This window comes from Bradyrhizobium aeschynomenes (genome assembly GCF_013178945.1).
Classification (GTDB): Bacteria; Pseudomonadota; Alphaproteobacteria; order Rhizobiales; family Xanthobacteraceae; genus Bradyrhizobium; species Bradyrhizobium aeschynomenes.
Genome location: NZ_JABFDM010000001.1, coordinates 461,374 through 917,848, shown reverse-complemented (window position 1 = coordinate 917,848; position 456,475 = coordinate 461,374). Strand labels below are relative to the sequence as shown.

Below are 456,475 nucleotides of genomic sequence, written 5' to 3'. Positions count from 1 at the left end.
CGCTCGAGCAGGTGCTCAGCATCACGCCGGGCAGCAAGGTGAAGGAGCTCGCTAACGCCTATATCAACTACATGCTGCGCCCCAACGTTCAAAAGCGCCTCGCAGAGACCGTCTGGTATTCACCGGCCAACAAGCAGGTCAAGCTCGACGCCAGGTATGATGCGAAGCTGCTGACGACGCCGGAGAAGGTCGGCAAGCTCATCCAGGTCGACTGGAAGTGGTACAACGCGCAGAAGGACGAGATCGACAGCCGGGTCAACCGGATCTTCCGTGCATGAGCGCAAACATCGAGATCGCGGGCGTCAGCAAGATCTATGACGGCGGCGTCCGCGCCGTCGACGCGATCGCGATGGACATCAGGCCGGGCGAGTTCTTCTCTCTGCTCGGTCCGTCCGGCTGCGGCAAGACCACGACGTTGCGCATGATCGCGGGCTTCGACAGTCCCAGCGCCGGCGAGATCCGTCTCGACGGCGCCGACATTACCCATGTCCCTGCGCACAAGCGCGACATGGCGATGGTGTTCCAGAACTACGCGCTGTTCCCGCACCGGACGGTGGCCGAGAACGTCGCCTTCGGCCTGCGCATGCGTAAGATCGACAAGGCGACCATCGCGACCAAGGTGAAGGCAGCGCTCGCGATGGTCGAGCTCTCGGGCATGGAGGACCGCAAGCCGGCACAATTGTCCGGCGGCCAGCAGCAGCGCGTCGCGCTCGCCCGCGCCATCGTCATCTCGCCGCGTGTCCTGCTCTGCGACGAGCCGCTCGGCGCACTCGACAAGAAGCTGCGGCAACAGATGCAGTTCGAGCTCAAGCAGTTGCAGAAGGCGCTCGGGCTCACGCTCGTCTTCGTCACCCACGACCAGGAGGAAGCGCTGGCCATGTCCGACCGCATCGCGGTCATGAATGCCGGCCGGGTCGAGCAGATCGGCACGCCGGTCGAGATCTACGACCAGCCGCGCACGTGCTTCGTCGCCGACTTCATCGGCGACACCAACATCTTCCGCGGTCAGCGCGTGACAATGGATCACGGCATCGGCATCGCTGCCGGCAATGGCTTGTTGCTGGCGCTCCCGGACAACATCGCAGCAGCCGGAAGCGAGGTTCTGTCGGTCGCGCTCCGGCCGGAAAAGATCGCGGTCGCGCCGGCCGATCCCGTCGAGGCGAGGAGCAAGGGCATGTCCACGCGCGGCACGGTCGAGAGCACGAACTTCCTCGGCGGCGCCGTGCTCTATCGCCTGGTCCTCGACAGTGGGCATCGCGTACTGGTGCAACAGCCGAATTCCGGCGCCCCGCTGCATCCGCCAGGACAGGCGGTCGCGCTTGGCTGGCGTCCGGCCGATCTCGTCATTCTCGAGGATTGATGTTTTGAACCTCATGTTTTCATCCATGCAGCCGTGCCGCGTTACGCCCGCACAGGTTTTCGTCGCAGAGCCGGCGTCATGAGCCCGGCCGATATGAAGACGATCAGCCTCGACGACATCGAGGCGCTGGCGGTCGGCGCCTGGATCCTCGGCACCGGCGGCGGCGGCAGCCCCTATCTCGGCCTGCTCAATCTGCGCCGGCTGTATGCGGAAGGGCATCGCGTGCAGCTGATGTCGCCGCTCGATCTCGGCGACGACGACTGGGTCGCCGTGGTGTCCAACATGGGCGCGCCTCTGGTGGGCCAGGAGCGGCTCGCCGACAGCCGCAGCATCGCGCGCGCCGTGCGCATGCAGGAGGAGATCAACGGCATCAAATTTCGCGCCGTGATGTCGGTCGAGATCGGCGGCGGCAATGGCATGCAGGCGCTGATGGCGGCCGCGCATCTCGGCATTCCCGTGGTCGATGCCGACTGCATGGGACGCGCCTTCCCGGAGGCGCAGATGACATCGGTGGCGATCGGCGATCTCAAGCCTTATCCGTGCACGCTGTATGATCCGCGCGGCATCGAGGTCGTCGTGACCAAGGTGCCCTCGTGGAAGTGGATGGAGCGCGCCAGCCGCAAGATCTGCGTCGAGATGGGCTCTATCGCATCGACCAGCAAGGCGCCCCGCACCGGCCGCGAGGTCAAGGACTGGGGCATCCACTTCACGACCACCAAGGCCATCGCCATCGGCCGGGCCGTGAACGCCGCGAACAAGAACCACCAGGATCCGATCGCGGCGATCCTCGCCTGCGAGGGCGGACAGCGGCTGTTCACCGGCAAGATCGTCGACGTCGAGCGCCGCACCACCGAGGGTTTTTTGCGCGGCTCTGCGGTCGTGGAGGGCAGCGACGGCGATCGCGGCACGCGGCTCAAGCTGTCGTTTCAGAACGAGTGGATCGTGGCCTGGCGCGACGCGCAGGCGATCGCAATGTCGCCCGACCTGATCTGCGTGCTCGACAGCGTGAACGGCCATGGCATCGGCACGGAAACCGTGCGCTACGGCCAGCGCGTCACCGTCGCCGCGCTGCCCGCCCCCGCCGTGCTGACCAGCCCTCGAGGGCTGGAGTTCGTGGGCCCCCGCGCCTTTGGTTATGACCTCGATTTCCGGTCGCTGTTTGCGACCCCTGGAGCGTCCTGAATGAAGCGGATTGGCATTGACGTCGGTGGCACCAACACCGACGCCGTCCTGATTGCCGACGACAAGGTCGTCCACTCCGTCAAGGCCGCCACCACCGCCGACGTCACCTCCGGCATTCTGGCCGCGCTGAAGGCGTTGCGCGCCAATCCCGCGGCGGCCGTGCCGGTCGATGCGGTCGTCATCGGCACCACGCATTTCATCAATGCGGTGGTGCAGCGCCGGCACCTGCAGAAGATCGGCGCCGTCCGGATCGGCATGCCGGCCTCGGCGTCGCTGCCGCCGTTCTGCGACTGGCCGGCGGACCTCGCCGCGCTGGTCAGCGGCGAGACCTTCATGCTCGAGGGCGGGCACGACTATGATGGCCGCCTCTTCATGCCGCTCGACACCGACGGCCTGAAGGCCGCCGCGCGCGCGATCAAGGCCAAGGGGCTGCGCTCGGTCGCGGTCGCCTCGTCGTTCTCGCCGCTCGATCCGACCCACGAAAACACCGCGCGGGAGATCTTTGCCGAGATCTGCCCCGACGTTGCCGTCACGCTCTCGCACGACCTCGGACGGATCGGCCTGTTGGAGCGCGAGAATGCCGCGCTGCTCAACGCCGCGCTCCACGACCTCGCGGTCACGACCGTCGCCGCCTTCCGCAAGGCGATCGCGGATTCGGGCATCGATGCGCCGCTGTTCCTGACGCAGAACGACGGCACCGTGATGCAGGCGGAGATCGCGACCGCCTTCCCGGTCATGAGCTTCGCCTCCGGCGCCACCAACTCGATGCGCGGCGCCGCGTATCTCTCGGGCCTCGACGACGCCATGGTCGTCGACGTCGGCGGCACCACCAGCGACATCGGCCAGTTGCGCCACGGCTTTCCGCGCGAGGCCAACGCCGTGGTCGAGGTCGGCGGCGTGCGCACGCTGTTCCGGATGCCCGACCTGCTCTCGATCGGCCTCGGCGGCGGCAGCCACGTCGACGAGAACCCGGTCCGCGTCGGGCCTGTCAGCGTCGGATACCGGCTGACGTCCGACGCGCTGGTGTTCGGCGGCGACCAGCTCACCGCAACCGACATCGCCGTCGCAGCGGGGCTGATCGACATCGGCGATCGCGCGCGCGTCGCGCATCTGCCGAGAAGCCTGATCGACGCCGCGCTCGCGGATGCCCATCGCAAGCTCGAGGGCGACATCGACCGCATGAAGACCGAGGCCGGCGACGTGCCGCTGCTCGCGGTCGGCGGCGGCGCCTTCCTGGTGCCGGAGCGGCTTGCCGGCATTTCCGAGATCGTCCGCGTCGACCATGGTGACTGCGCCAACGCGGTCGGCGCCGCCATCGCCCAGGTCTCCGGCGAGGCCGACCAGGTGTTCCGCGACATGACCCGCGACGAGGCCATCGCGGCCGCCCGCGGCATCGCCGAGGCGCGGGCCGTGCAGGCCGGCGCCGCAGCCGATACGCTCAAGACGGTCGACGTCGAGGACATGCCGATCGCCTACCTCCCCGGCAACGCGCTGCGCGTCCGCGTCCGCGTGGCCGGCGCCATCGCCGAGCCGAACATCGGCGCGGCCGCGTAGCCGCGCCGCCTCACGCCAGCTCGGCCATCCTGATCACCCCTGCCTCGGCGCCTTCAGCCTTGGCAGCCGCCATCGAGCCGCCGAGATCGATGCCGCGGCAGGCGTCGTCGACGACCACCGCCGCGAAGCCGAGCCGGCGCGCGTCGACGGCCGAATAGTGCACGCAGAAATCGGTCGCGAGACCGACGAGAAAAACCCGCTTCAATCCGCGCTCGCGCAGATATCCGGCAAGGCCGGTCGGCGTGGTCTTGTCGTTCTCGAAGAACGCCGAATAGGAATCGATCGCGGGGCGAAAGCCCTTGCGGATGATCATCTGCGCCTTGTCGGTTGCAAGGCCCGGATGAAACGCCGCGCCCGGCGTGCCCTGGATGCAGTGGTCCGGCCACAAGGTCTGCGGCCCGTAGGGCATCGTGACGCTCTCGAACGGCGCCTTGCCCGGATGGCTGGAGGCGAACGAACTGTGTCCCGCCGGATGCCAGTCCTGCGTCAGCACGACGTGATCGAACAGCCCGCTCAGCCGGTTGATCACGGGGACCACGGCATCGCCGTCGGCCACCGCCAGCGCGCCGCCGGGGCAAAAGTCGTTCTGCACATCGATGATGAGCAGCAAATCCTCGTTGGCCTTGATCTGCATCCCTGTCTGCACCCGTTTCATCAAACTTCGCCAAAAATTCCGCCAAGGATGGCCTCGGCACGCGGCGATCTCAAGCCGGACCGCCGAACATTCCGCCAACAGCCAGCCCCTCCATTCTGGAATCCCTGCCCTGCGGGCCGGCCCTGGAAACGCCGGACGGACTGATGGATTCTCCCCGCTGGAGAGAAGCCGATGCCCACCGCCGTCACATGCCGCTCCGCCAGCCAGCGCCTCGAGCGCTGGGCGATCGCCACACTGCTGGACGCCGGGGCGATCGTCGCGTGCGAGCCGCACGGCTGGATGCTGGATCGCGGCGATCCGCAGGCGCAGGCAGCGGCACTCCGCATCGCGCGCGACGATCCGCCGCGCGGTGTCAGCCGTTCGGAAGCGGTTGCAGCGATCGAGGAGGTGCTGGGCGCGATCGGCGACACCTGCCCTGAGTGTTCTGGCGAAGGCGAGGCGGAAGAATTGCCAAGATTCAGATAAGTGATTCCGCCTCTACCCGAAGATGTCCTAGCCTGCGGCATCGACCGGGAGACGTCGTCATGCCAAAGCATTCCGCCCCATGGCTGCTGCGTAAACCATGCCCGACCTGCGGCCGGGCCCTCGTGGTGCGCGAAGGCAAGGGCGAGCGGCACGAGCTGATCTGTCCGGTCTGCGACGGTCCCGATCCGCTGCATTCGCCGAGGGCGCTCGGCTGGACCAGGGGATCGCTGCGGCCGCCGGAGCGGCCGCAGAAGAATTGACGTCACGAACGCGAAAGCTTGCGCTCGACCTTCTTGCGGCTGTTGCCCACCTTCTTGACCGCCTTCTTCACGGCCGACGCCGAGCGGCCGCTCTTCCTGGCTTCGTAGCCGACTTCGTAGTCCTGACCGCCCGCGACGCGGGCACGATCCTGCTTGCGTCCACGCGCCGATGTCTTCGCCGCGGCCTTCTTCGTCGTGGCCATGATGGTCCTCCTTGTCAGCGCGCAACGCACGAATCGGCCGATCAGTTCCGCCGACGACAGGAGGCCTCATGCCGATCACCCGATGTCGAACTTGACGCCCTGCGCCAGCGGCAGGCTGCGGCCGTAGTTCACGGTGTTGGTGGCGCGGCGCATATACGCCTTCCATGAATCCGATCCCGACTCGCGGCCGCCGCCGGTCTCCTTCTCGCCGCCGAACGCGCCGCCGATCTCGGCGCCCGAAGGGCCGATGTTGACATTGGCGATGCCGCAATCGGAGCCGCGCGAGGACACGAACAATTCGGCCTCGCGCAGATCGTTGGTGAAGATCGACGACGACAGTCCCTGCGGCACGGCATTGTGCAGCTCGATCGCGGCGTCGAGGTCGCGATAGGGCATCACGTAGAGGATCGGCGCAAAGGTCTCGCGCTCGACCGGGCCGCTCTGGGTGGCGATCTCGACCAGCGCCGGCCGCACGTAAAATGCGCCTTCAAAGCCACCGACCGCGATGCGCTCGCCGCCGAACACGCGACCGCCGTGATCCCGCGCCGCGCTCAGGGCGTCCTGCATGGTGTCATAGGCGCGGCGATCGATCAGCGGACCGATCAAGGTGCCCTGCTCCAGCGGATTGCCGATCGCGACCGAGGCATAGGCCTGCTTCAGGCGCGGCACCAGATGCTCATACACATCCGCATGGACGAACAGGCGGCGCAGGCTGGTGCAGCGCTGGCCGGCGGTGCCCATCGCGGCGAAGGCCACGGCGCGCAAGGTGAGATCGAGATCGGCCGAGGGCGCGACGATCGCGGCATTGTTGCCGCCGAGCTCGAGAAGGGCGCGGGCAAAGCGGCCGGCAAGACAGGCGCCGACCACGCGTCCCATCGCGGTCGATCCGGTCGCCGACACCAGCGGCACCCTGACGTCGTCGACCAGCATCTCGCCGACGGCGCGGCCGCCGAGCAGCAGGCCGGTCAGACCATCCGGCGCGTCGCCGCCGTTACGGCGAAAGCGGGCCAGCGCACGCGCCAGCAGCGCGTCGGTCGCCAGCGCCGTCAGCGGCGTCTTCTCCGAGGGCTTCCAGACGACGCTGTTGCCGCACACCAGCGCGATCGCCGCGTTCCAGGCCCACACCGCGACGGGAAAGTTGAAGGCCGAGATGACGCCGGTCACGCCGAGGGGATGCCATGTCTCCATCATGCGGTGCTCGGCGCGCTCGGTGGCGATGGTCAGGCCGTAGAGCTGGCGCGACAGGCCGACGGCGAAGTCGCAGATGTCGATCATCTCCTGGACCTCGCCGAGCCCCTCGGAAACGATCTTGCCGGCCTCGATCGAGACCAGCCGGCCGAGCGCCGCCTTGTTGGCGCGCAGCTCCTCGCCGAGCAGCCGCACCAGCTCGCCGCGCTTCGGCGCCGGCAGCAGCCGCCACTGCAGGAACGCGGCATGCGCCCGCGCGATCACGGCCGTCGCGTCCGCCCTGGTGTCGTCATGCACATGCGCCAGCACCTCGCCGGTCACCGGCGAGCGGGCGGCGCGCGTCCCGCCGCGCAGGCGCTCCGGCGCGACACCGAGCGAGGTCAGGATCTCGGCCGTCTGGGCGGTGAGGTTGAGAGGATCGGCAGGGCTGGCGGACATATGCAACTCCGGATTTGTCTTTCGCGCCGGTGCGCGTGAGACGATCATGGATGATCCATCGTGAATGCCCCCGTGTAGATCAAATTCCGGCGGGGCGCGAGCATCGGGGCGCTGGGCAATCGGCCACTCGGCGGCGGGATGACAGGGCGGCGGACCGACTCATGACGGACCGGCGCATATCGGCGCGATCCGCGACGCCGACGCGCCCGGGCTGTTGAGATCGACGGACCCTCGCAGAGCACGAGGGCGCAGGGAATGCCGGGCGCTGGCCGCAACCCATGGCCCGCCTGCAGCAAAAAAGCAGGCGGCAGTCACCACAGGTTCAGCCGAACTCCGGCATTCCCTGCGCGATGGTCTCACGCTTATATCGTGCTCTCCTCGGTGTACGGCTCCTTAGCCACCGTCGCCCTCGGGATCGCCCGAAAGCTTAGCGCCAGCGTCGCGGCGCCAGAACCACACGACTTTGCGTCCGAAAGCTCACCGCTCGTCCGCGCACCAGGTGCGCGACGGCAAGCCCGCGGCCATCGCCTCCCCGCCTCACGTGTCGTGACGATCGCGATACGCCCCTCGTGGCGAAGCAGGATGCGTGCAATAGAGCATACTTTCTGGAAAAGCGAAAGAGGAATCTTTTGTGAGGCAGGAAAAGAAGGGTGCGCGCCCCGCAGGTCCGGAGCGCACTGGAGGGGGGGGATCATCGCCTAGCCTGAATACTCCACGATCCGTCTATTCATCTGCGGCATGCCAATAATCGGACGTGCGCATCAAGCAAGCCATTCCTGCGCTCCAAATATCACTTACTCTTATTCTCTGGATCACCTCTTCGAGGTCGGCCGGCCAGTGATACAGTTTCTTATTCTCCCTTCGATCCACTGCATGGGTCCACATCGCGGCGACATCAGAAAATTCCGCATCAAGCACAACGTTACAGAGAAAATTATACTGATAGTACCGCAAATCTACGCCGAATCCGACCACGCGAAGATCCTTGATCAGGGACTCGGAATCACGACCGATTGCAACTTGCGAATACTTCAAACCAAGTTCTTCGTCTAAGGCGCGCCTGACGACTGCAAACAAGTCGATACGCCCAAGCCTATTCACATTTGCCGTCGGACGAATGCCTTCGACGACCGCCACGTCAAATTCATCGCGACGGAAACTTACGTTTTGCCTCTGGCCGATTACGATGGAATCGTCTCTAGCGCATACAACGTTGACAACGACTCCGACACCTGATGTTAGGTGCGTCAGAACATTTTTGGGATCATCCTGTGAAATCAACTGCTCCCACCTGAAGCGCAGTCCGCCCGGCCCCTTCGCCGCGCAATTGAACCGGTAGAACGATCGAACAAACTTTACGTCCAATATCGGCCGTTCATCCAAGTCAGGTTTCGTAGTTACACTTATCGACTTTATAGCGACGGTTGGATTATCGCTTGTTTCAGATTTTCGTCGCTTCCAATCCCGTTTAATATCTACGGCAAGGCTGTTGAACTGCGCATCTTCTGGATCTAGGACCTTCGGCGCCCTTAATATCTGAAGCTGCAATTCATCGCGGCCAAATCCTCCGGGTCCTGCCGAAACAACGTCGACCCAAGTTGTCCAGCTTTTTCTAATGCTGAGCGCCGCACATGCTAGCGGACCGAACTCAGCTGCAGCATATCGCTGCCTTACGTCTCCTGTTATGAGATGCGAGTTTATGCCTGCGACGTTCTCGCTGCCAACCCTCAGGCTTTGATTGTTGAGCAACTCAGCTGCATCTTCGTGTGAAATGAGAGAGCCACGAAGTATCCAATACAACGTTTCATCATCCCCCTCGTACTTCTTCAATTCAACGCTCTCGACATCCTCTTTCGAAATCGTGACACGCCGAATTTTGGTTGCTCCGCTTTCCGCAATGCAGGCCGCGATATTAGCGACGTCGATACGTGTGAGCTTACCCTTGACGTCCGCAAGGTAGTTGCGCACGTGGTGTGGAAGCTTGGGATCTATGGGATCCCGGAGAGCGTTGTGTCGCTGAGCTGCGACCAGCCGTCCCAAAGGGTGAGGTGGGTATTCCGTCCGCCTAGCCATCAAAAACCTCCGCAAGCCTTTGTCAAACAACGGGATTTATCCCGACCTGCCCGTGGAACCGATGCACATATACGGTTTGCATTGCTCGCCGGAACATTTTTCCGCCCGGTGCGCTCAGGAAAGGGCACCCCAATGATGACCTACGCCTGCATTACGTTGATCTCCGCCCACCTAGTGATGGCCGTCGGCTACTGGCTTCTGCTGTTGGCTCACGGATAGAGACAACACCCTGTCCCAGCAAATTGAGGACGGGCGTTGAGCCCGTCCTCTTTTCTTGGCGGTCGTCAGGACGACAACGACGCATATAATTCGTCTAAAACGAAATCTCAAACTTGACCGGCGCGGGAGACGTCAGACGGGACGAGCCGAGCTCCCGCAGGCCAGAGCGAGGGCCGCGTCAAACCGCGGACCTATGCACGGAGGCCGGCCCCCGCGCGACAGCTCCCGCGTGCAGGACCGTCCCGATCCGCCACACTGCAATAGCGGCCACCAGCATGGTCGCCGGGCCCCACAATGACACGACACGTTCGTGGACCTCGAGAACAAAGGTCAGCCTCATTGCATCGTAGAGCATATGTGCGACGATCAGGCTGAGTACGACGCCGGTCCACGGCTCTCCGCCTCGCCGTAACGACAGCACCAAGGCAGCGCCGATGAATGCGCCACACGCAACCAGCGTGGCTGCAGCGCGCACGGCCTGAAACGGCATCAGCCAGTACGGCGTCCTTGCAAAAGTCCAACCGGCGGCGCTGACCGCCGGGTCCACGCAGGCGAGCACGGCAAAGACGGCCAGAAACCAGTATCCGACGCGAAAGATGAACCTCGGCTTCGACAACCATTCGACCAGCCTGAGCGCGCCGGCCGCTGCCGCGAGGAAGGCCAATTGGGCCGCCAGGCCGAACACGATCCTCTCCATGGAGGACAGCGGCTGATCACCGATCAGCTTGACCACGTTGACGAGCCAGAGATGGCAGGGCAGCGCGAGGGCCGCGCCGATCCAGCGCGGGGCTCCAAGGCCGAGAGCAATGCGAAGAGCTCCGAAAATTCCCAACAGGCAGCCGGCGATCGCGAACGCCCAATACCAGGAGATGAATGCAAGTCCCGGATCGACAGCCATCGAGCCGGCGACCAATCCGGCAAGCATCGTCACAGCTATCAGATAGGATGGGGGCGGCAGCCAGGCGGCCGCCCTCTTGAATATCTCACCAATCTCACGATTGACGACCATGCACGATGTCCCCCGCAAAGAGTGATGCTGCCGCGCGACGTACGCGCCGGTGCACATATGCATCATCTGACGAAAAGCCAGACGATCATGCGCCCACAACGGTTCGCCACGTGCTAGCTCGCGATCTGGATCGGGAGCACGACATAGGCTGCGTAGAGTACGGCGAGCAGAACGCCGATTGCCAGGGATTGCAGCGCGACCAGCAGCCAGAACAGTCGCGGGTTGTCGTATCTCGACAGCACCAGTCCGACGCCGAGCCTGACCTGCATCGTTCGAAGGCTGTTGAATAATTTCAGCACCGCCCATGCAAAGGGCAGGACGATGACGAGCAGGATCGACGTCACCTGCATCGGACGATGGCCTCGGGTGATCGCTCGCCGCACCCTCGCGCGGCTCGCCGAATGACGGCTGAGCTTCGGCAGGCCGCGAGAAGTCGCATCATGGGACGGCATCAGCCAGGCGGATGAAGCCCAGCAGGTTCGGCTCGGTCATGCCATGCGTGACCAGCCTGACGGCATCCGCGCTGTTGCCTTCGATCGAGGTGAACGTGCTCCCGTCGACGGAATAGATCACGCCGGCCTGCCCCGGCGTGCCGCCGGACTTCCCGGCGCGCGCATCGCTCAGCTCCGAAGCCGTTCTTACCCGGAGGAAGACGGCAATATCGCCGGGCAGCGCCGGCTTCTCGCCCGGCAGGAATGTGAGCTTCTTGCGCAGGGCATCGTTCCAGATCTGGGCGTTGGCTGCGGACGGCGTGATCTTCACCGGACTGTCCACCTTGAGGATCAGCCACGAGATGAACGCCGCGCTCCACGGCGCCTGCCCCATCTGCATCGGGTCCAGGTTCACGGCCCGCCAATAGTCGGCAATCCGGTCGGCCGATGTCGTCTCTTCGACGTTCTTGTTGATCTCGCTGACCGCCAGGGTCAGGAGCCTGCTCGCCGATTGGGTCTGGCCGGGACTGGGCGCAGGCGGCTGAAGATTGTAGTGCGGCAGCTCGAAGTCGCGACGCCCCAGGGTCGGAGGGATCACCGCTTCGCTGGGCGACTTCGTCCCCTCCAGATCGGCGAGCGCCATTCGTTCCAGCTCGCCGCGGTTCAGGCTGTTGAGGACGCCCGCGCGAACCAGGAACAACAGAACCGCCGCGCGCGCTCGCGTATCGTCACTCTTCGCCAGCTCCTTCTCGATGACCTTGTAGGCGAAGTCGCGCTCCTCCTTGGTCGCCTTGCGTGTGGCGTCCGCGGCAGCCGCGCCCTCCTGAAGGTCGTTCTTGAGCTTGGCCAATTGACGCTCGCGCTCGTCATCCGAACGCTTCTGTGCCTCCCCCAGCGTCGATTCGAGTTGCTTGATCGCGATCGAATTGAACGTCGTCTGCTGGCTTTGGAAGTACCCGACGAGGCCATTCGCCATGATCGTGATCGTCCCGACGAGCGTCACGACCAATGGCGTGTTGTGCCAGAACTTGAGGCGTTCGATCCGATCCGAGGTCTGTCTTTCCGCGCGCTTCTCGGGTAGCAGCGCGAGCTGAGCTCGTTCTTCCAAAGCTTTGTCCAGCAGAATCCGTTTGTACTCCGGCGGAAGATCCGGGTCCTTCAGAAAAGGAAACTCCTCCGACCAATTGATCAACGCCTCCCCCCTGATCCCGGTCTCTGTTTTTTCGGTCCGTTCCTCGCGGTGCCTTTCTCGACGCGGCGATGCTAGCCCGGCCTGCCCCCTTTGCCAAGCTTCCGGCCGTCAGCCGGCAACTAACAGGACGCGGCGCCGACGGCCGCCAGCCAGCACGAAGGAGATGCCGGCAGATCCCGGTTTCGACAGCGCCGGGGTCGGGCTATGTTGCCCGCCTCCTCCGGCAAGCGGGCAATCGACCATGACCGAAACGCACTCAGCGCGGGACGCCGTCTGGCAGTCCATCCAGGACGAGGCCCGGCTGGGCCTGGTGAGCGATCCGATATTTGGCGGCGCCGCGGCGGCCGCGATTCAAGATCATCCGGACCTCGGCAGTGTCGTGGCGCACCAGATCGGCACCCGCCTCGGCAGGACCCCGGGCGAGCGCGCGCAGCTTGCTGCCATCGCGCGCCGAGCCCAGCGCGCGTCCCCCGATCTCGTCGATGCCGCCGGCGTTGATCTGCGCGCCATCGCGGCCCGCGATCCGGCAACCACGTCGCTGCTGCCGCCGCTGCTGAACTACAAGGGCTACATCGCGATGCAGGCGTTTCGTGTCTCGCACTGGCTCTGGACCCACGCGCAGCCCGACCTCGCATTGCTGCTCCAGGCCGAGGCGTCGACGTCGCTGCAGGTGAGCATCCATCCTTCGGCGCAGATCGGGACGGCGGTGTTTCTCGATCACGCCACCGGCATCGTCATCGGCGCGTTCAGCACCATCGGCGACGGCGTCACCATCCTGCAGAACGTCACCATCGGGCGTCACGATGCCCTGCCCGGGCGCGGCCCGCGGATCGGCCGCGGCGTGCTGCTGTCGTCGGGCGCGACGGTGCTCGGCGATGTCGCGATCGGCGACTTCGCCAAGATCGGCGCAGGAGCGGTGGTCACATCCGATGTGCCGGCCGGCTGCACGGCCGTGGGCACGCCGGCGCGGCTGACGAACTGCCTGGACACACCGAGCCCGGCCGGGACGTGAGGCCATGGCGCGCGAAAGCCGCCCATGGGCGGCTTTCATGTCCTCATCGCGGTCCGAAGATCAGGCCGCAGCGTTTGCCGGCAGGGCTCGGGCGCTCGGCTTGGCCTGCGCGAGATGCGTCTTCCATGCCTCGATGGCGACGACGAGCGAGGTGATCGCCCAGAACACGGGATACTCATAGCCGCCGGTGTTCCAGGTCCAGCCGAAGCCCTTGACGACCTGCAGCGCGTAGACCGCGAACAGCAGCAACGCGGTGGCGCCGAGCGCGGCGAAGCGCGTGCAGATGCCGAGCACCAACGCTATTCCGGCGGCGGATTCCGCGGCGGCAGCGATCAAAACCCAGGCCTCCGGCGGATGAAAGCCTGCCTTCGCGAAGAAGCCCGCAGTCGCGGCCGACACCGCGCCGCCGGCAAACTTTCCCGCGACGTGAGGAAACAGAAACAATCCGCAAATGATGCGAAGAATGTTCGAGCCGTTCGTAAGATCGAAATTGTCCGCCTTGATGCGGAAGTCGTCCTTTGTGAGCCACATGACTCAACTCCTTTCTGTTGAGTCGAATGTTCCATCGAACAGAGTTGCCGCCATTGCGGCAAATCAAGTGCGCCGCGGTGAAAACTCAGGGCTGCGTTGCGGGATCGTGCGTCGCGCGATCCCTGCGTTGATCAGGTATTTCTCCGGGTGATGCGCGTGATTGCGCTCGACGGGGATAGTGCCTCAACTCTCCACGCCAGGAACGGGCGGCAGAAGTTGAGTGCACCGTCACCGAGTGGAGAGTGCACTATCAGAACAGGACGAACTAACCTGCCCAGGGCACACTGATTCCGCCTGCGCTACGGGCCGCAATGGCAGCCTTGGCGGCTCCCCCCTTCGTAGTCGTCGTGCAGGCGCACCCAGTCGGACAGATTGCCGCGCCCGGGCTCGTTGCGGCCCTTTGGCGTAAGGTCGAGATAATGATAGGCGCCGATCAGCGGATCGCCGCCGCGGGAGCGAACCTGGAAGGTGCAGAAGATGTCGCCGGCGTCGTCCTTGTAGAACACGGTCAGGCCGGGCAGCTCGCGCGAGCTGCCGCGCAGCGGCGCGAAATTGTACACGGCCGTGCCTGCCGCGATCTGCTCGTCCGAGAACGAGACATTGTAGTCAGCATTGAAATCGCTGCCCTCGGACGACACCCAGTCGAAAGCCCAGCCCATGCGCGCCTTGAACGGCGCGATGTCCGCGAGGGGCGCGCGCGACACCACGACGAGGCTGACGTCGTGCTGCCGCAGATGCTGGTTGGCACCGTCGATATGGTCGCACAGGAAGGAGCAGCCGGGACAGCGGTGCGGATCGCCCGGCGCCATCATGAAATGGTAGATGATCAGCTGGCTGCGTCCCTGAAACAGGTCGCCCAGGCGCGCCGGCCCGTTCGGCGTCTGGAAGACATAGTCTTTCTCGACCTTGACCCAAGGCAGGTTCCGTCGGGCTTCGGCCAGGGCGTCGCGCTGCCGCATGAAGGCCTTTTCGCTGGCGAGGTGGGCGCGATGCGCTTCGGTCCATTCCGACTGCGAGACTATTCGGGGGAGCGTCATGCCGGCTTCTCCTGTTTCCCCGAGGACGAGCCGATGAGCAGCCAGCCGACATCGGAGCGCAGCTTTTTTACTGGCGAGCCGGCCGGAGTCGCGGCCGGGCGAGACCAGGCCAACGGCCCACGGCCGCACGCCCGGAGCGAGGCGCTCGCCACGGCGTGCTGGACGCGAATGGTTCCGCACGCTCCCCCCGGACTGCGTACGTCTCGCCACCATCAGCTCCGTATTGTCCCGAATTGTATTTCCGGAGTGATCCGTCAATTGATCTCGTCTGTTTTGGAAGGTGATGTCAGACGTGTCGGATAAGATTGGCTCTTTACGCGGAGGTCCAAGCGACCAGCCGCCTTGCCGCAGTTGCGGTCAGCGCGCGAGGGTGGTTCGGAGCATCCTGAATCCCCGGACCGGGGAGTCAGCCCGCATGTTCGACTGCACCGCCTGCGGAACTCTCAACTGGATGGAACCGAACCGGTAAGGCGAACCTCAACTGCTCGGGTCCTTGGGACCTGGCTGAAGGTTCCGGGCCTCTTCGTCCGCGAGAAGCTGCTGCAGGATCTTGCGCTTGTGCTCGTCGGTCTCGGTTTCGAGAAGCTGACGAAAACGGCGGATATTCTCGGCGCGAATATAGCGTTCCATGCGGGGGTTGCCTCCTCCCTACCGGCGGCCGGAGAACGCGGCGAACTTTCAAGGGTTCAACTCGACAGAACTCCTGCGGCCGAGCACTTGTACCAAACCACGCCCTCTCGGGGGCCGGACGGGAACCAACACGCCGCTCGAAGGTTATCTGTTACTGTCGCCCCAGTCCTCAGATAGGTGTGCGACGGCCGAGAGACGATTGTGCTCCCTCCCTGCCCGCGCAGCGAAACTTGGCGCCTCGCTCTCCGGTCCCAGAGACCTCGCCTCAAGTCGGTGGTCTTGACCTTCGCCACCGCGAGCATCTCCATGCCTCATTTGGCTCTCCTGATCCGCAGACTGCGGAGCGCGACGCAACTCGGCGAGGACGACATCGCTGCCGTCAGGGCGCTGCCCCTGCAAGTCAAGGCCGTCGAACCGGAGACGCCGATTGCGCTGGAGGGCGATCGGCCGCATGCATGCTGCATCATCGTGAACGGCTTCGCTTACCGGTCCAAGCTCACCGAGAGCGGCAAGCGCCAGATCCTGTCCTTCCATATTCCCGGCGACATTCCCGATCTGCAAAGCCTCGTGCTGAAGACCATGGATCACGATCTCGTCACCATCTCCGCTGCGACGCTGGCCTTCATCGACCATGCCGACCTGTCCAGGCTCATCGACACCCATGCAGCCGTGGCGCGCGCCCTCTGGCGTGAGACGATGGTTGATGCAGCCATGTTTCGAGAACGGATCCTCAATCTCGGCGTTCGCTCGGCCTCGGCGCGCATGGCCCACCTGCTTGTGGAGCTGCGCCAACGGCTGGCCGAGGTGGGGCTCGTCGAGATCGACGACAAAGAGTACCGGTTCCCGATCACCCAGTCGGCGCTCGCCGACGCCCTCGGTCTCAGCACCGTGCATGTCAACCGCGTTCTTCAGGAATTTCGCAGTCAACGGGTCCTGGATATCCGTAAGAACCTTGTGAAGCTGATCGACGTTGAGAAGGTCGTCGCTGCAGGAGAGTTCGATCCCGCGTATCTCCATCAGATTGACAACTCTCGCCCAGGGTGACGCCATGACCGGGACGAATGAGATGCGCTTCTACATCCTAGGTTCCGGCGAATCATCTGGAGAAGGCGTCGATCTCGACGACGTCGAGACCGTGCTGCTGCAAACCGCGGACACGGCCCTCGCGATCGCCCGCGACCGGCTCGAGCCGTCGACGACGAATGTCAGCCTGGAGGTCAGATCGGATGGCGGCCGGATCGGGCAGGTCACCGTGTCCGTGCTGATCGAGCGCGGCTGACGGCGCGGACAATCAGCAGATTCAGGAGCTGCGCGCCCGCGACCACTCGCCTTCCGCCTTGGCCGCATCGATCGCCGCGGCCAGCTCGTCGATCCGATAGGGCTTCGGCAGGATCCGGACGCCCGCTTCCCTGGCCGCATGCACGGCCGCCCCCGAATAGCCGCTGGTCAGGAGAATGGGCATGTCGCCGCGCCGACGCTGGATCTCGCGCGCGAGCTCGACGCCGTTCATGCCGCCCGGCATCATCACGTCGGAGAACACGAGGTCGACGGCCCGCCCGTCGGCCAATGCGCCGAGCGCCGCCGCTGCACTGGCGGCGCGGGTGACCTCGAAGCCGAGCTGACGGAGCATCTCGCTCACCAGTGCAGCGACCTCCTCATCGTCCTCGACGAGAAGAACGCGGCCCTCGTCGCCATGACGGGGGCGCGGCCGATGCAGATCGACGAGATGCTGCTGATGCCGGGACGCGGCGTGCGCGGATCGCGGCAGGTACAGGGCGATCGTGGTGCCCCGGCCGAGCTCGGACTCGATCGAGACGGTGCCGCGCGACTGCTTGACGAAGCCGTAGACCTGGGCGAGCCCGAGGCCCGACCCCTTGCCGACGTCCTTGGTGGTGAAGAAGGGCTCGAACACGCGCAGGCGGACCTCGTCCGTCATTCCGGTCCCGGTGTCGATCACCGACAGGCGGACATAGTCGCCCGCGATCTCGTCATCCTTCCAGTTCGACAGGTTCTCAGCCCGCACCATGATCGTGCCGCCGCTCGGCATCGCATCGCGCGCATTGACGGCAAGATTGAGCACCACCAATTCGAGCTCGCCGGGGTCGACCTCGACGGGCCAGAGGGTGTCGGGAAAATCGAACTGCACGTGGACGTCGCCGCGCAGGCTGCGATCGAGCAGCTCGCGCATGCCGCCGATCTGGCGCGCGATGTCGACCGGCTCGGGCGTCAGTTCCTGGCGGCGCGAGAACGCGAGCAGCTGCCGCGTCAGGCTGGCGCCGCGCTGGGCGGCCTGGATCATGCCGTCCATCAGGCGGCGACGCCGCTCCGGATCGGCCTGGCGGTCCAGCATGTCGAGACCGCCCGAGATCACCATCAGCAGATTGTTGAAATCGTGCGCGACGCCGCCGGTCAGCCGGCCGATCGCTTCAATCTTCTGCGCCTGACGCAGCGTCTCCTCGACGCGGGCGCGCTCGGCCATCTCGATGCGCAGATGCTCGTTGGATTCGGCGAGCGCGCGCGTCCGCTCCACCACCAGCCGCTCCAGCTCCTGCGCCGCCTGCTCGCGGGCCTGGATCAGCGCGCGGATCTCGTATTGGCGCCGCCGGGCCCGCATCGCCGATTGCACCGCGCTTGTCAGCGTGATCGGCCGGATCGGCCGTTCCAGCAATGACACGTTGCGCAGCGCGCGCAGGAGATTGCGCCGCCACGCGACGACGGCGGGCTGCTCCCGGTGGCTGGTCAGCACGATGAAGGGCAAATCGGACCAGGCGGGCTGCCGCTCGACCCATTTCGTGAGCGGGCCGGTGTCCTGCGCAAAGAAACCTTCCTCGGCAACGACGACGGCGCCCACGCCCGCGTTCAGCTCGCTGACCAGCTCAGCCAGCGAGGTACAGACCTGGGCGTCGATCCTGGCGTTGCGAAGCAGCTCCGCCGAGGCCGGACCGTCCCGCCCGATCGGCGCGAAGACGAGCAGATGCTGATCACGATCAGCGCTCATTTCGGACATCCATGTCGGGGATGACGTCGCCGGTGAAGCGCGGATTGCCCGAGAACACGCCGCTGAACTCCGTGAGCGGGGGTCCGAGCGCGATGCCGCCGCTACCCAGGCGAAACTCGCGGATCGTATGCTCGTGGTGCCCGCTCCGCTTCTTGACGACGGACATCGCCCGGCGCACGGTCCCCGCCATCTCGAAGTAGCGTAGCATCAGCACCGCGTCACTGAGATAGCTGATGTCCAGTGGCGTATCCATCGGCCCCACCAGACCATGCTGCGCAAGCACGAGAATGGTGAGCACGCCCTGCTGGCCGAGATAGCTCAGCAGCTCATGCATCTGCAGGATGAGAAAGCGCTCGTCCGGCATCGCATTGAGGTAGCCATTGAGACTGTCGATGACGATGACGCGGGCTTGGTCCTGCTCGACGCTGCGCCGCACGTTGGCGCCGAACTCACCGGGCGACAGTTCGGCGGGATCGATCTGCTGGAGCCTGATCAGCCCGGACTTCATGTGTCGTTCCAGCGACAGGCCGAGTGTTCGCGCCCGCGCCTCCACCGTGCCGCGGCCCTCGTCGAACGCAAAGAAGACCGCGCGCTCGCCGCGATCGGCCGCCGCGATCGCATAGGTCAGCGCAACCGATGATTTGCCGACGCCGGCTGAACCAATGAGGAGCGCGTTGGTGCCGCGTTCGAGCCCCCCGCCCAGCATCTGATCCAGCTCGGCGTTGCCGCTGGACACGACTTCGCCGAGGAACGAGCGATGATGCTCCGCGGCGACGAGACGGGGAAAGATTTTCAGCCCCCCTTCGGCAATCGTGAAATCATGAAAGCCGCCGCGAAACGCGATGCCGCGCATCTTGATCACGCGCAACCGGCGGCGCTCGGCGCCATACTCGATCGCCAGCTGCTCCAGCATGACGACGCCATGCGCGACCGAGTGCAGCTGCAGGTCATCCTGCGACGACGACAGATCGTCGAGCAGGATGACCGTGCAGTTGCGCTTGGCGAAGAAGTGCTTCAGCGCGAGCACCTGACGACGGTAGCGCAGCGGGCTCTGCGCCAAGAGCCGCAGCTCGGAGAGGCTGTCGATGACGACGCGGGCGGGATCGACGCGCTCGACCTCCTTGAACATCAGGCCGGTGGTCTCGCTGAGTTCGACCTCGGCCGGGTGGAACACCGTGAGCTCCCGCTCCGGATCGAGCGTCGTCTCCGGCGGCACCAGCTCGAACACGTCGATGCCGGCGAGCGACCAGCCGTGCCGCTCAGCGACCACCTCCAACTCGCGCTTGGTCTCCGACAGCGTGATGTAGAGCACACGCTCGCCGAGACTCCTGCCCTTGAGCAGGAACTGAAGCGCGATCGTCGTCTTTCCGGTCCCTGGCCGCCCCTCGTAGAGATACAGACGATTGGCGTCCAAGCCGCCGCCGAGGATGTCGTCGAGACCTTCGCTCCCGGTGGAAATCCGCGTCCGGGGCGGAGGCTCGTCTTTCCGGCTGCCCTCGACAAACTCCTCCGTCATCTTGAACGCTCCGACATCATCAATGAGACGAACGGCGATCGGCGATCGCCGGGCGGCGCAGCGGCGACCCTGCGTCCCGCGGGTGATTGCGACGGCCAATAAAGGAACACGATGAATCCACCCCGGGTTCCCCGGACCCCGCTCGGACAACGAGCGGACCGTCAACGCCGCGAGCAACAAACGGTTCAAGGAGGTTCTCGGACGGTTCCGCTGCGCGGGACCTGTCGCCGCTCGGGTGGATGCCAGTTCCTTCGCCGCTTGACATGAAATTCCTGGTCATAATGATGATGAATCATGTGCCACGACCCGTGCCCCGCCGCGAACACATCCTCCGTATTGCCGGCACGCGGGTGGCGATGCTGACGACGGCCACGCAAGGCACGGCGATGGACGCCGGACCGACGCAACAGCCAAAGCGGCCCGCGCGAGGCATCGCCCCATCGCCATCACCCTCCCGATCATAAAGGCTTGCTTCATGGATACGCCGCTGTGGCGCTGGTCGGCCACGCAACTCGCCACCGCCATCCGCACCCGACAGATCACGAGCCGCGAGGCCGTGAGCGCCAGTCTCGACCGCATCGCCGCCATCAACCCTGATGTGAACGCGGTGGTCTCGGTGCAGGCGGAGGAGGCGCTTGCGGCGGCCGACTTGGCGGACCGCATGGTCGCCGCCGGAACGACGCTCGGCCCCCTGCACGGCGTGCCGGTGACGACCAAGGTCAATGTCGACCAGAGAGGGTTGCCGACCACCAACGGCGTCGTCGCCTTCAAGGACAACATCGCCAAGGACGACGCCCCGGTCGTTGCCAATCTGCGCCGCGCCGGCGCCGTCATCATCGGCCGCACCAACACGCCGGCGTTCTCGATGCGCTGGTTCACCGACAACGACCTGCATGGGCGCACGCTCAATCCGTGGCGTCCGGATCGCACGCCGGGAGGATCGAGCGGCGGCGCCGCGGTGGCTGCGGCCACCGGCATGTGCGCGATCGCGCATGGCAATGATGGCGGCGGCTCGATCCGCTATCCCGCTTATTGCACCGGCACCGTCGGTCTGCGTCCCTCGTTCGGCCGCGTGCCGGCCTTCAATGGCACCGCGCCGGGCGAGCGGCAATTGTCGTTGCAGCTGATCTCGGTGCAGGGCGCGATCACGCGCAACGTCGAGGACGCGAGACTGGCGCTTGCGGCGATGGCTGCGCCCGACCCGCGCGATCCCTGGCATGTCGCGATGCCGCTGGAGGGGCCGCGCCTCGATCATCCCGGCGTCGCGGTGTGCCTCGATCCAGCCGGCGTCGGCATCGCACCGGAAGTCGAGGCCGCCGTGCGCAAGGCCGCGGCGATTCTGCATCAGGCGGGCTACGAGGTGACCTGGCGCGATCCGCCCGACGTCGCGGCCGCCGCCGGCGCCTGGAACGATCTTGCCCAGGGCGAATCGCGCGTGACGCTCGCCGCCCAGGTCGAGCAGCATGGCGACGCGCTGGCGCGGCGCGCCTTCGCGCTGATGATGAACCGCACGCCCGAACTCGACGTCGCCGGCCTGATCCGGCTGTCATCGGTGCGTGCGACCTATCTGCGGCGCTGGCAGATCTTCATGCAGGAGCATCCGCTGGTGCTGTGCCCGGTGGCGATGGAGACGGCGCTGCCTTACGGCGTCGACCTCGAGAGCGACGCCAGCGTCGATCGTCTGTATCGATCGCACATATTCCTGTTCGCGACCGCGTTTCTCGGGCTGCCCTCGATCAGCGTGCCGACCGGCGTGCATGAGGGCATTCCAATCGGCGTGCAGATCGTCGGGCCGCGCTTCCGCGAGGACCTCGTGCTCGATGCAGCCACGGCGATCGAGCACGCGGCTGCGCAAGCCGCACCGTCGCTGTCGACTTAACTACTTCGCGCTACTTCGCCGCGCGGCTCCGGCCTCCCGCCGCCGCGGCGCGCTGCCGCTCGGCCAGCCCCAGCACCATGTCGGAGAAGCGCTCGCCCTGCGCCAGCACGTGATCGTGCAGCCGCGTCGCGGCGAGCTGCTCGTCACCGGCCCGGATCGCCTCGAGCACGCCGGCATGCTCCTGCAGCGACTGCAAGAGGCGATTGCGCGCGCGCAGCTGGATGCGGCGATAGGCGCTGAGGCGCTTGTGGAGCGCCAGCGCCTGGTCGGCGAGGAAGCCGTTGCAGCTGGCGCGGTAGATCGCCTCGTGAAAGATCCGGTTGTCGGCGTAGTACTGCTCGCTGTCGCCGGCGCGCGCCGCCAGCTCGCAGGCCTGATGCGCCGCCGTCATCGCCGCGTCGTTCTCCGGCGTCAGCCGGCGTGCCGCCAGCCGTCCGCAGGCGCTCTCGATCTCGGCCATGGTCTCGAACATCTCGAACAGCCGCGTCGGCGAGGGCACGCTGACGATGGCGCCGCGGCGCGGCCTCACGTCGATGAAGCCCTCCGAGCCGAGCTGCAGCAACGCCTCTCGGATCGGCGTGCGTGAGACGCCGAATCGCTCCGCCAGCGAGGCCTCGTCCAGCCGGTCGCCGGGCAGGAATTCCCCCGCGATCACAGCATCTTCGATCGCCTGCTTCAGTCGGAAAGCCTGGCTCATTGCATACACCTTCAGCCGTGATTCCATACCATAGGCTTGACAATCGATACAGCATGCAATCAACATCTAAATTGTATGCAATCAATGTCTATAAAAATGCAAATCAACTATGGGAGGTATGGAATGAGACTGTCGCGACGCCGGGCACTGGCGCTCGGCCTGGCCATTCCCGCAGTGCTGCGGTCCGGACGCGCTGATGCCGCCCCGGTGCTGAAGATCTCGCATCAGTTTCCCGGCGGCACCGCGACCGAGGGCGATTTCCGCGACCGGCTGTGCCGGCGCTTCGCCGCGATGATCGGCGAGCGCAGCAAGGGCGCGCTGGGCGCCGAGGTCTATCCGGGCTCGTCGCTGATGAAGACCAACGCGCAGTTCTCCGCGATGCGGAAGGGCGCGCTGGACATGAGCCTCATTCCGTTGTCCTACGCCGGCGGCGACCTGCCCGAACTCAACATCGGCCTGATGCCGGGCCTGGTCACCAGCTACGACGAAGGCCTCGCCTGGAAGGCCAAGCCGATCGGCCAGGAGCTCACCAGGCTTCTCGCTGCCAAGGGCATCGTCATCGTCACCTGGATCTGGCAGGCCGGCGGCGTCGCCAGCCGTACGCGGCCGCTCGTCGACGTCGCCGACGCCAAGGGCCTCAAGGTGCGCGGCGGCTCGCGCGAGATGGATCTGGTGCTGCAGGCAGCGGGCGCCTCGGTGCTGTCGCTGCCGTCCAACGAGCTGTACGCGGCGATGCAGACCGGCGCCTGCGACGCGGCGCTGACGTCCTCGACCAGCCTGACCTCGTTCCGCCTGGAGGAGCTCGCCAAGCATCTGACCACCGGCCGTGCCAGGAGCTACTGGTTCATGCTCGAGCCGCTGGTGATGTCGAAGGCAAGCTTCGACCGGCTGTCAGCCGAGGAGCGCGACATCATCGTCGCCGCCGGCGCCGAGCTGGAGGCGTTCGGCCGCAACGCTGCAACGGAAGATGATATCCGCGTCGCCAAGGTCTACGAGGCCGCGGGCGCAAGGGTCTACGATCTCGACGACAAGGTCGTGCAGGCCTGGCGTACGCTCGCGCGAGACACCGCCTGGAAGGACTACGCGAACAAGAACGAGAGCTGCGCGCGCCTGATCAAGCTCGCCATGGAGGTGGGATCATGAGCGCGCACGGCATCGATCTCGGACATGCTCCCGCCGTTCCGACGGCGCGGCCGGGCTCGCTCACGGCGCGGATCGTCAGCGCGATGACCCTGCTCAATCGCACCATCATGGTGCTCTGCTCGATCGCCCTGATCGCCGCGAGCGTGATCCTGAGCTACAGCGTCGCCTCGCGCTATTTCTTCAACGCGGCGACCTATTGGCAGGACGAGGCGGCGGTGTTCCTGCTGGTCGGCAGCACATTCATGTCGACCGCCTTCGTGCAGTCGAATCGCGGCCATATCGGCATCGAGGCGCTCACCGGCTATCTGACCCGCCGCGGCAACGCGATCCGCCTTCTCATCGTCGACGTCACGAGCCTGCTGTTCTGCAGCTTCTTTTCGTGGAAATCCTGGACGCTGCTGCATGAAGCCTGGGTCGACGGACAAGTGTCCGGCTCGACCTGGGCACCGCCGCTGTGGATCCCCTACAGCCTGATGGCCATCGGCATGAGCCTGATGACCGCACAGATCGCGCTGCAGCTGGCGTCGCAGATCGACGGTTGGAGGAGCAAATGAGCACGCTCGCTGTCGGACTGATGTATGGCGGCGCGACGCTGGCGATCATGGCCTCGGGGATGCCGATCGCGCTCGCGCTCGGCACCGTCGCCGTCATCTTCATGTACTTCTTCATGCCCGGCGCCTCGCTCGACACGGTGACGCAGAACGTCTACGAGGAAATGGCCTCGATCACCCTGCTCGCAATCCCGCTCTTCATCCTCAAGGGCGCGGCGATCGGCAAGTCCAAGGCTGGCCAGGATCTCTACAGCGCCATGCACGTCTGGATGAGCCGCATTCCCGGCGGCCTCGGCATTGCCAACGTGTTTGCCTGCGCGTTGTTCGCGGCGATGGCCGGATCGTCACCCGCGACCTGCTCGGCGATCGGCTCGGCCGGCATTCCCGAGATGCGCAAGCGCGGCTATTCCGGCGGCTTCGCAGCCGGCGTCATCGCCGCCGGCGGCACGCTCGGAATTCTGCTGCCGCCCTCGATCACGATGATCCTCTATGCGGTCGCAGCCGAGCAGTCGCTCGGACGGCTGTTCCTCGCCGGCATCGGTCCGGGCCTGCTGCTGGTGCTGCTGTTCGCAGCCTATGCCATGATGAGGTTCAAGGCCGAGTATCGCGCGGCCCTGCGCGCCCATGCGGCCGATCCCGCCGAGCATCCGATCCTGGCGAAGGAGCACTTCACCATGGCGATGCGGTTCGGCTCGCTGCCGCGGGTGATGCCGTTCATCGTCCTGCTCAGCGGCGTCATGATCGCGCTCTATGGCGGCTATGCGACGCCGTCGGAGACCGCCGGCCTCGGCGGCATCCTGGCACTCGCTCTGATCGCGCTGATCTATGGCGTGTGGCGACCGACCGACCTCGCACCGATCCTGGAATCGACGTTGAAGGAATCGACCATGCTGATGCTGATCATCGGCATGTCCCTGCTCTACTCCTACGTGATGAGCTATCTGCACATCAGCCAGGGGGCCGCGCAAGCAATCGTGGGGCTGCAGTTGTCGCGCTGGCTGTTGCTGGCCGCGATCCTGGTGCTGGTGGTCGTGCTCGGCTTCTTCCTGCCTCCGGTCTCGATCATCCTGATGACCGCACCGATCATCCTGCCGCCGCTCAAGGCCGCCGGCTTCGACCTGATCTGGTTCGGCGTCGTCATGACCATCGTCATGGAGATGGGCCTCATCCATCCTCCGGTCGGCCTGAACATCTTCGTGATCCGCAACATTGCGCCCGACATCCCCCTGCGCGACGTGATCTGGGGCACGCTGCCGTTCGTGCTGCTGATGGCGTTCGCGGTGGTGCTGCTGTGCCTGGTGCCCTCGATCTCCACCTGGTTGCCCAACCTGGTGATGGGTCTTCCCTCCCGCTAGTCCGATGGAGCCTTGACGATGCTGAACGAGTCGAGACCCGGACGCCTCTCGGCGCCGGAATTTCTCCAGGGCCTGATCGACACGCTGACCCAGCGCGGCCGGTCGGTGCTCGGCATCAAGCCGCCGCGTCACACCGGCGAGGATCCGGATCTCGAGCTGCTCGGCGAGGCCCTGCTGTCGCGGCGCGGCGAGGCCTCGGGCGTTGCCATCGCCCAATCGCTGCTTGCCGCCTTCGAGCGGGCCAAGGAGCCTGAGCGGCTGAAATTCCTGTCCTCGCTGGCCGACCGGTTCGGGCCCGACCGCCGCGCAGTCGAGCTCGCGATCGCCGCCTACAAGAGCGAGAACGGCGGCGCGGGCAAGACCATCGAGGCGCTGCATGCCGCGGCCGAGCCGCGACGCCAAGAGCTGATCCGCCGCCTCAACCTGGCGCCGGGCGGCACCACCTCGCTGGTGCGCATGCGCCAGGGATTGCTATCGCTGCTGCCGAAACATCCGGAGTTGCAGGCGGTGGACGACGATTTCGTCCATCTGTTCTCGTCATGGTTCAATCGGGGATTTCTCGTGCTGCGACCGATCGACTGGACGACCTCCGCCAACATTCTCGAGAAGATCATCAAGTACGAGGCGGTCCACGCCATCCAGGACTGGGACGATCTGCGCAACCGACTGCAACCGGCGGACCGCCGCTGCTACGCCTTCTTTCATCCGCAACTGGTCGACGAGCCGCTGATCTTCGTCGAGGTCGCGCTGACCAAGGAGATTCCCGGTGCGATCGGCCCGCTGCTGGACAAGGAGCGCCAGGCCATCGATGCCCGCGAGGCGACGACGGCCGTGTTCTACTCGATCTCGAACACGCAGAAGGGACTGGCCGGCGTGTCCTTCGGCAACTTCCTGATCAAGCAGGTGGTGCAGGATCTGACGCGCGAGCTGCCCAACCTGAAGACCTTCGTGACGCTGTCGCCGGTGCCGGGCTTCGCCAATTGGGTGAAGCGCGAGTTGAAGGCCGAGGCCTCGGTCGCGATCGACGACGAGACGAGGCGTGCGCTGGCGGCGATCGAGGACGGCGGCGACATCACCCAGGCGAAGGAGCAGATCACCGCGCTCGCGGCCTACTACTTCCTCAAGGCCAAGCAGCCCTCCGGCAAGCCGGTCGACCCCGTCGCCCGCTTCCATCTCGGCAACGGCGCGCGGCTGGAGCGGCTGAACTTCCTCGGCGACGCCTCGCCCAAGGGCCTGAAGCAATCCCATGGCCTGATGGTCAACTATCTCTACGCCCTGGAGCACATCGAGGCCAACCACGAGGCCTTTGCCGAGGCCGGCACCGTCGTCGCCTCGCAGCAGGTCAAGAAGTCGCTGCGCGCCAAGCTGGCCTCGCAGGACCTCGTGCCCAGCACGCAAGCCGCTTCGCAACGGAAGATCTCGTGATGACCTGGAACCTGTACGACCGTCTGCTCGCCTCCGCCGGAACCGATCCCGCGATCTGCATTGAGAAGGACGACGGCAGCACCTTGAGCTATGCCGAGCTCGCCGCACTCAGCGGCCGCTTCGCGAGCTTTCTGGCGTCGATCGGCATCGGCCCGGATCACCGCGTCGCCTGCAAGGCCGAGAAGTCGGTCGAGGCCGTCGCGCTCTATCTGGCGACGCTGCGTGCCGGGGCAGTCTATCTCCCGCTCAACACCGCCTATACGCCCGCCGAGACCGAGTATTTCATCCGCGACGCGCAGCCGACCTTGATCGTCTGCGACCCGAAGGAAGCGGCCGCCTTGCGCGCCATCACTGCCAAGGCAGGCGGACGCGTTGAGACGCTCGACTCAAATGGCGAGGGATCGCTGGCCGACGCCGCAGCCCCCTGTCCGGCCGAATTTTCGACAGTTGCGCGCGCCAAGGACGATCTCGCCGCCATCCTCTACACCTCGGGCACGACGGGCCGGTCGAAGGGCGCGATGCTGACGCATGGCAACCTCGTCTCCAACGCGCTGACCCTGATCGAAGAATGGCGCTACACCAGCCACGACGTGCTGATCCATGCGCTGCCGATCTTCCACATCCATGGGCTGTTCGTCGCCGGCAACGTCACCTTCGCCGCACGGGCCCGCATGATCTTCATGCAGAAGTTCGAGGCCGAGCGCATCCTGACCGCGATGGCGCGCGCGACCGTGCTGATGGGCGTCCCAACGTTCTATGTCCGGCTGCTGCAGAGCCCGAATCTGAGCCCGGCCGCCACCGCCCACATGCGGCTGTTCGTCGCCGGCTCCGCGCCGCTGCTGGCCGAGACGCATCGCGCCTGGAAGGAGAGGTCGGGTCACGAGATTCTCGAACGCTACGGGATGACGGAGACCGGGATGATCACCTCCAATCCGTACGAAGGCCCGCGCATCCCCGGCTCCGTCGGCCGGCCGCTGCCGGGCGTCGCGCTGCGGATCGCCGATCCCGAGACGGGAGCGCCGCTCGGCGCAGACGAGGTCGGCATGATCGAGGTGAAGGGGCCGAACGTGTTTGCCGGCTACTGGAGGATGCCGGAGAAGACGGCCGCGGAATTCCGCGCCGACGGATTCTTCATCACCGGCGACCTCGGCAAGATCGGCGCCGACGGCACCGTGCAGATCGTCGGCCGCGGCAAGGACCTCATCATCTCCGGCGGCTTCAACGTCTATCCAAAGGAGATCGAGACCGAGATCGACGCCATCGCAGGTGTCACGGAGAGCGCGGTGATCGGCGTGCCGCATGCCGATTTCGGCGAGGGCGTCACCGCCGCCGTCGTACGCACGCCGGGCGCCTCGGTCGACGAGCGCGCGATCCTGACCGCATTGGCGGAACGACTAGCCAAGTTCAAGCAGCCGAAGCGCGTGATCTTCGTCGATCAGCTGCCCCGTAACACCATGGGCAAGGTGCAGAAGAACCTGCTGCGCGATCGCTTCGCCGACATCTACCAGGCCAAGACTTAACGGGTCGATGAGGACGGCCGGCGCGCGTCAGCGGGTCTGGCCGACCGTATCGGCCACGGTGGCGCCGCGGGTCCCGAGCGGCCGCTCGCGTCCCGTCGTCGTGTCGCGCACGGTCTGGTGCTCGAGCTCGGCGTCGAGCTCCGCGCCGATCAGAATCACGATCGCCGAGATCCAGATCCAGGTCATGAAGCCGACGACGGCGCCGAGCGAGCCGTACGTGGCGTTGAAGCTGCCGAAATTAGCCGCGTACCATGAGAACAGCGCCGAGCCCGCGAGCCAAAGCGCCGCCGCCAGCGCGCTGCCCCAGCTGATCCAGCGCCATCTCGGCTCCTCGCGATCCGGTCCATAACGGTAGATCAGCGCGAGCCCGAGCGAGACGCAAATGAAGATCGTAGGCCAGCGGCCGATCTGCAGCACCAGATCGGCGGCCTCGGACATGCCGAGATATTTCAGCAGCACCGGAAGCACCACGACGGCTCCGATGGCGAGCAGCGCAAACAGGAGCGCACCGCCGGTGAACAGCAGCGAGACGGCGTTCAGCTTGATGAAGCCGCGCGAGTCCTGCTCGCGATAGACGACGTTGAGCGTATCGAACAGCGACTTCATCGCCGCATTCGCGCTCCAGAGCGAGATCGCAAGACTGACGAGAAAGGTGACGCCCAGCGCCTGGCTGCCTTTGTCCGTAACACGCGTCAGCTGATCGCGCGCGATCTCGATGGCGCCGCCGGGCAACATGCCCCGCAATTGCTCCAGATGCCCGGTGATCTTCGCGGGATCCGAGAACAGGCCGTAGACCGCGACCAGCGCAGCGAGCGCCGGAAAGATCGCCAGCAGCGTATAGAACGTCATGCCTGCTGCGAGCGCCACGATTCTGTGATCGGTGACGTTCTGATAGACGCGATACAGCACATCCTTCCAGCCTCGCGGCGGGATCTCGGAGGGTGACGCGGCGAGCCTGCCGCGACCGTCGTCGGACAGCTCGTTTGTCCGCCCTCGGCGTGCCGGCTCCGGACGCTGATCGAAATATTGGATCAGGAACGCCAGCCCGAGCAGCGCCAGCATCCCTCCCGTGCCTGGCCCGCGGCGGCTGCCGAAAGCACTGACCGCCCCCGGACGAGCGTCATCCGACTTCGTGGATCGTCGAAACATGGAAAGCATCCGCTGTTTGTCGGGTGATGAACCGAAGCCGTCGCGGAATGTTCCGGCTTCGCGCGCGTCGGCCAGCGGTATCGGCTCCCTCTTGGCGGCGGCGCGCCGAGCGGTCCGAGCACACAATCCGGCGGGAGCCATGAACGCGACGCTGCGACGGCGACACCAACAGTTAATGTAGCCCGTGAGGAACGGGCCTGTGCAGCCCCGCGTTGCAACGCCACCTTCAGCACAAGGATAAATGCATGCGCCGCCTTCTGTTTGCTTCGCTTTCCGCTTCAGCTGTTCTCGCAGGGCTCGCGGCGATCTCGCCGGCGTCCGCGGCACAAGATCGCTTCTGCCTGCAGGGCAGGATGTGGGGCTATCCCGGCAATTGCCAATTCTCCACATATCGGCAGTGTCAGGCCGCAGCCTCCGGCACCGATGCCGGCTGTGGCATCAACCCAGCCTACGCCTATGCACGTCAGCGCTATGCTCCGCGCTATTGAGCGCAGGTCGATGGCCCGACCGGGCCTCGATGAGCGCCCCGGTTGACTGACATGGATCGCGGCGGCCGTTGCGCCGCCGCATCATCTGGCAAAGGACGACCCGGCGTCGTCTGCTGCGTCGCAGAATGAGTTCAGTAGGAATTTGATTTCCACATCATCGGGCGGCAACCAGATGCCGTACGCCGTCTCCTCCTCCGCTGCCGTCCGGCGTGCGGAACGTTGAGCCTCGCCGTCGCTTATACGGCAACGGATCTCGCATTGAGGAGGACAACCATGGACGGACTGATTTATCTGGTGGGCCTGATCGTGGTCATCATGGCCATCCTGTCGTTCTTCGGCCTGCGCTGAGAGGACGGCATGAGCATGGAAACTGCGCCGGTCGCCACGTCACCCATCGGGCGCGTGGCCGCAGACAGCTGGACCCTGCAATGGACGCCGGTCATTGCGGGAGCCCTCACCGCCGCGGCGGTGTCGTCGATCCTGATCAGCTTCGCGATGACGGTCGGGCTCGGCGTCAGCTCCACGGCGCCGACCTGGCGGGACGCGTCCGTTGCGCTGTGGCTGCTGTCGGGACTCTATCTCGTGCTGCAGGCTCTCGTCAGCTTCGGCTGCGGCGGCTATGTCGCCGGGCGCGTTCGTGCGCCTTACGGGTTGGCGGAGAGCGACGAGACCGAGAAGCGCGATGGCCTGCACGGCGTCGCCGCATGGGCGCTCGCCGTCGTGCTCGGCACGGTGCTGGCTGCCATGGTCGCGTCCGCGGCGAGCAGGCCAAATCCCGTCAGCGCACCACAGACCGCCAACGAACCGTCAGTGCTGAGCTATGAGCTGGATCACCTCTTCCGCGCCGCCAAGCGGACGCCGAGCCCCGAGCTGGCGCCGGCACGCAGCGAGGCCGGCCGGATCCTGCTGACGGCATCGAGCCACAGCGGCGTCAGCACCGACGACCGCAACTACCTGGTGCAGCTGGTCGGCGTAACGACCGGGCTTGCAGGACCTGATGCCGAACGCCGGGTCGATACGACGATCGCAAATGCCAAGAGCGCGTTGTCCCGCTCGCGTGCGAGCACGACGATCCTTGCCTTCTCGGTGGCGACCGCGCTGCTGCTCGGCGCCATCGCGGCATGGCTGGGGGCGGAAAGCGGCGGACGGCACCGCGACGGCAAGCCCGTCAGCGGCTGGATGCTGCACGCCAACCGCTTCAGCCGGCGGCGCGACATGTTGCGGCGTCCGGTGTCGATGCCGGAATGAGACGAGGCTGTTGAGCACTGATGCAGAAACGGCCCGGTCGATCACCGGGCCGTTTTCATGCGCCGGGTCAGCCGACGCCGCGGATCATCAGCCTGGCGTCGCCACCATAGCTGCTCACATCGCCATCGCCGGGTGCGATCGCAAAGCCCTGCTTCTCCCAGAACGGAACCGAGCGGTTGACGGCGACCAGCGACAATGACGGCAGGCCGAGCTCGCGCGCATGCAACCTCAGCTGGGCAACGATGCGACCGGCTGCGCCGGTGCCGCGCGCCTCCGGCAGCAAAGCGAGATCATGGATGTAGTAGGTCGTGGCCGGCGAAGGCAGCTGGCCGAGAACGACGTTCAGCGCCGGCGGCTCCCCGAGATGCCAGGGGTGGCTGATCACATAGCCGGCGATCTCGTCGCCTTGCGCGGCGAGCACGCCGCATCCGCCCGGATGGAGGCGCAGGCGCTCGGCGAAAACCTCGCGATCCTCGGGATAGGACGGGTGCAGGCGGAGCGCGATGGCATCCACCGCGGCGAGGTCGCCGGGCGTCATCGCGCGCCAGGTGAGCATCGAAGCTCTCGTCACGCCCAACTCATTTCACGAGCGTCAGCCAGCGCTCCGTGGCCGATACCGCCGCCGGCCACAACGCCTCGGTCGGCTGTTTGCGGTGCAGCGCCTTGCCGACCTCGCAGATCGACATGAAGGCCGCCGCGCGCGCCTCCTCGACCTCGAGCGGCTGCTCGGCGCTCGGGCTGCGCACCAGCCCCATCAGACCGTTCAGCGTCTGCAACGCGGCCTCCGGCGCGCTCGCTTCCGCCGATCTCAGCGCCGCCACGACCTGCTCGGCCTTCTCCGTTTCCGTCATCGTGCCTTCGTTTCGCCCATCCCTGAACGACGCGAAACTATCAGCCGGATCGATAGCCGGCAATGTCGGCATCGCCGCATGACGGGCCTGGCCGGGCAGCTAGACCTTCGCCGTGCCGGGCTCGCCATCCTGCGATGCTGCCTGGCCAGCGTCTCCGCCGGCATGCTGGCATTGTAGATCGCCTGGAAGCTGCCGGGCGTGAAACCGGCGATCGATCCAATCACGAGAATCCGCCCGGCATCGCGCCGGCGCATGTCGTTCAATTCTGTGAACCAGCTCCACCGTTCCCATGACGTTGATGTCGATGACACAGCGGCCGTTCGCGAGATCCTGATCGAGGAAGGCGTGGCCCAGCCCGCGCCCGGCATTCTCGATACCGGCCTGGATGGGCCGCGTCTGACAAGCCAGTTGGCTCACACCTGGAGACTGGGCCGATAAAGATGACGGCGAAGATCAGCGTGCTCACGCTGTGGGGAACGCAGGCGCGAATGCTGCCGGGCGGGAACCATAGGAACGATTCCACCTGCCGATCTTGATTTGGGTTGCGGAGCGCCAATGCGCCGCAAGCTGCTGATGACGATGAGGACGAGTGCCGGATGCAGGCAGGTTTTGCGTTCACGAAGTTGGCTGATCGGCTGACGAGCCTGCTGGAACTGTCGAGCGAGGATCTTGCGCTGCTGGCCCGGATGCCAAGCTCGATCCGCAATGTCGTTCCGCACGAAGAGGTGTGGCGCAAGGGCGATGAGCCCTCGACTTGTTGCGTTCTGCTGCAGGGCTATCTCTGCTGGAAGGACGTCGATGCAGGCGCCGGTCAGATCACCGGGATCTACGTGCCAGGCGACGTGCCCGATCTGTACACGGTCGTGGCGCCCCGAGTGACGGCGAGTCTGTGCGCGCTCGGCACCGGCGTCGCTGCCTTCGTGCCGCACAGCTTCTTTCGCGAGGCGCGGGCACGCTCCACCCGGCTGGCGCATGCGCTGTCGCTGTTGACGCTTGCAGACGCGGCGGCACTGCGCATTTGGCTCACCAATCTCGGCAGCCGGGACTCGCTGAGCCGCGTGGCACACCTCATCTGCGAGATCACCGTGCGACTGCGCGCCGTCGGCCTCGCCCGCGACCTGCGCTTTGCCTCGCCCTTCACGCAATCAGACCTGGCCGCGATCTGCGGCATCTCGCCGGTTCACGCCAACCGCACGATCCAGGACCTCCGGCGCAAGGGACTGTTGCACTGGCAGTCGCGCACGATCACCGTGAACGACTGGACCGGCCTGGCGCGCTTGGCAGGATTTCGGCCGGACTATCTGATGCTCCGTCAGACGCCGCAGCTCGAGCCGCCGGCCCACGCAGAACCGGCTCAGGACCCCTCCATCGAAGCTCCGGCGCCGTGATACCCACGCGCTGGCGCAGCGCATCCCGCACCTCCGCAACGACCGCATTCCAATCGTTCGGCTTGCGCTGATGGAATAGGCGCGCGCGCGGATACCAGTACGTCATCGAGCCCGCCGCCGGCCAGCGCCAGTCGCAATCTGCGTGCAGCATGATCCAGGTCTCGCAGCCGAGCGCGCCGGCCAGATGCGCCACCATGGTGTCGACGGTGATGACCAGGTCCAGGGCCCGCAACGTATGCACGAGCTGGTCGATCTCCGCCGTGCTGAGATCACGCGCGCCGATGTCGGCCACCTCTGCAGCGGGCACTTCGCGCTGCAGGGAAAAGGCGGCGACGCCTGGAATCAGCAAAGTGCGAATAAGCACGGCAGGCACTTCGCGCCGCTTGTCCCATTTGCCGACCCGCCACACCAATCCGACCGCCAACCCCTCATGATCCGGAAGCGTCGCCGGCCGGCCCTCCTGCACCAGATATGGCGCCTGCATGCGGACCAAGTCTGCGTCCGCATGCAGCGCATGTGCGAGCTCCATGATCTCGATGTCGACGTCGAAGGCCACGTCCGGCGCGCCGTCATGCAGCGGAAGCACGCGACTGACACCCTCGATGCGCGCGATCAGCCGGCACAAGGGCGGCTGACACCACACGACGACGTCGCGCGCGGTTCGCGCGAGTGCGGGCAGAAACCGGGCGAACTGGACGGTGTCACCAAGCCCGTGATAGCAGCGCACCAGCACGATGCGATCATTCAGGTCCTCGCCCCGCCAGATGTTCTGCAGATGGCGAGGTCCCTCGTGCTTGCCGGAGCCGCTCGCCCTCAGCGCGTCCAGATCGCGGTCCGCGATCCGCCATGCGCTGGCGAAATCTCCCGCGCGCATGGCGGAGACCCAGTCACCGCCCGATGGATCGCCTCCCGATGCGCTCACGCGTCGCGGCGGACGAACTTGTGGAAGCGGCTGATCTTCCCGTCCTTGGTGCGGTCCTGGTACAGGAACGCGAGCTCCGACTCGTCGAACTTGCGGAAGAACTCGTCCCATCCGACCTCGTCCAGCGCATTTTCTTTTGGCCCGAAATCGATCCGCAGGATGCCGGCGTGACCGTTCTCCTCGGTCGAGGCGACCGTTGACGGGCGGCCGTCGCGCTCCTCGGCCCATTTGCGGATCTCGTCGTGGTCAGTGGTGGTTGCGCTCTCGCTCATGGCGGCCTCCTGTTCCGAAGGGACGAAGCCGGTCATGCCTGGCTTCTGCGGTCAAACGCGATCGCGGCCGATTCGTTCGTCGGGCGAGAGCCGTCCCGTCAGCTTGTTCTTCATCAATGAAGAAGATCGTTCCGCGATCGCGCCGTCGGATTCTAATCCAGATTAGCTTTCCCGTTGTTTCTCGCTTGAAACCTGCGAGACACCGGGATCGGTCGGCGCGGCAACAGGAACGAACATACACCCGGCACGTTCGCCGACGTACTTACGTTTCATGTCGCGCGTCAACATCGCCGGAGGACGACACTCGATGCACTCCCGTCTTCAAGACAGACGCCGCGTTCGCGTCGGTGTCGTCGGGGTCGGCAATTGTGCCAGCTCCTTCATCCAGGGTCTCAGCTACTACCGCGACGCGACGTCCAATGAACCCGTTCCCGGCCTGATGAATGCGGACATCGGTGGTTATCACATCGGCGACGTCGAGATCGCCTCAGCCTTCGATGTCCACGCCGACAAGGTTGGCCGCGACGTGGCCGAGGCCATCTGGGCGAGGCCCAACAACACCTATCGCTTCTCACAGGTCGACCCGAGCGGCGTCACCGTCGAACGCGGCCCGGTGCTCGACGGCATCGGACGCTACCTCGAAGACGACGTACCTGTGGCCGACATCCCGGAGGCCGACGTCACCGACGTTCTGAAAAAATCGCGTACCGACATCGTCGTGTCCTATCTTCCGGTCGGCGCGCAGAAGGCGACGGAATTCTATGCCGCCCGTGCGATCGAGGCCGGCTGCGGCTTCGTCAACTGCATTCCGGTCTTCATCGCGTCGGATGCCTCCTGGCGCCAGCGCTTCGAGCAGGCCGGTCTTCCGATCGTCGGCGATGATATCAAGAGCCAAGTCGGCGCCACCATCGTTCATCGGATGCTGGCCAACCTGTTCCGCGAGCGCGGCGTCCGGCTCGACCGCACCTATCAGCTCAATGTCGGCGGCAACACCGACTTCAAGAACATGCTCGAGCGTGAGCGGCTGAGCTCGAAGAAGATCTCGAAGACACAAGCCGTGACAAGCCAATTCGACGTGCCGCTGGAGGCCGACAACGTTCACGTCGGTCCGAGCGATCACGTGCCGTGGCTGACCGATCGCAAGCTGGCCTATATCCGGCTCGAGGGAACCACGTTCGGCGGCGTGCCGCTGAGTGCCGAGCTGAAGCTAGAAGTCTGGGACTCGCCGAACTCCGCCGGGGTGGTCATCGATGCGGTGCGTTGCGCCAAGCTGGCGATGGACCGCGGCATCGGCGGCGCGCTGACCGGCCCATCGAGCTATTTCATGAAATCGCCGCCGCAACAGTTCACCGACGAGGAAGCGCGGCGCAGGACGCGCGCCTTCATCGACGATGTCGCCATCGACGATGCCGGCTGAGGGCACGGCTGATGACCACGTCCATTCATCTGATCCGGCACGGCCATCATCCCCTGCTCCGCCGCGTGCTGTGCGGCCGCATGCCGGGCGTCGAGTTGGACGAGCAGGGTTGCCGCGAGGTCGAGATGTGCGCTGCGCTGATCGATCCGATCCCCAGCTTGATCCAGTCGAGCCCCCAGTTGCGCGCGCAGCAGACGGCCGGCCTGCTCGCCGCCCGCTACGGTCTTCCCGTCGAGATCGCACCTGCTCTCGACGAGCTCGACGCCGGTGATTGGACCGGACGCAGCTTCGCCGAGCTCGACGCCGACCCGGATTGGCGGCGCTGGAATGCGCAGCGAGGATCGTGCGCGCCGCCGAATGGAGAGAGCATGGCATCAGTCCAGCAGCGCATCGTTGCACATATCGAGCACCTCTGCCGCGAGCATGCCGACGCCTGTATCGTGCTGACGAGTCACGCCGAGCCGATCCGCGCCGCCATCATGCATTACGCGCGGATTCCGTTCGACGATTTCCTCTCAATCGAGGTCGCTCCGGCCAGCATCAGCACGCTCGTCGCGGACTCGACCGGGTTGAAGTTGTCCCAGGCCAATCGGAAGGTGCCGGTGTGAAGATCGTCATTTTCGGCCTGACCATTTCGTCATCCTGGGGCAATGGTCACGCCACCCTGTGGCGCGGCCTGTGCAAGAACCTGATCCGCGCCGGGCATCGCATTGTGTTCTTCGAGCGCGACGAGCCTTATTATGCCGAGCATCGCGACATGCCGGAGCTCGCGGGCGGGCGCCTGATCCTCTATCGCGACTGGCAGGATACCGCGGCGCTGGCCGCGGCCGAATTGCGCGATGCGGATGCCGCAGTTCTGACCTCCTATTGCGCGGACGGGCATGACGCCACCACGCTGATCCTGGATCGGGCACGCGGGCTCAAGGTGTTCTATGACCTCGACACGCCAGTCACGCTCGACCGGCTGCGGGCCGGAGAAGCGCTGTCCTATATCGGCCCGCGCGGGCTCGCCGACTTCGACCTCGTGCTGAGCTTTACCGGCGGTGCACGGCTGTTCGCGGGGTATCGCAGCCGGCTCGGCGCACGCGACATCGCGCCGCTGTACGGCCACGTCGATCCGGACGTCCATCGGCCGGTTGCGCCGCAGCCGCAATATCGGGCCGCATTGTCCTATCTCGGCACCTATTCGGCCGATCGCCAAGCCGCACTCGCGGAGCTGTTCGTGAGCCCGGCCCGCGCGCGGGACGGCCTGCGTTTCCTGATCGGAGGCGCGCAATATCCGCGGGAGTTCCCGTGGTCGTCGAACATCTATTTCGTTCGTCATCTGCCGCCGTCCGAGCACGCCGCCTTCTTCGCGTCCTCGCGGCTGACGCTCAACGTCACCCGGCGCGCAATGGCCGAGATGGGGTGGTGCCCCTCAGGCCGCCTGTTCGAAGCGGCCGCGTGCGGCGTGCCACTGCTCAGCGACCGCTGGGACGGCATCGAGTCGTTCTTCGTGCCCGGCAAGGAGATCATCCTGGCCGATGGCGCGCAGGATACGCTCGCCGCGCTCGCATGCGACGATGGCGAGCTGGCGAGGATCGCGGCCCGCGCTCAGGAGCGGACGCTCGACGAACACAGCTCGATGAAGCGCGCGGCCGAAATGATCGGCCTGCTGGAGCGGGCTCGACGCCATGCGCCACCGCGCGCGACACAGGAGGCCTGACATGTGGGGCATCGTTCCAGCCGCAGGCCGCGGCAGCCGCATTCAGCCCCTGGCCTTCTCCAAGGAGCTGCTGCCGGTTGGAAGTCGCAGCGACAACGGCACCGATCGCCCCTGCGCCGTCTCGGAATATCTTGTCGAGCGGCTCATCCTGGGCGGCGCAGACAAGATCTGCTTCGTGATCTCGCCGGGGAAATCCGACATCATGGAGTATTTCGGAGACCGCTATGGCAGCGCGCGCTTGGCTTACGTCGTGCAGCCCGAGGCCACGGGGCTGTGCGATGCCGTGTTCCGGGCTTCGACCGTCATTGGCGAGCGCGACGATGTGCTGGTCGGGCTGCCCGACACGGTATGGTTTCCAGAGGCGGCGCTGGCGAGCCTGCCCGACGCGGACCTGTCCTTCCTGCTGTTTCCCGTCGAGCATCCCGAATTCTTCGATGCGGTGATGCTCGACGGCGACGCGGTCAAGCAGATCCAGGTCAAGCAGCGCGACGCGACGTCGAACTGGATCTGGGGCGCATTCCGAATGTCGGCGCGAGGCTTCTTCGATCTCAACACGCTGTGGGAGGCGCGCGATCGCTGCGATGAATATTTCGGCACGCTGGTGAACAGCTATCTGGCGGCCGGCGGCTCCGCTGTCGGAATCAAGGCCGGCGAAGCCTATGTCGACGTCGGCACCATCAACGGCTACCGCACGGCGATTACGCTGCTCGCCGCCTCGCAGGACAGCATCGCGCCTCGGCCGACCCTGCGCGCGGCTGCCGGCGACGGCGCGCACACTTTGCTGCGTGGAGGTCGGGCATGACCAGCGATCTGCTGTCGCGCGACGAGATCCGCCGTCGCGTCGATGCGCTCGGCCCATGGTTTCACAACCTCGACCTCAGGGGCGTTCCGACCGCGCCGACGCATTTCCTCGGTGATTATCCCAACGTGAAGTGGCGGCGCTTCGCCGAGATCATCCCTGACGATCTCACGGGCAAGTCCGTGTTGGACATCGGCTGCAATGCCGGCTTCTACGCCATGGAGATGAAGCGCCGCGGCGCCGATCGCGTCCTGGGCCTCGACACCGATGACGACTACCTCGCCCAGGCGCGCTTCGCCGCCGAGGTCAATGGCCTCGCCATCGAGTTTCGCAAGCTCTCCGCCTACGACGTCGGCCAGCTCGGCGAGACCTTCGACCTCGTCATCTTCATGGGCGTGCTCTATCACCTGCGCCATCCGCTGCTCGCACTCGATCTCATCCGCGAGCATGTGGTCGGCGACCAGCTGCTGTTCCAGTCGATGCTGCGCGGCTCGGCCGATGTCGACGAGATCGCCCGCAACTACGACTTCTGGACCACGAGCCCGTTCGACAGTCCGGGCTATCCGAAGATGCATTTCATCGAACACAAATATGCCGACGACCCCACCAATTGGTGGGCGCCGAATCGTGCCTGTGTCGAAGCCATGCTGCGCAGCGCCGGCTTTGCCATCCTCGCCCATCCGGAGGACGAGGTCTATCTGTGCCGGAAGGTCCCGCGACCGCAACAGGACGGCCCGGTCTATCCGGTGCGAGGTGTGAGATGATCGAGGCGGCGAAAATCTGGAACGAGCCGAACAACAAGTCGCATTGGGACCTCCAGCTCGACCCCGACTGGGCCCGCTTCGCCGAGACCGCGATCGCGGCCGGCAAGGCGATCCGCTCGGTGCATTCGACATTGCCGCGCGTGCTCGGCGGCATCTCCCCGATTGATCCGGCCTTCATCGACAATATGGCGGCCCGCGGCGTGCTCGATCACGTCGATGCGGTCGCCGTGCACGGCTTTCCGCTGGACTGGAATCTCTGGAAGATCGACGAGTGGCCGGCCAAGCTCGCCGAGATCCAGGCGCGCGTGTCCGCGCCGGTCTGGGTCACGGAGGTCGGCGTCTCCTCGTTCGGTGCCGACGAGGTGCAGGCCTGGGGCCTGCAGCGCACGGCCGAACTCCTCAACGGGCGCGCGCCGCGCATCCACTGGTACAGTCTCTACGATCTACCGACGGCGTGGGAGGCGACGACGCGGCACAAGGAGGCCGAGGGCTCATCCTACTATCGTCATTTTCACATGGGGCTGCTGCGCGAGGACGGCTCACCGAAGCTGGCGGCCCAGCTGTTTCCCGAGCACGCGCAGGGCATGGGTGTGTGCCAGTGGTTTCATTTCGAGGATCATCGCCTGGATGAAGCCGTGCGCTGGTTGCGCCGGCTCGGCGTTCGGCACGTCCGCACCGGCCTGTCATGGGCCGACAGTTTCCGCCCCCATGCGCAGTCCTGGTTCGACCGCCAGATGGCGGCGCTCGCGGAGTTCGACGTCACCGTGACGTTCTGCTTCACGCCTGAGCATCGCGGCATCGCTCCGCATCACACCAGCCCGCCGCTCGACGCCAACGAGTTCGCGGACTTCTGCGCCAACATGATCGCGCGCTATTGCGCGCGCACGGGCGCTGTCGCGGCGCCGCCATCCGCGCCGGAGCCCTCGCTATGCGCGCCGTGATCCTGGTGATCGACTCGGTGGGCATCGGCGGCGCTCCCGACGCGGCCCAGTACGGCGACGCCGGCGCCGACACGGTCGGACATATCGCGAAGGCGTGTGCAGACGGTCACGCCGACGACGGTCGGCGCGAAGGGCCGCTGCGCGTGCCCTATCTGGCGGCGCTCGGCCTCGGCGAAGCGTGTGAGCTCGCGTCCGGCCAGCGACCGCCCGGCCTCGATCACGGCGCCGGGGCCGGCGCCGCGTTCGGTTGCGCCAGCGAACGTTCACGCGGCAAGGACACACCATCGGGTCATTGGGAGATCGCCGGCGTTCCCGTGCCGTTCGATTGGGGCTATTTTCCCAAGACCATTCCGGCCTTTCCACCGCAACTGATCAGCCCGCTATGCGAGATGGCCGGGCTGCCTGGAATTCTCGGCAATCGTCACGCCTCGGGCACCGAGATCATCGCCGAGCTCGGCGAGACCCATATGAGGACTGGTCAACCGATCTGCTACACCTCCGCCGACTCGGTGTTCCAGATTGCCGCGCACGAGCAGACGTTCGGTCTGGACCGGCTGTATCGGCTGTGCGAGACGGCGCGGCCGCTGGTCGATCCCTTCAACATCGGCCGCGTCATCGCGCGCCCGTTCGTCGGCGAGCGGCCCGCCGATTTCCGCCGCACCGCGCATCGCCGCGACTACGCCGTCCCTCCGCCCGAGCCGACCATCCTCGACCTCGCGGCCGCCGATCACCGCCAGATCGTGTCGATCGGCAAGATCGACGACATCTTCGCCCATCGCGGCACCGGAATTAATCTGAAGGGCGACGGCAACGACGCGCTGTTCACGCGCACGCTCGAAGGGCTTGACGCTCTGGAGGACGGCGGTCTGCTGTTCGCCAATTTCGTCGATTTCGATACGCTGTACGGACATCGTCGCGACGTTGCCGGCTACGCGCGCGCGCTCGAGGCGTTCGACGCGCGGTTGCCCGAACTCGTCAACGTTCTCCGACGTGACGATCTCCTGATCATCACGGCCGACCATGGTTGCGATCCGACCTGGCCGGGCACGGATCACACCAGGGAACGCGTGCCCGTCCTGATCGCCAATGGCCGCCGCCCCGGCCCGATCGGCCGGCGCGACAGCTTTGCCGATATCGGTGCCACGGTCGCGCAGCATCTGCAATTTCCCGCGACTCCCCACGGTCACGCCTTCTGGTGAATGGCGAACTACGCCTGCGTTATTGATCCAGGTTAGGGAAATTATCGTTTGTACGTTGCGTAGGAACCAACATTCCTTGCGCTGCTTCTCACCTCAGAGATCTCGTTCCTAAGTCACTTCGAGGGAGTAGCCGCGCATGACACGTGTCCTGATCACCGGAGGCGTAGGGTTCATCGGCTCCCACACCGCCGATGCGCTGATCTCCGCAGGCTACGAGGTCAGGCTGCTCGATTCGCTCTCTCCCCAGGTACACGGCGCTCAGCGTCAACGCCCCGCCTACCTCCATGCCGACGCCGAGCTGCTGGTCGGCGACGTGACCGATGCGGTCGCCGTCGAGCGCGCGCTGCGCGGCGTCGACAAGGTGCTGCACCTGGCCTCCAGCGTCGGGGTCGGACAGAGCATGTACGACATCGAGTCCTACGTCCGGACCAACGAGCTCGGCACCGCGGTGCTGCTGCAGGCGCTGGCAAACCGGCCGGTCGGGCGTCTCGTCGTGGCATCCTCGATGAGCGTCTATGGCGAGGGCGCCTGCCGCGCCGGCGACGGGTCGATCGTCGCCCCCGAGGAGCGTTCACTGGATCAGCTCAAGCGCGGCGATTGGGAGCTGGCCGACGCCGACGGCAACATGCTCGACCCGATCCCGACACCCGAGACCAAGCAGCCGGCGCTCAGCTCGATCTACGCCCTGAACAAATACGCGCAGGAGCGGATGTGCCTGATCACCGGCAAGGCCTACGGCATCCCGACACTCGCGCTGCGCTTCTTCAACGTGTTCGGACCGCGCCAGGCGCTGTCCAACCCGTACACCGGCGTGCTCGCGATCTTCGCGGCACGGCTGCTCAACGACCGCCCGCCGCTCGTCTTCGAGGATGGCCGGCAGCGGCGCGACTTCGTGCATGTCCACGACGTCGCCCGCGCCTGCGTGCTCGCGCTCGAAAGCGACCAGTCCGATGATGTCTTCAACATCGGCTCCGGACAGAGCCGGACCATCGTCTCGGTCGCCGAGGACCTTGCCGGCGTGATGGGCCGCTCGCAGATGACGCCGTCCATCACCGCCAAATATCGCGCCGGCGACATCCGGCATTGCTTCGCCGACATCCGCAAGAGCGAGCGGCTGCTGGGATTCAGGCCGCAAGTCCGCTTCGAGGACGGGCTCGACGAACTGGCGCGCTATCTGGCCGACCAGATCGCCGACGACCAGGCCGAGAAGGCGACCGAAGAGCTGCTGCGACGCGGGCTGGTTGCGTGATGGATACGTCGTCGAACCAGGCTCCGATCGTGATCACGGGCGGCTGCGGCTTCATCGGCTGCAACCTCGCCGACCGGCTCGCATCGCATGGCCATGCTGTCCTCATCCTCGATAATCTCGTCCGCGCCGGAGTGCGCGAGAATGCGCAATGGCTGAAGGCACGTCACGGCGACCGGATCATGATCACGGTGGGTGACGTCCGCGATCCCATCACCGTCATCGATACGGTGAAGCACGCGAAGGCCGTGCTGCACCTCGCAGCTCAGGTCGCCGTGACGTCCAGCCTCGACAGTCCCGTCGATGATTTCGAGATCAATGCGAGGGGCACGCTGAATGTGCTCGAAGCCGTTCGCCTGCACAATCCGAGTGCGCCGGTGCTGTTCGCATCGACGAACAAGGTCTACGGCCGGCTGATCGGCGACGACGGGATCACACGCGCCGGCCGGCGCTATCAGCCGACCAGCCCTGCCCTTGCGCGCGGCATCGCCGAGAGCACACCGCTCGACCTCTACAGCCCGTACGGCTGCTCGAAGGGTGCCGCCGACCAATATGTCCATGACTATGGTCGCGTCTATGGCTTGAAGACGGCCGTGCTCCGCATGAGCTGCATCTATGGCCCGCGGCAGTTCGGCAATGAAGACCAGGGCTGGATCGCACACTTCTTGCTCTCCGCGCTGCGCCGCGCGCCGCTCACGATCTATGGCGACGGGTGCCAAGTGCGCGACGCACTCTATGTCGCCGACGCGGTCGAGGCTTGGCTTGCCGTGCTCGACACCATCGACACCACACGCGGCAAGGTGTTCAACCTCGGCGGAGGCCCGTCGAATGCGATCAGCCTGCTCGAGCTGATCGACCAGATCGAGACGCTGTCCGGTCCGGTGCAGTTCAGCTTTGCCGATTGGCGCCCGGGCGACCAGCCCTGGTACGTCACCGACATCAGCGCACTGACCGAGGCGACGGGATGGCGACCGCGGACATCGTTCGCAGACGGCCTGCGCGAGCTGCACGGCTGGCTGGCCACTCGCTTTTCCGAGCGACCGGATCAGGAGGCGCTGGCATGACGCGTGTCGCGCTGATCAATCCCAACTGGACGTTCGACGGCAGCATCTATTTCGGCTGCCGCAGCCCGCATCTGCCGCTCGAACTCGGCATTTCGCAGCATCTGCTGCGCGACGCCGGCCACGCCACGCTGCTGCTCGATGCGCATATGTTCGACCTCTCCCCATCCGACATGCTGGCAGAGCTCGTGACGTTCCGGCCCGACATGATCGTGCTGACGACGGCGCCGACCTATCTGTTCTGGCGCTGCGCCCCGCCCGAGCTGCGCGTGCCACAGCAGCTCGTGGCGATGCTGCGGGAAACCGGCGCAACGCTGGTGGCCGTCGGCCCGCACGGCTCGACTACGCCGCGCATGACGCTGCGCAAGCTCGGCGTCGATCTCGTCGTGATGGGCGAATGCGAGCACAGCGTGCTGCGGCTGGCCAATGGCGAGCGCGACTTCGCCGGGCTGTGCTTCACACAGAGCACAGGCGCGCCACGGATCAATGGCGGACCACAAGCGGCGGCCTTCATCGACCAACCGGCGCTGCAATGGCCGGAGGAGATGATCCGCAGGCACCATCATCACCATCATCGCTTCGAGGCCGCCCCGGTCGGGCCCGGCGCCGAGGTCGAGGCCTCACGCGGCTGCCCTTATCATTGCACGTTCTGCGCCAAGGACAATTTCCGCAACGCCTACCGCAAGCGCCAGCCCGCCGTCATTCTGGACGAGCTCGATGGCCTGCGCGCGCAGGGCACGGAATACGTCTACTTCATCGACGAGATCTTCCTGCCCAATGCCGATCTGCTGCAAGGGCTCGTCACCCGCGGCTTCAAATTTGGTATCCAGACCCGCATCGATCTCTGGAAGCCGGACATGCTCGAGCTGCTCGGACGCGCCGGATGCGTCTCGATCGAAGCGGGTATCGAGAGCCTGACCCCCGAGGGGCGCGCCGCACTGGCCAAGAACTGCCGGATGACGACCGAGCAACTGGCCGACCGGCTGGTGGAGGCGCGGCGGCACGTGCCGTTCGTGCAGGCCAATCTGATCGAGATGCCGCAGGACGATGATCCCGTCGTGCAACGCTGGCGGCAGCGCATGCAGGATGCCGGCGTATGGGCGAACGATCCCGTCCCGCTCTACCCCTATCCCGGGTCCCCGGACTATCGGAGGCTGTGGGGCGAGCCCGACGATCATGCCTGGGAACGCGCCCACACGCACTATCTGGAGCTGTTCAGCCGATTCAGCGATGTGCAGAACGAGCGGCCGGTGCCGCTCGCCGCCCTCGAACGACAGGTCGCGCCATGAGTACGCGGTGCGGCCTGCGCGTGTTGATGACGACCGACGCTGTCGGCGGCGTGTGGAGCTACGCGACGTCTCTCGCCGCTGCGCTTGCGGCGCTCGGCGCCGAGATTCACCTGGTGTCCTTGGGCCCCGCACCAAGGCCGGACCAGCGCGCGATGCTGCGCGGCACGGACGTCCGCCTGGTGGAGACGGATCTCGCGCTGGAATGGCAGGATCCCGACGCGCACGATCTCGATCACGCGCGGGGCACGCTGCTCGCACTCGAACGCGAGCTACGACCCGACATCGTTCATCTTAACAGTCTTCGTGAGGCGACGTTCGATTGGGACGCGCCAGTGCTCGCCGTTGCGCATTCCTGCGTGCCGTCGTGGGCGCTTGCCTGCAACGAAGCCGGCATGCTGCAGGAGCCGCGCTGGCAGCGCTACTCCGAGCTGATCGCTGCGGGCCTGCGGTGTGCAGACGCCTGGGTCGCACCGACTTGCGCCTTTGGCGAAGTCATCGGCCGACTGCACGCGCCGCGCCGTCCCGGCACGCTGATCTGGAACGGCCTTGCTGCCTCCACCCTGGAGGCGGCCCGGCACGAGAAAGAGACCTTCGTGCTCGCGGCGGGGCGGATGTGGGACAAGGCCAAGAATCTGAGTACGCTTTCCAAAGCCGCGGACGGGCTCGCCTGCCCCGTGCTCGTCGCCGGCGCGGGCTCCGACAGCACGGTGGTCACGTCCAACCTGCATCAGCTCGGCGAACTCTCGCATGATGAGCTTCGGCGCTGGATGGGACGTGCCGCGATCTACGCAAGCCCGGCGCTTTACGAGCCGTTCGGCCTGTCTGTGCTGGAGGCCGCGGCGGCTGGGTGCGCGCTGGTGTTGTCCGACATCCCGAGCTTCCGCGAGCTGTGGCAGGACGCGGCCGTATTCGTCGCCCCGGCCGACGCCGGCGCCATCAGAAGCACCCTGAACTGGCTCGCGGCCGATCCACGGGCGTGCGCGACGCTGCAGGACGCGGCACGACGGCGCGCCGCGCGCTACTCGCTCCACCGCATGGCCGCATCCTATGCCGAACTGTATGGCGACCTGCTGGCGCGGGCATCGTCGGATCGTCGTTCGAACACCTACGCCGAGGCCTGTGCATGAAGTGCGTGCTTTTCTACCATGCGTTCTCGTCGTGCTGGAACAACGGCAATGCGCACTTCCTACGTGGCGTCGCGCGCGAGCTGCACGCCCTCGGACACGAAGTCATCGTCTATGAGCCTGCCGACGGCTGGAGTCGCCTGAACGCGATCAAGGACGGAGGCAATGCCAGCCTACGCGAAGTCCCGGCATTGTTTCCCGGCCTGCACACCAGGGCCTATGATTGCACGCTCGAACTCGACGAAGCGCTCGACGGCGCCGATCTCGTGCTCGTCCATGAGTGGAACGAGCCCGACCTGGTGAAGGCGATCGGCCGGCGGCGCATCGCGGACGGACGTTTCGTGCTGCTGTTCCACGACACGCATCACCGCGCCGTCACCGCGCCCCACGAGCTCGGCCGATTCGATCTTGCCGGCTATGATGGTGTGCTCGCCTTCGGCGAGGTCCTGCGTGAGATCTATCTGACGCTCGGCTGGACGTCGCGCGCCTTCACCTGGCATGAGGCCGCCGATACCGCGCTGTATCGGCCGTTGCCTGACATCGAGCCGCAGCATGATCTCGTCTGGATCGGCAATTGGGGCGACAACGAGCGCAGCGCCGAGCTCCGGGAATTTCTCGTCGCACCGGTCGCCTCGCTCCAACTCGACGCCACCATCTATGGCGTCCGCTATCCGGAGGACGCGCTGACATCGATGCGGCAGGCCGGCATCCGCTATGGCGGCTGGCTGCCCGCGCACCGCGCTCCCCAGGCTTTTGCCAAGGCCCGTGTCACGGTCCACGTCCCCCGTGCGCCCTACGCACGGTCGCTACCGGGCATACCGACCATCCGCATGTTCGAGGCGATGGCGTGTGGAATTCCGATCGTCTCGGCCCCGTGGGATGACGTCGAAGGACTGTTTCCGGAGGGCACTTATCTGCGCGTGACCAACGGCTCGGGCATGCGCGACGCCGTGCGGACTCTGTTGTCCGATCGGGAGTTCGCCACCGACATGGCCGCGACCGCGCGCGGCGCGGTACTCGCCCGCCACACCTGCCGTCATCGTGCGCAAGAGCTGTTGCAGATCGCGGCCCGGCTGAACCGCGCCGATCGCCGGGCAGCATCCGCTCAATTCGAAGGAGCTGCATCGTGAACATCTGCTTTTTCGGCTCCAGCCTGGTGTCGTCCTATTGGAACGGCGCAGCTACCTACTACCGCGGCATGCTGAAGGAGATCGCAAAGCTCGGCCATCAGATCACGTTCTACGAACCGGACGCGTTCGAACGGCAGGCACATCGCGACATCGACGATCCCGTCTGGGCGAAGGTCGTCGTGTATCCGGCGACGCCGGAGGGATGGAAGCGCGCACTGGACGACGCGACCCGCCCGGCCGACCTCCTGGTCAAGGCGAGCGGCGTCGGTGTGTTCGATGCCGAGCTCGAGCAGGCCATTGCGGCCGCCTCCACCGAGGCGCTGCGGATCTATTGGGACGTCGATGCGCCAGCAACGCTGGACGCCATCGCGGCCGATCCGCGGCATCATCTGCGCGAGGCCATTCCACGCTATGACGCGGTGCTCACCTATGGCGGCGGCGATCCCGTCGTGCAGGCCTATCGCGCCGCCGGCGCCCGTGACTGTGTGCCGATCTACAATGCACTCGATCCGGATACTCATCATCCCGCGCCACCGCGCGGCGACTTCTCATCCGATCTCAACTTGCTCGCCAACCGCTTGCCCGATCGCGAGGCGCGCATCGAAAAGTTCTTCATCGATGCGGCCGCCCGGTGTCCGCAACGGAGCTTCGTGATCGGCGGCTCCGGCTGGCACGACAAGCCGATGCCCGCCAACGTCCGCGCCGTCGGCCATGTCGGGACCGCCGACCACAACGCCTTCTTCGGCTCGGCGCGCGCGACCCTGAACGTCAATCGCGACAGCATGGCGGCTTACGGATTCTCGCCGCCGACACGCGTCTTCGAGGCCGCCGGCGCCGGCGCCTGCCTGATCACGGATCAATGGGACGGCATCGATCTCTTTCTCGAGCCCGACCGCGAGATCCTCGTCGCCGCCGATGGCGCCGCCGTCGCCGCCCATCTCGATGCACTGTCGCCCGAACGAGCGCGCAAGATCGGCGAGCGCGGCCGCGAGCGCATCCTGGCGCACCACACCTATCGTCAGCGTGCCCGCCAGTTCAACGACCTGCTTGAAGGCATGACCACCCGCACCGAGGCCGCAGAATGAACCTGAACATAGTCGTCATCGGACTGTCAGTCACATCGTCCTGGGGCAACGGCCACGCCACGACCTATCGTGCACTGCTGTCTGCGCTGGCGCGTCGCGGCCACAGCGTGACCTTTCTCGAGCGCGACGTGCCGTGGTATCGCGATCATCGCGACCTGACCGATCCCGACGGCTGGAAGGTCGAGCTCTATCAGTCCCTGCAGGACCTGCCGCGTCTGTTCGGAACCGATATCCGCAATGCCGATCTCGTCATCATCGGCTCCTATGTCCCGGACGGCATCGCCATCGCCGACTGGGTGACATCGCATGCCCGCGGCGTCACCGCCTTCTACGATATCGACACGCCGGTGACGCTCGCCCAGCTCGAGCACGGGCTGGACTATCTGTCGCCCGCGATGATTCCGCGCTTCGACCTCTATCTGTCCTTCTCGGGCGGACCAGCCCTGGCGATGATCGAGGATCTCTATGGCAGCCCACTGGCGCGCGTGCTCCATTGCAGCGCCGATCTCGACCTCTATCAGCCACGCGAAACGCCGGAGCTCTGGAATCTGGGCTATCTCGGCACTTATAGCGCGGACCGGCAGCCTCAGCTCGAGCGCTTCCTGCTCGAGCCGGCCCGCCTGCTGACCGGAGACAGGTTCGTCGTGGCCGGTGCGCAATACCCTGAAGATCTGGTCTGGCCGCCCAGCATCGAGCGGATCAATCACCTCGCTCCGCGTGACCACGCGCAATTCTTCTCCGCGCAGCGCTTCACGCTGAACATCACCCGGGCCGACATGCGTGCGCTCGGCTTCTCTCCGAGCGTGCGGCTGTTCGAGGCCGCCGCCTGCGGCACGCCGGTTCTGTCGGATCACTGGCCGGGCCTGGAAACCATCTTCGTGCCGAACAGCGAGATCCTCGTCGTCTCGACACCGCAGGACGTCACGACGATTCTGCGGGACATGTCGGAAGACACGCGCCGCACCATAGCCGAACGTGCGAGCCGGCGTGTCCGCCGCGACCACGCACCGGACCATCGCGCCCGACAACTCGAGGAATACTATCGTGAGGCACTGACGCGTCGCTCACGTTCGGCGCGCCAGGCGCACAAGAACACCCCCACCGAGGCCGTCGAACTGAAACTGGGCTTGTCATGACCATCCAGATCTCCATCCCTGCACGACGCTCCCTTCGCACCCTGGTTGCCGGCGGAGCCGGCTTCATCGGCTCGCATATCTGCGACACGCTGCTCCGGCGTGGCGACACGGTGATCTGCACCGACAACCTGCATACAGGCTCGCTCCGCAACATCCGCCCGCTGCTCAACCACCCGAACTTCAGCTTCATCGAGCACGACGTCCGCGCGCCGCTGGAGATCGACGGCCGGCTCGACCGCATCTACAATTTTGCCTGTCCCGCTTCGCCCCCGCACTATCAGCAGGATCCGGTTGGCACGATGAAGACGTGCGTGCTCGGCACGATCAACCTGCTCGAGCTCGCGCGCCAGACCTCCGCGCGCATCCTGCAGGCCTCGACCAGCGAGGTCTATGGCGATCCCGAGGTGCATCCGCAGCCCGAGAGCTATGTCGGCCACGTCAACACCATCGGGCCGCGGGCCTGCTATGATGAAGGCAAGCGCGCAGCCGAGACGCTGATGTTCGATTACCGGCGCATGCACGGCATCGACATCAAGGTTGCCCGCATCTTCAATACCTACGGTCCGCGCATGCATGAGAATGACGGCCGAGTGGTGTCGAATTTCATCGTGCAGGCGCTGCGCGGCGCGCCGATCACGGTGTACGGCTCCGGCAGTCAGACCCGCAGCTTCTGCTTCGTCGACGACCTCGTGCGCGGACTGGAGATGCTGATGGAGAGCCCGGAGTCGGTGACCGGCCCCGTCAACCTCGGCAATCCGCACGAGATGAGCATCGAGGCGATCGCGCGCGAGGTGCTGACCTGCACCCGATCGAGCTCGACGCTGGAGTTCAAGCCGCTGCCAATCGACGACCCGAAGCGGCGCAAGCCGGTCATTGCGACCGCGGAACGCCTGCTCGGCTGGCGTCCGCAGATTCCGCTGCGCAAAGGACTGGAAGCAACCATCGCCTATTTCGCGCTTGAGGCCGCAGGGCGCGCGCAGAGCGGTCCTGACAAGCCCACGCCCGCGAAGCGGCGCCCGGGGCGTGCTCAGCTCGCGCTGGCGCGATCGCAATAGGCTGCGACCAAAGGAACGCCGCCCGGGACGAGCCCGGGCGGCGCTTCCTACACGCTGCCGTTGCTGGCGATTACTTGCTGAGCGACTTCGCCATCTCCAAGTGCTTCTGCAGCACCGGAACGGTCTGCCGGGCAAAGTCCGACAAGGGCGAGTTCGCCGCCGCCTCCTTCTGATACTTCTTGATGTCCTCCTGGTGATCCCGGACCATCGCCTGCGCAAAGGCGCGGTCGAACCGATCGCCGGACATGCCCTCCAGCCGGCTGTAGATCGCCTTCTGCTTCTTGTTCGGCTCCGACGGCGTCTTCATGTCGTTCTGGCTCGCCAATTGCTGCGCTTTCTGCAGATGCTCGCCATGGTCCTGCTGCAAAGCCTGGCCGAACTGCTTGACCTGGTCGCTCTGCCCTTTCTGCTGCGCCAGCTTGCCCATGTTCACCTCGGACAGATCGCCTTCGATCGCCTCGGTCATGAAATGCTGGTCCTTGGCAGGCGACGGCCCCTTCGGAGCAGCATTGGCGCCGCCGGCCAGGAACAGGGTCAAGGCGCACGCGGCCACAGCGGTGAAGCTCGTTCTCATCTGACAGGCGTCGGTGATCTTGCTCATCGTCCATCTCCGGGCTGGAAAATCGATCATTGCGATTGCAAGAGTCGCAGCCCGCGATCGTTCCTATCCTGGTTCCTCCGCGGTAACGAATGGTCCGCTCATGCGGCGCGCACCCGAGCGAGGAAGCTGCCGACCTCCTGTTTCAGCAGGAGGCCATCGGCGGAGAGCGACTGCGCAGCCGTCAAGACCTGTGACGACGCCGCTCCGGTGTCGGTCGCGCCGGACTGCACCTCGACGATTCCCGACGACACCTGCGAGGCGCCGACGGCGGCCTGCTGGACGTTGCGCGAAATTTCGTTGGTGGCGTTGCCCTGCTCCTCGGCAGCGGCCGTAATGGCGCCGGTGATCTCCGACATGCCCGAAATCGTCGACATGATCTGCTTGATCGCACCGACGGCGGTCGACGCTGCGGACTGGATCTCGGCGATGTAGCCCGAAATGTCCTTGGTCGCATCGGCAGTTTGCGCGGCCAATTCCTTGACCTCGGAGGCGACGATGGCGAAGCCGCGTCCCGCAGGGCCGGCGCGTGCCGCCTCGATGGTCGCATTCAGCGCCAGCAAATTGGTCTGCTGGGCAATCGCGGTGATCATGCCGACGATGCTGCCGACCTTGTCGGCGGCAGCTGCGAGCTTGATCATGGACTGGTCGGTGCTGGTCGCCTGCGCCACCGCATCCTTGGCCACGCGCGACGCGCCGTCGATCTGACGGCCGATCTCGGCTGCGGTCGCTGCCATCTCCTCGGTCGCAGCGGCCACCGACTGGACGCTCGCAGAGGCCTCCTCGGAGGCCGACGCGACCGTCGTCGACAGTTCCCTGGTGGTCGAAGCCGTATTTGCCAGCGTGGAGGCCGCCTGCTCCAGGCTCGTCGAACTCGATGAGACCCGATCGATGATGCCGCCGATTGCGTTCTCGAACGAGACGGTGAACGCCTCGATAGCCTTCTTGCGTTGCATCTCCGCGCGCGCTTCCGCCTCGGCCTGCTCGGCCCGCAGCCGCTGCGTCTCCAGCATGTTGGTCTTGAAGACCAGCGTCGCACGCGCCATGTCGCCGATCTCGTCGCCACGCTCCAGTCCGGAGATCGACGCGGACACCTCGCCGCTCGCCAGCGCGGTCATGCTCTGCACCATCAGGCCGATCGGCCGCGAGACGGCGAATACGCTCATGAGGCCGGCGGCTCCGAGAACCAGGATCGCAACGCCTCCGACCGTCGACGCGGCCGTTTCGGACCTCGCGATGACGGCCCACACCGCGCTCTTTTCAGCTGTGGCCTTCGAGGAGGCGGCCGTCACGATTCCGTCCGCCGTCCCGTCGATCGTCTTCGCGATCGGCAAGGTACGTTGCGTGCAAGATCGGCGGCCTCCGCTTCCATCGTGGCGATCCAGGCCGAACGTCCCGCCGCGCCTTCACCCGCAATGCGGAGCCTGATGTCGGCGATGCGCTTGGCCCCCGCCGCATAGGCATCGATGGCCTGCTGCAGGCCTGCGATGCGCGCCTTGCTCTCGGTCGAAGCAGCCCGTCCGCGCATGTCGTCGCAGAGCTGATCGGCCGCCCGGCGTCCGGCCGCAAGGCGCTCCTCGGCCGCGCCAATTTCCGTCTCGGTCTTGGCAAGACGAAGATCCCGCACCGCGACCTGCATCTGCCTCGCCTCTGCCTTGGCGGCGATGGCGAGCCTGGCAATCTCCTGCTGATCGAGCGCACTGCCGAGACCACGCTCAATGCTGGCGTTGCCGGCGACCTGACTGGCAATCATGATCGCGACGAAGAAGGTGCCGCCAAGCGCGGCGGTCACGAGCTTGGTGGAGATTTTGAAGCGGCTGAGAACGTGGAACATGGCGACCCGGTACTTTGCGAACTGAGGTCGCACACCATGGCACCTGATCGCAGTGAGATCGTTGTGTCAGCACAACCAGGCGGCCGGGATATATCGCGCCACAACCGCTCTTCTCAACGCAAAATTGACGACTCGTCCGAATGTCCGATGCGCGTGCGATGAGCTCAGTTGCTGGCGCCGTGCCCCGCAGCCCGCGCCATCACCCGTGGCAGTGTCCCGGCCTGCGATGCGCTGCCGCGCCACGCCACGACCTGATCCGGACGGATCAGCGCGAGGTCGGCTTCATAGAGATCGCGCAACGCGCGAGGCAGACTCACGACTTTCACATCCGCGCACAGCGGCCGCACCATCTCGCGCAACTGGTCCTCATCGACGCCGCTGCCGTCAAATCTCAGCAGAGTCCATTCGAAGCCGAAGCGGTCATACAGCGAGACGCCCTGCTCCAGCCAGGCATGCGGCGCGCGCCCGCCGGGACACGCACTCGGCATGTAGACATTGGCGGCATCCGGCGGCGGCTGGGTGCCGTCGGAGACGATGATCGGCGAGCCGTCGTAACGGCCACCGAAGGTGACACCGGGAATGTTGAACTCGGCCCGAGCATGCTGACCGAGATAGGCGCCTGCAACGCGCCGCGCCTCGGCGCCCGCTTCGGTCGCGTCCTCGATCTCCGGCACAGCCGCGAACAGCCCAAGCGAATCCGCGAAGCGCCGTGCATAGTCGGTGTTGCGCAGCGCCACCGGGCGGCGTTCGGCCGCATAGCTGTCGAGCAGCGCCACCGGGCTCATTCCTTTGACCACGCTCGCGAGCTTCCAGCCGAGATTGACGGCATCTTCGATCGCGGTGTTGTAGCCGAGCCCGCCGGTCGGCGTGAAGAGATGCGCCGCGTCGCCACCGAGGAAGACGCGGCCGCTCTGCATGCGCTCGGCGACGAGCGCATGCCCCGCTGTCCAGGTCAGATGCGACAGCACCTCGCAGGGAACGTGCGCGCCACATGCGCGCTGGAACGCCGCCTTCGCATCATCGGCAGTGATGGCGCTCTCATCCTCGCCGGGCCGCAGCTGGGTGTGGAAGGCGAACTCGTCGTACCCATTCACCGCAGCCATGAAGGCGCGACGGTCGCGGTTGAAGCAGACATACATCCAGGCCCGGGCATGAGGCATGCGCTGGTAGAATTCCGTCGAGCGGAGATAGACCGCAAGCATGCGGCCGCCCATGAAATCGCGCTGCACGCCGGTCGTGCCGCCATAGGAGATGCCGAGCGACTGACGCACGAGGGAGCGCGGGCCGTCGGCGCCCACCAGAAAGGCCGCGCAGATCTTGAATCGCGCGCCATCGCTGAGGCGCTCGACCTCGGCCGCGACGCCATCATCATTGACGGTGTAGCCGATCAACCGGTGACCGTAATGCAGTTGAATGCCGGCGAGCTGCTCCGCGTGCCGGCGCAGGATCGCCTCGACGAATTTCTGCGACACCCGATGCGGCAGCTCGGCCGCGCTCCACGAGCCGGACAAGCCCTTCACCAGTTCGGCCGCGCGCGCTGCCGACGGCAATTGAAAGCGCGCCAGCTCGTGAGCGGTATAGCGGGTGAAATAGGCGATGTCGGTCGGATAGTCAGCTGGCAGGCCGGCGCGCCGGACCTCGTCGGCAAAACCGAGCCGGCGGTAGTGCTCCATCGTCCGCGCCTGGGTGGCGTTGGCCTGCGGATTGAAAGCCGTGCCCGGCTTGTCGTCGATCAGGACCGCGGACACGCCGCGCCGACCGAGCTCGTTGGCCAGCATCAGCCCACAAGGCCCGCCGCCCACGATCAGGACGGGGGCGGTCAAACGTTCGATCACGGCGCTTCTCCCCTCGCGACGGGGGCATGCTACGACCTCCCGACAGATAGTCAAGCAACCTGACTATATCTCGTCGCCCAGCGTGTCGAAGCGGGCGCCATAGGCCGAGAGCGCCTGCAGGACCACGTCCATGGCGGCCTTGCCAAGCTCCTTGCGCATCTCGGCCTCGGCCATATCAACTGCATCGCCGAAGGCCTCGAGCCATTGCAGGCCGGCCGGCGTGAAGCGAACGATGCGCGCGCGCCCATCGCGCGGATCGGCCTCGCGCGCAACCAACCCGAGCTCGACGCATTGATCGACCAGCTCGCCCATCGCCTGCTTGCTCACCGAGGCGCGGCGGGCGAGCTCGGTCAGCCGCGTGCCCTCGACGTCGAGATTGCGCGTGAGGCTGACATGGGCGATCCGCGTTTCGCCGTGGCCGCTCGCCGCCATCAGCTCGAGCACGCGAGATTCGAACCGGCGCACCGCGTTGTTGAGCATCCTTCCGATATTGTCATGACGCCATGCCGTCCCGCTGCGTCCCGCGCGCGGCGCGTTGCGTGAAGATCTCGCATTCATTCCGGCAGCACCTCGTCTCTTCGCGCCGCACTGAGGCCGCGCAGCAGCGCAAGGTGACATCGGAAACGCGTGGGTTGTCACGCAAGAATTGGTCGAAGCGGCAGGATTTCGAACCTGAAGACGCCACCGCGACGGCTGTTCACTTGCTTTCCGATGCCTCAGAGGAATCCGATCGACAGCCACGGGACGAAGGCGACGAGCAGAAGGCCGACCACGAGCGCGCCCAGATAGGGCCAGATCCGCGTGAGCCCGGCATTCGGATCAATCTGCCCGATCGAGCATGCGGCGTAGTAGCCGAGGCCGAAAGGCGGCGCGAACAGGCCGATGCCCATGGCGAGAATGATGACCATCGCGTAGTGCACCTCGTGGACGCCGAGCAGCTTGGCCGCCGGGAACAGCAACGGGCCGAACAGCACCATCGCAGGCAGACCTTCGAGGATGCTGCCGAGCAGGATGAACACGGCGATCGAGATCAGCAGGAAACCGTATTTGCCGCCGGGCACCGAAACCATCATCGCCGCGAGCGCGTGCGAGAAGTTGGACTGCGTCAGCGCCCAGGCCATCGCGGTGGCCGCGCCGATGATGAACAGGATCGAGCCCGACAGCGCCGCCGTATGCACCAGCGCCGGATAGAGTTTGCGCCAGTCGAAACGGCGATAGACGAGCAGTCCGATCAGGATCGTGTAGGCGATGCCGATGGTCGAGACCTCGGTCGCGGTCGCGACGCCCTCGGTGACCGCGGTGCGGACCAGCACCGGCAGCAGCAGCGCGGGCAGCGCAGTGATCAGCGCCGAACGAATGGTGGACCAGGTCGGCCGCGGCCGAATCACGGCTTCCGGCTCGACCATGCGACGCTTGGCGACCACGGCCAGCGCGGCGGCCAGCACCAGACCCGGCAGGATGCCGCCGGTGAACAAGGCCGAAATCGAGACGCCGGCGACGGAGCCGATGATGATCAGCACGATCGAGGGCGGGATGGTTTCCGCCATCGCACCGGAGGCCGCGAGCAGCGACACCAGCTCACCGTCGTGAATGCCGCGGCGCTTCATGTCTGGAAACAGCACCGGCGCGACCGCCGCCATGTCGGCAGTCTTGGCGCCCGAGATGCCGGAGACCAGCAGGATGGCACCGAGCAGCACGTAGGACAGACCACCCCTGACATGGCCAACCAGCGACACCAGGAAACCGACCATCGCAGCCGCCATGCCGGTCATGACGATGAGATGGCCGAGCAGAATGAACAAGGGAATCGCGAGCAGAACGAGGGATGACACGCCCTCGTCGATGCGGCTGGTGACGACTTCGAGCGGGGCCGCGGTGACCGTGAGCAGATAGGCCACTGTGGCGAGGCCGAAGCAGAAGGCGATCGGCACCCCGGCGAGCACGGCCGCGCCGAGCAGGATCGCAAAGAAGACGATGAGATTCCAGTTGCCGAGCGCCTTGAGCGCCGGGGCTGAGGCCCACAGCACGAGCGCGGTGGCCGCCAGGATCACCAGCGTGATCGCGATGTCACGCGAGCCATGGCGCGCCATGCGCAACAAGGCGGTGACGAGCATGAGGCCGATGCCGACGGGCACGGCGCCGGCCCGCACGCTGTCAGGGAGACCGAGCGCCGGCGTCTCCGCAAAGGCCTGACCACTCGCATAGTCGATGGCCGGATGCAGCAGGATCGCCAGGAACAGCACGGGCGCCATCAGCGCAGCGCTCTCCAGCACCGCGCGCGTGCGCGGTGCGACGCGGTCGACCAGCGCGGTCATCCGCATGTGCTCGCCGCGGCTGAGCGCGAGCACCGCACCCAGCATCGCGAGCCAGAGGAAGGTGATCGACGCGAGCTCATCGGCCCAGGTCAGCGGCCGGTCGAAGGCGAAACGTGCCGTCACACCGGTGAAGAGGATTCCAACTTCCGCGACCAGGGCGACAATCGCGGGAATCTCGATCAGCTTCGTGAGGGCCCGCTCGAGACCGTCAACGATGCCGTGCTTCGTGGATGCTGCCAGAGACGCGTCGACGCTGTTCATCCGAGCTCTCCCACATTCGACTGCAGGATCCTCCAGGCCTCCTCGCCGAACTTGCCGCGCCAATCCTTGTAGAAGCTGCTTTTGCCGAGCGCAGCGCGGAACGCCTCCTTGTCGACGTCGACGAAGGTGAAGCCCTTGGCGGCGAGATCGGCGCGCAGGCTCTTGCTGAGCGCGGCAATGTCGGCACGCTCGTCATCCGCCGACTTGGTGAATTCCTGCGTAACCAACGTCTGCAGGTCGGACGGCAGCTTGCCGAAGGAGGCGCGGTTGCCGAGGATCCAGTAGGCGTCCCAGACGTGGCTGGTCAGCGAGCAATATTTCTGCACTTCGTAGAGCTTCGCGGTGGCGATGATCGGCAGCGGGTTTTCCTGCCCCTCGACCACCTTGGTCTGAAGCGACGTGTAGACCTCGTTGAAGTTGATCGGGGTCGGCCCCGCGCCGAGCGCCTGGAACAGGCTGGTCAGGATCGGCGCGGCCGGCACGCGGATCTTGAAGCTCTTGAGATCGTCGGGTGTCTTGATCTCGCGGGTGGCCGAGGTGACCTGGCGAAAGCCGTTGTCCCAGGGCTTGGACAGAGCGATCGCCCCGGTCTTCTCGATGTCCTTGCGGATGTGATCACCGAGGCTGCCATCCATCGCCTTCCAGACCTGGTCGTAGGACGTGAAGGCAAAGCCGGTGTTGACGATGCCGGCGAGCGGCACGCGGGTGGCCAGCACCGAGCTCGCGATGTTGATCGCATCGACGGCGCCGACGCGCACCTGGGAGATCAGATCGGTATCGGAACCGAGCTGATTGGCCGGATAAAGATTGATCTCCAGCCGGCCGCCGCTCGCCTCCTTGATGCGATCGGCCGCCTGCTGAGCCCGCTTGTTGACCGGATGCGACGGATCCTGTCCGGTCGCGAGCTTCATCGTGAATTCGGCTGCCCTCGCGAAGCGCGCGGTGAAAGGCAGCACCGCAGCCCCCACCATCGCTCCTGCCATGAATCGCCGACGCGTCGTTCCCTTGCGCATTCCAGTCCCTCCGGTATGAAATTGTTGTTCTGGTCCGGCGCGTCCGCGCGCCGCTGTCTCAACGCCCGTGGCCGCCTGCTATTTGAGCCAGCCCTTCACCCGCCTGACGACTTCCGACAGCGAGATGCCGTAGCGATCGTGCAGCGTCGGCAGCGCGCCGGCGTCGAGGAATTCGTCGGGCAGGCCGATCTGCCGGAACGGCACGTGCACGCCTGCGCGCATCAGCACCCCGGCAACGGCCTCCCCCAGTCCGCCGATCACCGTATGGTTCTCGGCGACCACGACCAGACGGCCGGGGCGGCCGGCTTCGCGCGCAATGGTCTCGGCATCGAGCGGCTTGATCGTCGGCACGTGCAGCACGGCGACGTCGACGCGATCATCGGACAGCGCCTTGGCCGCCTCCAGCGCGCGCATCGTCATGAGCCCGGAGGAGATGATCAGCACGTCGCGGCCGTCGCGCAGCAGCTTGGCCTTGCCGAGCTCGAATCTGTAGTCGTACTCGTCGAGCACCAGCGGCACCTGGCCGCGCAGCAGCCGCATGTAGACAGGGCCCTGGTGAGCGGCCATCGCCGGCACGACCTGCTCGATCTCATACGCATCGCACGGATCGATCACCGTCATGTTCGGCATCGCGCGCATCAGCGCCAGATCCTCGGCCGCCTGATGGCTCGGGCCGTAGCCTGAGGTCAGTCCAGGCAGCGCACAGGCGATCTTCACATTGCGATCTTCCTCGGCGATGGTCTGGTGGATGAAGTCGTAGGCGCGGCGCGAGGCGAACACGGCATAGGTCGTGGTGAACGGCATGAAGCCTTCGGCCGCCATGCCGGACGCGGCGCCGAACAGCAGCTGCTCGGCCATGCCCATCTGGTAGGTGCGGTCGGGAAATTCCTTCGCGAAGATGTGCAGGTCGGTGTATTTGCCGAGATCGGCGGTCATGCCGACCACCTCGGGCCGACTGCGTGCCAGTTCGACCAGCGCGTGGCCGAACGGCGCCGGCTTGGTGCGCTGCCCCTCGGAGGCGATCGAGGCGATCATCGCCGAGGTCGTCAGGCGCGGCTTGCTCAGATCGGGTGCGGGTCTCGTCGATTTCATCACGGCCTCCCGGCGTCGAGTGCGGCAATCGCGAGCTGCCACTCATGAGGCTCGACACGAATGAAGTGGTTCTTCTCGCGCTGCTCCAGGAAGGGCACCCCCTTGCCCATCAGCGTGTCGGCCACGATCATGCGCGGCTTCGGCTCCGGATGGGTCTTGGCGGCATCGAAGGCGGCGACCACGGCGTCGAGGTCGTTGCCGTCGACGCGCTGCACGAACCAGCCGAAGGCTTGCAGCCGGTCCACCAACGGCTCGAAGCCCATCACCTGGGTCGAGGGGCCGTCCGCCTGCTGATTGTTGACGTCGACGATGCCGATGAGGTTGTCGAGCTTGTAGTGGCTGGCCGACGAGATCGCCTCCCACACCGAACCTTCATCCAGCTCACCGTCGGAGAACAGCGTGTAGACACGCGATGTCGATGCCTTGCGCTTCAGACCGAGCCCCATGCCGACGGCGATGCTCAGGCCAAGGCCGAGCGAGCCGCCGGACATCTCCATGCCCGGCGTATAGGACGCCATGCCCGACATCGGCAGCCGGCTGTCGTCGCTGCCATAAGTTTCGAGCTCGGCCTCGGGAACGATCCCGGCCTCGATCAGCGCCGCGTACAGCGCGATCGCGTAGTGGCCGTTCGACAGCAGGAATCGGTCGCGCTCCTCCCAAGCCGGATCCTCGGGCCGATAGCGCATGGCGTGGAAATAGGCCGCCGCCAGCACGTCGGAGATGTCGAGCGCCTGGGCGATGTAGCCCTGGCCCTGCACCTCGCCCATGCGGAGCGCATTGCGGCGGATGTTATAGGCGCGTTGCGCCAATGTCGGCGCGTTGGCGAGCCGAGTCGCTACGGTGTCCATCTCTCGAGACCTTGTTAGTGGATCAGCATGCCGCCGTTCACGTCGATCACCGCGCCCGTGACATAGGCGGACAGATCGGACGCGAGGAACGTGTAGATGCCGGCAACGTCTTCGGCGGTGCCGAGGCGGTTGAGCGGAATGCCCTCGAGGATCTTGGCCTTCATCTCGTCGGTCAGCTTGCCAGCGGTGATATCGGTGCCGATCAGGCCCGGCGTCACGCAATTGACGCGGATGCCGTCGATGCCGAACTCGCGCGCCATCGCCTTGGCGAGGCCGAGCACGCCGGCCTTGGCGGCCGAATAATGCGGGCCACCAAAGATGCCGCCGCCGCGCTGCGCCGAGACCGAGGACATGCAGGCGATCGAGCCCTGCTTGCGCGCGCGCATGTGCGGGATCACCGCCTGCGACAGGAACAGCACGCCCTTCAGATTGACGTCCTGGATGCGATCCCAATCCGCAGGCGAGATCTCCAGCAGCTTCACGGGCTGGGTGATGCCGGCATTGTTGATCAGGATGTCGATGACGCCGAACTGACGGATCACCTGCGCCACCGCATCGTTGCACGAGGCCTTGTCGGCGACGTTGCAGCCGAGCCCGATGTGACCGTCGCCGAGCGCAGCTGCAGCCTCGGCGGCGGCGGCGGCATCGATATCGAGGATGGCGACCTTCGCGCCCTCGGCTGCGAACCGGCGCGCGGTCGCAAGCCCGATACCGCGCTTCGACGCCGCGCCCGAAATGATCGCTGTCTTGCCGCTGAGCAGCATGCTGGTCCTCCCGAAATTCTCGTTGTCGTGGGTGTGACCATGGCCGCGGCCGGCGGCGGCGACAAACGCGCAATTGTCATGGATTGGTGAATCTGGTTCACTTATGCGATGCTGTCCAAGATCCCGATCTCATCAATCAAGGCGTTCGAGGCCGCCGCCCGCACGGGATCCTTTCGCGACGCAGCAAATGAGCTTCACCTGACGCCATCGGCCGTCAGCCATGCCATCCGCAAGCTGGAAGCCACCTTGCGCACCGTGCTGTTCGAGCGGACCGCGCGCGCCGTTCATCTCACGCCGGCCGGCGAGAATCTGATGCGCCATGCCGGCGCGGCCTTCGACCAGCTGCGCAGAGGATTGGAGGAGGTCGCAGCGCGCGGTCCCCAACTGGTGCGCGTCCATTCGGCGCCGAGCTTTGCCGCGCAATGGCTGACGCCAAGGCTGGCGCAGTTTCTCGCCGCACATCCGAAATTCGAGGTGCGACTGTCGGCCAACACCGACTATGCGCGGTTCAAGAACGACGATTTCGACATCGACATCGTCTATGGCCAGCCTCACGCGGAGGGCGTCGAGATCGTCCCGCTGGCCGAGGAGACGGTCACGCCGCTGTGCACGCCCGCGCTGGCGGCGGCGATCAAGCGCCCGGCGGATCTTCTTGACCGCACGCTGATCCGCTCCGACGTCAAGCAGATCCAGTGGCACCAATGGTTCGCTGCCAACGGCCTCGAATCCCCTGCCCTCCACGGCATGCGCTTCGACCGCAGCTTCCTTGCGCTCGCGACGGCGGCCGAGGGCCTCGGTGTCGCGCTCGAATCCACATTGCTGGCCGAGCGCGAGCTGGCGTCGGGACGGCTGATCGCGCCGCTCGCAGGCCGCTCCATCGACATCCGCTATGTCGGCCACCGCCTGGTGTTTCCGCGCAACGATCACCAACGCACGGCCGTGCGCGCCTTTGCCGACTGGATCACGTCCGAACTCGGGCAACAGCGCTGAACGATCCCACGCCGGTCATACGCCGGCGATCGACCGGCAGCTCCGCTGATCCAACGACGGAGTCGGCCGCCCGCTCACCCGCAATTCATCGCACACCAGCACGGGCGCCTGCAGATCTCCCAACGGGTCGAGATTCAGCGCCCAATGACGCCAACGCCTTCGGAATGGCCGTGAGGCCATTTCGTTGCGACATCTCGTGTAAGATCGGGGGTCGTATGATCGGGAAAGCACGATTGGACGTGCTTGAAAGAATGGTCGGAGCGGCAGGATTCGAACCTGCGACCCCTGCGTCCCGAACGTAAGTAGCATGCGAAAAGATCAACGAAAACAATGAAGTTTGCTCGCGATTGACGGCCTTTATCGCCGTTTGTTCACGGGGTTTCGGTGGTCAACCGGTGGCCAGCTTCGGCTTGCACCTGAGCAATTCGCTGCAACGACATCTGCGCCCGTCAACAGCATTGGCAGCTCCCGGCAGAGCTAGTCGATCGCACCAGGGCTTTGGCCGGAGAAGTTCAAATAGCTGCTCCGACCCGATGGACCGCCCGCCTCCTCTCAAGCTGCCAACCGGGGAAACAAGCGGAGCGACACCCCCTTCAGTACTGCGATCACTATTACGGCAAATCACACGCAGCACTCGATGGTGGGTACGACAGGGGAGAAAGCCAAGAGCAAGATCAATGACTTATGGCCCCCTACCTACTTTTAAGGCGCCTTGATTTCAAATGAGAATTTTTGGCGGCGCCCGCACCCTCCAAAGGTGGGGCTCGGCTGGGACGACCTCGAAGGCCTGCCAGAGTGACGGCCTCGGATCACACCCACGCTCACGGGGAAGGCGCGGAACCATCTCAAATGCCGTGCCATAGATGCCACAAGCATCAGAGGGCTCAACGCCTAGCGCGACGGCCAGGGCTTGGATGTTGTCGAGTGTGAGGTTAATCAGCCCGGCCTCAATCTCCTAGAGCCTCAAGGCTTGCGATCCTCGACCTTCAAGCTCGATCGTCCCGTCCTTTCGGAGCAGCGCAAGCGGCAGGAATTTCTCCATAGCGCGGGGTTCAAGACGCTTGGCCAAGTTGAGCTGTTCAAGTCGAACAGCGACTTCCACGAGGCGCTCGCCCTTATGTCGGGTAACAAGTTCTTGGCCCAGACCGTCGCCCGTCAGAACGAATTGCGGCGCCTGATCGAATACCGTCAGACGCTCGACCGCGACCGGGTATGGCGGCAACCAGGCGAGCACCTAGCCATCATCGATCTGCTGGAGAAGGGCTCGCTCGAAGGCGCCGCCAAGCTTCTCGACAAGCATATCGGCGGAGCCTTGAAGGAGAAGGCCCCGCCTGAGCTTTTCGGATCGTAGCTCAGGATTCGGCACGAATGAGCGCGGCCATCGAAAATAACGCATGCGAATAGCCAGACCTTGTGCTCCCGATGTCCCGCGGGACGTCAGCTCTTGTGAAGGATTGCGGATGCCGGCCGCAGCGGTGACGGTGTGGAATATGCGGGCGGCTTGCGCCCGAAAGCCTCCAAGGGAGGAAACCGCGCATGATTGGCAGGTCACCCGTCCGAGTGCCGGATGCTTGCTTGCCAAGACCTCAGCGTACGGATCCTTGTAGAGAACCGAGCGCCCTGGCCTATAAGCTACGAACATCGGCTCGCTTGATCCCAGGATAATTTGGACAAGCGTTGTCAGCCGAGGAGACCAATTCCCCAGAGACCCGACTCTCAAGCCTGGTCGCGAGATCGGCCTCCATCTGCCGCATCAAATCGCGGGTAAACGCTCTGAGGTTCTCCATGTCGGCTGCGTCCTAGGGAGAGACAATGAACCGGAAATGATGCCGGTCACCCCTGCCCAGCGCCTCGAACGCAGCCTCATTCGCCTGATCGCCCGCGGCGTCGAACATCCGTGCCGGCTGGCCATCGCGAGTGACCCCGTCCCTCTTGAGATAGGTGAGATGCGCCGCCAGGGGCGCTGACCTGGACGCCCGGCCCTTGTGCCTAGCGATCCGCGCCTTCACCGTGACGCGCCGCACCGGGGCGAACAGCCGTTCACCAGAAACCGGTCAAGCTCGTCACTCCAGAGGCTCATCTTCGGAAGCGGCTGCGTCTCTCGCTCGTATCGGACTTCGTTGCCTCGGAACCGATGACCTCGCGTACTACTTTGCACGATACGCCAAGCTCGCGGCAGATCGCCTTGACCGGTTGACCATGAACAAAATAGGCGCGACGGATCTTCGCAATCGTCGACACCACCAGCACCCCAACCGCGGCTTCCATCACTTGTTCGAAGCCGCGGCGGCCCTTGCCGCGGAGGGCATCGATCCGAAACAGATGTTTGTTGGAAGGAAACAATACGCCTTGATCAGATGGACAGGCGCATCGGCCACGGCAGCGCAGCTCGCGAAAACAAAACTGGCGTCTTATGAAGCCACCTCACTTGAAACTCTTGATTCCATCTTAAGATTGTATTCTATTACCACACAATTGAAAGGTGAGGGCACTCGCCGTACAAAGGACTCCAACGGAAACTGAACCGTGAGTCAACGCTGGCGCCCATCGCTAGAGCCAAGCAATAGAGCCCGTTTCTGCAGCGGGCTTTCGATCTGCGTTGAGTTTTGGACGAGCCTTCTCGGAATGGTCTGGCAGATGCGCCCTCGCCTCCCCCCGTTGAACGCGCTTCGCGCCTTCGAAGCAGCAGCTCGCAACCTCAGTGTCACGAAAGCAGCCGACGAGCTCTGCGTAACGCCAGCTGCGGTGACGCAGCAGCTCAAGATTCTGGAAGACGCACTTGGTCGTCGCCTGATCCGCCGCGTTGGCCGCGGCGTAGAGTTGACAGAAAACGGCCAGCAACTCTTTCCCGTACTTTGCCGAACATTTTCAGATATTTCGTCGGCAGTCACAGGGCTGACGTCGCATAGCGCGTTGAAACTTAGAACCAGCTTTCTGGCGACCGTCGCACAGAGATGGCTGGCGCCAAGGTTGATCGGCTTTCGGCAACAGTTTCCGGATATCGCCGTCGCCGTCTCAACGTCGTTCCGCCTGGTCGATTTTACGAGAGAGGATATCGATGTCGCCTTGCGGCTAGGCTACGGATCCTGGCCGGGGCTCCATTCGACGTTCGTGATGAACGAAGAGCTGTTCCCCGTTTGCTCGCCCACCCTGTTTCGCGAAGCCGCACTTCCTGCTGGATCAGACCTGCTTCGTCGCCATTCACTGGTCCATACCATCGTTCGGCCGACGGACTGGCAAGCTTGGCAGGTCGAGGCCGGACTCGAGGATTTCGATACCACTTCAGGATTTCATTGCGAAAATTCTGCGCTCGCGCTCGAGATGGCCGAATATGGGTTGGGACTTGCCATCGGCCGAACGCCGCTGGTCATCTCTGCACTCGCATCAGGACGACTGATGGCGCCATTTGCGGCGCGCCTCTCGAATCCAATGTCCTACTATCTGGTCTGTCAGGACACCGCCGCGCGGCGCCCCGAGATCGCACGCTTTCGCGACTGGATCGTAAATGAAGGTATCGAAACGATGGAGGCGATCAAGAAATACATCCGGCGATCCCATCCCTAGGTCAACGGCGCTATTCAATCACTTGTTTTCAGAGCTGCACAAGAAGAGCCGTGCCGTAGTCCGCCATCGCGCGATCCCAATTCACATCCATGTGTGCAGCCATGACCTGGAGATCGCACCAGTGGCGCTGCACCGGGTGCGTCTGCGCGATGACGGAAGTTCCAAGCTGGGACATCAGCTGTTGCACGGCGTTCATGCATAAGCGGGTCAGCCTGGCCCGGTCGCGCTTGATCGCTGCGTAGTCTCTATCGGAGAGATCGCGGCCGTTGCAGCCCGCCTCATGCAGTCTCGATAAAATGCTGCGATACAAAAGCCGTGCGCATTCGATATCGGCGATGATCTCGCCGGCGCGCATGGCAAACGCCCATTGGTTCCCGTTTGGCTGCCGTCCATGCCGCTCTCGCATGATCGCAAGTCCCGCCGCCACCGCTCCCTCCGCACAGCCGAGCAGAGGACCGACGATCACGCTGGTCAGATAGGGAATAAGAGAAACCGACTGCAAGTAGTGACCGCCGCGTTCCGCCGAACGCCCGAGAACATTGTCCAGCGGCTGCGCCCAGCTTTCTGAAAGCGAACGATCGCGGATAATGATGTCGCGCGACCCGGTCCCTGCCATTCCGATGGCCTGCCAATCATCGCCGATCTCGATGTCGATGGCTGGCAGCAGCGCCATAACCGTCCGGGCGTCGCGTCGAGACGGATGCAGGCATGAGCCGGACACGATCACCCATGTCGCATAGTCCACGCCGGAGCCGAGCCGCCAGCGACCATCGACCCGATATGCGCCACCGTCCCGCGATATTCCGCCGGCCGCCGTCGCCGATCCTGTCGTGACAAGTTGACGAGCTCCGCCGCGGAAGACCGCGTTCAACGCCTCCGCTGGAAATCGCGATACGATCTGAATGTGTCCTCCAACGAGGCCCACGATCCATGCTGTCGAAGGGCACGCGCGCGCCGCGAGCCTTGCAACTTCTGCAAGGACAGGCCAATCCAATTCAAGGCCGCCGAAACGCTTCGGCATCGCGAGCTGAAGCAATCCGGCGTCGAACAGCTCATCGACGGACTCGCGCGGCAGCTTCCCAAGCCTGCGGGCTTCCTCCGCACGTTTGTGCCATCGTGGCAACAACGCCTCGACGCTCGCATAGAGCGTCGCGAGCGACGGCTGGTCCGCTCCCCAATAGACCGTCCCGTCCAGCCTATCCATGCGCACGCTCCAGCACCTTTCGCAACATTGGCCGCTCGAAGACGAACTGATCTTCAATCAAGGGCGGGCCGAGAAGGCGGACGAACTCCTCGATGCGCTGCCCGTCGTTCGAGGCGACGAACTCGTAGAAATTCGTGCTATTCCACAACAGATAGCAGTGCGAGAAGTGTCGTCCAATCGAGCTCACGAGCTCGTCGAGGAGAACCTCGCCCTCATACATGCGCAGCAGCATCTGCTGCCGTTTCCACTCGATCTCTTCGGGCGTAAAATAGTGCGCCTTGTGCTGCTCGTCCTTGACGCGCTCCCGTCGTTCGTACTCGAGGCGGTCGGTGTGATCGAGCTTTTCGAGAAAGAAGACCAGCCCGTCGTCCCTGAGCATGCGACAGCCCTGCTCGATCTGGAAATCGCGGTCCTTGCCGTAAAACTGAAAGGCGGCCGTTTCGTAGATATAGTCAAAGCCGCCATGGAAATCCTCGTCGTCCACCAGCGTGCGAAGTACGTCCCCGTCGAGCTTGAGGAACGACGTCGGAATGAATCTCGACAGGGCCGGATCGGCAAAGCGCTCAAAATGCTCTTCGTTCGCCCTGTTCGGAGAACAAGTCAGTGTCTTGACCGCGCCGCCGGAAAACGCAGCAAGCGTGCGTCCGTTGGAACCGTCGAAGGCATCGATCTCATAAAGCAGGCAGGGCCGACCGCTGCTTTCGGCCCGCTGCCTCGACAGACGGCTCAGCGCCACGCCCACGCGCGACATTTCCTCGAGGATGCCTGGAATGCTGGCGAGGAAATGCGAGAACAGTGGTCCCGCCTTCGGTACCAGCCGGTCGTGATACTCCAGCACGTCGGTATCCGCTATCCGGTTGCGGATCCGCGTCAGCACTGGCTGCCGCGGCACCTGTGCCGCTCCGGTCGCCAACTGCTCGAATTGCTGCGCCAATCTGATCATCGAAGATTGCTGAAGATAGGCGTCGACGTCGGTCGCAGGTCGATTGGTCATGCCCGAAGACCTCCACTGATGCTGGGCCGAGGATGAGAATGAGGATGAGGATGGGGATCAGGACAATGCGCGGGTCGCGGTCTTTCCCGACGCGGTCCGCGGCAGCGCCGGTACGAACTCCACGAAGGCGGGCACCATGTGCCAATCGAGATGCATCGTGCAGTACTCGACCAGTTCGTGGCTCGTGATGGACGTCGCCTGCTCCGCAACGATCAATGCCTTGGGGAGATGTCCGACGGATTCGTCGGCGACGGGGACTACAGCCGCTTCCGAAACCGCGGGGTGGGCCATCAGCAATTGCTCGATCTCTCGCGGATTGACCTTGAACCCGCTCCGCGCAAAAGCGTCGTCCTTCCTTGCGACGTAGTAGAGATACCCCTGGCCATCGACGCGGAATAGGTCGCCCGTCAGGAACACCCGAGCTTCACCGGCCGCCCCCTCAATCATTCGGGCGGAGGTTTCGTCCGGCATGTTCCAATATTTCTGCATCAGCAGGTCGCCGGCAACACCGAGCTCGCCGACCTGCCCCGGCTCGGTCACGAGGGAGCGATCCTCGGCAAACAGATAGGTCCGCACGCCGGGAATGGCCCGGCCGACCGACTGCGGCCGTTGATCGATCTCGTCGGGCGGCAGAAACGAGACGCGCTTGCACTCCGTGAGCCCATAATTCGAGAAGATCTGGACGCCCGGCCACGCCTCTCGCAAGCGGCGGATATGCTTCACCGGCAGGGCCTGCCCGCTCGTGGAGATATAACGCAGCGATCTCGGCGCGCGCCTTCCCAGCGCGCTCGCCTTTAACAGATGGAAGATGAAGGGAGGAAACACCTGCAGCCCAGTCACGCCGTGGGCATCGATGAGATCGATGATCTCATCGGGATCGTCCGGCAACGCGCGCTCGACGAGCGCGGTCCCTCCGAACATGAGCGGCATCATCACATTATAGAAGCCGTAGTCGGAGCCCAAGGTCGAATAGCTCAGAACCACATCCTCGGACGTGTTCCTGAGATAGCCGGTCACCGATTCGAACGCCGCAATCATATTCTTGTGATTGACGGCGACGCCCTTCGGGCGCGACGTCGAGCCCGACGTATAGAAGATGACTGAAATATCCTCTTCCCGCACCTCCCGGCAAAACGAGCAGTCGCGTTCTGGCACGGCAGCAGAAAAATCATCGTTACAACTATAGATTGTATAATCTAACTGGCGCTCCCGCAATTCGGCCGCCCGATCGGTGATCACCGCACAAGCACCGGAGTCCCGAAGCTCGAACATCAGCTTTCGGAGCCCGAAGGTGTGATGAACTCCCACGAGGACTGCACCGGCCTTGAAGATGCCGAGAACAACACCGAGCAAACGGATGGAAATCACGCCATAGATCGCGACCCTGTCTCCAGCACGGATGCCGTCATCGACGAGACGACCGGCGACCTGATTGCCGATATCATCCAGCTCGCGATAGGTCGCGCACGCGCCATCGATCTTCACCGCGATCTTCTCTGGGCAGTCTCGAACACTGCGTTCAATATAGTGATGGAAAAGGCACACTCGGAAGCTCCCGCAACCTCTGGATGAGTTTTTATAACAAAGAGTCGCAGCTCATGGTAGGAGAATTCCGTTACACGTCGTGTTGTGCAAAATGACTGAGGAAACATGTTTGTACGCGATCTCGAAGAAGTCGAAAAAACAGGCCGGTTCGTCGAGTGGGGAAATGGCACGAGCCACCGGCTATTGACGGCGAGCGATGGAATGGGTTTCGCCGTATGCCATACCGTGGTTCGCGCCGGCACAGTATCAAGGTTGCAATACCGATCTCACCTGGAAGCATGCTATTGCATCGCGGGGGAAGGTGAAGTCGAGGACATGCAAGGCAATGTGTATCGGCTCCGCCCGGGCAGCATCTATGTTCTCAACGAACATGACGAACACTATCTGCGCGGCGGCCCGACGCAGGATCTGGTGCTGGTGAGCGTGTTCAATCCGCCCCTTGCCGGTCACGAGCAGCACAATCTCGACGCCGACAGCGGATCGTCTTACTAAGGCGGTTCATCAGCTGGTTGGGGTTGCTCGTTGGAACTGAAGCATCAAGCCTTCTTCTACTCTCTCTTCCTCTCACGGCTCGCGGACCAGATCCTTCTGTTTCTGGTCCCGCTCGTCATCTTCCAGTTGACCGGCAGCGTCGCCTGGTCGGGAGCGGCATTCCTGCTCGAGACATTGCCGCGCTATTTGTCGTTTCCGATCTGCGGGGTGCTGTGCGATCGAAAATCCCCTTTGGCGCTGTTGCACATTAGTCAGCAGCTTCGTGCCGTGGCCTGCTTCGCAGGCATGATCGCCTACGCGGGCTTCGGCGGAATCGGCTGGCTGATCGGGATATCTGTGGCCTGCGGCGTTCTGACGACGCAGGGGCTGATGGCGCGCGAGGTTCTGCTGCCTCAAGTCTTTCATCGGCACAGGTTCGAGAAGGTCGCCTCCTACACCCAGATTGCCGATCAGCTCGGCATGGTGCTCGGGCCGCTGGTCGCCGCCGGTCTTCTCAAGCTATGGTCCTGGGAATACGTGGTGATCTCGACGACCGCCCTGTTCATGGCGGCTGACGGCGCCATGATCATCTGGCAGCGATTCGTCCGGCCGACATTGGCCGAACCGACGCCGGCGCCAAGCGGCTGGACACTGCCGCTGAAAACCGCACTTCGGCACGTCATCGGACGACCGGGCCTGGTCGAGACCGTCCTTCTCGCAGCCGCCGTCAACCTCATCATTGGCGTGACCCTCGCAACGTCAGCGGCAATGGTGACCGGTGTCCACGGAGAAACAGACTCCTACTATGCCGTTCTTCAGGCCGCAGGCGCGATCGCGACCGTGGTCATCTTGTTCGCCACCGCGCATGCGCCTGCGTCCCTGCAGGTCTTGGGCGTCATCAGCTATGCGATGATCTTTGCCGGCGGCGCCGTCTCCGGACTGGCTTCCCACGCCCACGTCTACGCGCTCGGCTTCGTTCTCGTTGTCGGTTTCGACAAGATGTTCAGTGTCTTCATTCGCAGCCTGCGCATGAAGATCATTCCCCGGGAAGATCTCGGCAAGACGACGGGCCTGATCATCATGCTGAACAACCTGTCCCAACCTCTCGCCGGCCTCCTGGTCAGCGTATTCGCCGGCCGTTACGGCGCCGGCACGGTCATTGTCGCGCTGTCGCTCTTCATGGGCCTGCTCGGCCCGCTCGTCGCGGCGATCTGGCTTCGCCGGACCGCCCCGACGGTCAGGCTGGACCAACGATGATGTCCCCGCCGCGTCATCGACCGTGGCGGGGGCTCGGCGCCGACACCGAAGCTGCCGCCGTTGACGCAGGCGCGCGATTGCCGCCCGATTGCGCCAGATGCTCAACGAGCATCTTGGTCACGGTCGAGAGCCCGGCGGGATCGCGGGTCACGATCTTCAATTCCCGATAGGCCCAGTCGTCCCTGAGCGGAATCGCCTTGATGCCCATGCCCGAAGCCAGCACTTCGAATGCCCGATCCGGGATCAACCCGACACCCAGGCCACACTGCACCATCCGACAAATGGCATCAAAGCTCGGTACGTTGATCCGCAGATTGACCGCCTTTCCAGCCTCCGCGGCTGCCGCGCGCGAACGGGTGTAGATCGCGCTATCGGCGTGAAAGCCGATATGATCAAAATCCAGGCTTTCCACGAAATCGATCGGTGCCCGATCGGCCAGCGGATGATCTTGCGGCACCGCCAGCGCAAGCCGGTCGCTGCGATAGGGACGCGCAAACAGGTCACGGCTGTTGGTCGTGGACACACAGATGCCCACTTCCGCATACCCTTCCTCGACGGCCTTGACGACACCCGCACTCAGTCTTTCCTCAAGGTGGATCTTGACCAGACTGTGGGTCGCGAAGAAGGCCGGCAGGTCGTCGGGAAGGAATTCGACGATGGCCGATACGTTCGCGAGCATCCGGATGTGGCCCCTGATGCCCATGCGGTATTCGTCGAGCTCCGCGCCCATCTTCTCGACGCTCGTCAGCATCGATCGCGCATGATGCAGCAGGGATTCCCCGGCGGGAGCCAGCATCATGCCCTTGGAGTGCCGGACAAAGAGGTCGGTTCCAAGCGCCTCTTCAAGCTCCGCAAGGCGCTTGCTCACCGCGCTCATGGCAATGTTTTCCCGCGACGCCGCGCGCGTCAGCGTCCCCTCCTCGCACACCGCGACGAAGAGCTGGAGCGACGTCAGATCGATACGCCGGATGAGATTGTTGATTTGTCGCATCAGTCCTTCAATTCCCGTGGGCCATGAGCGATCCTCCCGACGATCTCCGCCCCCCCGCGCAGCCAGTGCGCGGCACTACCGTAAGTAAGCCTGACCCACCACACCCCGGTCAAGGTCGAAAGAGACCGTAAATCCCTCCTGGGCGTGAGTGATCTTCGATGTCCGATGTCTCGCCGTAGCGGCCGGCGGACCTTCGTCGAACGCGAAGGGTGCCTTGCCTAAAAAGCGTTGGCGCTCTCCGGCAGGGCTCATCATCCTGCCGCCACCTGGGAGTCAGTGAGACGGACTATGGCCGGAATCTCCGAAAGACATGACCTCGCAATCTCGCGGCCGCTCGGGCCTGCGCCGGAGGCGCTCGGCCCCGGCGCGTCAACGACGACCGTGTCCAGGACACACAATATTGTCGGCGTAGCGCTGGCGGCGATCGGGGCGGTGGCGTTTTCCCTTCGCGCGATATTCGTCAAGCTCGCCTATGAGGACATGAGCGATCCTGTGACGCTGCTGGCCCTGAGAATGATCTTCTCACTGCCCTTCTTCGTCATTGCGGTTGTCCTGTATCGGGGGCCTTCCGGCGGCCGGACGCTTCCGTCAATCACCGCACACGACGCGATGGCGCTCGCCGCCCTGGGCTTCGTCGGCTACTATCTGTCAAGCTTCCTCGACATGATCGGGCTGCAATATGTCGCCGCCGGCGTCGGCCGGCTGATCCTGTTCGTGTATCCGACCATCGTGGTGGTGATCTCCTCGGTCGTCCTCAGGAAGCCGATTACCCGGCGCGAGCTGATCGCGCTGGCGATTACATATATCGGTGTCGCGCTGGTTCTTTCGGGGCAGCTCGACAAGAGCAGTGAAAATTTCTGGCTCGGTGCGCTGCTCGTCATGCTGAGCGCGGTGAGTTTCTCGGTCTATCTCGTTGGAAGCGGCGAAGTCGTGCCGAGGCTCGGTTCGATACGCTTCACGGCCTATGCCACGACCACGGCCAGCGTGTATTGCATCGTTCAGTTCATGGCACTCCGCCCGCTGAGCGCGCTCGTGCTGCCCACCCGGGTCTACCTGCTCGCCCTCTGCATGGCGCTGTTCAGTACCGTGATGCCGGTCTTCATGATGGCCGAGGCGCTGCGCCGGATCGGCGCAAGCCGCGTCGCGATGATCAGCGCCCTCGGCCCTGTGGCCACCGTCGTTTCAGGATATCTAGGGCTGGACGAGAGGATGTCGCCGATTCAGTCGGCCGGCGGCCTGCTGGTCGTGATCGGCGTGCTCATCGTTGCCGCCCAGGCCCGTGCCATGGACAGGAAATAGCCGATCATCCGGCAAGGGCCGCGGCAGATGCTGCTCAGGGGATGAGAAGCGTCTTTCCGACCGTCTTGCGGCTGTGAAGATCACGGTGCGCCTGGGCCGCCTCCATCAAGGGAAGGGTCTGGCTGATCCTCGGCTTGATGGTTCCTCGCGAGACGGCAGCCATCAGCTCCGAAGCAGACGCCACGAGATCCTCGCGACGTGCGATGTACGTCCAAAGCGTCGGCCGCGTCAGGTATAGCGAGCCCTTTTCGGCGAGAATTCGCGTCTCGAAGGGCCCGATCGCCCCGGAGGATTGGCCGAACGAGACCAGCAGCCCGAACGGCTGAAGGCAATCCATCGAGCTCACGAAAGTATCGCGGCCAACCGAGTCGTAAACGACGCGTAGCTTCGCACCCTTGGTGAGGTCGCAGACACGCTCGACCAGATTCTCGCTCCGATACAGGATCGTATGGGTGCATCCGTTGGCGCGCGCGAGCTCGGCCTTCTCTTCCGTGCCTACGGTTCCAATGACGGTCGCACCGAGACTTGCCGCCCACTGGCAGAGAATGAGACCGACACCGCCGGCGGCAGCGTGCACCAGGATCGTGTCGCCGGGCTGCACGGAATAGGCGCGCCGAAGCAGATAGTGCGCGGTCATGCCCTGAAGCGCGATGGCGGCGGCTTGATGATCGGTGATGTCATCGGGCACCTTCACCAGCCGCTCAGCGGGAACGTTGCGCAGTCGGGCGTAGGCGCCCAGGCTTGCAATCGCGTAGACGACGCGATCTCCGGGCCGCAGACCGGCCACCCCTTCTCCGAGGCATTCGACGATCCCCGCGGCTTCGAAGCCGATGCCGCTGGGCAGCGGCGTCTTGTAGAGCCCGGTGCGGTAGTAAGTATCGACATAGTTCAGGCCGATGGCGGTCTGCCGCAATCTCACCTGGCCCGGCCCTGGCGGATCGAGCCTCGACTGCTCCACGGAGAGCACCTCCGGTCCCCCGGTTTGACGAATGAGGACGACCTCCGTGTCCTCGGCGAGCGCGTCGGTGCGGCCCGCAATCTTCGACGGCATCGCGGTCATCGGTACTCCCCTGTCCCGTACTGCAGATTCGTGTCGCCGCCAGGCCAGGCCTGCTGCGCCGACTGGCGCCGAAATCGTTCGCGCCAGCGGAGCAGCGCGGCCGGATTGCGGATGTGCAGCGGATCCCGCCCCTGGATCACGCGCATGACGTTCTCAACCGCGGTCGGCGCGAGCGAGGCGAACAGCTCCCGCGTACAGCCGACCGTATGCTCGGTGAGGATGACATTCTCCAGCCCGCGAAGCGGATGATCCACAGGGGGAGGCTCCGTCTCAAAGACGTCGATGGCCGCGCCAGCGATCCGTCCGGCGGAAAGCGCCTGCGCCAACGCCGCCTCGTCGACGATGCCACCGCGCGAGGTGTTGATGACGCAGGCCTCGCGCTTCATGCGCGCGAACTCCGCAGCTCCGAGCAGCCCGCGCGTCTCGGCGGTCAGCGGCAAGTGAACGCTGACGACGTCGCTGCGCGCCAGCAGTTCGTCAAGCTCGACGAAACGCACGCCGGCGACCGGCGTCTCATCCGGATGTCTGTCATAAGCCAGAATCTCGGTGCCCCAGCCTTGCAACCGTCGCGTGACGGAGCGCGCGATGCGGCCGAACCCGATCAGCCCGATGGTCTTGCCGGACACCATGCGCGCCGACAGTTCATCCGCCCGCGCACGGGCGGACCGCAACGCGAACTGGCGCTGCTTGCGCGGCAGGTCCAGCAGGAGAGCCGCAATGAGCATCACGGTTGCCTCCGCCAGGCTTTCGACGTTTTCGGCCGTCGCGCCGTTTGCGACGATGATGCCGCGATCGGTCGCCGCCGGCAGATCGATCGAATCCGTGCCTATCGAGGCAAAGACAACAGCGTGTAGCCGAGGCGCGACCTCGAGCATCGCCGCGTCGATGATGGTCCGCGAGCTGATCAGGAGCACTGATGCCGCCTCGAAGTATCGTCGGGCGGTCGAAAGCGCGTAGCGCGTGCGGTGTGGCGGCGGTTCGGCGTGGCCGCGGATAACATTGCAACCTGCCGCTCCCAAGGCTGCGGCCGCGTGGTCCAAGGTGTCGCCGAGAACCCGGTCGCTGCCGACGAACACCGTGGCGCCAGCTACTCGGGCTTGCGCCGGCTCAGACAACACGACGGACACGCGAGTCGTCTCCACGAATGGCAAAATCGACCGCGGCACCGACAAACGCCTCCAGCGCCTCCTCGCTCATCCATGCCATGTGCGGCGACAGCAGGACGTTGTCGGTCTGGAGCCAGGGCGATCCCGGTCCGATCGGCTCATCCTCAAAAACGTCGAGTGCCGCACCGGCGATCCGACGCGCGTTCAACGCCTGCCGCAATGCTTCCCCATCCACGAGACCGGCGCGGGCGGTGTTGATCAGAAACGCCGTGGGTCGCATCAGATCGATCAATCGCGCATCGAACAGGCCTTTGGTCGTCGGGCTCAATCTCATATGCAGACTGATCACGTCACTGCTGGCTGCGAGCTCGTCCAGCTCTGTTCGCCGGACACCTAGTTCCGCGGCTCGTCCATCCGTCAGCGACGGACTCCAGGCGACAACCCGCGCGGAGAACGCCTTACACAGTTCAGCGACACGGCCGCCGACGCGGCCCAGCCCGACGATACCGACCGTCTTGCCGAACAGCCCTCGGCCGAAGCTCGCATGCCATCGTCCGGATCTCAGCTCCAGGCACCCATCCGTCATCCGCCTGCCAATGGCGAGCGCCAGCGCGATCGTGTACTCGGCAACCGAGGCTGACGCCAGCCCGGGGGTCTCGTACACCGCCATGTTCCTGCGTCCGGCCGCATCGAGATCGACGCTCGCGCCGATCGGGCCCGCCACAATGATCCGCTTCGCCGACGACGCCTCGAGCACCCCGGCAGACAGCGGGCGCGCCGAGAAGAACTGGAGCACCGTTGTCACGTCGCCGATCCGCCGTGCCAGCGCATCGGCGTCCTCCGGACGGTCGTGATGTATGAGCACGCCGGCCTGCCCCTGCAGGTGTCGCCGGAAAGCTGCTTCAATGACCGGGTTGCCGCCGCAATCCGGAACGGCGATGTCGACGCGGCGATCGTGCAGAGGCGACCCGGATACGGCAAGATGTCCTCCGTCGGTCATCTCTGCAACTCCTCGACTGGAATCGCGCAAGCCGCAAGCCAGTCCCAATAGCTCTCTTGTTGCCGGCTGAACTCGATATAGTGATGCCTCGTTGCGAACACCGTTTCACGATAGGGCCCGATCAGCCTGCCGAGCCAACGGCGCGCAACGGCGAGATCGATGATCGGATCACGCTCCGGCGCCGCGAGGAAGGTGGGTACCCTCAGCGTCGCTCCGGTCTCCGCGTATGCGTCTTCGAGATGCACCAGCGTCGACCGCGTGCTGTCCGTAACCTCGCGAAGCATCAGGGCATCCGCCGACATGAAGCGCAGATAGACCTCCTCCTCCGTGTAGTCCTCGTCCTTGAGCGTGACCGCGACTCGGCCAAGACCTCTGCACGCGCGGAAGCGGCCGAGCTTCTCCGGATCATGGCGAGCCCGCTGCTGCCCCAGTGCCGGCGCGCAGAAAATCAATGCCTCCGCGCGCAACTGCCCACTGGTGCATAATCCAGCGAGAACGCTGCCGCCCAGGCTCTGGCCCAGCACCGCCAGCGGCGCATCCGGCACCACTTCCCGCGCGGCCTTTATACCCATCAGATAGTCCGACAGCAGAAGCTCGAGCGTGGCGACGTGACCACGCTCGCCGCCACTCCGTCCCGATCCGCGACGGTCCAGCGCGACAACTGCCACGTCCCTGGCCGCCAGTTGCGGCCCGGTCTCGAACAACCATCCGGCATGGCTCTGGATGCCGTGGATGTAGAACAGGGCAGCTCGGGGCTCGGCAGGCGCCCAGTAATGTAGGGCAAGCTCGGTGCCATCCACCGCCCGTATCCACTTGATCGCCGTCCCCTCCATCTCAGACGCCTCAGGCTGCGGGAATCGAAGCTGCGGCAACGTCCTTCACTGGAAAGCTCGGATATTCGCCGGCCTCCCACCGCCGAATCATTCCGTCCGCGACGACCTGTGCGAACTCACGCCGCCCTGGTAGCGGCAGCTTCTGACCCGCAAGCATCGCGCGGGCATCCTCCCAGGATTTCCGCCATGCTCCTGCGTCGACCACAGCAGAACCGGGATCTGCCTTGCTGCGCACGCGGATATTCGGGAACCACGGCCGATCGGTCGGTTGATGCGCCGGGTAGTAGCGGAAGTCGAAGCTCCAGCGCACCTGTGCCGTCTTGTTCAACCTGGAGCCATGCGGCGCCTTCTTGTGCAACAGCACGATATCGCCGAACTTGACCGGCAACGGGATGCTGTTCCTCTCAAGGCGATCGATCAGCGCGGCATCCATCGGCCAAGGCAGCAACGTGTCGTCATTGTGCTCGCCTCCCACGACCGCCAGGCATCCGTTTTCCTCGTCGACGTCGGTCGTCGGAATCCAGACCGTCAGCACGGTCGTTTCGTTCGACTGCGGGAGCTGGCCCATCGCGTCCTGGTGCCAGAGGGTCGGCGCGTAGATCGTCTCGCCCTTCCGGCCGCCGAACTGCTGGACCTCTCGCGCCGGCAGCTTGATCCGGCAATGCTGATTCGGGCTTGCGTTGATCTCGGATCCGAGAATGCACTCGACGACATCCAACACCTTCGGATTCTGGAGTAGCGACAACACGCCGGGGCCGACATGAAACTCGCTGTCATCCTGGATGAACGAGAACGGCATGTGCGGCAACGTGATATCGAGCTCGGCAAGCAGCGTAAGCGGAAATCCCGGAAGCTCGACCAGCCGCCTGAGGTGCTCCTGGAACGGCAGCCCGCCATGATCCTCACCGCCCGAGAACAGTCCCTTTGCGCGCCATGTCCTGACTCGCTCCCGCAGCAGCTCGTCGTACTCACGTCTCACGGGAACGAAATCCGCCTCATCCAGAACACCTCGGACAACCAGATATCCCTGCTCTTGGAAGCGAGCGACGTCGGCTGCGTCGAGCGCAGGCGTGCGCGAACCTGATACGGTCATGGTGGCCAACTCCATCTATGGATCGATTCACGTCGATGACGGGATGAACGAGCCTGCCCCGTCGAGCAGCATGCCAATATCGCGAAGGATCTTCAGCCCCGAGGCGTCGCGCTGAAGCCAATGATGCTTGACCTGCGCCGAAGCCACTCCACCGCTGATCTTGTGCTCGGCAAGCCTGGCGAAGGCGCCGGGGACCAGCTTGACTATCGTCAGCGGCGCCAGCCGGCCGCTGGACAGCTTGTCGGCATATTCCAGATTGACCCTGCTGAGCGCTGCATCGATGCGCGTTGCCAGTGTCGCTTGCATCAGCTCGAGCTTCGGCGACCACTCGAGCGCGACAGCGTAGTGAGGCGGCGTGCCCCAGACCGGGAAGCAGCAGAAGTTCGGCGTCCCGGCCGACCCAGATTCGATCGTACGCGACACCGCCGAGAACACATCAGCTTCGGTCAGCTTTTCGCCGGTGAACGAACTACATGCGCCGCTTCTTCCGATGAATTCGAGCCTTGGCACCGCCCCAACCCAGCCCACGACGCGATACACGTCGCCGACGTCATACCGATAGAGACCGTTGGCCTGGGTCATCACGAGCCTGTAGCAGCGCCCGACCTCCAGTTCCTCGAAAGTCAGCGTTTCGGCACTTTCCGATGGAGCGACGTTCTCCAAAATATCATCGACCGGAACGAACTCGTAGAGTCCCTGGGTCACCGCGAGAGGGCCGGCACTGCGGTGCATGTCGACCGGGAGCGTAACGATGCCTTCGGTGCCCGTCGTGCTGAAGGGAAGCCGCGTGGCATCGGGGACCAGGCGATCAAGCCAATTCTCGTAGAGTTGCGCCGACGCGCTGTTCCAGCAGACGATGAGCGACAGATTGGGCCACAGATCCGAGAGAAGCAACTCACCGCCGCGCAATTTGAGCTGCCCTTCCAGGCGGCGCGCGAGGTCCTGGCCGCCCGCAGCCGAGGCGCTGCCCCTGACGTCACGGATCAGCCGCGTTGCGAATTGCCGCAACGTCTCTGCCAACATGATGATCTTGCTCGGGTTCACCGAAACAATCAGCCGCACGTCACAGAATGCCTGCATGCACAGCCGCTGATAGAGCCGCTCGGCATATCCGTCGGGATCGCTCTCGCATGAGAACCAGGGCGCGCCGTACCATGGCGGCAACCAGTCGGATTCCCCGAGCGGCTCCGGCCGCTGTGTAATGCTGTAGACGGGAAATCCATGAATGCTCTGCCTCGCCGTCTGCGGCTCCCATGACAGATCCAGCACGTTCTCAACCTTCGGCGTATCGAGCCGGAGCATCCTGAAATAGAGGCCCCATTGCGCGTAAAGCGCCGGTCCGCGATAGGCGAGCCGCCAATGCCGTGTCGTCGGAACCAGCTTTGCTTGGCCGGTGGTTCCTGACGTCTTCAGGAACGCATAGGGATCGTCCCGCGTCAGTACCTTTCGCTCTCGGGCAAGCTGTCGATCGATATACCCCCTGAGCTGGCCGTAACTGCGGATCGGCACTGCCCGCCTGAATTCATCGAAGCTGCACACACCTGCGAGCGCGTGCTCCCGCTCGAATGCCGTTCCAGTCAGTTCGCGCAACACATCGTGGAAGACGGTCCCAACGGTCGCATGCGGAGATTGACAGATCAGGCGCTGACGATCGAGCGCCGCCTCACTCTGTGCGCAAAAGCGGGCCATGCGGCTCACGTCGTCGGCGGCGCCTCCGACGCTCGTCGTTCGGACGCCGGCCGTTCCACCATGCTGGATGCGGGAAACTCGACTCTGTTCTGTGGAGAGGTCCTGCATGATGTCCGACCTATCTTCATTTGTAGATCACCGCCGTCTCGCAGGGATTGATACTGACGGCTCGCGCAAAGCGTCAATTTAGATTTCCTGTCCCGGTTCTAGAAATTCTAAAACGACCTTCGCTTCGCAGTTTGGCAATGTCCTGATCTCAGCAGATCGGACGGATGCAATGATACAATTGATGGACGTCTACGCGATTGCGATGCCGATGCGCCGGACATTCGTTCATGCAACCATGGCACGCCACGAGAGCGACGGCATTCTTGTCTGCGTCGACGTCGATGGCGTAACCGGCTATGGCGAAGCAGCTCCTCGTCCCTATGTCACTGGCGAAACCACCGCGACCGTTCTGAAGGCCCTCGCCTCTTGCGCATTGAACGAACTCGATGCGCAGATCGACTGGCGTTCGCTTCAGACCGTCGTCGCAAGCCTGAAGGCTCTGGCGCTGCCGAAGATGCTATCCGTCGGTGGTCGGCTGTCGCCCGCTGCAGCCTGCGCCTTGGAGACCGCCCTTCTCGACGTGGCCTGCCGACTCCACGGCCGACCGATGGCTTCTGCATTGCACGCCGCGGGCCTCGGCGAAGACATGTTACGACCCGTGCCTTGCGCCGTTTCAGCCGCTCTGGTCGTCGACCTCTCGACCTCTCCGGAGGAGATGGTCGCGCGCGAGTTTGCGCTCGCGAACGGCATCAAGCACGTCAAGCTGAAAGTCGGAGCGGATGGCGATCAGGCAGTGGAACGCGTGAGACGGTTTCGCGACCTGATTGCGCCATCGATCTCGCTTTCGGTGGATGTGAACGCGGCTTGGACCCTGCCACAGGCGATTGCCGCCTGCCGGCAGTTGCAGGGTCATGGCGTGGCATGGCTCGAGGAACCGCTGCGGCCCAGGGACTGGGCGGGCCTCCGGCAATTGCGCGAAGAGGCTGGGATCCCTTTGATGCTGGATGAATCATTCGTGGACGAGAACGATCTCGCCAAGGCGATCGACCAGCGCGCCTGCGACCTCGTCAATATCCGCGTGTCGAAATGTGGTGGCCCACTTCGAGCGGCAGGCCTGGCCGATACGGCGTTTCATTCCGGCCTCGGCTATCAGATCGGCGTCCAGGTTGGCGAACATGGTCCGCTCTGGGCCGCGGGACGCGCGCTCGCGACATCGCTACGCAACGCCAGCGCGTGCGAGGTTGGGCGCGCAGACGAATGGTTTCCTCGCGACACGACGATCCCACCCTTCCCGATCGATCGCAAAACCTATCTTGCGCCGCCACTGTATGGCCACGGACACGGTCTCGTTCCGGGACCGGCGTTGTGGGCGCACGCAAGGCACGCCTTTTCGCATGTCGCGACAACACCTCGTTCCGCTCTCGTCGAGGCAGAACGGCGCGTCACAACTTGGAACGCTGAGGCTCGGGGATGACGACATCGTTGATCGAACACAAAATGGCCCTGGTCACCGGTGCGGGCGCCGGCATCGGCGCAGAGGTCGCGCGCCGCCTTGCAGATGCGGGAGCGCGGCTCCTGCTGGTCGACAAGGACACGACCGCACTCAACTCCATTCGCCGTCAAATCGGCGATCACCGTGCCGCGTGCCTGCCGATCGACGTCACCGATATCGCAGCCGTCAGCGACGCCATCCAATGTCTCTCGGACGCACAGCGTCCGGACATCCTCGTGAATGCCGTCGGAGGAGATGCTAACTCCATCCTGCTTGCGGACCTCGATGAAACGTACCTGGAGACCTCGATGAGACACAATCTGACGAGCGCCTTCACCATGACGCGTCTATGTGCGCCAGCGATGCGTCAGCGACGGTGGGGTCGCATCGTCAACTTTGCATCGATCGCCGGCCGCACCTACTCCTACTTCAGCAACGCCGCCTATGTCGCGGCAAAGGCGGCCGTCATCGGGCTCACCAAGCAAACGGCCTATGAGCTTGCCCCCGACGGCGTCTGCGTCAATGCAGTCGCGCACGGCCCGATCGCCACCGACCGCATCCAGGCAGCCTGGGCGAAGCATAGCCCTGAACGGCGGCGAGCGATTACCGAACGCATTCCGATCGGGCGACTGGGCACTGTGGACGAGGCAGCTGCCGTTGTGATCCATCTGTGTTCGCATGAGGCGGGTTACACCACCGGGACGGTGATCGACATCAATGGGGGGCTGTTCATATGAACTGGACGACCACGGAACGAACGACGACGGCCGAGCGGGTCGCCGGCCCATCAGCGGACTACGGGTTGGGCGGCAAGGTCATCATCGTCACCGGCGCCAGCCAAGGCATCGGCCGCGCCGCCGCGCTGGCATTCGCGGCCTGCGGAGCTCGTGTCGTCCTGGCGGGACGGCAGACCGGCTCCTGCGAACAGGCGTTGGCCGCGCTACCGCCAGATCAAACGATGATCGTGCCGACCGACGTGCGAGACGAGCAGAGCGTCGCGCGTCTCGTCGACATGACCGTCCGCCGGTTTGGTCGGCTGGACGCTGCGTTCAACAACGCAGGCACGTTCGGCAATTTCGTTCCGCTGCACGAGGACGATAGCGACAATTTCGATCAGGTCGTCGGGACCAATCTGCGCGGAACATGGCTTTGCACCAAGCATGAGATTCGCGCGATGCTGGAGTCAGGCGGTGGCGCGATCGTCAATTGCGCATCGGTCGCGGGGCATATCGGACACGCCCAGAGTGCCATTTACAGCGCAACCAAACATGGCGTCATCGGCCTCAGCAAGTCGGCCGCACTTCAATACGCGCGCCGCGGCATTCGGGTCAACGCAGTGAGCCCTGGCAGCACGGACACGCCGATGCTCAGGAGCATCTACCCGACCGAGGAGCAACTGAGCGCTCGCGGATCACGCGCGCCACTCGGCCGGATCGGACAACCGGACGAGATCGCACAGGCTGTTCTCTGGCTCTGCTCTCCCATGGCTTCCTATGTGACAGGGCAGACCGTGGTGGTCGATGGCGGCGTAACGGCCGGCCAGGCCTTGGTGGCCGAACGCAAATAGCAGCCGGGAACGCATATCAATGGAGGAAGCACCGAATGTCAGTCATCCTGGGCAGCGGCGATTTCCGCTACATGGTCACCGAGGGGTGGGGCGAACTGCCGGACGGCTGGTCTTATGGCGACGTAGCCGCGGTCGGCGTCGACCAGAAGGATCACGTCTACGTCTTCAACCGCGGCGCGCATCCCGTGATCGTCTATGATCAGGACGGCCGGTTTCTCCGGTCCTGGGGTGAAGGCCTGTTCTCGCGTCCGCATGGGCTGCACATGGGACCGGACGACACGATTTTCCTGACCGACGACGGCGATCATACCATCAGACAGTGCACGTTGGATGGGAAGGTTATGCTCACGATCGGAATTCCGATGCGGCCGTCCCCTTACATGAGTGGAGAGCCGTTCCATCGTTGTACGCACACGGCTCACTCGCCGAACGGCGACATCTACGTGTCCGACGGCTACGGCAACGCATGCTGCCACAAGTTCTCGCCATCGGGGAAACACCTCATGTCATGGGGAGAATCCGGCAGCGACCCGGGTCAGTTCAACATCGTGCACAACATCTGCTGCGACGCGGAGGGATGGGTCTATGTTGCGGATCGGGAGAATCACCGAATCCAAGTGTTCGATGCGAACGGTCGCTACGAGACTCAATGGAACAATCTCCATCGCCCATGCGGACTTTACATGCCGCCGGGAAAGAAGCAGCTCTGCTACGTTGGTGAGCTCGGCCCCTCGCTTCCTGTCAACAAGAATGCTCCGAATCTCGGACCCCGCGTGACCATCGTCGACAACCGTGGCGGGACTGTCGTCCGGCTCGGCCATTTGCATGCCGGCGAAGCGCCCGGTCAGTTCATCGCACCGCATGGTGTTGCGGTCGATTCTCACGGAGACATCTACGTTGCCGAGGTGTCGAATGCGGTCTGGCCGTCCATCAAGCCGCCACTCGAGCCGCCGCGGGAGCTGCGCTGCCTGCAGAAGCTGACCAAGCTTTCCTCTTAGCTGGAATGCGTGCAGTTTTCTCCTCCATTGAGGCACAGCGGCTATTTTGCCGGTTGGCAAACAAGCGCGCTCCGCACAGATGGGCGATATCAGCCGCTGCCGGCAACTCAGGTCAAGGTGCCGGCTGTCTGCGAAGGGGCACGTCTCCGCATTTGAATCTGTGAGTTCATCGTGAGTCCCCGGCGACGGCCGCCTTGCGCCGGAGCTGACGCTTGTTGAAGCCATAGGACTAGTCCCGGAACTAGTCCTATGGCCAAAGCGGAAGTGGAAGTGATCACGTCGGAGCGGCGACGGCGGCATTGGTCGCGGGCCGACAAGGAGCGTGTCGTTGCTGCAGCGCTTCAGCCGGGCGCGACGATCCTACGAGTGGCGCGAGCGTTCGGGGTGCATTCCAGCCAAGTGTTCCGCTGGCGCCAGCAGCTGTGCGGGAAGGAGACGCCGCCGCCCGGCTTTGCCGCCGTGACGATCACTGCCGATCCGCACGCGCCGGCTGCCCGTACGCAGGGGCTGATCGAGGTCGAGATCGGGGCGGAGGCGAAGATCCGGATCAGCGACGCGGCGGATGCCGCGACGGTGACGGCGGTGATCGCGGCGCTTCGGGCGGGCTCGCGATGACGATCCCGATCCTCTCCGGCACCCAGGTCTGGCTGGCGACCGGCCATACCGACATGCGCAAGAGCTTCGACGGTCTTGCGCTGCTGGTCCAGGAGACGCTGAATCGCGATCCGCATGGCGGCCATCTGTTCGTGTTCCGTGGCCGCAGCGGCGGGCTGATCAAGATGCTGTGGCACGACGGCCAGGGCATGTGCTTGTTCGCCAAGCGGCTGGAGCGCGGCCGATTCATCTGGCCACAGCCCGTGGATGGAGCGGTAGCGATCACGCCGGCACAGCTCGGCTATCTGCTCGAAGGTATCGACTGGCGTCATCCGCAGCGGACGTGGCGGCCGGAAGCCGTTGGCTGAGCGCTTGAACGTGACGAGGCTGATGCACGCAGGACGGAGCTGTGATTCCATCTCCTGCGATGATCACAGCCGATTCACTCCCCGATGATGTCGCGACGCTGAAGGCGCTGGTGCTCGCTGGCCAGGCCGCGCTCACCGAGGCGACGACGGCCCAACTCGCGGCAGAAGCCAAGGCGCGCAATCTGGAAGCCGAGGTCCGTGCCCGGGCGCTGCTGATCGAGCAGATGAAGTTCACGATCGCCAAGCTCAGGCACGAGCTGTACGGGCCGTCGTCGGAGCGCGCGTCGGTGCTCGAGCAGCTCGAGCTTGAACTCGCCGATCTCGAGGAGGCCGAGGATGAGGCTGCGGCGCAGATGGCAGCCGAGCGGGCCAAGGCCGAGAGGGTCGACGTACGTCCGTTCGAGCGGCGGCGCCCGGCACGGCGGCCGTTGCCCGAGCACTTGCCGCGCGAGCGCATCGTGCATCCTGCGCCGGCCTATTGCCCGTGCTGCGGCGGCGACAGGCTGCGCAAGATCCGCGAGGACGTGAGCGAGACGCTGGAGCTCGTGCCACGGCAGTGGAAGGTGATCCAGCATGTCCGTGAGAAGTTCTCCTGCCGCGCCTGCGAGGCGATCACGCAGCCGCCGGCACCGTTCCATCCGATCGCGCGCGGACGCGCGGGACTGCGCCTGCTGGCGCACATCCTGTTCGCCAAATACGGGCCGCACCTGCCGCTCACCCGACAGAGCACGACCTTTGCGCATGAGGGTGTGGCGCTCGACGTCTCCACGCTCGCCGACTGGCTCGGTGCAGCGGCTGCGACCTTGATGCCGCTGGTCGATGCGATCAAGGTGCACCTGCTCGCAGGTGAGCGCATCCATGCCGACGACACCACGGTGCCAGTTCTCGCCAAGGACAAGACGCGCACCGGCTGGGTGTGGACCTATGTCCGCGACGATCGTCCCTTTGCCGGGCACGCGCCGCCAGCAGCTGTATTCTACCGTACCGGCGCACATCCCGAGACGCATCTTGCCGGCTATGCCGGGCTGATGCAGGCTGCATCGGCCAAGGCTCCGAGATACGACGGCGCAACACGATTGATCGGTCAACCCACACTCCGAGTCGCAGATCCTGCACTCGCGCGTAGCTCAACCGAGTTCTTCGCCGGAGTTCGCTAGACTACGATCAGTGCCGAAATCGCCTTTGACTTTGCTGACAAAAAGCTCGATTGCGGCACTCAGCTCGACTGACCGGCACGGTTGAACGTAAGCCATGTCAATGGCTTGGTGTTCAACCGGCGAGCCGCTTTTATCTTGCCGGGAGTAATCGGGCGGTAAGCGTTCGGTCTCTGCACACCTTCCCCCTCGTGTGTTGTCGTTCCATTTCGAGTTCTCTGCTGCTGTGGAGAATCTCCGGTGGGACCCAAACATTTCGAGAACAGAGCGCGCCGCGAATGGTGGTCGCTGCACATCGAAGCGTGGCGTCGCAGTGGTCTCGGGATCCGCAAATACTGCCGGCAGCAACGTCTGACCGAGAACACGTTGCGGCGTTGGCTGAAGCGGCTGGCCGGCAACGAGACTGCGCTTAAGCTCGAGAAATATCAGACGGAATTGCGCCGCGAGCGCGCCCGGGAAGAGCGAGAAAAGGCGCTCCGAAAGCAGAAGCAGCGCAGGTTCACTGTCACTTCGGATGTGCGCAACCGGGCGTCTCAGGCGTTCTGGGCCATGCATGTCGAGGCGCTGAACTGGAGCGGGATGGAACTCCGCGCCTACGCCGCGGCGATGCAGCTGTCGCCGCATTCGCTGCACAAATGGCGCGACCGACTGGCCACCGGCGAGGTCACGATCGACTGGCGCGCCCATCTTCATCCCTCCGCCCGTCCGCCCGTTAGCACTAGTGCTAGGAACTCACAGCCCGAACGCCGCTTGACAGCCGCTGAAATCGGCGATCCGGCCGCGACCAAAACGCCGGCCCGCCGCTTCTTCAGCGACGAAGAGAAGCTCGCGATCGCCAGGGAAACCGAGCTACCAGGCGCCAAAGTCTCTGCCGTCGCTCGCAAGCATGGGATTGTCACCGGGCTGCTGTTCCGCTGGCGCGCGCAGTTCGGCATCGCGCAAAAGAAGCGCTCCAAGCTCGCCCGTGTTGTGCTGCCCGACGACATGCCCGCCGCACGCGCCCTGCGCGATCTCGTGCGTCCACCGGAGGGCATGATGGCCGTCGACCTCGCTGACGGACGGCGTGTCTTCGCTCCCGCCGGCAGCGATCCGGATGCGGTGCGGGCGCGGATCGAAAGCGGAGAGACAGCATCATGATGTTCGTTCCTGCAGGCGTGAAGGTGCACCTGGCCCTCGGCTACACCGACATGCGGAAGGGCATGGACGGCCTCGCAATGCTGGTGCAGGACACGCTGAAGAAGGATCCGTTCTCCGGTCATCTGTTTGCCTTCCGCGGCAAAAAGGCATCGATCCTGAAGGTCCTGTTCTGGGACGGCAACGGGCTTTGTCTGTTCACCAAACGCATCGACCAGGGCGGCTTCGTGTGGCCGGTGATGGCGGGTTATGATGGCTCGATCACGCTCACGCCGGCGCAGCTCGCGATGCTGATCGAAGGCATCGACTGGCGCGCGCCAGAACGCGTATGGAGGCCTGCGATTGCAGGATGATCCGCCAAAACCGGTGCTGAACTGAGTTGCGATTCTTCTACGAGGAAGCCGGTTCGAGTACCATCGGACATGCAGCTCGATCTCACCAATCTCCCATCCGATCCTGAGCTTCTGCAGCGCCTGGTGCGCGACGTTGCCGCTGCGATCAACCATCGCGACACCGAAATCGAGCGTCTCAAGTCCATCATCAAACAGCTGCAGCGAAGGCAGTTCGGCCGCAGCTCCGAGCGCATCGATCCCGACCAGCTTGCACTCGGTCTGGAGGATCTCGACAGCGACATCAGGCGCGTCGAAGAAGCGCAACCGAAGGTCACACCGGAAGCCAACTCTTCGTCGCGACGCCGTGCGCTGCCCGATCATCTGCCACGCGAAGACGTTCTGCTTGACGTACAAGACCGGGTCTGCGGCTGCTGTGGCGGTGCTCTCCATCTGATTGGTGAGAGCGTCAGCGAAATGCTGGATAGGGTCCCGGCGCAGGTTCGCGTCGTGCGCACAATCAGACCAAAATATGCCTGCCGTGCCTGCAACAAGGTCGTGCAAGCCGGCGCGCCGAAGCGATCGATCGCTGGCGGTCTGGCGACGCTGGCGCTGCTCGCGCACGTGTTGATCAGCAAATACTGCGATCACCTTCCGCTCTATCGGCAGTCGCAGATCTTCGACCGTCATGGCGTCGATCTCTGCCGCTCGACGCTCGCGGGCTGGGTTGGCGGCGCATGCTGGTGGCTCGAGGCTTTGCACGAACGCCTGTGCAAGAACGTGTTCGCCTCCAACCATCTCTTTGCCGATGACACGCCGATCCCGGTACTTGATCCTGGACGCGGACGAACCAAAACAGGACGGCTCTGGGTGTACGCGCGCGAGCAACGGCCCTGGAGCGGACCCGAACCTCCGGCGGCCATCTATCTGTTCGCGCCGGATCGCAAAGCCGAACGTCCAATCGCACATCTTGCCGCCTTTAAGGGCATCCTGCATGTCGACGGATATGCCGGCTTCGAGCAACTGGCCGACAAGGAGGGCATCACGCTCGCGGCGTGTTGGAGCCACTCGCGACGCAAGTTCTACGATGTGGCCGAAGCCACGGCGTCTCCCGTGGCGACAGAAGCCCTGCGCTGGATCGGCGAGCTCTATGTCATCGAGGCGCGCATCCGCGGCCAATCGCCTGACTACCGTCTTGCCGAACGCAGGACCTTCTCCAAGCCGATCGTCGACGCGCTGAACGTCTGGCTCGATGCGCAGCTCCGCCTGGTCTCCGGCCGCAGCACGCTCGCTGAAGCGATCCGCTATGCGCTCTCGCGCTGGCACGGCCTGACTCGCTTCCTGAACGATGGCCGCGTCGAGCTCGACACCAATCCGGTCGAGCGCGCAATCCGCCCCGTCACCCTCGGCCGCAAGAACCACCTGTTCGCCGGCAGCGACGGCGGCGGCCATCGATGGGCAGTGGTCAGCTCGCTGATCACGACGTGCAAGCTGAACAACGTCGAGCCCTACGCCTATCTGCGGGACATCCTGCAGCGGATGATCGACGGCCATCCCGTCAACCACCTCGACGAATTGCTGCCGTGGAGCTGGAAGCTGACTGATCATGTCAAGACCTGAGGCATGTGCAGCGGCCGGACGCTTACGGGCGTCTCTCCGCCTTCTTCTTCGACATGATCGTTTCCCCTGTTCATACGATACGGCTGCACCCGAGCTGTCGACAACATGACAATCGTCCGGTTTCGTTGTGATCTTGCGGTGATGACATCTGGTGGTCTATGCAGGAGTCCGTGCTCAGCCCCTCTCACCATGCGGGCGCACATGTCGTCATCAGGATCGCGGGGCCACACAGGCACTCACGCGCGCTAGCAGCCTCGATCGGGCTGTCGTCGCCGGAGGTTGCGTGCTCTCCACATCCGCTTCGATCCACCAAATGCCTTTCCGCCGATCGGCGGAAACTCAGCGATTCTTCTGTCGTCGAGCTGTTTGCTAGACGGCGCTCGCCAGAGCCCTCACATTGCGGCGGCGAGCGCCGTCGGGTTGCTAGAATTCGGTTCAGCGGCGCTCTCGTCTTCGGCTGCGAACCGGAACGCCGATCCGTCGATCCACATGCGATGCATGACCACTGCCAGCTTGCGTGCAACGGCAACTACCGCGCGCTTGTGGCCTCGCTTAGCTGCGATCCGGACATCCCAGGCCTTGATGCCGCACCACTGCTTGGAACGCACCAGCAACTGGGACGCGTATGTCGATGTCGTCAAAAAATTTCAGGCCGCGGAAAAGCGGCGGGCCGAGATCGAGGCCCAAGCAGCGGCCGAGCGTACACAGTGGGAAGAGGTCATCGACGTCTTCAATAGCCGTTTCTTCGTGCCTTTTAAGCTGGAAGCCAAGAACCGCCTTTCGGTGATGCTAGGGCAAGAGCCCATGCTCTCACTTGGTTTCCGCTTCGAGGACGGTAAGGATTCAGCGGATGTGCAAAAGGAATCGCTGGTTGAGGTCCTTAGCACCGGCGAAAAGAAGGCCCTTTATGTCATCAACGTCATCTTCGAAATCCAGGCACGCCGAAACTCCCGGGCAGAAAACCCTTTTGGTGGTCGATGACATTGCCGATTCCTTTGACTACAAGAATAAGTATGCCATTATCCAGTACCTGATGGAAATCGGCGAGGACGCGATCTTCACCGAACTCATTCTGACGCACAACTTCGACTTCTTCCGTACCATTAATAGCCGACTGCTCGTCCCCTACTCGCAATGCTACATGGCCTCAAAGAGCGAGGCCGGCCTGCAACTTGCGCGCGCTTCTGGCATTCAGAACGTCTTCGTTCGCGACTGGAAGAAGGCGTTTTTCGACGCCCATGAAGAGGATCGCGTCGATTCCGTTCATGCGGAACCTCATTGAATATACCAAGGGCGAGGATGACCCCGATTACTCTCGCCTGACGTCCTTGCTCCACTGCAAAGCAGATACAGCCTCGATCACCGAAGCCGTTCTCGATAAAATTTACATTGGCTTGTTCGGAGGCAAAGGCGCTTGGAAGAAGCCCAGCGACCCGGTGGTCGCATCGATCCAGTCCCAAGCAGCGCAATGCATGAAGGATGGCAGCACTCCGAAGCTCGAAAACAAGATCGTGCTTTCTTTGGCCGCCCGTTTCTCTGCAGAGAGCCTCATGGTGAAGAAAATCAATGACCAGAAGAAGGTCGACGCCATCAAGGTGCTCCAGACGACAAAGCTCCTGTCCCTTTATCAAGCCCGCAAGGACTGTGATGACGGCGCTGTGCGGATCATCCAACGGGTCGTATTGATGACGCCAGAAAACATCCATCTGAATTCATTCATGTACGAGCCCATCCTGGACATGTCCGACGACCATCTCCGCGCTCTCTATCAGGACGTTAGCAAGCTGAGCTGACGAAAGGCGCGGGTCAGCCGGCGCATGTGCCCGCCGCTGCTGGCCAATTGAATGAGCGGCCATCGATAAGCCGCCCCCAATCGCCGCGCGCTTTCCGAATGCCTTGGATTAACCAGTGGGCGAGGCTTGAAACGTCTCCCCCTATTCGCGCAAAAGGTGTAATAAGGTATTAACTATCGAGGATCGTTGCAAAAAGGTAGCCTTGATGCGCCTGCCGGTTTCGCCGCTGCTGCTCTTGGTCAGCGTTCATGCTGCCTTGGGGGGACAAGTCAGGGGGATGGCGCGAATCGTAGACGCGGACACGGTCTATATCCGGCAGGACAAGATCCGGTTTAGCGGCATTGACGCGCCCGAAACCGAGCAACTCTGCCTCGATTCAGTGGGCAAGAGCTGGAATTGCGGGATCGAAGCAAAGGAACGGCTGCAGACCTTCAGCCACGACCGGGAATGGACGTGCGAACTGTCCGGTGTGGATGTCTACGGACGCTCTTTAGGAGCATGTACGATCGATGGCGAGAACGTTTCCCGCTGGCTGGTCCGGAATGGCTGGGCGTTGGCCTTCCGCCGCTACTCCTTGGATTACGTGCCTGACGAGGATTTCGCGCGCGAGCACCGGCATGGCGTTTGGAGCGGCGCGTTCATAGCTCCCTGGGATTGGCGGCACCGCAACACGTCAACCGTCATCCTGGGCGCAGTCGCCGTGCCTGCCCACGCGCAGTTTGCGTTGGTCGCCCATGCCTCGCAAAACCAGGCGCCCCCCGCCCCGACCTGTTTGATAAAAGGAAATCTGAGCAGTGTGCCGCAGTGCGTTTATCACGTGCCGGGCGGCCGTTTTTACGATCGCCTCAGCATGCAGCCGAGTTCTTCCCGCCGTTGGTTCTGCACCGAGGCTGAAGCCCAGGCCGCCGGCTGCCGCAAATCCAAGCTCTAGTTTCGGTACACTGATGTCTCGTTCTGAAGTCCGTCTCTCCCCTATCGCGCGGCTTTGGTCGCTCCTCAACCAGCCGACACATTCCTACCGGCCCGCGACCACTGTCTTTCTCGATCTGAACGTGGATCGGATAGCCGATGAAATGAAACTAGCCAGCCTCGGCAAGGAGCGGGGCTCACAAAATCGTCCGGCGTCCGACGCCCAGACGATGGATGACGTCGAACATCTGATCGTCGAGCGGATCGAGGCGCACAAGCAGGACTCCCATACGGTTTATCTGGACCACCTGCACACCTACGACGAACGGGTTATCGCACTGAGCTTCGAAGAGCGTTTCGCGATTATCCAGCAGGCTGCACCCGAAGCCGTAGGCGACTTCGAGGCAGAAGCGACAATGGGGCGGGACGAGTTGTTTACCTTTCGTCGCCGCCTGAACGAATCTGAAATGGAACGAGAGGCGTTCCGGAAACGCCATGGCCTCCAGCGCCCCGCTCGGCTGGCGAGCCCCGGCAAGATCATCTTGAAAATCGGCTTGCTTGCGATCCTCTTCGTCATCGAGGTCGTGGTCAATGCCGGCTTTCTCGCGAAGGCCAATGCCGGCGGTTACATTGGCGCCGCGATACAGGCAGCCACTTTCGCGGCCCTGAACATTCTCGCCAGCTTTCTCTGGGGCCTGGTGCTGATCCGGCCGATCTTCCATCGGAACTACCTGCTCAAAATCGTCGGCGCCCTGTTTTTCGTCGCTTATCTGGCTTATGCTGGCGCGCTAAACTTGACGCTCGCTCACTTGCGCGAGATGCCCCCCACGCTTGATGCCGAGGTCGGGCAGGACGTCTTGCACCGTCTTCTTACCGCCCCGTTCGACCTCACCGACATCAATTCCTTGGTGTTCATCAGCATCGGTTTGGTCTTTTCGCTCGTGGCCATGGCCGATGGCCTCACATTCTTCGACCCTTACATCGGCTACGCTGGGCTTGAACGGCGCTGGATCGATGCCATCCAGCAATTTACCGATCTGAAGGCAGAGCTGATCGAGCGGCTGAGAGATATTCGCGAAGATTCGACCGAAGTGATGAACGCGGCTGCGCGGGATCTGTCTGTCCGTCGCAGCGAGTACGATTCAATTCTCCAATCTCGGGGCCGCCTCAGCCAACGCTTCAACCAACATCAAAACCAGATTGAGCAAGCCGGCCGGGCGCTACTTGGCATTTATCGCGAAGCCAACCGCAAGGCGAGATCGACATCCGCGCCCACCTACTTCGATAAGCCTTTCACAACCGAGCGCATAATTTATGCTGGCGGCGAGCCAGACACGAGCGCACGGGAACGCCTCCGCCAGATGATCGAAGAGACCCAAGAATTACTTAAGGAGCAGATCGAGGCGATCAACGAAGCGTTTGACCGGGCCATGCGGTCCTACCGCGAGATCGATCAGATGCTCCCGGAGGACAAACGTGGCTAGACCTCGTCCCAGGCGGCGCAGTGCACCTGGCATTGGCTGGGCGGGTGTGATCGGAATCACTCTCTTCGTGCTCGCGATCTCCTGTGGCGGCGCACTCGCTTATTTCTACTTGTTCGCAGAGCGGCGGCCGGCTCTGGATACACAAAGCCTTTGTCCGGTGACCGGCCCAAAAGGGATCACGGTCGTGCTCGTCGACACCTCAGATGATCTGCCCGAGACCACGCGTCACGATGTACTCGGCTTGCTCAACGAAATTGTCACCACGCTGCCGCCCCTTCATAAGCTCGATATCCGCGTCCTCGATATCGCAGGCCAGCGCAGCCGTTCAATATTCTCCAGGTGTAACCCTGGCGATGGAGCGGGGCTGAGTGAATGGACCGACAATCTGCGCCTGGCTCGGTTGCGCTGGATCGAAAGCTTCCGCAAGCCCGCGACGGAGGCAATCAAGAACAGCGTCGGTCCCGCCAGGGCCAATGCCTCGCCGATAATGGGAGCAATCCAGGACGTCGCCATTGATGAGTTTTCCGGGACCGCAGCGCAGGACGCGAAGAAGACGCTCTACGTCATCTCGGATATGATCGAGTCCACCAAAGACTACAGCCAGTACCCTCGCGCGGGAGATTTGTCCTATCTGCGCTACAAGAAGTCGCCTAGCTATTTGAAGTACCAAACCGATCTACATGGCGCGACGGTTTTCGTTCACCTTGTAAACAGGCAGGCGAACGGAAAGTCCATTATCGACGACGCCCAGCTCATGAAGTTCTGGGCCGAATGGATCTCGGACAACCGCGGCCGGGTCGGCGCCATCAAACGTCTGCAGGGAGCATAGCCGCATGGATCCCAATGCTAAGACCGGAGCACTCCCGCCAGGCTTAATCAACGGCCTGCTGTTCTTCGGTGTTGTCCTTGCCGGGAGCGGCTACATCACGTTCGCGAAGCTCCATGATTTCAGCGCCGCACAAGTTACAACCGTGCCGGTGCTGATCATGGTCGGCTACGCGGTGGTGCTCGGCACAGCGCGTCTATTTCGCCTGCGTGACGATCAATCCGGTGACAACCTCTACTACATGGGCTTTCTGTTTACGCTTACCAGCCTCGCCGTTTCGCTTTACCAATTCTCGTCCGAGGGAGCGGCCGAGCAGATCGTCAAGAATTTCGGCATTGCTATCGCATCGACGATCGCCGGCATCGCGCTTCGGATTTTTTTCAACCAGATGCGCCGCGACCCGGTCGAAGTAGAGGCGACTGCCCGGATGGAACTGGCTCAGGCCTCCCGGAAGGTGAAACGGGAGCTGGAAAGCACTATTCTTGAATTCGGCTACTTCAGAAGAATGGCCCAACAATCGATCAGCGATGCGCTTGACGAACTGAAGGAGACCCTGGGCGAGACCCGCAAGGAACTGGCAAGTGAAATAAAGGATTTTGCAGTGACGGCCCGTCAACCCCTTGAGGAAGCATCAAAACGGTCTGGAGAGGCGCTCAACACGATGAACGACCATGTTGTTGAGACGCTGGAAGCGGTATCCAAGCAGTTAGCTAATGAGGGAGACCGGCTTTCAAAGAGCACGGCTAGCATCGTAAAGGCCATCGATGCCGTCGTGAACAAGTTGGCCTCTCTGCAGACACCTGAGCATATCATTGAGATCAAGCTCGCACCTATGGTTCAAGGCCTTACGCGCGCGGTAAACTCGTTTAGCAAGAGTGCGGAGATTCAGGCAAACGCCATCGACGAGAAGCTTGCACAAACGCAAGCCATAGCCGGGGCGCTCAACGGCCTGATGCAAGAGATCCGGGCAGAGAATGCGCAGCGGTACGCGACAGGACCGTGGGATCACAACACAAGGTAAGACGCCGTGTCCGTAATGAATGGTCAAATCGTCAGGCAGGGTTCATCATATCGGCAGGGCCTGGTTCTCGGGCTCACGATGGCCGAGATCATGCTGCTCCTGGTATTTTGCCTGCTCATCGCCATGGCCGCTTTCCTGCGAAAAGAGCAGGAAAAACGTGCCAAGGCCGAACATCGGGTCGAGCAGCTGCTGGCTGACAATCGGCGTGACCAGGATATGGTCGACGCTCTCAAGAGCGAGACGCTAGTTGAGAAATTAAAGACCTTTGCACGAAGTGGCGACCCACAAGTCATCGAACAGTACTGGCGGGAGCTAGTGGAGGGTCGCGCGACTGCAGATGAGCTGGAGAAATCTGGATTGTCGCTCAAGGAGCTTCGAGACCGGATAGCTGAAATCAACACAATGAAGGCCAACGATGTCGATGTCGAGAAGGCGGTGAAGGACGCGAATGCAATGGCCATAATCAATAAAGCGGTGACCAAGCCGGGCGAGCCACCTCCGTCCACTCAGACGATCCTCGACGCCATCAATCGCGGAGCAGCAGGCGCAGGCCCATCCGGTCACCAATGGCCACCGATCATCAGTCTGAGCGAGGCCGGTGGGTATTTCTTCAAGAGCGGCAGCGCCGAGCTCACGCCAGAGTTTCGCGACAAGCTTCTCAACAAAGTATCCGACGTTCAAAAGTTGATTGATCAATACGATGTCGACGTTATCGAAGTGGTTGGCCATACGGACGAGCAGCCACTCGGAGCGCACCAGTCCAATCTCGACTGGAATCTGGCTTCCGTCCTGAAGAATACCGCCAATATCGCGAGCCTCGTTCCTGCAGACAACGCCGGATTGGGATTGGCTCGCGCGGTATCAGTTGTGAGCGCACTGAGGCAAAGTCCGCTTTCAAAGTACAAGCTGATACCCCTCTCCGGCGCGCAGTTGGTGAATACGGATGAGACACTCGCGATTCAGGGAATACCCGCAAACATCAAGGAACGGCGCCGCATTGAAATTCGGCTTCGGAAGTCGGATGGACACGAAATCACGGCGAGCGTTGCTCCGGCCGTAGTACCGCTGCCCCCCAGGCGGCGACCAATCGCGCGGCCTGCACCGCTGCCGCTGCTTCCAAAGCAACTTTCGCCTGCTCACCTCGAGACGTCGGCAAACTAACCACTCGCAAGGATGCTTGATGTTACGGCCCGATCGATTTTTGATCCAACTTTTGAAATTGGCGCTTTAAAGAAGCTCGGCGACCAGCGGCTCGGATAGCTTTTTGTTATTTTGATCGAGACTTTGTTTCCGAGCATTGGCCTGGCTTACAAACACCTTAAGAGCCTCGAAATCGGCTAATATTTCTGACATTTTTGGCAAATCCGGCGGACTTTCCATGGCCTGGTCGTGTCCGGAATATCTGGAGCACCGAGTCATTCCTTCGTAGACGGCCTCATAATCCGCCTCTTCAACTTTAGCCATTCGCAGTCTCTGCGTTTGAACATCCGGCCGGAAGCGGCCAATGACGTCAGCAAAGAGGATTTCTTCGACAGTGTGCTCCCAGGTCTCCCGAAGCTTGGTGTAAACCTTGGTCACGAAAGGCCGGCACGTCTCATCCGTTTCTGAATAGGCCTTTTTGTTTGCCGTAATCAGCTCGCTAATCTGGCCAATACGTCGCTTGCAGTCCAAGGAAATCCAGGGCTTCTGACCTTCGTCGATGACACCGAAACGTCCGTCGGGATGTTTAGCGATCCACTCTTCACGCAGCGGAACGCCCCGCGCCGCTGAACGGACGGCATAATGGAAAACGAGATTGTGGGTGAAGATGATGACTTGGCGCCCAGTCTTCGCTTCTTCGACAAGCCGCTTAGCAACCGCCTCAATCCGGGAATGGTCCAGAGACGAAACGGGATCGTCGATAACGATGCCATGGGAAGCGCCGATTTCCTTGGCTTCGGCCAGAAAACCGGCGAGCGCCAACGCCCGCTTCTCGCCTTCACTCAGAATGTCGCTATTACGCTTAATCATCTGCTTGGTTTCGAGGCCAATTTGGACTTTGCTGACACCGGCCTGAGCGCGATCGGACAGATCGAGCGGTAGATGTTCAAGATCGAACGCTTTTACTTCTGCTTTAAAATTGTCACGCAACGTCGGCGTCAGCTGCTGCCGGCGCAGCCGCGTGATGAACGCCGTGATGGGCCCGGTCGCGCAAGCCTCTATGCAGAGCTTGGTTTTCGCCTGGCGCTCCAACGCCATTAAACGCTGCACGAAGATATCAATATCCGACGCAAACTTCTTTTGGGCTTCTAGTGCGGCAATGCGGACCGCCACCTTGGCTTGGGCTGACGCCTGTTCTGGCGTCGGCTGGTAGGTCGTGGCGAGCTGATTGAGGCTTGCCAAATGAGCCTCGAGTTCGGTGAGTATCGCGACATCAATGGGCGGAAGAGCATTGAGCGCTGCGTCATCCTGGGCTTTAAAGGCCTGAACGATCGCCTCGCTCCGGGCTTTGGCAGCGTGAAGGAAGCCTATAACACGACCAACGAGGGCCGCCCGCTCGGGAGAGCCGTCGACATAGGTCTTCAAACGGGCGGCGTATTGTTCTTCGCTGTCGCAGGTGAACTGTCGGACGGCACTCATGGATGTCTGGAACGCTTTCTGCGCGTTTTCGGCATCCTCGTTGGCTTTGCCCATCAGATAGGTATCGAACTGTTCGAGGCGCTCGCGCGCCGCTGGCGTCAGGGGCTGATGACAGAGGACACACACATCCGAATTTGCCAGCTGTGGCGCCGCCACGGCCGGGAACGCCTCGGCGGCGAACTGTCGCGCATGGACCAACATTTGACGCCATTGGTCCGTGCCGAGATTCGGAACGACGGCGCCGTCAAGTAACCCATCGGCAACGGCCTTCGCGGCCGCGCGGGTCTCGCGCGCAACGTTGCGTTCAGCCCGCAATCTGGAGACGTATTCGTCGCCCACCACCGCGATCGCCGACTCGACCTCCGTGGAGAGCTCAGTTGTCGTGGAGGCAACAGATTGCGTGAGCTTGAGCAGAAGCGCGGGGTCTGTTTTGGCTTCCTTTACAAGGGCTAGCAGTTCCGCCTCAAGGTCCTCATCCCACACCGCGACCGCGCGCAAGTCAGCTTCCGTCGGGAGAGGGCCATCGGGGAGCAGTCTCGCGATGAGCTTGGCCGCGGCGGTCTCAGTGCCGTATCCCGTAGGCAGAGGCGATTTTAAGAGGGGTTTGATTTGATCTAGCTCCGCTTCAAACCCGGTTTCCAACGTCTTGAGCGCCGCGACGAACCTCGTCATCAGCGCTAGTTCAAACGGCAGGAATTCGATCTTTCGTTCGCTGTCGACGTAGAGTCCTGCGGCATCGCTGTCAAAGACAGATATTCGGCCGAGTTCTTCCGGCGGCTCGCTGTCGTCATTCCACGTAACGCTTTTCTTCTCCTGGCCCTGCACGCCGAATGTAAGCTGGATTTCGCGGGGCGCTCCGCTTTCAGGGGCGTACACATTCCCTCGAAGGGCCACGTCATGCAGGCAGCGACATAGCCTCTTTGCGATGCGGCAATAGCCGCTCTTTCCTGAGCCATTCGCGCCATAAATAAGCGTGATGCCTGCCTTGGCAAACCTCAACGGGGGTTGGTCGGCCGCGAGCCGATCAATGTGCTTTAACGGGCCGATTGAACCTAAAATGGTGACCGGTGCGGACGCCGCGTCGCTTTTCAGCTGTGCCTTCGTGATAGTGGGCCATTCGGGAGGACTGCCTTCGGCAAGGCCGTAGTCCTGTTTAAGCGCCGTGCTGAACTTCTCAAAATCCGCGGTCGATAGTTCGGTGGAAGCGACAAGGGCGCTGGCTAGCGCCTGCTGCCAAGCAGGACGCCCCTGAAACCAGGCGAACAGGTTTTCCTGTGCCATCTCCCTCGCCTTGTTTGATAGAAATTTATGCAGCTTATTCGTATATCGAAATGTCTAGGCACGCGCAGGTTGATTCTGATTATCCACAGTCAGGTTTGGCGAACTGCTAGTCGACAGCCGGTACGGTATGGTTTTTGAGATCTGCGAATTTCGCAGCCATGGTGGGGTTAGCGCGGGTCAGTTTCTTGATTGTCACGTCCTGCGCTTTGTCGTTCGCAAGGCGGAGGTTGCGGTCAGCGCCTATCAGAGCGTCTTTTGTTTTCTGGAGATGATCGATGGACTTATCAATCTCATTGATCGCCGTTTGGAAGTGCCTCGAAGCGAGGTCGTAATTCTTTGCGAACCCGCTCTTGAACGTCTCAAGCTGATTTTCAAACTGTGTGATGTCGATATTCTGCGCTTTAACGAGCGCCAGCTCCGTCTTGTACTTCAGGGAGTTAACAGCCGCATTCCGCAGAAGCGTGATGATCGGCAGAAAGAATTGCGGTCGTACTACATACATCTTCGGATAGCGATGGAACACGTCGACTATGCCGGCATTATAGAGCTCGCTGTCAGGTTCAAGCAGCGACACCAGGATCGCATATTCGCATCCTTTTTCGACGCGATCCCGGTCGAGTTCCTTGAGGAAGTCTTCGTTCCTGCTCTTTGTTGCTGTCTTGTCGCTCTCGTTTTTCATTTCGAACATAATCGAGATGATCTCGGTACCGGCTTCGTCCGAATCGCGAAAGATATAATCACCCTTACTGCCGGTCCGCGCGTCGTTGTCCTTCTCGAAATACGCCCGCGGAAAGGCCATCGATCGCACCCGGTTGAACTCAATCTCGCAGTGCTGTTCCAGTGTCTCGCCGATCATTTTAGTCGAGAGACGAGACTTCATATCTTTGAGACGTTCAATCGTGTCATCACGATCCTTAATCTGCATTTCGTACCTGTCCTTGAGAGATTTCTCGGCCAGCTGTTTCTCAAGCTCTGCCTGCTTGATGCCGTTCTTGAGCTCGTCGCGTTCTTTTTCGACTGCGCTGACCGCTTCGGCGAGCACAAGCTTCCTCTCAAGCTCGACACTATCGAGCTTGGCTTTCAGCCCCTGGATCTCTTCCTCCTTAGTGGCGGAGACTTTGTGCAGTTCGCTGGCCAGACGCGCCTCAGCAAGTTCCGAAGCAGCTCTTTTGTCGTTTTCAGCTTGCCTGAGCGCGTTCGCGAGCGTGTCGCGCTCCTTCTCCACAGCGCTAAGAGCCTCGGTTACGGCGAGCCGCTGAGCAACCCCGCTCGCCTCAAGCTTGGACTTTAGCGCCTGGATCTCCTCTTCCTTAGCGGCGGAGGCTTTGTGCAGCTCGCTTGCGAGAAGCGCCTCAGCAAGTTCAGAAGCGGCTTTTTTGTCGCTTTCAGCTTGCGCGAGCGCGTTCGCGAGTGTGTCACGCTCTTTCTCCACGGCACTGAGCGCCTCGGTGACAGCGAGCCGCTGAGTAACTTCGCTACCCTCCAGCTTCGCCTTCAACTCTTGGATTTCGGCATCCTTGGCAGCTGCGGCCCTCTGCAGATCGTTATTGAGCTTGGTCGTGGCCAGCTCCACAGCGTGCTGTTTTTCCCGCTCGGCCAATTCCAGCCGGTCGTGCAACTGCCGGTCAAAGTCCGCGTCTCGGACCTGCTTCAGGATCTCGGCATAGCCGGACTCGTCGACCTTGAAGGCCTTGCTACAGTGGGGACAGATGATCTCGTGCATTTTTCCTGTCCGAAAGGCTGGGGCAGCTGCGGTTGTTCAGAAAGCGGAGGGCAAAGCCGGACCGACCTAGCCGATTGGCGTTCGGGCGAGTTCCGCTCTTCACGAGAACAAAGTTAGAACACGGGGCCCCAGACCGGTCAAGCGATGCACAACGGTTACGGGTATTTTCCCCAGTTTTCCGATCTGGGCGAGTTGGCCAGGGAGAGAACCAGGGCCAAAGGCTCCCACCTCGGCCCGCTCCGCCGCCTAAGGAAAGGAAAGCCCATCCTTTACCTCGAACGGTTATGCGGATTTCTGCTCCTCTAAGCGGCAAAGAAAGCGGCAAATCTAGCCCGTTAAACTTTATTTAGTGCCTGTTTTTGCTTTAGTATTTTGTGGCAAAGAAAGCGGCAAAATGAACGTCTCAGCTATGGAACCCCTCCTGCCGGAAGATCGGCAGGAACTCGAAGATCTGGCCACCGACCTGGTCGCCAAGGCAAGCACCCTAGCGGGGCGCCTGCATCCAATCATGCGGGCCTCGGTAGGCGATCTGGTGCGCTCAATGAACTGCTATTACTCGAACCTCATCGAAGGCCACAATACGCTCCCAATCGACATCGACCGGGCACTCAACAACGACCTTTCTCAAGAGCCGGAGCGCCGTAACCTGCAATTGGAAGCCCGTGCCCACATTGAAGTGCAGCGCATGATCGACCGCGGTGAGGCCCCCTCGCCTGCGCTACCCGTCGATTTCATTATCTGGACGCACAAGAACTTCTGCGAACGGCTGCCGGAGGAGTTGCTGGTCGTCGAACATCCGACCACCAAAGAGACCATCAAGGTCATCCCTGGCGAGCTCCGAAAGGACCACGTCAAGGTCGGCCTGCATATTCCACCTCCTCCCGAGGATCTCCCCGCGTTCCTGGAGCGGTTTGCTGAGGGCTACTCCTCAAAGCACCTTTCTAGGCTTCGAAAAATCATCGGCGTAGCCGCCTCCCATCATCGGCTGGCGTGGATTCACCCGTTTCTCGATGGCAACGGCCGCGTGACCCGCCTGTTTTCCCATGCATTGCTGCGTGAGCTGGACGTAGGCTCCGAACTCTGGGCCGTCTCGCGCGGCCTTGCGCGGAGGGTCGCCGACTATAAAGCCGGCCTCCAGGCCGCGGACGAACCGCGTCGCGGCGACCTAGACGGCCGCGGTAACCTCACGATGGCCGGGCTTATCGACTTCTGCAAATTCTTCCTGACGACTTGTGTCGACCAAGTCGACTTCATGGCAGGGCTTTTAGAGCCAGAAGAACTGCTGAGACGTATGGAGATCTGGACCGAAGAAGAAACCCGCGCAAAGCGTCTCTCAAAGGGTTCCTGGCCGTTGCTGCGCGAAGCCGTCATGGCTGGTGAGTATGCGAGGGGCAACGCCCCCGCGCTGACGGGGTACGAAGCGCGCCAAGCTCGAACGGTGCTCAATGCGCTTATCGACAAGGGCTACCTCGTCTCCCCCACCACGCGCTCGCATGTAAAGCTTGGTTTTCCCGCGGCCATCGTCGATCGGTGGTTTCCCAGATTGTACCAACCGCTAGCGGGATAAAAGCTCGGCCTAACCGAGTGGAGATCAAAGTGCCGGACGAGCCAGCAAAACCACAAGACACTAAGTACTATTCATTACCGGAAGAGGCGCTTGAGTTCTTTCCCGACGAATGGCGCCAAAGCTACCAAGCCATGGCAGACAACGGACGGGCAGCGCTGGACGCCGTGGAGATAAAGAGTACCTGCAGCTCTATAGGATATCGAACTCCTTCACCGCGCTAGTGGCGCTGAAACATGCGCACAAGCGACTATCAGAACACAACTTCGAGCCCAGTATGAATGCCTTTATGGAGCTCGATATGCTCACAACGGCATTCGTTGTGCTGCGCCTGAGCTGGTTGCCGAGTACGTCCGCGATTGGATAGCCGCACCAGTTTCGCACCAGAAAGGACGTGAACGAAACGATGCGAAACGCCTTGAAATCGGACGAAAACGCAGAAAAATCAACAAAGCCAATGGATATCCTGCCGCTCATAACGATCTGGTTGCAAGTTCAATTCCCCGGGCTTCCCGTGTGTACAATCGGTTGCGGGTGAGTGGAGGCCCGGCGGATGGGGTGCGACACCAGGAACGCACCAATTTGCGGTAAGTCGGGTTGCTTCGAGATCGGACTGGTGCCGCGCCTCTTCGTGCATCGGATAGGTGTTCTGCTTCCCCTCTCGGGGCTCTTAGTCAGAATTGCCCGTCCTTTGCGCGCGAAAATCTGCGACAAGCTTCGACCTGGCAAGTTCGTCTCTGATTTGGGAAGTCTGGCGATGATAGATGTAGGTCGCTTGTGACCGGACAAGTCCCACGAACTGCGCTTGGAATCCATACGACTGCCGCGGCTGTCGAGATTGAGGCCCTCAATGTCGAAACGAGTCATGCAGCCTACGGCTGACACGATCGACCCATCTGCGCCGCTACGTCTAGATGTTGCCGCCAAAATAGCCTTCCCGGATGGATCTATGACCGCTTCTGGCCTGCGAAGAGAAGGCGCTAGAGGTCGACTGACTCTCGAACGGATCGCGAATAGAGACTATACTACCCTTGAAGCTATCAAGGCCATGAGGGAGTTATGTCGCGTCCAAGCAAAGGGATCAGACTCTACAAGAGAAAGGCCCGATACCGAGACGGAAAACTTGTTCACCAGGCGGTCTGGATTATCAAAGATGGAGATCGCCACATCGCCACGGGATGCGTTGCAAGCCCGACTGAAACGAAACCGCCTCGAGAGGCAGAGCAGGCCCTAGCGGATTACATCGCCGAAAAGTATCAACCCGAACGCCGCCGGCAGGATATCGAGGATATCGACTGTGCTGACGTACTGTCGATCTATCTGACCGATATTGGCGAACCGAGCGACCAGTTCGAGATCGGAGCTAGGATTGACCGCCTCAATGAATTCTGGGGCGGCAAGAGACTGTCCGCGGTCAATGCCCAGACCTGCGCCGCATATGTCAGGCATCGTGGCAACCGCGGTGGTGCACGCCGGGACCTGGAGACATTTCGTGCTGCCATCAACCATCATGCGAAAGAAGGCTTTCACCGGGGCTTAGTGCGCGTGTCACTTCCGCCGAAGGGAGTTCCGCGCGACCGATGGCTTACGCGACAGGAAGCTGCGGCGCTTATTTGGCATTGCTGGCGGCATCGAGAGAAGCAGACGATCCATTCAGGAGCGTCGAAAGGTGATCCGGTCAGCACGAACCGTCGGCCACTGAGACATGTGGCCAGATTTATTCTGATCGGCCTTTACACTGGCACTCGGGCTGGGGCTATTGCGTCAGCCTCGCCGTATACGGAGCGGGACCGCTCTTACGTCGACCTTGAGCACGGGATATTCTACCGAAAGCCGATCGGGAAGCGTGCAACCAAGAAGCGCCAGACTCCAGCGCCCATACCCCCGCGGCTGCTCGCCCACCTGCGGCGGTGGAAAGATCGCAAGCTGATCGCCACGTGCTTCGTCGAGTTCAACGGCAAGCCAGTCGCATCGGTAAAGAAGGGGTTCAGCAGAGCCGTCGGGCTGGCTGGCCTGCCCGGCAAAGTCACCCCGCATACCTTGCGCCATACCGCCGCGACCTGGCTGATGCAGCGGGGCGTATCAATCTGGGAAGCAGCCGGGTTCCTAGGAATGTCCCCGGAGATCTTGCAAGACACCTATGGCCACCATCACCCCGACTACCTGCAAGGTGCGGCGGTTGCGATCGGTCAAAAGGGCTTCAATGTTTCGGTGGCCAAAACGGTGGCCAGCCCCATCGAAGATCGTACGCAGGAGAGAAACTCTGGGAAAAAATGGTCGGAGCGGCAGGATTCGAACCTGCGACCCCTGCGTCCCGAACGCAGTGCTCTACCGGGCTGAGCCACGCTCCGACTTGGGAAGCCGGCTTATAGCGTCGGGTCTGCGTCTCCGCAAGGCGCACGGGGCAGGAAATCGCAATGAAATGGTCGATCGCCCGCGGATGGGTTAACTGCTTGAGCTCACGAAGCTTTGCCCGTCGGCTATGGCCCGGGCGCAGCTCAGCGGCGCATTTGCGTGCTTCATTCGCAGGCTCACGCCCGCTATAGCCGGGCGCGGAAGCCGCCGTCGTCCCGTACCAGTGATGCCCGTGCCAGACACCAACGCGATCGAGACCAGGATCCTGCCCGCCGACGCGGCAGGAATCACGCAAGCCGCGGCGACGTTCGCGCGCGGCGGGCTGGTGGCGTTCCCGACCGAAACCGTCTACGGGCTCGGGGCCGATGCCGCCAATGCCGCCGCGATCGCCCGCCTCTACCAGGCCAAGGGCCGGCCGGCCTTCAATCCGCTGATCGCCCATGTCGCCAACATCGCGGCCGCGCGGCGGATCGGTCGGTTCGATGCCACGGCCGAACGCCTGGCCGATGCGTTCTGGCCGGGACCGCTGACCCTGGTGGTGCCGCAGGCGCCCGGCTGCACCGTCGCGGATCTCGCCACCGCCGGCCTCGACACCGTCGCGATTCGCATTCCCTCGCATCCGATCGCGCGGGCGCTGCTCGCAGCGTTCGGCGGCGCCGTGGTGGCGCCCTCGGCCAACATCTCCGGCCACGTCTCGCCGACCACCGCAGCCCATGTGGCAGCCGATCTCACGGGGCGCATCGACCTGATCCTGGACGGCGGACCGGTCGAGGTCGGCGTCGAATCGACGATCGTCGGCTGCTTCGAGCAACCGACGCTGCTGCGGCCCGGTGGCGTTCCAAGCGAGGCGATCGAGACCATGCTCGACCGGCCCCTGACGCGGCCGGCACCGGCCGAGCCCGAGGCGTCCGAGCAACCGCTGGCACCGGGCATGCTGGCCTCGCATTATGCTCCGCGCGCCCGCGTGCGCCTCGACGCCAGCGAGGTCGCGCCCGGCGAGGCGCTGCTCGCCTTCGGTCCCCTGACCCTGCCCGGTGCCGCTCAGGCCGTCGCTGTTCTCAACCTGTCGCCATCGGGTGATCCGGCAGAGGCGGCGATGCATCTTTTCGGCTATCTTCGCAGCCTCGATGCCAAGGGCGCGCGCAGCATCGCCGTGATGCCGATCCCGAACGACGGACTGGGCGAGGCCATCAACGACCGGCTGCGCCGCGCCGCCGCGCCGAGATAACATTGGAAGCGACCGACCATGAACATCAGCCAGCCTCCCTCTCCGCCGCTGCCGCCCGATCTGATCGCGCAATTCGCCGCCATCGTCGGCGAGCGCCAGGCGCTGACCGCGGAGGCCGATGTCGCACCCTATGTCACGGAGGAGCGCAACCTGTTCCACGGCCGCTCGCCGCTGGTGCTGCGTCCCGGCTCGACCGCGGAGGTCGCGGCGATCTGCAAACTTGCGACTGCGCATCGGATCGCGCTGACGCCTCAGGGCGGCAACACCGGCCTCGTCGGCGGCCAGACGCCGCACAATGGCGAGGTCGTGGTGTCGCTCAAGCGCATGGATCGCATTCGCGAGGTCGACACCGCCTCCAACACGATGATCGCCGAGGCCGGCGTCGTACTACAGGTGGCGCAGCAGAAGGCCGCCGAGGTCGACCGGCTGTTTCCGCTGTCGCTGGGCGCTGAGGGCAGCTGCACCATTGGCGGCAATCTCTCGACCAATGCCGGAGGCACCGCCGCGCTGGCCTACGGCGTCGCGCGCGAGATGGCGCTGGGCGTCGAGGTGGTGCTGGCCGACGGGCGGGTGCTCAATGGGCTGTCGAAACTGAAGAAGGACAACACCGGCTACGATCTGCGCAATCTCTTCATCGGCGCCGAGGGCACGCTCGGCATCATCACGGCAGCGAGCCTGAAGCTGTTTCCGAAGCCGCGGGCGATCGAGACGGCGTTCGTCGGGCTGAAATCGCCGGAAGATGCGCTCAAGCTGCTTGCCATCGCGCAGCGCGAGGCGTCGGGCAGCCTGACCAGCTTCGAGCTGATCGCCCATATCGCGCTCGACTTCTCGATCCGTCATGTCGCCGGCAACCGCGCGCCGCTCTCGGGCCAGCATCCGTGGTTCGTGCTGATGGAGCTGTCGTCCTCGCGCGACGATGCGCGGTCGACGCTGGAGACCATCCTCGAGCAGGGCTTCGAGGGCGGCATCGTCGACGACGCCGTGATCGCCGAGAATCTCACCCAGCGCATGGCGTTCTGGAAGCTGCGCGAGGACATCTCCTGGGCGCAGAAGCCCGAGGGCGGCTCGATCAAGCACGACATCTCGGTGCCGGTCGCCGCGGTGCCGGCGTTCATCGCCGAGGCCAATGAAGCTGTCGTCAGGAAAGTCCCCGGCGCGCGGCCGGTACCATTCGGGCATCTCGGCGACGGCAACATCCACTACAATGTCAGCCAGCCGGTCGGCGCCAACACGGCCGACTATCTGGCGCGCTGGCACGAGGTGAATGCGGTCGTGTTCGAGATCGTGCTGCGCATGGGCGGCTCGATTTCGGCCGAGCACGGCATCGGCGTGCTCAAGCGCGACGAACTGCCCGACGTCAAGGACCCGACCGCGATTGCGCTGATGCGCGCCATCAAGGCGCAGTTCGATCCGCTGGGGATCATGAACCCCGGCAAGGTGCTCTAGGCTTTCGAACCTCTCATGGCCCCTGCTCTCACGATCTCCGACATCACCGATGCCGACGTGCCCGCGATCATCGCGCTGTGGCAACGCTGCGGCCTGACGCGGCCGTGGAACGATCCCGCCGCCGACATCGCGCTCGCCCGCCGCGGCGATGATTCCACCGTGCTCGTGGGACGTGCCGCTGGCGCCATCGCGGCGTCCGCGATGGTCGGCCATGACGGCCATCGCGGCTGGGTCTACTATGTCAGCGTCGATCCCGATCATCGCGGCCAGGACCTCGGCCGCGCCATCATGGCCGCCGCCGAGGACTGGCTGCGGGCACGCGGCATCGCCAAGCTGATGCTGATGGTGCGCGGCGACAACACCAAGGTTCAGGAGTTCTACCAGGCGCTCGACTATGCCGTGCAGGACAGCGTCGTGTTCTCGAAATGGCTCGACGGCCGTCCGCCCACGCCCGGCATGACATAGAGGTCCAGCATGAGCATCTCCGACCGCATCCGCGTGCACGAGAGGCGCGTGCTCTCCGACCATTACGGCACGCTGACCTCGACCAGGTTCGAGTGGCGGCGCGACGACGGCACGTGGCAGATGCAGAGCCGCGACGTGTTCGACCGCGGCAATGCCGCGGCGATCCTGCCCTACAATCTCGCCCGTCGCAGCGTCATCCTGGTCAAACAGTTCCGCTATCCGGCCTTCCTCAATGGCTATGACGACCTGCTGATCGAGGCCGCCGCCGGACTGCTCGACAATGTCTCGCCCGAGGAACGCATCCGCCTCGAGGCCGAGGAGGAGACCGGGTACCGGCTGCACGACGTCAAGTTCGTGTTCGAGGCGTTCATGAGCCCCGGCGTGGTCACCGAGAAGATCCACTTCTTCGTTGCCGAATACGAGCCCGGCATGCGTGTCAGCGCCGGCGGCGGACTCGCGCATGAGGGCGAGGAGATCGAGGTGCTGGAACTCGGGATCGACGAGGCGCTCGCGATGATCGGCGACAAGCGCATTCAGGACGCCAAGACGATCATGCTGCTGCAGCACGCGGCGCTGCGGATTTTCGTCTGAGCGCGACCGACGGCTCGGTCGCGGGTCGCACCTCTGTCGCCTTGATGCAGCCTGCCTTAGAACAAACTCCCCTGCCCATCGTCCGCTGGTGCGGCTGCAACCTTCCGGGGCGCAACTTTTCTCGCCGGCTTGCGCTGCGCCTCCTCCGCGGCACGCATCTCCGCCGTGATCGGCAACAGCAATTGCTCGTCGTCATTGGCCACCGTATTGACGCGCGTCGACACCTCGTACCAGGCGAACTCGCCCTCTTCGGGCCCCACCAGCAGATGCATCACCTCGTCGGCATCGTCGCTGCGGCAGTCGAGCCACAGCGAAAAATCATCCGGCCTGATCGTCACCGGAACGCGGTGATGCAGCGTCGCGAGATCGCCGCGCGCAGCCGCCGTGAGAAGCGCGACCGTATCGACCTCCTCGCCGTTCGGTCCCATCCAGGTCTCCGCGAGGGCTGCGAAACCGAGCGGCGCGCGATCGCTGCGGTGGATGAAGAACGGCCGCTTGCGGCCGTCGATCACCTGCCATTCGTAATACCCGTCAGCGGGCACAAGCACGCGGCGCCGCCGGATCGCATTCTTGAACGCAGGCTTCTCGCGTACGGTCTCCGAACGTGCATTGATCAGCAGCGTGAAATTGCGGGGATCCTTCACCCATGCGGGCATGAAGCCCCAGCGCATCAAGCGAAAATGCCTGATCTCCCGATCCAGCAAAATTACGGGGATCGGCTGCGTCGGTGCAATATTGTGGCGCGGCGGAAAGTTCGGCTGCTCCTCATAGCCGAAGATCTGCCTGAGAGCCGCGGGTGGTGAAGTGATCACGAAGCGTCCACACATAATCTCACTCAAATGGTCGTGTGTTCAGCACCTTTTAACTTGGGTTGCCAACACTGCAGCGGATGACCGCAGCGGCGACCCATTCCGTGCCTTCCGATCGCACGACCCAACGACCGGCTGGCAGCGCTATTGATCCGGCGCGCGCCGCGATCCTGCGCGCCGCCAACATCAACCCGCGCACCGGACTCGCCACCGACTATCTGAATCATTTCAACGAGGCAGTCATGCTGCTCGAAATGATTCCCGACATTCCGGAATGCGCCGAGGACTTCCTGGCCTGGTCGCCGCTGACCTATCCAGAACATTTCACGCACACCAATTTCAAGGCCCGCGATCTCGTCATCGAGGCCTATGAGCAGGCCGAGCCGGCGATTCGCGACCGCTTCGATCATCTCACCAAGACCATGACCGACATCCTGCTGGCGGTCGGCACCGCGATGCGCGAGGCCAAGCAGGACGCGACCAAGGCCAAGCTCGCGGAGCAGGCTGCCGGCTGGGTCAAGCCGCTGGTCTCCCAGGCCGGCGGCATCATCAACGGCGACATCGAGTTCGATCCGGAACCGGTGTCGGAAGTCGATGAGGTCGATGCCGTCGACGCCATCATGGCGAGCTATTGAGTTGCGACGTACTGCCAGCGCGGCGGTCTTCACGGTAGAGTGCAGACCCCTGCTGGAGCCGCCCGCATGACGACTGAAACTCCGCCCCGTCATCCCCAACTCGCCGTCAGCGCCGCCATCTTTCGCGACGGCAAGATCCTGCTGGTGCGCCGCGCCCGCGCGCCGGCCAAGGGCGTCTACACCCTGCCCGGCGGACGGGTCGAGTTCGGCGAGGACCTGCACGCCGCGATCGCGCGCGAGGTCATGGAGGAGACCGGGCTTTCGATCGCCGTCGTCGGCCTTGCCGGCTGGCGCGAGGTGCTCCCGGCCAGCAGCGGCGGCAAAGGCGGCGGCGGCCATTACGTGATCCTCCCCTTCGCCGCACGCTGGCAGGCGGGCGAGGCCCGCTTGAACGAGGAGCTCGACGACGCCCAGTGGCGCGTTCCCGAAGCGCTCGATGGCCTCCCCCTGACCGACGGCCTGCCGGACATCATCGCCGCCGCGCGAGCCCTGGTGTAGCCGCCTTGCGCCCGCCGCCCAGCAAAGGCATATGACGTCCGTGCATATCACATCCAACCGCCTCCTGGCCGTCCTCATGCTCGTGCTGGCCTGTGCCGTCGCCCCCGCGCGGGCGCAGGACGCGGCTGCGCCGTTCGATGGCGACCTGCAGCGGCTGGCCGAGATCCTCGGCACACTCCATTACCTCCGCGGCATCTGCGGCAGCAACGAGGGCGCCAAATGGCGCAACCAGATGCAGGCGCTGATCGATGCCGAGACGCCATCGGGCGAGCGCCGCGCCCGCATGATCGCCGGCTTCAACCGCGGCTATAACGGCTTCCAGCAGACCTACCGCACCTGCACGCCGGCCGCGATGGTGGCGATCCGCCGCTACATCGACGAGGGCTCCAAGATCTCGCGCGACCTCACGGCACGCTACGCCAATTGAGGCGGTTATCCCCGATTGCGTTAACCTTGTTAACCTTTCCTAAAGAACTGGCCTAGGCGTCCGCGCCCTGCGTGGTAAACCTCACTCGTCCGGCGCGCCCGCGTTCGGATTTCCTTGCGCCGCGGCGCCCCGCCAGACTGAATTCAATGAGCTTCCCCGTTACCTTCAGCGCCCTCCCCGACGTCCTGCCTGACCATGAGCAGAAGCAGGCCGCGCTCAGCTATCTCAACGAAGCCTGGGCGGAAGCGCGCCATGACGGCGTCGATGGCGACTGCCTGGCCCAGGCCAGCCTGTTCGCCGCGCTCGCCGAGTTCGTGACGACCTATGGCGAGGACGCGGTCGCGACCTTCGTCGAGGGGTTTCCCGAGCGCATCCGCAACGGCGAATTCTCGCTGTCGCGCGTGACGCAGTAGGTTCGAAGACTCCGACGTATCCGTCTTCACATCTCAAACAGCACTCAGACATGCCTCATCGTCCTCGCGGCGCATTTCGCGTCCGAGCGATGACCCACGTTCGTCCCTCGTTCAGTCGAGGGCGCAGGGAAGGCTGGGCGTCGGCTGACGCCCATGGCCCCCGTGCGAACAAAAAGCACGGGGCAGGAACCACAGGTGCAGCCGGATGAGCCCAGCCTTCCCTGCGCGATGGTTTTAACGCCTGCTTCGTGCTCTCCCTGGGGACCGGCTTGATTGCCCCCATCGCCCGCGCCGACACTCTCGCATCGATCGCCGGCTTGACCTCGGCACCGGGAGGCCAGGACCACACGACTTGGTCGTCCGCATCGCAATTGTTCGTCCGCGCGAGCCAAAGCCACGCTGCAACCCGATACGTCCACCGCCTCCCCGCCTCGCGTCTCGTGACGACCGCGCGTACGCCCCTCTCGATGAGGCGGGATGGGTCGAGGAATGGCACGAATTCTGGAAAAAAGAAAGACGAATTCTGCAACCAAATGGTGCCGCGCGCGCGATCGCCTTGAGGTGACGCACGAAATTGCCGTTTCGGCGCGTGGGTTTTGTGGAGTTGTCGTAGCTGAGAGCGTCGCCAGGACGAGCAGATCGTGGCCTGATTCGCCCGACCGGCGGCCCTCACCCGATTGTCCTCAGTGAGCCGATGCGCTGCGACACGCATGCTGGCGACAGCGCGCGCCGCGTCATGGGTCGCGATGTTCGAGGAATTCCTTCACCGGCCCGACGAAGGGGTGCATGAACTGGCCGAGCATGCCGCCGGGGATCGGCTTCACCGTGCCGTATCTGACCGGCCAGCGATCCTTGGGCAGATGCCAGGTTCCGCCGATCATGTCGAACAGCGGCGTGTGGGCTGCGTAGTTCTTGTCGAGCGCCTCGGCGTCCGACGCGTGGTGCCAATGATGGAATTGCGGCGTGACGATCACATAGCGCAGCCAGCCCACATCCATCTTGATGTTGGAATGGATCAGCACGGATTGCACCGAGATGAAGACGAGATAGGCGAAGATCGTGTCCTGCGGGAAGCCGAGCAGGACGATCGGCACCAGCACCAGAGCGCGCGTTGCCAACGGCTCGAGGAAATGCAGGCGCGATCCCGAGAGCCAGTCCATGTGTTCCGGCGAATGATGGACCGCATGGATTCGCCACAACCACGGCACCTCATGATAGGCGCGGTGGGCAACGTATTCGACGGCATCAGCGGCCAGGATGACCAGCAAGAAGCGGACGAACGCCGGCAGGGCCACGACATGTGCCTGCAGTGACGGGCTGATCGCCCAGGCGAAAGCGTCATGGGCAAAATGGGTCGAGACCACCAGGAAGACGCCGATCAGCAGGTGGTTGACGCCGAAATAAGCGAGATCGAGCCTCCAGCCGGGACTGAGCGGCCCCTGCTCCGGCCGCACCCGCGGGAAGACCCACTCGAGCAGCACGAAGGCAGCCCCCGTGAAGAAGAGGTCGAGCACCAGCCAATCGAGGCCGAGATAGAAGCGCGGCTGAAGAAAATCCGGCGTCGGCACGTAGGGCCCGCCCAGCAGCGTGGCGAGGAAGAGCGCGCTGAGGCCGATCGCAGCGCTCAGCCGCAGGCCGCCAAGCACGATCCCGACGACGCCGAGCCAGGCACCGACGACCATGGTGACCGCGAGGGTGAGGCGGAGCAGCTCGACGTCGTAATGGACGCGCAGCTCGGGCGTCGTGAGGAAGGCGGGGTAGCGCAGGCACAGCACCGCAGCGACGCTGAGCACGCCGATCGCGGCGCAGAGAGAACTGCCAATGCGCCCTTCGCCGATCCGCGGCCGTGAACTTTCCTGCACCATCGACGGTCCCCCCAACAAAGATCCTCAGGCACGTCCGCATAGGCGCGCGAGAGTTTTCCCAAGTCCAACGGCCAGGGTAAGCAGATGGCCGATAAGAGTTAAAATTACCGCAAGCCAACGTCCCCTTTTGGGTCAGAAACAGCCGTTCGTCCGCTCAATGGCCTACCCCCGCTGTCCCGCCAAAGCGGACATCCCGGCGCCGGGCTGGAGTCCGAGATGGGCCAAGCGCAGTCGTTACTGCGGTGCTCGGGGTAATCCCGGCCGCGTGGCCAAGAACGCAGTCCTCTGGGAGAGCGCCGACCACCATCGACTGAGCTTGATGTGCTTCCGCAAAAGCGCCGCCCCTTCGGGGGCCATCACAAAGTAGCCGATCATGGGCGCGAGGTGGATATCAGCCAACGACAAAGTGTTACCGACGAGGTATTGCCCCTGGCCAGAAACTGTCTCCAGAGCCGAAAGTACCTTTGGCGTTGCGTCGAGGCCCCGTTGAACCTCGCTTTCGTCAGCCGATCGCTTCAAGCGCGGCCTGAATACCCTGTGCGAAAAGACCTGTCTTACCAGAGGCCAATAAGCGTAGCTGTCCACGATCGACATGATCTGACTACAGCGCGCTCGCTCGGTTGGCTCGGTGGGCTGGAGCTTCGGACCATCAAAGGCCTCATCCACGTATCGCGTGATGGCGCCCGTCTCGTAAACGAAGAAGGCGTCGTGGACCAGCGCAGGAACGCGCTTGAAGGGATGGATGACGAGGTAGCTTGCAGGTACATTTTCGGAGAACGGATTTACTTCAATCCAATTGTGCACCACTCCCTTTTCATGGAGAGCCAACCGAGCAATCCACGAGTATACGCTGTACTGGTAGCCGTGCAGTTCGACTGTCATGCGCTCTGTCACTCGCAATGTGATGTCGAGAGCCTACCTACTTGGAAACATCTACAAGGTCACAACGATTTCCCCTTCGGGTCAAGAGCTGCACTGTCCTTCGAAGGTCACGAACGCCCGTCTGCATCCCGATAGCAACCGTCGTCAGCGCCAGCCAACTCCCTGGACGGGCCAGAAGCAGATGTCGAGCGGCACAATACGAGGTCCGAAGCGCGCTCTTGGCTGAGTTGATCCGAAGGTGGCGTTTGCACGGCCCGAAGGCGAAGAGCGAGTCTCGGGGCTGGAACTCGATCTCAGCCGCCAGCTTTGGGCGTATGCCAGCAGCCGGCCCACGCCCTCATCCTTGCCGCCAGCGAACGTGGCACGCAGCATCGGCTCGCGGTGGCGATCACCGAAGCTTACTTCCTTGGCGCAAAGAACATCGGTGATGCAGATGTGCTCGCCGGCATTGCCGCAGACTATGGGTTCGAGCGTGCGGAAGCACACGCAATCGCCCTCGACCCCATCCAGCACAAGCGCGTCGAACAGGAGGCAGGCCGATCTGCGGCAGCAGGCATCCGCTCAGTGTCCCATGTCATCTTCGGCGGACGCGCCGCGATCGGCGGTAGCCAGAGCGAAAACGAGATCGCTCTGCACGTCCAAGAAGCCGCGCCCAGGTCATTCAGCAAAAATAGGAAGGGAGCCTATTGACCGCCTCACCTTCAGTGAAACCCCGACAGACTTGTCAGCGCATGGCCCTGCGTCTCATCGCACGACGATGACAACTTCTCAGAAGGCCAGCAATGGGTCAAAGGCAGCCTTGCGGCCACTCGACGGCTGATGTCCGGGTTCCCCGCCAGCGATGACCAGACCATCCGAGATAGGTCAATGGACGACCTTCGGCGCGGCCCACACGAGTTCCGAACTGATACCGACGAGCGAAAGCGATATCCGGAGTCTTACGTGCGGCATCGGTGAACCCGGATGCCGAAGGCTTATCAGAGGTTTGCGCGTGGATGCGCCCTCCCCTATCGGCAGCCATTCCGCATTCGAAACCTTCACAGGATAGTTTTTGGAGGCTTTTGAAAGGAATGAACATGTCCCCTTAACGAAAACGAGAAATACTAGGGAGCTGATCTTCACCTATCTCAGTGACCACAGTACCGAACTTGCGCGAAGTCTCGATAGCCGTGTCGCGAGCTGGTCACCGCCGAACCGAAATCCGGAATGCCATCACGGCAGAGCAGCCGAGTTGGCAGCGACCACGTGAAGACTTCAGTTGAGGAAACGTTGAAGGGAAAGTCGGGGATTTCTGATGATTGCGCCAGAAGAAGAGAGGATGCTGAAGACGCTCCTGGTCGAGATGTTCGGCAACATTAGCAGCATGCGGCGCGAACTCGCCGCTCTTCAGGGCGACAAGGGCAGCTTCGCGTCGATGACCGACACCCTCGACGCGATCGTGGAAAACACGGAAGTCGCCGGGAACACGATCCTCGAAAGCATGGAGGCGATCAGCGCCAGCGTCGCCAAGTTGCAAGGCGTCAAGGACCCGGCGACCGTGGCGGTCTGCGACGAGATCGTCGACAGCACCAACAAGGTGTTCGAGGCCTGCGCGTTTCAGGACCTCACCGGGCAGCGGATCACCCGCGTGGTCAAGTCGCTGAAGTTCATGGAGGAGCATATCAACCGGCTCGTCCGCATCTGGGGAAAAGATGAGCTGGCGCGGATGGCGGCCGAGCTTGCTGCCCCGAGCACGCCAAGCCTGTTGAACGGGCCGCAGCGGACGGGCGTGGCGATTTCCCAGGACGACATCGACAAGCTGTTCGGGTGAACGGCCGCGAGGCGCAGTAGGCGCTCCGCATCCTTGCGAGCGATAAACGCAGTCCGCAAGGCGGGCAAGGCAACCGTCCGCGGGGCGGTCGCGTGCGAACAGCGTCGCTGTTACGCTCGCAGCGTTTCCATGAAGCGCACCGGCTCGCCCGTCGCCGGCGTCAGCAGCTCGCCCTGCCACATCACGCGCTGGCCGCGCACGAAGGTGCCGACCGGCCAGCCGGTGACGCGCACGCCGTCATAGGGCGTCCATCCGGCTTTGGAGGCAATCCATTCGTTGGTGATGGTCTCGCTGCGCTTGAGGTCGACGATCGTCAGGTCGGCGTCGTAGCCGGCGGCGATGCGGCCCTTCCGGGCGATGTTGTAGATGCGCGCGGGGCCGGCGCTGGTGAGGTCGACGAACCGTTGCAGCGACAGCCGGCCGGCGTTGACGTGATCGAGCATGATCGGCACCAGGGTCTGCACGCCGGTCATGCCGGAGGGCGACGCCGGATAGGTCTTGGCCTTCTCCTCGGCGGTGTGCGGGGCGTGGTCCGAGCCGAGGATGTCGACGATGCCCTGGTGGACGCCCCACCAGATCACGTCGCGATGGTCGGCGGAGCGCACCGGCGGATTCATCTGCGCGTAGGTGCCGAGCCGCTCGTAGCACTCCGGCGCCGCGAGCGTGAGATGATGCGGCGTCGCTTCGACGGTCGCGACGTCCTTGTGGTCGCGCAGGTAGACGATCTCTTCCTTGGTCGAGATGTGCAGCACGTGGATGCGCTTGCCGGTCTCGTGCGCGAGGTTGACGAGACGCTGGGTGGCGCGCAGCGCCGCCTCCTCGTCGCGCCACACCGGGTGCGAGCGCGGGTCGTTCTCGACGCGCAGGTCCTTGCGCTCGTTGAGGCGATACTCGTCCTCGGCGTGGAACGCGGCGCGGCGGCGGATCACCTGGAAGATGCGGCGAAGGCTGTCGTCGTCCTCGACCAGCAGTGAGCCGGTGGAGGAGCCGACGAACACCTTGACGCCGGCGCAGCCCTCGGCGCGCTCCAGCACCGGCAGCTGCTCGACATTCTCGCGGGTGCCGCCGATGAAGAAGGCGAAGTCGCAATGCATGCGATGGCGCCCGGCTGCGACCTTGGCGGTGAACGCCTCCTCGGTGACCGTCAGCGGATTGGTGTTGGGCATCTCGAACACGGCGGTGACGCCGCCCATCACGGCGCTGCGCGAGCCGGTTTCGAGATCCTCCTTGTGGGTCAAACCAGGCTCGCGGAAATGCACCTGGGTGTCGATCACGCCGGGCAGCACGTGCAGGCCCTTGCAGTCGATGATGTCGGCAGCCGAGGCGGCGCCGAGATCGCCGATCTCCACGATGCGTCCATCTGAAATGCCGATGTCGCGGACGCCTTCGCCGTCCTGATTGACCACAGTGCCGGATTTCAGAATGACGTCGAACCGCTGGCTCATGAACCCCTCATAGGATTTCATTCTCCTGACAACCCCAAGACAGATCGATCATGCTGCGCGCCTGCCCATTTGCTGGCCTCTCAAGGCGCGCGCCTCTCAATCTTTAGAATGAAGCCACCGCGCGGGGGCGTTTCAGCCTTGTGGTTTATGCCAGGGCGGCTTACGTTTCAGTGCGGCCTGTCGCAAGAGGTTTTTCGAATGAAAGCGACGTTTCTCGACGACCGGGGCGTGGTCCAGGTCAGCGGCGACGATGCACGCAAGTTCCTCAACGGGCTTTTCACCACCGACGTCAGCAAGCTCCAACCCGGCGACGCCCGGTTCGGCGCGCTGCTGACGCCGCAAGGCAAGATCATCGTCGATTTCCTGGTGACGCAGGTGTCGTCGCCGGCCGAGGGCGAGCGTTTCCTGCTCGACTGTCCGCGCGCGCTGGCGCAGGCGCTCGCCGACAAGCTCAACGTCTACAAGCTCCGCGCCAAGGTCTCGGTCAGCAATCTCTCCGACCAGGTCGGCGTGATCGCGGTCTGGGATGGCGCCATTGGCGCCACGCCGGAGCCGAGCTTCACCGATCCGCGTCACGAGAGCCTCGGCGCGCGCGTCATTGCGTCACAGGGAGCGCTTCAGGACATTGCCGCAGGGCTCGGTGCCGAGATCGTCGGTTCCGATGCCTATGAGGCGCATCGCATCGACTGCAGCGTGCCGCGCGGCGGGCTCGACTTCATGTATGGCGACGCCTTCCCGCACGAGACCAACATGGACCGGCTGCACGGCGTCGATATCGGCAAGGGGTGCTATGTCGGCCAGGAAGTCGTGAGCCGCATGCATCATCGCGGCACAACGCGCACGCGCACCGCGCAGGTCCTGCTCGACGGGCCGAGCCCCGAGCCGGGCACGCCGATCACGGCCGGGGACAAGAGCGTGGGCACCATGGGCTCGGCCGCACGGCAGAAGGGCATGGCGCTGCTACGGATCGACCGCGCCGCCGAGGCGATGGCGGCGGGAACGCCGCTGACCTCCGGCGGCCTCACCGTGCGCATCGCCGACCCCGACGCGCTGCAGGGCGCGCCGAAGCAGACGGTCGCCTGACCGGGTCAACATGAGCCGCGCCGCAGTCGTCCATCCCGATGGTCTGACGCGCTGCCCCTGGCCGGGCAGCGATCCGCTCTATGTCGCCTATCACGACACCGAGTGGGGCGTGCCGGAGTACGACGATCGCGCTCTCTACGAGAAGCTGATCCTCGACGGCTTCCAGGCCGGGCTGTCGTGGATCACGATCCTGCGCAAGCGCGACAATTTCCGCCGCGCCTTCGATGATTTCCAGCCGGAGAAGATCGCGCGCTATGGCGACAAGAAGATCCACGCGCTGATGAACGATGCCGGCATCGTCCGCAACCGCGCCAAGATCGAAGGCACCATCCTGAGCGCGAAATCCTGGCTGAAGATCCAGGAGGAGAGCGACGGCTTTTCGAAGCTGCTGTGGGACTTCATGGACGGCAAGCCCAAGGTCAATGCCTTCAAGACCACCGCGAGCGTGCCCGCCTCGACGCCGCTGTCGATCAAGATATCCAAGGAGCTCGCTTCGCGCGGCTTCAAGTTCGTCGGCCCCACCATCGTCTATGCCTTCATGCAGGCGACCGGGATGGTCAACGACCATCTCGTCACCTGCTTCTGCCACGAGACCTGCAGCGGCCAGCGCCGCGCCCCGCGCCTCAAACCTTCCAGATGACAACAGAGAAGTCCCCGAGCGGGCACGACCGCGTCTGGCAGCGCATGCTGTCCGGCCGACGGCTCAACCTCATCGATCCCTCGCCGCTCGACGTCGAGATCGCCGACATCGCCCATGGACTGGCGCGCGTGGCGCGCTGGAACGGCCAGACGTCGGGCGCGCACATCTTCTCGGTCGCGCAGCACACGCTGCTGGTGGAGACGGTGATGCGCGCGCGAAAACCCAACATCGATGCGAAGCTGCGGCTGGCGGCGCTGCTGCACGACGCGCCGGAATACGTCATCGGCGACATGATCTCGCCGTTCAAGGCGGTGCTCGGCGGCAGCTACAAGAGCGTCGAGAAGCGGCTGCTGAGCGCCATCCACATCCGCTTCGGCCTGCCGGCGGAGATTGCCCCCGAGATCGAGCGCCAGATCAAGGCGGCCGACCGCGGCTCCGCCTATCTGGAGGCGACCCGGCTCGCGGGCTTCTCCGAGAGCGAGGCGAAGAAGCTGTTCGGCCGCGACCCCGGCCTGCCCGAGGCCACCGTGACGGAGTATCTGACGCCGTGGAGCGCGGCCAAGGCGGAAAAGCGGTTCCTGACCCGCTTCAACCTGGTGCTGGGGTCCTGAGGCCATGCCGCTGACGCCGGAGGAACGCCAGAACGAGCGGTTGAAGTTGTTGGCCAACTGGGCCAACACACTGGCGACCGCGATCGTTTCGGTCGGCGCGTTCGTGCCCATCGGACAGGAAATCTATGGCTTCCTGCCGCAAAACACCGATCCGACGCTGATCTACGTGTCGGCCCCGATTTGCTTCATGGCCGGTTTGCTCCTACATTTGGTGGGACAATGGGTCCTTGGAGGGCTCCGATGACGATGGGCCAGATCTATGCGCTGAGCATGCCGCTGGTGGTCGCCGCGATGGTGGGGGTCTACGCACTCCTCCTGCGACGCCCGTGGGCGGAGGCTGCGGCCAAGCAACCAGTCCATCCGTCGCCATCGCGGCGCGAGGGCATTCGCGACGGCCTGGTGGACCACATCGAGCGGCTCAACGCCGAGATCGAGGGCAAGGCGCACCTGGTCCGCCAGGAGCTGCGGCAGCTCAAGAACACGCGCTGAGCGCTGCCGGCGCAGACGAGCGCCGGAGCGCAGGTGTGCGCCGGGACGGAGGTGTGCGCCAGGACGGACACATGCGCCGGCCCCACAGCAGACATCCAAAACGCGCTTTTGCCCTTGTGCCGCCGTTCGTATAATCGGGCGTCAAAGGCTCATCATGATCCACGTCTGCTCACTCGCCGCTTTGCCCGACACCGTGCGCCTGACCGGTGCCAGCCACGTGCTGACCATCATGGCCAATGTCGAGCAGGTGCAGCGGCCCGAGAACATCCGGCCCGAGAACCATTTGCGGGTCTCGGTCGACGACATCACCGAGCAGCTCCCCGGCTTCATGGCGCCGAGCGACGACCACGTCACCCAGGTGCTGGAGTTCGTGCGCGGCTGGGACCGCGCGGCGCCGCTGGTGATCCACTGCTATGCCGGCATCAGCCGCTCCACGGCGAGCGCGTTTGCGGCCGCCTGCGCGCTCAACCCGCATCGCGACGAGCTCGACATCGCCTGGGCCATCCGCCAGGCCTCTCCGATCGCCTCGCCCAACCGCCTGATCGTCAGCCTTGCCGACCGCGCGCTGGGCCGGCAGGGCCGCATGGTGCGCGCGCTGGACGCGATCGGGCCCGGCGCGATGATGGTCGACAGCCAGCCTTTCCGGATCGATCTGGAGTGAGCCGGCCGAATCCGGCGCGCCGCGTAGCAACATACCGGCGCCCCTTGAACTTCCGCTCCGCCGTTTGACACTCAAGGAACTGCAGCCATCGTGACGGCACGCGGGTGCCGTCATCCGATTCGCTGCGCCACCGCTCGGGGCCGGCTTGGCCCCTGCTCCCTTCCCATGACGCCGGCGGGCGCCATCGATCTCGAGGACTCCCAGGCGTGATGTTCGATTGGCCACTAGACTGGATTGCACTCCTGGTCGCGTTCGCGGCGCTCGCCTTCGCGCGCCGGACCTCCGACCGCTTGGCCGAGGTGCAGGCCCGGCTGGCCAAGCTCGAGGCGGCCCCCCCGATGGTCGTTGCGCCCGTGGCCGCACCGCCGCTCAGCCCGCTCCAGGAGCCCGCCGCAGCCCCGCCGATGCCGCCGCCTCTGCCGGAGGTCACCGAGCCCGCCCTGCAGCCGGCGGCGCTCACGGCCGACGCGGCGGCCGATCAGCCGCCGCCTTTCGTCCCGCCGCCATTGCCGCAGCCCGCGGCCGGCTTCGAGGAGACCATCGGCACCCGCTGGGTGGTGTGGATCGGCGGACTGACGCTCGCGCTCGGCGGCTTCTTCATGGTTCGCTACTCGATCGAGGCCGGCCTCGTCGGGCCCGAGGTCCGCGTCGCGCTCGGCGCGCTGTTCGCCGCCGCGCTGCTGGCGGCAGGCGAATGGACGCGGCGCAAGGAGAGCATCTCGCAGATATCGGCACTGCCGATCGCCAACATTCCGGCGATCCTCACCGCGGCCGGCACCGCCGTCGCCTTCGCGACGATCTACGCGGCCTACGCGCTGTATGAGTTCCTGCCGCCCGCCATCGCCTTCGTGCTGCTCGGCGTCGTCGCGCTGGGCACGCTGGCTGCCGCGCTGCTGCACGGCCCGGCACTGGCCGGGCTCGGCCTCGTCGCCGCCTTCACCACGCCGGTGCTGGTCTCGACCGGCCAACCGAACTACTGGGCGCTCTACATCTATCTCGCCATCGTTACCGCTGCCGCCTTCGCGCTCGCGCGCGTGCGGCTGTGGCGCTGGCTGGCGATGACCACGATCGGGCTGTCGTTCCTGTGGACCCTGCCCGGGCTCGACGCGGGCGTCGAGACGGTCGCGCCGCACGTCTTCCACGTCACCATCAGCTTCATCCTGACCGCGCTGATCGTCGTCTGCGGCTTCCTGTTCGGACCTGCGGCCGAGACTGACGAGGTCGAGCCGATCTCGTCGGTGGGGCTTGCCGTCTATCTGCTCGGCGCGATGCTGGTCGTGCTGGCGAGCTTCCACGACGGGCTGGCGCTGATCGGCTTCACGATGCTGGTCGCCGCCACGCTCGCGGTCGCCTGGCGCGCGCCGAGCGCAACCGGCGCGGTCGCGGCGGCGGCGGGTACCGTCTTCCTGGTGTTCGCCGAATGGGCGCTGCGTGACAATCCGGACCTGCTGGTGCTGCCCGGCGGCGCGCTGCCCGGCATGGGACCCAATCCGCTCGGCGCATCGGTCACGTCGCATCTGGTGACGGCGGCGATCTTCGCGCTCGGCTTCGGCGGCGCCGGCTTCCTGGCGCAGGGACGCTCGGAGAATGCGGCCGTGCCGGTGGTGTGGTCGGCGGCCGGCGTATTCGCACCGATCGCGTTGCTGGTCGCGCTCTATGCGCGCATCGCTCATCTCGACCGCTCGATCCCGTTCGCGATCCTCGCGGTGATCCTGGCGGCTGCGTTTGCCGTCGCCACCGAGGCGCTGACCCGACGCGAGGAACGGCCGGGGCTCTCCGCGGCGGTCGCGCTGTTCGCGACCGGAACGCTGGCCGCGCTGGCGCTGGCGCTGACCTTCGCGCTGGAGAAGGGCTGGCTGACGATCGCGCTGGCGCTGATGTCGCTCGGCACCGCCTGGATCTTCGAGACCCGGCCGATCCCGTTCCTGCGGAGCTTGGCGGCCATCTTCGCCGGATTGGTGGTGCTGCGCATCGGCTACGACCCGCGCATCGTCGGCGCCGATGTCGGCACCACGCCGATCTTCAACTGGCTGCTGTGGGGCTATGGCGTGCCGGCGGCGTCGTTCTGGGGCGCAAGCTATCTGATGCGCCGCCATGGCGACGACGCGCCGTTGCGCGCGGTCGAGGCCGCCGCGATCCTGTTCACGGCGCTGCTCGCGTTCCTCGAGATCCGCCACGCCGTCAATGACGGCGACATGCTGGCGGTGCCGTCGCTCGCCGAGATCGGTCTCGACGTCTGCGTCGCGCTGGCACTCGCCATCGGCCTGGAGCGGCTGCGCATGCGCAGCGGCAGCATCGTGCACGACGTCAGCGCCGTGATCCTGACCGGCTTTGCCGGCGGCGCCACCGTGCTCGGGCTGCTGCTGTTCGAGAATCCGATGATCTCGGACGTCGCGATCAAGGGCGGCCTGCTCAACATCCTGATCCTGGCCTACGCCTTCCCGGCGGTGCTGATGCTGCTGTTGTCCTACGCGGTCGCAGGCCGCCGTCCGGCCGCCTATGGCAACACGCTGGCGGCCGGCGCGCTGATCCTGGCGCTGTCCTATGTCAGCCTGGAGATCCGCCGGATCTATCACGGCCCGAACGTGATGAGCGGCGTCACCAGCGCGGCCGAGCAGTACACCTACTCCATCGCATGGCTCGCCTTCGGCGTCGTGCTGCTCGGCATCGGCGTCGTCGTGTCGTCGCAGCGCGCCCGTCTCGCTTCCGCGATCGTGATCGCGCTGACGATCCTGAAGGCCTTCCTGGTCGACATGTCGGCGCTGACCGGCGTCTGGCGCGCGCTGTCCTTCATCGGCCTCGGTCTCGTCCTGGTCGCGATCGGCTGGCTGTACCAGAAGGTTCTGTTCCGGCGGCAGCAGCAGGCGCCGCCGGCTCAGCCGGCGGCGTGAGGATCAGGCGGCCCTGACCGACTGCAGGAACGAGGCGACCTCGCGCTTGAGCCGGTCGCTGTCGGACGCCAGCGACTTGGCGGCGTCGAGAACGTGCGAGGACGCCGTGCCGGTTTCGGTCGCACCGCGCTGCACGTCGACGACGTTCGACGACACCTGCTGCGTGCCCTGCGAGGCCTGCTGGACGTTGCGCGAGATCTCCTGGGTCGCCGCGCCCTGCTCTTCCACCGCAGCGGCAATCGCCGATGAGATCTCCGACAGCTTTTCGATGGTCGTGGAGATCGCGCGGATGGCGCCGACGGATTCCTGCGTGGCCGCCTGGATGCCCGAGACCTGCTGGCCGATCTCGTCGGTCGCCTTGGCGGTCTGCTCGGCGAGCGCCTTCACTTCCGAAGCAACGACTGCGAAGCCGCGGCCCGCTTCGCCGGCGCGCGCGGCCTCGATGGTCGCGTTCAGCGCCAGGAGATTGGTCTGGCCCGCAATCGTGTTGATCAACTCGACGACGTCGCCGATGCGCGCCGCGGCCTTGCTCAGCTCGCTGACGCGATCGTTGGTCATGCGCGCCTGGTCCACGGCCTCGGTGGCCATGCGGGCCGATTCCTGCACCTGGCGGCTGATCTCGGTGATCGAGGACGACAGTTCCTCCGTCGCGGACGCAACCGACTGCACGTTGGTCGAGGCTTCCTCCGAGGCGGCTGCGACTGCGGTCGAGATTTCCTGTGAACGGGTTGCGGTCGAGGACAGCGCGCCGGCAGAGTGCTCGAGCTCGGTCGAGGCCGACGACACGGTCTGCACGATCTCGCCGATCGTCGCCTCGAACTGGCGGGTGATGTTGTCGACGCGGCGGCCGCGCTCGATCTTGGCTTCGGCATCGGCAGCGGCACGCTCATCGGCGTCCTTCTTGGCGATCAGCGCTTCCTTGAACACCTGCAGCGTGTCGGCCATGGCGCCGATCTCGGTCGCCTCGCCGCGATGCGTGACCTCCGCGCTGAGATCGCCGCTGGCGAGCTCCTGCATCGGCTTGATGATCGAGGCGATGCCGGACGAGACGTTCTGCACCAGATAGAAGCCGACCGCGATGCCGCCGATGACGGCCGCGGCGATGATCGACACGACGAGCCAGATCGCACGCGAGAAGCTCTCGGCCGCCTGGCGCGTCGCGTTTTCGGCGCCCTTGTTGTTGAACTCGATGTCCTGGATGAAGTACTTGTCGGCGTCACGCGCGATCGCAGCGGCCGACTTCTCGAGCAGCTCGCTGGCCTCACGCGGCATCCGGCCGACGCTCTTGTTCGACTCCTCCATGACCTGCTTGACGGCGACGACGTACTTGTCCCAGGCCTGCACCCAGTTGGTGTAGATGGTTCGTTCCTCGGCCGAGTTGATCATCGGCTCATAGGCCTTGCGATCCTTGAGGATGGTGTCGAGGATGCCGTTCACTCGCTTCTCGCCGGCCTGCTTGGCTTCAGCGGTCTCCGCCATCACATGGGCGCGCAGCGCAATGCGCAGCAGATTGATGTTGGCACGCAGCTCACCGATCGCCCGCACGCTGGGAAGCCAGTTGTGAGCGATGTCGACCGTATTGGCATTGATCGACTGCATGCTGGTGACGGCGACCGCGCCAAGCCCGCACATGGCGATGAGCATGAACGCGATGACCGAGATGATCTTCTTACGAATCGACATTTTGGACACGATGACCCCAGCTGGCTGCGCGGTTCGCCACTCTCTTCAGCGTCACAGACGATCTGAATATCCAGTTCTGCGCTACGCTGCGCGGCGTCGAGGTCGGAGAAACGGGAGACCTCCGAATTCTCGGACGTCTCACTTGGTTCCGACGGTGCCATTGGGCGGGAAACAGGCTTATCGGAAGTTAACAGGGAACCCGTAAGACTACCGACAAACCATGTAAAATGCCCACCGTCGCGATCGCACGGTGTCCTGAAACCGGCTTGCATCGGACCGGCGTTCGCGGGGCATGGCACGGGATCACGGCGAGTGACACCTTGGGCTATCGCGCCGCCGGCTGTTTCAACCCCTGGTATGTCAAGACGCAAGTTAGAAGGAGGTTAATGCCACAACCTGAACTGGCATCGTCGCAGCGACGGCGAATACGCAGCAGGCCGCCGACGGTCCGGACGAAGGCGGCGGGAAAGCAGGGGCAGCGCATTGGGACAGGGATCGATGGCGCTGCCAAGGGGAGACGCAGGACGATGTCTTGCGAGCAACCTTCCCCAGGGCGTCGCGACGGCAACGACCATGTGGAGAATGGCTTGGCGGCAGATGCTTGCCGCTCCAACGCCGCGTGACGCAGACTGCAGCGGCGAGAAGAGGTCGGAGGGTGCCGCCGCCTCAAGCCGCAGCAAAGCCGCGGCTCCGGCACTCAGCGGCTCGGATCATCCCCCGATGATCCAGGCTCAGCTGACGGATTCGGACACTAGGCGGATGCGGAACACCGGCTGCTTGGCTTCGTCCAGCAGTTCCATCTGCCACTCTGCGCCCTGTTGCAGAGTCTTCGAGATCCCGCCGATCAGGTCCGAGCAGACGGCCGTCAGTTCGTTCCAGGCGGATTCCCGATTGGCGAATTCATAAGGCTGATCAGCAGCGCCTGAATAGCGGCCCTGGCTGATACGGAAGAAGTAGAGCGACATTACCGACCCTTTCGATTGGGCCACCCCCCTGGTCGCAAACTGCAGCGCGAGTCGCTACCGAGGCATGAATTTGAGCGTCCGTACGACTACGGCGCAATGACCACTAACGTGCGGTCACCATCTGAAATGTTGCTGTATGTTAATCGGGCCGCATTTTTCAATGATGGGTGAACTAACAACTAATCGGTCGACCGCCGCAACTCGGGCGCGGCGTCAGCCTTCGTGCTCTCGGACTTGGCGGTGTCCGAGCGGCTGTGGTCGGCCTTTGCCGCTTCCTTCGCGGCTTCCGCTTTCACGGGTTCCACCTTGCTGCGCTCGACGCGCGGTGTCTCGACGCGGGCCGCGACCTCGGTGTGCGACGTATCCACGGGAGCAGCAGCGCGCGCGGGGCGCGGCCGCGCCACGGCGCGGGCCATCAGCATGGTGGCGCCGCCCTGGTGCTGGAAGTCGCAATAAGCGAATGCGCCGAGACCCGAGACCGAGCCACGGAAGCTGCGGTCGTCCTTCTTGTCGAGATTGAAGCAGGGCTCGAACGGCATGCCCTTGATGGAGGCACAGACGTTCTGGCCGCGAATCTGCAGCGTGTTGCCGGGCAGACGGATATGACGAACAGGGCCGGAGCCCGAAAACTGCACCGCGCCGGCTGCGCCCATGTCGTCGAGGATCCGACCCGCGCCGCGGGTGCCGTCGACGCAGGTGAACGCAAACACCTTTCCGGCCACGAATTTGCGCGCCTCGTCGGCGGTCATGGATCCCGCGATCGCGGGAGCAACCATGGCGCCGGCGGTCACGGTCCCCAGCAATAAACGCGCGAGCATGCTCTCAACTCCCACTTGACCCCACGCAGCGGGTAAGGCGGTATCTTTACCCCATGCTTACCATACCAACCATGGCAACAATGGAGCAGCATGGTTTGAAAAGTCTGAAGATCCTCAGGATATTCTTACCACCGTACGGCCGCGGACTTGGCCGGCAAGGATCTGCGGGCCCAGCGAAGCGACTTGATCCAACGCAATTTCGTGAGTGATTTCAGACAGTTTTGAACGATCCAAATCGGTGGCCAGACGGTCCCAGGCCGCCTTGCGGGCGGGCAGCGGGCACATCACGGAATCGATGCCCAGAAGGCACACGCCGCGCAGAATGAACGGCGCCACCGAGGATGGCAAATCCATGCCGGCAGCAAGGCCGCATGCGGCGATCGCGCCGCCATATTTCGTCATCGCCAGCAGGTTGGCGAGAGTGTTGGAGCCGACGCTGTCGATGCCGCCTGCCCAGCGCTCCTTGGCGAGGGGCTTGGCCGGCGCCGAGAGCTCGTTGCGATCGATGATCTCGGCGGCGCCGAGCGACTTCAGATAGTCGGCCTCGGCCAGGCGTCCCGTCGATGCGATCACGTGGTAGCCGAGCTTGGCGAGCACCGCCGTCGCCACCGACCCAACGCCGCCCGCAGCCCCCGTCACCACCACCGGCCCGCTGCCTGGCGTCAGCCCGTGCTTCTCCAGGGCCAGGATCGCCAGCATCGCGGTGAAGCCGGCGGTACCGATCGCCATCGCGTCCCGGGCCGACAGACCCTGCGGCAGGCCGACCAGCCAGTCCCCCTTGACGCGGGCCGTTTCGGCATAGGCGCCGAGATGGGTCTCGCCCATGCCCCAGCCGGTGCAGATCACGGCGTCGCCCGGCTTCCAGCTGGGATGGCTCGACTGCTCGACCGTGCCGGCGAAATCGATACCGGCGATCATCGGGAAGCGGCGGACCACCGGCGCCTTGCCGGTCAGCGCCAGCCCATCTTTGTAGTTCAGGTCCGACCACTCGACCTTCACGGTGACGTCGCCGTCCATCAGCTCGGCCTCGTCGAACTGCGTCAGCGTCGCGGTCGTCCCCTTGTCCGCCTTGTCGATCCGGATCGCCTTGAACATTCCCACAGCCGCACTCCCTGCGCTTTCTTCGTCTCACGCCATGTTTAGCCGATCGGATCGGCCGCGCAACTCAGGTCGCGGGAACGGCGCGCGCCACCGGCTTCTCGACGATCGGCAGGTTGATCAGCGCCGACAGCACGCCGAACAGGATCGAGAGCCACCAGATCGGCGTGTAGGAGCCATAGCGCTCGAACACCAGGCCGCCAAGCCACACGCCGAGGAAGCCGCCCACCTGATGGCTGACGAAGGCAAAGCCATAGAGCGTGGCGAGCCAGCGGGTACCGAACATGATCGCGACCAGCGACGAGGTCGGCGGAACGGTGGACAGCCATGCCAGCCCCGACACGGCACCGAACGCGATCGCACTGGTCGGTGTGACGGGGAACGAGATGAAGGCCAGCGTCGCCAGCGCGCGGGTGAAATAGATGAAGGACAGGATGTAGCGCTTCGGCAGCCGGCTCTGCAGCCAGCCGACGCTGAGCGAGCCGATGATGTTGAACAGGCCGATCGCCGCGATCACCCAGCCACCGGTCTGCGCGGACAGACCGCGATCGACCAGGAACGCCGGCAGATGCACGGTGATGAAGGCGAGCTGGAAGCCGCAGGTGAAGAAGCCGAGCACCAGCAGCACGTAGGAGCGATGGCCGAACGCCTCCATCAGTGCCGTCGTAAACGACTGCTGCTCGGCCTCCGACGGCTTGGCCTCGGCGGCCGGTGGCGTCGCGACCGCAAGCGACAGCGGCACGATGAACAGCATCAGCGTCGCGAACACCATCAACGCGCTCTGCCAGCCGAACTGGTCGATCAGCGCCACCCCGAACGGCGCGAACAGGAACTGGCCGAGCGAGCCGGCCGCAGTCCCAGCGCCGAGCGCGACACCGCGCCGCTCGGGCGGCAGCAGCTTGCTGAAGGCCGACAGGATGAGATTGAACGAGCAGCCGGACAGGCCGAAGCCGACCAGCACGCCGGCACCGACGTTGAGCGACAGCGGCGTCGTGGCGTAGCGCATCATCAGCAGGCCGCCGGCATAGAGCAGCGCGCCGACGCAGATCACGCGCATGACGCCGAAGCGATCGGCAATCGCGCCCGCGAGCGGCTGGCCGAGGCCCCACAGCAGGTTCTGCACGGCGACGGCCAGCGCGAACACGTCGCGGCCCCAGGCGAATTCGCGACTCATCGGCTGCACGAAGAAGCCAAGGCTGGAGCGCGGACCGAAGCTCAGGAGAGCGATCGCGCAGCCGCAAATGATGATGATGAGCGGCGTGCGCCATCCTTGCGCACGGGCGGCCGTGCCGAGATCGGCTGCCTGATTCGACATGGGTGTCCTCCTGATGCGCCGCGTCGTCCGGCCGCTCGTCACGGATTAATGCATTTGCATTCATCCCCCAAGCTCAAAAGCGGAACTCAGCCATGAAAAAATTCGAGGTCGCTTCGCATCATGAGCGGGCGTCATGCGAGGCGAGTTCCATCAATGAAACTCATGCATGCCATATCTGTCCTCGCGCCGAGGCATCGCGACGCGCGAGTGACGAGAGCAATTCATCTTGCGCGAGAGCGACATTCAGAACGGCCGCTATTTGTCGCCAAACACCGATAAACAGCGACGAATGTCTCTGAAGAAGAACTAACTGGTAGCTTGATACACATGCGCACCGAATGTGGAATTTGGACAGCACATGGACCACGACCAGATCGAAGCCTCCGACCATGTCGTGATCGTGGGCGCAGGCGTTGCAGGCCTGTTCTGCGCACTGAAGCTTGCACCACGACCAGTCACCTTGATTTCCGCGACACTCCTCGGCGAAGGGGCGTTCGGCGCGACGATGCAGGCCGACATTGCGGCCGCGGTTTCATCCGGCGACAGTCCCGACAGCCATGCTGCCGACATGATCGCCGCAGGCGGCGGTCTCGTCGATGAAAGCGCGGCCCACGCGCTTGCGCACGACGCAGCGGCGAGGATCGAGGATCTGCTGCGTCTCGGCGTCGGATTCGATCGTGACCACAAGGGCGAGCTTGCGACGTCCCGCGCAGCTGCGCACACCACACGACGCATCCTGAGCGTCCGCGGCGATTTCACCGGACAGGCGATCGTCGCGGCTCTCGTCGCAGCGGTTCGCGCAACGCCCACGATCCGCCTGATCGAGCGGCACGTTGCAGACGCGCTGCTGACCGAGGATGGCGCGGTGCGCGGCCTGCAGCTGCGCAAGGCCGGCGACAGCGCAGCCGCGCCGGTGCTGATGGCCGCGCCTGCGGTCGTGCTCGCCACCGGCGGCGTCGGTCATCTGTTCGCCGCGACCAGCAACCCGGATCATTCCAACGGCATCGGCCTTGCGATCGCCGCGCGCGCCGGCGCCATCATCGCCGACCCGGAATTCGTCCAGTTCCATCCGACCGCGATGATGACGGGCCACGATCCGGCGCCGGTCGTCAGCGAGAGCCTACGCGGCGCCGGCGCGACCCTGATCAACCGGCGCGGCCAGCGCTTCATGCTGCCGCGACATCCGCTGGTGGATCTTGCCCCGCGTGACACGGTCAGCCGCGGCATCATGGCCGAGCTGTCTGCCGGACGCGGCGCCTTCCTCGACGCCCGCGACGTGCTCGATGACGACGTCGCCGAGCGCTACCCGATGCTGCACAAGGCCTGCGTCGCCGCCGGGCTCGATCCGACCCGGCAGCCCATCCCCGTGGCGCCGGCGGCGCATTTCCACATGGGCGGCCTCGCGATCGACAGCCGGGGCCGCACCTCGCTGGAGGGATTGTGGGCGGCCGGCGAAGTGGCCGCCACAGCCACCGACGGCGCCAACCACATTGCCGGCAACGCACTGCTCGCCGCGCTGGTGTTTGCCAACCGGATCGCCGAGGACATCTCCGGTCGGACGCTGGCGAGCCCTGCGGCCTTGCGCAACATCGCGTTCGCCGAGCCCGCTGGTGCGGATCCCTCGCTGACCGAGAGAACGCTGCGCGAGATCATGACCAGCCGCGTCGGCGTAATCCGCGACGAGGACGGACTCGCTGAGGCCATTGCCGTGATCGCCAGGCTCGAGCGCGACAGCGCCGACCCGGCGTTGCGCAACATGGCCGGCGCAGCGCTGCTGATCGCAACCGCCGCCTGGAGCCGGCGCGAGAGCCGCGGCGCGCACTGCCGCGCGGATTGCCCGGCCGAGAATCCCAGTTTTGCGCAGCGGACCATGACGACGCTCTCGGCCGCGCGCGCCATCGCCGACGAGCTCGCCGCCCGGCCGACGACGCGGCTGCCGCGGTCGCTCAGCGCGTAGCAGGCCTACCGCCGCGTCCAGTTCGGATTGATCTCGGCTTCGCTCTTGGCGGCCTCGGTGAGCTCGGCCGAGATGGCCGCGGTCTGCTGCGGCGTGCCCCAGCTCGGCGCCTCGCTGCCGTCGCCCCAGCGCTTGGGCCGGTAGAAGGTGTGGACACCGAACTTGTACATCCGCTTCATCTCGGCGACCCAGGACGGCCGCACCCAATACGCGTGATAGTGCGTCGACTTGCCCACTTCAGGCAGCCAGATCAGCCCATCGAGCATCGCCGCCGCGATCTTCTTGGCGCGGTCCCACATTTCGGGCTCGCGGATCACGTCGGCATTGTTGTCGCAGGCAAAAGTGAACTGGCAGGCGAAATGGCGATACTTGTTCTGGTAGACGACGCCGCAGACCGTGGTCGGATAATAGCCGGAGAACGCCCGGTTCAGCACCACCTGCGCCACCGCCATCTGGCCGCGCACGGCCTCGCCGCGCGCCTCGAAATAGATCGCTTCCGCCAGACACTTCTCGGACTTGAAGCGCGACTTCTGGTCGGACAGCCCCAAGCGCTCCGCCGGGGTCCGCGCATGCTGATTGTCGGCGTTCACCTCGCCCTTGGGCGCGATGCTCTCACCGCCGTCACCCGTCTTGGCACCGTCGTCGGAGGGCTGCGACAGCACCGCCATCGGCTTGAGGTCCGGGTCAGGCATGACGATCAGCGGCGCCTCGCCGGGCTGCCAGGTTTCCATCGTGCCGGCCGCCCCGCCGAGGGACGCCGTGCCGAAATAGAGATTCGCGGTCTTGATCGTCAGGCCGTCAGACGTCGCGTCGCTCTCCGCTTGCAACGGCTCCGTTGCGGGCTTGAGCTCGCCGGAAGGACGCGCGTCCGGCTTCGATGATCCATATTGCGCGAGTGGCGGCGCGCTCAGCGCCTCCTGCAGCTCGGGATCGAGGGCCGCGCGCGGCGCGACCGGCACGAGGGCCGGCGCTTCCGTGGTCTTGGCACCGAACACCGAGGAATTCGAATCGGGCTGAGCGGGCGTGGCCGGCGCGGGCTCGCTCGGCGCCGCTTCGACCGGCTCGGCCGCCTCGGTCGACGGCGGGGGCGGCGCCGACGGACGCACCACGAGCCGATCACCCTTCAGCGTGCGGTCGACCTTTGGAAAATCGGAAGCCTGGTAGCGTGGCGGCACCTGCAGTGCCGGATTGCGCGGTGTCGTGCTGCCTGTGATGTCGAGGTCGCGGCCGCCAAGGCTGGCCAGACGGATGCCTACGCCCTGCGGCGTGGAGGTTCCGATCGGACGGCCGAAACTGTACGTGGCGAGCTGGACGGAGGCCGCAGCGGCGGACACACGCTTCTGCCAGCGCTCGGCAACGCCCGGCTGGCGGGCGAGCCGTGAAGCGATGTCTTGATACCCGGTCTCTGTCGGCATCAGAGCGAAGACGCAGAGACCGAGTCCGAAGGACGCAATACGCGCGCCCTTCGGACCGGGACGCAGAACTAACATCGATACGCTCAACGCAACGCTACGCTACTCACTCGACCGAACGACAGTGCTTCCGTGCAATTCGATCCGTCATGTTCGTATCGGGTTTAGGTTGCCGAGGAGTTAATCCGCGTTGCATCTTCGAAACATGCAAGCGGCGAGGTTGTGCGACGTCGTGCGATCAATGTGCGTGGTAAACAGCGGCGTGACGAGAGTGGTGAACATTCGGTCAACGAACGCGGTGAATGAAATCCCGTGCCTGCGTGAATGAAGCGGAACTTTGCGCTCTCTCCTCAGGTCATTCCGGGGCGCGCGAAGCGCGAGCCCGGAATCCATAGCCATCACTGGACATGAGGAGACGAGATGCGCATGGCGCTTGTCTTCGACAAACAACCCACTGTGGCTATGGATTCCGGGCTCATTCGCGCTGCTTCAAAATGGCTGCGCCATTTTGCGCGCGAATGCCCCGGAATGACGGCGGTAGGGGCAAGAAGCACGCCGCTCGATCAACTCACGTGCGCCAGATCGACGGGCTGCGATCCGCCAAACGAAAAAGGCCGGCAACATGTGCCGGCCTTCATCAGTTCAAATCGTTCGCAACCGCATCACGCCTGGCTGGCGATCTCCTTGCCCAGCGCGGACTGGGCGGCAGCCAGACGGGCGATCGGCACGCGGTAGGGCGAGCACGAGACGTAGTTCATGCCGACCTTGTGGCAGAACGCGACGGACGCGGGATCGCCGCCATGCTCGCCGCAGATGCCGACCTTGAGGTTGGGCCGCGTGGCGCGGCCGCGCTCGACGCCGATCTTGACCAGCTCGCCGACACCCTCGCGGTCGATCGAGATGAAGGGATCGATCTCGAGAATGCCCTTGGCGACGTAGGCGCCGAGGAAGCTGCCGGCGTCGTCGCGGCTGATGCCGTACGTCGTCTGCGTCAGATCGTTGGTGCCGAACGAGAAGAACTCGGCAGCCTCCGCGATCTGGCCGGCCATCAGGACCGCGCGCGGCAGCTCGATCATGGTGCCGACCTGGTACTCCAGCTTGGCGCCGGTCTCGCGGATCACCGCCTGGGCCATCGCGTCGATGCGCGCCTTGACGAGGTCAAACTCGGCCTTGGTGGCGATCAGCGGCACCATCACCTCGAGGCCGACGGCCTCGCCGGTGCGCTTCTCGGCCTCGACCGCGGCCTCGAAGATCGCGCGCGCCTGCATCTCGGCGATCTCCGGATAGGCGATCGCGAGACGGCAGCCGCGGAAGCCGAGCATCGGGTTGAACTCGGAGAGCTCACGCGCGCGGTCGGCCAGGCGCCGCGGATCGGTGTTCATCGCGCGCGCGACTTCCTCGACCTCGGCCTGGGTGTGCGGCAGGAACTCGTGCAGCGGCGGATCGAGCAGACGGATCGTGACGGGAAGGCCCTTCATGATCTCGAACAGCTCGACGAAGTCGGCGCGCTGCATCGGCAGCAGCTTGGCGAGCGCGGCACGGCGCTCCTGCTCGTCTTCCGACAGGATCATCTCGCGCACCGTGCGGATGCGGGTCTCCTCAAAGAACATGTGCTCGGTGCGGCACAGGCCGATGCCCTCGGCGCCGAACTTGATGGCGGTGCGCGCATCCTCCGGCGTGTCGGCATTGACGCGCACGCCAGTCTCGCGCACGGCGTCTGCCCAGCCCATCAGGGTGCCGAACTCGCCGGACAGCTCCGGCTCGATCATCGGCATGCGCCCCGCCAGCACCTGGCCGACGGAGCCGTCGATGGTGATGACGTCGCCGGTCTTGAAGGTGCGCCCGCCGATGCTCATCGTGCCACGACCGTAGTCGACGCGGATGGTGCCACAGCCGGAGACGCAGGGCTTGCCCATGCCGCGCGCGACGACGGCGGCGTGCGAGGTCATGCCGCCGCGCGTGGTCAGGATGCCCTCGGCAGCATGCATGCCGTGGATGTCCTCCGGCGAGGTCTCGATGCGGACCAGGATGACCTTGCGGCCGTCGGCCTGCAGCTTGGTGGCTTCGTCCGAGGAGAAGACGATCTCGCCCGAGGCCGCGCCCGGCGAGGCCGGCAGGCCGGTGGCGACGACGTCGCGCTGCGCCGAGGGATCGATGGTCGGATGCAGCAGCTGATCGAGCGAGGCCGGATCGACGCGCAGCACGGCGTCGTTCTCGGAGATCAGGCCCTCATTGGCGAGCTCGACGGCGATGCGCAGCGCCGCCTTGGCGGTGCGCTTGCCACTGCGGGTCTGCAGCATCCACAGCTTGCCGCGCTCGACCGTGAACTCCATGTCCTGCATGTCACGGTAGTGCTTCTCGAGCAGCGTGTAGATCCGCGTCAGCTCGTTGAAGGCGTCGGGCATCGCGACTTCCATCGACGGCTTGTCGGAGCCGGACTCGACGCGCGCGTCCTCGGTGATGTCCTGCGGGGTGCGGATGCCGGCGACGACGTCCTCTCCTTGCGCGTTGATCAGGAACTCGCCGTACAGCTTGCTCTCGCCGGTCGAGGGATTGCGGGTGAAGGCGACGCCGGTGGCCGAGGTGTCACCCATGTTGCCGAACACCATGGCCTGCACGTTGACGGCGGTGCCCCAGGATTCCGGAATGTCGTGCAGCTTGCGATAGGTCACCGCGCGCGCGTTCATCCAGGATGAGAACACCGCGCCGATCGCACCCCACAGCTGGTCGTGCGGATCCTGTGGGAAGTCCTTGCCGGTCTCGTGTGCGACGGCGTCCTTGTACTTGCCGACCAGCATCTCCCAGTCTTCCGACGAGAGATCGGTGTCGAGCTGATAGCCCTGGGTGTCCTTGAAGCTGTCGAGGATGTCCTCGAAATGATGGTGCTCGAAGCCGAGCACGACATCGGAGTACATCGTGATGAAGCGGCGATAGCTGTCGAAGGCGAAGCGGCGGTCGCCGGACAACGAGGCCAGCGCCTCGACGGTCTGGTCGTTGAGGCCGAGGTTGAGCACGGTGTCCATCATGCCCGGCATCGAGGCGCGGGCGCCGGAGCGCACGGAGACCAGGAGCGGGTTTTCCGGATCGCCAAACTTCTTGCCGGTGAGCTTGCCGATGTAGTCGAGCGCCTTGTCGACCTGCGACTGCAGCTCCTTCGGGTAAGTCTTGTCGTTGGCGTAGAAGTAGGTGCAGACCGAAGTCGGGATGGTGAAGCCCGGAGGGACGGGAAGGCCGAGATTGGCCATCTCCGCGAGGTTGGCGCCCTTGCCGCCGAGCAGGTCGCGCAGGCCGGCTTTGCCCTCGGCCTTGCCGTCACCGAAGGTATAGACCCACTTGTTCGGCTTGATCGCGGTGACCGCGCTCTTGGCCGCAGGCTTCGACGTTCTCGCGGCCGGCTTCGCAACCGGCTTGGCGGCCGCCTTGGCCGGCTTCTTCGGAGCGGTTTTCACTGGCGGCTTGGCGACCGGTTTTGGCGCTGCCTTCGCGGCGGTCTTGGCGGGGATCTTGGCAGCGGGCTTCGCAGCCGTCTTCAGCGCCTTGCGCGGCGGGGCGAGCGGAGCGGCCTTGGCCTTGCCCGGCTTGGAAGGCTTTGATTTCGCTGCGACTTTCTTAGACTTCGCTACCGCTTTGGCCATGAGATGGTTCGATCCGCAAATGGGGAGGAGAAATCGCGCGCCTTACACCACTTTGGGCGCTGCGGCGCAAGCACAGAGGTTCCCGACCTTGGGACTAGGCCGGGCTAGTGCAGGTGGAACCACCTGAGCACGCCGAGGCCAAGCAGGCCGTTCACGATCAGGAAGATCGCGATGATCAGATTCAACAGGCGCGGCATGATGAGGATCAGGACACCCGCGATGAGGGAGACGATCGGCGCGATGTGGGTCGCAGTGAGGGTCATCGGCAAACTCGAAAAGGATTGAAGGACCGGAAGCCGGGGCGATTCGACGAGGCCAGACCTTATCCTGCGTCATCGTGGCGGAATAGGAGACGCACGGCCCGGGTTCCGGTTCCCTAACCTGAGGATCTGCCGCAAAAATGCCGCCGGTTGCGCGAGGCCCGGCACGGAACGATGCACCGGTCGTTGCATTGGAAGGCGGATGCCGGCGCACGCCGGTCCCGCTCAGCGGATCAACAGCCTCAGCGGATCAACAGCCAAGGAGTTTCGTCCATGCGAACGCAAATCACCCTTGCAGCCCTCGTGGCCGCACTCGTGATCCCGGCGGCAGCGCAGGCGCAGTCCACCACCGTGGGACGCAGCGTCGTGGTGGAGGAGGACGCTCCCGTGATCAGGTTGGAACGTCGCCCTGAATTCCGCGAATACGTCGTGCGCGAGCGTGTTCCCAACTATGTGATCCCGGATCGCGTCATTGTTGGGACCGTCCTGCCCGAGTCGGGTGTTACATACTACGACGTTCCCGAGCGCTTCGGTGCGACACCTTATCGCTACACGGTGGTGAACGGCGAAACTGTTCTGGTCGAACCGAGATCGCGGCGGATCATTCAGGTGGTTGAGTAGTTATCCAGACGCATTTGGTCGCCAACGCCCCCGCAAGCGGCCAGATGTAAAGGCCCTGCCCGGTTCCCCCCGCCGGGCGGGGCTTACTTTTTTGCGCACCGTGTCTCGCCGCCGTCATCGCGAGCGCAGCGATCCAGGGATTGCGCGGAGAATCTGCCTTTGCGGCCCCTGGATTGCTTCGGCGCAAGAGCGCCTCGCAATGACGCGTGTGGCGAGCCTGGTCACCATCACCACAGCTGTCATCGCCCAGCCTTGACCGGGCGATCCAGTACGCCGAGGCGATTGTGAGTCCACCGATAAGCCGCGGCGTACTGGATGCCCGCCTGCGCGGGCATCACAACGGAGTTTGAGTCACCGCGTGATCGCGAGCGCCAGCGACTCGATCCGGCGTGTCCGGTGCGCGTGGCTCAGCCCTCGATTTTCGAGAAGTCCGCCACCGCGCGCGTGGCGCTGCGGATCTCGTTCAGCAGCTTGAGCCGGTTCTCGCGGATCGCCGAGTCATCGTCGTTGACCTTCACCTCGTCGAAGAACGCATCGACGGCCGGACGCAGCTTGGCCATCGCGCGCATCGCCGCGGCGAAGTCCTCCTTGGCGACAGCAGCGCCCGCTTCGGCAGCGACCTCGCCGATCGCCTTGGCCAGCGCCTTCTCCTCGTCGAGCTTATAGAGCGCCGCATCCGGCGCGCCGTCGAACTTGCGCTTGTCCTTCTTCTCCTCGATGGCGAGGATGTTGGAGGCGCGCTTGGTGCCGGCGAGCAGGTTCTTGCCGTCGTCGCTGTCGAGGAATTTGCCGAGCGCCTCGACGCGGCGGACGACCATCAGCAGATCATCCTGGCCGCCGAGCGCGAACACGGCGTCGACGAGATCGTGGCGGGCACCCTGGTCGCGGAGCTGCACCTTGAGACGGTCGGCGAAGAAGGAGAGCAGATCGGCTGTGAGCGTATCCGGCTCCTGCGCGCTTTTCGCCCGCAGGCCCATCAGCGCAGAAGCAGCCACCTTCAGCAGTGACAAGCGCAGCGCGTTCTCGGCGATCAGCCTGATCACGCCCAGCGCCGCGCGCCGCAGCGCATACGGATCCTTCGAGCCCGTGGGCTTCTCGTCGATCGCCCAGAACCCAACCAGCGTATCGAGCTTGTCGGCCAGCGCCACGGCCACCGCGACCTTGTCCGTCGGCACGCGATCACCCGGGCCCTGCGGCTTGTAGTGCTCCTCGCAGGCCGCGGCGACGGACGCGTCCTCGCCCTGGGCCAGCGCGTAGTACTTGCCCATCAGGCCCTGCACTTCAGGAAACTCACCGACGACCTCCGTGAGCAGATCGGCCTTGGCGAGCTTCGCGGCGCGCGCGGTCTTCGTGGCATCGGCGCCGACCAGCGGCGCGATCTCGGCGGCGAGCTTCTCGATGCGGGCGATGCGCGCGGCCTGGGTGCCGAGCTTCTCGTGGAACACGATCTGCTCGAATTTCGGCAGCCGGTCCTCGAGCCTTGTCTTGAGGTCCGTCTCGTAGAAGAACTTCGCGTCCGACAGGCGGGCGCGGATGACGCGCTCGTTGCCGGCGATGATGGTCTTGCCGCCGTCGTTCGCCTCGATGTTCGCGGTCAGAATGAACTTCGGCGCGAGACCGCCAGTCTTGGGGTCGCGCACCACGAAGCATTTCTGGTTGTTACGGATGGTGGCGCGGATCACCTCGCCGGGCACCTTGAGGTAGTCCGGATCGAACGAGCCCATCAGCACCACAGGCCATTCGACCAGGCCCGCGACCTCGTCGAGCAGAACCTGATCCTCGACCAGCTCATAGCCCTGCGCGAAGGCGAGCTGCTTGGCGTCCGTGACAATGGTGTCCTTGCGGCGCTGCGGATCGAGCACGACCTTGGCGTCGAGCAGTTTTGCTTCGTAGTCCTCGAAACGGCGCACAGAGATCGCAGCAGGAGCCAGGAAGCGATGGCCATAGGTGGTCTGCCCGGCCTCGATGCCGTCGACGGCGAAGCTGACGACATCAGGCTCCTCGGTCTCCAGCCCGAACGTCGCGGTGATCGCGTGCAGCGGCCGCACCCAGTTCAGCGCGCCCGGCTTCTCCGAGCGCTTGCCCCAGCGCATCGATTTCGGCCAGGGGAAGGTCCTGACGATCACCGGCAGCATCTCGGCGAGCACGTCGAGCGTGGCGCGGCCCGGCTTCTCGATCAGCGCGACGTAGAAATCGCCCTTCTTCGGGTCGCGCTGGATCGTCGCCTCGTCGAGAGAGGACAGGCCGGTGGCCTTGAGAAACCCCTGGATCGCCGCGTCGGGACCGCCGACGCGCGGGCCCTTGCGCTCCTCCTTCAGATCCGCCTGTCGCGCCGGGATGCCGTGCACGGTCAGCGCCAGCCGCCGCGGCGTCGCGAACGCCTTGGCGCCTTCGTAGACCAGGCCCTCGGCGACGAGCTTGTCGGTCACCATGCGGCGCAGATCCTCCGCCGCCTTGGCCTGCATGCGCGCGGGGATTTCTTCGGAGAACAGTTCGAGGAGAAGATCGGGCATGTCTCAAGTCTCTCTGCGCGAAGAACCACCATCCCCTCGGGGACAGGCCATCGCGAATTGCTAAACTCGTGGAAGACAGCGTGCCTTCCACCGTCCTTCGAGACGCCCGCCTCCGGCGGGCTCCTCAGGACGAGGTCTGAATTTGCGGCGAGATCGTAGACCCTCATGGTGAGGAGCGCCGCGCGCGGCGCGTCTCGAACCATGAGGCCCAAAAGCAGCCGCGTTCGTTCTAACCTGCCCCCGCCCCGCCCGCTTCCGTATGCAGCCAGGCCTCGCCGCAGGCCTTCGCCAGCTCGCGGACGCGCAGGATGTAGCTCTGGCGCTCGGTAACGGAGATGACGCCGCGGGCATCGAGCAGGTTGAAGACGTGGCTGGCCTTGATGCACTGGTCGTAGGCCGGCAGCGCCATCAGATGTTCTTTGCGGTTACCGTCGCGCCAGCCGGCAGCGAGATACTTCCGGCAGGCGCCCTCGGCCATCTTGAACTGCTCGAACAGCATGTCGGTGTCGGCATGCTCGAAATTGTGCCGCGAATATTCCTGCTCGGCCTGCAGGAAAACGTCGCCATAGGTCACCTTGGCGTCGCCGTCACGGCCGTTGAAGTTGAGGTCGTAGACGCGGTCGACGCCCTGGACATACATCGCCAGGCGCTCGAGGCCGTAGGTGAGCTCGCCCGCGACCGGCGCGCATTCGAAGCCCGCGACCTGCTGGAAATAGGTGAACTGCGACACCTCCATGCCGTCGCACCAGCACTCCCAGCCCAGCCCCCAGGCGCCGAGCGTCGGGCTCTCCCAATCGTCCTCGACGAAGCGGATGTCATGCACGGCGGCGTCGATGCCGATCGCGGCGAGCGACTTCAGATACAGCTCCTGAAGGTTCGGCGGCGACGGCTTCATGATCACCTGGAACTGGTAGTAGTGCTGCATCCGGTTCGGATTCTCGCCGTAGCGACCGTCCTTCGGCCGGCGCGACGGCTGCACGTAGGCGGCATTCCACGGCTTCGGCCCGAGCGCGCGCAGGGTCGTCGCCGGGTGGAAGGTGCCGGCCCCCATCTCCATGTCGTAGGGCTGCAGGATCACGCAGCCCTGCTCGGCCCAGAAGCGTTGCAGGGCCAGGATGAAGCCCTGGAACGAACGTTCGGGGCGCATGTGCGGAGGCAGCGAGTCCATCGTCGATATCGGTCTTTCGCAGGCGTCGGAAAAGCGCGCGGACCGTATCGGCGAGGCCCCGAGGAATCAAGGCAATAGGGCTGGATAAGCGGCGGTTCGCACCGCCGCTTCGCGTCAAGCGGCGGTCAGCCCGGCCGGTAGGCGCCCGTCACGGGATCACGGCGCAGGGTCTTGATCTCGGCGGGCTGCGCGGCCTCGGCGGCGCGCGACAGCCTGACCTCCTCGAGCTCGCGGTTGATCTTCTGAGCGGTCTTGTAGGCCCAGCGAACCGCGGCAAGCCCGCCCAGCATACCCGCGAAAGCGACGAACGGCGGCATCGGTCGATCCTTGTTCATGTGCGGCAGCCACCCCGATTCGTATTGTCACCGATCCAGGTTCCCCCTGCAATCCGGATTGCAGGGGGCAAAATGGCACGGAGCGGAGCTCAAAAGCCGAATCGGGCCCAGATGGCCCGGGTTTCGGCGGCCGAGATCAGTTCCTCGGCCAATCCAGACCAGCCGAGGCCCAGACCTTCCGCAGCGAGGCTGCCGGCCCCGGCGGCCTTGCGACCCAGCAGGCCCGAGAGCAGGCCGCCCGCCGGCGCCACCACGGGCATTCCGACCTTGTCGCCGAAGCGCGCGCGCAGCACCGAACGGAGGTCGCCGATCGCATCGGCGAGCCCGAGCGTCACGGCGGTATCGCCGGCCCAGTATTCGCCGGTGAACAGCGTGTCGTCGGCGCCCTTCAGCCGGGTCGCGCGGCTCTCCTTGACCAGCGAGATGAACAGCGCGTGGATCTCGCGCTGGATCTTCTTCAGCCGCGCCACGTCGTCGGGATTTTCGGGGAGGAATGGATCGAGCATCGCCTTGTGCTCGCCCGCCGTGTACAGCCGCCGCTCGATGCCGATCTTCTTGATCAGGTCCTGCAGCCCGAACGAGCCGCCGACCACGCCGATCGATCCGAGGATCGACGACGGGTCGCAGAAGATCTCGTCGCCCGCGCAGGCGATCATGTAGCCGCCGGACGCCGCGACGTCCTCGACGAACACCAGCACCGGCAGCTTCTTTTCCGCCGCGAGCTGGCGGATGCGCAGATAGATCTGGCGCGACTGCACCGGCGAGCCGCCGGGCGAGTTGATCACCAGCGCCACCGCCTTGGCGTTGCGCATCGAGAACGCGCGCTCCAGCATCTTGGCGACGCCGGCGAGGGTCAACCCGGGACGCAGCGGCGTCACCGCGCCGATCACACCGGACAGGCGGACGACGGGCACCACCGGCGCGCCGCGCAGACGTGCCGGCAGCAGCGCTTTCAACCGATCAAAAGGCCCGGCTGCATCGCTGGGTTGTGTCAAATTGTCCACCATTCAGTTACCTCGGATTTACCATTTTTTATCGCGCCGCTGCCATTCAATGGGCTGGAACGAGCCTTGCTATGCGCTGGGCAATTGCACGGCGAGTCAGGTTGCAGAGTGCGGCGGAGGAATACATGAAGGTCTACCTGTTGATGCTGCTGATCGGTACTCTCTTGACGGCGATCCGTTTCACGTCGGTAACCGAACGCCAGTCCGAGGCGCAGACGCAATAACGCGCGACCCCGACCGACCGTTCAGGGGGCGGCCAGAGCCAGCGCCCCCTGCCCTTCCAGCACACGCAAGACGTCTTCGTTCGGCACACCCGTTGCCTCGTTCAGCATCAGACCCGGCCAGATCTGGGTCGGCGCCCGCCCCCCCTTAACGGCCCTCACCAGGATACGGATCGCCGGCTTTCCGGCCTGACCGTGGACCGGTTGAATGGCAAGGCTGCCGAAGCCGCGCCCCAGCGCCGCCAGCACCTCCCCCAACCCATCGGCTCGCCAGATCAAGGTCAGCACACCGCCGGATTTGAGCATCCGGCGCGCAGCATGGGTCCAGATCTCCAAGGTCGTCGCGGTCGCCATGTGCGCGGCCGCGCGTGCAGCGTCCGGCGAGGCACGGTGACGCGCGGCATCGTGAAACGGCGGATTCATCAGCACGACGTCGATACTGTCCGGCCCGAGCCCCATCGCGGCGAAGGCTGCGGCGCCAGCGGCGACGTCGAGAACGGCCACGTCGGCCCGCAATTCATTGGCACGCGCATTGTCGCGCGCCAGGCCCGCCAGATCCGGATCGCGCTCGATCAGCACGAGCCCGATGCCGTCGACGCGGGTGGCCACCGCCAGCCCCGCGGTCCCCACCCCGGCCCCGAGGTCGACCACGCGATCACCGGTGCGCGCGGCCGTTGCGGCAGCCAGCAGGATGGCGTCGTGGCCGGCACGATGGCCGCTGGCCGGCTGCCTCAGCCGCAAGCGCCCACCGAGCACAGCGTCCTCGGAGATGGCGGCAGCGTCACTCATCGGGGCGCAGTTCGTGCGCCAGCCCGGCATCGGTCAGCAATCGGCGGGCCTGCAGATTGTCGTCCTCATGCACCAGTATCCGGCGCGGCAGGATGCCGAGTGAGCCCTCTATGATGCTCATGTTCTGGTCGAGGACGAGGTGATGGATGTCGGCGCCGTCGAGCAGCGCCCCTATTGCTGAAACCAGCACGATATCGTTGGTCCGAACCAATTCCTTCAATCGTTATGTCTCCATGCAAGCCGGGGTCAAGCAAGGCTTTCAAGGCTCGGGTCAAGGTTCCGTGTCCGCCCTTGCCGCATGCGGCGGCAGTTTCTATTGTCGTTCTCAGGATAGCAAAATTGGAGACCAGCGTGGCGGTTATCGTACCTTTCGAAAGTCCATCGGGCGCTTCGATCGATGGGCTGGTCGGGCTGGTCGCGGCCGACATGGAACGAGTCAACGCCACGATCCTGTCGCGCACCGGATCCGACGTGACGATGATCCCGGAGGTCGCCAATCACCTGATCTCCTCAGGCGGCAAGCGGCTGCGGCCGATGCTGACGCTGGCGATGGCGCATCTCACCGAGTACAGCGGCGACGGCCACGTCAAGCTCGCGGCCGCGGTCGAGTTCATGCACACCGCGACGCTGCTGCATGACGACGTGGTTGACGAGAGCGAAATGCGCCGCGGCAAATTGTCGGCGCGCATGCTCTGGGGCAACGAGGCCAGCGTGCTGGTCGGCGACTTCCTGCTGGGACAGGCGTTCCGCATGATGGTCGAGGTCGGCTCGCTGCGCGCGCTCGACATTCTCTCCGCGGCCGCCGCCACCATCGCCGAGGGCGAGGTGATGCAGTTGGCCGCCGCCAAGAACACCGCGACCACCGAGGACGAGTATCTCGCGGTGATCCGCGGCAAGACCGCCGAGCTGTTCGCCGCGGCCTGCGAGGTCGGTCCGGTGCTCGCCGATCGTCCCAAGGCCGAGCAGACCGCATCGCGCTCGTTCGGCATGAATCTCGGCATCGCCTTCCAGCTCGTCGACGACGTGCTCGACTATGGCGGCAAGGCCGCCAAGCTCGGCAAGAATGTCGGCGACGACTTCCGCGAGGGCAAGATCACGCTGCCGGTCGTGCTCGCCTTCCGCCGCGGCAGCGACAGCGAGCGCGCGTTCTGGATCAAATCGCTCGAGCGTGGCGAGATCAATGACAGCGATCTCGACCATGCCATCGGCCTGATGAACAAGCACCGCGCGCTGGAGGACACCATCAGCCGCGCGCATCACTACGGCGCGATGGCCGTCGACGCGCTGGCGCTGTTCCCGGCCTCGCCGATGAAGACGGCGCTGGAGCAGGTCGTGGCGTTCTGTTTGGCGCGGTCGCATTAGTTCGCGGTTCGTCGTTCACTAGCGCCGTTTGATGCTGAGCGAGAAGGCGGCGGCGTGAATTCGCTGAATTGCTCGTGAATGCGCCCTCTCCCCTTGTGGGAGAGGGCAGCTCGGACAGAGCGGCAAACTCGTTTGGGTGAGGGGTCTCTCTCTCCGCATGCGCCATTTGCCGAGAGAGACCCCTCACCTAATCGAGCAAGTTGATCGGCCGGCGATGCCCTCTCCCACAAGGGGAGAGGGCGCTGAATTTTGCAGTCGTTTCGCAGATAATGATTAGTTAGCTCAGCGTCCCCGCATGCACCCACCATTCGGGATGCGCAGCGGCGATCGCAGCCCCCGCCGCTTTGGCATCAGCCGCGCTGCCATAGATTGCAAAGCACGTCGCACCCGAACCCGACATGCGTGCCAGCAGCACGCCGGTGCTGGCGCGCAGCGCATCGAGCACGGTGCCGATGATCGGCTGCACCTTCAGCGCCGGCGGCTCCAGATCGTTCTTAACCCGGTCGAGCGCACGGACCCAATCCCCGATCGAGGCCCCGGCCTTCGGCCAGGACGGCGCTGCGAGCACATCGGTCACCCCGACCAGCAGATCGCCCGGCTTCAGACCCAGCGCCTGGAACACATCCTTGGTCGCGACCGGCACGCGCGGATTGATCATCACGCAGGGCAGGACGGGCAGCGCGAGCGGCTGCAAATTTTCGCCGACCCCGGTCATGGTGCAGGCGCGCGACGGCACGCAGACCGGGACATCGGCGCCGGTCTTCAGCGCCACCACCTGCAAACGCGGATCATCCAGCGACAGGCCGTTCAACTTCGCCAGCAGACGCAGCGCGGCGGCTGCATCGGCCGAGCCGCCGCCGATGCCGGCTGCGACCGGCAGCACCTTTTCCAGCGTGAACGCGCCGAGCTTCAGGCCGGGGACCGCCTCGGCCAGCAGCCGCGCCGCCTTGAGAACCAGATTGTCGAACGTGTCGCCGCAAGCCTCCGCCAGAGGCCCCGTCGTGGTCAGCGCCAGCCCCTCGCCTGGCACCAGCATGAGCTGGTCCGCGCAGTCGGCGAACGCGACGACGCTTTCGATATCATGATAGCCGTCGACGCGGCGGCCGACGACCCGCAGCGTCAGATTGACCTTGGCGCGGCCCTGCTCCTGCAGCGCGCCGGTGACCGTGGACGCCAACATCGGCGCTATGCCCCCAACATATCCTCCGTGGCAAAGGTCCGGTGTCGCCGTCAGCCCGCGGCTGAAACGAGCGTGGCCGGCATCGCCACACGCTTCATCAAAATCATCCGGGCTCCCCGGTCGACCGAGGAGCCCGCAATCGCTCTCAGACCATGATCGGACGACCTAGCCGCCCTTGCCGTCGTCCTTCTTGGCGTCGGCCGGTGCGTCCTTGGTGTCGGCGCTCGCGGCGGCAGGCGCCGGGTCATCGGCCAGGCCGTTCTGGATCTTGGCCTCGATCTTCGGCAATTCCTCGGGCTCCGGCTTCAGGTCGCGGGCATGGGCCCACTGGAACTTGGCTTCCAGCTTGCGGCCGACCTTCCAATAGGCGTCGCCGAGATGGTCGTTGATGGTCGGGTCCTCGGGCTTGAGGTCGATCGCGCGCTCGAGATTCTTCACCGCCTCCTCGTAGTTGCCGATGCGGTAATAGGCCCAGCCGAGCGAGTCGACGATGTAGCCGTCGTCGGGCCGCTGCTCGACGGCGCGCTTGATCATCTTCATGCCTTCGTCGAGATTGACGCCCTGGTCGATCCAGGAATAGCCGAGATAGTTCAGCACGTGCGGCTGGTCGGGTTGCAGCTCGAGCGCCTTGCGCATGTCGGCCTCGGCCTTCGGCCACTGCTTGGAGCGCTCCAGGCAGATGCCGCGATAGTAGTAATAGACGCTGTTGGCCTTGTCGTTGTTGGCAGGCAGCGAATCGACCCCGAGCGAATAGGTCTTGGCGCAATCGGCGAACTTCTTGCGGCCGCGCTCGATGTTGCCGAGCGCCATGATCGCTTCGAGATCCTTCGGGTCCTGGGTGATGACGTCCTTGAGGATCTTGATCGCGTCGTCGCTGCGATCGGCGCTGTCGAGGTCGGTGGCGAGCTGGATCTGCGCGTTGCGCTTCAGCGGCGAGCTCGCCGGCACGCGCTCATAGACCTTGATCGCCATCTGCGGCTTCTTCACCGTCTCGTAGAGATCGGCGAGCGACAGCAGCGCCAGCGGATGGTTCGGCTGCAGATGCAGCGCCAGCTGCAGATAGACCAGCGCGAGGTCCTCGCCGCCGCGGCGGCTGAGCGTGGCGCCGATACCGTACAGCGCCTCGGCAGCGCCGGCCTGGGCCGAGTCGACCAGCGGCGGCAGCTTCTTGCCGGCCTTGGTCTCGCGCAGACCCTCCTGTACCAGCGGGTGGCGCGCGAGCTTCTTGTCGAACGCCTCATAGATCGCGGTGGCCGCCGCCGCATCCTTGTTGCGCGACAGCCAATGCGCATAGGCCTCGGTGATGCGCAGCATCGAATCGTCGAGCTTGTAGGCGCGCTCGAAGCGGATGCCGGCCTCCTTCTCCTTGCCGGCGAGTTCCAGGATCATGCCGGCGTGCAGGTCCTTGAACAGCGGATACCATTCCGGACCGGTCAGCTTGTCGATGTTGGCGACGGCAGTCTTGGAATCACCCGCGCCGGCCGTCGCCCAGGCGGACAGCAATGTCGCGACGAGATCGGTGATCGGCCCGCGCACCGACTGGTTGATATTGTTCTGGGCGGCCGCGTATTTCTTCTGCTTGATGTCATGCACGCCCATCACGAGACGCGCGATGCGGTTCGACTTGTCGACCGCGAGCACGCGCTCGGCGAGCTTCACGGCTTCATCGATGTCGCCGTCCGCAACCGAAGAAATGAAGGCACGGTCGAGCAGCTCGTTGTTCTTGGGATCGGTGCGCAGCGCCGAGCGATAGAAGGCGGCGGCGGAGGCAGCATCACGCTCCACGCTGGCGTGGCGGGCCGCGAGATAGCTGCCCGAGGTGGTGAGCGACTTCAGATCGACGCTGGTCGGAAACTTCGCGGTGGTGTCAGTCGGATGATCCGGCGTCTGGGCCAGGACGGTACCGGGAAGCAGCAAGGCGGCGACGGCAATTGCGGTCCAGCGATTGCGAATGGATGACATCACGGTGCGCTCTGATTGTTGGGAATGACGGATCGTCACGGACACGAACCCGATCGGCAGCTCTTCAAGGCGCCGACAATGCCGCGTTTAGCGGCCAACCGCAAGGATCTGCAGGATATTCGGGTCAGCCGGAAGCCCCTGTGGCCAAGGTGACCTGCGACAAACCGCGTCAGTATGGCCGTATCGTGGCCGGCTGCCCCTGTCGGGACAGCCGCCTCACGCAAACGTGCGTTAACCTTGCGCTACATCGCCTCGTAGTTCGGTCCGCCGCCGCCCTCCGGAGGAACCCAGGTGATGTTGCCATTGGGGTCCTTGACGTCGCAGGTCTTGCAGTGGACGCAATTCTGCGCGTTGATCACGAAACGCGGGCTCGTGCCATCCTCGACCCACTCATACACGCCGGCTGGACAATAGCGGTTCGAAGGCCCGGCATAGATGTCGTGCTCGGAGCTCTTCTGCAGCGCCATGTCGGCGACCTTCAGATGCACCGGCTGGTCTTCCTCATGGTTGGTGTTGGACAGGAACACCGAGGAGAGCCGGTCGAAGGTCAGCTTGCCGTCCGGCTTCATCGCAGGCTTCGGCTGATGCGCCTTGGCCGGATCGAGCGTGGCACGATCTGGCTTGGCGTGCGACTGGGTGCCGAACAGCGAGAAGCCGAGCGTGTTGCACCACATGTCGAAGCCGCCGAGGACGACGCCGAGCACGGTGCCGAACTTCGACCAGAGCGGCTTGACGTTGCGAACCTTGAACAGGTCCTCGCCGACCGGCGAAGAGCGCCAGGCGTTCTCATACTCGACCAGTTCGTCATTGGCGCGGCCGGCAGCGAGCGCGGCATTGACGTGCTCGGCCGCAAGCATCGCGCTGCCCATCGCATTGTGCACGCCCTTGATGCGCGGCACGTTGACGAAGCCCGCCGCACAGCCGATCAGCACACCGCCTGCGAACGACAGCCGCGGCACGGACTGATAGCCGCCTTCGGTGATGGCGCGCGCGCCATAAGCGAGCCGCTTGCCGCCTTCGAATACGCCGCGGATCGAGGGGTGCGTCTTGAAGCGCTGGAATTCATCGAACGGCGACAGATAAGGATCGTCGTAGTTCAGATGCACGACGAAGCCGACCGCGACGAGATTGTCGTCATAGTGATACAGGAACGAGCCGCCGCCGGTTTTCATGTCGAGCGGCCAGCCGAACGAGTGCTGGATCAGGCCCTTCTGATGCTTGGCGGGATCGATCTGCCAGACTTCCTTGAGGCCGATGCCGAATTTCGCCGGCTCGCTCTTTGCGTCCAGCGCGAACTTCGCGATCAGCTGCTTGGACAGGCTGCCTCGGGCACCTTCCGCGAACAACGTGTACTTGCCGAGCAGCTCCATGCCGCGCGTGAACGAAGCCTTCGGCTTGCCGTCCTTGCCGATGCCCATGTCGCCGGTGGCGATGCCGCGCACCGCGCCCTGCTCGTCATACAGCACCTCGGTCGCGGCGAAGCCCGGATAGATCTCGACGCCCAGCGCCTCGGCCTTGCGCGACAGCCAGCGGCAGACATTGCCGAGTGAGCCGATGTAGCAGTGGTGATTGTCCATCAGCGGCGGCATCGCGAAGGCCGGCAGTGAAATCGCGCCGCTCTCGGTCATCCAGAAGAACTTGTCGACCTGCACCTGCGTCTTCAGCGGGCAATCGTCATCCGTGCGCCAGTCCGGGATGAGCTTGTCGAGCGCGGCCGGATCGATCACGGCACCCGACAGGATGTGCGCGCCGACCTCGGAGCCCTTCTCGACCACGACGATGTTGAGATCGGCGTTGAGCTGCTTCAGCCGGATCGCGGCGGTCAGGCCCGACGGACCTGCGCCGACGATGACGACGTCGAACTCCATGGATTCGCGCTCGGGTAATTCTTCGGTGCTCATGTCTCTCGATCTCAGGCCCGGCTGGTGCAGTGGGTCCGGCCTTCGCATTCCCCTGGCGCATGCAAAGGTCAAACCCGCAAGCTGCAATAGCAACAATGACTTAACTAGGGTTCCTGAAGGCGTCGGCCGGTCGCTGAGGCTGATCCCGAGGGGAGAGCGAAGGCTGGCGCCGGAACACTAGGGCGTTCCGTCCCGTTTTTGGGTTATTCCAAGCTCTTGTTTCCGATTTTTCGGGCCGGGACAACCACGTAAATGCATTCCGCCATGCGCCGAGGCAGCGTAGACTGCTCCCGCGATCGATCATGATGACCCCCGAGCCCCTCCCCGACGTCCGCCAGCTGCTCGCCTTCTATCTGGAGGCCGGGGTCGATTGCGCGCTCGCCGACGAGCCGATCAACCGGCTGGTCGAGCCCGAGCCCATCCCTTCGGCCGCGGCACCCGCCGCGCGTGCAGCGGCATCGCAGATCGGAAAGCCCGGGGGACCTGCGATCGTTCCGCCGCGCGGCGAACCGCCGCCTCCGCCGGACGCCGCGATCGCTTCGGCCCGCGAGGCGGCCCTGACGGCCCCGACCCTGGAGGCACTGCGCGACCTGCTCGAGAAATTCGACGGCTGCGCGCTGAAGCAGACCGCAACGCGGCTGGTGTTCGCCGACGGCAACCCGCAGGCGCGCATCATGCTGGTCGGCGAGGCGCCGGGTCGCGACGAGGACATCGAGGGGCTGCCGTTCGTCGGCCGCTCCGGCAAGCTGCTCGACCGCATGATCGGCGCCATCGGGCTCGACCGCAGCAAGGTCTACATCGCCAACGTCATCCCGTGGCGGCCGCCGGGCAACCGCACGCCGACGCCGCAGGAGACCCAGATCTGCCTGCCCTTCATCCGTCGCCAGATCGAGCTGGTCGATCCCGACGTGCTGGTGACGCTCGGCAATCCGTCGACCCAGGCGCTGCTCGGCACCACCGAGGGCATCATGCGCGTGCGCGGCAAATGGCGCGACTACGATACCGGCAAGCGCACCATCCGTGCGATCGCCACCTTCCACCCGGCTTATCTGCTGCGCTCCCCTTCCTACAAGCGGCTATCCTGGCAGGATCTGCGCGCGATCGCGACGGTGCTGGCGGTGTAAGCCCCCGCCCTCTCCACGTCATTGCGAGCGAAGCGAAGCAATCCAGGGGCGTGGGCGGGACTCTGGATTGCTTCGTCGCAAGTGCTCCTCGCAATGACGGTGTTCGCAGATAGCGCTACGTTCCCTTCGGCCGAACGATCGCCCAGCCGATGCGCAGCACCGGCTGGCGGCCGTTGATCAGCCAGTCGAAGCTGCGCGGCACCTCCGGCACGAGGCCGGGGAAACGCTGGACCAGCTCCGGCGGCGGCGTGCCGGCCGTGTCCGAAGCGCGCCAGACCACGATGCCGCCGTTCTCGGCGAACGTCGCCGCCGTGATCCACGGCGTCCGCTGCGGCGTGGCATCGAGGAACAGATGCGCGCGGCGGCGGCCAAGCGCAACGAGGCTGGCGAGTTGCGGATCGCCGGCGACCGCCTGCAGCCGCTGGTTGGTGCGGCGCTCGAAACTCTCGACGAAGAAGCGGGAGATGTCGCGAGCCGGCATCGCCGTCGCGACCTCGCGGTCGCCGACCAAGGGCAAGACCACGGCGCTGCCCGCAACGAGGACGGCCGGTGCCGCAACCGCGGCTGCCCAGACCATGCGCAGCAGCCGCTGCCGGCGCAGATAGATCAGGTCGCCCGATGCCACCACCAATGCGAGGCCGACCATGCTCAAGGTGACTGCGGTCCCGCCGAACACGGTCGGCAGGCCGAACAGACCCGAGATCAGGCTACCCGCCAAGGCTGGCGCGATCGCGAAGCAATAGACAAAGTCGCGTGCGAGCGGCGGAACGGCGCGACGATAGATGATCGGGGCGTCGGTCTCGCTGCGGTTGATCCAGCTGGCATCGAGCAGCACGAGCAGCACGACGGCCGAGAGCGCCAGCAGGATCCCCCCCGCCAAGGCGAGCCAATGCCAGCCTCGCGTCGAAAGCTCAGCAAGCATGGGCAGTGCGGGCAGCCCGACACTGTCGGAGCGCAGCACGAAAATGAGGTAGGGCAGCGCCAGCGCCAGCACGACGAGCACTGCGAACAGCGGATCGAACGAGCGCAGCACGCGGCGGCCCTGCGCCGTCGACACCACGAAGCCGGCGAGCAGAAGCAGCAGGCCGGCGGCGGCCGGCGTGGTCAGCAGCAACAGGCCGGCCTCGATCGACCAGGCGAACCAGGCATTGCGCCGGCCCTGGCCGAGGACGCGCCAACTGTGCAGCAGCAACAGCGCCCACAGCGGTCGCGCCAGCACCTCGGGACCGAATTCGAGGGTCGGCGCGCCGAAGGCGGTGATCGTCATCGTCAGCAGCACCGCGAGCACCGCCTGCTGGCCACCGACGATCGTCCGCGCCAGGAGGTAGATCACCCACATACTGAGGGCCGAGCACAGCACCGCCAGCACATAGACGCCGAATAGATGGTTACCGGCGACGCGGTAGGCGATGTCCGCAAGCCAGAACGACAGCGGTGGCCCGAGGTCGGTGCCGACCTGGTACTCACGTCCGAACGCGATGGCGGTGGCGAGCTGGCCGGGCGGGCTGCGATAGAACAGCACGGCTGTGCCGAGCCACATCAAGGCCTGGCACAGCACCACGATGACGACGACCAGCCGTGGCCTGGCGCGGATCAGTTCGACAACCAGTGACGTGAAACGCATGAACGGCTGGATCGCTTAGCTGGATCGCTGAGGACGTCGAGGAGGCCGGCAGGACCGTTCCTCATCCGCAACCGCGGTGTCCGGCGCCCGCAATCAATACCGCATGATCGAGGCCCACAAGACCGCCCCGCTGCGAGGAGTGACACGTCGTGCTGGTTGGCTGACTAAAGCTATTAAGACCGCGGCGCCATCGAGGCAACCGGCATCAGGCCTCGAGCGAGATTTCGGTGGACGTCACCACGCTCACCTCGGCGAAGAGATCCGGCTCCGGCACCTCGGTCCAAGGCTGATGCTTGCGCCGGGCCGCCACGACCGGGGCGAACAGGCTGCGGTGATGCACTGAAGGGCCGAGGCGGTCGAGTGCCGCCAGATGCTCGGGCACGCCGTAGCCCTTGTGCTGCTCGAAGCCATAGCCCGGGCAGTCCTGCGCCAGCGCGCACATCAGCCGGTCCCGCGTCACCTTGGCGACGATCGAAGCCGCCGCGATCGACATGACCAGCCCGTCACCGCCGATCACGGCCTCGCAGCCGCAATCGACATCGATGCGGTCACGACCGTCGACGAACACGTGCCTGGGCGCCTCCGGCAGCGCCTTCACCGCCCGCGCGAGCGCCCACAGCGACGCCCGCAGGATGTTGTCGCGATCGATTCGCGCCGGCGAGGCGACCGCCACGGCGAAGGCGGAGGTCTTGCAGATCTTGTCGAACAGCGCCTCGCGCTGCTCTGCACTCAGCCGCTTCGAATCGTCGAGCCCCTTCGGAATGCGGTCGGGATCGAGAATCACCGCCGCCGCCACCACCGGGCCCGCGAGCGGACCGCGGCCGGCCTCGTCGCAGCCGGCGACCGGCCAGATGCCTTGCTTCAGCAGAGCACGCTCGCGCCGGAAACTCGGCGGCGCTACCGCTATGACACCCTTGCCGAGCCTGCCGCCAGCCTTGCCGGCCTCCTTTGCAGAGCCGAGCTTGGCCGCCCCCTTCGCCGTGCCGCTCTTCGCAGCGCCAGCCTTCGTAACGCCAGCCTTTGCAGCGCCGCTCTTGGCCGCACCACTGGCGGCCTTCACCCTGCCCGGCTTGTTCGCTTGGTCCCGAATCATGGCCGGCATGGTGCGGACCGGGACGCAGCCGCGCAACCCGCAACCTCTCTCAATTCCCCGCTATTCGCAACGTGGGACCGCGGCCCTGGTCTCCTCCGGCAGACGCACCCGACCGTCGTCACCGACCTCGATCCCCGGCGCCACCACTGCCTCCCAGACATGGCCGTCCGGATCGGCGAAATAGCCGCAATAGCCACCATAGTGGGTCGGATGGGCCGGCTTCAGCAGCGTGGCTCCCTTCTCGACCGCCGCGGCCAGGGCTGCATCGACCTCAGCCTCGGAGCGGCAGTTCCAGGCGAGCGTCACACCGCGGAACGCCCGCGGACGAGGTTCCTCCGGCACACCGGCTTCTTGTGCCAGCGTGTGCCACGGATACAGCGCCAGAACGGTTGCTCCGGTCTCGAAAAACGCCACGGCCTCGCCGGTCGCCTGAAACTTCCGAACGAAGCCGAGGGAGGCATAGAACGCGATGCTCCGCCGCATCTCGGAGACGCCGAGCGTGACAACCGTGAATCGCGGAACCACGACCTCGGCACCCATGACGCCCTCTCTCATCCTTCAAAACAGGCTGAGCTGCTGCCCGCCGCCCTTCGGCCGCACGAAATGATCCGTCGTCAGCTTGGTCCGCCGCTTGTTCAGGCCGAGCTTCTCGCAGGCGATCTCGAAGCGGCGGCCGATCATCCAGGCCATAGGACCTGTCCCCTTCATCCGCGTGCCCCATTGCGAGTCGTAATCGCGGCCGCCGCGCATGTCACGGATCAGGGTGAAGACGTGGCGATAGCGATCGGGGTAATGTTCGAGCAGCCATTCGCGGAACAGGTCGCGCACCTCCAGCGGCAGCCGCAGCAGCACGTAGGCCGCTTCCTTGACGCCGGCATGGGCGGCGGCATCGAGGATGCGCTCGATCTCGCTGTCGTTCAGTGCCGGAATCACCGGCGCCACCATCACGGTTGTCGGAATGCCCGCCTTGGAGAGCGCCTGCAGCGCCTCCAGCCGCTTCGATGGCGTCGACGCCCGCGGCTCCATGGTGCGGGCCAGCTTCGGATCCAGCGTTGTCACTGAAATCGCGACCTTCGCCAGGTTCTTCTTGGCCATCCGCGCCAGAATGTCGGCATCACGCATCACCAGCGCCGACTTGGTGACGATTCCGACGGGATGGCCAACCTTTTCCAGCACCTCGAGGATGCCGCGCATGATCTTCCGCTCACGCTCGATCGGCTGGTAGGGATCGGTGTTGGTTCCGATCGCGATCATTCGCGGCTCATAGCCGCTCGCCGCGAGCTCCTTCTCGAGCAGCGCGGGCGCGTCCGGCTTGACGAACAGCTTGGATTCGAAGTCGAGCCCCGGTGACAGGCCGAGGAAGGCATGCGTCGGCCGCGCGAAACAATAGACGCAGCCGTGCTCGCAGCCCCGATACGGATTGATCGAGCGGTCAAAGCCGATATCGGGCGACTCGTTGCGCGTGATGACCTTGCGCGAGGTGTCGGTCGCGACCGTCGTCTTGAACGGCGGCAGCTCCTCGAGGCTCTGCCAGCCATCGTCAAAGACAACACGGGCCTCCGCCTCGTAGCGGCCGCTCGCATTGGATTGCGCACCCCGGCCGCGGCGCCGGCCCCGTTCAATGGCGACCGCGAGTTCGGGAAAGTCCTTGTCAGGACCAGTAGAAGGCGCGCCCGCCGGCTCGGAGGGCACCGGGACCGGCGGGCGCTTGAGGGCATGTGAAGATGCTCGGCTCATGGCCAAGACATAGCACAAAGATAGAACATTACAAGAACAAAATGGAACGGAGGCCCATGACGGTTCTGAGCCGTCGCACGGCCAGCCATCACATTCCCGTTCTATCCTATGACCACGCTGGAACGGGATGGTGCTGCGCTACTCTGATGTAATCTCCCGCAGCGCGAAACGGACGGCAAGCGAGGTCCCATGCAGATCAGTTCTCCCCAACCGCCCCTTCCCGCCGACGATCTCGATCTGCTCGACCGCTACTGGCGCGCGGCGAACTACCTCTCGGTCGGCCAGATCTACCTGCTCGACAACCCGCTGCTGCGCGAGCCGCTGAAGCCGGAGCACATCAAGCCGCGCCTGCTCGGCCATTGGGGCACGACGCCAGGGCTGAACTTCATCTACGCCCATCTCAACCGCGCCATCGCCGCGCAGGATCTCAACGTGATCTATGTCTGCGGCCCCGGCCATGGCGGCCCGGGCATGGTCGCCAACACCTATCTCGAGGGCAGCTACAGCGAGATCTATCCCGACATCACACGCGATGCGGACGGACTGCGCAAGCTGTTCCGGCAGTTCTCCTTTCCCGGCGGCATTCCGAGCCATGCGGCACCGGAGACGCCGGGGTCGATCCATGAAGGCGGCGAGCTCGGCTACGCGCTGGTGCATGCCTATGGCGCGGCGCTCGACAATCCGGACCTGATCGTGGCCTGCGTCGTCGGCGACGGCGAGGCCGAGACGGGACCGCTCGCCGCGTCGTGGCACTCGAACAAGTTCCTAAACCCGGCGCATGACGGCGCGGTGCTGCCGATCCTGCATCTCAACGGCTACAAGATCGCCAATCCCACCGTGCTGGGCCGCATGGCCGATCCCGAGATCAGGTCCCTGTTCGAGGGCTACGGCTACGCGCCGCTGTTCGTCGAGGGCGACGAGCCCCAGGCAATGCACCGGCAGATGGCGGATGCGCTCGACGTCGCGCTCGCGAGCATCCGCTCGATCCAGCAGAATGCCCGCCAGCCGGGTGCCGTGATCCATCGCCCGCGCTGGCCGATGATCGTGTTGCGCAGCCCGAAGGGCTGGACCGGGCCGAAGGAGGTTGACGGACTCAAGGTCGAAGGGTTCTGGCGCGCCCATCAGGTGCCGATCGGCAATCCCCGCCGCAATCCGCAGCATCTCGCTTTGCTCGAAGCATGGATGAAGAGCTACCAGCCCGAGACGCTGTTCGACGCGACCGGCCATCTGGCGCCGGAGCTGCAGGCGCTGGCGCCGAAGGGCGCGCGGCGCATGGGCGCCAACCCGCATGCCAATGGCGGCCTTCTCAAGCGCGAGCTGAAGCTGCCCGACTATCGCGCCTTCGCGGTCGACATTCGCTCACCCGGCGAGACCATCGCCGAGGCAACGCGAGAGCTCGGCAAGTTCCTGCGCGAGGTGTTCACGTTGAACGAGGCCACGCGAAACTTCCGCATCATGGGCCCGGACGAGACCGCCTCGAACCGGCTCGACGCCGTGTTCGACGTCACCGAGCGCGTCTGGATGGAAGGCATCGAGCCCTATGACGTCCATCTCGCCCAGGATGGCCGCGTCATGGAGGTTTTGAGCGAGCATCTCTGCCAGGGCTGGCTGGAAGGCTATCTGCTCACCGGCCGCCATGGATTCTTCTCCTGCTACGAAGCCTTCATCCACATCGTGGATTCCATGTTCAACCAGCATGCCAAATGGCTGAAGGTCGCGCGCGAGCTGCCATGGCGTCGCTCGATCGCGTCGCTCAATTATCTGCTGACATCGCATGTCTGGCGGCAGGACCATAATGGCTTCAGCCATCAGGATCCCGGCTTCGTCGATCTCGTGGCCAACAAGAAGGCCGACATCGTCCGCATCTACCTGCCCCCGGACGCCAACACGCTGCTGTGGATCGCCGACCATTGCCTGCGCACCTACGACCGCATCAACGTCATCGTCGCCGGCAAGCAGCCTGCGCCGCAATGGTTGTCGATGACGGACGCGGCGACGCATTGCGACGCCGGCATCGGCATCTGGTCATGGGCCGGCACCGGGCCGGCCGATGCGGAGCCGGACGTGGTGATGGCCTGCGCCGGCGATGTCCCCACGCTGGAGACGCTCGCAGCCGTCACTCTGCTGCGCAAGGAATTGCCTGAGCTGAAGATCCGCGTCGTCAACGTCGTCGACCTGATGACCTTGCAGCCCGCGAAAGAGCATCCGCATGGCCTCAGCGATCGCGACTTCGACAGCCTGTTCACGACAGACAAGCCTGTGATCTTCGCCTATCACGGCTATCCCTATCTGATCCATCGCCTCACCTACAGCCGCACCAACCATGCCGGCATGCATGTGCGCGGCTTCATCGAGGAAGGCACCACGACGACGCCGTTCGACATGGTCGTGCTCAACGAGCTCGACCGCTTCCACCTCGCCATCGAGGCGATCGAGCGTGTGCCGGGCCTCAGCGTGTCGGCGGCCGCCGTGAAGCAAAAGTTCCGCGACGCGCTGATCGCGCATGCGCGCTACATCCGCGCGCATGGCGAGGACATGCCGGAGATCCGCGACTGGGTCTGGCAAAACAGCGCAGGCGGGACGACGCCGGTGCAGGCCGGCGACTGAGCCAGCCGAGCGCGAGCCTCGGCACCGCCGCACCTTGAAATAGCAAACGTTCAGGCGCAGCCCGAACGTGCGACGCCGGCGCATGCTGCAAAATTCTGCAGTGCAGCGGGCTGATTTGGCTGTGACAAGATGATAACAACGGAACCGGAGGCGCTGGAAACGACGATGCCAGGTTCATGCTGAGCGTGATCATCCCGACCGCAGGGGTCGAGCAGACCGCCGTGGCCACCTTGTCCGCGCTGGTGCCGGGCGCAGCGGCCGGTGTCGTCACCGAGGTGCTGCTGGTCGACCGCTCTCCCGATCCCAGCGTGATCGAGCGCGTCGCCGACGTCGCCGGCTGCCATTTCATGAAGTTCGAAGGCAGCCATGCCGCAGCGCTGGCCGCCGGCGCCGCGAAGGCCCGGGCGCCGTGGCTGATGTTTCTGCCCGCGGGCGCCGTGCTCGACGCGGGGTGGATCGACGAGACCATGCAGTTCGTCCAGAGCGTCGCCGCCAGCGGCCGGCCGCGCGCCGGAATTTTCCGCTACGCCCGTTCGCCCTACGCCGCCATCAGCCTGCGTGACCGGCTGCGATCTGTCGTCCGCGTTCTTACAGGGCCGCTCGGCGACCAGGGCCTCTTGATCGCGCGGGATCACTACCGGCAGATCGGCGGCTACCAGCCTGAGCATAAGCGTGCCGAAGCGCTGCTGCTGCGTCGGCTCGGCCGCACCTCCCGCACCATGCTGCGCAGCCGGATCGTCATGGTCTAGCGCCAGATACTTGCTGTCGTCAATTAATTGGTTGATAATGGCAAGTATACGAGGTGCTCCATGATCAACGCTCCCTCCCACAACCAGGTCGCCGCGGTTCGCGCCTTCAACCGCTTCTACACCAGAAGGCTCGGCGCGCTGGACCAGCATCTGCTCGACAGCCCCTTCTCGCTGGCCGAGGCGCGCGTGCTCTACGAGCTGGCCCAGCACGACGCCATCTCTGCCAAGGAGATCGGTCTCTCGCTCGGCCTCGATGCTGGTTATCTCAGCCGCATCGTTCAGAGCTTCGAAGAGAACGGCCTGATCGCTCGCACGCCCTTGCCGTCGGACCGGAGACAACAGCAGCTCAGCCTCACCGCCAAGGGACGGCAGGCCTATGCCAGGCTCGATCGCAGCTCGCAGAAGGAGGTTGCGGCGATGCTGGCGCCGCTCGCGCCCGAGGTCCGCGACCGCCTGGTCGGAGCGATGAGCGCCATCGAGACCGCACTGGAGCCGCAGCAGCCGCGACGCTCCGCCGTGCTGCTGCGCAGCCATCGTCCCGGAGACATCGGCTGGGTGGTGTCGCGGCACGGCGCTGTCTATGCCGAGGAATATGGCTGGGACATCTCGTTCGAGGCCCTGGTGGCGGAGATCGGCGCGCAGTTCATCCGCAGCTACGATCCCGCCCGCGAACACTGCTGGATCGCGGAGCTGGCCGGCGAGCCGGTGGGCTCGATCTTCCTCGTCAACGGCGGCGACGGCGTCGCCAAGCTGCGGCTGCTGCTGGTCGAAAAAAAGGCGCGCGGTCTCGGCGTCGGCCGGGCGCTGACCGAGCAATGCATCCGCTTTGCCCGCGAGAAGAACTACAGCAAAGTGGCGCTGTGGACCCAGAGCATCCTCACGGCAGCGCGTGACATCTACGCCCGCGCAGGCTTCCGCAAGGTCGGCGAGGAGCCGCATGCGTCGTTTGGCGTCGAACTCATGGGCGAGACCTGGGAGCTCGAGCTGCCGCGCGCGGAGGCCCGCGGCAACCGGCAGTAGGAGCAGCTCCACCATGCAACGCGATCCACGCGTCGATTGCAGAGTTCCCGCGCTTCAGTAGTATCGCGCCAAAATGAAGCGGGGGATCACGAGCGATCAGTTTGACGTGCCGATCGAAGCTTGCCGCGTGTCTTGCACTTGCGGGCGCCGTTGGGATCGCGGGCTCGGCACATGCCGCCCCCTAGGGCCGCGCGACCATCGCGATCACCCGCACGACCGACCTGCTCTATCTGGCGACCCCCGCCGCCGTCGAGATCAACGGCGCGAAGGTCGCAAGCCTCGGCCGCGGCGAGAGCTACCAGGGTCAGCTCCCTCCGGGCCCGGTCGCCATCACCGTGTCGACCTGGTCGTCACCGGGGTCGTCGAGCATTCGTTTCACCGCCGTGCCCGGCAAGACCCACCGGATGATCGTGGGTCCGCGCGGGAATAATTTCGCGGCCAGCATGGTGGGCGGCCTCATCGGCGCCGCCATCGAAGGCGGCGGCGCGTTCGAGATCGTGCCGGCGAAGTGACGCCGGATGCTGAGCGCGCAACGGTGAAAAGCTACGCGGTTGCGCCCTGGGCCTTGGGCCGGCGCAGGTGCTCGTCGAGCCGCGGCATGATCTCGACGAAATTGCAGGGCCGCGTGCGGTAGTCGAGCTGAGCGGCGAGGATGCCGTCCCAGCCGTCGCGGCAGGCGCCGGGTGAGCCCGGCAGGCAGAAGATGTAGGTCGCACCGGCAACGCCCGCAGTCGCGCGGCTCTGGATCGTCGACGTCCCGATCTTGGCATGGCTCAGCAGGTGGAAGGCGATCGAGAAGCCGTCCATGCGCTTCTCGAACAACGGCTCGATCGCCTCCGGCGTGACGTCACGGCCGGTGAAGCCGGTGCCGCCGGTCGTGATGACGACGTCGACGCCGGGATCGGCGATCCACGCCTTCACCACGGCGCGGATCTTCTCGACATCGTCGGTGACGATGTCGCGCGCGGCGAGCTTGTGGCCGGCCGCGGTCAGGCGATCGCTCAAGGTGTTGCCGGACTTGTCGTCGGCAAGCGAGCGCGTGTCGGACACCGTCAACACGGCGATGTTGAGGGGAACGAAGCTCTTGGTCTCGTCGATCGCCATCGTGACTCCGCCTCCCTAGAGCTGCGCGTTCGCGGCGAACGTATTGCAGGCCTGCACCGAGCCCTGCTGGTAGCCGATCATGAACCAGCGCTTGCGCTGCGCGGCCGAGCCGTGGGTGAACGAATCCGGCACCACCCGGCCCGTGGCCTTGCGCTGCAGGGTGTCGTCGCCGATGGCCGAGGCCGTGGTCAGCGCAGCGTCGATGTCACCATCCTCGAGGAAGCCCGGCCGCTTCTTGGCCTCGCGATTGACCCAGACGCCGGACAGGCAGTCGGCCTGCAGCTCCACCTTGACCTGAAGCGCGTTGGCTTCGGCCTTGCTGCCGACCTGCTGCTGCATCCGCGTCACGCGCGGCAGGATGCCGAGCAGGTTCTGGACGTGATGCCCCGCCTCGTGCGCGATGATGTAGGCCGCGGTGAACTTGCAGGCGCTGCCCGAGCAGCCGCGGAAGCGCGTCTCGACCTCACGGAAGAAGCTCGTGTCGAGGAAGATCTGCCGATCCGGCGGACAGTAGAACGGGCCCATCGCCGACTGCGCCATGCCGCAGCGGCCGCCATTGGTGCTGTTGCGAAACAGCACGATCTTGGGGCCGGAGTAGTTCTGCCCCGACGCCTGGAAGATCTCGGTCCAGCGATCGTCGATCTCGCCGAGGACGCCGGCGATCATGTCGCCCATCTCGTCCTTCGGCGCACCGGTCTTGCCGGCGGAGCGCCGTTCGGTCTGGTAGCTCGGCGCGCTGCCGTGGCCCAGCATCTCGGCGCCGCCGATCAGGATGCGCGGGTCGATGCCGAAGGCGTAGCCGATCAGGCCGAGCACGATGATGGTGCCGATGCCGAGACCGCCGCCGCCGATCGGCAGACCCATACCACCGCCCATCCCGCCGCCTTCGTCGCGACGGTCGTCGATGTCGTCGCTGCGACGGAAATCATCGTAACGCATGGCGGCCTTTCCTCACGATTCTTGCGCGGCTCTGCGCGAAATGCCTAACGCGGCAAACAGGTAAAATTTCCACTGTGTTAATCAATAACCCGGCCGGCAAATTTTGCCTAGCGTGGCGCGAAAAAACCGCGGGCCTTGCCGCACCCCGGAGACCATCGCACGCGCGCAGAAAAACGAAAAAACCATTCGCCGGCGTCACGTTGCGCAGACAGCGCCGCGCGTCGATGCAGGCCTCTTCATCTCCGGTGCGCGTGATGAACATGCTTGCTGAGATGCGAAAAATTTTCCGGGTTAAGTCCATTTTTACTTTGCCACGTCATTGTGTGGGCAGTCGGTTGTTAGGTCCCGCGTCGCCGACAGCGTCGCCTGAGTCAGAGTTCTTGAGTCATGGTTGAGTCGCGTCGCGGGGCGTCTGCAAGGGCGCCCCGCACTAAATTTCAGTCTCTTGAAGAGCAACGAATCATCGTCGGCGACTGCGTCGCCGAGATGTCGAAACTGCCAGGCGCATCCGTCGACCTGGTGTTTGCAGATCCCCCCTACAATCTGCAGCTCAAGGGTGAGCTCAAACGTCCCGACGAATCGCAGGTCGATGCGGTCGACGACGATTGGGACAAGTTCTCCTCGTTCGCCGCCTATGACGACTTCACGCGTGCCTGGCTGCTCGCCGCGCGCCGCGTGATGAAGCCGAGCGCGACGATCTGGGTGATCGGCTCCTATCACAACATCTTCCGCGTCGGCGCCATCATGCAGGATCTCGGCTTCTGGATCCTCAACGACATCGTGTGGCGCAAGTCGAACCCGATGCCGAACTTCCGCGGCCGCAGGTTCACCAACGCGCACGAGACCATGATCTGGGCCGCGCGCGACGAGAAGGCGAAGGGCTATACGTTCAACTACGAAGCGCTGAAGGCGTCCAACGAGGACGTGCAGGCGCGCTCGGACTGGCTGATCCCGCTCTGCACCGGCGAGGAGCGGCTGAAGGATGGCGGCGGCAAGAAGATCCATCCGACGCAGAAGCCGGAAGGCCTGCTGGCGCGTGTGCTGCTGTCATCGTCGAAGCAGGGCGATCTGGTGATCGATCCGTTCAACGGCACCGGCACGACGGGAGCCGTGGCAAAACGCCTCGGCCGCCGCTACATCGGCTTCGAGCGCGACAAGGTTTATGCGGAAGCGGCAGAACGACGCATCGCGGCGGTCGAGCCTCTCCCCGCGGAGACGCTCGCGCCGTTCATGACGGCGCGCGAGGCACCGCGCGTCGCCTTCTCCGAGTTGATCGAGCGCGGCATGATTGCGCCGGGCGCCAAGCTCGTCGATTCCAAGCGCCGCTACGGCGCGCTGGTGCGCGCCGATGGCGCCATCATGCTCGGTGACAAGGTCGGCTCGATCCATCGGATCGGCGCCGTCGCCCAGGGGCTGCCGGCCTGCAACGGCTGGACCTTCTGGCATGTGGAGACGAAGGGCGGCCTCAGGCTGATCGACGAGTTGCGCGCCGAGATCCGCTCCGAGATGACGGCCGCCTGACGCTCACGACGTCCGGCGTCCCTGCCCCGAATAGCGCGCCAGGAGGTCTTCGACCTCGTACTGATCGTCATAGCGCACGTCGTCGCGCGGCACGACCGAGACCTGCGCCGTCCGCTGCGGCTCGCGCCGCGCTGCCGCACCAGGATGGAAGCCGTCCACCGGCGGCAGATGCATGCGATCCAGCTCAGGCTCGGCCGGCCAACGGGACACGCGCCGCGCAGCGACCGGCTCGAGACGGAGCTGCCGTTTGGCACGGGCGCGGGCCAGCAGCACGCTGGTGGAGAATCCTGCAACTGCGACCGCACCGAGGAAGGCGAACAGCCGTGTCCGCGCCGCGTCGTCGACCATGCCGCCGACCGACACCATCGGCGCAGGGTCGACAGCCGCCTGCGACGTGGCGACGGGATCGGTCGGCGCAGCATCGCTCGTGGCTGCAGCGAGCTTATAGGACGACGACGGACGCGGCGCCGGCTGCGCCTGCGGCGTCGCGGACGAATCGGGCCAACGCGTCGCAACAGCGGAATCGCTCGCCGCAGCTTCGCTCGCCTCCGTTGCGGGTGCCGGGCTCACCGGCGCAGGCGCCATCGCCGTCGGAGGCGCGGCAGCCGACGCAGCAGCAGCCGGAAACGCGGCGACGGGTGGAAACAGCGCCGACGATCGCGCCGCCGCGCTCGGGATCGCTGCTGCGCTCGGGATCGCCGCAGCGCTCGGGACAGACGACGTCGGCTTCATCTCGTCGGCGACCTGGGCCGACGACGACTGAAATTCCGCGCGCGCATCGGCCGCGGACGACGACAGTGCCGCGCGATCCCGATGCGATGCCAATTTTCGCGTGACGAGCGACGCGCCCTGCGCAGCGCGATCATCGTCGCGCAGATACCAGCACTGCTTCTTGGTCGCACGATCGATGCGATAGAACCAATGCTTCCCCGCCGGCGTCGCTGCAGGCTTTGCAAGGCATTCGTCAGCAGCCGATGCCGGTTTAAACTCGATTGTCACCGCAGCCGCTCCCGCCAGCACAGCGACAGCAACACACGGCAACAAACTCGTCGTTCGATTCGTCATCAGACCTCCGACGATTCAACGCGCCCCCAATGCGCCGTTTCGACGATCACTTCGTTCGGAATAAGGCTGCGATGGTTCCATTTGTCGAAACAATGTTAGAACAGCGGTGTCCTTTGGATGCGTTCTAATTTTTTCGGGCTGTTTTGTCGCAGCAACAGCGGGAATAGACGCAGATCTCGCCCGCTGGTGACGCAGGGTCTCGCTCCCGAGGACACGCGGATGTGAGCGCGGATGCACATGAAGTTCTGCATGCCAATCACCTCAGTCGGCGCGCAGGCGCGACGAGCTGTCGCAAACACGATCAGTTGGCACGCGCGTCTTCAACCTGTGTCCTACACCACATCGAAACTCCACGCCGAGGTTGACGTCACGCCCCGCGCGACGCGACTGCCGGATCCGTTCGAACAGCGCGACGGACACGCGCTGTAACGGACTCACGTCGCCATCTTCGCCAGCGCCTTCTCGACCAGCTCGCGCGTGTACGGCTTCTGAATCACGGGCGCGTCGGTTAGTTCGGCGGGAATCGGCGCCCGCTCGCCGTAGCCGGTGGCAAACATGAAGGGGACGCCGAGCTCCTTCAATCTGTGCCCCACCGGCAGACTGCTCTCCGCACCCAAATTGATGTCGAGCAGCGCAAAGCTCGGGACGGCCCGCTCGATCGCCTTCAGCGCCTGATTGACGGACGCCGCCGTGTCGACGTGACGCGCACCCAGCTCGAGCAGGATCACTTCAGCGCCCATCGCAATGATCAGATTGTCCTCGACGATCAGCGCGGCGCCGGAAAGCCGCGGCGCCCGCTCGTCCTCGGGCGAGAGACGGGATGGCGCTCCGGTCATCGTGGGCACGACCTGCACGAAATTGGCGGGGATGACGAAGCGCGCCTGCACGCCGAGCAGATCGAAACGGATCTCGGCGTCGCCCTTGAGATCGAACGGCACCGAACGCTCGATGATCGTGGTGCCGAAGCCGCGACGCGACGGCGGCTGCACCGGCGGCCCACCGCTTTCCTTCCAGTCGATGACGAGGCTCGATCCCGGATCGAGCCGCCACAGCACCTGAACCTGGCCGGTCGAGTCGGCGAGCGCGCCGTATTTCGCCGAGTTGGTCATCATCTCGTGCACGACGAGCGCCAACGTCGCGAACGCCTTTGGGTCGAGCGCGACGTCGGGCCCCTCCATCCGCACGCGCCCTGCGCGCGAGCCGAGATAGGCCCCCGCCTCGGACTCGAGCAGGTGACGCAGCGCGACGGGCGCCCAGTTCAGATTGGTGATCTGGTCGTGCGCACGCGCCAGCGCCTGAATCCGGCCGCCGAGCACGGCGGCGAATTCCTCCATCGAGGTCGCCGTGTCCTTGCTCTGCGCGACGAGGCCACGCACGAGGCTCAGGATGTTGCGGACCCGGTGATTGAGCTCGGCGATCATCAGCTCCTGCCGCTCTTGCGCGCCGCGCCGCTCGCGCGCGGCAAGCTCGGACAATTGCAGGATGACCTCGAGCAGCGTGACGCGCAGGCTTTCGGCGATGCGCAGATCCGCCGTCGTCCACGGCTGCGACTGGCCAGCCACGGTCTGCTGCCAGAGCTCGAAGCTCTTGCGCGGCGTCAGCCGTGCGCCCAGCGGCCCTTCCGAATACATCTTGTTGGGATCGCCGGCCCAATTGACCGAGCGCAGCACCTCGCGGCGGAAGAAGATCAGGCAGTCGCGCGGCGCGCGCGAGATCGGGATCGCGAGAAAGCCGGCAGCCCGATCGCGAAACGCCTCGCCGGCGGCATAGACCTTGGCGATCTCGGCACTGGCGCAGATGCGCCCCGGCGAGGTGCGGTTGATGAAGCCGATCAGATCCTGCACCTCCGCCTCGGTCGGCGTCTCGCCATCCAGCGTGGTCTCGTCGTCGGACCAGACGGCGATGCCGTCGCATGCGATCATCTGGCGGTAGTCGGCGACGAATTCGAGGATCGCTCGCTTGCTGTGGGCCTGCGCGGCGGCGCGCTCGATCAGCCGCTCCTGGATCTGATGCGCGCGCGTCTCATAGGCAATGTCGGTCTCGCGCTCGCGCGCCTCCAGCAGCCAGGAATACATCTGGCCGAACAGCTCGGCAGCGGTCCGCTTCTCGAACGACAAATGGCGCGGCGAATAATGGTGGCAGGCGAACAGCCCCCACAGCTTGCCGTCGCGCAGGATCGAGACCGACATCGAGGCGCCGACGCCCATGTTGCGGAGATACTCGATATGAACGGGCGACACTGCGCGCAGCACGCTCATCGACAGATCGAGCAGACCGGCATTGTGCGCCGGCGTCGACAGCAGCGGCGACGGCGCGGCATTGATGTCGGCGATGATGCGCAGCCAGTTGCGCTGATAGAGCTGCCGCGCCTGCCGCGGAATGTCCGAGGCGGGATAATGCAATCCCAGGAAGGGCTCCAGGCCGGAGCCCGCGGTTTCCGCAATCACCTCCCCCGATCCGTCCGGATGGAAGCGGTAGACCATCACGCGATCGAAACCCGTCAACAGCTTGAGCTGACGTGCAGCCTCCTGGGCGAGGTCCATCATGCCGGTCGTCTTGCGGATGCGACCGAGCATCAGCCGCACCAGCTCGCCGGAGTTCACGCCCGGCTCGATCAGGCTCGGCTCGGCCTCGACGACGAGATATGCTCCCGAGAAGTGAATGGCGAGATCGAACAGCCGGCCATGGCCCTGCAGGTCGACGCCGAACACGCGCTCGACCGCGTCGGGTCCGCTCAGATAGTCGACGCGCGTGCGGATGGCCGTCACGGCCGCCGCGGAGAGCACGGCGGCGAGCGGCCGCTGCAACAGCCCGCCGAGGTCGCCGCCCAGGTAATCCGGCGCATTCTCCGAGGCCATGCAGACCGTGAAGTCCGACACCAGCACCAGCAGGAAGCCGAACGGCTGCACGCGGCCGGGAACGTGGATCGGCTCGCGATCGCAATTGGTGAGATTGACCGGCTCGTTCATACGGCTGCCATCGCCTTCGCAAACATCGCGAACGCTTCGCGCGCACTCGCGATCATCCTTTCTTCATCATCCGGTTGGGTGCGTTCTCTTGCGAGCTGCGCCAGGAAGCTGCGCCACAGCCCGAGGCCCGTGCCGTGGCGCAGATAGCGCGTCGCGCGCCTGACACGTGGATCCGCCGAGGCGGTGACGACACGCAACAGATAGGCCGCCCCCAGACGCGATCCCTCCAGAACATAGAGCGTGCCGAACAGTGCCGGCCGGTCCAGGGTCCGCATCGGCAGGCCCATCGCGACAATCGTGCCGTCGAGGTCGGCGAGATCGGCGCGGATCGCCTCGGTCCGACGCCGCTCGGCCCAATCGTCGATGACCAAGGCCACCCCTGCGTTATCGAGCGCCTCCTCGAGCGGCAGCAACGCAGCCGCGCTGGCGCAAAGGAAGCGGCGATAATGCGCCGTCGTGGTGAGATCGAGCTGGCTGAGGCGCTCGTCGAGCGCGTGATGGTCGGCGGCGGTGGTGACTTTAAGCCTGCCGCGAATTCCCCCCGTGCCGACAGCGCAAAGCGGATCGTCTGAAATGGCAGCCAGCGACATTGAGGGGCCCAAAAAAGGAGATCGGCCGCAGGCGCGCCACGGTCTCAAGCAACGTCGCCCGGCGGATGTGGTTCCCGGGCCGGAGCACTCTTTTTGCTGCGCCGAGACCCGGCCCCTGACCTCTCAACCGAGCAGCGAGTTCCCGCCGCTCGGCGCAGGTGGCCTGCCTCTCCTCACTTGTCCTCACTTGTCCTCACTTGTCCTCACTTGTCCTCGCTTATCCGCACCCGCGCCCGACGGCAGACGGCGGGCCGAGCGCAGCCTCGATCAGGAGCGTGTCGCAATATTCGATCCATTCCGTGATGCGGCCGTTCTCCAGGCGGAGCACGTTGCAATAGCTGTTGTCATAGGCGCGCCCATCGACGGTGGTGTTGCGTCCCCGAGCCTGCACGACGACGTGATCGCCTTCCGCGATCAGCCGTTGCGGAATCGTCGTGATGCGGCCGAGCCGCGCCCGGAGCGGCGCGAACAGCTCGGCCAGAACGGCCTCCTTGCCGTCATAGCTTCGCGACCAGGATCCGCTACCCATGATGACGAAGCGGAAATCATCTGCGAGATGGGCCATCAGCGGCTGAGGGTTGCTGTTGGCCAGGGCGTCGAACACGTCCTGGACGATCTGCTTGTTGTGGTGGACCCGTGAGGGGCCGGTCATGGCAAGCTCTTCCTGACCGTGTGGGGCGCTCTGCCTGAGCGCAGCCGGAAACGGCCCGAGCACCGCCTCGGTCAGCGTCGAGTCGCAATACTCCCTGATCTCGACGATGCGGCCCTCGTGCAGCCGATAGATCAGGCAGTAGTCGTTGTTGTAGGGTTGGCCGGCCCTGGTGCGCATCTCGCCCTTGGCTTCGACGACGACCACGTCGTCATCCGCAATGAAGCGCAGCGGAATGGTGCGGCGTCCTTCCGCGAGCAGGCTGGCGAGATGGCCATGGAGATTGCGCAGCAGCGCCTGCTTGCCGCGGATCGTCTGCGACCAGGAATATTGCCCCGTGATCACCATCGTGACGTCGTCGGCAATCGCCGCGACATAGGCCGCACGGTCACCGGTTGCGGCCTTTGCGAGCAGCTCTTGCATCAATCGTTTGTTGGTGCTGGCGGTCATAGCATCTCTCTCCCGATGTCCTGTCGAACGGGAGAAAGCATGAAGGAGAGCGCACCATTCTTCCAATCGATATCGAATATGATATAAATTCGTCTCATGAATTTGGCCGCGCTCGATCTCAATTTGCTGGTGGCGCTCGACGCGCTGCTCCGCGAGAGCAGCGTCAGCCGGGCTGCGATGCGGATCGGCCTGTCGCAGCCGGCGACCAGCCATGCCTTGCAGCGGCTGCGCGACTTGCTCGGCGATCCCCTGCTGGTACGAACCGGGGCCCGCATGGAATTGACACCGCGTGCGCTTGCTCTCCGGGCGCCGCTGACGCAGGCGCTCGATCAGGTGCGGGGCCTGTTCACGCCGGATGCCTTCGACGCCATCAGCAGCGAGCGCCAGTTCCGGCTGATGATGCCCGACCTCGCAGTCGAGTTGCTGATGCCGGCCCTGATGGCCAAGGTGACCCGCGCAGCGCCGAGCGTCCGCATCGACGTGGTGCCGTGGCGGGGGCCTGCGATCTTCCATGCCGAATTCGCCCGCACCATCGACATGGTGATCTCGATCGGCAACGCCTTCAAAGGCTTTCATCGCCAGCTGCTCTACACCGACAGCGACGCGCTCGCGGTGCGCCGCGGCCACCCGGCCGGCCGGCAGCTCAGCCGGCGCGAGGCGTTTCTGGCCGCAAGGCATGTCGCGGTCGTGCTGCGCGGCCAAGGCGAAGACCTGATCGACGGCTGGCTGCGCAGCAAGGGCTGGGAGCGGCGGATCGCGCTGGTCGTGCCGAGCTATATCGAGGCGCTGCATGTCGCCGCGCGCACGGACCTCGTCGCTTTCGTGCCGCGCCGGCTGATCACCGCGCTGGCGCGGCCCCTGGCGCTTGCGACCGTCGCGCCGCCGCTCGATCCCGGGATCGACGAGCAGTACATGTTCTACCCGACGCGGGCGCAGCTCGAGCCCGGCTCGATCTGGCTGCGCAGCCTGATGCTGGACACCGGCCGCGGCCTCGGCGGCGCGCCGGCGCCGAGGCCGAGCACCAAGTGAGCGCGCGCGCCCGCCGCCGCTGATCGTCAGGCCGCCAGTTCGGCCAACGCCTGCTTGACGGCTGTCCGCTCCGACATCCGCTTGAAGTGATCGGCCACCTTGGGAAAGGCATTGATGTCGACGCCGTCGCCCTCGAGCCATTGCGCGATCGTGAAAAGATAGGGATCGCAGATCGTGTACTGCTCGCCCATCACCCACGGACCGCGCAGCATCTTCTGCTCGATCAGCGCAAAGCAGGCACCCATCGTCTCCGGCACCTTCTTCTTCATGTCGGCGAAAGAGGACTCTTCGTTGGCCCAGCGATAGCCGCGCATCTTGTGCGCATGGGCGATGTGGACGGTCGAGCAGAGATAGGACGTGAACGACTGCACCTCGGCGAAGGCAAAGAGATCGTCGAGCGGGGCCAGTTGCGCGTCCGGGAAGCGCTGCGCGATGTAGGCGAGCATTGCGGGCGTCTCGGTCAGGATGCCCTGCTCCGTCACCAGCGCCGGCACCCGCCCCTTGGGGTTGATCGCGAGATACTCCGGGCTGTTCTGCTGGTTGGTCTTGAAGCTGAGCTTCTCGACCGCGTAGGGAGCACCGGTCTCCGCCAGCGCGATGTGGGAGGCGAGCGCGCAGGTGCCCGGCGCAACATAGAGCTTGAGCATGATGATCCCCGACAAGATGAGCCGCGAACCTAGCGGCAGCGGCATCGGCCGTCCATCCCGTCGCCCGGGGAACACATCTGCGCGGCCAGCATGCGCGCTGGCCGTCGCCGGAAGGAAGGTCGGTCATCCCCCGGTCAGAGCGGCGCCACGTCCATCGTGGGCACCGCCGGCGGGAAATAGCGGAAGCCGCCGCCGGTCCTTGAAGAATGTGATGCGGTCCTTGACCGGCGTGAGATTGCGCACCGCCTGCTCGCAGGAGAAACATTGGTTCTGCCGACTACGACGAACACGCCAGACATGACCTCACCGTCCTCGCGGCGCAAAGCGCCCGAGTTGTTGCCGAACAGGAACCCTCACGACAAAGAGGGCGCAGGGAATGCCGGGTGCTGGCCGCAACCCATGGCCCGCCTGCAGAAAGAAAAGCAGGCGGCAGTCACCACAGGTCCAGCCGGAACATCCGGCATTCCCTGCGCGATGGGCTTCCGTCTTATACGTGATCTCCCCGGGGACCGGCTGTCTTGCCCCCGTCACCGGCGGATCATCACCGCCAGCTTGGCATCAGCACCGGGATGCCAGGACCACACGATTTCGACGTCCGCGAAAGACCCCGCACCCGCTTTACGCCGGCAAGCCGACGCAGCGCTGCACGAGACCGGTCGACGTCGCTCGTCCTCACGACGCCGTCGCAGCCACCGCATCCCGCCCCGCGTGTCGTGACGACGCGTACGCCCCTCCTGCCGGGACGGAACGGGGCGGATAAGACACCTGATTTGGGGGTGGAGTCAAGGAGAATTCTGAAAAACGGAATACATCTGCAGATCGAAGTCATCCCGTCATGACCGCGGACCGACGAAGAATATGATGCGGGCGCGCGACGTTCGTGCCACGCTTGGCTTCCGGCCTCAGGACGACAGCATCATGGAATTCGAGGACAACTGGGCCTATCCCTGGCCGACCATCATGTATGATCCGGTTCTGAAGATCATCCTCCAGCCAAGTCACGGGCGGGAGCCGGAGCCGCACGATACGTCTTTTTCCGCATGCTATGATCCGGGCATGATCCCCGGGTACTATTCCCGGCCCAAGACCACTGAAGAGCGTGAGCGGGACTTGCGGTATGAAAGCTCGGCGAGGTTCGCCGACAATCCGATTCCGGTCCAATCGCCGTCAGCTCGAAACATCTTCGACGGCTCTCCTCGGACGTTTGTTGCCCAAGCCGGGCTGCGGGGTGACACGCTCCGCCTCAAATTCATGAAACAGTATCAGTCCGCAGTGAAGACCCGCGGCGAGCTGTATTGGGCCAATGGGTATCTGGAGGGGATCGCGAAGTCGAACGTTCCGATCATTTCGGCGCGTCCGCGAGAATTCCTGATCCATGTTTTGAAGAGCAACATCCGTCTTCCGGACTTGCCGGAGGACGCCGATTTCCCGCGCGACTCTTGTCCCTATCTTCGCCGCATCGAGTTGTGCGTGTCGCCGGCGATCATGACGAAAATCCTCAAGCTCGATCCGGATGACCATGTTCAGGTCGAGCCCGATTGGTACTGCCTTGCGTCGCGAGAGTTGAACCGGTGACCGAGGAGAAGAGATGCGGCCCGTTGATCGGGCATCAGGCGGGTCGTCTGGCCGCACACTAGCGAAGTCGACTGGAGGCTTGGTCATGCCGTGGACGACGATCTGGCCCTCGAGTCACTCAAGAGGAATCTCAGAATGGTGTGGGCATTGATCGAGCCAAATAGTTTCGGCGACTTCTTCCCGAACGGCGACTATGTCGGGTGGGAGGAAGGAACCCAGCGATATTTCTGGGAGACCATGGCCGCTGCGCAAAGGCCGGCATTCCGCAACTCGCATATCGTCTACAGGTGCGAATTGTCCCGCAAGTTCACCGAAGACCTTGGACCGATCGCGCCGCATGAGCGCCCATCGGAGTTCAGGATGAGGGAAGCGCGCAAGTCGCTCGGCTCGCTCATTATCTTGACCAATCGCCTGCTCGCCGTCGATGCGACGTTGAAGGAGATCATCGAGGCGCTGGAACCGGGCGTGCACCAGTTCTGGCCACTGTGGATCACGCTGCCGAAAGGCCAGGACTTCGCCGGTCAGCATCACGGCATGATCATCGGTCGATTCCTCGATAGCTTTCTGCCGGAGCAAAGCGATGTCGGTCAGGCAACGGGGGCGGAAGGAGAGGTCTTCGATCTCTACCATGCGAAGGGTCCAACGAAAAAGGACTGCAGCAATCTGACGGTTTCGAACAGTGCTGCCGCCGGAGCCCATCTCTGGCGCGAACGCCGATTGAGCCGCCCCAACCTTCTCTTCTCCGACGGCTTGCAGGCAGAGATTGCCCGACGCGGCTTGCGTATTCCCAAGCACCACCAGCTGAAGGCAGTTTGATCCTGAGTCGTCGCAGGCGGGCAAAGCGGCCGCCAACGGCGGCAGCGTGCCCATCGTCTCGCGGCGGACTCGCGGTCGCAATGGTCGGCAAGGCGTGGGAGAAATCCCCCCGTTGGAAGCTCCTGGTCGCGCCTTTGCCCACCCTCCAGACGACCAGCCATTTGAGCGCTGTCACAGTTGACACCGGGCTCGCGCGGATTTTGGACTGGCGTCCCGCTCCTTGTCGCGCTATCAAACACTTGCTGCGCTGATGCGCACCGTAAGCGTCTCACGTCAGGCAACGCATTCAACGGATCGGCTCGATCCGGAGGAATGCAGGACGCGTTGCCCGTGATCGACCGATCGAATTCCGGAACTGCAATCATGAAACCATCTGCTGAACGGCGCGCGCGCAGAAAGCTGCCGGCGCGCTATGCGGCCGTCGTTATGCCGCTGACACTCTCGGTGCTGATGACGTTCGTCGTGTCCGCGATCGCCACGCTGAAGAGTCTTGGACCGACGCAGGCGTTCATCGAGACCTGGCCCGCAGCCTGGGCCATCTCCTGGCTCGTCGCGTTCCCCACCCTGCTCGCCGTCCTGCCGCTGGTGCGGCGGATCGTGGCGCTCGTGGTGGAGGCGCCCAGGCCGCACTAAGCGAATGCGGCAGGGCGGCTGACATGCGGCCCCGCGTCCCGCCCTCCGCTGTCGTCCCGGACAAGCCGCGACGCGCGACAGCGCGTCGTGGCGCCGATCCGGGACCCATACGCCGTGGCCGTCGTGATGGGCAAAAGGCCAATGACGGCGTGCCTCAAACTGCTCTTTGTGGGTATGGGTCCCGGCTCAAGGCCGGGACGACGACAGAGTATGTTGACGGAGTTGCCGCAGCGATCATTGAACTCGTTTGTCGTGGGCCGTGACTCCGAGACCAGCAATGCGTATGAATGTGCCCTCTCCCCTTGTGGGAGAGGGCATCTCAGGCAGATCAGCAAGTTCAGACGGGTGAGGGGTATCTCTCCACGAGCGTCGCAGGTCGAGAGAGACCCCTCACCCAAGCGAGCTTGCAGCACTTCCGACATGCCCTCTCCCACAAGGGGAGAGGGCGCTGCAACTAACAGCGCGCTGAGGACCTCGATCGATCGTGGGCAAAGCGGCCGACGAAGCCGCGGCGTGCCCGCCGTCTTGAGGCAGAGGTGGTGAGCACCGCGCGGGTGACATCTTGCTGAACTCATTGGCAGCGTGGCGCGCCTTTGCCCACCCTACGGACTACAAACTACACGCTCGGCGCGCCCTCACTCCCCCAGCCCGTGCGCGACGACCTTGCGCATCACGTTGGGCAGTGCCTCGCCATCGAGCGTCGCGATCGGCACCCAGCGCATGCCCTCAGGCGCGCGTGTCCGCGCCGGGACCTGGGCGGTGTAGACGACGAGCTCCAGCGGGAAGTGCGTGAACACGTGGGTGACGACGCCGAGCTTGCGGTGCCAGCGTTTCACGCCAGCCAGCTCCGGAGCCTGAGCCAGCGCATCCGCATCATCCTGGCCGGCGAGCCAGTCCGAGACAGGCACCTCGGTCATGCCGCCGAGCAGGCCTTTTGCGGGGCGCGAGCGGACCAGCAGCTCGTCACCCCTGACGACGACGAAGGCGGCGCCGCGGCGCAGCGTGCCGGTCTTCTTGGCGGCCTTGCGCGGGAACGTCTCCTGGTCGCCGTGCTGGCGCGCCGCGCAATCCTCGTTCAGCGGGCACAGCGAGCACGCCGGCTTCTTCGGCGTGCAGATGGTGGCGCCGAGATCCATCAGCGCCTGGGCGCTGTCGCCGGCGCGAGCAGGCCCGAGCAGGGTCGCCGCGAGCGCCTGGATCTGCGGCTTGGCCTGCGGCAGCGCCTCCTCGATCCGAAACAGCCGGCTCGTCACGCGCTCGATGTTGCCGTCGACCGGCATGGTCCGGCGATCGAATGCGATCGCGGCGATGGCAGCGGCCGTGTACGGGCCGATGCCGGGCAGCGCGCGCAGCCCCTCCTCGGTGTCCGGGAACACGCCGCCATGCTCGCGCAGCACGGTGACGGCGCAGGCATGCAGGTTGCGCGCCCGCGAGTAATAGCCGAGGCCGGCCCACATCCTGAGCACGTCGTCGAGCTCAGCGCTACCGAGGGCGGAGACATCCGGCCAGCGCGCCAAAAACTTCTCGAAATACGGCCCGACCGCCTTCACCGTGGTCTGCTGCAGCATGATCTCCGACAGCCAGACCCGATACGGATCGGAGCGCTGCCCGGCCGGCGCCCGCCACGGCAGCCGCCGGCGGTGGCGATCGTACCAGGCGAGCAGTTGCGCCGGGCGCTCGGCGGCTGGATCAATCCGCTGTTGGTTCTTGCGCTTGGACGGAAGGGCTGATGACACCATTGGCTTAATCTAGTACGTCAGGAGCCATCGTCGCCCGCGGAACAGCGATCTCGTCCACGGCTTTCTTCGAGCGGACTGACGACCGCCACGAGACCCTCGTTCATCATGGCAAAGCCCGGCCGCCTCACCGCAAAGCCCCTGTCGCTGATGATGGGCGACGTGCTGACGGCCGCCTATGCCAAGCAGGGCTTTGCCGCGCGCGAGCTCGTGACGCGCTGGCCGGAGATCGCCGGCCGCGACATCGCCGAGCATGCCCAGCCGCTGAAGATGCAATGGCCGCGGCCGGTCGAGGGCCAGCCGCAGGAGCCGGCCACGCTGATTTTGCGCGTCGAGGGGCCGATGGCGCTGGAGATCCAGCATTCGTCGGACGTGATCCTGGAGCGGGTCAACCGCTTCTTCGGCTGGCATGCGGTCGGCAAGCTGGCCTTGCGCCAGGGCCCGCTGACGCGGCCGCCGGTCAAGCGCCGCCCGGCCCCGCCCGATCCGAAGACGGTCGCCAAGGTGGCCTCGACCCTGACCGCGATCGAGGACGACGCGCTGCGCGACGCGCTGGCCCGGCTGGGCGCGGCCATCAAGCGAAATTGACGCTTTCGCGTCGATCCCCTTTTGCGGCCCGGCATTGCCTCTGACAGGGTTTCAAGCTAGCGAAAAGCCACGTTACGAGCGTTTCAGGCGCCGCAGGCGCCCATTTTGGAGCAGAGCCTTGATCATCACCCGCCGCGCCTTCACCGCTGCCCTGTCGCTGACCGGCCTCGCCGCGCTGGCCGGCTTCTCGCCGCTGCGGCTGATCTCGGACGCGATGGCGCAGAGCGCCGCCGACGTGGCCAAGCCGCAGTCGCTGCCCGACATGGGCATCGGCCCGGCCGACGCCGCCGTGACCATCGTCGAATACGCCTCGATGACCTGCCCGCATTGCGCGGCATTCAACGCCACCGTGTTCCCGAAGCTGAAGACCGAATACATCGATACCGGCAAGGTGCGCTACATCTTCCGCGAGTTCCCGCTCGACATCAAAGCCGCTGCCGGCTCGATGCTGACGCGCTGCATCGCCAACGGCGATGCGCAGAAATATTTCGCGGTCACCGACATGCTGTTCCGCTCGCAGAACGACTGGGTGATGAAGAACACCACGGAGACGCTGACGCGGATCGGCAAGCAGGCCGGGCTCAGCCAACAGCAGGTCGAGGCCTGCCTGAAGGACCAGGCGCTGCTCGACAAGATCGCCGCCGACCAGAAATATGCCAGCGACACTCTCAAAGTGGATTCGACGCCGACCTTCTTCATCAATGGCGAGAAGATCAAGGGCGAATCCTCGTTCGAGGAGTTTCAGAAGCGGATCAACCCGCTCCTCAAGAGCTGATGAGACTCACTGAGTCCTGCGAGACACAGTGCGGCCCCTTCGTGGGGCCGCTTCTGTTTCGGAGGCTGATTGCCCCGAGAAAGCCTTGGAAAAGCAGGGCGAGCGGGTTGCCCTGAGGACCGCCCGTCGCCATTGTCCCGGCCTCAGAATGGGGCGCAACGGCGACTCAAGTTACTTTGACTTTGCCATCCATGGTATTGTCGGGGCTGGGAGATTCGTCTCCCGCCAACAGAGAATCTGTGCATGAAACTCACGCGTCTTCGTCTTCACGGTTTCAAGACGTTCGTCGAACCGACTGACTTCGTGATCGAACCCGGCCTCACCGGCGTCGTCGGTCCGAACGGTTGCGGCAAGTCGAATCTGGTCGAGGCGCTGCGCTGGGCGATGGGCGAGACCTCGCACAAATCGCTGCGCGCCGCCGACATGGACGCGGTGATCTTCTCCGGCTCGAACACGCGTCCGTCGCGCAACCACGCCGAAGTGGTGATGACGATCGACAACAGCGATCGCACCGCGCCGGCCGCCGTGAACGACCGCGACATTCTCGAAATCTCGCGCCGCATCGAGCGCGAGGCCGGCTCGGTCTATCGCATCAACGGCCGCGACGTGCGCGCCCGGGACGTGCAGATCCTGTTCGCCGACGCGGCCACCGGCGCGCGCTCGCCCGCGCTCGTCCACCAGGGCAAGATCGGCGAGATCATTCAGGCCAAGCCCGAGCAGCGCCGCCGCGTGCTGGAAGACGCCGCCGGCGTCGCCGGCCTGCATGCACGCCGCCACGAGGCCGAGCTGCGGCTGAAGGCGGCCGAAACGAATCTGCTGCGCGTCGAGGACGTCATCGGCCAGCTCTCCGGCCAGATGGAAGGCCTGCGCAAGCAGGCGCGGCAGGCGATCCGCTATCGCGAGGTCGCGGCCAAGGTGCGCAAGGCGGAAGCCACGCTCTATCATCTGCGCTGGATGGGCGCGCATGCCGACCTCAACGACGCCGCGCATACGCACGACGTCGCCGTGCGCGAGATGGCCGAGCGCACCCGTGAGCAGGCCGAATCGGCCCGCATCCAGGCGATCCGCTCGTCGCATCTGCCGGCGCTGCGCGAGGCCGAGGCCCGCGCGGCTGCGACGATGCAGCGGCTGAAGAATGCCCGCGACCTGCTCGACCGCGAAGAGGTGCGCGCCAAGGAGCGCGCCGGCGAGCTCGACCGCCGCCTGATGCAGCTCACCGCCGACGTCGCGCGCGAGCAGCAGCAGAACCAGGACGCGCAGGTCGCGCTGCAACGTCTTGAAACTGAAGACGCGGAGCTGAAGGAAGAGATCAAGGCGCGCGTCGAGATGCGCAGCGGCGTCGACGAGCGCGTCGCCGAGGCCGAGGCTGAGCTGACCGAGACCGAGCGCCAGTTCACCGAGCTGACCACGCAGCTCGCCGACCTCACCGCGCGCCGCAACCAGCTCGAGGCCAACGTCCGCAGCCATCGCGACCGTCTCGCCCGGCTCGACCAGGACATCGCCAATGTCCGCGCCGACGAAGAGCGGCTGGCGCAGGAGACCGCGCATCTCGGCGATCTCGATACGCTCGCCGCCGCGCTCGAAGCCGCCGAGGAAGCCGAGGCGCAGGCCGAAGCAGCCGTGCAGACCAACGAGGCCGCACAGGCCTCCGCACGGCAGAAGCTCGAAGCCTCGCGCGCTCCGCTGGCCGAAGCCGAGAAGCGCGCGCAGCGGCTGGAGACCGAGGCGCGCACCATCTCCAAGATGGTGAACAGCGAGACCAAGAATCTGTGGCCGCCGATCATCGACGGCGTCACCGTCGCGAAGGGCTATGAGAAGGCGCTCGGCGCCGTGCTCGGCGACGATCTCGATGCGCCGGTCGATGCCTCCGCGCCGATGCACTGGACCGTCGCCGGCGCCGAGGTCACCGACCCCGCGCTGCCCGACGGTGTCGAGCCGCTCGCGGCCTATGTGCAGGCGCCGCCGGAGCTGTCGCGCCGTCTCGCCCAGATCGGCGTGGTGTCGCGCGACCGCGGCGCGCAGCTGGTGTCGCAGCTGCGCACCGGCCAGCGGCTGGTGTCGCCGGAAGGCGACGTCTGGCGCTGGGACGGCTTCATCGCCGCCGCGCATGCGCCGACCGGCGCCGCGAGGCGTCTGGCCGAGCGCGCCCGCCTGATCGACATCGAGGCCGAGCTGGAGCAGGCGCGCATCGATGCGACGAACAAGCGCCAGGCGCTGGAGAGTGCCGAGGCCGAGGTGAAGGCCGCGACCGCAGCCGAGAGCGCCGCGCGCGAAGCCTGGCGCGCCGCGCAGCGCGAGGTCAATTCGGCGCGCGAGCGCCACGCCAATGCCGAGCGCGAGATCAACCGCCACTCCGCACGCAAGTCCGCGCTGGTCGAGGCGTCCACGCGTCTGGCCCATGACCGCGCCGAGATCGCCGAGCTGCACGAGAATGCGCTGGAAGCGATCGAGGGGCTGCCGGCGACCACGGAGGCCGACGGCCGTCTGGCGGCCGTGCGCGCCGAGATCGAGACCAAGCGCCGTGCCGCCGCCCAGGTCCGTGCCGAGGCGCAGGCGCTGGCGCGCGAGGCCGAGCTCGCCGATCGCCGTGTCCAGGCGATCATCAACGAGCGCAACGACTGGTTCAACCGCATCCGCGGCGCCGGCTCGCAGATCGCCACCATCGAGGCGCGCATCGCCGAGGTCAGGGACGAGCGCGCCGAGCTCGACAATGCGCCGGAGATCTTCGCCGAGAAGCGCAGCGCGCTGATCGACGAGCTCGCGATCGCCGAGGAGGAGCGTCAGGTCGCGGCCGACGCGCTGGCCGAAGCCGAGACCGCGATGGGCGACACCGACCGCGCCGCCAAGGCCTCGCTCGAAGCGCTGTCGAAGTCGCGCGAGGCCGCGGCTCGCGCCGAGGAGCGGCTGGAGAGCGCCAAGCGCCGCGTCGCCGACGTCGAGCGCGAGATCCACGACATGCTCGAATGCGAGCCGAATGCGGTCGCCGCGATGGCCGAGATCGGCCCAGACACCCAGCTGCCGCCGCTGCACGAGATCGAGGACAGCCTGGAAAAGCTGCGCCGCGACCGCGAGCGGCTCGGCGCCGTCAATCTGCGCGCAGAAGAAGAGCTCACCGAGGTCGAGGGCTCGCACACCGCGCTGACCACCGAGCGCGACGACCTCGTCGAAGCCATCAAGCGGCTGCGCCAGGGCATCCAGAGCCTCAACAAGGAGGCGCGCGAGCGCCTGCAGTCCTCGTTCGAGACCGTCAACGACCACTTCAAGCGCCTGTTCACCGAGCTGTTCGGCGGCGGCGAAGCCGCATTGCACCTGATCGAGAGCGACGATCCGCTCGAGGCCGGCCTCGAGATCATCGCCAAGCCGCCGGGCAAGAAGCCGCAGACCTTGTCGCTCTTATCGGGCGGCGAGCAGGCGCTGACGGCGATGGCGCTGATCTTCGCGGTGTTCCTCACCAACCCCTCGCCGATCTGCGTGCTGGACGAGGTCGACGCGCCGCTCGACGACCACAACGTCGAACGCTTCTGCAACCTGCTGCATGAGATGAAGGGCTCGACCGAGACCCGCTTCATCATCATCACCCACAACCCGATCACCATGGCGCGCATGAACCGGCTGTTCGGCGTCACCATGGCCGAGCGCGGCGTGTCGCAGCTGGTTTCGGTCGCGCTCGACGAGGCCGTCAAGATCCTCGACCAGCAGGTGGCGTGATCTTGCTTCGTCATTCCGGACCGCCGCTCGCGCGGCGCCCGGGGTGACGCATGGAGAGGACGATGATCTCTCCCGATCTGCCCGCTGCGCTGAAGGCGAGCCTGGAAGCCAGGCTGCACGGCCTGTCGCGGCAGGATGCAGCAGCCCGCGCCACGCGCATCTCCGACACCTACCGCAGCGGCGGCAATTCCGGAGCGATCACGACCGAAGCCGACGCGATCGCCTATGCCACCGTGCGGATGCCGGCGACTTATGCTGCGGTGGCTGCGAGCCTCAATGCCTTGATGCAGGCCAGCCCGGACTTCGCTCCATCCTCGCTGCTCGATGTCGGCGCAGGGCCGGGCACAGCCAGCTTCGCGGCCGCCGAAGCGTTCTCCTCGCTGACATCGTTCAACGCCATCGATGCGAATCATGCCTTGCGCACCGTGGCGCTCTCGTTGGCAGCGGATGGGCTGCACAGCCGCGATCTGACCTACGCGCTGGGCGGTGCACGCGCCCTGCTCGATCGTGCCGAGCGCGCTGGCCTCGTGATCGCGAGCTACATGATCAATGAGCTGAGCGACGCGGAGCGTAGGTCCGTCGTCGACCTGCTGTGGGAAAAGACAGACCAAACGCTGCTCATCGTCGAGCCCGGTACGCCCGCCGGCTATCAGCGCATCATCGCGGCCCGTGACCAGTTGATCGCAAAACGCGCTCATGTCGCCGCTCCCTGCCCGCATGCAGCGGCGTGTCCGCTGATCGCACCGGACTGGTGCCACTTCGTCCAGCGGCTGGCGCGCTCGCGGGCGCATCGTGAGTTGAAGGGCGCGGACGTTCCGTTCGAGGACGAGAAGTTCAGCTTCATCGCGTTGACACGCCACCCTGTCTCGCAACGACCCACCGGCCGCGTCCTTGCAGCCCCCGTGGTCACCAAGGTCGGGGCAACGGCGAAGCTCTGCCGGGCGGACGGGTCAGCGGCCGTCGTCAGCATTCCTCGCCGCGACAAGCCCGCGTTCGCCGCGGCCCGGCGCTGGGATTGGGGCGACGGCGTGGAGCTGCCGCCACTTCCATAGTACCCACGCGGCCCAGCATGGTTAACATCAGGTCGAACTTGTCTCTCATTTTCTCGATTTCGCGAAACCCGAGAAAAACCCGCGTTTGCTACGGTGAGCTGCAACGGGCGCTGAAGGCGCTGCTCACAAGGGAACGCGTTTCGATGTTCAGGACGATGACGATCGCTGCAATGCTGCTGGCCTCGGCAGGGACCGCCTTTGCCGGAGGACATGGCGGAGGTCACGGATCCGAGCCGCCGCCTGCCCCCAAGCAGGAAGCCGGCCCGGCACCGGCCAAGGCCGTGATCGGCAAGAACGGCCCGATCCTCACCGACCTCAAGGGCATGACGCTGTATTACACCGAGCGCGACAATACCGGGAACAAGTCGACCTGCGACGGCGACTGCGCCCAGAAGCGCCCGCCGCTGCCCGCCCCCGACAACGCGGTTGCGACCGGCGACTTCACCGTCATCACGCGCAGCGACGGCAAGAAGATGTGGGCCTATCGCTACCGCCCGCTCTACACCTCGCAGCTCGACAGCGCTCCCGGCGACATCAAGGGCAACGATCCCGACCAGAAGTGGAAGGTCGCCCGCCCGTATTGAGGGCTCCAGACCGCACGGCCTGACGCACCCACGCCCTTCCGGTCGCCAGTCGAACCCAGCGCTTCTGCCGATCCGGCTTGAACGGGCACCCATCCTGCGGCGACCAATGCACGCCGGTCCCATGAGGGATCCGGCGGCGTCGCCATGCGTTGGCCGCCCTACCCTCCTGCCCTTTCCTCGGAGCCTGTCATGTCCGGCTGGATCGTCCTCGGCATCCTCGTCATTCTCGTGCTGTTCGCCTTCGGCGCCTACAACCGGCTGGTGGCCCTGAGCCAGCGCGTCGGCCAGGCCTTTGCCGACATCGACGTCCAGCTCAAGCTGCGCCACGACCTGATCCCGAACCTGGTCGAGACCGTGAAAGGCTATGCCGCACATGAGCGCGGCACGCTGGACGAGGTCATCAAGGCCCGGAACGCGGCCATTTCGGCGCAGGGACCGGCCCAGGTTTCCGCCGCCGAAGGCCAGCTGTCCGGCGCGCTCGGACGGCTGATCGCGCTGTCCGAGGCCTATCCGGACCTCAAGGCCAACGCCAATTTCCAGCAACTCGCCGGCGAGCTCTCCGATATCGAGAACAAGATCGCCGCCAGCCGCCGCTTCTTCAACAATGCCGTGCAGGAGTACAATACCGGCATCCAGCAGCTGCCCGCGGCGCTGTTCGCCGGCACCTTCGGCTTCACCCGCAAGGAATTCTTCGATCTCGGCACCAGCCGGGCGGAGGTCGAGACCGCGCCCAGCGTCAAGTTCTGAGCCCGCGCCCTAGCGCCTGAAGGGCCCGACGCCATGGCTGCCTATGGTCTCTACACCCACATCGCGTCGAACAAGACCCGTTCGATGCTGCTGCTCGGCGGCCTGTTCCTGCTGATCTACGTGCTGGTGTTTGCCGGCGCGCTGATCGCGGAGGTCATGATCAACGGCAATGGCAGCGTCGCCTATTACATGAACGCCGCCACGCGCGACCTGATCAAAGCCTTGCCCTGGGCGACGATCGGCGCGGCGACCTGGATCGTGATCGCCTATTTCTTCCACCAGAAGATGATCGACGCGGTGACCGGCGGGACCGCGGTGACGCGCCAGGAGCAGCCGCGGCTGTACAATCTGCTCGAGAACCTCTGCATCTCGCGCGGCATCACCATGCCGCAGCTGAAGATCATGGACAGCCCGGCGCTGAACGCCTTCGCCACCGGGCTCAATCCGCGGCAATATTCGGTCACCGTCACCACGGGCCTCCTTGCCGCGCTCGACGACCAGGAGATCGAGGCCGTGCTCGGCCACGAGCTCACCCATATCCGCAACGGCGACGTCCAGCTGATGGTGGTGGCCGTGATCATCGCCGGCGTGGTCGGCTTCTTCGGCGAATTGTTCTTCCGCCTGTTCACCAACATGAGCTGGGGCGGCGGCTGGGGCCGCTCGTCCTCCTCCTCCTCCTCCTCGTCCGATTCCGACCGCAAGGGCTCCGGCGGCGGCGCCATCATCGTCGTGATCATCGCTGTGGTGCTGATCGTGCTGGCCTGGCTGCTCTCCCAGGTCGTCAAGCTGGCGCTGTCGCGCACCCGCGAGTACCTCGCCGATGCCGGTGCGGTCGAGCTGACCAAAAATCCGGACGCCATGATCAGCGCGCTGCGCAAGATCGAGGGCCGGGGCGAGCTGCCCGGTGCGACCTCCGCGGTGATGGAATTGTGCGTCGACAATCCGCGCGAGGGCTTCGCCGACCTGTTCGCCACCCACCCCTCGGTCGATGCCCGCGTCCAGGCGCTGATCAAGTTCGCCGGCGGCCATGACCCGGGCCCGCTGGCGCTGCCGTCCGAGACCGCCGCCACCGACGCCGAACCGGCGGACGAGACTGCTCCGCCTCCACTGCCCTCCGAGGGTCCCTGGGGCCATGCGGAAGCCCCGAACGCCTCGCCCGCTCCGGCCGACGCGCCTCAGGGTCCCTGGACCACCCCGGCCTCCGGTCCCTGGGGCCGGCATTGATCCCGAAGCTCGGGGCACGAATCGCGCGCGGATCGCGTCGCGCGTGCAGCCGTCCTGCCACTTCCTCTCAACTCTCTCCGAGCCGGAGCGGAGAATCCGGCCGGAAGGCTCCGGATTGCTCCGGCCTGTCGGGACGACGGCGCAAATTTCCCCCGTCCCGTGCTGCAATGAATTTGAATTCTCCAGCGTTTCTGCCATGTTCGCGCCCAAAGCAGAATGCAAAGCGCCGGCCCCCTGGCCGGCCTCAGGGCTGAAGGACTTTCCATGGCGAAACCGGCAGTGGTTGTGGTGGGCGCGGACAAGGGCGGGGTCGGCAAGACCACGGTGTCGCGGACGTTGCTCGATTATTTCAGCGCCAACAACGTCCCCACCCGGGCGTTCGACACCGAGCATCCGCGCGGCACCCTGAAGCGCTTCCACCCCGAGATCACCGAGATCGTCGACATGAACTCGACGCCGGACCAGATGAAGATCTTCGACACGCTGAGCGCGGTGGCGCCGTCGGTGACCGTAATCGACGTCCGCGCCGGCCTGATGTCGCCCACCCTCGCCGCGCTCCGCGACATCGGTTTCCTCGATGCCGCCCGCTCCGGTCAGATCACCTTCGCGGTGTTCCACATCCTGGGCTCCTCGATCGCCTCGCTCGACGAGATCGCCGAGACGGCGAGCTATATGATCGGCGCGAAATACTTCCTGGTGAAGAACTTCATCAACAACACCAGCTTCTTCGAGTGGGACCAGTCGACCTACAATTCCTACTTCCACCGCATCAAGGACGCGACCGAGCTGACCATCCCGAAGCTGAACGAAATGGCGTTCGAGCAGGTCGAGGTCGCCTCGGTGCCGTTCCTGAAATTCGTCGCCAACAAGGGCCCGCGCGACGAGGCGGCCAACTACTCCTTCGTGCTGCGCGGCTATGTCCGGCACTGGCTCGCCAATGTCTGGAGCGAGTACGACCGCATCAAGCTGACCGACATCGTCGGCTCGACCAAGGCGGCGCCGCCGCGGCCGGCCGGGGAAAAATAGTACCTCCGTGAATGATGGGGCTTTATCGCAAGCACGTTTGACCTGATATAGGTTGGATGCCCGCGACGCCCGTCTACATCGTCTGCTCGCCCCGGCCGCAGTCCGGGAAGACGCTGCTCGCGCGCGTGCTGAGCGAGTTCCTGCTGCTCAAGAACGGCCAGGTGCTCGCCTTCGACGTGACCCTGCGCGAGCCGTCGCTGCTCGATTTCCTGCCCCAGGTCACGGAAACCGCGACCATCGAGGACACCTACGGCAAGATCCAGCTGATGGACCGGGTGATCCTCAACGACGGCATCCCGAAGGTGATCGACCTCGGCTACTACTCGTTCGACGAGTTCTTCAAAATGTCCGAACAGATCGGCTTTTTGAAGGAGGCTGCACGGCGGAACGTGGTCCCGATCGTGCTGTATTGTGCCGAGGGCGACCGCGTCTCGATGCGCTCCTATGACGCCCTGCGGCGGCAGATCCCGAAGGCCCAGCTGATCGTGGTCGAGAACGACCACGTGCTGCGCGAGGAGCTGCCCCAGCTGTACAGCCGCAGCAAGCATCTGAAGATCGCAGCGCTGCCGGCGTTCCTGAAAACCTATATCGAGCGCTACTCGTTCTCCTTCACCGGCTACCTGCGGCAGGAGCGCGATCCGTCGACCGAGCTCTATCAATGGATCCGGCGCAATTATTATGCGCTGCGTGAGATCGAGACCGAACTCCTGATGCAGCGGTCCTGACGCTCCCTAGACTAGACGAGCGTCTCCTGAGAACCGGTCGTTTCCGTGCCGAGTTCTCGCCGTCCCCACCGCTGTCATGCTCCGCGAAAGCGGGGCATCCAGTACTCCGCGGCAGAAGAGAGTCACCGAGGCGTCACAGCGTACTGGATCGTCCGCTTTCGCGGACGATGACAGCCGGGGTTACATGATCAATGTGCCAGGACTTCAGAAGCGCTCGTCTAGTGGCCCTCGAACGAGATCAGCGTGCGGACGGGCACGTCGAGCGCCCGCAACTTGGCGGCGCCGCCGAGATCCGGCAGGTCGATGATGAAGCAGGCCGCCACCACCGTGGCGCCGATCTGCCGCAGCAGCTTCACCGCGCCTTCGGCCGTGCCGCCGGTGGCGATGAGGTCGTCGACCAGGATCACGCGCTCGCCCGGCTGCACCGCGTCGACATGCATCTCCATCTCGTCGGTGCCGTATTCCAGCGCATAGGACATGCTGACCGTCTTGTGCGGCAGCTTGCCCTTCTTGCGGATCGGCACGAAGCCGGCCGAGACCTGATGCGCGACCGCGCCGCCGAGAATGAAGCCGCGCGCCTCGATGCCCGCGACCTTGTCGATCTTCGAGCCGGCCCAGGGATGCACCAATTCGTCGACCGCGCGGCGGAACGCGCGTGCGTCCGCCAGCAGCGTCGTGATGTCCCGGAACAGGATGCCCGGCTTCGGATAGTCCGGAATGGTGCGGACCGTGTTCTTGATGTCCAGATCGAACGTCATCGTGCACTCGCTACCTTATTTGGCCGTGACCGCGAGGAATCCGTCATTGCGAGCGAAGCGAAGCAATCCAGGGCCACGAAAACAACTCTGGATCGCTTCGTCGCTCGCGCTCCTCGCGATGACGGCAACCACCTGTTACCCCGGCTGATTGAGCCGGAACGCATTCTCCACGATCCTCAAACCCACGGCATCGCCGAGCGACATCAGCGATTCCGGGTGGAACTGCACGCCGCCGACCGGCAGCGTCTTGTGCTCGATCGCCATCGCCACGCCGTCCTCGGTCGCCGCCGTCACCGTCAGCACCTCCGGCATGCTGTCGCGCTCGACGAACAGCGAATGATAACGGCCGATGACGATCTCGTTCGGCAACCCCTGCATCAGGCGGCCGCCGCGCACCTGGACCCGCGACGGCCTTCCATGCGCCGGCTGAGCCAGCTGCCCGAGCTGGCCGCCGAAATACTCGCCCATCGCCTGCACGCCCAGGCACACGCCGAAGATCGGCAGCTTCTTGGCAAGCGCCGCGTCGATGGTGGTCGAAATCTTGAAGTCCTCCGGGCGGCCCGGCCCCGGCGACAGCACGATCAGATCCCAGCTGCGCTCGGCCAGCATCTTCAGGGCGTGGACGTAACGCACCACGGTGACGTTGGCGCCGACCTGGCGGAAATAATCGGCCAGCATGTGCACGAAGGAGTCGTCGTGATCGATCAGCAGCACGTTCTTGCCGGAGCCGGTGGCGTCCGGCGCGGTCGAGGACAGCGGCTTCGGCGGATCGCCGCGCAGGGCTTGGAACAAGGCCGCCGCCTTGACCTGGCACTCGCGATCCTCGGCCGCGGGATCGGAATCGAACAAACAGGTGGCGCCGACGCGGACCTCGGCAAGCCCGTCCTTCATGCGGATGGTGCGGATGGTCAGACCGGTGTTGATCGAGCCATCGAAGTTCACCGCGCCGATAGCGCCGGCATACCAGCGCCGCGGCGAGCGCTCATGGTCCTCGACGAACTGCATCGCCCACAGTTTTGGCGCGCCGGTCACGGTCACGGCCCAGGCGTGGGTCAGGAACGCGTCGAGCGCGTCGAAGCCCGGCCGCAGCATGCCTTCGACATGGTCGACGGTGTGGAACAGCTTCGAATAGGTTTCGATCTGGCGGCGCGCGAGCACCTTGATGGTGCCGGGGACGCAGATGCGCGCCTTGTCGTTGCGGTCGACGTCGGTGCACATGTTGAGCTCGAACTCGTCCTTCTCCGAGTTCAGGAGCTGGCGGATCTGCTCGGCATCGCCGATGGCGTCGCGGCCGCGGGCGATGGTGCCGGAGATGGGACAGGTCTCGACCCGACGGCCGTCGGAGCGGACGAACATTTCCGGCGAGGCCGAGACGAGAAACTCGCCATCGCCGAGATTCATCAGGGCGCCATAGGGCGACGGGTTGATGCGGCAGAGCCGCTGGAACACTTCGGCCGGCGAACGCTCGCAGGGCTCGGCGAACAGCTGGCCGGGCACCGCCTCGAACAGATCGCCGCGGGCGAACGCCGCACGGGCCTTCTCGACCGTGGCCTGATACTCTCCGGGCGCGTGGTCGGCGAAGCCCTGGCGCGGCTCCTTGAGATAGACGCTCGCGTCGGTTTCGCGCGGCAGAGCGGAGGTCGACTGGCCGTTCCAGGAAAAATCGTAAGAAAGGACCACGCCGCGGCCGGTGGCGCGGTCGTAGGCCAGCAGGCGGTCGGGCACATAGAGCACGATGTCGCGCTGGTCTTTCTCGCGCGGCCGCTTCTGCTCGAGATCCTCGATCTGAAACACGAGGTCGTAGGCGAAGGCGCCGAACAGGCCGAGCAGCGGATCGTCATTGGCCGCGAGCGCCGCGATCATCGCCCGCACCAGCGACATCACGCTGGCGCGCCGCGTACGCTGGTCCTCCTCGACCGGCGCGGGCCCGCGGACGATGTGGCCGGCCAGCCGCGCCGGGGAGGCCTCGGTGATCACCACGCAGGGCTCGCGCAGCGTGTCCTTCAGGAACGCGATCAGCACCTCGCCGCGGCGGTTCAGCGCCTGCAGGGTGAAATCCGTGCCCTTGGTCTCAAGCACCAGCGGCGGATCGGCGAATCCGAGATCGAAACTCTCGTAGCGGCCAGGCACGGTCGTGCCGGAGGACAGCACCACGCCGCGGCGGCGGTCGAGCAGGTCGATCAGGTCGTCGAGCCGGCTGGCGCCGCCGGAAAACTGCTCGACGGCGCGCGTGATCGCGAGTCCGCTCGAGGTGCGGTAGTCGCTGCGGGCCGGAAGGGCGAAAACGGTCCTGTTCATGGGGTCCTCTTGGGCGTCCTCTTACGGAATTTGCCGAGGAAACGCCACACAGGACCAACCGGAAGCCGCCGCTGCGTGGCGGCCCCTCTGCGATCGAATGTCAAATGAATCGCACCGGCCACCTTTTACAAGGTGCGCCACCAGAGACGGGCTGGGCGGACGAGGGTGCTCATGGGACGGAACTGACCACGGGCGGAGGCCGCGGTCAAGGGCGGCAGGGCCACAGGTGGGGGGTAGGATGAGGCGCCAGATCAGCAGAGGAGCCGCGAGTCGGCTGCCCAATACAGTGCCCTCGCCCCTTGTGGGAGAGGGCATGTGCGGCCCATCCGCGAACGCGGTTGGGTGAGGGGTCTCTCTCAACGAGTGTCGCTTGCAGAGGCATACCCCTCACCCAACCGCAATTGCCGCTCTGTCCTACATGCCCTCTCCCACAAGGGGGCGAGGGCGCAGTCACGCACACCGGCCGGCGAGGCGAAGGCGAGAGCCTTGGCTGTGCGAGAACGGAACATGCATCGGCATTCTCGCGACATGTCTGCCCGAGTCATGATCATCAATCCCGCCCTCTCCAAGTCGAGGGCGCGGGGAAGGCCGGGCATCGGCTGATGCCCGTGGCCCGCCTGCAGCAAAAAAGCAGGCGGCTGTCACCACAGGTCAGCCGGACGACCGGCCTTCCCTGCGCGATGGTCACGCACTCTCCCCGGGGACCGGGCTTGATTGCCCCCGTGACCGGCGGGTCATCATCACCACCAGAGTAGCCTCAGCATCGGGAGGCCAGGACCATGCGACTTCGCCGTGCGCTCAAGCCCACGCGCTCGTCGCGGCCGGCGTGCTGGAGCGCAGCGCGCAACGTGGCGGCGACGGACATGTTGAAGACGATATGAAGGATCGATTCGGGAATCGTGATCTCCTTTGCCAGACGTGCGTTCAGCTGGGGCCAGTCATGCCGTTTCCTTCGCGCCTCATCGCCACGCGAGCTTGCTGAAGCGCACCGATGACCCGATCGAGTTCTTCGGCCGCCATGAAGACCTCGATGTCTCCGTCAGTGCGCGAAGACAGCACCAACCCGACGCTGTCGCCGACGACGCGAACCAGCACGCATGCATCGTCACCAGAGGATGTGTCTACGAACGTGATAGGGTCGATGGTCATGCGAGATCCAACATCGTTTGCCAGGTTAGCAGATATCGAGGGTCGTTGGCTTCGACATGCCACCAAACTGACGGTGCGCTCCCCTCCCCACAAGGGCAGGGCTATCGCATATGACCAATCTGAGTTTTTCGCGAGACCGTCTCCACATCGTCATGCCCGGGCTCCGTCCCGGGCATCCACATCGTTCTCAGCATGCCGTACGACGTGGATGGCCGGGACAAGCCCGGCCATGACGACGTGGGGACAGACGAGCGCAACACTTCGATCGTCAAATGCGACAGCCCTGCCCGCAAGGGTGAGAGGAGTTCACCGATATCGGGGGGAGAGGTTGCATTCAAGCTTGACGAGATGAGCCCTCGCGCACCGTCCAACAGCCGGTTTCAAGTCCCCGGCCTCACCAGCCCGAGCTCCGCAAACTTCTGCTCCGTCGCGACCACCGCGTTTTCGTACACCTCGCCGCGCTCGACGAAGTAGTTGAAGTAGCCGGCCGGCGTCTCCGGCTGAATCTCGACGAGATCGACGCTCTTGTATTTCGGATCGGTGATGACACCCGCCGCGATCAGATCATTGATGCGCTTGAGCGCGTCGACCTCGGCCTTGTAGCCGACCGAGAACCACATCTCGTACGTCCAGTCCTGCACCTCGAACCAGTTTTGCGGCACTTCACCCTGCCATCCCCCAGCGAGCGGGCGGACGGCGAAGATGCGGTCGAAGCCGTGCAGCTCGGAGACGATGCAGGCGCGGTGATAGGCTCCGTCCATCTGTCCCTCGGGCAGCGTGGTGAAGCCGTACAGCGACAGCCATAGCGCCGCCTTGATCGCCTCCGGCGTGATCGGGCGGATCGCGCGCTCGGCCGAAACGTCGGAGGCGTAGCGGCGGTCGCGCTTGGCCGCCGACTGCAGCGCCTTTGCGCCATGGGCGTTGGGAATCGACTTCTCCGACGGCAGCAGCGCCCGCGCGGCGTCGTTGCCATAGAGGCAGCCTGTGCCAGTCTCGGGATCGTAGGTGTTGAACACGACGCCGATCGGGGTGCCGTTCAGCGTCTCCGCGGCGTGCATGAAATCGGCCTCGCTGCGCACCGGGACATATTGCTGGGCCGGCAGCAGCCGGTCGGCGATCACGTTGAACGGTCCGTCGCGCCAGTCCGGCCACGAGACGAACCGCGTCAACGCCTCCGCATAGGCCGGCCGAAACACGCCGGGATAGCCGAACATCACGGTGCGCAACTGCGAAGTGGGATCACGGAGACGATCCGAAGAGATCAGCTGGTCGCGCAGGTCCAGCCCCTGCAACCACGCCGACAGCACCAGGATCTGGCCCGAGGTCGCCGTGACCAGATCGGGGGTGACGCCCCAGGCCCGGGCGGTGTCGAGGAAGCCGGCACCATGGGCGTTCAGGCCGCCCAGCCCGGCCAGCGCAAAGGCCACACGCACGGCTCTCTCCGTCAGCAGAAGCACCTGACGATGCTACCTCAGATTGCTTTTGCAGCGCAACGGGCAACACCCCGCTGTTCGCCGTGCGAACGCAGGACAGGGCCCGCGAACATGATCACCGCGCCAATCCCCCGCAAATCCACGGTGATTCGCGGGCATATGACGTCGGCAAGAGGCGTAAAAACTGCAGCTGCCGGCTGTGACCGACATCACAACCTCATGTTGCGCGCGTGCGCACAGCCTTTTTCACCTATCCGCGGTTGCTCTGAGCCCAAAAAGTTACATAACTTGGCTCGGCGCGAGGGCAACACTGTTGTCAATCTGCAATAGTGTGGCAATGATTGGTTAACCATATTGAATTACCTTGGTTAACATGGCTCGCGGCAAACAGCCTTCCGTGTCGCATGCGCTCCCGAAGCAGCAGACGCTGCTCGATTGCTTCCTCGAGGCGCAGGCGAAGAGGACGAAGCGTCGACGGCGATCCGCCGACGGGGCGGCCAGCGCGGTCTCTGCGGATCCGACGAACAACGGTTCGGTCGGCGACGAGACCGAGCCCCTGCCGACCGACGCCGAGACCGCCCGCGCGGTCTGACCCGCGCGGTTCGGTCGTTCGGCGCGAATCCCTCAGATCATCCGAGATGCTTGTGGAAGAACGCCGTGGCGCGGCCCCAGGCGAGTTCGGCCGCAGCGCGATCGTGCACCGTCATGCGCTGCTCGTTCACGAAGGCATGCTCGGCATCGTAGCGATACAGCTCGAGCGATTTACCCGCGGCTTGCATCGCTTTCTCGAAACCATCCACCAGCGCCGGCGTGCACCAATCGTCCTTGTTGGCGAAATGCGCCTGTAGCGGAATCTTGACGTCGGCGGGCTTGGCCGCCTGCTCCGGCGGAATGCCGTAGAACACCACGCCGGCGGTGAGCTCGTCGATCCGGGTGGCGCCGATGATCGTCACCGCGCCGCCGAGGCAGAAGCCGGTGAGTCCGACCTTGGCACCGTTGCGCGCCAGATATTGCGCGGCGCCGCGCACGGTCTGGGTGGTCGCATCCATGAAGTCGAGCGAGTTCATCTCGCGTCCCGCGGCGTCCGTGTCGTGATACGGCACCACGGTGCCCTTGTAGAGATCGGGCGCCAGGGCATTGAAGCCGGCCAGCGCGAAGCGGTCGCACATCCCCTTGATCTGGTCCTGCAGGCCCCACCATTCCTGAATGACGACGACGCCCGGCGCATCGGCCTTTGCCGCCTTGGCGAGATAGCCCTTGGCCTCCTGGCCGTCGGGGCGCTTGAAGCTGATCAGGGTGCCCATGTGGTCCTCCGTCGTTTCTGATTGGGAATTGGGCATGCGGTTTACCGCAAATCCCGTGACGGTGCGACAACAGGCGCGCCGGCTTCGCTCGAACGTGAGCGCATGGGCCATCCCCTCTTCCCCCGTCATCCCGGGGCGCGCGGAGCGCGAGCCCGGAATCCATAACCACGACTGACGATGAGGATCCGGAATCGGCGTGACGCCGTTCTTCGCCACGTGCCGGCCTGTGGATATGGATTCCGGGCTCGCGCTCCGCGCGCCCCGGAATGACGGAGAGAGTGCGCTTGTGGCTCGGAAGCTTCCGGCTGGAGGCGGCTACGCGCACTACACCGGCATCGCGCGCGGCGCGAACAGGATCACGGCCATCCCGGCCAGGCAGATCAACGCGCCGGCGACGTCCCAGACATCCGGGCGATGGCCTTCGACCAGCCAGCCCCACAGCAGCGCCGCCGCGATGTAGATGCCGCCATAGGCGGCATAGGCGCGGCCGGCGAGCGGGCTGTCGGCGAAGGTGAGCAGCGCGGCGAAGCCGGCCAACGCGGCGATTCCAGGCAGCAGCCACAGCGGCGACTGGCCGAGGCGCAGCCAGGACCAGAACGCGAAGCAGCCGGCGATCTCGAGAACGGCGGCGCCGGCGAAGGCCAGCAGCGAGGACATCCGGTGAACTCCCCTTTTGACGGCTTCGCTTGGGCAACAAAAAAGCCCCCGGAGGGGCTTTTCCGTCTCGTCGGCTCGTTGCCCCGCTCAGTGAGCGGCGGCCCAGACACGCTTCTTGGTGAAGTACATCAGGCCGGCGAAGATGATCAGGAAGATGAAGACCTGGTAGCCGAGGCGCTTGCGGGCTTCCATGTGCGGCTCGGCAGTCCACATCAGGAAGGTCGCGACGTCGTGGGCGTACTGGGCGACGGTCGTGGGCGAGCCGTCGTCATAGGTCACCTGGCCGTCCGAAATCGGCTTCGGCATCTTGATCGCGTGGCCGGGGAAGTACTTGTTGTAGTACGAGCCTTCCGGAATGGTCACGCCGTGCGGCGGGTTGTCCTCATAGCCCTGCAACAGCGCGTTGATATAGTTCGGGCCCTGCTCCTGGAACTGGGTGAAGAAGTCGATGATGAACCAGGGGAAGCCGCGCTTATAGGAACGGGCCTTGGCGATCAACGACAGGTCGGGCGGAGCGGCGCCGCCATTGGCGGCACGCGCGGCCTGCTCGTTCGGGAACGGCGACGGGAAGTAGTCCGCCGGGCGGCCCGGACGCTCGAACATGTCGCCGGCGTCGTTCGGACCGTCCTTGACCTTGTACTCGGCCGCAAAAGCCGCAGCCTGGGCCGGCGTGTAGCCGGGACCGCCGGGCTCGGCGAGGTTGCGGAACGCCACGTATTGCAGCGAATGGCAGTTCGAGCAGACTTCCTTGTAGACCTTGAGGCCGCGCTGCACGGCGCCGCGATCGAAGGTGCCGAACGGACCGGCAAACGACCACTTCGCCGACGGCGGGTTCTCCTGCCCTTCGCTGGCGCGGGCGTCGCCCATGCCGCCGGCGAGCAGCGACACTGCCGCGACCAGCGCGATCACCGCCGAGACCATTGGCGCGGCCTTGCGGCCGGACTTCGCCAACACGTCGTCGGCGATCGAGTTCGGCAGCGGCCGCGGCGTCTCGATGCGGGCGAGCAGCGGCAGCACGATCAGGAAGTAGGCGAAGTACAAGACCGTCAGGATGCGGCCGAGCACGACGTAGACGCCCTCCGGCGGCTGCGCGCCGAGATAGCCGAGGCCGATGCAGACGATGAAGAAGATCCAGAAGAACTGCTTGCCGAGCGGCCGGTACTTGTTCGAGCGGGTCTTGGCCGAGTCGAGCCAGGGCAGGAACACCAGCACGATGATCGCGGCAAACATCGCCACGACGCCGGCCAGCTTGTTCGGGATCGAGCGCAGGATCGCGTAGAACGGCAGGTAGTACCATTCGGGCACGATGTGCGCCGGGGTGACCGCCGGGTTGGCCGGGATGTAGTTGTCGGCCTCGCCGAGATAGTTCGGCATGTAGAAGATGAACCAGGAATAGAAGATCAGGAAGCAGGTGACGCCGAAGAAGTCCTTGATCGTCGCGTACGGCGTGAACGGCACCATGTCCTTCTCGGTCTTCGGCTCGACGCCGGCCGGATTGTTCTGGCCGGCGACGTGCAGCGCCCAGACGTGCAGCACGACCACGCCGGCGATCAGGAACGGCAGCAGGTAGTGAAGCGCGAAGAAGCGGTTCAGCGTAGGATTACCGACGGAGTAGCCGCCCCACAGCAGGGTCACGATGCTCTCGCCGAAATACGGCACGGCCGAGAACAGGTTGGTGATGACGGTAGCGCCCCAGAAGCTCATCTGGCCCCACGGCAGCACGTAGCCCATGAAGCCCGTGGCCATCATCAGGAGATAGATGATGACGCCGAGGATCCAGAGCACCTCGCGCGGCGCCTTGTATGACCCGTAATAGAGGCCGCGGAACATGTGGATGTAGACGGCCAGGAAGAACATCGACGCGCCGCAGGCATGCATGTTGCGCAGCAGCCAGCCGTAATTCACGTCGCGGACGATCAGCTCGACCGACTTGAAGGCGAGGTCGGCGTGCGGCGTATAGTGCATCGCCAGGATGACGCCGGTCAGGATCTGCACCCCCAGCATCATCGAGAGGATGGCGCCGAACGTCCACCAGTAGTTCAGGTTCCGCGGCGTCGGATAGGCAACGAAGGACGAATGGACCAGGCCGATGATGGGGAGTCGCTGCTCGAACCACTTCAAGGCGGGGTGGCTCGGCTGGTAGTCAGAAGGTCCACTCATGATGCGTTCCTGAAAGAATTATCTTGCACGATCGAGCTTGAGCTTGCGGGCGTAACGTCCGCTCAGCCGATCTGGATCTTGGTGTCGGAAACGAACTGATAGGGCGGGACGGGCAGGTTCAGCGGCGCCGGTCCCTGGCGGACGCGACCCGACGCATCGTATTGCGAGCCGTGGCACGGGCAGAAGAAGCCGTCGTAATTGCCTTCATGGGCGATCGGGATGCAGCCGAGATGGGTGCAGATGCCGATCACGACCAGCCACTGCTCGTGACCGTCCTTGGTGCGCGACTGGTCGGTCGCCGGATCGATCAGGCTCGAGACCGGGACTGCGCGAACCTCCTCGACCTGCTTCTTGGTGCGGTGGGAGATGTAGATCGGCTTGCCGCGCCAGAACACCTTGATGTCCTGACCTTCGGCCACCGGCGTGAGGTCGACCTCGATCGGCGCACCGGCCGCGATGGTCGAGGCATCGGGATTCATCTGGGAGATGAAGGGCCACAGGGCGGCCACGCCACCGACCGCTGCGGTCGCGCCCGTGGCGACGAAGAGAAAATCCCGGCGTGTCGGATGATCCGCAGTAGACGCTGTCACGATTCCAACCCTTTCTTTCGTTGCAGCCGGCGCAACGCCCCGCTCGACGTGTCAGATCTCAACGTTGGAGATCACGTGACCGGGAGATGCCTGCCGGCGCCCGCGTCCCCCGCGGCGGCAGAAAACAGCTCGTACTACCGCCCCGGTAGGAACAAGCTGTCCAGAATCGTTCTATTGGCACCCTTGCGATACGAGCGCAAGCCCGCTATCGGCCCCGCAGCACGCCATGCACCAATTCCGGCTGGCGAAGCGGACTTTCCGCATCATCCTTAAGACCAATTCGCATGCAGATCGCGCTCTATCAGCCCGACATTCCGCAGAACACCGGAACGATTCTACGCCTGTGCGCCTGCCTCGGGCTCGCGGCCCACGTCATCGAGCCCGCGGGCTTTCCGGTGTCGGACCGCCATTTCCGGCGCGCCGGCATGGACTATCTCGACCAGCTGGAATGGCGGCGCCACGATTCCTGGAGCGCCTTCGAGCGCTGGCGGGCGGTGTCCGGCCATCGCCTGCTGCTGCTGACGACCAAGGCCACGACGTCCTATCTGGACATGACCTATCGGCCCAACGACATCCTGCTGCTCGGACGCGAGAGCGCCGGCGTCCCCGACACGGTGGCAGAGGCGGCCGATGCGCAGCTGCGCATTCCGCTCAAGCCGGGGCTGCGCTCGCTGAATGTCGCGATGGCGGCGGCGATGGCCGCCGGCGAGGCGCTGCGCCAGGTTGGACATTTCGTCCAATTGCAATCTGAGCAAGGAGGGCAAGCGTGAGCTACGCGGTGAAGGAAATCTTCATGACCCTGCAGGGCGAAGGCGCCCAGGCGGGGCGGGCCGCGGTGTTCTGCCGCTTCGCCGGCTGCAACCTGTGGAGCGGCCGCGAGGCCGATCGCGCAACTGCGACGTGCCGGTTCTGCGACACCGACTTCGTCGGCACCGACGGCACGCTGGGCCGACGGTACGACAGCGCCGCTGATCTCGCCGAGGCGGTCGCCGGGCAATGGACAGGCGGGGCGGCCTCCCGCTATACGATCCTCACCGGCGGCGAGCCGCTGCTGCAGGTCGATGCGGAGCTGATCGCCGCCCTCCATGCCCAGGGCTTCGCCGTGGGGATCGAGACCAACGGAACGCTCATTCCGCCCGATGGCATCGACTGGATCTGCGTCAGCCCGAAAGCCGGGGCCGAGCTGAAGCTCCGGCAGGGCCACGAGCTGAAGCTGGTCTATCCGCAAGCCGGCGCCGAGCCCGACAAGTTCGAAGGCCTCGCCTTCGAACGCTTTTCGCTGCAGCCGATGGACGGGCCGGAGGCGGCCGCGAACACGGCGCGCGCCATTGACTATTGCCAGCATCATCCGCAATGGCGGCTCAGCCTGCAGACGCACAAGATGATCGGCATCAGATAGGATTGTGACTGAACCGATGTGGGAATTGACCAAGTCTTTTACCTTCGAGGCCGCGCATACGCTGCCGATCACCACGCTCGGCGAGGCCAGCCAGGAGATCCACGGCCATTCCTTCCGCGCCGAGGTCACGGTGCGCGGGGCCACCACCAATCCGGAGACCGGCATGGTGGTCGATTTCGGCGTGCTGACGCAGCGCCTGGGCGAGGTCGAGGCCATGCTCGACCACAAGTTCTTGAACAAGATCGAGGCGATCGGGCTGCCGACCCTGGAGAATCTGTCGCGCTTCATCTACGAGCGCGTCCGCTCCATCGGCCACGTCACCAAGGTCAGCGTCCATCGCGACAGCTGCCGCGAGACCTGCACCTATTTCGGTCCGCAGGACTGATCGATTGTGGTAGGACCTCACCTGCAGCGACGACAGCGCTGTCACCTGCTTCTGTCATGGAGTCTTGACAGCGCGGTGAACGCCAACGTGCCAGGGGGACGTCCATGACCACTGCCGCCATCGAGGATCGCAAGGCCCGCGCCCGCGCCTGGTTCGAGAGCCTGCGCGACCAGATCTGCGCGGCGTTCGAGCGGCTCGAGGACGAGGCGCCGGCCGAGCTGTATCCGCGCGCGCCCGCCCGCTTCGTGCGCACGCCCTGGGAGCGCACCGACCATGGCGGCGGACATGGCGGCGGCGGCGTCATGAGCATGATGCACGGGCGGCTGTTCGAGAAGGTCGGCGTGCACTGCTCGACGGTGCATGGCGAGTTCGCGCCGGAATTCCGCAGCCAGATCCCCGGCGCCGCCGAGGACCCGCGGTTCTGGGCCTCCGGCATCTCGCTGATCGCGCATCTGCGGTCGCCGCATGTGCCGGCGGTGCACATGAACACCCGCTTCGTCGTCACCACCAAGGCCTGGTTCGGCGGCGGCGCCGATCTCACCCCGGTGCTGGATCGCCGCCGCACCCAGGAGGACCCGGATACGGTCGCCTTCCACGCCGCGATGAAGAGCGCCTGCGATGCGCACGCGGCCGTGGCACCTTACGACAAATACAAGAAGTGGTGCGACGAGTACTTCTATCTGCCCCACCGCAAGGAGCCGCGCGGCATCGGCGGCATCTTCTACGACCACCACGACTCCGGCGACTGGGAGGCCGATCTCGCCTTCACGCAGGCCGTCGGCCGCGCCTTTCTGACCGTCTATCCGGAGCTGGTCCGGCGCAATTTCAGCGCTGAATGGACCGACGCCGACCGCGAGGAGCAATTGATCCGCCGCGGCCGCTATGTCGAATTCAACCTGCTTTATGACCGCGGCACCACATTTGGGCTGAAAACCGGTGGCAATGTGGAGTCCATATTGTCGTCGATGCCGCCCGAAGTGAAATGGCCCTGAAACCCTCGTTCGATTGAACCGTAAGATTGTTATGACCGCCGCCCTCCCCCGCGCCATGCTGATCGACATGGATGACACCATCCTGTCGGCCTATGGCCGACCCGAGATCGCCTGGAACATCGTCGCCACCGAGTTTGCCGACGAGCTTCGACCGCATTCGTCCCAGGCGGTGGCGGCCGCGATCCTGGCCTCGGCGCGCAGCTTCTGGTCGGTCGCCGGCGCCGAGTGGCGGATGAAGCTGATCCAGGCGCGCCAGGAGGTGGTCAAGCGCGGCTTCGCGGCGCTGGCGAACCACGGCCCTGCCCTCCCCGTCGAGCTTGCCATTCAGGTTGCCGACCGCTTCACGGCCTATCGCGACGAACAGATGTTCGTCTTCCCCGGCGCGCATGAGGCCATCGACGAATTCAAGGCGCGCGGCATCAAGCTCGCGCTGGTCACCAATGGCGAGGCCGGGCAACAGCGCGCCAAGATCGAGCGCTTCGCGCTGGCGCACCGCTTCGACCACATCCAGATCGAGGGCGAGCACGGTTTCGGCAAGCCGGAGGAGCGCGCCTATTGGCACGCGATGGAGCGGCTCGGCGTCGGACCTGAAGACACCTGGATGATCGGCGACAATCTGGAATGGGAGATCGAGGCGCCGCAGCGGCTCGGCATCTACTCGATCTGGATCGACGTCCATGGCGACGGCCTGCCCGAGGGCACTCACGTCAAGCCGAACCGCATCATCCGCTCGCTGACCGAGTTGCTGCCCGCCCGCTAGGCCGCCGGGCCGCGCTCATCTGGGTCGCTTCGGCGGCGCGGACCGCTTGTGCTCCTCCATCAGCATCGCCACGAAGGCCGTGACTTTCGGCGCGCGGAATCGCGCGGCGGGATAGACCGCATGGATGCCGCCCGCGGGCAGCGTCCAGGACGGCAGGATGGCAACGAGCCGGCCGGCTGCGAGATCGTCCCTGATCAGGAAATCGGGCAGCACCGCCAGACCGCCGCCGGCCAAGGTCGCAGCGAGCACCGCAGGCGTCGTGTTGATGGTCAGCGCCCGGCTCATCCGGACGCTTTCGCGCTCGCTGTCGCCTCTTGTGAATTGCCACGCGAGCGGCTCCTTCAGCGCTGCGTTCGCCACGAACGGCAGCGAGGCGAGGTCCCTCGGATGCGCGACGCGCTTGACCACCCCCGGAGCGGCCACCAGCAGCTGACGGAAGCTGCCGATACGGCGCGTCTGCAGCGTGGAGTCGTCGAGCCATCCCACGCGGATCGAAAGATCGATCTGGCTCGCGATGAGGTCGACCTTGCTGTCGGAGAGGATCAGTTCGATGCGACAGGCGGGATAGGTCCGCGAGAACGCCGTCACGACCGGAGCGAGAATGCAGGTGCCGTAGTCGTTCGGGGCAGCGATGCGCAGCAAGCCCATCGGTACGGCGTTGGTCTGCGCCAGCTCGGCCATCGCGCTCTCGGCCTCTCGCAGGATCGCGGCACACCGCGCGTGCAGCAGCCGCCCGGCTTCCGTCGGCTCGACACGACGCGTGGTCCGCACCAGCAGGTCCGTCTTCAGCTCGCGCTCGAGCTGGGCGACCTGCTGGCTGACCACCGCCTTGGTGATCCCGAGCCGGTCGGCCGCGCGGGTGAACGAGGCGGAGTCCACCACCGCTGCAAAGTAGACGAGGCGATTGAGATTGATCGGCTCCACGTCGACGCCCTCCGCTTAATTGTCTGTCACAAGCATACAGTCTGTCTGATTATGCCCTGCTTCTAAACAAAAGAGAACGCGCTATGTCGACATGATGCCGAACCAAGAAGAGGCGTGGACATGCGATTGACCTATCTGTTCGATCCGTTGTGCGGATGGTGCTACGGCGCCGGCCCGGCGATCGAAAAGCTCGCGGCCGTCGACGACATCGCGCTCGAGCTGCTGCCCACCGGCCTGTTCGCAGGTCGCGGTGCCGGCAGGATCGATGCGCAGTTTGCCGAATATGCCTGGAGCAACGATCAGCGCATCGCCAAGCTGACCGGGCAGCGCTTCTCCGACGACTACCGCAAGCGCATCCTCGGAGCTGGCGGCGCGTTCGACTCGACGGCTGCCTCGCTCGGCCTGACGGCGGTTCACATCACCGATCCCGGTCGCGAGATCACCGCCCTGAAGGAGCTGCAGCTTGCGCGTTATGTGCAAGGGCAGGACATCGTGAGCATCGCCGGCGTGGGCGAGATCCTTCTATCACTGGGCCTTGCGGCCGCCGCCGAGCGGATGCTGAAGCGGGATCATTCGCTCGTCGAAACCCATGGCCGCCGGATTCAAACCGCGCAGAGCTTGATGCGACGCCACGGGTTGTCCGGCGTCCCGTCGCTGCTGGCCGGTGATGACGCCGACCAGAGATCGCTGCCCGGCAGCGTGCTGTACGAACCGATCGATGGTCTGCTCGCGCAGCTTCGAGCGGGCTGACCCGGTCGGCACCACCAACATTCCCACCTCTACCGGCCGTTGCGGGCCGCCGGAGCGCGGCCGGCTGCCCCGCTCCATCATTTTACGACGCCAAGGAGACCACGATGCCCACACGGAGACAGATCATGACGTCAGTAATAGCAGGAACCGCCGCAGCCGTTCTCGGCTCGTCCGGAAGCGGCCATGCCGCCGAGAGCAAGCTCAACTGGACGCATTTCCCGGCAGGCCCGAACGGCTTCTTCCGCGCGCCCGTGCTGCTTTCGGGCCCGACCGAAGCGATGCTGATCGATGGCGGCTTCAACTATCCGGATGGCCGTGCGGTGGCCGCCGCCATCAAGGCGAGCGGCAAGAAACTCACGGCGATCTATGTCAGCCAGTCGGACCCCGACTACTATTTCAGCCTCAAGCCGCTTCGGGAGGCTTTCCCGGGCGCGAAGGTGATCGCCGCGACGGCAACCATCGAGGCGATCAAGGGCAACGTCGAGAAGAAGCTCGCGGTGTGGGGACCGCAGCTGAAGGAGAACGGCCCGCAGACGATGGCCGATATCGTGCTGCCCGAGGCTTTTGACGGCGCATCGCTCACGGTCGATGGCGAAACAGTCGAGATCGTCGCAGCCGAGGGGCTCGCCAACCGCCGCTATCTCTGGGTGCCCTCGCTCAAGGCGGTGTTCGGCGGCGTGATGATCTTCTCGGGCGTCCATGTCTGGACTGCCGACACGCCGGCCAAGGAGCAGCGCGCGGCCTGGATCGCCACCCTCGACAAGATCGCCGCACGCGCGCCGGCCGTCGTGGTTGCCGGTCATGCCGTCGCCGATGCCGCAACTGATCTGTCCGGCGTCCGGCACACCAAGGCCTATCTCATCGCGTTCGAGGAGGAGCTCGACAAGGCCAAGGACGCCGCGGCGCTGAAGGCCGCGATGGAGGCGAAGTTTCCCGGCCTCGGCATGGGCGTCGCCCTCGACATCGGCGCCAAGGTGACGAAGGGCGAGATGAAGTGGGGCTGAGGCAGCCCCGCCTTCGTGGCGCAGTCGATTAGTCCAAATGCGGCACCCGATATGGCGCTCCCGCGCCATGCCGGGCGGCACGTTCACGCGGCATTCACCCTGCCGGCACACCGGACCTTAACCAGCCGCGCCGTTCGCGGCGCCCCCCGGTGCCCTACGGAGCAACCGTAACCCAATCGAAATCGGCCCGGCGTCTGATGACTGCGGGGCTTGGAGGGGGACAAGGCGGCCGGCCCGTGCGCGCCGCTTCGACCGATCGCAAGCCGTTGGTGCAGCATCGGTGTCATGGCTCTCAATCTGCCGCAGATCTCGTTGAGCGTGTCGATCAAGAACTCGCTCCTGACCTCCGTCTTCCTGCTGCTGCTGATCCTCGGCGGCGTATCGGTGCTGGCGACGATGCGGCTGTCGGCATTGCAGGACGCGGTCGAGAGCATCAACCGCGACCGGCTGCCGAAGATCCGCGCTCTCGGCGATCTCGACGTCGACATCGCTCATGCTCACCTCGTCGCGATCCGTGCTGCACTGTCCACGGCGACCGAACCGCGCGCTGCGGCCGAGCAGGAGCTGCGACGCCGTACCACCGAGGTCGACGCGCAGATCGCGCGCTTCAGGGACACGATCGGCAGCGACGCGCCGATGAAGATGGCGTTCGATCAGTTCGTCAACAAATGGGACATGTACCAGAAGCAGCAGGCGGTGATGCTCGAGCCGGAGGTCGGCGCCGACCGCGACCGCCTGGAGCACGTCGTCAACATCGAGACGCCGCCGGTCTTCCAGGCCGTCGTCGACGCCATCGGGCACGCCATCAAGCTCGCCGATCACCGCGCCGACAGCGCGATCGACAGCGCGACCCTGGATGCGCAGGTGTTCCGCCTGGTGCTGTGGTCGGTCAACGGCGTCAGCGTCATGATCGGGCTCGCCACGCTGCTGTTCGTCATTCATGACGTGTCGATGCCGATCTTCCGCATCACCCGCAGCATGGAGGCAATCGCCAAGGGCGAGCTGCAGACCGAGATCCCCTACGCCGATCACACCAACGAGCTCGGCATGATGGCGCGGGCGCTGGCCGTGTTCCGCACCAGCCTGGTCGAGAACGAACGTCTCAACGCCGCGACCCGGACGCTGTCCGAACTGAGCGAATGGCTGCAATCGGCGAAGTCCGAGCCCGAGCTATACCAGATGATCTCGACGGTGCTCGGCGGCCTGATGCCCGAATGCACCGGCACCCTGTACATCTATGCCGACAGCCGCGACGTGCTCGAGGTCGCCGCCGAATGGAACGGCGCCTCGACGACCCGCTCCCTGCACCCCGACGATTGCTGGAGCCTGCGCCGCGGCCACGTCTACATCCACGGCACGAGCGAGGTCGAATTCCCCTGCGATCACGTGCACGACGAGGTCAATGAGAACTACTGCTGCATTCCGATCCTCGCCCATGGCGAGACCGTCGGCCTGCTGCACGTCGAGTACAACTTCAAAGGCAACGAGACCGCGGCCGAGGCCAAGGCGCGCTTCGCCGATCGCGCCCGTCTCGGCCTCGCCTGCGCCGAGCATCTGTCGATCGCGATCGCCAATGTGAAGCTGCGCGAGGGCCTGCGCGATCAGTCGCTGCGCGATGCGCTGACCGGGCTGAACAACCGCCGCTGTCTGGTCGAGACCGCACGCCGCGAATTGCTGCGCGCCGCGCGCAGCCGCACGCCGGTCAGCGTGGTGACGCTGGACATCGATCACTTCAAGTCGTTCAACGACAATCACGGCCATGAGGCGGGCGACACCGTGCTGCGCCACATCGGCGAGATCCTCAAGGCCACGTTTGCCGACGACGCCATGCCCTGCCGTCTCGGCGGCGAGGAGTTCGTGGTGCTGCTGCCAAGCTGCGCGATCGAGGAGGCAGCGTTGCGCGCCGAGGAGTTGCGCGCCCGCGTCGAGGCCCTCAACATCAGCTATGGCGACGGCATGCTGCCGCGGGTGACGATCTCGGTCGGCGTCGCCGCCTATCCCGAGGCCGGCATCGACCTCACCGAGATCCTGCGCGTCGCCGACGGCGCGCTGTACCGCGCCAAGCACAAGGGCCGCAACCGCGTCGAACTCGCCACCGGCGGCATGGTGCCGCCGATCGACGAGATGACCGACCGGGCGGTGGCGACGCTCGATGCCATCGTCGCACGCGCGGAGACGAGGACCAACACGCCCTCCGACCGGGTGGCTTGAGGCAGCGCTGCCTACGCCGCCGGCAGCAGATGCCGCAGCGCCGACGCAATCATCACGCCGCCGCCGGTGATCACTGCGGCATCGAGGATGGCGGCGTGGATGTGCGCCGGCATGCGCGCGACGAAGGCTTTTGCCAGGAAGGCGCCGGGCACCGCGACCGCGCCGATGAGCAGCGCGAAGGCCAGCACCTGCGCGGTGACGACGCCAGCGAGGCCGAACACGGAGATCTTGATGATGCCCGTCGCCACCGAGATCATCGCGTCGGTGGCGATGACCGCCGCCCCTTCGAGGCCTGCGGCCATCAGCAGCGATAGCAGGATCACGCCTGAGCCGGAGGTGCCGCCGACGAGAACACCGTAGCCGACGGCGCCGGCCGCGAGCCCGCCATTGCCGATCCTGACGTCGCGCTTGCGCAGGATACGCCGCAGCGGCACGCTCATGATCAGCATGGTGCCGATCACGAACGCCGCGCCGGCATTGGTGAGCCGCGTGTAGCCGTAGGCACCGAGCGCCGTGGTGAGCGCCGCCGCGGAGATGACGACGACCGCGCGCGCGCGGTCGACCTCGCGAAAATAAGCGCCGACGCGGCTGAGATTGGTGAGGATCGCGGAGATTGCGATGATCGGCACCACGGGCTCGGCGCCGACCATCGGCACAAGAACGAGCGGCATCAATGCTCCGGTGCCGTAGCCGGCGAGACCACCGATGATGGAAGCAAACAAAGCGACGGAGGCGACGAGCAGGAGCTGAAGCAGCGAGATATCGGCAAAGCCTGCCAGAGAATTCATGACCATCCGTCGCGGTTGACGCGCGCCGCCGCCTGATCGGCGATCGCGGTCAGCGATGCCCCCGTGGCGCGCTCAATGCACCGGCAGCGAGGCATCCTCTGCGAGAGCCAGTCCATCGCCGAGAACCGGCGGTTCCGCAACCCCGTGCGCAATGAATTCGCGTGCATCGGGCGATCACGTCGGCGCGATGACGCACTGGTGCAACACCTCACGCGAAAGGGGCAGACAACTCAGGCAGCCGCAGCGGCCGATCGTCAGAGTTCAGTGTAATTCCGCGCCGTGTGCTCGCCGGACCAGATCTTGTCGGGATCATAGATCCTCTCGCCGCGCTTGGGTCTGAAGTCGTTCAAGCGAACCACCTCTCCCGATGCTCGGACCTGGGCCTGGACGTCGGACGGCGCATCGGGAAGCCCGACACGCCGGCTGCGGAGGATTTCGAGCTTACTCACGCGGATGCTCCTGGAATTTGCATATGTTATGTTATAACATATCACAAATCAAGCCGACGACGGGAGCACCTCGTCGGCGAGGACCGCTCCGAGAAGCGGTCCCCAAGGCCGCGTGGCCAACGGCAGCGCCGTGAACGGTCAGCGAGCTCGAGACGCCGAAAGGGACAACATGACCGCTGCGACCTCACAGACACCCGTCACCGTTCTGACCGGATATCTCGGTGCGGGAAAAACCACCCTGCTCAATCGCATTCTCACGGAGCCGCACGGCAAGCGGTACGCCGTCATCGTCAACGAGTTCGGCGAGGTCGGCATCGACAACGATCTGGTCGTCAATGCCGAGGAAGAGATCTTCGAGATGAACAACGGCTGCATCTGCTGCACCGTGCGAGGCGACCTCATCAGGATCCTGCACGGACTGATGAAGCGGCGCGGCAAGTTCGACGCGATCATCGTCGAAACGACGGGGCTCGCCGATCCCGCTCCGGTGGCGCAGACGTTTCTGGTCGACGACGACGTTCGCCGCAACACCAGGCTCGATGCGATCGTGACCGTGATCGACGCGCGGCATCTTCCCGGCGAGATCGACCGTGCCCACGAGGCGCAGGAGCAGATCGCGTTCGCCGACGTCGTCCTGCTGAACAAGACCGATCTGGTCTCGGAGCCGGATCTCGTGTCGATCGAGGCGCGCATCCGCGCGATCAACCCCTATGCGGTCATCCATCGCACCGAGCAGTGCGCAGTCGATCTCGCGAAGGTCCTGGATCGAAGTGCATTCGATATCGACCGCATTCTCGCCTTCGAGCCCGGCTTCCTCGATGAGGAGCATGAGCACGAGCACGACGCTCACGTCAAAAGCCTGTCGCTGACGACCGAGCATCCGCTCGCGCCCGAGACGTTCATTCCCTGGATTCAGCAGACGGTCCAGCATTTCGGGACGGACATTCTGCGCCTGAAAGGCATCCTGCATTTCAGGGACGACCCCGATCGCTTCGTGATTCAGGGTGTTCACATGCTGCTGGACGGCGACCATCAACGCCCCTGGAAGCCCGGCGAGGCGAAGCTCAGCCGTCTGGTCTTCATCGGGCGCGATCTGCCGGACGACATCCTGCGCGAGGGCTTCCGCCGCTGTCAGACTTCAGATCACTGACGTCGTCGCGGACCGGCGGGGTGGCTGCGGCCGATCCCCGCCAAACGCTGTCACGAGCCTCGCACCGGATCGCGGCGAGCGGCGTCAGGTCCGTCCGTCGCGATTGACGCGGGCCGCCGCCTGATCGGCGATCGCGTTCAGCGATGCCTCGTCGAGCGGGAAGTCCGCAGCCAGCCAGGCATCCTCGGCGAGGGTGAGCACGTGGCCGAGCAGCGGCCCCTCGGCAACGCCGCGCGAAATGAAATCGGCAGCCTTCAGCGGCAGTTTCGGCGGCGTGAAGCGCTGCGGCAACAGCGCCAGCTCGCGCCAGCGCTGGGTATCGGGATCGGACCCCGACCGCGCCCAGCCGAGCATCAGGCGGTCGCGGTAGACGGTCTCGCCGAGACGATACAGCAGGCGCCGGGCCCGCGCCTCGTCGGCCGAGGCGAAGCGCCACCAGCGGTGGCCCATGCCGTCGAGCGCCTTGGTCTCGGCATTGGACAGCTTCAGGCGCGCGCCGAGACGACGCGCATCCTCGGTGACGGCGACCGCAAGCGCGGCAAGACGGCGGACCGGGCTCGCAGTCAGCGCCAGCGCGCGCTCGATCTCGATCATCGCCGCGAACGGGCCGAGATAGGCGACGCCGCCGAGCAGCGACGTCAGCAGCCCGCCATCGGCCATCGCCGTGACCGCGCCGACCGCCCCGTCGGTGACGAGGAGCTTCAGCATCTCCATGCGCACGCGCTCGGCCGACAGTGACGCGAGACCCGCGCGGCCGGCGATGCAGGCGAGATAGCCGTCGCGATCCGGCTCGCCATGTCCGAAGGCCGCATGGATGCGAAAGAAGCGCAGGATGCGCAAGTAATCCTCGGCGATGCGCTGGGAGGGATCGCCGATGAAGCGCACGCGTCGCTCGGCGATGTCGGCGAGGCCGCCGACATGATCGTGCACGACTCCATCGGGACCGACCGACAGCGCGTTGATGGTGAAGTCGCGCCGGTGCGCATCGCCGACCCAGTCGCGCCCGAACTCGACCTTGGCCTTGCGGCCGAAGGTCTCGGTGTCCTCGCGCAGGGTCGTGACCTCGAACGGATGCCCTTCGAGCACCAGCGTCACGGTGCCGTGCTCGATGCCGGTCGGCACGCTCTTGATGGAGGCCGCCTTGGCGCGCCGGACCACCTCCGCCGGCATTGCGGTGGTGGCAATGTCGATGTCGCCGATGGCGATGCCGAGCAGCGCGTTGCGCACGGCGCCGCCGACCACCCGCGCTTCCTCGCCATCGCAATTGAGCAGCGCGAGCACCCGCGCCGCCGGACCGGACGAGAGCCAGGGCGCGCTCAGCACCCGCGCGTCGGTCATTTCTCCACTCCGGGAACGAGCCTGCCGTTCTCGATATGAGCTGGCATGTAGGTCGAATGCGGCGGCGCGCCGGAGAACTCGGCGAGCAGGACCAGACTTGCAATCACCAACACCAGCGCCGCCACCGTCAATTTTGCAACCAGATGCAGAGGCCAGTTCGCCGGCACCAGCAGCCCTGCCCGGGTCGCGATCAAGAACAGCACATAGACGGCAAAAGGAATGAGGAAAATTCCGATTTCCGTCAACACTGGTCGGATCATGACAGATAGATCCGTTCGTACAACACGCGAAGGATTCCCGCGGTCGCGCCCCAGATGTAGCGCTCGGCGAACGGCATCGCGTAATATGCGCGCTCCATGCCGCGAAACTCCTTGGAATGCAGCTGGTGATTGGCAGGATCCATCAGGAACGCCAGCGGCACCTCGAAAGCGTCGTCGACCTCGCCCTCGTTGATCTTCAGCGAGAAGCCCGGACGCACCCGCGCCACCGTCGGCAGGATGCGAAAGCCGAAGGCCGTGCCGTAGACGTCGAGATAGCCGATCGGGTCGACGAAGCTGCGGTCCAGCCCGACCTCCTCCTCCGCCTCGCGCAACGCGGCGTCCAGCGGCGAGGCGTCGGTGACGTCGATCTTGCCGCCGGGAAAGGCGATCTGGCCGGCGTGGCTGGAGAGATTGGGCGAGCGCTGCGTCAGGAGAACCGTCGGCTCGGGATGGTCGACCACGGGGATCAGCACCGCCGCCGGGCGGATCGGCTGCTCGCGGGAAATGATCTCGAGCATGCGATCGGTGCCGGAATCTCCGCTGGCCGGAATCACGTCCGGATCAAGCAGAGCCTGCGGAACGTCGAAGCCCAACCGCTCCCGGCCACGCGCGAAGAATTCGGCCGAGCTGACCTCCGCCGTCGCAGTCCTCACCACCATGGGCTCGTTCAAAGCGCCGCCCTCACCTCTTCTGCGTTGGCCATGGGGAAGAACGCACCGCCCGACTCCACCCCGAACATGACCTCCCCATCGATCACCCGCTCCTCACCCATGTCAACCAGCTCGTAGTAGAGCGGCCGCGTCACCTTGGCCCAGAGTTCGGCGCGGACGTGCAGATAGGGCGTGAGCCCGCCGCTCTCGCTCCGCTCGAAGCGCAGCCGGTGCTGGGCGTCGCAGGCCACCCAATCGTCGACATTGGTGCGAAAATGCAGCCGCACGCCCTGTGCATCGGCTTCTTTCCGCATTTCTACGGCCATGAAGGGCACATCATCGACACGGATCCCGACCTTCTCCACGGGCGTGACCAGGAAATAGCGGTCATCCTCGCGCTTCAGGATGGTGGAGAACAGGCGCACCAATGCAGGGCGGCCGATTGGCGTGCCCATGTAGTACCAGCTACCATCGCTTGCGATTCGCATGTCGAGATCGCCGCAGAATGGCGGATTCCACAAATGCACCGGCGGCAGGCCCTTTTCGGACGTGCCAGCCTGCGTCGCGGCCGAGGTCAGCCGCTCGAGTCCCTGATCCGTGGTCTGCCCTTGCTTCGCCATGGTTTGCCTTGAGTTTGCGTCCGCCTTGGCACGATTGGTGCAGGATTTCAGTGCGCTCGTCTGTGCAAAAGTTCCTGGCGCCCGCTGCACGTGATGTAAGGTCGCCATATCGTGATGCCGTCAATACCCCGGAATGCCGATAATATGGGGATAGTTTAACTCAACGAATACAGCGCCTTCGCAATAGATTGGCAGCCGCATCCCGACAAACTGGAGCGGAACGCCGGTCGACAGGTTGAATCGGCAAGTTGAAGATGCGGGGCAGAAGGAGCGACGGGAATGGCTGAGAGTGCCGAGAAGCTCGAGGATGCGATCGTCCGATCGGCCGAACAGGTCTCCGGACAAATCCGCGCGGCGAAGGAGGCGATCTCCAGCGTCATCTTCGGCCAGGATCGCGTCGTGGAAAACACACTGGTGACGATCCTCTCGGGCGGCCACGCGCTCCTGATCGGCGTTCCCGGCCTTGCCAAGACCAAGCTGGTCGAGACCCTGGGCGTCACGCTAGGCCTCGACGCCAAGCGCGTGCAGTTCACGCCTGACCTGATGCCGTCGGACATTCTGGGCGCCGAAGTGCTCGACGAGAGCACGGTCGGCAAGCGCTCGTTCCGGTTCATCGCCGGCCCGGTGTTCGCACAACTCCTGATGGCCGATGAGATCAACCGCGCCAGCCCGCGCACCCAGTCCGCGCTGCTGCAAGCCATGCAGGAGCAGCACATCACCGTTGCCGGCGCGCGGCACGATCTTCCCAAGCCGTTCCATGTGCTGGCGACACAGAACCCGCTGGAGCAGGAAGGAACCTATCCGCTCCCCGAGGCCCAGCTCGACCGTTTCCTCATGGAGATCGACGTCGACTATCCCGATCGTGACGCCGAGCGACGCATCCTGTTCGAGACCACCGGCGCCGAGGAGAGTGCCGCCAAGGGCGCGATGACGGCCGATGCGTTGATCGCGGCCCAGCGCCTGGTGCGGCGGCTGCCGGTCGGCGATTCCGTCGTCGAGGCCATCCTGTCGCTGGTGCGCTCGGCGCGTCCCGGCCCCGAGGCGGGTGAGGCCGGCAAGCTGATCGCCTGGGGCCCCGGTCCGCGCGCCAGCCAGTCGCTGATGCTCGCGGTGCGCGCCCGCGCGCTGCTCGATGGCCGTCTCGCGCCCTCGATCGACGACGTGCTCGATCTCGCAGAACCCGTGCTGAAGCACCGCATGGCGCTGACCTTCCCGGCCCGCGCCGAAGGGCGCACCATTCCGGACGTGATCCGGCAGCTGAAGAGCCGGATCGGTTGATGGCAACAGCAGCGGGGCACGCCGACAAGGAGATTCTCGCGATACGGCGTGCCGATGGCGAAAGCCGGACGCTGGCATCCTCGCTGCCGCGCCTCGTGCTCGAAGCCCGGCAGATCGCCGCCAACGTCATCCATGGTCTGCACGGCCGGCGCCGCGCCGGCTCCGGCGAGAGCTTCTGGCAATATCGCCGTTTCGTGTCCGGCGAGCCGTCGCAGCGCGTCGACTGGCGCCGCTCCGCGCGCGATGATCATCTCTATGTCCGCGAGCAGGAATGGGAGGCCGCGCACACGGTGTGGATCTGGCCCGACCGCTCGCCCTCGATGGCCTTCGCTTCGAAAGGCGCGCGCGACAGCAAGCTCGAGCGCGCGTTGATCGTGACTTTTGCCCTGGCCGAGCTCTTGGTCGCCGGCGGCGAGCGCGTCGGCATTCCCGGCCTGATCAATCCGACCGCGAGCCGCAGCGTGATCGATCGCATCGCGCAGGCGATGCTGCACGATGAGACTGTCAGGCCGAGCCTGCCGCCGTCCTTCGTGCCGTCGGCGCTCGCCGAGATCGTGGTGCTCTCCGATTTCTGGTCGCCGATATCAGAGATCGGCGCCATGCTCGCCGGCCTGTCCGCATCGGGCGCGCATGGCACGATGGTGCAGGTCGTCGATCCCGCCGAGGAGACCTTCCCCTATTCCGGCCGCGTCGAATTCGTCGAGCCCGAGGGCGGCGAGGTGATCACCGCCGGCCGCGCCGAGAGCTGGGCGCAGGACTACGTGGCGCGCGTCGCGCTGCACCGCGACCAGATCCGCGCCGAGACCGGCAAGCTCGACTGGCTGTTCACGACGCACACGACAAGCCGCTCGGCAGCCGAGCTGCTGCTGTTCCTGCACGCCGGCATGACCACCAGCAAGCTCGGCGCACGCGGCGGCGTCAAAGTGGGCGCTGGCCCGAGAGGGATCGGCGCATGATGGGTCTGCCGCTGTCATTCGCCGAACCGTTGCTGCTGGCCGGCCTGATCAGCCTGCCCGTGCTGTGGTGGCTGCTGCGGGTGATGCCGCCGCGCCCGCGCCGCATCGAGTTTCCGCCGACGCGGCTGCTGTTCGACATCACGCCGAAGGAAGAGACGCCGTCGCGCTCGCCATGGTGGCTGACCCTGCTGCGGCTGATCGCGGCAGCGCTGGTGATCTTCGCGGCAGCCGGCCCGATCTGGAACCCGCGCACCGAGGCGGTCGGCAGCAAGGCGCCGCTGGTGCTCCTGCTCGACGACAGCTGGAGCGCGGCGGCGAGCTGGGAGACCCGCATCAAGGCGGCCGACGAGATCATCGCCAATGCCGATGCCGACCGGCGCGGCGTCGCGCTGCTGCCGCTGTCCGAGCCGGCACGCGATCTCACTCTGATGCCGGCCGGCGCGGCGCGCGTCGCACTGCGCCAGATCGCGCCCAAGGCCCACACGACCGAGCGCGCTGATGCGCTGCCGCAGCTCGACCGCTTCCTCAAAGCGACCGGCGATGCCGAGATCCTGTGGTTCTCCGACGGAGTCGATCCCGGCCGCGGCAGCGAGTTCGTGACGGGTCTTGCCAAGACCATCGGCGATCGCAGCCTGACTGTCTTCGAAGGCGGCACGCCCTCGCCGCTCGCGCTCGCGGGCGCCGAGAACGCAGCCGCCAAGATGACCGTGAAGGTGCTGCGTGCCGATCTGTCCGCTCCGGGCGGCATCGTGCGCGCACTCGACGCCAAGGGCTCGCCGCTCGGCGAGGCGCAATTCAGCTTCGCCGGCAACGCGCACGACGCCGAGGCGAGCTTCGACCTGCCGGTCGAGCTGCGCAACGACATCACGAGGCTCGAGATCGCCGGCGAACGCTCGGCCGGCGCCGTGCAACTGCTCGACAAGCGATGGCGCCGCCGCGCCGTCGGTATCGTCTCCGGATCCACCAGCGACACCGCGCAGCCGCTGCTCGCGCCGACCTTTTATCTGACGCGCGCCTTGGCGCCCTTCGCCGATCTCCGGCTCGGTGATCGCGGCGCGCCGCAGCAGATCATCACGCAGTTCCTCGACCAGAAGGTGCCGATGATCGTGATGGCCGATGTCGGCACGCTGTCGCCGGAGCTGCGCGACCGGCTCAATGGCTGGATCGAAAATGGCGGCGTGCTGGTGCGGTTCGCCGGTCCGCGCCTCGCGCAAGGCGACGACGACCTCGTGCCGGTGAAGCTGCGCCGCGGCGGCCGCACGCTGGGCGGCAGCCTGACCTGGGAGAAGCCGCAGCACCTGGCCGCCTTCGCCGCCGACGGCCCGTTCGCCGGCATCACCGTGCCGAAGGACGTCACCATCAATCGCCAGGTTCTCGCCGAGCCTGACGCCGTGCTGGCAACCAAGAGCTGGGCCTCGCTCGAGGACGGCACCCCGCTCGTCACCGGCGAACATCGCGGCAAGGGCCTGATCGCGCTGTTCCATGTCAGCGCCGACATGCGCTGGTCGGACCTGCCGATGTCGGGGGCGATGGTCGAGATGCTCCGCCGCATCGTCGACATGTCCGGCTACACCTCGACGCCGGGCCCCGGTCCCGCCGGTGAGACCGCCAAGGCGACGCTGGCGCCGCTGCACATCCTCGACGGCTTCGGCGCCTTCGGACCGCCGCCTTCAACGGCCAAGCCGCTGCCGGCCGATTTCAACGACAGGGCCTCCCTGGATCATCCACCCGGCTTCTATGGCCCTGCCGACGGACCGACCGCAGTGAACACGCTCAGCCCCGCCGATCGCATCCTCCAGCTCGACACGTCGGCGTTGCGTGCCAAGCGCGCCAGCTACACGACGGCCGAGCCGCGCGATCTCCGGGGCATCCTGCTGTCGACCGCGCTGCTGCTGTTCCTGATCGATGCGATCATCGTCGCCCTGCTCGGCGGTGCGCTGGCCGCGTTGGTCCGGCGTCGGCGTGCGGCTCCGGCGGCAATTGCGCTGGCCATTCTCGCCACCGCCGCCCTGCTCGCGGTCGCGATGCCGACTGCCGCACGCGCCGATGCGGCCAGCGACGACTTCGCCATGCGTGCTGTGTCGCAGACCCGGCTCGCTTATGTCGTGACCGGCAATGCCGACGTCGATTCCATCGTCAAGGCCGGGCTGACCGGCCTGACCTTGTTCCTGGCGCAGCGCACGGCGCTGGAGGCCGGCGATCCCGTCGGCATCGATCCGGCCCATGACGAACTCGCCTTCTTCCCGCTGATCTACTGGCCGATCGTGCCGGGCGTATCGAAGCCGCCGCAGGATGCGATCAACAAGATCGACGCCTATATGAAGCAGGGCGGCACGGTGATCTTCGATACGCGCGACGCGGTCGAGGCGCCTCCAGGCGAGAATGGCGCACAGCAGACGCCGGGCATGCAGTCGCTGCGCGAGATACTCTCCTCCCTCGACGTCCCCGAGCTCGAGCCGGTGCCGCGCGAGCACGTGCTGACCAAGACGTTCTATCTGCTGCGCGACTTCCCGGGCCGCTTCACCGCCGGCCAGACCTGGGTCGAGGCGCTGCCGAAGGACGACGAGGAGGACAGCGCGTCGCGGCCGGCCCGCGGCGGCGACGGTGTCTCTCCGATCATCATCACCTCCAACGATCTTGCCGGCGCCTGGGCGATCCGCCCCGACGGCCAGGCCATGCTGCCGATGGTGCCGGGCGAGCCGCGCCAGCGCGAATTCGCCTTCCGCGCCGGCGTCAACATCGTGATGTACACGCTGACCGGCAACTACAAGGCCGACCAGGTGCACGCGCCGGCCCTGATCGAACGGCTCGGGCAGTGATGATGTTCGTGACGATCATCGGTCGCGCCGAAATCTCCACCGTCATGCCCGGGCTTGACCCGCCTGCGCGGCCGAAGCCGCTTCGGCGCGGCGAAGGCCCGGGCATCCACGTCTCACCTTCCATACAGAACGACGTGGATGGCCGGGACAAGCCCGGCCATGACGAAGACAACTGCGAGTTTGCCTCATGAACTACGGCATCGCGTTCACGCCTCTGGTTCCGACGGTCGTGCTGTGGCTCGCGATCGGCGCCATCGTCGTCATCGCCGCGCTGCTGTTGCTCGGCCGCTCGCGCTCGGCCTGGATCCGCGTCACCGCGCTGGCGCTGATCGCGCTCGCGCTCGCCAACCCTCAATTCACCCGCGAGGACCGCGAGCCGCTCAGCTCCGTCGCGGCCGTCGTCGTCGACAAGAGCCCGAGCCAGAATTTCGGTGACCGCAACAAGCAGACCCAGGCAGCTCAGGAAGCGCTGGTCGACAGCCTGAAGAAGATCAAGGGTCTCGAGGTGCGCGTCGTCGATGCCGGCCAGGCGGATGGCGAGACCGACGGGACGCATCTGTTCAGCGCGCTCACCTCGGCCCTGTCGGACGTGCCGGTCGACCGCGTCGCCGGTGCGTTCCTGATCACCGACGGCCGCGTGCACGACATTCCCGGCAATGCCGCAGCGCTCGGCTTCCAGGCGCCGCTGCAGTCCTTGATCACTGGTCAGAAGGCCGAGCGCGACCGCCGCGTCGCGATCACCGCAGCGCCACGCTTCGGTATCGTCGGCCAGCCGCAGACAATCAGCTTCCGGCTCGACGATCAGGGCGTCACGGGCGCCAGCGCCAAGGTCGTGATCCGCCGCGACGGCGAGGTCATCAGCGAGCGGACCTTGACGAGCGGCCAGGCCGCCAATGTCGATGTCGACATCAAGCACGAAGGCCAGAACATCGTCGAGATCGAGGCCTCGCCGCTCGACAACGAGCTGACCCTCGTCAATAACCGCGCCGTGGTCTCGATCGACGGCGTGCGCGACAAGCTGAGGGTGCTGCTGGTGTCCGGCGAGCCGCATTCCGGTGAGCGCACCTGGCGCAACCTCCTGAAGTCGGACGCCTCGATCGACCTCGTCCACTTCACCATCCTCAGGCCGCCGGAGAAGCAGGACGGCACGCCGATCAACGAGCTGTCGCTGATCGCGTTTCCGACCCGCGAGCTGTTCCAGCAGAAGATCAACGAATTCCAGCTGATCATCTTCGATCGCTATGCCCGCCAGGGCGTGCTGCCGATCGCCTATTTCGACAACATCGCGCGCTACGTCAGGAATGGCGGCGCGGTGCTGGTCTCGGCCGGACCGGACTACGCGTCGAACACGAGCATCTGGCGCACGCCGCTCGACTCGGTGCTGCCCGCGGAGCCGGTCGGCGTCACCGAGAAGCCGTTCTATGCGCATCTGTCGGATGCCGGCAAACGCCATCCGGTGACGCGCGGGCTGGAAGGCTCAGGCTCCGAGCCGCCGCGCTGGAGCCGTTTCTTCCGCACCGTCGAGACGCGCAACGCGGTCAGCCCGCCGGTCATGACCGGCGCCGACGGCAAGCCGCTCCTGCTGCTGTCGCGCTTCGGCGCCGGCCGCGTTGCGCTCTTGCTGTCCGACCACATCTGGCTGTGGGCCCGCGGCTATGAGGGCGGCGGCCCGCATCTCGATCTCCTGCGACGGATGTCGCATTGGCTGATGCAGCAGCCGGATCTCGACGAAGAGGCGCTGCGGCTGCAGATGCAGGGCAAGGATCTCGCCGTCATCCGCCAGACCATGGGCGACACCGTCCCGCCGGTGACCGTCACCTCGCCCTCGGGCCAGACACGCGAGCTCACGCTCGCCCAGGGCGATCCCGGCGAGTGGCGGGCAACCCTGCCCGCCAGCGAGCTCGGACTGTGGCAAGCGACGGACGGCACCTTGAAAGCGCTGATCAATGTCGGCCCGACCAATCCGAAGGAGTTTTCCGAGGTCACCTCGACGACCGAGACCTTGAAACCGCTGGCGCAGGCGACCGGCGGCGACGCCCGCCGCATCGCCGACGGCTCCGGCATCGACATGCCACGCATCGTCCCCGTCAGATCATCGACCCTGTTCAGCGGCGACGGCTGGATGGGGGTACGGATGCGCGATGCCAGCGTGGTCAAGGGCGTCGGGGTGCTGCCGATGTTCGCCGGCGTGATTGGCCTCCTGCTGCTGCTCGGCGCGCTCGCCGCGACCTGGGTGCGCGAGGGACGCTGAGCAAGGCGACGATCGCGCGCCGCCACGGCGCGCGACGTGGCGAGAAGGGCACAGCAACGGGGAATCAAATCGCCGCCGCAGTGCATCGATTGACAGCTATGAACCGCTCCTGCGATGTTACATTGTAACAACGGCTGAGACGATCAGCCGAACGGGGTGGCCGATTCACATGAGCCATTGCTGGCCATGAGCTGGTTTCGCGCGAACATCAAGGATGGATCGCGGCTGGCGCTGATTGCGCTGGTGCTGCAGTTTGCGCTCGCCTTCGGCCACGTTCATTGGCTCTCCGCGCAGGCCATCGACGGCGGTTCGATCACGACCGCGCAGGCCCATACCGGCTCCTCTCCAGCAAGCCAGGACCCGGACCAGCAGCCTGCCGACGGCTGCGCCATCTGTGCCGTCATCGCGATGGCGCAATCGATCCTGCTGTCGCCGGCGCCGTCGCTGCCCTCGCCGCACGCGGTGGCCTTCCGCCCGACAGCTCCCGTCGCCGCGTCGCTCAGCCGCGTCGCCATCACGACCGCGTTCCAACCGCGCGCACCTCCTTCCGCCTGATCTGAACCGCTCGAAAGCTGCCCGCTGCGCTCGGCGCATGCGGACAGCCTACAGGAATAGGTCCGTCGAGACCGACGGCAGGCGCATCCCACCCACGAGGGCTATGGGACGCCTGATCAGGAATCAGGAATTGGGTCATGTTGCCGAGAGCTTTGATGTCGGGCTGCAGCGTCGCAGCCATGTTGTGCGTTGTTGGCGCGCCTGCGCGCGCTGATGATCCCAAGCCTGCCGCGGAGCTGCCTGAGGTCACCGTCACGGCGCCGAGCCCGATCCGTGCCCGCAAGCCGGCCGTGCCGCGTCCCAATCCCGGCGCGCGCGTAGCCCGCAGCGGCACACGCGCACCGGCACCTGCGCAACAAGCGCAGGCCGCGCCACCTCCGCCGCTGCAAGGCGTGACTCCCATCATCACCGATCAGTTCGCCACCGTCACCGTGGTGCCGAACGAGGAACTCCGCCGCTCCGGCGCCGCGACGCTCGGCGATCTGCTGAATTCCAAGCCGGGCATCACCGGATCGAGCTTCGCGCCGGGCGCCTCGAGTCGGCCGATTATCCGCGGGCTCGACGTCAATCGCGTCGGCATCGTCGAGAACGGCATCGGCGGCGGCGGCGCCTCGGATCTCGGCGAGGACCATTTCGTCCCGATCGACCCGCTGACCAGTGACCAGATCGAGGTCGTCCGCGGCCCGGCCGCGCTGCGCTACGGCTCGACCTCGATCGGCGGCGTCGTCAGCGCCACCAACAACCGTATCCCCCAGGCCTTGCCGACCTGCTCGACCGCGCCGTTCCAGACCTACGGCCTGCCGGCCAGCGCGCCGGCCGCAGGCAGTGCGCCTTGTGTCACTGCGGAGACGCGCACCTCGTTCAGTTCGGTCGATCGCGGCGTCGAGGGCGGCGTCCTCCTCGATGCCGGCGGCGGCAACTTTGCGCTTCATGCCGATGCCTATGGCCGCAAGACCGGGGACTATTCCATTCCCGGCTATCCCTACCTCTTCGATCAGACTCGCCCGGTGAACGGCCGACAGCCGAACTCGGCCGTTCAGAACGAGGGCGCCTCGATCGGCGGCAGCTACTTCTTCTCCGGCGGCTTCATCGGCGCTGCGATCACCCAGACCAACGCGCTCTACCACATCCCGGGCATCGAGGGCTCCGATAGCCGCACGCGGATCGATGCGCACCAGACCAAGTTCACGGCCAAGGGCGAGTACCGACCGGACTCCGCAGCCATCGACGCGATCAGATTCTGGGCTGGCGCGACAGATTATCGGCACAACGAGATCGGCCTTGCCGATCCTGCGGACCCCACCACCGATGGCATCCGCCAGACCTTCACCAACCGGGAGCAGGAAATTCGCGTCGAGATGCAGATGATGCCGGTCAATCTGCGCTTTGCGACGCTGACCACGGCCTATGGCATTCAGGCCGGCCATCAGGAGCTGAACGCGCCAAGCCCCGACAATCCCGGCTCGGTGTTCAACGGTCTGTTCGGGCCCAACACCAACAACCGCGTCGCCGGCTACGTCTTCAACGAGCTCGCCTTCTCACCCTCGACCAAAGCGCAGATCGCCGGCCGCGTCGAGCATGTGTCGCTGAACGGCTCGACGCCGAACTTCCCGGTCGACTATCTGCCGGACGGCACGCCGCAGGCCAACATCGCCCGCAATCCGGAGTACACGCCGAAGAGCGCGAGCGTCGGCCTGCTGCAGAATCTGCCCGGCGATCTCGTCGCCAGCGTCACCGCGCAATATGTCGAGCGCGCCCCGAAGGCGGCCGAGCTGTTCTCGCGCGGCGGCCATGACGCGACGGCCACCTTCGATATCGGCAATCCGAACCTGACGATCGAGACCGCCAGGACTGTCGAGGCCGGCCTGCGCAAGGCGACCGGCCCCTTCCGATTCGAGGCCACCGCCTACTACACGCAGTTCAGCAATTTCATCTACCGCAGGCTGACCGGCGTGATGTGCGACGACGACTTCGCGTCCTGCGGCACGACCGGCACTGAGCTGAACCAGGCGGTCTACTCGCAGCGCAACGCGCTGTTCCGCGGCTTCGAGTTCCAGAGCCAGTACGATGTCGCCCAGCTCGGCAGCGGCATCTGGGGCATCGAGAACCAGTTCGACGTGGTCCGCGCCACCTTCCCCGACGGCACCAACGTGCCGCGGATTCCGCCGATGCGCGTCGGCGGCGGGCTGTTCTGGCGCGATGCCAACTGGCTGACCCGCATCAACCTGCTGCATGCGTTCGCACAGAACGACATCGCCCCCATCGCGGAGACGCCGACACCGGGCTACAATCTGCTGAAGGCGGAGGTCAGCTACCGCACCAAGCTCAACCCGAACATGTTCGGCGCGCGCGAGATGCTGGTCGGCATGGTCGGCAACAACCTCTTGAACGAGAAGATCCGCAACTCCGTGTCCTACACCAAGGACGAGGTGCTGCTGCCCGGCATCGGCGTGAGGATTTTTGCGAACTTGAAGTTCTGAGCAACGGCGGCGGAGGGGGGAGCCGCCTTTCCCCCTCCGCGTCATTGCGAGAAGCGAAGCGACGAAGCAATCCAGAGTCGTGTACGGGACTCTGGATTGCTTCGCTCGCTCGCAATGACGGGAAGACCGAGACTATCGCGCGTAATCCCAATCCGGCCGAATCTCACCCGAGACGCCGTCGAACGCGCCCTCGACCAGCTCGTTCACCAGCAGCCGGTTGTAGTCGACCGGGCCCGGCATCGTCGCCCGTCCCTTCGGCACCGGCTTGAAGCCGACCCGCGTGTAATAGTCGGCATCGCCGACCAGCAGGATGAAGCGGTGGCCTTGCGCCTTCGCATCCTCGATCGAACGCTCCATCAGCATGCGGCCGATACCGTGCTTGCGGAACGGCGGCTCGACCGTCAGCGGCCCGAGCATCAGCGCCTTGGTGTCGCCGACGCAGATCGGCAACTGCCGCACCGACCCGACCAGCAAGGTGCCGATATGGGCCGTGAACGACAGTTCGAGCAAATGGTCGACATGCTCGCGCAGCCGATAGGCGCTCAGCACGAAGCGGCCGGGGCCGAAGGTGCGCTCATGCAGCCGTTCGATCGCCTGCGCATCGCCCGGCTTCTCGGCTGAAATCGTAATGGACAGGTCACTCATGTGGGGTGGCGAGATAGCATCCCGGGGCGGCGTGGTCCATGGCGTGCGCCGCCGGTTCGACAGCATTCGCCCGTTCCGTGTCTCATGCCGAATTTCTGAGCACTCACGCGACATGACCTAAGATTGTGCTGAGATGTCAAGTTTCGCCGGCCGGCATCCATTAACCTGCGCCCAGTCATGAGCGTTGCGGCCGCCATCGTGGCCAAGGAGCGCTCTGACGCAGCACGAGCGGCAGGTCGAAGATGACGGGTGGATTCCGGTCGCGCCATCGCGGCGAAACGCATGTGTTCGATGATCTCGGAGCGCTGCTGGCCTGCGCCTCGCCACGCCGGTCCGGCGATGAGCTGGCTGGCGTTGCAGCCGACAGCGCCGCGCGGCGGGTGGCGGCGCGGATGGCGCTGGCCGACGTGCCGCTGCGGCGATTTCTCAATGACCCGCTGATTCCCTATGAGAGCGACGAGGTCACCCGCCTCATCCTCGACAGCCACGATGCCGCCGCATTCGCGTCCATCGCCACGCTGACGGTCGGCGAGCTGCGCGAATGGCTGATGTCCTGGGAGGCGGATGCCGGCCGGCTGGCCGCGCTCGCGCCGGGCCTGACGCCGGAGATGGTGGCCGCGGTGTCGAAACTCTGCGGCAATGGCGACCTGATCGCCATCGCCGCGAAGTGCCGGGTGGTGACGCGATTCCGCTCCACCATCGGGCTTGAGGGGCGGCTGTCGTCGCGGCTGCAGCCCAACGATCCGACCGACGATCCGCTGGCGATCGCGGCCGGCACGCTGGACGGCCTTTTGTTTGGCATGGGTGACGCCGTCATCGGCATCAACCCTGCCACCGACAATGTCGACGCCTGCATCCGCCTGCTGACGATGCTCGACGAGCTCCGGCTCAAATTCGAGGTGCCGACGCAATCCTGCGTGCTGAGCCACGTCACGACCTCGATCCAGGCCATCGAACGCGGCGCCCCGCTCGATCTGGTCTTCCAGTCGATCGCCGGAACCGAAGCCGCGAATGCCGGCTTCGGCGTGACGCTGGCGCTGCTGGCCGAGGCGCAGGAAGCGGCCCTGTCGCTGAAGCGCGGCGCGATCGGCAGCAACGTGATGTATTTCGAGACCGGCCAGGGCGCCGCACTGTCGGCGGACGCGCATCACGGCCTGGACCAGCAAACCGTCGAGGCCCGCGCCTATGCGGTCGCACGCGCGTTCTCGCCGCTGCTGGTCAACACCGTCGTCGGCTTCATCGGCCCGGAATATCTCTACGACGCGAAGGAGATCATCCGCGCAGGCCTCGAGGATCATTTCTGCGCCAAGCTGCTCGGCGTGCCGATGGGCTGCGACGTCTGCTACACCAACCATGCCGAGGCCGACCAGGACGACATGGATGATCTGGCGCTACTGCTCGCGGTTGCCAACGTCAATTTCCTGATCGCGGTGCCCGGCGCCGACGACATCATGCTCAACTATCAGAGCCTGTCGCATCACGACGTGATGCGGCTGCGGCATCTGCTCGGCCGCCGCCCGGCGCCGGAGTTCGAGGCCTGGCTGGCGCGCATGGGCCTGCTCGACGACAGCGGCCGCGTGCCGCCGCTGCCGGGCAGCGCACCGGCCGTCGCCCGGCTGATCGGCCATGGAGCGCGCGCATGAGGGACGATGCGTTCGAGATGCTGCGCCGGATGACGCGCGCCCGCGTGGCGCTCGGGCGTTCCGGCGACGGGCTGCCCACCGCCGCGAAGCTCGAATTCCAGATGGCGCATGCGCTGGCGCGCGATGCCGTGTGGGGCAAGGTCAATTTCGACGGCATCGCCGACGCCCTGGCGCCGCGCGAGGTGATCAAGGTCGCGAGCGCCGCACCGGATCGCGCCAGCTATCTCCGCCGGCCCGACCTCGGCCGCCGCCTTGCTGCGGGCGAAGCGTCGAAGTTGCGGCCGGGTCCGTTCGATCTCGTCTTCATCATTGCCGACGGGCTGTCGGCGGATGCGGTCGAAAGCCATGCGGCCGACGTCGTGATCGCCACCGAGGCGCAGCTGTCCGGCCTGACGATCGGTCCGGTCGTGCTCGCCTCCGAGGCGCGCGTGGCGCTGGGCGATGATGTCGGTGCCGCCATGGGAGCCCGGCTGGTCGCAGTCCTCATTGGCGAGCGACCGGGGCTGTCGGCGGCCGACTCGCTCGGCGTCTATCTCTCATTCAAACCGGCGGCGGGCCTGCGTGACAGCGCCCGCAACTGCATTTCCAACATTCACGGCCACGGACTATCGACAGAGCGCGCCGCCGACAAGCTGGCGTGGCTGGTGCGCGAAGCACTGCGGATCGGCGTCACCGGCATCGGCCTCAAGGAAGCGGCCCCGGATGCCGCGCTCCCGACGACGGCACAACCATCATCAATCACCCATCACAAACCGACAGGAGCGCGTGGACATGAGTGACGAGACCAAACCGACGCTTTCGAAGAGCCTGACCGGACTCCACCTCTGGGGCATCGCGGTCGGGCTGGTGATCTCCGGCGAGTATTTCGGCTGGAGCTATGGCTGGGACAAGGCCGGCACGCTCGGCTTCCTCGTCACCACGATCTTCATCGCGGTGATGTACACGACCTTCATCTTCTCCTTCACCGAGCTGACCACCGCGATCCCGCATGCCGGCGGTCCGTTCGCCTATTCCTACCGCGCCTTCGGGCCGCTCGGCGGCTTCGTCGCCGGCTTCGCGACCTTGATCGAATTCGTGTTCGCGCCGCCCGCCATTGCGCTGGCGATCGGCGCCTATCTCAACGTCCAGTTTCCTGGGCTGTCACCGAAGGCCGCCGCGCTCGGTGCCTATCTGGTGTTCATGGCGCTCAATATCGCCGGCGTTTCCATCGCCGCAACCTTCGAGCTGTTCGTGACGATCCTGGCGATCGCCGAGCTGCTGGTGTTCATGGGCGTGGTGTCCCCCGGCTTCTCCTTCGCCAACTTCGCCGCCAATGGCTGGGCCGGCGAGAATTCATTCTCGATGACGAGCCTCGGCGGCATCATCGCGGCCATTCCCTTCGCGATCTGGTTCTTCCTGGCGATCGAAGGCGCGGCCATGGCTGCGGAGGAGACCAAAAATCCGACGAAGACCATTCCGCTCGCCTACATCGCCGGCATCCTCACCCTCGTCGTGCTCGCCTTCGGCACCATGATCATGGCGGGCGGCGTCGGCGACTGGAGCAAGCTCGCCAACATCAACGATCCCCTGCCGCAGGCGATGAAGATCGTGGTCGGCGAGAATTCCGGTTGGCTGCACATGCTGGTGTGGATCGGCCTGTTCGGCCTGATCGCCTCGTTCCACGGCATCATCATGGGCTATTCGCGGCAGATCTTCGCGCTGTCGCGCGCCGGCTTTCTACCGGCCAAGCTCGCGACGCTGCATTCGACCTGCCGTACGCCGCACTGGGCGATCATCGCCGGCGGCGTGATCGGCATCGCCGCGATCTTCTCCGACGAGCTGATCCAGTTCGCCGGGCAGACGCTCACCGCGAACATCGTCACCATGAGCGTGTTCGGCGCGCTCGTGATGTACATCATGAGCATGGCCGCGCTTTTCCGCCTGCGTGCGACCGAGCCCCATCTGGTCCGGCCGTTCAAGGCGCCGCTCTACCCGGTGCTTCCGGCCGTGGCGCTGGTGTGCGCGACGCTGTCGCTGCTCACGATGATTTGGTTCAACCTGCAGGTTTTCGCGGCCTTCCTGGTGCTGTTCGCCGCCGGCCTGCTGCTCTATCGTCTGACGGCGGGCAAGCGCAGCAATGCGGCAAATGACAATCTGCTCGACATCGCCTTGACCGAGGCCCGCGCCCTGGCCGACTGATCGGCCAGGCGCGCGCGGCATCAGATCGCGACAAGCCCTCCGCGGCTCCCCACGCGGAGGGCTCGAGTGACTGCTTCGGCAGGCACGTGACTTGCATAACTACGAGGTGTCAACCGACGGCTTACGTCCTCAAAGGCGAGGATTCATGGCACAGCCTCTTGCAGCCGAACGCGAGCCTCCGCGGGATCGCAGCCGCAACATTCTGGCCGCCGCCGCGACCGGCGTTGCCGAGTTCATCGCCGAGACGGGAGGCCGCCCGGAAGCCGTGTTCGAGCGCGTTGGCATCGATGCCGACTGCCTCGGCCAGACCCGCCACGCGCTCGACCTCGCCGACTACGTGGCGATGATGGAGGACGCGGCGCAGGAGACCGGCAATGACAATTTCGGCCTGTGGTTCGGCCAGGCTTACCGGCCGCAGATGCTCGGCCTGATCGGCGAGATTGCGCTGGCAGCTCCCACCCTCGGCTCGGCGATCGAGCACCTCGCGCTGTGGTTTCCCTGGCATCAGCAGGCCACCGAGACCCGCCTCACGCGCCGTGACGGCTTTCTCCGGCTCGAATATCGCATCCTCGACGGCTCGATCGTCGATCGTCGGCAGGACGCCGAGCTGACCATGGGCATGTTCGCGAACGTGTTCCGCGCCTGCCTGCCGGCGGGCTGGGCCCCTGACATGGTGCTGTTCGAGCACGCCCGGCCTACTGCCTGGCGCGATCATGAGGCCGCGTTCGATGCGGAGACCGGATGGTCGCAAAGCACCAACGCGCTGGTGTTTCGCGATCGCGGCCTGGATCGTGCGATGCCGCAGGCCGATCTGTCACGTCTGCAACGGCTGACGACCGATCTCGCCGGTGTCGCCGGCTCCTGCGGCACGCCGGCGTTCCTCGACCTGGTCCGCGGCGAGATCAGGCGAAGGCTGGCTGCCGGCGCGCTGCATCTCGAGGAGGTCGCCGAGGCGCTGTCGACGACGCCCTGGACCCTGCAGCGCCGTCTGGCCGAGTTCGGCGCCACCTTCTCCGATCTGGTCGAGGCGACGCGGCTCGATCTCGCCCGCCACTATCTGCGCCAGGCGCATCTGCCGCTCGGCGATGTCGCCTTCCTGCTCGGCTATTCCGAGGCCTCGGCGTTCTCCCGCGCTTTCGCGCGCTGGGCCGGCTGCAGCCCGCGGCAGTGGCGCCAACAGTCTCGGCAGGCGCCACGCAGCTGACGCATGTCGTCAGCTCGCCGGCATCGTCTTCTCGACCAGCCGCACCCAATAGGACGCGCCGTGGCCGAGAACGTTGTCGTTGAAGCGATAGGCCGGGTGATGGCAATCCATGCCGTCGCCCATGCCGAGGAAGACGAAGGCGCCGGGACGGGCCTGCAGCATGAAGGCGAAATCCTCCGCGCCCATCAGCGGCGGCGCGTTGTCGACGACGCGCTCGACTCCCACGACATCGCGGGCGACATCGGCGGCGATGCCGGTCTCCCGCGCATGGTTCATCGTGATCGGATAAAGCCGCGTGTATTTCGTCGTGGCCGCGCCACCATAGGTGCGGGCGATGCCGTCGGCGACCTCGGCGATGCGGCGCTCGACGAGGTCCTGCACGTCGGGATCGAGCGTGCGCACGGTGCCCTTCAGCTCGACCGTCTCGGGAATCACGTTCATCGCCTTGCCGGCCTCGACCATGCAGATCGAGATCACGGCCGATTTGACCGGGTCGACGTTGCGCGAGACGATCGACTGCAGCGCGGTGATGATATGCGCGGCGATCAGCACGCTGTCGACCGCCTTGTGCACGCCGGCGCCGGCATGGCCGCCCTTGCCGTGCACGGTGATCTCGAGCTGATCGGACGAGGCCAGCATCGGGCCCGGCCGCAGCGCGAACACGCCTTCGGGCACGCCGGGCGCGTTGTGCAAGCCGTAGACCTCCTGGATACCCCAGCGGGTCATCAAGCCGTCATCGACCATCGCCTTGCCGCCGGCGCCGCCCTCCTCGGCCGGCTGGAAGATCACGATCGCGGTGCCGTCGAAATTGCGCGTCTCAGCAAGATGCTTGGCGGCGCCGAGCAGCATGGCGGTGTGGCCGTCATGGCCGCAGGCATGCATCAGGCCGGGCGTCTTCGAGGCGTAAGGCACGCCCGACGCCTCCTCGATCGGCAGCGCGTCCATGTCGGCGCGCAGGCCGATGGTGCGGCCGGACGACGTGTTGCGGCCGCGGATGACGCCGACCACGCCGGTGCGCCCGACGCCGGTCACGACCTCGTCGCAGCCGAATTCGCGCAGCCGATCGGCGACGATGCCGGCGGTGCGATGCACCTCGTACATCAGCTCCGGATGTTCATGGAAATCATGGCGCCAGGCCGCCATGTCGTCGGTGAGCGCGGCGATGCTGTTCAGGATGGGCATGGAGACGAGGTTCTCGTTGACGTGGACCAGCCCGGACCATGGCCGGAACGGCCGGCGGACACAAGTTTCGGTCCCGCGATGCCTCCCTTGCAATCCCGCCGTCAGCCTCCCACCGGTGATTGTGACAAATAGGCCAGCAGCTTCATCTCGCGCCGCCCTCGCGTGACGGTGTCGAGCACCAGCCCTGATGACGCCGACAGCAGCGCCATGATCATCAGGCCCATCGACAGCACTGCGGTCGGCAGCCGCGGCACCAGCCCGGTCTCGATGTAGGTGACGAGGATCGGGATGGCGAAGCCGATCGAGATGAGCGCGAGGAAGATGCCGATCGCGGTGAAGAAGCGCAGCGGCTTCTCCGAGCGGTACAACTTGAGGATGGTGTTGAGAATGCGGAAGCCGTCGCGCCAGGTGTTGAGCTTGGACACGGACCCCTCCGGCCGCGCGTAATACGGCGTCGCGATCTCCGCCACCGGCAGTGCCAGCTCCAGCGCGTGCACGGTGAGCTCGGTCTCGATCTCGAAACCGTCGGACAGCACGGGGAAGGACTTCACGAAGCGGCGCGAGAACACGCGGTAGCCCGACAGGATGTCCTTGAAGGCCTGACCGAACACTTCGGCGAGGAAGCTCGTCAGCATCCAATTGCCGGTGCGATGGCCCATCCGGTAGGCGGCCTGCTCCTGGTCGACCCGCAGCCCCACCACCATGTCGAGACGTTCGCTGACGAGCCGCTCGATCATGCCGGGCGCGCTCGGCGCATCATAGGTCGCATCGCCGTCGACCAGCACGTAGATGTCGGCATCGATATCGGCAAACATGCGCCGGACGACGTGACCCTTGCCCTGCCGCCGCTCGCCGCGGACCTCGGCACCGGCGGCGCGGGCGACCTCGACCGTCCGATCCTTCGAATTGTTGTCGTAGACATAGACGACAGCCGTCGGCAGCGCCTGCTTGAAGTCGCGGACCACGGTCGCGACCGCCGCCTCCTCATTGTAGCAGGGCACCAGCACGGCGATCCGCATCGATGGTGAACTCATTGACCCGTCTCCCATGGCCGGGAGATTGCCCGCATTCGGTGCAGAATCTCATAATGAGCGGGCCGCCACGGGCTGTTCGGGCCGCCAGGTGGGAATGACCTTAACGCCGTCCAGCACCTCGCGCAGGCGGGCCAGCGTGCCCAATGTGATGCCTTCCGGCAGCGCATCGCGCGCGAAAAAGCCGGTCTCGACGATCTCGTGGTTCGGCTCCGGCGGGCGGTCCTGCGTAAACCCCTTGATAACGAAGACGGCGACGTGGTCGCGCGGCGAGACGTGGCTGTTGAGGAAGATGCCGTGCAGTTCCGGCTCGCCTGCGAGCGCGATCCGTCCCTCCTCGAGCAGCTCCCGGCTCAGGGCCTCGATGAAGGTCTCGCCGACCTCGACCCCGCCGCCCGGCAGGTGCCAGCCCGACACATAGCCGTGCCGGACCAGGAACACCCGGTTCTCGGCATCCAGCACCACGCCGCGGACGCCGAGCGTCATGCCGCGGGCGAAGCGCCAATAGAGGTGGAATCCGCGCCGGAGCACCGGCTCGAACCGGATCCGCAACCTGCTGAGCTGTGTTGTCGTCAAATCGCGTCATCCCCGGTTGGTCTTGCGCTCGAAGGCCGGGCTTGCCATGAGAGCGCCAGCATGAGGAATAGCATGACATGACAGCTGAGCGCGCACGCATCCGCCATCGGCGCCGGGACCAGTGATGGCCGCGTTTACGCTTGCCCATCTGTCCGACCCGCATCTCGCCCCGCAATCGCGGCCGCGATTGTCGGAGCTCGCGAGCAAGCGGGCGCTCGGCTATCTCAACTGGACGCGCAACCGCTACAAATATCACCGCCGCGACATTCTCGATCTGCTGATCTCCGATCTGCACACGCAGATGCCGGACCAGATCGCGGTCACCGGCGACCTCGTCAATTTCGCGCTGGAATCGGAGTTTCCGCTCGCCCAGGCCTGGCTCCGGACGGTCGGGCCGCCGGACAAGGTCACCGCGATTCCCGGCAATCACGACGCCTATGTCCGCTCGACCCGGCTGCGCTTCGCCGAGAGCTTCGCCGATTATTTCGGCGGCGACGGCGTCAGCCCGGCGAGCTTCCCGTCGCTGCGCCGGCGCGGGCCGCTGGCGCTGATCAGCCTCTCCTCGGCCGTGCCGTCGGCCCCGTTCATGGCGACGGGCCGGATCGGCAGCGCCCAGCTCGCAGCATTGGAACGACTGCTGGAACCGCTGGCGCGTGAGCAGCTGTTCCGCGTGCTGCTGGTGCATCATCCGCTGCGGTCGGCCAATCGGATGAAGCGGCTCACCGACGCCCGCGACCTCATCGCGCTGCTCGCGCGCCACGGCGTCGAACTGGTCCTGCACGGCCACGATCATGTGCATTCGACCATCTGGATCGACGGGCCGGAGCGCAAGATTCCGGTTGTCGGTGTGCCCTCTGCGTCCTCGCTCGCGCATGGCCACACCCCGGCTGCGGCCTACAACATCTTCGCCATTGCGCCTGAGGGCAATCATTGGCGCTGCGACATGACCGTGCGCGGCGTCAACGATGCGCAGCGCGTGCGCGAGATCCGCCAGATTCGCCTGATCTGATCTTTTTGTTTGCGCATGATCCGATCGGAAAACCGGTCCCCACTTTTCCGGACCATGCGTCAGAAACTGATCGGCTTCAGGCTCTCGTAGAGCGCGTAGCCGAACAGCGACAGCACCCCGAGCACGAAGCCGAGCACGAACGGCCAGACTCGCCCGCGCTTTGGCACCTCGCTGCTCGCCTGAGCCTGGATGCGGGTAACGCTGAAGGCGCGTTCGCGCTCGACCATGCGGCGGGCGACGTAGTCGGTCACCGCCTTCACGATCGCACCGATGTCGTGCGATTCGGCGAGCACGATGCGGCCGTTGCGGGTGTCCTGGACGAAGCGATACTGCCGCTTGTCGCGCCCCATCACGACATGAGCGACGACGTCGATCCACAGCCGCGGCGTCTCGCCCTGGCTGATGCCGCGATCGAACAGATCGATCTGGTTCGGCACTTCGGCGAACAGCGGATCGAGCGCCTCGTTGAGAATCTCGAGCCGCGCCACCTCGGCATCGCGCAGATCGACCACGACGCCCGTTCGGTCTGCGGCCTCGATCCGGGCCTGGCGCAGCGCCTCGCGCAGACGCACGGGACGCGGTTCGGTGCTGCTGTCGGGGGCCTCGGACATCGCTGACGCTTTCACGGTTCGGCCCTGGTTTCGCCAGGATTTCTCCGATTAACCTATCAGTAACCCAGTATTCCGCAAACCCCATTTGCCTTCAAAGGGTTATACGCACGCTGAGATAATCAGCGGCACTCAAATGATGGTTGCAAAACGGACGTGGGCGGCCCCCTCCGGTATGACCCGGCTGAGACCGCCCCGTCCTTGGGCTCTTCCTCGAGCTTTATTCAAATACCCGGCGATGCATTCCCGATCGGCGGTCAGGCCGCCGGCGCGCGCTGCGGCTCCTCGACGATCGAGAAGCGCACGCCGGCCTTGTGGCGGTTCTCCTCGGACACCTCGCGCCAGCAATCCTCGGCCTCCTTGCGCGACTTGAACGGCCCCTTCACCTGGGCCGATCCTTCCACCAGCTTGTGGAAATTCATCGAGCCGAACTCGCCGCCGATCACCCAGAAATTGCTGGTCATGGGACCCTCCTTCAACCGTCACAACTTTGACAGTGCATTGCGATTTGCGTGACCAGAGATAAACGCGAAACCGGCAGCTTCGTATAGAGGCCTTGTTTTCGAATGGTGATGTCATGTAACATCATCACTTGTCATAAATGTCATTTTGTAAATTTTGTCACAAATCCAGGGCCGGTCGGCCTGCGGGAGATCGCCATGCCCGGTGAATCCGGAAAGAAGCTGTTCGTCGGGCCGCGCTTCCGCCGCATCCGCCAGCAGCTGGGCCTGTCGCAAACTCAATTGGCCGAGGGGCTCGGCATCTCGCCGAGCTACGTCAACCTGATCGAGCGCAACCAGCGACCGGTGAGCGCCCAGATCCTGCTGCGGCTGGCAGAGGTCTATGACCTCGATCTGCGCGACCTCGCCACCGCCGACGAGGACCGCTTCTTCGCCGAGCTCAACGAGATCTTCTCCGACCCGCTGTTCCGCCAGATCGAGCTGCCCAAGCAGGAGCTGCGCGACCTCGCCGAGCTCTGCCCAGGGGTCACCCACGCGCTGCAGCGGCTGTACGCGGCTTACGCCGAGGCGCGGCGCGGCGAGACCCTGGTGGCGGCGCAGATGGCAGACCGCAATGCAGGCGGACATTTCGAGGCCAATCCGATCGAGCGGGTGCGCGACCTGATCGAGGCCAACCGGAACTATTTTCCCGAACTCGAGCAGCAGGCCGAGGCCCTGCGCGACGCGCTCGACGTGCCGGCGGAAGGACTCTTTGCCGCGCTCGCCGCACGGCTGCGCGAGAAACATTCGGTGCAGACCCGCGTGATGCCGGTCGACGTGATGCGCGAGACCTTGCGCCGTTACGACCGCCACCGCCGCCAGCTGCTGATCTCCGAACTCGTCGACGGTCCCGGGCGCACCTTCCAGCTCGCATTCCAGCTCGGCATGGCGGAGTGCCTGCCGCAATTCGAGATCATCATCGGCCGCGCCGGCGCGATCGACGACACCTCGCGCCGGCTCTATCGCATGACGCTGGCGAGCTACTTCGCCGCCGCCGTGATGATGCCCTATGCGCCGTTCCTCGCCGCGGCGGAAGCGCTGAGCTACGACATCAACGTGCTCGCGCAGCGCTTCAACACCGGCTTCGAGCAGGTGTGTCACCGCCTCACCACCTTGTCGCGCCCGAACGCGCGCGGCGTTCCGTTCTTCATGCTGCGCGTCGACAGCGCCGGCAACGTCTCCAAGCGCTTCTCCTCGGGCACCTTCCCGTTCTCGAAGTTCGGCGGCACCTGTCCGCTGTGGAACGTCCATTCGACCTTCGACACCCCCGACCGCCTGCTGAAGCAGATCATCGAACTGCCGGACGGCTCGCGCTATTTCTCGATCGCCCAGATGGTCCGGCGCCCGGTCGCGCCGCACCCGATGCCGCAGCCGCGCTTTGCGATCGGCCTGGGCTGCGAGATCCGTCACGCCTCGCGCCTCGTCTATGCCGCCGGCATGGACCTGGAGACGGCCGAAGGCACGCCCATCGGCGTCAACTGCCGGCTCTGCGAGCGCGAAAACTGCGCCCAGCGCGCCGAGCCGCCGATCACGCGCACGCTGATCCTGGACGAGACCACGCGCCGCGTCAGCTCGTTCGCGTTCAGCAATGCAAGGGAGCTGTGAGACGCCCACGCTCTCCTCCGTCATTCCGGGGCGCGCGCAGCGCGAGCCCGCAATCCATTTCACGACACAGGCCGCGGCCCGATGGATTCCGGGGGCGCGCTACGCGCGCCCCGGAATGACAGCGAGTGTGTTGCACCGCCCTCTCCACGTCATTGCGAGAACACCGCGCCGACGAAGAGACGCGCGGTGCGGAGACTTATGACGCGCAGAGACTTGGTGCGGAGACCATGCAGCCACTTTCTCGCGGCGCATCTGCACCCGAGCTTTGCTATCAGCTCGCCCTCTTCGAACAGAGGGCGCAGGGAAGACCGGGAGCCCGCCGCCCCCATGGCCCCCGTGCGAAAGAAATGCACGGGGCAGGAACCACAGGTTCGGCTGGAACATCCCGGCCTTCCCTGCGCGATGGTCTTAACGTCTGCTCCGCGCTCTCCCCGGGGACCGGCTTGATTGCCCCCGTCGCCCGCGCGACACGTCAGGTCGGCAACGAGCTTGGCGCCAGCTTCGGGGCACCAGGACCACACGGCTTGAACGTCCGCGAATTGCCATTCGTCTTGCGCAACTGCGCCTGACAGACCCGCGGCCACCGCTCCCCGCCTCTCCGTATCGTGACGACGCGTACGTCCCTCTGCATGAGGCGGGATGCAGGAAGGAAAGCACGATTTCCGTAAAAGCGAAACAAGGAAATATTTGCAGCGGCATCTGGACAGAGGTGATCGCGCTGAGGACGCTACGGAATTCTCGCTTTCGGTGCAGTCACCGATGCGGTGTCGCGGGGCCGGGCCGTTGGCGGCTCAGCGGTGCACTTGATCCTCGCGCTTCCACTGAGTCGCCCGTCGGGTCGCCTGCTGCTCGCAAGCGGCGGACGCCTCGAAGGATGGCGCGGACGAACCTTACGACCTGATCCGCTGGCCCCTCGTCCTCGTTTCGTCGTAGGTACCAACCTGACGGACCACCGCCATGACCGAGAGGCCAACATCGAGGAGACGCCGCATGCTGGTCTGGTCGATTGGCCTCGTCGTGCTCGCCCTGGCCGGTGCCGCCATCGCCGCAGGGCCGATCATGAGCCGGGTCGAACATCCGAGATATGACGTGGTGAAGCGCGACGGTGCATTCGAGATCCGCGCCTATGCGCCGATGATCATCGCGCAGGCCGAGGTGCAAGGTGCACGCAAGCCGGCGATCGAAGAAGGCTTTCGCATCATCGGCGGCTACATCTTCGGCGCCAACCAGGGCAAGGCCAAGATCGCGATGACCGCGCCGGTGCAGCAACAGGCGACAGTGCTGACACCGGCAGGCAATGAGACCGGAAGCGATCGCTGGAGCGTCAGCTTCGTCATGCCGTCGAGCTGGACGCTGGATACGCTGCCGCCGCCCGCAGACGGCAGGATCAAGCTCACCCCCGTGCCGGCCCAGCGTATGGTCGCGCTCACCTTCTCGGGCTCGTATTCCGACGGAATTCTCGCCGACAAGACCCGCGAGCTGCGCGACTACGCGCAGCGCCAGGGACTGACCGTCACCGGCGCGCCCCTGCTCGCGTTCTACAACCCACCCTGGACTCTGCCGATGCTGCGCCGGAACGAGGTGATGCTGGCGTGTGATTGCTAGCTTCTCCCGGTCGCCTCTCATCTTGGCAGCGTGCTAGGCCACTGATCTCTCCCTAAGTTACCACGGCACGCTTCTCAGTCGTCATGCCGCCATGCCCGGGCTTGTCCCGCCCAAGTCAGATGCCATCGCCTCCTCACCCCTCGACGATCGCGACCGCGCGCGTCCATCCGGCTGAGGCGCGCTCGATCTTTACCGGGAAGCACGAGACCGTGAATCCCGTCGACGGCAACTGCTCCAGATTGTGCAGCTTCTCCAGATGGCAATAGCCGATATGGCGGCCGGCCTTGTGGCCTTCCCAGATCAAGGCCGCGTCGTGGGTCTCGGCATATTTCTGCGCGGTGAACACGAACGGCGCGTCCCAGCTCCAGCCGTCGGTGCCCGTCAGGCGCACGCCGCGTTCCAGGAGATACATCGTCGCCTCATAGCCCATGCCGCAGCCGGAATTGACGTAGTTGGCCTGGCCGAAGCGCGCGCCGGCGGAGGTATTGACGACGACGATCTCGAGCGGCGACAGCGTGTGGCCGATGCGCTTCAGCTCCGCCTCGACGTCCTTGGCGGTCACGACATAGCCGTCGGGAAAATGCCGGAAGTCGAGCTTCACGCCGGGCTGCAGGCACCATTCCAGCGGCACCTCGTCGATGGTCCAGGCGCGCTCGCCGCGGTTCATCGTCGGATGAAAGTGCCAGGGCGCGTCGAGATGCGTGCCGTTATGCGTCGACAGATTGACCTGCTCGACCGCCCAGCCCTGCCCGTCCGGCAGATCCTCGGCCTTCAGCCCGTCGAAGAACTGCAACATGCGCGGCAGCCCCTGCTGATGATCGATGTACTGGATGGTCGGATGTGCGCCGGGCGGATCGGCCGGCACGTCGTTCTGCAGCGGTACCGAAATGTCGATCAGCTTGCGGGCCATGGGCGGTCCTCTCGGTTTGTCGTTTTCGTTGTTGTGATCGCCGGCAGGATCAAACGTCCTGCCGCTCGACCTTGTTCTTCAGGATGCCGATCTTCTCGACCTCGAGCTCGATCACGTCGCCATGCTCGAGATACCAGCCGAGCTCAAGGCCGCAGCCATTGCCGACGGTGCCGGAGCCGATGAACTCGCCCGGCATCAAGGTCTCGTCCTTGCTGATATAGGCGATCAGCTCCTCGAACGGGAACAGCATGCCCTCGCTGACGCCGCGCGAGCGGACCTCGCCATTGACGCGCGCCTCCATCTTCAGCCGATAGGGATCGCCGATCTCGTCGGGCGTCACGATCCAGGGACCCATGACATTGCCGCCGTCGAAGCTCTTGCCCTTGGACGGGCCGAGGCGGCCGTCCATCTCGATGCGCTGGGTGTCGCGCGCGGAGAAGTCGTTGAAGATGGTGAAGCCGAAGATGTGGTCGCGCGCCGTTGCCGCCGGAATGTCCTTGCCCCGCCCCTTGGTGATGATGCCGAACTCCAGCTCGTAATCCATCACCTTGCTGTAGCGCGGCCATTTCACGACCGTGTTGGGGCCGCGCACGCTGAAGCGGTTGGTGATGTAGAAGATCGGGACCTTGCGGTAGACCTCGGGCAAGTCGCCGAGCGGCTCGGCATCGATGCGCGCGAGCTCGTCGGTATCGCCGCGCTGGCGTGCTGCAAGCTTCCGCTGCCCCCGCGGCGCCTGCAGGATGTGGAGCGGAAACGACATGCCGTCGCGCATCTGCCGCGGCTCCGGCACCGGGGCGAGCAGCTCCGTACCGGCGACGTCGCGCGACAGGTCCGCATCACTTCCGAACCTCTCGAACAGCGCCCGCGCGGCGTCGAGCCCCGCCTCGCCGGCATCGATCAGCGATAGCATCGAGGCGAAGGCCGGATTGGCCCGGCCGGCACGATCAGCCGCCCCGGCGAGGTCGAAAAGCCTGGAATCGCCGGCGTGCACGATGCCGATCCGCTCGCCGCCCTCGGCTCGAAATGTCGCAAGCTTCACGCCGTCCTCCCCTTGTGTTCTGTCTGAAAATATACAAACATACAAAATATCGATAAACAAGAGGCGTCCGCGACTGGACGCCCAGGGAGGGGTCAACGATGCGTCATCGGCTCATGGATGCTGTTGTCGGCGCGGTGCTGACGTTTGCGCTGACATCCACGGCGGCTCAGGCCGAGAAGATCCAGATCGGCTGCACCGCGACCTCCGACTGCGCCTCGGCGATGATTGCGGTCGACGAGGGCCTCTTCAAGAAGCACGGCCTCGACGCCGAGATGGTGCTGATCGGGATCAACTCGAACATTCCCGCCGCCATCCTCTCCAACTCGATCCAGATCGGCGGGCCGACCTCGACGGTGTTCCTGCAGGCGGCCGACGGCGGGCTCGACCTCGTCGCGGTCTCCGGCGCCTCGATCATGAACAAGATCTCGAACGATGCCATCGCCGCCTTCGTGCGCAATGGTGTCACCATCACCAGCCCGCAGGACTTCAAGGGCAAGAAGGTCGGCGCGCCCGGCATCGGCGCCTTCCTGCACGTGCTGTTCGTGAAATGGTTGGTCGAGAAGGGCGTCGACCCCAAAAGCGTGAACTTCGTCGAGGTGACGTTCCCGACCATGGCCGACACCATCAAATCCGGCGGCGTCGACGCGGTGCTGACCGCCGAGCCGTTCGTGATGCGCATGACGAACGCCAATCTCGGCACCGTCGGCGCACGTTATGCCGCCGAGCTCGCGCGTACCGAGCCGATCATCTTCTATGCGGCGTCGCGCGAATGGGCGGAAAAGAATCCCGAGACGGTGAAGAAATTCCGCGCGGCCATCACCGAGGCGGCCCCGATCGTCAACAACGATCGCGAGAAGGCCTCGGCAGCGATCGCCAAGTTCACCAAGCAGCCGCTCGACCTGGTCAAGCTGACAACGCCGAACCGCGCGGAGCCGGTGCTGAAGCCGGAGCAGCTCGCCTGGTGGATCGACGTCATGGCGGCGCAGAAGATGCTACAGAGCAAGCTCGACCTCAAGAAGCTGATCCTCAACTGATGACGGCACCGACCCCGATTCTGCAGACCGAGACGACGAGCGGCGACACGCTGAGCGAGCGCGCCGCCGCGCTGATCGAGCGCGACATCGTCGCGGGCACGCTCGCCCCCGGCTCGCGGCTCGGCATCGTCGAGCTCGCCAAGCGCTACGAGATCGGGCCGACGCCGCTGCGCGAGGGGCTGTCGCGGCTGGTGTCGCGCGGCCTGATCAACAGCATCGGCCAGCGCGGCTTTCGTGTCGCCGAGGTCAGTCGCGACGATCTCGTCGACATCACGCGGATGCGCACCGTGGTGGAGAAGGAGGCGCTGCGGCTCGCGATGCAGAACGGCAGCGATGCCTGGGAGGCCCGCATCATCGCCGCGCTGCATCAGATGCGTCGTTACATCCAGCGCATGCAGAACGAGTTTCGCGAGGGCGCGCCGGAGTTCGACCGGCTGCACAAGGCGTTCCATACCGCCTTGCTGGAGGCCTGCGGATCACGCCGCCTGCTCGCCGCGCATTCCGATCTCTACGACCAGGCCTATCGCTATCGCCGCGTCATGATGCGCAGCTTCGACGACGGCAGCGGCTTCATCGGGGAGCACGAGGCGCTGGCGGAGCTGGTACTCGCGCGCGACGCCGCAGCCGCCCAGGCGCGGCTCGAGTCGCATCTGCGCTCGACGATCAACATCGTCTATCCGCAATCGAAGGGAGCCTGAGATGGCAGAGCCCGCCCTCGCTTTGGTGCAATCGTCTCCCTCGCCTGCGCGCGCGCAAATCGCGTTCGACAATGTCGCGCTGACCCTCGGCGGCAAGGCCATCATCGACACGATCAGCCTGGAGGTCGCGGCCGGCGAGATCCTGTGTGTGGTCGGCGCCTCCGGCTGCGGCAAGACCACGGCGCTGCGGCTCGCGGCCGGGCTGTATCAGCCAACCGGCGGCAGCGTGCGCTTCGAGGGCGAGCCGATGCGCGCGCCCCGCCGCGAGATCGCGGTCGTATTCCAGGACTACGGCAAGGCGCTGCTGCCATGGCGCACCGCAGCCGGCAACATCTCGCTGGCGCTCGAGACCATCGGCATGCGCGCGCATCAGCGCGAGGCGCGCGCTGCCGAGCTGCTGGCCAAGGTCGGGCTCGCCGGGCATGCCGCCAAATATCCGACGGAGATGTCCGGCGGCATGCAGCAGCGGCTGCAGATCGCGCGCTGCCTCGCCCAGGATCCAAAAGTGCTGCTGATGGACGAACCGTTCGGCGCGCTCGACGCGATGACGCGGCAGGGCCTGCAGGACGAGATGCTGGCGCTGGTCGCCTCGACCGGCGCCACCGTCGTGTTCGTCACGCATGATCTGGAAGAAGCGATCTATCTCGGCGACCGCGTCGTCGGCCTGCTGCCGCATCCCGGCCGCGTCGGCCTGGAGTTGACCATCGACCTGCCGCGGCCGCGCGACCAGCTGGCGACGCGCGAGCAGCCGGAATTCCTGCGGCTGCGCCGCGCGCTGTTCGACTTCATCAAGGCGAGCGAGTGAGCATGCCGGAGCGCGTCAAGCCGCTGCTGCTGCCGCTCGCAGCATTGCTCGCATTCGAGGCCTGGATGCGACTTGCGGCGGTGCAGAGCGATTCGCTGGCGCCGCCGAGCGCGGTCGCGCTTGCGCTTGCGGGCGCGCTGACCGACGGCTCGCTGCTGACGGCGACGCGCGACACGCTGGCCTCGGCATTTGCCGGGCTCGCGCTCGGCGGCGCCATCGGACTCATGCTCGGCCTCGCGCTCGGCCTCTCGCACATCCTCGACCGGCTGATGGAGGTCACGATCGAGGCGGTCAGGCCGATCCCGTCGGTGGCGCTGCTGCCGATCGCGCTGATCGCGCTCGGCTTCGGCTACCGCATGGAGATCACGATCGTCAGCTTCGCCTGCGTCTGGCCGGTGCTGATCATGACACGCTCCGCGGTCGGCGGCATCGAGCCGCGGCTGATCGAGGTGGCGCGCGTGCTGCGGCTGACGCAGCTCGACCGCATCAGGAAGATCGTCATTCCCGCCGCCCTGCCCCGCATCTTTCTCGCCTTCCGGCTCGCCGCCGGCATCGCGCTGATCGTCGCCGTCACGGTGGAGATCGCGATCAACCCGCTCGGCCTCGGCGCCGGCATCATGACCGCGCAGCAGGCGCTGCGGCCGGACCTGATGCTGGCCTATCTGGTGTGGATCGGCGTCACCGGCTTCGTGCTCAACACCGCTCTGATGGCCGCGCAGACGACGCTGTTCGGCCGTGCGGCCCTGATCGGAGACGGCGCATGAAATGGTCGGTCCTCGGATGGCGCCTTGCCAGCTTCGCCGTCGCCGCAGGATTGATCACGCTGTGGCAATTCGCGGCCGATCAGCGCCTGATATCGCCGGTGTTTCTGCCCGGTCCCGATCGCGCCTGGGCCTCGCTGATGCGCGGCTTCACTTCCGGCGATCTGCTGACGAAGCTCGCGGGCACCCTGACGCACATGGCCTATGGCTGGCTGCTCGCCTCGATCGTGGGCGTCGCGCTCGGTGCGATGATCGGCTCATCCAAGACGATGCGCGCCTATGTCGCGCCGACCCTGGAGCTGCTGCGGCCGCTGCCGGTCTCGGCCATCATTCCGGTCGCCATCGCCGCGCTCGGCCTGAGCCAGGGCATGGCGCTGGCCGTGATCGCGTTCGGCTCGCTATGGCCGATGCTGCTCGGGACCATCCACGGCTTCGCCGCGGTCGAGCCGCGGCTCTACGAGGTCGCGCGAGTGCTGCATATGTCGCGGCTCGCTGTCATCTTCAAGATCGCGCTGCCGTCGGCGGCCCCCGACATTCTCGCCGGCATGCGGCTGAGCCTGACCGTCGCTCTGATCCTCGCCGTCGTCTGCGAGATGCTCGCCGGACTCGACGGCCTCGGCCAATGGGTGCTGCTATCGGCGCGCTCGTTCCGCTCCGCCGACCTGTTCGCCGGCGTGATGCTGCTCGGCGTGATCGGCTACGTCACCGCGCTCGCGATGGACGCGGCGGAAAGCCGGCTGCTGCGCTGGCAGGCCGCGCGACGATAACTCAACGCGCGAGGCCGGCGACGCGGCCGAGCGCAACGGCGGTCAGCAGGCCGTTGCCGGACAGATAGCCCGAGGCATCGGCGCCAGAGACGCCACAGGCGGCGCCGCCGGCGGCGAACACATTATCGATTGCGCTTCCATCCTTGCGGACGACGCGCGCGCGATCGTCGATGACGAGGCCGCCTTGCGTGTGGAACAGCGCGCCGGTGACTTTCACCGCGCGATAGGGCGGCATGAGTTGCGGCACGCCGGCAAAGCTGCGGCCGAAGCGGTCGGCGCGCTGCTGTGCCTTGGCCTCGTTCACATCAGCGCATGTCGCGGCAAGGACAGCGGCCGGCACGCGCATCGCTGCTGCAAGGCTCGCGACATCGTCGGCCTCGAGCACCGCGCCGTGCGCGACGGCATTGCGAAAATCCTCGAACTGCGCGGCAATGCCGGCGATGCGCGTATCGAAAATGGTCCAGGCGACGCCGTCCGGCTGCGCGAGCACGTTGGCCGCCTGCTCGGAATAGCCCGAGGCCTCGTTGGAGAAGCGCTCGCCCCGCACATTCACCTGGAAGCCGCCTTCGGCGATCGTCGCCCAGCTGATGAGAATGCCGGCGGGATGCGCGACGGAGCCGTGGCCCTGATGGCCGCCGAGATGGCACGTCGCGGCGCCGAGCTGCTCGCCCCAAAACAAGCGCATCGCCTTGGTTGCCGACGTGGCCGAAATAGGTCGCGCTCGCCATGTCAGGAATGTACCGGGCGACCAGCGCCGGATTGCCGCCATAGCCGCTGCAGGCGAGGATCAGGCGGCGACACCCGATCTCGTCGGCGGCGCCGTCGGGCCTCGTGAAGCGCACGCCAATGATCCGCTGCTCATCATCGACCAGCAAGGTCGTCGCATGCGCGTCGCAGAGGATGTCGATGCCGGTGGTCTCGGCCGCGGCGCGCAGCCGATCGATCAGCTCGCGCCCGGCGCGGCTCGGCAGGCCGTGCATGCGAAAGCGCGAATGGCCGGGATAGGTGAAATTGTCGACCAGCGAGAACGGCAGCTGATGCCGGTCCGCGAGCCATTCGAGCGTCGGGCCGATCGTGGTCGTCACGAGCCTCACCAGCGCGGCATCCGGCTCATCATGCGCCTTGTGCATGATGTCCGCGGCGAAGCGCGAGGGGCTGTCGTCGATATCGAGCGCTTCCTGCCAGCGCGTGCCGGCCGCTGGAATGAGCCCGGCTGACAGCGCCGTCGAGCCCTGCGGCACCGCATCGCGCTCCAGCACCAGGACGCTCTCGCCGTTCTCGGTTGCCGACAGCGCTGCAACGAGCCCCGCCGCGCCAGCACCGATGATCAGACAGTCGACGACGAACTCCGGCGCGCGGTCGGTGGTCTCGACCGAACTCATGACGCCGCCAGCTCCGTGATCGCCTCCGTGATCGACGTGACGCGGCACACCGGCTTGAGCGCCGCGATCGCGGTCGCATGCGTCTCCGCGGTGAAGGCTGCGCAGCCGTCTTCGAGAACCACCGTCTCGAGATCGCGGATATGCGCATCGCGCACCGTGGAGGCCACACCGCCATTGGTGACGATGCCGGCGACATACAGCTTCTCGATGCCGCATTTGCGCAGCACCCATTCCAGCCGCGTCATGTAGAACGCGGAGTACGCGATCTTCTCGATCGTGACGTCGGCGGGCTGCAGCAGGTCGACGAGCTGATGCCCCCACGCGCCCGGCTGAAAGTCGCCCTTGGCGAGGAACGGCCGCAGCTGCTTCAAATGCGGCGAGATCAGCGGCTCGCCGCCCTTGCCCGGTACAAGCGTGAACTGCGTCGAGATCACGAAGCCGCCCTTGCTCCGCATCAGGTCCGCGAACGGCTTGAGCCGTGGCGGCAGCGCGGCGATGGCGTCCGCCGTCTGTCCGGCGCGGCCGTAGGCGCCTTTCGGATCGAGGAAATCGTTCTGCAGATCGACGATCAGCAGCGCGCTTTGCGCCGCCGGAATGCTGTGATCGCTCATATCCGCTCCACGATGACGTTGCCGAACTGGTCCACCCGCGCCTTGAAGCCGGGCGCAATCACCGTCGTCGCGTCCGGCTGCTCCAGGATCGCGGGCCCCGCGATATCGCTGCCGACCGGCAGATCGAGCCGGGCGTAGATGGCGGTGGTCCACCATCTGCCGTCGAACCAGACGTCGCGGCTGCCGAGCCTGGCCTTGACGAGATCGGCCCCGGCATCGGGCGCAAGCGTCGCAAGGTCGAAGCGCGGACGCACGCCGATGGCGGCCGTGCGCAGGTTCACGATCTTGATCGGCACGCCCGGCAAGAGCCGGCTGAAGCTCTTTTGGTACGCGGTCTCGAACGCCTTGCGCACATCCTCGACCGTGAGCGCGATGGCGCCGTCACGGATCTCCGCCGGCAAGGTGGCGCGGATGGTGTGGGTCTGGCCGACATAATGCATGTCGAGCTCGAACAACGTGTCGATGCGCTCGACCGCGAGCCGCGCGTCCTTGACCACGCCCTGCGCGTGTTCGGCTTCGGACTGCATCCAGCGCGTCAGCGCCGCGATGTCGAGGCCGTCGACGAACATGTTGAGCGTCTGCACCTGGTCGTGGCGGATATCCGCGATGACACAGCCCAGCGCCGAGGTGACGCCGGGATAGCGCGGCACCAGCGCCGCCTTCAGGCCGACATCCTTGATCAGCGCCGAGACGTGCAGCGCGCCGCCGCCGCCGAACGGCACCGCCGCGAAGCGCGCCGGATCATGGCCGCGCTCGATCGACATCAGCCGGATGGCGCCGGCCATCTTGCTGTCGGCGATACGCACGATCGCTTCTGCCGCTTCCATCGTGCCGAGGCCCAGGGGCTCGCCGACATGCCTGGCGATGGCGCGCTTGGCCGCCTCGACGTCGAGCGCCTTGAGCTTGCCGCCGATCGGCCTGTCGGCATTGATGCGGCCGAGCACGACGTTCGCATCGGTGAGCGTCGGCCGCTCATTGCCGCCGCCATAGCAGACGGGACCTGGACGCGAGCCGGCGCTCTCCGGGCCGACCTGCAGCAGGCCGCCGGCATCGACATGGGCGATCGAGCCGCCGCCGGCGCCGATCGTCGTGATCTCGATCATCGGCGTGCGCACGACGAGGCCGAAGTCGATCGTGGTCTGCGCCGCCAACGATGTCGCGCCGTCGACCACCAGCGACACGTCGAACGAGGTGCCGCCGAGATCGCCGGTGATGACGTTGGGGAAGCCGGCGGCTTTGGCGATCTCCGCCGCAGCGATGACGCCGGCCGCAGGACCGGACAATGCGGTGCGGATCGGGAAGCGCCGCGCCGCATCGGTCGACATTACGCCGCCATTGGACTGCACGATGTGGAAGCGGCCGTCGAACGCTTCGCCCGCCAGCGCGTTCTGCAGCTTCTGCAAATACGAGCCGACCACCGGCTGCAGATAGGCATTGAGCGCAGTCGTTGAGGTCCGCTCGAACTCGCGGATCTCAGGCAGGATCTGGCTGGAGCAGGCGACATTGTCGTTCGGCCAGATCGCCTGCACGGCTTCGAGCGCGCGGCGCTCATTGTCCGGATTGGCGAAGGCGTTGACGAACACGATCGCCAGCGCCTGCGCGCCTTTCGCCAACAGCTCGCGCGCCGTCGCCGTGACCTGCGCGACATCGAGGGCGGTGCGGATGGTGCCGTCGGACAGCACGCGCTCGTCGACCTCGGCGCGCATGTCGCGCTCGACGACGGGGATGAAATCGCCCCACAGGCCCCAGGTGTTGCGGCGGTCGCGGCGGCGCATCTCCAAGACGTCGCGGAAGCCACGCGTCGTGATCAGGCCGATGCGCGCGCCCTTGCGCTCCAGCAGCGCATTGGTGCCGACGGTCGTGCCGTGCACGATCGAGGTGAGATGCGAGACCGCGCCGAAGCCTTGCAGGCCCTCGAGGAAGCCGACCGCCTCGTCGCCGCGATTCGACGGCACCTTGTTGGTGCGGAAGCTGCGCTTCGCCTCGTCGAAGTAGAAGAGATCGGTGAAGGTGCCGCCGACGTCGACGCCGACGATGGTGCCGAGCTTGCTCATGCCGCACCTCCCGCGCGAAGCTCGCGCGTCGCAGCATCATCGACTGCGCCATCGGCTGCCACGGCCACCTTGTAGACCTCGCGCGCCTGCGCATGTGAGACGAAGCCGAGCGCGACATCATGGGCGACGGCCGCAACCGGCCGCGCCTCCGGCGGCCCCCAGCCGCCGCCTCCTGGCGTTTCGAGACGGACGCGCTTGCCGGCCTTGAGATGCAAATCGGTGATCTTGGAGACCATCGGCGGGCCCGCTTCGCCATCAGCAGTCTGCCACGTGAAGCGGTTGAGCGCCGCGCTGCCGCCGCCGGCCACGCCGAACGGCGCCGCCTTGCCGCGCTCGCCGAGCAGCGCGACATCGGCGTCGGCCAGCAGTTCGACCTCGTAGACCGCGCCGACGCCGCCGCGATGCGTGCCGGCGCCGGCGGAATCCGGGCGCAACGCCCATTGCGTGAACATCACGGGATAGGCCGCTTCGAGAATCTCCACCGGCGGGATGGTCGCGGTCGAGATCGGATTGTTGGCGTGGTTGAGGCCGTCGGTCGCCGGATTGCCGCCGAGGCCGCCGCCGAAGAACGAGAACATCACGAAGCGGCTGTTGTCCTTGCGATGGCCGGCGATCGACAGCGCGTTGATGGTGCCGAACGGCGCGGCGGTGGCGCGCGACGGATCGGCCTTGGCGAGCGCGCCGAGCACGACGCCGATCAGGCGCAGGATGGTCTCGGTATAACCCGCGACCGGCTTGGGCGGCCCGGCCGCCAGCAGCGAGCCGTCGATGATCGCAAAGCTGATCGGCCGGAGACAGCCGGCATTGGCGGGCACCTCGGTGAAGACGTGCTTGAGCGCGACGTAGCAGGCCGCGATCGTGGTCGAGCGCGAGATGTTGATCGGGCCCTTGCAGGCGCCGGACGAACGCGTGAAGTCGAGCGTGAGCGTATCGCCGGCAATGGTGACGTCGAGCGCCACCGTCAGCGGCTCGTCGACGATGCCGTCATTGTCGAGCACGTCCTCGAACGAATAGACGCCGTCGGGCAGCGAAGCGATCGCAGCGCGCATCAGGGTCTCGGCGCGGTCGGAGAACGCCTCGAACGCATCGGACACGGTGGTGTCGCCGTAATCGTCGAGCAGTGCGCGCAGGCGGCGCTCGCCGAGATCGAGCGCATTGAGCTGGCCGTTGAGGTCGCCCCAGTTCGACATCGGCACGCGCGAATTGGCCTCGATGATGCCGAGGATGTCGTGGTTCATTCGCCCCGCGGCGATCAGCTTGACCGGCGGAATGCGCATGCCTTCCTGAAAACTCTCGACCGCCTTCGGATTGTAGCCGCCGGCGACGTTGCCGCCGATGTCGAGCCAGTGGCCGACCGAGGCGATCCAGCAGAATACACGGCCGTCGCGGAACACCGGACGGACCAGACGAAAGTCGTTCAGATGCGTGCCGCCGTCATAGGGATCGTTGAAGATGAAGGTGTCGCCCTCTTCGAGGCCGCCGTCCTTCTCGACCTTGGCGATGACGGCGCGCACGGCGAAGGCCATCGCGCCGACGAAGATCGGCAAACCACCCTGCCCCTGCACCAGCGTATCGCCCGTGGTCGCATGGTAGATGCCATGGCAGGCGTCGCGCGCCTCGGCGATGGTCGGATTGAAGGCCGAGCGATACAGCGTCGCGTCCATCTCATCGGCGATCTGCTCCAGCCGCCCCTTCAGCACGGCGAGCGTGATCGGATCCAGCGTCGTCATGCCCGCGTCCCCTCATCGTCAGCCGCGTAACGGGCGCCGTTCGCCAGGATGTCGGCCGTGCCGAGCATCGCGTTGAGGCCAGTGAAATCGAGCATGCGGTCAGCAAACGGCTTGGTCGAGCCGGCCTGCGCCAACGATGTGTAATAGGCTCGCGCCGAGAACGCGAGCGCGCGCACGATGCCGCCGGGGAAGATGACGAGCTTGAAGCCGAGTGCGCCGAGTTCGGCCGCAGCATGGATCGGAGTCGAGCCGCCTTCGACCATGTTGGCGAGCAGCGGCCGCTTCGACGCCAGCCGTCCGGCGATGGCCGACAACTGCTCGCTGCTCTTCGGCGCCTCGACGAACAGCACGTCGGCGCCTGCCTCGGCGTAGCGCTCGGCGCGCGCGATCGCGGCCTCCATGCCCTCGATCGCCAGCGCGTCGGTGCGGGCGATGATCAAGGTTTCGGACGATTGGCGCGCGTCGAGCGCGGCCTTGATCTTGCCGACCATCTCGCCCGTGCTGATCACGGTCTTGTCGGTCAGATGGCCGCAGCGCTTCGGCGTGGTCTGGTCTTCGAGCTGGATCGCGGAGGCGCCCATGCGCTCGAACAACCGGATCGTCCGCTGCACATTCAGCGCATTGCCGAAGCCGGTGTCGCCGTCGACGACGAGCGGAGTATCAACGCGGTCGCGGATCATCGCGATGGTGTCGGCAACCTCCATCATCGACACCAGGCCGATGTCGGGACGGCCGAGCTTCGTATAGGCGATGCCGGCGCCGGTCAGGTACAGCGCCTTGAAGCCGGCCTCGGCGGCGATGCTCGCGGTCAGCGCGTCATAGACGCCGGGCGCGATCGTCGTCTCGGCTGATGCCAGAGTGGATCTCAGGCTCATTGTCGTGTCCTTGTCGTTCTCAAGTTTGGCCGATGCACCGATCTCTAGAGACCGAGATAGGCGCGCTTCAGCTCGGCATTGGAATTCAGCTCGGAAGCCGGTCCGGAGAGCGTGATGATGCCGTTCTCCATGATGTAGGCGCGACCCGCGAGTTCGAGCGACTGCACCACGTTCTGCTCGACCAGCATGATGGCGAGGCCGGAGGCCGCGAGCCGCGCGATCAGCGCGAACATCTCCTCCACCATCAGCGGCGACAGACCGAGCGACGGCTCGTCGAGGATGAGCAGCTTCGGTTCGCCCATCAGGCCGCGGCCGATCGCCAACATCTGCTGCTCGCCGCCGGACAGCGTGCCGGCATATTGCCGCGCGCGCTGCTTCAGCTTCGGGAACGTCGCGTAGATCTGCTCGATGCGCTCGGCGCGGCCGCGGCGTGGGCGGCAATAGGCGCCGAGTTCGAGGTTCTCGCGCACCGACAGATTGGGGAAGATCTTGCGGCCCTCGGGCACGTGGATCAGTCCGGCCGTGACGATCGCGGGCGCAGCCTCGTGCTCCAGCGCCGCGCCGTTGAAACGGATCGTGCCAGATGTCGCGGGCACCACGCCCGAGAGCACCTTGTTCAAGGTGGTCTTCCCGACACCGTTGGAGCCGAGCACGGCGACAACCTCGCCGGCTTTGACGTCCAGGCTGACGCCGCGCAGCACTTCGGTAGCGCCATAGCCGGCACGGAGATCGCGGACCTCAAGCATGGGACCGCTCCGCGCGTAGCCGCTCCGCCGCACCATGGCCGAGATAGGCCTCGATCACCTGCGGATCCTCGCAGACCACCCGCGGCTCGCCCTGCGCGATCATGCGGCCCTGCGACAGCACATAAACGGTATCGCAGAGATTCATCACCGCCTGCATGATGTGCTCGATCATCAGGATGGTTACGCCCTGGTCGCGGATGTCGCGCACCAGCGGCAGCACGTCGCGGATTTCCGAGGGATTGAGGCCCGCCAGCACCTCGTCGAGCAGCAGCAGCTTCGGCTTGGTCGCGAGCGCACGCGCCACTTCGAGACGCTTGCGGCCGGCGACCGTGAGATCGGACGACGCCTTCGCAAGATCGGCGCCGAGGCCGACGCGATTGGCGATGCCGGCCGCCTGCGCCATCGCCTCCTTGGCGTCGGGCGTGTGCAGATAGGCGCCGACCGCGATGTTCTCCTGCACGTTCAGGCCCTCGAACGGCTGCACGATCTGGAAGGTGCGTGCGATGCCACCGCGCGCCCGGACATGCGGGGCAAGCTGCGTGATGTCGCGGCCGTCATAGCTGACCGAACCACCATCGGGCTGCAGGAAGCCGGCGACCATCGCGAACAGCGTGGTCTTGCCGGCGCCGTTCGGGCCGATCAGGCCGGTGATCGAGCCCTTGGCGACCGAGAGCGACGCCTGATCGACCGCGACGAGGCCGGAGAAGCGCTTGGTGAGGGACTTCACCTCGAGCATCACGCCTCCTTCGCCTTCGGCGCACGCAGGCCGAGACTCTTCATCAGCATGACCAGGCCGTTCGGCGAGAACGCCACCGATAGCACCAGGATGACGCCGAACACGAGGAGGTCCATGCCGGGAATGCCGCCGGACACGCTCTTGGTGAGTTCGCCGAGGCCCAGCAGCACGATCGCGCCGAGTAGCGGACCGAGCACTGTTCCGGAGCCGCCGACGATGGCCGCGAACAGCGCCTCGATCGATATCCACGAGCCGAAGGCGACATTGGCGTCGATGAACAGATAGTTCTGCGCATACAAACAACCAGCAGCCGCGGTCAGCGCGCCGGAGATCGCGATCGCCTTCATCTTGACCGCGAACACGTCGACGCCGAGCGCCTGCGCCGCCTGCTCGTTCTCGCGCAGGGCGACGAGATAGGCGCCGAAGCGCGAATGCTCGAGCCACCAGCTGACCAGCAGGCCGATCGCGACGAAGCCGAGTGCGATCAGCAGGAAATAGCGACGATCTGCGAATTGCAGATATGGCAGGCCGGTCTGCAGCTTGATGAGAATGCCGGCGGCGCCGCCGGTGAAATTCCAACTGTTGGCCAGGATGCGCGCGACTTCGGCAAAGGCCAAGGTGATCAGCGCGAAGTACGAACCTTTCAAGCCGGAGCGGAAGCTGAGAAAGCCGATGGCAGCACCGACCAGCGCGCCGAGCGCGATGCCGATCACCAGCGCGATCCAGGCATTTACGCCGAAGCGGGTCTGCAGCACCGCCATGGCGTAGGCGCCGGCACCGAAGAACGCGGCGTGGCCGAACGACGACAGGCCGACATAGCCGCCGAGAATGTTCCAGCCCTGTGCCGCGAGGGCAATGATCATCATGAAGATCATGAGGTTCAGCAACGCGCCGGACAGCCCGGTGAAGGCGATCGCAGCCAGCACCGCGACGATGATCGCGAGCGTCGACAGGCGGGGCTTCGTCATGCGCGCGCTCCGAACAGGCCGGTCGGGCGCACCAGCAAAGTGACGATGAAGATCAGGAAGATGCCGATCTGGCCGAGGCTGTCGCCAAGGAACAGGCTGGACGCTGCCTCGACGACGCCGATCAGGAGTCCGCCGATCAGCGCACCGGGGATCGAGCCCATGCCGCCGAGCACGACGATGGTGAAGGCGACCAGCACGAACGCCGCGCCGGTTTTCGGGCTGACATAGAACGACGGCATCAGGAGGCCGGCCGCGACCGCCAGGCAGGCGCAGCCGATCGCAAACGTCATGGCGTAGACGTGCGGCACGCTTATGCCGACCAGGCTGGCGCCGAGCTTCTCCTTCGCCACCGCGCGAATGGCCTTGCCGATATCGGTCTGGTGCAGCACCAGCCACAGCAGCAGCGTCGTGGCGATGGTGACGCCGAAGCCTATCACGCGCGGGAACGACAGCAGCAGCGGTCCGAGCTCGACGACGCGGAACGAGTAGTCGGTGGTGATCGTGCGGGTGTCCGACTGGAAGGCGGCGAGCAGTGCGTTCTCGATGATGATCGACAGCCCCAGGGTGACGAGCAGGATGCCGTTGTCCTTGCCGTGACTGGCCGGGCCGATGATGAAGCGCTGCAGGGCGTAGCCGAGCGCGAACATCGCCGGCGCGACAATGAGGATGGCGAGATAGGGATCGAGCCCGTAGCGCGCGCAGGCGAGCCACACCATGAACATCGCTACCGTCAGCAGCGCGCCGTGGGCGAAATTCACGATGTGCAGCACGCCGTAGATCAGGGTCAGGCCGAGCGCGATCAAGGCATAGATCGCCCCGAGCATCAGGCCGTTCAACAGCGCCTCCACGACGATCTGGGGCGAGTACATCACATCCTCTGGTTCAGCGGGCGCTGCACGCGATCCGCTTGGTACGCGACCTCATCGCCGCTTGCTCGGTCTTCGCCTCTCCCCGCGCGCGGGGAGAGGCCGGATTGCATCGACAGATGCAATCCGGGTGAGGGGGGCTCTCCGCACGGTCGGTGGGTGTGGCTGCCCCTCACCCCAACCCTCTCCCCGTGAAGAACGGGGAGAGGGAGCGCACCGCTCGTGGTGCGAACTGCTCGAACTCAGCAAACAGGAACAACTACAATCCAGCTACTGCGGGCTGTCCTTTCGAGTCCCTGCCCGATCACCCGTTGATCGGGAACACCGGCTTGGCGTCGGCGTACTCGGCCGGGTAGATCACCTTGATGTCCTTGCCCTGCACCTGGGTGTTCAGCGGCAGTGCGCTGGTGTTCTGGCCCTTGGCGTCGAACTTGGTCTTGCCGTAGGGCATGATGCCGCTGTCGAACTCGTTCGCTGCCAGGGCCTCGATGATCTTGGCGCGATCGGCGCTGCCGGCCTTCTCGACGGCTTGAGCGAACACCTTCATCAGCGAGTAGTTGATCGGCGTGTTGTAGGCGTAGAACTTGCCGGCGGCGGTCACGGTCTCGCGCAGCTTGGCGGTGATCGGGCTCTTGGGATCGCCCCAATGGTTGCAATCCATCACGCCCTGGGCGGCTTCCGGAAATTCGTTGACGAAGCGATAGCTGGAGGCGGCGCCACCGAACACGGCATAGATGCCCTTCGGGCGCACGCGCTGCTGCTGCAACGTGCGGGCCATCAGCACGAACTCGTTGAAGTAATGCGACGGCACGATCAGGTCGGGATTGAGCGCGCGCAGCCGCAGCACGACGTTGGTCATGTCGCGCGCCGGGGTCGGATGCGCGATCGTCTCGACGATCTGAAAGCCGAGCGGCGGCAGCTTCTCCTGCATGATCTTCGCGAGGCCCGAGCCGAACAGGCCATCCTCGTGCACGATCGCCACCGTCTTGATCGGCTTGCCCGCGTCGTCGTTGAGCTTGACCAGGTTCTTCAGCGCAACCGCGGTCGCCATGCTGAAGTTCGGATTGAAGCGGAAGGTGTTCTTCAGGCCGCGCTCGGTGATGGTATCGGCCACGGCGCAGTCGACGACGAACGGCAGGTCATAACGCGACGCGGTCTGCGTCGCCGTCAGCGCGATGCCGGAGGCAAAACCGCCGAGCACGGCGGCGACGCCGGCTGATTGCAGCTCCTCGGTCGCCTGCGCACCGGCCTCCGCGTTGGAGCGGCTGTCGCCGACGACGAGCTCGAGCTTGGCGCCGCCGAGCGCCTTGATGCCGCCGGCGTCGTTGATCTCCTTGATCGCGAACTCGGCGCCGATCTTGGCAAGGTCGCCGTCGAGCGCAAACGCTCCAGAGATCGGCTGCAACAAGCCAACCTTCACGGGCGCCGGCTCGGCGCGCAGCAGGCCGGGCGCCGCCAGCATGGAGGTGAGCGCGACACCGCTCTTGAGCACGGTGCGGCGTGACAGTGACTTGGAATGACGCGTCATGACTTCCCCACTTTCCTGACTGGCGGCCGCCGGCGCGGGCGCTCCCTGCGGTACACCTCGGCGGTCGGGCTCCAGTGCCGGTGCCCTTCGTCGCCCGTCCGTTCGAGGTTCATCTGCAATGTGTAACGGTCGGGCCGGTAGAGCGCCTGAAGGTGCTCCATCGGCTGTCCGGCCTTGTCGTAGACCGTGCGGCGCAAGGCCACGAGCGGCATGCCGACATCGATGTCGAGCGCCTCGGCCACATCGGGGCTCGACAGCACGGCGCTGATCTCCTGCCGCGCCGAGGCGCTGGTCAGCCCCGAGCGCTCGATCAGCTCGAGCAGCGGCATGCGCGCGAGATCCTCGCGCGAATAGTTGCGGCCGATTCGCTCAGGCACGTTGGCAATGAGATAGGAGAACGGCACGCCGTCGACGAGGCGGACACGCACCGAGCGCTGCGAGCGCTCATCGGGCGCGAGCCGCAGGGCCTCGCGAATCTGATCCGGCGGCGCGACATAATCGAACGAGAGCAAGCGCACGTCGGTCGTGCGCCCCATCTCGATCAGATGCGCGAACACGTTGGAAACGTCGGCAAGGACCGTGCGGACCTTGGACGCCGGACGATGCACGAAGGTGCCGAGCCCGCTCTTCTTCTGGATGAGGTCCTCGCCGGCGAGCAGGTCGAGCGCTTGACGGATGGTCACGCGGGAGACGTTGTGCTCTTCGGCAAGCGCGAATTCGCCGGGCAGCCGCTCGCCATCCGCAAGCTCGCCGGATGCGATCTTGTCCTTCAGCAGCAGGTAGATCCGTCGTGCCTTCAGTGGCTCGGACGCGGTGCGCAAGGCGGGAAGTCCCGTGGTGGCAGAGCTATCTTGCTTCCAATACAGTAGGTGTATAGAAAATATGACAGCTTCGGTCAACCGGCTCCATCGTCCGCGATCGAGGCAAGGATCAAGCCATGGGCGGCTTCTTCGGAGGATCACGCGATTTGTCGCAGCATCAGCCATATGCACAGGCGCTGACCCCGCTCGACGTCGGCAACCTGCGCTTCCGCAACCGCATCTTCGTCCCCGCGCACACCACCAATTTCGGGGAGCACCACCTGCCGAGCGCGCAGCACCTCGCCTACCATCGCGCCCGCGCACGCGGCGGCGTCGGCGCCATCATCTTCGAATCCATCCGCGTGCACGCCAATTCGCTCGGTCGGCCGCAAGCCGTCTGCGGCTTCGATCCCGCCTGCATCGATCCATTCCGCCGCATCACCGATGCGGTGAAGGCAGAAGGCGCCGTGATGCTCGGCCAGATCATCCATCTCGGACGCCAGGTCGAGGGCGATTTCGAGCGCACGGTCTCTTGGGGCGCCTCGCCCATCCCGTGGTCGATCTCAGCCCTGCCGCCGCGGCCGATGGACGAGTTCGACATGGAGCAGGTGATCGAGGGCCATCTCGTCACCGCGCGTAATCTCGTGGCGGCCGGCTTCGACGGCATCGAGCTGCAGATGGCGCATGGTCACCTGCTGCAGCAGTTCATGTCGCCGCTGTCGAACAAGCGCGACGATGATTACGGAGGTTCGCTGGAGAACCGGCTGCGCTTTCCGGCGCGCGTGCTCGCGGCATTGCGGGAGGAGCTTGGTGACAATTTCTGCCTGGGCATCCGCTTCAGCGGTGAGGAATATGCCGACGGCGGCCTCGGCATCGAGGAGGCCGAACGCATCGTGCCGATGCTCGCCAGGCAGGCGCGGGTCGATTTCGTCAACGTCTCGCATTCGGCCTATGTCGCGAGCTACTCGCTGGCGACGCAGATGGCCGACATGGCGTTCGATCCGGCACCGTTCCGCACCCTGCCCGCACGCATTCGCCATTCGCTGCGCGCGGATGGCTTCGAAACACCCGTGTTCGCGGTGTGCCGTTTTACGGGACTGGACGAGGCCGAAGCGATGATCGCCGGAGGCGATGCGGACGCTGTGGGCATGGCCCGCGCCCATCTCGCCGAGCCTGCGATCGTGCGCAAGTCGGTCGAGGGCCGCCTCAATGAAATCCGCCGCTGCATCGGCTGCAACCAGGGCTGCGCCGGCATGCTCGAGCGGAACCTGCCGATCCGCTGCCTGATCAATCCCATCGCCGGGCTGGAAGGACAGTTCGAGGAACCGGAGGCGCTGCCGCGGAAGGCGGCCCGTCGCATCCTCGTCGTCGGCGGCGGTCCGGCGGGGCTGGAGGCGGCGCGCGTGGCAGCGGCGCTTGGCCACGAGGTGACGCTGTGGGAGCGCAGCGATCAACTCGGCGGTCAGCTACGCACGGCGTGGCTGATGCCGAAGCGCGCGAGCTTCAGGGCGTTCGTGGAGCACCAGATCGCGGCCTTGATGCGCCTCGGCGTCACCATCGTTTTCAACAAGGATGCGGACGCCGCCACGATCGAGGCCTTCGGCGCCGACCGGATCGTGCTGGCGACGGGCTCAACGACCAGCGCCTTGCCCGTGGCGGGGAATGGCCCAGTGTTCACCCTGCCCGATGCGTTGCGCGCGCCGGAACAGCTCGGTTCCTCGGTCGCCGTGTTCGACCGCACCGGCGAATGGGGCACGTTGTCGGCGCTGGAGCACTTCGCCGACCTCGGCAAGGCCGTGACCCTGTTCGTGCCAGCGGCGAGCTACGCGTGGCGCACGACGGTCTACTCGACGCTCGCCAACAGCCGCCGTCTGCGCGAGCGCAAGGTGAGGATTGCCACCTTGCGCGCCGTGCGCTCGTATGACGGCGAAACGCTGGAGATCGAAGATCTCTCAACCGGACTTATCGAGCGCTTCACCGGCTTTTCGGCACTCGTTGCCGTCGATCACAACAGCACGGATCAGTCGCTCTATCTCGCCTTGCGGCGTGCCGGCACGCCAGTGATGCAGGTCGGCGACAACAACGCGCCGCGCACCGCGCTGGAGGCCGTCTATCAGGGCCACATGGCGGCGCGCGCCCCCTTCCCCCCGGCGCTGGGAATCACGACATGAAGGATCGCGTGGTGGGATCAGCCGAGGACGTTCGGGCATGACGAAAGCAGCGCGGCAGCCGCGGACGCTGTTCGACAAGGTCTGGGATCTTCACGTCGTCACCGAACGCGAGGATGGCGCCGTTCTGCTGTATATCGACCGCCACCTCGTGCACGAAGGCTCGTTCCACGCCTTCAACAAGCTGAAGGACAGGGGGGCACGCGTGAGCCGCCCGGACCTCACGATCGGTGTTGCCGATCACTACGTGCCGACCCGGACGCGCGCGTTGGGCGAGATTGCGCCCGATATCGCCGGGATGATCAGGCAGTTGGAGGACAATTGCCGCGCCAACGACATCCGCCTGTTCGGCTTCGATGATCCGCGCCAGGGCATCGTGCATGTGGTCGGGCCTGAGCAGGGCCTCACCCTCCCCGGCCTCACCATGGTCTGCGGCGACAGCCACACCTCGACGCATGGCGCGTTCGGCGCGCTCGCCTTCGGCATCGGCGCATCCGAGGTCGCGCATGTGCTGCTGACCCAGTGCCTGTGGCAGAAGCGGCCGAAGCGGATGCGCATCACGGTCGACGGCGTCACGGCGCCCGGCATCACCGCCAAGGACATCGCACTATCGATCATCGCCACGATCGGCGCCGACGGCGCGCAGGGGCACGCGATCGAATATGCGGGCAGCGCGATCCGCGCCCTGTCGATGGAGGGACGGCTGACGCTGTGCAATCTCGCGATCGAGAGCGGCGCCCGCTGCGGCATGATTGCCCCGGACGAGACGACGTTCGCCTATGTCAAGGGACGGCCGTTCGCTCCCGAGACCGACATGCTCGATCGGGCCATTGCCGCGTGGCGTAACCTCCCGACGGATGAAGGCGCGACGTTCGATCGCGAGATCATGCTGCGTGGAATGGATATCGCACCGACGGTGACGTGGGGCATCAGTCCCGAGGATGCGCTGCCGATCGGCGCGTGCGTGCCCGACCCCGCGGACCTCGAGGATCCCTCGCGCGCGAGCCATGTGCAGGAGGCGCTCGACTACATGGGGCTCACGCCGGGCCAGGCGCTCGACACGATCCGGATCGACCGCGTCTTCATCGGCTCATGCACCAACAGCCGTATCGAGGATCTGCGCGCCGCGGCGCGCGTTCTCGCCAGCCGCACGGCGCGCGTGCCGGGGCTGGTATCGCCCGGCTCGCACCTCGTCAAGCAGCAGGCCGAGCAGGAAGGTCTCGACCGCATCTTCATCGCCGCCGGCCTCGACTGGGTCGGCTCCGGCTGTTCGATGTGCGTCGGCATGAACGGCGACCTCGTGCCGTCGGGCGAGCGCTGCGCCTCGACCACGAACCGCAATTTCAAGGGTCGCCAAGGTCCCGGTGCGCGCACCCATCTGATGTCGCCGGCGATGGTTGCGGCGGCCGCGGTGACGGGTCATCTGACCGACGTCCGAGTCTTGATGAGGAGCAACGCATGAAGCCGTTCGACATCCTCACGACATCAGCCTGCGCGCTGCCGCTCGCCAGCATCGACACCGATCAGCTGATTCCGGCGCGCTTCATGAAGCGCTCACGTGCCGACGGCTATGGACAATTTCTGCTCTACGACATGCGCTACGACGAGTCCGGCAAGCCGCGCCCCGACTTCCCGCTCCATGCCATGGCATCGCAAGGCGCCGAGGTGCTGGTGACCCGGCGCAATTTCGGCGCCGGTTCCTCGCGCGAGGCTGCGGTCTACGCGCTGGTCGATTTCGGCTTCCGCTGCGTGATCGCGCCGAGCTTCGGCGACATCTTTGCCTCCAACGCCGTCAACAACGGATTGCTGCCGGCCAAGGTGAGCGAAGCAGACGCAGAGGAGATTCTCGCCCAGCTCCAAACGGTGAGCGCAGCAATCACCGTCGATCTCAGGGAGAGCCTGATCAGACTCGGCAACCGCAACTATTCATTCACCATAGATCCCATCTGGCAGCTCAAGCTGCTCAATGGCTGGGACGACCTCGACCTCACGCTGTCGCTCAAGGGCGACATCGTCGGCTTCGAGGAGCGCGACGGCGGCGACCGCCCGTGGGTTCGACTGGCGGACCGGCCCGCGTAATGTGCGGTTCCGGGCAGACTATGAGGCTCCCAAAAGAAAGAAGCCGCCTACACGATCGGTGCAGGCGGCCCAAGTCCAGGGAGGAAACGCCCCAAGAAGGGCTGCAGTTGGTTTACTAGATCAGGTGAGTCGTGGGTATCCGGATGATACCGGAGGTTGCCGTCCGGTCGACGGGGTCGTTGCCCCGCCCGAGATACCACTGCGCGCTCAGGCTGCCGCCTGGCGCTCCTCGTGCTGAACGAACTGCAGCGTGACCTTCTCGACATTGGAATCGACCCACTTCGCCATCCGCTCCTCCTCCTGCAGCGATTGCTGCAGCGGGCCACGCGCCTGCTCCATGCCGGCGGCGCCGCACAGCGCCAGCAGCGACTTGTAGGCAGCGATCTCGAAATTCTCGAAGGCGTTGTTGGCGAAGGTGTTCTTGAGGATCTCATCGCCCGACATCGCATGTCCCATGGCCATCAGATTGGCCATCACCGACTGCGTCGTATCCTTCAGGGTGGAGCTGCTTTCTCCACACGCGCTCAGACACTGTTCCAGCCGCGTGAGCTGCTCGTTTGTCTCCTGCAGATGGGTCTGCAGCTTGGCCTTGACCTCCGGATAGTCGTCCATTCGCTCGGATTGGGGCTCCATCAGTTCGCGCGCCTGGATCTCCATGGCATGGGCGTTGCGAAGTCCGAGGATGAAGATGTCCCGCGCTTTGTTGCTCATGTGTCCGTTTCCGTCGCTGTGATGGGCGAGAGCCGCCATCGATGTGCGCACAACCGGCCGTCCGGCGGAAACGTTCCAATGTGCCGGTCGCCTCATGGCCGCAGGACGTCGCGAGTCGTTGGAACGCCGCGGATCGACAGCAGCCGCAAAGTCCATTCGACAGGAGCTTGCCGAGGGATCACGCGAGACGATCGACAAGCAGCTGGAGCAGCAGGAGCACTGGAGCAGCAGGAGCAGACAGGGCCACACGGCACGGCCGGTCCCACGGCTGAACTCAGCGGAAACGTCCGGATGATCACCGCCACATCGTCGGAGTGACGAGCTGGGCCTTTTCACGATCATCCCGCAGGTCGTGGCCGGAACCATCGGGGGCGACGCTGGCGGTCGGTTCCGGCTCGAGCTGGATCAGGGATGCCGTCGTCGTGCCCATGGCGGTTCGAGACTCGCCATCTGCGAGCTCACCCGGCGCGCGGACTCGAAGGGAACTCGTCTGATCACTCGGACGGTCAACGGGGTCGTGCATGTGGCAGCTCCGAGCCCTGAAGCGACGGTTACTAATCCTCATCGAGAATAGGCGATATCAACTGCGTTAATCCATGCGCGATCTCGCCGCGTGCGGTCGATTCGTGCCGCACTGCGAGCGAGCGCGGTCTCAGTGCCATCGTTTCGTGGCCGCGCGATGACCGCCGCGATGACGCAAAAAATCGTGATGAGCAGGTTCCGCCACTAATTGCGACTTGCGCCGACACGGTCGAGCAGCGCCGCCCCCGTGCGGATACCCTTATAGAAGCAGTCGATCGTCATGTTCTCATTCGGCGCATGATTGGCCTCGTCGGCATTGGCATAGGGAACGACGAAGGCGGGCACGCCGAGGATCTTGGTGAAGACATAGTCCGGCAAGCTGCCGCCGGTGCAGGGGAATTCGAGCGGGGTGACACCCTGCGCAAGCGCAACGGCGTCACGGATGATCGCGGCGAACGGTGAATCGAGCGGCACGCGCGACGGCAGCATGCCCCCGCGCGGGATGAACTCGACATCCGGCGCATGCCTCTTCACATGCGCCTCGACCTTGGCCAGCACGTCGTCCGGCGTCATCGCCTCGACCAGGCGGATGTCACACTTCACGAACGCCTCGCAGGGAAGGACAGTCTTGCTGCCAGGTCCGCCATAGCCGCCATGAAAGCCGTTGATGGTGAGCGTCGGATGGAACATCAGCCTTTCGTAGTAGCCTCTGTCCGCCGGTGCATCGAGACGGCTGAGACCCAGGCTCGCCTTGGCGGCATGGAGGTCGAGCGGCAGGCGGTTCACTGCAGCGACATCGAGCTCGCCTGGCGGCACGATCGCATCGTGCAGGCCGTCGATGGTAATCTCGCCCGCGGCATTCTTCATGGTGCCGAGCAGATGCACCAGGGTCCAGATCGGGTTCGGCACGACGCCGCCGAGGTTGCCGGAATGCACGTCACGATTCGCATGCCGGGCGCGCAGCTCGAAGGAGCACATGCCGCGCACGCCGTAAGTCATGGTCGGGCGGCCGGAGGGATGCATCGGACCATCGGCGGTGACGACGAAATCCGCTTTCAACTGCTCGCGATGCGCGGCGACGAAATCGGCGATCCGCGGGCTGCCGATCTCCTCCTCGCCCTCGAGCAGGACGATGACGTTGCAGGGTAGCTCGCCATGGACCGCGAGATGGGACTCGATCGCCATCAGCTGCGCGAAATGCTGCCCCTTGTTGTCGCCGATACCGCGCGCGTAGATGCGGCCGTCGCGGATGGTCGGCTCGAACGGAGGGCTCAGCCAAAGATCGAGCGGATCGGGCGGCTGCACGTCGTAGTGGCCGTAGAGCAGCACGGTGGGCGCGCCCGGTTTCTTCTGCCATCGTCCGAGCACCATCGGATGGCCTGCCGTCGGCACCGTCTCGGCCTCCAGCCCGATCTCGCGCAGCATTTTCACCAGCAGTGCTGCGACTTCTGCGATACCGATATTATGGGCGCTGATCGAGGGATGGCGAACATAGTCCATGACGCGGGCAAGGAAATCCTGCTTGTGAGCGTCGATATGGGCGAGCACCGCATCCAGGCCGGCGGACGGAGATGGCAGGCTGCGCGCGTCGTTCATGAGGTCGGCTTTCCCTGGCGAGTGCGATGAAGAGGCGGACCATGTTCGATCGAAATCATCCAGAAAGCAAATGACGCGCGGAGCGAAGCCCCGCGCGTCATCGATAGGCCATTCGTCTGATGCGCTGCTCAGCCTTTGGCAGCGGTGATCACGATCTCGATCAACGCGCCACCGCCGAGATCGGAGATGCCGACGGTGGCACGCACCGGCAGGTCTTCGCCGAAGAACTCGATCCAGGCCGCATCCATCTCCTTCTTCTTGGACAGGTCCGTGACGAAGATCTGGCCCGACACGACGCGTGATCGATCGGTGCCGGCCTCCTTGAGGAAGCCGTCGATCTTGCCGAGAATGTTCCGAGTCTGCTCGCCCATCGATACCGAGGTATCGTCTGCGATGGTACCGCCGATGAACACGAAGCCGTTGGCCTCGACGATGCGGTGATGAATGGCGGAGCGGATCTTGCGGGTGATGGTCATGCTGTCCTCATGCGGTTGCTGACGGGGTGGTCTTGCGGAAGCGCTCGATGCTGAGCCCGCCGATGCGCGTCTGGGTGCCGCCATGGACGATCAGCTCGGCCATCACGGCGCCGGCGCCGGGCCCGAGCTGGAAGCCGTGCGCCGAGAAGCCGAACTGGTGAAACAGTCCCTCGTGCAGCGCGCTCGGGCCAAACACCGGAATGTCGTCGCGCATGCGGGCCTCGATGCCGGCCCAGGCGCGCGTGATGGTCGCGCTGCGCATCACCTCGAACAGCTCGGAGACCGTGCGCGCACTCTCGGCGAGCTTGCGCCAGTCGAGCACCGTCTCGTTGCGGTCCTGGTCGGGCGCGGCAAGATGCCCGCCGCCGATGAGCACCGTACCATTCGGGAACTGCTTGAACGACAGCTTGCGGCCACGCAGGATCACGACGGGATCGATGAAATGCGCGACCGGCGAGGTGATCATCAGCATCGGCGCGATGGTCTCGACCGGCACCGGCTCCCCCAGCTGCGTGGCTAAACGTCCCGCCCAGGCGCCTGCGGCATTGACCAGTACCCGGGATGCAAACGTCTCGGCGCCGACGTCGACATGCCAGACGCCGTGCTCCCTGCGAATGTTGGTCGCGGCGATGCCCTCGCGGATGGTCGCGCCGAGCTGCTCGGCTTTGCGGCGGAACGCCGTCGTGGTGCGCGCGGGTTGCGCCGCGCCGTCGCGGCGTGACACCACGCCGCCCGGACAGCTCTCCGCCACCGCGGGAACCAGCCGGCGGAGCTCCGCGCCGTCGATCAACTCCTCATGGGTGAAGCCGTGCGCATTGAGGTCTGCGACGCGGGCGCGGCAGGCGTCGAGCTCCGCGTCGTTCTCGGCGACCAACACCTGACCATGGCTCTCGAAGCCGCAATCATCATCGACGAGGTCGACAATGGTCTCCCAGATCCCCATCGAGCGGATCGAGAGCGGGATCTCGGCGACATCGCGCATGAGCTGGCGCACGCCACCGGCGTTGACGCCTGAGGCATGACGGCCGGCATAGTCCTTCTCGATCAACACCGGCTTCAAGCCGGCGAGACAAAGGTGCAGCGCGGTGGAGCAGCCATGGATGCCGCCACCGACAATGATGGCATCCGCATGCTTGATCATCCGCGCACCACGGCCTTGATCGACTCCTCGCTCTTCGGCAGGCTCGCCAGCTCCGACAGCATGATCGGCTTCACCGGCGCACGCAGGCGATAATAGCCGATCTCCTGCGGGCTCTTGCCGCGGGCTTCGGCCATCAGCTCCGTGACGGTGAGGCCGCACAGCCGCCCCTGGCACGGACCCATGCCGGTGCGACGATAGGCCTTGAGCTGGTTCGGCCCGGTTGCGCCGATCGCAACGGAATCGAGCACGTCCTTGGCCGTGATCTCCTCGCAGCGACAGACGATCGTGTCGCCTTGCGGGATCCGGAACTGTCTTGCCGGCTGGAACAGAACATCGAGAAAGGCGCGTCCCCGCTCGGCCCGCGCCAACTCAGCGGAAAGATCAACGATCTTCGCCTGCGGCCGCAGCGCCTTGATCGCATCGCCCGCCGCCCGTCGGCCGCGCACCACGGCTGCCTGTGCCCCGCCGATTCCGGCGCCGTCGCCGGCAATCGCGATGCCGGCAACAGAACTATTGCCGAACGCATCCAGCACCGGCGTCCAGCACAGCTGCCGCTCGTTCCAGCGATGCTCGATGCCGGCAGCCATCGCGAGATTGACATTGGGCACGACGCCCTGATGCAGCAGCAGCAGCTCGGCCGGCAGCCTCTCGCGCTTGCCGCTCGCCGTGGCATAGCTGATAGCCGAAAGCGTCCCGTCCCCTTCCGCCGCGAGCTCGGTCACGCCGCTGGTGACGCGCACCTTCGCACGCACCTCGCGCATCATCGCCAGGCCCTTGCTGAAATAGGGCGAGGTCAGGAATCCGAAGGCGTGAGGCAGCGCGGCAATGTAGTTGGCACGCGGTGTGGTGTCGAGCACGCGATCGATGCGGCCGCCAAGGCGCAGGATCTGCGCCGCGAGCAGCCACAGCAGCGGCCCCTGCCCCGCAAGCACCGTCGGGCAGTCAGGCACCAGGCCGGAGGATTTCAGCATCGTCTGCGCCGCGCCCGCCGTCATCACGCCGGGCAAGGTCCAGCCGGGAATCGGAAACGGACGCTCCTGCGCACCGGTCGCGATGATGACGCGCTTTGCTCTGACAAAGGCGGATCCGCCGCCGACGGACACGCCGATCTCCAGATCGCGGTCGAGGCTCCACACGGTGGCACGATGGATGATCTCGGCGCCACTGTCGCGCGCGGCCCTCGCGATCTCCGCGCCCGACCAATAGTCCACGCCAAGCAGCGCTTCGGTCTTCACAGGCGTGGAATTGATCGCGCGCCAGACCTGGCCGCCCGGGCCGGCATTCTCGTCCAGCAGCAGCGTGGACAGGCCGGCCTCGGCCGTCATCGCCGTTGCGGCGAGACCTGCGGGACCTGCGCCAATCACCACCACATCGTATTGATCCTGCTTCGGCGCGGCGCTCATTTGCCGATCTCCCGCTTGCCCTTCTGGATTTCGATCTGCATGCCCTCGGCAACGGGCACGAGACAGCCCTGGCGGTTGCCCACGCCGTCGATGGTGACGAGGCAATCGAAGCACACGCCCATCATGCAGTAAGGCAGCCGCCTGGCACCGCTGACCGCGGTCGCGCGCCTGACATCGAGGCCGGAGGCGAGCAGCGCCGCCGATACCGTGTCGCCTTCGCGCGCAGCGATCGCCTGGCCCTCGACATGGATCGTCACCGATCCCCTGCCATCACCGTCTACACGTTTGAACATCATCGTCTCCGTGGCGGCCTTCGCCGCAATCTCAGTAGTAGCCACTTCCGCCAGCTCCGGCCTCGCTGTCGAAGCGCCTTGCCGTGAAGGCCCCGACCAGCTCCGGCTCCAGCGCGCCCTGCTGGATCATGCGCGCGATCTCGAAGGCGTGGTTGGCGGCCAAGGTCACGCCGGAATGGCAGCAGGCGACGAAGGCGCCCGGATGCGTCTCCGACTGCTCATAGATCGGAAAACCATCCCTCGGCATCACGCGAATGCCGGTCCAGCTCCTGACCACGTTGAGCCGCGCCAGATGCGGGAAGGTGCGCTGGGCGCGATCGGCCATGACCGCGTTGACGGAAAAGTTCTGCACGCGATCGTCGAGCTCATCCTCCTTGCTGTCGCCGATCATCACCGTACCCTCGTCGGTCTGGCGGATCGTGGTCAGCGGATGCGGCAGGAACGGCATGGTGCGCTCGGTCACGACGATCTGACCGCGCGTCGGGCCCATCGGCGCCGACAGGCCGACCATCGGCGCCAGCGTCTGGTTGGCATTGCCCGCGGCGAGCACGACCTTCGCCGCACGGATCTCGCCATGCGCCGTCGTCAACTTGAACTCATTGCCATCACGCATGATCGCGCCGACCGCGCGCTCCGGCAGATAGTCGACGCCGAACTGCTTCATTCCGACATGCAGCGCACGGAAGGTGCGCAGCGAATTCACATGACCGTCATAGGGACAGAAGCTGCCGCCGGAGACCTCCGGCCCGATCAGCGGCAGCATCTTCCTGACCTCAGCTGCCGGCAGCATCTCCATCTGATAGTCCGCGGCGCCGACCTGGTTGTGCATGCGCGCAACGAGCTGCGTCCGCTGCTCGTATTCGGGCTCGCCCAAAGTGAGATGGAAGCCGCCATTCTGCTGCAAGACGACGTCGAGACCCGTTTGGGCCTTCAGCTCCTCGGCGAGCTTCGGCCATGCCTTGGCGCCGCGCACCGTCCAGCCGGTATAGGCCGGCATGCCCAGACCCTTGCTCTGCACCCAGACCAGCGCAAAGTTCGCACGCGAGGCGCGCTTGGCGATGTCGCCTTCGTCGAGCACCGCGACACGCTGGCCGAGCCGGCCGAGGCCCCAGGCAATCGCGGAGCCAAGCAGCCCGCCGCCGACGACGGCGACGTCATAGTCTCTCATCATGATGTCTCCTATCGCCCTGCGTCGCCGCCCTTGGCGGTCAGCACCCGGTCGAGTCCATAGACGCGATCGAGCAGGATGAGCACGGCCATGGTGATGGCGATGACGCTGGCCGACACCGATGTCACCAGCGGATCGATGTTGTCCTGGATGTAGAGGAACATGCGGACAGGCAGGGTCTCGGTGCCCGGCGTCGCCAGGAATACGGTCATGGTCAGATCATCGAACGACTGGATGAAGGCGAGCATCCAGCCACTGACGATGCCGGGCAGAATTGCGGGCAGCGTGACGCGGCGGAACATGGTCCAGCCGTCGGCGCCGAGCGAGATCGCGGCCATCTCGACCGAGCGGTCCATGCCGGTGGCGGAAGCCAGCGTCAGGCGCAGCGCGAACGGAAACACCACGACGACGTGGGCGATCACCAGCGCGACGAAGGTACCGCCGATGCCGACGGAGGTGAAGAAGCGCAGGAATGCGATGCCGAGCACGACGTGCGGGATCATCAGCGGCGACAGGAACAGCGCCGACAGCGCGTCGCGGCCGCGAAAACGCGTGCGGCTCAGCGCCAGAGCCGCCGGCACGGCGAACAAGAGCGCGATGCATGACGACAGCGCGCCGAGCCACAGGCTGACGCCGAAGGCATGGACGAATTCAGGGTAGTTGGCGAGCGCCCTGAACCAGCGCAGCGAAAAATGCGTCAGCGGGATCGACAGAAAGCCTTCCGGCGTGAACGCGACCCAGCACACGACCAGGATCGGAGCCACCATGAACACGACGAACAGGGTGTGGAAGATCAGCGCGACGGGACCATTCCGGCTCATCGGAACATCTCCTGGTAGCGGCGCTCGATCAACGCATTGGAGCCGACGACGATCAGCACCAGCGCAATCAGCAGCAGCACGGCCACGGCCGCGCCGAGCGGCCAGTTCAAGGTGTTGAGGAACTCATCATAGGCGAGCGTCGCGGCGACCTTCAGCCGGCGGCCGCCGATGATCGCGGGTGTTGCGAACGCACTGGCCGACAGCGAGAACACGATGATCGCGCCCGACAGCACGCCCGGCATGATCTGCGGCAGCACGATGCGACGGACGACCGTGAGCGAACCGGCGCCGAGCGACAGCGCCGCGTTCTCGACCTGCGGATCGAGCCGCTGCAGCGCGGTCCACACTGCGAGAACCATGAACGGCATCATTGCATGCGCCAGCGCGATGATCATGCCGGTCTCGGTGAACATGAAACGGACCGGCGAATCGATCAGGCCGACCGTCATCAGCAGCTTGTTGGCAAGACCGTTGTTGCCGCCAAACAGCAGCGCCCAGCCGAGCGTGCGCGCCACCACCGAGATCAGCAGCGGGCCGATGATCACGAGGAGGAAGAGACCCTTCCACCGCCCCTGCATGCGATTGAGGATATAGGCCTCGGGCACGCCGAACACCGCCGTGATCAAGGTCGCCAGCACGGCGACCCGGAAGGTACGCCAGAACATCTCGGCGTAGTAAGGGTCATCAAAGATCTCGATCCAGTTCTTCAGGATGAAGACCGGCTCGATTCCCTTGTACTGGCCCCAATCGTGGAACGACAGCATCACCGTCATGACAAGGGGAATGACGACGACGCCGATGAACAGCATCAAGGCTGGTAGCGCGAGCGACAGGCCGGCGCGGGCGTCGGACGAGTCGGTGGCAGCGGTGACGCTCATGCTGCGGCCCGCGCGGCCCGCAGGCTCATGTCGGAGGCCTGCCAGACCAGATGAACGGCGGCGCCCTGCTCCGGCTGGCTCTGACCGTCATTCTGCCGGATCACGATCGCGGGCCCGCATTCGGTGTCGCATTGGAACAGCCAGTGATTGCCCTGGAAGATGCGGCTGGTGATGCGGCCGGCGAGGCCTGCATTGCCGAAGCTGATGCGCTCGGGCCGCACGCTGACCGTGACGGGACCGGCCACGCCGGCCGGCGCCGGCGCGCTCCACGTGCCCGCGACCAGCCTGGGCTGCCCCGAGACGCGATCCACCGTCGCGGAAAACTCGTTCGTCTTGCCGAGGAACTGTGCGACGAAAGCCGACGCCGGCTGCTCATAGACCTGCTGCGGCGTGCCGATCTGCTCGATCCTGCCCTTGCTCATCACGACGATGCGGTCGGACAGCGACATCGCCTCGATCTGGTCGTGGGTGACGAGGATGGTGGTGGTGCCGAGATTGCGCTGGATCTGGCGCAGCTCGATCTGCATGTCCTCGCGCAGCCGCGCGTCGAGATTCGACAGCGGCTCGTCGAGCAGCAGCACGCTGGGACGGATCACAAGCGCGCGCGCCAGCGCCACGCGCTGCTGCTGGCCGCCGGACATGCGGCGCGGATGGCGGTCCTCATAGCCGGCGAGACCTACGAGCGCGAGGGCCGAACTCACCCGCTCCTCGCGCTCGCGACGTGAGACTTTGCGCATTTCGAGACCAAAGGCGACGTTCTCGGCCGCCGTCATGTGCGGAAACAGCGCATAGCTCTGGAAGACGATGCCGAGCCCCCGCCTGGCCGGCGGCACCGCGACGAGATCCTTGCCCTCCAGCCGGATCGCGCCGTGCGAGGGATCGAGGAAGCCCGCGATCATCTGCAAGGTCGTGGTCTTGCCGCAGCCGGACGGGCCGAGGAACGAGACGAACTCGCCCTTGCTGACGGCCAGACTGAACTCTTCGACGGCCGTGTTGGGGCCGAAGGACTTTCCGACGCGATCGAGCTCGAGGAAGGACATGAAGAGGTTTCCAAACTAACGCTGGACCGGAAAATGCTCGGCCACACAACGACCAGCACCGCCAGACATCGTCTCAGTCCAGCAACGCGCTTGCTGCGACTTCGCCCCGCTTGCAGGGAGAGGTCGGATTGCATCGACAGCTGCAATCCGGGTGAGGCGCCACAGGTCTAACGACTTGCACCACCCGTGCGGCCGCCCCTCACCCCTGCCCTCTCCCCGTGAAGAACGGGGAGAGGGAGCTCACTGCCGTCTGAATCAATAAGCGTGGCAAATCATCAGCGCTCGACCTCGCGATTCCAGCGCTTGGTCCATTCCTCACGCTTCTCGTTCACCACGGTCCAATCCGGCGCGTAGACCTTGGCGGCCCGCTCGCCGATGGGAGCCATGGTGCCGACGCCCTCGGGGACGACGACGGACTTGACCACCGGCCCGTAGCCATATTCCTTCAGCATCGTCAGCTGAATCTTCGGGTCGAGCAGCAGCTTGATGAAGCTCGAGGCCAGCGGCGAGACCGAGGCCTTGGCGATCGGGCATGCCGTCGTCAAAAGGCTGACGGCGCCTTCCTTCGGGTAGACGAAATCGACCGGGAAGCCGGTGTTGGCGAAGCTCTGCACGCGGCCACTGCCCCACACCGCGATGACGGCCTGGCCCGATTGAAACAGCTCGGTCATCTTGCCCGGCGACGGCTCATAGGCGAGCACGTTCGGATTGATGTCGGACTTGAATATCTTGAAACCGGCATCGACATTGCTTTCGCTGCCGCCGTTCATCTTCGCCATCATCAGGAGCACGTTGAGGCCGTAGGTGTTATTGATCGGCGGGATGACGAGCAGCTGCTTGTATTTCGGATCCTTGAGATCGTTCCATGATGTCGGCGCCGCCCAACCCTTCTCGGCGAACACCTTCTTGTTGTACATCAGGCCCGTCGCGACGAGGCCGATGGCAACCGCCTTGTCGTCCTTGAAGCGCGCGACATCCAGCAGATCGCCGGGCAGGCCGCTCACCCTGTCGCAGAAGCCGAGCTGGATCGCCTGATACATCGGACCGTCGTCGACGATGGCGACGTCGATCTGCTGATTGCCCTTCTGCGCCTGCAGCTTGGCGAGCGTGTCGGTGGAGTTGCCGGCGACGTATTCGACCTTGACCCCGTTGGCCTGCTCGAATTGCGGGATCACCTCCTCGCGGACGGTCTTCTCGAACGAGCCACCGTAGCCGGCGACGTAGAGCGTCTTCTGCTGAGCCTGGACATGCGCGGTGGTGACCAGCACGGCCACGCTGACCGCCGTCAGAAAGTGAAGATGCTTCATTGGACCCGATCTCCCGTTTGTCCTGGATGCGAGACGGTATTTTGAAACCGTCAGGGAGATCGACCGGTCGAGCCATTAGGCTGTCCAAAAAAGCTGACGCCCAACAGCCTAAAAAACGAGCCGTCCCTCACCCTGCCAAAAAAGATCGCAGTCAGGGCTTTGATCGTCCAATGAATAATGACACCATCTTCATGCTGAAATGTTATGGAGTGACACCATGGCGCGGATCAACTCGCGGCAGGTCGAAGCCTTCCGGGCGATGATGCTGACCGGCAGCGTTACCGAAGCGGCGAAGCTGATGGCGGTGACGCAGCCGGCCGTCAGCCGGCTGCTGCGGGACTTCCAGGCGCTGCTTAAGATGGAGCTGTTCGAGCGTCGCGGCACCGGCCTGGTGCCGACGGCGGCGGCGACGGCGCTGTACATGGAGGTCGAGCGCTCCTTCGTGGGGCTCGATCGCATCACCGCGGCCGCCGAGGAAATTCGCGGCCGGCGCACCGGCACGCTGCGCATCGCCGCTCTGCCTGCACTCTCGAACGGTTATCTGCCGCGGCTGGCCGGCCGCTTCCTGCAGGAGCGGCCGAACCTCAATCTGGCGTTCTTCGGCGTGATCTCGCCGATCGTGATCGACTGGGTGTTGAACGCACAATGCGACGTCGGTTTCGCCGAGGTGCCGATCGCCCATGCCGGGCTGCCGAGCATCAAGCTGCCGGCGCTGCCACGCGTCGCCGTGCTCCCTGCAGGCCACCGGCTCGCAGACAAGGCCTGCCTGGCGCCGCGCGACTTCGCGGACGAGACCTTCATCTCGCTCTCGGCCGGCTCCACCAGCCGGCACCTGATCGACCAGATCTTTCATCGTGAGGACGTCAGGCGCGTGCTGCGGGTCGAGACGACGCTGTCGGAGATCATGTGCGGGATGGTGTCGTCGGGATTGGGCGTCTCGATCTGCGATCCGTTCACCGCACGCGAGTTCGACGGCCGGGGCGTGGTGATGCGGCCGTTCACGCCGCGCATCGACTTCGAATTCGCCGCGGTGTTCCCGCCGCAGCGCAGCCCCTCGCCGGTGGCACTCGATCTGGTCGAAACCGTGCGCCGCGCGCTCGACGAGCTCAACACGTTGTCGGTCGTCGAAGAGGCCTGAGAAAGCGACCTCAGCATCGCCTGTTCATCACGCCGGAACTCCGCTGCAGCTCGCGGTGTTTGGTCTGCAATGGTCCGGTCTTCCGTTACGCCAAAATTCCAGAAAGCGGACAGGTCCCGCAGCGTTGCCGCCGGCACCGCGCCCGCAAGGGCGCGGCCATCGCCATCGTCGGACGCGCCGCTCGGGCTGCTTGCGCTTCATCTGCTCAGCGAGCGGCAACGTCGCAAGACGCACGGGCTCATCTTCATCGCCGACAACGAGCCGCGCGCCGAGCGCCTCGCTGCCGTTCTCCATGCCATGGATCCTGGCTGCGACGTGCTCGTGCTCCCCCGCTTCGATACCCTGCCCTTCGATGACGCCGAGCCGTCGCGCGAGGTGGCCGGTCGCCGTACCCATGTGCTGCGGCGGCTCGCCGAGCGGGCGAGCGCTCCGCTCCTGATCTCAACCGTCGAGGCCATGCTGCCGCGCGTCCCGCCGCCGCGATGCTGGACGGACTGGTCACTGCGTGTGGCCACCGACCAATCGATCGATGTCGAGGCGTTTCGTAAGGCGCTGATCGCTTCGGGCTATGACCCCGACGAGCCTCCCGACCATCCCGGTGGCCTGCTCTGTCATGGCCAGACCACCGAGCTGTTTCCCGCCGGCGCTCTCGGGCCGGTCAGGATCAGCCACGCCGACGGAGTGGTCAGGGACATTCACTTCTTCGACCCCGTGCATCAGAACCAGATCGCCGCCGCCGAAACGCTGGTGATCGATCCGATGTCGGAGCGCGAGATCGGCGATGAAGCGGCCAGAATCGACATCTTCGACTATCTCGACGGCGCCGACATCATCGTCGACACCGAGGTGCCGCAAAGAGCGGACCTGCGCCACGCGGCTCTCGACGAGAACGCTCCCGATGCGGCTCGCCGCCAGCGCGGTTTCATCGGCCGCGATGCCTGGCAGCACGCGCTGGGTGTGGCGACCGTCCTGCCGAAAACAAGTGATCTGGAGCCGATCCCGCGTTTCGCCGAGCAGAAATCAGCCCGCAATGCCCTCCGGCGTTTCATCGCGTCCTGCCATCAGCTCGGCCTAGGCGTCATCTTCACCGCCGGCACCGCGCATGACCTCGCGCGCATGGAGCGCCTCGCGGGCGTGAAGGCCGAGCGCTGCGCGAATTGGGCGGCCGCCATGCGAGCGTCGCGCGCCGGCGTCGCCGCGCTGATGGTAGACCTGGAGCGCGGATTCAGGACCGGCACGACGCAGCCCTTGTCCGTCATCACCGCAGCCGAGGTGCTCGGCAGCAGAGCCCGGCATCTTCAACCGATGACACGGCAGCAGGCCGCTCACGGTGCGGAGATCAGGCCGCTTCCGGGCAGTGCCGTCGTCCATCTCCAGCGCGGCCTCGCTTTGCTGCGGGGACTGGAGCTCGTCTCTGCGCCGGATGTCAGCCCGCGCGAGATGATCCGCCTGCAATTTGCCGACGACGAGGCCATCCTTCTCCCGATCGGCGAGCTCGCTTCGATCTGGCCGTACGCGCGCGACCCGAGCGGCGTCAGGCTCGATGATGCCGACGGCCGCTCCTGGGCGGCCCGCTGCCTCCGTGCCGAGAGGGAGATCGACAGCACCGCCGAGGCGCTGTCGGAGCTGATCCGCGCGCGACGACGAACAGAAGCGCCGCGCATCATGGCTCCTGCGGTCGCCTACGAGCGCTTCGTCGCGCGGTTTCCCTATCTGGCGACGCCCGACCAGGCTGCCGCGATCGAGGATGTGCTGAAGGACCTCGGAGCAGGACATCCGATGGACCGCATCGTGTGCGGCGATGTCGGCTTCGGCAAGACCGAGGTTGCCTTGCGTGCGGCCGCGGCGACCGTCCTCGCAGGCCGTCAGGTCGTGCTCGTCGTTCCCACCACCGTGCTTGCGGCTCAGCATGTCCAGACCTTCGCGAAGCGCTTTGCTCCGTTCAGAATCGAAATCGGCCATCTGTCGCGCCTGTCGACGGCTGCGGAGGCGCGTTGCATCAAACGGCGGCTCGCCGACGGCTCGCTCAAGCTCGTGATCGGGACCACCGCCCTGGCGGCCGACGACGTGGTGTTCGCCAATCTTGGTCTGGTGATCATCGACGAGGAGCAGCATTTCGGCGTCGCTGACAAGGCGCGGCTCTCCGCTCTGCGGTCCGGCGTCCACACCCTGACCATGAGCGCCACACCGATCCCGCGCACCATGGCAGGCGCGATGGCCGGCCTGCGCGATCTCAGCGTCATCGCGACACCGCCGGCGCAACGGCTGCCGGTCGTGACGAGGGTCGCGCCGCCGCTCGAGTCCACGCTGGCGATCGCCCTGCGGCGCGAGCACCGACGGCGCGGCCAGAGCTTCGTGATCTGTCCACGCATCAAGGATCTCGCGCCGATGCAGGAGCGCCTTCGCCATGCCGTCCCCGAGCTCAGTTTGGCGGTGATCCACGGCCGGATGGCGGCGCGGGATATCGACGCACAGATGATGCGCTTCGTTTCCGGCCATGCCGACGTCTTGCTGGCGACCAACATCGTCGAGAACGGATTGGACATTCCGCGCGCCAACACGATCCTGATCTCGGGCGCGGAGCGCTTCGGCCTGTCCCAGCTGCACCAGCTGCGCGGCCGGGTCGGACGCGGCGGCATCAGGGCCTTTGCCTACTTGCTGACGGACGCGCCGGGCGACGAGGCCGGGAAGCGGCTGGCCGCACTCGAGGAGCTGAGCGCGACCGGCGCCGGCTTTCAGATCAGCGCGCGGGATCTCGACCTGCGTGGCGCGGGAGACCTGCTGTCCGAGCAGCAGGCCGGTCACGTCCAGATCTTCGGCCCTGCGCTCTATCACGAATTGCTGTCACGGGCGTTGAGCGGCCGGCCGCATCGCGCCGCCGACATGTGGTTTCCGGAGCTGCACATCGATCAGCCGGCGTTCGTACCAACCGACTACGTGCAGGATCAGATCACGCGACTCGAAGTCTATGCGCGCCTGGGCCACGCCGACAGCACAGCGGAGATCGACGACATCGAGGACGACGTGCAGCTTCGCTTCGGTCTCCCGCCACCCGAGGTGAGCAATCTCTTCGCGACGGCGCGGATCGGACTGGAATGCCGCGCGCTCGGCATCACCCGGCTGGACGTCGGAACGGATGGAATCGCCGCACGGCTGAGACCCAAGCCCTCCGCGGCTAAGGGCCGGCAGCAGGCGGGCCCGTCGCGCTCGAGACTCGTCTACAAGCACAAGATCAGCCGCAGCCGGCTGCTGTCGGCAGCGCTCCGCTTCCTGGCTGCCCTGAAACGGAACGGCACGTCCAAGCGGTCACGCTCGCGCGGAAGCTAACATAGTCAGCCGATCGTCGACGCTGCTGCGGGCTGGTCGGCACGACCATCCTGAAGAGGGACAGTCCTTGAAAGGCTTGGTGGGCGCACTAGGGCTCGAACCTAGGACCCGCTGATTAAGAGGCGTATGATTTCGTAGTAGGATCAACGACCATTCCGACGCTTATGTCTTCAGACCTGCATTGAATCCTCGACTGAATTTTCTCTTGTCGGAATGCCGGATATTGAGTCAATGGCCCCGGAACTGACGCCATGCCAGCGTCATTCCTTAGCGGTTCAAGCGGACTCCAGGCTTATCGCCGTCAATAAATTCGACACCGGCCGCCTCTAGGGCACGTCTGATCGCCGCCAAGTTGTTAATCGCAGGAAGCCTGCGTCCCTTCTCGAAATCGCGAATAGTACTCTCGCTCAAATTCGAGCGAGCGGCCAATTCAGCCTGAGACCAGTCCAGCAGCCCTCTAGCTGCCCGAGATTGATCGGGGGTCATCCAACCGCCATTTCATGGGACACGGTTTTCGTCTACCAGCCACGAAAAGCGTTGACATCCGCGATTATTAACGATAATCGTTTACGCTACACGGTTTCCGCTGACCGGAGTTCGATTTGTATGGGCGCGGATTTCGCAAACGATTGCAGGTTAGACGGGTCTACAGACGCTGATCTGTTGAAACTTGAGAGCCAATTTATTGCGCTGATGGCGGAGCTGGATGGCCAAGACAGCGAGCCCTCGGATGATTTCGTAACGACGACGGAGGAGGCGCTGCTCGCGCGTCTAGATCCGATAGAACGAGCGATTATGGAGAGCCCCGCAAAGACGATTACCGGCTTGAGCGTGAAAGCGCGTCACTTGGCCCACATTCTTTCCGAGTACTGGGAAGATCCGATCGATCAGATAAGCTGGGAAGGACGAGCAGTTCGCTTGCTCGTTGAGGCAATCTGTGAGGTGGCAAGGGTACCGTTGCGCACTTGAGATCAACGATCGAAAGATTGCGCTCCAATCGTCGCCATGCTCGTTGGTTGCCCTCGAACCGCGGATCGGCTGCTGGCGGTGTGGCCGGATCGTCGAGATACAGAAGGCCGATGCGGTGGCCCCTACGGTCCGGAGGCAGTCTGTCGGGACGTCGGCCAGCGCCTGCTCGACGTCTCGCGACTTCTCGATGCGGAGGCAATCACCAAGGTTGGCGTGTACAAACTCTTCAGCGCTTCGGATTTTCCAGTCGCGAGCTTCTGACGTCTTGCTTGCTTGAGCTTGGCCGAGACGCTCGGAAGAGCGAGAACATCTTCAACCGCCGACGGACTGGGCCCCTATCGCATGCGAGCAGCGGGAACGCTTCGCCGAGAGGCTGCAGGATGAGCGTCTGTCTGGACGCTCATAAGGCTGCTGCGTCGGCGCGCGGCTGTTCCGCCGTCGCGGACGCGCCGGGCTCCGCCGCTATTGCAACGTCGACATAATGATGCGATCGAACGTCCGGTCCGGTAGAAACTTCCGCATGAAGAGAATCGGTCCGGCTCCACCGCCGCCCAGATAGCGGGTTCGAGGATGTCGGGACTTGAGCGCCTTGAGAACCAGTTTGGTGATGCTGCTGGCTGGCGGCATCTTGCGCTGCCATGCCGATGACGTGCGGAGCGCCGCCACGAGCTTGGCATAGGCTCCCTTGGAGGAATATCGCTCCGCTTGCGCGATCGCGATGGGAATCCACTCGCTTTCAGTGCCGGCGGGCTCGATCACGATCACATCGATTCCGAACGGGCGCACTTCCATCCTGAGCGCATCGGAATAGCCTTCCAGTGCGAACTTCGACGCGTGGTACCAGCCCCCTAGCGGGGTGGCGATCTTCCCTCCGATCGACGAGATATTGACGATCTTTCCGAATTTTTGGACCCGCATGTGAGGCAGGCAGAGCTGCGTCAGACGTGCAACGCCGACGAGATTTACCTCCATCTGCCGACGGCCTTCTGCCATCGGCACATCCTCCAGCGCGCCCATCTGACCGTAGCCGGCGCTATTGATCAGAACGTCGATACGTCCCTGTTCCCGGATGATGCGACCAACTGCGGCCGTCAGAGAGGGGTCATCAGTGACATCCACAGCCAGGGCGACGCCACCGCCCGTCTCGATGTCGCGCATGTGCTCGACCCGGCGGGCGGCGCCATATACGACATATCCTTCCGAGAGGAGCCTCAAGGCAACGTCTTTGCCCATTCCTGAGGACGCTCCTGTGACCAGGGCTACGGGCTTTTTTCGATTGTCCATATCTGACCTTTCCGATGCTTCGCTTTGATGACCCGGAGCGGCGAACCGTAGTCGACGCTCGCAGCGAGCTCCCCCATGACCGAGTAGCCTCACTATTCGGTCGAACTCTTAGTTGAGCGCCTGCCACAACGCTTCAAATCCAGCGTCGCGGATTGCCTCCGCGTTTTCGTGATCGCGCATCATGAAATCCATCGTCGTTCCGACCATCGTTTCGACCAGGGCTCCTACATACGAAATGGGCATCGCGCGTAACGCTCCGTTCGAGGCGGCCCGTTGCACGATCTCCACGGCGCCTCCGGCGACCGTCATTGCCGCCCTCCGGCTATCCTCGGTTATTTGATTGGATACACTGAGTTGGGCCAGGGTCCGGCGCTTGGAAGGGCTGGAGACGCCCCAGGCCGTCCAGCTCATCCAGAGATGGCGGAGCTGATCGCGGACGCTTCCGTCGTCCGGCATCCGCTTCATGATCGCGTCGGCCAGTTCAGACTTGAGCTCGACATAGACCGCGTTGAGCAATTCGGCTTTCGTACCGAAATAGGTGAACACAGATCCATGCGGCACCCGCGCTCGCTTGGCCACATCTGCCGTGGCAGCGCCAAGCCCTTGTTCGGCGACGAGATCGATCGTCGCCGCCAAAATCGCGTTTCGCTTCTCTTCGCTTCGCGGACGCGCCATCCTCGCCACCTCTGGACAATAAATGAGTGATCACTCACGCTTTTTCAAGAGGCGCGTTGCGCTTTTTCGAGGTCTCCCGGATTCTGCAAGTGCATAAATGGATTAGCCGGACTACAGCCCGCCGGCCAACTTCCCCACGTCCCGCCGAAGTGATCAATCACGACGGTTTGGCCGACTTCGCGGCCCGGCGAAATCGATTGTCAGACGTCGGAGCGCACACGCGCGAGGATCGTCCTGGTGAAGTTGGAAGCTATTCCCAAACTCATGCGCGACGCCACTTTCGATACGAAGTTCTTAAAATCGACCGGTGCGCCGTCATCGCCCCGATCCGAGATGACCCGGACAACGGCGAATGGAGCAGTGAACTCAAAACAAGTCTGGGCAACCGCAGCGCCTTCCATTTCCACGCAACTGAGGTCCGGCAGGACTTTACGCAGATCACGAAGGAATGCGACATCGGTAACGAAGCGATCACCCGTGGCAATCAGACCGGTGACGACCCTTGGATTGCCCACACCGAGCGAGGCGCGCACGTCGTCGCCTATCCAGGCCTCGAGATCGCCTTTCACGAAATCGTCTGCTGCCTTGAGTGAGGCCGACATCCAGGAATCATCGGCAGGAAAGCGCGAGCGACCCAGCAGCGGGATCTCGAATTTCGAGAACGCCGGAATAGCCGAGGCATCCATGTCGTGCTGAAGAAGATCGGTGGCGACGACAACGTCGCCAAGGCGAAGGCCCGGATCGGCAGCGCCCGCCACACCGATGAAGAAAATGCCGTCGACGCCGAAGCGCGAAAGCAGCATCGTGGCGGTCACAGACGCGGCAACCTTGCCCCAACGGGAGAACACCACGACCACATCAATGCCGTTCCATGTACCTTCGAGATATTCGCGTCCACCAATCCGGTGCATGCGCGACGTCTCGAGTTGTTCGATGATACCCGAGACCTCCTCCGGCATCGCCCCCATGATTCCGATCTTCATTCCGATTCCATTTCGCTCGTGGTGGTCGCCTCAACGCGGCGCAAGATGATCACCGGCCTCACCTTGAATACTTCGGTCGCTGGCGCGGCTTTGCCGACAAGTCCCGTCACACGTCCGTTTTGCCGGCTTGATCGATCGTACCGCGAGGCCGCGTCGTGATGTCGACGACCGATCATGGATCCTACGATCGGGCTTGAGCCCCGCTCGTACATTGCCAACCGTTTCGCTTTGAACGTTGTCAGCCGCGCGGCAAGGTCTCGTTGCAGGCCGTCGCCATCGCTTCCGCCGATGGACAGAGCAACCGAGTGGGATGTTTTGGAGCTTGCTCCGTGCGTCGAAACGATGATTTTGATCGGCATTGCGAGTACCTAGCTCAGCGTCTTCATGACGACGTCGCGAAAGTGTTCGCGTTCTGTCATTCGCCCTGGCGCGCTCGCGGTTTCTCCCGAATGGATCCCGCATCGACGCGAAAACCCGGTGGCCGGCCTTGGCCAGAGTTTCGGCCATGTCTCGTCCGAACTCCGTGCTCGCCCCTGTGATCAAGAGAGTCTTGGGCATGCCTGGCTTCTCGTCGGGCAATCCTGGCAACATGCCGGAGAATTGCGCTGGCTTTCTTGAAGCCTGATGACTCGATTGAACGTCCATGCTTATTCGCGAACTCTCCGCTCGGACCTCGCAAACGCCGTGCCGCCCCGCCTCTATCGCGTAAAAGAAGAACGACCTCTCCAAAATACGGATCGGACGACGAATTGTTACGGCAAGAGACCTCGACGGCCTGACAGCGAAGCCATCAAGAGGACCAGGGAAGCCGCCAAGAGCACCACGTCCTTCAGAAGGAATTGACCCGGCAGCGCCGAGATCGCGGGAAATCCGCCTGCGGTTGCTTCGACGACGCCCGGCGTGGATAGCATGAAGGTGATCGTAATCATGTAGGTCGCGATCGACATTGCGGCACCTATCGCCGAAATGATTGGTACAAAGGCGCCGACTGTCAGGCCCGCGGCTGTTGAAAGCTCCAGCACGCCGATGACGTAGCTCGCGCCCTGAGTTCCGAATGCGGTGTGCAGCCAAGCCAAAATGGGACTGTGCGCGATGAAGGGAGCGATTCCGTTCGCTTCGTAGGACGTGAACTTCATGCCGCCGAACCAGAGGAATACGATCACCAACGCCCATCGCAGCAGGGCCAGGTTCGATGGATTTGCAGAAGATCGTTCGGCAACCGAGAGGATCGGTCTATCGCGAAAGATTGTCATGGGGAATTCCTTTCAAGCGGCGTCGAAGCGAGGCGTGGCTGGAGGGCACAGCTGCATCGGCGCGCACGTGTCGCGACGTCAGGCCGAGGGCCCGAAAGCGGCATCGATCTCCGGCCGCGCGAGATGCGCGACTGCGTTGACCAGCGTTTTCGCCGACACCGCCAAAGCAATCGCTACCGCCGCGCCGCGGTCGTAGCCGGCCGCCCTGAGCCCACGCACGTCATGGTCGGACACTTGCGTTCGTCCCGACGCAATGGCGGTGGCGAAGTTGCGAACCGCCTCGAGCTTGAGATCGCTCAACGGATGGCCCATGCGAAGGGCTTCGACGGTTTCTCTCGACGCTCCGAGCTTTTCCGCGAGGGTCGAATGTACGGCGATGCCGTAGTCGGCGGCATTGGCCCGGCTTGCAGCGACCATTGCAACCTGCTGGGCGACCGGATCGAGAGACGTCGCCGCGATCGACTTGAGGACGTAAAGATAGGCATCCAGTGCGGCCGGCTCGACCGCGATTGCATAGCCGAGATTTGGTATGAAGCCGAAAGCATCCTTCATGGCGTCGAGATAAGGTCGGGCCGCTGCGGGCACCGACGTCTCGTTCAGCGGACCGAACAGTGCAACCCCCTGCTCCGCGTCGAGCGTACGAGCCAGGAAGGCGCGGATGATCGTCGCAACCTCATCGAGGTTCGTTTCGAGGGGGAAATGGCCGGCGTCGACAAAACGGACTTTCGCATCCGGATTATCGCGACGGAACGCCTCCGCTCCCGCCGGCAGGAAAAAGGGATCGTTCTTGCCCCATACCGCAAGGATCGGAGGGCTATGCTTGCGGATGTATGCCTGAAAGCTCGGATAGGCGGCGACGTTCGACTTGTAGTCGCCGAACAGATTCAACTGGATCTCGTCGTGATGCGGCAGATCGAGGAAGTGCTGGTCCAGCGCGATGCTTTCCGGGGCAATCATCGACGGATCCGACGCGCCGTGCTCGTACTGGAATCGGGTGGTCCCTTCCTGGAGGAAGGCGCGCAGATTGGTACGGTTGACCTCGCTCGGCTGCTCCCAATAGGTGCGGATCGGATTCCAACCCTCGCTGAGCCCCTCTTCATAGGCGTTTCCGTTCTGCGAGATGATCGCGAGGACACGCTCCGGGTGCGCCAAGGCGAGGCGGAATCCTATCGGAGCGCCGTAGTCGAACACGTACAGTGCGTAGCGCCTCAGACCGATCACGTCCGTAAAGCCTTCGATCATCTGGGCAAGGTGATCGAACGTGTACGCAAACACTTTCGGATCAGGAGCGTCGGAGAAGCCAAATCCCGGCAGATCCGGCGCAATCACGCGGTACTTGTCGGACAGCCGCGCGATCAGCCCACGATACTGATGGCTCGAGCTCGGGAAACCGTGCAGCAGCAGGAGGACAGGCGCGTCCTCCGGGCCGGCTTCGCGATAGAATATCTTGACCGGTGCGCCGCTCTGGCGGTCGCGCACCTCGATGGTGCGGAATTTCGGGCTGAAAGGCAACTTAACCTCCATCTGGGTCGGCACGAGGGTGCGGCCGCCTGCACAATTGCCATCATTGGCAATGAGCGATGGCCGTTCTTGAATTTCGATCCCGCAATTGGACGTCGATGCTACTCATCACGGCGACGAAATCGCGCGGCCCGACCTGCAGGAGGGAGACGCCTCAGAACCACGCGCCGGCCAGCGCGGATCAGTATGCCGGGCGCAATCGCGCAGCATGCGGCGCCACGCGCGCGGCGGCAGCCCCTCGGTACGGCTGAAGAGACGCGTGAGGTACGACTGATCGGCACGCCCACAGGCGAGCGCGACCTCCGCGATCGACGAATCCGACGTCAGGAGCAGCGCGCTTGGCCAGATCGAGGCGATTCTTCGTTACGTATTCGGAATAGGAAGCGCCAAACGCCTTCTTGAAGGCCCGCGAGAAGTAGCCAGTGCTCATATCGACCAAGCGCGCAACGTCCTGGATGCGGAGACAGGCGCCCAGATGCGCGTTGATGTACTCTTCGGCCTTCCGGATCTTCCACTGCGCGAGCGCCCTGTGCTTCGTCCGCTTGGGTTCCGACGACTCGCTCAGAAGCGCGAAGGCGTCTTCAACCCGGCAGCGCCCCGCACCGGGATTGTCATCGAGCAACTCCAGGGCTTGTCGAAGAAGTTCCAAAACCAGCCTCGGTGTGTCTGGACGCCCCACATCATCGTCGTGGGGCCTTCCGTATGCGGTCATGCCGACAAACCCTTGTTAACATCGGCATCCACCCTGGGCTGGGATGCGTGTTCCGGCGAGTTCAGGCGCGTTAAATGGCGTTAAACCGCGATCACGCCGCGGCTTGGACCACAGATTTGCTTCGGTCCAGCCTGCGCCGGCTCTCGCCTTCCCTGATCCCTACAGCCTCTGCTTCTGCATGAATGCGATGACCAAGCGCGCCACCTCGTCCGTCTGCTCATCGAACACGAAGTGACCCGCGTCCAATTGATGGATTTCCGCGTCAGGGACATCGCGCTTGTATGCATCACCGCCTGCGGCGATGAACGAGGGGTCGTTCCGCCCCCAAACGACCAGGGTCGGCGGCTTGCGCTCGCGCAGCCAAGCTTGCCAGGCTGGATAGGACGCGACGTTCGTACGGTAGTCGTAGAGCAGCGCAGCCTGGATCTCTCTCTGCCCCGGCTTGGCAAGGTGCGTCATTTCGTCGGACCAGGTATCCGGATTGTAGCGTTCCGGGTGCGACGTGCCCTGCGTATGCCGCTGCTCCGTCGCGGTCGGCGACATGAAGGCTTCGATCACCTCGGGATGCCCTTTCGGATCAGCCCAATACTTCCTGATGAGCGCCCATTTGGGCCCCAGCCCCTCTTCATAGGTATTGGCGTTTTGCGCAATCAACGCCTGCACGCGGTCAGGACGAGTGACCATCATACGAAACCCGATCGGTGCCCCGTAGTCATGGATGTAGAAGCTGGCCTTTTCGATGTTCAGCTTGTCGAGGAACGCGTTCGTCGTCCTGGCAAGGTTGTCGAACGTATAAGTATAGGACGAGGGAGAAGGCGCGTCACTGTGACCGAATCCTGGAAAATCCGGCGCGATCAGGTGATATCGCGTAGCAAGCAGAGGTATGAGGGGATCATATTGACGCGACGACGAGGGAAAGCCGTGCAGAAGCACGATAGTCGGAGCGTCCTTCGGACCGGCTTCGCGATAGAATATACTCAATCCATTGACCTCGACCCTGTGATAGGTCGTCGTCGCATGCGTCGCGGTTAGCGGCTCGGCGCTCGCCACGCCGGCCAGCACTGAAGCCGCCGCTGCCGTTGCCAAGATGGTCCTCATGTTTTCTCCGTTCGAACTCGATGTGATGACGGTCAACGGCCAGCAGATTGACCGCCGTCAACGTGTAGAATTTCGCCGGTTACGAACGACGCGGTCTCGAGATACAGAATCGCTCCCACGATGTCGGCAATCTCGCCCATGCGGCCCATCGGATGCAGCGTTGCTTTGAGCTCGTACGTTTCGGGCGAATGCATCGGCGTCTTGATGATTCCAGGCGATACGGCGTTGACCCGAATGCCGCGACTTGCATATTCGATCGCCAAACTCCTGGTGGCGGCGTTGATGCCGCCCTTCGTCAATGACGCGAGCGCGGACGGAACCTTCGAGTTTCCGAGCTCGCCGAGGGTCGTCGTCACGCTGACCACGTGCCCGCTTCCACGCTTCTCCATGGCTTCAATCGCCGCCTGGGTGACGTAGAAGAATCCATTCAGGTTCGTAGCGAGCATCAGAGCATATTGATCTCGCGTATATTTCGTGAACGGCCCGGGCACAAATGCACCTGCATTGTTCACCAGCGTATCCACCCTCCCGAAACGCTCGAGCGCTTCTGCGACGACACGGGGGCCGGTCGCGGGGTCGCCGATGTCACCCGCCACCGTGAGAACATCACCGTCCCCGGATGGTTTGATCGTGCGCGCCGTCGCGACCACCCGATAGTCCTTCCTGCGATACGCTTCGACCAGCGCTTCTCCAATTCCCCGCGACGCGCCGGTGACGATGACGACTTTCTTTTCGTTACTCATGATGGACTCCTTGTTCTTCATCCAAGGCTTGCGAAGTCGATTCCGGCGGCGCCGACGAGACCTGCAGCCGCGATGCCGAATGCATGAGAAATCTTGGGACAACGCCCGCGACGACGCCGCTACCAGCGCCGAGCGCGAACATGACAATGGCGATTGCCAAAAGACGGCGATCCATCATGTTTCCACCGCGTTTCTATTCGCGTCCCGCCAGGAAAATCGCTTCGGCCACCGCTGCTTCGAATGCGCCCGCCGGATCCGGATTGAGGAGCGTCGGCTGGAAGCGGATGGTGGTGATGTCCGTGACGCCGGCTTGGTTCAACCAATCGCAAAGATAGGTGGAGTGATGGTCGATGCCGAAGGCGGGCGACGGCATGGACGCACCAAACGCCCCGCTCGTCAGTGTCAGCACCGCCTTCTTGTTCTTCAGAAGCCCGAAGTAACCGGTCTGCGGATCGAGGCCCCACAACAGCCCGGGCTGGTGGATGAGGTCGATGAACTGCTTGAGGCGGTACGGAATGCCGCCGTTCCACATCGGCACCGCCATCAGGTAGCGGTCCGCTTCGATGAAGCGATTTGCGATCCCGGTGATCTCGTCCCAGGCGGTCTTCTGGCGGCCTTGATGAGCCTGACCGATCAGGACCGCAATCTTGGCCGCAACCTTGTCGCCGTCGAATTCGGGAAGTCTCTCCGCAGACAGATCGAGCGTATCAACGAGGAGAGCCGGAATCCGCTCACGCAGCTCGGCCAGATAGGCGTCCGCGATCGCCGTGCTCTTCGACTCGTTGCCGCGGGGAGAAGCCTTGATGTAGAGAATCTTTTCCATGTTCATGGTCCTGTTTCGGAGCAAGCGGCTCCGTGGCGTGCACCGCTGTCCCGGGCTGCGCTTTACGATGGGTTCTGCTGGGACCGGCCATTGGCCGGCCGATCCCCGGTGGTCATGCTGCCTTTGCCGCGGCTCTTACTTGCCGCCGAAGGCTGCCTTGATTTCCGTGGCGACGCGCGGTCTGTTCTCATCGAGAACGAAATGACCGCTGGCTGACGGCGCGGACATCAAGACGTCGCTCCGGTCTCGGCTCGGCGTCAACACAATCGACGCGGCGATTGACGCTGCCCTCTCTGGAGCCGGGCTCATCCGCGCGGTTTCCTACCAGGTCGCTGAACATGTCCGGGCTGGACGATTGGCCCTCGTCCTGGAACAGTTCGAGCCGATGGTCCGCCCGGTTCACCTTGTCTATGACGCTCAAAACCGATTGCCGCTGAAGCTCCGTGCGTTTGTCGATTTTGTGGTGCCGCGCCTGCGCCGACGCATGGTTGAGGTTGCGCTCGATTCGCGCTCAAAAGCTGGCTGATCATTGCATCCGTCGGGTCATTCCGATTATCAGTCGGCGATGCCGCCGCATGACGATGCCGTCTGGCATGACTGGCGCGACGAAACGGCCCGCCGCGATCGCCTTCTCAATGCCTTCTATAGGCCGCCGGAGACGACGATCGTTTCACCTGTGATCCACCGGGCTTCCTCCGATGCGAGAAATGCCACCACCGGCGCAATGTCGTCGGGTTGCCCTAAGCGGCCGAGCGGCGTCATGGCGATGAACGCCTTTTCCATCTCGCTGCCGATGATCTTCGCGGCGTGCGTGCCCTCCGTCTCCACGGCTCCCGGGTTGATCGAATTCACCCGGATCTTGCGCGGACCGAGTTCCTTCGACAGCGTACGCGTAATGGCATCGACGGAAGCCTTGGTCGCCGTATAGACTGTCGTACTGGCTGTCGGTTGACGGCTGGCGATGGAGCCGATGTTCACGATACTGCCGCCCTCAGCGCCGAACCGCGCGACTGCCGCCTGCGTCGCGAGCAGCAGGCCGAGCACGTTGGTGTCGAAATGACTCCGGTATTCGCTTTCGGTGATGTCTTCAATGGCGTGGAATCTGTAGATGCCGGCGTTGTTCACCAGAATGTCCAGGCGACCGAAATCACGAATGGCCGTTACAAAAATGCGCTCGATGTCGGCCGCCTCGGCGACGTTCCCCTGGACGGCAACGGCCTTCCCGTTGGCCGCCAGGATGTCGGCGACGACACTCTGCGCGCCCGCCTGATCCGTCGAATAGTTCACGACGACCGATGCACCCTCAAGGGCCAGCCGCCGAGCTATGCCGGCCCCTATGCCTTTCGACCCGCCCGTCACCACGGCAACCTTGTTCGAAAGTCGTCCTGGTCCCCTGCTTGATCCCGCTTCGAATGTACTGTTTCTCATCATCTCACTCCTGTTGTTCACCCGTCGGACCGAAGCGTTCGGTCCGCACCTTGCTCGCCGCGTGTCCCATCGCGACGAGGTGACCGGCGACCGTCTCGACGAAAGCCGTCGGCCCGCACACGAAGACATCCGGATCGTCCGCCGGCATGAACTCGCGTCGCGTCAGCATCACACGTCCGATCCTGCTGCGCTCGCCGCGCCAGCCTGGAGGCGCCCCCCGGGTGATGGTGTGGGTCAGCACGACTCCGTTGGGTAGTGCCGCAAGCGCGTCCAGTTCGTCGCCGTAGATGATCCTGTCCGCGTTGCGCGACGAATAGAGCAGACGCGCAGGCCGCTTCGACTTCGCCGATGCGCGCGTACGCAGTATCGACATGAGCGGAACGATCCCCGCCCCTCCAGCGACCAGCAGCAGACCATTGTCCTGCCGCGGGGACCAGACGAAATAGCCACCGATGGGGCCACGCAGTTCGATGCGATCCCCAACCGTCAACTCTTCGTGCAGGAAGCCGGACACCTCTCCGTCTGCAACCAGATCGACTGTCAGGTCGATGCGGGACCCGAGCCCGCCGGCCGACGCGATCGAATAGCTGCGCTGTGCGACGTAACCATCTTCGGCCGTCAGCCGCAGATCGACGTGCTGGCCGGCAAGATGGCCGGGCCAGCATGGAACGTCGAACGTCATCGTCTTGACGGACGCTGTCTCGCTACGGATCGCGACGACGGTAGCCACAAGCCAAGGGATCGACGCGACCGGCGCATTCATTCCGGATCACCGTCGTATCGCTGCTCGCGCCAGGGATCGCCACGGCGGTGATAGCCGCGCGACTCCCAGAAGCCAGGGTCGTCCTCATTGCGGAAAGCCAGACGACGCACCCATTTGGCGCTCTTCCAGAAATACAGATGCGGCACCAGGAGGCGGGCCGGACCGCCATGGGATGGCAACAAGGGAAGATCGTCGAAGCGGGTCGCGATCATCGCGCGGCCTTTGATCAGGTCCGAGACGAGCAGGTTCGTCGTGTAGCCGCCGTCGCAATAAGCCATCAGGTAGCTGGTCGGCGGGACCTCGACGGCGGCCGCGCGGAAGATGTCGTCGATCGTCACACCGCGCCAACGCGTGTCGAACTTGCTCCACTTCGTCACGCAGTGGATATCGGTTTGCAGTTCCGTTTGAGGCAGCGCCTCGAACTGATCCCACGTCCACGTCGCGATCAGAGAGCCGCCGTTCTGCAACGCCAACTTCCAGTGATCGACCGGGGTATGGATGGTCGGCCCCGCCGTCAGCACTGGAAACTCCGGGGTCAAGAACTGTCCGGGCGGAAGCCGCGCGCGATCTGCCATACCGGGGCGGCGCTCGCCTTTGAAACCTCTGGTCACGTGCACGATGGCACCTCCGTCGCGGATCCTATCACCGGTCGAGACATCGCTCCGCCAACCGCTATTGCTTCAACGGCGGATAGCCGAAGGTGTAGATCCAATCCGTCGATCGCGCCGGCACGTGACAGCTCTGGCAGTCTGATTTGTAGTCCGTCGAGGTCGTCTTGTTCGCATTTCCGGCGTCGAACCAGGACCAGCCCCAACCGTCACCCCAGAGCTTATTCCCGGCGTAGTCGTTCTTGGTATCACGCACCATCAGAAACCAGCCCACCAGCTTGTCTTCGCGGCTGACGGTTCCGGTGGTCATGTCCTTGGTCGTGGCTTCATAGACCTCCTTCACCAGCACCGCCCCTTCCGGGAAGTGCCCAGTCTTCCGGAAGGCTTCTATCGTACCCGGCGAGGTGTAGACGACGTGCAGCTGCTTGGCGCCCTGGCCGGCGTCTCCCGCGACAGACCAGGTCCCGAGGAACTCGTAGGTGGTCCTATAGTCGGGCGGAATGTGCATGTTGCCCTTCTCGTCCGTAACGGACGCTGCGGCCTTGTCGCTCGTGGCGCTTTGCGCCACTGCGTTGTCGTCGGCAAACAGAACCAGGACGCCGAAAGCTGCGGCTGCAGCTGCCGTCATGATGCGCTTCGCTTGGGATGATGCCGTCATCAGTCGAGCTTCGGATTGTCGAGGAGCGGATAGAACTGGGTCCATACTTCGTCCTTCTTGGCGCTTGCCATGTGACAGTAGGCACATTCTGACTTCGGCAACGCCTTCGCGGTCGCCGCCTTCGGTTCGTAGTGATGGAAGTTGAAGTACCCCCAGCCGCCGGTGTCCGCGAAACGCTTCGTGTCCTTGACGGTTACGTCGGCCCCGTTGAACGGGCCGCCGAAAAATCCTCGTCCCGATGGTTCGGTCCGCGATCCATCGGGATTCTCTGCCGGCAGCGTCAACTGAAGTTCCTTGAAGAAGATGGTCCCCTCCGGAAACTCGCCGGTCTGCTTGTAGATTTCGTACGAGCCCGGCTCGATATAGACGTTATGAAATTCGGGAAAATTTGCCTTCCCGCCATTGAGCGCGTTGGGCGTCAGCGGCGATCCGACGAAGACCCAGCGGTGAAAACCCTTGGGAAGCACCAGATCACCGTTGGCCGTCCACTCCGGCAGATAGCGCTGCTGTGCAGCCGGCGTCTGCGCATCGCCCGGCCGGGAGGCTGCGAGGCCGACAAGGGCGGCCACGCCGATAGCCAACGCAGCAACCGGAACTTTCTTCAACATGGTAGAGGTCTCCTGTCCGCGAAGCCGTGGCCTGATAGCCCGCGTCCGCTCTGAATTGGTAGGCAGAAAAGACAACTTTCCCGCTGCAAGGTCTTGGACGTAGATTCCTCGATTGAACCGTGGCGCTTCGGTCGGTTTGAAGGACCGCGGCTTTGAAGAGCATTCGTCTGTCCGGGATCAGATACCGGCATACCATTCGTAGCCTCGGTCCGGCCAAAAGCCGCCGTGGCCGCGACCGATCCGCGCGAAACTGTCGACGACCTCGACGCGCATCACGTATTTTGCATGCTTGTAGCCGAGCTGCCGCTCGACCCTGAGCCTCAGCGGCGCGCCATGTCCGACCGTCAGATCCTTGCCGTTCATGCCGTAAGCCAAAATGGTCTGCGGGTGATAGGCATCGACCAGATCGATGCTTTCGTAGTACTGGCCGTTGCCGTCCGATGCCTGTTCGTACTGGTCGGCGCAGTGAAACACGACGTAGCGCGCATCCGCGGTCGGTCCGGCGAGGTCGATCACGCGGGAGAGAGGCACGCCCGTCCATTGCCCGATTGCACTCCAACCCTCGACGCAGTCGTGACGCGTGATCTGCGTTCGCGGCGGCAGGCTTTTCAGGTCGGCGATCGACAAACTGAGAGGATTGCGAACCTTCCCATCGACGACCAGCCTCCAGTTGGAGAATCCGGTGTCAAGGAGACGCTGGTAATCGTCGCCACCCGGCTTGTCCGTCCCGTTCACCTTGAATTGCGGCGAAAGGTCCTTGATCTCGAACTCGCGGGCCAGCGCGCCCCGCCCGATCAGCAGGCGCTGCACGCGCATCGACAGGGTCTGCTCGATACGTTGCACGGCATCGCCGATATGCTCGTTGTCGGCAAGCGAGTCGCATCCGCCGAGAGGCGCAGCGGCGGCGACCGCAGCGGCTCCGGTCAAGAGCTGCCGCCGAGAGATGCCGGCGGGCTTCGGCGAGGGCTTCATGCCGACTTCTCCGGCACGATTGCATAGCGCCCCGTGATCATGGACCGCAAATTGTTCAAGACACCGGACGCGAGGACCGCAATAAGATGGATCAGGACGAATCCGACGATGGAGAACGCCGCCGCGAAGTGGATCGTGCGCGCGGTCTGCCGTCCGCCGAGCACCCCCGCGAGCCACGGGAAAGCGGCGTCTGCACCGGGCGACATCGTCACGCCGGTCACGATCATCAGCGGCAGCAACACGAAGATGACGGCGAGATAGGCGATCTTCTGCAGGGCGTTGTAGCGGCGAGCCTCCTCCCCCTTGGGGAAATGCAGCCGAGCATGATCCGCAATCTGCTGCCTGAGGTGAGCTAGTCCCAACTGGTCGGTCTCAAGTACGAGGTCGCGTCGAAAGTGACCGGCGAAGATGCCGTAACCCAGGTACGCCAAACCGTTGAAAAGCAGAAACCATGCGAAGAAGAAGTGCCAGCGGCGGCCGGTCGCCAGATCGGTATATCCGGGAAAGGTGATCCACGACGGAAAACCGCGCTCCACTGTCTCTCCGTTTCGCTTGGAAACACCCAACATTCCTGTGGTCGGGATCGTCAGCCCGCCTACGCGGAGGTAACCGTGCAGATCGTCGTCGCCGCCGCGAGTGCCGATCTCGAGGATCGGCCGATCGGCGTCGGCGCCATAGGACCCGACGTACAGCCGCGGATGCGCATTGAATATCTGCAGGCCCGTCATGAGCAGAAACGTCAGGCACACGACGTTGAGCCAGTGCGTCACTCTCACGACGATGCTGTGACGCCGGACGAGCACCGGCGTGAATGATGCGAACGTCGATTCAGACACCTGGGCTGCTCCTTATTTCCACCTCGCGGAGGTGCCGGCACCCGGGCCACCGAGTGCCGGCGGGACGATCAATTCTTCTTCATCGCATCCGATTTCATGCCGTCTTTCTTCTCATCCGAATGCATCGAATCCTTCTTCATGGAATCCTTGGCCATGTTGTCCTTCTTCATGGCGTCGGACTTCATCGCATCGGACTTCATGCCGTCCTTCTTCATGGCGTCCTCTGCGTGAGCCGAGAGCGCGCCGAACGCGAGACTGGCGGCAACGACGACGGGAGCAAAGGTTTTCGAGATGGAGTGCATGGGGTGCCTTTCTCAGTCGTGGTCGGGCGACATGCCCGGCCGATCCGGGGCGGGTTCTGGACTCGCCAATCGCAGAACGCTTAAGCCGATTTAGCGGCGACACCGTCATCGCTTCTTGAACGTTGCGGCCGCGATTGGATTCCCATGCGTTGCGCGCTGGCGCCGGCACTTCACGAATGCCGTCCTCCAGCTGATGATGTTGGGCGAGACGCGCCACGGAGTGCGAGCCCTACCGCGCGGGATAGGGCAAAGAGAGAAATCCCGACCAGGTCGTCATTTGGGTTTGTCGCTGCCGCGGTGCTCCGAGGCACACGCGCTTGCCGCTTCGAATTGAATTCACCGAAAAGGCGGCTGAGAACACAAGCTAGACCAGGGGGCCCGGCAGCTCGACAGATTGGCTCAGCCGGGCCGGCCGTTTGGTCATCTGTCGCCGCCAGGCTTTGGGAGGAACGCCCGTAGCGCGACCAAAGGCTCGCGTCAGATGCGCCTGATCGCAGAACCCACAGGCCAACGCGACCTCCGAAATCGGAACGTCGGTCGTGAGCAGCAAGTGCTTGGCGCGCGCAATCCGTGCCCTGAACACGTATTCCTTGTACGCAATGCCCTTGGCTGCCTTGAAGGCGCGCGAGAAATGGCTAGCGCTCAGGTTGACCTGGCTTGCGACTTTCTCCATCGACAGGACTGTATCAAGATGCGCCTCGATGAACTGCTGCACGCGCCGGGTCTGCGAAGCCGACAGCAACATGCGGTTAGCTGGCGAAACGTCCTTGTTCTGCACAAGACTGAATGCATCCTCGATCCGGCGGCGAGCCGTCTGGCGGTCCAGATCGAAGTTGGCGAGCGCCTCCCCCAGCAGGATAGCGAGCACATCGGCTTCCGAACGTGACCTGGATATTGCACTCTGCAAAATTTGAGACATGTGTTCACCACCCGTTTGGTCGTGAACAATGACCCTCTCTGTCGAAAGCTGTGAATAAGACCGTGTAAAAAGGCGTTACAACTCATTATCCTTGGAGGAACGCCCCCCGTATTCGCGGAGATCCTCCAAAAGCCGGCGCGCGGTGACGAGATCCTGGGTTTCGAAACCCTCGGTGAATTGCAGATACAGCGTCTCGAGCACCTCCTGAGCACGACCCCGCTGTCCGCGTTCGCTCCAAAGCTTGGCGAGCGGGATCGCGCCACGCAGTTCCCAGCTCAAGGCGGCCTGTCTATGGGCATTTTCAATCGAACGCAGGAGCGATTCCTCCGCCGCATGGAAATCCGGCACGGTCAACGCAAGCAGAACCTCCGCTCGAACCCTGAGCAGATCGGGCATCCAGAAGTCCCAACCGGCTCCCTCTGCGAGCGCCAGAGCTTCATCCGCGATGACGATCGCCTCCTCTGCCCGACCGCACTTCGCCAACCCATCGGCCAGGGCGCATGCCGCCGCCGGCGCCCGGACATTATAATGCTGGCTCCGCAAGGCTCTTCGCGCCTCTTCGAGAGTCTCGACGCCGCTTTGCACGCGCCCCCGCGCCACCATGATCTCGCCCGACAATTCGAGACACGATGCACGAAGCGCGCCTAGCGAATACTTCCGAGCGAGCCCCTTCGCGACGTCCAGAATACGCTCAGCTTCATCAAAATCGCCCGTCCAGATGAAGACCACGCTCCCGTAGAGATGAGCATGGCAGGACGAAATTGGTGATCCATCGCCTCCCGCTTCGCTGATCGTGCGATACGCCGCATCGCGCGCCCGATCTGCAAGCCCGCGCAACCACAAGCAATGCGCAAGCCCGATACCGGCCCGTATTCGATGATTGAGCCCGAACATGTCCGCCGGCACCAGCCCCCCATCCGAGGCCAGTCTGAATCCCTGTTCGAAATGGCGAAGTCCCGCCAGCTGATCGCCAATGAACCTATGAGTATCACCCAGGGCCCACTCGGTGATCACGTTTGCGGTCTTGCTCCCAATTTGTTGAGCAACCGCTTCGCTTCTTTCGGCGACCGCCAAGGCCGAACGATAGTCACCAAGACGGAAAAGAAAAATATGAAGCCCGATGAGGAAGCGGTATTGGCGCGGACCATCGCACAGCGCTTCGGCGATGCTCAAGCCACGTTCGATCGCCTGCCTGACTTCGGCGCTATTCCCATGCGTGGACATCAACGAAATGGCGAGAGCTCCTTGGATCTCGATTTCGATCGACAGCGTATCAGGCAGGTCCTTCAGGGCTTTCAACGCTTGCCTGCACCACTGCACGCATTCTTCGTATAGCGATAATTGCAGGAACAGGGGCACGGCCCCGGCCGCGAGTTCAACACCGATGGCGAAGCCTTTCGGGGTCGACAGGCTCCATGCAAGGGCTTTGCGTATATTATCCAGATGCGGGATGGTCGCGCCCGCTGCGGCCTGGTCGAGCCCCTCGCCCGCGAGGCCGGACCGGAGAACAGAGAGGAAGTAGGAGGCATGACGTCCTGCGACCGAATCCGCGTCACCTGCCTCGAGAAGCTTGGTTGCCGCATAGACGCGGGTCGTCTCCAACAGACGGAAGCGAGCTTCATTGTCCTGAGAGGACGCCGTAACCAATGATTTGTCGACCAGGCCTATCAGCGCGCTGCTGAATACGTGTGATGAGCTCAATCCGTCAGCAGCAACGGAGCGAGCCGCGTCCATTGTGAACCATCCCGCAAGAACGGACAGATCACGGAATAGAGATTGCTCGTCTGCGGACAAGAGCTCGAAACTCCAGTCAAGCATCGCCTTCAATGTCTGGTGCTCGATCCGAGCGCTTCGCAAACCCTGCAGGAACAATGCCGCTCCACTGTCCAGGAGATCGGCAATTCCACGGATTCCATACCTGCCAACTCGACTGGACACGAGTTCTATGGCAAGCGGAATCCCGTCCAGCCGACGACAAATGCGTGCCACTATCGAGGCGTCCATGTCCTCCAAGACATGCACATAACCACTCGCAGCAGCTCTCTCCATGAAGAGCTGCACTGCGGGAAACGCCAGCGCTTCACGTGCCGACGAAGCGCTATCCACCGGCGTTTCGAGGGCCGAAAGAAAAAAGACATTCTCGCCTTCCGCACGCAATGCCTCCCTGCTGGTCGTCAGGATGTGGACTTGCGGCGCTTCGCGATAGATTCGCTCGACGATCGAGGCGACCCCTTGAATGACATGCTCACAATTGTCGAACACAAGCAGCATGTGCATGTTTGCGAGGGCCGCCAGCAACGACGTTTCCGGCTCCACTCCCGGGATCAGGCATCCTGCTGCCGCTGCAGCGGCGCTCCCAATTGCCGCCGGATTTACCAGCGAACTCAGATCGACGAAGCAGATCCCGTCATGACCAAAGTCGTCCTTGAGCAGGTGGGCGGCCGCGATGGCCACCGTGGTCTTTCCGATGCCGCCCGGCCCGACAATACTCACGAAACGCCGAGCGACAAGAAGTGAAGACAGTTTCGAAACGGTTTCGGCTCGACCAATCATTGAATGAGGATGAGGTGGCAGGCTGCGCAGGCGCGTGGGATCGATGGCAGTCCCGGTTCTTTCGAGATCGGCTGCCGACCCCGAGCGCAGTTGCTCGACAAAGCAATAGCCGCGACCAGCGACGTTGACGATGTACCGGCTCTTGCCGCGACCGTCCCCGAGCACCTTCCGCAGCGCGGCGATATGCACTCGAAGGCTCGCCTCCTCGACGGTGGTATCCGGCCAGACCAGATCCATCAGGACCTGCTTGCTCACAACCTGTCCGCCCCGGTCGGTCAGCGCAATCAGCAGATCAAGGGCTCGTCCGCCAATATCAACAGGCTCATTGTCACGGAGCAGCAGGCGCTCTGTAGCCTTCAAGCAAAATGGTCCAAACAACAACGTCTGAGTCATACGCACCTGACGGCGGTGAGATGTTCATCGGCCAAAATCACCGGTTCCTGCTTCTTTTGCAGCTTTTTGCAATTTTTAACACCCCTTCGGGATTGCCATCTTCAAGAATATCGTCTTGCGGAACTTCCAGTAGCGCGAGCAGCATCTCCCGTACCAATAATTGCGACCGATCAGTGGGTTATGAAGAAACTGCCGCTCAAAGTGCTGGAGGTGCTAGCACGAGCGTGCGGGATGGAGGAGTGAGAAGCCGGCATCACCGGACCATCGACGAGTTCCACGCGGTGCCGGTCTCGGTGTCAAACGAGTGCCTGGTTCGGCACAAATGACTATTCAGTTTCCGCCAGCGCAATCGCGCGACCGGTTGAGTGCCTATGCCCGGATGCATCAGCAGCAGCAGCCGGGACCGTCATCGCATCGCGGCGTTTCTTCGGTGCCCGCCGCCTGCTCTGGCCAGCACCGCCATCGTTTTGCCGAGCCTCGGCTCGAGCTCGCACGACCGCGGCACCACATGAAGGCCGAGACGATCAAGGCGAAGTGCCCAATGCGAGGTTCAACCGCTGGCGGTAGATGCCAGCGACCTGCTCACCGGGCAGCGGTGAGCGCCGGCGGCCTGAGGACAGCTTCGTCCGCACCGCCTCGAGCTCACGCTCACGCAGGTTCTTCAGCAGATCGCGCTGTAGGACGCTGCGCTCGCCCTGGCGTCTCGCCAGCCCTCGCTGGGCGAGATGCTCGGCCCGCTCCCGCAGCGCGCCCTGACCTCGCCGTCAACCCCGCCCGTAGGTAACGTCGATCATCCATTGGTTCGACATCGTCGTTGTGGCGGACCCGAACCGCTCCAGATTTTGAAGACGCCCCCGCATCGGCCGCCGGATGTTGGGGTCCGGCGCTGCCTGCACCTCGGGTCACAGATCAACGGCGCCGACCTCGTCAGCGGCACTACGGAGTTCGCGGCCGAGCCGCGTCCATCGCCCCGCCGTCACGTCTCGTTCGAGCGCTTGGCGGATCCCGTGCTCAGGCTTTGGCCCAACTTGATCCCGACAAGTTCTTCGGCGCGGGAACGCAAGCCCCGGCTGACGCAGTCTCGGGAGATAACGAGATCGGCGCTGGCCTGGTCGACACTGCGCACCAGCACATGGATGTGCGGCTTGTCGGTGTTCCAGCGATCGACCGCGATCCAGAACAGCCGCGTCCCCAGATCGGTCTTCAACCGCCGCATCATGTCGCGCGCGTAAACGCCCTGAGGTCGGCCATCTCGGCCGCCTCTCCGGTGAGACGATGAACCGGAAATGATGCCGGCCCCCACTGCCCGCCTTCTCGAACTCAGCCTCGTCATCCTGATCTCCGCGGACATCGAATATGCGGCCGTCTCGCCATCACGCGTGACGCCATCGCGCTTGAGATAAGCAAGGTGCGACGACAGCGGCGCCGAGCGGAACGCCTGCTCCTTGTGTCTGACGATGCGCGCCGACCGTAATCCGGCGTGCCGGGCTGAACAGCCGCTCGCGGGCAAAGCTGAGCCGCCCCCTTCCGAACAGCGAGTGAGCGTGCGCGGAATGTCACCTATTCACTCCGGAATGCGAGGCCGCATGGCCAGCCGCATTCGCCGCACGAAGCACCCGGTTGATGAGGCTCTTCGCCTTCGGCCATCGGCTATGACGGATTCGCCGAGGCCGGACATGAACCTCCCGCTCGCCAGCGCTCACGGCGCAAGCCTCTCTGGCACACAAATGCGCGCGGTGCCGAAAACGTCGTTGTTGTCATTGAGAAAAGCCGCAGCCGCGGCACTGCCCCCGACCGACCGGCACGGTTGAACGCAAGCCATCTCAATGGCTTGCCGTTCAACCGGCGAGCCGCTTTTATCTTGCCTGAATAATCGGGCGTCTGTAAGCGTCCGGTCTCTGCACGCCTTCCCCCTGGTGTGTTGTCGTTTCATTTCGAGTTCTCTGCTGCTGTGGAGAATCTCCGGTGGGATCCAAACATTTCGAGAACAGAGCGCGCCGCGAATGGTGGTCGCTGCACATCGAAGCGTGGCGTCGCAGCGGTCTCGGGATCCGTAAATACTGCCAGCAACAACGTCTGACCGAGAACACTCTGCGGCGTTGGCTGAAGCGGCTGGCCGGCAATGAGACTGCGCTTAAGCTCGAGAAATATCAGACGGAATTGCGCCGCGAGCGCGCCCGGGAAGAGCGAGAAAAGGCGCTGCGAAAACAAAAGCAGCGCAGGTTTACGGTCACCTCGGATGTGCGCAATCGAGCGTCTCAGGCGTTCTGGGCGATGCATGTCGAGGCGCTGAACTGGAGCGGGATGGAGCTCCGCGCTTACGCCGCGGCGATGCAGCTGTCGCCGCATTCGCTGCGCAAATGGCGCGACCGACTGGCCGCCGGCGAGGTCACGATCGACTGGCGCGCCCATCTTCATCCCTCCGCCCGTCCGGCCGTTAGCACTAGTGCTAGGAACTCACAGCCCGAACGCCGCTTGACAGCCGCCGAAATCGGCGATCCGGCTGCGGCCAAAACGCCGACGCGGCGCTTCTTCAGCGACGAGGAAAAGCTCGCGATCGCCAAAGAACCCGAGCTGCCGGGCGCCAAGGTCTCTGCCGTTGCCCGCAAGCATGGGATCGTCACCGGGCCGCTGTTCCGCTGGCGCGCGCAGTTCGGCATCGCGCAAAAGAAGCGCTCCAAGCTCGCCCGTGTTGTGCTGCCCGACGACATGCCCGCCGCGCGCGCCTTGCGCGATCTCGTGCGTCCACCAGAAGGCATGATGGCTGTAGACCTCGCTGACGGACGGCGTGTCTTCGCTCCCGCAGGCAGCGATCCGGATGCCGCGCGGGCGCAGATTGAAAGCGGAGATGAAGCCCAATGATGTTCGTTCCTGCAGGCGTGAAGGTGCACTTGGCGCTCGGCTACACCGACATGCGCAAGGGCATGGACGGGCTTGCAATGCTGGTCCAGGACACGCTGAAGAAGGATCCGTTCTCCGGCCATCTGTTTGCCTTCCGCGGCAAGAAGGCATCGATCCTGAAGGTCCTGTTCTGGGACGGAAACGGGCTTTGTCTGTTCACGAAACGCATCGACCAGGGCGGCTTCGTATGGCCAGTGATGGCGGGCTATAATGGCTCGATCACGCTCACCCCCGGCGCAGCTCGCGATGCTGATCGAAGGCATCGACTGGCGCGCGCCAGAGCGCATCTGGAAACCGGCGATTGCAGGATGATCTGCAAAAATCGGTGCTGAACTGAGTTGCGATTCTTCTACGAGGAAGCCGGTTCGAGTACCATCGGACATGCAGCTCGATCTCACCAATCTCCCGTCCGATCCTGAGCTTCTGCACCGCCTGGTGCGCGACATTGCCGCTGCGATCGACCATCGCGACACCGAGATCGAGCGGCTCAAATCCATCATCAGACAGCTGCAGCGGATGCAGTTCGGCCGCAGCTCCGAGCGCATCGATCCCGATCAGCTTGCGCTCGGTCTTGCGGATCTCGACAGCGACATTGGCCGCGTCGAAGAAGCGCAACCGAAGGTCACACCGGAAGCCAACTCTTCGCCGCGACGCCGTCCGCTGCCCGATCATCTGCCACGCGAGGACGTTCTGCTCGACGTGCAAGACAGGGTTTGTGGCTGCTGTGGCGGCACTCTCCATCTGATCGGCGAGAGCGTCAGAGAGATGCTGGATTGGGTACCGGCGCAGCTTCGCGTCGTGCGCACAAACAGACCAAAATACGCCTGCCGCGCCTGCAACAAGGTGGTGCAAGCCGGCGCGCCAGAGCGATTGATCGCTGGCGGTCTGGCGACGCCGGCGCTGCTCTCGCACGTGCTGATCAGCAAATACTGCGATCATCTTCCGCTCTATCGGCAGTCTCAGATCTTCGACCGTCACGGCGTCGATCTCTGCCGCTCGACGCTCGCGGGCTGAGTTGGCGGCGCATGCTGGTGGCTCGAGGCCTTGCACGAACGGCTGTGCAAGAACGTGTTCGCCTCCAACCATCTCTTTGCCGATGACACGCCGATCCCGGTACTCGATCCTGGCCGCGGACGAACCAAGACGGGACGGCTTTGGGTGTACGCGCGCGAGCAACGGCCGTGGGGCGGACCCGAACCTCCGGCCGCCATCTACCTGTTCGCACCCGACCGCAAGGCCGAGCGACCAGTCGCACATCTTGCCGCCTTCAAGGGCATCCTGCATGTCGACGGATACGCTGGCTTCGAGCAATTGGCCGACAAAGAGGGCATCACGCTCGCGGCGTGTTGGAGCCACTCGCGACGCAAGTTCTACGATGTGGCCGAAGCCACCGCGTCTCCCGTGGCAACAGAAGCCCCGCGCCGGATCGGCGAGCTCTATGCGATCGAGGCGCGCATCCGCGGCCAATTGCCTGACTACCGTCTTGCCGAACGCAGGACCTTCTCCAAGCCGATCGTCGATGCTCTGAACGTCTGGCTCGATGCCCAGCTCCGCCTGGTCTCCGGCCGCAGCACGCTTGCCGAGGCGATCCGCTATGCGCTCTCGCGTTGGCATGGCGTGACACGCTTCCTGAACGACGGCCGAGCGCGCGAACATGGTGCAGGTCCAGCGTGGCGCGTCCGAGACCGGATCGGCTTCGAGTCAGGTGTTGTCGGCGGGCGAAATCGTTGTCGCGCGACAGCGAGCGGCTGAAGCTGGAGATGCAGGCCATGCCTCGGACGTACTGGCACATGTTGATCAAGCCTGACGATTAACTTCGCCGGGCCGCGGAGTACCGTTTACGATCACCTCGTCGGTGAGAGCGCACATTCACCGCAGAGCACCAGCCTGAGGTGATCGGGTGAAGCGGGGATAGCCATCGGGAGCCGATACGCTACCGCCCAATCGCGCGCTGCGGCGCGCTTGCAGGCTGGCAGATCCTGCAACATCACTGTGCCGATAGATGCGGTCATCAGGCCACTCGCGCGTAGTTGCGTCAGCACCCACCTGACATCGACCGAGGTTAAACCGACCGCATCGGCGACGTGCTGCTGACGCAGCGGAAACGGGTAGCGCACCTTTGGTCAGCCCCCGAATCAGCTTCTTTATAACTCCGAGAACGAGGTCGACGATCCATCCCTGGGCCGACTCGCGGCGCGAGCATCGAAGAAGCTCATAGGATTCGCGCAGCTCCTCCATCAGCAGATCCAGTACTAGCGACATCAATGGTGGGGCTGCCAGACATTTGTCGCGCAGATGGCGGGCCGAGTAGCTGCAGAGCTGGACGTCAGTGAGCGACTCCGCCTGGGTATCATTTTTGGTAATTCACGTCCGGAGATGGTCGCATCGGTTGACAATACTTGGTTCGGGAGACCGACCCTGAGGATGGGACGCGGCCGTCCGGAAGAATGCGATAGCCGAAGGCCCATCCGCTGCACATAATCAGTGCTGGCAGGCTCGAGTTCTCGCATTGCGGGATCTGCTGTCCAGTCGCCACCGCGAAAAGCGTTGATCCAGCCCAGCTCGATCAGCGACATTGCCGTGCGCGCCACGAGGATGATGGCCTCACAGAGCCCTTCGATCGGGCACGAAAGGCACCTGTGAGCCTGTCCCGAGCGCGCCATTGCGTCGACCTTTCGACACCCGAAGATGCCATCGGGGAGTTACTGGTCGCAAAATGTCTCACATCCAACAACGCTAACTACTGAACTGGATCATGCAAGACTAACTCGACGTTAAATGTCATTTGATATTCAGGACCTCAATCGCGGCGTTTTATCTGAGATCGCCACAGGTTCTCAGTCGGGCCGGACGCAGGGGGAGCGGCGTACCACACGGGATTTATACGGAGCCGACGCACCTTCATTGCGTGGCTGCTCCGTTTGCACATGCACTCTTCCAATACCGTCGCGCTAAAACTGAAAGGCCTCACTAAGATGTTTGCACGCAAGACCACCGCGGACGCCGACGCCAAGCTCGCCGCGATCGGCCGCTCCGCGGCGATGATCGAGTTCGACATGGACGGCACCATCCGGACCGCCAACAAGAATTTCCTTGATGCACTGGGCTACCGGCTCGAGGACATCGAGGGCAAGCACCATTCGATGTTCGTCCCGGCTGATCAGCGCGACACGCCTGCTTATCGCGAGTTCTGGGCCAAACTTAATCGGGGCGAATACCAAGCGGCCGAGTTCAAGCGCATCGCCAAGGACGGCCATGAGGTCTGGATCGAGGCGTCCTACAATCCGGTGCTCGACCGCAACGGGAAGCCGCATATCGTTGTCAAGATCGCAACCGACATTACCGCCAAGAAGATCGCAAGCCTGAAGGACGCCGGCAAGCTCGCCGCGCTCGACCGCTCGCAGGCGATCATCGAGTTCGGTATGGATGGCACGATCGTCTCCGCCAATGAGAACTTTCTTCACGTGCTGGGCTACGAGCTCCGCGAGGTTCAAGGGCGCCACCACAGCATGTTTGTCGAGCCGGCGGAGCGCGACAGCGCTGCCTACCGCGAGTTCTGGGCCAAGCTCAACCGCGGCGAATATCAGGCGGCCGAGTACAAGCGCATCGGCAAGAACGGCAAGGAGGTCTGGATCCTGGCGTCCTACAACCCGATCTTCAACGAGAGCGGCAAGCCCATCGCCGTCGTCAAGTTTGCAACCGACGTCACGGCCACGAAGCTGAGGAATGCCGATCTCGCCGGACAGATGGCGGCGATCGGCAAATCGCAGGCCGTGATCGAGTTTAACATGGACGGCACAGTCATCACTGCCAACGAGAATTTCCTCAAGGCGCTGGGCTACACGCTCGAGGAGATCCGCGGCAAGCACCACAGCCTGTTCGTTCCTCCGGACGAACGCGACAGCACTGCCTACCGCGAGTTCTGGGCCAAGCTCAATCGCGGCGAATATCAGGCCGCCGAGTACAAGCGGATCGGCAAGGGGGGCCGCGAGGTCTACATCCAGGCCTCCTACAATCCGATCCTCGACCTCAACGGCAAGCCGTTCAAGGTCGTCAAATACGCCACCGACGTCACCCGGCAGGTGCTCGTCCGGATGGGCAATGAGCGCGTCCGCGGCATGATGGAATCAGTGGCGGCCGGCGCCGAGGAGTTGAACGCCTCCGTGCGCGAGATCTCGGAAGCCATGACCAAGTCGCGCGAGACCGCGATGGGCGCGGTCGATCGCGTCGGTGCGGCGGATACCCAGGCGCAAAATCTCTCCAACGCCACCCAGGCGATGAGCGGAATCCTCGACCTGATCGACAACATCACCGGACAGATCAACCTGCTCGCCCTGAACGCCACGATCGAGTCGGCCCGCGCCGGCGAGGCCGGGCGCGGCTTCGCCGTGGTGGCGTCCGAGGTCAAGAACCTCGCCACCCAGGCCAAGCACGCCACCGACAAGATCGGCAAGGAGATCGAAGGCCTCAACAACATCTCCGGTGAGGTCGTGCTCGCGCTTGGCGAGATCAAGCAGGCGATCCACAACGTCAGCGAATACGTCACCTCGACGGCAGCGGCCGTCGAGGAGCAGAGCACCGTGACGACCGAGATGTCGAACAGCATGCAGCGGGCTGCAGCGGAAGCCGCGAAGATCGCTGCGCGCTGATCAAACGTCGCTCCCGTATGAACTAACAACAGCTTTGCTGCTTGGGCACCTTTCCCTCTATGTCATACGAGACGATGGCTTTGAGCCAGCCTTACCGAAACTGGCAGCTCCACCTTGAAACTGCGGCTCAATCAGGTGCCGGAAGGCACCTAAACACGACCCGATATGACCGGAATATAGCCTCCCGCGACAGTTTCATGTAATCAGCTCATGATGGCGCCATGACGGCTGTCACAGAACTAATTGCCCGATGTCTGCGCGCCGTGCGGAGGCTTGGCGGTCTCGCACGTCGCGTCGGCCAATACGGCATTGCGCTTTCTGGGGTTGCCGTTCTCGTGATGGTATGAGCGCGATTAGTTCATGACATCCGTGAAGACAGGGGGACGCACCGAGCAATCCGCATTGCAGAACGGGGTCAACCTGGCGCGTTTGTTCGAGAAGCAGATCATCCGCTCCGTCCGGGCTGCTGATCAGACGCTTCTGTATGTCCGAGGTTCGTACGTACGCGATCCCGAGCATTTTGATTTTTCGTTTTGCACGAAAAATAGCCAATTCCTGGCTGAATTCACGTTGCAGGTTTCCAGACCTGAATTCGTTCGGGCGGTTGGGGCACCGGAGCTGAGACCATCTTTTCGTGCAGGTAGGTTCGGTAAGCCGCACCAGTTTCGCACCAGAAACAATGCAACCGAACGAACCGTAACGAACGCGATCAAAACCGAACAAAAACACCGAGAAATCAACGAAGCCGCCCGATCTCCTCCCGCTCATAACGGCCTGGTTGTAGTTTCGGCATAGGGGAGACCGCAATGGATCGCGTCGTCTCGCACCAGCTTACGCCTCAGCTATTTTGATCCAGCCCCCACTGACCTAGAGCTCGCCCCTTTCAGCATTCCTCCTCTTTCCTACGCTAAAATTCGACACCGGCAGACGTGACTTTAACGGTCCCGCTCATGTGCCCATGATCGCGAGATGCTCTGCTGACGTTCTCTTCGCCATTAATGCGCATCGCCATGCCGGCACGATCTCCCCTGCCGCCTCGGTATCCGCCCGGCTCCGTTTGGCCCGCTATCATGCGAGCGGACATGACGGCGGCGTACTTGGACTACGGTGACACGAAAGAGCTCGCACGTGCTGTGCTCCGAGGAGAAGCCCCTCGTCCGACGGGCTACCACGGCACTGGAAGAGCTCGCGAGCCAATCTGGTCAAAGACAGCTATTGACAATTTCATCAAGCCGGATTCCGATTCGCCTAGTCGAGAAGACTTGGCATCCCTTGTATGAAACCACCTCGCACCACGTTGAAGTTGCCGCGCTATTGCCGGCGCAAGCCGTTGAAGAATGGGCGATGGGCTTACTTTTTCGAGCCACCGACCTGGTCGCGCAAGCAGGGCTGCGAGATCAAAGCTGAGGCATTAGGCGAGGATTACACGGCTGCAGTAGAGCGAGCCGAAACGGTCTTGCTTCCAGCATTCGACAGCTGGCGCTCGCGAGGACTGACCGACCTTGGTCCGCCTTCGCTTGTCCCAGGGACGTTTGATTGGCTGGTGAGCATCTTCAAGTCGCACCAGAAATGGAAAGAGATCGATCACAAGACCCAACGACTTTATGATCAAGGCTTGTCGCTTTTCGCCAACCATATGCTCAAGGATGGGACTCGAGCGGGCTCAAAGCAGATCGGTCAATTCACGAAGGGCTTCGTGGACGCTGTCTATGCAAAGCTGCTCGTTGTTGAAGAAAGAGACAAGGACGGCAATATCATTCATCGCGAACGTCGGCGTTTTGCGAACGCCGCCATGGTCGCTTGTCGGCGAGCCTGGTTCGTTGGCCACCGCGCCAGGGAGAAGGACGTCCCAGCCATCAACCCGTTCTCTCGCATGGGCCTGAAAGCTCGTGCGCCAAACCAAGCAGCACGAGAGACGCCAACCGCCACATGGGAAGAACTCGTCGCCTTTCGTCGAAAGGCGAACGAGATGGGTTATCGTTCGGTTGCGACCGCCGCTCTTCTCAGCTGGGAATGGCTGCAACGCGAGGAGCACGTCTTCGGCGCGTTCGAGATTTCCCACTACCGGCCAAAGGAGCGTCCGAACAGTGTCAAGGTCGTCCACCCCAAGAATGGGGAGGAGGCTTGGTGGCCTCTGTTCGACGACGCAGGCGAGACGCTGTTCCCCGAGTTGATGGCCGAGCTCGATGAGATCAAATCGAGAATGGCGGCGGGCCTGATGTTTCGGCGCGATCACCAAAGTCGCCGAGGGAGCGCGCTCGTGCCCTGGATCACCCAGCGGCGAGATCTGCGGTATCTGCGGGCCGTGGTCAAAAAGATCATCAGAGCCGCGTCTCTGCGAAGCGAATTGTCCTTCACCTCATTCCGCCACGGCGGCTTCACGGAAGGGGCAGACAGCGACCTGACAGACGCTGAGTTGCGTGCCGCAGGCCGACACAGGTCGAGTCGACAACTGCCAACCTATGCGAAGCGGACCCGCAAACAGCTGATCTCGGGGTCAAAAAAGCGCCGGGAGGAGCGAACAAAAGCAGCCGGTTTGTCGGAATAGCCGCTGACCGCTTGTCGGAATGACTTGGCCGACTCTATCATAAGTCCTTGAAAGGCTTGGTGGGCGCACTAGGGCTCGAACCTAGGACCCGCTGATTAAGAGTCAGCTGCTCTACCAACTGAGCTATGCGCCCGGATCTTGCATCCGGAGAAAGCCTTCGCAAGAGCCGGTCGTTTAGCAAAGCGATTCCGGGATGTCCAGCGATCCCTGACGATTTTTCGGCGATTTCGATGCAGAAAAACCGCCGGCGGGCGGCGGCTTTCCCCAAGCGAAATTCGAAGCGGAATCAGGCGGATCGTCGCCCCGCCGTCAGAGCCGCCCGGACTCTCGATCCTCATCGGACCAGCCCATGCGGTCCATCGGGTGACCCATCGGTCCCGGACCGAAGCGATGCTCGCCGAAGCGCGGACCATCCCCGGGCCCGCCCTCGCCGCGCTCCATCCAGCGATGGTGGCGCGGACCGTCAGGGCCCATCATGCGTCCCATGGGCCGCGTCAACGCCGAGAGCCGGCGCTTCTGGCCCTCGTCGAGGGTCTTGTAGAGCGGGTCGGCTGCGTCAGCGACCTTCTTCATCGCATCAGCCGTCACGGCCATGGTGTCGGCGTGGTCACGCAGTAGCGCAACCGGATCGACGTCCTTGTCCTGCGCGTCGTCGGCCGCCTTCATCCGCGCGTTGGCGCGGTCGAACCGCAGCTTGACGAGATCGCGGACGGCGCTCTCGACCGGCGGCCAAAGCTTCTCCTGATCGGCCGATAGCTTCAGGCCAGCATGGACGGCAGCGATGCGCGCATCGAGCATCGCGGCACGGTCTTCCGGATTCATGCGCGCATGATGCATGTGATCATGAAACCAGCCGCGCTGAGCGTAGACCGCGGTCGAGCCGGCAATGGCGAGCACGGCGACAGCGGCAATGGTGAACTTCCTCATGCCAACCTCCTTGGAAAGCCGGTGCAGCATGAGCCCGCCGCACCCGGCCTTCAACTTACAGTTTGGACAGAGTGTACGACCTTACGAAGATGTAATTGCTTCAAATCGCTTTCTGTTTCTGCAAATCAGTTTCAGTTTATTGCTACGCCTCAAAGCATCCCCAGCATGCGCGGCAACCAGAGCGAGATTTCCGGTACGTAGGTGACGAGTGCCAGGAAGCCCAGCATGGTGAGCAGCCATGGCATGACGGCAATGGTCAGCTCGGTGATGCCCATCTTGGCGATGCCGGAGGCGACATAGAGATTGAGGCCTACGGGCGGATGGCACATGCCGACCTCCATGTTGACCACCATCAGGATGCCCAGATGGACCGGATGGATGCCGAGCTTGACCGCCACCGGGAACAGGATCGGCGCCATGATCAAGACGATCGAGGTGGCCTCCATGACGTTGCCGGCGAGCAGCAGCAGGATGTTGACCACCAGCAGGAACACGATCCAGTTGACGCCCGCCGCAGCCATCCAGTTGGCGATCTGCTGGGGAATGTTCTCGTTGGCCATCAGGAACGAGAACAGCACGGCATTGGTGATGATGTAGAGAATCATCGCGCTCATGTTCGCCGAGCCGAGCAGCACCTTCGGCACGTCCTTGAGCGACATATCGCGATAGACGAACACGGCGATGACGAAGGCGTAGACGGCGCTGACGGCGGCGGCCTCGGTCGGCGTGAACTTGCCGGTGTAGATGCCTCCCAGCACGATCACGATCAGCAGCAGGCCCCACATGCATTTGCGGAAAGCCGTGAAGCGCTCGGCCCAGCTGGCCCGCGGCAGCCTCGGATAGTCGTTCTTCCAGGCGCGGTAGAAGGTGGTGAGGCCGAGCAACGTCGCCAGCATGATGCCGGGGATCACGCCGGCTATGAACAGCTGACCGACGGAGGCCGAGGAGACGCGGTGACCGGCCGGATCGAGCGCGATGCTGCCGCCGGTCGCGACCGAATACACCACCATCACGATCGACGGTGGGATCAGGATGCCGAGAGCGCCCGACGTCGTGATCACTCCGGCGCCGAACCGTTTGGGAAAACCCTGCTTCACCATCGCGGGCAGCATGATCGAGCCGATCGCGATCACGGTGGCGGGCGACGAGCCCGACACGGCGGCGAACAGCGCGCAGGCCACGACGCCGGCAAGCCCCAGGCCGCCATACCAATGCCCGACCATCGAGGTCGCAAAATTGATCATTCGCCGGGCGACACCGCCATGAGTCAGGAAGTTGCCGGCGAGAATGAAGAACGGGATCGCCATGATCTCGAAATTGTCGATGCCCGTGAACAGCTTCAGCGCGACCGATTCGGTCGGCACATTGGTCATGAAGAACACGAACGACAGCACGGTGAGGCCGAGCGCGATCGAGATCGGCATGCCCGTAAGCATCAGGAAGATGAGCAGGCTGAAGATCAGGAGGCTGCTCATCGCAGCACCTCCGTCGCCGTCGGGTCGACACCTTCGACGTAAGCGTGATCGTGATGCGGCAGCTCGTCGTGGCGGAGATAGTGCCAGGCGACCTGGAGGAAGCGGAAGCACATCAGATAGGAGCCGAGCGGGATGCACAGATAGACCAGCCAGCTCGGGATCTCCATGTCCGGCGTCACCTGGTCGGTCATCGACAGGCCATAGACGAACTTGGCGCCCATCGTGCCGATGATCGCGGTGAACAGCGCCCCGCACAGCAGGCCGAACAGGATCGTCACCTTGCGCAGCGACGGCCGGAGCATGTTCACCACGACGTCGACGCCGACATGGATGCCGGTGCGCACGCCATAGGCGGCGCCGAACTTGGCCATCCACACGAACATGTAGATGCACAGCTCCTGCGCCCAGGACAGGTCGATCGGGAACAGGATGGGATAGAGCAAGGGCACGCCGACCAGATAGCGGTGCAGCACGGCCACGAAGATGATCGAGGTCGCCGCCGCGATCAGGAATGCGATCAGGATCTCCTCGAGCCGATCGAGGATGCGCAACAGGAAGCCCAACAGGAAACCCAAGTCCCCTCCCCCACCATCAAACGTCCGCGGCGCTTCAGGGCGCCGTCTGCTTTCTTGCGCGCCGAGCGCTCCCCATCCGCGATGCGCGGGCCACCCGCCCGCGCATCGATCGCCTCCGTCAGTTGGTCGTGCCGCGTGTCTCCTTGAGGAATTCGTCGATCAGCGGCTGGCCGACGCGCCCCGCGACGTCCTTGTAGACCGGCTGCATCGCCTTGCGCATCGCTTCGTCCTGGGCCGGCGTCAGCTTGACCAGCTCGGACTTGCCCGACTTGCGGATCTCCTCCAGCGCGTCGTCGTTCTCCTTCGCCGACTGGCCGTTGCCGTAGGCGGTGGCCTCCTTCATCGCCTTCTCGCAGGCGGCGCGGATATCCGGCGGCAGACCGTCCCAGAACTTCTTGTTCACGACCACGACATAGCCGATGTAGCCGTGATTGGTGAGCGTGATGTACTTCTGCACCTCGTGCATCTTCTGCGTATAGATGTTCGAGGGCGTGTTCTCCTGGCCGTCGACGACGCCGGTCTGCAGCGCCTGATAGACTTCGGAGAACGCCATCACCTGCGGGATGGCGCCGAGCGTTCGGAACTGCGCGTCCAGCACCTTCGAGGACTGGATGCGAAACTTCAGGCCCTTGTAGTCGGCGGGATCGACCAGCTTCTTGTTGGCGCTCATCTGCTTGAAGCCGTTGTCCCAGTAGGCCAGCCCGATCATCCCCTTCGGCTCGAGCAGCTTCAGGAGCCTGGCGCCGAGCGGCCCGTCGGTCACCTTCCGCAAGGTGGCGAGGTCGGGCAGAATGTAGGGCAGATCGAACACCTCGAATTCCTTGATGCCGATCGGGCCGAACTTGGAGTTCGACGGCGCCAGCATCTGCACCGCGCCGAGCTGCAGCGCCTCGAGCTCTTCCTTGTCCTTGTAGAGCTGGGAGTTCGGATAGACTTCGACCTTGACCTTGCCGTCGGTGTACTTCTCGGCCAGCTCCTTGAACTTGTCGGCGGCGAGGCCCTTCGGCGTGTTCGACGCCACCACGTGGCTGAACTTAATGACGATCGGGTTGTCGGCGGCCGAGGCCGGACCGGCCAGCGCGAGCGCAGCCAGCGACGCGGCGGTGGCGATCAGATGGCGGAATTTGAATTGCTGCAAAGTGTCCTCCCGACGTTCGGGGGGCATTGCAACGACGCCCCCGCTTTGTATGCCAAGGACATTGTTAGCGGGTACGCGGCGGGAATGCCATTCACCGTTAGCAGCACGACGGGAATTCCCGTGCTGCGATGCAGCAGCGATCGCCCCCCTTCCGCCGTCATTCCGGGGCGCGAGCAACGCGAGCGAGCCCGGAATCCATAACCACGATCGGGCGTATGGATTCCGGGCTCGCGCTCCGCGCGCCCCGGAATGACGGAGCAAAACAAGTCCAAGCGACGCTGCGATGACGGGGCACGCCGCTTCCTGTTCGTCGCTCCCGGGGCGGCCCGCAGGGCCGAACCTCAGATGCGCAATTGCGCATCGGGGAACCTCGAGATTGTGAGAGCCGGTGCAAACCAAGCTCGGGATTCCGGGTTCAGCCGCTCTCGCGGCTGCCCCGGAATGACGTCTTGGGGTCAGCTCGCTGCCGCAGCCGATGCGCCAGCCCCGTGCGCCACGTCGCGCTGGCGCTTCATCACCAGCTTGTTCAGCGCGCCGAGGTAGGCTTTTGCCGAGGCCACCAGCGTATCCGGATCCGCCGCGCGCGCGGTCATCGAGCGGCCGTCCTGCGACAGCCGCACCGAGACCTCGGCCTGGGCATCGGTGCCCTCGGTGACGGCGTGCACCTGGTACAGTTCCAGCTTGGCCTCGTGCGGCACCAGCGACTTGATGCAGTTGAACACCGCATCGACCGGGCCGTTGCCCTCGCTCTCCTCGATCTTGGTCACGCCGTCGACGTCGAGCTTCATGGTGGCGCGCTGCGGGCCACGGGTGCCGGCGATGACGCTCAACGACAGCAGCTTGATCCGGTCATGGGCGCTCACCATGCCCTCGTCGATCAAGGCCTCGATGTCCTCGTCATAGATGTGCTTCTTGCGATCGGCCAAAGCCTTGAAGCGGACGAAGGCGTCCTCGACCTGGTTGCCCGCCAGCTTGTGGCCCATCTCCTCCAGCTTGTGGATGAAGGCGTGGCGGCCGGAATGCTTGCCCATCACCAGCGAGGTCTGCTTCACGCCGACCGTCTCCGGCAGCATGATCTCGTAGGTCTGCGCGTTCTTCAGCATGCCGTCCTGATGGATGCCGCTCTCATGCGCGAACGCGTTGCGGCCGACGATGGCCTTGTTGTACTGCACCGGGAACGACGTCGCCGCCGACACCACCTTCGAGGCGTGGGTCAGCTGCGTGGTGTCGATCTTGTTCCAGTAGGGCAGCTTGTCGTTGCGCACGCGCATCGCCATCACGACCTCTTCCAGGGCCGCATTGCCGGCACGCTCGCCGATTCCGTTGATGGTGCATTCGATCTGGCGGGCGCCGGCGCGCACGCCGGCCATCGAGTTGGCGACCGCCATGCCCAGATCGTTGTGGCAGTGGACCGAGAACACCGCCTTGTCGGAGTTCGGCACGCTCTCGCGCACGCGCTTGAACAGGTCGTAATACTCCTCCGGCACGGCGTAGCCGACCGTGTCCGGAATGTTGATGGTGGTGGCGCCGGCCTTGATGGCGGCCTCGACGCAGCGACACAGGAAGTCGAACTCGGTGCGGGTGCCGTCCTCGGACGACCACTCGACGTCGTCGGTGTGGTTGCGCGCGCGCGTCACCGAGGAGATCACCAGCTCAAAGACCTGCTGCGGGTCCATCTGCAGCTTGTACTTCATGTGCACAGGCGAGGTGGACAGGAAGGTGTGGATGCGGCCGCGCTTCGCCGGGCGGATCGCTTCGGCGCAACGGTCGATGTCCTTGGCGCCGGCGCGCGACAGGCCGCAGACCACGGCGTTCTGGGTGCGCTTGGCGATCTCGTTGACGGCCTCGAAGTCACCGTCGGAGGCGATCGGGAAGCCGGCTTCGATGATGTCGACGCCCATGCCGTCCAGCATGGCCGCGATGTTGAGCTTCTCCTCGAAGGTCATGGTGGCGCCGGGGCACTGCTCGCCGTCGCGCAGGGTGGTGTCGAAAATGACGACGCGGTCCTTGTCGGACTGAACGGGATTGGACATCTGTTATTCCTCGGATTCTGAAGGTGGTGCGCTTGGCTGTCAGGATCTCTGAACATTGGGCGCTGAAGGGTGTTCGGTGTCGAAGCAGCCCCCTGAGTGCCCAGGCGCATCCCGCCCAGCCGGCCCTCAGGGGCAGCTAAGAAGCAGAAGCTCGAGCGCGCCGGCAATCGAGCCAATCAGGAGGCCGCGAGCAGGCGCCAGCGAGACGAGCGCGATCGACCGGGCGTCTGCCCCGGCGATGGTCTCGATCTCTGCGCTGCGAATCAGCATTGCCAAACCCTTTTGCGAAGACACGAAAATGGTGCGGCAAAACCATTGATGGAGTGTTGCCGAGGTGCCCTCGACGGTGCTTTTACCGGGAATGAAAGGGCCTCGCAACGCCGAATAAGGGTCAGGAGGGGTGACGTATTGGGCTTGCGCACGCCGCTCTCCACAAAAACGGTGTCATCCCGGGCAAGGCCGCCAACGCGCTAGCGTTGGTGGCCGCTGACCCGGGATCCATACGCAGCGGCGGATCTTGCTGGGCGGGATGGAATGGCCATTGTACCTCACAGGTCTCCCTGGGGTTATGGATCCCGGATCTGCGCGCGCGTGACCGCGCGCTTGTCCGGGATGACGGTGAGGGTGTGGTTGGCAGCGTCAACATCTGCATCAGCACGCACCTCATCATTCCCGCGGCACCATCGTGCCCAGGCTGATCATCAGCATCGCCCCTCGACAATCGAGGGTGCAGGGAAGACCGGGCGTCTGCCGACACCCGCGGCCCCCGTGCGATAGAAAATGCACGGGGCAGGAACCACAGGCTCGGCCAGGACATCCCGGCCTTCCCTGCGCAACGGCTTTACGGCTTACTTCGTACTCTCCCCGGGGACCGGCTGATTGACCCCGTCATCTCAGCAGCGCGTCAACGCCACTTCGATTTGACCTCGGCACCGGGAGGCCAGGACCATACGACTTCGCCGTCCGCAAGGCGCCAGTCGTCCACCGGCGCCTCACGGCCATCGCTCCCCGCACTCCACGTATCGTGACGACGCGTACGCCCCTCTTCGATGAGGCGGGATGACGTAGAGAAGCACGTTTTCTGAAAAATGGAAAGAGAAAATTTCGCCGAATACGAAGATCGCGCGTGTGGTAGCATGAGCTCATGACAAACCGCATCTTCGTCCACGGCGTGCCGGATACGCCCGCAATCTGGGGCCCGCTGATCGCTGCGCTCAGCGAGACCGTGGCAGTGCCTGCCCTGCCCGGCTTCGACGGCGATGGACCTCCGGGCTTCGCCTGCACCAAGGACGCCTACGCCGACTGGCTTGTCGCCCTGATGGAAGCGCAGCATGCGGCGTTCGGGCCGCTCGACCTCGTTGGGCATGATTGGGGTGCGCTGCTGGTGCTACGCGCGGCATCGCTGCGGCCTGAACTTGTGCGTTCCTGGGCGGTGGCGGGCGGCGCACTCGATCCCGACTATCGCGGACATCGGATCGCGCGGATCTGGAACACGCCCGTGCTCGGCGAGATCTTCATGGCGGTGTCGTCGCAGCGGGCCATGGCGCGCATGTTCCGGCAGAGCGGATTGCCATCGGAGCTGGCGGCGCGTGAAGCCGCGGCATGGCGGGCGCCGATGCGCCGGGCGATCCTCGCGCTGTATCGCTCCGCCGATGGGCTGCGCTTCAAGGGCGACTGGATCGCGCGCCTCGCGCACCTGTCGCGACGCGGGCTCGTGATCTCAGCCGCGCACGATCCCTACATGTCCTTCGATGTCCTCGGCCGCTTCGCTAGGCGTCACGACGCTACGCTGCATCTCGAGCCGGACGCCGGCCACTGGAGCATCGTCGAGCGGCCAGACAGCATCGCAGCGGCGCTGCGGGCGCATTGGAAAGCCGCCTGAGCCGGTTCCTGAAGCTCACGAAGCGCCCGGCCTCGCCGGCGCGGACGTCGCCATTGACCCAAATCAATCACGGACGGCTTCCGCACGCGCAGGCTGTTCTGACTGCCCAACAACACCAGAGGGAGGAGACATGCGACCGTCTCTGCAGATGCAAGGGCCGTGGCGCGCCACGCTGTCATCGTTGCTGCTGGCCGCCAGCCTCACGATCCCGGCCTTCGCCGAAGGCCTGCCCAAGGTCGATCGGCCCGAAAACGTCGGGCTGTCGTCCGAGCGGCTGCAACGCCTGACCCATGCGTTCCAGGCCGACGTCGACAAGGAGCTGATCCCCGGCGCCGTGGTGCTGGTCGCGCGCAAGGGCAAGGTGGCCTATGCCAAGGCCTTCGGCTTCCAGGACCGCGAGAAGCAGGTGCCGATGAAGCTGGACGCGATCTTCCGCGTCGCCTCGATGACCAAGCCGTTCACCTCGGTCGCGGCCATGATGCTGGTCGAGGAAGGCCGGCTGCAACTGCTCGACCCGGTCTCGGTCTATCTGCCGGAGTTCAAGGGCCTGCAGGTCGGCGTCGAGAAGATCAATCAAGGCACCGGCCAGCCGGAGCTGACCTTGGAGCCGGCTCGGCGCGAGATGACCGTGCAGGACCTGATGCGGCACACGTCGGGCCTGACCTACGGCATCTTCGGCAAGTCACTGGTCAAGCAGGCCTACAACAATGCCAATCTGTTCGATCCGAGCCAGACATCGGCCGACCTGATCACGAAGCTGGCGAAGCTGCCGCTTGCGGCGCAGCCGGGCACGACATGGGACTACAGCATGTCGACCGACGTGCTCGGCCGCATCGTCGAGGTCGTCTCGGGCCAGCGGCTCGATCAGTTCATTGCCGAGCGCATCAGCAAGCCGCTGGCGCTGACCGACACCGGCTTCTCCGTCGGCGGGAACAAGACCGCACGCATCGCCGAGCCGCAAGCCGATCCCACCACCGGCAAGCGGCCGCCAATGCCCGACATGACCAGGCAGCCGAATTGGATGTCCGGCGGCGGCGGCATGGTGTCGACGGCCGCCGACTACGCCGAGTTCGCGCAGATGCTGCTCAATCGCGGCGAATGGAGCGGCAGGCACCTGCTCGCGGCAAAGACCGTCACCTTCATGACATCAGATCATCTGCCGCCGGGCATCGCGTTCAGCCAAGTCACCTTGCTGGGCTTCCACCCGCAGGCGACCGCGCCGACGCCGGAGGACGGCCAGAGCTTCGGTCTCGGCTTTGCCGTCAGGACACATGCGGGGCGCAACCCGCTGCCGGGATCAGTCAGCGAATTCTATTGGACCGGGCTCTACGGCACTGCGTTCTGGGTCGACCCGGAGGAGAAGCTCATCGTCGTGCTGATGATGCAGCTGCCGCCGCCGCAGGCACCGCATTATCGCTCGCTATTGCGCAATCTGATCTACCAGGCACTGATCGAGTAGGAGCGCTCGGACTTGGCGCGAGCGGTGTCTGCCGCCGCGCCGTCGTCGCCATGCTGCGCAACGAGATTTGGAACCGTTCTAGTAACGCTCTACGTGCTCCAAGCCGCGAATGCGATCTCCCGTCGTTTTCTCGAACAGCTCATCTCGTGTATGTCTGCCGTCCCGCCGCGCCCTGCGCGCCGCGGGGGATCGGTTTTCGATTGCGGTGGCATAATGTTGAGATTGCTGGAGCGCCTGGGGCTGCGTTTCGAGGATGCCGTCGAGGAGCGGCGGTTCGTGGACCATTTCGTCCATGGCAACATCGCCTGGACGCAGATCGCGATGCTGCTCGGCGCCTTCACCTTTGCCGGCTACACGCTGTGGGACTTCGTGCTCTATCCCGAGATCGTGCCGACGACGCTCAGGATTCGCGGCGGCACCGCGCTGTTCGTGCTGCTGCCGCTGACGGCGCTGCTGTCGACCCCGGCGCGCAAATGGGCCGAACCGATTCAACTCGTCTTTTGCGTCATTCCCGGCTGCGTGCTGCCGACGATCTATTGGGTGCTGCCCTCCGGCTTCACGTACTCCGCCGCCGGCATGATCATCGTCATCCTGTTCGTGTCGACCATGCTGCCGCTGCGCACCGGCTCCCATGCGATCTTCTGTACGACGAGCTGGAGCGCGCTGGCGCTCGCCGAAAGCCTCGCGCCGGAGCCGCTGCCGCCGGGCCTGCGCTTCATCGATCATTCGCTGGTCGGCAATGCCTGCCTGCTCTCGCTCTATGCCGTCGGCGCGCGCGAGGTTCAGGCGCGCAAGCAGTTCCGCACCGCCGAGGCGCTGCAGCGCGAGAAGGAACGCTCCGAGGCGTCGCTGCGCGACCTGCATGCGACGCAGGCGCATCTCGTGCAGGCCGAGAAGCTCGCTTCGCTCGGCCAGCTCGTCGCCGGTGTCGGACACGAGGTCTCGACGCCGCTCGGGCTGGCGCTGACGACGTCGACCGCGATGGAAGATGACGTCGAGGCGATCGCCCAGATGCTCGGCGGCGGTCCGGTGCGGCGCTCGGATCTGGCGCGCGGCGTCGCGCGGCTGCAGCAGGGTCTCAACCTGACCACGCAGAGCCTGCACCGCGCCTCCGAGATGGTCCACAGCTTCAAGCAGGTTGCCGTCGACCAGGCCAATGAAACGCGGCAGACGTTCGAACTGCACAGCTGGCTGGCCGATCACATCGCCAAGCTCCGTCCGCTGCTGGCGCGCCAAGGCCTCACGGTCGCGCTGTCCTGTCCCGAAGGCGTCGTCCTCACCAGCTATCCCGGCGCGCTCGGACAAGTCATCAGCATTCTCGCCTTCAATGCGGCCACGCATGCCTATCCCGGCGACATGAGCGGCGTTTTCACGGTGGCGGTCACGCAGCCGCTGGACCGCTCCGTGTGCATCACCTGCGCCGACAAAGGCGTCGGCATGCCCGATCACGTGCGCGGCCGGGTGTTCGATCCGTTCTTCACCACGCGCCGCGAGAAGGGCAATGCCGGCCTCGGCCTGCACATCGCCTTCAACCTCGTCGTCTCCACGCTCGGCGGCCGCATCGAGCTCGACAGCGACGTGCAGCAGGGCACGCGCATCGCGCTCGAGATTCCCCTGACCGGACCGAGCAAGCCGGCTGAGCTGGAGCTCGCGGCGGCGCCGTAGTCGCGCTGCGGTCGTTGCGACATTGATAGTTCGCAATGGGGAACTGCTGGCGCCGGAACTCGCGCGGACGATGCCGTTCTCACGAACGAGCGATCGCGCAGCCTGATTAGAACCTGGCCGCATCCGGCACGTTGGTCCGGCTCCTGTCATAACAAGGAGCAGGCCATGACGAAGCCGCCCCCCGTTCCTCCCGAGAACCAGAGCCCGATGGGCACCGGCGACGCGAAATCCGGCGACGCTCACGCGACGTCGAAGCCGCACAACGCCGTGACCGGCAATCCCGATCAGCAGGGCCGCACCGGCAACATCAAGCAGAACACCACCAACCAGGGTTATCAGCAGGACCGCTGAGCGGAGGATCCGATGTCGACCTCAACCAAGACCGAAGCAAGCATCCGCCAGGGCGGCCCCGGCGCCTCGCATGAGAATGCCAAGGAGCCGCTGCACATCGACAAGCCGCAGGCCGAGGACCCGCAGCGCCGGCACAGCCGCGTCTCGTCGGGCGGCGGCGAGCGGGATTCGCATCATACGCACGAGCCGGACTCCAAGGGCGGCAACACGCACCCGGCGCATAAGAAGGGCTGACGATGAGCAACAAGCATCCGAAGATGCCGCGTCCCACCAATGCCGACCTCGTGCGCAACCCGCTGATCGGCGGCTCCAAGGGGCTCACGATGGCGCAGGCGAGTCTCGATGATCTCGAGGAACTCGAAGGCACCAACACGTTTCAAGGCGATGTCGAGAACGACACCAACGCGCAGGGCGGCATCGACAAGGCCGAGGTGATGGACCGGCGCCGCGGGCCGCCGCAGCACGATCGCGACCAGCCGCCACGGCACAAGGAGCTGCAGGGCCGCAAGACCCATGAGCGGCAGTTGCGCATGTTGGAGCGGAAGCCGGACAATCCGGACTCCGATCAGCTCGCGCGCGAGATCGAACGCGATCAGGAACGCACACGCGTGTTCGATGCCAAGCCGAGCAACGCCGAGGGCGCGCCGGCGGCACGCATCAAGGCCAAGGGCGACGGCTCCGGCGCGATGACCGATCTGCAGGAGGATCTGGTCGGCGAGAACATGGTGCTGTCGAACCGCGACAAGACCGAGAGCTCACGCGAGCGCGGCCAGGACGGACGCTGGGTCGAGACCGAGCAGTTCCAGGATCACAACGACAACCGGGGCCGCGGCTGAGCGTCACGGCGGCCAGCCGACACGGCGCAGCGCGCACGACGAAGGCGGGAACGGCGGCGACGCCGGCCCGTTGGCTCTTGATACACGCAGACAGAGGATTTCATCATGAAGACAACGACCACGCTCGCTCTCGCCGCCGCATTCGCGCTGACGAGCTCACTCGCCCTCGCTCAGAGCAGCAGCGGTGCCGGCGCCAACACCGGCACCGGCGGCTCGGGCACCGCGACCAGCCCCGGCATGGGCCATTCGACCGAGACCGGCACCACCGGTGCCAACACGGGCCGCTCGACGACCGGCACCGACACCTCTGCGACGGGCGGCCGAAGCGGCAGCGCCACCGGCATGAGCGACGGGATGAGCAACGGCACCACGGGCACGATGAGCCCGCATTCGGGAACGATGGCTCCGAAGCGTTGAGATCGCGCGCGTAGTTCCGAAAAATGAAACGGGCCGCTCCATCCGGCGAACGGATGGAGCGCCGTCGCTTGTGCGTCGGCCGGGCAGTTGCACGATCATGCAGCGTGCGATGATCACGAGGCGCACGATGCCGCAAAGACGCCGCGTAGTGCGCAGGTTCGATTCAATTCCAACAACGAAACACCCAATGACTTAGAGCGATTCAAGTACGTGCGCCGTGTTCATTGCTGCATCGCGTTGCTAGACCTCACGTCAAGCGCCGCCACCTCGGACGGCACGACGTTGGAAGTGCAGTGAACGATGACGGACGATAACGGCCCGCGCGCGGATCGCGCGCGAACCGGCATGTATGGCGCGATCGCGCTCGTGAGTGCCCTGACCGCAGACCTCGTCTGCGCCTCTCCCGCAAATGCCCAGGCCACGCTGCCGCCGGTGACGGTCGACGCGCCGGCAGCGAAGCGCAAGCCTGCGACCGCTGTCAGCGGGCCGCAGCGCCAGGCACGGGCCACGCCGCAACGTCGCGCCGTGCAGCCACCGGCGATGCCGACACGCGCGGAGCGCGTCGCCGCGGAAGCCGCGGCGCTGAATGCCGCCAAGCTCAATTATCGCGCAATGCCGAGCGCGACGACCCTGCGCTCCGGCGCCTCGCCGCTCGACAGCGCACAATCCGTCAACATCGTGCCCGAGCAGGTGATCAAGGATCAGCTGCCGCGCAACATCGACGATGCGCTCGCCAATATCAGCGGCGTCACCCAGGCCAACACGCTGGCCGGCACCCAGGACGCCGTGATGCGTCGCGGCTTCGGCGACAACCGCGACGGCTCGATCATGCGCAACGGCATGCCGCTGGTGCAGGGCCGCAGCCTCAATGCGGCAGTGGAGAGCGTCGAGGTGCTGAAGGGGCCGGCCTCGCTGCTGTACGGCATCATGGACCCCGGCGGCATCGTCAACACCATCGGCAAGCGGCCGGAGCTGTATCAGCACGGCTCGGTGACGCTGCTCGGCTCGGCCTATGCCAACAACAGGACCGGCGCCGACGGCATGCTCGACATCACCGGCCCGATCGGCGATGGCGGCCTCGCCTATCGCTTCATCGGCTACGGCGTCAGCGAGGACTACTGGCGCAATTTCGGCCGCCATCGCGAGATGCTGGTGGCGCCGTCGCTCGCCTGGTACGGCGACACGACGACCGTCCAGCTCAACTACGAGCACCGCGAGTTCATCACCCCGTTCGACCGCGGCACCGCCTTCGTCAACGGTGCGCCGCTGGCGATCCCAGCGACGCGGCGGCTCGACGAGCCGTTCAACAACATGTGGGGACAATCCGACCTGGTGCAGGCCTCGGTCGAGCAGAAGCTCAACGAGGACTGGAAGCTCAACGCGGCCTACAGCTACAACACCGAAAGCTTCAGCGCCAACCAGCTGCGCATCACCAAGATCGATGCGAACGGCATGGAGACCCGCAGCAATGACGGCACCTGGGGCTCGCTCAGCCGGGTGAGCTACGGCACCTCCTACGTGCAGGGCGGCTTCTGGATCGGCGGGATGCGCAACGAGGTGCTGTTCGGCGGCGACGCGCAATATCGCACGATCTATCGCCAGGACCTGATCCGCCAGACGGTCCCGGCCTCGCTTGCTTTCAACGTCTACAATCCGGTCTACGGCCTGATCCAGCCGGGCACGACGATCTCGGCGACCGACAGCGACCAGACCGACAAGCTCGGCACCTACTCGCTGTTCCTGCAGGACACGCTGCATCTCACCGACAGATTCGCGCTGGTCGGCGGCGTCCGCTACATGGACTACGAGCAGATCGCCGGCCGCGGCCGGCCGTTCAAGGCCAACACCGACGTCGCCGCCGACAAGGTGCTGCCGCTCGGCGGCGCCATCCTCAAGCTGAACGAGCAATTCTCGCTCTATGCCAGCTACACGCAGTCGCTGAAGCCGAACTCGACCATCGCCCCGCTCACCGGCGGCGTCGTGCTCGGCTCCAACATCGCGCCGGAGCAAGGCAAGGCCTGGGAGACCGGCTTCAAGTTCGATCTCGACAAGCGGCTGTCCGGCACCGTCGCGATCTACGACATCGACAAGAGCAACGTGCTGGTGTCGCAGACCAACGCCAGCAACGTCGTGGAATACACCACCGCCGGCAAGGTACGCTCGCGCGGCGCCGAGGTCGACATCACCGGCAAGCTCTCGGACGCCTGGAGCATGATCGGCAGCTACGGCTACACCGACGCACGGGTCACCGATGATCCGACCTATCGCGGCAAGCGTCTGCAGAACGTCGCGCTCAACACCGCCTCGCTGTATCTGGTCTACGATTTCGGCACTGCGGTGCCTGGCAAGCTCCGGCTCGGCGGCGGCGCGCGTTATGTCGGCGACCGCGCCGGTGACGCCGCCAACAGCTTCGTGCTGCCGTCCTACGTCGTCGCCGACATCTTTGCGACCTACGAGACCAGGCATCAGAACCTGCCGGTGATCTACCAGCTCAACGTCAAGAACCTGTTCGACAACGTCTACTATCCCTCGGCGGTGAGCGCGCTGAACGTCGCACTCGGCGATGCACGGCGGGTGTCGCTGTCAGCGACGGTGAAGTTCTAGACGAGAGGCGCCGCATGACGGCATTGCGCATCAAGCCGGCGCTGCTGCAACTCCACTCCATCGTGGGACTGACGGCGGCGTTGATCCTCAGCCTGATCGGCCTCACGGGCGCCATCATGAGCTTCGAGGACGAGATCCAGGCCGGCCTCAACGCCGCGCTGGCCCATGTCGCGCCGCGCGCAGAGGCACCGCTCGCCCCCGCCGCGCTCATCGCGCGGCTGCAGGCGGATCCGGACATCGGCAAGGTCTCGGCGATCACGCTGTCGCGCGATCCGGCGGCGGCGGTCCGCGTCCGCTTCGCGCGCAACACCGACGGCGGCCGCCCCTCCTCTCTGCTGGTCGATCCCTATGATGGCCGCGTGCTCGGTGAGCCCCGCGGCGAAGAGTTCTTCGCAACCGTGCGCCGCCTTCATCGCTGGCTGCTGCTGCCCGGCGACGGCAATGGCGCGGGCCGCCAAATCACCGGCGCGGCGGCGCTTGGGCTCGTGGTGCTGCTGATCACCGGCGTCGTGCTGCGCTGGCCCCGCCGCGCCACAAGCGCGAAGGCGTGGCTGAAGCCGCAGTTCGGCCTCGGCGGCCGCGGCCTGCATCGCTCGCTGCACAGCGTCGTCGGCACGTGGGTGCTGCCGGTCTATCTGATCATGGCGCTGACCGGCCTGTCCTATTCCTATGCGTGGTACAAGGACGGGCTGACATGGCTGCTCGCGCCGGCGGCAACGCCGATGCCGGGCAAAGCGGCGCGCGGCCGGAGCGAGGCGGACACCCAAGCCAAGCCGTTGGCGCTCGATCTGGTGTGGGCCACGCTGCGCGACCAGGTCGGAGATCGCTTCGCCGTGATGCAGCTCACCCTGCCCGCCGGCGCCGGCACGATGGTGCGCGTACGCACCTGGCCGAGCGAGGGTCACGACGGACGCCGCGACGAATTCCGCATCGATGGGACGACGGGGCGGTTGACCACGGCCGAGCGCTACGCCGACGGGACATTCGGCGAACGCGTGCTCGCACGCATTCTCGACATCCATCGCGGCAGCATCCTCGGCTGGCCGGGCCAGCTTCTCTTCATGCTCGCCGCCGCGCTGATGCCGCTGTTCGCCGTGACGGGCGTGCTGCTCTACCTGTCGCGGCGCAGGCTGCGGCGGCGGGCGCCGCAGCCGACCGTCCAGCTCGTGCCCGGCGAATAGATCCGTCGCTCAGGCCGCAGCGGGCGCATGCGACGCACGCCGGATGGCGTTGGCCGCGATGATGATGTGCAGCAGCAGCGACAGGCCGAAGCCGAGCGCATGCTGCGCCGCTGTCGCGGGAATCGTCAGCACGGTGACGAGGCCGAGCGGAATGAACAGGACGATGCCGGTGACGAGGCCGGGATTGTAGCTGCGGAAGCGCAGCGCCGGGCCGATATGGCCGAGCGCGTTGACCAGCATCAGATAGGGTGCAACCAGCGCCCAGGCGGGGCCGGCGATCCACGCCACGTAAAGCGCGATCAGATCGATGCCCCAGACCGCGCCGCAATTGACCCAGAGCACGTCGACCGTGGTCAGCGCCTCGCGGCCGCCGAACATCACGGTGTTGACGAAGCTGCGGAAGCGATCTCCGGTGTGCTCCTCGACCTGGTGGATCATATAGCCCGGCGAATGCAGGAAGATCAGCAACAGCGCGAGCGGCCAATCGGCCGCCAGGAGCGGCACCAGCACCAGCAACGCTGCGGCCATGAAACCGGCAGCGGCAACCCAGTGGCGGGTGAGAAGCTCGAGCATCCCCCATTGATGCGCGAGTCGAACGGCGTTGCCAAGCCGGGTTCCTCCGGGGAAACACCGGATCGGAAGCCGGTCTAGTCGTGGCCGACGTCGCCGAGCCGCCGCGCGAGCTTCTTCAGGCTGTCCTCGGTCGGCGGCAGGCTCTGGAATTCGCGGATCGCGCGCGACAGCTCCTGATCCGACATCGGATGCGCGGGCTGCTTGAGGCGTCCCTCGGTCAGCGCCGCCGCGATGGTCTCGATATGTGGACCCGAACCGCCGAACAGGCGGCGGAGCCGGTAGAGGAACGCGATGTGGGGCACGGCAGTTCTCCCGATGCGGCGACCGGCAACTCGCTTCCGCATCTCCTGATACCCAATATCTACTTTAGTAGGAACTGCGAGCCGCACCATCTCATTTGATACGCGAGAGGATCAACGGGCCCGATTTTCCATGGAAGCCGACAAGATCGTCGTCAACAAGCTCAAGGAGCATTCCCGCCTGTCGGCCGACGACATCGCCGAGGTGAGGAATTTCAGCTTTGCCCAGCGCGAGCTGGCGGACCATGAGGACCTCATCCGGCAAGGTGACGAGCCGAATCTATCGGTCGTGGTGATGTCCGGCTGGGTGGCGCGCTATCATCTGCTGTCAGGGGGCCAGCGGCAATATCTCTCCTTCCACATGCCGGGCGACTGGCCGGACGCGCAGGCGCTGTTCCTGGACCGCATGGACCACGCCGTCTGCGCGATCGGCCCGGCCGTCGTCGCCGGCGTTGCGCACAAGGAGCTGACGCGGGCCATCACTAGGCGCCCGGCCCTGGGCTTTGCGATCTGGCGCGAGACCCTGATCGATGCGGCGATCTTCCGCGAGGCGATCACCAACAACAGCGCGCGCAGCAAGCCGGCGCGCATGGCGCATCTGTTCTGCGAGCTGTTCTATCGCGCCCGCGCGCTGGGGCTCGTCCGTGACGAGCAGCTGCGGCTGCCGGTCAGCCTGGTCCAGCTCGGCGAAGCGCTGGGCATGGCGATCGCCACCGTCAACCGCACGCTGGTCGAGCTGCGCGCCAGCCGCGCCGTCGATTTCCGCAGCGGCATGCTGACGATCTCAAACTGGCAGGGTCTCTGCGCAATCGGCGAGTTCGATCCCGGCTTTCTGCACCTGAATAGGCAGCTGCGCTGAGACCAGAGCGTCAGATGCAAAGGCCGATCACCTTGATGTTGAGATGACACTGCTTTGACGGGGACGCCGGCGGCTTGGCGCCCCAGCGCGTCGCAGCTTTCGTTTCGGATTTGGCCTGCGCCACGACCGGCTTGCCCTTGCTCTTCGGATTGCCCTTCGGCTTGTCGGCATCGTAGTCGCCGGCGATCACCATCGCCCAATAGGTGCGCTTGCCGCTGGCGTTCTTCGCGCTGCCAATGCCGACCTTGGTCGCCTTGGGCAGCAAGAGGTTCTTGCGATGGCCGGCCGAGTTGATCCACTGCCCGAGCGTCTTGTCGAAATTGTCGTAGCCATAGGCGATGTTCTCGGCGGCGCGGCCGGCCTTGGACGATGCGACGCGCCGGGTGAAGGGACCGAGCACCTCATGGCTGAGGTCGTCCTTGTCGGCCATCGCCCGCGCCTGCTCCATCGCGATGCGGTCGAGCGTGGCATCGCGGGTGACCCGGCCCTCGCCGTGCTTCAGGCGGAAGGCCGAGATCTGCTCGGCGGGCGCGCTGTCCTGGGCCACCGCCGCAGGAGGCGACAGGGCCATCAGCGAGGCGACCAGCGTCGCAGCAACGAGGCGAAGGGCGGGCATGCTATTCCACCGGCTCGATCGGATAGACGTCGATCGCCGGCTCCTCGTACGGGTGCGCGGCACGGATCGCCGCGAGTGCCGGCCGCAGCCGGTCCTCGGCACACACGGTCTCGATGCGCTCCTCCGCGACGGTCTCGAGCCGGCCGACTGCACCGATGGTCGGATTGGCGCCGGCGAGCGGCCGGAAGCGGCCGGTGCCGGTCATGGTAAACGAACAGTAATCGTAGTTGCCGATGCGCCCGGCACCGGCCTCGCCCATGGCGCGGCGCACGGCCTCTCCATTCGCTGCTGGGACATAGACGACGATCTTGTAGGTCTTCATGCGCGTGCGATCCGCCAGTCGATCACACGCGCGTTACCATCGCCGTGGGAATGGCGCAATTTTCACCAGCTCACGCGCGGTCACAATCGCGCCAGCCGGGCCGTTGACCAGCCATTCCGAAACGCGCCTTGTGCGTCGCAGCAAATCCGATACCTATGCTCGACGCTATTCCCCCGCTCGACCGACATCATGGAAGGCCCGCGCCTTGGCTGATACCAGTGCCGACACCATCGAAATCGTCCGCCACCAGCCGATGGCCTTCACCGAGTTCGTGATCGTGATCGCGGCGATCATGGCGCTCAACCCGCTCGCCATGGACATGATGCTGCCGGCGCTGCCGGACATCGGCTCGGCCTTCCATATCGGCAGCGCCAACCGCGTGCAGATGGTGCTGTCGGCGTTCGTGATCGGCTTCGGCTTCGGCCAGTTCGCGATCGGGCCGCTGTCGGACAGCTTCGGCCGCCGCCCGGTGCTGGTCGGCGGCATGGTGCTGTACGTGATCGCCAGCCTGCTGGCGATCGCCGCGCCTTCGTTCGAGACGCTGCTGCTGGCGCGCGCGCTGGAAGGGCTCGGCACGGCTGCGACGCGCGTGATCGCGACCTCGATCGTGCGCGACTGCTACGCCGGCCGCCGCATGGCGAGCGTGGTGTCGCTGGCCATGATGGTGTTCATCGCCATTCCCGTGGTTGCGCCGGCCTTCGGCCAGGCGGTGATGCTGCTGACGCAGTGGCGCGGAATCTTCGTCGTGCTGACCGTGTACGGCATCGTCGCGCTGCTGTGGACCATCTTCCGGCTGCCTGAGACGCTGCCGGAGAACGAACGCAAGCCGTTCTCGGTCGCCGCGATCAGCGACGCCTTCCGTGCCACGCTGACCAACCGGCAGACGCTCGGCTATGCGCTCGCCGCCAGCGGCATTTTCGGCGCCGTGCTCGGCTACGTGCTGTCGTCGCAGCAGCTGTTCACCGGATTCTACGGGCTCGGTCACTATTTCCCGCTGGCCTTTGCGGCCATCGCGGTGACCATCGCGATCGCCGGCTTTCTCAACGCTCGTCTGGTCGGCCGGCTCGGCATGCGCATGATCTCGCATGGCGCGTTGGTCGGCGCCGTCGTCATCGCGCTGGTCTGTTTCAGCGCTGCGATGCTGGGCCTGCTGCCGCTCTGGCTGTTCATGACCCTGTCGGCGGGCATGATGTTCTCGTTCGGCCTGATGTTCGCGAACTTCACTGCGCTCGCGATGGAGCCGCAACGCGCCAATGCCGGCACCGCCTCCTCGCTGTACGGCTCGATCACGACCCTGCTCGGCATGGCCGCCGGCGCCGTCGTCGGCCAGGCCTTCGACGGCACGCCGCTGCCGTTCGCGACCGGCTTCCTTGCGTGCACGGCGACCGCGCTGGTGATCGTGCTGATCACCGAGAAGGGCCGGCTGTTCCACGGTCAGGGCAAGCCGGCCTAGATCCGCAGTCTCGTTTCAGCTCGCCTCGTTGGGAGAAGGTCGGCGCATCGCGCCGGCCGAGGGATCCAGCCTTTCGGCACGGAGATTTTTGATCGGCCGCACGGGCAGGCTGCATCGCATCTGCCGTCGGCCGAAAATGAAACTGGTGGAGCGCGCAGCGCGCTTTTGTCCGACTGCATCGACTCGCACCATGCACAAATCGGCAGCTCTCTGGGACGCCGCCGCCGCGATGCCAACCTCTTCGGCGCGGCGGCTCGTGATCCGAAGTGGACCTTCTGGCCTGCGGGGCAATGCCGGCTTCTGGGCCTCGGCCGGACGCAAGCGGTCGCGGGACCGATCGGCCGCTCCCGACCCGAAGCTGACATTCGCGGCTTGTGATTGGCCGAAATCCTGGGCTAGGATTTGTGCTGGCCCCACGCCCTGCCGTAAGCAGGTGTGAAACTCTCCGCCGTGACGGATCACGGGCAAGTATCGTTGGCGCAGTTTTGCGCCTCATCTATCGTGATCCTATGAGAAGCAACCCTGCCGCTTTCGGCACCGGCGTCGCCATTGGTACATTGGGCGGTCTTATCGGCCTTGGTGGCGCAGAATTTCGGCTGCCTCTGCTCATCAGCCTGTTCAAATTTCGCGGTCTTGAAGCCGTGATCCTGAACAAGGCGACGAGCTTGGTCGTGGTGGCGACCGCACTGCCATTCCGGGCTCGCACCGTGCCTTTTGACGAAATTGGCGCGCACTGGCCCATCATCGTCAACTTGCTTGCGGGTAGCCTTGTTGGCGCATATGCGGGCGCTGCTTGGGCGACGCGCCTCAAATCAGAGACGCTCTACAAGATCATTGCCGCATTGCTTGTCGTGATAGCTGGCGTGCTGCTGCTCGCGCACGATACCGAAGCAGGAAGCGTACCGCCTCTGACCGGCGTGTACTTGGTTGTCGCGGGCGTCGTCGCAGGCTTCGTTATTGGCGTCGTGGCGTCACTACTCGGCGTGGCCGGAGGCGAGTTTCTTATCCCGACGCTCATCCTGATGTTCGCTGCCGACGTGAAGCTGGCCGGCAGTCTTTCGCTCGCAGTGAGCCTTCCGACAATCCTGGTGGGCTTTGCACGCTACAGCCGCGACCAGAGTTTTGCAGTGCTGCACGCCAATTGGCCGTTCATGCTTGCTATGGCCGCAGGATCAGTGATTGGCACGTTCGCTGGCGGCTTGCTCCTCGGTATCGTACCAAATGCAGTTCTGCTGCCGGGTCTCGCCGCCATCTTGGTGATCTCAGCCGTGAAGGTCTGGCGACACGAATGAAGGCCGCAATATCCGGCCCCTGCACCTGAATGTCTCCTCCTGGCCCATCATCCCCGACCATCCGGTCAGCGCTGCGCACGTCCGCCTCTCAGGCTCAACCAGAACTAAGCCGCCGGACCCCAAAAGGCGGCTTTTGACTCGAAACGGACAGATGCCGCATCAAGTTCTCCAATTGATTGTCGCGATCCGACTTCTGTCCTACGTTCACGCATGCCCTACGCTCGAAAGATCATTCTGCACACACCTCTCGTTGATCCTGCGAAACTCGACTCCTTTGTCGAGGCCTGCCTCGCCGATGGCGTCGTGTTGGTTGCGGCTGTGGGGCCGGATGCGAGCTTGGTGCACGATTTGATCGACGAGATTGTCGTCGGGGATGGCTCGGATCCTGGTCGGATCGGAAAGCTTATGACCACATTGCATCCTGACGAACCGCTCGCGGAAGTGCTGGACTTTGTTGCCAGCTGGCCCGCGAAGCCCGACGATCGAATCGAGCAGGTCCGGTTCTAGGAGCTAACCCTGGCGCGCCGCTGCCGGCCCACGTCCGCCTATGACCCGAAGCTGACCAAGGCTCCCATTTTGACGAAATGTCGTCGGAGGTGGTAGCCACTGCCTGTTATTGATCGGTTTCTCGGCGAAGGGATCGGCTCCATGGGTAAACGCGCGGTGATGGCGATGACTGAAGCCGAGGTTCGCGCCCTGTCATTGTCTCAGCTCAATCAGCAGATCGCTTGGATGGAATACCGCGCCAATAGCGTCGGATCTTCATCGCTGCGCAAGTCCGCCTTAAGGCAATTGACTTGGCTCGAGGAACAGCGCGAGAAGCTGCACGGGGTTCGGGCGCCGGACCACAAACGCTTCTAGCAGGAAGCTAGATGTTCCGAGTTTGTCCCTGTGCGGCCATTTAATACGAAAGAACACCGTAATATTCATTGGCAATTGCCAAATTATCCTTGATGGCTGGCGTCATAGAGGTTGGGAATGAGAAACGCGACAGTAGCCGCGCTCGTGTACGAGTTTTTGTTCGAGGTTTATCGGAAGATGGATCTCGACCGCGCGCAAGGGTGGATACAATCGCTTCCTGATGAAGACGGCTCGCTACGCGAGGCCTTTGATCATGGACATTTGAGCTGCTGGGAGTGGCCCGCCGGTACGTTGCAGGAAATTGGTATTCTCAAGGCTCTCCAACCGAGGCCGCTCGTGTTCGGACCCTATTTTTACCCTGTAATGACTTTGGAAGAATGTGCAGACACCGACTTCTCCAAATTTGAGACCTTTGACAATTATTGCATCGCGATGTTCTCATTCGAAATGCTGCACAGCCATTTTGAACATCGCGGCGAAGTCAAGCTCAGCATTCGATCGAGCCGCTTCCTGGAAGCTGTCGCGAAGCGAGATGATATCTTTCTTATCGAGGACAACGGCCTAGTCAGATTTGATAAGCCGCGCTACGAGGAGAAAGTCATGGCGCGTTGGAGGGGAGGGTTGGATGATCGCCGCATCCATCCCAAAGGAGGTTCTGAGGCCTGATGTGGAGCGTTCTGAAGTGTGGTGAGCTGATGACGCCTATTGGCCCATGCCGGCCCTCACGGCCGGGCTGCGGGACCGTCCGCTTCCCAGACCCAACCGGCACGAAATTTCAGATGCAGGGCCCCTGGCCGCGCTGCGGGCACAGCTTCAGCACGCTCGACAGCGTCAGCAGCAGGCGCGCGCTGCGCGTCGAATTGTCCGGCGCACGGTGGCCGAGCGGGACGGCGACGCCGAGATCGGCGCGCCAGTCGTTCGGGAAGGTGAAGCGCACGCCGGCCCCCGCCGAGGTCAGCGCGACGCCATCCGACGGACGGAAGCCGTCATTCCAGGCGAGCCCGGCGTCGAAGAAGCTGTAGAGCTGATAGCTCTTGAGATAGGCCCAGTCCGGCTTCTGCTCGAAGCGAACCTCGAAGGTGCCGGCGACGCCATTGTCGCCGCTGATCTCGGCGCTGCCATAGCCGCGGCCGTAGGACAGGCCGCCGAGATAGAATTGCTGCGCATTGTACAGCGGCCCGGAGGCGAGCTGGCCGGCGCCGGCAATCTTCAGCGACCATGTCTCCGACAGCGTCTGGTAGCGCGCAAACCAGCCGTTGACGACCGAGAAGCTCGGCGACGCTCCGTTGCGCGACGCCAGGGGATCGCCGGCCGTGGTCGCGCCGAAGGCGTTGAGACCCTGCCGGTAGGCCAGCGTCAGGTAGTTGTCGCCACCGACGTCATCCTTCCAGCGATAGTCCGCCGTGAGGGTCAGCGTCCGGATCCGGTCGCGATACCAGATGCCGAACACGTCGCGCTCGGTGACGTCGCTGAACGCCGCCGCGAGCGTCAGGTTCAACGTCGCGCGCTGCGACTGGACCGGTGCGATGCCGCCGCGCAGCTCGAACGTCTCCGTCACCGTGTTGTCGTTGAAGAGCCGCCTCCTGTCGCCCGGCCGCACCTCGCTGTACAGCGCGGACGCGCCGATGTGAGCGCCATCGATGCCGACCGGCACGTCATAGGACAGCCGCCCGAACGCGAGCTGGCGCGGATCGCCGGGGGTCGTCGACAGGTTGGCAGTGAGCGTATCGCCCGGCAACAAATAGGAGTTGAACGCGGCGGTGGCGTAGCTCTGCCACGGGCCGACGGTGGATGAGCCGAGATTGTCGACACCGGCAAAGCCATAGACGTGCCAGGTCTTGAGATCGAGCACGAGGCGGAAGCGGCCGGTGGTGCCGCCGATCTCCTCCAGCGCAGAATCGGCGAGGCGGACGCCGCCGCGGCTGTTGATCAGCAGCAGCTGCCGTTCGAGCGTCGCGAGGCGCGACGGATGCTCGGCCAGCACGGGCGCGAGCATCGGGCGGATGCCGAACTCCTCCGCCCCCTCGCCTTTCAGGCTGACGTCGGTGATGCTGCCCTCGATGACCTGGATCCGCACCCTGCCGCCGCTGATGTCCTGCGCGGGGACGATCGCACGGCTGAGATGAAATCCGGCCGCGCGATACTGGTCGCCGATCGCGGTCGCGATGTCGGCGAGGTCGGCCTGGGACACCGGCTTGCCAAGATAGGGTTGATAGGCCGCCGCGAGCTGATCGGCCGGCAGCGCCGAGGCCCCCGTCAGCGTCACGCCGCGCAGGGTGAACAAAGGCTTGCGATCCCCCACGCTCTTCTGCGTCTCGAATAGCGGCGCGCGCGGCCGTGGCGGTGCCGGCTGCGCGGAGCGCGACTGCTCGTCGAAAACCCGCTCGGTCTGGCGCGGATCGAAGCTCGGCTGGCTGACCTGCTGTGCCTGAGCGGCACCGGCAGCCCAGACGGCAGACAAACAGAGCGACGTGACGAGCGCGGTTCCGCGGAACCCGAGCAGAGCGTGCCGTGCGGGCATACCGGCACGCCGGTCCGCAGGACTTTCCTCTCCCTCGACACGACGAGCACGCATGCCTCGTTCTTAGTTTGTTAAGGTCAATGAAGCGTAAATGCGTGAAGAAAACCGGGCCGCAACTCCTAAGGGTCTCTTGAAACATTTTGATTAGTTTCAAGGGCTATCAACGACGCGAGTTCGCCGCCATGTCATCCAAGCGCTTCCTGATACCAGGACTGATCGCGTGCCTCATCGGCGCAACGTCTGCTGCAAGCGGAGCCGACGGCGATCCATGGCTGGTGAACAAGTCGTCGGGCGATGTCTGGGTCACGAGCCCTGGCGCATCACAGGTGTCCCTCGGTCGGGACGACGCGCTGAAGCCCGGCGATACGATCCGCACCGGTCCGACCGGGCGCGTGCGCCTGACGCGCGGCGCCGAGACGATGGTGATCGCACCGAACTCGGAGGTCGGCCTGCCGACTTCGGCCAAGGACGGCATGGCGACGACGATCCTGCAGCGCGCCGGCTCGATCCTGCTCGATGTCGAGAAGCGCAACGTGCAGCATTTCGAGGTTGAAACACCCTATCTGGCCGCCGTGGTGAAGGGGACGCAGTTCAGCGTCACCATCTCCGGCCGCAGCACCAAGGTCGAGGTCAGCCGCGGCCAGGTGCAGGTGTCCGACTTCAAGACCGGTCAGATTGCGCAGGTCATGCCCGGCCAGGCCGCCACAACCTTCAACACCGGTCGATCCGGTCTCAGCCTGTCCGGCGCCGGCAGCTTCAGCCCGATCGAGCAGGGACGCCCCCGCGCGCCGACGATCGATCGGGTTCCGGTGCCGCGCGATGGCCTGCATGCGCCGCGCGAAGCCAGGGGCAGCGTGATCCACGCGCTGAACAGCAACGGCCCCGCGATCCGTCCAGGCCCATCGACGCCGTCGCCGCAGCGCTCCGCCACCGCCGCCGTCGGCGCGCGTCCGAACGTGGTGCGGATCTCGAGCTCGATCGGGGAGGTCAATCTCAACATCCAGAAGGCCACACGCGGCCTCGCCCACGGCACGCATTCCGCCGGCGGCGGCGGACGCAGCACCGCCTGGAGCGATGCCAGAGGCGGTAGCGGCAATTCGACGAGCAGCGCAGCGGCGAGCGGCACGTCGGGAGATTCCTCGGTGGCAGCCGCTGTGACTGCGGCAGTCGGCTCGCCGAGCGGCTCCGCCAGCGCCAATGCCGCCAGCAATGGCAACGGCGGCAACGGGAACGGCAACAACGGGAACGGCAGCAGCAACAACAGCGGGAATGGCAACAGCGGTAACGGGAACAGCGGTCACGGGAACAACGGCAATAGCGGCAACAACGGCAATAGCGGCAATAGCGGCAATAGCGGCCATGGCAACAGCGGCCGCGGCAACGCCTATGCTTATGGCCACGGCAAGGATTGATGTGACCGCTTCGAGCGCGACGTCACGCCTCGGTCCACGACGCGACTGCGGGGCGGCTGACGACACTGCAGACGAGGGCAGATTAAGTTTGGGATCGCGAAAGCGGGCATAGGCCTGGCGCGCGGACATTCGGGAGGGGGCATGCTCAGGCGGTTCATGCCGCATATTCTGGTGGTGGTCACGCTGCTGACGGTCGGCCTGTCCGGCTGCTACGAGCTGCTGAGCCATGCACTCATCGACCTGCGTTTCCGCCTCGACAGCCGTCCCGCCAGCGGCGAGATCGCGGTGGTCGCGATCGATCCGCGCTCGCTCGAGGCCATCGGCGTCTGGCCGTGGCCGCGCACCGCCCACGCCCGCCTGCTGGAACAGCTGCAGCGCGCCGGCGTGCGCGACGTCGCCTTCGACGTGGATTTCAGCGCGCCGTCCGACGCGGCGTCCGACCAGGCTTTCGCAGCGGCGCTGCAGAACGCCAAGGGCTCGGTCGTGCTGCCGATCTTCAAGCAGCTCAATACGACGGGAAAAGAGGCAGGCATTCACGTCAACCGGCCGTTGACGCCGTTCGAGCAGCTGGCATGGACGGCGCTCGTCAACATCGAGGTCGCGCGCGACGGCCGCGTCCGAAGCTACGCCTTCGGCGATCGCGACGACAAAACCTTCCTGCAGTCGATGGGCGCTTTTCTCGCCGGCAGCAATGCGACCACGGATATGTCCTTCCTGGTCGACTACGGCATCGATCCGTCGTCCCTGCCGAAGGTCTCCTATGTCGATATTCTCCGCGGCGACGCCACGGCGCTGGCGAAACTCAAGGACAAGCGGGTGATCGTCGGCGCGACCGCGATCGAGCTCGGCGACTATTATAGCGTACCCAACGGCCGCGTGCTGCCAGGCGTCGTGCTGCAGGCGTTGGCGGCCGAATCCATCATTCAGCATCGCACCCTGCTCTCGACATCGATGACGGCGACCGTGGCTGGCCTGCTGCTGATCGTGATGACCATGCTGTTGAGCTGGCGTTCTCTCTCGGCGGCGCGGCGCGCCCTGCTGATCGCAATGATCAGCATCGGCATCGAGGCCGTCGCCGTGCTGCTGCACGTGCGCTACGCGCTGACGTTCGACACCTCGCTTTTGCAGATCGCGCTGGTCGCCTATCTCGCCGCGACGGCCCTCGACGAGATCGACTTTCGCGGGCTGCTGCGGCACGTCGCGGAGAGCCGCTTCGAGCGCATCGCGATGTCGATCGGCGACGGGCTGGTGTGCACCGACCAGGACAAGCGAATCACGGTTTGGAATCCGGGCGCGGTCGCGATCTTCGGCTACGGCCCCGACGAGATCATCGGCCAGCCTTTCGCACGCCTGCGCGCCGACGGCAGCGAGACCGGCGAGCTGTTCCCGCAGCAGGAGGCCGCGCTGCCTGCAACCTTGCTGCCCGGCGGCGCGACCGTCGAGTTCGAAGGCCGCCGCAAGGATGGCGAGGTGTTTCCGGTGGAAGCCAGCTTCTCCGCCTGGCAGGGCGCCGAGGGCCTGCAATATGGCGTGATCCTGCGCGACATCTCGGTGCGCAAGCGTGAGGCTGCGCGCATCCGCTATCTCGCCGAGTACGACACGCTCACCGCCCTGATCAACCGCAACACGCTGCAGGCCGAACTTGCCGGCATGATCGCAACCGCGGATGCCGTGTCCGACCGCGTGGTGCTGCTGGTGATCGGGCTCGATGCCTTCCAGCACATCAACGACATGCTCGGCCACAGCTTCGGCGACCGTGTCCTGCGTGCGGCGGCCGAGCGGCTTCACCGCGAGATCGGCAGCATGGGCCGGGTCGCGCGGCTCAGCGGCGACGAGTTCGCCGTGGCCATTCCATGCTCCGCCATCGGCGGCACCGTGGCCGAGCTGGCCGAGCATCTGTCACACCTGTTCGAGGCACCGCTGGAAGCCGGCGCGCGCCAGCAGCGCGTCAAGATCAGCCTCGGCGTCGCGGTGCATCCCGAGGGCGGGCACACGGCAGACGAGCTGCTCAGCAACGCCCACCTCGCTTTGTGCCGGGCCAAGACCGACGCGCGTGGCAGCCACGTGATCTTCGAGAGCGCGATCCGCCGCGAGATCGAGCAGCGGCTGACGCTCGAAGCCGAGCTTGCGCTGGCGGTCGAGCGAAACGAATTCGAGCTGTTCTACCAGCCGCAAGTCGACCTGCTGAGCGGCCGCGTCATCGGCGCCGAGGCGCTGATCCGGTGGCGCCATCCGACGCGCGGCCTCGTGCCGCCAGGCGATTTCATTCCGGTCGTCAACACCTCGCCCCTCTCCGAGGCCGTCGCGACCTGGGTCATGACGACCGCCGTCCGGCAGGCGCGCGCATGGCAGCTCGACGGCCATGAAATCCGCGTCGGCGTCAACCTGTCGCCGTCGCAGTTCCAGTCCGGCGACCTCGCGGCCTTCGTCAGCAAGCTGCTCACCGTGACCGGCCTGTCGCCACGTCTGCTGGAGCTCGAGGTCACCGAGGACATCCTGCTGCACGACGAGCCAGGTGTCTTGCAGACGTTCAACCGGATGCGGGCGCTCGGCGTCAGCCTGGTGTTCGACGATTTCGGCACCGGCTATGCGAGCCTCAGCTATCTCAAGAAGTTCCCGCTCGACGGCCTGAAGATCGACCGCTCCTTCGTGCGCGACGTGCTGACCCGGGCCGACGACGCCGCCATCGTCGGCTCGACGGTGAGCCTCAGCAAGCAGCTCGGGCTCTCGGTGATCGCCGAAGGCATCGAGAATGCGGCGACGGCGGAATTCCTGCTGCGCCTCGGTTGCGAGCACGGCCAGGGCTATCACTTCGGCAAGCCGATGCCGGCGGCGGATTTCACCCAGCGATTCCTGCAGGTGGATGACACGCGACGGGCGGGCGCGGCGTGAGATGAGGTTGCGGGAGCGAGCGGCCGAGCATGATCCCTCATGCTCGCCTCAAACTGATATGAGCCGCCCTCTCCTCCGTCATTCCGGGGCGCGCGTAGCGCGAGCCCGGAATGACGAACGAGTGCGCTTCTCGCTTCAGCCCGCGCTTCCCGTCAGCCCTTCTTCCCGCCTTTGCCCTCGTTCTCCAGCGCCTTGCGCACCGCCTTGAACTCGTCGAGGGAGGCGGGATCGACGCGCGGGAAATGCAGATCGAGGCTTTCGAGCGCGGCGACGATGGTCGAGCCGATCACGACGCGGGCGAACCATTTGTGATCGGCGGGCACGACGTACCAAGGCGCAAACGGCGTCGAGGTGTGACGCACGATGTCCTGATAGACCGCCTGGTAACGCTCCCAGCGGGCGCGCTCGGTGACGTCGCCCATCGAGAACTTCCAGTTCTTGGCAGGCTGCTCCAGCCGGTCGAGGAAGCGCTCGCGCTGCTCCTCCTTGGAGATGTTGAGGAAGAACTTCAGGATCACGGTGCCGTTGCGCGTGAGGTAGCGCTCGAAGGCGGAGATGTCCTCGAAGCGCTCGCGCCAGATGGTCTTGGTGACGAGCCTGGGCGGCAGCTTCTCGGCCTTGAGGATCTCGGGATGAACGCGCGTGACCAGGCATTCCTCGTAATAGGAGCGGTTGAAGATGCCGATGCGGCCGCGCTCCGGCAGCGCGATGGCGCTGCGCCACATGAAGTCGTGATCGAGCTCCTTCGAGGTCGGCTGCTTGAACGAGGTCACCTCGCAGCCCTGCGGATTGACGCCCTCGAAGATGCTCTTGATGGCGCTGTCCTTGCCCGAGGCGTCCATGCCCTGCAGCAGCACCAGCACCGACCAACGGTCCTGGGCATAGAGCTTCTCCTGGAAGTCGGCGAGCCGCTTGCGGTTCTCCTCGATGATCGCCTCGCCCTCCTCCTTGTCGAGACCGCCCTTCACCTTGGTCTTGTGCGACTTGAGGTGAAACTTGTGGCCGCCATCGATCCGGAACGGCGAGATGAACGGATCAAGCTCACGGGCAAGTGAGCGCGCTGTCTTGCTCATCAGGACGTCTCTCCTGCGTCGAACTGCGTTTCGAGGAAGGCGGTGACGAAGCGCGGCATCGCCGCCGTCAGATCGTCCCGGCTTCGAACGAGCTGGATCGCCGAGAGTTCCGGCTCGTGCTGTGCAGCGAGGTTGGCTTCGATCCGGCGCTGCAGGACATCGCCGGTCTCGGGCGCATCGAGCACGCGCATCATGGCGATCGTGGCGCCGGTCATGACGCAGTCCCAATGTGGCGACGCGCGATAGTCCGCGGGCCTCAGTCCGGTCTCCTCCTCGACCTCGCGCGCGACGTTGGCGGCGAGATCGAGCGTGCCGCCATCGACATCGGCGAGATCCGGCGTGCCGGCCGGAAAATACAGCCGCCCGGCATTGGCCGTGTGCGCGCCCATCTCGCCGAGCACGAAGGCGCCGTCGGCCGCGCGCAGCGCGCCCATGCCGAAGCCGTTGAAGGCTGTGCGGTCGGGAAAGCCCCAGTCGCGCCAGGCCAGCAGGCTGGCGAAATCGGTCTCGAAATAGCTCGCCGAGAACTGGCCGTTCTCGAAGCGAGCATCACGCCCGAGCAGGATGCGTCCATTCCACAGGCCGGGCTTCTCGCGCTGCCGTTCGGCGAAATGCGCCGCGATGTCGTCGCGGCGCGCTTGCGCGAACGGCCAGTCCCACGGCTCGACCTTGAGGTCGAGCGCGGTGACGCGGTGGATGATGACGTCGGGCATCCGCTTATTTCGCGCCCTTGGCCTGCTCGACGAACTTGTTGGTGAAGGTCTTGCTGACGTCGATGTTGGCCTTGGCGACGTCGGGCGAGCCGGTCGAGAACACCGCGAGCACGGCGTCGGCGCCCTTCGGATCCATCTTGCCGGTCTGCGAGTACATCGGAATCGTGTTCTTCAGCGCGGCGAGATAGAGCGCCTTGTCCTTGCCGACCAGTTCCTCCGGCATCTTCGCCATGATCTCCTCCGGCGTATGCGAATGGATCCAGTTGAGCGTCGCCACGATGGCGTTGGTCAGCGCCTGCGCCTCCTTCTCGTGGCCGGAGATCCAGGCCACCGTCGAATACAGCGCACCGCCGGGATATTCGCCGCCGAACACCTCCAGCGTGTCGTGCTGCGTGCGGGTGTCGCTGAGGATCTTGAGGTCCGGATGCTTGCCCTGCAGCACGGTGACCGAAGGGTCGAGCATCACGGCCGCGTCGATCTGGCCCTGCTCCATCGCCGCCACCGCGGTGGCGCCGAGGCCGACGCCGATCACGGCGGTCGAGGTGGGATCGACGCCGTTCTTCTTCAGCATGTACTTCAGGAAGAAGTCGGTCGAGGAGCCCGGCGCGCTGACGCCGACCTTCTTGCCGGCGAGATCCTTGATCGAGCTGATCTCCTTGTTATGCGACGGTGCCACGACGAGCACGAGACCGGGATAGCGGTCGTACACGACGAAGGACTGCATCTCCTGCTTCTTGGCCGCGAGATTGACGCAGTGATCGAAATAGCCGGAGACGACGTCGGCGCTGCCGCCGAGCACGGCCTTCAGCGCGTCCGAGCCGCCCTTGAGGTCGACCAGCTCGACGTCGAGCCCGGCCTTCTCATATTCGCCGAGCTGCTTGGCCAGCACCGTCGGCAGATAGCACAGGCAGGCGCCGCCGCCGACCGCGATCGTGACCTTGGTTGCGGCGCTGGCAACCCCGGTGCTCAGCGTCAACGCCAGCAGCGCGCCGGTCACGCTGTTGATGAACTTGTTCATATGTTTCCTCCGTTCTGTCGTTGGTCAGATTAGGCGTGTTGATGTGGCTTTAGAAGGCCGCGCCACCCACCGCCGTCGTCCCGGCGAACGCCGGGACCCATAACCCCAGGGAGTGGTTTGGGGCACACCGGACGACCCGTCTTTTCCAACCGCGATATCACGCGGTATGGGTCCCGGCGTTCGCCGGGACGACGGCGGAGGATGTGGGAGCACCGCGCCCCTCATCTTCCATCCGCCGCATCGGGCCGCCACACCAGCAGCCTGCGCTCCACCAGCGTCACGCAGATGTCGATCAGGATCACGAACGCCGACAGCACGAACATGCCAGCGAACACGCCGGCGACGTCGAAGATGCCTTCGGCCTGCTGGATGAGATAGCCGAGGCCGGCTGCCGAGCCGAGATACTCGCCGACGACGGCACCGACCACGGCGAAGCCCACCGACGTGTGCAGCGACGAGAACATCCAGGACAGCGCGCTGGGCCAGTAGACGTGGCGCATCAGCTGCCGCTCGCTCATCCCCAGCATGCGCGCGTTGTCGCGCACCACCGGCGAGACCTCCTTCACGCCCTGATAGACGTTGAAGAAGACGATGAAGAACACCAGCGTCACACCGAGCGCGACCTTGGACCAGATGCCCAAGCCCAGCCACAGCGTGAAGATCGGCGCCAGCACCACGCGCGGCAGGGCGTTGGCCATCTTGACGTAGGGATCGAACACCGCAGCGACCAGCGGCTTGCGCGCGAACCAGAAGCCGACCAGCACGCCGCCGAACGAGCCGATCGTGAAGGCCAGGATCGACTCCCACAAGGTGATGGCGAGATGCTTCCAGATCGAGCCGGTCGTGAACCATTTCACGACCTGCGCCGATACGTCGGCGGGATTGGAGAAGAAGAACGGCGGCAGCAGGATGCGGCCGAACACCGGCACGGTGGCAAAGAACTGCCACAGCGCGATCGCGACCACGGCGACGAGCAATTGCAGCGCGAGCAGACCGAGACGCGACATCACACCGCCTCCGCCTGCTTGTAGGTCTTCTCGACCTCGGCCTTCAGCGTCTGCCAGATCTCGCGATGCAGTTCGTGGAACTCGTGCTTCATGCGCACCTCGAAGATGTCGCGCGGGCGCGGCAGGGTGACGCGCCAGTCGCCGATGATGCGCGAGGCAGGCCCGGCGGACATGATGACGACGCGATCGGCGAGCGCGATCGCCTCCTCCAGGTCGTGAGTGACGAACAGCACCGCCTTGCGGTCGGCGTTCCAGAGATCGAGCAGCAGATTGCCCATGATCTGCCGCGTCTGCGCGTCGAGCGGACCGAACGGCTCGTCCATCAGGATGATGCGGGGATTGCGGATCAGGACCTGGGCGAGGCCGACGCGCTTGCGCTGGCCGCCCGACAGCATGTGCGGATAACGGTTGCCGAAGGCGCCAAGGCCGACCGAGGTCAGCCATTGCTGTGCCTTGGCTGTGGCCTCGGCCGACGGCGTGCCGGCGACCTCGAGCCCGATGGCGACGTTCTCCAGCGCCGTCTTCCACGGGAACAGCGCATCGGCCTGGAACAGGTAGCCGGCATCGCGATTGAGGCCGGCCAGCGGCTGGCCGAAGATGCGGACGTGGCCTGCGGCCGGCTTCAGCAGCCCGGCGGCGACGTTGAGAAGCGTGGACTTGCCGCAGCCGGTTGGCCCGACGATGGCGACGAACTCACCGTCGGCGACGGCGAGATCGGCCGTCTCCACGGCGGTATAGGTGCGCCCGCCGGCGAGACGGAATGCGACCGTGGTCCCGTCCAGCGAAACCGCGGCGGCCGTTGACTGCGTCACGTCCAAGTTCCTCCCCGAAAATGGCCGGGACGGCTTAGCCGCTTGCGCGGTGAAGTTCAACGCACCGCCCGGATGTGCTAGGTCAGTCCGAGCCGAGGCCCCCCGCCCCGAAAGGCCGCATGCCGCGCACGCCCCTCATCACCTATGGCAACGTCCGCAAGAGCTTCCCCGGCACCACGGGCGCCGTGACGGCGGTGGACGACGTCTCGCTCGATATCGCCGAGGGCGAGTTCCTGGCCATCGTCGGCGGCTCCGGCTCCGGCAAGACCACTCTGCTGCGGCTGACCAACCGGCTGATCGCGCCGGACAGCGGCACGATCCGCATCGCTGGCGAGGATATCGGCCATCTCGAACCGGTCGCCTTGCGGCGCCGTATCGGCAACGTGTTTCAGAACGCCGCGCTGTTTCCACACATGACGGTTGCCGCCAACATCGGCATCACCCCCAGGCTGCTGGGCACGCCGACCCACGAGATCGCCGCGCGGGTCGACGAGCTGCTCGACCTCGTCCAGCTCGACCGCACGGCGCATCGCGACCGCCTGCCGGACGAGCTCTCCGGAGGTCAGCGCCAGCGCGTCGGGGTTGCCCGCGCGCTCGCCGCGCGGCCGCGCATCGTGCTGATGGACGAGCCGTTTGGCGCGCTCGATCCACTGACGCGCGATACGCTCGGTCAAGACTATCGCGCGCTGCATGACAAGCTCGGACTGACCACCGTGATGATCACGCACGACATCACCGAGGCGCTGCTGCTGGCCGACCGCGTCGCCGTGATGCGCGGCGGACGCCTGGTCGAGGTCGGCACACCGGCGGAGCTCGCGGCGAGCCGCGAGCCTTATGTGGCGGAGCTGATGACGACACCGCGCCGGCAGGCCGCGCGGCTCGCGGCGCTGCTGCCCGAGAGCGGCGCGGCATGAGCGTGCTCTCCGATCCACGCTTTGCCGAGGCGCTGTCGCATCTCGCCGACTATCTCGGCAGCCATCTGCGTGTCAGCGTCGCTGCGCTGGCGCTGGGCCTGATCGTCAGCTTTCCACTGGCGCTCGTCGCCCGCAATCGCCCCGCGCTGCGCAGCCTGCTGCTCGGGCTCGCCAGCGTGGTGCAGACGGTGCCGGGGCTGGCGCTGCTCGCGCTGTTCTATCCGCTGCTGCTGGCGCTCGCCGCGCTGACCTCGCGCTGGTTCGGGCTGTCGTTCTCGGCTTTCGGCTTCCTGCCGGCGGTGCTGGCGCTGGCGCTGTATTCGATGCTGCCGGTGCTGCGCAACACCATCACCGGGCTCAACGGCGTCGATGCGGGTCTGATCGAGGCCGCCAAGGGCGTCGGCATGACCGAGCACCAGGCGCTGAGGATGGTCGAGCTGCCGCTGGCGCTGCCGGTCATCATGGCCGGCATCCGCACCGCGGCCGTGTGGGTGATCGGCACCGCGACGTTGTCGACGCCGATCGGTCAGACCTCGCTCGGCAACTACATCTTTGCCGGACTGCAGACGCAGAACTGGGTGCTGGTCGTCTTCGGCTGCGTCGCCGCAGCCGTGCTGGCGCTCGTCGTCGACCAGTTGCTGGCGCTGATCGAGCACGGCTTGCGCAGGCGCAGCCGCGCCCGCGTAGCGCTGGGAACCGCCACCATTGCACTGATGGTCGTCGCGAGTCTTCTGCCCTCGCTCGCCGGCGGCTCCGCGCGCTACGTCATCGGTGCAAAAACCTTCACCGAACAATATGTGCTCTCGGCCCTGATCAGCGACCGGCTTCAGGCCGCGGGACTATCGGCGGCGACACGCGCCGGGCTTGGCTCCAGCGTGATCTATGGTGCGCTCAGGAATGGCGACATCGACCTCTATGTCGAGTACTCCGGCACGCTATGGGCCAACCAGTTTCACCACAACGAGCAACTGCCGCGCGCCGCACTGCTCGAAGCGTTGAAGCAGGATCTTGCGAAAGACAAGGTCACGCTGCTCGGCGAGCTCGGCTTCGAGAACGCCTACGCGCTGGTGATGCCGCGCAAGAAGGCCGAGGCGCTCGGCATCCGCTCGATCGAAGATCTCGCGCGCCACACCGCGCAGATGTCGATCGCCGGCGACTACGAGTTCTTCTCGCGCCCCGAATGGGCCGCCCTGCGCGATGCCTATGGGCTCACCTTCCGCGCCCAGCGCCAGATGCAGCCTGACTTCATGTATGCCGCGGTGGCCTCGGGCGAGGTCGACGTCATCGCCGGCTACACCAGCGACGGGCTGACCGCCAAGTACGATCTCGTCGTGCTTGGCGATCCCAAGCAGGCCATCCCGCCCTATGACGCGATCCTGCTGCTGTCGCCGCGGCGCGCCGATGATCGCGCGCTGCAGGATGCGCTGCGCCCGCTGCTCGGCCGCATCGACATCGCCACCATGCAGCAGGCCAACCTGCGCGCATCGGGCAGCGACGCGGAGTCCTCGCCACGGGCCGTGGCGCGCTGGCTATGGAGCAAGATCTCGAAGTGAGGCTCGCTGGCCTCTCTTTCGTCATCGCGAGCGAAGCGAAGCAATCCAGGGCTGTGGAAACGACTCTGGATTGCTTCGCTTCGCTCGCAATGACGGCGGTGATTGAAGCGGCTTGCGCCTGCCCCATGCACTCAAGCTACATCCCCGGCTCGATCGGCTTCTCGACCGCGCCGCCATTGTCGGCCCAGTCCTTGAAGCCGCCGACGTTGAACACCTTGTCGTAGCCGAGTTCCTTCAGCGTCTTGCCGGACAGCGCGGCGCGGCCGCCGGAGGCGCAGTACAGAATGACGCTCTTGTCCTTGCTGAAGTTCTTGTCGTGATAGGGCGAGTCCGGATCGGCTCGGAATTCGAGCATGCCGCGCGAGACGTGGTGAGCGCCCTCGATCTTGCCGCTCTTTTCGACCTCCGGCGCATCGCGCACGTCGAGCACCAGCGTGTTGCCCTTGGCGATCATGGCCTGCGCCTCGGCCGGCGTGATCTTCGGCACCGCGGCGTTGGCGGCTTCCAGCATCTGCTTGACTGACGTCGACATCGATTTCCCTCCCGGACGTTGAAGGGACAGCGGTAGCGGGCCTGCCGCTGTCCCACAACCCACGATCGGGAGAGCTGCCAAGGAGTGTCGACACCGGCCTTATGTCCACATAGTGGACGTTATATGGCGAATTTTACAAACATATGGACTCATTTCTCACGATCGGTCATGCTGGCTCCATGACCGCCGCTTCAAGATCCTCTCTTCCCAGCCGCGATCGCGCCGTCGAGACGATGCTGGCCGACAGCGCCAGCGATGCTGCGTTTGCCACCACGCTGGCCAAGGGGCTGTTCGTGCTGGAGGCGTTCGGGATGGGGTCCGCCGTGCTCGGCAACATGGACATCTCGATCCGCACCGGCATCCCGCGGCCGACGGTCGCCCGGCTGACCCACACGCTCACCGAGCTCGGCTACCTCGCCTTCGACCAGGCCCTCGCGAAATATCGCCTCGGCATTCGCGCGCTGCGGATGGCGCATCCGCTGCTCGCCGACATGCCGTTCCGACAGGTCGCACGGCCGCTGATGCAGGATCTCGCCGCGAGCGTCCGCGGCACTGTGTCGATCGGCCTGCTCGACGGCAGCGCCATCGTCTATGTCGAGACCGCGCGCTCCGGCGACGTCGGACCGCATGTTCCCGACATCGGCATGCCGATCACCGTGCTCGCAACCGCGATGGGCCGCGCAGCGGCGTCGATCCTGCCGCGCGAGGAGGCCGCGCGTTTCGACGCGCAGCTCGCCGCCGGCAATGCCGCGCAATGGAGCGACTTTTCCGCGCTCTATTTCGACGGCATCGCACAATGCGCCGAGCGCGGGTTCTGCACCTGCGTCGGCGAATACATGCCCGCGATTCACGCGGTGGCGGCGCCGCTGCATTATGCGGCGAACTCGGGCCGCGCTTTCGCGATCAATTGCGGCATCCCGGCCTTCCGCCTGCAGCCGGGCCAGCTCGAGGCCGAGATCGGCCCGCGCATCAATGCGCTCGCCGCCAGCATCCGCGCGCTCATCAACGAGGCCGAACCCGGGATCAGCAGGCGTACGCCACTGCCGGCGCACGCAGGCTGAGAGGCACGGAACGCCATGGCCGGACCGCTCGCAGGTTTGAAGGTTCTCGACATCGCGACGATCATCGCTGCGCCGTTCGCGGCGACGCTGCTCGCCGACTACGGCGCGGACGTTCTGAAGATCGAGATGCCGGGCCATGGCGACGGCGTCCGCACCTTCCCGCCGTTCAAGGACGGCAAGCCGTTGTGGTGGAAGACCGCCAACCGCAACAAGAGTTTCGCGACGCTCGACCTGCGCACGCCCGACGGCCTCGCGCTGCTCAAGCGGCTGCTGCCGCGCTTCGATGTGCTGATCGAGAACTTCCGACCCGGCACGCTCGACAGGTGGGGATTGTCGAAAGAGGTGTTGTGGTCGATCCAGCCGCGCCTCGTCATCCTGCGCGCCACCGCCTTCGGTCAGGACGGGCCGTACAAGGACCGCCCCGGCTTCGCCCGCATCTTCGAGGCGATGGGCGGGCTCACCTACATCACCGGCGAGGCTGATGGCGAGCCGACCCATCCCGGCTATCCGATCGGTGATGCCATCGGCGGCGCGTTCGGCGCGATCGGCGTGCTGGCCGCATTGTGGAAACGCGCTGCTGATCCCGATGCGCCGGGCGAGGAAATCGATCTCGCGCTGACGGAAGCAGTGTTCCGCCTGCTCGACGTGCTGCCGGTCGAGCACGACCAGCTCGGCTTCAGCCGCAGCCGCATCGGCAATGCCAACGGCTATTCGGCACCGGCCGCGGTCTACCGCACCCGCGACGACCGCTGGGTGACCTTGGCCGGCTCCACCAACGCGCTCTACGCGGCCAACTGCCGCGCCATCGATCGCCACGACCTGATCGACGATCCGCGCTTCGCCGACAACGCCTCGCGCGTGAGGCACGCCGACGAACTCAACGCGATCTTCGCCGCTTGGTGCGCCGCGCACGACCTGGATGAAGTCCTCGCCCGTTTCACCGCGGCCAAGGGCACGATCGCGCCGATCTACGCGATCGATCAGATCGCTCATGATCCTCAGGCCGTCGCGCGCGAGATGATCACGCGCGTGCCCGATCGCGATTTCGGCTCGGTGGCGATGTCGAACGTCGTGCCACGCTTCGGCAACGATCCCGCGACGCTGCGCCATGCCGCCGGCGACGTCGGCCAAGACAATCGCGAGGTCTACCAGGGCTGGCTCGGACTATCAGACCAGGAAATGGACGATCTCGCGCGACGGAAGGTGATCTGAGGCCGATAACGACGACAAGGCGCAGCGACAAACGCGCCGAAGCAGCCCGGCAAGGGATGCAAAAGACAGGGAGACGCGCGATGAGACAACCGAGAATGACGCGCCGTGGCCTGCTCGGCGCGGGAGCCGCGCTGGCGATCGGCTCCGGCCATCGCGCACGCGCCCAGGCCGACTGGCCGACCCGCATGGTGCGGCTGATCTGCCCCTATGGCGCCGGCGGCGCCAGCGACATCTCGCTGCGCATCCTGGCCACCGAGTTCGAGCACCATCTCGGCCAGCAGTTCATCGTCGAGAACAAGCCGGGCGCCGGCAGCCGCATCGCCAACGACGCCGTCGCCCGCGCCGCGCCCGACGGCTACACCCTGCTCTACGCCGCCGCGCCCTACGTCACCGCCGAAGCGCTGTTCGGCAAGCTGACCTATGATCCCGCCAAGGATCTTCGTCCCGTCGCGGGCACCATCGTGGCGCCGATCTTTCTGATGATCAGCGCGACAGCGCCGTTCAAGACGCTGGCCGAGCTGATCGCCTACGGCAAGTCCAAGCCGGAAGGCCTGACCTTCGCTTCGCCGGGTGCCGGCTCGCAGCCGCATCTCGCGGCCGAGCTGCTGTTTCGTGACGCCAAGGTCACCGGCCTCAACATTCCCTTCCGCGGCGACTCGATGGCCTACACCGAGCTGCTTGCCGGCCGCGTCGATGCGACGCTGACCGCGATCAGCACCGCCCTGCCCTATATCCAGGCCGGCCAGTTCCGCGTGCTCGGCGTCGCCGCCACGGAGCCGAGCAAGATCTATCCGCAGGCGCCGACGCTGCGCGAGCAGGGCCTGCCGAGCGTGGTCGCGTCGGGCTGGTACGGCTTCATGGCGCCGGGCGCGACGCCGCAACCCATCGTCGACCGGCTGTCGCGCGAGATCCTCGCCGATCTCGCCGCCCCCGAGGTGAAGCAGAAGCTGCTCGCGCAAGGGCTCGACGTGCAGCCGCGCGATCCCATGGCGTTCGGCCAATTCATCGCCGACGAAACCAGCAAATGGAGCGCGGTCATCCGCGACGCCGCCATCAAGGCCGAATGAGTTTCATAAAAAATAGTCAGGGAGTGAACGTCATGAGGAATGGATTTTCGGCGCTGGCTGCGCTCGCGCTGCTGCTTGCATCGTCTGCGCCGGGACTTGCCGCCGACAAGAAGTACGACACCGGCGCCAGCGACAGCGAGATCAAGGTCGGCCAGACCGTGCCGCTGAGCGGTCCGGCCTCGGCCTATGCCACGATCGGCAAGGCGCAGGCCGCCTATATGAAGATGATCAACGACCAGGGCGGCGTGAACGGGCGCAAGATCAACCTGATCCAATATGACGACGCCTATTCGCCGCCGAAGACGGTCGAGCAGGTGCGCAAGCTGGTCGAGAGCGACGAGGTGCTGCTGACGTTCCAGATCATCGGCACCGCGCCGAACGTCGCCGTGCAGAAATATCTCAACTCGAAGAAGGTGCCGCAGCTGTTCGCGGCCACCGGCGCCGCGCGCTTCACCGATCCCAAGAACTTTCCTTGGACGATGGGCTTCAATCCGAGCTACGTCGTCGAGGGCCGCATCTACGGCCAATACATTCTCAAGACCCATCCCAACGCCAAGATCGGCGTGCTCTACCAGAACGACGATCTCGGCCGCGACTATCTCGCCGGCCTCAAGGCCGGGCTCGGCGGCGACAAGGCGGCCAAGATGATCGTGGCTGAATCCTCGTACGAGATCACCGAGCCAACGATCGACTCGCACATCCTCAAGCTGAAGGACGCCGGCGCAGACCTGCTGTTCAGTGCCTCCACGCCGAAGCAGGCGGCGCAGGCCATCAAGAAGGTCGCCGAGCTCGGCTGGAAGCCGGTCCACATCGTCGACATCAACGCCAATTCGCTGGGCGCGACCCTGAAGCCTGCCGGGCTCGAGAATGCCAAGGGGCTGATCAGCGTCGGCTACGTCAAGGATCCGCTCGAGGAGGGCTTCAAAAACGACCCCGGCGTGCAGCGCTATCTCGCCTTCATGGAGAAGTATTATCCCGACGGCGACAAGGGCTCGAACTTCAACGTCTATGGCTACATCACCGCCGAGCTGCTGGTTCAGGTGTTGAAGCAATGCGGCGACGAGCTGACGCGCGACAACGTGCTGAAGCAGGCCACCCATCTCGATCATGTCGAACTCGGCATGCTGCTGCCGGGCATCAGCATCACGACCTCGCCGACGGATTATCGCGTCAACAAGCAGTTGCAGATGATCCAGTTCGATGGCGCGCACTGGCAGAACATCGGCGGCATCGTCACCGATGCGGCTGCGGAGTAGCCGTGGCGCAGAGACCCACCCTGCCCCGGCCGACGTCCACGTCGGCCGGTCACAGCCCCCGGATCAGCTCGGCGTCGATCAGCATGCGGTTGAAGCGGCGGGCTTCGGCGCCGTCGCCGCAGGCATAGAACACGCCCTTGCAGCGTAGCATGATGTCCTTCTGCTCGGCGAAGGACGGATCGAGCGGAATGCCGGCGGCCTCCAAGGTGACCAGCGGCAGATAGGCGGCGTCGATCCTGTCCATCACGACCTCGCTCTGCCGCGGCGCGAAATTGACGGCATCGACAGCATAGTAGGTCGCGTAATAACGCGGATCGTAGCTCTCCAGCTTCTGGCCGATGCCGGCCTCGTCGAGCTTGGGATCGAGGATGTGCGGCGAGAACTCCGGCTGGTGGTCGCCGTAGCGCACGATCAGGAACGGCTGGTCGCCGAACCGCTTCTTCAGATTGGCGAGAAAACGTTGATAGTCCGCCGCGCTCATCGCCTGCCGACGCAGATATTCGTCGATCGCCGGCAGATTGCCGGGCGCACGCCAGGACGGCGTCAGGTCGGGCCGGAATGTGGTCTCCCAGGGGAAATGGTTGGCCGCGAGATAGACGAACATGAACAGCGGCTTGCCCGGCTTCCGCTGCTGCATCAGGTCGAGCGCGGCGTCGTAGAAGAAGCCGTCGGGCTCGACGCCCTTGGCGCCGAGATCGCGCGCATCGAGGAAGCGGTCGACGCCGACGGTGGTCTGGAAGCTGCGCGCGTTCATGAAGGCGCCATGCGCGGGGTACAGCGACACCGTGTCGTAACCGCAATTGCGCAGCGCCAACGGCAATCCGCGCTCCACCCGGCCGGACGCGATCCGGGTCACGAAATAGGCGAAGCGGCCGAACGAGCGCGACGACAGCCCGGCGAGCACATTGTATTCGGTGAACCAGCTCGGGCCGCCATTGCTCTCGGCCATGAACTGGCGCGCCTTGCCGTCGAACGACTTGAAGTGGCTGCCATAGCCCGCGGGCACCTTGATGCCCTCAGCCGAGCGGATGTCGAAGCTCGACTCGTCGTGGATCAGCACGATGTTCGGCCGCCGCCCGGCCGGATGGCAGGAGTCCGGAACGAAGGCGGCCAGCTTGCGGTCGGCCGTGGCATCGGATTCCATGAAGCCGTTGGCGAGGAAGTCCGACACCGCGGTGACGCCGGAGCGCGCGAACTTCGAGAGGTAGCCGTCGTCGTAATAGCCGCGCCAAGCCTCGTCGCGCCAATTGAGCGAATACAGCGTCAGCGCCGCGAGGCAGGCGAGCTTGCCGGCGAGCGCCGGCAGCCGCGCGATCCGGAACGGATCGGCCCACCACAGCAATCCCATCAGCGGCACCACCACGGCCGCCGCCACCAGCACCGACAGCTTCAGGTTCGGAAAGATCGTGAACAGGAACGCCGCGCTGTCGTGGTCGATCAGCATCACGTCGACGAAGTTCGCGGTCATCTGAACCACGGCGTGCTTGAGCTGCGACAGCAGCACCAGCACCACCACCATGGTGAGGGCCAGCGCACCCGATACCGCAGGGCGCCGCAGCAGCACCAGCCAGAAGCCGTTCAGGATGCCCCAGGCCAGCAGGAAGCCAAGCCGCGCGCCGAAATCGGTCTCGGTGTGCAGCATCAGGGCCAATGCGGCCACATGGGGGGCGGCGACAGCCGACAGCCGCGCGACGTTTGAACGCGTCGCACTGGCCGCAGTCAGCGTCGTGATCGGTTCGTGGTTCGGGGTCAGTGACATCGGGCGGTTGAAAGCGGGCGGTCGACAGCAGCGCCCCTCGCCGGCGAATGCCGGCAGATCGAGGCAACCTCATCCTGTCATGTGACCGTAATGAAATCGTCACAAATAACAACAGCCCGGATTTGCCCGGAGTGAGGGCGTGTCCTCTGGTCGCAGCCGCCGGGCGATGCGCGCGGAGCTTCTGCCGTCGTTGTCAAACGTTCATCATCCGGCGTTGCGGATGCGGCGCGCTTCGCATCGTCCGGGACGCCGGACGGCCCGCCGTCCTGGCGCGGACACGCGCCCCGAAATGGCGAAGGAAGGGCCAGCCGAGCAACACCGCTCCGCCGAACGGCAACAGAGGCAGCAGCAGATTCGAGCTTCGATCGCGATCCACGATGGCAAAGCGCGAGGTCTCGTTGCCGCGGTAGAGCACCGCGACCCGGTCGCCGACGCGATAGCGGGGCGAGCTGCCGCCGAAATCTTCGAAGCGCGCCAGCGCACCCGACGCGGTCGCGAACTCGATCACCGGATAATATGTCGGCTCTCGATCGAGACCATTGGCATCGGGTCTGACCACGACGACCCGGCCCTCCGCGCGCAGCCCCGTCAATTCCAGATGGGCGATGTAGCCCGCGATGACGATCGTCGCGGCGAGGAGAATGGCCGCACCGATGCCGGCAACCGGTGACGGTGCCGGCGCCCGCTTGGCCCGCCGGTGAGGCGCCTTGGCTGCGGCCGCCATGAACAGCAGAGCAATCTGAGCAGGCACGCCCAGGAATTGATGATCGAACATTCCAATGCCCCCGCGGAAAGCTGCATCGAAAAAACCAATCATGGGTAAAATACGACACGCGAAACCGGCACGACCAGCGGATGGCGCGTGCAGCCGATCCGATAGGCGAGTCAATTCCGCGGCTTAGCCGTCATTCAGCGTCACGCGCAAAATTGCGCGCGCTCATGGCTTGCCCGGCCGATGTCGCCATATTCCCACACCGACGGACGCCTCTGCCAAAGGATGATTCGTAAATACGGCCCCGACACCACGACGACGGGCCTGGTCAGCGTTCGGAGTCGCCGCTGCCGAGCAGACGCTCTCGCACCAACCGCGCAGCGCCCCGGCTCCACGAATCATTGGCGCCGAGGCGCAGCCCGCTGTCGCCCGAAGCCACCAGCGCGCCGGTATCTGCCCGGCGGACGCGGAAGCCGATGACATACTCGGTGCGGCCGATCCGCCTCACGATCCCAAGCAGCGACTGCTGGGCGCCGAGCGCGCGAGCAGCGCGAGCTTCGCAACCATCGCACGCGCGCAGGGCCTGCCCGGGCTCGCCAGCAGACTCCACGAGGCGATAGCGGCCGGACTGCGCCAGCACCCGGCGCACCGCCTGGGTCGCCTCCTGCAGCTCCTTGCGGTCGGCCTGGCTCTCGCCAAGCGCAGCACCCGCGCTGGTGTCGTCGAGCTCGAACGGCAGCAGGGCCAGCCGGATCGGCTCGGGCGCGGACAGTGCATCGCGGACCTGGCGCGAGACGAAGATCTCGGCGCGCTCCCAGGCCTCGTCGGAGTCGCCGCGGAAGGTGAAGACCTTGTCGAACACGACCCGCCGGGTAGCGACGTCGATGGCCGCCGCGCGCGCCCATTGCACCAGGGTGGAGAGCTTCTGGACGCCGCCGGTGATCACCACGGTGGCGCCGGCCTCGGCGGCCATCCGCAATCGCGTATCCGATGACGCCTCGCTCGGACAGGACGGCGCGCAGCGCGGGCTGACCGGCCGCAGGCGCGCGTCGGCGGCGACGTCGCGGCGAAGCCCGGCGACGAAATCCTGCAATCGGCGTTGATGCGCCGCGGTCTGGTCCACGGGCTCGCCGGAGGTGTCGAGATAGCTGAAATCGTCGACCAGCACGGCCGGAACCTGGTCGGAAGCGGCGCGGACCGGGCCTGCCGCGAGGACGAGCGCGACGCCGAGGCAGCGGACGAGGCGGGTGTTTGACATCGAAGCCTCTCGAGTACGGGTTGCATGGCCGCGAGGCTAGACGCGCGCGCTCACCGCAGAACCGGTCACGGTCCCGACGGGACACGGGAAAATTTCACGACGTGACGATGAGCGGGCCACCGCGCTTTCTGCCGCGACGGTTCTGCCGTTAAATGCCAAAGGGGGGGTTGGGCTGCCATGGGCGCACTGAAGATGTGGAGCCGCTACGATCTCAAATACCGGCTGACCTTGCGCATCGCCGTGGTGGCGACGTTGTGCTTTGCATCGATCTGCGGCTATGTCCTGTTCGACATCGACCGATCGTTGCATGCGCGCAACGCACGGATCGCCGAGATCACGGCGCGAACCCTACAGCTGCAGCAGAGCAAGATGCACTGGGTCAACAGCCCGCCATCCGGCTTCCCCGACCTCGATGCAGTCGCGGCCGCAGCGATGGCCCCCGGCCTGTGCATCGCCTATCGCGGCATCGACGGCAATGTCGTGCAGCGCATCTGCGGCGGCGCCGCAGCTGAGATCGACGCCCCGCCCCGCGCCTTCGCAACGCTGTATCAGCCATTGTTCGATCCTGGTCGCGAGGCGACGCGGCCGGTCACGTACCGCGACAGCCGGACCGGCGATGCGGTGGTCTGGATCGATGCCGGCGTCATGACGACGGAGGCCTGGCGTGAGCTCCGCCGGCTGCTGCCCGTGCTCGGAACGGCGCTGGTGCTGTTGTGCGCCTTGTCGCATGCGGCGCTCGCCCGCGCGCTGCGCCCGACCCGCCTGATCCGCGCCGGGCTGCAGCGGATCGCCGCCGGCGATCTGTCGGCCCGGCTGCCGCCCTTCGACCTCGCCGAGCTCTCCGCGATCCGCGACGCCTTCAATCAGCTCGCCGAGGGACTGGAAACGGCGCTCGCCCAACGCAGCGAACTGACCCGGCGTCTCATTGCCCTGGAAGACGACGAGCGGCGTCATCTCGCGCGTGAGCTGCACGACGAGTTCGGGCAATCGCTCGCGGCGGTCCGTGCGCTCGCCGCCTCGATCCGGCAGACGGCCGCACAGGATTGCCCCAGCCTCCTCGCGGAATGCGACGGCATTGCGCGCACCGCGACCGGCATGATGGACTGCTTGCGCGGCACCTTGGTGCGGCTGCGTCCGCCCGACATCGACGAGCTCGGCCTGGCTGCCAGCCTCGAAGGCCTCGTTGCCGGCTGGAACAGGCGCCAGCACGGACTGGTCCAATTCGAGATCAGCCTGACGCCCGAGGTGGATCGCCTGCCCGGCATCGTCGCCACCAATATCTACCGGATCGCCCAGGAGGCGCTCACCAATGCCGTCAAGCACGCCGACGCCACGCGGGTGCGGCTGCAATTGAGGCTTCACGACGGACCGGAGCAAGGCGCGCCGGCCAGCGCGGCCGTCCTCACCGTCGACAACGACGGGGCCGCCGGCGAAGCTCCCGGAAAATCAGGCCTGGGCCTGCTCGGCATGCGCGAGCGCGTCGCCTCCATGGAGGGGCGGATGAGCTTCGCGGCCGCCGCCGGCGGCGGCGCGCGCCTCCGGGTCGAAATTCCGGTCGCGCCCGCGTCCGACCTGCCGTGTGCGGCATGACGGCGGCCGCCGGCACCATCATGCTGGTCGATGACCATGCCGTGGTGCGCGAAGGCTACCGCTCGATGCTGCAGAAGCAGCCGGGACTGCGCGTGGTCGCGGAAGCCGCTGACGGCGCCGAAGCGTACCGGCTGTTCAAGGAGGTCAGGCCCGATCTCGTCATCATGGACCTGACCATGCCCGGCGTCGGCGGCATCGAAGGCATCCGCCGCATCCGGCAATGGGACCGCAGCGCGCGGATCCTGGTGTTCACGATGCATGAGAATGCGGGATTTGCCGTGCAGGCGATCCGCGCCGGCGCGCGCGGCTACGTCACCAAGAGCAGTCCGCCGGAGACGCTTCTGCGCGCCGTCAAGGACGTGCTCGCAGGCGCCATCGCGATCAGCCCCGACATCGATCACGAGCTCGCGCTCAGCCGGCTGTCCGGCGAGAAGGCGGCCGCCGACGTGCTGACGGCGCGCGAGTTCGAAGTGATGCAGATGCTGCTGGCCGAGCGCACCACCGACGAGATCGCGTCGGCGCTCCATCTCAGTCCCAAGACGATCGCCAACCTGCACTCGCTGATCAAGGACAAGCTCGACGTCGCCAGCGACATCGAGCTGGTGCGGCTGGCGCTGCGCCAGGGCCTGCTGAGCTGACGCGGCGGATCGCCAAGATCCCGAGACGCGTCAGGATCGGTCGGAGACGATGCGCGGTGCTCCCGCCGCTTCCGGCGCCGCAGTGGCATCATCGTCGATCAGGTGGAACTCCCGCCCCAACCGGCGCTGCACGCTCATGACGGCGCGGTCGATGTCGCTGATCAGACTGTCGCCGAGGATGACGTGAGGGATCTCCCAGTTGCGGCCGTTGCGGACGTCGAGCCGCTGGAGGGCCGGCACCCGCGCCGTCTCGCACCCCGGCTGCTCCCGGATGGCCTCCTCGACCAGGCGGGTCAACTCCGCCCGGGTCTTGCCCGTCGTGGTCATCGCGGCCATCAGGCCTTGGTCGGGGGCATCAGGCCGAGCCGCTTGGCCACGATGCGGTCGACGGCTCGCTTGGGAAGCAAGCGCACGATCCATTGCCGCAACGGGTCGGGCGCGATCTCGTAGCGCACTTTGGGCGCCGGCAACGTCAGTGCCTCGAACACCCGTTCGCCGATGGTCTCGGCCGGAAGCCCGGTCTTGCCGAGTTGCAGCATGAAGCCGCGCACCTTCTGCAGCGCCGGGAAGAACGGCGAAGCCTGGAACGGCGACAGATCGACCTCCTCGGCCTTGGCCCAGATCGGCGTCTTCACCGCGCCGGGCGCGACGATGATGACGTCGATGCCGAACAGCATCAGCTCGCGGCGCAGGCTCTCCGAAAGACCCTCGACCGCATGCTTGGAGGTCGAATACGGCGCCATCAGCGGATTGCCGTTGCGGCCCGCGACCGAGCTGATCATCACGATCCGCCCGGGTGCACCGGTCATGGCAGGATCAGCCCCGAGCAGCGGTGCAAACGCCTGGGTGGCGATGACCGGGCCGATGACGTTCACCTCCATCTGATGACGGAACTGGTCGATCGGCAGCTCCGTCACGGGCCCCGCGACCGCAATGCCGGCATTGTTGACCAGCCCGGCGAGCGCCTCGCCCTCGAGCGCCGCTCGCACCTGTTGTGCGGCAGCCTTCACCGCCGCCTCGTCGGTCACGTCGAACAGCAGCGGCGTGAAATCGGCACCGAGTTCTCCGCGCAACCGCTCCGCGTCTTCAGGCTTGCGAACGCTCCCGAACACGCGGAAGCCGCGTGCGAGCAGGAGCTTCGAACAGGCGTAACCAATCCCGGTGGATGCCCCGGTGACGACGACGGATTTCATGGCGACCTCAGCGTGTTGCGAACCGATTATCGCACGAGATCGGGCATCATGCTGGCGCTGTTTTCCTGCGCGAAGGCCGTACCCGCTCGCCTCCATCGTGAGGGCCGCGAGGACAGCGGACTCCGTATGGCGGGCGCGCGACAGGCCACGTCAAGAATATGATTTAAGTTTCAATTCTTGGCAGGATGAGAGCTGACGTCAGATCGAGGGTCGCGCGCAAACTGGATGAAGCAAGGCCGATGACCTTATGGGATCATTAACCTTTTGGCCTGATGTCGCGGCGCGGACAGATCCTCGGGGCGAAAGCGACGGCGCGGTCACCCGAACCTTTGCGGCGGCAGGCGCATTGGCCTGGTTCCGCTCTGCGTCGAGCGATACACGCTTCGTCTTAATTTTCCGTATCCGTGTTTCCCCGGAGTACTACGTCCCGCTCCCCTAACACATTGTTATCGCCCATGCCGAAAACTGGGGCCGCCGAGAGCCCTGCAGCGGACCAGACGCGCTTCGCTGCCGCTCCGGACATCCGGACCAGACGAGCGCCACAGTGCATCAGCCAGAACAGCTTCCGCCTTCAGAACACTCGATCATCACCGAACTCGAGGCGGCCGTTCGCGGCGGCTCCTCGGAGAAGCGCGTCAATACCCTGCGCCAGGTCACCAACCTGTTCCTGCACGACGGCGAACGCCTCAGCGAGGACCAGATCAAGGTGTTCGACAACGTCCTGTGCATGCTGGTCGCGCGCGTCGAGACCCGTGCCCGGGCCGAGCTCAGCAAGCACCTCGCGCCGGTCGACTATGCGCCCGTGGAGCTGATCCAGCAGCTCGCGCGCGACGACGAAATTTCGGTCGCCGAGAACGTGCTGATGCACTCGACCCGGCTGACCGAGCACACCCTGGTCGAGGTCGCGACGACCAAGGGCCAGGATCACCTGATGGCGATCTCGAGCCGTCCGCATTTGACCGAGGCGGTGACCGACATCATCGTCGATCGCGGCGAACGCCGGGTCATTCGCAAGCTCGCCAACAACCAGACCGCGCGCTTCTCCGAGACCGGCTATTCCGGGATGATGGCGCATGCCGAGGACGATGACGAACTGTCCGAGATCATCGGGCTGCGCGTCGACCTGCCCACCAAGCATCTGCGCGACCTGCTCCGCCGCGCCACCGACTCGGTGCGCGCCAAGCTGATGGCCTCGGCGCCGCCGGCGCTGCAACAGGAGATCAAGAAGGTCATCAAGGCGATCGCGGACGTTGCGCGCAGCGACGGCGGCCTCGTCGGGCGCGACTTCACGCTGGCCGAAGAGGCCGTCAAGCGCATGAAGGGGCTGAACGAGCTGAACGATCCCGCCATCGCCTTCTTCGCCGAGACCCGCCGCTTCGGCGAGGTCGCGGCCGCGCTCGGCCTGCTCAACAACGTGCCGACCGAGATGATGGCAAAGGTGCTGGAAGGCCCGCGCACCGACATCGTCCTGATCCCGTGCCGCGCCGCGGGCCTGGCCTGGTCGGTGGTGTCCAAGATCCTGACCCACCGCCCGATCAAGCACGCCATCGACACCGACACCCTGAAGCTCGCCGAGCGCGACTATGCGAAGCTGTCGCTCGACACCGCCCAGCGCACCCTTCGGTTCTGGATGGTGCACAATAAGGTGGAGAAATGAGCGGGAGTCGCTTCCGCCTCGCTGCCGGCCACGAATGCCTCTCGCTCGCTTCAAACCTTTCCCCGCTTGCGGGGAGAGAGAGCGCAGCGTTTTGGCTGATTGAGGCAATCTCTTCGGGCGCGGGCGGTGCAAACCTCTCCCCGCTCTTTGCGGGGAGAGGTCGGATTGCGCAGCAATCCGGGTGAGGGGCATGGCACTGACGGAGCCCGATCGGAGCTCTATCGGACTCATGAGTCGGCGCCTCGTAGCTGCACCGCCCGTACCGCTGCCCCTCACCCCAGCCCTCTCCCCGTAAGAACGGGGAGAGGGAGCAGACCGTCAATGCGGCCATGGCTCGGACGATCGCGCGCTGAAGAGCAACACCGCATCCATCAAAGCTACAAATCCCGCCGCTCCAGCGCCGCCAGCAGCACGGCCAGCTCATCCGCCGCCTTCTGCACCGCCGGCCGGCTGGTCCAGGCCGGCAGCGTCTCGCGTGCCTTGGGTGGCGTGCCATCGACCTGGACGAGGTTCTCGACCTCGTTCGGATCGCGCGTCAGGTCGTACATCTCCCATTGCTGCGCCGCCTTGCCCGAGGGATCGAAATAGCGCGACAGCTTGTACTCCCTGGTCCTGACGCAGCGCACGTGATTGGGCTGCCGCACCGGACCCGGCGTGATCGTCCTCACCGGACCCTTGCCGTGATGGCCTTCGCGCACCGCGGCGACGACCTTGTCGTAGAGCGCGAACTCGGCCAGCGACTGCCGATTATGGGCGTTGTTCTCCGGCGGAAGCGGCTCGGTGATCTCGTCATCGGTGATGAACAGCACGCCCTGGCGCGGCTTGCCGTCAGGCTCGACCACGGTATCGGTCTCGCCGCGCAGCAGCGGGCTGAGATCGACGCCGCGCAGCGCCGGCACCGGCCGGCTCTCGGAAAGCTTTCGCGCGATGTCCTTGCGCTCCTTCGCTTTGACTCCTGCAAGGCCAAGCACCGTCGGCAGCATGTCGATGTGGCTGGTCAGCGCATCGCTTGCCCGCAATGGCTTGTCGTGGCGGCCGGGCGGAAACTGCACCACGACCGGCACGTGCAGCGCCTCCTGATAGGCGGCGTGCCACTTCTCCATCATCATGCCGTGGGCGGCGGCGTATTCGCCGTGGTCGCTGAAGAAGACGACGATGGTGTTGGACGCCTGCCCCGTCTCCTCCAGCGTCTGCAGCACCTGGTCGATATGGGCATCGACCACCGCATGCAGCCAAGCATAGAGCTGGATGAACTTGCGGCAGGCCTCGTCGGGATGATCGGTGAGCTGGAACGGGATCGAGCTGCGCAGCGCGAGATCGACGGCGGCATTGGAGTCGCCCTTGTCCTTGCCGGAGAGCGCGTTGTAGCCGGTCTTGGCCGCCAGCGCCAAACCCATCTTGTAGGCGTAGTCGTGCTGGCAGGACGGCTTGCCATCGAGCGTCTCGTTCATGGTCGGCGGCGCATGGGCGCTGTCCTGCGGGAAATCCAGCGGATTGAGCGGGACCACGGCCGTGCCGGCGGTCGGCGGAGGCGTGCCCTGCCCTTCCAGCGGCACGGTCAGCGGCCCGAACACCGATTGCTGCTTACCGGATTGATCCGGCGACGGCAGCGCCTGGCTGATCACGGCCGGATAGGTCGCGATATCGTGCGGGTTGACGAACGAGGCCACCGCAAACCATGGCTTGATGTTGGAGGGATCCGGGGCCGCCGCATCCGGATCGCGCGCATCGGCTTCGGCCACGACGCGGTTGTAGTTGAGCGCGAGCGCCTGGCGGCGGATGAAGGCGCAGACGGAATCGGTGAAGCCGGCGTCGCGATAGAGCCCGAGATTATTGGTCTGCGCGCCATGCGGCTCGGGATAGGACTGCTCCCAATTGTCGAAGCCGTAGCGCTGCAGCGAATGGTCCGGCGGATTGCTGACGTGCCACTTGCCGAAATAATGCGTGGCGTAGCCTGCCTCGCGCATCCAGTTGCCGAGGGTGGGAATGCCGTCGGCGGCGAGCCAGGGAAAGTTCGGCGAATCGCCGTTCTTGAACAGGCCGTCGGTCTGGGTGACGCCGGTCTTGGTGCCGTATTGCCCGGTGTAGATGGTGGCGCGGCTCGGCGTGCAGGCACTGGCGGCGATGGTGTGATTGCGCAGTAGCACCGCATTGCGCCGCAGCCGCAGCAGGCCCGGAAAGAATTTGGCGTAAGGGTTGTCGGCACCGATGTCCTCGCTGAAGCCAAGGATGCGCTTCAAGGGCTCGGCGAAGCCGTGATCGGCACCATAGGAGAAACGCGGGAAGCGATACTGATCACAGGTGACGAGCAGGATGTTCGGGCGGCTCATGACGGGCTCCTATCGATGATCTCCGGGAGGACACCCGGCGACGACGCCTTCTCTCCCATGCAGCCACGGGAGACATATGAAACCGATCACAATCTCAGGTGGTTTTCCATTGTGGAAATTCGAGTGGATGTCTCGTCGATCGCGCGGTCGGCAATGGAGTGGATCGATCAGGGCTTGCTCCCGCCGGTGATTGACTCCGCCACAGGCGCGCTTCTACGGTGATCGTGACGGTGCCCCTCGACCGGGGCTCAAAAGGGAATGCGGTGCCGAACGCGTCTCGCAAGCGACGTAATCGAAGGCCGCAGCTGCCCCCGCAACTGTAAGCGGCGAATCTCGCGTCAGAGGCCACTGGGAAATCTCGGTCCCGGGAAGGCGACGTGAAGGTGACGACCCGCGAGCCAGGAGACCTGCCGTCAGCCGTGGTCACACGCGAAGATGCCGGTCGGGGCGTTATTGGCATCGTTTTCAGGGAGGCCCGCCAAGGCCTGCATGAGACCTCGTTCGCGGTGACGTGCCACTGACGTCATGCCGAGGTCACTCGTGTCTCCCGTTCCCCATGCCAGGCGCCGTCGCGCCCTTCTGTCGTCGTTCTGCGTCCTCTCGTCATTCGCCATGCTCGGGGCTTTCCAAGCCGCCGCGCAGCAATCCGCCTCGCCCGATCTGCTGCCCCCGGTCGAGGTCGACCCGCCCCGCAAGCCGAGCGCTGCGAAACCGGCCATGTCCCGCAGAACCGGCAACGCCGCGCATCGGCAGATGCCGGCGGCAAAGCTGGAACCACCTGCCGGCACGCCGGTCGCGGTCAGTCCGACCGGGATCGTGACGCCGGTCGCCAACGTCGCGAATGCGATCACGGTCGTGACCGACAGGGACATTGCCACCCAGCAGGCCCGCACCGTGCCGGACATCCTGAGCACGGTCCCCGGACTGAACGTCGTGCAGGCCGGCGGCCCGGGCGGCCAGACCAACGTCTTCGTGCGCGGCACCAATGCCAATCACACCAAGCTGATCATCGACGGCATCGACGTCGGCGACGTCACCAACGGCAATGGCGCGTTCGACTTTGCGCATCTCTTGGCCGCCGACATCCAGCAATTCGAGGTGCTGCGCGGGCCGCAGAGCGGCCTCTACGGCTCCGATGCGATCGGCGGCGTGATCTCGGTGATCACCCGCAAGGGCGACGGGCCGGCGCGGGCCACAGGCTCGATCGAGACCGGCTCGTACCGGACCTTCAACCAGACCGCGGGACTGAGCGGCTCGCAGGACAATGTCAACTACGCGGTCAATGTCGCGCATCTGCATGCCGGCGATGTGCCGGTGACGCCATGGCAGCTGCTGCCCGCCGGACGGAAGGCGATCGGCAACGCCTATGACAACGTCACCGCCTCGACCAAGCTCGGCATCGACCTCAACGACGCCTGGACGCTGAATTCGGTGGTCCGCACCACCGACGCGACGCTGCTGTTCACCGGCGACAGCGGCTTTCCCAGCACGCCCGACGCAGCCCAGAGCAACCACACCGTTCACCAGCTTGCGGCCCGCGAGGAAGCGGTCTGGTCGCTGCTGGGCGGCCGCATCCGCAACTACTTTGGCGTCAACTATGTGAACAATCGGTCGTCCGATCTCACGGCCGGCAATCCCGTGGCCGCGGTCGCCACCGGCGAGCGCATCAAATATGACTGGCATGCGGTGACCGAGCTCGCACCACATAACAATCTTGTCGTCGGCCTGGAGCAGCAGACGGAGCGGCTGAAGACCACGGACCTTGCGGCCGAGAACGGCAACAAGGCCGGCTTCATCGCGTTGCAGACGGAGTTTGCCAGGCGCTGGTTCGTGGTCGCGAGCCTGCGCAACGACGTCAACGACCAGTTCGGCGGCCACGGCACCTACCGTATCGCGCCGGCGGTGATCCTGCCGGTTACCGAGACCAAGCTGAAGGCGAGCTACGGCACCGGCTTCAAGGCGCCGACCTTGAGCCAGCTGCACCAGGATTTTCCGGCGTTCAACTTCTTCGCCAATCCGGACCTGAAGCCGGAAGAGAGCACAGGATGGGATGCCGGCTTCGAGCAGCCGCTGTTTGCCAATCGCGTCCGCTTCGGTACGACCTACTTCCACAACAGCATCACCAATCTGATCAACTTCAACACGACCTTCACCTCCTACGCCAATGTCGGCCTCGCCACGACAGAGGGCACCGAGAGTTTCGTGGCGGCTGATCTGACCGACCGGATCTCGCTGCGCGCAGACTACACCTTCACCCGCGCAATCGATGCGGCCACCGGCCAGCAGCTGCTGCGGCGGCCGAAGGAGAAGTGGAGCGCGACCGCGGTGTGGACGCCGCTCGATGCGTTGACACTGTCGGCGACGCTGCTGCGGATCGGCAATTGGATCGACGTCAGCCGCGACGGCATGACCACCGGCCTGGTCGCGCCCGGCTACACCATCGTCAACCTGCGCGGCGACTACGCGCTGTCGGACCAGGTCAAGCTGTTCGGCCGGGTCGATAATCTGTTCAACCGACACTACCAGAACCCGACCGGGTTCCTGGCGCCCGGCCTCGGCGTGTTCGCCGGCATCCGCGTGGCGACGTCGGGCTTGCAGTGACGTCATATCGAGGCGGCTGTCAGCCGCGTCGAAACTCGACTACAATTCCACCAACAGGAGATGTTCCATGGCTCTCGACGCTCTCGCTCCCGCCCGTTCCGAGGCTCGCCTCGCACCCGTCGCACCCCGGCATGCGGCCGCGTTCTGCTTCGCGCTGCTGACCACGGCCTGCGCGCTGGCGAGCTTCGTGTTCGCCTGCGCGACGCCGTTCGCGGCCTTCGCGGTGATCGCCGCCGCCATGCTGCCGCTGCGATCGGCGCTGCCGGCCGTGCTCGGCGCCTGGCTGGTCAACCAGGGCATCGGCTTCGGCGTCCTGCACTACCCGGACGATGCCAGCACGCTGGCCTGGGGTGCGGTGATCGGCGCGGCTGCGTTGAGCGCCACGATCGCGGCCCGCGGCGTTCTGCAGGCCTTGCGCGCAAGCCAGGCCCCGCTCGCGCTCGCCGCCGCCATGCTCGGCGCCTATGCGGCCTATGAGCTGGTGCTGTTCGCGGCCACGCCCGTGCTCGGCGGCGCCGCGAGCTTCACGCTGCCGATCGTCGCCCGCCTCGGCCTGACCAGCGCCGCCTGGCTGGTCGGCCTGGTTGCCGTCTGCGAGATCGTCCGCCTGCTGACCCCGCTGGCCTCGCGCCGCACGGCGGCCTGAGCGAGCCTGCGGTCACCGATCAAACAAAAACGGCGGGCCTCGGCCCGCCGTTTTCAATTCTGGATCGTGGCAAGATCTCAGTTCTTGGTCTTGTCGACCAGCGCGCCCTTCTTGATCCAGGGCATCATGTCGCGCAGGCGGGCGCCGACCTCTTCGATCGGGTGCTGCGACAGGCGGGCGCGGGTGGCCTTGAACGAGGACTGGTTGACCTTGTTCTCCAGCATCCAGTCGCGCGCGAAGCGGCCGGACTGGATGTCGTCGAGCACGCGCTTCATCTCCGCCTTGGTCTCGGAAGTGATGATGCGCGGGCCGGTGACGTACTCGCCGTATTCGGCGGTGTTGGAGATCGAGTAGTTCATGTTGGCGATGCCGCCTTCATAGATCAGGTCGACGATCAGCTTGACCTCGTGCAGGCACTCGAAATAGGCCATCTCCGGCGCGTAGCCGGCCTCGGTCAGCGTCTCGTAGCCGGCCTTGATCAGCTCGACCAGGCCGCCGCACAGCACCGCCTGCTCGCCGAACAGGTCGGTCTCGCACTCTTCCTTGAACGTGGTCTCGATGATGCCGGCGCGGCCGCCACCGATCGCCGAGGCGTAGGACAGGCCGAGGTCATGGGCATTGCCCGAGGAATCCTTGGCGATCGCGATCAGGCAGGGCACGCCGCCGCCGCGCTGGTACTCCGAGCGGACGGTATGGCCGGGGCCCTTCGGCGCGATCATCAGCACGTCGAGATCGGCGCGCGGATCGAGCAGGTTGAAGTGGACGTTGAGGCCGTGCGCGAACACCAGCGCGGCGCCCTGCTTCATGTTGTCGTGCAGGTGCTCGCGGTAGATGTCGCCCTGCAGCTCGTCCGGGGTCAGCATCATCACGAGGTCGGCCCACTTCGCGGCCTCGGCGACTTCCATCACCTTGAAGCCGGCGCCTTCAGCCTTCTTGGCGGAGGCCGAGCCCTTGCGCAGCGCGATCGCGACGTCCTTGACGCCGGAATCCTTCAGGTTCAGCGCATGGGCGTGGCCCTGGCTGCCATAGCCGACGATGACGACCTTCTTGCCCTTGATCAGGTTCAGATCGGCGTCGCGATCGTAGTAGACACGCATTGTCGTTTCCTCTTTGAGATGGCCGGAATTGGCTGAAAGGTCAGAAACTTGGGTGAGGCACGGACGACCGGGCCGGCACGAAATCCGGCCCGTGTCTAGAGCATTTTGGGCCCCGATGGAAACCCCGATCTCGCATGGCGGCGGCGTCCTTCATGCGTCCATGAAGACGGGATAGAGCGAGGCCAGCAGCAGCACCGCCATCACGATGTTGAAGGCGCGGACGGCACGTTCTGAGCTGAGCAGCGGCCGCAACGCGGTCCCGAACAAGGTCCAGGTGATGGTCGAGCCGATCGCCATGACGAAGCTGATCGCGACCTGCAGTGCAACATTGGCGGGAAAGCGCGCGATCGCGGCATAGGCGGTGATGGTGCTGATCACCATCACCCAGCCCTTGGCGTTGACCCACTGAAACAGCGCCGCGCCCCAGAACGACATCGGCCCGCGCAGCGTCGTGTCCTCGGGCTTCGTCGATCCGGAGAAGGCGATCGCGACCGCCAGATAGATCAGGTAGGCGGCGCCGAGATATTTCAGCAGGTCCTGCAAGACGGGGTAGCGGATGAACACCGTCGCGAGGCCGAAGCCGACCGCACCGACCATGAAGGCGAAGCCGAAGCTGACGCCCATCATGTGCGGCACTGTCCGCCGGAAGCCGTAGGTCACGCCCGACGACAGCAGCATGATGTTGTTCGGCCCGGGCGTGAACGCCATCACGAAGGCGAAGGTGACGAAGGCAATGAGGAGCTGCTGGGACATCTAGTGAGCTCCCACTGCAGGCATACACGGACTCTGAGTCATCTGCTGACGTCGGCCGCGCTCCTCGCGGCGCGGGCAGTGCAACCTCGCCCCGCTTGCGGGGAGAGGTCGGATCGCATCGTCAGATGCGATCCGGGTGAGGGGGTACAGGTCTCTCCGCGAACACTCCGCGTCCGGCTGCCCCTCACCCCACCCCTCTCCCCGTAAGAACGGGGAGAGGGGGCGCACCGTCGGCTGCGCGAGAGCAAGACTCACCCGTCTGTAGTTCATTTCTAGCCCTGCCCCGCCGGCTTCTGCAGTACATAGGTCGCGTGCATCGGGGCGTGGTAGTCGGCCGAGACCGTCACGAAGCCGACCTCGCTCAGCATGCGCTCCATCACCCAGGCGAAGGTCGAGTTCTCGTCGCGCATGTGGGTGATGACGCTGTCGCGGGCGAGGTCGTGGTTCTTGATGTTGAAATCCGCCCACTGCTCGACCGAGCGCTCGACGCCGTCGGGCATGCTGACATAGACGATGTCGCGCAGGAAGAACTGCGCGCCCGGCTTCAGCGCCGCATGGATCCGCGCCAGCGCCACCGCCTTCCAGAAGTCCGGCAGATGATGCAGCGTGAACTCGCTGGCGATCAGGTCATAGGAATTCGGCTCATAGGCGAACGACAGCAGCCCCGCCGAATGCATCCGTACCGCCGTGCGGCGGTCGCGGGTGTAGATCCTGGTCAGCGCCAACATCGCCGGCGAAATGTCGATGGCGTCGACCACCGCGCCCATCAGCGCCGCTTCCGTCGCCAGCACGCCGTTGCCGCAGCCGATGTCGGCCACCCGCCAACCCGGCTTGACGCCGAGCATCTTCAATGCGGCGCGCGCACGCTCGTCGGCATCATCCCCCGAGCCGTAGATCGAGGCCACGGCATGATCGAGCCCAATCCGGTTGCGTTCGTTGTAGTACCAGTCGCGCGCCAGCATGGCTCACATCCCTTCCGATCCCCGCCCGATCGCCGCAACGCCCGTCCTGGCGACTTCCACCAGGCCGAGCGGACGCATCAGATCGATGAATTGACTGATCTTGTCGGTGTTGCCTGTGATCTCGAACACAAAACTCTCGGTGGTGGCGTCGATCACGCGGGCGCGAAATGCATCCGCCAGCCGCAACGCCTCGACCCTGGGCTCGCCGATGCCGCGCACCTTGACCATCGCGAGCTCGCGCTCGATAGCGCGCTTCGTGAGGGTCATGTCGACGACGCGGTAGACCGGAATCATGCGGTCGAGCTGGTGCTTGATCTGCTGGATCACCATCGGCGTGCCGGTCGTGACGATGGTGATGCGCGACAGGTGCTTCTGGCTCTCGGTCTCGGAGACGGTGAGGCTCTCGATGTTGTAGCCGCGGCCCGAGAACAGGCCGATGACGCGCGCGAGCACGCCGGGCTCGTTCTGCACGAGGACCGACAGCGTGTGGGTCTCGTTCGGATCGTGGCGGTCTTCGATGAAATAGGCTGACGCTGGCTGGTTCATTGGTGTCCCCGTTAAATCTCAGTCGTCATGGCCGGGCTTGTCCCGGCCATCCACGTTGAGCGGCGCGCCCGCGGCTCGTGGATGCCCGGGTCAAGCCCGGGCATGACGGCGGTGTAGGTGGTGAGCGGAGTGCACCTCATGCAGCACCCGCTTCGGCATGAGCGGCCGCCGGCATCACCCAGCGCCTGAACAGGTCGAGATCGATGTTGCCGCCGGTCAGCACCAGTCCGACGCGCTTGCCGGCCAGCTTGGGCTTCTCCTGCAAGGCGGCCGCGAGCGAGGCCGCTCCGGCGCCCTCGGCGAGATTGTGGGTGTCGGTCCAGAAGATGCGCACGGCCTCGGCGATCTCGGCATCGCTGACCTGAACGATGCGGGAGGCGCCCTTCAGGATGATCGCGAGCGCGTCCGCGTCGGGGCTGCGCGTCGCCAGTCCGTCGGCGTTGGTATCGGCGCTGTTGGTGGACACGACCGTGCGGGCCGCGAACGACAGCGCATAGGACGGCGCGCCCGTCGACTGCACGCCGACGATCTCGGTCTTCAGCCCGAGCAGGTCGCGCGCCAGGATGCAGCCGCAGATGCCGGAGCCCTGCCCGACCGAGACGTAGAGCACGTCGAGATCGGGAGCGCTGCGCAACAGCTCCAGCGCATAGGTGGCGACACCGCGCACGAGATCGGGGTGGAACGACGGCACCATGTGCAGGCCATCGCGCGCGGCGTGGCGTCCCGCCTCCTCGCGCGATTCCTGGAAGTCGCTGCCATGCTCGATCAGCTCGGCGCCGAACGCGGCCATCGCGCGGTTCTTCTCGACCGAGTTGCCCCTGGGCACGTAGATCGTCACCGGCAGGCCGTTGCGGCGGCCGGCGAAGGCGACGCTCTGGCCGTGATTGCCGCGCGTCGCGGTGATCAGGCCGCGGACATCCGGCTGCGTGCGCTTGAGATTGTCGACGTAAACGAGACCGCCGCGCACCTTGAACGCGCCGGCCGGCGTGTGGTTCTCGTGCTTGACGACGACGTGTGTCCCCAATCGCTGCGCCAGCAGCGGCCACGCATGCGCCGGCGTCGCCGGCACGGCGGCGCCGACGATGGTATGGGCCTGCTCCAACTCAGCTAATGTGAACACAGCCGCCTCCTCATACGAGCTGTCATGCCCGCGAAGGCGGGCATCCAGTACGCCGCGGCGGTCGTGGGACTCGCGACGGCCGCGGCGTACTGGATCGCCCGGTCAAGCCGGGCGATGACAGTGGAATTTGTGGGGCGCTTCTCGCTCACGATCGATCTCACATCAGCTCTTCAGTGCCGCCGGATTCAACTCACACCAGCGCCTTGCCGCCGGCGAACGCCGCGGCGGGATCGCTCGCCTCGGCCGGCAGGATCATCTCGTTATGCGCCTTGCCCGACGGGATCATCGGGAAGCAGTTTTCCAGCGCCGCGACGCGGCAGTCGAACAGCACCGGCTTCTTGACCGAGATCATCTCCTTGATCGCGCCGTCGAGATCGCCGGGCTTGCTGACCTGCAATCCGACGCCGCCATAGGCCTCGGCCAGCTTAACGAAGTCCGGCAGCGCCTCCGAGTAGGAATGCGACAAGCGGTTGCCGTGCAGCAGCTGCTGCCACTGCCGCACCATGCCCATGTACTGGTTGTTCAGGATGAAGATCTTGACCGGCAGCTCGTACTGCACGGCCGTCGACATCTCCTGCATCGTCATCTGCACCGAGGCGTCGCCGCCGATGTCGATCACCAGGCTGTCGGGATGCGCAACCTGGACGCCGATCGCCGCCGGCAGGCCATAGCCCATGGTGCCGAGGCCGCCCGAGGTCATCCAGCGGTGCGGCTCCTCGAAGCCGTAGAACTGCGCCGCCCACATCTGGTGCTGGCCGACCTCGGTGGTGATGTAGGTGTCACGGCCGCGCGTCAGCTCGAACAGCCGCTGGATCGCATATTGCGGCATGATCACGTCGCGGTTCGGCTTGTAGGCGAGCGAGTTGCGCGCGCGCCAGACGGCGATCTCCTGCCACCACGACTTGATGTCGGGCTTCTTCGCCTCCGCCTTGAACACCTGCAGGATGTCGGCGAGCACGTCGCCGCAATCGCCGATGATCGGCACGTCGACGCGGATGTTCTTGTTGATCGAGGACGGATCGATGTCGATGTGGATCTTCTTGGAGTTCGGCGAGAACGCGTCGGTGCGGCCGGTGATGCGGTCGTCGAAGCGCGCGCCGACGCACAGCATGACGTCGCAATCATGCATCGTCATGTTGGCCTCGTAGGTGCCGTGCATGCCCAGCATGCCCAGCCAATTGGGGCCCGACGCCGGATAGGCGCCCAGCCCCATCAGGGTCGAGGTGATCGGAAAGCCCGTCACCTCGACCAGCTCGCGCAGCAGCCGCGAGGCCTCGGGACCCGAATTGACGACGCCGCCGCCGGAATAGATCACCGGCCGCTTGGCCGAGGCGAGCAGCGCGACGGCTTTCCGGATCTGCATCGCATCGCCCTTGACGCGCGGCGCGTAGGAGACGTGGACGTCGGACTTGCGCGGCGGATGATAGGTGCCGGTGGCGAACTGCACGTCCTTGGGCACGTCGACGACGACAGGGCCGGGACGGCCCGTCGTGGCGACGTAGAACGCCTCGTGCAGCACCTTTGCGAGGTCGTTGACGTTGCGGACCAGCCAGTTGTGCTTGGTGCAGGGCCGGGTGATGCCGACGGTGTCGCATTCCTGGAAGGCATCGTTGCCGATCAGATGCGTCGGCACCTGGCCGGTGATGCACACCAGCGGGATCGAGTCCATCAGCGCGTCCGCCAGCGGCGTCACCATGTTGGTGGCGCCGGGGCCCGAGGTCACCAGCACCACACCCGGCTTGCCGGTCGAGCGCGCATAGCCCTCGGCGGCATGGCCGGCGCCCTGCTCGTGGCGGACCAGGATGTGCTCGACCTCGCTCTGCTGGAAAATCTCGTCATAGATCGGAAGCACCGCGCCGCCGGGATAGCCGAAGAGGTGCTGCACGCCGTGGTCGATGAGCGCGCGCACGATCATCGCGGCGCCGGTCATCTGGTTCGGATCGTGGCTCTTGTCGGTCATGGCAGGCTCCGGATCGCTTCTCGAAAGCGGGTGGTCGTTTGGTCGGTCGGTTTGGCTTGGTCGGTTCGTCTTGGGTCGGTTCGTCTTGGGTCGCTTGGTTCGGGGTTGGCGGTGACGTCCGGGCAATAAAAAAGGGCCCTGGAAGGCCCTGCGCACCGCTCGGATTTTGGATGGCCGCTAGCCATCCCCGGCGATGCGCCTGGGTACGACTACGATAAGGAGAATGGCAATAAAATTGCGCATGACGGCGAGTTGGCTTCCCAAAGGTTGCGCGAACATAACCATGGTCGCCTTGATGTCAAGGCAAAGCAGGCTGGTCAGCGCGATTTTGTCAAGGTAGCGCGGATTTTGATGTTCGGCGAGCGGTAATTTGGCCGTTGGTCTCCGATACAAGGCAATAGGCCGGATGAGAGTACGGGCTCCATCTCCAAACGAGGTCGTCATTCCGGGGCGCCCGGAGGGCGAGCCCGGAATCCATACTCACGATGGTGGATATGGATTCCGGACCCATCGCTTCGCGATGTCCCAGAATGACGACGCGGCTAGAGATTGGCCACCCACGCCCGCGCCGCCTCCGACGTCATCCATTCGAACTCCGGCAGCTGATGCCGAAACCAGGTGAACTGCCGCTTGGCGTAATGCCGGGTATCGGCCTTGCCGATGGTGGCCGCCTCCTCCCGCGCGATCTCGCCCTTGAGATAGCGGATCAGCGCCGGCACGCCGTGGGCCTTCATGGCCGGCAGCAGCGGGTCCAGGCCGCGCGCGGCGAGCCGCTCGACCTCTTCCAACGCGCCGCGCTCCAGCATCAGATCGAACCGCGCGTCGATCCGCGCATACAGCGCCTCGCGGTCCGGCGCGATGAACAGCGCCCGAGTGCTGCCCGTCGGCAGCAGCGGCAGCGAGGTCTCGGCGTGCCAGTCGGCCAATGGCCGACCGGTCGCATCGATCACCTCCAGTGCGCGGGCCACACGGGTCCGGTCGCGGACGTTCAGCCGCGCGGCCGCCGCCGGATCGCGCCGCCCGAGCTCGGCATGCAGCGCCTCGACACCGTCGCGTTCGAGCCTCTCGCGCACCGCCTCCCGCACCTCGTCCGGCACCGGTGGCACCGCAGAGAGCCCCCGCGTCAGCGCCTTGAAGTACAGCCCGGTGCCGCCGATGAAGATCGGCAGCCGCCCGTCGCGCCTGACATCCGCGAGCACCTCGGCAGCATCACGGACAAAATGGCCGGCCGAGTAGTTCACGGCGGCATCGACATGGCCATAGAGCCGATGCGGCACGGCAGCTTCTTCCTCGGCTGTCGGCCGTGCCGTCAGCACCCGGAGATCGCGGTACACCTGCATCGAATCGGTATTGACGACCACCCCGCCCGCTTTTTGCGCAAGTTCCAGGGCCAGCGCCGACTTGCCGCTGGCGGTCGGCCCTGCGATAAGCACCGCTTTGTTGTCGCTTAGCGAAGTCACCTGATGTCTCTCGTCGCCACCTTCATCTGCAATCCCGCCGATCCCGCGCTTGATACCACGATCGTGGAGGCCTTCCTGGCCGTGCTGCCACAGCCGGGCACGCCGCGCTGGCTGTTCGACGAGGTCGCCATCGACATCCCGTTCTCGCATGACGGCGAGGTCCACAAGCTCGAGGCACGCCTGCGCGACCTGCGCGGCGACATGCCGATCGACATCGTCGTGCAGCCTGAGGCCGTCAGGCGCAAGAAGCTTTTTCTCGCCGACATGGACTCGACCATGATCGGCCAGGAATGCATCGACGAGCTGGCCGATTTTGCCGGGCTGAAGCCGCACGTCGCTGCCATCACCGAGCGCGCGATGCGCGGCGAGATCGCCTTCGAGCCGGCGCTGCGCGAACGGGTCGCGCTGCTGAAGGACCTGCCGGTCAGCGTCGTCGACGAGGTGCTGGCCAAGCGCATCAAGCTGACGCCGGGCGGGCGGCAACTGGTGATGACCATGCGCGCTCACGGCGCCTATACCTGCCTGATCTCCGGCGGCTTCACGCTGTTCACCAGCGCCATTGCGGCCAAGATCGGCTTCCAGGAGAACCGCGCCAACGAGCTGGTCATCGACGCCGGCAGGCTGACCGGCGAGGTGCGCGAGCCGATCATCGGTCGCGACGCCAAGCTCGCGACCCTGGTCGAGCTGCGCGAATCGTTCGATCTCGACGAGATCGACACCCTGGCCGTCGGCGACGGCGCCAATGACCTCGGCATGATCGAGGCCGCCGGCCTCGGTGTCGCCTACCACGCCAAGCCCGCCGTCTCCGCCGCTGCGTCCGCCCGCATCGACCACGGCGACCTCACCGCTTTGCTCTACGCCCAGGGCTACACGCGCGACCAATTCGTGGACTAATCAGCCTGCAGCCCTGATATCGCAGGTGGGCAACGCGGCCGCTCAGGGTCGTCGCATGCCCGCGGCGCATCCGCGCGTTCGGAAGCCATGGTGGGCACGGCGCACGCTCGGGGGACGGAAACAACAGCAGCGTTGCCACGCCTTTGCCGACACCGACCTCTCCGTCATTCCGGGGCGCGCGGAGCGCGAGCCCGGAATCCATAGCCACGGCCGGCCATGAGGCGCGAGAAGGATGTGGCGCTGATCTTCCAAAATATGACCGCTCGTGGCTATGGATTCCGGGCTCATCGCTGCGCGATGCCCCGGAATGACGGCGGGGAAAGTCATCGTCGTCCCGTGATGACACAGATCGTCCATCTCAGCCGATTGTGACAATGAGCTGAAAATTGCGATTGCTGAACGACCGCACCCGTACCTCGTGCCGTTGTCGCCACTGCAAGCGAGATCCGCCGCGAGCCGACACGCGCTCACGCGTTTCGCGTGCGCCGCTGAAGATTTGTTTCAATCCAGCACCCTGCCGCGTAACTCCCTTCCAATCTCATTTCAGATCGCCGATCACACCATTCGCATCCCGCATCATTGCAGGTCGGGCACGGCCCTTTAACCGCATCACCAATCGATGAATTGTCAAATCATGCTGCAGCGCATATATTCCCGTCAGCGCTAGGGAGCGTCCAAGGAAAACGAAAACGGTTGCACGAGATGCAATCGATCATCGTCACAGAAGGACCTCCCGATGACCATCAAGCACATCATTCCCGGCTCTCTCGTCGCATTCGCGCTGTTGACCGGCGCGGCCACTGCCGGCGAACTGCCGAGCTACGACGTCGGCGCGCTGCCGGCGACGCCGCATCAACTCTCCGTCGTCGGCGCATCGTCCGCTGCTCAGCAGACCGTCGCGATCAATGTCGACAGCACCGCCTCGCCGCATCAGCTTGCCGTGCTCGCTCATCACCGCCGCAGCGCGGCGCTCGTCGCTCCGATCACCGTCGGCAGCGTTCGCAACTAAGCGACGCAAGCAAATCATCGTCCAATAGGCAGCGCGCGTCTCGCCAAGCGAGGCCGCGCTCCCTGTTCGGGACAACGAATGGCGTCGCGCGTGGTGAAGATCACGGACATCCGCGCCGCTGGCAGCCCAGACGACCAGTCCGCTGCACCTTTTGGGTCTTCGTACCCGGCTCGGCGGGCCGCATCGTCGAGACAGCCGCGCGAACACATTCCGGCGCGCGGCGGCGAGGCCATCCCGTGCATCAATTGACCTGACGCCAATCAGCTCGCCTGATTTCCCGACCGGGAGCTCGCGGGACGTCGCTGCGCGGGCCACGCATCACCCGCCATTGCCGGCCCGCCGCCGCGCGCCGCGCCGATTGCCCGGTCGAACCGCAGATCCGCGACCATTATTTGCGCTATTGCGCAAATACGAAAATACGCATATGTTAAGATCATGTCCGATCCCGTCCCGCTGCTCATCGCTCTGGCCGAGCCGACCCGCCTCGCCGCCCTGCGCATCCTTTGGGACGGCGGCGAGCACTGCGTCTGCGAGCTCATGCGGCAGCTCCAAGCCAGCGCATCGCGCATGAGCCGGCACATGTCCGCCCTCAAGGCCGCCGGTCTCGTCATCGACCGGCGTGACGCCCAGTGGGTCCGGTATCGGCTGAGTCCTGACCTGACGCCCGATCGCCGCGCCATCCTCGATGCCGTGATGGCGGCCATGCCTGAGCCGAACAGGAGCGCAGCATGAAAAACGAAGCTTCAACCTACCCTGACGGATCGGCATCGGCTGTGATCTGGATCATTGCGACGGCAGCTGCGGTCGCGTTGTGGTTTGCGGTCTACTGGCAGCTGGAAGCGTTCTCGGCATGGCTGGTATCGTCGCTGCCGGTGTCCCGCGACAGCCATCTGGAACAAGCCGCGCGGTTCTTCGTGTTCGACGCGCCGAAGGTCCTGATGCTGATGACGCTGGTCGTGTTCGGCATGGGCGTCGTACGCAGCTTTTTTTCGGCCGAGCGAACTCGCGCATTGCTCGCCGGCAAGCGCGAGGGCCTCGGCAATGTCGCGGCTGCGATCCTCGGCGTATTCACTCCCTTCTGCTCGTGCTCGGCGGTGCCGCTCTTCGTCGGCTTCGTCTCGGCCGGCGTCCCGCTCGGGGTGACCTTCTCGTTCCTGATCGCGGCGCCGATGGTAAACGAGGTCGCGCTCGGTCTTCTGTTCGCGCTGGTCGGCTGGAGGATCGCCGCGATCTATCTGGCCTTCGGCCTGGCGGTTGCGATCGTGGCGGGATGGATCATCGGACGACTGCATCTCGAAGGCTGGCTCGAGGAATGGGTTCGCAACGTGCGCGCAGGACAGGCGGAGCTGCAGCCGGATTCACAGACCGTCGCCGATCGGATCCGGGCCGGGATCGACGCGGTGCGCGACATCGTCGGCCGCGTCTGGGCCTGGATCATCATCGGCATTGCGGCGGGCGCATTCATTCACGGCTATGTCCCGAACGACCTGCTCGCCTCGATCATGGGCAAGGACCAATGGTGGTCCGTGCCGGCCGTGGTGCTGATCGGCGTGCCGATGTACGCCAACGCTGCGGGCATCATTCCGGTCGTCGAGGCGCTGCTCGGCAAGGGTGCGGCGCTGGGAACGGTGCTCGCCTTCATGATGAGCGTCATCGCGCTTTCGTTTCCCGAGATGCTCATTCTGCGCAAGGTGCTGACGCTCCGGCTGATCGCCGTCTTCGCGGGCGTCGTCGCCGCCGGCATCGTCGCCGTCGGCTATCTGTTCAACGCCCTGTTCTGATGAAAGGACAAGCCCCATGAAGAACGTCAAGATTCTCGGCTCCGGCTGCAAGCGCTGTGTTCAGACCGCAGCAATGGCCTCCTCGGAAGCAAGCAGGCTCGGCATCGAGATCGAGCTGGAAAAGATCACGGACTTCGCCGACATCGCTCGGTTCGGCATCGCCTCGACGCCGGGCGTGGTGATCGACGGCAAGGTCGTTCACGCGGGCGGGCTGCCGAAGGCCGAGGACATGGCGAAATGGCTGTCGGCATGATGGTGTTGCGTCCGCTGCTCGCAGCCGTCCTCCTTTTCGGCCCGGCCTTAGTTGCGCGCGCCGACGAGCCCACATGGACGCGGCGGATCATCGCGCCGGACACGGCGCTCAAGGCAGCACAGGCGGCGCTCGCGGAGTGCCGCAAACGCGGCTGGCAGGCTGCCGTGACCGTGAGCGATCCGTCGGGGCTCGTGCTGGTCACCCTGCGCGACCGTTTCGCCGGCTGGCATACCCTCGAGGCCGCGACGGGCAAGGCGCGGACGGCCGCGAGCTGGCGCGAGGCGACGAGCACGCTCGCCGCCCGGCTGGCACGACCGGACGCCGCGGAGCGGGCCATCGTCAACGTTCCCGGCGTTGTCATGGTCGGCGGCGGCATGCCAATAGAGGCCGCTGGCCAGCAGGTCGGAGCGATCGGCGTATCCGGCGCGCCCGGAGGCGACAACGACGACATCTGCGCGAAGGCCGGCATCGAAGCCGTCGCTGCGGACATCGCGTTCTAATCTCTTGGCGTTCTAATCTCTTGGCGTTCTAAGCTCTTGGCGTTCTAAGCTCTTGGCGTTCCAAGCGCTTGGCATGCTGAGCGCTTGTGCCGGCGGATCTCGAACGAGGACGGCCAACGCCGATCATTTTGCCGGAGGATACCGCGTTGTCTGACACGATGCCTCAATTGGACGAAACCGCCTTCCATCCCATCGACCGCGCGAAGCTGCTGGAGCCGGCGCTCTCCTCCCACCCTCCGCGAATCCTGCTGCTCTACGGATCGCTGCGACAGCGCTCGTTCAGCCGGCTTCTCACCGAGGAAGCCGCACGCATTCTCGCCCGCTTCGGCGCGGAGACGCGCAGCTTCGATCCGCACGGGCTGCCGCTGGTCGACGACGCGTGGCCCGACCATCCCAAGGTCGGAGAGCTGCACGAGCTCGTGACCTGGTGCGAGGGCATGGTGTGGTGCTCGCCGGAGCGGCACGGGGCGATGACCGGGGTGATGAAGACCCAGATCGACTGGATCCCGCTGTCGCTCGGGGCCGTCCGGCCGACGCAGGGCAAGACGTTGGCCGTGATGCAGGTCAGCGGCGGCTCGCAGTCGTTCAACGCCGTCAATCAGCTGCGAGTCCTCGGCCGCTGGATGCGCCTGATCACCATTCCAAACCAGTCCTCGGTGCCGAAGGCCTTCGCGGAGTTCGACGACGCTGACCGCATGAAGCCGTCGCCCTATTACGATCGCGTCGTCGACGTGATGGAAGAGCTCGTCAAGTTCACGCTGCTGACGCGCGACCGGACGGAGTACCTGGTCGACCGCTATTCCGAGCGCAAGGAGAATGCCGAGGAGCTGTCGAAGCGGGTCAATCAGCGATCGCTGTGAGGCTCCGGCCGCGCGCTCCACCCTGCCCGGAACGTCGTCGCCGGCCAGCGGGGAGCGCGGCAGTTATTTCTGAAAAAAATAATCTTCTTGCGCTTTATCTGAAGTCATGATTATCTCCGCGCATCCCGCCTCACTGCGGAGGGGCGTTGCGCGCGATCGTCACGACACGCGAGGCGGGGATGCGATGGCCGCGATGAAGCCGCAGCGTGTCTTCGGGCACGCCGACGAACGGCTTTGCTGCGGACGTGAAGTCGCAGCGTCCTGATACCCCGACGCTGGTATCAAGCCGCGATGGCGCTGACGTGCCGCGTGGTGATGGTGGCCAACAAGCCCGGCGCACCAGGGAGACTGCGTATAAGCGTGAAGACCGTCGCGCAGGGAATGCCGGTTGAAACGGCTTTGCCTGTGGTACCTGCCGCCTGCATTTTTTTCCGCAGGCGGGCCATGGGTGAGGCCTTCACCCGGCATTCCCTGCGCCCTCTGCATGTTTGCGAGGGACGAGCGATCGCAGACCTCGGGCATGATGTGCCGCGAGAACGCGGTGCCATGTCCGTCACCTGCCCAGCTGTTTGAGCCGTGAATCCATCCACCGTCGTCATCCCGGACAAGCCGTGACGCGCGAAGCGCGGCATGGCGCCGATCCGGGATCCATACGCCGCAGCAGACGTGATGGGCAAAATGCCACCGACCAGCCCGGCCCGAACCGCTCCCTTGGGGGTATGGGTCCCGGCTCAAGGCCGGGACGACAGCGAGTGTGCCGGCCCAGGGTTGCCCCGCAGGACGAACGCCGAGCCTACTGCAGGCTCAACGCCACGAAGCGAAGCTCACCGTCGGCGTTCGACACCAGCAGCAGAACCGACTTCTTGCCATCCTTCTTGAGCTGGTCGACGCGCTTCTTGATGTCGAGACCCGAGGTCACCGCCTCCTGGGCAACCTCGACGATGACGTCACCGGCCGACAGCCGCTTCTCGGCGGCGTCGGACGCCTGGTCGACGCCGGTGACGACGACGCCCTTGACGCTGTCCTTGATCTTGTAGCGCGTGCGCAGATCCTTCGACAAAGCGGCGAGATCGAGCCCGAGCGCCTTCTGGGTGGCTGGCTTCTCGGCCGGCTCGTCCTTCTTGATCGCCGCCTGCTGGACCTTCTCATTGTCCTCGAGCCGACCGAGCTTGACCTTGAGGGTCTGCTCCTGGCCCTTGCGGATGATGACGACGTCGACCTCCTTGCCGACGGCGGAGTCGGCGACGATGCGCGACAGGTCCTTCGGCTCCTTGATGTCGCGGCCGTCGAACTTGACGACGACGTCGCCGGGCTCGATGCCGGCCGGCTTGGCCGGCCCCTTGTCGTCGACGCCGGCCACCAGCGCGCCGCGCGCCGGCTTGATGTTGAGGCTCTCGGCAATCTCGTCGGTCACGCCCTGGATGCGCACCCCGAGCCAGCCGCGGCGCAGCTCGCCGAACTGGCGCAGCTGGTCGACCACGCCGGCGACCGTCTTCGACGGCACCGCGAAGCCGATGCCGATCGAGCCGCCGGACGGCGAGATGATCAGCGTGTTGACGCCGATGACCTCGCCATCGAGATTGAACAGCGGGCCGCCGGAATTGCCGCGATTGATCGAGGCGTCGGTCTGGATGTAGCTGTCATAGGGACCCGACGAGATGTCGCGGTTCTTGGCCGAGACGATGCCGGCCGTGACCGTGCCGCCGAGGCTGAACGGGTTGCCGATGGCGACCACCCATTCGCCCAGGCGGAGCTTGTCCGAGTCGCCGAACTTGACGACCGTCAGCGGCCGCGGCGGCTTGAACTTGAGCACCGCGAGGTCGGTCTTCTTGTCGACGCCGACCAGCTCGGCCTTGATCTTGGTGCCGTCGTTGAGGATCACGTTGATCTCGTCGGCGTCGGCGATGACGTGGTTGTTGGTGACGACCACGCCCGAGTCGTCAACGATGAAGCCGGAGCCCAGCGAGTTGGTGCGGCGCGGCGAGTTGTCGGCGCCGCCCCGGCCGCCCGGACCGCCACGGCGGTTCTTGAAGAAGTCGTCGAAGAACTCCTCGAACGGCGAGCCCGGCGGCACCTGCGGATTGGCGTTGCGGTTCTCCGAGGAGCCGCCCTTGGCCTCGACGGTCTGCGAGGTCGAAATGTTGACGACGGCGTCGATGACCCGCTCGGCGACGTCGGCGATCCCCTCGGGTCCGCGCGCCGAGGCCGGGACCGGCGCGAGCGCCCAGCCCGCGGCCAGGATAGCCGCAGTCAGGACGGGACGCAGGCGACGGCTGAAAGCAAGGGTTGCGGTCATCGGGCGGATCTCCAGAAAAGTCGGCAAATTCAATCGGTACAGTGCGCCGGAACCGGGCGGGGACGCAAGCACGCCCGATCGGACCGCCCGATTCATCATTGAAGGCGACCTAATACGTCAAAATGGCGCAGCCATCGCCTCACAATGGCGTTGGCCGGGCGGCAAACCCGATCGGATGAACGCCGGAAGCAGCCGCGGCGTGGCGAGGCCGGACGAGGCCCGTCAGATCGGGCGCCGGATGACCCAGATCAAGATCAGGCCGGCCACCGCCGAGCCGATGCCGACGGCCCGCAGCACGTTGTCGGGCGTGGTCATCGCGGTCTTCATGGCCCGGCGCATCCACTCCGGACTTGCCGCGAACATCAGGCCTTCGAGCACGAACAGGATACCTAATCCGATGAGGAAATCGGAAAACGCAATGGACCTCATCGGACCCGGACCTCCCGTTCGACCTTCTTGATATGTAACGGGGCGAAGCAACGGCTTCGCCCCGTCCATGTCAACTCATATTCGCCCGATCAACCGCGCTGGGCATCGAGGCAGATGCCATCAGGGCTTGGGCGCCGGCACCGCTGCGGCCGCGGTCGAGCTGGCGGTGGACGGCGTCTCCGCAGCCGGCTTCCCCGAGGGGTTGGCGAAGTAGCGGAAGAACTCCGAATCGGGCCGCAGCAGGAAGCGGGTGTCGCCGGACTTCAGCCCGTTCTCATACGCCGACATCGAGCGGTAGAAGGCGAAGAAGCCCGGGTCCTTGCTGTAGGCCTCGGCGAACAGGCGGTTGCGCTCGGCATCGCCGGCGCCGCGGGTCTGCTCCGCCTGCGAGTTGGCCTCGGCGACGATCACGGTGGCCTCGCGATCGGCCTTGGACCTGATCTCCTGGGCCTTCTGGCCACCGAGCGCCCGGAACTCCTCGGCCTCGCGCTGCCGCTCGGTCTTCATCCGGTTGTACACCGCCTGGCTGTTGGCCTCCGGCAGGTCGGCGCGGCGGATGCGGACGTCCACCACCTGGATGCCATAGGCGTCGGCCTCCTTGTCGAGCTGATCGCGGATCTTGCGCATCAGCGCCTCGCGCTCGTCGCGCACGACTTGCGTGAAGGTGACCTCGCCGAGCACGCGGCGCAGCGAAGCGTTGAGCAGTGTCCCGAGCTGGACGTTGGCGGTCTGGATCGAGCCGACGCTCTGGTAGAATTGCAGCGCGTTCTTGATCTTGTAGCGCGCGAAGGCATCGACGACGAGCCGCTTCTGGTCGAAGGCGATCACCTCCTGCGAGGGGTTCTCGAGGTCGAGGATGCGCTTGTCGATCGAGATCACGTTGTCGATGAACGGCGCCTTGAAGTTCAGGCCGGGCTGGGTGACGACGTCGACCGGCTTGCCGAACCGCACGACCAGCGCCTGTTCGGTCTGCTGCACGGTGAACAGCGAGCTGTAGCCGATGACGACGAGCACGAGCACGGTGACCAGCGCGACGATGCCTGCAACGGGGGACCTCATCGGACGCCTCCCTGCTGAGCGGCAGGCGCCGGACGGCGCGTCAGGAGATCGCCGAGCGGCAACAGCGGCACGGGGCCGCCGGATGCACCGCTGTCGAGCACCAGCTTCTCCGAACCGCCGAGCACGCGCTCCATGGTCTCGAGATAGATCCGTTCGCGGGTCACGTCGGGCGCCTTCTTGTACTCGTCATAGACCTTCAGGAAGCGCGCGCTCTGGCCCTTGGCCTCGGCGATCGCCTGCTCCTTGTAGCCCTCGGCGACCTGCAGGATCTGCGCGGCACGACCGCGCGCATCCGGCACCACCTTGTTGGCGTAGGTCTGGGCTTCGTTCTGCAGACGCTCGAGGTCGGCACGCGCCGCCTGGACGTCGCGGAACGCCTCGATCACCTGGGCCGGCGGATCGACCTTCTGCATCTGCACCTGGGTGATCTGGATGCCGGAGCCGTAAGTGTCGAGGGTCTTCTGCATCAGCTCCTGCACATTCTGCTCGATGACGGTGCGGGCGCCGGTCAGGATCGGCTGGATGTTCGAACGGCCGATCACCTCGCGCATCGCGCTCTCGGCGACCGCCTTCACGGTGCCCTCGGGATTCTGGATGTTGAACAGGAAGTCGGCGGCGCCCTTCGGCTTGATGCGCCAGAGAACGGTGACGTCGACGTCGACGATGTTCTCGTCGCCGGTCAGCATCAGGCTCTCCTCCGGCACGTCGCGACCGCCGCGGCCGCGCCGGCCGGGATCGTCATTGGCGGTGATGCCGATCGAGATCGAATTGACGCGCAGCGCCTTGGGCAGCATCACGGTCTCGATCGGATAAGGCAGGTGATAGCGCAGGCCCGGCTGCTCATCGCGGACATATTTGCCGAAGCGCAGCACCACGCCGAGTTCCTCGGACTGCACCCGGTAGAAGCCGGACAGCAGCCAGATGGCGATCGCGCCGACCACGATCAGGAGGATGCCGACGGCGCCGAAGCCGCCACCGGGGATGAACTGCTGCAGCCGGTCCTGGCCACGCCGCAGAAGATCTTCCAGGTCGGGGGGCCTTGGACCGACCGGTTGCGGTCCCGAGCCCCAGGGTCCCTTCGGACCCGGACCCCACGGGCCTCCGCCCTGATTCTTCCACGCCATCGATCGATCTCCTCCGAGAGGCTGATAGTGCACAACGCCGGCCCCGACGGTGGCCGGGTTATAAGGGACGGCCCCGCCCCTTACAACGTAGCGCTCCAGCTAAGCCCGAACCGGGTTTTGTCAATGTAAACAGGGCGGCAAGCGCCCGTTTGCCGCGGCTGGACAGGCCCGGCGCGGCCAAACAACGCGACTTCATCATTAACGGATGGTCTTGGAGTGGCGGCCGGATCGGTCCGCGGAGAGAAACGCTCACCGCCGCCGGCGATAGGTCACGTAGGAATATTCGGCCTGATCATCGGGACCCGAGGTATGACGCTCGCGCGCCGTCTCATCCCATTGCGCAGGGTCGACCACGGGAAACAGCGTATCGCCTGGCGGGCTCGCATGGACCTCGGTGATCTCCAGCCGGTCGGCCAGTGGCATCGTCGCCGCATAGATCTCGGCGCCGCCGAGGATCGCGATCTCCGCGGCTGAACGCCGCAGCGCATCGCCCCGCGCAATGGCGAGCGCCTCGTCGACGGTGTGGGTCACGACCGCCCCGGGCGCGCGAAACTGAGAATCGCGGGTGATGACGATGTTGGTACGGCCGGGCAGCGGCCGGCGCGGAAACGAGATGAATGTCTTGCGCCCCATCACGATCGGCCGCCCCATCGTCATGGCCTTGAGACGTTGCATGTCGCTCTTCTGCCGCCACGGAATGCCACCGGCGGCACCAATCACGCGGTTGTCGGCGATCGCGACGACGAGAACGATCTCGATCATGGCGCCTTCTCCGCGAGCCGAGCCAGTGCTTGGCCCGTCACCTTGCACAGCGTCCACTCGTCCATCAGCTCCGCCCCGAGCGATTTGTAGAAGGTGATCGACGGCGCGTTCCAGTCGAGCACCGACCATTGCAGCCTTGCCCAGTCGCGCTGCACGCAGGTCGCGGCGAGATGGCCGAGCAGCGCCTGGCCGATGCCGTTGCGGCGGAATGCAGGGCGGACGAACAGGTCCTCGAGATAGAGGCCGGGCTTACCGGCAAAGGTGGAGAAGTTGACGAACCAGACCGCGAAGCCCGCGACCTCGCCGTTCCATTCGGCAATGTCGCAGAACAGCGTCGGATGCTCGCAGAACAATGCGCCGGCGATGTCGACCTCGGTGGCCACGATCTCGTGGGCGAGCTTCTCGTAGTCGGCGAGTTCCTTGATCAGCGCAAATACGACGCCGATGTCGTCGGGCCGGGCGCGGCGGATGGACAGCGACATGCGTTACACCGCGACCGCGGCCTTGATGTGCGGATGCGGATCGTAGCCGGCCAGCGCAAAATCCTCGTAGCGGAAGCCGAAGATGTCCGTGACATCAGGGTTGAGCGTCATGGTCGGCAGCGGACGGGGCGCGCGGGTCAGTTGCAGGCGGGCCTGCTCGATGTGGTTGGAATAGAGGTGCACGTCGCCGAACGAATGCACGAACTCCCCGAGCTTCAGGCCCGTGACCTGCGCCACCATCATCGTCAGCAGCGCGTAGGAGGCGATGTTGAAGGGCACGCCGAGGAAGACGTCGGCCGAGCGCTGATAGAGCTGGCACGACAGCTTGCCGTTCGCCACGTAGAACTGGAACAGGCAGTGGCAAGGCGGCAGCGCCATCTTCTCGACATCGGCCGGATTCCAGGCCGTGACGACCAGACGGCGCGAATCCGGATTACGGCGGATCATGTCGACGACGTTCGTGATCTGGTCGATATGGCCGCCGTCGGGCGTCGGCCAGGAGCGCCACTGGTAGCCGTAGACCGGGCCGAGATCGCCGTTGGCGTCGGCCCACTCGTCCCAGATCGTCACGCCGTGGTCGTGCAGATATTTGATGTTGGTGTCGCCCTTCAGGAACCACAGCAGCTCGTGCACGATCGCCTTCAGCGGCAGCCGCTTGGTGGTCAGAAGCGGAAAGCCGGCGGCGAGATTGAAGCGCATCTGGTGGCCGAACACCGACAGCGTGCCGGTGCCGGTGCGGTCGTGCTTCTCCGCGCCGTCGGACAGGATGCGTTCGAGCAGATCGTGATACTGATGCATGGTTCGCGCTGGCGGCCTTTTCGCAGAAGGCGCCGAATTTAACGGCGGGGACGGCCCAGCCCTAGCTTCGAGTCGGCCCGGTCGGTCAATTATACCCTGAAAAATGTCGGGGTGCCGTCCCAAACGACAAGGGCGGAACCGATGCGTTCCGCCCTGCCCCGCGCATCGTGGTTGTCTGGCGCTAGCTCGCGGGCTTGAGCACCGCGGTCCACTTGGCGACTTCCGCCTTCACGAGCGCCGCCAGCGCCTCCGGCGTGCGGTCCGCAGCGCCGGGAATGACGCTGCCAAGCTCGAGCAGGCGCTTGCGCACGCCCTCATCGTCGAGCGCCTTGGCGGCGGCGGCATTGAGTTTGGCGATGATCGGTGCCGGGGTGCCTTTCGGTGCGAAAATCGCATTCCAGGCCTGGGCCTGGAACTTCGGCAGGCCGGCTTCCGTCGTGGTGGGAACGTTGGGCAGCGCCGGATTGCGCTCGGGCGTCGCGATCGCATAGGCCTTGATCGTGCCGGCGTTGATCTGCGGCACCGCGTTGACGATCTGGTCGCACATGTAGTCGACCTGACCGCCGACCAGTGCGTTCATCGCCGGCCCCGTGCCATTAAAGGGGACGCCGACCGGCTTGACGTCGAGGATCGAGTTCAGGAGCTGGCACGACACGTGCGAGACCGATCCGACTCCGGCATGGGCGGCATTGACCTTCTCGGTGTTGGCCTTGACGTAATCGACGAACTCCTTGGTGTCCTTCGGCGCAAAATCCTTGCGCGCCAGGATCAGAATCGGCGTGCCGGCGAGCAGCGCGACCGGCTCGAAATCCCGCTCCGGATGGTAGGCGAGATTGGGATAGAGCGGCACCGCGGCGGCGTGAGTGCCCATGTGGCCTGTGATCAGCGTATAGCCGTCGTTCGTGGCCCGGGCGGCGCGCGCGGTGGCGGTGGTGCCGCCGGCGCCCACGACGTTCTCGATGATGATGCTCTGGCCGAGCGTCTGCGCCATGTGCCCGGTGACGATGCGCGCGATGACGTCCGTCGGGCCGCCGGCGGCGAACGGTACGATCATCGTGATGCTTCGCGTCGGATAGTTCTGCGCCTTGGCCGGCGTCGTCGCCACGCCGACCCCGGCAAGAAGGCCGGCGATCACCGGCAGCCAACCGACCGAAAGTGCACGACCGCACCAGCTCATCGAAATTACCTCCCTCGTCGCCCGCTCCGCTGCGAGCCTGCGCTGGTGATAGCGGCATCACAGCGCCTTGTCAGAGGTCGATTCGACTTGCAGCTGCGGCGTGCGGCCGCAGGTCAGCCCTCGCTCTCCACGAAGACCTCGTCGCGCTTGCGGCGCAGCGTCGGCAGCACGGCGAGCACCAGCAGTCCCATCGCGATCGCGAGCAGAATGGCGGACACAGGCCGGGTCAGGAACACCGACCAGTCGCCGCGCGAGATCAGCAGCGCCCGGCGCAGGTTCTCCTCCATCAGCGGTCCCAGCACCATGCCGAGCAGCAGCGGCGCCGGCTCGAAATCATGCTTGATCAGCCAGTAGCCGACCAGGCCGAACGCGCCTGCGAGCACGACATCGACCGGCGCATTGTTGACCGAATAGATGCCGATCGCGCAGAAGATCACGATCGAGGGGAACATCAGCCGATAGGGCACGCGCAGCAGCCGCACCCAGATGCCGACCAGCGGCAGGTTGATGATGATCAGCATCAAATTGCCGATCCACATCGAGGCGATCATGCCCCAGACCAGATCGGGCTGCTTCTGCATCACCTGCGGGCCCGGCACGATGCCGTGAATGGTCATGGCGCCGACCATCAGCGCCATGACGGCATTCGGCGGGATGCCGAGCGTCAGGAGGGGAATGAAGGACGTCTGCGCCGCGGCGTTGTTGGCGCTCTCCGGTGCCGCGACACCCTCGATCGCACCGCGGCCGAACCGCGACGGATCCTTGGCGAGCTTCTTCTCCAGCGTATAGGCCGCGAACGACGCGATGACCGCGCCGCCGCCCGGCAGGATGCCGAGGATCGAGCCGAGCACGGTGCCGCGCAGGATCGCCGGCGTGGAATCCTTCATATCCTTCCGCGTCGGCATCAGGCCGGTGATCTTCTTCTGCACGAGGTCGCGGTCCATCCCAGCCCCGGCATCGAGGTTGCGGATGATCTCGGCGAAGCCGAACACGCCCATCGCGACGGTGGCGAAGCCCAGGCCATCGGCGAGCTCGGGGATGTTGAAGGCCATGCGCGAGACGCCGGTCTCGATGTCGGAACCGACCATCGACAGCAACAGGCCGAGCACGATCATCGCGATCGCCTTCAGCACCGAGCCCTTCGCGAGCACGACCGCGAAGATCAGGCCGAGCACCATCAGCGAGAAGTATTCGGCCGGGCCGAACGCCAGTGCGAGCTTGGTCAAGGGCGCGCCGAGGATCGCGATCAGAACGGTCGCGACGCAGCCGGCGAAGAACGAGCCGATCGCGGCGATCGCCAGCGCCGGGCCGGCCCGCCCCTGCTTCGCCATCTGGAAACCGTCGAGGGCGGTCACCACCGACGTCGCCTCGCCTGGTATGTTGACCAGGATCGACGTGGTCGAGCCGCCATACTGGGCGCCATAGTAGATGCCGGCCAGCATGATCAGCGCGCCGACCGGCGGCAGGCCGAAGGTGATCGGCAGCAGCATCGCGACGGTGGCGATCGTCCCGATGCCCGGGAGCACGCCGACCAGCGTGCCGACCAGCGCCCCGATCAGGCACATCAGAAGATTGATCGGCGACAGCGCGACCGCAAAACCGTGGGCGAGATTTGCAAACAGGTCCATCACGCCCTCATTGCAGAAGGAAACGCGGCAGGAGCGGCATCGGCAGCCCCAGCACGTAGGGGAACAGGAGCGCACAGCCGCCGGTCAGGCAGACCCCGACGATCAGCGCCTCACGCCAGCGCGTCTCTTGACTGCCGATCGCCGCGATCAGGAAGCTCGCGAGCCCCACGACCAGGAGGCCGAGGGGCCGAATGGCGACGGCGAAGGTGAGGATCGCAAGGGAGACGAACAGCGGCCCGCGCCAGTGATAGGTCGCAAGCTGCGCCCCCGGAGTGACGACGCCGATCACGGCCACGGCAGCGCCGAGCCCGAGCAGCAGCAGGCCGAACATGCGCGGCGCGGTTCCAGCCCCGAACGAGAATCCGCGCATGCCCTGCAGATCGCTGGAGGCCCACAGCGCGAACAGCGCGATCGCCATCAGCACAACGCCGCCGAAATAGTCCTGCGGCGCGCGCGGCCGCACCATGAACGTGAACACGGCGACGGCGATCAGCGGATAGGTGTAGATGAGGGCCAGCAGAACGTCGGAGGACAACGACGTCTTGCCGCCTGCGGCATATTGCTGCGCCAGGCTCGGGATGGCGATCGACAAGGCCGACGCATGTGCCGAGATGACCTGCAGCGGACCGCGGCCGGACATCGGGGCGACGACACCGGCCAAGGCGATCATCAGCTCGATCAGTTGCGGCGCGAAGGCAAGGACCAGAATGATCGATGCGCCAGTCATGCTGCGTGCACCAGGCGCGCTCGCTGTCCCACCTGACAATTGGCCCGTGGTCTCGGCCATGTCCTCGCCCTCCCCGATCGGCCTTGACGGCCGGCACTGTTCTCGTTCGGGGGCCCGAAGCAATCCGGACCCCGCTTCAGTTTTTGCCTAGCGGCTTTCCCTAGAGAAGGCCAGCAAAACCAAGACATCCTCCCGCGGCGAGCAGCCAGAGCGGATTGAGTCGCGTCAAGGATGCAACGACGGCCGCGATGATGGTCAGCGCGAATGCCCGCCAGTTCTGATCCGAGGCCTGCCCGAGAATCCATGCACTCGCGGCCATCAGGCCGATCGACAGCGGCACCAGCGCGGCCTGCACCATCGCGGGCCAGCGCGCGCCTTTCGCGTTCGACAGCCAGCGGCTGACGACATAAGCGAGCACGGCCGTCGGACCGCACATCGCAAGCGTTGCAACCGCGGCACCCGCGACGCCTGCGACCGAATAGCCGATCAGGGCGACGATCATGACGTTGGGCCCGGGCGACAATTGCGACAGCGCGAACGCATCGGCGAACTGCTTGTCGGTCATCCAGTGCCGGACATCGACCGCAATGCGGTGCAGTTCGGGAATCGCGGCCACAGCGCCACCTACCGCAAACAGCGAGATCAGCGCGAAAGTCCAGAACAGCTGCGACAGCGGATGATCGTCCCCGCTCATCGGGCCCACCGCGCCTTGGCATAGGTGATCGCAAGACTGAGCGGCACGGCCACCAGCAGAACCTCCTGGAGCGGCAGACGCGCCAGCCCGATCGCGACGAAGACGGCGGCCATGACGACGAGGCCGACCACGTCGCTCTTCTTCAGGAGCGGCGAGATCATGCGAAGCACCACCGAGGCCAGCAGGCCCACGGCGACGCAGGACACGCCTTCGAGCGCCCGCCGCAACGCTTCGGCCTGCCCATAATGCCCGTAGAGGGCGCCGAGCGCGGTGATCAGCAGCATCGGCGGCCCGAGCAGACCGGTGAAGGCTGCGATTCCGCCGGCGATCCCTCGCAGTCGCGCGCCGAACACCATGGCAAGATTCACGATGTTCGGCCCGGGAAGAAAGTGGCAGAGCGCAAAAGTCTCGTTGAATTCCTCCGCCGTCATCCAGCGGTGCTCGTCGACGATCGCGCGGCGGGCGAACACCAGCACGCCCCCGAAGCCCGACAGCGACATTTTCGCGAATGCGAAGAAGAGCGTGCGCAGGCTGGGCGGAATTTTCGCGATGTCGGCCGCGGGATGGACAGCCGGCGCAATCTCGGGAGGCATGATGCACTCTAGGAGGACAAAATCCGGTCTGCCAAGGCAGGACGGAAAGTTCCGTCCAACGGCCCACATTTTTGTCGAAGGTCGGGGCCCGTGGGCCCTGTGCAGCCGGCGGCCGACGGCCTATATAGGGGGTGCCGGCTTGCCGGCTATGGAAATAAATCGCCGTCGAAATAAACCATTCGGACCCGGGGGCGGTACCCGGCGCCTCCACCAAAGCCCACGGAACCATGGGTTTTGGCGGGGGCGAAATAGGATCGACGAGGGCGTAAAGGGCGAGCTTTTTCCCGGTATTGTTCCGCCGTTATCGGGCTACTGCAATAGTTGCCAACGACAACTTTGCTCCGGTTGCTCAGGCTGCGTAACGCAGTTTGAAAGACCACCTTAAAGTCCTAACGGGTTAAGCTCCGTTAGGCGGGGTTCGGAGGCACCTGGCAACAGAAGCCTCCACTTTCACGTGCACGACGCTTGGACGACGCTTGGGAGATCCTTTGCCGGGTCCTTCGTTTGGCACGCCTTCCTTTGCACCCCTTGCGTTGGTATCCCTTCGCTTTCATTCCTTCCTCTTCCGGACTTCCGCCGGCTTCTGCGCGTTCCCATATGTTCGCTCGAACCGGCTTGGCTGCTGACCTCGGCGCCCAGCCGGGGTACGATGGACGAAACGCGAGTCGGGAATGCTGCTGCCCTCACGGGCGCGGTGTTGCGGCAAGGCGGGGCGCCGCCCATCACGATACAGGACCGATCATGGCGACCGATCATATTCGATACGATGTGCTGGCGCGCGACGCGCTGCGCGGGGTGCTGCGCCGGGTGCTGAGCGATGCCGCCGTGCATGGCCTCCCGGGCGAGCACCATTTCTTCATCACCTTCTTGTCCAAGGCCGAGGGCGTGAAATTGTCGCCGCGGCTGCTCGCGCAATATCCGGAGGAGATGACGATCATCCTGCAACACCAGTTCTGGGATCTGGTCGTGTCGGAAGATCGTTTCGAGGTTGGGCTGTCGTTCGGCGGCATCCCGGAGCGGCTGGTGGTGCCCTTCCACGCCATCAAGAGCTTCTTCGACCCGTCGGTCCAGTTCGGCCTGCAATTCGAACCGTCGGAGGCGATCGCCGAAACGCCGCCCAGCCCGAAGCTTCCGGCTGCTCCTGCCCCGGTGGCCGTCGCGGCGCCGCTGCCTGGTCCGGCAGCCGACGCAGGCGAGGACAAGCCGGCCGCTCCCAGTCCAGGCGAAGGCGCTGAGGTCGTCCGTCTCGACCGCTTCCGCAAGAAGTAGGCGATTCGTCGCGCGCGGAACGGCCCGCGAGCCCATAGATTGACGCATGCTTGAACCGGCGGATGTCGGTTCGCGACCAATCATGGGCATGCGTCATGACAAAATCAGCGAGTTCATCATCCTCCGGACCGACGCGGACCGAGACCGACAGCTTCGGTCCGATCGAGGTCGCGGCCGATCGCTATTGGGGTGCGCAGACCGAGCGCAGCCGGCATAATTTCCGCATCGGGCATGATCGCATGCCGATGGGCCTCGTGCATTCGCTAGCGCTCGTCAAGCTCGCGGCGGCCCAGACCAACCGGGAGCTCGGGCTGCTGGAGCCACGGATGGCGGATGCGATCATCCAAGCTGCGCAGGAGATCATCGCCGGCAAGCTCGACGACCATTTTCCGCTGGTGGTCTGGCAGACCGGCTCCGGCACGCAGACCAACATGAACCTCAACGAGGTGATCGCCAATCGCGCCAGCGAGTTGCTCGGCGGCGAGCGCGGCACCAAGAAGCCCGTGCATCCGAACGATCACGTCAACATGAGCCAGTCGTCCAACGACTCGTTCCCCACCGCCATGCATATCGCCGCGGCACGGGCGATTTCCGGTCATCTGGTGCCGACCTTGTCCGAGTTGCTGGCGGCGCTCCGCGCCAAGCAGGAAGCGTTCGCGGGCATCGTCAAGATCGGCCGGACTCATACGCAGGATGCCACGCCGCTCACGCTGGGCCAGGAATTCTCGGGCTATGCCGCGCAGATCCACGGCGCGATTTCCAGGATCGAGACGGCCGCACGCGACCTGTTGCCGCTCGCCCAAGGGGGCACCGCCGTCGGCACCGGCCTCAACGCGGATCCGAGATTTGCAGAGCTGTTCGCCAAGCACGTCGCCGCGATCACCGGACTTCCGTTCACCAGCGCGCCGAACAAGTTCGAAGCTCTGGCTTCGAACGACGCCTATGTCTATGCGCACGGCGCGATCAACGCCGCCGCCACCGGCCTGTTCAAGATCGCCAACGACATCCGCCTGCTGGGCTCAGGTCCGCGCTCGGGGCTTGGCGAGCTGATTCTGCCCGAGAACGAGCCAGGCTCCTCGATCATGCCGGGCAAGGTAAATCCGACTCAGTGCGAAGCGCTGACCATGGTATGCTGCCAGGTGTTCGGCAATCACACCGCAATTACTCTGGCCGGCAGCCAGGGCCATTTCGAATTGAACGTCTACAAACCATTACTCACACATTGCATGATGCAGTCCATACAATTACTGGGTGACGCCGCCCGTTCATTCAGCGAACATTGCGTAAGCGGCATTCGGGCCGACGAAAAGCGGATTCGCGAGCTGATGGAGCGTTCTCTGATGCTGGTCACGGCGCTCGCGCCGCAGATCGGTTACGACAACGCGGCAAAGGTCGCGAAGGCCGCACATCAGCGCGGCACGACACTGAAAGAGGAAGCCGTGCGGCTCGGCTTCGTATCTGAGGATGAATTCGACCGCCTCGTACAGCCAGAGATGATGACGAGACCGGGAAGGTCGTGACGGTAGTCCCGTAGTACTACGGGGGGTGATGCAATTCTCGCTGTTAACCCCTAAAGGATACTCTCGACTACAAGTTCTGCTGCGTTCAGTGAATACAAAACCCGCTCGCACAGTCGCGAACGGCTATCGAACTATCAGGGAGCGATGACGTGATTGTCTGGATAACGCCAAGGCTCATCTGCGCAACGCGCATGCTCTCTTCGCAACGTTCGATGCCTTAGATGATTGGAGCAAGCATGGGGGACGTCATCAACTTGAAGCGTTTTAGAAAGCGCGTAGAGCGCGATCAGGCAGCGAAGGTCGCCGAAAGCAACCGTGCTCGCCATGGCAGGACGAAGTCCGAACGCGCAACTGACGCACAACGCGACAAGCGCGCGAATGATTTACTCGATCAACATCGTATCAATGGCGAGGACGCGTGATGAAGTCGCCCGTCGTAAAACGTTCAATCGTGGTCGCAGGTCACAAGACCAGCGTCAGCCTCGAAGAGGCGTTCTGGAACGGAATGAAGGAGATTTCGGGTCTCCGGAACATGACCCTGTCCGAGCTGGTCGGAGAGATCGACAACAATCGCCAGCAGGGCAACCTGTCCTCGGCGATCCGGCTGTTCGTGCTCGACCACTTCAAGAGCCGCGCCGCGGCCTCCTCCGGCCTCGAGCCGAAGGCGACGGTGGACAGCCGGCACACGGCATCCGCCGCGGCTCCTTGAGGCAGATCAGACGGCGGTTCGCCCGGTCTGTTTAAAATCGCTCTAAGATGCCGCGGCATTGATCATGCCGCGCTTGACCTCTTGGCACGCGATTGAAAATACAGGCTATGAGCGAAATCTGCGATACACGGCCGCCTCTGCCGCTCGGTCTGGCCCGGCGTGGCTACACCGGAACGATCCAGCATCTTGCCGCTGGCGGCGCGACGTCGTCCCTCCCGGACGTCGAGCTGGAGAGCAGACTGATCGAACTCGGCTTCGTCGAGGGCGCTCGGGTCGAAATCCTGCATGAGGGGATCGTCGGGCGCGACCCGATCGCCGTCCGCGTGGACAACATCACCGTCGCGGTCCGGCGGCGCGAAGCCATGGCCGTGATCGTGGCGTAGGCCGCGCGGAAAGCCTCGCTCATGGAAAGCCCTCTGCTGCATCTGGCCCTGGTGGGTACGCCCAACAGCGGCAAGACCTCGCTGTTCAATGCCCTGACGGGAAGCCGTCAGAAGGTCGCGAACTATCCCGGGGTCACCGTCGAGCGGAAAGAGGGCGGCTTCGTCACCCCGCAGGGCCGCCAGATCTCGCTGGTCGACCTGCCGGGCACCTATTCCCTGCGCGGCCGCAGCCCGGACGAGGAGATCACCCGCGATTTCGTGCTTGGACGCGCCACCGGCGAGGTCCTGCCCGACCTGGTGCTCTGCGTTGCCGATTCAACCAACCTGCGGTTGACGATCCGGCTTCTGCTCGAACTCAAGAGCACGGGCCGGCCGCTGGCGCTCGTACTCAACATGTTCGACATCGCCAAGCGGCGTGGCGTGACCGTGGACGTCGCGGGCCTGTCGCAGGCGCTGGGCGTCCCTGTCGTGACCTCGATCGCCGTCCGCAAGGGCGGCACCGACGATCTCCTGCAGCTTACCGATCACTTGCTGGCCCGGGCCGAGGCGGCCACCGGTGACCGCGCCAACACCTGGCGCCCCCTCACCGTTCCGGAGTTGCGCGCGACCCAGCGCGAAGCCGATCGCATCATCGCGGCCACGGTCAGCCTGCCGGAGCGGCCCGACACCTGGACGGCCCGCATCGATTCCGTCGCACTGCATCCGGTCGGCGGCCTCCTCATCCTGCTGGCGATCCTGTTCGTCATGTTCCAGGGCGTGTTCGCCTGGGCGCAGCCGCTGATGCAGCTGCTGTCGGCGGCGTTCGATGCACTCGGCCAACTGGTCCACGACCAGCTTCCCGAAGGCCTTCTGCAGAGCTTCCTGCAGAACGGGGTGATCTCGGGCGTCGGCAGCGTCATCGTCTTCCTGCCGCAGATCATCATCATCTTCCTGTTCATCCTGCTGCTGGAAGATTTCGGCTACATGGCGCGGGCCGCGTTCCTGATGGACCGCATCATGGGCGGCGCCGGGCTGCATGGCCGTGCGTTCATCCCGCTGCTCTCCAGCTTCGCCTGCGCCATCCCCGGCATCATGGCGACGCGCGTCATCGACAACCGCCGCGACCGTCTGACGACGATCCTGATCGCACCGCTGATGACCTGCTCGGCGCGCATCCCGGTCTATACGCTGATCATCTCGGCCTTCATCCCGCCGACCAAAGTCTGGGGCCTGATCAACCTGCAGGGCCTCGTGATGTTCGGGCTTTATGCGGCGGGCATCGTCAGCGCGCTGCTGGTGTCGTTCCTGGTCAAGTTCTTCCTGATGCGCGACTACCAGCCGGCGCCGTTCATGCTGGAGCTGCCGGACTACAAGCTGCCGCGGCTGCGCGGCATCGCGATCGGCGTCTACACCCGCGCCAAGATGTTCCTGCAGCGCGCGGGCACCACGATCTTCGCGATGATGGTGTTGATCTGGTTCCTGGCCTCGTTCCCGCAGCCGCCGGAGGCCGCCACCGAGCCCGCGATCAATTACAGCCTGGCCGCGATGATCGGCCAGGCGATCGCGCCCCTGCTCACGCCCGTCGGCTTCAACTGGCAGATCGCAGTGGCGCTGGTGCCCGGCATGGCCGCCCGTGAGGTTGCCGTCGCTGCGCTCGGCACCGTCTACGCCATCGAAGGCGGCAAGGAAGCGGCCGAACAGATCGGCCAGGTGCTGGCCAGCAAATGGAGCCTCGCCACGGCGCTGGCGCTGCTCGCCTGGTACATCTTCGCCCCGCAATGCGCCTCGACTCTTGCGGTCATCCGCCGCGAGACCGGCAGCTGGCGCTGGATGGCCGTGACCTTCGTCTACATGTTCGCGCTCGCCTACGCGGCTGCGTTTGCGACCTACCACATCGCCGTCGCGATGGGCGCGGGCTGAGTCATCCCCGCGCCCGGACGCGTCACCGCGATGCCTCCACATGCAGCGCGAAGCCGCGCGCATCCGCATCGCCGAGCTCTGGCCGCAGCTGCATCGAGGGAATCAGATAGTCGCCGTGGTTCTGCCGCCGGTATGGAATGGTCTGATCTGTAAACAGCGTCCGCATCCGTGCACGCAGTCGGTCAGCGATCCCCTCAAAACCGGCCTCATCGACGCGGCTAGCCTTGTGCGCCACGAACGCCGGCAGCACGTCGAAGCCGGGATAGAACAGGATGCCGTGGTTGATGGGAAACAGGAGGTCGTCGATCGGCCCGTTGATGCCGCGCTCGGAATAATGCTCTTCCCAGCCGCCCGTGGTGACCACCAGCATCGCGCGCTTGCCGGCGAACACGCCTTCCCCATAGCGATTGCCCCAGCGCTTGTCGCTGTGCTCGCCGACGCCATAGGTGAAGCCGTAGGAATAGACCCGGTCGACCCAGCCCTTCAGGATCGCCGGCATCGTGAACCACCACAGCGGAAACTGCAGGATGACCGCGTCGGCCCAGAGCAGCTTGTCCTGCTCGGCCCGAACGTCGTCGGTGAGCGTGTGGGTCTTGAAGGCTTCGCCCGATGCGGTGGCGACGTTCAGACGCGCTTCCGCCGGCAACTGCGGGAAGTCGGTACGGTCGGCGGCCGGCTTCCAGCCCATTGCATAGAGGTCTGAGACCTTCACCTGATGGCCCTGGGCCTGGAGTTCGGCGACGGCGACATCGCGCAGGGCACCGTTGAGCGAGCGGGGTTCGGGATGGGCAAAGACGAGCAGGACGTTCATGGCTGGATCCTCTGCTGGAACTCGCCAAGACATAGACGCCACCTCACTCATCCACTATACGGCCTATATCGATAATATTATGCCGCTTTATGGATAAGTCCGACGTCAGCATCGTCAACATGCGCAGCTTCGTCCGGGTGGCCGAGCGAGGCAGCCTGTCCGCGGTCGCTCGCGAGCTCGGGATTGGCCAATCCACCGTCTCGCGACACCTGCAAGAGCTGGAACACACGATCGGCGTGCCGCTGCTCAGCCGCACCACCCGGCGCGTGACCCTGACCGACGAGGGCAGCCGCTATTACGCGAACTGCGTCCAGATTCTCCGCCTGATCGACCAGGCCGGCGACGAGGCACGCGGGGCGCGGGGCGCCGCCGCAGGCACCATCCGGATCTCCTGTACGGCGGCCTTCGGAATCCTGCACATCACGCGGCTCGTCTTCGCTTTCCAGGATCGCTACCCGGATATCGCCATCGATCTCAATTTGACCGACGAACGCATCGACCTCGTGCGCGAGGGTGTCGACATCGCGCTGCGCCTCGCCCCACTCATCGACAGCTCGCTGAAGCTGCGGCCGCTCGGCTACTCGCACCGGCTTCTTGTCGCCTCGCCGGGCTATCTGGAGAAACGCGGCACGCCGCGCACGCCGCAGGACCTGATCGGGCATGACGGCATCCGCATGACCAATGTTGCGGGCAGCGAGATACTCGTCCTCATGGGACCGGACGGAGAGCGCCACGAGGTGCCGTTCAGAAGCCGCTTCCGCACCAATCACGGACTCGGGGTTCGGGAGGCCGTGGTGGCCGGGCGCGGAATCGGCGGGAGCCATGCCTGGCTGGTGGACGACCTCATTGCCGCGGGCAGACTGGCGGTCATCCTGCCCGATCACCGTCTGTCATCGACGCCTCTCAACATGCTGATCGTGCCGGAGCGCGCGGGCATCGCACGCGTGCGGCTGCTGATCGACTATCTCGCCGAGGAGATCGTCCGCCTGCCGGGCATCCGGCCGGAGCCCTGACTCAAAGTCGCGGCATCGTATCCGGCCGAACCTCGCGTGCCTGCGCGGCCAGGCGGATTGGCGCATTGACCGCACCGAAGCCTTGGTAGTTGCGCCGCTGCACGATCTCGAAGAAGAAGCGTTCCTCGAAGATGTGGGTGTAGACCTGGAAGAACTCGGCGTCACCGTCACGGTCGTACAGGATCTCGTTGGCGCGCAGTGCGGCGATCGTCTCGGGCGCAAGATCGTATTTGGCTTCGAGATCGTCGTAATAATTGTCGGGGATGTCGAGGAATCCTGCGCCTCTGGCGCGCATCTCGGCCACCGCAGCAAAGATGTCGTCGCAGGAGAACGCGATGTGCTGGACGCCAGAGCCGAAGAATTCGGAGATGAAGCGCGATGACAGCGTGCGCGTCGCCGTGGAGCCGTTGAGGATGAAGCGCAGGCTGCGATCACCGTTGACGATCGCCTGGCTCTGCACGAGGCCTCTGGGGTCGGCGATCTCCATCTGCGGCAGCCGCGAGAAATCGATGATCCCGGCATAGAAAAGTAGCCACGACAGCATTTCTTCGTGCGGCATCGACTGAGCGATGTGATCGACCGCAACGAGCCGATCGGCGGCCTTGTCGCTGACGACGGGCTCGAAGTCCACATCCCAATGCCGGCCATGCGTGTCGAGAAAATACAGCAGGCTGCCGCCGACGCCGTGAATCGCCGGAATCTCCAATTCCCCCGGCCCGACCGGCTGGGTGAAGGTGCGCGTCTTCAAGGACTGCGCGCGGGCCATGGCCCGATCGGCGCTGTCGACGTCGAGCGCCAGCGCGCAGACGCCCGGACCATGCGTCACATAGTGCGAATGCGCGAAGCTCGCCGGCTCGCAATTGATCACGAGCTCGATCGCGCCCTGCGACCAGCGCTGCACCGCCTTGCTGCGATGCCGCCCGGTGTTGCGAAAGCCGAGCTGCGCGAACAACGCGGCGAGCAACTCCGCCTTGTCCTCGCTGACGGCGAACTCGACGAAGCCGATGCCATGGCTCTTCACACGGGGCTCGAACCGCGATTCCGAAGCGGCAGGCACGTTGCCGGCAAGATCATCCTGCAGCAGCAATAGCGAGCGCATGCCGTCGAGCGCGGTGCGCGGCGCCGAGCCCGCTCGAAACTGGTCGTTGAAGATTTCGAGCGACAGCGGCCCCGTATAGCCGGTCGCGGCCACCGCCTCCATGAACTCGCCGACCGGCAGATCGCCCTGCCCCGGAAAGCTGCGGAAATGCCGGCTCCAGGACAGCACGTCCAGTTCGAGCTTGGGCGCGTCGGCCAGTTGCACCAGGAAGATCTTGTCGGCGGGAATCGCGCGGATCGCATTGGTCGGCAGCGCCGGCGCCAGCGCATGGAAGCTGTCGAGGATGACGCCAATCGCCTTGTGATCGGCGCGACGCACGATCTCCCAGGCATCGCGATAGTCATGGACGTGACGGCCCCAGGCCAGCGCCTCGTAGCCGACGCGCAGGCCGCGTTTGGCCGCGCGCTCACCGAGCTCGTGGAAGTCGGCGGCAGCGCGGTCGATGCCGCCGAGCGAAGCGGGCGACACGGTGCTGCAGATCAGCAGCAGATCCGTGCCGAGATCCTGCATCAGGTCGAACTTGCGCTCGGCGCGGACGAAGTTGCGCGCGCGCTGCGGCTCCGGCATGCCCTCGAAGTCGCGGAACGGCTGATAAGCGCAGATCGACAGCCCGAGGTCGCGGCACATCTGCCCGATCTCGCGGGGACGCATCCCGAACGCGACGAGATCATTCTCGAAGATCTCGACCTGCTCGAAGCCGGCGGCCGCAATCGCCCTGAGCTTCTCGTCGAGCGCGCCTGAGATGGAAACCGTTGCGATCGAGCGCTGGTTCATGCGACCGTCTCCTCCATCGCGCCGCCCAGGAACAGCTGGCCGACGCGGGGATCGGCCAGCACGCGATCGGCCTTGTCGATGATCCTTGTACGACCGAGCTCGAGCACGATGCCGTAGTCGGAAATCTCGAGCGCCGAGCGTGCATTCTGCTCGATCAACAGCACCGAGACGCCGCGCTCGCGCAGCTGCTTCAGCATGTCGAACGTCTGCTGCACCATCAAAGGCGACAGGCCGATCGAGGGCTCATCGATCAGCACCAGTTGCGGCTCGAGCAGCAGCCCGCGCGCGATCTCGAGCTGCTTCTGTTCGCCGCCCGAGAGAGTCGATGCCTGACGGTCCGCCTTCTTGCGCAGCACCGGGAACACGTCCAGCGCCGCCTCGACGCGGGCAGGGAGATCGATATTCGCCGGCGCGGCCACGCCGCCGAGCTCGATATTGTGACGCACCGACAACTCGCCGAAGATGTTGCGGCCTTGCGGGATGTAGCAGATGCCGGCGCCGAGCAGCGCACGCTGGCTCAAGCCCGTGACATCGCGGCCCTTGAAGATCACCTTGCCTTCGCGCAGCTTCAGGAGACCGAAGATCGCCTTGAACACGGTCGACTTGCCGGCGCCGTTCGGGCCGATCACCGTGGTGATCGATCCCGCCGGCACCGAGAAGGTCGTGCCGTTGAGGATCGTCATCTTGCCGTAGCCGCCGACGAGGTTCTGGACGTCGAGAATGGGATCGCTCATGTCGGCTCCCTCAATGTCCGAGATAGGCTTCGATCACGGCCGGATTGGCCCTGATCTCGTCGGGCTTGCCGATCGCCAGCACCTTGCCTTCCGCCATCACCATCACCCGCGAGCACAGCGACATCACGAACTCCATATTGTGCTCGATGACGACGAAGGTGGCGCGGCGCTCACGATTGATCGCGATCAGCCGCTCCTTGAGATCGCCGAGCATGGTCGGGTTGACGCCGCCCGCGGGCTCGTCAAGCAGCACGAGGCGCGGACCGCCCATGAAGGCCATGGCGGCATCGAGCAGCTTCTGCTGGCCGTACGACAGGCCGCCGGCCGGCTCGTTGGCGAGATGCTCCAGCTTGAAGAAGCCGATCATCTGATCGGCAGTGGTGGTGAGACCGGCGTCCGACGGCCCGAGCAGGCGCGACAGCATGCTACCGCGATGCTCCTGCCCGGCGAGGATCAGATTGTCGCGCACCGAAAGTTTCGGGAACACCTGCAGCAGCTGAAAGGTCCGGCTGACACCGAGACGATTGAGCTCCGACGGCCGCTGCCCGGTGACGAGCTTGCCATCGACCCTGACCTCACCCGCGCTCGGGACCAACTGTCCGAGAATGCAATTGAACAAGGTCGACTTGCCGCAGCCATTGGGCCCGATCAGGCCGAGAATCTCGCCCTCCTGCACATCGAAGCTGACGCCGTTCACGGCAGTGATGCCGCCGAAGCTCTTCTTGACGTCGCGAACGTCGAGGACTGCGGTCATTGCGCGGCCTCCAGCTTGGACTGAGCGGCGGCGCGCAGCGCGGACGCGGCCTGGGTCCGCCTTGAGCTGAGATAGCGATCGAGGATGCCGAGAATGCCGGAGGGCGAATAGATCAGCAGCACGATCACGGCGGCCGCATAGAGCATCAAATAATAGCCTTCGGCAAACCGGAGCCATTCCGGCAGCAGCACGGCAATCATCGCGCCGAGGAACGGACCCAACATGAAGCCAGAGCCGCCGACGATCACCATCATCAGGAGATCGAGCGAGAGCTGCAGGTTGAATGGCACGGGGTCGACATATTGCGTCAGCGGCGCATAGAGCACGCCGGCAATGCCGCCGAGCACGGAGCCGATCGCAAACGCCATCAAGGTGTAGCGGCGGGTGTCGATGCCGAGCGATTGCGCCCGGATCGGATTCTCGCGCAGCGCCATGAAGGCGCGGCCCCACGGCGAGCGGATCAGCCACCACATCGCGAGCGTCACGAGGCCGAGCGATCCGATGCAGAGATAGTAAAATGGCAGCGGCTTGCGGGTGGGAAAGCCGAAGACCTCGGGACGCGGAATGTTGCTGATGCCGTAGATGCCGTTGGTCAGCCAGCTCTCGTTGCGGAACACAAGGAACATCAGGGTCGAGAACGCCAGCGTGACGAAAGCGAGATAGTGATGCTGCACCCGCAGCGCCGGATAGCCGAGCAGCCAGCCGACGACGAAGCAGATCACGATCACGAGCCCGAGCGCCGCGATCAGCGGCCAGCCATGGGTGGTCAGGATCGCCGCGCCATAGGCCCCGATGCCGACGAAAGCGCCCTGCGCCAGCGACACCTGCCCGGCATAGCCGAGCGTCAGGTTCAGGCCCATGGCGGCGATGGTCATCACCGCCCACTGGCTCAGGATATAGAGGCCGTAGCGGTTGAAGTTCATCGGGATGATGATCAGGCCGGCGACGACGATGATCGACAGCGCAACGAGAAGCAGTCGGTTGTGCTTGCTCATACCGTGCGCTCCTCGGCTCGACCGAGCAGGCCCTGCGGCCGGAACAGGATCATCAGGATCAACAGCAGCATCGGCACGGCGGCGCGATACTGAGTGGAGATATAGGCTGCGGCGAGGTTGTCGACGACGCCGATCAGGAGGCCGCCGGCGATGGCGCCGCGCACCTGGTTGAAACCGCCCACGATGGCGGCGATGAAGGCCGCCTGCCCCAGCACCTCGCCGCTGGAGAATTTGGCGAGATAGATCGGCGTGATCAGCAGCGAGGCCAGCGCCACCAGCACGGCGTTGATCAAGAAGGTCAGCAGGATCATGCGCTCGACGGGTACGCCGATGATCCGCGCCACCGTCGGGTTCTGCGCCGCCGCCTGCATCTGGTGGCCGAGCGAGGTGCGGTTGAGCAGCATGGTCAGGCCCACGACGGCCAGGATCGCGACGGCGAGCACGCCGAGGCTCTGCAGCGAGATCGCACGGCCGAGAACACTGATATCGCCGGCGGGAACGATCGATGGAAACGGCGAGGCCTCGGCGCTGAAGAACTGCTTCACGGCCTCCTTGATGCCGATCGCCAGCGCCATGGTGGCGATCGCCAGCGGCAACACGCCATGCCGCAACATCGGATCGACCAGCAGCATCTTGAAGGCGAGGCCGAGCAGCAGCGCCGACAGCAGCACGCCAACGAGGACCGCGAGCCAGAACGGCGCGCCGAGATGCATCACTGCAAGCATAAGGAAGGCCGGCAGCATCACGAACTCGCCCTGGGCGAAGTTGATGGTCTGCGAGGTCTGCCACAACAAGGTGAAGCCGACGGCAACGAGCGCGTAGATGGCGCCGGTGGCGAGACCCGCCACGATCAGGTCGAGCAGATTGGACATGGTTTCCCCGTGAGCCCTTGGGCGACGGCGGCACCGGACATCACCCCTCCAGCGCCGCCGATCGACCGGTCCCGTTAGTTGAGCTTCGGCAGCACCTGCTTAACGACCTGCTTGCCTTCGACCACCTCGACCAGGAAGCCCTGGCGGTCGATGTCGCCGTTCTGGTCGAAGGTGACGTCCATCAGGATGTTCGGCTCGGTCGAGGTCTTGATGGTCAGACCGTGAAGCGTGTCCGCGAAGGCCTTGGAGTCGACCTTGCCCATCTTCTCGGTCGTGGCCTTGACCATGTAGATCGCTAGATAGCCCTTGAGACCGTTGTGGTCGGGCACGTAGTTGTACTTCTTGACGAAGCGGTCGCGGAACGCCTTGACGGCTTCCACCGGCGCGTCGGTGGTGAGGCCGACATGGCCGCGGGCGCCGTTGGCGGCATCGCCGGCGAGCTCGATCACCTTCTGGCCGACCAGCGTGGTCTCGCCGATCAGCGGCGCGGTCACGCCCTGGCGCTTGATCTCCTTCAGGATGCGCGCGCTCTCTTCCTCGTTGACGTAGATGAAGACCGCGTCGGGTGCCGCCGCCTTGATCTTGCTGACGTCGGCGGCGAAGTCCGCCTGGCCGGCTTCGGTCGACAGGTCCGCTGCGACCTTGATGCCGAGGCGGTTGAACTCCTTGGTGATGACGTCGCGTCCGCCGCGGCCGAAGTCGTTGTTGACCCAGACCACCGCGACCGACTTCGCCTTCAGCTCGTCATTGATATACTTGGCGACCTTCGGCATCGAGGACTGCTGGCCGAACGAGGTGCGGAACAAGAACTTGTTGCCGGCCTGCGTCAGCTCAGCGGCCTCGCCGCCCATGATCTGGGTGATGCCGGCCTCGGCCGCCAGCGGCGCCGTCACCTTGACCGAACCGGAATAGCCCGGCCCGAGCAGCACGTAGGGCTCGCCGTCGAGCGCCTTCTGTACCTGGGCACGCGCGACGCCGGGGTTGGACTGGGAGTCGGCGTGGCTGACCTCGATCTTGCGGCCGAGAATGCCGCCCTTGGCGTTGATCTCCTCGACGGCGAGGTCGATGCCGTTCTTCCAATTGTTGCCGACGGTGGCGCCGCCGCCCGAGAGCTCGGCGACATTGGCGATTTTGATGGGGGCGCCGGATTGCGCGTAGGCGGCTCCGGACAGCAGCACGGCCGAGCACAGGCCGGCCAGGACGATCGATCTCACGTTGTTTCCTCCTCTGTCTTAAACGCTTGTTTGCGTTTCTTGCTTGAACTGATGTTCCGACGCGTATTGGCCGTCGGCTCAGGCGGCGTCAACCGCCGGATATCTCTCCACCATGTGATTGTCGAACGCCGCACCCATCGCCTCGGTCGAGGGGGACAGCCCGGTGAACAGCTCGAACGCGTCGGCGGCCTGGTAGATCGCGAGCTCGCGCCCGAGCAGAACCTGAGCGCCCCTCGCCCTGGCGGCTTTGAGAAGCGGCGTCCACAACGGCGAATAGACGGCGTCGGCGACCCAGAGGTCGGCGCGCAGCAGATGCTCCGGCACCGGCGTACCGCGGTTCGGCAGCATCCCGATCGGCGTGCCGTTGACGACGCCGACCGCACCCTGCAAGGCCTCATCAACGCTGTCGACAACCGTCACCTTCGTACCGGCCGGCAGCAGACTCGCCAGCCTCTCGGTACGCACCCGCTCGGTGTCGAAAATCCGCAAGCCAGCAACGTTCAGGTTCGCAAGTGCGAAGGCGATCGCCTTGCCGACACCACCCGCCCCGATCAGTGCGACGACGCCGCGTCCGCTCTGGCCGACGAACGGCGCGACAGCGCGCTCGAAGCCGGTTGTATCGGTGTTGTGGCCGATCAGCCGGCCGTCGCGGACGACGACGGTATTGACGGCCCCCATCGCCGCCGCCTTCGGCGCGAGCTCGTCGAGCAGTTCGACCACGGCTTCCTTGTAGGGATAGGTCACGTTGACGCCGGCAAAGCCGAGCCGGCGCACGCCCTCGAGCAGCGACGCCAGTCCCGCGCGGTCGGCGCCGGCAACCTCGATCAACTGATAGTGGCAGCGCACGCCGAGAACCGCCGCTGCGTGTTCGTGCATGGCGGGAGACGCCGAATGCGCGATGGGCGCGCCGATCAAGCCGGTCAGGAATTTGCGGGATTTGAGCGCGGAAAGATCAGCCACGTTCGCTTCAATCTCTGCTGCCGCCTCGCGCGATCGCCGCACGAGCGATGAATGTCGCTGCGGACGATAGCGCGTCTGTCCGCTAACACAATTACCCAAATATCCGCCGAACCTAACATCATGTTATCTTTTGCCGGCGACCTTCACGGACTTCGCCGCCGGCGGGCGGCCCGGCTCCAGAGCGCGCATCTCGGCGCGCAGGCAATCGATGAAGTGCTCGGCTGAGAGCGACAGCGGCGTGCCGCGCTTGACGGCGATGTAGGTGTCGAAGCGCGTCGGCTCGGCGATCTTGATCAGCTCGATGCCGGGATAGCCGCCATGGGCCACCGTAAACTGATCGATGACGGCGATGCCCAGCCCTGCCTTCACCAGTGCGCAGACAGTGGTGCCGAAGCGCGCCTTGATCGAGATGTTGTAGCTGAGTTTGTTGCGCGCGAAGATCTCCGCCATGATGCGGCCGTAAGGGTCGTTCGGATCGATGCCGATCAGCGGATAGCGCGTCATCTCCGCAGCCGAGACCTGCTTGCGACCGGCGAGTTCATGGCCGGGCGGGACGATGCAGAACAATTCGCCCGACGCGAGAGGCAGGAATTCGAGCGCGGAATGATCGAGACGATAGCTCATCGCAACGCACTCGCCCTTGCCCAGCATCAGATAGTCGATCGCCTCCTCGATCTTGAGGATGTTGATGTCGATGCCGAGGTCGGGATACCGGCGGCGGACGCGCTCGATCGCGCGCGGCACCATCACCTGGGAAATGCTGGGCACCGAGCCGATGCGCAACTCCGACAGCGCGCCGCGGCCGATGTTGGAAATGATGTAGCTGAGGTCGTCGACCTTCTCGTAGACGCTGTTGATCTGCTCGAAGATGTTCTGGGCTTCAGGCGTTGGGAAGTAGCGGCCGTTCTGGCGCTGGAAGAAGCGGATGCCGAGCGAGCGCTCGGTGTACTTCACGAGACGGCTGACGCCGGGCGCCGAGACCTTCAGCAGCCGCGCCGCGCCGTTGATGGTGCCCGTCACCATGACCGCGCGGATGACCTCGACCTGGCGCAACGTCATCATCGGCGCGGTCCTTCCCCGACGCGCCCGAACGTCATGGGCTGCCCGGCGGCGTCAGCACGACCGGGGGACGGGGCACGGGCCGTGGGCGCGGCGGCAGCGCGCCCGGCGCAGGCTTGATTTCGACCGGCGGCGGCAAGGGCGCGACCTGTGGCTGGCTCGCCGCCACCGGCGCAGCCGGTGGCGGCGGCGCAGCGGCGGGAGCCGACAGCGGCGCATTGAGCGGCGGCACGGCCGCACGCGGACCACCGAGCTTGGCGCGCGGATCGCGGCGCGGATCACGCCCGGGCAGCGGCACGTCAGCTGTGCCGGGCACGGCCGCATTGGCATCGGGACCGCCCGGCAGCGACGCCGTCGACGACGGATAGGCCGGCGGCACCTCGCCGCGCGCGATCGCATCGAGGCGTCGCGTCTCGCGATCGATGGCGCGGACCGCAAGCCAGGACGACAGCGACGTCACGTCAACGGCCCGCGTCAGCGCGTCGGGCGTGCCGACCACGAACAACTGCAGCTCCGGGCGGCTGTTAGCGTTGCCGACAGTGTTCGAGCTCAGGCTGGCGCGAATGTCGGCCTGGTCGGCTGGAATGTCGAAGCCTCCCGAGACGATCGCGCGCGCGCCCTGTGCTTCCAGCGTCGTGGCGCCGACACGCACGCGGCCATCGCGAATGATGAAGGGGATCTGCGCCGATGCGACCGGCAGGCTGCCGGATGTCAGCACCGGCTCGACCACCTGCCGAAGCTTGCCGTCATCGCTTACCTGTCCGGCGTCGGCCGCGCGCAAGGCGACGTCGAACACGCGCGGATCGAGATTCGGAATCGACGCATTGTCCAGCGTCACGGTGCCATTGCCCGAGAGCGCGTTCACCAGCCCCTGTACGCTGCGCCCTTCGGCGGCAAGCGTCATCTGCGCTGAAACCTTGCCCGCCGGCATCTTGAGGCTGCGATAGCGCAGTGCGCCGCCATCAACGCCGGCGAGTTCGACACGGCCGTTCAGGACGAGGCCGTTGGCATTCGGCCGCGCCTCGACGGTCGCCGTCAGTTCGCCGCCGCCGAGCTTGCCCTTGAGGTTCTCGATGGTGAGCGACTGGCCGTCGCTCTTGATCGCGCCGCCGAGCGGACGCAGATCGATCCCACTCATGACCGCGCCACTCAGCGACTGGAACGAGACGCGGCCGCGCCACCCTTTCGAGAGGCCGGCTCCCAGCGGCTCAGCCTGCTCGCGCCCGGCCGCGCCGATCAGCACCGAAAAGACCTGGGGAACATCGAGCGCGTCCAGCCCGAGCTCGCCTTCGATCTGCTTGTCGTCGTCGAGATTCACCGCCACCCGGCCGCGCACCCGCGAGCCGCCGACCGTGCTGTCGATATCGTCGAGCGTCGCCCGGCTGCCGGAGAGTCCAAGCCGCCCGAACAGGCGGATGTTCTGCGCGGCCGTATCCTGCGGCTTCAGTCCAAGCAGCGGAGCCAGATTGGCGGCACGCAGGCGGAGATTGACATTGGCCTTGGTGGCATCGCCCCAGGGATCGACAGTGCCCTGCGCATCGCCATCGAGTCCCGCACCGGAGAGCTTGGCCGTCACCCGCAGCGGCGTCCGCCAGCTGCCGGCCACGCTGGATTGAAACTCGGCGGGACCATTGCCAACGGCTGCAACGCGATCCAGGCCGAGCAGCGCCAGCACGACATTGCCCTGCTCGGCAGAGACCCTGCTCTCGATGCCGAGCTCGGTGCGGTCGATGGCGTCGACCTCGAAGCTGCGCAGCGCGGCTGCCGACGGCTTGGCCGTCAACGTGGCCGAGCCCTTCAGCTGCGGCGCATCGAGATCGAGCACAGCCTTGGCCTGGCTGCGGTCGGCATTGGCGGGATCCTTGGCGAGGTCCAGCGTCAGCTTCAGCCGCGCCGCGCCGGCAGGCGTGCCCAGCGCATCGAATCGCGCGGCGATCTGCGGCGCGAAGGGCTGCACCAGTGCCGTGATCTCCTTGAGCGATCCGGCCATTGAGGTCACGGCAAGCCGCCCGGTGGCGTCGGCGCGATCGAAGCGGCCGGAGCCTTCGCTCGTCACGCCGCCGCTCTGGCCGAACTTGAGCTGGTCGACCGCAATCGTCTTCGGATCGTAGGAGAAGCGTGCCGTCAGCGGACGCAGTTCCTGGCCGCTGAGCTTGGCGCGGCCGACATCCAGCGCGACGCTGGCCTCGGCGGGCCACTCGCCGGTGACGCCGACCAGCGAACGCGTCACCGCCATGGCTGCATCGAGATCGAGCCTGTCGCCTTTCAGCACCGCCTCGAAACGCGAGCCGGCGCCGGTCGAGCGGTTGAGCAGCGCAACGCGGCCATCGACGGAGCCGCCATCGATGTCCGCCTTGAGGCTGGTGATCGCGACCCGGTCCGGCGCCACGTTGAGGTCGCCGCGCAGGCGCAGCGGGCGCTGGGTGCGGTAGCTGCCGTCGCTACGGCCCTGCAACCAGGCCACCAGCGTATCGGGCTCCGAGGAGTCGAGATCGAGCGCGCCGGTGAAGCCCGCCGTCACGGCGGTCGAAATGCCGATGGTTCGGAAGGTCAGGCGTGTCGAGCCCGGCGCACGCAGATCGACCTTCTCGAGGCTCCAGGCTGTCGGCTCGTTGTGCAGGTCGGCGGTGAAATTCTGCACCGGACGCCCCGAGAGCATGATCTGCTCGGTCGAGAACTGCACGTTGGCCGGCATCGGCAGGGTCGGCAGCTGGGCGATCCAATTGCGCAGCGCCGGCAGCACCAGCGCTGGCGCGATGGCTCGCCTGTCCTTGACCTCGTCACCGCCGGCGAGAAGCTTGTCCGCGTCGAGCTGACGTGCGGAGAGCGATGCCTTCAGCGTCGGGGTGGCGCCGAAACGGATGTCGCCATTGCCGGCGAATTTCAACGAGCGATCCTCCTGGCCGAAGCTGACCTCGATCTGGTCGAGCTTGGCCGCTGCCTGGTCGCCGACGATCTTGGTGGCGATGCGCCACGGCGTGGCGACGGCTTGGCTCGCGGTTCCGGACGGCTTGGCGGACGGCTCTTTCGCGGCCTGATCCCTGGCCGGCTTGTCCTTGCCCTCACCCTGCTCCTTCGGCGGCGACGACAAGGTCAGCGCGCCCTCGAACCTGGGCGAGCGGTTCGGGAAGCTGATCAGCCCTTCGATATCGGCCACGACCGGGCGCTCGCCGGGATCGATGTTGAGATGGACGCGCAGGCCGTTGGAATCCTTGTCCTGGCTCGACGACACCCGGAATGGATAGCGGCCGCCGCGGATCGACACCGCGCCGTCGCCGCGCAGCGAGCCGGCGAGCGAGCGGACGTCGCCGGAGAAGACGATATCGGTGAGCTCCAGCGTCGAGCGGCTGGTCGCGTCATGCAGAGCGACGCGGCCGGTCAGGTTGAAGCGGTCGATCGCGAGCGCGGCGAGATTAAACCGGCCCGAGGCGGCCGGAAGATCGAGCTGGCCCTTGGCGTCGAGGCCGAGATCGGCGGCCATGCCGCCGATGGTCAGCTCGTTCGCCCGCCACTCGCCGCGCATGAGGTCGCCGAGGCTGAATTCGACATCGAGCTTGTCGGCGCGCAGCTTGCCCAGATGGTTGGCGCCGCCGAAGGTGACCTGGCGCAGCCGCAGGGTCGGCGTCGGCAACAGCCGTGCGTCCAGCGCACCGGCGACCCGCACGGGCACGCCAATGATCTTGCCCGCCTCGGCCTCGAACTGCGGCCGGAACTGGTTCCAGTCGACGAAGTACGGGCCGATCAGCGCAGCAAGGAGCGCAAGGATGAAGGCAATCGCCAAACCGAGCAGGGTCGTCTGCACGGGGTCTCCCTCAAAGGACAACGCTCCGGCGTCCCAAACGCGTCATCCCGTGCGACCGCAGCCCCACAGGCATCGAGACCGGAGCTCTGCATCATATAGGATTAAGTATGGCGAAGTCACAGCGCTGTCGTGCTTTCCGGGGGCGTTGCACAACTCCGTTAACAGAGATGGTTACCAATGTGCAGGCAGCCGCTTGAGGCCGCGCAGCACGAAGGTCGGCCGCCACTCAGGATTGTCGGGATCGTCCAGCTTCAACTCCGGCAGCCGCCGCAGCAGGGTTCCGATCGCGACCTCGGCCTCGATACGGGCGAGCTGCGCCCCCAGGCAATGGTGGATGCCGCCGCCGAACGACAGTGGCTTCACATTCGCCCTGGTGATATCGAGCTGCTCCGGATGGTCCGGATAAACGGCTGGATCGCGATTGGCCGAGCCGAGCAGACACAGCACGGTCTCGCCCGCCGGGATCCGGCGGCCGCCGAGATCCTCGATATCCTCGAGCGCGACCCGCCCGGTCAGCTGCACCGAAGAATCGTAGCGCAGGAACTCCTCGATCGCGTTGGTCATCAGCTCGGGGCGGGCCTTCAACAGCGCCAGCTGATCGGGATTGCGATACAGCGCCAGCAGGCCATTGCCGATCAGATTGACCGTGGTCTCATGCCCCGCGCCGAACAGCAGGATGATGTTGGCGGTGAGTTCCTCGTGCGAGAGCTTGGCGCCGTCCTCCTCCGCCTGCAGCAGCTGCGTCGTCAGGTCGTCGCCGGGCTGCTTGCGGCGCAGCTCGAACAGATGCTGGAAATACGCCCGGGAGACCGCATTGCCGGCATTGCCCTCGGCGATCTCCGCCTTCGACAGCGGCACCGGCTCGAGCAGCCGCCCGCCCTCGCGCGAGCTCTTGTAGAACGCCTCGCGATGCTCCTCGGGAATGCCGAGCATGTCGCAGATCACCGTCACCGGCAGCTTGAAGGCGAAGTCCTCGATCAGGTCCATCCGGCCGTGCGGGATGATCTCGTCGAGCGTGGAATCGACGATCGCCTGGATGCGCGGCCGCATGTCCTCGACGCGGCGCGCCGTGAAGGCCTTCACCACGAGGCCGCGCAACCGTGTGTGATCCGGCGGATCCTGCTGCAGCATCCAATGACTCATGCTGCGGAAGATCGGCTCGTTCATGATGTCAGGGCCGTAGCGGCGGATCGAGCGCGCGACGAAGTCCTTGCCGAAGCGCTTGTCGCGCAGCACGAGGCTCGACTCCGCGTGCCGGCTGGCCAGGAACGAGCCGAACGGCGTCACATGCACCGGATCATTGTCACGGAGCTGCTGATAGAACGGATAGGGATTGCGGATGAACTCCGGCGACAGCGGGTTGAACAGCGGCGCGGCCGTGGCAGCCTGGACATGCTCGTTCATGGGGTCCCTTTCCCAGAAGTTTGCCTATTGGTTCACGGCCGCAGCATCATGGCAAGTCAGCCAGTTCACACATCATGCCGCAGCTTCCGCCGGCGTCTTCAACCTATGTAACTGTCCGGCGACGACGCGCACCCGGCGCGGCGCCGCGATCCAGATCGCGGCCGCCGAAACAAACGCGCCGGCGAAGGCGATCGCAAAGCCCGGCGTATAGCTGCCCGTGACATCATACAGCACGCCGGTGACCCAGGGGCCCGCGGCACCGCCGCACAGCCCGATCAGCATCAGCGTTCCAAAAATGCTGCCGAAATGTGCGCCCTGGAAGATCTCCAGCGCGACCGCGCCCATCACCGAGGTCAGGCCGTAGCCGAGCGCACCTTGGGTTGCCACCATCACGTAGATCAGCAGCAGCGACGGCGACGCCTTGAGCGCGATCAGGGCGGCGAAGCAGATCGCGAAGCCGAGACAGCCGAGCCCCCACACCGCCTCGCGACCGAGCCGGTCCGAGAGATGTCCGAGCGCGATCTGGCCGGGAATGCCGAGCAGGCTGACCGCGCCGAGCGCCCACACCGCGACGCTCGAGCTGAAACCGATCTCGAGCAGGTATTTCGTCTGATGCACCTGGACGGCGTACCAGACGTAGAGCCCGAAGAAGTAGCCGAGCGCGAGCCACCAGAATCGCGTCGTATGCAGCGCGCGCGACAACGTCCAGTCGATGCCGGCCCAGGCGGCGTCGACGATGTTCGAAACGGGTTTGGCGGCGCTGGCGAGCGGCGCGGCGTCACCATCGGGACGCAAGCCCATTTCCTCCGGCTTCTTGCGCAGCAGCAGATTGATCGGCGCAAGCACGACCAGCACGACGATGCCCATCGCGGTACAGGCGGTGCGCCAATTGGTCTGCGCGATCATGTGCTGCACCCAGGGCAGCAGGGTCATCGAGCCGATGCCGACGCCGGCGAACGCAATGCCGATGGCCAGCCCGCGGCGGCGGATGAACCAGTTCGGCAGGAACAACGACTGGCCGGAATAGCCGAGGCAGACGCTGCCGGCGCCGACCATCACGCCGATGGTGAGGTAGAGATGCCAAGGCTGCGAGGTCAGCGGCGCCAACAGCAGGCCGCCGGCCATCAGCGCTACGCCGAGTTCCATCACCGCACGCGGCCCGGTGCGGTCCATCAGCCGTCCGATCAGCGGACTGACGATGCCCGACGCCACGAAGCCGAAGGAGAAGGCGCCGGCGGTGACGCCGCGGTCCCAGCCGAATTCGGCGAGGATGGGCGGATAGAACAGCGAGAACGCGGTGCGCGCATTGACCCCGATGGCCATCGTCACGAAGGTCACGGCGACGATGACCCAGCCATAATAGAACGGCAGGCGCATTGTTGTTGTTTTCACTCCCTGGTGCAACCTTCGCATCATTTGCCTGCGAACGGGTCAAGGATTTTCTGCGCAGGCCGCGACGGTGTCAGTTACCTCCGACGTCATGTGTGCGGTGCACCGTCCTCATGATCGGTGTCGTCCCGGCCTCCGCGCCGGGACCCATACCGCGTGATCTCGCGGTGAGAAAAGACTGATCGTCCCGCGTGCCCCAAACACCACCCTGTGGTCCTGGCTCAAGGCCGGGACGACACCGAATGTGTGGCGCGCTGCGTGGGTCATGGCTGCACGCTCCTCGCGGCGCCGGCGGCGTCCGAGCTCTGCCAATGGATCGCCCTCGAAAGTAGAAGGGCGCAGGGAAGGCCGGGCGCTGGCCGCGCCCGTGGCCCGCCAGCGAAAGAAAATGCTGGCGGCAGGTACCACAGGTCTGGCCGAGAACGCCCGGCCCTCCCTGCGCGATGGTCTTCACGCTTATACGCAGTCTGCCTGGTGCGCCGGGCTTGTTGGCCACCATTCGCGACAATGCTTACGCATTGCGCGGGACACCAGCGTCGGGGTGTCAGCACGCTGCGACTTCACGTCCGCAAGAGACTCGTTCGTCCGCACATCCGTAAGGACATGCTGCGAGCTCTCGCGGCCACCGCTCCCCGCCTCGCGTGTCGTGACGATCGCGCGCAACGCCCCTTCATGATGAGGCGGGATGCGCGAGAGGATCGTGGTGATTTGCCCGACGACGCAAGGGAAATCAGCTGCGACATAGTAACCCGACGGGCAACACGATCATGAACTACACAGGCGTTCACTTAGGAGCGGCGGCAACTGTGGTCGAATTTTTTCCATCTCCACCGCTGTCATGCTCCGCGAAGGCGGAGCATCCAGTACTCCGCAGCAGACGACATTGAATCGTGACGTCACGGCGTACTGGATCGTCCGCCTTCGCGGACGATGACACCTGTGTTTGATTGTCCATTGTCCGTCTCACATGGACGAGGAATTCGGATAGCGCAGCCTAAGCCGCGGCCTTCGCCTGATCTGCGCCATGGAACGCATACACGTCCATACGCAGCACGCCGTAGTTCGCGCTGTTGTGCAGGCGCTCGACGCGGGCGTTCTCTCCGGCGGCGCCCAGCGCGGCGAACAGCGGCAGGAAGTGCTCGTCGGTCGGGTGGTTGTCGCGGGCATGCGGCGCGAGGGCACGGTAGTTGACGAGGTCGTCGATGCGGCCTTCGATCGCGGCGCTGTGCACCCAGTCGGCGAAATCGATCACCCAGGACGGCGCGGGATCGTCGATGTCGGGACGGCGCTTGCGGAACTCGCCGAGATTGTGGGTGAAGCTGCCGCTGCCGATGATCAGCACGCCCTCGTCGCGCAGCGGCGCCAGCGCGCGGCCGAGCGCGAGGTGATGCGCCGGCCCCTGCTCGGTCTGGATCGACAGCTGCACGACGGGAATGTCGGCCTGCGGATACATCAGCAGCAGCGGCACCCAGGCGCCGTGATCGAGCCCGCGCTCGCGATCGACGCCGACGGAAAGGCCGGCGGCCTGCAGGCGCGCGGCCACGGCGAGCGCAAGGTCGGGCGCGCCCGGCGCGGGATAGCGTAGCTGATAGAGTTCGCGCGGGAAGCCGTAGAAATCGTAGATCGTCTCGTTCTCGGCGACGACGTTGACGGCGGGGATGTCGGTCTCCCAATGCGCCGAGATCACGAGGATGGCCTTTGGCCGCGGCAGGCTGTTGCCGAGGCCGGAGAGGAAGTCACGCGCCGCCGACGCCGTCAGCGGTAGCATCGGCGAACCGTGCGACAGGAAAATGCTGGGCAGGGTCATGTGATCGCTCCTCGTTCGGTTGGTATCTCAGGTCGTGCCTCACCCACAACCGTCGTCCCGGCCTCGAGCCGGGACCCATACCGCGTGATCTCAGCTTGAGGCAGGCTGGATGTCGACCAGCGTGCTCAACTCAGTCCGGCCAGTGGTTATGGATCCCGGCGTTCGCCGGGATGACACCGAGATTGTAGCGGCAGTGAACCGCGGCTGACGATCAGTGCGCGCTACGCAACTGGCCGCCGGCAAGAGTGCCGCGCAGCGCGCCCAGCGCATAGGCGCCGTCGCCGAGCAGGGCCTGGATCACTAGGGTGACGGCCCAGAACGCCGGATACTCCCAGCCGCCCTTCGGGTTGCTGAAGAAGAAGCCGGCCGAGCCGTGAACGGTGAAGATGGCGCCGAGCAGGATCGGCACCGCGGCCAAGGCCACCCAGCGGGTGTAGACGCCGAGGATCAGGGCGATGGCGGCAAGGATCTCGGCCGTGATGGTGAAATAGGCGAGCTCGGGCGGCAGGCCGATGCTGCCGAAGAACTTCGCGGTGCCGGCCGGGCTGAATACGAACAGCTTCAGACCGGCATGGGCCAGGAACAGGCCGCCGAGCGTGAGGCGGAGCAGAAGGGCGGCATAGGGCGCGGTGCGGGAATCGATCATGTCGGGCTCCGGATGGATTTCGCCGAGACATAGATCATTCCCCCGGAGACGACAATCTCGTCACCAGGAAAGACAGCTCAAACCAGCAATGTGAAATTAGGTATCAAATAACCGGCAGAGAGGCTGAGTGCAGGCATGTCGAGGCCGGCATTCAACCTTAGAGACACGGCGCCGACACAGCTCCGGAAACCGGACGCGGGTGTCGGCGCCGCCAGATCAGAACCGGTAGCTCGCGCCGGCGCGGATCAAATGCAGTTCGTTCTTGAAGTCGGCGCGATTGCCGTCGCGGTTGAACAGCGTCACGCTGCCGTAGTCGGTGTAGACATATTCACCGCGTCCGACCCAGTTGTTGGTGAAGGCGTATTCCACGCCGACGCCTGTCGTCAGACCGGCCTTCACCTGATTCTCCCACACCACCTGCTCGCCGGCATTGCGGCCCTTCTGAATGGTGTTGGTCAGGTCGGCGATGCCGACGCCGAGCGTGCCGAACACCAGCAGGCGGTCGAACGCATAGCCGGCGCGCGCGCGTGCCGAGCCGAACATGCCGTATTTGGCGTAGGAGGTATCGTTGTCGAAGATGTCGTTGCTCTGCGAGGCGGTGGACCTGCCGAGATCGACCTCCGCGCCGATCACGAAGTTCCTGGCGAACTGATAGTTGTATCCGCCATACAGACCGAAGGCCAAGCCGTCGGCGCCCTGCTCCGAATGGCCGTGATTGTTGTTGCGGTAGAAGTCGACGGTCCAGACGCCATGCGCGCCGCCGGCGAATGCACCGGCATAGAAGCCGGTCCAATTGTAGTACGGAGCATTGTAGACCGCGACGGGCCGCTGGGCTCTGAAATCTCCTGCCTGCGCTGCCGTGCCGGCAAGCAGAACGCCACAGGCGGCAACGGCGAGATTGTACACTGCTTTCATCAACCCATCCTTACTAACTCATGACACATGGAAGCGAGCGCGTCCCCAGAAGGCGCTGGCGTGCGGCGGAAACTGAAAGCGAAGTCGGGCACCAAATTGACCCGCTTTGGGTCGAGGCGTGATCAAATGCGGTATTGTTCGGGACCGGAGCGTGGCGCGGAAGCCGATACCGGCGAGAACCCGGACTTGCTGCGACATCTTTTCACTTGCAGTGCGATGACGCGAAGGCAGCGTGACTGATTCGACCATCTTCATGACGGACTGCCGCACCAGATTGGCGAGAGGCCCCGCCTCCGCTCCCGCCTGCAGAGTGACGATTCCCTGCCTGGCGAGAGTCTGCTAGCGAAACACCTCACACCGTGCGAGTGAGGCTGAATGCTTGACCGTCTGACCGGGCTGGAAGTGATGTCGCGGATCGCGAGCTCCGGCAGCCTGTCCGCAGCCGCACGCGCGCTGGGCATGTCGCAGACGATGGTCACGAAGCATCTCGCGGCCCTCGAGGCCCGGCTCGGCACCAAGCTCTTCCATCGCACGACCCGGCGGCTGACCATCACCGAGGCCGGCCGGCGCTATCTCGATCTTGCCGAGCGCGTGCTCGGCGATTTCGAGGCGGCCGAGAGTGCGATCGCGGCCGACCGGGTCGAGCCGCGCGGCTTGCTGCGTCTCAACGTTCCGCTGGCCTTCGGCACCCGGCAGATCGCCCCGCTGCTGGCCCGGTTTTCAAAGCTCTATCCCGGCGTCACGGTCGAGCTCGGCCTCAACGATCGGCTGGTCGACCTGATCGAAGAAGGCTGGGATCTTGCGATCCGGATCGGCACGTTGAAGGATTCGACGCTGGTGGCGCGACGGCTCGCACCATGCCGGATGATGGTTTGCGCCGCGCCGTCCTACCTCGCCACACGCGGCACGCCTCGCACCACGGCTGATCTCGCCGAGCACAACTGCCTCGGCTATACGCTGGCGGCTGCGGGTCCGTCGCGCTGGCGGATGGGCGGCAAGGCGGCGGTCGATGTGACCGTCGGCGGCAATCTGCGCGCCAACAATGGCGATGCGCTGCTCGCCGCGGCGCTGGCCGGGCAAGGCGTGATCTATCAGCCGACCTTCATCGTCGGTGACGAGTTGCGTGCAGGACGGCTGGTGGCGATCCATCTCGATGTGCCGCCTTCCGATCTGCTGGCAGTGCACGCGGTCTATCTGCCGGACCGCACGCCCTCGGCCAAGGTACGCGCCTTCATCGACTACCTCGCCGCAGCCTTCGCGCCGGAGCCGCCCTGGGACCGCGACATTGCCTGAGCCGACAGCCAGCTTCCGCGCGGTGCGTACGGAGACTTCGACATGACCGAGCAACCACGCCACGACGACGAGCATCATTGGCCGATGTTGCGCTCCCTGCAAAGCTGGCGAATCAGCGCGCTGCCCTCCGATCTCGCCGCGGGCCTGACGCTCGCCGCGATCGCGATCCCCGAACAGATGGCGACCGCCAAGCTCGGCGGCTTCACGCCGGAGACCGGGTTCTTCGCGTTCATCGCGGGCTCGCTGGGCTTCGCATTGTTCGGCGCGAACCGTTTCCTGTCCTGCGGCGCAGATTCCACGATCACGCCGATCTTCGCCGGCGGCCTCGCGCTGCTCGCGGCGAGCGGTACCCCGGAATATGGCGGCCTGGCCGCAGCATTGGCGCTGCTGGTCGGCGTGATGCTGGTGCTGGCTGGCGGCTTCAGGCTCGGCGGCATCGCCAATTTGCTGTCGGTGCCGGTCACGGTCGGATTTCTCGCCGGCATCGCCGTGCACATCATCGTCTCGCAATTGCCGGGCGTGCTGGGGTTGCCGTCGCCGAGCGGACCGACGCTGGTTCGGATCGCGACGCTGGTGGAAGAGCTCGGCAAGGCCAATCCCTCCACGGTCCTGATCGGCTTCGGCGTGCTCGCGACGGTGATGCTCTGCGAGCGGATCAGCGCCCGCATTCCCGGCGCCCTGATTGCGCTCACGGCCTCGACCTCCTTCGTGATCGCGGCCGGTCTGGACGCGCGCGGCGTACCGGTCATCGGCCCCCTTTCCGGCAAGATTCCGATGCCGTCGGTGCCGCTGATCGGACCCGAGCAATGGGCCAAGCTGGTGCCGCTGGCCTTCCTGATCGCCGTCGTCGTGATGATGCAGACGGCGGCCACCACGCGCTCGTTCCCCTCCGGGCCGGATCATCCTGCCGAGGTCGATCGCGACTTTCTGGGCGCTGGCGTCGGCAGCCTGCTCGCCGGATTGTTCGGTGCGTTTCCGGTCAACGCCAGCCCGCCGCGCACCGGCATCGTGGTCGAGACCGGCGGACGCTCGCAGGTCGCAGGCCTGCTCGCGGCCGCGATCGTGCTCCTGCTGGTGCTGTTCGGGGCGCGGCTGCTGGCGCATGTGCCGGAGGCTGCGCTCGCCGGCATCCTGCTGTTCGTCGCGCTGCGCATCATCCGCGTGACGCAGATCGCCAGCGTCTACCGTGCCTCCAAGGGCGAGTTCCTGCTGATCGTCGCCACCGCCTTCGCGATCATCGCCCTGCCGATCGAGCAGGGCGTCACGCTCGGCATTTCGCTGTCGCTGCTGCACGGCATCTGGAGCACGACGCGCGCGCACCTCATCAGCTTCGAGCGCGTGCCGGAGACGACGATCTGGTGGCCGGCGCATCCGCAGATCAAGGGCGAGGAGCTGTCCGACGTCGCCGTGGTCGGCTTCCAGGCCCCGCTCAGCTTCCTCAATGCCGCAACGTTCCGCGCCGACCTGCAGCACCTGCTGCAGAGCCGGAAGCCCCGGATCGTGGTGTTCGAGGCCAGCGCGATCGTCGAGATCGACTTCACGGCGGCGCAGGCGCTGCGGGAGGTGATCAGGATGTGCAACGAAAGCGGCATCGTCTTCGCCGTGGCGCGACTGGAATCGCTGCGGGCCCAGGCGGCGTTCGAGCGCTTCGGCCTCTACGACGTGCTGCCGCGGGATCGCGTGTTCCACAGCGTGGATCACGCACTGCAGAAGCTGCAGGGGGCATGAGCCGAGCGGGATCGGCAGCGCGTGATACAAATCGTTACGAAGCGCAACTCGGCACGACACATCCCGGCAAAGTTCAGCGGCGACAAGTCCTCCCTTCATGACGCCCGGCCCGTCGGCCGCGGCACACGAGAAGGATCATCATTCATGCGCAAGCTGCTGCCATTGCTGTTCATCGTCGGGTCGATTGCCACCGCACAGGCACAGGACACGACGGCCGTCCGTCAGGCCTGCGGTGACGAGGTGCGCACGCTCTGCGCCGGCATCATGCCCGGCGGCGGGCGCATCAAGCAGTGCATGATCGAGAAATTCGACCAGCTGTCCGATGCCTGCAGGAGCGCGGTGAAGGACGCGAAGGCGCAGAAGAGCGGCAAATGATGCCGCGTCCGGCGGACGCACTTCAAAGGATGTCAGCCACCGTTCATGTTCCTTGAGGCAAATACACTGTCGCCGACGCACGGCAGCGATTAGGATCGCCGCAATGCGTCGACTGATCAGCAGGCTTGCACCGCCTGATCAGCTCCGCACCCGCCACTATGGTATCGGGAAGAGGTTTCGCGACGTCGAAAAAATTGCGAAACCAAAACGCGTCCGACGACGTCTAACGACTGGACTGATTCGAAACCAACCGAGAGGACCGCACTGCAATGCGCAATCTGTTCACCTCCGCCCTGCTCGCCGCGACCGTCATGCTTGGCGGATCGGCCGCCCAGGCCTTCACTCTGCCGGGCCAGCCTTCGGCTCCGGAGATCAACGTCGAGAGCGTTGCCGGCGGCTGCGGACCCGGCTGGTTCCGTGACCGGTTCGGCCGATGCCGCCCGGCCCCGCGCGTGTACGCCCCCGGTTACGGTTACGGCCCGGGCTATGTCTACGCCCCGCGCACGTGCTTCGTGCGTCCGACCCCGTGGGGACCGCGCCGCGTCTGCCGCTGAGCGTTCAAAACGGAACAGAACAGCGCCGCCGCGTTCCGAACGCGGCGGCGCTTTCCATTTGGAGCCTTGTCAGGTCGGTGTGAGATCCGAGCCATCACCGCGAGCCCGCAAGGCGCGGCAGCGGCCCGGATCAGCTCAGGCCGGATCAACTCGCCGGAATGATCTTGCCGGGGTTGAAGATGTTCTGCGGATCGAGCGCCTGCTTCACGGCGCGCATCGCGTCCAGCGCCTCCTGGCCGAGCTCAGACTTCAGGTATTTCTGCTTGCCCTGGCCGATGCCGTGCTCGCCGGTGCAGGTGCCGCCCATCGCCTGGGCGCGCTCCACCAGCAGATGCATGAACTCCTCGCCGCGTGCCATCTCGTCGGCATCGTCGACATCGCACATCAGCGAGCAGTGGAAATTGCCGTCGCCGACATGGCCGACGATCGGCGACGTCAGGCGGAGGCGCGCGAGATCCTCCTCGGTCTCGCCGACGCAATCGGCGAGACGCGAGATCGGCACGCAGACGTCGGTGGCGACGACGCCGACGCCGGGCCGGATCGCCTTCACCGACCAATAGGCATCATGACGCGCCTGCCACAGCTTGGTGCGATCCTCCGGCTTGGTGGTCCAGGCGAAGTCGCCGCCGCCGCACTCCGCGGCGATCTCGGCGAAGTTCTTCGACTGCTCGGCCACCTCGGCCTCGCTGCCATGAAACTCCAGCAGCAGCAGCGGCGTCTCCGGCAGGGTCAGCTTCGAATAGGCGTTGCAGGCCTTCACCTGCGCGGCATTGAGCAGCTCGATGCGGGCGACGGGAATGCCGGTCTGGATGGCGAGGATCGTCGCCTGGCAGGCGCCGCGCACCGTCTCGAACGAGCATGACGCCGCAGCGATGGTCTCGGGAATGCCGCGCAGGCGGATGGTCATCTCGCAGATGATGCCGAGCGTGCCTTCGGCGCCGATGAACAGATGCGTCAGGTCGTAGCCGGCGGCGGACTTCTTGGCGCGGGTGCCGGTCTTGATGATCTCGCCGTCGCCGCGCACGACCTTCAGCGCCAGCACGTTCTCGCGGATGGTGCCGTAGCGCACCGCATTGGTGCCGGAGGCACGCGTCGAGGCCATGCCGCCGAGCGAGGCGTCGGCGCCGGGATCGATCGGGAAGAACAGGCCCTGGTCGCGCAGATATTCGTTGAGGGTCTTGCGGGTGATGCCGGGCTGGATCACGCAGTCGAGATCCTCGGCATGCACCTCCAGCACCTTGTTCATGTCGCGCATGTCGATGCAGATGCCGCCCGCGGGCGCGTTGACCTGGCCCTCCAGCGAGGTGCCGGTGCCGAACGGAATGATCGGCACGCCCAGAGGCGCACAGATGCGGACGACGTCCTGGATGTCGGCGGTCTCCTGCGCCAGCACCACGCCATCCGGCGGCTGCGTCGGCAGCCAGGTCGTGGTATGGCCATGCTGCTCGCGCACGGCCTGCGAGGTGATGAGCTTGTTGCCGAAGCGGGCGGCGAGCGCGTCGAGCGCGCTCTTGAGCGCCTCCGGCGCGGGCCGCTTCAGGTCGTGATGAGGGATCGTCGTCGCCACTTTAGTCCTCCGGAAGTTGGGCGGACCGTGGCAAAGGACGCAACAAGGGTCAAGGGAGCAAACGGAAGAGCCGATGAGCGATAATGCAGTGCCCACACAAGCAACGCCCACAAGGTCCGCCGCGAGCGGGCCGTTCCTCTCATCGATCATGCAGATCGAGCCGCAATGGATCGATTACAACGGCCATCTCAACATGGCCTATTACAACGTGATGTTCGACCGTGCGATCGACCAGATCTGGGCCGAGCTCGGCATCGGCCCGGCCTATATGAAGGAGCGCCACGGCTCGACCTTCACGGCGGAATGCCATGTGAGGTATCTGCGCGAGATCCATCTGGGCGATCCCGTTGTGGTCGCGGTCTGGCTGATCGCCGCCGACGAGAAGCGGCTGCATACGTTCGAGGAGCTGCGCCACGCCGACGAAGGCTGGATCTCCGCGACGTCCGAGAACATGTCGGTGCACATCGACATGACCAAGCGCAAGGTCGCGCCGTTCCCGCCGGATATCCAAGACAATATCGGCCGCGTGCTGCAGGCCCATGCCGCGCTGCCGCGCCCCGATGGCCTTGGCCGCGCGATCGGCATGCCGCGGCGCTGACGGCACATCGATCAGCGGGCGCGCGACAGCACGTCGGCAGCGGTCAGCGCAGACATCGGCGGATCGGCGCTGACGATGCGCGCGAAGCTCGCGAACAGGCTGCCGGAGACGAGATGGCGCGCGGCGGTCTCGATCACGCGGGAGGCGCCGGCGAGCGCGGCGGCCTTTGGATCCGGCTGGGGGTCAGCCGGCTTGGGATCGTCCGGCTTGGGGGCGTCCGGCTTCGACCGGCTGCGCCACATCTGCATCTGGGTGATCGCCATGCGCAGGCTCGGCGTCAGCAGCGGCGGGCCCTGCGTCGCGCTCTTCACGAAATACGAGAAGGCCTCCTCTTGAGCCTTCGGATCGATGGGACGGCCCTCGGCGCGCCGCAACAGCGTCTCCGCCCACAGGATGCTGCCGTCGGGCAGCCACGGAAACCAGCTCGCCAGATTGCGTGGCCAGTCCTTGAGGACGTCGAGATTGCCGGAGCGGAGCAGCAGACTCATGGCAATGGCGGCGGCCACCGGCGACTCCACCTTGCGGACCACGATATCAAGAAGATCATCGAGCCCGCGGATCTTGAGGCCGGCGGCCGCCAGATCGGAGAAGGCCTCGATGCGCTGCAGCTCCCAGAGCGGACGCCAGAACATCTTGCTGGCGGTATCGTCGCCCCTGGGCTCGCCGAGGCGGGCGCTGAACTGCTCGACCGCCCAGTCCCGGCCACTGCGGCTGAAGCCGACATCGAGGCGCACGGGCATCGCCAGCGCAGCATCGCGCGGGATCGCGACGCCGAACGACACATCGCCCATGCCGGCGACGCCGAACCACACGACCTGCCCTTTCCCGGGCGGGATCTCGACGTCGATCCACGAGGTCAGGCTGTCGCCGACCTCGTTGCTGCGCCCCTGGGTCAGCTTGAACTCCTGCGCACTCAGCCGCGCGCCGCTCCAGGCGTCGCGGATCGACAGCGCATTCAGGAACGGTCCGGTCACGCTCTCATGGCCGAGAATGTCGTGCATGGTGCGAAAGTCGAGCAGGTCACCTCCGCCACCGCCGGGCGCCGCGTCGATGCCGGCCCTGAACGTCTTGAAGCGGCGCAGCATTGTATCGGCGCGCTTGCTGACGATGCTGTCGAGCGCGAGCTCGTCGAGCTTGATCTCGGGCGTCCATGCGATCTCCGGCGCCGGGCCGCCGCCGGACGAGCCTGGTCCCTCGGAGTCGGGCGGTGCCGAATCCGGCGGGGCCGCTTCCGGCGGCTCCGGCGCCAGCCCCACCATGACGACGGCGGGCGCGCGCTCGGCCACGATCATTGCGCCGTCATAGGGAATGCCGGACGGCTCCACCGGCTGGATCTTCGCCGCGGTGTGGGCCGCGAGCAGCTCGCGGACGCGGTTCTTGACGTGGCTCTCCAGGCTCGCGAACACCAGCCGCCACGGCGTGCCATGCGTGTCGTAGGGAACGAATTCGGGCGGCGCGCCCTGCAGGGCCTCGAGCAGCGCGCGGCCGAAGATGGTGGCATCCTCTCCCGGCACCTGGAATGATTGCAGCCCCGAGCGCGTCGATTGCAGGCTGATGACGGCGTCCGGGCTCTTCGACAGATAGGGCTGCGGCTTCAGGATCTCGTCGCCGATGATGTTGAGCGTCATCGCCAGCGCCGGCGCGTTGCGGCAGGCGTCGACGAAGAACAGCGCGCGGTCGATCCCCGACGTCTTCACCGCGCGCGCCACCGCCTCGATCGCGACCGCGCGGGCTTCGCTGCCGGCGGCGTTGGGGTCGAGGATGTCGGCGGCAAGCAGTGCGGGCGAGGCGAGATGCTCGACGCCGTGGCCGGAGAAGAAGAAGAACGCGGTATTCTCGTCGCCGGTACGGCCCTTGTAGATGGCGTCGCGCCACGCCTCGATCGCGCCGCGCAGCACGGCGAAATCCGGCCGCGCGAAATGACCATTGGTGAGACGGTTGATCTCGGCCATCTCGCCGGCCGAGGGCGCCAGCAGCAGGCGGCACGAGGCCACCGGCGCGCCGGCGACCCGGCCGGCCTTGCTGAACCAGTCGAACATCCGTGCCGCCGTCACCGCGCTCAGCGCCAGCTGGCCGAGGCCGCCGGAATTGGGCGCGCGCTCCCTGGCGCTGCCGCCGGACAGATAGGGATAGTCGCTGACCCCGACGATCAACGCGTGACTCCCGGATCTGGGCTTGTCGGCGGCGGTCCACAGTCCTTTGGTATCGGTGTCGGCGATCAGCGTCACGGCACGGACTCCTCGAGGCAGGTCAGAGACGGGTTGCGAGCTCCTGGAAGAAGCTCGGCCGTGCCAAATAGCCGGTATGGGCGAACGCGAGGCCGTAGCCGGTCGAATAGTCGCGATCGACGACGCCCTTGAACACCGGCGCCATGACGAAGCCGAACAGATCGTTGCCATCGTAGTAGTTGGTCCAGCCGCGCACTGCAGCCGGCCGCGACAATTGGTCGGGCGCGCGCAGATCGGGCTGTCCCTTGAACAGCCCGAGCTCGGCAAACAGCGACACCTGCGAGCCGCAGCTGAACCAATGGTCGATCTCGAGGCCCGCGAGCGCCGGGTCCTGCCGGGCAAAATAAGTGACGGCGTCGTACAGCAGCTGGCCGCCCATCGAATGGGTCAGGACGACGATCTTCTCGCCGGTCTGCTGCTTGCGCTGATGCGCGCGCTTCAGCGCCGCCAGCACGCGGCGCGGAATCTCGCCGGGCTGGCCGCCCTGCTCGCGCCGGTCCAGATAGGAGAAGACGTCGCCGACGAAATTGGCGACGAAGGCATTGATCGTGGGGCGCAGCTCCGCCGCCACGGTGGACAGCGCATCGCCGGGGAGCGCGGCCGCGCGGCGCAGCACCTCGCCGGCCCATTCGGTCCAGTCGGACCAGCCGCCCATGCCGACCAGGGCGTCGCCGGCGAGCTCGTTGTCGACCGCGGCGAGCAGCGCCTGCGCGCGCGCATCTTCGCTCTGCTCCTGGGCCACGATCGCATCCCACCGCGCCGCGACGTCGGCTGCAGCAGCGGCAAGTCCTGCAGCGCGCGGCTCGTCGGCGATCGGATCGACATAGCCCGCCGGCTGCTGGCTGCGCCGCGCGCGCGTTCGCACCGCGAGATAGAAATCGGCGAGGAAGTCGGCGCGCTTGTCGGTCGGAACCGACGACAGTGGCGGCGTCACAGACGCGCCGCCGGCCACGGCGGGCCCACCCAGCACAGGACCGTCATCGACGGCAGGCGCCGGCTCGAACGCGCCCGTCCCGGCCTCGCGCAGCTGGCCGAGCGACTCGAAGCCTGCAGTGCCACCCTGGCCCAGCAGCGCCGTGCGCGGCCGCGAGGCGAGCTTCCAGCGAAAGTCGGAGGCCAGATCGCCCCAATAGACCGGCTCGTATTGCGCGGCATTGGGCTCGGACACCTTGGCGCCGAGCCAGCGCAGGAAGGGCTTCTGGAGTTCGACGCCATGCTCGGGCGAGCGGACGTTCACACCGTGAATATAGATGATCGTCATTGAAATCTCCCTCGCAACCAGAGGCAGTATAGCGAGGGAAGCAAACTTCAAAAAGACGCAACGCGATCTAGTCGGCCGCAGCGGTGTCGCGCACCCAATCCGGCAGCCGGTCGAACCAGGGCTGCGCCTGCTCGAGCTGGCGGGCGAGCTGCAGCAGCCGGGCCTCGTCGCCGAGGCGGCCGACGAACTGCACGCCGAGCGGCAGGCCATCGCGCGTCCAATGCAGCGGCACGCTCATTGCCGGCGTGCCCGTGAGATTGGCTAGCTGCGTGAACGGGACATATTGCAGGCTGTCGCGGGCGATCTTGTCGATCATGCCGTCGAGCGCGCCCCAGCGCGTCAACAGCCCGAGCAGGCCGATGCGATCGAGCATGTCGAGCAGCGTCTGCTCGGCGGTGCTCGGATCGCCCTCGCCGTGCCGGATCGGAGGGTGCGCGAGCGTCGGCGTCAACAGCAGATCGTAGCGGGCGTGGAAACGGGCGAGCGCGCGGGCGAACCCGTTCCATTTGAGCAGCTGCGTCGTCAGCGCGCCGGCCGAGATCGCGCCGCCGAGCGTCGACAGCACCCGCGTCAGCAGCTCGAACTCCTCGCGCCGGGCGCCCTTGCCGCGCGCGTCGGCCACCAGCGCCGCGACCTGGCCGAAATAGATGTGCAGGAACGACGTCGCGAGCGCGGCGCCATCGATGTCGGGCGTGGCCTCCTCGACCTCGTGACCGAGGCCCTGCAACAGCTTCACGGCGTTCTCGACCGCAAGCCTCGCTTCGGCATGCACCTCCGTACCGATCGGAGAGGCCGCCATGTAGCCGATGCGGAGGCGGCCGGGATCGCGCGCGACCGCGTTCGCATAGACCACGCCGGGCTCGGCCACCAGGAACGGATCGCCGGGCTCGCTGCCCGTGATGACGTCCAGCGCCGACGCCGTGTCGCGTACGCTGCGCGACAGCACGCCCTCGCTGGAGGCCCCGAACCAGTACTCTCCGAAGCCCGGTCCCGACGACACCAGGCCGCGCGAGGGCTTCAGCCCGAACAGGCCGCAGCAGGCGGCGGGAATACGGATCGAGCCGCCGCCGTCATTGCCGGCGGCCATCGGCACGACGCCGGAGGCAACAGCCGCGGCGGCGCCGCCGCTGGAGCCGCCCGGCGTATGCGCCGCATTCCAGGGATTGCTGACGCGGCCGAAGGCAAGCGAGTCCGACACGCCCTTGAGCGCGAGCTCCGGAAGGTTGGTCTTGCCGAAGATGACGAAGCCGGCGTCGAGATAGCGCCGCACCACATGGGCATGCTCGCTCGCCACGATGCCCGACAGCGCCTTGCTGCCATAGGCCGTCGGAAGACCTGCATAGTCCTGCGCGCAGTCCTTGATCAGGAACGGCACACCAGTGAAAGGGCCATCCGCGAGCTTGGCCAGTTGCGCCCGCGCCTCGCGCTCCATCAGCTTGCAAAGGGCGTTGGTCTTGGACTGCGCACGCTCGCTCTGCTTCAAGGCGAGCTGCAGCAGCTCGGAGGCAGTCGTCTCGCCGGAGCGGACGGCCTCAGCCAGCGCGACCGCATCACGCTGCAGATAGTCCTGAACGTTCACAATCCCCTCCCCGCGGCGACTGCCACTGGCCGTCATGGTAGCTGATTCTGGCTGCAACAGCGGCGCAGTCGCACTGATCAAGGCAAAATCGCGCCGCAAAGGCCATGAGCATGGCGACATGATGGCGAAGATCGGCGGATATGATGGCCGTACTACGCGCACTCGTCTCGAATTTAGTTAATTTGATTCAGATCATTCGTGGCGTCCCTTGTGCCGACCTAACCTTACGCATCGTTAGTTGCGTAAGAGTGGACGAGAGAGCGATGGGACGCCTCGCAAGCCTGCTGAGCAGGGCGCATGGTCCGCACGAGGATGCGGCGGCCGCGCCGGTGACGACAGCCGACTACTTCATCCTGCTGTCGCGCGCGATGGAGAACCTGCCGGATTCCAGTCCCGAACGTCGCGCCGAGGTCTATCAGTCGGCGCGCCAGGCGCTGGTGACCCAGCTCGAAGCCATGCATCCCCCGGTCTCGCGATCACGGATCAAGGCCGAGCAGCGCGCGCTCGACGACGCGGTCGACACGATCGAGACGCGCGCCGTGACGGCACCGGATGAGGCTGGGACACCGCCAACGCCGCTGGTTCCCGACGAGCTTTCCATCTTTTTTGCTGCCAATACCGACATTCCGACTGCTTCAGTTTCATCAGCCCCCGATGACGCCCAGGATCCCACCATGGCTCAAAGTCAGTTTAATTCCAGATTTTCACCGCGCGCCGTCGAGGAGAAGCCGATGTCACGTCTCGATGAGATCAACCGCGTGCTGCGCAAGCTGCAGAGCGACTCGTTCGGCGTCGAGGCCTGCGCGCTGATCTCCGAGGACGGGCTGATGATCGCGAGCGTGCTCGCCGCGGACATGGAGGAGACGCGGGTCGCCGGCATGACCGCGACCTTGCTGTCGCTCGGCGGCCGCGCCGCGATGGAGCTCGGCCGCAGCCATCTGCAGGAGGTGATCATCCGCGGCGAGTCCGGCTATGCGGTGCTGGTCAGCGCCGGCCGCGGCGCGCTGCTGCTCGCGCTGACCAACGAGAACAGCAAGCTGGGCTTGACCTTCTTCGACATGCGCGAAGCCGTCCGGTCGCTGCAGAAGGTGCTGTAGCGCAGTCGTCATCCAAGTAAGCCGGCGCGCTGCGCCGGCAGGAGTAGCTTCATGGCCAATACCGTCCTCTATGATGACGGCGTTCACAAGAACATTCTGCTGGAGGATTTCAGCGCCGGCGATCTCGCCGTGCAGGCGAACCAGCACCTCATCATCCACGACCGCGTCGGCATGCTGCTCGATCCCGGCGGCCACAAGGTCTACTCCAAGGTGCTGGGCGAGACCTTCACCGAGCTCTCCGGCGGGCGTCTCAAGTACCTATTCCTGTCGCACCAGGACCCCGACATCGTCGCGGCGATCAACGGCTGGCTGATGACGACCGACGCCGACGCCTACATCTCGGAGCTCTGGACCCGCTTCGTGCCGCATTTCGGCTTCGACCACATCGTCGCCGACCGGCTGAAGCCGATCCCCGACGAAGGCATGGTGTTCGATCTCGCCGGCTGCAAGCTCTGTGCGTTGCCAGCGCATTTCCTGCACAGCGAGGGCAATTTCCAGCTCTACGATCCGGTTTCCAAGATCCTCTACAGCGGCGATCTCGGCGCTTCGATCGGCGTCGACTACATCGTCACGCGCGACTTCAAGGCGCATATCCGCTTCATGGAAGGCTTTCACCGCCGCTACATGGTCTCGAACCGCGTGATGAAGGCGTGGGCGCAGATGGTACGTCCGCTCGACATCGAGATCATCGCCCCGCAACACGGCGCGCTGTTTCCGGATGCGGCGATGTCGCGCCAGTTCATCGAATGGTGTGCCGGCCTGGAATGCGGCATCGACCTGATCACGCCGATGTTCAAGGTGCCAGCAGGTTGACATGCTGGCGCCCTCCCCCAATGCCGCGTTCTCCACGCCAGCCGCGCGCGCCGATGCGTCTGTCGTAGCCGGCGAGGACGCGCCGATCTGGCTCGCAACCGCCTTTGCCGTCGCGGGCACGCTGGTCGCCATCATGTCGGCCTCGCTGTGGCAACAGGCGCCGGCTGCGCCCCAAGTGGTGGCCGCGATCCCGGCACCCCAGCCGATCGTCGCCGAGCCGGCATGGAGACCGCCCGAGCCCCCGGCGCCTCTCCCCGCTCTGATCGTCGCGCCGCCGCTGCCCTTGCCCTCCGCCGCCCCGATCGAACCACCGGCGGCCCCCGCCGCACCGACGGCTCGCGCCGAGCCGCTGGGCGCCGCCAAGGCGAGCACCGAATGTTTTGCGCCGCTGGCGGTCGCGTTCGAGCGCGGCAGCACGCGACCGAATCCTGCCGACATGAAGCGTTCGCGGGCGATCCTGCAGAAGGCGCTGTCACGGCACGCCGACGCGACCCTCGTCATCGAGGGACATGCCGATGCCAGCGGCAGCGAGGATCTCAACGTGCTCCTGAGCTATTCGCGCGCCAAGGCCGTCGCAGATCTGTTGCGCAAGGACGGCATCCCCGCCAAGCAGATCGCGGTGCGCGCCGCCGGCGCCGGCGCGGCGCATGGCGATGCCGAGGCTGTGGCCGCGGACCGCAAGGCGCTGCTGCACATTGCCGGCGTCGACGATTGCGATCAACTCACGGCGGTGAAGCGACCATGACCATCTATGCCATCGTGAGCGGCTTCGGCGCCGCCATTCTCCTGCTGACCGCAGGCTATCTGTTCGGCGCGCGCCAGGGTACGCTGGCTCGCGATCAGTTGCGGCGACAGGTGCAATTGCAGGCCGCGAGCCTGGATCAGTTGCAGGAGCAGAGCAGCCACGACGCGATCGAGCGCGAGACCAGTCTGCGCAGCGCGATCCAGGACGTGCTGGCGCCGCTGGTCGAACGCGAGCGCATCTCGCTCGATCTGGCTCAGCTCGCGAGCCGGCCGGGCCGGCGCCGCGAGCTGGTGCCGCTGCTCGACAGGATCGCCGAGGTCGGGCGGTTTGAAACCGTGCTGCTGACGAACGAGGAAGGCCTGCCGCTCGCGGCCAACACGGCCGGCCGTCACACCGAGCGGCTGGCGGCGGCGGCGACGCGGCTGGCGCTGGTCGCCGAGAAGGTCAGTGGCGAGCACGGCGTCGCGCCGCTGTCGGTCATGCTGCGCGATGTGTCGGAGGCGACGACGCTGTGTCGCATCTTCCGGGTGCAGGATCAGACCGTGACGCTGACGGCACTGTCCAACGATCCGCGGCTCACGTCCGTGGCGCTGGATCCCGCGCTGGCCAAGGTGCAGGTCGCGCTGACGGCGCCGGCCTGAGGCGCCCCCCACGACGCAAAGGGCGCAGCACCTCTTGCGAGGCACTGCGCCCTTCGCCGACCTCATTGTCAGGGATGAGGCCGACTACACGCGGGATCGGCCGCGGGCGAGACCCACGACGGCCGACACCAGGAACAGCACGATGGCGATGAAGAAGATGATCTTGGCGATCTCGATGGAGGCGCCGGCGATGCCGCCGAAGCCGAGGATGCCGGCGATCAATGCGATAACCAGGAAGGTGACGACCCAGCCTAACATGACACGACCTCTGTCTCTCGATTGCGGTTCAAGGCGACGCGGAGCTTGCGCCGTTGGCATGACAATCAGGGTCGGGAACAAAGGTTCCGGGCCAGCGGCGCGGTAAAAATTCGCGTTTCGGCGGAACAAAGTCGGCGGAAACAGGCGCGCATTCCGAGGGACTGCCCCGATTTAGGGCTGTAAAACGCACCGGCCGGCCCCATATCACCGACAATCCCTGCTATGAGGGCTCCTTCCTGCAGACCTCTCGATGCCGTCGTATGATGCGGTCAGAGGGACGAGACTGATTCGCTGATGACCGAGCCCAACCGCGTGAGCCCTTTTCCTGCGCCCGACCACCAGCCTGTTGCCGGCGGCATCGCCGCGCGCGCACGCGCGGCTGCGAGCGGGGGTGCGCGCTATCTTGCGGGCCTCAATCCAGAGCAGCGCGAGGCTGTCGAGACACTCGATGGCCCAGTGTTGGTGCTTGCAGGCGCCGGCACCGGCAAGACCCGCGTGCTGACCACGCGCATCGCGCATATTTTGAGCCAGGGCCGCGCGCGGCCGAGCGAAATCCTGTCGGTGACGTTCACCAACAAGGCCGCGCGCGAGATGAAGACGCGCCTCGCCGAGATGTTGGGACAAGCCGTCGAAGGCATGCCGTGGCTCGGCACCTTCCACTCGATCTCCGGGCGCATCCTGCGCAGCCATGCCGAGCTGGTGCAGCTCAAATCCAATTTCACCGTGCTCGACGTCGACGACCAGATCCGCCTGCTCAAGCAGTTGCTGCAGGCCGAGAACGTCGACGACAAGCGCTGGCCGGCGCGCATGCTGGCCGGGCTGATCGACGGCTGGAAGAACCGCGGCCTGGCGCCGTCGCAGGTGCCCTCGGGCGAAGCCGCCGTGTTCGCCAATGGCAAGGGCGGCAAGCTCTATGCGAGCTATCAGGAGCGGCTGAAGATCCTCAACGCCGCCGATTTCGGCGACCTGCTGCTCGAGAGCATCCGGCTGTTCCGCGAGAACCCGGACGTGTTGCGGCAGTATCAGAGCCGCTTCAAGTTCATCCTGGTCGACGAGTATCAGGACACCAACGTCGCGCAATATCTTTGGCTGCGGCTGCTGTCGCAGGCGCCGTCGTCCGCCGGCGCGTCATTGCAGGGCTCGCCCCGGCAATCCATCACTTCCGAAGAAGATGGATCACCGGGTCTCGACCCTGCGCGGCGGCCCGGTGATGACGACAGGAGCATTGCCGCTTCCGGCGCTCCCCCCAAGAACATCTGCTGCGTCGGTGACGACGACCAGTCGATCTATGGCTGGCGCGGTGCCGAGGTCGACAACATCCTGCGCTTCGAGCACGATTTCCCCGGAGCCAGGGTCATTCGCCTGGAGCGCAACTATCGTTCGACCGGGCACATTCTCGCCGCCGCCTCGCATCTGATCACGCACAACGAAGGCCGGCTCGGCAAGACGCTGCACACCGAGGATGTCGAGGGCGAGAAGGTCACCGTCACCGGGGCGTGGGATTCGGAAGAGGAAGCGCGCGGCATCGGCGAGGAGATCGAGGAGCTGCAGCGCAAGGGCGAGCATCTCAACGACGTCGCGATCCTGGTGCGCGCGTCCTACCAGATGCGCGAGTTCGAGGACCGCTTCGTCACGCTCGGCCTGCCCTACCGCGTCATCGGCGGCCCTCGATTCTACGAGCGCGCCGAGATCCGCGATGCGCTGGCGTACTTGCGCGTCATCAACTCGCCGGCCGACGATCTCGCCTTCGAGCGCATCGTCAACGTGCCCAAGCGCGGGCTCGGTGACGCCACCGTGCAGCTGCTGCACGACCACGCCCGCAAGCGCCGCATCCCGCTGTTCGAGGCTGCGCGCGCGGTGGTCGAGACCGACGAGTTGAAGCCGAAGGCGCGCGGTTCGCTGCGCGGACTTCTGCTGCAATTCGAGCGCTGGCGCGCCCAGCGCGAGGTGACGCCGCACACCGAGCTCGCCGAGATCGTGCTCGACGAGAGCGGCTATACCGAGATGTGGCAGAAGGACCGCTCGGCCGACGCGGCCGGACGTCTCGACAACCTCAAGGAGCTGATCCGCTCGATGGAGGAGTTCGAGAACCTGCACGGCTTCCTCGAGCACATCTCGCTGGTGATGGACCGCGAGGGCGCCGCCGACGAGGAAGCTGTGTCGCTGATGACCTTGCATTCGGCCAAGGGGCTGGAATTCGACAACGTCTTCCTGCCGGGCTGGGAGGAAGGCCTGTTTCCGAGCCAGCGCACCCTCGACGAACAGGGGCGCGCCGGCCTGGAAGAGGAGCGCCGCCTCGCCCATGTCGGCCTGACGCGCGCGCGGCGCCGCGCGAAAATCTATTTCGCGACCAACCGCCGCATCCACGGCACCTGGACCACGACCATCCCGTCGCGCTTCCTCGACGAATTGCCGGCCGCCAGCGTCGAGATCACCGAATCCAAGGGCGGCTCCGGCTGGGGCGGCGCCGGCGGCTATGGTCCGTCGCGCTTCGACAATGTCGAGTCGTTCGGATCGAGCTATTCCACGCCGGGCTGGCAGCGCGCCCAGGCGCGCCGCCCCGGCGCAGCACGCGGGTCGTCCGAGGGCGGCTTCAGCGAGCAACAATCGCCGTTCGCAGGGCGTGATCCGTTCGGCGGTAATTTCGGACGCAACAAGCGCGGACCGATGACCATCGAGGGCGAACTGGTGGCCAAATCAACCGGCACCGTCTCGGAATTCACCGTCGGCGACCGCGTCTTTCACCAGAAGTTCGGCTATGGCCGCGTCATCAAGATCGACGGCAACAAGCTGACCATCGCCTTCGACAAGGCCGGCGAGAAGCACGTGGTCGACAGCTTCGTGCAGAGGGCGTGACCCCACGGCCACGGTGCGCCGGCCGCCGCGGGACCGGCGCGGATCGCGGCAACCGAACTTCACACGTCGCCTTGGTTAGGCCTTGACCATGGCAGCGCGCATCGTATGAGATGCAACCATGGTCCGGCGATACATCCTGTTGAGTGTTGCGATCGCGCTGAGCGCGCCGTCGCTTGCGGCGGCGCAGACGATGAGCTTTGCCGACTCGGCGGGGCTGATTGCCTCGAGCTGCGGCGCGGACATCACCGCCAATTGCCGCGGCGTCAATCTCGACTCCAACCGCCTCAAGGAATGCCTGTCGCGCAACCAGGATGTCGTCTCTGCACAGTGCAAGGCCACCTATTTCAAGGCGTTCGAGGCGATCCAGAAGCGCATCGCGGCCCGGGTCACGGTGGCCAATGCCTGCCAGCGCGAGATCGTGAAGCTGTGCGGCGGCTCGACCAAGGAGACCAGCAAATCGATTCCCTGCCTGATGACCGCGAGCGGCGTCGGCGCGCGCTGCCAGCAGTCGCTGGGCGAGGCGGGGTATCGCTGATGCAACGGACAGCGACAGCACTGCTCGGGCTGATCACGGCTTCGTTGCTGGTCGCGAGCGCGCCGGCGTGGTCGCAGGAGGTGACGCGCGAGGACATCGTGCGCCAGCTCAGCCGGTTCGAGACGGCGCCGACGCTGGATCTGCCGGCGCTCAAGCAACAGACCCAGGAACGTTCGAAGATCCGCAGCCGCAACGAACCGCCGCCGCAGAAGCGGACGCCGATCGCGCCGGAGCTCATGACCCTGCCGGCCTTCAACATCGACATCCAGTTCGACGTGGACACGCCGATCGTGCGGCCGGAATCCTACCAGGCCGTCGGCCGGATCGCCGACGCGATGGTCTATTCCGAGCTGCTTCCCTACAGCTTCCTGATCGTCGGGCACGTCGAAGCCAACGGCAAGCGCGAGTCCAACGTCATCCTGAGCCAGCGCCGCGCCGACGCGATCCGCGACATCCTGGCGAACACCTTCAAGATCTCGGTCAAGCGGCTGCAGTCGATCGGCCTGGGCGAAGAGCAACTGCTCGATCCGAGCAAGCCGACCGCCCCTGTCAATCAGCAGATCCAGATCATCACGGTCGCCAAGGCTGCCGAAGAGGCCGCACCGCCGCCGCCAGCCCCCGCTCCGGCTGCATCCGGCAAGCAGGCTCCGCGCAAGCACCGCAATTGACGCAAATGAGCCCTGCGCGAATGCCGTGAACCCGGGGGCGTCCGGGCGCGACTGTCTTGGATGGGGCATCGGCGCGCTGCGACGATCGGCGCAATTGGAACCCGTTCTCAGATCGACGCAGCCCGGCTGCGCTGAGGCCGGGGCGTACCGATTGCCGGTTTGTCGATGCAGCCGCTTGATGGTATAGCCCGGTCTTTACGGCCGTCGATTGAGCGGTGGTCGATCGCATTGACGAGCGAGATAGCCATGAACGCCATGTTCCGACGCCAGATGATCGACTACGTCGAATATCATCGCGATCCGCGCAACGGCCTGATGCATGTGCTCGGGATCGTCCTGCTGTTCCTCGGCGCGGTGCTGCCGCTGAGCTTGTGGCATTTCGACGCGTTCGGCATCCGCATCAGCCTGGGCGCCGTGCTCGCGCTGCCGGTGCTGTTGTATTGGCTGCTGCTCGATGCAGCGCTCGGCGCCGGCATTCTTGCCTTTGCCGTGCTGTTCCTTGCTGTGGCCATGATGATTGCCGATCACGTCCACGGATTGGCCCTATGGGCCTTGTTTGCCGCACTCGTGATCCTCGGCCTCGTGTCGCAGGCGGTGGGTCACAAGCTGTTCGAGCGCAACAATCCGTCACTGCTGGATCATCCGGCGCATCTGTTTCTCGGGCCGATGTTCGTGATGGCGAAGTTGTACGTGGCGTTGGGATTCAAGCCTTCGGTGGCCGATCTCGTCGCGTCCGACCAGCTCACATCCCGTCCTCTTCAAGGCGATCAACGCTCACGTCCCTAATGAAAGTCCTCGTCACCGGCGGCAGTGGTTTTATCGGACATCACCTCGTCTCTGCGCTGGTCGCGCGGGGCGCGGAGGTGCGGGTGCTCGATATCCGCTGCCCGACGCACATGATGGCCGAGGTGGAATATATCGAGGGCTCGGTGCTCGATGCAGGCCTGGTGCGACAGGCCGTGGCCGGCGTCGATCAGGTCTATCATCTCGCCGGGCTGCCCGGCATGTGGATGCCGGACCGCGAGGACTTCTACCGCGTCAATTGCGTCGGCACGGAAACGGTGCTGGCGGCGGCGCGCGCCAACCGGGTGCGCCGCTTCCTGCATTGCTCGACCGAGTCCATCCTGTTCGACTATCCGGGATCGACGGGCGCCGCCTCGGCCCCCACGGCGCCGCCAGCCGAGGCCATGCCGGGGGCCTATACGCGGTCGAAGGCCCTGGCCGAAGCCCGCGCCATGGCCGCCGCCGCAGACGGCTTTCCGCTCGTGGTCGGCACCCCGACGATGCCGATCGGACCGCATGACAGCAACCTGACACCGCCGTCACAGATGCTGCGCCATTTCCTGGACAGCCGTGTTCAGCTCTATCTCGATTTCATCGTCAACCTGGTCGATGTCCGCGACGTCGCCGCAGGCCTGATCCTGGCCATGGAGCGCGGCAAGGTCGGCGAGCGCTACGTGTTCGGCGGCGAGAGCCTGCGCCTCAGCCGCATCCTGGAGCTGATGGCGGTGATCAGCGGCCGCAAGCACGTGGCGCTGCCGGTACCCGGCCGGCTGGCCGAGCTGTCGGCGGGCATGCTGGAGTTCGTCTCCGATCACCTCACCAAGCGCTGCCCCTCCGGCACCGCCGAGGGGGTGCGGATCGCCCGATCCGCGTCCGATCTGTCGATCGACAGGGCCAAGCGGGAACTCGGCTACGCGCCCCGCCCGATCGAGCCCACCTTGCGCGAGACCATCGCCTTCCTGCTCGATTCCGAGCCGGGAAAACGGCTCGACGACAAACAACACCCTTTTCGCACCGCGGCCGAATAGCTAAGAGCGGCCGGTCCAACGTCTCATAACGGTTCCAAGACATGTCCGGCGATGCCAGCCCCATCTCGTCGTTTGCGTTCAGCGGATGGACCACCACCTGGCCCACCTCCCTGCTCGCTGTCATCTGGCTGATCTGGCTCGCCAGCTGGGTCGGGGCCTCGTTCTGGTCCGGGCAGACCCGCAAACATGTGACCGTGATCAAGACCAGCCGCTATCACGCGCTGATCGTGCTCGGCGGCATCCTGTTCACGCCCTGGACCTCGCGTCTGCTCGGCGAGAAGCCGTTCTGGCACCCCGGCGAGACCGGGGTCTACCTGCTGATCGTGGTGACCCTGGCCGGCATCGCCTTTACCTGGTGGGCACGCATCCATCTCGGCCGGTTCTGGTCGAACGCCATCACCCACAAGGAAGGCCACAAGGTCATCGATACCGGCCCCTATGGCATGGTCCGGCATCCGATCTATACCGGCCTCATCCTCGGCATGATCGCGACCGGCATTGCCGTGGGGACGGTCAGCGCGGTGCTCGGCGCCGTCCTGATCTCGCTCGGCATGGCCTGGAAGGCCAAGATGGAAGAGGTGTTCCTGGCCCAGGAGCTGGGACCAGACTACGTTGCCTACAGCCAGCGGGTGCCGATGATCATCCCGTTCATGCCGGCGGGCTGACGCGCAAGGCTGCTCAGCGCCTGACGACGGCTTCGGGCTGCGGCGAAGCCGGCTGGTTGGCAGCCTGCGGCAGCAAATGGCGCGGCAGGATGATGCGCTGCCCGGGGATCAGAGGCTGGGCCGCGAGGCCGCGATTGGACTGCTGCAGCGCCCAGAGCGGAACGCGATAATTGGCGGCGATCTGGTCGAGGGTCTCGCCCGGCCGCACCGCCACGGAGGTGCCGCTGTCCCACAGCTCCACAGATGTCTTGGGCGGGACCAGATAGCGCAGCTGCACCGGGTCGACATCCGCCGTCGCGGAGGTCTGCGAGAGCTGGCTGATCATCGTCACCAGCTGGGCGTGCACATCCTCCATCTTGTCGATGTTGATGTGCGTGACCTCGTCATGATCCTTCATGTCGAAGCTGGCGTAGTGGCCGCGGAAGCCCGGCTCGGGCTTCACGTCGCCGCCGCCGAGAATGTTGTCCGACAGGAACAGATTGATGAAGCGCTGCACGTTCGGCGGCACGCTCTTGGTGGCATGTGCCGGATCGACGGTGACCACGAGGGCGACCGGGATGTTCTGCTCCTGGAGGGTGATCGCGATCCGGACGCTGCACAGCCCGCCCATCGAGTGGCCGATCAGCACGATCGGCCCCCCATCCTGGCGGTAGTTCTTGGCGACCTGCAGCGCGATCAGGTCGCACAGCGTGAATTCATAGACGCTCGCCCAGAACCCGGCCTTCTCGATCTTCTCCGCAAGCCGGTCCATGCCGGTGGAGAACAGCGGCCCGAGCGCGCCGCGGAACAGGTAGACCCGCGGCGGCGGCAGCGGCTGGGTCGCCTCCGGCGGCGGGGGCGGCACGGCGCGGATCGCGGCGGGAGTGGACGCCGGGGATGCTTTGGCGGATCGGGTGGGCGCGGAGGCCGAAGCGGCGCCGGACTGCGCGGCCAGCGAATTGCTCGAGGCGGCAAGTCCGGCAAGGAGAAAGGTTGCGGTCAACAGGAGCGCGGGCAGCCTCCTGCCGGCCGCCGGGTTGGCTGCATCGAGCCGCCGCCTCGCGATCTGCGCCACGCCGGTCATTCGTGCTCCCGGGAAAGCTCAAAGCTGAAATCGGACAGGGTCATGTGGCCCTGCCATACCGCTTGTCGGCGCCGAATGGGAGCATTTTGGGGCGCGCGCGCGATGGCGCGGCCGCCGATTACCGGTAGCCGGTGACGTTGGCGGCGCGCTGCGGAGCCGCCATGCGGGTCGGCGGTGCAGCCGGCCGGCCCTTGCCGCCGAACACGACCGAGTCGATCGCCCCGATCACCTTCTGCTGCATGATCTGGTTCTTCTCGATGGTGATGTGGCCGACGCCCGGCACCGCTGCCACGTCGACATTCTCGAGCTTGCCGCGGAAGCCGTCGGCGCGGCGGACCGGCTCGCCGTTGCCGCTGGCAATGTAGAAGTTGATGTAGCGCTCGGCATTGCCGCCCACGAGCTTGGTCTTGAACACCGAGTCGAGACCGATCGCGAGCTTCACGGGGACGCCGAGCTGGCCGAGCTTGTTGATCATGTCGGGCAGCGCGGTCGCGCCGGAGGAATGGCCAACCAGGATGATGGTCTTGATGCGGCCGGCGCGATAGGCGGCCGCGGCCTCGTCCGCCAGCGACGACCACGACACGAAATTGGCGACCGTGTTCGGGATGCCCTGCGAATCCAGCTTGGCGGCGATGTCGTCGAGGCCGAGCGAGAAGATGTTGAGCACCCCGCGCAGGAGATACACATGCGTGGTGCTGGCGGCGCTGGCGGCCGCCGGGCTCGGCGCCGCGCGGACCGATCCGGTCCCGAGCGGCAGAACGAGCGCCAAGGCCAGTGCGACCATGCTCAACCGACGCGCCGAGACGATGCGCGTTGTGAGGGTTCGAATGGTGCTGGTCGATGGCGTCATCGGTCCTTCTCCGCGGCGGAAACGTCGAGACGGCGCGAACCGTACCCAAGATGCTCGCGGACGCAACATCGCCGGACAGTCCGAGATGCGTTCATGCCCGGGACGTTGCCACGCGGCAACACTTGGCCAAACGAGCCACGAAAAAGCCCAACAAGCGACACGATCGGGAGGGGTCGTGCGATTGCAGGAGCATCGGGCCGTTCCTATCTGAGCCCTCTCTCCGGCTGCTGTGCCTGTTGAACGCGCAGCTTTCGAATCGCATCCCATCCTCCTCTGATCGAATCCCCTCGTGATGGCTCCCGTCATTTCCGTTTCCGGCCTGTCGAAGACCTATGCGTCGGGCTTCACATCGCTGAACAACATCGACCTTTCGATCGAGCGCGGCGAGATCTTTGCGCTGCTCGGCCCGAACGGCGCCGGCAAGACCACGCTGATCAGCATCATCTGCGGCATCGTCAACGCGTCCTCGGGCAAGGTCGCGGTCGGCGGTCATGACATCGACGGCGACTATCGCGCCGCACGGGCCATGATCGGCCTCGTTCCGCAGGAGCTGCACACCGATTCGTTCGAGAGCGTCTGGGCGACCGTCAGCTTCAGCCGCGGATTGTTCGGCAAGCCGAAGAACCCCGCCCTCATCGAGAAGATCCTCAAGGATCTCTCGCTCTGGGACAAGAAGGACGCCAAGATCATCACGCTGTCCGGCGGCATGAAGCGCCGCGTGATGATTGCGAAAGCGCTGTCGCACGAGCCGCAGGTGCTGTTCCTGGACGAGCCGACCGCCGGCGTCGACGTCGAGCTGCGCAAGGGCATGTGGGACGTCGTGCGCGAGCTCAAGGCCGCCGGCGTCACGATCATTCTCACCACGCACTACATCGAGGAGGCCGAGGAGATGGCCGACCGCGTCGGCGTGATCAACAAGGGCGAGATCGTGCTGGTGGAGCACAAGGCCCAGCTGATGCAGAAGCTCGGCCGCAAGCGGCTCAGCCTGCACCTGCAGCAGCGGATCGACGCCGTTCCGGAGGCGCTCGCGCCGTATCAGCTCGCTCTGTCGGACGACGGCTGGAAGCTCGCTTATGATTACGACACCAAGGGCGAGCGCACCGGCATCACAAGCCTGCTCGGCGACCTCAGGACGGCCGGCATCCGCTTCGTCGATCTCGAGACCAAGCAATCATCCCTGGAAGACATCTTCGTGAGCCTGGTGCGGCAATGAATTTTCGCGCAGTCGCCGCAATCTACAAATTCGAGATGGCGCGCACCTGGCGCACGCTGCTGCAAAGCATCGTGTCGCCCGTGGTGTCGACCTCGCTCTATTTCGTCGTTTTCGGCGCCGCGATCGGCTCGCGCATCAGCGAGGTGCAGGGCGTGAGCTACGGCACCTTCATCGTGCCCGGCCTCGTCATGCTGTCGGTGCTGACGCAGAGCATCGCCAACGCCTCGTTCGGGATCTATTTTCCGAAATTCATCGGCACGATCTACGAGATCCTCTCGGCGCCGATCTCGCATGTCGAGATCGTGCTCGGCTATGTCGGGGCAGCCGCGACGAAATCGATCATCCTCGGGCTGATCATCCTCGCCACCGCCGGCCTGTTCGTGCCGCTGCACATCCAGCACCCGGTGTGGATGCTGTCGTTCCTGGTGCTGACGGCGGTGACCTTCAGCCTGTTCGGCTTCATCATCGGCATCTGGGCCGACGGCTTCGAGAAGCTGCAGATGATCCCGATGCTGGTGGTGACGCCGCTGACCTTCCTCGGCGGCAGCTTCTACTCGGTCAACATGCTGCCGCCGGCGTGGCACTCGATCGCGCTGCTCAATCCGGTCGTGTACCTGATCTCGGGCTTTCGCTGGAGCTTCTACGAGATCGCCGACGTCAGGGTCGAGATCAGTGTCGCCATGACGCTGGCGTTTCTCGCGATCTGCATGACCATCATCTGGTGGATCTTCAAGACGGGCTACCGGCTCAAGCGCTGAGCCGGTGCCGCTTCAGCCGGCGTTCATCAGCGGTAGCAGTGGAAGCGGCCATAGCCGTCGCGATAGCCGCGGCAGTGATAATGGCGGTGGTAGTAGGAGCGATGCGGGATGCCGAGCACGCCCTCGACGGCTCCAACCGCGCCGCCGACGCCCGCGCCGACAGCGCCTCCGACGACGCCCCCCACCGGCCCGGCGATGCGGTTACCTTCGTGCGCACCCTCGTGCGCGCCACGGATGATGCCTTGGGCATGGGCAAACTGCGGGAGCGCCAGCCAGGCGAGCGCCAAGATGAACAGCGCGAGTGCGGCGAGCAGATAGGTCAGCTTCTGCGGAGCCCGGTCGTCGAGCACCGCCGTCTTGGCCTTCATCGTGAGCATTTTGAATCCTGGGAACCGCATGGAGGAATGCTTGAAACGCGGATGCGGCCGAAAAGTTGCGCGCGCGTGACGAAATGGCCGGATTAGAGGGCTTCCTAAACAATGGCCGCAGCCGGTCGCGGAAATGTCAGCGCCGGAGAACGCGCCCGAGCCTTTGCCCGGCGCGCTCCGCCTATTAAGGTTGAGGTCGCCCTCAGCTGGAACAAAGCCCGGATTTCCGACATATTGCAGGCCGAGACGATGATCCGCGGCGTTCACTGAAATCCCGTTCGAAGGTCTCGGCAAAGTCGAGGGCCTGGAGGCCAGAGGTTACATGCGTACCATTCTTTTTGCGGTTGCCGGCTTCGCCTTGTTGTTTGCCACGCCGGCGCTCGCCAAGATCGACATCACCGTCGACAAGAACAACCAGATCATGACCGTGGCGGTCGATGGCGTCGAACGCTACCGCTGGCCGGTGTCGAGCGGCATTCCCTCGCGCGAGACGCCGAACGGCACCTTCCGCGCATTCCGCATGGAGGCCGACCACTATTCGAAGGAATTCGACGACGCGCCGATGCCGAACTCGATCTTCTTCACCAAGGCCGGACATGCCATTCACGGCACGGATTCGGAAGGCCGGCTCGGCACTCCCGCCTCGCATGGCTGCGTCCGGCTGTCGAAGGCCAATGCCGCAACGCTCTACGCGCTCGTGCAAAAGGATGGCGTCCTCAACACCACGGTGACCCTGACGGGATCGGCCGAAGTGGCGATGGCGCGCAATCCGCGCCGCGGCACCGCCGTCGCCCGGCGCGACGTCCAGCCGCAATATGACGACAGCGGCGAACCGGTGGTGCTCACTCCGCAGCCACAATTGCTGCCGGGTCGCCAGGTCGTTCCGCAGCAGCGCCCGGATGATGGCTACATCTATCCGGCCGACGGCAGCGACAACGGCGTCCGCTATCCTGCCCCGCGCGGCACCAGCCGCCGCGTCTACGACGCGCAAGCCTATCCGCAGCAGCAGGACCGGTCGTATTATTACGACAACGGCAATCCAAGCTATGCGCAGCCGCGCTACTACCAGCCGCGCTCGTATTATCAGCCGCGCGGCGGCTACTACACCTATCAGGACTGATCCGGCCGATCGGCGGAGCCGGCCGCTTCAGCGCCCGGCTCCGTTGGTCCCCTATTCCGCGTTGACGCGCTCCAGCGACGCGGGCGCGGGCTCGGCGGCAGCCTGCCCGCGAGCGGACGGCGCTCGCTTGCGGCGCTGCACGAAGTACTGGTCCGCCAGCACGCCGATCAGGATCACGGTGCCCATCACGGCGAAATTCAGCGAGCTCGGGATCCCCAGCAGGTTGACCAGATTCTGCAGCACCTGCAGCAGAATCGTGCCGAGCACGACGCCGATGATCGAGCCCTCGCCGCCGCGCAGCGAGCAGCCGCCGAGCACCGCCGCGGCGATCGCGTAGAGCTCATAGAACGAGCCGTGCACCGCCGGCGAAATCGAGCGGGTGTACATCGCGATCAGCACCGCGGATAGCGCGGTCAATCCGCCGCAGATCACATAGGCTGATATCGTGACGCGATCGGAGCGGATGCCGGAATAGCGCGCCGCTTCCTCGTTCTTGCCGACGGCGTAGAAGTAGCGGCCATACACCGAACGGTGCAGCACCAACCAGGCGATGCCGGCCACGATCACCAGCGCGACGACACTGTGCGGCAGCGGAAAGCCAAGCACGTTGGTGCGGCCCGCCGCGAGCCATTCCAGCATCGGAAAGCTCGCGCCATAGCCGAAGCCGGCGGTCGCATCCTCGGTATAGTAGCGCGCAGCGCCGCGGTAGATCAGAAGCCCGCACAACGTCACCACGAAAGGCTGGATGCGCATCTTGGTGGTGAGCACGCCGTGCATCGTGCCGATGGCGACGCCGCCGGCGATGATGAGGAAGAAGGCCAGGATCCAGTCGACGTCGCGATTGACGATCAGGTCGATGAACAGCACGCCGAGCAGCGCGATCACCGATCCGACCGCGAGCTCGATGCCGCCCACGATGATGACGAAGGCCTCCGCGATCGAGAAGATGCCGAACATGCCGACCTGGTTGGCGGTGTTGGAGAGATTGCCGACCAGCAGGAAGCGCGGATTGATGAAGGCCACGACCGCGCCGACCACCAGGATCAGGATCAGCAGGCTGAGATCTTTCTTTTGCACGTTCGCCCCTCTCAGATGCTATGGCCGACGGCAAGCTGGAGCACGTTGTGCTCGCTAAACTCGCTGCGCGCCAGGAAACCGGAGATCCGGCCCTCGTGCATCACCGCGATGCGGTCGCTGACCCCGATCACCTCTTCCATGTCGCTCGATATCATCAATATCGCGACGCCCGCGTCGGCCAGCCGCCGCAGCATATCGTAGATCTCCTGCTTGGCGCCGACATCGATGCCGCGGGTCGGTTCGTCGAAGATCAGGACCTTCGGGCGCATCGACAGCCATTTGGCCAGCACGACCTTCTGCTGGTTGCCGCCGGATAGTGTTCCGACCTGCATCTTGACGTCGGTGGCCCGGATCTTGAGGCGTTCGCGCTGGCGGTCGGCGTTGTCGGTCTCGCGAGACCTGTCCACCAATCCAAGGCTTGCATAGGATGCGAGATCCGGCAGGGAGATATTCTCGGCGATTGGAAAGTCGAGCAGCAGGCCGCAGCCTTTGCGGTCTTCCGGAATGAGGTAGATCCCCCGGTCGATCGCCGCGCGCGGCGTCGAGATGCGGACGGGCTCGCCATCGAGACTGATGCCGCCGGCCAGCAAGGGTTCGACGCCGAAGATGGCGCGGGCAAGCTCGGTCCGTCCGGAGCCGACGAGCCCGGCGAGACCGAGGATCTCGCCGCGCCGCAGCTGCAGGCTCACCGCACGGCTGGGATAGGTGGATGTGATGGCATCGACGACGTCGAGGACTATGTTGCCGGGCGGCGCGGCCGGCGGCACATAGAGCGACCGCAGATCCCGGCCGATCATCAGCCGGATCATCGCTGCCGGATTGAGCTCGCCGCGCGTCAGCGTGCCCACGGTGCGGCCGTCGCGCAGCACGACGGCACGATCCGCACATTGCACCACCTCGTTCAGGCGGTGGGTGATGAAGATGACGCTGACGCCGTCGGCCTTCAGCCCGGCGATCACCTGCATCAGCCGCTCGGTCTCCGACAGGGTCAGGCTCGAGGTCGGCTCGTCCATGATGACGCAGCGCGCGTTGAGCGACAGCGCCTTGATGATCTCGACCAGTTGGCGCTGCGCGAGCGACAGCTCCGCGAGCGGCGTGTCCGGCGCGAAATCGGCCGCGAGCCGCGCGATCAGCGGCCGCACCTTGGCGCGCAGCGTAGCGCGGTCGATCAGCCGCAACGGGCCGCCAAAGACCGGCTCGCGGCCGATGAACACGTTGCCGGCGACATCGAGATTGTCGAACAGGTTCAGTTCCTGGTGCACGAAGGCGATGCCGGCCGCAATCGCATCCGTCACGGTATAGCCGGTCCGATCGGCGCCATCGATCCGGACCGTGCCGCTGCTCGGCGCGACCACGCCGCCGAGCACGCGCATCAGGGTCGACTTGCCGGCGCCGTTCTCACCGAGCAGGGCGATCACCTCGCCGGGCGCGACCGACAGGCTGACGTGGTCGAGCGCGACCACGCCAGGATAGGTCTTGCCGATGTCGATCAGCTCGAGGAAGGGCTCGCGCACGCCAGCCGTCGCATCACTTCTTCAGCATCGTCTTCATCTGCGACATGAAGTCGTCGACGTTCGATTTCTCGATCACCTTGCCGGGCACGATGATGATGCCGCCCGCCGGAACGCCGGACTTGTCGCCCTGTACGACCTTCGCCATCAGCTTCATGCCCTGATAGCCCCATTCGAACGGCTGCTGCACGACCGTGCCCTCGATCGCGCCGTCCTTGACGCCGCCGAGGGTGATCGGATCCTCGTCGAAGCCGATGATCTTGATCTTGCCGAGCTTGCCGGCCTCCTTCAGCACTTCGTAGATGCGCGGGGTGTTGTAGGAGTAGAAGCCGACCAGGCAGCTCACATCGGGCATCGCCGCGAGAATATCCTCGACGTTGCGCTTGGCGCGGGTCTGATCGATCTCGTCGCCGCGGACGTCGACCAGTTCGACCTTCGAGCCCTTGATCGTCTCCTTCACGCCCTCGATGCGCTCGCGCGCGTTGTCGGCGCCGAGCAGGCCGACGAAGCCGACGCATTTGCCGCCATTCGGCAGCGCCTTCAGCATCAGCTTGCCGGCGTCCTTGCCAAGCTCGGTGTTGGAGGAGCCGATATAGGCGATGCGCTTCGATTGCGGAGCGTCGCTGTCGGTGGTGAAGAGCACCGTCTGCCCGGCGATCTTGTTGAGGTGCTCCGTCTGGTTCTTCGGATCGACCGCGCTCACCATGATTCCGGCTGCCCCCGCCGCGACGAGGTCATCCAGCATCCGCTGTTGCACGGCGGCGGCCGCCTGCTCCGGATATTTGAGCTGCAGGCTGTAATCGGGCAGCTCGCCCTGCGCCTTCTTCACGCCGGCCTCGGCGATCTTCCAGAAGTCGGACGCGCCGTTGACCACGAAGGCCAGCACCTTCTTGTCTGCCGCTCCGGCCGAGCCCACACCAAGCGCCATCGCCAACAACGCAGACGCACCAGCCATCCAAAGACGCTTCATCGAACCCCTCCCATGTGAAGCCGACCTGCTTGATGCGGCCGGCGCTTTGTAGTCGCCACAAGAACTCATAGGGCCGAGAGGAAAGCTTCCCTCGGTCGGGCAGAGAGCTCAGCTCGATCTCGGCAGCCCGACGTGCTCATTCCCGCTGGCACAGCGGCATCAGCCCATGGGGTCGTGGAGATTTGAATCTAAGATCGCCCGTGCATGCCAGCTGCTGGCCCTTCGAAAAGCATCGCAATCGGGGGCAACATATGAGGCACGCACCTCAGGTAGCATGATCAGGGCCGCCACGCAACAAAGCCGGAAGGAAGACGAATATTTAAGCGTTTTGCGGCGCAATACGTGCACACGCCCAGCGATCGGCATGGCGAACTGCCACTGCAATGCAACCGAAACGAAGGGGCGCTGCGAGGTGCGCACCTCTTATCATCGCGCGTGACGCCGGCGCCTCGTCGACGGGAAGGGCCTCGCGGGCGAGCAGCCGTCGCGCTTACGCTATTCACCGTCGCGCAGCCGCCGATACACGGCGCCGAGAATATTGGAATAATCGTCCGTCCATACCCGCTCGCCCTCGGTCGGGTCGGTCTCGGTCCATTTGTTCGACGACGCGATCTTGCCGACGTCGGCGTCGTCGCGGGCGCTGATGACGACGTCGGTGGAGAAGATGTACTCGTCGTCGCGCCCGGAGTCCTCGTTGTAGACCCAGCTCTTCAGGTCGTTGGCGTCGGCGATGCCGACGACGACGCTCTCGAGTTCGAGGTGGCGGTTGGAGACGTGCATAACGACCGCGCCCTGCGGCGCCAGCTTGGCCTTGTAGATCGCCATCGCCTCCTCGGTGGCGAGATGGATCGGGATCGCATCGGACGAATAGGCGTCGACGATGATGAGGTCGTAGACGCCGTCGGGCTCCTTAGCGAAGGTCAGCCGGGCGTCGCCGATGACTGGCTTGATGTCTGGCGCGCAATTCCTGATGTAGCTGAAGTATTTCGGGTCACTGGCGGTATCGACCATGGTCTGGTCGATCTCGAAGTATTTCCAATCTTCGCCCGGCTCGGCAGCACAAGTCAGCGTGCCCGCACCGACGCCGATCACGGCGACCTTCAGTGGCGCGCCCTTGCGCTCGCGGATCGCGGTGATGGCGCGGCCGATGCCGCCGTCCTTGTGGTAGTAGGTGATCGGCTCGGGACGTCCGGTGACTTTGGAGCCGTCGGCGTTGAGATATTTCTGAGCACCATGGATCGTCGTGCCGTGCATCAGCACGTGGTAGTGGCCATCCGAGGTCACGACGATCTTGTGCACGCCGAAGAAGCTGCGCACCGTCTCGACGCGGCCGTCATCGGCCGGATAGGCGCGGATCAGGACCAGCGCGAGCGCGGCGGTCGCAAACACCTTCCAGCGGCCGCCGTTGAGCAGCAGCGCGAGCAGTGCCGCGAGCGCGCCGACTGCGCCGGCGACGTAGACGCGATGGTCCTCGAGATAGGTCGTGACCTTGCCGGTCAAGCCGGCCGGCACCAGCAGCGCGATCGCGATCGCGGCCAGCGCGATCCAGTACCAGCGCGTGATCTTCGGCAAACGCTCGGTGGCCGCCGGGCGGCACAGCGCCGCCGTCGCCAGCAGGATCGGATATTCGGCGACCCATGAAAAGGCGTAGGGCGCGATCAGGCCCGCGAACAGGCCGCCGACCATGCCGCCGAACGACAGCGCGACGTAGAAGCCGGTGAGATATTTCGCGGCCGGCCGCGTGCGGGCCAGTTCGCCATGACAGGCCATCGCGATCACGAAGAAGCAGAGCTGGTGACCACCCAAAGTGAGCGCGAGGTTCTGCTCGCCGCCGAAGGCCAGGAGCACGACGACACCGGCGATCGCGAGCGGTTGCAGCGCCAGCATCCATTTGTGCGGCAGCAGCGGCCGCGACTGAAACACCAGCACCCAGGTGAGCAGATAGAGCGACAGCGGCAGCACCCAAAGCAGCGGCGCGGCCGCGACGTCCGTGGAGATGTGCGCGGTCACGGCGATCAGCAGGCCCGAGGGCACGGCTGCGAGGAAGATCCAACGCAGGCGCAGCAGCCAGCGGGGCGCAGGCGCGTCGCTCACGTCGCTCTGCAGCAGGCTCGCCACCGTGACGGGCGAGCGCAACAGCAGCACGCCGCAGCCTGCGATCAGCGCGATCAGCACGCCATAGCCGCCGGTCCAGATCAGGTTCTGCATGCGCAGGCTGAAGATGGGCTCGATCAGCAAAGGATAGGACAGCAGCGCGAGAAAGCTGCCGATGTTCGACGAAGCATAGAGGAAGTATGGATCGGGCCCCGCCGGATGGCCCGTTCGCACGAACCAGGCCTGCAACAGCGGATTGTTGGCGGCGAGCGCGAAGAACGGCAGGCCGATCGAGGCCGCGAACAGGCCGAGCAGCCAGAGCGCATAGCCCGAGGTCGGCGGATCGCCCCAATGCCCCGCGATCGACAGCGGCAAACTCAAAAGCGCGAAGCCGAGCAGCAGCAGATGGATGGCTACCGGGAGCACGCGGCTGCGCAATTGCGTGAGGAAATGCGCATAGGCGTAGCCGGCGAGCAGCAGCGCCTGGAAGAACACCATCGCCACCGACCAGACCGCCGGCGAGCCGCCGAGCCGCGGCAGCACCATCTTGGTGAACAGCGGCTGCACCGAGAACAGCAACAGCGCGCTGACGAAGATCGCGGCGGTATAGACGACGAGGACCAGCCGGTTGCGCGCAGCGGAGGGATGAGCGACGGCGGCGGACGAGGCGATTGAGGTCATGGCAACTCCAGCAGCGCGGCCGTCAATCAGGTGCGGGGCCAGACCACGACGCGCAGACGAGACATAGCGGATCGAGAGGCGGTATGGCGAGCAGCTGGGGCAAAACCGAGTTCCCCTTGACGCGGCGCCGATCCGGGGCGACAGCACGTCTCGACGGTTCCCGAAAGGACGGACTCCTGTCGGTCATTAATCAGGGCTTTTTGAAGCGCACATGAACGAAACCGACGTGATCATCATCGGCGCGGGCCATAACGGCCTGACCTGTGCGGCCTATCTTGCCATGGCGGGACTGCGCGTGCATGTGGTCGAGCGTCGCAAGGTGGTCGGCGGTGCGGCCGTGACCGAGGAATTTCATCCCGGCTTCCGCAACTCCGTCGCCTCCTACACGGTGAGCCTGCTCAATCCGCGCGTCATCGCCGACCTGAAACTGCATCAGCATGGCCTCGAGATCGTCGAGCGGCGGGCGCAGAATTTTCTGCCGTCGCCCGATGGCCGCTATCTGCTGACCGGCGAGGGCCGCACGCAGGCCTCGATCGCCCGCCTCAGCAGCCGCGACGCCGAAGCGATCGGGCCATTCTCAGCCCGGCTGGAAGCGATCGCGGACGTGCTGCGCAGCCTGGTGCTGCGGGCGCCGCCGAATCTCGTGGCCCAGTTCGGGCTGCCGGCGATCCGCGAGGCCTTCAACGCACTCGGCACAGCCAATACTCTGCGGGCCCTGTCGCTGGAGCAGCAGCGCGATCTGCTCGACCTGTTCACGCGCTCGGCCGGCGAGATGCTCGAGGAGATCTTCGAGGCCGACCTGGTGAAAGCGCTGTTCGGCTTCGACGCCATCGTCGGCAATTATGCGAGCCCCTACGCGGCCGGCTCCGCCTATGTGATGCTGCATCACGCCTTCGGCGAGGTGAACGGCAAGAAGGGCGTCTGGGGCCATGCGATCGGCGGCATGGGCGCGATCACCCAGGCGATGGCGCGCAGCCTGAAGGAGCTGGGAACACTCGTCGAGGTCGACTGCGGCGTGCGCGAGGTGATCGTCGAACGCGACCGCGCCACAGGCGTCGTGCTGGAGGACGGCCGCGCTCTCCGCGCCCGCTATGTCGCAGCCAACGTCAATCCCAAGCTGTTGTATACGCGGATGGTGCCGTCAGGCGCCTTGCCGGAGGCGTTCCTGAGCCGCATCCGGACCTGGCGCAACGGCTCTGGCACGTTCCGCATGAACGTGGCACTGAGCGGCCTGCCCTCGTTCAGCGCGCTGCCGGGCGATGGCGATCATCTCTCCGCCGGCATCATCCTGGCCCCCAGCCTGGGCTACATGGACCGGGCCTATCTCGACGCTCGCGCGCAGGGCTGGAGCTGCGATCCCGTGGTCGAGCTGCTGATCCCCTCCACGCTCGATCCGACGCTCGCCCCGCCGGGGCAGCATGTTGCCAGCCTGTTCTGCCAGCATGTCGCGCCCGACCTGCCGGACGGACGCTCCTGGGACGATCATCGCGAGGAAGTCGCCGATCTCATGATCGCAACCGTCGACCGCTACGCGCCCGGCTTCGCCGGCAGCGTGATCGGCCGGCAGGTGCTGTCACCGCTGGATCTGGAGCGTCAATTCGGCCTGCTCGGCGGCGACATTTTTCACGGCGCCCTGACCCTGAACCAGCTGTTCTCGGCCCGCCCGATGCTCGGCCACGCCGATTATCGCTCGCCGCTGAAGGGCCTCTACCATTGCGGCTCGGGCAGCCACCCCGGCGGAGGCGTGACCGGCGCGCCCGGCCATAATGCGGCGCAGGCTATTCTGGCCGATCATCGCGCGTTGTTCGGCTGAGGACAAGCCGGGCACAGACTGTGGAAGGCTTTGCCCGTAACCCCGTGGACAGGCTGTGCAAGCGACGCGTGTGAGCCGGTGGACGGATCGCCGCGACGACTGTGCACAACGCTGTGGAGCGATCGTGGCTGAGCTGTCGAATTCGGCGCCCCGAACGAAAAACCGGGCGCTGAGGCCCGGTCCTCCGAGAACGCCGCTTCGCAGATCACTTCAAGGACGAATTGATCGAGTCGAACTTGCTGCTCATGGAGCTGCCCAGGCCGTTGACGGCCGCGATGATCGCGAGGGAAATGCCGGCCGCAATCAAGCCGTATTCGATCGCGGTTGCACCGGACTCATCGCGCAAGAACTTCAAGAGAATGGTCGTCATCTTCACCTCGTTTCCCAACCCAGGAACCGAGGCTTTTCCGGTTCCCATGACGGGAACCTTACGCCGAGAGAACCTAAGGTTGGTCTAACAAGGCTCGCTCAACTCGTTGCGATATTTCACGCCAATTACGATGCAACTTTTAGGCACGGAAGATGCCCCTCGACGACAGCCGGAAGCTGCCCAAAAACCGCGAGGTTCGGCCAAAGAGCTTGCGCCGGCGGTGAGATTGCTTAACCACACCGTTGATTTGTTCCCGGACGAGCCAAATGACATCAGCCACGACGCCTGCGACCTACAAAGCCACCTTCACGGTTCCGGACGAAGCGACGGCGCGGCCGGCGGTGGACGTGCTGACCGAAGTGTTCTTCGAGGGCGACGCGGCTGTCGCGGCGTTCGAGCGTCCGGACGGACATTGGGACGTCACGGTCCATTTCGCCGACCCGCCCGACCAGGCCCTGGTGCGCGAGCTCGTCGGCGGAGCGGCGGGGGCCGAGACGGCCCAGAGCCTGACGTTCGACGTTGTCGAGGCCAAGGACTGGGTCAAGGCCAGCCTCGACGACCTCGTTCCGGTCCCGGCCGGCCGCTTCCTGGTCCACGGCGCTCACGATCGCCGGCGCGTGCCCGGCAACAAGCTCGGCATCGAAATCGAGGCGGCGCTCGCCTTCGGCACGGGCCATCACGGCACCACCCGCGGCTGCCTGCTGCTGCTCGACCACGTCTTGAAGAGGGGCGCGCCCCGGCGTGTGCTCGACCTCGGCACCGGAACCGGCGTCCTCGCCATCGCCGCCGCGAAGGCGCTTCACCAGCCGGTGCTGGCCAGCGACATCGATGCCCCCTCGGTCGCAGTCGCCCGCGACAATGCCCGGCTCAACGGCGCAGGCCCCCTGGTCCAAGTCATCCGCGCCACCGGTTTCGCGGCCGACGATTTTGCCGAACGGGGCCCGTTCGACCTGGTGCTGGCCAACATTCTCGCCAACCCGCTCCGGCAGCTGGCCGCGCCGATGCAGCGTCATCTGGCACGAGGCGCCTTCGTGATCCTGTCGGGCCTACTGACGCCGCAGGCGCGCGCGGTCGTTGCCGCCTATCGCGCACGCGGTCTGATTCCCGTCCGGCATCTGAGAATCGAGGGTTGGAGCAGCCTGCTGCTGCAGAAGCGGCAGTAACGGAGCAGATCGCCTCGAGGCGGCGAAACAAGGCGAGGCAGGGAAGACGGCTTGGAGGATCGCTACGTCTTCGGCTGGTTCGGCTGAGCGCCGGAGTCGGACTGGTCACGAGGCGCACGTCGAAGACGCGGTTCGACCAGACGATTGACGAGACCGGCCAGCGCGCTGCGCGGCTTCTCGACAGGTGGTGAGGCCGGTGCGCGTGGCGTCGGCGCCGACAGTTTCTCGAAGGTAAAAGCAGGCATTGTGCATCCCCTCGCCATTGAGTTGAGGCACTCCCCGGATTGTGCGACCGTGGATGATCTTTACGATCGTGGTCGGCACATCCATCACGTTTCCTCGCCGCATCTCTTTCGGATGACCGGCATGCGACAGCAAATCTTTTTGCACTGGCGAATGCAAGGAGATTCTTCGTGCACTGCACCTTTCCCTGGGAGAGTATTCGTCGCAGACGACACCCAATTCTAAAGTATGAGAATGATGTTCGAAGCCCTGTTCCAGACGTTCGAAGAACCTGAAACCGGTGTAGCGCTGACGGCGCGACTCGCTGCGTTGCGCGAGGAGTTGGCCCGGCGCCGGCTCACCGGCTTCATCGTGCCGCGCGCCGACCAGCAGCAGAACGAATATGTGCCGCCTTCGGAAGAACGGCTGGCGTGGCTGACCGGCTTCACCGGTTCAGCTGGTCTGGCGATCGTGCTGCCGCAACAGGCCGCCATCTTCGTCGATGGCCGCTACACCCTGCAGGCGGGCAAGCAGGTCGACGGCAAGGCCTGGACCGTCGAATCGCTGATCGAGCCGCCGCCGGAGAACTGGCTGACCGGCCATCTGCAGAGCGGCGACCGCGTCGGGTTCGATCCGTGGCTGCATACGACCGCGGCGGCCGAGCGCTTCGCCGCCGCCTGTGCCAAGGCGGGCGCAGAGCTGGTCCCGGTCGAGACAAATCCGCTCGACAGCGTCTGGACCGAGCGACCGCTGCCGCCGCTCGGCGCGGTGTCAATCCACGGCGCGGAATTGTCGGGCGAGGCCGAGGCTGAGAAGCTCGACCGCATTCGCAAGGAGATCGAACGGCTTGGCGTCGAGGCGCTGGTTCTATCCGATTCCCACAACGTCGCCTGGACGTTCAACATCCGCGGCGCCGACGTGTCGCATACACCGCTGCCGCTCTCCTATGCGGTCGTCCCCAGGAGCGGACGGCCGACGATCTTCATCGATTCTCGCAAGCTCTCGAACCTGACGCGCGATCATCTCGAGCAGAGCGCGGAGGTGGCCGAGCCGGACGGGCTGGCGATCCGGCTGACCGAGCTCGCGCAATCCGGCGCTGCGATCGCGCTCGACAGCGCGACGGCGGCAGACGCGCTGACGCGGCTGATTCAGGGCGCCGGCGGCAAACCGGTGCGCGGCGCCGATCCGGTCAGCCTGCTGAAGGCGGCCAAGAACGGTGTCGAGATCGAAGGCACCCGCCGCGCGCACCGGCGCGACGCCGTCGCGCTGGCGCGCTTCCTCGCCTACATCGATCGCGAGGCGCCGAAGGGCAGCTTGACCGAGATCGACGCCGTCGAGGCGCTGGAAAGCTTCCGCCGCGACACCGGCGCGCTGAAGGACGTCTCGTTCCCGACCATCTCGGGCACAGGTCCCAACGGGGCCATCGTACACTATCGCGTCACCCGCAAGAGCAACCGCCGCATCATGCCCGGCGACCTGCTGCTGATCGATTCCGGCGCGCAATATCAGGACGGCACCACCGACGTCACCCGAACGATCGCCGTGGGCGCCGCGACCGACGAGATGCGCGACCGCTTCACCCGCGTGCTGAGGGGACATCTGGCGATCGCGCGCGCGCTGTTCCCCGACGGCACCACCGGCGCCCAGCTCGACACCCTGGCGCGGCAGTTCCTGTGGCAGGCCGGGATCGATTTCGAGCACGGCACCGGCCACGGCGTCGGCAGCTATCTGTCGGTGCACGAGGGACCGGCCCGGATCTCGAAGCTCGGCACGACGCCATTGAAGCGCGGCATGATCCTGTCCAACGAGCCCGGCTACTACAAGACCGACGCCTTCGGCATCCGCATCGAGAACCTCGAGCTCGTCGTAGCGAAGGACATCGCGGGCGCCGAGAAGCCGATGAACGGCTTCGAGGCACTGACGCTCGCGCCGATCGATCGGCGCCTGATCGACGTGAACATGCTGACCGCCGACGAGCGCGCCTGGCTCGATGCCTATCATGCCCGCGTCAGGGAGGCCGTGCGCGCCGCGCTCGACGAACCCGACCAGCTCTGGCTGGATCAGGCCACCGCGCCGCTCTGATCCCGGCGGCGCGCCATCGCTCGCCGCATGGGCATATGCGGAAACAGGCGTTTCCGTGACGCGGGACGTCGCTACAGTCGGTCGGGTCTGAAACGATCCGAGCGGCGCTCTCGATGCATGGAATGATCAGCGGACCGCCCGTGGCTGCGCCACCGCGCGCCGCCCCGTCCCGCACCGTGCTGATCCTGCTCGTCGTCATGACCGGGCTGGCGCCGATCTCCTTGTATCTGCTGGTGCCGGCGCTGCCGCTGCTTGCAACCACGTTTGGGCGCGACGCCTCCGTGGTGCAGATGACGGTGTCGTTCTACATGATCGGCATCGCCATCTCGCAACTGCTGCTCGGTCCGTTGTCCGACCGCTTCGGCCGCCGCCCGGTGATGCTCGCGGGCCTCGCGCTCTCGATCGTCGCCAGCTTCGGCTGCATCTTCGCCGACACCTTGCCGCAGCTGATCGCGGCGCGCTTCTTCCAGGCGCTCGGCGGCGCAAGCGGCATGGTGATCAGCCGCGCCATCATTCGCGATCTCTATCCGCGCGAGCGCATCGGCGCGATGATCAGCCTCGTCGTCGCCGTGATGATGATCGCGCAGATGCTGTCGCCGCTGACCGGCGGCCTGATCGAAATCGCGTTTGGCTGGCATGCCATCTTCTACGTGGTCGCGGCCCTGTCGATCATGATCGCGATCGCAGTGACCCTCGGGCTTCCCGAGACCCGCCCTGCCCGTGTCGAAGGCGCGAGCTTCCGCCGCGACGTTGCCGTTCTCGTCAAGAGCCGCGCCTTCCTCGGCTACATGCTGTGCCAGGTGCTGGCGTCGCAGATCATCTTCGCCTTCGCCGGCGGCGGCCCCTACGTCGTCGAGATGCAGATGGGCCGCTCCTCGGCCGAATATGGCGCATGGTTCGCGACCACCGGCTTCGCGTATTTCGTCGGCAATCTGTTCTGCGTGCGCTATGCCCCCCGGCATTCGCTCGACCGGCTGATCTGGTTCGGACTGGCGCTGCAGCTCACCAGCGCCGCGCTGAACTTCGCTTGGAGCATCTTCGGCATCAATCAGGTGCCTTCGGTGCTGTTCGGCACGCAGATGCTGTTGATGTTCGCCAATGCCGCCGTCATGGCGAACTCCGCAGCCGGCGCCATCAGCGTGCGGCCGGGCGCCGCCGGGACCGCCTCCGGCGCCATGGGCTTCCTGCAGATGGGCGTGGGCGCTCTCACCTCGCAGCTCGGCGCGTTTCTTGGCGGCCACTACGCGACCACGCTGCCGCTGACAACGGCGATGCTGGCGTTGTCGCTGGCCTGCGCCAGCAGCATGATCTTCCTCGTCCCCCGCTCGCCGCTGACGGTGACAAAGGAGCTGATCGAGCAGGCGGAGGAGGATGAGGCCGGGGTGATGTGACGGCAGGTCGTCGTGGCGTTCCTGCAGCATCACCAACCAAGATTGTCATGCCCCGCGCAGGCGGGGCATCCAGTACGCCGAGAGACCTCGATCGGACCGCTGCGGCCTCTGGAATACTGGATCATCCGCCTTCGCGGATGATGACAGTTGTGAGTGTCGCGGACATCATCTGCGGCGATTGGCAGCGCGAAGCAGCTACTCCCCGATCAGTTGCAGCCACTCGTCCTCGGTGAGCACCTGCACGCCGTGCTTCTGTGCATCCTTCAGCTTCGAGCCAGCGCCTGGACCGGCGACCACGTAGTCTGTCTTCTTCGACACCGAGCCCGACACTTTCGCTCCGAGCCGCTCGGCGGTCGCCTTGGCCTCGTCGCGCGTCATCTTCTCCAACGTGCCTGTGAACACCACCGTCTTGGTCGCGATCGGCGAGTTGCGCTTGGGCTTCTCGGCATCGAGGATCTTCACCTCTTTCGTCAGCCGCTCGACGATGCCGCGGTTGTGGTCCTCAGCGAAATAAGCGGCGACGCTCTTGATCACGGTATCGCCGATCTGGTCGAGCGCATCCATCTCGGCGATCGCCTCCTCATCGCCTGCGGCCACCTTGAGGCACGCCTCGTGAAAGGCCTCCCAGGAGCCATAGCCGCGCGCCAGCGCCAGCGCCGTGGTCTCGCCGACATGGCGCATGCCCAGCGCAAAGATGAAGCGCTCCAGCGCGATCTCGCGCCGCGCATCGATGGCGTTGAACAGGTTGCGCACGGACGTCTCGCCGTAGCCCTCGACCTCCTCCAGCTTGAGCTTGGCGTTGCGCTTCTGCAGCGTGAAGATGTCCGCCGGCTCCTTCACCCAATCCTGGTCGAAGAAGAACTGGATCTGCTTCTCGCCGAGGCCGTCGATGTCGAAGGCGCGGCGCGAGGCGAACAGCTTGAGATGCTCGATCTTCTGGTAGGGACAGGCGAACTCGCCGGTGCAGCGCGCCCGCGAGCCTTCCTCGCCGGTCGCAATCTCCTCGCGCACGACATCGGTGTGCAGCGGGCACGGGCACGTCTTCGGGAAGTGGAATTCCTCGGCGTCGGCAGGCCGCTTGTCGATGAGCACGTCGACCACCTGCGGGATGACGTCGCCGGCACGCTGGATCACGACGGTGTCACCGATGCGGATGTCGCGGCCCTCGCGCAGAACCTCGCCCTTGTTGCCGATGCCCTTGATGTAGTCCTCGTTGTGCAGGGTGACATTCTGCACGATGACGCCGCCGACGCCGATCGGCTCCAGCTTTCCGACCGGCGTGAACGAGCCGGTGCGGCCGACCTGGATCTCGATGTCCTTGAGCACGGTCATCGCGCGCTCGGCCGGGAATTTGTGCGCGATGCCCCAGCGCGGTGTGCGCGACACGAAGCCGAGCCGCTCTTGCCAATCGATACGGTCGACCTTGTAGACGACGCCATCGATATCGTAGTCGAGTTCGGCGCGCTGTTCCTCGATAGAGCGATGAAATGCGATCAGCTCCTCGACCGAGTGGCAGAGCTTCGTCAGCGGGTTGGTGGTGAAGCCGCAGTGCTCGAACCATTTGATCATGCCGCTCTGCGTCTCCGCCGGCATCGCACTCATCTCGCCCCAGGCATAGGCGAAGAAGCCGAGGGGGCGCGAGGCGGTGATGGTCGGATCCTTCTGCCGCAGCGAGCCGGCGGCCGAGTTGCGCGGGTTGGCAAAGATCGTGTCGCCCGCTTCCTTCTGGCGCTCGTTCAGCGCAAGGAACGCCTGCTTGGTCATGTAGACCTCGCCGCGCACCTCGCAGACATCGGGCAGATTGCGTCCGTGCAGCTTCAGCGGCACGTCCTTCAGGGTGCGGATGTTGGCGGTGACGTCCTCGCCTTCGGCGCCGTCGCCGCGCGTGGCCGCCGTGACCAGCTCGCCGCCTTCGTAGCGCAGCGACATCGACAGCCCGTCGATCTTGGGCTCCGCAGAGAAATCAATGCGATCGTCCGCGAGCTTGAGGAACCGTGCGATGCGGCCCGCGAAGTCGCGTACGTCTTCCTCGGCAAAGGCGTTGTCGAGCGACAGCATCGGCACGGCGTGCCGCACCTTCCTGAAGCGGCCGGACGGCGCAGCACCGACCTTCTGCGATGGAGATTCGCTGCTGACCAACTCGGGGAAGCGTGCCTCGATGGCGTTGAAGCGGCGGCGCAGCTCGTCATAGGCAGCGTCCGAGATCTTCGGCGCGTCGTCCTGGTAATAGAGTCTGTCGTGGGTCTCCAGCTCCAGCGCCAGTCGCTTCCACTCCACCTTGGCCTGCGCCTTGGTGAGGTCGGCGACGTCGACGGGCTGCTTGGATTTGGCTGTCTTGGGCATGCTGCTGCGTACTGTCTGCTCGTCAAAACGGGAGCGGTCCGGAGGCCGCGCCGAGACGACGGTGTACACAATGCGGGCGCCGGAGCCAAAAGCCTTCGGCCCGAACCCTCAACTTATGCCGCCGCTGCCTCAAGCAGCCGGTCGGCGGCGGCGCGGGCTTCGGCGGTGACCTCGGCGCCGGCCAGCATGCGGGCAATCTCCTCGCGGCGGTGCAGGGTGGCGAGCGTGTTGACCCGGGTGACCACGCGCTTTCCACGGTCGAGCGCGTCCTTGGAGATCAAAAGATGCTGGTCCGCCCGCGCTGCGACCTGCGGCGCATGGGTGACCGCCATCACCTGGACTCTATGTGCGAGCCGCGCCAGCCGGGCACCGATGGCGTCGGCGACCGCACCACCGACGCCGGTGTCGATCTCGTCGAACACCAGCGTGGGTGCCGAGCCGCGATCGGACAGCACGACCTTGAGCGCCAGCAGGAACCGCGACAGCTCGCCGCCCGAGGCGACCTTCATCATCGGCCCCGGCCGCGTGCCCGGATTGGTCTGCACCCAGAACTCGACGCGGTCGATGCCCTCCGGTCCCGGCGCGTCGGCATCGCTGTCGACCTGGGTCATGAACTTGGCGCGCTCGAGCTTCAGCGGGCCGAGCTCGGCATGGACCGCGCGGTTCAGCTTCTCCGCGGCCTTGGTGCGCGCGGCGGAGAGCTTGGCCGCCGCCGCAGCGTAGCGCGCATCGGCGGCGGTCGCCGCCGCCTCCAGCTTCTTGAGCTGCTCGGCGCCGGCATCGATCAGCACGACGTCCGCGGCATATTTGGCCGCCAGCGCGGCCAGACCGTCGACGGGCGTCGAATATTTGCGCGCGGCGGCCCGCAGCGCAAACAGCCGCTCCTCGATGCGTTCCAGCTCCAACGGATCGAAATCGGTCGCCGCGAGCGCGGCCGTCAGATGCTGGTCAGCTTCCTCGAGCGCATTGATTGCCGCATCCATTGCCCTCACCGCCGGGTCGACCAGCGCCGGGGAGCTGACGGCGCGCCGCTCCAGCCGGCGAACGGCAGCCGCGAGCGCTGCGATCGGCGACTGGTTGCCGCTGACCGCATCCTGGGCGTCACGCAGATCCCCGGCGATCTTCTCGCCCTGCATCATTGCGGTGCGCCGGGCAGCTAGCTGCGTCTCCTCACCATCCTTCGGCGCGAGCTTCTTCAATTCGTCGGAGGCGTGCCGCAGATAGTCAGCCTCGCGAGCCGCGCGCTCCATCCCCGCGCGATGCTGATCGAGCGCCGTGACCGCGGTGCGGCGGGCTGCCCAGAGCGACTCGACCCCGGCGACATCCTTCTCCAGGCCCGCGAAGGCATCCAGCAAGCGGCGATGGGTGGCGGCATCGACCAGCGCGCGCTCATCATGCTGACCATGGATCTCGACCAGCGTCGCACCGATAGCCTTGAGGGTCTGGACGCTCACCGACTGGTCGTTGATGAACGCCCGGGTGCGGCCATCGCCATATTGAACGCGGCGCAGGATCATCTCGCCATCGGCATCGAGACCATTCGCGGCGAGGATCCTGGCCGCCGGATGGTCCTTGCCGATCTCGAACACCGCCGTCACCTGGCCCTGCTCCGCACCGTGCCGCACCAGGCTGGCGTCGCCGCGGCCGCCGAGGGCGAGCGCGAATGCATCGAGGAGGATCGACTTGCCGGCGCCGGTCTCGCCGGTCAGCACCGCAAGCCCATGGGAAAACTCGAGATCGAGTCGTTCGATCAGGACGATGTCACGGATCGACAGTCGCGCCAGCATGGAGCCAGAGTCCTTCGTAAGGGGGCGGGAAGCCCCTGAGCGAACGACTCGACACTAGCAGGAAAAAGAGAACAAAACAAGAATTGAGAACAAAGCCGGATCAGATCGAGCGGTCAGGCGCCGCTCAGCCCAGTCCGAGTTTCTTGAAGGCCCGGGAGATGTAGGAGCCCTTGTTCTCCTCGGGCTCGACGCCGCCCGACTTCACCAGATTATAGGCGTCCTTGTACCACTTGCTGTCCGGAAAATTGTGCCCGAGCACGGCGGCGGCGGTCTGCGCCTCACCGATGATGCCGATCGTCATGTAGGCCTCGGTCAGGCGGAACAGGGCTTCCTCGACATGGCGGGTGGTCTGGTACTGAGTGACCACCGTCTTGAACCGGTTGATGGCGGCAGTGTAGTCGCGCTTCTGCATGTAGTAGCGGCCAACGTCCATCTCCTTGCCGGCGAGCTGATCGCGGGCGCCCTCCATCTTGGTCTTGGCGTTGGTGGCGTATTCGGAGGTCGGATATTTGCGCACCACCTCTTCGAGGGCGGCGATGGCCTTCTCGGTCCGCCCTTGATCACGGCTGATGTCCGGGATCTGGTCGTAATGCGAGGCTGCGATCAAATACTGCGCATAGGCCGCATCAGGGCTGCCGGGATGCAAGGTGACGTAGCGCGTCGCCGCGCCAATGCAGCCATCGTAGTCGCCGGCCTGATACGACGCATAGGCCGACATCAGGAGCGATTTACGGGCCCAGTCGGAATAAGGATGCTGGCGGTCGACCTCCTCGAACTTCTTGGTCGCGCCTTTGACGTCCTTCTTCTCGTTCATCAGGAACAAGCCCTCATTATAGAGCTTGTCAGCAGGCTCATCGACGAAGGTGTCGTCCTTGGCCATGAACTTGTCCCAGAGACCGCCGGTGCCGCAGCCGGCCAGCGGAAGCGCCAGCAGGGCCAGCGACACTGCAAGCCGCAAATGGCGGCCGGCAGGACTTGCGTGGGGACGGAGTTCGCGCGTGAGACGCTGTATCGACATGCTTCTTTGGAACCCGATGCCTGTGATCTGATCTACGCCGCGGACCATGACCATCGTCTCATGACCGCGAAGGAAGAGCCCCGCTCGTGGCGCGCATCACGCTGCCACCGCCTCTCTAACCGAAAACACTTCGTCAACCAACCGCATAGGCAGCCAATCCGTCCGGATTAAGGCAAGACCGAGGCTGCGGCCTCGCATCGTGGTTACCGCCGGAAAAGGCGGTGGAAACCAGCCAAAAACGACCGGCTGCTGGCCGTGCGCAGGCCACCGGCAACATTCCTTAACGAAATATTCGTTGAGAAAGGGACGTCGCGCAGAACCCGGAAGCGGTCCCGTCTCGCTGCGGCGCGATCAGCCGACGGCCTCGCAGGCTCGCGGCTGGTTGAGTCCAAACGAGCTCAGGACACGTCCGGGCCGAAGGCCGGGGCGATCATGCCACCGACCATGCCGCCAACAGCCTCGGTCGCCACGCGCGGACGACGCACCGTCTCGCCCTCGACCAGCCGCCACGCGGTCCGATCGGCCATCAGGGCGGTGAGGACGGCGTGGTTCAGCTTGTGGCCGCCACGGACCGACCGGTAGGTGCCGAGCATCGGCAGGCCGGCCAGGGCCAGATCGCCGATCGCATCCAGCACCTTGTGGCGGGCGCATTCATCGGCGTAGCGGAGACCTTCCGGATTGAGCAGGCGCTCCTCGTCGAACACCAGCGTGTTGTCGAACGACGAGCCGAGCGCAAAGCCGGCATTCCACAACCGCGACACGTCGCTCATGAAGCCGAACGTGCGGGCGCGTGCAATCTCGCGACGGAAGCGCTCAGGAT

The 456,475-nt window shown here is 65.3% G+C and carries 417 protein-coding genes, 2 tRNA genes, 1 other RNA gene, 11 pseudogenes and 1 riboswitch (2 of these 432 running past the window's edge); of the genes and pseudogenes, 205 read left to right on the top strand and 226 right to left on the bottom strand.

The window, feature by feature from the left end; all coding sequences use genetic code 11:
• From HL666_RS04150 to HL666_RS04135, 4 genes are all read left to right on the top strand, one after another.
• Positions 1–278, top strand: the 3' portion of a protein-coding gene (locus tag HL666_RS04150; protein WP_172133328.1) for an extracellular solute-binding protein. The gene continues 787 nt to the left of window position 1, outside the view; the window shows 278 of its 1,065 coding nt (coding positions 788–1,065); its start codon lies off the left edge, out of view; it ends in the stop codon at positions 276–278.
• The gene (locus HL666_RS04145; RefSeq protein WP_172133329.1) at positions 275–1,360 is read left to right on the top strand and encodes an ABC transporter ATP-binding protein; all 1,086 of its coding nucleotides are present in this window, start codon (positions 275–277) and stop codon (positions 1,358–1,360) included. The genes HL666_RS04150 and HL666_RS04145 overlap by 4 nt, the downstream gene beginning before the upstream one ends.
• Positions 1,361–1,438: 78 nt before the next feature.
• Positions 1,439–2,542 carry an S-methyl thiohydantoin desulfurase family protein gene (locus tag HL666_RS04140; RefSeq protein WP_172180034.1) on the top strand — a complete coding sequence of 368 codons (1,104 nt, stop codon included), beginning with the start codon at positions 1,439–1,441 and terminating at the stop codon, positions 2,540–2,542.
• Positions 2,543–4,096, top strand: a complete 1,554-nt coding sequence (locus tag HL666_RS04135; protein ID WP_172110717.1) for a hydantoinase/oxoprolinase N-terminal domain-containing protein — start codon at positions 2,543–2,545, stop codon at positions 4,094–4,096.
• A 10-nt stretch (positions 4,097–4,106) separates the two neighbouring features.
• Here HL666_RS04135 and pncA read toward each other — a convergent pair whose 3' ends face one another.
• Positions 4,107–4,751 carry a bifunctional nicotinamidase/pyrazinamidase gene (pncA, locus tag HL666_RS04130; RefSeq protein ID WP_246741442.1) on the bottom strand — a complete coding sequence of 215 codons (645 nt, stop codon included), beginning with the start codon at positions 4,749–4,751 and terminating at the stop codon, positions 4,107–4,109.
• A 171-nt stretch (positions 4,752–4,922) separates the two neighbouring features.
• Here pncA and HL666_RS04125 point away from each other — a divergent pair, with 171 nt between their 5' ends.
• Together HL666_RS04125 and HL666_RS04120 are read left to right on the top strand one after the other, a co-directional pair.
• A complete protein-coding gene (locus HL666_RS04125; protein WP_172180032.1) occupies positions 4,923–5,216 on the top strand; it encodes a hypothetical protein in 294 nt (97 codons plus the stop codon).
• A 59-nt stretch (positions 5,217–5,275) separates the two neighbouring features.
• Positions 5,276–5,476, top strand: a complete 201-nt coding sequence (locus HL666_RS04120; protein WP_172110720.1) for a zinc finger domain-containing protein — start codon at positions 5,276–5,278, stop codon at positions 5,474–5,476.
• 2 nt (positions 5,477–5,478) lie between these two features.
• Here HL666_RS04120 and HL666_RS04115 read toward each other — a convergent pair whose 3' ends face one another.
• From HL666_RS04115 to HL666_RS04090, 6 genes are all read right to left on the bottom strand, one after another.
• Positions 5,479–5,679, bottom strand: a complete 201-nt coding sequence (locus HL666_RS04115) for a DUF3606 domain-containing protein (RefSeq protein WP_172110721.1) — start codon at positions 5,677–5,679, stop codon at positions 5,479–5,481.
• A gap of 75 nt (positions 5,680–5,754) precedes the next feature.
• A complete protein-coding gene (gene amaB / locus HL666_RS04110; RefSeq protein ID WP_172180030.1) occupies positions 5,755–7,305 on the bottom strand; it encodes an L-piperidine-6-carboxylate dehydrogenase in 1,551 nt (516 codons plus the stop codon).
• A gap of 723 nt (positions 7,306–8,028) precedes the next feature.
• Positions 8,029–9,378 carry a hypothetical protein gene (locus tag HL666_RS04105; protein WP_172180028.1) on the bottom strand — a complete coding sequence of 450 codons (1,350 nt, stop codon included), beginning with the start codon at positions 9,376–9,378 and terminating at the stop codon, positions 8,029–8,031.
• A gap of 397 nt (positions 9,379–9,775) precedes the next feature.
• Positions 9,776–10,606, bottom strand: coding sequence for a hypothetical protein (locus HL666_RS04100; protein ID WP_172180026.1), 831 nt, complete (start codon positions 10,604–10,606; stop codon positions 9,776–9,778).
• Between the two features lie 113 nt (positions 10,607–10,719).
• The gene (locus HL666_RS04095) at positions 10,720–10,956 is read right to left on the bottom strand and encodes a hypothetical protein (protein WP_172133336.1); all 237 of its coding nucleotides are present in this window, start codon (positions 10,954–10,956) and stop codon (positions 10,720–10,722) included.
• A gap of 88 nt (positions 10,957–11,044) precedes the next feature.
• The gene (locus HL666_RS04090; RefSeq protein ID WP_172133337.1) at positions 11,045–12,145 is read right to left on the bottom strand and encodes a C40 family peptidase; all 1,101 of its coding nucleotides are present in this window, start codon (positions 12,143–12,145) and stop codon (positions 11,045–11,047) included.
• Positions 12,146–12,470: 325 nt separating this feature from the next.
• Between HL666_RS04090 and HL666_RS04085 the strand changes: the two genes are divergently transcribed.
• Entirely contained in the window at positions 12,471–13,241 is a 771-nt protein-coding gene (locus tag HL666_RS04085; RefSeq protein ID WP_172180024.1) for a serine acetyltransferase domain-containing protein, read from the top strand.
• Positions 13,242–13,301: 60 nt separating this feature from the next.
• On the opposite strand, the gene HL666_RS04080 is transcribed toward HL666_RS04085, so the two are convergent.
• The 3 genes from HL666_RS04080 to HL666_RS04070 form a co-directional block, all read right to left on the bottom strand.
• Positions 13,302–13,772: a DoxX family protein gene (locus HL666_RS04080; RefSeq protein WP_172110727.1), complete on the bottom strand. Its 471-nt coding sequence runs from the start codon at positions 13,770–13,772 to the stop codon at positions 13,302–13,304.
• A gap of 299 nt (positions 13,773–14,071) precedes the next feature.
• Entirely contained in the window at positions 14,072–14,809 is a 738-nt protein-coding gene (locus tag HL666_RS04075; protein ID WP_172180022.1) for a DUF899 domain-containing protein, read from the bottom strand.
• Between the two features lie 477 nt (positions 14,810–15,286).
• Complete coding sequence (locus HL666_RS04070; protein WP_172180020.1) at positions 15,287–15,439, bottom strand: hypothetical protein; 153 nt, start codon at positions 15,437–15,439, stop codon at positions 15,287–15,289.
• Positions 15,440–15,712: 273 nt separating this feature from the next.
• On the opposite strand from HL666_RS04070, the gene HL666_RS04065 reads away from it, so the two are divergent.
• Together HL666_RS04065 and HL666_RS04060 are read left to right on the top strand one after the other, a co-directional pair.
• The gene (locus HL666_RS04065) at positions 15,713–16,483 is read left to right on the top strand and encodes a Crp/Fnr family transcriptional regulator (protein WP_311975689.1); all 771 of its coding nucleotides are present in this window, start codon (positions 15,713–15,715) and stop codon (positions 16,481–16,483) included.
• Between the two features lie 4 nt (positions 16,484–16,487).
• Positions 16,488–16,718, top strand: a complete 231-nt coding sequence (locus HL666_RS04060) for a hypothetical protein (protein WP_172133339.1) — start codon at positions 16,488–16,490, stop codon at positions 16,716–16,718.
• Positions 16,719–16,739: 21 nt separating this feature from the next.
• Here the strand turns inward: HL666_RS04060 and HL666_RS04055 are convergent, their stop codons facing one another.
• Both HL666_RS04055 and HL666_RS04050 read right to left on the bottom strand, forming a co-directional pair.
• Positions 16,740–18,437, bottom strand: coding sequence for a response regulator (locus HL666_RS04055; protein ID WP_172180018.1), 1,698 nt, complete (start codon positions 18,435–18,437; stop codon positions 16,740–16,742).
• A complete protein-coding gene (locus HL666_RS04050) occupies positions 18,427–19,953 on the bottom strand; it encodes an ATPase domain-containing protein (protein ID WP_172110732.1) in 1,527 nt (508 codons plus the stop codon). Before HL666_RS04050 ends, HL666_RS04055 begins: the two co-directional genes overlap by 11 nt.
• Positions 19,954–20,428: 475 nt before the next feature.
• Here HL666_RS04050 and HL666_RS04045 point away from each other — a divergent pair, with 475 nt between their 5' ends.
• Complete coding sequence (locus tag HL666_RS04045; RefSeq protein ID WP_172110733.1) at positions 20,429–21,832, top strand: amidase; 1,404 nt, start codon at positions 20,429–20,431, stop codon at positions 21,830–21,832.
• A gap of 10 nt (positions 21,833–21,842) precedes the next feature.
• Here the strand turns inward: HL666_RS04045 and HL666_RS04040 are convergent, their stop codons facing one another.
• On the bottom strand, positions 21,843–22,529 hold the full coding sequence (locus HL666_RS04040; protein WP_172110734.1) for a GntR family transcriptional regulator: 687 nt from the start codon (positions 22,527–22,529) through the stop codon (positions 21,843–21,845).
• 123 nt (positions 22,530–22,652) lie between these two features.
• Between HL666_RS04040 and dctP the strand changes: the two genes are divergently transcribed.
• The 5 genes from dctP to HL666_RS04015 are packed head-to-tail and all read left to right on the top strand — an operon-like array spanning position 22,653 to position 28,523.
• A complete protein-coding gene (gene dctP / locus HL666_RS04035) occupies positions 22,653–23,672 on the top strand; it encodes a TRAP transporter substrate-binding protein DctP (protein ID WP_172110735.1) in 1,020 nt (339 codons plus the stop codon).
• Positions 23,669–24,226 (top strand): TRAP transporter small permease, encoded by a 558-nt coding sequence (locus HL666_RS04030; RefSeq protein ID WP_172180016.1) that lies wholly within the window; start codon positions 23,669–23,671, stop codon positions 24,224–24,226. Before dctP ends, HL666_RS04030 begins: the two co-directional genes overlap by 4 nt.
• On the top strand, positions 24,223–25,578 hold the full coding sequence (locus HL666_RS04025; RefSeq protein ID WP_172133342.1) for a TRAP transporter large permease: 1,356 nt from the start codon (positions 24,223–24,225) through the stop codon (positions 25,576–25,578). The genes HL666_RS04030 and HL666_RS04025 overlap by 4 nt, the downstream gene beginning before the upstream one ends.
• An 18-nt stretch (positions 25,579–25,596) precedes the next feature.
• Positions 25,597–27,003, top strand: coding sequence for a malonyl-CoA decarboxylase (locus tag HL666_RS04020; protein WP_172110738.1), 1,407 nt, complete (start codon positions 25,597–25,599; stop codon positions 27,001–27,003).
• Positions 27,003–28,523 (top strand): malonate--CoA ligase, encoded by a 1,521-nt coding sequence (locus tag HL666_RS04015; protein ID WP_172180014.1) that lies wholly within the window; start codon positions 27,003–27,005, stop codon positions 28,521–28,523. The genes HL666_RS04020 and HL666_RS04015 overlap by 1 nt, the downstream gene beginning before the upstream one ends.
• Before the next feature lie 27 nt (positions 28,524–28,550).
• Here HL666_RS04015 and HL666_RS04010 read toward each other — a convergent pair whose 3' ends face one another.
• Positions 28,551–29,585: a YihY/virulence factor BrkB family protein gene (locus tag HL666_RS04010; protein WP_246741441.1), complete on the bottom strand. Its 1,035-nt coding sequence runs from the start codon at positions 29,583–29,585 to the stop codon at positions 28,551–28,553.
• A 332-nt stretch (positions 29,586–29,917) separates the two neighbouring features.
• On the opposite strand from HL666_RS04010, the gene HL666_RS04005 reads away from it, so the two are divergent.
• A complete protein-coding gene (locus HL666_RS04005) occupies positions 29,918–30,160 on the top strand; it encodes a DUF3551 domain-containing protein (RefSeq protein WP_172110741.1) in 243 nt (80 codons plus the stop codon).
• Between the two features lie 357 nt (positions 30,161–30,517).
• Complete coding sequence (locus tag HL666_RS04000; RefSeq protein WP_172133345.1) at positions 30,518–31,408, top strand: hypothetical protein; 891 nt, start codon at positions 30,518–30,520, stop codon at positions 31,406–31,408.
• 67 nt (positions 31,409–31,475) lie between these two features.
• On the opposite strand, the gene HL666_RS03995 is transcribed toward HL666_RS04000, so the two are convergent.
• The 3 genes and pseudogenes from HL666_RS03995 to HL666_RS03985 all read right to left on the bottom strand — a co-directional run.
• Positions 31,476–31,964: a GNAT family N-acetyltransferase gene (locus tag HL666_RS03995; RefSeq protein WP_246741440.1), complete on the bottom strand. Its 489-nt coding sequence runs from the start codon at positions 31,962–31,964 to the stop codon at positions 31,476–31,478.
• Between the two features lie 22 nt (positions 31,965–31,986).
• Positions 31,987–32,259 carry a hypothetical protein gene (locus tag HL666_RS03990; RefSeq protein ID WP_172110743.1) on the bottom strand — a complete coding sequence of 91 codons (273 nt, stop codon included), beginning with the start codon at positions 32,257–32,259 and terminating at the stop codon, positions 31,987–31,989.
• A 164-nt stretch (positions 32,260–32,423) separates the two neighbouring features.
• A pseudogene (locus HL666_RS03985) lies at positions 32,424–32,685 on the bottom strand (SDR family NAD(P)-dependent oxidoreductase); the annotation flags it as partial.
• A 170-nt stretch (positions 32,686–32,855) separates the two neighbouring features.
• On the opposite strand from HL666_RS03985, the gene HL666_RS03980 reads away from it, so the two are divergent.
• Positions 32,856–33,647: a Crp/Fnr family transcriptional regulator gene (locus tag HL666_RS03980; protein WP_172180010.1), complete on the top strand. Its 792-nt coding sequence runs from the start codon at positions 32,856–32,858 to the stop codon at positions 33,645–33,647.
• Positions 33,648–34,565: 918 nt separating this feature from the next.
• Here the strand turns inward: HL666_RS03980 and HL666_RS03970 are convergent.
• Positions 34,566–34,841 carry a hypothetical protein gene (locus tag HL666_RS03970; RefSeq protein WP_172110745.1) on the bottom strand — a complete coding sequence of 92 codons (276 nt, stop codon included), beginning with the start codon at positions 34,839–34,841 and terminating at the stop codon, positions 34,566–34,568.
• 307 nt (positions 34,842–35,148) lie between these two features.
• On the opposite strand from HL666_RS03970, the gene HL666_RS03965 reads away from it, so the two are divergent.
• The 15 genes from HL666_RS03965 to HL666_RS03895 all read left to right on the top strand — a co-directional run bounded on the left by HL666_RS03965 (position 35,149) and on the right by HL666_RS03895 (position 50,792).
• Positions 35,149–36,258 (top strand): inositol-3-phosphate synthase, encoded by a 1,110-nt coding sequence (locus HL666_RS03965; RefSeq protein WP_172110746.1) that lies wholly within the window; start codon positions 35,149–35,151, stop codon positions 36,256–36,258.
• 11 nt (positions 36,259–36,269) lie between these two features.
• The gene (locus tag HL666_RS03960; RefSeq protein WP_172180008.1) at positions 36,270–36,866 is read left to right on the top strand and encodes a histidine phosphatase family protein; all 597 of its coding nucleotides are present in this window, start codon (positions 36,270–36,272) and stop codon (positions 36,864–36,866) included.
• Positions 36,863–37,963, top strand: a complete 1,101-nt coding sequence (locus HL666_RS03955; RefSeq protein WP_172110748.1) for a CgeB family protein — start codon at positions 36,863–36,865, stop codon at positions 37,961–37,963. Before HL666_RS03960 ends, HL666_RS03955 begins: the two co-directional genes overlap by 4 nt.
• 1 nt (position 37,964) lies before the next feature.
• A complete protein-coding gene (locus HL666_RS03950) occupies positions 37,965–38,765 on the top strand; it encodes a nucleotidyltransferase family protein (RefSeq protein WP_172180006.1) in 801 nt (266 codons plus the stop codon).
• Positions 38,762–39,526 carry a TIGR04290 family methyltransferase gene (locus HL666_RS03945; RefSeq protein ID WP_172180004.1) on the top strand — a complete coding sequence of 255 codons (765 nt, stop codon included), beginning with the start codon at positions 38,762–38,764 and terminating at the stop codon, positions 39,524–39,526. The genes HL666_RS03950 and HL666_RS03945 overlap by 4 nt, the downstream gene beginning before the upstream one ends.
• Positions 39,523–40,467 carry a glycoside hydrolase 5 family protein gene (locus HL666_RS03940; RefSeq protein ID WP_172180002.1) on the top strand — a complete coding sequence of 315 codons (945 nt, stop codon included), beginning with the start codon at positions 39,523–39,525 and terminating at the stop codon, positions 40,465–40,467. The genes HL666_RS03945 and HL666_RS03940 overlap by 4 nt, the downstream gene beginning before the upstream one ends.
• Complete coding sequence (locus HL666_RS03935) at positions 40,455–41,666, top strand: phosphopentomutase (protein ID WP_172180000.1); 1,212 nt, start codon at positions 40,455–40,457, stop codon at positions 41,664–41,666. Before HL666_RS03940 ends, HL666_RS03935 begins: the two co-directional genes overlap by 13 nt.
• A 136-nt stretch (positions 41,667–41,802) precedes the next feature.
• Positions 41,803–42,915, top strand: coding sequence for an SDR family NAD(P)-dependent oxidoreductase (locus HL666_RS03930; protein ID WP_172179998.1), 1,113 nt, complete (start codon positions 41,803–41,805; stop codon positions 42,913–42,915).
• Positions 42,915–43,976 carry an SDR family NAD(P)-dependent oxidoreductase gene (locus tag HL666_RS03925; protein WP_210261707.1) on the top strand — a complete coding sequence of 354 codons (1,062 nt, stop codon included), beginning with the start codon at positions 42,915–42,917 and terminating at the stop codon, positions 43,974–43,976. Before HL666_RS03930 ends, HL666_RS03925 begins: the two co-directional genes overlap by 1 nt.
• The gene (locus HL666_RS03920) at positions 43,973–45,262 is read left to right on the top strand and encodes a TIGR04295 family B12-binding domain-containing radical SAM protein (protein WP_172110755.1); all 1,290 of its coding nucleotides are present in this window, start codon (positions 43,973–43,975) and stop codon (positions 45,260–45,262) included. The genes HL666_RS03925 and HL666_RS03920 overlap by 4 nt, the downstream gene beginning before the upstream one ends.
• Positions 45,259–46,389: a glycosyltransferase family 4 protein gene (locus HL666_RS03915; RefSeq protein ID WP_172179994.1), complete on the top strand. Its 1,131-nt coding sequence runs from the start codon at positions 45,259–45,261 to the stop codon at positions 46,387–46,389. The genes HL666_RS03920 and HL666_RS03915 overlap by 4 nt, the downstream gene beginning before the upstream one ends.
• Positions 46,386–47,516: a CgeB family protein gene (locus tag HL666_RS03910; protein ID WP_172110757.1), complete on the top strand. Its 1,131-nt coding sequence runs from the start codon at positions 46,386–46,388 to the stop codon at positions 47,514–47,516. Before HL666_RS03915 ends, HL666_RS03910 begins: the two co-directional genes overlap by 4 nt.
• On the top strand, positions 47,513–48,601 hold the full coding sequence (locus HL666_RS03905) for a CgeB family protein (RefSeq protein WP_172179992.1): 1,089 nt from the start codon (positions 47,513–47,515) through the stop codon (positions 48,599–48,601). The genes HL666_RS03910 and HL666_RS03905 overlap by 4 nt, the downstream gene beginning before the upstream one ends.
• A complete protein-coding gene (locus HL666_RS03900; RefSeq protein WP_172179990.1) occupies positions 48,598–49,737 on the top strand; it encodes a CgeB family protein in 1,140 nt (379 codons plus the stop codon). Before HL666_RS03905 ends, HL666_RS03900 begins: the two co-directional genes overlap by 4 nt.
• On the top strand, positions 49,734–50,792 hold the full coding sequence (locus tag HL666_RS03895) for a UDP-glucuronic acid decarboxylase family protein (protein ID WP_172179988.1): 1,059 nt from the start codon (positions 49,734–49,736) through the stop codon (positions 50,790–50,792). Before HL666_RS03900 ends, HL666_RS03895 begins: the two co-directional genes overlap by 4 nt.
• Positions 50,793–50,862: 70 nt before the next feature.
• On the opposite strand, the gene HL666_RS03890 is transcribed toward HL666_RS03895, so the two are convergent.
• The 10 genes from HL666_RS03890 to HL666_RS03850 form a co-directional block, all read right to left on the bottom strand.
• A complete protein-coding gene (locus HL666_RS03890) occupies positions 50,863–51,393 on the bottom strand; it encodes a DUF4142 domain-containing protein (protein WP_172110761.1) in 531 nt (176 codons plus the stop codon).
• Between the two features lie 98 nt (positions 51,394–51,491).
• Entirely contained in the window at positions 51,492–52,556 is a 1,065-nt protein-coding gene (locus HL666_RS34095) for a methyl-accepting chemotaxis protein (RefSeq protein WP_246741438.1), read from the bottom strand.
• Between the two features lie 122 nt (positions 52,557–52,678).
• Positions 52,679–53,257, bottom strand: coding sequence for a hypothetical protein (locus tag HL666_RS34090; protein WP_246741437.1), 579 nt, complete (start codon positions 53,255–53,257; stop codon positions 52,679–52,681).
• A gap of 131 nt (positions 53,258–53,388) precedes the next feature.
• Entirely contained in the window at positions 53,389–55,059 is a 1,671-nt protein-coding gene (locus tag HL666_RS03880) for an FAD-dependent oxidoreductase (protein ID WP_172179986.1), read from the bottom strand.
• A gap of 63 nt (positions 55,060–55,122) precedes the next feature.
• Positions 55,123–55,617: a MarR family winged helix-turn-helix transcriptional regulator gene (locus HL666_RS03875; RefSeq protein ID WP_172179984.1), complete on the bottom strand. Its 495-nt coding sequence runs from the start codon at positions 55,615–55,617 to the stop codon at positions 55,123–55,125.
• A gap of 158 nt (positions 55,618–55,775) precedes the next feature.
• Entirely contained in the window at positions 55,776–57,635 is a 1,860-nt protein-coding gene (locus HL666_RS03870; protein WP_172179982.1) for a TRAP transporter large permease, read from the bottom strand.
• Positions 57,632–58,648: a TRAP transporter substrate-binding protein gene (locus tag HL666_RS03865; protein WP_172133365.1), complete on the bottom strand. Its 1,017-nt coding sequence runs from the start codon at positions 58,646–58,648 to the stop codon at positions 57,632–57,634. Before HL666_RS03865 ends, HL666_RS03870 begins: the two co-directional genes overlap by 4 nt.
• Positions 58,649–58,726: 78 nt before the next feature.
• Positions 58,727–59,740, bottom strand: a complete 1,014-nt coding sequence (locus HL666_RS03860; protein WP_172110767.1) for a transketolase family protein — start codon at positions 59,738–59,740, stop codon at positions 58,727–58,729.
• Positions 59,740–60,588 carry a transketolase gene (locus HL666_RS03855; protein WP_172179980.1) on the bottom strand — a complete coding sequence of 283 codons (849 nt, stop codon included), beginning with the start codon at positions 60,586–60,588 and terminating at the stop codon, positions 59,740–59,742. Before HL666_RS03855 ends, HL666_RS03860 begins: the two co-directional genes overlap by 1 nt.
• A 14-nt stretch (positions 60,589–60,602) precedes the next feature.
• Positions 60,603–61,352, bottom strand: coding sequence for an SDR family NAD(P)-dependent oxidoreductase (locus HL666_RS03850; protein WP_172133367.1), 750 nt, complete (start codon positions 61,350–61,352; stop codon positions 60,603–60,605).
• 108 nt (positions 61,353–61,460) lie between these two features.
• Here HL666_RS03850 and HL666_RS03845 point away from each other — a divergent pair, with 108 nt between their 5' ends.
• Together HL666_RS03845 and HL666_RS03840 are read left to right on the top strand one after the other, a co-directional pair.
• Positions 61,461–62,342 (top strand): LysR substrate-binding domain-containing protein, encoded by an 882-nt coding sequence (locus HL666_RS03845; RefSeq protein ID WP_172179978.1) that lies wholly within the window; start codon positions 61,461–61,463, stop codon positions 62,340–62,342.
• Between the two features lie 910 nt (positions 62,343–63,252).
• Complete coding sequence (locus HL666_RS03840) at positions 63,253–63,693, top strand: FCD domain-containing protein (protein WP_283814759.1); 441 nt, start codon at positions 63,253–63,255, stop codon at positions 63,691–63,693.
• A gap of 364 nt (positions 63,694–64,057) precedes the next feature.
• On the opposite strand, the pseudogene HL666_RS34085 reads toward HL666_RS03840, so the two are convergent.
• Together HL666_RS34085 and HL666_RS03835 are read right to left on the bottom strand one after the other, a co-directional pair.
• Positions 64,058–64,390: pseudogene (locus HL666_RS34085) on the bottom strand (type VI secretion protein); the annotation flags it as partial.
• Positions 64,387–64,592 (bottom strand): annotated as a pseudogene (locus HL666_RS03835) (IS21 family transposase); the annotation flags it as partial. The pseudogenes HL666_RS03835 and HL666_RS34085, both read right to left, overlap by 4 nt.
• Positions 64,593–64,967: 375 nt before the next feature.
• On the opposite strand from HL666_RS03835, the gene gcvA reads away from it, so the two are divergent.
• Positions 64,968–65,906, top strand: a complete 939-nt coding sequence (gcvA, locus tag HL666_RS03830; protein WP_172179974.1) for a transcriptional regulator GcvA — start codon at positions 64,968–64,970, stop codon at positions 65,904–65,906.
• Positions 65,907–65,934: 28 nt separating this feature from the next.
• Here the strand turns inward: gcvA and HL666_RS03825 are convergent, their stop codons facing one another.
• Genes HL666_RS03825 through HL666_RS03815 form a run of 3 tightly spaced genes read right to left on the bottom strand, consistent with a single transcriptional unit; the run spans position 65,935 to position 69,649 of the window.
• Positions 65,935–67,110, bottom strand: coding sequence for an acyl-CoA dehydrogenase family protein (locus HL666_RS03825; protein ID WP_172179972.1), 1,176 nt, complete (start codon positions 67,108–67,110; stop codon positions 65,935–65,937).
• Positions 67,103–68,104: a class I SAM-dependent methyltransferase gene (locus HL666_RS03820; RefSeq protein WP_172179970.1), complete on the bottom strand. Its 1,002-nt coding sequence runs from the start codon at positions 68,102–68,104 to the stop codon at positions 67,103–67,105. The genes HL666_RS03825 and HL666_RS03820 overlap by 8 nt, the downstream gene beginning before the upstream one ends.
• A gap of 57 nt (positions 68,105–68,161) precedes the next feature.
• Entirely contained in the window at positions 68,162–69,649 is a 1,488-nt protein-coding gene (locus tag HL666_RS03815; RefSeq protein WP_172179968.1) for a class I adenylate-forming enzyme family protein, read from the bottom strand.
• 105 nt (positions 69,650–69,754) lie between these two features.
• Here HL666_RS03815 and HL666_RS03810 point away from each other — a divergent pair, with 105 nt between their 5' ends.
• Entirely contained in the window at positions 69,755–70,141 is a 387-nt protein-coding gene (locus HL666_RS03810) for an ectoine synthase (protein ID WP_172179966.1), read from the top strand.
• A gap of 30 nt (positions 70,142–70,171) precedes the next feature.
• On the top strand, positions 70,172–71,377 hold the full coding sequence (locus tag HL666_RS03805) for an MFS transporter (protein WP_172179964.1): 1,206 nt from the start codon (positions 70,172–70,174) through the stop codon (positions 71,375–71,377).
• Positions 71,378–71,390: 13 nt separating this feature from the next.
• On the opposite strand, the gene HL666_RS03800 is transcribed toward HL666_RS03805, so the two are convergent.
• A complete protein-coding gene (locus HL666_RS03800) occupies positions 71,391–72,368 on the bottom strand; it encodes a LysR family transcriptional regulator (protein WP_172179962.1) in 978 nt (325 codons plus the stop codon).
• Between the two features lie 288 nt (positions 72,369–72,656).
• Between HL666_RS03800 and HL666_RS03795 the strand changes: the two genes are divergently transcribed.
• The gene (locus tag HL666_RS03795) at positions 72,657–73,667 is read left to right on the top strand and encodes a DMT family transporter (RefSeq protein ID WP_172179960.1); all 1,011 of its coding nucleotides are present in this window, start codon (positions 72,657–72,659) and stop codon (positions 73,665–73,667) included.
• A 34-nt stretch (positions 73,668–73,701) separates the two neighbouring features.
• Here the strand turns inward: HL666_RS03795 and HL666_RS03790 are convergent, their stop codons facing one another.
• Genes HL666_RS03790 through HL666_RS03765 form a run of 6 tightly spaced genes read right to left on the bottom strand, consistent with a single transcriptional unit; the run spans position 73,702 to position 80,556 of the window.
• Entirely contained in the window at positions 73,702–74,718 is a 1,017-nt protein-coding gene (locus tag HL666_RS03790) for a quinone oxidoreductase family protein (RefSeq protein WP_172180200.1), read from the bottom strand.
• Between the two features lie 5 nt (positions 74,719–74,723).
• Positions 74,724–75,854: a 2-hydroxyacid dehydrogenase gene (locus HL666_RS03785; RefSeq protein WP_172179958.1), complete on the bottom strand. Its 1,131-nt coding sequence runs from the start codon at positions 75,852–75,854 to the stop codon at positions 74,724–74,726.
• Positions 75,835–76,833: an NAD(P)-dependent oxidoreductase gene (locus HL666_RS03780; protein ID WP_172179956.1), complete on the bottom strand. Its 999-nt coding sequence runs from the start codon at positions 76,831–76,833 to the stop codon at positions 75,835–75,837. Before HL666_RS03780 ends, HL666_RS03785 begins: the two co-directional genes overlap by 20 nt.
• Positions 76,830–77,666 carry an alpha/beta hydrolase gene (locus tag HL666_RS03775; RefSeq protein WP_172179954.1) on the bottom strand — a complete coding sequence of 279 codons (837 nt, stop codon included), beginning with the start codon at positions 77,664–77,666 and terminating at the stop codon, positions 76,830–76,832. The genes HL666_RS03780 and HL666_RS03775 overlap by 4 nt, the downstream gene beginning before the upstream one ends.
• Positions 77,667–77,676: 10 nt before the next feature.
• On the bottom strand, positions 77,677–78,759 hold the full coding sequence (locus tag HL666_RS03770; protein WP_246741462.1) for a phytanoyl-CoA dioxygenase family protein: 1,083 nt from the start codon (positions 78,757–78,759) through the stop codon (positions 77,677–77,679).
• A gap of 27 nt (positions 78,760–78,786) precedes the next feature.
• Positions 78,787–80,556 carry a GH3 auxin-responsive promoter family protein gene (locus HL666_RS03765; RefSeq protein ID WP_210261705.1) on the bottom strand — a complete coding sequence of 590 codons (1,770 nt, stop codon included), beginning with the start codon at positions 80,554–80,556 and terminating at the stop codon, positions 78,787–78,789.
• A 181-nt stretch (positions 80,557–80,737) separates the two neighbouring features.
• On the opposite strand from HL666_RS03765, the gene HL666_RS03760 reads away from it, so the two are divergent.
• From HL666_RS03760 to tnpC (HL666_RS03715), 10 genes and pseudogenes are all read left to right on the top strand, one after another.
• Positions 80,738–81,970, top strand: a complete 1,233-nt coding sequence (locus tag HL666_RS03760) for an enolase C-terminal domain-like protein (RefSeq protein ID WP_172179950.1) — start codon at positions 80,738–80,740, stop codon at positions 81,968–81,970.
• The gene (locus HL666_RS03755; RefSeq protein ID WP_172179948.1) at positions 81,967–82,725 is read left to right on the top strand and encodes an SDR family NAD(P)-dependent oxidoreductase; all 759 of its coding nucleotides are present in this window, start codon (positions 81,967–81,969) and stop codon (positions 82,723–82,725) included. Before HL666_RS03760 ends, HL666_RS03755 begins: the two co-directional genes overlap by 4 nt.
• Positions 82,726–82,790: 65 nt before the next feature.
• Positions 82,791–83,555 carry an SDR family NAD(P)-dependent oxidoreductase gene (locus HL666_RS03750; protein ID WP_246741436.1) on the top strand — a complete coding sequence of 255 codons (765 nt, stop codon included), beginning with the start codon at positions 82,791–82,793 and terminating at the stop codon, positions 83,553–83,555.
• Positions 83,556–83,590: 35 nt separating this feature from the next.
• Entirely contained in the window at positions 83,591–84,553 is a 963-nt protein-coding gene (locus HL666_RS03745; protein WP_172179944.1) for a peptidyl-alpha-hydroxyglycine alpha-amidating lyase family protein, read from the top strand.
• A gap of 249 nt (positions 84,554–84,802) precedes the next feature.
• Positions 84,803–85,168 (top strand): IS66-like element accessory protein TnpA, encoded by a 366-nt coding sequence (gene tnpA / locus HL666_RS03740; protein ID WP_172179942.1) that lies wholly within the window; start codon positions 84,803–84,805, stop codon positions 85,166–85,168.
• Positions 85,165–85,515, top strand: a complete 351-nt coding sequence (gene tnpB, locus HL666_RS03735; protein WP_172179940.1) for an IS66 family insertion sequence element accessory protein TnpB — start codon at positions 85,165–85,167, stop codon at positions 85,513–85,515. Before tnpA (HL666_RS03740) ends, tnpB (HL666_RS03735) begins: the two co-directional genes overlap by 4 nt.
• Positions 85,516–85,574: 59 nt before the next feature.
• Positions 85,575–86,594, top strand: a pseudogene (gene tnpC / locus HL666_RS03730) (IS66 family transposase); the annotation flags it as partial.
• Positions 86,595–86,909: 315 nt separating this feature from the next.
• Positions 86,910–87,806, top strand: coding sequence for an IS66-like element accessory protein TnpA (gene tnpA / locus HL666_RS03725; RefSeq protein ID WP_172179938.1), 897 nt, complete (start codon positions 86,910–86,912; stop codon positions 87,804–87,806).
• On the top strand, positions 87,803–88,156 hold the full coding sequence (gene tnpB, locus HL666_RS03720; protein WP_172179936.1) for an IS66 family insertion sequence element accessory protein TnpB: 354 nt from the start codon (positions 87,803–87,805) through the stop codon (positions 88,154–88,156). The genes tnpA (HL666_RS03725) and tnpB (HL666_RS03720) overlap by 4 nt, the downstream gene beginning before the upstream one ends.
• Before the next feature lie 69 nt (positions 88,157–88,225).
• On the top strand, positions 88,226–89,752 hold the full coding sequence (gene tnpC, locus HL666_RS03715; RefSeq protein ID WP_172179934.1) for an IS66 family transposase: 1,527 nt from the start codon (positions 88,226–88,228) through the stop codon (positions 89,750–89,752).
• Between the two features lie 392 nt (positions 89,753–90,144).
• Here tnpC (HL666_RS03715) and HL666_RS34690 read toward each other — a convergent pair.
• A pseudogene (locus tag HL666_RS34690) lies at positions 90,145–90,375 on the bottom strand (IS110 family transposase); the annotation flags it as partial.
• Here HL666_RS34690 and HL666_RS03710 point away from each other — a divergent pair.
• The 8 genes from HL666_RS03710 to HL666_RS03675 all read left to right on the top strand — a co-directional run bounded on the left by HL666_RS03710 (position 90,350) and on the right by HL666_RS03675 (position 96,946).
• The gene (locus HL666_RS03710; RefSeq protein ID WP_246741433.1) at positions 90,350–90,733 is read left to right on the top strand and encodes a hypothetical protein; all 384 of its coding nucleotides are present in this window, start codon (positions 90,350–90,352) and stop codon (positions 90,731–90,733) included. The pseudogene HL666_RS34690 and the gene HL666_RS03710 overlap by 26 nt on opposite strands.
• Positions 90,723–91,034, top strand: coding sequence for a hypothetical protein (locus tag HL666_RS03705; protein ID WP_172179930.1), 312 nt, complete (start codon positions 90,723–90,725; stop codon positions 91,032–91,034). The genes HL666_RS03710 and HL666_RS03705 overlap by 11 nt, the downstream gene beginning before the upstream one ends.
• Positions 91,018–91,545: a hypothetical protein gene (locus HL666_RS03700; protein WP_172179928.1), complete on the top strand. Its 528-nt coding sequence runs from the start codon at positions 91,018–91,020 to the stop codon at positions 91,543–91,545. The genes HL666_RS03705 and HL666_RS03700 overlap by 17 nt, the downstream gene beginning before the upstream one ends.
• Before the next feature lie 205 nt (positions 91,546–91,750).
• Positions 91,751–92,476 (top strand): thermonuclease family protein, encoded by a 726-nt coding sequence (locus HL666_RS03695; protein ID WP_172179926.1) that lies wholly within the window; start codon positions 91,751–91,753, stop codon positions 92,474–92,476.
• A gap of 13 nt (positions 92,477–92,489) precedes the next feature.
• Positions 92,490–93,938: a hypothetical protein gene (locus HL666_RS03690; RefSeq protein ID WP_172179924.1), complete on the top strand. Its 1,449-nt coding sequence runs from the start codon at positions 92,490–92,492 to the stop codon at positions 93,936–93,938.
• A 67-nt stretch (positions 93,939–94,005) separates the two neighbouring features.
• A complete protein-coding gene (locus HL666_RS03685; protein ID WP_172179922.1) occupies positions 94,006–94,767 on the top strand; it encodes a hypothetical protein in 762 nt (253 codons plus the stop codon).
• Positions 94,768–94,771: 4 nt separating this feature from the next.
• Complete coding sequence (locus tag HL666_RS03680) at positions 94,772–95,785, top strand: hypothetical protein (protein WP_172179920.1); 1,014 nt, start codon at positions 94,772–94,774, stop codon at positions 95,783–95,785.
• A 78-nt stretch (positions 95,786–95,863) separates the two neighbouring features.
• Complete coding sequence (locus tag HL666_RS03675) at positions 95,864–96,946, top strand: OmpA family protein (RefSeq protein ID WP_172179918.1); 1,083 nt, start codon at positions 95,864–95,866, stop codon at positions 96,944–96,946.
• Positions 96,947–97,012: 66 nt separating this feature from the next.
• Here HL666_RS03675 and HL666_RS03670 read toward each other — a convergent pair whose 3' ends face one another.
• Both HL666_RS03670 and HL666_RS03665 read right to left on the bottom strand, forming a co-directional pair.
• Complete coding sequence (locus HL666_RS03670; RefSeq protein WP_172179916.1) at positions 97,013–99,685, bottom strand: AAA family ATPase; 2,673 nt, start codon at positions 99,683–99,685, stop codon at positions 97,013–97,015.
• Between the two features lie 106 nt (positions 99,686–99,791).
• The gene (locus HL666_RS03665) at positions 99,792–101,408 is read right to left on the bottom strand and encodes a DUF2130 domain-containing protein (RefSeq protein ID WP_246741432.1); all 1,617 of its coding nucleotides are present in this window, start codon (positions 101,406–101,408) and stop codon (positions 99,792–99,794) included.
• Positions 101,409–101,802: 394 nt separating this feature from the next.
• Between HL666_RS03665 and HL666_RS03660 the strand changes: the two genes are divergently transcribed.
• Positions 101,803–102,975: a Fic family protein gene (locus tag HL666_RS03660; protein WP_210261704.1), complete on the top strand. Its 1,173-nt coding sequence runs from the start codon at positions 101,803–101,805 to the stop codon at positions 102,973–102,975.
• A gap of 1,227 nt (positions 102,976–104,202) precedes the next feature.
• On the opposite strand, the gene HL666_RS34070 is transcribed toward HL666_RS03660, so the two are convergent.
• Positions 104,203–104,502, bottom strand: a complete 300-nt coding sequence (locus tag HL666_RS34070; protein WP_246741431.1) for a hypothetical protein — start codon at positions 104,500–104,502, stop codon at positions 104,203–104,205.
• Positions 104,503–104,511: 9 nt separating this feature from the next.
• On the opposite strand from HL666_RS34070, the pseudogene HL666_RS34560 reads away from it, so the two are divergent.
• A pseudogene (locus HL666_RS34560) lies at positions 104,512–105,072 on the top strand (site-specific integrase); the annotation flags it as partial.
• A gap of 174 nt (positions 105,073–105,246) precedes the next feature.
• Here the strand turns inward: HL666_RS34560 and HL666_RS03650 are convergent.
• A tRNA-Pro gene (locus HL666_RS03650) sits at positions 105,247–105,323 on the bottom strand.
• A gap of 230 nt (positions 105,324–105,553) precedes the next feature.
• Between HL666_RS03650 and HL666_RS03645 the strand changes: the two genes are divergently transcribed.
• From HL666_RS03645 to HL666_RS03630, 4 genes are read left to right on the top strand one after another with little or no spacing between them, the layout of a single operon-like run.
• Entirely contained in the window at positions 105,554–106,555 is a 1,002-nt protein-coding gene (locus HL666_RS03645; protein ID WP_172179914.1) for an L-threonylcarbamoyladenylate synthase, read from the top strand.
• A gap of 18 nt (positions 106,556–106,573) precedes the next feature.
• The gene (locus tag HL666_RS03640) at positions 106,574–108,001 is read left to right on the top strand and encodes an FAD-binding oxidoreductase (RefSeq protein ID WP_172179912.1); all 1,428 of its coding nucleotides are present in this window, start codon (positions 106,574–106,576) and stop codon (positions 107,999–108,001) included.
• 15 nt (positions 108,002–108,016) lie between these two features.
• Positions 108,017–108,466, top strand: a complete 450-nt coding sequence (locus HL666_RS03635; protein WP_172110773.1) for a GNAT family acetyltransferase — start codon at positions 108,017–108,019, stop codon at positions 108,464–108,466.
• A gap of 9 nt (positions 108,467–108,475) precedes the next feature.
• Positions 108,476–109,057 carry an NUDIX hydrolase gene (locus tag HL666_RS03630; RefSeq protein ID WP_172110774.1) on the top strand — a complete coding sequence of 194 codons (582 nt, stop codon included), beginning with the start codon at positions 108,476–108,478 and terminating at the stop codon, positions 109,055–109,057.
• A 56-nt stretch (positions 109,058–109,113) separates the two neighbouring features.
• Here HL666_RS03630 and HL666_RS03625 read toward each other — a convergent pair whose 3' ends face one another.
• Entirely contained in the window at positions 109,114–109,884 is a 771-nt protein-coding gene (locus HL666_RS03625; protein ID WP_172110775.1) for an SOS response-associated peptidase, read from the bottom strand.
• 86 nt (positions 109,885–109,970) lie between these two features.
• Between HL666_RS03625 and HL666_RS03620 the strand changes: the two genes are divergently transcribed.
• The 4 genes from HL666_RS03620 (at position 109,971) to HL666_RS03605 (ending at position 111,839) form a co-directional block, all read left to right on the top strand.
• Positions 109,971–110,501: a hypothetical protein gene (locus HL666_RS03620; RefSeq protein WP_172110776.1), complete on the top strand. Its 531-nt coding sequence runs from the start codon at positions 109,971–109,973 to the stop codon at positions 110,499–110,501.
• A gap of 66 nt (positions 110,502–110,567) precedes the next feature.
• Positions 110,568–110,999 carry an NUDIX hydrolase gene (locus tag HL666_RS03615; protein ID WP_172110777.1) on the top strand — a complete coding sequence of 144 codons (432 nt, stop codon included), beginning with the start codon at positions 110,568–110,570 and terminating at the stop codon, positions 110,997–110,999.
• 31 nt (positions 111,000–111,030) lie between these two features.
• Positions 111,031–111,426 carry a TIGR02301 family protein gene (locus HL666_RS03610; protein WP_172179910.1) on the top strand — a complete coding sequence of 132 codons (396 nt, stop codon included), beginning with the start codon at positions 111,031–111,033 and terminating at the stop codon, positions 111,424–111,426.
• Positions 111,427–111,572: 146 nt separating this feature from the next.
• Positions 111,573–111,839, top strand: coding sequence for a hypothetical protein (locus HL666_RS03605; RefSeq protein ID WP_172110779.1), 267 nt, complete (start codon positions 111,573–111,575; stop codon positions 111,837–111,839).
• A gap of 734 nt (positions 111,840–112,573) precedes the next feature.
• Here HL666_RS03605 and HL666_RS03600 read toward each other — a convergent pair.
• Positions 112,574–113,704: a sterol desaturase family protein gene (locus HL666_RS03600; RefSeq protein ID WP_172110780.1), complete on the bottom strand. Its 1,131-nt coding sequence runs from the start codon at positions 113,702–113,704 to the stop codon at positions 112,574–112,576.
• 234 nt (positions 113,705–113,938) lie between these two features.
• Positions 113,939–114,586 (bottom strand): glutathione S-transferase family protein, encoded by a 648-nt coding sequence (locus HL666_RS03595; RefSeq protein ID WP_172179909.1) that lies wholly within the window; start codon positions 114,584–114,586, stop codon positions 113,939–113,941.
• 381 nt (positions 114,587–114,967) lie between these two features.
• On the opposite strand from HL666_RS03595, the gene HL666_RS03590 reads away from it, so the two are divergent.
• Both HL666_RS03590 and HL666_RS03585 read left to right on the top strand, forming a co-directional pair.
• Positions 114,968–115,276, top strand: a complete 309-nt coding sequence (locus HL666_RS03590) for a thioredoxin domain-containing protein (protein ID WP_311975686.1) — start codon at positions 114,968–114,970, stop codon at positions 115,274–115,276.
• Positions 115,277–115,880: 604 nt separating this feature from the next.
• Complete coding sequence (locus HL666_RS03585) at positions 115,881–116,396, top strand: protein phosphatase CheZ (protein WP_172110782.1); 516 nt, start codon at positions 115,881–115,883, stop codon at positions 116,394–116,396.
• 110 nt (positions 116,397–116,506) lie between these two features.
• Here the strand turns inward: HL666_RS03585 and HL666_RS03580 are convergent, their stop codons facing one another.
• On the bottom strand, positions 116,507–117,841 hold the full coding sequence (locus tag HL666_RS03580; protein ID WP_172179908.1) for a dihydroorotase: 1,335 nt from the start codon (positions 117,839–117,841) through the stop codon (positions 116,507–116,509).
• Positions 117,842–118,039: 198 nt separating this feature from the next.
• Between HL666_RS03580 and ygfZ the strand changes: the two genes are divergently transcribed.
• The 7 genes from ygfZ (at position 118,040) to HL666_RS03545 (ending at position 124,216) form a co-directional block, all read left to right on the top strand.
• Positions 118,040–118,924, top strand: a complete 885-nt coding sequence (gene ygfZ / locus HL666_RS03575) for a CAF17-like 4Fe-4S cluster assembly/insertion protein YgfZ (RefSeq protein ID WP_172179907.1) — start codon at positions 118,040–118,042, stop codon at positions 118,922–118,924.
• 10 nt (positions 118,925–118,934) lie between these two features.
• Positions 118,935–119,564, top strand: coding sequence for a DNA-3-methyladenine glycosylase I (locus HL666_RS03570; protein WP_172110785.1), 630 nt, complete (start codon positions 118,935–118,937; stop codon positions 119,562–119,564).
• Positions 119,561–120,175 (top strand): YfbR-like 5'-deoxynucleotidase, encoded by a 615-nt coding sequence (locus HL666_RS03565; protein WP_172179906.1) that lies wholly within the window; start codon positions 119,561–119,563, stop codon positions 120,173–120,175. The genes HL666_RS03570 and HL666_RS03565 overlap by 4 nt, the downstream gene beginning before the upstream one ends.
• A 4-nt stretch (positions 120,176–120,179) precedes the next feature.
• Positions 120,180–120,419, top strand: coding sequence for a hypothetical protein (locus HL666_RS03560; protein WP_172110787.1), 240 nt, complete (start codon positions 120,180–120,182; stop codon positions 120,417–120,419).
• Complete coding sequence (locus HL666_RS03555) at positions 120,416–120,664, top strand: hypothetical protein (protein WP_172179905.1); 249 nt, start codon at positions 120,416–120,418, stop codon at positions 120,662–120,664. Before HL666_RS03560 ends, HL666_RS03555 begins: the two co-directional genes overlap by 4 nt.
• A gap of 154 nt (positions 120,665–120,818) precedes the next feature.
• Entirely contained in the window at positions 120,819–121,325 is a 507-nt protein-coding gene (locus HL666_RS03550) for a tyrosine phosphatase family protein (RefSeq protein WP_172179904.1), read from the top strand.
• Between the two features lie 209 nt (positions 121,326–121,534).
• Positions 121,535–124,216: a DUF2339 domain-containing protein gene (locus HL666_RS03545; protein ID WP_172179903.1), complete on the top strand. Its 2,682-nt coding sequence runs from the start codon at positions 121,535–121,537 to the stop codon at positions 124,214–124,216.
• 3 nt (positions 124,217–124,219) lie between these two features.
• On the opposite strand, the gene HL666_RS03540 is transcribed toward HL666_RS03545, so the two are convergent.
• From HL666_RS03540 to HL666_RS03520, 5 genes are all read right to left on the bottom strand, one after another.
• Positions 124,220–125,908, bottom strand: coding sequence for a methyl-accepting chemotaxis protein (locus tag HL666_RS03540; protein WP_172110791.1), 1,689 nt, complete (start codon positions 125,906–125,908; stop codon positions 124,220–124,222).
• Between the two features lie 722 nt (positions 125,909–126,630).
• Positions 126,631–126,864 carry a DUF6894 family protein gene (locus tag HL666_RS03535; protein ID WP_172111271.1) on the bottom strand — a complete coding sequence of 78 codons (234 nt, stop codon included), beginning with the start codon at positions 126,862–126,864 and terminating at the stop codon, positions 126,631–126,633.
• A gap of 179 nt (positions 126,865–127,043) precedes the next feature.
• Positions 127,044–127,682 (bottom strand): hypothetical protein, encoded by a 639-nt coding sequence (locus HL666_RS03530; protein ID WP_172179902.1) that lies wholly within the window; start codon positions 127,680–127,682, stop codon positions 127,044–127,046.
• 114 nt (positions 127,683–127,796) lie between these two features.
• Positions 127,797–128,783, bottom strand: coding sequence for an acrylyl-CoA reductase (NADPH) (gene acuI / locus HL666_RS03525; protein WP_172179901.1), 987 nt, complete (start codon positions 128,781–128,783; stop codon positions 127,797–127,799).
• A 64-nt stretch (positions 128,784–128,847) separates the two neighbouring features.
• The gene (locus HL666_RS03520; RefSeq protein WP_172133382.1) at positions 128,848–130,095 is read right to left on the bottom strand and encodes an MFS transporter; all 1,248 of its coding nucleotides are present in this window, start codon (positions 130,093–130,095) and stop codon (positions 128,848–128,850) included.
• 358 nt (positions 130,096–130,453) lie between these two features.
• On the opposite strand from HL666_RS03520, the gene HL666_RS03515 reads away from it, so the two are divergent.
• On the top strand, positions 130,454–132,052 hold the full coding sequence (locus HL666_RS03515; protein ID WP_172179900.1) for an L-aspartate oxidase: 1,599 nt from the start codon (positions 130,454–130,456) through the stop codon (positions 132,050–132,052).
• A gap of 5 nt (positions 132,053–132,057) precedes the next feature.
• On the opposite strand, the gene HL666_RS03510 is transcribed toward HL666_RS03515, so the two are convergent.
• The 3 genes from HL666_RS03510 to HL666_RS03500 form a co-directional block, all read right to left on the bottom strand.
• On the bottom strand, positions 132,058–133,542 hold the full coding sequence (locus HL666_RS03510; RefSeq protein WP_172110796.1) for a cell wall hydrolase: 1,485 nt from the start codon (positions 133,540–133,542) through the stop codon (positions 132,058–132,060).
• Positions 133,543–134,126: 584 nt separating this feature from the next.
• On the bottom strand, positions 134,127–137,099 hold the full coding sequence (gene ppdK, locus HL666_RS03505; RefSeq protein WP_172110797.1) for a pyruvate, phosphate dikinase: 2,973 nt from the start codon (positions 137,097–137,099) through the stop codon (positions 134,127–134,129).
• Positions 137,100–137,203: 104 nt separating this feature from the next.
• Positions 137,204–137,362, bottom strand: coding sequence for a DUF3096 domain-containing protein (locus tag HL666_RS03500; protein WP_172110798.1), 159 nt, complete (start codon positions 137,360–137,362; stop codon positions 137,204–137,206).
• A gap of 270 nt (positions 137,363–137,632) precedes the next feature.
• Between HL666_RS03500 and HL666_RS03495 the strand changes: the two genes are divergently transcribed.
• Positions 137,633–137,980, top strand: a complete 348-nt coding sequence (locus HL666_RS03495; protein WP_172110799.1) for a DUF1236 domain-containing protein — start codon at positions 137,633–137,635, stop codon at positions 137,978–137,980.
• A gap of 407 nt (positions 137,981–138,387) precedes the next feature.
• Here HL666_RS03495 and glyS read toward each other — a convergent pair whose 3' ends face one another.
• The 6 genes from glyS to HL666_RS03465 form a co-directional block, all read right to left on the bottom strand.
• Positions 138,388–140,493, bottom strand: coding sequence for a glycine--tRNA ligase subunit beta (gene glyS / locus HL666_RS03490; protein WP_172179898.1), 2,106 nt, complete (start codon positions 140,491–140,493; stop codon positions 138,388–138,390).
• Between the two features lie 229 nt (positions 140,494–140,722).
• Positions 140,723–141,661 carry a glycine--tRNA ligase subunit alpha gene (locus tag HL666_RS03485; protein WP_172179896.1) on the bottom strand — a complete coding sequence of 313 codons (939 nt, stop codon included), beginning with the start codon at positions 141,659–141,661 and terminating at the stop codon, positions 140,723–140,725.
• Positions 141,662–141,786: 125 nt separating this feature from the next.
• The gene (locus HL666_RS03480) at positions 141,787–141,978 is read right to left on the bottom strand and encodes a hypothetical protein (protein WP_172111272.1); all 192 of its coding nucleotides are present in this window, start codon (positions 141,976–141,978) and stop codon (positions 141,787–141,789) included.
• Between the two features lie 107 nt (positions 141,979–142,085).
• Complete coding sequence (locus HL666_RS03475; protein ID WP_172179894.1) at positions 142,086–143,003, bottom strand: S49 family peptidase; 918 nt, start codon at positions 143,001–143,003, stop codon at positions 142,086–142,088.
• A 242-nt stretch (positions 143,004–143,245) separates the two neighbouring features.
• Complete coding sequence (locus tag HL666_RS03470) at positions 143,246–144,010, bottom strand: tRNA1(Val) (adenine(37)-N6)-methyltransferase (RefSeq protein WP_172179892.1); 765 nt, start codon at positions 144,008–144,010, stop codon at positions 143,246–143,248.
• Positions 144,003–144,230: a putative signal transducing protein gene (locus HL666_RS03465; protein WP_006613556.1), complete on the bottom strand. Its 228-nt coding sequence runs from the start codon at positions 144,228–144,230 to the stop codon at positions 144,003–144,005. Before HL666_RS03465 ends, HL666_RS03470 begins: the two co-directional genes overlap by 8 nt.
• 131 nt (positions 144,231–144,361) lie before the next feature.
• Between HL666_RS03465 and HL666_RS03460 the strand changes: the two genes are divergently transcribed.
• Positions 144,362–145,372: a polyprenyl synthetase family protein gene (locus HL666_RS03460; RefSeq protein WP_172110804.1), complete on the top strand. Its 1,011-nt coding sequence runs from the start codon at positions 144,362–144,364 to the stop codon at positions 145,370–145,372.
• A 277-nt stretch (positions 145,373–145,649) separates the two neighbouring features.
• On the opposite strand, the gene HL666_RS03455 is transcribed toward HL666_RS03460, so the two are convergent.
• The 3 genes from HL666_RS03455 to HL666_RS03445 form a co-directional block, all read right to left on the bottom strand.
• Positions 145,650–146,552, bottom strand: coding sequence for a 4-(cytidine 5'-diphospho)-2-C-methyl-D-erythritol kinase (locus tag HL666_RS03455; RefSeq protein WP_172179890.1), 903 nt, complete (start codon positions 146,550–146,552; stop codon positions 145,650–145,652).
• A 165-nt stretch (positions 146,553–146,717) separates the two neighbouring features.
• Entirely contained in the window at positions 146,718–148,514 is a 1,797-nt protein-coding gene (locus HL666_RS03450; protein WP_210261700.1) for a tetratricopeptide repeat protein, read from the bottom strand.
• Positions 148,515–148,756: 242 nt separating this feature from the next.
• A complete protein-coding gene (locus HL666_RS03445; protein ID WP_172110807.1) occupies positions 148,757–150,415 on the bottom strand; it encodes an electron transfer flavoprotein-ubiquinone oxidoreductase in 1,659 nt (552 codons plus the stop codon).
• A gap of 305 nt (positions 150,416–150,720) precedes the next feature.
• Here HL666_RS03445 and HL666_RS03440 point away from each other — a divergent pair, with 305 nt between their 5' ends.
• The gene (locus tag HL666_RS03440; protein WP_172111273.1) at positions 150,721–151,539 is read left to right on the top strand and encodes a uracil-DNA glycosylase; all 819 of its coding nucleotides are present in this window, start codon (positions 150,721–150,723) and stop codon (positions 151,537–151,539) included.
• Between the two features lie 115 nt (positions 151,540–151,654).
• On the opposite strand, the gene HL666_RS03435 is transcribed toward HL666_RS03440, so the two are convergent.
• The 4 genes from HL666_RS03435 to HL666_RS03420 all read right to left on the bottom strand — a co-directional run bounded on the left by HL666_RS03435 (position 151,655) and on the right by HL666_RS03420 (position 155,993).
• Entirely contained in the window at positions 151,655–153,163 is a 1,509-nt protein-coding gene (locus HL666_RS03435) for a glycosyltransferase family 39 protein (protein ID WP_172179888.1), read from the bottom strand.
• A 205-nt stretch (positions 153,164–153,368) separates the two neighbouring features.
• Positions 153,369–154,265, bottom strand: coding sequence for a ribonuclease HII (gene rnhB, locus HL666_RS03430; RefSeq protein WP_172179886.1), 897 nt, complete (start codon positions 154,263–154,265; stop codon positions 153,369–153,371).
• Positions 154,266–154,316: 51 nt separating this feature from the next.
• A complete protein-coding gene (locus HL666_RS03425) occupies positions 154,317–154,796 on the bottom strand; it encodes a VOC family protein (protein WP_172110810.1) in 480 nt (159 codons plus the stop codon).
• 18 nt (positions 154,797–154,814) lie between these two features.
• Positions 154,815–155,993 (bottom strand): PA0069 family radical SAM protein, encoded by a 1,179-nt coding sequence (locus tag HL666_RS03420; protein WP_172133393.1) that lies wholly within the window; start codon positions 155,991–155,993, stop codon positions 154,815–154,817.
• Positions 155,994–156,182: 189 nt separating this feature from the next.
• Between HL666_RS03420 and HL666_RS03415 the strand changes: the two genes are divergently transcribed.
• The 4 genes from HL666_RS03415 (at position 156,183) to HL666_RS34065 (ending at position 160,881) form a co-directional block, all read left to right on the top strand.
• Positions 156,183–158,600, top strand: a complete 2,418-nt coding sequence (locus HL666_RS03415) for a phosphoketolase family protein (RefSeq protein WP_172179884.1) — start codon at positions 156,183–156,185, stop codon at positions 158,598–158,600.
• A 176-nt stretch (positions 158,601–158,776) separates the two neighbouring features.
• Positions 158,777–159,349, top strand: coding sequence for a glycosyl transferase (locus HL666_RS03410; RefSeq protein WP_172110813.1), 573 nt, complete (start codon positions 158,777–158,779; stop codon positions 159,347–159,349).
• Positions 159,350–159,409: 60 nt separating this feature from the next.
• The gene (locus HL666_RS03405) at positions 159,410–160,369 is read left to right on the top strand and encodes a bifunctional helix-turn-helix transcriptional regulator/GNAT family N-acetyltransferase (RefSeq protein ID WP_172179882.1); all 960 of its coding nucleotides are present in this window, start codon (positions 159,410–159,412) and stop codon (positions 160,367–160,369) included.
• 335 nt (positions 160,370–160,704) lie between these two features.
• Positions 160,705–160,881 carry a hypothetical protein gene (locus HL666_RS34065; RefSeq protein WP_246739135.1) on the top strand — a complete coding sequence of 59 codons (177 nt, stop codon included), beginning with the start codon at positions 160,705–160,707 and terminating at the stop codon, positions 160,879–160,881.
• A gap of 31 nt (positions 160,882–160,912) precedes the next feature.
• On the opposite strand, the gene moaB is transcribed toward HL666_RS34065, so the two are convergent.
• Positions 160,913–161,473 carry a molybdenum cofactor biosynthesis protein B gene (moaB, locus tag HL666_RS03395; protein WP_172133396.1) on the bottom strand — a complete coding sequence of 187 codons (561 nt, stop codon included), beginning with the start codon at positions 161,471–161,473 and terminating at the stop codon, positions 160,913–160,915.
• Positions 161,474–161,488: 15 nt separating this feature from the next.
• Entirely contained in the window at positions 161,489–162,412 is a 924-nt protein-coding gene (ypfJ, locus tag HL666_RS03390; RefSeq protein ID WP_172110816.1) for a KPN_02809 family neutral zinc metallopeptidase, read from the bottom strand.
• A gap of 387 nt (positions 162,413–162,799) precedes the next feature.
• On the opposite strand from ypfJ, the gene HL666_RS03385 reads away from it, so the two are divergent.
• Complete coding sequence (locus HL666_RS03385) at positions 162,800–163,933, top strand: site-specific DNA-methyltransferase (protein ID WP_283814756.1); 1,134 nt, start codon at positions 162,800–162,802, stop codon at positions 163,931–163,933.
• Positions 163,934–163,936: 3 nt separating this feature from the next.
• On the opposite strand, the gene HL666_RS03380 is transcribed toward HL666_RS03385, so the two are convergent.
• The 5 genes and pseudogenes from HL666_RS03380 to HL666_RS03360 all read right to left on the bottom strand — a co-directional run.
• Positions 163,937–164,998 carry a hypothetical protein gene (locus tag HL666_RS03380; protein WP_172179878.1) on the bottom strand — a complete coding sequence of 354 codons (1,062 nt, stop codon included), beginning with the start codon at positions 164,996–164,998 and terminating at the stop codon, positions 163,937–163,939.
• Positions 164,999–165,432: 434 nt separating this feature from the next.
• Entirely contained in the window at positions 165,433–167,967 is a 2,535-nt protein-coding gene (locus HL666_RS03375; protein WP_172110819.1) for an HWE histidine kinase domain-containing protein, read from the bottom strand.
• Positions 167,964–168,557 carry a biliverdin-producing heme oxygenase gene (locus tag HL666_RS03370; protein ID WP_172110820.1) on the bottom strand — a complete coding sequence of 198 codons (594 nt, stop codon included), beginning with the start codon at positions 168,555–168,557 and terminating at the stop codon, positions 167,964–167,966. Before HL666_RS03370 ends, HL666_RS03375 begins: the two co-directional genes overlap by 4 nt.
• Positions 168,558–168,774: 217 nt before the next feature.
• Positions 168,775–169,164 (bottom strand): annotated as a pseudogene (locus tag HL666_RS03365) (nuclear transport factor 2 family protein); the annotation flags it as partial.
• Between the two features lie 75 nt (positions 169,165–169,239).
• Positions 169,240–169,656, bottom strand: a pseudogene (locus tag HL666_RS03360) (nuclear transport factor 2 family protein); the annotation flags it as partial.
• Positions 169,657–169,752: 96 nt separating this feature from the next.
• Here HL666_RS03360 and HL666_RS03355 point away from each other — a divergent pair.
• Complete coding sequence (locus tag HL666_RS03355) at positions 169,753–170,685, top strand: LysR family transcriptional regulator (RefSeq protein ID WP_172179876.1); 933 nt, start codon at positions 169,753–169,755, stop codon at positions 170,683–170,685.
• A 26-nt stretch (positions 170,686–170,711) separates the two neighbouring features.
• Here HL666_RS03355 and HL666_RS03350 read toward each other — a convergent pair whose 3' ends face one another.
• Positions 170,712–171,332 (bottom strand): glutathione S-transferase family protein, encoded by a 621-nt coding sequence (locus HL666_RS03350; protein ID WP_172179875.1) that lies wholly within the window; start codon positions 171,330–171,332, stop codon positions 170,712–170,714.
• A gap of 861 nt (positions 171,333–172,193) precedes the next feature.
• Between HL666_RS03350 and HL666_RS03345 the strand changes: the two genes are divergently transcribed.
• From HL666_RS03345 to HL666_RS03335, 3 genes are all read left to right on the top strand, one after another.
• On the top strand, positions 172,194–172,907 hold the full coding sequence (locus tag HL666_RS03345) for a hypothetical protein (RefSeq protein WP_210261699.1): 714 nt from the start codon (positions 172,194–172,196) through the stop codon (positions 172,905–172,907).
• Between the two features lie 90 nt (positions 172,908–172,997).
• Positions 172,998–173,723: an imm11 family protein gene (locus HL666_RS03340; RefSeq protein WP_172179871.1), complete on the top strand. Its 726-nt coding sequence runs from the start codon at positions 172,998–173,000 to the stop codon at positions 173,721–173,723.
• Positions 173,724–174,086: 363 nt separating this feature from the next.
• Positions 174,087–174,356: a DUF2798 domain-containing protein gene (locus HL666_RS03335; protein WP_172111275.1), complete on the top strand. Its 270-nt coding sequence runs from the start codon at positions 174,087–174,089 to the stop codon at positions 174,354–174,356.
• 635 nt (positions 174,357–174,991) lie between these two features.
• Here HL666_RS03335 and mutY read toward each other — a convergent pair.
• Positions 174,992–176,095 (bottom strand): A/G-specific adenine glycosylase, encoded by a 1,104-nt coding sequence (gene mutY / locus HL666_RS03330; RefSeq protein ID WP_172179869.1) that lies wholly within the window; start codon positions 176,093–176,095, stop codon positions 174,992–174,994.
• A gap of 105 nt (positions 176,096–176,200) precedes the next feature.
• On the opposite strand from mutY, the gene HL666_RS03325 reads away from it, so the two are divergent.
• The 9 genes from HL666_RS03325 (at position 176,201) to HL666_RS03285 (ending at position 186,521) form a co-directional block, all read left to right on the top strand.
• A complete protein-coding gene (locus tag HL666_RS03325; RefSeq protein ID WP_172179867.1) occupies positions 176,201–176,680 on the top strand; it encodes a DUF721 domain-containing protein in 480 nt (159 codons plus the stop codon).
• Positions 176,681–176,798: 118 nt separating this feature from the next.
• Positions 176,799–177,455: a DsbA family protein gene (locus tag HL666_RS03320; protein ID WP_172110827.1), complete on the top strand. Its 657-nt coding sequence runs from the start codon at positions 176,799–176,801 to the stop codon at positions 177,453–177,455.
• 243 nt (positions 177,456–177,698) lie between these two features.
• The gene (smc, locus tag HL666_RS03315; RefSeq protein WP_172179865.1) at positions 177,699–181,163 is read left to right on the top strand and encodes a chromosome segregation protein SMC; all 3,465 of its coding nucleotides are present in this window, start codon (positions 177,699–177,701) and stop codon (positions 181,161–181,163) included.
• Between the two features lie 62 nt (positions 181,164–181,225).
• Positions 181,226–182,215 (top strand): small ribosomal subunit Rsm22 family protein, encoded by a 990-nt coding sequence (locus HL666_RS03310; protein ID WP_172179863.1) that lies wholly within the window; start codon positions 181,226–181,228, stop codon positions 182,213–182,215.
• Between the two features lie 143 nt (positions 182,216–182,358).
• Positions 182,359–182,799 carry a COG4315 family predicted lipoprotein gene (locus HL666_RS03305; RefSeq protein ID WP_172110830.1) on the top strand — a complete coding sequence of 147 codons (441 nt, stop codon included), beginning with the start codon at positions 182,359–182,361 and terminating at the stop codon, positions 182,797–182,799.
• A gap of 189 nt (positions 182,800–182,988) precedes the next feature.
• The gene (locus HL666_RS03300) at positions 182,989–183,546 is read left to right on the top strand and encodes a LemA family protein (protein WP_172110831.1); all 558 of its coding nucleotides are present in this window, start codon (positions 182,989–182,991) and stop codon (positions 183,544–183,546) included.
• A 33-nt stretch (positions 183,547–183,579) separates the two neighbouring features.
• Entirely contained in the window at positions 183,580–184,770 is a 1,191-nt protein-coding gene (locus HL666_RS03295; RefSeq protein ID WP_172179861.1) for a M48 family metallopeptidase, read from the top strand.
• A gap of 264 nt (positions 184,771–185,034) precedes the next feature.
• Complete coding sequence (locus tag HL666_RS03290) at positions 185,035–185,796, top strand: P-loop NTPase family protein (RefSeq protein ID WP_172110833.1); 762 nt, start codon at positions 185,035–185,037, stop codon at positions 185,794–185,796.
• Between the two features lie 56 nt (positions 185,797–185,852).
• Complete coding sequence (locus HL666_RS03285) at positions 185,853–186,521, top strand: hypothetical protein (RefSeq protein WP_172110834.1); 669 nt, start codon at positions 185,853–185,855, stop codon at positions 186,519–186,521.
• A gap of 218 nt (positions 186,522–186,739) precedes the next feature.
• On the opposite strand, the gene HL666_RS03280 is transcribed toward HL666_RS03285, so the two are convergent.
• The 4 genes from HL666_RS03280 to HL666_RS03265 form a co-directional block, all read right to left on the bottom strand.
• Positions 186,740–187,279, bottom strand: a complete 540-nt coding sequence (locus tag HL666_RS03280; protein ID WP_172133418.1) for an adenine phosphoribosyltransferase — start codon at positions 187,277–187,279, stop codon at positions 186,740–186,742.
• A 135-nt stretch (positions 187,280–187,414) separates the two neighbouring features.
• Entirely contained in the window at positions 187,415–189,577 is a 2,163-nt protein-coding gene (locus HL666_RS03275) for an anthranilate synthase component I (RefSeq protein WP_172179859.1), read from the bottom strand.
• Between the two features lie 924 nt (positions 189,578–190,501).
• Positions 190,502–190,726 (bottom strand): hypothetical protein, encoded by a 225-nt coding sequence (locus tag HL666_RS03270; RefSeq protein ID WP_172179856.1) that lies wholly within the window; start codon positions 190,724–190,726, stop codon positions 190,502–190,504.
• A gap of 380 nt (positions 190,727–191,106) precedes the next feature.
• Complete coding sequence (locus tag HL666_RS03265; RefSeq protein WP_172133420.1) at positions 191,107–192,159, bottom strand: hypothetical protein; 1,053 nt, start codon at positions 192,157–192,159, stop codon at positions 191,107–191,109.
• Between the two features lie 373 nt (positions 192,160–192,532).
• Between HL666_RS03265 and HL666_RS03260 the strand changes: the two genes are divergently transcribed.
• A complete protein-coding gene (locus tag HL666_RS03260; protein ID WP_172133252.1) occupies positions 192,533–192,751 on the top strand; it encodes a hypothetical protein in 219 nt (72 codons plus the stop codon).
• A gap of 37 nt (positions 192,752–192,788) precedes the next feature.
• Here HL666_RS03260 and HL666_RS03255 read toward each other — a convergent pair whose 3' ends face one another.
• The 4 genes from HL666_RS03255 to petA form a co-directional block, all read right to left on the bottom strand.
• Complete coding sequence (locus HL666_RS03255; protein ID WP_172110839.1) at positions 192,789–193,463, bottom strand: dienelactone hydrolase family protein; 675 nt, start codon at positions 193,461–193,463, stop codon at positions 192,789–192,791.
• A gap of 324 nt (positions 193,464–193,787) precedes the next feature.
• On the bottom strand, positions 193,788–194,120 hold the full coding sequence (locus HL666_RS03250; protein ID WP_172133421.1) for a YnfA family protein: 333 nt from the start codon (positions 194,118–194,120) through the stop codon (positions 193,788–193,790).
• Between the two features lie 87 nt (positions 194,121–194,207).
• Positions 194,208–196,280, bottom strand: coding sequence for a cytochrome c1 (locus HL666_RS03245; RefSeq protein WP_172133422.1), 2,073 nt, complete (start codon positions 196,278–196,280; stop codon positions 194,208–194,210).
• A gap of 62 nt (positions 196,281–196,342) precedes the next feature.
• Entirely contained in the window at positions 196,343–196,873 is a 531-nt protein-coding gene (gene petA / locus HL666_RS03240) for a ubiquinol-cytochrome c reductase iron-sulfur subunit (protein ID WP_311975694.1), read from the bottom strand.
• A gap of 281 nt (positions 196,874–197,154) precedes the next feature.
• On the opposite strand from petA, the gene HL666_RS03235 reads away from it, so the two are divergent.
• The 5 genes from HL666_RS03235 (at position 197,155) to HL666_RS03215 (ending at position 200,406) form a co-directional block, all read left to right on the top strand.
• Complete coding sequence (locus tag HL666_RS03235; RefSeq protein ID WP_172110843.1) at positions 197,155–197,640, top strand: tRNA (cytidine(34)-2'-O)-methyltransferase; 486 nt, start codon at positions 197,155–197,157, stop codon at positions 197,638–197,640.
• A complete protein-coding gene (gene queE, locus HL666_RS03230) occupies positions 197,637–198,269 on the top strand; it encodes a 7-carboxy-7-deazaguanine synthase (protein ID WP_172110844.1) in 633 nt (210 codons plus the stop codon). Before HL666_RS03235 ends, queE begins: the two co-directional genes overlap by 4 nt.
• A gap of 16 nt (positions 198,270–198,285) precedes the next feature.
• Positions 198,286–198,654 (top strand): 6-pyruvoyl trahydropterin synthase family protein, encoded by a 369-nt coding sequence (locus HL666_RS03225; RefSeq protein WP_172179854.1) that lies wholly within the window; start codon positions 198,286–198,288, stop codon positions 198,652–198,654.
• A gap of 104 nt (positions 198,655–198,758) precedes the next feature.
• Positions 198,759–199,646, top strand: coding sequence for an oxygen-dependent coproporphyrinogen oxidase (gene hemF / locus HL666_RS03220; protein ID WP_172133425.1), 888 nt, complete (start codon positions 198,759–198,761; stop codon positions 199,644–199,646).
• Positions 199,647–199,677: 31 nt separating this feature from the next.
• Complete coding sequence (locus HL666_RS03215; protein WP_172110846.1) at positions 199,678–200,406, top strand: HAD family hydrolase; 729 nt, start codon at positions 199,678–199,680, stop codon at positions 200,404–200,406.
• 15 nt (positions 200,407–200,421) lie between these two features.
• Here HL666_RS03215 and HL666_RS03210 read toward each other — a convergent pair whose 3' ends face one another.
• The gene (locus HL666_RS03210; protein WP_172179852.1) at positions 200,422–201,330 is read right to left on the bottom strand and encodes a LysR family transcriptional regulator; all 909 of its coding nucleotides are present in this window, start codon (positions 201,328–201,330) and stop codon (positions 200,422–200,424) included.
• A gap of 120 nt (positions 201,331–201,450) precedes the next feature.
• Here HL666_RS03210 and HL666_RS03205 point away from each other — a divergent pair, with 120 nt between their 5' ends.
• The 3 genes from HL666_RS03205 to HL666_RS03195 all read left to right on the top strand — a co-directional run bounded on the left by HL666_RS03205 (position 201,451) and on the right by HL666_RS03195 (position 205,295).
• Positions 201,451–202,080, top strand: coding sequence for a DsbA family protein (locus HL666_RS03205; RefSeq protein ID WP_172179850.1), 630 nt, complete (start codon positions 201,451–201,453; stop codon positions 202,078–202,080).
• Between the two features lie 104 nt (positions 202,081–202,184).
• Positions 202,185–203,084 (top strand): MBL fold metallo-hydrolase, encoded by a 900-nt coding sequence (locus HL666_RS03200; protein WP_172179848.1) that lies wholly within the window; start codon positions 202,185–202,187, stop codon positions 203,082–203,084.
• A gap of 285 nt (positions 203,085–203,369) precedes the next feature.
• Complete coding sequence (locus tag HL666_RS03195; protein WP_172179846.1) at positions 203,370–205,295, top strand: diguanylate cyclase; 1,926 nt, start codon at positions 203,370–203,372, stop codon at positions 205,293–205,295.
• Between the two features lie 11 nt (positions 205,296–205,306).
• Here the strand turns inward: HL666_RS03195 and HL666_RS03190 are convergent, their stop codons facing one another.
• Positions 205,307–206,083, bottom strand: a complete 777-nt coding sequence (locus HL666_RS03190) for a TSUP family transporter (protein ID WP_172179844.1) — start codon at positions 206,081–206,083, stop codon at positions 205,307–205,309.
• Positions 206,084–206,337: 254 nt separating this feature from the next.
• A complete protein-coding gene (locus HL666_RS03185; RefSeq protein WP_172179842.1) occupies positions 206,338–206,532 on the bottom strand; it encodes a hypothetical protein in 195 nt (64 codons plus the stop codon).
• 169 nt (positions 206,533–206,701) lie between these two features.
• On the opposite strand from HL666_RS03185, the gene HL666_RS03180 reads away from it, so the two are divergent.
• Positions 206,702–207,682, top strand: coding sequence for a CobW family GTP-binding protein (locus tag HL666_RS03180; protein WP_172179840.1), 981 nt, complete (start codon positions 206,702–206,704; stop codon positions 207,680–207,682).
• Between the two features lie 84 nt (positions 207,683–207,766).
• On the opposite strand, the gene HL666_RS03175 is transcribed toward HL666_RS03180, so the two are convergent.
• The 4 genes from HL666_RS03175 to HL666_RS03160 are packed head-to-tail and all read right to left on the bottom strand — an operon-like array spanning position 207,767 to position 210,550.
• Positions 207,767–209,020 carry a CCA tRNA nucleotidyltransferase gene (locus HL666_RS03175; RefSeq protein WP_172110854.1) on the bottom strand — a complete coding sequence of 418 codons (1,254 nt, stop codon included), beginning with the start codon at positions 209,018–209,020 and terminating at the stop codon, positions 207,767–207,769.
• A complete protein-coding gene (locus HL666_RS03170) occupies positions 209,017–209,280 on the bottom strand; it encodes a DUF6111 family protein (protein ID WP_172179838.1) in 264 nt (87 codons plus the stop codon). Before HL666_RS03170 ends, HL666_RS03175 begins: the two co-directional genes overlap by 4 nt.
• Positions 209,277–209,939, bottom strand: a complete 663-nt coding sequence (locus tag HL666_RS03165; RefSeq protein ID WP_376698573.1) for a CoA pyrophosphatase — start codon at positions 209,937–209,939, stop codon at positions 209,277–209,279. The genes HL666_RS03170 and HL666_RS03165 overlap by 4 nt, the downstream gene beginning before the upstream one ends.
• An 8-nt stretch (positions 209,940–209,947) precedes the next feature.
• Positions 209,948–210,550 (bottom strand): DUF1285 domain-containing protein, encoded by a 603-nt coding sequence (locus HL666_RS03160; protein ID WP_172111277.1) that lies wholly within the window; start codon positions 210,548–210,550, stop codon positions 209,948–209,950.
• Between the two features lie 279 nt (positions 210,551–210,829).
• On the opposite strand from HL666_RS03160, the gene HL666_RS03155 reads away from it, so the two are divergent.
• The 7 genes from HL666_RS03155 (at position 210,830) to HL666_RS03125 (ending at position 220,889) form a co-directional block, all read left to right on the top strand.
• Positions 210,830–211,828 (top strand): AAA family ATPase, encoded by a 999-nt coding sequence (locus HL666_RS03155; RefSeq protein WP_172110857.1) that lies wholly within the window; start codon positions 210,830–210,832, stop codon positions 211,826–211,828.
• Positions 211,828–212,784, top strand: a complete 957-nt coding sequence (locus HL666_RS03150) for a DUF58 domain-containing protein (RefSeq protein ID WP_172110858.1) — start codon at positions 211,828–211,830, stop codon at positions 212,782–212,784. The genes HL666_RS03155 and HL666_RS03150 overlap by 1 nt, the downstream gene beginning before the upstream one ends.
• The gene (locus HL666_RS03145; protein WP_172110859.1) at positions 212,781–215,603 is read left to right on the top strand and encodes a DUF4159 domain-containing protein; all 2,823 of its coding nucleotides are present in this window, start codon (positions 212,781–212,783) and stop codon (positions 215,601–215,603) included. The genes HL666_RS03150 and HL666_RS03145 overlap by 4 nt, the downstream gene beginning before the upstream one ends.
• A gap of 2 nt (positions 215,604–215,605) precedes the next feature.
• Entirely contained in the window at positions 215,606–215,794 is a 189-nt protein-coding gene (locus HL666_RS03140; RefSeq protein WP_172179246.1) for a hypothetical protein, read from the top strand.
• On the top strand, positions 215,791–217,854 hold the full coding sequence (locus HL666_RS03135) for a hypothetical protein (protein ID WP_172110860.1): 2,064 nt from the start codon (positions 215,791–215,793) through the stop codon (positions 217,852–217,854). Before HL666_RS03140 ends, HL666_RS03135 begins: the two co-directional genes overlap by 4 nt.
• Before the next feature lie 186 nt (positions 217,855–218,040).
• Complete coding sequence (locus tag HL666_RS03130) at positions 218,041–218,409, top strand: DUF2946 domain-containing protein (RefSeq protein WP_172131810.1); 369 nt, start codon at positions 218,041–218,043, stop codon at positions 218,407–218,409.
• Between the two features lie 155 nt (positions 218,410–218,564).
• Positions 218,565–220,889: a TonB-dependent receptor gene (locus tag HL666_RS03125; RefSeq protein WP_172180193.1), complete on the top strand. Its 2,325-nt coding sequence runs from the start codon at positions 218,565–218,567 to the stop codon at positions 220,887–220,889.
• Between the two features lie 132 nt (positions 220,890–221,021).
• Here HL666_RS03125 and HL666_RS03120 read toward each other — a convergent pair whose 3' ends face one another.
• Positions 221,022–221,534 (bottom strand): GNAT family N-acetyltransferase, encoded by a 513-nt coding sequence (locus HL666_RS03120; protein ID WP_172179836.1) that lies wholly within the window; start codon positions 221,532–221,534, stop codon positions 221,022–221,024.
• Positions 221,535–221,776: 242 nt separating this feature from the next.
• Between HL666_RS03120 and HL666_RS03115 the strand changes: the two genes are divergently transcribed.
• The 4 genes from HL666_RS03115 to qhpR all read left to right on the top strand — a co-directional run bounded on the left by HL666_RS03115 (position 221,777) and on the right by qhpR (position 226,559).
• Complete coding sequence (locus HL666_RS03115) at positions 221,777–223,177, top strand: ethanolamine ammonia-lyase subunit EutB (RefSeq protein WP_172131809.1); 1,401 nt, start codon at positions 221,777–221,779, stop codon at positions 223,175–223,177.
• Positions 223,174–223,956, top strand: coding sequence for an ethanolamine ammonia-lyase subunit EutC (gene eutC, locus HL666_RS03110; protein ID WP_172179834.1), 783 nt, complete (start codon positions 223,174–223,176; stop codon positions 223,954–223,956). The genes HL666_RS03115 and eutC overlap by 4 nt, the downstream gene beginning before the upstream one ends.
• The gene (eat, locus tag HL666_RS03105; protein ID WP_172131808.1) at positions 223,949–225,355 is read left to right on the top strand and encodes an ethanolamine permease; all 1,407 of its coding nucleotides are present in this window, start codon (positions 223,949–223,951) and stop codon (positions 225,353–225,355) included. The genes eutC and eat overlap by 8 nt, the downstream gene beginning before the upstream one ends.
• 145 nt (positions 225,356–225,500) lie before the next feature.
• Positions 225,501–226,559 carry an AraC-like transcriptional regulator QhpR gene (gene qhpR, locus HL666_RS03100; protein WP_172131807.1) on the top strand — a complete coding sequence of 353 codons (1,059 nt, stop codon included), beginning with the start codon at positions 225,501–225,503 and terminating at the stop codon, positions 226,557–226,559.
• 9 nt (positions 226,560–226,568) lie between these two features.
• On the opposite strand, the gene HL666_RS03095 is transcribed toward qhpR, so the two are convergent.
• The 3 genes from HL666_RS03095 to HL666_RS03085 form a co-directional block, all read right to left on the bottom strand.
• Positions 226,569–227,741 carry a M20 aminoacylase family protein gene (locus HL666_RS03095; protein WP_172179832.1) on the bottom strand — a complete coding sequence of 391 codons (1,173 nt, stop codon included), beginning with the start codon at positions 227,739–227,741 and terminating at the stop codon, positions 226,569–226,571.
• Between the two features lie 101 nt (positions 227,742–227,842).
• Entirely contained in the window at positions 227,843–228,775 is a 933-nt protein-coding gene (locus HL666_RS03090) for a glycosyltransferase family 2 protein (RefSeq protein WP_172110869.1), read from the bottom strand.
• Positions 228,776–228,823: 48 nt separating this feature from the next.
• Positions 228,824–229,348 (bottom strand): NUDIX domain-containing protein, encoded by a 525-nt coding sequence (locus HL666_RS03085; RefSeq protein WP_210261698.1) that lies wholly within the window; start codon positions 229,346–229,348, stop codon positions 228,824–228,826.
• A 124-nt stretch (positions 229,349–229,472) separates the two neighbouring features.
• On the opposite strand from HL666_RS03085, the gene HL666_RS03080 reads away from it, so the two are divergent.
• The gene (locus tag HL666_RS03080; protein WP_172179830.1) at positions 229,473–230,357 is read left to right on the top strand and encodes a metallophosphoesterase family protein; all 885 of its coding nucleotides are present in this window, start codon (positions 229,473–229,475) and stop codon (positions 230,355–230,357) included.
• Positions 230,358–230,416: 59 nt separating this feature from the next.
• Here the strand turns inward: HL666_RS03080 and HL666_RS03075 are convergent, their stop codons facing one another.
• The gene (locus tag HL666_RS03075) at positions 230,417–230,968 is read right to left on the bottom strand and encodes a hypothetical protein (protein WP_172131804.1); all 552 of its coding nucleotides are present in this window, start codon (positions 230,966–230,968) and stop codon (positions 230,417–230,419) included.
• 254 nt (positions 230,969–231,222) lie between these two features.
• Entirely contained in the window at positions 231,223–231,429 is a 207-nt protein-coding gene (locus HL666_RS03070; protein WP_006612464.1) for a DUF4170 domain-containing protein, read from the bottom strand.
• A gap of 195 nt (positions 231,430–231,624) precedes the next feature.
• Here HL666_RS03070 and HL666_RS03065 point away from each other — a divergent pair, with 195 nt between their 5' ends.
• Complete coding sequence (locus tag HL666_RS03065; RefSeq protein WP_172179828.1) at positions 231,625–233,070, top strand: helix-turn-helix domain-containing protein; 1,446 nt, start codon at positions 231,625–231,627, stop codon at positions 233,068–233,070.
• 990 nt (positions 233,071–234,060) lie between these two features.
• Positions 234,061–234,675, top strand: coding sequence for an SOUL family heme-binding protein (locus HL666_RS03060; RefSeq protein WP_172179826.1), 615 nt, complete (start codon positions 234,061–234,063; stop codon positions 234,673–234,675).
• 133 nt (positions 234,676–234,808) lie between these two features.
• Here the strand turns inward: HL666_RS03060 and HL666_RS03055 are convergent, their stop codons facing one another.
• Entirely contained in the window at positions 234,809–235,585 is a 777-nt protein-coding gene (locus tag HL666_RS03055; RefSeq protein ID WP_172110874.1) for a cyclase family protein, read from the bottom strand.
• 49 nt (positions 235,586–235,634) lie between these two features.
• A complete protein-coding gene (locus HL666_RS03050; protein ID WP_172131801.1) occupies positions 235,635–236,624 on the bottom strand; it encodes a fumarylacetoacetate hydrolase family protein in 990 nt (329 codons plus the stop codon).
• A 98-nt stretch (positions 236,625–236,722) separates the two neighbouring features.
• On the opposite strand from HL666_RS03050, the gene HL666_RS03045 reads away from it, so the two are divergent.
• The 5 genes from HL666_RS03045 to HL666_RS03025 are packed head-to-tail and all read left to right on the top strand — an operon-like array spanning position 236,723 to position 240,689.
• Positions 236,723–237,658, top strand: a complete 936-nt coding sequence (locus HL666_RS03045; protein ID WP_172179824.1) for an ABC transporter substrate-binding protein — start codon at positions 236,723–236,725, stop codon at positions 237,656–237,658.
• Positions 237,658–238,356 carry a GntR family transcriptional regulator gene (locus tag HL666_RS03040; RefSeq protein WP_172179822.1) on the top strand — a complete coding sequence of 233 codons (699 nt, stop codon included), beginning with the start codon at positions 237,658–237,660 and terminating at the stop codon, positions 238,354–238,356. Before HL666_RS03045 ends, HL666_RS03040 begins: the two co-directional genes overlap by 1 nt.
• Position 238,357: 1 nt before the next feature.
• Entirely contained in the window at positions 238,358–239,161 is an 804-nt protein-coding gene (locus tag HL666_RS03035) for an ABC transporter ATP-binding protein (RefSeq protein ID WP_172131798.1), read from the top strand.
• Complete coding sequence (locus HL666_RS03030) at positions 239,158–239,925, top strand: ABC transporter permease (RefSeq protein WP_172179820.1); 768 nt, start codon at positions 239,158–239,160, stop codon at positions 239,923–239,925. The genes HL666_RS03035 and HL666_RS03030 overlap by 4 nt, the downstream gene beginning before the upstream one ends.
• On the top strand, positions 239,922–240,689 hold the full coding sequence (locus HL666_RS03025) for an ABC transporter permease (RefSeq protein ID WP_172110880.1): 768 nt from the start codon (positions 239,922–239,924) through the stop codon (positions 240,687–240,689). The genes HL666_RS03030 and HL666_RS03025 overlap by 4 nt, the downstream gene beginning before the upstream one ends.
• Position 240,690: 1 nt before the next feature.
• Here the strand turns inward: HL666_RS03025 and HL666_RS03020 are convergent.
• The 11 genes and pseudogenes from HL666_RS03020 to HL666_RS02970 all read right to left on the bottom strand — a co-directional run bounded on the left by HL666_RS03020 (position 240,691) and on the right by HL666_RS02970 (position 253,006).
• A pseudogene (locus HL666_RS03020) lies at positions 240,691–242,071 on the bottom strand (FAD-dependent oxidoreductase).
• The gene (locus HL666_RS03015) at positions 242,068–242,682 is read right to left on the bottom strand and encodes a cysteine hydrolase family protein (protein ID WP_172179818.1); all 615 of its coding nucleotides are present in this window, start codon (positions 242,680–242,682) and stop codon (positions 242,068–242,070) included. The pseudogene HL666_RS03020 and the gene HL666_RS03015 overlap by 4 nt, the downstream one beginning before the upstream one ends.
• Positions 242,679–244,736 (bottom strand): hydantoinase/oxoprolinase family protein, encoded by a 2,058-nt coding sequence (locus HL666_RS03010; protein WP_172179816.1) that lies wholly within the window; start codon positions 244,734–244,736, stop codon positions 242,679–242,681. The genes HL666_RS03015 and HL666_RS03010 overlap by 4 nt, the downstream gene beginning before the upstream one ends.
• Positions 244,733–246,466: a hydantoinase B/oxoprolinase family protein gene (locus HL666_RS03005; protein WP_172179814.1), complete on the bottom strand. Its 1,734-nt coding sequence runs from the start codon at positions 246,464–246,466 to the stop codon at positions 244,733–244,735. Before HL666_RS03005 ends, HL666_RS03010 begins: the two co-directional genes overlap by 4 nt.
• On the bottom strand, positions 246,463–247,341 hold the full coding sequence (locus HL666_RS03000; RefSeq protein WP_172131792.1) for an isocitrate lyase/PEP mutase family protein: 879 nt from the start codon (positions 247,339–247,341) through the stop codon (positions 246,463–246,465). The genes HL666_RS03005 and HL666_RS03000 overlap by 4 nt, the downstream gene beginning before the upstream one ends.
• Positions 247,342–247,385: 44 nt before the next feature.
• Entirely contained in the window at positions 247,386–248,087 is a 702-nt protein-coding gene (locus tag HL666_RS02995) for an ABC transporter ATP-binding protein (RefSeq protein WP_172110886.1), read from the bottom strand.
• Positions 248,080–248,823: an ABC transporter ATP-binding protein gene (locus HL666_RS02990; RefSeq protein WP_172131791.1), complete on the bottom strand. Its 744-nt coding sequence runs from the start codon at positions 248,821–248,823 to the stop codon at positions 248,080–248,082. The genes HL666_RS02995 and HL666_RS02990 overlap by 8 nt, the downstream gene beginning before the upstream one ends.
• Entirely contained in the window at positions 248,823–249,791 is a 969-nt protein-coding gene (locus HL666_RS02985; protein WP_172179812.1) for a branched-chain amino acid ABC transporter permease, read from the bottom strand. The genes HL666_RS02990 and HL666_RS02985 overlap by 1 nt, the downstream gene beginning before the upstream one ends.
• Positions 249,788–250,660 (bottom strand): branched-chain amino acid ABC transporter permease, encoded by an 873-nt coding sequence (locus tag HL666_RS02980; protein WP_172110889.1) that lies wholly within the window; start codon positions 250,658–250,660, stop codon positions 249,788–249,790. The genes HL666_RS02985 and HL666_RS02980 overlap by 4 nt, the downstream gene beginning before the upstream one ends.
• A 301-nt stretch (positions 250,661–250,961) precedes the next feature.
• Complete coding sequence (locus tag HL666_RS02975; protein ID WP_172110890.1) at positions 250,962–252,185, bottom strand: ABC transporter substrate-binding protein; 1,224 nt, start codon at positions 252,183–252,185, stop codon at positions 250,962–250,964.
• Positions 252,182–253,006, bottom strand: coding sequence for a GntR family transcriptional regulator (locus HL666_RS02970; protein WP_172111279.1), 825 nt, complete (start codon positions 253,004–253,006; stop codon positions 252,182–252,184). The genes HL666_RS02975 and HL666_RS02970 overlap by 4 nt, the downstream gene beginning before the upstream one ends.
• A 116-nt stretch (positions 253,007–253,122) precedes the next feature.
• Here HL666_RS02970 and HL666_RS02965 point away from each other — a divergent pair, with 116 nt between their 5' ends.
• From HL666_RS02965 to leuD, 3 genes are read left to right on the top strand one after another with little or no spacing between them, the layout of a single operon-like run.
• A complete protein-coding gene (locus HL666_RS02965) occupies positions 253,123–255,156 on the top strand; it encodes an oxidoreductase (RefSeq protein WP_246741430.1) in 2,034 nt (677 codons plus the stop codon).
• A gap of 37 nt (positions 255,157–255,193) precedes the next feature.
• A complete protein-coding gene (leuC, locus tag HL666_RS02960) occupies positions 255,194–256,615 on the top strand; it encodes a 3-isopropylmalate dehydratase large subunit (protein ID WP_172179810.1) in 1,422 nt (473 codons plus the stop codon).
• Positions 256,612–257,232 (top strand): 3-isopropylmalate dehydratase small subunit, encoded by a 621-nt coding sequence (leuD, locus tag HL666_RS02955; RefSeq protein ID WP_172110892.1) that lies wholly within the window; start codon positions 256,612–256,614, stop codon positions 257,230–257,232. The genes leuC and leuD overlap by 4 nt, the downstream gene beginning before the upstream one ends.
• A 207-nt stretch (positions 257,233–257,439) precedes the next feature.
• Here leuD and HL666_RS02950 read toward each other — a convergent pair whose 3' ends face one another.
• The 12 genes from HL666_RS02950 to HL666_RS02900 all read right to left on the bottom strand — a co-directional run bounded on the left by HL666_RS02950 (position 257,440) and on the right by HL666_RS02900 (position 268,588).
• Complete coding sequence (locus HL666_RS02950) at positions 257,440–257,943, bottom strand: ferritin-like domain-containing protein (RefSeq protein WP_172179808.1); 504 nt, start codon at positions 257,941–257,943, stop codon at positions 257,440–257,442.
• A gap of 295 nt (positions 257,944–258,238) precedes the next feature.
• Complete coding sequence (locus HL666_RS34380) at positions 258,239–258,373, bottom strand: hypothetical protein (RefSeq protein WP_283812600.1); 135 nt, start codon at positions 258,371–258,373, stop codon at positions 258,239–258,241.
• A gap of 296 nt (positions 258,374–258,669) precedes the next feature.
• Positions 258,670–260,061 (bottom strand): M20/M25/M40 family metallo-hydrolase, encoded by a 1,392-nt coding sequence (locus tag HL666_RS02945; RefSeq protein ID WP_172131785.1) that lies wholly within the window; start codon positions 260,059–260,061, stop codon positions 258,670–258,672.
• Between the two features lie 128 nt (positions 260,062–260,189).
• Entirely contained in the window at positions 260,190–260,537 is a 348-nt protein-coding gene (locus HL666_RS02940; protein WP_172131784.1) for a RidA family protein, read from the bottom strand.
• A gap of 7 nt (positions 260,538–260,544) precedes the next feature.
• Positions 260,545–261,678 (bottom strand): NAD(P)/FAD-dependent oxidoreductase, encoded by a 1,134-nt coding sequence (locus HL666_RS02935; RefSeq protein ID WP_172131783.1) that lies wholly within the window; start codon positions 261,676–261,678, stop codon positions 260,545–260,547.
• Positions 261,675–263,081, bottom strand: a complete 1,407-nt coding sequence (locus HL666_RS02930; RefSeq protein WP_172131782.1) for an FAD-dependent oxidoreductase — start codon at positions 263,079–263,081, stop codon at positions 261,675–261,677. Before HL666_RS02930 ends, HL666_RS02935 begins: the two co-directional genes overlap by 4 nt.
• Positions 263,078–263,374 carry a (2Fe-2S)-binding protein gene (locus HL666_RS02925; RefSeq protein ID WP_172110898.1) on the bottom strand — a complete coding sequence of 99 codons (297 nt, stop codon included), beginning with the start codon at positions 263,372–263,374 and terminating at the stop codon, positions 263,078–263,080. The genes HL666_RS02930 and HL666_RS02925 overlap by 4 nt, the downstream gene beginning before the upstream one ends.
• A gap of 31 nt (positions 263,375–263,405) precedes the next feature.
• Entirely contained in the window at positions 263,406–264,545 is a 1,140-nt protein-coding gene (locus HL666_RS02920) for an NAD(P)/FAD-dependent oxidoreductase (protein WP_172110899.1), read from the bottom strand.
• A gap of 8 nt (positions 264,546–264,553) precedes the next feature.
• Entirely contained in the window at positions 264,554–265,363 is an 810-nt protein-coding gene (locus HL666_RS02915; RefSeq protein WP_172131781.1) for an ABC transporter permease, read from the bottom strand.
• Entirely contained in the window at positions 265,360–266,241 is an 882-nt protein-coding gene (locus HL666_RS02910; protein ID WP_172131780.1) for an ABC transporter permease, read from the bottom strand. Before HL666_RS02910 ends, HL666_RS02915 begins: the two co-directional genes overlap by 4 nt.
• Entirely contained in the window at positions 266,238–267,281 is a 1,044-nt protein-coding gene (locus tag HL666_RS02905; protein WP_172110902.1) for an ABC transporter ATP-binding protein, read from the bottom strand. The genes HL666_RS02910 and HL666_RS02905 overlap by 4 nt, the downstream gene beginning before the upstream one ends.
• Before the next feature lie 275 nt (positions 267,282–267,556).
• Positions 267,557–268,588, bottom strand: coding sequence for an ABC transporter substrate-binding protein (locus HL666_RS02900; RefSeq protein WP_172179806.1), 1,032 nt, complete (start codon positions 268,586–268,588; stop codon positions 267,557–267,559).
• Between the two features lie 217 nt (positions 268,589–268,805).
• Here HL666_RS02900 and HL666_RS02895 point away from each other — a divergent pair, with 217 nt between their 5' ends.
• Both HL666_RS02895 and HL666_RS02890 read left to right on the top strand, forming a co-directional pair.
• Positions 268,806–269,726 carry a LysR substrate-binding domain-containing protein gene (locus tag HL666_RS02895; RefSeq protein ID WP_172110904.1) on the top strand — a complete coding sequence of 307 codons (921 nt, stop codon included), beginning with the start codon at positions 268,806–268,808 and terminating at the stop codon, positions 269,724–269,726.
• Between the two features lie 69 nt (positions 269,727–269,795).
• Complete coding sequence (locus HL666_RS02890; protein ID WP_172179804.1) at positions 269,796–273,053, top strand: DEAD/DEAH box helicase; 3,258 nt, start codon at positions 269,796–269,798, stop codon at positions 273,051–273,053.
• Between the two features lie 267 nt (positions 273,054–273,320).
• Here the strand turns inward: HL666_RS02890 and HL666_RS02885 are convergent, their stop codons facing one another.
• On the bottom strand, positions 273,321–273,539 hold the full coding sequence (locus HL666_RS02885; protein ID WP_172179802.1) for a helix-turn-helix domain-containing protein: 219 nt from the start codon (positions 273,537–273,539) through the stop codon (positions 273,321–273,323).
• A 120-nt stretch (positions 273,540–273,659) separates the two neighbouring features.
• On the opposite strand from HL666_RS02885, the gene HL666_RS02880 reads away from it, so the two are divergent.
• The gene (locus HL666_RS02880; RefSeq protein ID WP_172179800.1) at positions 273,660–274,022 is read left to right on the top strand and encodes a hypothetical protein; all 363 of its coding nucleotides are present in this window, start codon (positions 273,660–273,662) and stop codon (positions 274,020–274,022) included.
• Positions 274,023–274,484: 462 nt separating this feature from the next.
• On the opposite strand, the gene HL666_RS02875 is transcribed toward HL666_RS02880, so the two are convergent.
• From HL666_RS02875 to HL666_RS02830, 11 genes and pseudogenes are all read right to left on the bottom strand, one after another.
• A complete protein-coding gene (locus HL666_RS02875; protein ID WP_246741429.1) occupies positions 274,485–275,255 on the bottom strand; it encodes an oxidoreductase in 771 nt (256 codons plus the stop codon).
• 159 nt (positions 275,256–275,414) lie between these two features.
• Entirely contained in the window at positions 275,415–275,981 is a 567-nt protein-coding gene (locus HL666_RS02870) for a TetR/AcrR family transcriptional regulator (RefSeq protein WP_172179796.1), read from the bottom strand.
• 200 nt (positions 275,982–276,181) lie between these two features.
• Positions 276,182–276,964 carry a 5'-methylthioadenosine/adenosylhomocysteine nucleosidase gene (locus HL666_RS02865; RefSeq protein ID WP_210261696.1) on the bottom strand — a complete coding sequence of 261 codons (783 nt, stop codon included), beginning with the start codon at positions 276,962–276,964 and terminating at the stop codon, positions 276,182–276,184.
• Complete coding sequence (locus HL666_RS02860; RefSeq protein WP_172179794.1) at positions 276,961–277,323, bottom strand: hypothetical protein; 363 nt, start codon at positions 277,321–277,323, stop codon at positions 276,961–276,963. The genes HL666_RS02865 and HL666_RS02860 overlap by 4 nt, the downstream gene beginning before the upstream one ends.
• Positions 277,324–277,716: 393 nt before the next feature.
• A complete protein-coding gene (locus HL666_RS02855) occupies positions 277,717–278,217 on the bottom strand; it encodes a YkgB family protein (protein ID WP_172179792.1) in 501 nt (166 codons plus the stop codon).
• Positions 278,218–278,295: 78 nt separating this feature from the next.
• Positions 278,296–279,729 (bottom strand): alpha/beta fold hydrolase, encoded by a 1,434-nt coding sequence (locus tag HL666_RS34490; RefSeq protein WP_311975684.1) that lies wholly within the window; start codon positions 279,727–279,729, stop codon positions 278,296–278,298.
• Positions 279,730–279,846: 117 nt separating this feature from the next.
• Positions 279,847–280,047, bottom strand: coding sequence for a hypothetical protein (locus HL666_RS34555; RefSeq protein ID WP_376698576.1), 201 nt, complete (start codon positions 280,045–280,047; stop codon positions 279,847–279,849).
• Between the two features lie 67 nt (positions 280,048–280,114).
• A pseudogene (locus HL666_RS34550) lies at positions 280,115–280,450 on the bottom strand (hypothetical protein); the annotation flags it as partial.
• Between the two features lie 159 nt (positions 280,451–280,609).
• The gene (locus HL666_RS02840; RefSeq protein ID WP_172179786.1) at positions 280,610–281,548 is read right to left on the bottom strand and encodes an alpha/beta fold hydrolase; all 939 of its coding nucleotides are present in this window, start codon (positions 281,546–281,548) and stop codon (positions 280,610–280,612) included.
• Positions 281,549–281,580: 32 nt separating this feature from the next.
• The gene (locus tag HL666_RS02835) at positions 281,581–282,291 is read right to left on the bottom strand and encodes an SDR family NAD(P)-dependent oxidoreductase (protein ID WP_172179784.1); all 711 of its coding nucleotides are present in this window, start codon (positions 282,289–282,291) and stop codon (positions 281,581–281,583) included.
• Between the two features lie 193 nt (positions 282,292–282,484).
• Positions 282,485–283,114 carry an FMN-dependent NADH-azoreductase gene (locus HL666_RS02830; protein WP_172179782.1) on the bottom strand — a complete coding sequence of 210 codons (630 nt, stop codon included), beginning with the start codon at positions 283,112–283,114 and terminating at the stop codon, positions 282,485–282,487.
• Between the two features lie 208 nt (positions 283,115–283,322).
• Here HL666_RS02830 and HL666_RS02825 point away from each other — a divergent pair, with 208 nt between their 5' ends.
• A complete protein-coding gene (locus HL666_RS02825; RefSeq protein WP_246741460.1) occupies positions 283,323–283,640 on the top strand; it encodes a LysR substrate-binding domain-containing protein in 318 nt (105 codons plus the stop codon).
• Positions 283,641–283,756: 116 nt separating this feature from the next.
• On the opposite strand, the gene HL666_RS02820 is transcribed toward HL666_RS02825, so the two are convergent.
• From HL666_RS02820 to HL666_RS34480, 12 genes are all read right to left on the bottom strand, one after another.
• On the bottom strand, positions 283,757–284,542 hold the full coding sequence (locus HL666_RS02820; RefSeq protein ID WP_172179780.1) for an SDR family NAD(P)-dependent oxidoreductase: 786 nt from the start codon (positions 284,540–284,542) through the stop codon (positions 283,757–283,759).
• 4 nt (positions 284,543–284,546) lie between these two features.
• Positions 284,547–285,305: a ferredoxin reductase gene (locus tag HL666_RS02815; RefSeq protein WP_172179778.1), complete on the bottom strand. Its 759-nt coding sequence runs from the start codon at positions 285,303–285,305 to the stop codon at positions 284,547–284,549.
• The gene (locus HL666_RS02810) at positions 285,302–285,880 is read right to left on the bottom strand and encodes a molybdopterin-dependent oxidoreductase (protein ID WP_172179776.1); all 579 of its coding nucleotides are present in this window, start codon (positions 285,878–285,880) and stop codon (positions 285,302–285,304) included. The genes HL666_RS02815 and HL666_RS02810 overlap by 4 nt, the downstream gene beginning before the upstream one ends.
• 97 nt (positions 285,881–285,977) lie before the next feature.
• Entirely contained in the window at positions 285,978–286,541 is a 564-nt protein-coding gene (locus tag HL666_RS02805) for a cytochrome P460 family protein (RefSeq protein ID WP_172179774.1), read from the bottom strand.
• Between the two features lie 29 nt (positions 286,542–286,570).
• A complete protein-coding gene (locus HL666_RS02800; RefSeq protein ID WP_172179772.1) occupies positions 286,571–287,179 on the bottom strand; it encodes a cytochrome P460 family protein in 609 nt (202 codons plus the stop codon).
• 177 nt (positions 287,180–287,356) lie between these two features.
• Positions 287,357–288,151 carry a molybdopterin-binding protein gene (locus HL666_RS02795; RefSeq protein ID WP_172179770.1) on the bottom strand — a complete coding sequence of 265 codons (795 nt, stop codon included), beginning with the start codon at positions 288,149–288,151 and terminating at the stop codon, positions 287,357–287,359.
• The gene (locus HL666_RS02790; RefSeq protein ID WP_172179768.1) at positions 288,148–288,987 is read right to left on the bottom strand and encodes a cytochrome b/b6 domain-containing protein; all 840 of its coding nucleotides are present in this window, start codon (positions 288,985–288,987) and stop codon (positions 288,148–288,150) included. The genes HL666_RS02795 and HL666_RS02790 overlap by 4 nt, the downstream gene beginning before the upstream one ends.
• A 68-nt stretch (positions 288,988–289,055) precedes the next feature.
• Entirely contained in the window at positions 289,056–289,289 is a 234-nt protein-coding gene (locus HL666_RS02785; protein ID WP_172179766.1) for a pentapeptide MXKDX repeat protein, read from the bottom strand.
• 364 nt (positions 289,290–289,653) lie between these two features.
• The gene (locus HL666_RS34050; protein ID WP_172179764.1) at positions 289,654–290,157 is read right to left on the bottom strand and encodes a helix-turn-helix domain-containing protein; all 504 of its coding nucleotides are present in this window, start codon (positions 290,155–290,157) and stop codon (positions 289,654–289,656) included.
• 126 nt (positions 290,158–290,283) lie between these two features.
• Entirely contained in the window at positions 290,284–293,121 is a 2,838-nt protein-coding gene (locus tag HL666_RS02775) for an ATP-binding protein (protein WP_172179762.1), read from the bottom strand.
• Positions 293,122–293,678: 557 nt separating this feature from the next.
• A complete protein-coding gene (locus tag HL666_RS34485) occupies positions 293,679–293,864 on the bottom strand; it encodes a hypothetical protein (RefSeq protein ID WP_311975692.1) in 186 nt (61 codons plus the stop codon).
• A 266-nt stretch (positions 293,865–294,130) separates the two neighbouring features.
• On the bottom strand, positions 294,131–294,361 hold the full coding sequence (locus HL666_RS34480) for a hypothetical protein (RefSeq protein WP_311975683.1): 231 nt from the start codon (positions 294,359–294,361) through the stop codon (positions 294,131–294,133).
• Between the two features lie 758 nt (positions 294,362–295,119).
• Between HL666_RS34480 and tnpA (HL666_RS02765) the strand changes: the two genes are divergently transcribed.
• From tnpA (HL666_RS02765) to HL666_RS02740, 6 genes and pseudogenes are all read left to right on the top strand, one after another.
• A complete protein-coding gene (tnpA, locus tag HL666_RS02765) occupies positions 295,120–296,016 on the top strand; it encodes an IS66 family insertion sequence element accessory protein TnpA (RefSeq protein ID WP_172179760.1) in 897 nt (298 codons plus the stop codon).
• Positions 296,017–296,045: 29 nt separating this feature from the next.
• Positions 296,046–296,387, top strand: a complete 342-nt coding sequence (gene tnpB, locus HL666_RS02760) for an IS66 family insertion sequence element accessory protein TnpB (RefSeq protein WP_376698572.1) — start codon at positions 296,046–296,048, stop codon at positions 296,385–296,387.
• A gap of 49 nt (positions 296,388–296,436) precedes the next feature.
• Positions 296,437–297,699 (top strand): annotated as a pseudogene (tnpC, locus tag HL666_RS02755) (IS66 family transposase); the annotation flags it as partial.
• A 1,331-nt stretch (positions 297,700–299,030) separates the two neighbouring features.
• Complete coding sequence (locus HL666_RS02750) at positions 299,031–300,704, top strand: methyl-accepting chemotaxis protein (RefSeq protein WP_172179758.1); 1,674 nt, start codon at positions 299,031–299,033, stop codon at positions 300,702–300,704.
• A gap of 360 nt (positions 300,705–301,064) precedes the next feature.
• Positions 301,065–301,499, top strand: a complete 435-nt coding sequence (locus HL666_RS02745; RefSeq protein WP_172179756.1) for a hypothetical protein — start codon at positions 301,065–301,067, stop codon at positions 301,497–301,499.
• 481 nt (positions 301,500–301,980) lie between these two features.
• On the top strand, positions 301,981–303,252 hold the full coding sequence (locus HL666_RS02740; protein WP_172179754.1) for a hypothetical protein: 1,272 nt from the start codon (positions 301,981–301,983) through the stop codon (positions 303,250–303,252).
• Between the two features lie 57 nt (positions 303,253–303,309).
• Here the strand turns inward: HL666_RS02740 and HL666_RS02735 are convergent.
• The 7 genes from HL666_RS02735 to HL666_RS02705 all read right to left on the bottom strand — a co-directional run bounded on the left by HL666_RS02735 (position 303,310) and on the right by HL666_RS02705 (position 309,670).
• Positions 303,310–303,385, bottom strand: a tRNA-Lys gene (locus HL666_RS02735).
• Positions 303,386–303,561: 176 nt separating this feature from the next.
• Positions 303,562–304,179, bottom strand: a complete 618-nt coding sequence (locus HL666_RS02730; RefSeq protein WP_172179752.1) for a Spy/CpxP family protein refolding chaperone — start codon at positions 304,177–304,179, stop codon at positions 303,562–303,564.
• 149 nt (positions 304,180–304,328) lie between these two features.
• The gene (locus HL666_RS02725) at positions 304,329–305,654 is read right to left on the bottom strand and encodes a TRAP transporter large permease (RefSeq protein ID WP_172110907.1); all 1,326 of its coding nucleotides are present in this window, start codon (positions 305,652–305,654) and stop codon (positions 304,329–304,331) included.
• Positions 305,651–306,217 (bottom strand): TRAP transporter small permease, encoded by a 567-nt coding sequence (locus HL666_RS02720; RefSeq protein WP_172111281.1) that lies wholly within the window; start codon positions 306,215–306,217, stop codon positions 305,651–305,653. The genes HL666_RS02725 and HL666_RS02720 overlap by 4 nt, the downstream gene beginning before the upstream one ends.
• A gap of 130 nt (positions 306,218–306,347) precedes the next feature.
• Positions 306,348–307,367, bottom strand: coding sequence for a TRAP transporter substrate-binding protein (locus tag HL666_RS02715; RefSeq protein WP_172110908.1), 1,020 nt, complete (start codon positions 307,365–307,367; stop codon positions 306,348–306,350).
• A 455-nt stretch (positions 307,368–307,822) separates the two neighbouring features.
• Positions 307,823–309,400 carry a 2-isopropylmalate synthase gene (locus HL666_RS02710; RefSeq protein WP_172179750.1) on the bottom strand — a complete coding sequence of 526 codons (1,578 nt, stop codon included), beginning with the start codon at positions 309,398–309,400 and terminating at the stop codon, positions 307,823–307,825.
• A 126-nt stretch (positions 309,401–309,526) separates the two neighbouring features.
• The gene (locus HL666_RS02705; protein ID WP_246741428.1) at positions 309,527–309,670 is read right to left on the bottom strand and encodes a hypothetical protein; all 144 of its coding nucleotides are present in this window, start codon (positions 309,668–309,670) and stop codon (positions 309,527–309,529) included.
• Positions 309,671–310,544: 874 nt separating this feature from the next.
• On the opposite strand from HL666_RS02705, the gene HL666_RS02700 reads away from it, so the two are divergent.
• From HL666_RS02700 to HL666_RS02660, 9 genes are all read left to right on the top strand, one after another.
• A complete protein-coding gene (locus HL666_RS02700) occupies positions 310,545–311,282 on the top strand; it encodes an alpha/beta fold hydrolase (RefSeq protein ID WP_172179748.1) in 738 nt (245 codons plus the stop codon).
• Between the two features lie 130 nt (positions 311,283–311,412).
• Entirely contained in the window at positions 311,413–312,741 is a 1,329-nt protein-coding gene (locus HL666_RS02695; RefSeq protein ID WP_210261695.1) for a serine hydrolase domain-containing protein, read from the top strand.
• 213 nt (positions 312,742–312,954) lie between these two features.
• Positions 312,955–314,406 carry a sensor histidine kinase gene (locus HL666_RS02690; protein WP_172179746.1) on the top strand — a complete coding sequence of 484 codons (1,452 nt, stop codon included), beginning with the start codon at positions 312,955–312,957 and terminating at the stop codon, positions 314,404–314,406.
• 165 nt (positions 314,407–314,571) lie between these two features.
• Positions 314,572–314,757, top strand: coding sequence for a hypothetical protein (locus HL666_RS02685; protein WP_172179744.1), 186 nt, complete (start codon positions 314,572–314,574; stop codon positions 314,755–314,757).
• 12 nt (positions 314,758–314,769) lie between these two features.
• Positions 314,770–314,991, top strand: coding sequence for a hypothetical protein (locus tag HL666_RS02680; RefSeq protein ID WP_172179742.1), 222 nt, complete (start codon positions 314,770–314,772; stop codon positions 314,989–314,991).
• A 2-nt stretch (positions 314,992–314,993) separates the two neighbouring features.
• Positions 314,994–315,593, top strand: coding sequence for a hypothetical protein (locus tag HL666_RS02675; RefSeq protein WP_172179740.1), 600 nt, complete (start codon positions 314,994–314,996; stop codon positions 315,591–315,593).
• Positions 315,594–315,698: 105 nt separating this feature from the next.
• Positions 315,699–316,010, top strand: coding sequence for a hypothetical protein (locus HL666_RS02670; RefSeq protein WP_172131772.1), 312 nt, complete (start codon positions 315,699–315,701; stop codon positions 316,008–316,010).
• A gap of 300 nt (positions 316,011–316,310) precedes the next feature.
• A complete protein-coding gene (locus HL666_RS02665; RefSeq protein WP_172179738.1) occupies positions 316,311–318,614 on the top strand; it encodes a TonB-dependent siderophore receptor in 2,304 nt (767 codons plus the stop codon).
• 14 nt (positions 318,615–318,628) lie between these two features.
• The gene (locus HL666_RS02660; RefSeq protein WP_172110915.1) at positions 318,629–319,795 is read left to right on the top strand and encodes a PepSY-associated TM helix domain-containing protein; all 1,167 of its coding nucleotides are present in this window, start codon (positions 318,629–318,631) and stop codon (positions 319,793–319,795) included.
• A gap of 9 nt (positions 319,796–319,804) precedes the next feature.
• Here HL666_RS02660 and HL666_RS02655 read toward each other — a convergent pair whose 3' ends face one another.
• Positions 319,805–320,368 carry an HXXEE domain-containing protein gene (locus HL666_RS02655; protein ID WP_172110916.1) on the bottom strand — a complete coding sequence of 188 codons (564 nt, stop codon included), beginning with the start codon at positions 320,366–320,368 and terminating at the stop codon, positions 319,805–319,807.
• A 74-nt stretch (positions 320,369–320,442) separates the two neighbouring features.
• A complete protein-coding gene (locus HL666_RS02650; protein ID WP_172110917.1) occupies positions 320,443–320,670 on the bottom strand; it encodes a hypothetical protein in 228 nt (75 codons plus the stop codon).
• Positions 320,671–320,800: 130 nt separating this feature from the next.
• Between HL666_RS02650 and HL666_RS02645 the strand changes: the two genes are divergently transcribed.
• Positions 320,801–321,526: a Crp/Fnr family transcriptional regulator gene (locus HL666_RS02645; protein WP_172179736.1), complete on the top strand. Its 726-nt coding sequence runs from the start codon at positions 320,801–320,803 to the stop codon at positions 321,524–321,526.
• A 10-nt stretch (positions 321,527–321,536) separates the two neighbouring features.
• Here the strand turns inward: HL666_RS02645 and HL666_RS02640 are convergent, their stop codons facing one another.
• Entirely contained in the window at positions 321,537–322,142 is a 606-nt protein-coding gene (locus HL666_RS02640; RefSeq protein ID WP_172110919.1) for a CAP domain-containing protein, read from the bottom strand.
• Between the two features lies 1 nt (position 322,143).
• Positions 322,144–322,464 carry a YqfO family protein gene (locus HL666_RS02635; RefSeq protein ID WP_172110920.1) on the bottom strand — a complete coding sequence of 107 codons (321 nt, stop codon included), beginning with the start codon at positions 322,462–322,464 and terminating at the stop codon, positions 322,144–322,146.
• Between the two features lie 205 nt (positions 322,465–322,669).
• Between HL666_RS02635 and HL666_RS02630 the strand changes: the two genes are divergently transcribed.
• The 5 genes from HL666_RS02630 (at position 322,670) to HL666_RS02610 (ending at position 326,736) form a co-directional block, all read left to right on the top strand.
• On the top strand, positions 322,670–323,917 hold the full coding sequence (locus HL666_RS02630) for a multidrug effflux MFS transporter (RefSeq protein WP_172110921.1): 1,248 nt from the start codon (positions 322,670–322,672) through the stop codon (positions 323,915–323,917).
• Positions 323,918–324,426: 509 nt separating this feature from the next.
• Positions 324,427–325,209 carry a sulfite exporter TauE/SafE family protein gene (locus HL666_RS02625; protein WP_172131767.1) on the top strand — a complete coding sequence of 261 codons (783 nt, stop codon included), beginning with the start codon at positions 324,427–324,429 and terminating at the stop codon, positions 325,207–325,209.
• 171 nt (positions 325,210–325,380) lie between these two features.
• Positions 325,381–325,716 (top strand): DUF7684 family protein, encoded by a 336-nt coding sequence (locus HL666_RS02620; RefSeq protein WP_488225950.1) that lies wholly within the window; start codon positions 325,381–325,383, stop codon positions 325,714–325,716.
• A 141-nt stretch (positions 325,717–325,857) separates the two neighbouring features.
• Positions 325,858–326,070 carry a hypothetical protein gene (locus HL666_RS02615; protein WP_172110924.1) on the top strand — a complete coding sequence of 71 codons (213 nt, stop codon included), beginning with the start codon at positions 325,858–325,860 and terminating at the stop codon, positions 326,068–326,070.
• Positions 326,071–326,187: 117 nt separating this feature from the next.
• The gene (locus tag HL666_RS02610) at positions 326,188–326,736 is read left to right on the top strand and encodes a hypothetical protein (RefSeq protein ID WP_172131766.1); all 549 of its coding nucleotides are present in this window, start codon (positions 326,188–326,190) and stop codon (positions 326,734–326,736) included.
• 109 nt (positions 326,737–326,845) lie between these two features.
• Here HL666_RS02610 and HL666_RS02605 read toward each other — a convergent pair whose 3' ends face one another.
• A complete protein-coding gene (locus HL666_RS02605; protein ID WP_172179734.1) occupies positions 326,846–328,591 on the bottom strand; it encodes a ShlB/FhaC/HecB family hemolysin secretion/activation protein in 1,746 nt (581 codons plus the stop codon).
• A gap of 182 nt (positions 328,592–328,773) precedes the next feature.
• Between HL666_RS02605 and HL666_RS02600 the strand changes: the two genes are divergently transcribed.
• Positions 328,774–330,003: a FecR domain-containing protein gene (locus HL666_RS02600; protein ID WP_172179732.1), complete on the top strand. Its 1,230-nt coding sequence runs from the start codon at positions 328,774–328,776 to the stop codon at positions 330,001–330,003.
• A gap of 141 nt (positions 330,004–330,144) precedes the next feature.
• Positions 330,145–332,895 (top strand): EAL domain-containing protein, encoded by a 2,751-nt coding sequence (locus HL666_RS02595; RefSeq protein WP_172179730.1) that lies wholly within the window; start codon positions 330,145–330,147, stop codon positions 332,893–332,895.
• A 152-nt stretch (positions 332,896–333,047) separates the two neighbouring features.
• Here HL666_RS02595 and HL666_RS02590 read toward each other — a convergent pair whose 3' ends face one another.
• The 5 genes from HL666_RS02590 to HL666_RS02570 all read right to left on the bottom strand — a co-directional run bounded on the left by HL666_RS02590 (position 333,048) and on the right by HL666_RS02570 (position 337,518).
• Positions 333,048–333,968, bottom strand: coding sequence for a polyphosphate kinase 2 family protein (locus HL666_RS02590; RefSeq protein WP_172131763.1), 921 nt, complete (start codon positions 333,966–333,968; stop codon positions 333,048–333,050).
• On the bottom strand, positions 333,968–334,681 hold the full coding sequence (locus HL666_RS02585; RefSeq protein ID WP_172110930.1) for an NUDIX hydrolase: 714 nt from the start codon (positions 334,679–334,681) through the stop codon (positions 333,968–333,970). Before HL666_RS02585 ends, HL666_RS02590 begins: the two co-directional genes overlap by 1 nt.
• 4 nt (positions 334,682–334,685) lie before the next feature.
• Entirely contained in the window at positions 334,686–335,699 is a 1,014-nt protein-coding gene (locus tag HL666_RS02580; RefSeq protein WP_172179728.1) for an ABC transporter substrate-binding protein, read from the bottom strand.
• Between the two features lie 221 nt (positions 335,700–335,920).
• Complete coding sequence (locus HL666_RS02575) at positions 335,921–336,706, bottom strand: ABC transporter permease (protein ID WP_172179726.1); 786 nt, start codon at positions 336,704–336,706, stop codon at positions 335,921–335,923.
• Positions 336,706–337,518 carry an ABC transporter ATP-binding protein gene (locus HL666_RS02570; protein WP_172179724.1) on the bottom strand — a complete coding sequence of 271 codons (813 nt, stop codon included), beginning with the start codon at positions 337,516–337,518 and terminating at the stop codon, positions 336,706–336,708. The genes HL666_RS02575 and HL666_RS02570 overlap by 1 nt, the downstream gene beginning before the upstream one ends.
• Before the next feature lie 119 nt (positions 337,519–337,637).
• On the opposite strand from HL666_RS02570, the gene HL666_RS02565 reads away from it, so the two are divergent.
• Both HL666_RS02565 and HL666_RS02560 read left to right on the top strand, forming a co-directional pair.
• On the top strand, positions 337,638–338,432 hold the full coding sequence (locus tag HL666_RS02565) for an ATP-binding cassette domain-containing protein (protein WP_172179722.1): 795 nt from the start codon (positions 337,638–337,640) through the stop codon (positions 338,430–338,432).
• Positions 338,429–339,985: an ABC transporter permease/substrate-binding protein gene (locus HL666_RS02560; RefSeq protein ID WP_172179720.1), complete on the top strand. Its 1,557-nt coding sequence runs from the start codon at positions 338,429–338,431 to the stop codon at positions 339,983–339,985. The genes HL666_RS02565 and HL666_RS02560 overlap by 4 nt, the downstream gene beginning before the upstream one ends.
• Before the next feature lie 136 nt (positions 339,986–340,121).
• Here the strand turns inward: HL666_RS02560 and HL666_RS02555 are convergent, their stop codons facing one another.
• On the bottom strand, positions 340,122–340,517 hold the full coding sequence (locus HL666_RS02555) for a rhodanese-like domain-containing protein (protein ID WP_172110936.1): 396 nt from the start codon (positions 340,515–340,517) through the stop codon (positions 340,122–340,124).
• A gap of 179 nt (positions 340,518–340,696) precedes the next feature.
• Between HL666_RS02555 and HL666_RS02550 the strand changes: the two genes are divergently transcribed.
• The 4 genes from HL666_RS02550 (at position 340,697) to HL666_RS02535 (ending at position 345,113) form a co-directional block, all read left to right on the top strand.
• Positions 340,697–341,578: an IclR family transcriptional regulator gene (locus HL666_RS02550; RefSeq protein ID WP_172110937.1), complete on the top strand. Its 882-nt coding sequence runs from the start codon at positions 340,697–340,699 to the stop codon at positions 341,576–341,578.
• Between the two features lie 15 nt (positions 341,579–341,593).
• The gene (locus tag HL666_RS02545) at positions 341,594–342,790 is read left to right on the top strand and encodes a CaiB/BaiF CoA transferase family protein (protein ID WP_172179718.1); all 1,197 of its coding nucleotides are present in this window, start codon (positions 341,594–341,596) and stop codon (positions 342,788–342,790) included.
• 80 nt (positions 342,791–342,870) lie between these two features.
• Positions 342,871–343,857 (top strand): Bug family tripartite tricarboxylate transporter substrate binding protein, encoded by a 987-nt coding sequence (locus tag HL666_RS02540; RefSeq protein ID WP_172179716.1) that lies wholly within the window; start codon positions 342,871–342,873, stop codon positions 343,855–343,857.
• 32 nt (positions 343,858–343,889) lie between these two features.
• The gene (locus HL666_RS02535) at positions 343,890–345,113 is read left to right on the top strand and encodes an ABC transporter substrate-binding protein (RefSeq protein ID WP_172179714.1); all 1,224 of its coding nucleotides are present in this window, start codon (positions 343,890–343,892) and stop codon (positions 345,111–345,113) included.
• Between the two features lie 49 nt (positions 345,114–345,162).
• On the opposite strand, the gene HL666_RS02530 is transcribed toward HL666_RS02535, so the two are convergent.
• The 3 genes from HL666_RS02530 to HL666_RS02520 all read right to left on the bottom strand — a co-directional run bounded on the left by HL666_RS02530 (position 345,163) and on the right by HL666_RS02520 (position 348,842).
• Positions 345,163–346,872, bottom strand: coding sequence for a sulfatase-like hydrolase/transferase (locus HL666_RS02530; protein WP_172179712.1), 1,710 nt, complete (start codon positions 346,870–346,872; stop codon positions 345,163–345,165).
• A 193-nt stretch (positions 346,873–347,065) separates the two neighbouring features.
• Positions 347,066–347,761, bottom strand: coding sequence for a DUF3592 domain-containing protein (locus tag HL666_RS02525; RefSeq protein ID WP_246741427.1), 696 nt, complete (start codon positions 347,759–347,761; stop codon positions 347,066–347,068).
• 151 nt (positions 347,762–347,912) lie between these two features.
• Positions 347,913–348,842 (bottom strand): DUF2380 domain-containing protein, encoded by a 930-nt coding sequence (locus HL666_RS02520; protein WP_172179710.1) that lies wholly within the window; start codon positions 348,840–348,842, stop codon positions 347,913–347,915.
• A 192-nt stretch (positions 348,843–349,034) separates the two neighbouring features.
• Here HL666_RS02520 and HL666_RS02515 point away from each other — a divergent pair, with 192 nt between their 5' ends.
• Positions 349,035–350,432: a sensor histidine kinase gene (locus HL666_RS02515; RefSeq protein WP_172180183.1), complete on the top strand. Its 1,398-nt coding sequence runs from the start codon at positions 349,035–349,037 to the stop codon at positions 350,430–350,432.
• The gene (locus HL666_RS02510) at positions 350,429–351,070 is read left to right on the top strand and encodes a response regulator transcription factor (protein ID WP_172179708.1); all 642 of its coding nucleotides are present in this window, start codon (positions 350,429–350,431) and stop codon (positions 351,068–351,070) included. Before HL666_RS02515 ends, HL666_RS02510 begins: the two co-directional genes overlap by 4 nt.
• A gap of 30 nt (positions 351,071–351,100) precedes the next feature.
• Here the strand turns inward: HL666_RS02510 and HL666_RS02505 are convergent, their stop codons facing one another.
• Together HL666_RS02505 and HL666_RS02500 are read right to left on the bottom strand one after the other, a co-directional pair.
• Complete coding sequence (locus HL666_RS02505; RefSeq protein ID WP_172179706.1) at positions 351,101–351,406, bottom strand: hypothetical protein; 306 nt, start codon at positions 351,404–351,406, stop codon at positions 351,101–351,103.
• A complete protein-coding gene (locus HL666_RS02500; protein WP_172179704.1) occupies positions 351,406–352,263 on the bottom strand; it encodes an SDR family oxidoreductase in 858 nt (285 codons plus the stop codon). Before HL666_RS02500 ends, HL666_RS02505 begins: the two co-directional genes overlap by 1 nt.
• 544 nt (positions 352,264–352,807) lie before the next feature.
• Between HL666_RS02500 and HL666_RS02495 the strand changes: the two genes are divergently transcribed.
• On the top strand, positions 352,808–353,920 hold the full coding sequence (locus HL666_RS02495; protein WP_172110947.1) for a DUF2336 domain-containing protein: 1,113 nt from the start codon (positions 352,808–352,810) through the stop codon (positions 353,918–353,920).
• A 377-nt stretch (positions 353,921–354,297) separates the two neighbouring features.
• Here the strand turns inward: HL666_RS02495 and HL666_RS02490 are convergent, their stop codons facing one another.
• Positions 354,298–356,250: a sulfatase-like hydrolase/transferase gene (locus HL666_RS02490; protein ID WP_172179702.1), complete on the bottom strand. Its 1,953-nt coding sequence runs from the start codon at positions 356,248–356,250 to the stop codon at positions 354,298–354,300.
• A 211-nt stretch (positions 356,251–356,461) separates the two neighbouring features.
• Positions 356,462–356,679: riboswitch (cobalamin riboswitch) on the top strand.
• A 96-nt stretch (positions 356,680–356,775) separates the two neighbouring features.
• Here HL666_RS02490 and HL666_RS02485 point away from each other — a divergent pair.
• Positions 356,776–358,851, top strand: coding sequence for a TonB-dependent receptor plug domain-containing protein (locus tag HL666_RS02485; protein ID WP_172179700.1), 2,076 nt, complete (start codon positions 356,776–356,778; stop codon positions 358,849–358,851).
• A gap of 67 nt (positions 358,852–358,918) precedes the next feature.
• Positions 358,919–359,497 (top strand): hypothetical protein, encoded by a 579-nt coding sequence (locus HL666_RS02480; protein ID WP_172179698.1) that lies wholly within the window; start codon positions 358,919–358,921, stop codon positions 359,495–359,497.
• Between the two features lie 77 nt (positions 359,498–359,574).
• Here the strand turns inward: HL666_RS02480 and ilvC are convergent, their stop codons facing one another.
• The 8 genes from ilvC to miaA all read right to left on the bottom strand — a co-directional run bounded on the left by ilvC (position 359,575) and on the right by miaA (position 367,395).
• Positions 359,575–360,594, bottom strand: a complete 1,020-nt coding sequence (gene ilvC / locus HL666_RS02475) for a ketol-acid reductoisomerase (RefSeq protein WP_172110951.1) — start codon at positions 360,592–360,594, stop codon at positions 359,575–359,577.
• A 150-nt stretch (positions 360,595–360,744) separates the two neighbouring features.
• Positions 360,745–361,347 carry a LysE family translocator gene (locus HL666_RS02470; protein ID WP_172179696.1) on the bottom strand — a complete coding sequence of 201 codons (603 nt, stop codon included), beginning with the start codon at positions 361,345–361,347 and terminating at the stop codon, positions 360,745–360,747.
• Positions 361,348–361,619: 272 nt separating this feature from the next.
• Positions 361,620–362,309: a class I SAM-dependent methyltransferase gene (locus tag HL666_RS02465; protein ID WP_172179694.1), complete on the bottom strand. Its 690-nt coding sequence runs from the start codon at positions 362,307–362,309 to the stop codon at positions 361,620–361,622.
• 3 nt (positions 362,310–362,312) lie between these two features.
• A complete protein-coding gene (gene ilvN, locus HL666_RS02460) occupies positions 362,313–362,855 on the bottom strand; it encodes an acetolactate synthase small subunit (RefSeq protein WP_172110954.1) in 543 nt (180 codons plus the stop codon).
• A 136-nt stretch (positions 362,856–362,991) separates the two neighbouring features.
• Positions 362,992–363,975 carry a threonine dehydratase gene (locus HL666_RS02455; RefSeq protein ID WP_172179692.1) on the bottom strand — a complete coding sequence of 328 codons (984 nt, stop codon included), beginning with the start codon at positions 363,973–363,975 and terminating at the stop codon, positions 362,992–362,994.
• Positions 363,976–364,165: 190 nt separating this feature from the next.
• Positions 364,166–365,935, bottom strand: a complete 1,770-nt coding sequence (locus tag HL666_RS02450) for an acetolactate synthase 3 large subunit (protein ID WP_172110956.1) — start codon at positions 365,933–365,935, stop codon at positions 364,166–364,168.
• A gap of 177 nt (positions 365,936–366,112) precedes the next feature.
• Complete coding sequence (locus HL666_RS02445; protein WP_172110957.1) at positions 366,113–366,379, bottom strand: hypothetical protein; 267 nt, start codon at positions 366,377–366,379, stop codon at positions 366,113–366,115.
• Between the two features lie 98 nt (positions 366,380–366,477).
• The gene (gene miaA, locus HL666_RS02440) at positions 366,478–367,395 is read right to left on the bottom strand and encodes a tRNA (adenosine(37)-N6)-dimethylallyltransferase MiaA (RefSeq protein ID WP_172179690.1); all 918 of its coding nucleotides are present in this window, start codon (positions 367,393–367,395) and stop codon (positions 366,478–366,480) included.
• Positions 367,396–367,398: 3 nt separating this feature from the next.
• On the opposite strand from miaA, the gene serB reads away from it, so the two are divergent.
• The 7 genes from serB to arsH all read left to right on the top strand — a co-directional run bounded on the left by serB (position 367,399) and on the right by arsH (position 372,692).
• On the top strand, positions 367,399–368,289 hold the full coding sequence (gene serB, locus HL666_RS02435; RefSeq protein WP_172110959.1) for a phosphoserine phosphatase SerB: 891 nt from the start codon (positions 367,399–367,401) through the stop codon (positions 368,287–368,289).
• 736 nt (positions 368,290–369,025) lie between these two features.
• Positions 369,026–369,298 (top strand): hypothetical protein, encoded by a 273-nt coding sequence (locus tag HL666_RS02430; RefSeq protein ID WP_172110960.1) that lies wholly within the window; start codon positions 369,026–369,028, stop codon positions 369,296–369,298.
• Between the two features lie 435 nt (positions 369,299–369,733).
• On the top strand, positions 369,734–370,030 hold the full coding sequence (locus HL666_RS02425; RefSeq protein ID WP_172179688.1) for an ArsR/SmtB family transcription factor: 297 nt from the start codon (positions 369,734–369,736) through the stop codon (positions 370,028–370,030).
• Entirely contained in the window at positions 370,027–371,079 is a 1,053-nt protein-coding gene (locus tag HL666_RS02420) for a permease (protein ID WP_172179686.1), read from the top strand. The genes HL666_RS02425 and HL666_RS02420 overlap by 4 nt, the downstream gene beginning before the upstream one ends.
• Before the next feature lie 16 nt (positions 371,080–371,095).
• Positions 371,096–371,332 (top strand): thioredoxin family protein, encoded by a 237-nt coding sequence (locus tag HL666_RS02415; protein WP_172110963.1) that lies wholly within the window; start codon positions 371,096–371,098, stop codon positions 371,330–371,332.
• Complete coding sequence (locus HL666_RS02410) at positions 371,317–371,832, top strand: GlcG/HbpS family heme-binding protein (protein WP_246741426.1); 516 nt, start codon at positions 371,317–371,319, stop codon at positions 371,830–371,832. Before HL666_RS02415 ends, HL666_RS02410 begins: the two co-directional genes overlap by 16 nt.
• A 158-nt stretch (positions 371,833–371,990) precedes the next feature.
• A complete protein-coding gene (gene arsH / locus HL666_RS02405; RefSeq protein WP_172111285.1) occupies positions 371,991–372,692 on the top strand; it encodes an arsenical resistance protein ArsH in 702 nt (233 codons plus the stop codon).
• 793 nt (positions 372,693–373,485) lie between these two features.
• Here the strand turns inward: arsH and HL666_RS02400 are convergent.
• The 12 genes from HL666_RS02400 to HL666_RS02345 all read right to left on the bottom strand — a co-directional run bounded on the left by HL666_RS02400 (position 373,486) and on the right by HL666_RS02345 (position 384,461).
• The gene (locus tag HL666_RS02400) at positions 373,486–374,988 is read right to left on the bottom strand and encodes a Do family serine endopeptidase (protein WP_172131744.1); all 1,503 of its coding nucleotides are present in this window, start codon (positions 374,986–374,988) and stop codon (positions 373,486–373,488) included.
• A gap of 222 nt (positions 374,989–375,210) precedes the next feature.
• Positions 375,211–375,417 (bottom strand): DUF2065 domain-containing protein, encoded by a 207-nt coding sequence (locus HL666_RS02395; protein WP_172131743.1) that lies wholly within the window; start codon positions 375,415–375,417, stop codon positions 375,211–375,213.
• Between the two features lie 120 nt (positions 375,418–375,537).
• The gene (gene hflC / locus HL666_RS02390) at positions 375,538–376,476 is read right to left on the bottom strand and encodes a protease modulator HflC (protein ID WP_172110966.1); all 939 of its coding nucleotides are present in this window, start codon (positions 376,474–376,476) and stop codon (positions 375,538–375,540) included.
• Entirely contained in the window at positions 376,473–377,600 is a 1,128-nt protein-coding gene (gene hflK, locus HL666_RS02385) for an FtsH protease activity modulator HflK (RefSeq protein ID WP_172179684.1), read from the bottom strand. The genes hflC and hflK overlap by 4 nt, the downstream gene beginning before the upstream one ends.
• 249 nt (positions 377,601–377,849) lie before the next feature.
• Positions 377,850–378,362, bottom strand: coding sequence for a dihydrofolate reductase (locus tag HL666_RS02380; RefSeq protein WP_172179682.1), 513 nt, complete (start codon positions 378,360–378,362; stop codon positions 377,850–377,852).
• Positions 378,359–378,844 carry a GNAT family N-acetyltransferase gene (locus HL666_RS02375; RefSeq protein WP_172179680.1) on the bottom strand — a complete coding sequence of 162 codons (486 nt, stop codon included), beginning with the start codon at positions 378,842–378,844 and terminating at the stop codon, positions 378,359–378,361. Before HL666_RS02375 ends, HL666_RS02380 begins: the two co-directional genes overlap by 4 nt.
• Before the next feature lie 3 nt (positions 378,845–378,847).
• Entirely contained in the window at positions 378,848–379,642 is a 795-nt protein-coding gene (locus tag HL666_RS02370; RefSeq protein WP_172179678.1) for a thymidylate synthase, read from the bottom strand.
• Positions 379,643–379,823: 181 nt separating this feature from the next.
• Positions 379,824–380,819 (bottom strand): tripartite tricarboxylate transporter substrate-binding protein, encoded by a 996-nt coding sequence (locus HL666_RS02365; RefSeq protein ID WP_172131740.1) that lies wholly within the window; start codon positions 380,817–380,819, stop codon positions 379,824–379,826.
• Between the two features lie 113 nt (positions 380,820–380,932).
• A complete protein-coding gene (locus HL666_RS02360; RefSeq protein WP_172131739.1) occupies positions 380,933–382,447 on the bottom strand; it encodes a tripartite tricarboxylate transporter permease in 1,515 nt (504 codons plus the stop codon).
• 7 nt (positions 382,448–382,454) lie between these two features.
• Positions 382,455–383,234, bottom strand: coding sequence for a tripartite tricarboxylate transporter TctB family protein (locus HL666_RS02355; RefSeq protein ID WP_172110973.1), 780 nt, complete (start codon positions 383,232–383,234; stop codon positions 382,455–382,457).
• 100 nt (positions 383,235–383,334) lie between these two features.
• Positions 383,335–383,868, bottom strand: a complete 534-nt coding sequence (locus HL666_RS02350; protein ID WP_172110974.1) for a chromate transporter — start codon at positions 383,866–383,868, stop codon at positions 383,335–383,337.
• Positions 383,865–384,461, bottom strand: a complete 597-nt coding sequence (locus HL666_RS02345) for a chromate transporter (RefSeq protein WP_172179676.1) — start codon at positions 384,459–384,461, stop codon at positions 383,865–383,867. The genes HL666_RS02350 and HL666_RS02345 overlap by 4 nt, the downstream gene beginning before the upstream one ends.
• A 94-nt stretch (positions 384,462–384,555) precedes the next feature.
• Between HL666_RS02345 and ssrA the strand changes: the two genes are divergently transcribed.
• The 7 genes from ssrA (at position 384,556) to feoB (ending at position 390,241) form a co-directional block, all read left to right on the top strand.
• Positions 384,556–384,910, top strand: a transfer-messenger RNA (tmRNA) gene (gene ssrA, locus HL666_RS02340).
• Between the two features lie 292 nt (positions 384,911–385,202).
• Positions 385,203–385,730, top strand: a complete 528-nt coding sequence (locus tag HL666_RS02335; RefSeq protein WP_172131737.1) for an SspB family protein — start codon at positions 385,203–385,205, stop codon at positions 385,728–385,730.
• Between the two features lie 95 nt (positions 385,731–385,825).
• Positions 385,826–387,250, top strand: a complete 1,425-nt coding sequence (gene fumC / locus HL666_RS02330; protein ID WP_172110977.1) for a class II fumarate hydratase — start codon at positions 385,826–385,828, stop codon at positions 387,248–387,250.
• A gap of 236 nt (positions 387,251–387,486) precedes the next feature.
• On the top strand, positions 387,487–387,672 hold the full coding sequence (locus HL666_RS02325) for a DUF4169 family protein (RefSeq protein WP_172110978.1): 186 nt from the start codon (positions 387,487–387,489) through the stop codon (positions 387,670–387,672).
• Positions 387,672–387,959 carry a ribbon-helix-helix domain-containing protein gene (locus HL666_RS02320; protein WP_172110979.1) on the top strand — a complete coding sequence of 96 codons (288 nt, stop codon included), beginning with the start codon at positions 387,672–387,674 and terminating at the stop codon, positions 387,957–387,959. The genes HL666_RS02325 and HL666_RS02320 overlap by 1 nt, the downstream gene beginning before the upstream one ends.
• Before the next feature lie 107 nt (positions 387,960–388,066).
• The gene (locus HL666_RS02315; RefSeq protein WP_172110980.1) at positions 388,067–388,342 is read left to right on the top strand and encodes a FeoA family protein; all 276 of its coding nucleotides are present in this window, start codon (positions 388,067–388,069) and stop codon (positions 388,340–388,342) included.
• A 21-nt stretch (positions 388,343–388,363) separates the two neighbouring features.
• On the top strand, positions 388,364–390,241 hold the full coding sequence (gene feoB, locus HL666_RS02310) for a ferrous iron transporter B (protein ID WP_172179674.1): 1,878 nt from the start codon (positions 388,364–388,366) through the stop codon (positions 390,239–390,241).
• 22 nt (positions 390,242–390,263) lie between these two features.
• Here feoB and HL666_RS02305 read toward each other — a convergent pair whose 3' ends face one another.
• The gene (locus tag HL666_RS02305; RefSeq protein WP_172110982.1) at positions 390,264–391,052 is read right to left on the bottom strand and encodes an NAD(P)H-dependent oxidoreductase; all 789 of its coding nucleotides are present in this window, start codon (positions 391,050–391,052) and stop codon (positions 390,264–390,266) included.
• 89 nt (positions 391,053–391,141) lie between these two features.
• Between HL666_RS02305 and HL666_RS02300 the strand changes: the two genes are divergently transcribed.
• Positions 391,142–392,065 (top strand): LysR family transcriptional regulator, encoded by a 924-nt coding sequence (locus HL666_RS02300; protein WP_172179672.1) that lies wholly within the window; start codon positions 391,142–391,144, stop codon positions 392,063–392,065.
• 1 nt (position 392,066) lies between these two features.
• On the opposite strand, the gene HL666_RS02295 is transcribed toward HL666_RS02300, so the two are convergent.
• The 14 genes from HL666_RS02295 to HL666_RS02230 all read right to left on the bottom strand — a co-directional run bounded on the left by HL666_RS02295 (position 392,067) and on the right by HL666_RS02230 (position 410,489).
• Positions 392,067–393,938 carry a bifunctional sugar phosphate isomerase/epimerase/4-hydroxyphenylpyruvate dioxygenase family protein gene (locus HL666_RS02295; protein ID WP_172179670.1) on the bottom strand — a complete coding sequence of 624 codons (1,872 nt, stop codon included), beginning with the start codon at positions 393,936–393,938 and terminating at the stop codon, positions 392,067–392,069.
• Complete coding sequence (locus HL666_RS02290; protein WP_172179668.1) at positions 393,935–394,672, bottom strand: ABC transporter ATP-binding protein; 738 nt, start codon at positions 394,670–394,672, stop codon at positions 393,935–393,937. Before HL666_RS02290 ends, HL666_RS02295 begins: the two co-directional genes overlap by 4 nt.
• Positions 394,673–394,682: 10 nt before the next feature.
• Complete coding sequence (locus tag HL666_RS02285) at positions 394,683–395,426, bottom strand: ABC transporter ATP-binding protein (RefSeq protein WP_172131732.1); 744 nt, start codon at positions 395,424–395,426, stop codon at positions 394,683–394,685.
• The gene (locus HL666_RS02280) at positions 395,423–396,421 is read right to left on the bottom strand and encodes a branched-chain amino acid ABC transporter permease (RefSeq protein WP_172179666.1); all 999 of its coding nucleotides are present in this window, start codon (positions 396,419–396,421) and stop codon (positions 395,423–395,425) included. The genes HL666_RS02285 and HL666_RS02280 overlap by 4 nt, the downstream gene beginning before the upstream one ends.
• Positions 396,418–397,293: a branched-chain amino acid ABC transporter permease gene (locus HL666_RS02275; protein WP_172179664.1), complete on the bottom strand. Its 876-nt coding sequence runs from the start codon at positions 397,291–397,293 to the stop codon at positions 396,418–396,420. Before HL666_RS02275 ends, HL666_RS02280 begins: the two co-directional genes overlap by 4 nt.
• 74 nt (positions 397,294–397,367) lie before the next feature.
• On the bottom strand, positions 397,368–398,507 hold the full coding sequence (locus HL666_RS02270) for an ABC transporter substrate-binding protein (RefSeq protein WP_172110989.1): 1,140 nt from the start codon (positions 398,505–398,507) through the stop codon (positions 397,368–397,370).
• 78 nt (positions 398,508–398,585) lie between these two features.
• Positions 398,586–399,467 (bottom strand): shikimate dehydrogenase, encoded by an 882-nt coding sequence (locus HL666_RS02265; protein WP_172131730.1) that lies wholly within the window; start codon positions 399,465–399,467, stop codon positions 398,586–398,588.
• 123 nt (positions 399,468–399,590) lie between these two features.
• Complete coding sequence (locus tag HL666_RS02260) at positions 399,591–400,529, bottom strand: LysR family transcriptional regulator (protein WP_172110991.1); 939 nt, start codon at positions 400,527–400,529, stop codon at positions 399,591–399,593.
• Between the two features lie 31 nt (positions 400,530–400,560).
• Entirely contained in the window at positions 400,561–404,328 is a 3,768-nt protein-coding gene (locus HL666_RS02255; RefSeq protein WP_172179662.1) for an AsmA family protein, read from the bottom strand.
• A 171-nt stretch (positions 404,329–404,499) separates the two neighbouring features.
• The gene (locus HL666_RS02250; RefSeq protein WP_172110993.1) at positions 404,500–405,732 is read right to left on the bottom strand and encodes a cytochrome P450; all 1,233 of its coding nucleotides are present in this window, start codon (positions 405,730–405,732) and stop codon (positions 404,500–404,502) included.
• Positions 405,733–405,804: 72 nt separating this feature from the next.
• On the bottom strand, positions 405,805–407,109 hold the full coding sequence (locus HL666_RS02245; RefSeq protein ID WP_172131728.1) for an MFS transporter: 1,305 nt from the start codon (positions 407,107–407,109) through the stop codon (positions 405,805–405,807).
• 1,006 nt (positions 407,110–408,115) lie between these two features.
• On the bottom strand, positions 408,116–408,928 hold the full coding sequence (locus HL666_RS02240) for a DODA-type extradiol aromatic ring-opening family dioxygenase (protein WP_172131727.1): 813 nt from the start codon (positions 408,926–408,928) through the stop codon (positions 408,116–408,118).
• Between the two features lie 211 nt (positions 408,929–409,139).
• The gene (locus HL666_RS02235) at positions 409,140–409,574 is read right to left on the bottom strand and encodes a DoxX family protein (protein ID WP_172131726.1); all 435 of its coding nucleotides are present in this window, start codon (positions 409,572–409,574) and stop codon (positions 409,140–409,142) included.
• Positions 409,575–409,790: 216 nt separating this feature from the next.
• Positions 409,791–410,489: an outer membrane protein gene (locus HL666_RS02230; RefSeq protein WP_172110997.1), complete on the bottom strand. Its 699-nt coding sequence runs from the start codon at positions 410,487–410,489 to the stop codon at positions 409,791–409,793.
• A gap of 375 nt (positions 410,490–410,864) precedes the next feature.
• Between HL666_RS02230 and HL666_RS02225 the strand changes: the two genes are divergently transcribed.
• The 4 genes from HL666_RS02225 to HL666_RS02210 all read left to right on the top strand — a co-directional run bounded on the left by HL666_RS02225 (position 410,865) and on the right by HL666_RS02210 (position 414,439).
• The gene (locus tag HL666_RS02225; RefSeq protein ID WP_172179660.1) at positions 410,865–411,782 is read left to right on the top strand and encodes a LysR family transcriptional regulator; all 918 of its coding nucleotides are present in this window, start codon (positions 410,865–410,867) and stop codon (positions 411,780–411,782) included.
• Between the two features lie 42 nt (positions 411,783–411,824).
• Positions 411,825–413,510, top strand: a complete 1,686-nt coding sequence (locus HL666_RS02220; protein ID WP_172179658.1) for a SulP family inorganic anion transporter — start codon at positions 411,825–411,827, stop codon at positions 413,508–413,510.
• Positions 413,511–413,654: 144 nt separating this feature from the next.
• Entirely contained in the window at positions 413,655–413,885 is a 231-nt protein-coding gene (locus tag HL666_RS02215) for a hypothetical protein (RefSeq protein WP_172179656.1), read from the top strand.
• 269 nt (positions 413,886–414,154) lie between these two features.
• Positions 414,155–414,439: a GCG_CRPN prefix-to-repeats domain-containing protein gene (locus tag HL666_RS02210; protein WP_172131722.1), complete on the top strand. Its 285-nt coding sequence runs from the start codon at positions 414,155–414,157 to the stop codon at positions 414,437–414,439.
• A 145-nt stretch (positions 414,440–414,584) separates the two neighbouring features.
• On the opposite strand, the gene HL666_RS02205 is transcribed toward HL666_RS02210, so the two are convergent.
• Positions 414,585–416,006 (bottom strand): FAD-binding oxidoreductase, encoded by a 1,422-nt coding sequence (locus HL666_RS02205; protein WP_172111002.1) that lies wholly within the window; start codon positions 416,004–416,006, stop codon positions 414,585–414,587.
• Positions 416,007–416,079: 73 nt separating this feature from the next.
• Here HL666_RS02205 and HL666_RS02200 point away from each other — a divergent pair, with 73 nt between their 5' ends.
• A complete protein-coding gene (locus HL666_RS02200) occupies positions 416,080–416,604 on the top strand; it encodes a thioesterase family protein (protein WP_172111003.1) in 525 nt (174 codons plus the stop codon).
• A gap of 11 nt (positions 416,605–416,615) precedes the next feature.
• Here HL666_RS02200 and HL666_RS02195 read toward each other — a convergent pair whose 3' ends face one another.
• From HL666_RS02195 to HL666_RS02185, 3 genes are all read right to left on the bottom strand, one after another.
• On the bottom strand, positions 416,616–418,832 hold the full coding sequence (locus tag HL666_RS02195; protein ID WP_172179654.1) for a caspase family protein: 2,217 nt from the start codon (positions 418,830–418,832) through the stop codon (positions 416,616–416,618).
• Positions 418,833–418,854: 22 nt separating this feature from the next.
• Positions 418,855–420,093 carry a hypothetical protein gene (locus HL666_RS02190; RefSeq protein ID WP_172179652.1) on the bottom strand — a complete coding sequence of 413 codons (1,239 nt, stop codon included), beginning with the start codon at positions 420,091–420,093 and terminating at the stop codon, positions 418,855–418,857.
• A gap of 67 nt (positions 420,094–420,160) precedes the next feature.
• On the bottom strand, positions 420,161–421,672 hold the full coding sequence (locus HL666_RS02185; protein WP_172179650.1) for an amidase: 1,512 nt from the start codon (positions 421,670–421,672) through the stop codon (positions 420,161–420,163).
• Between the two features lie 263 nt (positions 421,673–421,935).
• Here HL666_RS02185 and HL666_RS02180 point away from each other — a divergent pair, with 263 nt between their 5' ends.
• Genes HL666_RS02180 through HL666_RS02165 form a run of 4 tightly spaced genes read left to right on the top strand, consistent with a single transcriptional unit; the run spans position 421,936 to position 424,968 of the window.
• Positions 421,936–422,769, top strand: a complete 834-nt coding sequence (locus tag HL666_RS02180) for a roadblock/LC7 domain-containing protein (RefSeq protein WP_172179648.1) — start codon at positions 421,936–421,938, stop codon at positions 422,767–422,769.
• A gap of 51 nt (positions 422,770–422,820) precedes the next feature.
• Positions 422,821–423,582: an oxygen-binding di-iron domain-containing protein gene (locus tag HL666_RS02175; protein ID WP_172179646.1), complete on the top strand. Its 762-nt coding sequence runs from the start codon at positions 422,821–422,823 to the stop codon at positions 423,580–423,582.
• A 1-nt stretch (position 423,583) separates the two neighbouring features.
• Positions 423,584–424,327 (top strand): OmpA family protein, encoded by a 744-nt coding sequence (locus HL666_RS02170; RefSeq protein ID WP_172179644.1) that lies wholly within the window; start codon positions 423,584–423,586, stop codon positions 424,325–424,327.
• A complete protein-coding gene (locus HL666_RS02165) occupies positions 424,324–424,968 on the top strand; it encodes a hypothetical protein (RefSeq protein WP_210261689.1) in 645 nt (214 codons plus the stop codon). The genes HL666_RS02170 and HL666_RS02165 overlap by 4 nt, the downstream gene beginning before the upstream one ends.
• 84 nt (positions 424,969–425,052) lie before the next feature.
• On the opposite strand, the gene HL666_RS02160 is transcribed toward HL666_RS02165, so the two are convergent.
• A complete protein-coding gene (locus HL666_RS02160) occupies positions 425,053–425,226 on the bottom strand; it encodes a DUF1328 domain-containing protein (RefSeq protein WP_006614063.1) in 174 nt (57 codons plus the stop codon).
• 294 nt (positions 425,227–425,520) lie between these two features.
• On the opposite strand from HL666_RS02160, the gene HL666_RS02155 reads away from it, so the two are divergent.
• From HL666_RS02155 to HL666_RS02130, 6 genes are all read left to right on the top strand, one after another.
• A complete protein-coding gene (locus tag HL666_RS02155; RefSeq protein WP_172179642.1) occupies positions 425,521–428,082 on the top strand; it encodes an ATP-dependent helicase in 2,562 nt (853 codons plus the stop codon).
• 118 nt (positions 428,083–428,200) lie between these two features.
• Complete coding sequence (locus HL666_RS02150) at positions 428,201–428,617, top strand: hypothetical protein (protein ID WP_172111011.1); 417 nt, start codon at positions 428,201–428,203, stop codon at positions 428,615–428,617.
• A complete protein-coding gene (locus tag HL666_RS02145; RefSeq protein WP_172179640.1) occupies positions 428,617–429,285 on the top strand; it encodes an OmpA family protein in 669 nt (222 codons plus the stop codon). Before HL666_RS02150 ends, HL666_RS02145 begins: the two co-directional genes overlap by 1 nt.
• Positions 429,286–429,531: 246 nt before the next feature.
• Positions 429,532–430,071, top strand: coding sequence for an Mpo1-like protein (locus HL666_RS02140; RefSeq protein ID WP_172111287.1), 540 nt, complete (start codon positions 429,532–429,534; stop codon positions 430,069–430,071).
• Complete coding sequence (locus tag HL666_RS02135; RefSeq protein WP_172111013.1) at positions 430,071–431,096, top strand: NAD-dependent epimerase/dehydratase family protein; 1,026 nt, start codon at positions 430,071–430,073, stop codon at positions 431,094–431,096. The genes HL666_RS02140 and HL666_RS02135 overlap by 1 nt, the downstream gene beginning before the upstream one ends.
• A 41-nt stretch (positions 431,097–431,137) precedes the next feature.
• Positions 431,138–431,761 carry a methyltransferase family protein gene (locus HL666_RS02130; RefSeq protein WP_172179638.1) on the top strand — a complete coding sequence of 208 codons (624 nt, stop codon included), beginning with the start codon at positions 431,138–431,140 and terminating at the stop codon, positions 431,759–431,761.
• Between the two features lie 13 nt (positions 431,762–431,774).
• Here the strand turns inward: HL666_RS02130 and HL666_RS02125 are convergent, their stop codons facing one another.
• Together HL666_RS02125 and HL666_RS02120 are read right to left on the bottom strand one after the other, a co-directional pair.
• Positions 431,775–432,824, bottom strand: coding sequence for a LysM peptidoglycan-binding domain-containing protein (locus HL666_RS02125; RefSeq protein WP_172179636.1), 1,050 nt, complete (start codon positions 432,822–432,824; stop codon positions 431,775–431,777).
• A 118-nt stretch (positions 432,825–432,942) separates the two neighbouring features.
• Positions 432,943–433,674 carry a hypothetical protein gene (locus HL666_RS02120; RefSeq protein WP_172131712.1) on the bottom strand — a complete coding sequence of 244 codons (732 nt, stop codon included), beginning with the start codon at positions 433,672–433,674 and terminating at the stop codon, positions 432,943–432,945.
• Positions 433,675–433,966: 292 nt separating this feature from the next.
• Between HL666_RS02120 and HL666_RS02115 the strand changes: the two genes are divergently transcribed.
• Together HL666_RS02115 and HL666_RS02110 are read left to right on the top strand one after the other, a co-directional pair.
• Positions 433,967–434,887, top strand: coding sequence for an ABC transporter ATP-binding protein (locus tag HL666_RS02115; protein ID WP_172179634.1), 921 nt, complete (start codon positions 433,967–433,969; stop codon positions 434,885–434,887).
• A complete protein-coding gene (locus tag HL666_RS02110; RefSeq protein WP_172131710.1) occupies positions 434,884–435,645 on the top strand; it encodes an ABC transporter permease in 762 nt (253 codons plus the stop codon). Before HL666_RS02115 ends, HL666_RS02110 begins: the two co-directional genes overlap by 4 nt.
• 26 nt (positions 435,646–435,671) lie before the next feature.
• Here the strand turns inward: HL666_RS02110 and HL666_RS02105 are convergent, their stop codons facing one another.
• Positions 435,672–436,022: a hypothetical protein gene (locus HL666_RS02105; RefSeq protein WP_172131709.1), complete on the bottom strand. Its 351-nt coding sequence runs from the start codon at positions 436,020–436,022 to the stop codon at positions 435,672–435,674.
• A 313-nt stretch (positions 436,023–436,335) separates the two neighbouring features.
• On the opposite strand from HL666_RS02105, the gene HL666_RS02100 reads away from it, so the two are divergent.
• Positions 436,336–437,133 carry a L,D-transpeptidase family protein gene (locus HL666_RS02100; protein WP_172111020.1) on the top strand — a complete coding sequence of 266 codons (798 nt, stop codon included), beginning with the start codon at positions 436,336–436,338 and terminating at the stop codon, positions 437,131–437,133.
• Between the two features lie 51 nt (positions 437,134–437,184).
• On the opposite strand, the gene HL666_RS02095 is transcribed toward HL666_RS02100, so the two are convergent.
• The 4 genes from HL666_RS02095 to HL666_RS02080 all read right to left on the bottom strand — a co-directional run bounded on the left by HL666_RS02095 (position 437,185) and on the right by HL666_RS02080 (position 443,466).
• Positions 437,185–438,210 carry an ABC transporter permease gene (locus tag HL666_RS02095; protein WP_172179632.1) on the bottom strand — a complete coding sequence of 342 codons (1,026 nt, stop codon included), beginning with the start codon at positions 438,208–438,210 and terminating at the stop codon, positions 437,185–437,187.
• A gap of 11 nt (positions 438,211–438,221) precedes the next feature.
• The gene (locus HL666_RS02090; protein WP_172179630.1) at positions 438,222–439,724 is read right to left on the bottom strand and encodes a sugar ABC transporter ATP-binding protein; all 1,503 of its coding nucleotides are present in this window, start codon (positions 439,722–439,724) and stop codon (positions 438,222–438,224) included.
• 13 nt (positions 439,725–439,737) lie between these two features.
• A complete protein-coding gene (locus HL666_RS02085; protein ID WP_172111023.1) occupies positions 439,738–440,691 on the bottom strand; it encodes a sugar-binding protein in 954 nt (317 codons plus the stop codon).
• A 495-nt stretch (positions 440,692–441,186) separates the two neighbouring features.
• Entirely contained in the window at positions 441,187–443,466 is a 2,280-nt protein-coding gene (locus HL666_RS02080) for a spermidine synthase (RefSeq protein ID WP_172111024.1), read from the bottom strand.
• 211 nt (positions 443,467–443,677) lie between these two features.
• On the opposite strand from HL666_RS02080, the gene HL666_RS02075 reads away from it, so the two are divergent.
• On the top strand, positions 443,678–445,279 hold the full coding sequence (locus tag HL666_RS02075) for a phytoene desaturase family protein (protein ID WP_172111025.1): 1,602 nt from the start codon (positions 443,678–443,680) through the stop codon (positions 445,277–445,279).
• 205 nt (positions 445,280–445,484) lie between these two features.
• Here the strand turns inward: HL666_RS02075 and HL666_RS02070 are convergent, their stop codons facing one another.
• Positions 445,485–445,649, bottom strand: coding sequence for a Flp family type IVb pilin (locus HL666_RS02070; RefSeq protein ID WP_172111026.1), 165 nt, complete (start codon positions 445,647–445,649; stop codon positions 445,485–445,487).
• Between the two features lie 266 nt (positions 445,650–445,915).
• Between HL666_RS02070 and HL666_RS02065 the strand changes: the two genes are divergently transcribed.
• Complete coding sequence (locus tag HL666_RS02065; RefSeq protein ID WP_172131708.1) at positions 445,916–446,812, top strand: 50S ribosomal protein L11 methyltransferase; 897 nt, start codon at positions 445,916–445,918, stop codon at positions 446,810–446,812.
• Between the two features lie 62 nt (positions 446,813–446,874).
• On the opposite strand, the gene HL666_RS02060 is transcribed toward HL666_RS02065, so the two are convergent.
• Positions 446,875–447,057 carry a hypothetical protein gene (locus HL666_RS02060; RefSeq protein ID WP_172131707.1) on the bottom strand — a complete coding sequence of 61 codons (183 nt, stop codon included), beginning with the start codon at positions 447,055–447,057 and terminating at the stop codon, positions 446,875–446,877.
• Positions 447,058–447,292: 235 nt separating this feature from the next.
• On the opposite strand from HL666_RS02060, the gene HL666_RS02055 reads away from it, so the two are divergent.
• Together HL666_RS02055 and HL666_RS02050 are read left to right on the top strand one after the other, a co-directional pair.
• Positions 447,293–449,116: an aminopeptidase P family protein gene (locus tag HL666_RS02055; protein ID WP_172180177.1), complete on the top strand. Its 1,824-nt coding sequence runs from the start codon at positions 447,293–447,295 to the stop codon at positions 449,114–449,116.
• 113 nt (positions 449,117–449,229) lie between these two features.
• The gene (locus HL666_RS02050) at positions 449,230–450,507 is read left to right on the top strand and encodes a multidrug effflux MFS transporter (RefSeq protein WP_172131706.1); all 1,278 of its coding nucleotides are present in this window, start codon (positions 449,230–449,232) and stop codon (positions 450,505–450,507) included.
• A gap of 195 nt (positions 450,508–450,702) precedes the next feature.
• Here HL666_RS02050 and ligA read toward each other — a convergent pair whose 3' ends face one another.
• The 4 genes from ligA to lpxC all read right to left on the bottom strand — a co-directional run.
• Positions 450,703–452,850 carry an NAD-dependent DNA ligase LigA gene (ligA, locus tag HL666_RS02045; protein WP_172179628.1) on the bottom strand — a complete coding sequence of 716 codons (2,148 nt, stop codon included), beginning with the start codon at positions 452,848–452,850 and terminating at the stop codon, positions 450,703–450,705.
• Positions 452,851–452,963: 113 nt separating this feature from the next.
• Positions 452,964–454,637, bottom strand: coding sequence for a DNA repair protein RecN (gene recN, locus HL666_RS02040; protein ID WP_172179626.1), 1,674 nt, complete (start codon positions 454,635–454,637; stop codon positions 452,964–452,966).
• Positions 454,638–454,761: 124 nt separating this feature from the next.
• Positions 454,762–455,655, bottom strand: a complete 894-nt coding sequence (locus tag HL666_RS02035; RefSeq protein WP_172179624.1) for an outer membrane protein assembly factor BamD — start codon at positions 455,653–455,655, stop codon at positions 454,762–454,764.
• A 398-nt stretch (positions 455,656–456,053) separates the two neighbouring features.
• Positions 456,054–456,475, bottom strand: partial view of a UDP-3-O-acyl-N-acetylglucosamine deacetylase gene (gene lpxC / locus HL666_RS02030; protein WP_172111032.1) — the final stretch only. It continues 538 nt past the right edge of the window; only the last 422 of its 960 coding nucleotides appear in the window; its start codon lies beyond the right edge, outside the window; it ends in the stop codon at positions 456,054–456,056.

Coding starts and splice junctions, on each gene's coding strand:
- HL666_RS03940 (WP_172180002.1), top strand. CDS start 39,523: ATGATCGAGGCGGCGAAAATCTGGAACGAGCCGAACAACAAGTCGCAT.
- HL666_RS02580 (WP_172179728.1), bottom strand. CDS start 335,699: ATGAACAAGTTCATCAACAGCGTGACCGGCGCGCTGCTGGCGTTGACG.
- HL666_RS03335 (WP_172111275.1), top strand. CDS start 174,087: ATGAAACCATCTGCTGAACGGCGCGCGCGCAGAAAGCTGCCGGCGCGC.
- HL666_RS02250 (WP_172110993.1), bottom strand. CDS start 405,732: ATGAACGAGCATGTCCAGGCTGCCACGGCCGCGCCGCTGTTCAACCCG.
- HL666_RS02785 (WP_172179766.1), bottom strand. CDS start 289,289: ATGCACTCCATCTCGAAAACCTTTGCTCCCGTCGTCGTTGCCGCCAGT.
- HL666_RS02805 (WP_172179774.1), bottom strand. CDS start 286,541: ATGACGGCAGCTGCAGCCGCAGCTTTCGGCGTCCTGGTTCTGTTTGCC.
- ilvC (WP_172110951.1), bottom strand. CDS start 360,594: ATGCGTGTCTACTACGATCGCGACGCCGATCTGAACCTGATCAAGGGC.
- HL666_RS02170 (WP_172179644.1), top strand. CDS start 423,584: ATGCTGGCGCCCTCCCCCAATGCCGCGTTCTCCACGCCAGCCGCGCGC.
- HL666_RS03980 (WP_172180010.1), top strand. CDS start 32,856: ATGCAGGCAGGTTTTGCGTTCACGAAGTTGGCTGATCGGCTGACGAGC.
- HL666_RS03545 (WP_172179903.1), top strand. CDS start 121,535: ATGTTCGATTGGCCACTAGACTGGATTGCACTCCTGGTCGCGTTCGCG.
- HL666_RS03305 (WP_172110830.1), top strand. CDS start 182,359: ATGTTCAGGACGATGACGATCGCTGCAATGCTGCTGGCCTCGGCAGGG.
- serB (WP_172110959.1), top strand. CDS start 367,399: ATGTCTCTCGTCGCCACCTTCATCTGCAATCCCGCCGATCCCGCGCTT.
- HL666_RS02640 (WP_172110919.1), bottom strand. CDS start 322,142: ATGCCCGCCCTTCGCCTCGTTGCTGCGACGCTGGTCGCCTCGCTGATG.
- HL666_RS03280 (WP_172133418.1), bottom strand. CDS start 187,279: ATGACGTTCGATCTGGACATCAAGAACACGGTCCGCACCATTCCGGAC.
- HL666_RS02810 (WP_172179776.1), bottom strand. CDS start 285,880: ATGGCAGATCGCGCGCGGCTTCCGCCCGGACAGTTCTTGACCCCGGAG.
- HL666_RS03640 (WP_172179912.1), top strand. CDS start 106,574: ATGAACATCAGCCAGCCTCCCTCTCCGCCGCTGCCGCCCGATCTGATC.
- HL666_RS03130 (WP_172131810.1), top strand. CDS start 218,041: ATGAGCTGGTTTCGCGCGAACATCAAGGATGGATCGCGGCTGGCGCTG.
- HL666_RS03170 (WP_172179838.1), bottom strand. CDS start 209,280: ATGATCCGACCAGTGTTGACGGAAATCGGAATTTTCCTCATTCCTTTT.
- HL666_RS02940 (WP_172131784.1), bottom strand. CDS start 260,537: ATGACCATCACCCGCAAGATCCGCTCCGCCATTCATCACCGCATCGTC.
- HL666_RS03345 (WP_210261699.1), top strand. CDS start 172,194: ATGCGGGCGCGCGACGTTCGTGCCACGCTTGGCTTCCGGCCTCAGGAC.
- ilvN (WP_172110954.1), bottom strand. CDS start 362,855: ATGAACCAGCCAGCGTCAGCCTATTTCATCGAAGACCGCCACGATCCG.
- HL666_RS02820 (WP_172179780.1), bottom strand. CDS start 284,542: ATGAGAAACAGTACATTCGAAGCGGGATCAAGCAGGGGACCAGGACGA.
- HL666_RS02355 (WP_172110973.1), bottom strand. CDS start 383,234: ATGGCCGAGACCACGGGCCAATTGTCAGGTGGGACAGCGAGCGCGCCT.
- HL666_RS03770 (WP_246741462.1), bottom strand. CDS start 78,759: ATGACCGTATCAGGTTCGCGCACGCCTGCGCTCGACGCAGCCGACGTC.
- HL666_RS02730 (WP_172179752.1), bottom strand. CDS start 304,179: ATGAGGAAGTTCACCATTGCCGCTGTCGCCGTGCTCGCCATTGCCGGC.
- HL666_RS02685 (WP_172179744.1), top strand. CDS start 314,572: ATGACGAAGCCGCCCCCCGTTCCTCCCGAGAACCAGAGCCCGATGGGC.
- HL666_RS02235 (WP_172131726.1), bottom strand. CDS start 409,574: ATGATCGATTCCCGCACCGCGCCCTATGCCGCCCTTCTGCTCCGCCTC.
- HL666_RS03125 (WP_172180193.1), top strand. CDS start 218,565: ATGTCGGGCTGCAGCGTCGCAGCCATGTTGTGCGTTGTTGGCGCGCCT.
- HL666_RS02450 (WP_172110956.1), bottom strand. CDS start 365,935: ATGACCGACAAGAGCCACGATCCGAACCAGATGACCGGCGCCGCGATG.
- HL666_RS03325 (WP_172179867.1), top strand. CDS start 176,201: ATGGCAAAGCCCGGCCGCCTCACCGCAAAGCCCCTGTCGCTGATGATG.
- HL666_RS02345 (WP_172179676.1), bottom strand. CDS start 384,461: ATGCCTCCCGAGATTGCGCCGGCTGTCCATCCCGCGGCCGACATCGCG.
- HL666_RS03605 (WP_172110779.1), top strand. CDS start 111,573: ATGAGCTTCCCCGTTACCTTCAGCGCCCTCCCCGACGTCCTGCCTGAC.
- HL666_RS02035 (WP_172179624.1), bottom strand. CDS start 455,655: ATGTCGATACAGCGTCTCACGCGCGAACTCCGTCCCCACGCAAGTCCT.
- HL666_RS03890 (WP_172110761.1), bottom strand. CDS start 51,393: ATGAGCAAGATCACCGACGCCTGTCAGATGAGAACGAGCTTCACCGCT.
- HL666_RS04100 (WP_172180026.1), bottom strand. CDS start 10,606: ATGGTCGTCAATCGTGAGATTGGTGAGATATTCAAGAGGGCGGCCGCC.
- HL666_RS03550 (WP_172179904.1), top strand. CDS start 120,819: ATGATCCACGTCTGCTCACTCGCCGCTTTGCCCGACACCGTGCGCCTG.
- HL666_RS03295 (WP_172179861.1), top strand. CDS start 183,580: ATGGCTGCCTATGGTCTCTACACCCACATCGCGTCGAACAAGACCCGT.
- HL666_RS03225 (WP_172179854.1), top strand. CDS start 198,286: ATGTGGGAATTGACCAAGTCTTTTACCTTCGAGGCCGCGCATACGCTG.
- ppdK (WP_172110797.1), bottom strand. CDS start 137,099: ATGGCCAAAGCGGTAGCGAAGTCTAAGAAAGTCGCAGCGAAATCAAAG.
- HL666_RS02705 (WP_246741428.1), bottom strand. CDS start 309,670: ATGCTGATTCGCAGCGCAGAGATCGAGACCATCGCCGGGGCAGACGCC.
- tnpA (WP_172179942.1), top strand. CDS start 84,803: ATGGCCAAAGCGGAAGTGGAAGTGATCACGTCGGAGCGGCGACGGCGG.
- HL666_RS03760 (WP_172179950.1), top strand. CDS start 80,738: ATGGACGTCTACGCGATTGCGATGCCGATGCGCCGGACATTCGTTCAT.
- HL666_RS02865 (WP_210261696.1), bottom strand. CDS start 276,964: ATGAAGATCGGAATCATGGGGGCGATGCCGGAGGAGGTCTCGGGTATC.
- HL666_RS02420 (WP_172179686.1), top strand. CDS start 370,027: ATGAAAAACGAAGCTTCAACCTACCCTGACGGATCGGCATCGGCTGTG.
- HL666_RS02610 (WP_172131766.1), top strand. CDS start 326,188: ATGAGAAACGCGACAGTAGCCGCGCTCGTGTACGAGTTTTTGTTCGAG.
- HL666_RS02215 (WP_172179656.1), top strand. CDS start 413,655: ATGCGCAAGCTGCTGCCATTGCTGTTCATCGTCGGGTCGATTGCCACC.
- HL666_RS02100 (WP_172111020.1), top strand. CDS start 436,336: ATGCGTACCATTCTTTTTGCGGTTGCCGGCTTCGCCTTGTTGTTTGCC.
- HL666_RS02550 (WP_172110937.1), top strand. CDS start 340,697: ATGACCGCCGCTTCAAGATCCTCTCTTCCCAGCCGCGATCGCGCCGTC.
- HL666_RS03045 (WP_172179824.1), top strand. CDS start 236,723: ATGCGTCATCGGCTCATGGATGCTGTTGTCGGCGCGGTGCTGACGTTT.
- qhpR (WP_172131807.1), top strand. CDS start 225,501: ATGGCACAGCCTCTTGCAGCCGAACGCGAGCCTCCGCGGGATCGCAGC.
- HL666_RS03555 (WP_172179905.1), top strand. CDS start 120,416: ATGACGATGGGCCAGATCTATGCGCTGAGCATGCCGCTGGTGGTCGCC.
- HL666_RS02975 (WP_172110890.1), bottom strand. CDS start 252,185: ATGACGCGTCATTCCAAGTCACTGTCACGCCGCACCGTGCTCAAGAGC.
- HL666_RS34380 (WP_283812600.1), bottom strand. CDS start 258,373: ATGGGCACGACGACGGCATCCCTGATCCAGCTCGAGCCGGAACCGACC.
- arsH (WP_172111285.1), top strand. CDS start 371,991: ATGCCTCAATTGGACGAAACCGCCTTCCATCCCATCGACCGCGCGAAG.
- HL666_RS03660 (WP_210261704.1), top strand. CDS start 101,803: ATGAACGTCTCAGCTATGGAACCCCTCCTGCCGGAAGATCGGCAGGAA.
- HL666_RS02600 (WP_172179732.1), top strand. CDS start 328,774: ATGTCATCCAAGCGCTTCCTGATACCAGGACTGATCGCGTGCCTCATC.
- HL666_RS03070 (WP_006612464.1), bottom strand. CDS start 231,429: ATGACCAGCAATTTCTGGGTGATCGGCGGCGAGTTCGGCTCGATGAAT.
- HL666_RS03675 (WP_172179918.1), top strand. CDS start 95,864: ATGGCCGAGATCATGCTGCTCCTGGTATTTTGCCTGCTCATCGCCATG.
- HL666_RS04095 (WP_172133336.1), bottom strand. CDS start 10,956: ATGCAGGTGACGTCGATCCTGCTCGTCATCGTCCTGCCCTTTGCATGG.
- HL666_RS03915 (WP_172179994.1), top strand. CDS start 45,259: ATGAGTACGCGGTGCGGCCTGCGCGTGTTGATGACGACCGACGCTGTC.
- HL666_RS03870 (WP_172179982.1), bottom strand. CDS start 57,635: ATGAACAGCGTCGACGCGTCTCTGGCAGCATCCACGAAGCACGGCATC.
- HL666_RS03790 (WP_172180200.1), bottom strand. CDS start 74,718: ATGCCGTCGAAGATTGCGGGCCGCACCGACGCGCTCGCCGAGGACACG.
- HL666_RS02510 (WP_172179708.1), top strand. CDS start 350,429: ATGACGGCGGCCGCCGGCACCATCATGCTGGTCGATGACCATGCCGTG.
- HL666_RS03245 (WP_172133422.1), bottom strand. CDS start 196,280: ATGAGTGGACCTTCTGACTACCAGCCGAGCCACCCCGCCTTGAAGTGG.
- HL666_RS03875 (WP_172179984.1), bottom strand. CDS start 55,617: ATGAATGCGAGATCTTCACGCAACGCGCCGCGCGCGGGACGCAGCGGG.
- HL666_RS03010 (WP_172179816.1), bottom strand. CDS start 244,736: ATGAGCAAGCTCGGCACCATCGTCGGCGTCGACGTCGGCGGCACCTTC.
- HL666_RS03290 (WP_172110833.1), top strand. CDS start 185,035: ATGGCGAAACCGGCAGTGGTTGTGGTGGGCGCGGACAAGGGCGGGGTC.
- HL666_RS03625 (WP_172110775.1), bottom strand. CDS start 109,884: ATGTGTGGACGCTTCGTGATCACTTCACCACCCGCGGCTCTCAGGCAG.
- HL666_RS03095 (WP_172179832.1), bottom strand. CDS start 227,741: ATGCCCATCCTGAACAGCATCGCCGCGCTCACCGACGACATGGCGGCC.
- HL666_RS02725 (WP_172110907.1), bottom strand. CDS start 305,654: ATGAGCAGCCTCCTGATCTTCAGCCTGCTCATCTTCCTGATGCTTACG.
- HL666_RS02125 (WP_172179636.1), bottom strand. CDS start 432,824: ATGACCGGCGTGGCGCAGATCGCGAGGCGGCGGCTCGATGCAGCCAAC.
- HL666_RS02445 (WP_172110957.1), bottom strand. CDS start 366,379: ATGACGACCTCGTTTGGAGATGGAGCCCGTACTCTCATCCGGCCTATT.
- HL666_RS02680 (WP_172179742.1), top strand. CDS start 314,770: ATGTCGACCTCAACCAAGACCGAAGCAAGCATCCGCCAGGGCGGCCCC.
- HL666_RS02415 (WP_172110963.1), top strand. CDS start 371,096: ATGAAGAACGTCAAGATTCTCGGCTCCGGCTGCAAGCGCTGTGTTCAG.
- HL666_RS02130 (WP_172179638.1), top strand. CDS start 431,138: ATGTCCGGCGATGCCAGCCCCATCTCGTCGTTTGCGTTCAGCGGATGG.
- HL666_RS02490 (WP_172179702.1), bottom strand. CDS start 356,250: ATGAGCCGCCCGAACATCCTGCTCGTCACCTGTGATCAGTATCGCTTC.
- eutC (WP_172179834.1), top strand. CDS start 223,174: ATGAGGGACGATGCGTTCGAGATGCTGCGCCGGATGACGCGCGCCCGC.
- HL666_RS02140 (WP_172111287.1), top strand. CDS start 429,532: ATGAACGCCATGTTCCGACGCCAGATGATCGACTACGTCGAATATCAT.
- HL666_RS03765 (WP_210261705.1), bottom strand. CDS start 80,556: ATGCAGGACCTCTCCACAGAACAGAGTCGAGTTTCCCGCATCCAGCAT.
- HL666_RS03410 (WP_172110813.1), top strand. CDS start 158,777: ATGCTGAGCGTGATCATCCCGACCGCAGGGGTCGAGCAGACCGCCGTG.
- HL666_RS02285 (WP_172131732.1), bottom strand. CDS start 395,426: ATGACCGCAGTCCTCGACGTTCGCGACGTCAAGAAGAGCTTCGGCGGC.
- HL666_RS03375 (WP_172110819.1), bottom strand. CDS start 167,967: ATGAACGAGCCGGTCAATCTCACCAATTGCGATCGCGAGCCGATCCAC.
- HL666_RS03645 (WP_172179914.1), top strand. CDS start 105,554: ATGCCCGTGCCAGACACCAACGCGATCGAGACCAGGATCCTGCCCGCC.
- HL666_RS03585 (WP_172110782.1), top strand. CDS start 115,881: ATGATTGCGCCAGAAGAAGAGAGGATGCTGAAGACGCTCCTGGTCGAG.
- leuD (WP_172110892.1), top strand. CDS start 256,612: ATGAAGCCGTTCGACATCCTCACGACATCAGCCTGCGCGCTGCCGCTC.
- HL666_RS03180 (WP_172179840.1), top strand. CDS start 206,702: ATGACCGCTGCGACCTCACAGACACCCGTCACCGTTCTGACCGGATAT.
- HL666_RS03190 (WP_172179844.1), bottom strand. CDS start 206,083: ATGAATTCTCTGGCAGGCTTTGCCGATATCTCGCTGCTTCAGCTCCTG.
- HL666_RS02160 (WP_006614063.1), bottom strand. CDS start 425,226: ATGTTAGGCTGGGTCGTCACCTTCCTGGTTATCGCATTGATCGCCGGC.
- HL666_RS03310 (WP_172179863.1), top strand. CDS start 181,226: ATGATCTCTCCCGATCTGCCCGCTGCGCTGAAGGCGAGCCTGGAAGCC.
- HL666_RS02260 (WP_172110991.1), bottom strand. CDS start 400,529: ATGATGACGTTGCGCCAGGTCGAGGTCATCCGCGCGGTCATGGTGACG.
- HL666_RS03300 (WP_172110831.1), top strand. CDS start 182,989: ATGTCCGGCTGGATCGTCCTCGGCATCCTCGTCATTCTCGTGCTGTTC.
- HL666_RS03060 (WP_172179826.1), top strand. CDS start 234,061: ATGCTGGTCTGGTCGATTGGCCTCGTCGTGCTCGCCCTGGCCGGTGCC.
- HL666_RS02880 (WP_172179800.1), top strand. CDS start 273,660: ATGGGCGCGGATTTCGCAAACGATTGCAGGTTAGACGGGTCTACAGAC.
- HL666_RS02675 (WP_172179740.1), top strand. CDS start 314,994: ATGAGCAACAAGCATCCGAAGATGCCGCGTCCCACCAATGCCGACCTC.
- HL666_RS03115 (WP_172131809.1), top strand. CDS start 221,777: ATGACGGGTGGATTCCGGTCGCGCCATCGCGGCGAAACGCATGTGTTC.
- smc (WP_172179865.1), top strand. CDS start 177,699: ATGAAACTCACGCGTCTTCGTCTTCACGGTTTCAAGACGTTCGTCGAA.
- HL666_RS03570 (WP_172110785.1), top strand. CDS start 118,935: ATGAGCCGCGCCGCAGTCGTCCATCCCGATGGTCTGACGCGCTGCCCC.
- HL666_RS03855 (WP_172179980.1), bottom strand. CDS start 60,588: ATGGACACCGTAGCGACTCGGCTCGCCAACGCGCCGACATTGGCGCAA.
- HL666_RS02750 (WP_172179758.1), top strand. CDS start 299,031: ATGTTTGCACGCAAGACCACCGCGGACGCCGACGCCAAGCTCGCCGCG.
- HL666_RS02815 (WP_172179778.1), bottom strand. CDS start 285,305: ATGAATGCGCCGGTCGCGTCGATCCCTTGGCTTGTGGCTACCGTCGTC.
- HL666_RS02295 (WP_172179670.1), bottom strand. CDS start 393,938: ATGAACCAGCGCTCGATCGCAACGGTTTCCATCTCAGGCGCGCTCGAC.
- HL666_RS03510 (WP_172110796.1), bottom strand. CDS start 133,542: ATGTTAGTTCTGCGTCCCGGTCCGAAGGGCGCGCGTATTGCGTCCTTC.
- HL666_RS04025 (WP_172133342.1), top strand. CDS start 24,223: ATGAGCACGCTCGCTGTCGGACTGATGTATGGCGGCGCGACGCTGGCG.
- HL666_RS02540 (WP_172179716.1), top strand. CDS start 342,871: ATGAGACAACCGAGAATGACGCGCCGTGGCCTGCTCGGCGCGGGAGCC.
- HL666_RS02165 (WP_210261689.1), top strand. CDS start 424,324: ATGACCATCTATGCCATCGTGAGCGGCTTCGGCGCCGCCATTCTCCTG.
- HL666_RS02275 (WP_172179664.1), bottom strand. CDS start 397,293: ATGTCCAATCTGCTCGACCTGATCGTGGCGGGTCTCGCCACCGGCGCC.
- HL666_RS03155 (WP_172110857.1), top strand. CDS start 210,830: ATGGCTGAGAGTGCCGAGAAGCTCGAGGATGCGATCGTCCGATCGGCC.
- HL666_RS02200 (WP_172111003.1), top strand. CDS start 416,080: ATGAGCGATAATGCAGTGCCCACACAAGCAACGCCCACAAGGTCCGCC.
- HL666_RS03960 (WP_172180008.1), top strand. CDS start 36,270: ATGACCACGTCCATTCATCTGATCCGGCACGGCCATCATCCCCTGCTC.
- HL666_RS02945 (WP_172131785.1), bottom strand. CDS start 260,061: ATGAACGACGCGCGCAGCCTGCCATCTCCGTCCGCCGGCCTGGATGCG.
- HL666_RS02190 (WP_172179652.1), bottom strand. CDS start 420,093: ATGACGATCATCTATATTCACGGTGTGAACGTCCGCTCGCCCGAGCAT.
- HL666_RS03630 (WP_172110774.1), top strand. CDS start 108,476: ATGAGCATCTCCGACCGCATCCGCGTGCACGAGAGGCGCGTGCTCTCC.
- dctP (WP_172110735.1), top strand. CDS start 22,653: ATGAGACTGTCGCGACGCCGGGCACTGGCGCTCGGCCTGGCCATTCCC.
- HL666_RS02635 (WP_172110920.1), bottom strand. CDS start 322,464: ATGAAGACCTACAAGATCGTCGTCTATGTCCCAGCAGCGAATGGAGAG.
- HL666_RS02305 (WP_172110982.1), bottom strand. CDS start 391,052: ATGAACGTCCTGCTCGTCTTTGCCCATCCCGAACCCCGCTCGCTCAAC.
- HL666_RS04005 (WP_172110741.1), top strand. CDS start 29,918: ATGCGCCGCCTTCTGTTTGCTTCGCTTTCCGCTTCAGCTGTTCTCGCA.
- HL666_RS03415 (WP_172179884.1), top strand. CDS start 156,183: ATGCAGATCAGTTCTCCCCAACCGCCCCTTCCCGCCGACGATCTCGAT.
- HL666_RS03800 (WP_172179962.1), bottom strand. CDS start 72,368: ATGCGACAAATCAACAATCTCATCCGGCGTATCGATCTGACGTCGCTC.
- HL666_RS02320 (WP_172110979.1), top strand. CDS start 387,672: ATGAAGTCGCCCGTCGTAAAACGTTCAATCGTGGTCGCAGGTCACAAG.
- HL666_RS04055 (WP_172180018.1), bottom strand. CDS start 18,437: ATGAGCGCTGATCGTGATCAGCATCTGCTCGTCTTCGCGCCGATCGGG.
- HL666_RS04015 (WP_172180014.1), top strand. CDS start 27,003: ATGACCTGGAACCTGTACGACCGTCTGCTCGCCTCCGCCGGAACCGAT.
- HL666_RS03745 (WP_172179944.1), top strand. CDS start 83,591: ATGTCAGTCATCCTGGGCAGCGGCGATTTCCGCTACATGGTCACCGAG.
- HL666_RS03255 (WP_172110839.1), bottom strand. CDS start 193,463: ATGGGCACCCTGATCAGCTTCAAGCGCCCCGACGGCCAGGAGGCCAAG.
- HL666_RS02835 (WP_172179784.1), bottom strand. CDS start 282,291: ATGAGTAACGAAAAGAAAGTCGTCATCGTCACCGGCGCGTCGCGGGGA.
- gcvA (WP_172179974.1), top strand. CDS start 64,968: ATGGTCTGGCAGATGCGCCCTCGCCTCCCCCCGTTGAACGCGCTTCGC.
- HL666_RS03945 (WP_172180004.1), top strand. CDS start 38,762: ATGACCAGCGATCTGCTGTCGCGCGACGAGATCCGCCGTCGCGTCGAT.
- HL666_RS02375 (WP_172179680.1), bottom strand. CDS start 378,844: ATGTCGCTGTCCATCCGCCGCGCCCGGCCCGACGACATCGGCGTCGTA.
- HL666_RS03560 (WP_172110787.1), top strand. CDS start 120,180: ATGCCGCTGACGCCGGAGGAACGCCAGAACGAGCGGTTGAAGTTGTTG.
- HL666_RS02515 (WP_172180183.1), top strand. CDS start 349,035: ATGTGGAGCCGCTACGATCTCAAATACCGGCTGACCTTGCGCATCGCC.
- HL666_RS02480 (WP_172179698.1), top strand. CDS start 358,919: ATGGCTCTCGACGCTCTCGCTCCCGCCCGTTCCGAGGCTCGCCTCGCA.
- HL666_RS03595 (WP_172179909.1), bottom strand. CDS start 114,586: ATGACAGTCGAACTGCACGGCTACCAGTACAGCGTATACTCGTGGATT.
- HL666_RS02605 (WP_172179734.1), bottom strand. CDS start 328,591: ATGCCCGCACGGCACGCTCTGCTCGGGTTCCGCGGAACCGCGCTCGTC.
- HL666_RS02505 (WP_172179706.1), bottom strand. CDS start 351,406: ATGGCCGCGATGACCACGACGGGCAAGACCCGGGCGGAGTTGACCCGC.
- HL666_RS03120 (WP_172179836.1), bottom strand. CDS start 221,534: ATGAGTGACCTGTCCATTACGATTTCAGCCGAGAAGCCGGGCGATGCG.
- HL666_RS03515 (WP_172179900.1), top strand. CDS start 130,454: ATGGACCACGACCAGATCGAAGCCTCCGACCATGTCGTGATCGTGGGC.
- HL666_RS03080 (WP_172179830.1), top strand. CDS start 229,473: ATGGCCGCGTTTACGCTTGCCCATCTGTCCGACCCGCATCTCGCCCCG.
- HL666_RS03425 (WP_172110810.1), bottom strand. CDS start 154,796: ATGGGTGCCGAGGTCGTGGTTCCGCGATTCACGGTTGTCACGCTCGGC.
- ligA (WP_172179628.1), bottom strand. CDS start 452,850: ATGCCCAAGACAGCCAAATCCAAGCAGCCCGTCGACGTCGCCGACCTC.
- HL666_RS03925 (WP_210261707.1), top strand. CDS start 42,915: ATGGATACGTCGTCGAACCAGGCTCCGATCGTGATCACGGGCGGCTGC.
- HL666_RS02050 (WP_172131706.1), top strand. CDS start 449,230: ATGCATGGAATGATCAGCGGACCGCCCGTGGCTGCGCCACCGCGCGCC.
- HL666_RS03275 (WP_172179859.1), bottom strand. CDS start 189,577: ATGAACAGGACCGTTTTCGCCCTTCCGGCCCGCAGCGACTACCGCACC.
- HL666_RS04010 (WP_246741441.1), bottom strand. CDS start 29,585: ATGCTGGCGCTGCTCGGGCTGGCGTTCCTGATCCAATATTTCGATCAG.
- HL666_RS03680 (WP_172179920.1), top strand. CDS start 94,772: ATGGATCCCAATGCTAAGACCGGAGCACTCCCGCCAGGCTTAATCAAC.
- HL666_RS04085 (WP_172180024.1), top strand. CDS start 12,471: ATGACCGAAACGCACTCAGCGCGGGACGCCGTCTGGCAGTCCATCCAG.
- HL666_RS03160 (WP_172111277.1), bottom strand. CDS start 210,550: ATGGCGAAGCAAGGGCAGACCACGGATCAGGGACTCGAGCGGCTGACC.
- HL666_RS02135 (WP_172111013.1), top strand. CDS start 430,071: ATGAAAGTCCTCGTCACCGGCGGCAGTGGTTTTATCGGACATCACCTC.
- HL666_RS03445 (WP_172110807.1), bottom strand. CDS start 150,415: ATGAGCACCGAAGAATTACCCGAGCGCGAATCCATGGAGTTCGACGTC.
- HL666_RS03820 (WP_172179970.1), bottom strand. CDS start 68,104: ATGACCAATCGACCTGCGACCGACGTCGACGCCTATCTTCAGCAATCT.
- HL666_RS03495 (WP_172110799.1), top strand. CDS start 137,633: ATGCGAACGCAAATCACCCTTGCAGCCCTCGTGGCCGCACTCGTGATC.
- HL666_RS02670 (WP_172131772.1), top strand. CDS start 315,699: ATGAAGACAACGACCACGCTCGCTCTCGCCGCCGCATTCGCGCTGACG.
- HL666_RS02935 (WP_172131783.1), bottom strand. CDS start 261,678: ATGATCAAGCATGCGGATGCCATCATTGTCGGTGGCGGCATCCATGGC.
- HL666_RS03040 (WP_172179822.1), top strand. CDS start 237,658: ATGACGGCACCGACCCCGATTCTGCAGACCGAGACGACGAGCGGCGAC.
- HL666_RS04040 (WP_172110734.1), bottom strand. CDS start 22,529: ATGAGCCAGGCTTTCCGACTGAAGCAGGCGATCGAAGATGCTGTGATC.
- HL666_RS02400 (WP_172131744.1), bottom strand. CDS start 374,988: ATGACCGCAACCCTTGCTTTCAGCCGTCGCCTGCGTCCCGTCCTGACT.
- HL666_RS02080 (WP_172111024.1), bottom strand. CDS start 443,466: ATGACCTCAATCGCCTCGTCCGCCGCCGTCGCTCATCCCTCCGCTGCG.
- HL666_RS03200 (WP_172179848.1), top strand. CDS start 202,185: ATGCCCACACGGAGACAGATCATGACGTCAGTAATAGCAGGAACCGCC.
- HL666_RS02855 (WP_172179792.1), bottom strand. CDS start 278,217: ATGACAATCTTTCGCGATAGACCGATCCTCTCGGTTGCCGAACGATCT.
- HL666_RS02950 (WP_172179808.1), bottom strand. CDS start 257,943: ATGAGCAACAAAGCGCGGGACATCTTCATCCTCGGACTTCGCAACGCC.
- HL666_RS03135 (WP_172110860.1), top strand. CDS start 215,791: ATGAACTACGGCATCGCGTTCACGCCTCTGGTTCCGACGGTCGTGCTG.
- HL666_RS04070 (WP_172180020.1), bottom strand. CDS start 15,439: ATGGAACGCTATATTCGCGCCGAGAATATCCGCCGTTTTCGTCAGCTT.
- HL666_RS02500 (WP_172179704.1), bottom strand. CDS start 352,263: ATGAAATCCGTCGTCGTCACCGGGGCATCCACCGGGATTGGTTACGCC.
- HL666_RS02520 (WP_172179710.1), bottom strand. CDS start 348,842: ATGTCAAACACCCGCCTCGTCCGCTGCCTCGGCGTCGCGCTCGTCCTC.
- HL666_RS03435 (WP_172179888.1), bottom strand. CDS start 153,163: ATGCGTTTCACGTCACTGGTTGTCGAACTGATCCGCGCCAGGCCACGG.
- HL666_RS03690 (WP_172179924.1), top strand. CDS start 92,490: ATGTCTCGTTCTGAAGTCCGTCTCTCCCCTATCGCGCGGCTTTGGTCG.
- HL666_RS02055 (WP_172180177.1), top strand. CDS start 447,293: ATGTTCGAAGCCCTGTTCCAGACGTTCGAAGAACCTGAAACCGGTGTA.
- HL666_RS03235 (WP_172110843.1), top strand. CDS start 197,155: ATGCAGATCGCGCTCTATCAGCCCGACATTCCGCAGAACACCGGAACG.
- HL666_RS02700 (WP_172179748.1), top strand. CDS start 310,545: ATGACAAACCGCATCTTCGTCCACGGCGTGCCGGATACGCCCGCAATC.
- HL666_RS03565 (WP_172179906.1), top strand. CDS start 119,561: ATGACAACAGAGAAGTCCCCGAGCGGGCACGACCGCGTCTGGCAGCGC.
- HL666_RS02470 (WP_172179696.1), bottom strand. CDS start 361,347: ATGTCCCAGCAGCTCCTCATTGCCTTCGTCACCTTCGCCTTCGTGATG.
- HL666_RS02150 (WP_172111011.1), top strand. CDS start 428,201: ATGGTCCGGCGATACATCCTGTTGAGTGTTGCGATCGCGCTGAGCGCG.
- HL666_RS03700 (WP_172179928.1), top strand. CDS start 91,018: ATGCGGAACCTCATTGAATATACCAAGGGCGAGGATGACCCCGATTAC.
- mutY (WP_172179869.1), bottom strand. CDS start 176,095: ATGGTGTCATCAGCCCTTCCGTCCAAGCGCAAGAACCAACAGCGGATT.
- HL666_RS03990 (WP_172110743.1), bottom strand. CDS start 32,259: ATGACGGAAACGGAGAAGGCCGAGCAGGTCGTGGCGGCGCTGAGATCG.
- HL666_RS02290 (WP_172179668.1), bottom strand. CDS start 394,672: ATGAGCGATCCCATTCTCGACGTCCAGAACCTCGTCGGCGGCTACGGC.
- HL666_RS03850 (WP_172133367.1), bottom strand. CDS start 61,352: ATGCTGCTCAGCGGCAAGACAGCGATCATTTCGGGCGCGGCGTCGAAG.
- HL666_RS03475 (WP_172179894.1), bottom strand. CDS start 143,003: ATGGTGGACAATTTGACACAACCCAGCGATGCAGCCGGGCCTTTTGAT.
- HL666_RS02840 (WP_172179786.1), bottom strand. CDS start 281,548: ATGAGGACCATCTTGGCAACGGCAGCGGCGGCTTCAGTGCTGGCCGGC.
- HL666_RS02905 (WP_172110902.1), bottom strand. CDS start 267,281: ATGTCCTTCCTCGAGCTCGATCGCGTCGGAAAGTCCTTCGGCCCCAAC.
- HL666_RS02175 (WP_172179646.1), top strand. CDS start 422,821: ATGGCCAATACCGTCCTCTATGATGACGGCGTTCACAAGAACATTCTG.
- HL666_RS03845 (WP_172179978.1), top strand. CDS start 61,461: ATGCTGTCCAAGATCCCGATCTCATCAATCAAGGCGTTCGAGGCCGCC.
- tnpC (WP_172179934.1), top strand. CDS start 88,226: ATGCAGCTCGATCTCACCAATCTCCCATCCGATCCTGAGCTTCTGCAG.
- amaB (WP_172180030.1), bottom strand. CDS start 7,305: ATGTCCGCCAGCCCTGCCGATCCTCTCAACCTCACCGCCCAGACGGCC.
- ygfZ (WP_172179907.1), top strand. CDS start 118,040: ATGAAAGCGACGTTTCTCGACGACCGGGGCGTGGTCCAGGTCAGCGGC.
- HL666_RS02910 (WP_172131780.1), bottom strand. CDS start 266,241: ATGAGCGTCACCGCTGCCACCGACTCGTCCGACGCCCGCGCCGGCCTG.
- HL666_RS02350 (WP_172110974.1), bottom strand. CDS start 383,868: ATGAGCGGGGACGATCATCCGCTGTCGCAGCTGTTCTGGACTTTCGCG.
- HL666_RS03610 (WP_172179910.1), top strand. CDS start 111,031: ATGACGTCCGTGCATATCACATCCAACCGCCTCCTGGCCGTCCTCATG.
- HL666_RS04105 (WP_172180028.1), bottom strand. CDS start 9,378: ATGGCTAGGCGGACGGAATACCCACCTCACCCTTTGGGACGGCTGGTC.
- HL666_RS03965 (WP_172110746.1), top strand. CDS start 35,149: ATGCACTCCCGTCTTCAAGACAGACGCCGCGTTCGCGTCGGTGTCGTC.
- HL666_RS02585 (WP_172110930.1), bottom strand. CDS start 334,681: ATGCCCGACGTCATCATCCACCGCGTCACCGCGCTCGACCTCAAGGTC.
- HL666_RS02365 (WP_172131740.1), bottom strand. CDS start 380,819: ATGAGCTGGTGCGGTCGTGCACTTTCGGTCGGTTGGCTGCCGGTGATC.
- HL666_RS03035 (WP_172131798.1), top strand. CDS start 238,358: ATGGCAGAGCCCGCCCTCGCTTTGGTGCAATCGTCTCCCTCGCCTGCG.
- HL666_RS03285 (WP_172110834.1), top strand. CDS start 185,853: ATGCCCGCGACGCCCGTCTACATCGTCTGCTCGCCCCGGCCGCAGTCC.
- HL666_RS02335 (WP_172131737.1), top strand. CDS start 385,203: ATGGCGACCGATCATATTCGATACGATGTGCTGGCGCGCGACGCGCTG.
- HL666_RS02465 (WP_172179694.1), bottom strand. CDS start 362,309: ATGCTGGCGCGCGACTGGTACTACAACGAACGCAACCGGATTGGGCTC.
- HL666_RS03260 (WP_172133252.1), top strand. CDS start 192,533: ATGGCTCGCGGCAAACAGCCTTCCGTGTCGCATGCGCTCCCGAAGCAG.
- HL666_RS03670 (WP_172179916.1), bottom strand. CDS start 99,685: ATGGCACAGGAAAACCTGTTCGCCTGGTTTCAGGGGCGTCCTGCTTGG.
- HL666_RS02485 (WP_172179700.1), top strand. CDS start 356,776: ATGCCGAGGTCACTCGTGTCTCCCGTTCCCCATGCCAGGCGCCGTCGC.
- tnpB (WP_172179940.1), top strand. CDS start 85,165: ATGACGATCCCGATCCTCTCCGGCACCCAGGTCTGGCTGGCGACCGGC.
- HL666_RS03900 (WP_172179990.1), top strand. CDS start 48,598: ATGAACCTGAACATAGTCGTCATCGGACTGTCAGTCACATCGTCCTGG.
- HL666_RS03370 (WP_172110820.1), bottom strand. CDS start 168,557: ATGTCGCTGGCTGCCATTTCAGACGATCCGCTTTGCGCTGTCGGCACG.
- HL666_RS02900 (WP_172179806.1), bottom strand. CDS start 268,588: ATGAAGCATCTTCACTTTCTGACGGCGGTCAGCGTGGCCGTGCTGGTC.
- HL666_RS02645 (WP_172179736.1), top strand. CDS start 320,801: ATGGAAGCCGACAAGATCGTCGTCAACAAGCTCAAGGAGCATTCCCGC.
- HL666_RS02920 (WP_172110899.1), bottom strand. CDS start 264,545: ATGATGAGAGACTATGACGTCGCCGTCGTCGGCGGCGGGCTGCTTGGC.
- HL666_RS02665 (WP_172179738.1), top strand. CDS start 316,311: ATGACGGACGATAACGGCCCGCGCGCGGATCGCGCGCGAACCGGCATG.
- HL666_RS02860 (WP_172179794.1), bottom strand. CDS start 277,323: ATGCCGATCAAAATCATCGTTTCGACGCACGGAGCAAGCTCCAAAACA.
- HL666_RS02795 (WP_172179770.1), bottom strand. CDS start 288,151: ATGAAGCCCTCGCCGAAGCCCGCCGGCATCTCTCGGCGGCAGCTCTTG.
- HL666_RS02410 (WP_246741426.1), top strand. CDS start 371,317: ATGGCTGTCGGCATGATGGTGTTGCGTCCGCTGCTCGCAGCCGTCCTC.
- HL666_RS04020 (WP_172110738.1), top strand. CDS start 25,597: ATGCTGAACGAGTCGAGACCCGGACGCCTCTCGGCGCCGGAATTTCTC.
- HL666_RS03075 (WP_172131804.1), bottom strand. CDS start 230,968: ATGTCCGAGGCCCCCGACAGCAGCACCGAACCGCGTCCCGTGCGTCTG.
- HL666_RS02075 (WP_172111025.1), top strand. CDS start 443,678: ATGAACGAAACCGACGTGATCATCATCGGCGCGGGCCATAACGGCCTG.
- HL666_RS02325 (WP_172110978.1), top strand. CDS start 387,487: ATGGGGGACGTCATCAACTTGAAGCGTTTTAGAAAGCGCGTAGAGCGC.
- HL666_RS02590 (WP_172131763.1), bottom strand. CDS start 333,968: ATGAGCAAGACAGCGCGCTCACTTGCCCGTGAGCTTGATCCGTTCATC.
- HL666_RS03380 (WP_172179878.1), bottom strand. CDS start 164,998: ATGACGAATCGAACGACGAGTTTGTTGCCGTGTGTTGCTGTCGCTGTG.
- HL666_RS03895 (WP_172179988.1), top strand. CDS start 49,734: ATGACCATCCAGATCTCCATCCCTGCACGACGCTCCCTTCGCACCCTG.
- HL666_RS03090 (WP_172110869.1), bottom strand. CDS start 228,775: ATGAGTTCACCATCGATGCGGATCGCCGTGCTGGTGCCCTGCTACAAT.
- HL666_RS03520 (WP_172133382.1), bottom strand. CDS start 130,095: ATGTCGAATCAGGCAGCCGATCTCGGCACGGCCGCCCGTGCGCAAGGA.
- HL666_RS03995 (WP_246741440.1), bottom strand. CDS start 31,964: ATGCTCACCTGGCGCGCGATGACGCCCGGCGACCTCGCCGCGGTGGAT.
- HL666_RS02145 (WP_172179640.1), top strand. CDS start 428,617: ATGCAACGGACAGCGACAGCACTGCTCGGGCTGATCACGGCTTCGTTG.
- HL666_RS03795 (WP_172179960.1), top strand. CDS start 72,657: ATGGCCGGAATCTCCGAAAGACATGACCTCGCAATCTCGCGGCCGCTC.
- HL666_RS02395 (WP_172131743.1), bottom strand. CDS start 375,417: ATGAGGTCCATTGCGTTTTCCGATTTCCTCATCGGATTAGGTATCCTG.
- HL666_RS03775 (WP_172179954.1), bottom strand. CDS start 77,666: ATGGAGGGGACGGCGATCAAGTGGATACGGGCGGTGGATGGCACCGAG.
- HL666_RS02070 (WP_172111026.1), bottom strand. CDS start 445,649: ATGACGACCATTCTCTTGAAGTTCTTGCGCGATGAGTCCGGTGCAACC.
- HL666_RS02545 (WP_172179718.1), top strand. CDS start 341,594: ATGGCCGGACCGCTCGCAGGTTTGAAGGTTCTCGACATCGCGACGATC.
- HL666_RS02535 (WP_172179714.1), top strand. CDS start 343,890: ATGAGGAATGGATTTTCGGCGCTGGCTGCGCTCGCGCTGCTGCTTGCA.
- HL666_RS03810 (WP_172179966.1), top strand. CDS start 69,755: ATGTTTGTACGCGATCTCGAAGAAGTCGAAAAAACAGGCCGGTTCGTC.
- HL666_RS02060 (WP_172131707.1), bottom strand. CDS start 447,057: ATGCCTGCTTTTACCTTCGAGAAACTGTCGGCGCCGACGCCACGCGCA.
- leuC (WP_172179810.1), top strand. CDS start 255,194: ATGACGAAAGCAGCGCGGCAGCCGCGGACGCTGTTCGACAAGGTCTGG.
- HL666_RS03150 (WP_172110858.1), top strand. CDS start 211,828: ATGGCAACAGCAGCGGGGCACGCCGACAAGGAGATTCTCGCGATACGG.
- HL666_RS03695 (WP_172179926.1), top strand. CDS start 91,751: ATGCGCCTGCCGGTTTCGCCGCTGCTGCTCTTGGTCAGCGTTCATGCT.
- HL666_RS03025 (WP_172110880.1), top strand. CDS start 239,922: ATGAAATGGTCGGTCCTCGGATGGCGCCTTGCCAGCTTCGCCGTCGCC.
- HL666_RS02300 (WP_172179672.1), top strand. CDS start 391,142: ATGGATAAGTCCGACGTCAGCATCGTCAACATGCGCAGCTTCGTCCGG.
- HL666_RS03140 (WP_172179246.1), top strand. CDS start 215,606: ATGTTCGTGACGATCATCGGTCGCGCCGAAATCTCCACCGTCATGCCC.
- HL666_RS04000 (WP_172133345.1), top strand. CDS start 30,518: ATGAGCATGGAAACTGCGCCGGTCGCCACGTCACCCATCGGGCGCGTG.
- HL666_RS04140 (WP_172180034.1), top strand. CDS start 1,439: ATGAGCCCGGCCGATATGAAGACGATCAGCCTCGACGACATCGAGGCG.
- HL666_RS03000 (WP_172131792.1), bottom strand. CDS start 247,341: ATGAGCCTGAGATCCACTCTGGCATCAGCCGAGACGACGATCGCGCCC.
- HL666_RS03270 (WP_172179856.1), bottom strand. CDS start 190,726: ATGACCATCGACCCTATCACGTTCGTAGACACATCCTCTGGTGACGAT.
- HL666_RS04145 (WP_172133329.1), top strand. CDS start 275: ATGAGCGCAAACATCGAGATCGCGGGCGTCAGCAAGATCTATGACGGC.
- HL666_RS02430 (WP_172110960.1), top strand. CDS start 369,026: ATGACCATCAAGCACATCATTCCCGGCTCTCTCGTCGCATTCGCGCTG.
- HL666_RS03145 (WP_172110859.1), top strand. CDS start 212,781: ATGATGGGTCTGCCGCTGTCATTCGCCGAACCGTTGCTGCTGGCCGGC.
- HL666_RS02800 (WP_172179772.1), bottom strand. CDS start 287,179: ATGTTGAAGAAAGTTCCGGTTGCTGCGTTGGCTATCGGCGTGGCCGCC.
- HL666_RS02065 (WP_172131708.1), top strand. CDS start 445,916: ATGACATCAGCCACGACGCCTGCGACCTACAAAGCCACCTTCACGGTT.
- HL666_RS02530 (WP_172179712.1), bottom strand. CDS start 346,872: ATGTCACTGACCCCGAACCACGAACCGATCACGACGCTGACTGCGGCC.
- HL666_RS02225 (WP_172179660.1), top strand. CDS start 410,865: ATGCTTGACCGTCTGACCGGGCTGGAAGTGATGTCGCGGATCGCGAGC.
- HL666_RS02925 (WP_172110898.1), bottom strand. CDS start 263,374: ATGTTCAAACGTGTAGACGGTGATGGCAGGGGATCGGTGACGATCCAT.
- recN (WP_172179626.1), bottom strand. CDS start 454,637: ATGCTGGCGCGACTGTCGATCCGTGACATCGTCCTGATCGAACGACTC.
- HL666_RS02890 (WP_172179804.1), top strand. CDS start 269,796: ATGGTCCGGTCTTCCGTTACGCCAAAATTCCAGAAAGCGGACAGGTCC.
- HL666_RS02210 (WP_172131722.1), top strand. CDS start 414,155: ATGCGCAATCTGTTCACCTCCGCCCTGCTCGCCGCGACCGTCATGCTT.
- HL666_RS03615 (WP_172110777.1), top strand. CDS start 110,568: ATGACGACTGAAACTCCGCCCCGTCATCCCCAACTCGCCGTCAGCGCC.
- HL666_RS03195 (WP_172179846.1), top strand. CDS start 203,370: ATGGCTCTCAATCTGCCGCAGATCTCGTTGAGCGTGTCGATCAAGAAC.
- HL666_RS04135 (WP_172110717.1), top strand. CDS start 2,543: ATGAAGCGGATTGGCATTGACGTCGGTGGCACCAACACCGACGCCGTC.
- HL666_RS02120 (WP_172131712.1), bottom strand. CDS start 433,674: ATGACGCCATCGACCAGCACCATTCGAACCCTCACAACGCGCATCGTC.
- feoB (WP_172179674.1), top strand. CDS start 388,364: ATGGAAAGCCCTCTGCTGCATCTGGCCCTGGTGGGTACGCCCAACAGC.
- HL666_RS04075 (WP_172180022.1), bottom strand. CDS start 14,809: ATGACGCTCCCCCGAATAGTCTCGCAGTCGGAATGGACCGAAGCGCAT.
- tnpB (WP_172179936.1), top strand. CDS start 87,803: ATGATGTTCGTTCCTGCAGGCGTGAAGGTGCACCTGGCCCTCGGCTAC.
- HL666_RS02740 (WP_172179754.1), top strand. CDS start 301,981: ATGAAACCACCTCGCACCACGTTGAAGTTGCCGCGCTATTGCCGGCGC.
- HL666_RS02710 (WP_172179750.1), bottom strand. CDS start 309,400: ATGTCCAATCCCGTTCAGTCCGACAAGGACCGCGTCGTCATTTTCGAC.
- HL666_RS02280 (WP_172179666.1), bottom strand. CDS start 396,421: ATGAGCAAGCACAACCGACTGCTTCTCGTTGCGCTGTCGATCATCGTC.
- pncA (WP_246741442.1), bottom strand. CDS start 4,751: ATGAAACGGGTGCAGACAGGGATGCAGATCAAGGCCAACGAGGATTTG.
- HL666_RS03535 (WP_172111271.1), bottom strand. CDS start 126,864: ATGTCGCTCTACTTCTTCCGTATCAGCCAGGGCCGCTATTCAGGCGCT.
- HL666_RS02085 (WP_172111023.1), bottom strand. CDS start 440,691: ATGAAGCGTCTTTGGATGGCTGGTGCGTCTGCGTTGTTGGCGATGGCG.
- HL666_RS04045 (WP_172110733.1), top strand. CDS start 20,429: ATGGATACGCCGCTGTGGCGCTGGTCGGCCACGCAACTCGCCACCGCC.
- fumC (WP_172110977.1), top strand. CDS start 385,826: ATGACAAAATCAGCGAGTTCATCATCCTCCGGACCGACGCGGACCGAG.
- HL666_RS02690 (WP_172179746.1), top strand. CDS start 312,955: ATGTTGAGATTGCTGGAGCGCCTGGGGCTGCGTTTCGAGGATGCCGTC.
- HL666_RS02980 (WP_172110889.1), bottom strand. CDS start 250,660: ATGTACTCGCCCCAGATCGTCGTGGAGGCGCTGTTGAACGGCCTGATG.
- HL666_RS03455 (WP_172179890.1), bottom strand. CDS start 146,552: ATGTTGGCGTCCACGGTCACCGGCGCGCTGCAGGAGCAGGGCCGCGCC.
- HL666_RS03970 (WP_172110745.1), bottom strand. CDS start 34,841: ATGAGCGAGAGCGCAACCACCACTGACCACGACGAGATCCGCAAATGG.
- HL666_RS04060 (WP_172133339.1), top strand. CDS start 16,488: ATGACCGGGACGAATGAGATGCGCTTCTACATCCTAGGTTCCGGCGAA.
- HL666_RS02875 (WP_246741429.1), bottom strand. CDS start 275,255: ATGGGCAAAGACGTTGCCTTGAGGCTCCTCTCGGAAGGATATGTCGTA.
- HL666_RS03935 (WP_172180000.1), top strand. CDS start 40,455: ATGCGCGCCGTGATCCTGGTGATCGACTCGGTGGGCATCGGCGGCGCT.
- HL666_RS03355 (WP_172179876.1), top strand. CDS start 169,753: ATGAATTTGGCCGCGCTCGATCTCAATTTGCTGGTGGCGCTCGACGCG.
- moaB (WP_172133396.1), bottom strand. CDS start 161,473: ATGGCGATCGACGAGACCAAGAGCTTCGTTCCCCTCAACATCGCCGTG.
- HL666_RS02315 (WP_172110980.1), top strand. CDS start 388,067: ATGAGCGAAATCTGCGATACACGGCCGCCTCTGCCGCTCGGTCTGGCC.
- HL666_RS03250 (WP_172133421.1), bottom strand. CDS start 194,120: ATGTCCTCGCTGCTGGCCTTCGCCGGCGCCGCCGTTCTCGAGATCGCC.
- HL666_RS02965 (WP_246741430.1), top strand. CDS start 253,123: ATGGGCGGCTTCTTCGGAGGATCACGCGATTTGTCGCAGCATCAGCCA.
- HL666_RS02830 (WP_172179782.1), bottom strand. CDS start 283,114: ATGGAAAAGATTCTCTACATCAAGGCTTCTCCCCGCGGCAACGAGTCG.
- HL666_RS02595 (WP_172179730.1), top strand. CDS start 330,145: ATGCTCAGGCGGTTCATGCCGCATATTCTGGTGGTGGTCACGCTGCTG.
- HL666_RS02870 (WP_172179796.1), bottom strand. CDS start 275,981: ATGGCGCGTCCGCGAAGCGAAGAGAAGCGAAACGCGATTTTGGCGGCG.
- HL666_RS03930 (WP_172179998.1), top strand. CDS start 41,803: ATGACACGTGTCCTGATCACCGGAGGCGTAGGGTTCATCGGCTCCCAC.
- HL666_RS03780 (WP_172179956.1), bottom strand. CDS start 76,833: ATGACCGACGGAGGACATCTTGCCGTATCCGGGTCGCCTCTGCACGAT.
- HL666_RS02885 (WP_172179802.1), bottom strand. CDS start 273,539: ATGACCCCCGATCAATCTCGGGCAGCTAGAGGGCTGCTGGACTGGTCT.
- HL666_RS03580 (WP_172179908.1), bottom strand. CDS start 117,841: ATGAGCCAGCGGTTCGACGTCATTCTGAAATCCGGCACTGTGGTCAAT.
- HL666_RS02745 (WP_172179756.1), top strand. CDS start 301,065: ATGACATCCGTGAAGACAGGGGGACGCACCGAGCAATCCGCATTGCAG.
- HL666_RS04080 (WP_172110727.1), bottom strand. CDS start 13,772: ATGTGGCTCACAAAGGACGACTTCCGCATCAAGGCGGACAATTTCGAT.
- HL666_RS02615 (WP_172110924.1), top strand. CDS start 325,858: ATGGGTAAACGCGCGGTGATGGCGATGACTGAAGCCGAGGTTCGCGCC.
- HL666_RS03450 (WP_210261700.1), bottom strand. CDS start 148,514: ATGTCATCCATTCGCAATCGCTGGACCGCAATTGCCGTCGCCGCCTTG.
- HL666_RS02915 (WP_172131781.1), bottom strand. CDS start 265,363: ATGAGCCGGAATGGTCCCGTCGCGCTGATCTTCCACACCCTGTTCGTC.
- HL666_RS03485 (WP_172179896.1), bottom strand. CDS start 141,661: ATGGACTCGCTGCCTCCGCACATGCGCCCCGAACGTTCGTTCCAGGGC.
- HL666_RS03420 (WP_172133393.1), bottom strand. CDS start 155,993: ATGAGCCGAGCATCTTCACATGCCCTCAAGCGCCCGCCGGTCCCGGTG.
- HL666_RS02425 (WP_172179688.1), top strand. CDS start 369,734: ATGTCCGATCCCGTCCCGCTGCTCATCGCTCTGGCCGAGCCGACCCGC.
- HL666_RS02930 (WP_172131782.1), bottom strand. CDS start 263,081: ATGAGCGCCGCGCCGAAGCAGGATCAATACGATGTGGTGGTGATTGGC.
- hflC (WP_172110966.1), bottom strand. CDS start 376,476: ATGAGGTCCCCCGTTGCAGGCATCGTCGCGCTGGTCACCGTGCTCGTG.
- HL666_RS03055 (WP_172110874.1), bottom strand. CDS start 235,585: ATGGCCCGCAAGCTGATCGACATTTCGGTACCGCTGCAGAACGACGTG.
- HL666_RS02380 (WP_172179682.1), bottom strand. CDS start 378,362: ATGATCGAGATCGTTCTCGTCGTCGCGATCGCCGACAACCGCGTGATT.
- HL666_RS03920 (WP_172110755.1), top strand. CDS start 43,973: ATGACGCGTGTCGCGCTGATCAATCCCAACTGGACGTTCGACGGCAGC.
- HL666_RS03950 (WP_172180006.1), top strand. CDS start 37,965: ATGTGGGGCATCGTTCCAGCCGCAGGCCGCGGCAGCCGCATTCAGCCC.
- hflK (WP_172179684.1), bottom strand. CDS start 377,600: ATGGCGTGGAAGAATCAGGGCGGAGGCCCGTGGGGTCCGGGTCCGAAG.
- HL666_RS02565 (WP_172179722.1), top strand. CDS start 337,638: ATGCCGCGCACGCCCCTCATCACCTATGGCAACGTCCGCAAGAGCTTC.
- HL666_RS02995 (WP_172110886.1), bottom strand. CDS start 248,087: ATGCTTGAGGTCCGCGATCTCCGTGCCGGCTATGGCGCTACCGAAGTG.
- HL666_RS02245 (WP_172131728.1), bottom strand. CDS start 407,109: ATGCGCCTGCCGTTCTATTATGGCTGGGTCATCGTCGCCGTGACCTTC.
- HL666_RS02105 (WP_172131709.1), bottom strand. CDS start 436,022: ATGCTCACGATGAAGGCCAAGACGGCGGTGCTCGACGACCGGGCTCCG.
- HL666_RS04050 (WP_172110732.1), bottom strand. CDS start 19,953: ATGACGGAGGAGTTTGTCGAGGGCAGCCGGAAAGACGAGCCTCCGCCC.
- HL666_RS04115 (WP_172110721.1), bottom strand. CDS start 5,679: ATGGCCACGACGAAGAAGGCCGCGGCGAAGACATCGGCGCGTGGACGC.
- glyS (WP_172179898.1), bottom strand. CDS start 140,493: ATGCCCGATCTTCTCCTCGAACTGTTCTCCGAAGAAATCCCCGCGCGC.
- HL666_RS02555 (WP_172110936.1), bottom strand. CDS start 340,517: ATGTCGACGTCAGTCAAGCAGATGCTGGAAGCCGCCAACGCCGCGGTG.
- HL666_RS03755 (WP_172179948.1), top strand. CDS start 81,967: ATGACGACATCGTTGATCGAACACAAAATGGCCCTGGTCACCGGTGCG.
- HL666_RS03165 (WP_376698573.1), bottom strand. CDS start 209,939: ATGGTGGTGAGGACTGCGACGGCGGAGGTCAGCTCGGCCGAATTCTTC.
- HL666_RS02115 (WP_172179634.1), top strand. CDS start 433,967: ATGGCTCCCGTCATTTCCGTTTCCGGCCTGTCGAAGACCTATGCGTCG.
- HL666_RS02560 (WP_172179720.1), top strand. CDS start 338,429: ATGAGCGTGCTCTCCGATCCACGCTTTGCCGAGGCGCTGTCGCATCTC.
- HL666_RS03215 (WP_172110846.1), top strand. CDS start 199,678: ATGACCGCCGCCCTCCCCCGCGCCATGCTGATCGACATGGATGACACC.
- HL666_RS02655 (WP_172110916.1), bottom strand. CDS start 320,368: ATGCTCGAGCTTCTCACCCGCCACTGGGTTGCCGCTGCCGGTTTCATG.
- HL666_RS03065 (WP_172179828.1), top strand. CDS start 231,625: ATGCCCGGTGAATCCGGAAAGAAGCTGTTCGTCGGGCCGCGCTTCCGC.
- HL666_RS03350 (WP_172179875.1), bottom strand. CDS start 171,332: ATGCTCAAGCTCTATGTTGCGCCGGGCACCTGCGCGCTCGCCTCCCAC.
- HL666_RS03005 (WP_172179814.1), bottom strand. CDS start 246,466: ATGACGACGCTGGATCCGATCACGCTCGCCGTGCTGAAGGGGCGGCTG.
- HL666_RS02990 (WP_172131791.1), bottom strand. CDS start 248,823: ATGCTCGAGGTGAAGTCCCTCACCAAGCGCTTCTCCGGCCTCGTCGCG.
- HL666_RS03205 (WP_172179850.1), top strand. CDS start 201,451: ATGCGATTGACCTATCTGTTCGATCCGTTGTGCGGATGGTGCTACGGC.
- HL666_RS02240 (WP_172131727.1), bottom strand. CDS start 408,928: ATGACCCTGCCCAGCATTTTCCTGTCGCACGGTTCGCCGATGCTACCG.
- HL666_RS03635 (WP_172110773.1), top strand. CDS start 108,017: ATGGCCCCTGCTCTCACGATCTCCGACATCACCGATGCCGACGTGCCC.
- HL666_RS03665 (WP_246741432.1), bottom strand. CDS start 101,408: ATGCACGAGATCATCTGTCCCCACTGTAGCAAGGCCTTCAAGGTCGAC.
- HL666_RS02985 (WP_172179812.1), bottom strand. CDS start 249,791: ATGACGAAGCCCCGCCTGTCGACGCTCGCGATCATCGTCGCGGTGCTG.
- HL666_RS03405 (WP_172179882.1), top strand. CDS start 159,410: ATGATCAACGCTCCCTCCCACAACCAGGTCGCCGCGGTTCGCGCCTTC.
- HL666_RS03015 (WP_172179818.1), bottom strand. CDS start 242,682: ATGAGCGATCACAGCATTCCGGCGGCGCAAAGCGCGCTGCTGATCGTC.
- HL666_RS02360 (WP_172131739.1), bottom strand. CDS start 382,447: ATGGACCTGTTTGCAAATCTCGCCCACGGTTTTGCGGTCGCGCTGTCG.
- HL666_RS03440 (WP_172111273.1), top strand. CDS start 150,721: ATGACCCCCGAGCCCCTCCCCGACGTCCGCCAGCTGCTCGCCTTCTAT.
- HL666_RS04125 (WP_172180032.1), top strand. CDS start 4,923: ATGCCCACCGCCGTCACATGCCGCTCCGCCAGCCAGCGCCTCGAGCGC.
- HL666_RS03530 (WP_172179902.1), bottom strand. CDS start 127,682: ATGCTCGCGCGTTTATTGCTGGGGACCGTGACCGCCGGCGCCATGGTT.
- hemF (WP_172133425.1), top strand. CDS start 198,759: ATGACCACTGCCGCCATCGAGGATCGCAAGGCCCGCGCCCGCGCCTGG.
- ypfJ (WP_172110816.1), bottom strand. CDS start 162,412: ATGCGTTACGATGATTTCCGTCGCAGCGACGACATCGACGACCGTCGC.
- HL666_RS03865 (WP_172133365.1), bottom strand. CDS start 58,648: ATGCGCAAGGGAACGACGCGTCGGCGATTCATGGCAGGAGCGATGGTG.
- HL666_RS02895 (WP_172110904.1), top strand. CDS start 268,806: ATGGCGCGGATCAACTCGCGGCAGGTCGAAGCCTTCCGGGCGATGATG.
- rnhB (WP_172179886.1), bottom strand. CDS start 154,265: ATGCCGGCCATGATTCGGGACCAAGCGAACAAGCCGGGCAGGGTGAAG.
- eat (WP_172131808.1), top strand. CDS start 223,949: ATGAGTGACGAGACCAAACCGACGCTTTCGAAGAGCCTGACCGGACTC.
- HL666_RS03825 (WP_172179972.1), bottom strand. CDS start 67,110: ATGGATAGGCTGGACGGGACGGTCTATTGGGGAGCGGACCAGCCGTCG.
- HL666_RS03600 (WP_172110780.1), bottom strand. CDS start 113,704: ATGGTGCAGGAAAGTTCACGGCCGCGGATCGGCGAAGGGCGCATTGGC.
- HL666_RS02660 (WP_172110915.1), top strand. CDS start 318,629: ATGACGGCATTGCGCATCAAGCCGGCGCTGCTGCAACTCCACTCCATC.
- HL666_RS03385 (WP_283814756.1), top strand. CDS start 162,800: ATGGTTGAGTCGCGTCGCGGGGCGTCTGCAAGGGCGCCCCGCACTAAA.
- HL666_RS02110 (WP_172131710.1), top strand. CDS start 434,884: ATGAATTTTCGCGCAGTCGCCGCAATCTACAAATTCGAGATGGCGCGC.
- HL666_RS03470 (WP_172179892.1), bottom strand. CDS start 144,010: ATGAGTGACGCTGCCGCCATCTCCGAGGACGCTGTGCTCGGTGGGCGC.
- HL666_RS02155 (WP_172179642.1), top strand. CDS start 425,521: ATGACCGAGCCCAACCGCGTGAGCCCTTTTCCTGCGCCCGACCACCAG.
- HL666_RS02625 (WP_172131767.1), top strand. CDS start 324,427: ATGAGAAGCAACCCTGCCGCTTTCGGCACCGGCGTCGCCATTGGTACA.
- HL666_RS03480 (WP_172111272.1), bottom strand. CDS start 141,978: ATGCCGCCGTTCGTCGCTTTCGCGGGTATGCTGGGCGGGCTTGCCGCG.
- HL666_RS04030 (WP_172180016.1), top strand. CDS start 23,669: ATGAGCGCGCACGGCATCGATCTCGGACATGCTCCCGCCGTTCCGACG.
- HL666_RS03910 (WP_172110757.1), top strand. CDS start 46,386: ATGAAGTGCGTGCTTTTCTACCATGCGTTCTCGTCGTGCTGGAACAAC.
- HL666_RS02230 (WP_172110997.1), bottom strand. CDS start 410,489: ATGAAAGCAGTGTACAATCTCGCCGTTGCCGCCTGTGGCGTTCTGCTT.
- HL666_RS03175 (WP_172110854.1), bottom strand. CDS start 209,020: ATGACCGACGCGCGGGTGCTGAGCGCGCCCTGGCTCTCGTCCGGTCCG.
- HL666_RS02575 (WP_172179726.1), bottom strand. CDS start 336,706: ATGTCGCGTCTCGGTCTGCTCGCGCTGCAATTGCTCGTCGCCGTGGTC.
- HL666_RS03860 (WP_172110767.1), bottom strand. CDS start 59,740: ATGAAATCGACGAGACCCGCACCCGATCTGAGCAAGCCGCGCCTGACG.
- HL666_RS02695 (WP_210261695.1), top strand. CDS start 311,413: ATGCGACCGTCTCTGCAGATGCAAGGGCCGTGGCGCGCCACGCTGTCA.
- HL666_RS02180 (WP_172179648.1), top strand. CDS start 421,936: ATGGGACGCCTCGCAAGCCTGCTGAGCAGGGCGCATGGTCCGCACGAG.
- HL666_RS04120 (WP_172110720.1), top strand. CDS start 5,276: ATGCCAAAGCATTCCGCCCCATGGCTGCTGCGTAAACCATGCCCGACC.
- HL666_RS02220 (WP_172179658.1), top strand. CDS start 411,825: ATGACCGAGCAACCACGCCACGACGACGAGCATCATTGGCCGATGTTG.
- HL666_RS03500 (WP_172110798.1), bottom strand. CDS start 137,362: ATGACCCTCACTGCGACCCACATCGCGCCGATCGTCTCCCTCATCGCG.
- HL666_RS34095 (WP_246741438.1), bottom strand. CDS start 52,556: ATGAGCGTATTCGCCGTCTCGCGGCCGATCGGCCTGATGGTGCAGAGC.
- HL666_RS02370 (WP_172179678.1), bottom strand. CDS start 379,642: ATGCATCAGTATCACGATCTGCTCGAACGCATCCTGTCCGACGGCGCG.